The organism is Roseateles sp. P1_C1_2, from assembly GCF_056406535.1.
This window is the reverse complement of sequence record NZ_JBFUAB010000001.1, coordinates 1-406,912: the sequence shown is the minus strand read 5'-3', so window position 1 is coordinate 406,912 and position 406,912 is coordinate 1. Positions and strand designations below refer to the sequence as shown.

The window sequence follows — 406,912 nt, the reverse complement described above, 5'->3', positions numbered from 1 at the left end:
AAAAACACAGCACTCTGCAAAGACGAAAGTCGACGTATAGGGTGTGACTCCTGCCCGGTGCTGGAAGATTAAATGATGGGGTGCAAGCTCTTGACTGAAGTCCCAGTAAACGGCGGCCGTAACTATAACGGTCCTAAGGTAGCGAAATTCCTTGTCGGGTAAGTTCCGACCTGCACGAATGGAGTAATGATGGCCACACTGTCTCCTCCAGAGACTCAGCGAAGTTGAAATGTTTGTGATGATGCAATCTCCCCGCGGAAAGACGGAAAGACCCCATGAACCTTTACTGTAGCTTTACATTGGACTTTGAACAGATCTGTGTAGGATAGGTGGGAGGCTTTGAAGTAAGGTCGCTAGATCTTATGGAGCCAACGTTGAAATACCACCCTGGTGTGTTTGAGGTTCTAACCTTGGCCCGTTATCCGGGTCGGGGACAGTGTATGGTGGGCAGTTTGACTGGGGCGGTCTCCTCCCAAAGTGTAACGGAGGAGTTCGAAGGTACGCTAGATACGGTCGGAAATCGTGTCGATAGTGCATTGGCATAAGCGTGCTTGACTGCGAGACTGACAAGTCGAGCAGGTACGAAAGTAGGACAAAGTGATCCGGTGGTTCTGTATGGAAGGGCCATCGCTCAACGGATAAAAGGTACTCTGGGGATAACAGGCTGATACCGCCCAAGAGTTCATATCGACGGCGGTGTTTGGCACCTCGATGTCGGCTCATCTCATCCTGGGGCTGTAGCCGGTCCCAAGGGTATGGCTGTTCGCCATTTAAAGAGGTACGTGAGCTGGGTTTAAAACGTCGTGAGACAGTTTGGTCCCTATCTTCCGTGGGCGCTGCARRWTTGAGRRAGCCTGCTCCTAGTACGAGAGGACCGGAGTGGACGMACCTCTGGTGTATCGGTTGTCACGCCAGTGGCATTGCCGAGTAGCTAAGTKCGGAAGAGATAACCGCTGAAAGCATCTAAGCGGGAAACTCGTYTCAAGATKAGWYYTGCCGGGGCCTAGAGCCCCCTRAAGRGTCGTTCGAGACCAGGACGTTGATAGGCTGGGTGTGGAAGCGCAGTAATGCGTTAAGCTAACCAGTACTAATTGCCCGTGAGGCTTGACCCTATAACTTTGAGAGTCTGTGCGCAGCACGTCTCAGGGTGAGTGTTCAAGTTATGTCGTTCTTCGAAGCTACGAAGACGCAATCAAATTAAGCTGATTCCGCAGYAAGTATTGATTACTTGCTGTGTGCAGACCAACTAGGAAACTAGTCCTCTGCTGACTCTACGAATTGGGTTTGTTGACTCYCGTCAACGAACCAACCAGTCAAGCCTGACGACCATAGCGACTTGGTCCCACTCCTTCCCATCCCGAACAGGACAGTGAAACGAGCCAGCGCCGATGATAGTGCGGATTCCCGTGTGAAAGTAGGTCATCGTCAGGCTATTTACCCCTCAAAACCCCTCCAGCTCAGGCTGCGAGGGGTTTTGTCTTTGGGGACAACGAAATAGGGTGGGAGGCTGACCCTCATCATGTCTGATCAACTTGATTTGCTCGGTTTCGATGACGCCAGACCCCCTTGGGAGCCGACGACGCCCAAGGGCCGCAAGCCGGCGAGCGAATACGAGCTGTTTCTGGCGCTGCGCCCCGACATCGCAAGTCAGCATGCGTCGCTTTCTGCTGCAGCTGAACTGCTTCAACTGCGCTATCGAGCGCCGACATCCAAACTGCGCCGACCATCGCTGTGGCATGTCACGTTGTTGGAACTCGGAAAATTCACGGGCGGCTACTCCGGTGAGGCGCTGAACGCGATCGAAGCTGCGTGTGATGGTGTGACGAGCAGGCTGACTCCGATCGCGCATGAAGGCCTTGTCAGCTTCCAGCCCAGCAACGCCTGCGTCTTGACCTGTTCGGCGGATACGACGCAGAGAGTCGCTCAACTCCGGCAGGATTTGACTGCAGCGCTCCGGGGTCGAGGAGTCAAGTGCAAAACGCCGCCAGCACCCCACATGACGCTTTTCTATGATGGGGAGCATCACCTGCCGATGACGTCATTGGATGAACCGTTGCGTTGGACTGCTGATGGCTTCGCGCTTCTCTGCAGCCATAAGGGATTGGGGCATCACGAGGTGGTTCGCCGATGGCCCGCCAGCCCCTGAGCTGCAAAAAAAAAGGGCCAGCATCAAGCTGGCCCTGCTCCGTCAGCTACTGACGCTCAGACGTTGAACAAGAAATGCAGCACGTCGCCATCCTTGACGACGTATTCCTTGCCTTCCGCGCGCATCTTTCCCGCATCCTTGGCGCCCTGCTCGCCGCGATGCTTGATGAAGTCGTCATAGGCGATGGTCTGGGCGCGGATGTAGCCGCGTTCGAAGTCGGTGTGAATGACCGCCGCCGCCTGGGGGCCGGTGTCGCCGATGTGGATGGTCCAGGCGCGCACTTCCTTCACGCCGGCAGTGAAATAGGTCTGCAAGCCCAGCAACTTGAAGGCGGCGCGGATCAGGCGGTTCAGCCCCGGCTCGTCCTGGCCCATCTCGGCCAGGAACATGGCGCGATCCTCGTCTTCCATCTCGGACAGTTCGGATTCGGTCTTCGCGCAGATCGCAACCACCGGGCCGTTCTGGGCCGCTGCATATTCCTGCAGGCGCTCGAGGAAGGGGTTGTTCTCGAAACCGTCTTCCGAGACATTGCCGACGAACATGGCCGGCTTGGCCGTGATCAGGCACAGCGGCTTGAGGATGACCAGCTCTTCCTTGCTGAAGTCGATGGTGCGCACCGGCTTGGCCTGATCCAGCGCGACCTGGCACTTCTCCAGCACCTTGACCAGCGCGATGGCTTCCTTGTCGCCAGCACGGGCGACCTTGTTGTAGCGGTGCAGGCTTTTCTCGACGGTGCCGAGGTCCGCCAGGCAGAGCTCGGTCTGGATCACCTCGATGTCGGAGATCGGGTCGACCTTGCCGTTCACGTGGATGACGTTCGGATCCTCGAAGCAGCGCACGACGTTGACGATGGCGTCCGTCTCGCGGATGTGGGACAGGAACTGGTTGCCCAGGCCTTCACCCTTGCTGGCGCCGGCGACGAGGCCGGCAATGTCGACGAATTCGACGACGGCCGGCATGACGCGTTCGGGCTTGACGATCTCGGCCAGGGCAGCCAGGCGCGGGTCAGGCAGCTCCACGATGCCGACGTTGGGCTCGATCGTGCAGAAGGGGTAGTTCTCGGCGGCGATGCCGGCTTTGGTCAGGGCGTTGAAGAGCGTGGACTTGCCGACATTGGGCAGACCCACGATGCCGCATTTGAGGCTCATGGCGAGAACTTTCCGTTGGGGAGGGCGGCCGGCGGCAAGCCGGCGCCAAAACGCGCATTTTAATCGGCCGGCGTGCCCGCGTTCCCGCCCCAGCCCCCGGCTCCGGTGCGGTCATACCCCCTGCCTACAATTGGCCGATGCAAAGTGTGGACGTGTTGGTCAGAGGGCGTGGCGCGGTCGGCAGCAGCCTGGCGCTCAGCCTGGCTTCTCAGGGGCTCGCCGTCGGCATGACCGGCGCGCCGGAGACGCCCCGCCCGGATGACGTCCGGACCTACGCGCTCAATGCCGCCTCGGTTGCGTTGCTGAGCGAGCTGAAGGTCTGGGACAGCCTCCCGGCCGATGCCGTCAGCCCCGTTTACGACATGATCGTCAGCGGCGACACCGTGGCCGACCAGCCCGCCGGGCGGCTGAGCTTTTCGGCCTGGCAGCAGGGCTTGCGCGAACTGGCCGTCATCGTGGACGCTGCCGCCTTGGATGCCCAGCTCGCGACGGCGTTGCGGTTTTCGCCTCACGTACGCAACGTGCCCGACAACACGCCGGCCGCATTGACCGCGCTGTGTGAGGGCCGCGAATCCGCCGCTCGCGCAGCGCTTGGCGTCGACTTCAAGCCCAGGCCCTATGGTCACCGCGCGCTGGCCGCGCGCCTGAGTGCCAGCCTTGCGCACCAGGGCGTTGCACGGCAGTGGTTTCAACCTGGCGGCGAAGTGCTGGCCCTGCTGCCTTTCGAGAAGCCGATGCCCGGTGCGTCCTACGGGCTTGTCTGGTCCTGCGCCGAGGCGCGGGCCGAGCAGCTGCAAGCCGCGACGCCGGCCGAATTCGAACGTGAGCTCAATGCCGCCACCGGCGGCGCCGCAGGGGAATTGAGCTTGGGCAGCGAGCGTTCGAGCTGGCCGCTGGCCCTCGCCCGCGCGGATGCCGTCAGCGGCCCGGGCTGGGTGCTGCTCGGCGATGCGGCTCACGTCGTCCACCCGCTGGCCGGCCAGGGCCTGAACCTGGGCCTGGGCGACGTCGCTGCACTCGCGCACGTCCTTGGCGAGCGCGAATCCTGGCGCCCCCTCGGCGACGAGCGCCTGCTGCGCCGCTACGCGCGCGAGCGCCTCGCGCCGACGCTTGCGATGGGCGAACTGACCGACGTGCTGCAACGCCTTTTCGCCAACTCCTCCCCCGCCGTCCAGGGCCTGCGCAACCGCGGTCTGGATGTGCTCAACCAACTCACCCCCGTCAAGCGCTGGCTGACCCAGCGCGCTCTCGGGCTCTGAACCTCAACCGACTCCTCATCGTGCGCCCTTCTGTCCTCAGCCTTCTGGCCGGCCTGCTCGTCATCGCCAGCCTGCCCTCCCTGGCCAACGAGGCCGCCATCCGCAAGGCCATCGCCGAACGCATGCCCAATGCCCCCAAGGTCGACGAGGTGCGTCCCGCGCCCATGCCGGGCTTGTGGGAGATCCGCATCGGCAACGAGGTTCGCTACACCGACCCCACGGGCAGCTTCCTCATCGAGGGCGAACTCTTCGACCTGAAGGCCAAGAAGAACCTGACCGAGGAGCGCGTCACCCAGCTCAACCGGATCGACTTCGCCAGCTTGCCTTTCAAGGACGCGGTGATGTGGAAGAGTGGCAACGGCAAGCGCCGCATCGCTGTCTTTGCTGACCCGAACTGCGGCTATTGCAAGCGCTTCGAGAAGGGCCTGCAGGAGCTGAAGGACGTGACCGTCTACACCTTCCTCATTCCCATCCTCGGTGGAGATTCGCCGGAGAAGACGCGCGCTATCTGGTGCGCCAAAGACAACGCCAATGCCTGGCTTGGCTGGATGCTCAAGGGCGAGCAGCCGGCCAAGCCGGCGGCGTCCTGCGATGACGCCGCCATCGAGCGCAATCTGGCGCTCTCCCGCAAGATCCACGTCAACGGTACGCCCGCCATCCTGCTGGAAGACGGCAACCGCATCCCAGGTGCCGTCAGCCCCGTGGAGCTGGAGAAACGCCTGCAAGCCCTGGCCGCGCCGGCCAGCAAGTCCTGACCTCGATGAGCGCTGCACACCGCGAGCTCGCGCATCGCCTGGGCTATGCCGGGCTCATTCCCTTTGTGCTCGGCTGCGCGCTGATCTGGCTGATCGGCGACCGCGACCTCGACCAGCACACCTTTGTCAGCCTCGGCCTGTCGGCCTATGCCGGCCTCATCATCGCCTTTCTCGGCGGCATCCACTGGGGCCTGTCCTTCACCCGTGGTCTGATCGGGCGCCAGCCGCTGGTCTGGGGTGTCAGCGCGGCGCTGCTGGGCTGGTTGGGCGTGTTGATGCCACCGTACGCGGGGCTGGCCCTGCATGGGGGCGTGCTGATTGCCTGCTACCTTGTCGATAGACGCGTCTACCCGCATTTCGGCGCGGCCGACTGGCTGACCCTGCGCTTCCGGCTCACCGCCGTTGCGTCGCTGAGCTGCTTTCTCGCCGCCGCGGGCAGCTGATGCGCGGGCCCAGCTACCGGATCGAACTGGCCGATATCGCGGCCCATCGTTATCGCGTCACGCTGACCCTTCCCAGTCCGGCGGCCGAGCAGCGTTTCAGCCTGCCGGTGTGGATCCCCGGCAGCTATCTGGTGCGGGAGTTCGCCAAGCACCTGAGCGGGCTGAGGGCCCACCAGGGCAGCCGTGAACTGCCGGTCGAACAGGTGGACAAGGCGAGCTGGCTGGTGCGCTGCAGCGGCCAGGCCCGGGCCAAGGCATTGACCCTGAGCTACGAGGTCTACGCCTTCGACGCCTCGGTGCGCACCGCCTGGCTGGACAGCGCACGCGCCTTCTTCAACGCCAGCAGCCTGTGCCTGCGCGTCCATGGCCGCGAGGCAGAGATGCATCGCCTGGAGCTGGCCGCCGTGCCCGAGGATTGGCATGTCGCGACCGAGATGCGCGCTGGCCATGAAGCATGGGAAGCCGGCAGTTACGACGAACTGATCGACCATCCCTTCGAGATCGGCCCGCACTGGCAGAGCGAATTCACCGCGGCCGGCGTGCCACACCGCGTCGTCGTCGCCGGCGCCTGGCCGAGCTTCGACGGCGAGCGCCTGCTGGCCGATGTGCAGCGCATCTGCGAGGCCCAGATCGGGTTCTGGGGCGGCGCGCCGTTCGAGCGCTACAGCTTCCTGCTGTGGGCCCTGGACGACGGCCACGGCGGCCTGGAGCACCGCGCCAGCACGGCTCTCATCTGCGCGCGACGCGAACTGCCCACCGCCGCGGAAAGCAGCGCACCCAGCGACAACTACGCGCGCCTGCTCGGCTTGTTCAGCCATGAGTACTTCCATGCCTGGAACGTCAAGCGGCTGCGCCCAGCCGAGTTCGCCAGCTTTGACTATCAGCGCGAGAACTACACCGAGCTGCTGTGGTTCTTCGAGGGCTTCACGAGCTACTACGACGAGCTGATGCTGTGCCGTGCCGGCCTGGTCGACGCGCCGCGTTATCTGAAGCTGCTGGCGGCGAGCGTCAATGGCGTGCTGGCCTCGCCCGGCCGGCGCGTGCAGCCGCTGGCCCAGGCCAGCTTCGAGGCGTGGACCAAGTATTACCGCCCCGACGAGAACAGCGTCAACGCGACGAGCAACTACTACGCCCAGGGCGCGCTGGTGGCGCTCTGCCTGGACCTGAGCCTGCGGGCCCACAAGTCCAGCCTGGATGCCATGATGGCGCAGTTGTGGCAGGTCAGCCAGGGCGGCCCGATCAGCGAGGCCGACATCCTCGGCGCGGTGCGTGCCCTTGCCGGCGACGAAGTAGCGGCCCAGTTGCACGGCTGGGTGCACGGCCAAGGCGAGCTGCCCCTGCGCGAGCTGCTCCAGGACCATGGCATCGCCTGGCGCGACGAGGGGCGGGCCAGCGTCGCCCAACGCCTGGGCCTGCGCGTGCGCGAGGCCGCGCTCACCGGCATCGGTGTGACGCATGTGCTCGCCGGCGGTGCGGCGGAGGCCGCGGGTGTCAACGCGCGCGACGAAATCCTCGGCTGCAATGGCTGGCGCCTGCGTCGGCTCGACGATGCTCTGACCTTGCTCGGCAGCGGCGAGACGCGGTTGCGCCTGCTCGTCAGCCGGGACCAGCGCCTGCTCGAGCTCGAGGTCGCGCTGCCTGCGCCCCGGTCGGCGTCGGTCGCCCTGTCGCTGGCCGACGGTCCTCACGCCGCGCGTCGACGCTGGCTCGGCGCCTGAAGCGGCCATGAAGAAGTGGCGGCCACCGGCCCTGCTGGTGCTGGCCGTGCTGGGCTTGCATCTGCTGCTTGGCCAGGAGGTGCAGCGCATCCATGACGGCTGGGTCCATGACGGGCCGCCGCCCATGCCGCCGCGCATGCAGGTGGCCCTGGTGCGCGAGATGCAGTTGCAGCCGCCGCCGGCCCTGCGTGCACCGGCGCCGCGACCGCCCAGGCCACCCGCCCCGGTGACGGCAGCACGCGCGGCGTTGCCTGCCGAGGCCGCCTCAGCGCCCGAGCCGCCCGCTGCATCGGCCCCACAGCCACCCGAGCCGCTCGTCGCCGCGGCGTCGGCGCCCGAACTGCCCGCTTCCGTCAGCCCCGCCGCTTCGGCAACTGCCGATGATGAGCCCGGTCCCGAGTGGCCGCTGTCCACACGGCTCAGCTACGTGCTGACCGGCAACTACCGCGGCCCGGTCAGCGGCCAGGCCCAGGTCGAATGGCTGCGCAAGGGACGGGACTATCAGATCCATCTCGACGTCGGCGTCGGCCCGAGCTTCGCGCCGCTGATCACGCGGCGCATGAGCAGCCAGGGCCAGCTGACGCCCGAGGGCATCGCACCGCAGCGCTATGACGAAGAAACCAAGGTCATCCTCAGCGACGCTCGCCGCGCCAGCGTGTTCTTCCTGGGCACCGAAGTGCAACTGGCGAACGGTGCACGCGAGCCTGCGCCGCGTGGGGGGCAGGACGCCGCCAGCCAGTTCGTCCAGCTGACCTGGCTCTTCCTGACGGGCCGCGAGGCCCTGCAGGCCGGGCGCGTGGTGCAGTTCCCGCTGGTGCTGCCACGCCGCCAGTACGCCTGGCCGTACGAGGTGGTGGGCGAGGAAATGCTGGACACGCCGATGGGTCCGCTGGCCAGCTGGCATCTCAAGCCCACCCGCACGCCCAACGGCGGCGACCTGAGCGCCGAAGTCTGGCTGGCGCCGACCCTGCAATACCTGCCGGTGCGTCTCGTCATCCGCCAGGACGCCGACACCTATATCGACCTCATGCTCAAGAGCGCGCCGCTGCAGGCCGCGCCAGAATCCAGCAACGGCATCCCCAGGAGACTCAGCCAATGACCTACGAATGCATCATCACCGCCGTCCATGGCGACGGCCCGCGCAAGACCGGCCTGATCACGCTGAACCGCCCCAAGGCGCTGAATGCGCTCAATGACCAGTTGATGGACGAGATGGGCGCAGCTTTGTTGGCCTTCGACGCCGACGACGGCATCGGCTGCATCGTGCTGACCGGCTCGGAGCGTGCCTTCGCGGCCGGTGCCGACATCCCGACCATGCTGCCGCACACCTTCGCCAGCGCCTTCAAGAGCGGCCTGATCTCGAAGAACTGGGAAACCATCCTGCAGGTGCGCAAGCCCGTCATCGCGGCGGTGGCCGGCTTTGCGCTGGGTGGCGGCTGCGAGCTGGCCATGATGTGCGACTTCATCATCGCGGCCGACTCGGCCAAGTTCGGCCAGCCCGAGATCAAGCTCGGCATCGTGCCCGGCGCCGGCGGCACCCAGCGCCTGCCGCGCGCCGTGGGCAAGAGCAAGGCCATGGACATGCTGCTGACGGCCCGCATGATGGGCGCCGCCGAGGCCGAGAGCGCCGGCCTGGTGTCGCGCGTCGTGCCGGCCGACAAGCTGCTCGAAGAAGCCCTGGCCGCGGCCGAGACCATCAATGGCTTCAGCGGCCCCTCGGTCATGCTGATCAAGGAGCTCGTCAACCTCGCCTACCAGGGCCCGCTGACGGACGGCGTGGCCGTGGAGCGCCGCTATTTCCACGCGCTGTTCGGCAGCCACGACCAGCGCGAAGGCATGGAAGCCTTCCTGGCCAAGCGCGCGCCGAACTTCGAACACCGTTGATTGGATGTGGCGAAACGATGACGAACTAGGGATGACTGTTTGTGTTGAATGAATAGTCACTTCCCGCCAGCCTAGTATTTCTACCAAGACCGGCTCCCTACAGTTCAGGCCATGGACACCGCGGTCGCGATGTCCGAATGACCCCGAAGCAGGACCTTCCTGCAGTCACTGAAGGAGCCCGTCATGAGCAAGCTGTCTACCGTCATCGCCGCCACGCTGCTGATCGCCGCTGGTGCCGCATCCGCCCAAACCGCCCCGCTGACCCGCGAGCAAGTCATTGCCGATCTGGTCGCAGCCCGCAACAGCGGTGAACTGGCCGCCATCCAGGGCGAAAAGGGCGTCGAAGTGACGACCCCCGCCAGCGCCAAGGCTGCCGCCGTCGCCACCGTCAAGCTGCCCCGCCAGGCCGTGCTGACCGTCAAGGCGACCGAAGTGCGCGTCGACGAGAAGATCGCCGCCGCCCAGGCTGCCGACCATGGCGAGAACGCCGCCCGCGAGCTGGGTGATTTCCCGGCGCCCGTCGTGCGCCGCGCCTCCGCCATGGCTTCCGCGAAGTAAGCGCACTGAAACAAAGCGGTTTCAAGCCGATGAAAGGCGACCCGAGAGGGTCGCTTTTTTGTTGTCAGCGTTCCTAGAATCCGCGGCCCGGACAGAACGGGCGTTGGAGACAAGATGCGCAAACAGCAGATGTGGGCAGCGGCGACGCTGGTGATGGGTTCCCTGGCCTCGATGACAGCGTTGGCTGCCGGCCCGGTGGTCGGCGTGAGCTGGTCCAATTTCCAGGAAGAACGCTGGAAGACCGACGAGGCCGCAATCAAGGCCGAACTGGCTCGCCTGGGTGCGAGCTATGTGAGCGCCGACGCCGGCGGCTCGCCCGAGAAGCAGCTCGGCGACGTCGAGTCGCTGTTGGCCAAGGGCGCCAAGGTGCTCATCATCCTGGCCATGGACAAGGACGCCATCGTCCCCGCGCTGAACAAGGCCAAGGCGCGCAAGGTGCCGGTGGTGGCCTATGACCGTCTCATCGAGGCGCCCGAAGTGTTCTACCTGACCTTCGACAACCGCGAGGTCGGCCGCCTGCAAGCCAAGGCCGTGCTGGCCGTGAAGCCGCACGGACGCTACGTGATGATCAAGGGCTCGCCCAGCGACCCGAACGCCGACTTCCTGCGCGCCGGCCAACAGGATGCGCTGGCCGATGCGGTCAAGAAGGGCGACGTGAAGATCGTCGCCGAGGAATACACCGACGGCTGGAAGCCCGAGGTGGCGCAGAAGAACATGGAGCAGATCCTGACGCGCCTGAAGGGCGGCGTCGACGCGGTCGTGGCCAGCAACGACGGCACGGCCGGCGGCGCCATCGCGGCGCTGGCGGGCCGCGGCATCAAGGGCGTGCCGGTCAGCGGCCAGGACGCCGACCACGCCGCGCTGAACCGCGTCGCGCTGGGCACGCAGACGGTGTCGGTCTGGAAGGACTCGCGCGCTCTGGGCAGGGAAGCCGCTTCTGCCGCCGTGCAACTGGCCGCTGGCCAGGCGGTGCCGGGCGCCGCAGCCTGGGCGGGCGGCGAACGCAAGGTCAGCCTGCAAGCCAAGTTCCTCGCGCCGGTGGCCATCACGCAGGCCAACCTGGGCGAAGTCATCAGCGCCGGCTGGATCAGCAAGGCGGTGGCCTGCAAGGGTGTCGACGCGGCCAAGGCGCCGGCGGCCTGCAAATAGGAGGCCGGATGAGCGCCCAGACCCAGCGGCTCGCCGTCATGGCGGCCGTGCTGGTGGCCATCGCCATCGGCTTTCACGTGCTCACCGGCAGCTTCCTGACGGCCGAGAACCTCTACAACATTGCGCAGCAGACGGCGGTCGTCGGCATCGTCGCCAGCGGCATGGCGCTGATCATCGTCGCGCGGCAGATCGACCTCGCCGTGGGCTCGCTGCTCGGCGCCGTGGGCGTGCTGATGGCCTGGCTGCAGTACACCCAGGGCTGGTCGGTCATCGCGTCGCTGTTCGCCGGCCTGGGGCTGGCGCTGGCGGTGGGCCTGTTCCAGGGCTGGCTGTCGGCCGTCATCGGCATCCCGTCCTTCGTCGTGACGCTGGGCGGCCTGGTGTCGCTGCGCGGCGTGGCCTTCCTGGTGGCCGACGGCAAGACGCAACCCGTCACCGAGCCCTGGCTGCTGGCGCTGGGCGGCGGCATCGACGGCTCGCTGGGCGAGCGCGGCAGCTGGCTGCTGGGCGTGGCCCTGGTGGCGCTGTTCTGGGGGTGGCAGCTGGTGCAGCGCCGCGCGCAGTTGCGTGCCGGCGGCGTGCCGGCCAATGCCCGCCATGAGTTGTTCAAGGGTGGTCTCGCCGCGCTCGCGGTGTTCGGCACCGTGGCGGTGTTCAACGCCTACCGCCTCGAAGGCCAGGAGCAGGGCCAGGGCCTGCCGCTGCCGCTCGTCATCTGGGTGGCGGTCGTGCTGGTGCTGGGCTTCGTGGCCAAGCACACGCGCTTTGGCCGCTATGTCTATGCCATCGGCGGCAACCCCGACGCGGCACGCCTGGCGGGCATCCCGGTGCGGCGCGTGATGATCCAGTTGAACCTGCTGCTGGCCGCCTTGGTGGCGCTGGCGGCCGTGGTCGCGATGGCGCGCCTGAATGCGGGCACGAACTCGATGGGCACCGGCATGGAGCTGACCGTCATCGCGGCGGCCGTCATCGGCGGCGTGAGCCTCGCCGGCGGCAGCGGCAGCGTGGGCGGCACAGTGCTCGGCGCCCTCATCATCCAGAGCATCGACAGCGGCCTGCTGCTGACCGACGTGACCATAGGCTGGCGCATGGTCGTGCTCGGCCAGGTGCTGGTGGCCGCAGTTGTCTTCGATCGTGTGGTGCAGAAATGACGGCCCTGCTTGAAGTGCGCGAGGCGCGCAAATCCTTTGGCGGCGTGCATGCGGTCGACGGCATCTCCTTGAGCCTGGCACCCGGCGAAGTGCTGGCCGTGCTGGGCCACAACGGCGCCGGCAAGTCCACGCTGATGCAGATGATCGCGGGCGCGCTGCCTTTCGACGGCGGCGAACTGCTGCTGAACGGCGCGGCGGTGAAGTTCGCGAGCCCGGCCGATTCACGCGCCGCCGGCATCGAAACCATCCACCAGAAGCTGGCGCTGGCCGACAACCTCGACTCGGTCGCCAACCTCTTCCTCGGCCGCGAACTGCGCACGCGCTTCGGCCTGCTCGACGACGCCGCCATGCGCGCCGCCGCCGTGCCGCTGTTCGCGCGGCTGAACCCCAACTTCAAGAACATCGCCGACCCGGTGATGTCCTTGTCGGGCGGCCAGCGCCAGGTGGTTGCGATCGCCCGGGCGCTGCAGTTCAAGGCCCGCGTGCTGATCATGGATGAGCCCTGCGCGGCGCTGGGCCCGGCCGAGACGGCGATGGTGCATGACCTGATCCGCCGGCTGAGCGCCGAGGGCGTGGGCATCCTGCTCGTCACCCACGACATGCCGGATGTGTTCGCGCTGTCGAACCGCCTGGCCGTCATGAAGAACGGTCGTCTGGTGGGCGTCTGCCGCACCGCTGACGTCAACGAGGACGAGGTGTTGGCGATGATCATTGCGGGGAAGGCGCCAGCGGTTGCAGCGGTTTAGTTGTTTCTCATTCTGTTCAAAATTCTAGTTGTGACTAGAATGAGAAACATATGCCTGCCAAAGCGCCGCCCGTTCCGCCCAACGTCGCCACCCAGTTGCAAGCGCTGGGCGAGCGCATTCGCGCCCAACGCGAGCGGCAGAAGGTGACGGCGACCGACGCTGCCGAGGCGGCGGGCATGTCGCGCGTGACGCTGCACCGCGTGGAGCGCGGCGAGCCTTCGGTGACCATGGGCGCCTACCTGAGCGCGATGTCGGCCGTCGGGCTGAGCCTGCAGGTGCGCGAGCCCGAAGTGCCATTCGCGTCGGCGCTGCCGGCCGTGGTGCGTCTGGAGGCCTACCCCGCGCTCAAGCAACTGGCCTGGCAACTGCCCGGCGTGACCGAACTGAGCCCTGCGCAGGCCCTCGACCTCTACGAGCGCAACTGGCGCCACCTCGACCGCGAGGGCCTGGAGCCGCAGGAGCGGCGGCTGATCCAGGCGCTGGTCGACGAGCTGGGGGGAGGGCGGCTGCTTGTTTGAGCGCGAGCACCACCGCCGCATCGCGGCCGTGCTCGCCGCGCTGGATGCCGACGTGCTGGCCGCTCACGCCTGCTGGTTTGGCGGCGGCACCGCCATGGCGCTGCGTTATGGCGAGTACCGCGAGTCGGTGGACATCGACTTTCTCGTGTCCGACCTCGCCGGCTATCGCAAGCTGCGCCAGTTGCTGACCGGCCCGGCAGGCCTTGGCGCCCTCGTTCGGGCAGGTGCCGAACTGGCGCCGGTGCGTGAGCTGCGCGCAGACCAGTACGGCTTGCGCACGCTGGTACGTGAAGCCGGGGTGGCGATCAAGTTCGAGATCGTGCTGGAGGCCCGCATCGCTTTCGATCCGCCCGGCCTGGCCGACGCCATCGCTGGTGTGCTCGGGTTGACGCCGCTGGACCTCGCCGCGGGCAAGCTGCTGGCCCTCGCCGATCGCTGGCGCGATGACAGCGTCTTCAGCCGCGACCTCATCGACCTCGCCATGATGCGGCCTGCCAAGCCCCTGCTGCGCGCGGCCATCGCCAAGGCCGCGACGGCCTATGGCGACAGTGTCGAGAGCAGCCTGGACAGCGCGGTGCAGGACTTGCGGGAACGCCCCCATCGGCTGGATGCCTGCATGGGGGCGATGCAGATGACGACCCTGTCCAAGGCCCAGCTGTGGGCCCGGATCAAGGCGCTCGAAAAGCGCTGAGCGTCAGGCCTCGCGGCGCAGTGCGGGGAACAAGATGACGTCGCGGATCGACGGCGAATCCGTGATCAGCATCATCAGCCGGTCGATGCCGATGCCGCAGCCGCCGGTCGGAGGCATGCCGTATTCCAGCGCGCGGATGAAGTCGGCGTCGAAGAACATCGCCTCCTCGTCGCCGGCGTCCTTGTTGGCCACCTGGGCGTGGAAGCGCGCGGCCTGGTCCTCGGCGTCGTTCAGCTCCGAGAAGCCGTTGGCGTATTCGCGGCCGGTGATGAAGAGCTCGAAGCGTTCCGTGATCTGCGGATTCGCGTCCGACGCGCGGGCCAGCGGCGACACCTCGACGGGGTAGTCGATGATGAAGGTGGGCTCCCAGAGCTTCTCTTCCACGACCGCCTCGAACAGGCCGAACTGCAGCTCGGCCAGGCTCCAGCGGGCGGGCGCGTCTTCACCGGCAGCCTTGATCCTGGCACGCAGCACCTCGGCATCGCCAGCCTCCGCTTCGGTCAGCCCGGCGAACTGGATCAGCGAGTCCCGTACCGACACGCGCGCAAACGGCTTGTCCAGCGCCACGGGCTTGCCGGCGTAGGTCAGCGCGGCGCTGCCGGTGGCGGCAACGGCTGCATGGCGCAGCACGGCCTCGGTGAAGTCCATCTGGTCGTGATGCGTCCAGTAGGCCGCATAGAACTCCATCATCGTGAACTCGGGGTTGTGCCGGACCGAGATGCCTTCGTTGCGGAAGTTGCGGTTGATCTCGAACACGCGCTCGAAGCCGCCCACCACCAGCCGCTTCAGGTAGAGCTCCGGCGCGATGCGCAGGAACATCTCCTGGTCCAGCGCGTTGTGGTGGGTCTTGAAGGGCTTGGCGTTCGCGCCACCTGGGATGGGGTGGAGCATCGGCGTCTCGACCTCCAGGAAGCCGTGGTCCACCATGAAGCTGCGGATGGCCGAAACAGCCTTGGAGCGCGCCGTGAAGCGCTTGCGGGCGTCCTCATCGGTGATCAGGTCGACATAGCGCTGGCGGTACTTCTGCTCCTGGTCGGTCATGCCGTGGAACTTGTCCGGCAGCGGGCGCAGGCTCTTGGTCAAGAGGCGCAGCGTCGTCACGGCGACGGACAGCTCGCCGGTCTTGGTGCGCATCAGCGTGCCCTCGGCGCCCAGGATGTCACCCAGGTCCCAGTGCTTGAAGGCGTCGTAGACCTCGGGGCCGACGTTGTCGATGGTCACGCGCAGCTGGATGCGGCCGGTGGCGTCCTGCAGCGTGCAAAAGCTCGCCTTGCCCATCATGCGCTTGAGCATCATGCGGCCGGCCACGCTGACCTTGACGGCCTGCGGCTCGAGCTCCTCGTTGGGCATCTCGCCGTACTGGGTCTGCAGCGGCACCGCGCGGTGTTGGGGCTTGAAATCGTTCGGGAAAGGCACCGCCGTGGCAGCCCGCAGCGCGGCCAGTTTGCCGCGGCGCTCGGCGATCAGTTGGTTGTCGTCGGTGGCGGGAGTCGGAGGGGTCGTGGTCATTGCGGGCCTTCAGTCGAACCCTAGATTCTAGAATCTCATGTCCCATGAGCCCTTCACATCGCCGGCTCGCCCCCGACCATCACCCTATCGTGACCCACAACCCCGCCGCTCGTCGCCCCATACCGTGCTTTGACGGTCTGCGCCGCGCGACCGCATGCGGTGGCCGGCGATGCGCGCAGCGGAGCGCGCCATGCTGAGCGGGGGGCTCAAGCTCGTCCTCATCGGCGACGGCGAAAGTTCCGAGCTACTCAAGTGGGCAACGGTGTTGGCGCCACGCGTGCACCTCCATGCCATCTCGTCTCGCGGCTTTTTGCCCGAGTGGAATCGAGTGGTGCCGGACGCCCGGCGCCTTGCCCTGCATCTGCAGTTTCAGGCGAGTGGGTGGAACACCGCGCTGCTGCGCAGCTTGTCCCGGGTCGGCGCTTGGCTGAAGGACACCGACGCTGACTGGCTGCATGTCCATGACCTGGCTGCCTATGGCACCCTGGCCTGGGGGGTGAGGGCCGGCTGGCGGCTGCGTGCAAGGCTGTCGGGTTCGGTCGCAGACGATGATGGCGCGCCGCTGCTGTCGCAGCGGGGCTGGAGCGACCGCTGGCTGAGACGCCGGGTGCTCAAAGCCTGTGCGGTCGTGGCCACGGGTGCACAGCCTCTGGCCGACGAATTGCGCCAGCTGGGCGCCGACGAGCTCATCGTCGTGCCTGAGGGACTGGAGGCGCTGCCGCGGCAGAACGCCAAGAAGGAGCCCTGGCTCTTCTTTGCCAACGGCGCCATGGAACCGAACCAGCGGCCGCAACTGGTGATCGAAGCCTTTGCGCGCGTGCTGAAGGCTTGCCCGCCGGCGCGGCTGGTGATGGCCAGCGATGGGCCGCTGCGGCCCTATCTGGAGGCTGACGTGGCCGCCAGAGGCCTGGCGGACAAGGTCAGCTTTGCGGGGCGACTGGATGCCGAGGACTGTGCCCGCCATCTGGCCAAGGCGACCTGGTACTTCAGCCTGCCCGAGAGGGCGGCCTCCTCCATCCCGGCGCTGGAGGCGATGGGCCATGCCTGTGTGCCCATCCTGTCGGACTTGGCCGCTCACCGAGCACTGGTGGGCAGCTCCGAGCGCGGATTCATCCTGGACAAGGTGCAATCCCTGGTCAAAGGCATGGCGCAGATGGACGCGGCCCAGATCGGTGTCGCCAATCGGCAATGGGTGGCCCGGCATGGGCTTTTCGAGCCGGGCGCGCAGCGCTTCCTGGTTCGGCTGCGCGAGCTGTCTTCGTGAGGCCGATGGCTGCGACGGATGATCCTGCCAAGCCAGCCGGGCACCGCCGCTTGATGGCACCCGCCGTGCGGTCGATGCTGTGGCAGGGGCTGGGGTCAGCGTCCACGCTGGCCTGTGCAGCCTGGGTGTCTCTCTACCTGGGCATTGGCGCGCAAGGTGAGTTCGCCCTGATCAAGAGCTGGTTCGACGCGGCCATGGTGCTGGCGGCCCTGGGCTTGCCGCAGGGCTTGCTGCACCTGCAATACCGACTGAAGTTCTCGGGGTACCAGATCTGCCGGCAGTTGGCGCCCTGGGTGGCTGGCGTGGGAGGAGTCTGCATCGTGCTGGGCTTGGTGATGCTCGCCCTGGGCTGGCCCCAGGTTGCCGCCTTGCTCATTGCTCTGCCTTGCGGCGTTTCTCATCTGTTGGCCCGGTCGGTGGTGATTGTGGAGCGAGGCGTGGTGGTCTTCGGCTTCATCACGGCGCTGCCCGCGATGCTGTTGCTGCTGGCATTGCTGGTCTGGACGCTTGGCGGTCAGGCGCAGCATTTCGAATGGCCGCTGTTGGTCAGCACCGGCCTCGCCGGCGCCTGGGCCGTGGCGCAGGCGTGGCGCTCGGCGTTTCGCTCGGAACGGCGCTCCGAATTGCCCTGGCCGGGACGCGAGTTGTGGTCAGTGTGCGCCCAGAGCTGGTGGCAGATGGCGTTTGGCAGCCTGCTCGGTGCCGCCCTGCTCAGCACGGTGGCCGGCCTGGGAGGAGAGTCGGCCGCGGTGGGTGAGGCCTCGCTGGGGATCTATGTCTACCAGTTGTTCGCCACTCTGGCTGGCTATCTGGCGCCACTGCTGTATGACCATTTTGCGCGCCAGCACACGCCGACCTTGCGCCGCTGGCCGCGCCCGGCGCGGCTGGCCGCGCTGTCCGCCTTCGCCGCGGCCCTGCTTGGCCTGGGAGCCTGTGCCCTGCATCCGGATTGGTCCCGGTGGTTGATGCCCATGTCCCTGATGACCCTGGCCAGCGTTGYCGCGGTGGCTGCCCGCGTGACGGGTACGGTGTTGCTGGCCCGGGGCGACTACCTGGAGCTCAGCGCGCAGGCTGCCTGGCGGCTGGTACTGGCGGTCCTGGTGGTGGCAGTCTCACTGCGCGTCTTGCCGTCGGCCGCCGCCGTGGCGTTGGCCTTGCTCACCATCGAATCGGCCACCTGGTGGCGCGCAGCGCGGCGACTGAAAAAGGGACAGGCTTGACCCGGGACTTGCTGCTCTTCACCGCGAATCATCCCTTCACGCACAACGGTGGCGAGACCATGTTCGTGGCGCCGGAGCTGCCATGGCTTTGCCGCCGGTTCGACCGCGTGCTCGTGGTGCCGCTTTACGACGGCGGGCGACAGCTCGATCTGCCGCTCGGCGCCGAGGTCGATCGTGGCCTCGCGAGACGCTGGCGCCGCTTTGCGCCCTGGTATCTGCTGGCGGCACTGGCCTGGCCGGGCATGCTCGGCGAGTTGGTCAAGGCGCTGCGTCAGGGCGGCCTGCTGGGTGCCGCGCGCGCCTGGCGTTGGGCGGGCGTGGCGTCGGCCACCTGGGCCTGGCTGCGTGCCCGGCCCGCGGGTGCGCAACCTCTACTCCTCTACAGCTATTGGCGCGGCGGGCAAACGCTCGCTGCGCTGCGCTGGGCCGAGGGTCGGGCTGGGGCCCGGGTGGTGACGCGGGTGCACCGCTATGAGCTGTACGAGGACGCCTTTGATCCACCCTTCCAGCCTTGGACCCGGATCTACCGCCAGGTCGATCTGACGATGACGATTGCCCGGCACGGACTGGAGCATCTGGTGGCACGTGGCGTGCCCCGCGAACGCCTGAGCCTGGCCAGGCTCGGGGTGGCCGCGGCACGGTCGCGCGCGCAGGCATCGGCGGACAGTGTCTGGCGCGTCGTCTCGTGCAGCAACGTCATCGCCTTGAAGCGGGTCGATCTGGTGGCGCAGGCACTCATGGCGCTCGCCAGGCGACACGAGAGCCAGGCTATCGAGTGGATCCACTTCGGTGACGGCCCGGCGCTCGCGTCCGTGCAGGCCCTGCTGGCCGATGCGCCGGGCAATCTGCAGGCGCATCTCAAGGGCGCCGTGCCCAACTCGGCGGTGCTTGAGCACTACGTGACCCAGCCGGTTGATGTCCTCGTGCTGTTGTCCAGCAGCGAAGGACTGCCGGTGTCGATCCAGGAAGCCCTGGCTCATGGCATCACCGTGTTGGCGACCGACGTGGGCGGGGTTGCCGAAGCGGTGGACCGGTCCGGAGACAATGGCCGGCTGTTGCCGCCCGACCCCTCGAGCGGCGACGTGGTGATCGCGCTTGAGGAGTTGCTCCTGGCCGATGCGCCGCAGCGGACTCGCCAGCGCGATGCCGCGTGGCAGCGCTGGGCCGAGGACTTCGACGCCGAGCGCAATCACGCCGCCACGGCCAATCGGCTGGCGGAACTCTGACTAGGCTTTCTATGGACCTCAACCCCGAGACCTTGGACTATCTTCATGGTCGACGCTTTTCCAACGGGCACGATTTCAAGATCGACGCGACGCGACCCGGCCTGAAGCGTTCGTCGCGGCTGATGGAACTGTCGCGTGGGCAGCGCGTCCTGCATGTGGGCTGCTGTGACCACCTGGAACTCATTCGCGAAAAGATCAAGCTCGATCTCTACCTGCATCAGAAGCTGTGCCGCGTGGCGCAGCATTGCGTGGGCGTGGATACCAATGCCGAGGGCGTCGCGATGTTGCGCGAGCTGGGCTTTCCTGAGGTGTACCTGCCCGACGACACGCCGGAACAGGAGTTCGACATCTGCCTGATGGCCGATGTGATCGAGCATGTCGGCGATCCGGTGAGCTTCCTGCGCTCGATGCGGCGCTATCGCTTCAAACGCCTGGTCGTGGTCACGCCCAACGTCTTCCGCTGGCGCAACAGCCTGCCGGGGGCTGAGCGCATCAACACGGACCACAGGTTCTGGTTCTCTCCGTACACCTTGAGCAAAGTGCTTGTCGACGCGGGCTACGAGCCGGCGGCGGTGGAACTCTGCCATGGGGACTACGCCACCTGGAAGGGATCCCTGGCCGCGTCGTTGACGGATTGGGTGCCGCGCTGGCGTGACACGCTGCTGGTCCAGGCCCGGCCATGAAGCAGGCGCAGGCCTGGCAGCCCGGCAAATTCGTTCGTCGCGGCGGACGACTGCGCAGCAGCAGGGATGTGGCTGAAGTCGGAAGGGGCTCGCGCCTCATCACCGACCAGGTGGCGCGCGTCTATGACAAATATCTCCCGGTTTACGCCCGCGGCCGGTTGCTGGACCTGGGCTGTGGCAAGGTGCCGTTGTACGAGGCTTACCGCGATCGGGTGGACAGCGTCTTCTGTGTGGACTGGGCACCCACCACGCCGGTCGATCACCTGGACCTGTGCTGTGACCTGGCCCAGCCGCTGCCTCTTCCCTCGGCGTCCTACGACACCATCATCCTGTCGGACGTCCTGGAGCACATTCCCGAACCGGCCTTGCTGTTCAGCGAGATCACGCGACTGTTGGCGCCCGGCGGGCGGCTGCTGATGAATGTGCCGTTCTTCTACTGGCTGCACGCCCACCCTCACGATTACTACCGCTACACCGAGTTCGCGCTGGCGCGCTTCGTGCAGTTGAACGGATTGCGGTTGCAGACGATGCAGCCACTGGGCGGGGCGCTGGAAGTGCTGGCCGACCTGGTCGCCAAGCTGCTCGACAAGGTGCCCCTGGTGGGTGGGGCGCTGGCCTTGGCTGTCCAGGGCGCGGCGTCCCTGTTCGGCCGGACGCCCTTGGGTGCGCGGCTGGCTCTCAAGTCCGCCGGGCACATGCCGCTGGGCTACTTCCTGGTTGCCGAGAAGCCGCTAGCGCCGTGAGGATCCTCCTCGTCAACCACTACGCCGGCTCGCCCGCTCACGGCATGGAGTTCCGGCCCTACTACCTGGCCCGCGAATGGGTCAGGCAGGGGCATGAAGTCACCATCGTCGCGGCCAGCCACTCGCATGTGCGGGCCGTGCAGCCCGAGATGGCCGGGCTGCCGCGCGAGGAGATCATCGACGGCATCCGCTACCGCTGGCTGCCGGTGCCCAGCTACCAGGGCAATGGTGTGGGCCGGCTGCGCAACATCATGTCCTTCCTGCGCCAGCTGCGCGCCGACGCCTGGCGGCTGACGCGCGAGTTCCGGCCCGATGCCGTCATCGCGTCCAGCACCTATCCGATGGACGTCTGGGTCGCGAAGAAGCTGGCCAAACTCGCCAAGGCCAAATTGGTCTACGAGGTGCACGACCTCTGGCCGCTGTCGCTGATCGAGCTGTCCGGCATGTCGCCGCGCCACCCCTTCGTGCTGATGTGCGGTAAGGCTGAAGCCGATGCCTACCGCGACGCCGACGTCGTCGTCTCCATGCTGCCCTGCGTGCATGAACACATGGCGTCCCGGGGCCTGGACCTGAAGCGGCTGCGCGTCGTGCCCAATGGCTTTGCACCCGAGGAATGGCAGGGCGAGAGCGCGCCGCTGGGCGAGACGCTGAAGGCCCATCTCGACGCCGAACGCGCCGCCGGCCGTGTCATCGTCGGCTATGCGGGCTCCATGGGCCTGCCCAATGCGCTGGACGTGCTGCTGGATGCTGCCGCCCAGCTGCGCGACCAGCCCATCAGCTTCGTGCTGGTCGGCAGCGGCCACGAGGCTGCGCGGCTGGCCGAGCGTGCAGAAGCCGAAGGGCTGAAGAACGTACGCTTCTTCGCCCCCATCCCCAAGGCCCAGATTCCGACGCTGCTGAGTCACTTCGACATTGCCTACATCGGCTGGCAGCGCACGCCCATCTACCGCTTCGGCATCGCGCCCAACAAGCTCATCGACTACCTGATGGCCGGCCGTGCGGTGCTGCATTCGGTGGAGGCCGGCAACGACCCGGTCGCCGAGGCCGGCGCGGGCCTGACCGTCCCGCCGGAGGATGCCGAGGCCGTGGCCCAGGGCCTGCTGAAGCTGGCGTCGCTGTCGCCCGCCGAGCGCGAGGCCATGGGTCAACACGGCCGTGCTTTCGCCATGGCTCATCACGCCTACCCCGTGCTGGCAGCCCGCTTCATCGAGGCCTTGTCATGAACGAGCTGGAACAGATCGCCGAGCGTTACGCGCGCCGTGATGCCGTCGACCGCTACAGCCTGCTGCGCCCCGAGGTCTGGCAGATGTGGCAGGAGCGCCAGCGCGAACTGCTGAAGCTGCTGGCCACCCGCCCGGGCCGTCCCGCCGACTGGCATGCGACGGAAGTCGGCTGCGGTGCCGGTGGCAATCTGCTGGACCTGCTGCGGCTGGGCCTGACACCGTCTCATCTGAGCGGCGTCGAGCTGCTGCCCGAGCGCCTGGCAGCGGCCCGCGCCAGCCTGCCCGAAGGCGTGCGCCTGATGGCGGGCGACGCCGCGGTGGCCGACGTCGCGCCCGCGAGCCAGGACCTCGTGCTGCAGTCCACCGTCTTCTCATCCATCCTCGACGACGCTCTGCAGCAGCGCGTGGCCGACGCCATGTGGCATTGGTTGAAGCCGGGCGGCGCCGTCGTCTGGTACGACTTCACCGTCAACAACCCGCGCAACCCCGATGTGCGCGGCGTGCCGCTGCGGCGCGTGCGCGAGCTCTTTCCGCAGGGGCGCTTCACGGCCCGCCGCGTGACGCTGGCGCCGCCGCTGGCCCGGGCCCTGCCGGCCGCCTATTTGCTGCTCAACCTCGTCCCCTGGCTGCGCACCCATCGCCTGGTGCTGATCGAAAAACCCTGATCGTCGAAAATCCCGCCCCATGAGTGCCCAGCCCGTCCTTCCTTTCCTGCCATTCGCCCTGCCCGACCTCGGCGACGACGAGATCGCCGAAGTCGTCGACACGCTGAAATCCGGCTGGATCACGACCGGTCCCAAGGCCAAGCGCTTCGAGCAGGCCTTTGCCGACTTCCTGGGCGACCCGCAGATCGAATGCATCGCCGTCAATTCGGCCACCGCCGGGCTGCACCTGGCGCTGGAGGCCATCGGCCTGGGCCCCGGCGACGAAGTCATCACGACGACCCACACCTTCACGGCCACCGCCGAGGTCGTGCGCTACCTCGGCGCCGACGTGAAGCTGGTCGACGTCGACCCGGTCACGCTGAACATCGACATCGCCGCCATCGAGGCCGCGATCACGCCCAAGACCAAGGCCATCCTGCCGGTGCACTACGCCGGCCTGGCGGTCGACATGCTGGCCATTCTCGACATCGCCCGCCGCCACGGCCTGCGCGTCATCGAGGACGCAGCCCACGCGCTGCCGACGACGCTGGAGAAGGAGCTGATCGGCACCTTGGGCAGCGACGCCACCGTCTTCAGCTTCTATGCCAACAAGACGATGACGACGGGCGAGGGCGGCATGCTGGTCACGCGCAATGCCGAGCTGGCCAAGCGCGCCCGCGTCATGCGCCTGCACGGCATGAGCCGCGACGCCTTCGACCGCTTCACGGCCAAGGTGCCGAGCTGGTACTACGAGATCATCGCGCCCGGCTTCAAGTACAACCTGACCGACATCGCCGCCGCATTGGGCCTGCACCAGCTCAAGCGCCTGCCGGCCTTCCAGGTGCGCCGCGAGCAGATCGCGATGCGCTTCAACGAGGCCCTGGCCGGCCTGCCGCTGATCCTGCCGCCGCTGGCGCCCGAAGGCGACACGCATTCCTGGCACCTCTACGTCGTGCGCCTGTCCGACGCGGCCGGCATCACGCGCGACGCCTTCATCGAGGGCATGTATGCCGCCGGCATCGGCTGCAGCGTGCATTACGTGCCCCTGCATCTGCACCCCTATTGGCGCGACCGCTACGGCCTGACGCCAGAGCAGTTCCCGCATTCGCAAAAGGTCTTCGAGCGCACGGTCAGCCTGCCGCTGTACACGGCCATGAGCGATGCGGATGTCGAGCGCGTCATCGCCGCCGTGCGTGGCCTGCTGAGTTGACCAAGCGGCTGTTCGATGTGATCTGTTCGGCGCTGGGCCTGCTGGTTCTGTCGCCGCTGCTGCTGCTGGCCGCCATTTGGGTCAAGCTCGACTCGCCCGGCCCGGCGCTGTTTCGCCAGACCCGCGTCGGCCGCCACGGCGTGCCCTTCACCATCCACAAGTTCCGCACCATGCGTGTCGAGCCGGGCGCGGCCATCACGGTCGGCGTCGACCCGCGCATCACCCGCTCGGGCCAACTGCTGCGCCAGACCAAGCTGGACGAGCTGCCCCAACTCTGGGACGTGCTGCGCGGCGCCATGAGCCTGGTCGGCCCGCGGCCGGAACTGCCGCGCTATGTCGAGTTCTATCCGGCCGAGCTGCGTGAGCGCGTGCTGGCGGTGCGGCCTGGGATCACCGACCCTGCCTCGCTCGCTTTCAGCCGCGAAGCCGAACTGCTCGCCGCCGCGGCCGACCCAGAGCGCGAATACCGCGAGGTCGTGATGCCGGCCAAGCTCCGGCTGTCGGCTGACTATGCGGCCAGCGCCAGCCTGGCGACCGACCTGCGGCTGATCTTCGCGACGCTGGCTCGCGTCGTTCGCGGCTGACAAGGCCGAGCGCATGAGCACGATGGACAACAGACTGCAGGCCGCTCGCGAGGCCGGCCTGCGCGGACAGCATCAGCAGGCGGTCGATCTGTGTGTCGCTGTCCTGCAGGAGAAGCCGGGTGACCCGACGGCGGTGGCTTTTCTGGGGCTCTCGCTTTGGCGCGCGTCAGCCTTCGCACAGGCTGTGGATGTGCTGCAGCAGGCCTTGCGGCACTTCACCGCCCAGGAAGAGTTGAACGTGGCTTTGCTGGACTCCTGGCGTGCCTTGGGGCAGCAGGAGCTGGCTTTGCAGTTCGCTGCCAAGCTGTCTGATGAACTTCTGGCGCGCCCGATGTTGAAGTCCTGGAAGGCCGCGCTGAAGCAGGGTGTTGACGCGCTTGGCCCTGGCGTTCTCGTCGAAGATCGGCTGAGCAGGCTGTATGACCATGGCCTGTTCGAACAAGCTGAGCAGGCACTGGCGCCTCAGATTCAGGCGCATCCGCGGTGGGGCAGGGGGCAGGTCCTGCGGGCCTGGCTGATGTTCGGCCGCAGCGGCCGTGGCGTACCGGCAGAGATCCTGCTGTTCCCGAAGGCTACGACGGAGGCTGCCGACGTCGAAGCCCGATGGAGAAGCGCGCTTGCGAATGCCATGTCGGACTACCGCGGCAAGATCGTGGCGCAGCTTCAGACAGCCCTGAAGCTGTTGCCGGATGACCCGCAGGCCTTGTCGCTGCTGGCTCGCATGCGATTCGAAGAGGGGCAAGGCAAAGCCGAAGGCGCTGCGGTGGCGGCTCAACGTGGGAGCCAACTGCAGGGACCCTTCCCGCTGCGCGCTGCAATCGATCCGAGACTGGCGGGTGTTGCTGCGGTCAGGCTGCTCGAACCGGCCACAACCATGGTGATTCCCGAGCCAAGGAGCGCCGGCGCCCACCTTGATCTGACGGGCGCTGTCGGCCCCGCGTTGACCTGCGCACGCTATGTGGCCGACGCGCTTGATGCCAAGGTGGCCGCAGGCAGTGACGTCGTGTTGTTCAGGGACGGCTCGGCTCTCTGCGATCCCCTGACCCACGCCCTGGGCGAGCTCACCGACTATTTTTCGGACAGTTGGATCGCACTGGGTTCGACCCGCGAGGTCATGTTGCGCGATCTGCCCGTAGTCGCAGTGTCTGGCACGGCCATCTCCCTGCTGGGCGCCTCGGCCAGGTTCTACGGCCATTGGTTACTGGACCATCTGCTCAGGTTGCGAGCCATCGACCAGCACCCGGGTGCGACTCAGGCCAGCGTGCTGGTGGAGGACGGCATGCCCGCAAGCCACTACGAGGCGCTTCGGTTGCTGCTGGGGCCTGACGCCGTCATCCGGCGTATTGCGCCCGGCCATTGCGTGCAGGTCGATCGGGTGCTGTTTGCCGGACCGGACGTTTTCTTCCCGCATCTCATGCGCCGCGATCTGCCACCGATGGCGTCCGTGGCTCCGTCGTCTATCGATGGTCTGGCGTATCTGCGGGAGCGCATGCTGGCTGCGCTGGGCAGGCCGGGCCGGCAGGGCCGACGCATCCTGGTCAGGCGTCGCAGTTCGACACGCCGAGTGCTGAACGAAGACGAGGTGTGCGGCATGCTCGTCAGCCGGTGGGGCTTCGAGGAGGTCTATCCGGAGACCCTGGGTTTCGCTGACCAGGTGAGGCGTTTTCATGACGCTGATGTCGTGGTGGGCGCGCAGGGGTCAGCGCTGTCAAACTGCGTCTTCTGCGCGCCGGGAACACGGGTCATCGCGATGTGTTCGGCGTTAGCTGCCAATTTCCCCTCATGGGCGCACGCGCTCCAATCTTTGGGCATGCAGCACTGCTTCGTTGTGGGCGAGGCGCAGCAGAACTCCCACTTCCTGGCGATACAGTGCGACTTCCGCGTCGATCTCGAAGCACTGGGCAACGCCCTCGCTGGCCTTGGCGTGGCTCCTCTGACCGCATGAACTGGCAGTTTCTCGATACCCTGCTGACGCGCCTTCGCCCCCGCCGCGAGGCGCTGGCCCTGGCACTGGACGTCCTGGTCGTTGCCATCGCCTGGCAGGCAACCTATCTCTTTCGCCTGGGATTCGAACGCTGGTTCGCGGCGCGGCCCAATTACGACGGCTGGGTACTGCTGGGCCTGATGGCCATCTACGCTGCCATGCTGTGGCTGCTGCGCGTGCCCAAGGGCATGTGGCGCTTCTCGGGCTTCGGCGAGGTCAAGCGCCTTTCGGCGGCCTGTCTGCTGGCCGGGTTGATCGGTGCGGCAGCTGTGCTGATGGCCCATCTGCATGCCGTGCCGCGTGCCGTTCTGGCCCTGCATCCCCTCTTCACGTTGATGCTGCTGGCGATGATGCGCATGGGCTATCGCATGCTTTACGAGCACATGCGCAGCCGCATCAGCGGCAGCGCGCAGGAGCAGCGTCGCGCGCTGGTCATGGGTGCGGGCGACGCGGGCCGGCTGCTTGTGGCCGGCATCCAGCACAGCCAGGGCTGGGTGGTCGTCGGCTTCCTGGATGACGATGCCGCCAAGCTGGGCGGCCGCGTCGCCGGCCTTGCGGTGTTGGGTGATCTGTCCCAGGCGCGGCGCTTTGCGCAGCTGCATGGTGTGACCCATCTGATCGTGGCCATGCCGGCGGCATCAGTGGTGCAGCGGCGCCGGGCGCTGGACCTGGCCGGCGCCACCGGCCTGCCGGTGCTGACCGTGCCCAGCAGCACCGAGTTGCTGGCCGGTCGTCGCGTCAACGAGGTACGCGACATCGAGCCCGAGGATCTGCTGGGCCGACCGCCAGTGCAGCTTGACGAGGCGGGCATCTCTGAGAGCATCAACTCGCGCGTCGTCATGGTGACCGGCGCGGGCGGCAGTATCGGCAGCGAGCTGTGCCGCCAGATCGCCCGCTATGGCCCGCGGTCCATCGTGCTCTACGAGCTCAGCGAATACGCCCTCTACGCCATCGAGCAGGCCCTGGCCGAAGCCTTCCCGCACTTGCCGCTGGTGCGTGTCATCGGTGACGTCAAGGATCTGTCGCACCTGCGGGCCTGCTTCAAGCGCCACCGGCCTCAGCTCGTTTTCCACGCTGCCGCCTTCAAGCATGTGCCGCTGATGGAGGAGGCCGACAACTCGGCCGCCTGCATCCGCAACAACACGCTGGGCACTTTCAATGCGGCGCTGGCGGCGGCCGAGGTGGGCGCCGAGCGTTTCGTGCTGATCAGCACCGACAAGGCCGTCAACCCGACCAATGTGATGGGCGCCACCAAGCGTGCCGCCGAGATGGCGCTGGCGGCACTGGCCAAGCGGCATCCGGCCACGCGTTTCATGGCGGTGCGCTTCGGCAATGTGCTGGGTTCCAGCGGCAGCGTGATCCCGAAGTTCAAGGAACAGATCGCCCGTGGCGGGCCGGTCACGGTCACGCACCCGGACATCATTCGCTACTTCATGACCATCCCCGAGGCGGCCCGCCTCGTCATCCAGGCGGCCGCCATCGGCGAGAGCGGCCAGGTGCTGGTGCTGGACATGGGCGAGCCGGTACGCATCGCCGACCTGGCGCGGCAGATGATCCGCATGAGCGGGCATTCGACCGACGAGGTCCGCATCGAATACACCGGCCTGCGGCCCGGCGAAAAGCTCTATGAAGAGCTGCTGGCCGACCAGGAGACCAGCCTGCCGACGACCTGCGTCGGCGTGCGCGTGGCGCGGCTGATGGACGATGGCGCCGGCGAGCGCGTGCTGAGCGACCTGGCCGGTCTCGATACCTCCCAGCCGAGGGCCCTGCTGGGTACCTGGCTTGGTTCTGAATTCCACGCCTCCCATTCGGAGCACTGATGATGTTGATCTCTTCTCGCCGGCCGCATTGGGCTACTCGTTTGCTGGCATCGCTGTCGGTGGTGCTCATGGCTGTCGTTGTCACGCCAGCGAGCGCCGCGCAGACCCAGGCAGGCACCGAGGCGGCGCAACCCAGCCTTCTGCTGCCGGCCAAGCCCAGCGAAATGTTGCGAGCGCCCGCCGCGACCTGGAAACCCTTGCTAGCGAAGGTCGGTGCTGCGCTGGACGAACGTGGCAAGGCGGTGCTCTTGCTGAGCAAACCAGCGTTGATCGAACTGAATGTGCAGCGCACGGTCTATGCGCAAGCGCAGCTGGACTGGCCAGTTGTGTTCGATGCCGTCAAGAAAACACGCCAACTGCAGGACAGCGTGTCGGGTCGGCAGACGGCGGGCCTGCTCAATGAGCTGCTGGCCCGCCAGGCCGCCAGCCGCGGCGACGCGGCCTGGTTGCAGCGACATTTGCGTGATCAGGTGCTCGCCATGCCCTGGGCGGAAGTCGAGCCCACGATCCGCTCGCTGCGGCAGCAATTGGCCCTGATGAAAGCCGAGGCCGTCGAAACCTATGTGCTCAGCAAGCTGGACCCTTCCGCCGGCGTGGCAGAGAACAAGGCGAACCTCGGTTTTGTGATGCAGTTGATGGCCATGCGCTTCCAGCTGCTGGAGGTGATGCCTCGCCAGGACGCCTTGATCGCGGGCCTGGATGAAGCCATTGCGCAGCGCAGCGCCGCCGCGGCCAGCGCCGCCAGGAAGTGAACTGATGATGGCCTCTCTTCATGCACCCCAGGTGCTGTGGCTGACCGGGCTGTCCGGTGCCGGCAAGTCCACGCTGGCGGCGACCTTGCACCGCCGCTTGGTGGATGCCGGCGTCATGGCGGCTGTGCTGGACGGCGATGCCGTGCGTGCCGGCTTGTGCCGTGGCCTGGGCTTCAGCCCCGAGGACAGGCGCGAGAACATCCGCCGCGTGGCCGAGGTGGCCCGGCTGATGCGAGAGGCCGGCCTCGTCGTCATCTGTGCGCTGATCTCGCCGCTGCGCGAAGACCGCGCGATGGCGCGCGACATCATCGGCGCAGAGAACTTCCGTGAGGTGCATGTGGCGACGCCGCTGGAGGTCTGCGAGCGGCGCGACCCCAAGGGGCTGTATCGCAATGCGCGGGCCAATGCACTGACCCAGTTCACGGGGGTGTCGGCGCCCTACGAGGAGCCGCTGTCGCCCGACTTGCGCATTGACGCCAGCCGCGACGATGCGAGCGAGGCCGTGACGTCGCTCGAGGCCTTGCTCAGGACCTGAGCAGCTGCGCCGCCAGTGCCGCGGCGTGCTCGCGCAGCTCGGGCACGGCGGTCGCTTCCCAGCGCTGGGCGCGCAGGTGGGGGCCGAGGTAGTGGAAGCCGGGCTGGCCCTCGCCAGACGCATCGCGGATGCGATAGCCCTCGTCCACGAGCAGGCCCAGGCCGTGAGGGCAGGGTGTCAGGCGCCCTGCCTGCTGCAGTCGCCACAACAGCGGCGACGAGACGCCATCAATGGCCGAGCTGGGCCCCGAGCAGTTGACGACTCGATCCGCATCGAAATGCTCGACTACCGTCTTGGCGCGCCCACGCCAGCCGAGCCGCAACTGGTTGTCGAGGGCTTGGACCGACGCGATGCGGCCCGCTACATGGCGCAGGCGTCCGCTGGCGAGGTCTTCTTCCAGCACCGCGCGCGCCTGTGGAGCGGCGCGATGGCGATGCACGTCCCAGTAGGGCAGCAGATGGCGCAGGAACTGGCCGCGGCCGCGTGCGTCCAGCGCCTGCCAGGCCATGGGCGTCTGGGCGCGAAAAGCCGCCCAGACGTCGCGCCAGTCCACGCCTGCGGCCTGAGCGCGGGCAAGCTCGGCGCGGAACAGGCGCAGTTGCCGGCGCAGGGGTTGACTGTCGGCGATGGCGGGGTCCAACGCCCAGGGCGTGGGCGGGCCCTCGTTGCGGCGGTGCCCCTGCGGCAGCAGGCCGCGACGCGACAGTGCGAGCACAGGACCGTGGTGGCCGCGGGCACGCAGCGTGATCAGCACGTCCAGCATGGTCAGGCCGCTGCCGATCAGCGCGATCGGGGCGTCGGAGGCAAGGTCGTTCAGCGCGCTGCCGGCCCAGGGGTCGGCCACATAGCCAGGTAGACCGGCGAGATCAGCGTGTGGGTGGCGAGGTGGCAGGTGTCCGATGGCGAGGATGACGGCATCGAAAGCCGCCTGTGAGCCATCGATGAAGTTGAGCTGCCAGCCCTGCGGTGTCGGTAGGCAGTCGTCGACCAGGGCGACGAGTTGTCGCAGTTCGACACCTGCGCAAGTGGCCACGCGCTGCTCCAGCGCCGACTGCAGATAGTCGCCATAGCGCTGGCGCGAGACGAACTCATGGCCGTCGATGGCCGCATCGTCACGGCGCAGCCAGTCGACGAAGTGCCCCGGCTGGGCCGGGTCCAGGCTCATGCGCGCCGCCGGCACATTGAGCAGGTGGTCGGCCGAGTGCGTGCCGTAAGCCAGGCCGCGCGCGAAGCGGCCCGAGCCGTTGATCATCGTGATGCTGCTGCCGGTCGGCAGGCGGCCCAGCAGCTGCCAGGCGGTGGCGACGCCGCTGAAGCCGGAGCCGACGACGGCGACGTGCATGCCGGGATCAACCGCCCGTTTCAACCGGCTTCACACACCAGGTAGATGGACGAGCAGAGGTCCGGGTATTGCTGGCCGAGCTGGAAGCAGCCTTCCAGGTAGGCCGGCGTGATGATGTCGGTCTTCAGCAGGCGGTCCCACTGGAAGTTGGCCAGGGCCTTGAAGAAGATGCCCGAGCGGTGGATGACCTTCAGCCCGGCGCGGGTCGCGTCGCGCTCCAGCGTGTCCAGCGCATAGGTGATGCGGTGGCCGTGCTCGGCCTCTGCCGGCGTGACGGCGGCGTTATGGTCGATCAGGCCCATCTTGACGGCGATCTGGCGCGACGGCGCATTCGCGTTGGGGCAGGCCAGGAAGAAGCGGCCACCCGGCGCCAGCCATTCGCGGTTGATGCGGCCCAGCACGGCGACGGGGTCGTCCAGGTGCTCCAGCACATGCGTCATGACGATGTTGTCGTAGCGGCGCGGCAGCTGCACGTCCTCGAACAGCGAGTTGAAGTACTGCACCTTGTCGCCCAGGCGCTGACGCGCTTCTTCCATGGCCACATCGGAGGCCTCGACGCAGCTCAGGTCGCTGAAGTGCTCAGTCAGGCGGGCCGTGAAGTCACCCTTGAAGCTGCCCAGCTCCAGCATGCTGCCCGGCCGGAAGAAGGGCGCGAAAGAGCGCACCATCAGCGGATGCATCACGTCGAAGTCGAAGCCGTAGGCGTACTGGCGCGCGTTGTCGACGTGCTCGGCGTTGTAGTCGCGGGAATTGCTCATCAAAGCTCTCGATGCAGAAAGAGGGTGGGGCCGGCGGCGGCCGAGGCCTCGGCACTGAAACCATGCCGGCGGTAGAGCGCCAGCGCGGCCATATTGTCGGCGTAGACCTCCAGGCGCAGCCGCGGCAGGTCCAGCTCGGCGGCCAGGGCCAGCGTGCGCGTCAGCAGCTTGCCGGCGATGCCTTGGCCTTGGTGGCCGGGCAGCACGCTGACATTGGTGATGAAACCGCCCTGAGCCGCGTCGTTGGCGTACATGGCGATGAGGCCGACGAGGACGTCGTCCTGCCAGGCTTCGACGCGGCGGGCGTGGGCGGCCAGCTTGTCGGCATAGGCGGCGAGGTCGATGCGTGTGCTCAGCGGCGGCGCGAAGCTCGTGTCGGCCGCGCGCAGATGGGCCAGCAACGTGCTGGCGTCTGCACTGTCGAGCAGGAAGTTCATGCCTCGAGCACGGCTGCGCCAAAGCCTTCGCGGCCAAAGGCGTTGCCGTTGTAGAGCAGCACGATGCGGCCGTCGATCTCGGTCAGGTGGGGGTAGCAGACCATGTCGCCGTCCCAGGCGCCGGCGTCGCGGTCGAAGCGGGGCAGGTCGTCGGCGCGCGCCCAGGTGCGCAGGTCGTCGGACCAGGCCTGGCCCAGGCGGTAGCCGCGCGTCGGGTCGGTGCGAAAGCCCGAGGCCTCGCGATAGCAGAACACCATCAGCCAGCGCTCGCCGACGCGGATGACGGCCGGCAGGGCCTGGCATTCGTCGGGTCCGAGGCGGTCGGGCACCAGGGCCTGGCCTTCGTCCTTGGTCCAGTGGATGCCGTCGGCCGAGCTGGCGTGGCCGATCTTGTAGATGCGGTCGGGTGCGGCTTCGCCGGGGAAATGCTTCCAGCCGGTGCCGAACATCGTCCACATGTGGAAGCGGCCGTCGAACTGGCGCACGAAGGCGTCGCCGACGAGGCAGGGCTCATGGACGCTCGGGCCCAGCACCGGACCGGGACCGGCGCGCTCAAACGTCGCGCCACCATCACGGCTGATGACCAGGCCCACGGCCGTCTCGACGGAGACGGCCACGCGGCGGGCCCAGCCGGTCGTGTAGGCCCAGATCTCTTTGCCGACCGGCGTCGGGCTGAAGGGGAAGATGCCGTGCTCGTCGAAGCAGCCCAGGCCGCCGAGGCCCAGCACCGGTTCAGTGTTCACGCGCAGCACCTGTTGCAGGTCCTTGCTGAAGTCGGCGAAGGCGACCTGGCTGAGGAACTTGCCATCGCCGCCCTTGGCGCGGGTGGAGAAGTAGATGCGCACGAAGTCGTCGAAGACGACGGCCTGCGGCGACTGCGCAAACCCTGCGCCCGCCCCGGGCAGTTCGTGCTCGAAGGGGTTGAAGATGCGGCCGAGCTTGCGCCAGTGCATCAGAGCTCCCCTTCCAGGCGGGCCAGGCCGAACCCTTCGCGGCCCACGCCGTTGCCCAGATAGCCCATATAGGTCACGCCGTCGACCTTGAAGATGTGCGGGTAGGCAACCATCTCGCTGTCCCAGCCTTCCGCCGACAGCTCCAGGCCGGCCTTGGCGTCGTCGCGTGTCCAGTGCTTCATGTCCGTGCTGGACGCATAGCCGATGCGGTAGCCCTTTTCCTTGCCGCGAAAGCCCGAGCTGTAGCGGTAGCAGAAGAACATGTGGAAGCGCCCGCCCGACTCGAAGACGTCGGGGCTGGCCTGGGCCTCGTCGGCCTCGATGCGGCTCTCGATGAGGTCGCGGTCTTCGCGCTGCCAGTTCAGGCCGTCATCGGACGTGGCCATGCGGATCTTGTAGACCGGCTCGGCGCGGCCGTCGACCATCTTCCAGCAGCGGCCGGCGATGTAGAAGAGCTGGTACTGGTTGCCGAAGCGGCGGATCTTGGGGCCGCTGATGACGAAGGGTTCGTTCAGGCTGGCGGCCAGCACCGGGCCGTCGCCCTCGCGCTCGAAGTGCTTGCCGCCGTCGCGGCTGATGGCCGTGCCGATGGCGGTGTCGAAAGGCACGGACTCGCAGCGTGTCCAGCCCGCGTAGTAGGCGCGCAGCACGTCGCCCTGCTGGATCACCGACACCGGGTAGGTGCCGAACTCGTCGAAGCAGCCCAGGCCGCCGAGAGACAGGATGGGCTCGGTGGCCATGTCCAGCACGCGCATGGGGTCGCGGCGGTCCAGGTCCACCCAGGCCGAGTAGCTGACGAACTGGCCGCGCGCATCGGGTTCGGGCCGGCAGGAGAAGTAGACGCGGATGCGGTCGTCCAGCAGCAGGGTGTGGGGCGCCTGCGCGAAGCTGCGCAACCAGGGGCGGCCCTCGACTTGCTGGGGCACGAAGGGGCGGCCCAGCTTGGTCCAGCGATAAGAGGTCACAGCAGGTCGAACTGGTGGCGCACGGCGTCGTCGACGACCGCGGCGGGGTTGAACATCAGCACGTCGAGGATGGACAGCCAGGGCACAAAGGCGGCGCCGAACTGGGCGTACTCGAAGGGGCGGGCCTTGTGGAAGCGCAGTTCCACGCCTTCGGCCGCAAAGGCCTCGCGCTCGTAGAGCTCCATGCCGCCGATGGCGTTGACATAGGTCGTGGCGCCGAGTGCCTTGCAGATGGCCAGTACCTTGTCCTGGGCCTTGAGGTCTTCGTCATGCGGCACTTCGGACGACACGATCAGCTGCGTCGTCAGGCCGAGATGGTCGCGCGTCTTGACGATGGACTGCCAGAGGTAGTCGAACAGGTTGTTGGCCGGGTCCAGTACGACGTCCTGAAGCCACGGGCGCAGCGTCTCGTACTGCGGCGCCTTGCGGTAGCAGCCGTCGAACTGCGCCAGCAGCTTGCGGCGGTCGAAGGTCGACGCCAGATCCCGTTCGCAGACCATGAGCTGGTCGGACCCCGCCGCCAGCGGCAGCGAGAACATGGCCGCATCGCCGTTTTGCAGCATGCGGTTGCGGTTGATCCAGCCCTTCTTGGTGTACTTGATGCGGTCGTAGACGACGAAGGCATCCACCGCCCCCATCAGCTGCCAGTAGCCGATGTAGGGCAGGAAGTAGGGCTGCATGATGGCCAGCCGCATGGACGCTTACTTCCGCTGCGAGCGGATCATGTCGACGATCTGGTCCTGCTGCTCCGGCGTCAGGCCGGGGTAGATGGGCAGGCACAGCACCTGCTCGGCCGCGCGCGAGGCCACCGGCAGGTTGGCCGGTGCCGCCGATGGCAGGGCGCGGTACATCGGGAAGCTGCTGATCAGCGGATAGAAGTAGCGGCGTGCGTAGATGTTCTTGGTGCGCATGGCCGAGTACAGCTCGTCACGCGTGGCGCCGTATTCCGGCTTCACCAGGATGGGGAAGTAGGAGTAGTTGTGCTTGCTGCCGGGGCTGGGCGGCAGGCATTCGATGCCGGGGACGTCGGCCAGCATGGCGCGGTAGCGCACGTCCACTTCGCCGCGCTGGCGCAGGGCTTCGTCGACATGGTTGAGCTGCAGCAGGCCGAGGGCGGCGTTGAACTCGCTCATCTTGCCGTTGATGCCGGGTGCGACGACGGTGGTCTCGTCGACGAAGCCGAAGTTCTTCAGCTGGTCGATGCGTAGCTTGGTCTTGGCGTCCTTGCAGACGATGGCGCCGCCTTCGAAGGTGTTGAAGACCTTGGTGGCGTGGAAGCTCAGCACCGACAGGTCACCGGCATTCAGCACGCTCTGGCCGTCGGACTCGACGCCGAAGGAATGCGCCGCGTCGTAGATGACCTTGAGGTTGTAGTTCTCGGCGATCTTCTCGATGGCCGCCACATCGCAGGGGTGGCCATAGCAGTGCACCGGCATGATGGCCGTGGTCTGCGGCGTGATGGCGGCTTCGATCTTGGCCGGGTCCAGGTTCAGGTTGACCGGGTCCACGTCGACGAAGACGGGCTTGATGCCGTTCCACAGCAGCGAGTGGGCCGTCGCGACGAAGGAATAGGGCGTCGTGATGACTTCACCCGTGATGCGCAGCGACTGCAGCGCCGTCAGCAGCGCCAGCGTGCCGTTGGAGAACAGCGCGATCTCGGGCACGCCCAGGTATTCGCACAGCGCCCGCTCGAACTTCTGGTGCATCGGCCCGCCGTTGGTGAGGAACTTGCTGTCCCACACCTCCTTCAGATAGGGCAGGAATTCCTCCAGCGGCGGCAGGTGGGGCTGGGTGACGTAGATGGGTTTCTGGCTCATGGGATTCAGGCGGGGATGGGCTCGCCGACCTTCAGCAGATGCTGCGAGCTGGCCTGCAGGGCTTCGTGGTTCTGGTACATCCAGTCGAAGGCGTCGACGAATTCGGTCGCGTCTTCGGGGCTCGGCGGCTGGAAGAGCTTGGCCTTGACGTTGGTGGCCTTCAACTGATCAACGATGGCCTGGCGGGCCTCGTCATCGTGGATCACCTTCATGGCGGCCTGGAAGTAGGCCTCATCGTTGTCCGACACCAGCCAGGTAGGCAGGCCGACCATGCGCATCACGTCGCGGTCGCCAATGCTGAGCACCTCGTTGGCGTAGTAGGCCACCGTGGGCACGCCCAGCAAGCAGGTGTCGACGGTGCTGTTGGTGTTGCCGAAGGGGAAGGCGGCCAGAGCCAGGTCGCAGCGCTTGAGCTGGTGCAAGAACGACGCGTAGGGGCGCGAGGGCTCCAGGGTGAAGCTTCTGAAACGGCGCTCGAACACCTGCCGGATGCGGTCATACATGACACCCGCAGCACTGGCAAAGAAATGGAAATGGATGGGTCGGGTGGATTCCTTTTCCAGGCGTTCGCACAAGGCCAGGAATCTGGGCGACAACTTCATCAAGGAGCTGTTGACGGCGATATGGAGGGCGCCATCATCAAACGGCAGCTTTTCGATGCCGAAGTCGATGTCTTCGCTATAGGGCGCAAAACTGCCCCAGGCCTTGCGTTCCAGCACCTTGGCACCGAATTCCAGGGATGCCTCGCCGTGGCCGGCTTGCACGAGGGTGTAGTCCATCGTGTCCATCATCGCTGGCGCCGGATGTCCCAGTGTCATGACCTGAATCGGCGCATATCGCAGGTTGGCGACCATCTGCGTCCATTCCGACATGCCCAGACTCGGGTAGTAAATGATGTCCGGCGCGATTTTTACGATGTGCGCGCCGATGTCTTTCATATTGGTGCCCTGTTCGAGCAGGATGACATCGTCGAACAAGTCAAACGCGGATTCCGAGACAAATCCCTTCACTGCCATGCAGACCGTGTTGTAGCGCGTCTTCAACTGGCGGATGCTGGCCGCATAGCTGCGATACATCGCATGGCCGGTGGACATCCGCTCCGCCGCAACCAAGACGGTGGGCCGGTCAACGATCCTGTAGTTGCTGCTTCGGGATTTGAGCCCGCCCGTCTTGTCGATTCGCAACCAGACGGCGTTGAGGGATTTCTTGAGATTGTGCTTGTGCGCGTGATCGGCATAGCTGCAGTGCATCCAGGCCGACGTCAATGCCTGGATGATGCCCTGTGTCGGCACCGCCTCCTCGATGAGGGTCGAGTTGTCGATCAGCAGGCCGCGGTTCGTTTCGCCCTGGGCGTTGTGGACGAACGGAGCGGTAAACCACCCCAGCATCAGCGGCAGGAGTTGATCCGGCGGCAGTTTGAGCACCCCCGACATCAACTCCGCCGGCATATCGTCCAATGAATAAAACAGCGACAGCACGAAGACCTGATTGGGCTTCAGCGTCAGGCTGCCATTGGCATTTCGAATGCCGTGATAGCGCAGCAAATGAAACGGGCCCTCGTAGCCACTGAGCTCAAAAATGGCTTCGAGTGCGGGCTTGCGGCCCGCCAGAAATTCGATTTGCCCGAGATCAATTTGAAAATCCGGGCTGCACAGCAATGCCGAGATCATCGCGGCGATCCGCGTGTACGCGGCGCGACGCTGTTCTGGCGTGCAGGTGGGGGCAAGAATCCCGAAGGGGTTGCGTGTCTGGCTGATGTAGCTCAGCAGGTTCAGCAGCAGCGCAACGCCTTCCCGTGTCTGACGTTGAAATACGGCTCGTTCCAGCTTGTCGAGGGTCTCGTCGACCAGGACGGGGTTATCTGCAGTGGTCATATCGCGAGGAAGAGCGTGAGCTGTAGCGGGGAAGCGGTGACTTGACGCTTCAGGTGCGGGGTGGGCGACGCGCCGGGCTGGCCAGATCGCTCAAGTGAGCCTAGGATTCTAAAGGGCGGGTCAGGCCGGATCTGTCTGTGGTGCGGTCAGGTCAGTGCTGCCGACGCGGCATTGACTGAGCCAAACGGGCGAGGGGAAAGCGCCGTCATAGGCGCTGACTACTGATGTGAACAAGCAACGCATCTGGGGCAAACCCCGACCCGCGACCGATGCCGGACGGACAAACGCCTGTAATCGTCTGCTATGCTGCCGGACAACCTGCTGAGCTGGAGGGTATTGAGCCGTGCCAGTCATAGTAGGGGAGGCGAAGCATGAGCGCTTTGTGTCGACGCAGTGGTCGCCGCGTTGGTGGCTGCGGCGGTCCGGAAACGGGCCGAGGCAATCGACCCAATGCGGTGTCTGAGTGTTCAGCTTCGCTTGTGTTCGGTTAATTTGTTGCAACAACGATCCGGAAGGTTCATTTAATGAAGAACTTCACCTACAAGGCCCTGGCCGTCGCGACCGCTGCGGTTTGTGGTGCTGGTGCTCAGGCAGGCTCGGTGTCCTCGACGACGGCGAAGTATGCTGTCGAGGCCATCACTTCGAGCAGCCCCATCACCCTGTCTCCCGTCATCTACACGATGGGCGTCTCCCGCGTGGTGTCGCAGCCCTTCACCATCATCGTGCGTGAGCCTGCTGGCGCCACGACGACCCTGAGCTGCGGCGCTGTGCCGACGGTTTCGGGTGGCGGTGCTGCCAACATCACCGTCAAGCGCACCTCGGCTACCGAGTGCGTGTGGGACGTGAACGTCACGACCGACATCAACGTCGGTGGCAACATCACCTTCCCCAACCTGGCCATCAACGCTCACAGCCTGGCGACGGTCGGTGCGATTGAGAAGCTGAACGTTGCGCTGTATGACACGGGTGAAACCGCCCGCGTCGACAACTCCAACGACATCACCGCCACGGTTGCTACGTCTGCCCGCGCTATCACGCTGACGGCTACGCAAGACACCGGCACCAAGGCCGACGTCAACTTCAACGCCGGTAACCAGCCGCTGTTCGGTTTCGTCGCTCAGAACGACGACACGACCACCAACGCCAGCGCCAACTTCACCATTGGTATCAATGGCTCGTTGCTGAATTCCAGCGGCATCGCCGTGACGGCCAACAGCATCCTGACGAACATCGTCGTGACCGTTGCTGGTGACTTCTCCGGCCTGATCACGAGCTTCAACGGCGCTGGCAACAGCTCCGTGATCGTCAGCAATGGTGCCGTCGGCGCTCCTGCCGTGACGTACAACGCCACCGCTGGTACCGCCGTGTTCACGGTGACCGGCCCGCAACTGAACCAGACCGGCAATACCGCCGTTCAGGTCAGCCTGAGCTCCGCTCTGACGCAGTCGCTGGGTACCGCCCGTACCTTCGGCGTGTCCGCTGTTGCGAACCCGGCGCTGGCTGGCGTTGGTGCCCAAGCCCTGGCTGGCAACGCCAGCTGGTGGGTGTGGGGCGCGAACGGCATCGAGCTGCGTTCGGCGTTCTTCAACAACGACAACACCAACGGCAACCTGACCCGCTTCTTCTTCCAGAACACGGGTTCGCAGATGGCCGACTACTCGGCAACCTGCCAGGCTGAAACCGGCGTCACCGTGACGTACGGCACCGCCAAGTCGGGCAAGCTGGCGACCGGCACGACCGCTCTGAACGCTGCTGACATCTGCACGTTCAGCACCGGCAAGCGTGGTTCGATCACCTTCACGATCAACGCCAACATCGGCGTCGTCAAGGGCGTGTACCAGCAAGCCATCAACGGCGCTGCTGCTGGCTACATCCCCCTGGAGCGTCCGTACGGCGCCAACACGTACTAAGCAAAAGCGCTTTCGCGCCGAGCAAAAAGGGCACCTTCGGGTGCCCTTTTTTCATGGCCAAGGCCATCACTTACACTGCCGACCTCTTGCGAAACTGCACCCCCATGGTCCGCTCCAATTCTGATTCTCAGCTGCGTTCGCGCGGTTTCACTCTGCTTGAAATGCTGGTGGTGCTCGCCATCATCGGTTTGATTGCAGGCTTGGTGGGTCCGCGGCTTTTCAGGAAGGTTGATCAGTCGCGCATAACGGCGGCGACGATCCAGATCAAGCAGTTGCGTGGGGCGGTCGAGAATCTGCGCTTGGACATCGGTCGCTATCCAACCGCTCAGGAAGGTTTGGCCCTGCTGAACAAGCCGCCCGCCGATCCCGCCTTGGCTTCACGCTGGCGCGGCCCCTACCTTGAAGAAACCGTGCCGCTGGACCCCTGGTCCAAGGCCTACCAATATTCGCTGCCCGGCCGTGATGGTCAGCCTTTTGCCCTGTATTCGCTGGGTGCCGACGGCCAGCCCGGTGGCGAGGGCGATGCTCAGGATCTCGGCGTTCTGCCGGCCAACTGAGCTATCCATCCATGGGCCGTGCCAAGCCGTCGATGACGGTCCCGGCATCAATGACATGAGCCTCAGCCGCCACCGTGGTTTCACGCTGCTGGAGATGCTGGTCGTCCTGGCGCTTATGGCACTGGCAACGGGCATCGTGCTGCCGCGGGCGGCGGGGTGGCTGGACAGCGTGCAGGAGCGCGGCTGGCGTGCCGACCTGCGCGCCTACATCGAAGCCATGCCCGTTCGCGCCTTCCTGTCCGGGGAAGAAAAACGGCTGGATGCGGCCGCCATCCTGGCTGCCGTCCCGGGAGGCCCACCGGGACTTGAGCTGCAATTGCCTGAACCTCTGACCTATGACCCGACCGGCGCTGCAAGCGGCGGCCGCATGCAGTTCAAGCGTGGCGGCGTGCGCGAAGTGTGGGTGGTCGAGCCTTTCAGTGGCCGTGTCGTCGAGGGACCCTGACGCGATGTCGAGCAGGCCTCGCTTCCGTCGAAGCTGCCGCGTCGGGGCCCGGCCGCGCGGATTCACCCTGCTCGAGGTGATCGTTGCGCTGGTCATCCTGTCCACCGCCGGGCTGGTGCTTTTCGGCTGGATCAACCAGAACCTGGCGACGGCCACACGGCTGCGTGAGTCGCAGGCCCGTTCCCAATTGCAGATCGAAGGCGTGTCCTGGCTGGCGACGATCAACCCTGTCGCCGAGCCTGAAGGGGAGCGAGAAATGGGCGGCTTGCGTCTGACCTGGCGTGCGACCCTGCTGGAACCGATGCGTCCCGAGTTCGATTTTGGCGGTGCCATCGTGCCGCGCTGGATGATCGGGCTGTACCGCGTGAACGCAAGCATCACACGCGTGGACGGCGGCATGCGGACCGAATGGGAGCAAGTCTCCACCGGCTGGAGGTCCGTCTTTGCCGCTCCGGCGACCGCGCCGAAGATTGGCGTTCCATGAAGAAGCCTGCTGGGTTCAAGCTTGAGCGCGCCCGACGCGGCTTCACGCTGGTCGAGATGCTCGTGACGCTGGCGTTGATGGCCATGATCTCGTCGCTGCTCTGGGGGGCCCTGCAACAGGTGCTGAGAGTGGAGCAACTGCTGCAGCGGTCGGGCGTTGACGGGCAACTGGACGTCGTGCGCCGCGAATGGTTGCGCGGCTTGATTCAGGCCAGCTTGGTGGAGCAGACCGGTGCACCGCGGCAATTGGAAGGTGACAACCAACAACTCACCATCGCCAGCGCCGAAGCTCAACGCCTGCCGGGTATGCGGGCCACAAAGTTGTTGATCCGCTTTGAGTCCGATCCCAGCTCGGGGCGACAGCGGTTGATGCTTTCCGAGGCCCCTGCTACCGACGCTTTCGCCCAGGGTTTGCGAACCCCTGCCGCGCCGGTTGAAGTGCTCGCCTGGCAGGGCAAGCCTGGCGCCATCCGCTTTCTTGATGCGAGCGGGCAATGGCTCGATCAGTGGCCTCCGCCACTCTCGACGCGCCTGGCCGCCGCGGGAGGCGAAGACGACGACATGCGGGCGGCACGAGCCGGCGTGCCGCGCCTGCCACGGGCCGTGTGGCTGGAGATGGGTGGCGACGTCGGCGGAGCGCTGGTGACGGCCTTGAGCGTCACCGAGCCTGGCCGCATGCGCCGGGCTCAATGGGAGCGGCAGTGAGAGCCATGCAGTCCGGTGCGAGGGGCCAGCGGGGCTACGTGTTGTTGATGGTCCTGGCAGCTCTCGCGGTGATGGCATTTGTGGCGCAGCGCTTCGCCCTGCGCAACGACGAACTGCGTCGCAATGCGCTGGACTTCAGCCAATACGCACAGGCCCGCGCGGCAACGGCGAGCGCGTTGTCGGCCACGCTGTACTGGAATGCCACGCGCCAGCTGATGCCGGCAGGTCGCGGCGTGCTGGACAACCAACTGCGACACGACGGGCGGCGCTACACCACGACTGAAGGCGCTTTCGTCACCGTGCAGGATTTCCGCGGGCTGCTTGCGATCAACGGCGTGAGCCGCCCGCTGCTGAGCAACCTGTTGGTCCAGGACGGCGTGCCGCTGCCGCGTGCGCAGGCCATGATCGATGTGCTGGACGACTACATCGACACTGACAACCTCAAGCGGCTCAACGGCGCGGAGCGGCCGGAATACAAGGCGCTCGACTTGCCTGGGCCACGCAACGACTGGTTGGTCACCCCACGCGAGTTGGAAGCCATGCCGCTATGGCGCGATGATCCAGCCCAGTTGGCGCGATGGATGCGGGTGTTCAGCGGCGATATCGGCCACTCGATCAATCCCTCAACCGCACCACTGGCCGTGTTGAAGGCCGTGCTGCCCACCGCCAACCCTGCCCAGCTCGAACTGGTGCAGACGCTGAGCCACTCCGACCAGTTGCGGGACGGGCGCGCCGCCCAGGCCCTGACGGGCCTGCCTTTTGACAGCGACGACTTCGTTTTCTCGCCGGGCTACGAGAGTCGCATCACCATCTGGGCGCCCGGGCTGCCAAGGGCCCTTGAGTACAATGTCCGGTTGATACCTGCAGGGGAGCTTGGCCCGTGGGTGATCACAGAACAGCACAGCATCTCGCGGCTTACATTCACTGATGAAGCTCCCCCAGCTCTCCCTTTCCCCCTTGCGCTCGGTACTCGGCCCCAGGCCGCAAGCAGTCCTGCGCCTTGAGGGCTTGGACGCGGCGCCGCGTGCAAGTTGGTGGGCCCGCACCACCGTCATCGTTTCCCGAAGCCGCTGCCGCCTGCGCTGGTTTCGCCTGACAGGTCTTCAGTCGGCCGAGAGGCTGGCCGCGTTGCGGCTGCAGGTCGAAGCTTGGCGACCGTTCGAGAACACCGCGGCTCGACTCGTGCTGCTCGGCGAAGACGGCCTGGCCGTCGCCTGGGATGCCACGTCTGCCCACCAGCAACTGCTGGGTGACGGCATGCAGCCCGAGCGCTGCCAGTTCATTCCCGAAACCCTGATGCAACCTGTTGGCCCGGATGGGCTGCGCCTGCTGCGGGGCGCCGAAGGCTTCGAGGCGCAATGCTGGCGAGACGGATTCCTGCGCGCCAGCCGCTGGTGGGCCGAGCCGCTCACGGCACAAGACTGGCAGGAGTTCGTCCACGCCAGCGGCGCGGGGCCAGACGCCGGCGGTGCACTGCCGCAACCGCAGCAACTCGCGCTGGACAGCGCGTGGATCAAGCACTACCCCTTGCATGCCGCCGCGGAAGGGGCCGAGGGCGTGGAACAGCGTCTGGTGTTCGTCGGCGCCTTGGCGCTCACGCTGGCGGGCGGCGTGCTGGCGCATCAGCTCTGGGACGCGCGCCAGCAAGGCCAGGCGCTGGCCCGGCAGATTGCCGATATCAGGACTGCAACGGCGCCAGTGCTCACGGCGCGTGACGCCACCATCGCCGCCGTCGACGAAGTCGAGAAGCTTGCCGCCTGGTTTGCGCTGCCACTGCCCGTGGATGTGATCGGCTATCTGAATGACACGCTGGGCAGGTCCGGCGTGCAGGTCAAGGACCTTGACCTTGAAGGCAACAAGCTGCGCCTCGGCCTGCAGCTCACGCCCAGCGCGACGCGCGCCGGCATCGTGAAGGACCTTCAATCCGGCGGCTGGTTTGTCGACGTGAACGAAGTGCGCGCCGATAACGCGCGCGGCCTGTTGACGATGGAGATGCGCATCGTCGGCTTGCGTCCGCCGGCGGCTGGCAGCGCTGAAGCCACGGTGACTGCCGCAGTTGCCGCACCGCAACCCGCGCCAGCAACGGCTGCGCCAGCGCCGATCGCGCAGGCGCCCATGCCCGCCCCGGCGCAGGTCTCGCCCGCGCCGGCGCGCCCGCAGCCCGTCCCGCAGGGGCCAGCCAAGCCCATCATCGCCAAGCCGGATGCGAACGGTCTGCCGCCCCCGGATGTTTTCAATGCCATACCGAACCGCTGATGAGTCGTGACGCTGTGCTGACGCCATGGGCGCAATTGCGCGAGCAGTGGCAGGAATCCCGCCTGGTCCGCCTGGGTGCCTGGCTGGGCGTCGCGCTGCTGAGCGTCTACCTGCTGCTTGCCGGCTTTGATGAGGTCGATGCGCTGCTCGAGCGCAACCGTGGCTCGGTGGTTGAGCTGGCCCGCCTGCAGGCGCTGGCCAAGGAAAAGGACTGGCCCGAGCGCCGTCGCGAGGCCACGGCCCTCAAGGTCGCCTACGACACGGCCGTCTGGATGGAGCCGGACATCGCGCTGTCCGAAGCCGGCCTGCAGGACTGGTTGCGCAACGTGACGCAGCGCCTGGGCCTGAAGGTGCGCGAGATCACTCTCGTACGCGCCGAACCTTCTGCCAAGCCCGCGGGGAATGTGCCGGCGGGCTATGTCGAGCTGCATGCTCGCGTCAGCGTCGAGCTGCAGCGCACGCCGCTGTTCGTGCTGCTGGCCGAAATGGCCAACCAGGAGCGGCGCATCGTCGTCGAGCGCCTGTCCATCCGCAGCCAGAGTCAGCCGGCGGTCGCTGACATGGACCTGCGCATCCTTGCCAGGCCGGGGGGTAAGCCATGAAGGCCATGCCCTGGGTCTTGTTGGCGGTGGCACTCGGCCTGGGTTGGCTGATCGCGCCGGCGCCCGAGGCCGATCCTTCGCTCATCCAGGCTCGCAAGGAAAGTTGGAGGCTGCCCGACCTGCCGCAGCGCCCCGACCAGGCAAGCCGCGCGATGGCCTTGGCTGCCTCGCCCATCTTCGAACCCGAAGCGGCTGTTTTGGCGGCCGCTGCGGCCGACGCAGCAGCCAAGGCCGAAGACAAGCGTTGGCGTGTCGCCGGCGTGTTCGGGCGTGGGCAGGAGCGCAAGGTGCTCATCAGCTTTGTCACTGCCGGCAAGGCGCCGCTGCGACTGGCCGTGGGTGACAAGGTTCCCAGCGGTGAGCGCATCACCCTGATCCGCGACGGCGAGGTGCTGATCCGCGTCGGCAACAAGCAGGTTCCGTTGGGAGCTGATTACCGTGAGTGAAAACAAAATGTTCCTGACGCTGCGACCGATCGCCCTCGCGGCCGGTGCCATGGTCGCCCTGAGCGGCTGTGCACCCATCGTGCCCGTATTGCCCAAGCCGCTGCCAGTGGCCAGCCTGGCCCCCAATTCCGCTACGCAAGGGGAGACTGGCGGCCGTGATGCAACGCGCGTTGTCCCCGGCCCCAAGGCGCCCGAGGTCGACACGCCCAGCCTGGCAGTCACGGCCCCGGTGGCCCAGCCCCGGGACGAGGTCGTTGCTGCGGTCAACCTGCAGCAGGTGGCCCTGCCCACCTTCATCCAGGTCGTGTACGCCGATGTGCTGAAGAAGAACGTCAGCGTCGACCCGGCCGTGATTGCCCGGCCTGATCTCGTCACGTTCAAGGCCGGTGGCGGCCAGACGGCGGCTCAGGTCGAGACCGCGGTGCGCCTGCTACTCAAGAGCTACGGCCTCTCGGTGATCGAGGTGGGCGGACTCGTGCGCGTGGTGCCCGACAACGCCAACCAGGGCGGCGACCTGCCGGGCATCCGTTATGGCGCCGCACTTCCGGAAGTCCCGCCGTCGCTGCGTCCGGTCTTTCAGCTGATTCCGTTGGAGTCGGTCCGCCAGGTCGACGTGACGGGCTGGCTGCGCACGCTGTTTGGTGACCGCATCAGGGTGCAGGAAGACTCGACCCGCAATGCGGTGCTGATCAGCGGCAACCCCGACAACGTCAAGGCGGCCATCGAAGCCCTCGCGGTGCTTGACCAACCCGCGCTCAAGGGACGCACCAGCCTGACGCTGACGCCCGCCTTCTGGTCCGCAGAGGAACTGGCCCGTCGTCTTGGCGAGGTGCTGTCGGCGGAGGGCTATGCGGTCCACCCGGTAGGCTCCGCGATCACCCAGGGGGGCTTGCGCAGTCCGATCATCCTGCTGCCGATCTCGAGCCTGAACCAGGTCTTCGTCTTTGCCGCCGGTGACAAGGTGGCCGCCCATATTGCCGAATGGGCCAAGACCCTGGACCGACCCAACGAGCGCGGTGTCGGCAAGAACCTGTTCACCTACCCCGTCAAGCACAAGGACGCCGAGCAGCTCGCAGTGACTCTGGAGCGTGTGCTGGGCGGCGGTGGGTCGGTCGCCAGCACCACCCAGGCAGCTGGCGGCACATCCCCCACTGGCAGCACCGCCACCACGACGACGACGGCCAGCCGCTTGTCCAACGTCGTGGTCGACAAGGCCAGCAACACGCTGATCTTCCAGGTCAACCCTGAAGAGTTCGGGCAGGTCTCGGCCCTGCTGCAGACTCTGGACAAGCCGACCAAGTCCGCACTGATCGAAGTGACGGTCGCCGAGCTGAAGCTCGAGGATGGTGCGCAGCTGGGCGTGCAGTGGCTCACCAGTCATCTGGAAGGCAAGGCGGGCTTCACGGCCAATGCTGGCAGCGGTTCGGGCGCCGTCGGCGGCTTCAACATTTCTGTCCTCAATTCGCTGGGCGGCCAGCGCGTGGCCATCGATGCATTGGCCAGCAACTCTCGCGCCACCATCCTCTCCAGCCCGCGCCTGATGGCCCGCAACGGCGAGACGGCGTTGATCCAGGTCGGTGACGAGGTGCCGGTGCTGAGCCAGCAGATCGCCACGCCCAGCACCACGGGCGGCTCCGCCGGCAATCTGCTGGCGACCTACCAGTACCGCTCGACGGGCGTCATCCTGAAGATCAGGCCCGTCATCCACTCGGGCGACCAGATCGACATCGATCTTTCCCAGGAAGTCAGTCAACCCGTGCAGACGACCTCGGGGATCACCACGACGCCGACCATTTCCACCCGCCGCGTCGAGACCAAGCTCACGCTGCGCAACGGCGCGACCATGCTGCTGGCGGGCCTGATCGACGGCACCTCCTCCGATGGCAACGGCGGCGTGCCCTTCCTCAAGGACATCCCCATCCTGGGCAGCCTGTTTCGCAACCAGACGGTCAAGAAGACACGTCGCGAGATGATCATCCTGATCACGCCCTACATCGCCAACGACTCCACCGAGGCCGAGGCGATCACCGAGAGCTTCCGCAAGAGCCTGGGCGACTGGGCCCGTGTGCCGGCGCCTGAAGCCGGAAGCTCCGCGCCGAAGCCATGACCGAATCCGTCGCTCCGCGCCTGATCGGCGAGCTGCTGCTCGCCCGGGAGCAGATCCGCCCCGACGACCTCAACGCGGCGCTGCGCTTCCAGGCGGAGCAGGGCGGTCGCATCGGCGCGGTGCTGCTGCGCATGGGCGCAATCACCGCCGAGCGGCTGTACGCCGCGCTGTCCGAGCAGCTCGGCATGGGCTGGCTGAGCTTTGACGAACTCGACGAGGCGGCCCTGCGCCTGGGGCTGCAGGAGCTGCAGAGCAGCTCGGCGCAACTGCTCAGGCTGGGCGTGCTGCCCTGGCTCGACGAGGCGGGCTGGCAGCTTGCCTGTGCCGATCCTCTGGAGGCCGAGGTGCGCGAGTTTGCGCAACAGCAGCCGGCGCTCAAAGCGGCGCGCTGGTGGCTGATCGCCCCTGACGACGCCCAGCGCTGGGTCCAGCGCCTGCAGCAGGGCGACCTCGCCATGCAGATGCTGGACGAGCGGACCCTGCGCGAGATGGCCGAGGACGCGCCCGTCATCGCCTGGGTCAACAACCTCATCGCCCAGGCCGTCGAGTCGCGCGCTTCGGACATCCACCTGGAGCCCGGCGAGCGCGAGTTCGAGGTCAGGCTGCGCATCGACGGCCAGCTGCACACGCGACTGGCCCTGGGCATGGACCGCTATCCGGCCGTCGCCTCGCGCATCAAGCTGATCGCCGGCGTCGACATCGCCGAGCGCCGCCTGCCGCAGGACGGCCGCATCTCCACGCGCGCCGCCGGCGCCGAGATGGACGTGCGGGTCTCGTCCATCCCGGCCGTCTATGGCGAGTCCATCGTCATGCGCCTGCTGCCCAAGAAGCGCGCCGACCTGACGCTGGAGCGGCTGGGTCTGCGGCCCTCGCAGTTGCGCCAGTTCAAGCGCTGGCTGGGCCTGGCCAACGGCCTGGTGCTGGTGACGGGCCCGACCGGTGCCGGCAAGAGCACGACGCTGTATTCCGCGCTGGCCGCCACCAACGACCAGACGCGCAAGATCCTCACCGTCGAGGACCCGGTCGAGTTCCGCCTGCCGCAGGTCATCCAGGTGCAGGCCCAGCCCGAGATCGGCTACACCTTTGCGCGGGCCCTGCGCGCCTTCCTGCGCCACGACCCGGACATCATCATGGTCGGCGAAATCCGCGACCGCGAGACGGCCGAGATCGCCATCCAGTCCGCGCTGACCGGCCACCTGGTGCTGGCGACGCTGCACACCAACGACGCGCCCTCGGCCGTGACGCGGCTGGTGGACATGGGCGTCGAGCCCTTCCTTGTCGGCGCCTCGCTGCGCGCCGTCATGGCCCAGCGCCTGGTGCGACGCCTCTGCGAGGTCTGCGCCGTTCCCACCGACGAAACCCCGGCGCTGGGTGATGCCGACCTGACACGGGCAATCGCCGATGCACGCGCCGAGGACGGCGCCGCGGAGCTGCCGCGCTGGCGCCGCCATGTCGGCTGCCCGGCCTGCCAGAACACCGGCTTCAAGGGCCGCGTCGGCATCTACGAGATGCTGGATGTGGGCGCCGAGATGCAGCACGCGATCGCCCGCGAAGTGGGCCTGCCCGAGCTGGTCGCCATGGCGCGCCAGACCGGCTACCGCTCGCTCGCCCAGGAAGGCGCGCTCAAGGTCGTGCAGGGCGTGACGACGCTGGATGAAGTGCTGCGCGCCACCGGCACGGCTGACGCCTGATGCGCTTCGACTACACCGCACGCGACGTCGCGGGCCAGCCCCACAGTGGCCAGCTCGAAGCGACCGACCAGGCCGACGCCATGGCGCGCCTGACGGCCCAGGGCATGACGCCCGTCAGCCTGCAGGCGCGCACGGCCGTACCGGTGCGGTCCAAGGCACGCGGCAGCATCAAGCTGGCCGATCAGGTCGTGCTGCTGCGCGAGCTGGCCACGCTGCTCACCGCTGGCGTGACGCTCGGCGATGCATTGCCCAGCCTTTCCGAGGCCTACGAAGGCCAACCACTGGGGGTGCCGCTCGCGCAGATGGAGACCCTGGTGCGCGGTGGTGGCCGGCTGTCGGACGCCTTGCGCATCACGTCGCTGCGCATGCCGGTCTATGTGATTGCGCTGGCCCAGGCCGGCGAGGCCAGCGGCGACATCGCCCGCGCGCTGCAGGAATCAGCCGAGCAGATGGAGCTTGCCCGCAAGGCCAACGAGGACCTGCGCAGCGCCCTCATCTATCCGAGCGTGCTCGTCGGTGCCGGCTCGCTGGCCGTGTTCTTCATCTTCGTCGGCGTCGTGCCGCGCTTTGCCAACCTGATCAAGGGCAGCCGCCAGGTGCCCGAGCTGTCGCGCTGGGTCATCGAATCGGGCGTCTACGTCCGCGGCCATCTCTTCGAGTCGGCCCTCATCATTGCGGCGCTGGTCGGCATCATCGTGACCAGCCTGTCGCGCGAGTCGACGCGTCAGGCCCTGCTGCAGAGCCTGGCGCGCCTGCCGGTCGTCGGCCCCTGGCTGGTGCAGGCCGAGATCGGCCGCTGGGCCACGGTGCTGGGCAGCCTGCTGTCCAACCGCGTGCCGGTCCTGACGGCCATGGAACTGGCCCAGGGCGTCATCCGCCTCGGCATGCTGCGCTCGGGCCTGGAGCGTGCCACCAAGGGCCTGCAGCAGGGCCAGTCGCTCAGCGCCGGCCTGGAGACCCAGGCCTGGTTCCCGCGCACACGGCTCAACCTCATCCGCGTCGGTGAGCGGTCGGGCGAACTGCCCAAGATGCTGCTGGCCCTGGGCCACAGCCAGCGTGACGCGGCCGCCGTGCTTCAGCGCCGCATGCTGGGCCTGATCGAACCCATCGCCATCATCCTCATTGGCGCCGTCATCGGCGTCGTCATGGTGGCCGTCATGATGGCCATCACGAGCTTCGATACGCTCGTCTGAGATCAGCCGCGTTGCGCGGCATCCAGCGCCGCGACGCCTGGTGCTGCGGGAGGTGGAACGGGTTGTTCGTAGTGCTCGATACGCCCCTGGCGGACTCGACCCAGTGCCGCCGCCAGCGCCGCCTCGGGGCCCGCCTGCAGGCCCAGCTGTTGCATCACCCGGGCCACCGTGGCCCGAGGGTCGGCTGCCAGTGCGGTCTGCTCGACGCTGATCCAGCGCCCCGGCGGCAGCTCGGCCTGCAGTTGCTGCAGCACCTGGGCGCAGCCCTGCAGCGCCGTGCCCAGAAAGGCATCCAGCCCGTCAGGGGCGCCCGGCGTCAAGCGGTGCTCGGCAAACATCGCCTGCCACATCTTGCGATTGGAGTGGAAGACGGTCGCCGCATCGCGCACCATCCAGACGACCTGGGCCTCGGGGAAGCGTTTCAGCAGCGCCGGCAGGCGAAAGCTGTGGTTGGGCGACTTGAGGATCAGTCGTCGGCCGGGTTGGCCGCCGGACGCGAGCACGCCAGCCATGAAGCGCTCGAAGCGCGGCAGCCATTCGGCCTCATGGGCGTTCCAGTAGCCGGGGTCCAGCGTGTGCAGCAGCGTCGGCAGGCGCTCCGGCATCAGGAAGCCGCGGTAGGCCGAATCGACGCCCAGCGTCAGCAGCGCGAACTCGTCCTCCTGCGGCGACAGCGCGCTGATCTCCAGCCCATCCATCGGCCGTGCCACGCCGCTGCGGGCGGGAGGCGCCGGCAGCAACTGGAAGGCGGTGGCGTTCATGCACTGCCAGGTCAGCGGCGTGGGCCAGCCCGTCGCGGCCGTCAACAGTTCGTGCATGACCGTCGTGCCGCTGCGCCAGGGGCCGACGATGAAGAGGGGCGGTGCGAGGGGCTGCGCATCCGCGACGCGGGCTTCGCTCAGCTTGCGGTTCAGCGTCGCCCAGGCAGAGCGCCAGCGCAGCTGGGCGCGCGTGCCCAAGGCCAGCGACGACCAGCCCGCGCCTGCCCGCAGCCACTTCAGCAGCTCGGCATCGAAGCTGTGCAGCGGGCTGGTACTCATCGCGGGTCGAACTGCGCGGCGCGGCGCTTCTCGACAGCAGCGAGCTGCTGGTCCAGCAGCGTGCGCAGGCGCCTGGCCGTGTCGGCGTCGGTCTTGCTCAGGTCGTGGAGTTCGTGCGGGTCGGCAGCCAGGTCGAACAGCTCGGCCTGGTTCTCGCCGAGGTCCAGCACCAGCTTGTGCGAGCCGTCGATGACAGCGTAGTGCCCGTGCTGGATCGGCTGGAAGCGGCTCTGGCGCTCCATGGCCATCGCATACACGGGCTGCGCTGGCAGGGCTTCGCCCAGCAAGGCGGGCTTGAGGCTGCGGCCGTCGGCCTGCGGCAGGGGCGCCAGACCCAGCACGTCGGCGATGGTCGGCGCCACGTCGTCCAGGCCGACCGGCGTGTGCACCACGCGCGCCGTGCGCTGGCCCGGCAGCTTGATGACCAGGGGCACGCGGATGACCGCCTCGTGCAGCCATTGGCCGGCATGGCCGATATAGCCGCGCTCGAAGGACTCGCCGTGGTCAGAGGTGACGACGACCAGGGCGCTGTCCAGCTTGCCCTGGCGCTCGAGTTCGTCGAAGAAGCGACCCAGCGCCTCGTCGGCACCCATGATGGCCTCGCGGTAGCGGAGCCGGTGCTTGTCGATCAGCGCCTGCTGCGGCGGGTTGTAGCGCGTCATGCCCAGCATCTGCGACCAGTGGTCCAGCTCGCCCTCGGGCAGCAGCTTGTGCTTGGTGCTGGGCGGCGGCAGATAGGGGTCGTGCGGCGGCAGCGTGTGCAGCCACATGAATTGCGGGCGCTGGTTCTGCTGGGCGCGCGCGAGCAGCGGCCGGGCGGCGTCGTAGGTCTGCTCGGGCGCGAACGGGCTGCGCTCGGGGAAGAGGCGCACGTCCAGCGTGTCCAGCAGCGGGATCAGGCCGGACAGCCAGAAGGGCAGCGTCGTGTCGGGGAAGGCGCTCAGCGCGACGCGCGGCTTCAGGCCCAGCGACGGCGAGGGCGCGATGGCCTGCGTCGTGTACTCGTCGTAGCTGCCATGGTGGCGCGGGCTGGCCATCAGGTTGGCACTGATGGAGTGGGCTTCATAGCCCTGGGCGCGCAGCTGGCTGGCCAGCGTCTGGCCGCGCATGGCCGGCGCCATCTTGGCGACGATCTGTACGCCCCAGTGCGACCAGGGCAGGGCGCCGGTTTCCATGGTGGCCGTGCTGGGCGTCGTGAAGTTGCCCGAGGCGTAGTGGCGGTCGAAGCAGCTCGCGCGGCCGGCGAACTCGCGCAGCCGCGGCATCGTCGTCGGGCCGCCAGGCGCGTCTGCGCAGACGGCCGCGTCCTCCGCGGCCAGCGTGTCGATGGTGATCAGGTAGACATCGGGCAACTGGGCGCGCACCGGCGCCGAGTCGGGGGGGGGCGTCAGGCCCGTCATGCGCGGCGGGTGCAGCAGCAGCCAGACCACCGACACGAACAGCAGCAGCAGTGCCGGCGCCTGCAGGCTGCGCAGCGGCGGCACGAGGCGAGCGAGCACATAGGACAGGCGCCGGCCGCGCAGCATCAGCCCCGAGGCCACCAGCAGCAGCGCCACGGCGACCAGCCGCGCATTGGCGGACAGCGCGAAGTCGCCTTCCGTCACCAGTTTCAACCAGGCCCAGCTGGCCGAGCCGAACTGCCACAGGCAGATCCAGCAAACCGGCAGCAGCGTCGCGGCCCAGCCCACGACATGGGCACTGGCGGCGGAGGCGCCCAGGCGCCGCAGCAGTCCCGCCAAGGCGACGGAGAGGCCGGCCAGCAACAGGGCCGGCAGCGTCAGCAGCAGCAGCGCCAGCGCGACGTCGCGCGCGAGCTCGGCCGTGGTCTGGAAGGCCAGGAAGGCGTCGACCTGGCGCAGCAGCACCCAGGGCATCCACAGCAGGCCCAGCGCCGCGAAGGCAACGCCGAAACAGGCGCGAAACTGCGCCGGCGGCAACTCAGGATGGGAGCGTTCGGCGCTCGCGCCGAGCTTCATTCAGCGCCGCGTCCGGTCAGTCGGCGCCACAGGCGGCGCGCCAGCGCGCTGATCCATTGGCGCAGGAACAGCCAGACACCCACAAGGCCCGCGAACACCGGGGCCAGCAGCTGGAACAGCATGCCGCCGGCATTGGGGTCGATGTAGGCCTGCGCCGGCAGGCTCACCAGTGCCAAGTACAGCGCCACGCACAGCAGAAGAGGGGACGGCTTCATGTCGGGATCTTGAACGGCCCGGATCAGCCGGGCGCTAAGCCACCCGACACTCGCGGACGGCCAAAACCTCCATTTTATCGGGCTGACCAAGGTATCGATTTGTGAAGCCGGCGGCCGGGCTCGCGGGCGGGGGGGCTCCTTACAATCCGCGCCCCTTCTCCCCCTTCGCCGGCCCCTCCTTCTTGAAGCTCGCCAAGCACACGCTCCTCAACCTGTTCGGCCTTGGCGCACCGCTGCTGCTGGCGCTGTTCTCCATCCCGGCGCTGATGCATGGCCTGGGCGTCGAGCGTTTCGGCCTGCTGACCCTGGTCTGGGCCGTGACCAGCTACTTCGGGCTCTTCGACCTGGGCCTGGGGCGGGCGCTGACGCAGCAACTGGCCATCCTGATCGACCGCAAGCAAGACGAGCGCATCGGCCCGCTCAGCGCCTCGGCGCTGCTGCTGATGGCGGCCCTGGGTGCCGTCGCTGGCGCGCTGATGATCCTGCTGGCCCCCTGGGGCGTGGACCTCATCAAGGCCTTGCCGAATCGCGGCGAGGCCATCGCCGCCTGCTGGGCCATGGGCCTGGCCGTGCCCTTCATCGTCGTGACCGCCGGCCTGCGCGGCATGCTCGAGGCCTGCCATGCCTTCGAGGTGCTGAACTATGTGCGCCTGCCCATGGGGCTGTGGACCTTCGCCGGGCCCTGGATCGTGCTGCACTGGGTCGGTCCCAACCTGCTCCTCATCACCGTCGCGCTGGCGTTGGGCCGCGTCGTCGGCTTTGCCGTGCATGGCTGGCTGGCCTGGCGGGCCCTGCCGCAGTTGCGCGGCCGGCTGCACTGGCAGGCAGCGTGGCTGCGCCCGCTGCTGGTGTCGGGTGGCTGGCTGACGCTGAGCAACATCGTCAGCCCCTTCATGGGCTACGTGGACCGCTTCATGATCGGTGCCACCGTGTCTGCCGCGGCCGTCGCCTATTACGCGACACCCCAGGAGATCGTCACCAAGCTCTGGATCATCCCGGGCGCGCTGACGGCCGTGCTGTTCCCCGCCTTCGCGGCCCAGGCCGCCCGCAAGGACGCCGACGCCTGGGCCCTCTACGACAAGGCCGTACGCATCCTGTTTGCCGTGCTGCTGCCGATCTGCGCGGTGCTGGGCCTGTTCGCCAGCCCCATCCTGACGCTATGGATAGGGCCGGAGCTGGCGGCGCACAGTGCGCCCATCCTGCGCGTGTTCTCCGTGGGCATCCTCATCAACTGCCTGGCCCACGTACCGCTGACCTGGCTGCACGGCGCCGGACGCTTCCGAGCGCCGGCCCTGCTGCATTGCGCCGAGCTGCCGCTATTCCTGCTGGCGCTGTGGATGCTGAGCGCCCAATGGGGCCTGATGGGCGCGGCCACGGCCTGGCTGCTGCGCATGGTGGGTGACGCCGCGGCCCTGTTCTGGCTGTGCCGCCTGGAGCGACGCAGCCAGTAAGGCGCGTCGCACCGGCTGCCTACAATCGCCGCGCCTCTCCAGCCGACCCATGTCCCAGCCCCTCGTCACCCTCGTCACTCCCGTCTACAACCAGGCCGAATACCTGGCGGCGACCATCGAAAGCGTGCTGGCCCAGGACTATGCGGCGCTGGAATACATCGTCATCGACGACGGCTCCAGCGATGAATCGCTGGCCCTGGCGCGGCGCTACGAGGCCTCTCACCCGGGCCGCCTCACCGTGCTGACCCAGGCCAACAGCGGCCAGGCCGCCACGCTGAACCGCGGCTGGGGCATGGCCAGGGGCGAGATCCTGGCCTATCTGAGCTCCGACGACTGCCTGGTGCCGGGCGCCGTGCGGCGCATGGTCGAGGTGTTGCAGGCCAAGCCGGCGACCGTCGTGGCCTATTGCGACTTCTGGCTCATCGATGCGCAGGGCAGTCGCCTGCGCGAGTCCCGAACCGAGGAGTTCGATGCCGAGCGGCTCAGCGTGGATCTGGTCTGCCAGCCGGGCCCGGGGGCGTTTTTCCGCCGCGGCGTGTTCGAGGCAAGCGGTGGCTGGCGGCCTGACCTGCGCCAGGTGCCGGACTACGAGTTCTGGCTGCGCGCCGCGGGGCAGGGCGGTTTTGTCCGCGTGCCCGAAGTGCTGGCCGAATACCGCATCCACGAGGGCTCGGCATCGTTTCGCGTGATGCCCGAAGCCCGCGCCGAGGAGATCGTGCGGGTCATGCAGGCCTACTGGGCCGCGCGGCCGGGGCAGGCCGGTGCCCAGCGGTCGATTGCGCGCGCCTACAGCCTTGCAGCCAAGAACCATGGCCAGTCCGGCCGGATCGGCGCGGCGCTGCGCTGCTTTGCCCAGGCGCTCAAGCGCCGCCCGGGTCTGCTGTTCGATCTGGGTATCTGGCGGCAATTGCTGGTCGGTTTCCTGCGCCGCGGCTGGTACCAGCTGCGCGCGTCGACGCGAGTCGCCTGAAGTGAAGGGCAAGCTGTTCTGGCTCGGGCTGCTGCCGGCCATGATCGTGCTGGCCGGGGTGGCCGACGCGACCGTTGGCCATGGCCCGCTGCTGTGGGCGCTCACGGCGGTCAGCATCGGCCTGCTGGTGCTGATGAAGTGCACGACCGTGTCCTGGTTCTACAGCTTCATGGCCGTGTTCTATGTGCTGGGCTGCTGGTTCAAGGTCATGGCCCACCACATCACCGACATTCCCTATGTCGAGCCTTCCGGCAACTTTTCCGGTGCCCCGTCGGAGTGGGTGGAGTACTACGAGTTCGCGCTGGCCATCGGCGTGGCGCTGCTGCTCGGGCGGCTGCTCAGTCTGGCCTTCTGGGACCGGCGCCCGCCGCACGAGCGCCGTATCCGATTCATGGCCGGCCCTGTCAGTGCCAAGGAATGGGGTGGACTGATCGGTGTGGCGGCGGTGTTCTACCTGATCAACAACCTGGCCGCCTTCTTCGTGACTGGGGTGAACGCCCGGGTCACGCTGCCCTTCGCTTTGAACGCCCCGCTCGCTTTCATGGCGCTGATCGGTTTTGCCATGGTGCTGGCCACCTATGTGTCGCGCGACGTCGCCGAGCGCGGCCGGCTGACGATAGGCGCAGCGGTCTCGGTGCTGATGGTCACGTCCATCGCCTCCATCTCCATGGCCAGCCGCGCGGCCGTCATCATGCAGTCCGTCCCCATCCTGCTGGGCGCCTACTACCTGCAGTCGCGCTGGGGGCGTTATCGCTTCAGCAAGCTGCCGGTGCTGTTGTTCGCGCTCTTCCTGGTCGTCGTGCTGGGGGTGGTGTCGATCTACCGCGTGCAGGTGTTCTCGGGCATCGGCAGCGTCGACCGGGAGATGTTGTCCTTCTTTCTTGTTGAAAGCAGCCTGCTGGCGCTGGACCGCTGGGTCGGCGCCGAGGCCTTGATGGTGGCGGTGGCCGAGCCGGGTCGCTCGACCGAACTCTTCTGGCGGCTGATGGGCGAGGATCCGGCCATCGGCGTCGACTCCATCTACCAGCAGCTTTCCGGCGGCAAGTACGAGTTCCTGCAAGGCCTGACCTTCTTGACCCTGCCGGGTTATTTCGGCGTCATCAGCCTGACCGGGCAGATGGTGCTGATCTTTGGCCTGACGCTGCTGATGATGGTGCTGGGCCTGGCCTACGAAATGCTGATCCGGCGCCTGTTGCACCACCAGATGGTGCCCGTGGCGTTGATCTGCGTCGCGGTCGCTAACGCATTGACACAGTTGAGCTTCCCAAGATTGCTCACGCCCTTCCTGTTGCAGATGACAGTACTGGCTCTGCTGCTGGGCTGGTTCATGCGTCGGCGCATGGGTGTGGTCCAGGTCGAAGAGCCAGCACCTCCAGCCGAACTGCGGGTGGCCGAAGGCCTTTGACCCGGCCAGCGTCCTCGGCCGGCATTGGCTGAGTGACAATGGAGTCAGTTGTACGGGAGAGCTAGATGATCGCCGACCGGCGCAGCCCCAGAGAGGGCCGCTGGAGGCCCACTCCGCTTCATATCGTCTGGATCGGCTTGCTGGCGCCTGCGCTCACGGCCGGCGTTTCCACCAGCGTTGGCCCGCAGGTCGCCCTGTTCGTGTTGCTGGCCGGATGGCTTTCGATCTTCGACGGGCGTGCGACCTGGCAGGGGCTGGTGCTGGGTTTCAGCGTGGCGGCGCTGCTGCTGTGCCACACCGTGGTTGCCGAGAGCCTGGACACCTGCCGCGACCTGATGCTCAAGTCGGTCGCATCGCAAGTGCTGCTCATCCTGGTGATCGCCTCGCTCTGTCTGCTGGCGAGTGCGGCGCGCAGCACGCCTTCCCAGCGCGGCATCGCGCGATTGGTCACCGTGCTGGTGGCGGCGGTGGTGGTCGAGAAGATCTATCTTGTGGCGACCGGTGCCCGCGAGACGATCCGGCCGAGCGGCTTTTTCTCCGAACCCAGCCATTTCGCGCTGACCATTGCGCCGCTGCTGATCTATCTGATCCTCGACGAGAACCCGCGTTGGCGGCGCCATGGCGTGGTGGGCGCGGTGCTCAGCCTGTGGTTGGCAGCCTCGGCCACCCTGTTCCTGCTGCTGGCCGTCGGTCTGGCTGTGATGTGGCTGGCGCAGCATGGCCGGCGCCTGGGCCTGTTCAAGATCCTTCAGGTCATGGTGCTGTCGGTCGTGTTTGCCGGTGTGGCCTATGTGTCGCCGTTCTGGTCTGACTTCATGGACCGGGTCACCAGCCTGGGCAACCAGAGCACGGACGCCAACGTCTCCAGCGTGGTCTATGTGATGGGCTGGGAACTGGCGATCGAAAACCTGCACAACTCCGGTGGCTGGGGGCTGGGCTTCAACCGCATGGGCTGCGAGCCCAGGCCGGTCACCGACGGCGTGGAGGTGCTCGATTTGCTGGGCCTGGAGGATGGCAACTACAACGACGGTTCCTTCCTCGCTTCCAAGGCCCTGAGCGAAATGGGTTACTTCGCCGCGCTGCTGTGGCTGTGGTGCGCTTGGCGGGCGTGGCGCTTTCGGCATTTGCTGCATGGGCAGGACGGATTGCAAACGGAACAGACACGCCTGATGCTGAGCCTGCTGCTTTGCGGCCTGGTCGGCCTGCTGCTGCGTGGGACGGGCTATTTCTCCGGGCCGGTGCTGCTGGCGGCCTATGGCTACTTCTGGCTGCGGGAGGCCAGCCGCCAGCCGGCCGGGCCAACCCCAGTGCCTACAATGCCGGCGCCCAGCCGTGACCTCTCCCCGCGGGGATGAGTGCAGGCGGCTGGCGCCGTGTCCTCATTGAATTGCGCCCTTGCCGATGGCATCGGGGTGCCTCGCATCTGACCATGTCCTCATCCCTACCGTCCAAAGCCGAGCTGACCGACCTGATCTGCGCGCGGCTGGAGTCATCCCTGGCCCAGTTGACCGCGGATTTCGAGGCCTCGGGTCGGCAGGTGGGGGTGCGCCATGCCGTGGTGGACGATCTGCTGCCGACCGATGTGGCGGAGCGCATCGCCGCGGCCTTCCCGGCTCCTTCGCAGATGCGGCTGATGGACAGCTTTCGCGAGTGCAAGTACACGTCCAAGGACTTTGATCGCTTCGACCCCGTGCTGGCCGACATCACGTTCGCGATCCAGGATCCGCGCGTCATCGAGATCGTCGGGCGCATCACCGGCATCCAGGAGCAGATCCCGGACGCCAGCCTCTACGCCGGGGGCCTGAGCGCGATGGTCAAGGGCCACCACCTGGGCCCCCACATCGACAATTCGCACGAGGCGTCGCGCCGCTACTACCGCACCCTCAACCTGCTGTACTACGTGACACCGGGCTGGGCGCTGGAAAACGGCGGCAACCTGGAGCTCTGGGACCAGCGCGTGCGCGACAACGTCACCATCGTCAGCCGCTTCAACCGCCTGGCCATCATGGAGACGACGCCGACCTCCTGGCATTCGGTCAGCCCCGTCGTCGCCGAGGGCACGCGCTGCTGCGTCTCCAACTACTACTTCTCGCCCCGCTCACCGACTGGCGAGGACTATTTCAACGTCACATCGTTCAGCGCCCGGCCCGAGCAGCCGCTGCTGCGCCTGCTGGCCCGCGTCGACAACGGGCTGCGCCAGGGCGTGCGTGCGCTGGTGCCGCAGGGCCTGGGCAAGAAGGACGTCTACCAAGGCCCCAAGCCGTGACGCTGCAGGCGGGGCGCCTGTTGCTGTACGCGCCCAATGTCCACACGGGTGGCGGCTTTGTGCTGCTGCAGGCCTTGCTGGCAGCCTGGCCGACGGAGCGGCCCCTGGTCGCCTGGCTCGATGCGCGTGCGCGCGAGCGGCTGGCGGTGCCTGCAGGGGCTGCCGTGCAATGGGTGCAGGCATCGGCCGGGTCGCGCCTGGGTGCCGAGGTTTCGCTCGCGTCCGCCGGCACCGCGAAGGACCGGCTGCTGTGCTTCCACGGCCTGCCGCCGCTGATGCGCAATGCCGCGCCGGTGTGGCTGTTCCAGCAGAACCGCAACTACCTCGGCCAGGTGCCGCTCGCAGCCTTCGGCTGGAAGACGCGCCAGCGCCTGCGCTTCGAGCAGGCCATCAGCCGCTGGCTGCGCTACCGCGTGGCGCGCTACTGGGTGCAGACGCCATCGATGGCGCGCGCCGTGCAGGACTGGTACGGGCCGGAAAAGGCTGACATCCGCGTGCTGCCTTTCGCGCCGCCGGCACCGGAGTCGCTGCCCGCCGCTGGCAAGGCCTGGGACTTCATCTTCGTCGCCGATGGCGAGGCCCACAAGAACCATCGCAGCCTCGTCGAGGCCTGGCGGCTGCTGGCCGAGCAGGGCCTGCACCCGACGCTGGCGCTGACTCTGTCTGACCGCGACGCCGGCCTCGCAGCCTGGGTACAGTCGCAGGCGGGAGAGCATGGCCTGAAGATCAGCAACCTCGGCCCTCGCTCGCACGAGGAAGTGCTGGCGCTGTATCGCAGCGCCAAGGCCCTGGTCTTCCCGTCCAAGGGTGAATCCTTCGGACTGCCGCTGATCGAGGCGCGTCAGGCCGGCCTGCCCATCCTGGCGGGCGAGCTCGACTTCGTGCGTGACGTCTGCGAACCGGTGCAGACCTTCGATCCGGCCTCCGCCGTGTCCATCGCCCGCGCCGTGAAGCGCTTTCTGGGCCAGGGCGAAGCGCCCTTGCAGCCGGCCCGCGCGGCGGACTTCCTGCAGGCTCTGTTCGACGCATGAAGGTCTTGCTGCTGAGCCAGCATTTCTGGCCCGAGTCCTTTCGCATCAACGAGGTGGCCCAGTCCCTCGTCGAGCAGGGCTGCGAGGTCACGGTGCTGACCGGCAAGCCCAACTACCCGGAAGGTCAGCTGTTCCCGGGCTATCGCGTCGGCGGCATCCAGCGCGAGCGCCACGAGGGCTATGACATCGTGCGCGTGCCGCTGCTGCCGCGCGGCGTGGGCGGCGCCAAGCGCCTGGTGCTGAACTACCTGTCCTTCCTGTTCTGCGCCTCCATGATGGGGCCCTGGGCCCTGCGCGGGCGGCGCTTCGACGCCATCTTTGTCTACGGCACCAGCCCCATCCTGCAGGCCATCGCAGCCATCGTGCTGAAGTGGCTCAAGGGCGCCGCCCTGGTCGTCTGGGTGCAGGACCTGTGGCCGGACAGCCTGCAGATCACCGGCTTCGTGAAGAGCCCGCGGCTGCTGGCGGCCGTCGCCACGGTGGTGCGCTGGATCTACCGGCGCAGTGATCTGCTGCTGGTGCAGTCGCCCGCCTTCGTGGCGCCGGTCGAGGCGATGGCGGGTGGCACGCCGGTGCAGGTGCACGAGAACCCCGGCGACCGCGCCTCGTCGGCGCCGCGCGTGCCCACGGCGCTGCAGCTCGACCCGGCTGAATTCAATATCGTCTTTGCCGGCAACCTGGGCACGGTGCAGTCGCTGGACTGCGTGCTCGACGCCGCCGAGCAACTGGGCGCGCACAGCGGGGTGCGCTGGGTGCTGGTCGGCAGCGGCGCGCGCGACGCCTGGTTGGCCGAGCAGGTGGCCCGTCGYGGACTGACGCAGGTGAGGCTGGCCGGGCGCCTGCCGCCCGAGCAGATGCCGGCCGTCTTCGAACAGGCCGGCGCGTTGCTGGTCAGCCTGACCGGCGGCCCGGCCTTGAGCCGGACGGTTCCGAGCAAAATACAGGCCTATCTGGCCGCCGGCCGGCCCATCCTCGCCTCCATGGACGGCGAAGGGGCCCGGGTCGTGCAGGCCGCCGGTGCGGGCCTGGCCAGTGCGGCGGAGGATGCTGAAGGGCTGGCCAAAGCGGCGCAGGCCTTGCAGGCCATGTCGCCCGAGCAGCGGCAAGGGATGGGCGAGGCCGGCCGGCGCTACTACGCCGAGCATTACGAGCCGGACCGCCTGGCCCGGGCCCTGGTGGGACATTTCGAGCGCGCCGTCGCGGCGCGCCGCTGATGAAAGAAGAAGTTGCGATGAGTCAGAACAAGCGGCGCCTGCTGGTGCTGGGCGCCAGCGGCATGCTGGGCAACGCGGTGCTGCGTGTGTTTGCGGCCGATCCGGCCTACGAGGTCTTCGGGTCGGTGCGCAGCCCTAGCGTCATCGCCACGCTGCAGGCCAAGGCGCCCGCGGCGCAGTTCGCGGCCGGCGTCGATGTCGAGAGCCTGGACAGCCTGACGCGGGTCTTCGGCCAGGTGCGCCCCGACCTCGTCATCAACTGCATCGGCGTCGTCAAGCAGCTCGCCGAGGCCGACGATCCGCTGACGGCCATTCCGATCAATGCGCTGCTGCCGCACCGCCTCGCGCGCCTGGCGCAAGTGGCCGGCGCCCGCCTCATCCACGTCAGCACCGACTGCGTGTTCTCGGGCAAGAAGGGCGGCTACCTGGAAACCGACCCATCTGACGCCTACGACCTCTACGGCCGCAGCAAGCTGATGGGTGAGGTCGACTACGAGAACGCCGTCACGCTGCGCACCTCCATCATCGGCCACGAGCTGGCCAGCGCCCACGGCCTGATCGGCTGGTTCCTGGCGCAAAACGGGCCGGTGCGCGGCTTTACCAAGGCGGTGTTCTCGGGCTTCCCGACCGTCGAGCTCGCCCGCATCATGAAGGACTTCGTCGTGCCGCACCCCGAGCTGCGCGGCACCTGGCATGTGTCGGCCGAGCCCATCGACAAGTACAGCCTGCTCAAGCTGGCCGCCGCCGAATACGGCCGAGACAACGACATCGCCCCCGACGACAAGCTGGTCATCGACCGCTCGCTGGATTCCAGCCGCTTCCGTGCGGCCACCGGCTATGCGCCGCCCTCCTGGCCCGAGCTGGTGCGCGAGATGCGCGCCTTCGGCTGAGCCCTTTTTCGAGAGATCCCATGTTCAAAGACAAAGTCCTGCTGATCACCGGCGGCACCGGCAGCTTCGGCAACGCCGTGCTGCAGCGCTTCCTGAAATCCGACTTCGCCGAGATCCGCATCTTCAGCCGCGACGAGAAGAAGCAGGAGGACATGCGCATCGCCCTGAAGAGCGACAAGGTCAAGTTCTACATCGGCGACGTGCGCGACTACGACAGCGTGCATGACGCGCTGAACGGCGTCGACTACGTCTTCCATGCGGCTGCGCTCAAGCAGGTGCCGTCCTGCGAGTTCTATCCGATGGAGGCGGTGAAGACCAATGTCGTCGGCGCCGAGAACGTCATGCGCGCGGCCATCGCCCAGGGCGTCAGCCGCGTCGTCGTGCTGTCCACCGACAAGGCCGTCTACCCCATCAATGCGATGGGCATGTCCAAGGCCATGATGGAGAAGGTCATGGTCGCCAAGTCGCGTCTGTGCGACCCGGCCAAGACGGTGCTGTCGGCGACGCGCTACGGCAACGTGATGGCCTCGCGTGGCTCGGTCATCCCGCTGTTCCTGCAGCAGCTGCAGGACGGCAAGCCGCTGACCATCACCGACCCGACGATGACGCGCTTCCTGATGTCGCTGGAAGAGTCGGTCGACCTGGTGCTGTACGCATTCCAGCATGCCCACCCCGGCGACATCTTCGTGCAGAAGGCACCGGCTTCCACCGTCGGCGACCTGGCCGAGGCGATGCGCCAGTTGCTGAAGAAGAGCAACGACATCAACATCATCGGCACCCGCCACGGCGAGAAGCTCTACGAGTCCCTGGTCTCGCGTGAGGAGATGGCCCGCTCCGAGGACCTGGGCGGCTACTACCGCATCCCGGCCGACTCGCGCGATCTGAACTACGCCAAGTACTTCGTCGAGGGTGAGACGGCGATCTCCGAGATCGACGACTACACCTCGCACAACACCCAGCGGCTGAGCGTCGAAGAGGTCAAGCAGGTGCTGCTGCAGCTGGACCTCATCAAGGAGGCCGTGAATGCTTAAGGTCATGACCGTCGTGGGCACGCGGCCGGAGATCATCCGGCTGTCCCGCGTCATCGCCCAGCTCGACCGCCACTGCGAGCATGTGCTGGTGCACACCGGCCAGAACTACGACTACGAGCTCAATGAGGTCTTCTTCAGCGACCTCGGCATCCGCAAGCCCGACCACTTCCTGGAAGCCGCCGGCGCCACCGCCGCCGAGACCATCGCCCAGGTCATCCAGAACGTCGACAAGGTGCTGGAGCTGACCCAGCCCGACGCGCTGCTCATCCTCGGCGATACCAACTCATGCCTGGCGGCCATCGCCGCCAAGCGCCGCAAGGTGCCGATCTTCCACATGGAGGCCGGCAACCGCTGCTTCGACTTCCGCGTGCCGGAAGAGATCAACCGCCGCATCGTCGACCACACCTCGGACATCAACCTCAGCTACAGCCAGATCGCCCGCGACTACCTGCTGCGCGAGGGTTTTCCGCCCGACCAGGTCATCGTCACCGGCAGCCCGATGCGCGAAGTCATCGAGCATTACCGCCCCGGTATCGACGCCTCCGATGTGCTGCAGCGACAGGGCCTGGTGCCCGGCAAGTACTTCGTCGTCAGCTCGCACCGCGAGGAGAACGTCGACGCGCCGGAAAGCCTGCAACGCCTGCTGGTGGTGCTGAACACGCTGGCCGAGCGCTATGACGAGCCCGTCATCGTCTCGACCCACCCGCGCACCCGCAAGCGCCTGGAGACGCTGCTGGCCACGCAGGCCATGCACCCCCGGGTGCAGTTCATGAAGCCCTTCGGTTTCCTGGACTACATCAAGCTGCAGAGCGGCGCGCGGGCCGTGCTGTCGGACAGCGGCACCATCACCGAAGAGTCCTCCATCCTGAACTTCCCGGCGCTGAACCTGCGCGAGGTGCACGAGCGCCCCGAAGGCTTCGAGGAAGCCGCCGTCATGATGGTGGGCTTCGACGTCGAGCGCGTGCTGGACGGCCTGCGCATCCTGGAGACCCAGCCGCGTGGCGACGAGCGCTTGCTGCGGCTCGTCAACGACTACGCGCCGGCCAATGTCTCCGACAAGATCCTGCGCATCATCGTCAGCTACACCGGCTTCGTGAACCGCAAGGTCTGGCGCAAGCCCGGGGCCTGACAGGCACACGCCAACAAAATGGCCGCTCAACCGAGCGGCCTTTTTGTTGTCTGAACGATTGCTCAGCCCAGGCGACCCTTTTCCTTGTACTCGCGGCGCAGCACCAGGCCGGCGCAGGCCAGGAAGGCCAGCATGAAGGCCACCAGCATGTAGGTGCTGCGCTTGGGCTTGGTCTTGCGCTCGGGGATCTCGGCCTTGTCCACCACCTGCAGCTGGCCGCCGTCGCGGCTCTCGTCGATGCGGGCAACCTCGAACTGGCGCGAGATCTGCTCGAACAGCGCTTCCTGGTACTTGAACTCCCGGTAGGCGGAGATGTAGCTGCCCTGGGTGGACGGGGCCTCGTTCTGCCCCAGCTTGTCCATCTCGGCGCGCAGGGCCGACACCTGGGCCGACACCGCCATGACCTCGGCCGCGCTGTCGGACATGGCCCGGCGCAGCACCTGCAGCTTGACCTCGGCGGTCGTCAGCTCGGCCTTGAGCTTGGCGACACCCTCGGCGGTGGCCTTGGGCTCGGCCTTCAATGCGCCGATGCTGATGCCGGTGGCCGCCAGGGCCTGCTGGGCCGCCGTCAGCTTGTCCTTCACCAAGCCCAGCTGCTTCTCGAAGAAGATGCGGCGCTGCTGGGCTTCCGTCAGGGCCAGCCTGGCCGTCAGCGCGCGCAGCTCCTCGATATAGGCCGTGGCCATGTCGGCCGCGACCTTGGGATCGTGGTCGTCGACCTCCAGCGTGATCAGGCCATCCTTGCGGCCCAGCGTGACGCGCGTGTTCTCGCCCAGTTCCTTGCGCGCGTCGACCTTGAACTTGCGCTCGTATTTGTTGACCAGGTCGAAGCGCTCGACCATGCGGTCGGCGACGGTGACGCTCTGCACCAGGGCCAGGTATTGATCGCCGTTGTTCTTGATGCCGCCACCGGCCCCGGCGAGGCTCGCCAGCGCGCCCAGCGAGGCCAGGGCGCCGGCCGCGCCGCTTTGCTGCTGCTGGGGCGGCAGGAAGCTGACGCGCGCCGCATAGGTGGGTGGCACCAGGTAGCTGCCACCCAGGGCCAGCGCGCTGACCAGCAGGGGCACACCCACCATCAGCAGGCGGCGCCGCCACAGCGCGCCAACGATGGCACCGATGGGGAACTCTTCAGGCGCCGCGAGGGTGGCCTGCGGGGTGCTGGAACTGTTCATCGCTTAGTTCTTCAGGGAGTTCAGGGCCGCAGCACCCAGGCCGAACTGGTACAGGATCTGCGTCCACTCCTTCGCCTCCTGGCTGAAGGTGACCTTGGTCAGGTCTTCAGGCACGTAGATCGTGTCGCCCGGCTGCGCGCCGACGGCCGACAGGCCCGTCCCCGAACTGAACCAGCCGCTGCTCTGCTGTCGCGAGCTGACCACATTGCCGTTGGCGCGGATGACGAAGGCGCTGCCGGCGTCGGCGCCGCGCGTCGGGCCGCCGGCCAGGCGCAGCATGTCGTCGACGCTGGCGCCCTGGCTGTAGACATAGCTGCCGGTGTTGTAGACGCTGCCGAACACGCCCACTGTAGTGGGGCGAGCCGGGACGGTGAGGCGGTCACCGTCCTCGACGGCCAGTTCGGGCAGGTTGTTCGCCGTCGGGGAGATCTGCATCACGATGCGGCCCGTCAGCTTGACGCCGCGCAGGCGGTCGATCAGGCGGCCGGAGGCCTGGCCGCGGTTGCTCTGCGTGGTGGGATCGTCGGGCGTCGTCGTTGCACGCGGCTTGACCATGACGCGGGCGAATTCGCCTTCGAGGTCGCGCAGCGCGCGGTCGTACTGGGCCTGCTGCGCGATGCGCACGCTTTCCCGGCTGAGCTCGGAGCCGTAGATGAAGGCGGCCGGCGTCAGGCCGCCCGCGGCCTTGATCACGTCGGCCAGCGTGCTGCTGGGCGGCAGGATGTATTCGCCCGGCCGCTGCACTTCGCCATCGACGCGGACACGCTTGTTCTGCTTGTACTGGGGCAGCACCGTGTCGAGGGCGTTGAAGGCGCGCACGACGTCGCCACCCTGCAGCGCCAGGTTGCCCTGCTGCGGCAGCTTGACCTCGGCGACGCGGCCTTCGTTGCGCGTGGCCATGCTCTCGATGGCCAGGCGCCCGCGCTCCGCTGCGGCGCTCAGGCCGCCGCCCATCAGCATCAGGTCGTTGACGGTCTCTCCGGGCTTGAGCTCGAAGATGGCCTGGCGGTTGACGCTGCCGATCAGCGCCGCCTGCTGGCCGATGGGGCCGATGTGGACGACGTCGTCGGCCTGCAGCAGGCGGTCGCCGCTGCGGTCGCCGCGCAGCAGCAGGTCATAGAGGTCGAAGCTGCTGACCAGCTTGCCGCCGCGGCGCAGTTCCAGATTGCGGAAGCTCCCCGAGGCCGAGGGCCCGCCGGCCTGGATCATCGCGTTGACGATGGTCGACAGGCTGCTGACGGTGTAGGCGCCGGGGCGCTGGGTGAAACCCGTCACATAGATGCGGATGCCTCGCAACTTGCCCAGCGCGGCGCTGAGCTTGTAGTTGCGGAACACCTGGCCGACGCGCTGCTCCAGCGTGGTGTTGAGGTCGGCATAGCGCACGCCGGCCACCAGCACGGGGCCCACGCGCGGGATGGTGATGCGGCCGCCGCGGTCGACGGTCAGGCGCAGATCGGCCTCGACCGCGCCCCAGATGTTGACGAGCACCTCGTCGCCGACGCTGATCACATAGTCCGACGGGATCTGGCTCGAGGTCTCGCCCAGCAAGGCCGGGCCCGAGCGCTGCTGCTGGAGCTGCTGCTGCGGCTGCTGCAGTTCATAGGGTTGGGGCAGGCCCGGCGTCATCAGCTCGGAGCCGAAGCGCTTGATCTCGACGTCGTCGCCCACCGCGCGCTGCACATAGCGCTCGAACTCGGTCTGCTGGGCGGCGCGGGCCGCCAGCTGTTCGCGGGTCAGGGGCTGGCCGGGGATGGGTTGCAGCAGCATCTGCAGCTGCAGCAGCATCTGTTGCTGCTGCTGGAGCACGGTCTCACGCTGCGAGGGCGCCAGCGGTGCCGCGTTCTGCTGGTCGGCGCTGCTGTTCGCGCCCTGCTTGTTCGGCACCAGCAGGCGCACGGGGCCGACCGGATTGGCGTCGTTGTTGTCGTCTGCCGCCATCGCCACGCCGTGCAGGCCCAGGCTGGCCGCCATGGCCAGCGCCGCCGTTCCCTTGAGCAACCCGGTCAAAAACGGTGTTCGGTCCCTGGGCACGCTGATATTCATTGACGAGGCTCGTATGGATTGACGGTTCGCGCACTCGCCCCATGGAGAGGGCAAAGGCGGCGCGGATTCTAGCCAGCGCCACGGGCCGTGCTGCGGCGCGCAAAGGTCACTGGCTACACTTCCGTCCTCGGGTCTACAGGCGGGCTGACCGCCGGGGTACCCCCCGCCCATGGCCCGCGGAACTGCATGCTTCCCATCCTCGCCCTGAGTTTTGCCATTGCGGCAGCCGCGACGCTGCTCATCATCCGCTCGTCGCACTTGCATGGCGCGCTGTCGGCCGACCATGACCTGTCGGGGCCCCAGAAATTCCATTCGCGGCCGGTGCCGCGCATTGGCGGCCTGGCCATCTTCAGCGGCTTCACCGTCGGCACCGCCTTGCTGGCCTGGCGCTATCCGGCCATGCGCACCATGGCGGCCCTGCTGCTGGCCTGCAGCGTGCCGGCCTTCATCTCCGGCGTCATCGAGGACCTGACCAAGCGCGTCAGCCCGCTGCGCCGCATGCTGGCCACGCTGCTCGCCGCGGCGTTGGGGGCCTGGCTGCTGGGCGCGCAGATCAAGGAGACCGCCATCCCGGGGCTGGACCTGATCGCGGCCACGACGGTCGGCGGCTATGTGCTTGCCCTGCTCGTCGTCAGCGGCGTCGCCAATTCGATCAACATCATCGACGGCATGAACGGCCTGGCCTCGATGTGCGCGGCCATCATGCTGGCGGGCCTGGCCTATGTCGCCCTGCAGGCGGGCGACCAGTTCGTCGCGGCCATGGCCATCGCCGTCATCGGTGCCGTGCTCGGCTTCTTCATGTGGAACTACCCCTTCGGGCTGATCTTCCTCGGCGACGGCGGCGCCTATTTCCTCGGCTTCATCCTGTCGGAGCTCGCCATCCTGCTGCTGGTGCGCAACCCCGAGGTCTCGCCGATGTTCCCGCTGCTGCTGTGCGCCTATCCGGTCTGGGAGACGGTGTTCTCCATGTACCGCCGCAAGGTCGTGCGCGGCCGGCCGGTCGGCATGCCCGACGGCATCCATCTGCACAGCCTGATCTACCGCCGCCTGATGCGCTGGGCCATCGGCAGCAAAGACGCTGCCGTGCTGACGCGCCGCAATGCGCTGACGGCGCCCTATCTGTGGGTGCTGTGCAGCCTGTCCGTCGTGCCGGCCACGATCTGGTGGGACGACACCGTCATGCTGCAGATCATCCTGGGGCTGTTTGTCGTCTTCTATGTGCTGCTGTACTGGCGCATCGTGCGCTTCCGCACGCCACGCTGGATGGTGCTCCATCCGCGGGCCGAAACCCGGCCGCCGATGGCCCGGCCGGAGTAGGGCGGGCGCAGTTTTCCTGCATCCGGGATAATCAGCGGATGCAAGAAACCCCCGAGTCCGCTGACGCGGCGCCCGTTGAAGCGGCGCCCGCCCGCTTCGACACCCTTCCCCTCGACGCCAAACTGCTGCGCGCGGTGGCCGATTCCGGCTACATGACGATGACGCCCATCCAGGCCAAGGCGATTCCCATCGTGCTGGACGGCAAGGATGTGATGGGCGCGGCGCAGACCGGCACCGGCAAGACGGCCGCCTTCTCCATCCCGCTGCTGCAGCGCATGCTCAAGCACGAGAACCCCAGCGTCTCGCCCGCGCGCCACCCGGTGCGAGCCCTGGTGCTGGCCCCGACGCGCGAGCTGGCCGACCAGGTCGCCGAGAACGTCAAGAAGTACGCCAAGCACACGCATCTGCGCTCCGTCGTCGTTTTCGGTGGCATCGACATGAAGCCGCAGACGGCCGCGCTCAAGGCCGGTGTCGAGGTGCTGATCGCCACACCGGGCCGCCTGCTGGACCACATCGAGGCGAAGAACTGCGTGCTCAACCAGGTCGAGTACGTCGTGCTCGACGAGGCCGACCGCATGCTGGACATCGGCTTCCTGCCTGACCTGCAGCGCATCCTCAGCTACCTGCCCAAGGCGCGCCAGACGCTGCTGTTCTCGGCCACCTTCTCGCCCGAGATCAAGCGCCTGGCCCAGAGCTATCTGCAGGACCCCATCCTCGTCGAGACGGCCCGCCCGAATCAGGCGGCCACGACCGTCGAGCAGCGCTTCATCGCCTGCACGGACGACGACAAGCGTGCCGTCGTGAAGCAGATCCTGAAGGAGCGTTCTCTTCGCCAGGCCATCGTCTTCGGCAATTCCAAGCTGGGCGTCGCCCGTCTGGCGCGTTCCTTCGAGCGTGACGGCCTGCGCACAGCGGCCCTGCATGGCGACAAGTCGCAGGATGAGCGCCTGAAGTCGTTGGACGCCTTCAAGCGTGGCGAAGTGGACGTGCTGGTCGCGACCGACGTGGCCGCGCGCGGCCTGGACATCGCCGATCTGCCGGCCGTGTTCAATTTCGACGTGCCCTTCAACGCCGAGGACTACGTCCACCGCATTGGCCGCACCGGCCGCGCGGGCGCTTCGGGACTGGCCGTCACGCTGGTCACCAAGTCCGATGCGCGCCTGGTGGCCGACATCGAGAAACTGCTCAAGCGCAAGATCGACCTCGACCCCTTCGAACTGCAGGACAGCCGCCCGCCGCGCTTCGAGCGTCCTCGCGAGGAAAGAGAAGCTTCTTTCGAGGCCCGCCCTGCGGCACGGCCTTCGTACCGCCCGCCGGCACCGCCCAAGGACCCCTTCTTCGACAAGCCCTATGAGGCGAGCGCAGGCGGCGCCGAGCCGGCGGCCTGGGAGAAGGCCAAGGCTGCAGCGCCCACCACCGCCAAGGGCCTGTCCAGCTACATCAAGCCCAAGAAGCAGGTCGCCGCGCTGTTCGGCGCCAAGCGCGCCGCGGAACCGGCCGAGTCCTAAGCCAGGATCGCAAACACGGCCGGGATGCGGTCGGGCAGTTTGCTGCCGTTGGAGCGCCAGTCCGCCACCGTGGCGGTCTGTGTCCAGCCGCCGGGCAGCGTCAGGCCGACGCTGATCGACAGCCGCGTGCCCGGCTTCAGCGCCGTCAGCAGGGCCTGGCGCAAGGCCTCGTTGCGGTAGGGCGTCTCGATCAGCAACTGGGTTTGCTGGGCCTTGGCGGACAGGGCCTCCAGCTCGCGGATGCGCGCGGTGCGTGGCCCGGCGTCCACCGGCAGATAGCCGACGAAGGCGAAGCTCTGGCCATTGAGCCCGCTCGCCGCCAGCGCGAGCAGCAAGGAACTGGGCCCGGACAGGGCCACGACCTCGATGCCGGCTTCGTGCGCCAGGGCTACCAGGCGTGCGCCCGGGTCGGCCACCGCGGGCAGGCCGGCTTCCGAAATCAGGCCGAGGTCGTGTCCAGCCTGCGTCGGGTCCAGCAGGGCCAGCCAGGCGGCCGCGTCGTCGCCACCGCCCCTGCCACCTTTGGGCGGGCGGGGCAGTTCGGCAATCTGCATGGCCTGCAGCGGCTGAGCCAGAGGCGCAATCGCATCCACGCGCTTGAGCAGCGAGCGCGTCGTCTTGGCGTTCTCGGCGGCCCAGTGTGTGAGCTTTGCCGCCTGCTCGATGACGCGCTGGGGCAGCACCTCGCGCAGGTCCAGAGAATCGTCCACGCCGAAGTCCAGCGTGTTGGGCATCAGGATGAGTCGGCCTTTGTTCATGCGAGAGGCTCCAGGCCGGCGCGACGCAGCAGGGCACAGGTGCGGATCAGCGGCAGGCCGATCAGCGCCGTCGGATCGTCGGATTCCACCGCATCGAGCAGCGCGATGCCCAGGCTCTCGACCTTGGCGCTGCCGGCGCAGTCGTAGGGTTCATCGGCGCGCAGATAGGCCTCGATGGCCGCGTCGCTGAGTTCGCGCAGGCGCACCCGCACCTCGGCGCGCTCGATGGCCGCCAGGCCCGGCGCCACGACGGCGACGGCGGTCTGGAACACGACCTCGCGGCCGCTCATTCGCCGCAACTGCGCGGTGGCGGCCTCGTGAGTGCCGGGTTTGCCGATTGCCTCGCCGGCCAGATCGGCCACCTGGTCGGAGCCGATGACGATGGCGCCGGGGAATCTTGCTGCGACCACGCGCGCCTTGGCCAGGGCCAGGCGCTCCGCCAGGGCCGCTGGGGCTTCGCCGGGCAGGGCGGTCTCGTCGACCTCGGGTGCGACGGCCTCGAAGGGCAGGCGCAGCCGGGCCAGCAATTCCTGTCGATAGCGCGAGGTCGAGGCAAGGATCAGCTGAGGCATCGCGGCATTCTCCCCCGCCTAAACTCTCACCCATGAAATCGCGCGCCTTTGTTCCCGAGAAGCTCGACGTCGCAGCCCTGGCCCATGACGATGCCAGCCTGACCGGGGAATGGCCGGCGGCCTCGCTGCCGCGCCTGGCCGACTCGGCTGCCCCCGAGGCCGCCGCCAGCGGCTGGCCGGCAGTGCAGTGGGCCCTGCACGGCGAGATCCGCCATCCCAAGGGCGGCAAGGCCCAGACCTGGTTGCATCTCACCTCGTCCGGCCAGGTCGCCTTGACCTGCCAGCGCTGCCTGCAGCCGGTGCATGAAGACATCGACATCGACCGCTGGATCCGCTTTGTCGACACCGAGGCCGAAGCGGCGGCGCTGGACGTCGACAGCGACGACGACGTGCTGGCCCTGCCGCGCCACCTGGATGCACGCGAACTGATCGAGGACGAATTGCTGCTGGCCCTGCCGCTGGTGCCGCGCCACGAGGTCTGCCCCGAGCCGTTGGCCCACACGGATGAGCTGCCCGAGGCGGAAGAGGACGAGCGCCCCAACCCCTTTGCCAAGCTCGCAGCCCTGAAGCGTGGCGGTAGCGCCTGAAACCATGGCTCGCGCCGCTTTGCCCAGGTCGCCCACCCACGCAATTTGGCGGATCCTGCATCCGGTGCTACACTCATGGGCTTTTCTGCGGCCTGGAGCTCGAGCTTTGATCTCGCTCCCCGGGGTCGCGTCCCCAAGTTCCGCAGAGTCTGGAGAATTTCATGGCCGTTCAGCAAAACAAGAAGTCGCCTTCCAAGCGCGGCATGCACCGTTCCCACAATGCCCTGGTCACCCCGGGCACGGCCATCGAGCCGACGACGGGCGAAGTGCATCTGCGTCACCACATCAGCCCGACCGGTTTCTACCGTGGTCGCAAGGTGCTGAAGAGCAAGGCCGACGCGGCCTGATGGTGCCGGGTGCCGCCTGGCGCGGCGCCGAACCATCGATGAATCTGCCGACCCGGCCTGCGTACCGCGCAGGGCCGGGTTTGGTCTTTGTGGCTCACGAAAACCACTGAAATGACCGCCGCTCCCCTGCCCGAACCGATCCGGCTGGCCGTCGACTGCATGGGCGGCGACCACGGCCCCTCGGTCACGTTGCCGGCTTGCCGCGCCTTTCTCGACAAGCACCCCGGCGCCGAACTCATCCTCGTCGGCAAGCCTGAAGAGCTGACCGCCGCCGCGGCCTGGCCGCGTTGCCGCGTCGTCGGCGCCAGCGAGGTCGTCACGATGGACGACCCCATCGAGGTGGCGTTGCGGCGCAAGCGCGACTCGTCGATGCGCGTCGCCATCCAGCAGCTCAAGGCCGACCGCGACGGCAACCCGGCCCTGGCCCACGCCTGCGTGTCGGCCGGCAACACCGGCGCGTTGATGGCGGTGGCCCGCTATCTGCTGAAGACGCTGGACGGCATCGACCGCCCGGCCATCGCCACCGTCATGCCCAACCAGCGCGGCCGCTTCACGACGGTGCTGGACCTCGGCGCCAACGTGGACTGCAGCGCCGAACACCTGCTGCAGTTCGCCGTCATGGGCAGCGCCCTGGTGTCGGCGGTCGAAGGCAACGAGGAACCCAGCGTCGGCCTGCTCAATATCGGCGAAGAAGCCATCAAGGGCAGCGAGACCATCAAGCAGGCCGGCGAACTGCTGCGCGCCGCCGGGGCGGCTGGCCAGCTGAACTTCTTCGGCAATGTCGAAGGCAATGACATCTACAAGGGCACGACGGACATCGTCGTCTGCGACGGCTTCGTCGGCAATGTCATGCTCAAGACCTCCGAGGGCTTGGCCACCATGATCGGCGCCTTCATCAAGGAAGAGTTCAGCCGCAACTTGCTGACCAAATTGGTCGCCGTGCTGGCCCTGCCCATCCTCAAGGCCTTCAAGCACCGCGTCGACCACCGCCGCTTCAACGGCGCGGCCCTGCTGGGCCTGCGCGGCCTGGTGTTCAAGAGCCATGGCTCGGCCGATGCCTTTGCCTTCGAGCAGGCTTTGGCCCGCGCTTATGATGCCGCCCGCAACCGGCTGCTTGACCGGGTCCACGACCGCATCGTCGCCACGCTGCAAGCCAAGGCGAATGATGCTGGAGACAACGCGGCGAACTCCGTCGCGCAGGCTGCATGAGCCCTACTGGAATCCACACCCCCCGTTATTCCCGCATCCTCGGCACCGGCAGCTTCCTGCCGGCCGACCGCGTGACCAACCAGGCCCTGGCTGACCGCCTGGCGGCCGACGGCGTCGAGACCTCGGACGACTGGATCGTCGAGCGCACCGGCATCCGCGCCCGCCATTTCGCGGCAGCCGATCAGGGCGCCAGCGACCTCGCCTTCCCGGCCGCGCAGTCAGCGCTGGAAGCCGCCGGCATTGCCGCTGAAGAGATCGACCTCATCATCGTCGCCACGTCCACGCCGGACATGGTGTTCCCGTCCACCGCCTGCCTGCTGCAGAAGAAGCTGGGCGTGCATGGCTGCGCCGCCTTCGACGTGCAGGCCGTCTGCTCGGGCTTCGTCTACGCGCTGAGCGTGGCCGACTCGATGATCAAGAGCGGCGCTGCCAACAAGGCGCTGGTCGTCGGTGCCGAGGTGTTCTCGCGCATCCTCGACTTCAAGGACCGCACCACCTGCGTGCTGTTCGGCGACGGCGCCGGTGCCGTCGTGCTGGGTGCCAGCGCCGAGCCCGGCATCCTCGCGACCGAGTTGCATGCCGATTCGCGCCATGTCGACGTCCTGTGCACGCCCGGCACCGTCGCTGGCGGCCAGGTGCTCGGCAGCCCCTTCCTGAAGATGGACGGCCAGGCCGTGTTCAAGCTCGCCGTCGGCGTGCTGGAGAAGGTCGCCCGTTCCGTGCTCGACAAGGCCGGCCTGACCGAGGCCGATCTGGACTGGCTGATCCCCCACCAGGCCAATATCCGCATCATGCAGGGCACGGCCAAGAAGCTGAAGCTGGACCTGAACAAGCTCATCGCCACCGTCGACGAGCATGGCAACACCTCGGCCGCCTCCGTGCCGCTGGCCCTGGACGTCGCCGTGCGCAGCGGCCGCATCCAGCGCGGCGACACCCTCATGCTGGAAGGCGTCGGCGGCGGCTTCACCTGGGGCGCGGCCCTGCTGAAGTACTAGCCGTCCACGTGCTGCCGCCTCGGCACTCCGACCGCTACTGATTTGGAACTGATCTCATGACTGCACCTTTTGCCGTTGTCTTTCCCGGCCAAGGCTCGCAGGCCGTCGGCATGCTCGACGCCTGGGGCGACCACCTGGAAGTCCGCCGCACGCTGGAAGAAGCCTCCGCCGCCCTCGGCGAGGACATCGCCGCGCTGATCCACGCCGGCCCCAAGGAACAGCTGGATCTGACGACCAACACCCAGCCCGTCATGCTGACGGCCGGCATCGCCTGCTGGCGCGCCTTCGTCGCCGAGACCGGCGCGGTGCCCGTCGCTGCGGCCGGCCACTCGCTGGGCGAGTACACGGCCCTGGTGGCCGCTGGCGCCTTGAGCCTGGCCGACGCGCTGCCGCTGGTGCGCTTTCGCGCCCAGGCCATGCAGGAAGCCGTGCCGGTCGGTGCGGGCGCGATGTACGCCATCCTGGGCCTGGACGGCGACGCCGTCCGCGCGGGTTGTGCGCAGGCCGCCGCCGAGACAGGCGAGGCCGTCGAGGCGGTCAACTTCAACGACCCCAAGCAGACGGTGATCGCCGGCAGCAAGGCCGGCGCCGACAAGGCCGCCGAAATCCTGAAGGCGGCCGGCGCCAAGCGCGCGCTGCCGCTGTCGGTGTCCGCGCCTTTCCACTCCAGCCTGATGAAGCCGGCCGCCGAGCGGCTGAAGGAAAAGCTGGCGACGGTGCAGTTCCATGCCGCCGCCTTCCCCGTCATCAACAACATCGACGTGGCCATCACCGACAACGACGAAGCTCTGCGCGACGCCCTCTACCGTCAGGCCTTCGGTCCGGTGCGCTGGGTCGAGGTCGTGCAGGCGCTGAAGGCCTGCGGTGTCGGCCACATCATCGAAGCCGGCCCCGGCAAGGTGCTGACCGGCATGGCCAAACGCATCGACGCCGAGCTGCAGGCCAGCTGTGTCTTCGACCCCGCTTCGCTGGCCGAAGCCCGTGCGCAGCTGGGAGGTGGCTGAAATGACTGAATCCGCATCCAAGGGCGTCGCCCTCGTCACCGGCGCCAGCCGCGGCATCGGCCGCGCCATCGCGCTGGCGCTGGCCAACGAAGGCTGGCGCGTCATCGGCACCGCAACGACCGAGTCCGGCGCTGCCGGCATCACCGAGGCGTTGGCCGCTCACGGTGGCCGTGGCATTGCACTGAACGTGACCGACGCCGCCGCCAGCCAGGCCGCCGTCGACGACATCGTCGCCAAGGACGGCGGCCTGCACGTCCTCGTCAACAACGCCGGCATCACGCGCGACACGCTGTCCATGCGCATGAAGGACGACGACTGGGACGCCGTGCTGGACACCAATCTCAAGGCGGTCTTCCGCCTCGCCCGCGCGGCCACCAAGCCGATGATGAAGCAGCGCTCGGGCCGCATCATCAACATCACGTCCGTCGTCGGCGCCTCCGGCAATGCCGGCCAGGCGAACTACGCCGCCGCCAAGGCCGGCGTGGCCGGCCTGACCCGCTCCCTGGCCCGCGAACTCGGCAGCCGTGGCATCACGGTCAACTGTGTCGCGCCCGGCTTCATCGCCACCGACATGACCGAAGTGCTGCCCGAGGCCCAGAAGGCCGCGCTGCTGGCGCAGATCCCGCTAGGTCGCCTCGGCGCGCCCGAGGAGATCGCCGCGGCCGTCGTCTTCCTGGCGTCACCCGGCGGTGCTTACATCACGGGCAGCGAGCTGCACGTCAACGGCGGCATGTACATGGCCTGAATGGCCCGGGCGCCCTGATTTAGGGGCGCCCATCTAGTGCCCGTAGAATGCTGGGCTGTTTTCTGCAAACCCCTCCCGGAGGAGTGTCATGAGCGATATCGAAGCACGAGTCAAGAAAATCATCGCCGAGCAACTCGGCGTGGCGGAAGCCGACGTCACGAACGAAAAGGCTTTCGTGGCCGACCTGGGCGCCGATTCTCTGGACACCGTGGAACTGGTGATGGCCCTCGAAGACGAGTTCGGCATCGAGATCCCGGACGAAGAAGCCGAGAAGATCACCACCGTGCAGCTGGCGATCGACTACGCCGTCAAGCACCAGAAGGCCTGAAGGCCTTCTTTCTCTCGCAACTCTGATCCGCACTGCATGAGCCGTCGCCGCGTTGTCGTCACCGGTCTTGGCCTGATCAGTCCCGTCGGCAATACCGTTGCCGAAGGCTGGGCCAATATCCTCGCCGGTCGTTCCGGCATTGCCACCGTCACCCGCTTCGATGCCAGCAACCTGGCATGTCATTTCGCGGGTGAGGTCAAGGGCTTCAACATCGAGGAGTACATCCCCGCGAAAGAAGCCCGGCACATGGATGGCTTCATCCACTACGGCCTGGCGGCGGCCTTCCAGGCGGTGCGTGACTCCGGTATTCCCACCGGCGATCAACTGACCGAAGAACAGGCCGAGCGCATCGGCGTGCTCGTGGGTTCCGGCATCGGCGGCCTGCCGCTGATCGAGGAAACCAAGACCGAGCTGATGAACCGCGGCCCGCGCCGCATCTCGCCGTTCTTCATCCCGGCCTCGATCATCAACATGATCTCGGGCCATGTCTCCATCAACTTCGGCTTCCAGGGTCCCAACCTGGCGATCGTGACGGCCTGCACCACGGGCCTGCACGCGATCGGCGAAGCCGGCCGCCTCATCGAGTACGGCGACGCCGACGTGATGATCGCGGGCGGCGCCGAAGGTGCGGTGTCGCCGCTGGGCATCGGCGGTTTCGCCGCGGCCCGGGCGCTCTCCACCCGCAACGACGACCCCGCGACCGCCTCCCGCCCCTGGGACAAGGACCGCGACGGCTTCGTGCTGGGCGAGGGTGCCGGCGTGCTGGTGCTCGAAGAGTACGAACACGCCAAGAAGCGCGGCGCCAAGATCTATTGCGAGCTGGCCGGCTTCGGCATGGGTGCGGACGCGTTCCACATGACCGCGCCCAACGTTGACGGCCCCAAGCGCTCCATGCGTGCGGCGCTGCGCAACGCGGGCATGAACCCCGACCAGGTCCAGTACATGAACGCCCACGGCACCTCCACGCCGCTGGGCGACGTGAACGAGACCAACGCGATCAAGCTGGCCTTCGGCGATCACGCCAAGCAGATGGTCATCAGCTCGACCAAGTCCATGACCGGCCACCTGCTGGGCGGCGCGGGCGGCATCGAGTCGGTGTTCACGGCCCTGGCCATCCGCGACCAGATCGCCCCGCCGACGATCAACATCTTCAACCAGGATCCCGAGTGCGACCTGGACTACTGCGCCAACGAGGCGCGGCCCATGAAGATCGACGTCGCGGCCAAGAACAACTTCGGTTTCGGCGGCACCAACGGCACGCTGATCTTCAAGCGCGTCTGACGACGCGGCGCCCCGGCGATGCGTCGCACGCCGCCGGTCGTCGTGCAGGTCCAGCGCCAGCCGGCAGTGCAAGCTCTCGTCGCCTTGATCGCGGCTTTGGCCTCAGGCGGTCTTGCCGCCTGGGCGTGCAGCCACCAATTCCTTGCCTGGCCTGTAGTGCTGATCGTCCCGTTGGCCGCTTTGTGGGCCTGGCGGGCCGCCGCCGCATTGCCGCGCCGGCTGCGCTGGGACGGCCAGGCCTGGTGGCTGACCGAGCCCGGCCGTGATGACGAGACCGCCGTGCAACTCGCCCTGCTGATCGACCTCGATGCCTGGCTGCTGCTGCGGGCAGGCGCAGGCCCTGGCCCGCGCTGGCTGGCGCTTTCGCGTGGCCAGCAGCCGGCGTGGGGCGCCCTGCGGGCGACGCTGTTCGCCGCAAACGGCGCGGCGGTGCAGCGATGACGGTGGACGTCGACGCCCAGTTGGTGCTGCAGGCCCAGCAAGGCAACCGCGGCGCCTTCGACATGCTGGTGCTGAAGTACCAGCGCCGCGTCGAGCGCCTGCTGTCGCGCAGCGTGCGCGACCCCGCCGACGTGGCCGACCTTTGCCAGGAAACTTTCCTGGCGGCCTACCGTGCGCTGCCGGCCTTCCGCGGCGAGAGCGCCTTCTACACCTGGATCTATCGCATCGCGATCAATGCCGCCAAGCGCCATCGCGCCCGGCAGCGGCCCGTCGAATCCCTGGACGACGACGAGGGAACTTTCGGCACCGACGCGGCTCCAAGCGACGATGCGACTCCCGAAGCCCTGCTTGCCGGCCGCCAACTGGCGCGCGAGCTGGACGCGGCCGTCGCAACCCTGGCCGAGGAGCAGCGCCGGGCGCTGCTGTTGCGAGAGGTGGATGGCTTGAGCTACGACGAGATCGGCGATTTGATGGGCTGCCCGCCGGGCACCGTGCGCTCGCGCATCTTTCGCGCCCGCGAAGCCGTGGCCGCGCGGCTGCGGCCGCTGCTGGGTGGAGGAGGGCGGCCATGGTGAAGCCTACCGATGACGCGCTGAACGAGGCCTTGTCGGCCGTCATGGACGGTCACGCGACGCCTGCCGATTGGGCGCGCGTGAATGCGGCCTGGGCAGACGACCCGAGCCTGCGCGAGCGCTGGGCCCTCTGGCATGCCGCCGCCGACGGCCTGCGCGCCGCCGAGCTGCCCGATCTGCATCGCGAACCCCAAGCCCTGCTCACGGCCCTGCATGCGCAGCTGCCCCTCGTCCAGGCCGAGCCGCCACGCCGGCGCGAGTGGTTCGCGCCCTTTGCCGTCGCCGCGGGTTTCGTGGCCATGGCGATAGGCATGGCTGCGCTGCGGCCCGCGCCCGCCCCCGATGCCTTCGTCGCCGCTGTGCCGATCTCAACACCGCGCGCGCAGGGGCTTAACGGCCTTAGCTTTGCGCAGACGGCCGCAGGCCGTACGCTGCCGGCCGTGGGCGCGGCGCGGGAGCCCGGATTGCCGGGGGAAGCGCCGGCCGAGATCATCGACTGGGGGCTGACCCTGCCGGAGCCCGCCGCCTCCGCGCCGCGTCCTTGAAGTGACGCGGCACCGCCTCATCTGCTTTCCTTCCGTTCTGCTGATTTCCGGAAATCCATATGCACGCTGAGAACCGTCTCCATTCCGCGCGCACGCGCCTCCTGCTGTCGAGCACGGCCATCGCGCTGGCGTTGGCGCTGGGCCAGGCACCTGCCGCCGCCCAGCCGCGCGAGCTGCCGGATTTCGCCGAGCTGGTGGAGAGAGTCGGTCCCGCGGTCGTCAACATCCGCACCGCCGAGAAGGTCAAGGTGCCCGAAGGCCAGGCGGAGATGAACGAGCAGATGCAGGAGTTCTTCCGCCGCTTCGGCATCCCCGTGCCCAACCAGCGCCGTGGCGCGCCCCGCGGTGGCGGCACGCCGGACGATGACGGCCCGATGCGCCGCGGTGTCGGCTCCGGCTTCATCCTCAGCGCCGACGGCTATGTGCTGACCAATGCCCACGTCGTGCAGGGCGCCGACGAGGTCATCGTCACGCTGACGGACAAGCGTGAACTCAAGGCCAAGCTGATCGGCGCCGACCAGCGCTCCGACGTCGCCGTCGTCAAGGTTGAGGCCACCGGCCTGCCGTTCGTCAAGGTCGGTGACAGCAACAAGTCCCGCGTCGGCGAATGGGTCATGGCCATCGGCTCGCCCTTTGGCCTTGAGAACACCGTGACGGCCGGCATCATCAGCGCCAAGCAGCGCGACACCGGCGACCTGCTGCCGCTGATCCAGACCGACGTGGCCATCAACCCCGGCAACTCCGGCGGCCCCCTCGTCAACATGCGCGGCGAGGTCATCGGCATCAACTCGCAGATCTACAGCCAGAACGGCGGCTATATGGGCATCTCGTTCGCGATCCCCATCGCCGATGCCATTCGCGTGGCCGACGAGTTGCGCGCCGGCGGCCGCGTCGTGCGCGGCTACCTGGGCGTGCTGCCTGACGACCTCACCAAGGAGATCGCCGAGGCCATCGGTCTGGGCAAACCGCAGGGTGCGGTGGTCCGTTCCGTCATTGCCGGCAGCCCGGCCGAGAAGGCGGGTGTCGAGGGCGGCGACGTCGTCACCAAGGTCGATGGCAAGGTCGTCGACAAGGCCGCCGACCTGCGCCGCCTCGTCGCGAACGTGAAGCCCGGCGCCAAGACGACGCTGACCGTGTTCCGCCGCGGCGCGACCAAGGACATCGTCGTCACCATCGGCGAGGACGAGCGCAGCAAGAAGCCGGGCAGCGCCAGCGAAGGCAGCGCCGAGCCGGCGCCGGCCGTGGCCGCGCCCAGCGCCGCCCTCGGCCTCAAGGTGTCGGAACTGACCGACGCCCAGCGCAAGGAGATGAAGCTCAAGTCGGGCGTCAAGGTCGACAGCGCCACCGGTGCCGCCGCGCGCGCCGGTCTGCGGGAGGGCGACCTCATCCTGTCGGTGGACAACGTCGAGGTGGCGTCGGTCAAGTCCTTCCAGGCGCAGGTTGCCAAGGCGGACAAGGCCAAGGCCCTCAACCTGGTCGTGCGCCGGGAGGACGTCACCAGCTTCATCCTGTTGAAGCCGGCCCGCTGAACTGGCACAAAACCTCAGCCGCCGCCTCGGTCTTTCCGCGATGCGGCAAGTCAGCGGCGGCCGGCGGTCGAGGTTGTCCACCGTTTCGGGAAGTTGGCGCCGGCTAACTTTCGCACTGGGATGGGGATTGTTCGCGCCATCCGCTAAAATCACGGTTAGACGACCCCTGGAAAGCGGTGTCCGGCGGTGGAATCGAAGGCCGTTGATGACACCTGGATTTCTTCCACAGGCGATCCACAGGAACTTGTGGATAACCTGTGGTTAAAATTCCTTGTTGGCAGCCTGCAACGGCCGGAAAACCAATGCTGGTGCGGTTTCCCGGGAAGGCCTTTTGGCTACAATGAAGGCCCAACAAGCAGTTGCCATACCTTTTGTTGGAAGGCACGTCGCCTCTTCGACGTGCCTTTTTTTTAGCTCCCGCACGCCGCATCAGAGCCTCACGTCGCCTCGCGACATGAGCTTGCCCAGCAAGGGCTCCCGCCCTTGCGTCCTGCCGGTCCCGGCGCGGCCCACGACTCCATGAATCACATCCGCAACTTCTCCATCATTGCCCACATCGACCACGGCAAGAGCACGTTGGCCGACCGCATCATTCAGCGCTGCGGAGGCCTGAGCGACCGCGAGATGGAAGCGCAGGTGCTGGACTCGATGGACCTGGAGCGCGAGCGCGGCATCACGATCAAGGCGCAGACGGCCGCGCTTCAGTACAAGGCCAAGGACGGCCAGATCTACAACCTCAACCTGATCGACACGCCGGGGCATGTGGACTTCTCATATGAAGTCAGCCGCTCGCTGTCGGCCTGCGAGGGCGCTCTGCTGGTCGTTGACGCATCCCAGGGTGTCGAGGCGCAGACCGTGGCCAACTGCTACACGGCGCTAGACCTCGGCGTGACGGTCGTGCCGGTGCTGAACAAGATGGACCTGGCCTCGGCGGACCCCGACAACGCCAAGGCCGAAATCGAGGACGTCATCGGCATCGACGCCGACGACGCCATCCCCTGCTCGGCCAAGACCGGCATGGGCATCGACGAGATCATCGAGGCCGTCATCGCCCGCATGCCGGCGCCGCGCGGCAACCCCGACGGCGCGCCGCGCGCCATGATCATCGACGCCTGGTTCGACAACTACGTCGGCGTCGTCATGCTGGTGCGCGTGGTGGACGGCGAGCTGCGCAAGGGCGAGCGCATCCGCATGATGAACACCAACACGGTCTATCCGATCGAGCACCTGGGCGTGTTCACGCCCAAGAGCGAGAACCGCGATGGCCTGAAGGCTGGCGAGGTGGGTTTCATCATCTGCGGCATCAAGGAACTGGCTGCGGCCAAGGTCGGCGACACCGTCACGCTGGAAAAGAAGCTGCCCAACAACGCCGGCCCGGCGACCGAGGCGCTGCCCGGCTTCAAGGAAATCCAGCCCCAGGTGTTCGCGGGCCTGTACCCGACCGAGGCCAGCGAGTACGACCAGCTGCGCGATGCGCTGGAAAAGCTCAGCCTCAACGATTCGTCGCTGCGCTACGAGCCCGAGGTCAGCCAGGCCCTGGGCTTCGGTTTCCGCTGCGGCTTCCTGGGCCTGCTGCACATGGAGATCGTGCAGGAGCGCCTGGAGCGCGAGTTCGACCAGGACCTGGTGACCACCGCGCCCAGCGTCATCTACGAGGTGGAGCTGAACACCGGCGACGTCATCCAGGTCGAGAACCCGTCCAAGATGCCCGAGATCGGCGCCATGCGCGAGATCCGCGAGCCCATCGTCACGGTGCATCTCTATATGCCGCAGGACTATGTCGGCGTCGTCATGACGCTGGCCAACCAGAAGCGTGGCGTGCAGCTGAACATGGCCTACCACGGCAAGCAGGTCATGCTGACCTACGAGATCCCGCTGGCCGAGATCGTGCTGGACTTCTTCGACAAGCTGAAGTCGGTCTCGCGTGGCTACGCGTCCATGGACTACGAGTTCAAGGAATACCGCGCCGCCGACGTCGTCAAGGTCGACATCCTGATCAACGGCGAGAAGGTCGACCCGCTGTCCATGATCGTGCACCGCAGCCAGAGCCAGTACCGCGGCCGCGGCGTGGCGGCCAAGATGCGCGAGCAGATCCCGCGCCAGATGTATGACGTGGCCATCCAGGCCGCCATCGGCGCCAACATCATCGCCCGCGAGAACATCAAGGCGCTGCGCAAGAACGTGCTGGCAAAATGCTACGGCGGCGACATCACCCGCAAGCGCAAGCTGCTGGAAAAGCAAAAAGCCGGCAAGAAGCGCATGAAGCAGATCGGCTCCGTGGAAGTGCCGCAAGAAGCCTTCCTCGCCATCCTGCAAGTCGACGACTGACCCCCCCCCTCCAGCCTTGAATACCTCATTGATGAGCGCTCTGACCGGTGTTTTGTACGCGGCCCTGGTGGCCTATCTGGGCGGCTGGTACACCGGGAGGTGGAACGGCAACTTCGCGCTGCTGCTCTTCATCCTGACGGCGGTCACGCTGTTCTACTGGCTGGCCGAGCGTTTCCATTTCGCGCCGGCCCGCCGTGCCGCGGCCGAAGCCCTGGTGTCCAACGACGCCAAGCGCCGCGAGAACCTGGCCGCCCAGGGCATTGCCCGCGTCGATGGCGACGTCGAGCCGGCCCGCCAGCAGATCCTGCAGCAGCCCTGGTGGCTGGACTGGACCGCCGGCCTGTTCCCGGTGATCCTGGTCGTCTTCCTGCTGCGCAGCTTCCTGTTCGAGCCCTTCAAGATCCCGTCGGGCTCCATGGTGCCGACGCTGCTCGTGGGCGACCTCATCCTGGTCAACAAATTCCACTACGGCATCCGTCTGCCGGTGATCAACAAGAAGATCATCGCCAACAACGACGTCAAGCGCGGCGACGTGATGGTGTTCCGCTACCCCGAGGACCCGAGCACCGACTTCATCAAGCGCGTGGCCGGCATTCCGGGTGACGAAATCAGCTACGTCAACCAGAAGCTCTACATCAATGGCCAGGCTGCCCCGGTGCAACCCCAGGGCAACTTCTACGACGACAGCGGCTCGCCGCGCGTCTACCGGCCCCGCTTCATGGAAAAGCTCGGCGACAAGGAGCACGAGATCCTCGTGCAGCCCGAGGCCCAGACCTTTTTCCGCGCCGACCGCGCCGACGGCCCCTTCCCCTTCCAGGAAAATTGCCGCTACACCATCGAAGGCGTGACCTGCAAGGTGCCGGCCGGCCACTACTTCATGCTGGGCGACAACCGTGACAACTCACGCGATTCGCGCTACTGGGGGTTCGTGCCGGATGAAAACATCGTCGGCAAGGCCTTCTTGGTCTGGATGAATTTCGGTAATCTCAAGCGCATCGGTACCTTCTTCAATTGATGCCCCAGATGAGCCGCCGCCTCCAACCCTCCGCTCCTCTTCGCAGCCAGCGTGGCGTCACGCTGTTCGGCCTGCTGTTCTGGGGTGTCGTCGTCGCTACCACTGCCGTCGTCGGCATGAAAGTCTTCCCGACGGTGCTGGAGTACTACACCGTGCAGCGCGTGGTCGACCGCATCGCGGCAGGCAACCCGGCGACCGTGCCCCAGGTGCGCCAGGAATTCGACCAGGCCACCATGGTCGAGTACTCCATCCAGAGCCTCAAGGGCAGCGACCTCGTGATCACCAAGGACGCCAACGACAAGGTCGTCATCGAGTTTGCCTGGGACAAGGAGATCGACCTCTTCGGGCCGGTCTACCTGCTGATCAAATACCACGGCAAGTCGCGTTGACCTTGCCCCCGCTTCGATGAGCGTCGTGCTTGAGGCCCTGCAGAAGCGCCTGGGCCATCGCTTCCAGCGACCCGAGTTGCTGGCGCGCGCCCTGACCCATCGCAGCTATGGCGCCGACCACAACGAGCGTCTCGAGTTCCTCGGCGACGCCGTGCTCAGCCTGGCCGTGTCCAGCCTGCTTTACGAACGCTACGCCGGCTCCGACGAAGGCGACCTGACCCGTGTGCGGGCCCATCTCGTGCGCGAGGACAGCCTGCACAAACTGGCCCTGGCCATGGGCCTGCCGGCGGTGCTGAAGATGTCCGACGGCGAGGCCCGCGGCGGCGGCGCGCAGCGGCCTTCCATCCTGGCCGACGCCGTCGAGGCCGTGCTGGGCGCGGCCTATATCGACGCTGGCTACGACGTCGCCCTGGCCATCGTGCGCCGCCTGCTCGGCGAGACCATCTCGACCGCAAGCAGCGCCGGCGACTTCGCCAAGGACGCCAAGACCGCACTGCAGGAATGGCTGCAGGCCCGCCGCATCGCGGTGCCGAACTACCGTATCGTCGCGACACGCGGCCAGGCCCACGCCCAGACCTTCGAGGTCGAATGCGCGGTGCCGGCACTGGACGTGGCCGAAATGGGCGAAGGCCGCTCGCGGCGCACCGCCGAGCAGGAGGCAGCCCGCCGCCTGCTGGATAGACTTACCGCCGAACGAGGCAAACCATGACCACCGACGCTGTACCCCCCGCCGCTGCCCCTGCTGACGGCCCTGCCCAGCGCTGTGGCCTGATCGCCATCGTCGGTCGCCCCAACGTCGGCAAGTCCACGCTGCTGAACGCGTTGGTCGGCCAGAAGGTCAGCATCACGTCCGACAAGGCCCAGACGACGCGCCACCGCATCACCGGCGTGCGCACCGTCGAGGAAGCCCAGTTCGTCTTCGTCGACACGCCCGGCTTCCAGACCAAGCACAACGCCGCCTTGAACCGCACGCTGAACCGCACCGTGCACGGCGTGCTGGCCGACGTGGACCTGGTGCTTTTCGTCGTCGAGGCCGGCCGCTTCGGCCTGGACGACGCCAAGGTGCTGGGCCTGCTGCCCGAGGACAAGCCGGTCGTGCTGATCGCCAACAAGCTCGACGCCGTGCACCGCCGCGCCGAACTGGCGCCCTGGCTCAAGGGCATGCAGGAGCGCCGCAACTTCACCGAGTTCGTGCCGCTGTCGGCCAAGAAGGAAAGCGACGTCACCCGCCTCTTCAAGATCCTCAAGCCCTATCTGCCCGAGCAGGGCTGGTTCTACGAGGAAGACGCGCTGACCGACCGCAGCGAGAAGTTCCTGGCCAGCGAAATCATCCGCGAGAAGCTGTTCCGCCTGACCGGCGATGAACTGCCCTACACCTCCACCGTCATCATCGACAAATGGGAAGAGGAGGGCGAGCTGCGCCGCATCAGCGCCAGCATCGTCGTCGAGCGCGACGCCCACAAGGGCATGATCATCGGCCAGGGCGGCGAACGCCTGAAGCGCATCGGTTCGGAATCGCGCCAGGAGCTGGAGCATCTGATGGATGGCCGCGTCTTCCTGGAACTGTGGGTCAAGGTTCGCTCGGGCTGGGCCGACACCGAAGAGCATCTGCGCAGCTACGGCTACGAGTGAGCCCCGTGCGGACTCCGTCGGTGCAGTCGGCCTATGTGCTGCACCAGCACGACTGGAGCGAGTCCAGCCTCATCCTCGACCTGTTCACGCGCGAGTCCGGCCGCATCGCCGTCGCGGCCAAGGGTGCCAAGCGGCCGTATTCGCAGTTGCGCGCCGTGCTGCTGCCATTGCAGCGCATCAGCGTCAGCCTGTCCAAGCCCGCCAAGGTCGATGGCGGCGACGTGCAGACGCTGCGCGGCGCCGAATGGGGCGGCGGCGCGACGCTGCCCGCCGGCGCCGCCCTGTTCTCCGGCTACTACCTGAACGAGCTGCTGCTCAAGCTGCTGGCCCGGCATGACCCGCATCCGCAGCTGTTCGATGCCTACGCCGACACGCTGGCGCATCTGGCCGAGGGTGATTCGGTGCTGCGGGCCTTCGAGATCAGGCTGCTGGCCGAGCTGGGCCTGTTGCCGGACCTCAGCGTCGTCACGCCCACCCAGGCCGTCATCGATCCGGCGCGCCGCTACCAGCTGTCGGCCGAGTCCGGCCTCATCCCGCCCACCAGCGACGCCAGCCTGCCTGGCGCATTGCTGATCCAGCTCCAGGCTGCACTGCTGCACGGCAGCATGGCGGCGCTGCGCCAGGCCTGCGCCGCCGCCCCCCAAACCCTGAAGACGACGTTGCGCGGGCTGCTCCACTACCATTTGGGGCACCAGCCGCTGCGCACCCGCGCACTGCTGGTGGACGTGCAACAACTGCTCGACTCGTGACCCCATGAACCCTCTCGCCCATGCCGGCGCCCGCTGCGCCCTGTCGGTCAACGTCAACAAGGTCGCGCTGCTGCGCAACACCCGCCATCTCGGCATTCCCAGCGTGCTGCGCGCCGCCGAGCAATGCCTGCTGGCGGGCGCCCAGGGCATCACGGTGCACCCGCGGCCCGATGAACGCCACATCCGCCCGGGCGATGTCGACGACCTCGCGGCCTTCTTGCGCGACTGGCCCCAGGCCGAGTTCAACATCGAGGGCAACCCGACGCAGAACCTGATGGACTTCGTGCGCCGCCACCGCCCGCACCAGGTCACCTTCGTGCCGGACTCGGAAGACCAGTTCACTTCCGACCATGGCTGGACGCTGCCCCAGGATGCCGAGCGCCTGAAGCCGCTGATCCAGGAAGCCCAGAGCCTCGGTGCGCGCGTCAGCCTCTTCATGGACCCCAACCCGGCCGCGATGGCGGCGGTGGCGGCGCTCGGCGCCGACCGCATCGAGCTCTACACCGAGACCTTTGCGAGCGCCTTCGGCACCGAGCGCCAGGACGCCGTGCTGGCCGGCTTCACGGCCACGGCCGAGGCGGCTCTGAAGGTTGGTCTCGGCATCAATGCCGGCCATGACTTGAACCGCGACAACCTCAGCCTGTTCCTGCGCCATGTGCCCGGCGTTCAGGAGGTCTCCATCGGTCATGCGCTGATCGCCGATGCGCTGGAGCTCGGCTATGCCGAGACGATCCGGGCCTATCAGCAAGTCATTGCGACGGCCTACGTGTGATGCGGGCCGCAGTGCCGGGCCGTCCCAAGCAAGGACCGACCCTCTCGGAGGGTAGACCGCCGTACCCGGCGGGCGGGGAGTCGACATGATCTACGGCATCGGCACCGACGTCTGCGACATCCGCCGCATCCGCGCCACGCTGGCGCGGCGCGGCGAGCGCTTTGCCGAGAAGGTGCTGGGGCCGCATGAGCTGGCCGTCTTCAGGGAGCGCCGCGCCAAGGTCGAGGCGCGGGGCGAGGCCTATCTGGCGACGCGCTTCGCGGCCAAGGAGGCCTTCTCCAAGGCCATAGGCATGGGGATGCGCATGCCCATGACCTGGCGCGCCATGGAGGTCGTCAAGGCGCGCAGCGGCAAGCCCGAGATCGCGCTGCACGGCGCGCTGGCCGACTGGTTCGCCGCGCGCGGCCTGAGCGCGCATGTGACGGTCAGCGACGAGCAGGACTATGCCGTCGCCTTCGTCGTCGTGGAGAAGACGGCGCCCTAGCTTCGAATCCTGGCGCCGCCCGCGCTCAAGGCGCCTTCTTGACCGCTGCCTTGGCGGCCGCGGGCTTGGCCAGAGACTCGCCCTTGGACTTCATGTCCATATCCATGTCCATGAACATGCGGCCGTTGTCGGGCCCGTTCATCGTCATCTTCATGTTCATCGCGAGCTGGTTGGACAGCGGCAGGCGGTCGGCCATGCGCATCGCGCTCGTGCCCTTGCCGCCGCCGGTGATCTGCATGTGCAGCATCTGCGGCGGTGCGTCGCTCGTCGCCGCAGCGCTTGCCGCGGACGCCGCCGCAGCCGGTCTGGGCAGCGGCGTGTCGACGTTCATGTTGAGACTCATGTCCAGGTCGAAATGGGCCACGCCCTTGTCGACGCGCGCCAGCGTGTAGCGCACCAGACCCTGCATATTGCCGGCACCACCGGGCAAGGGCATGGGCAGGGCCATGTTCAGCGGCACCTCGAAGCTTTCGCCGATCTTCAGCGGGCGCTGGCTCAGGGCCTTGAACAGCTGCAGCGACTCGCCGATGGCGGCCTTGCCCTGGTTGAGCATGGCCTCGCTCACCTCAGGCGAGCCGCCCTCGAACTTCTGCATCTCGAAGGCGAAGTCCTTGGGGTTGAAACGCGCGGCGAAGCTCATCTCCGTCTTGCCGAGGTTGGGCAACTGCGTCGGCTTGCCGCCGATCTCCACGCTGCCGCTCTTGGCGCCGACCGACAGTTGCATCGGCAGCCAGCCCTCGGCGTCCGGCGCGTCGACCTTCAGGGTCTGCTCCATGCGCATGGCCATCTTCATGGCCCCCATGCGGTCGATGTTCGCGGCCGCGGTGGCGATCTTGCTGCGCTGCTCTTCGGTCGCGTCGGGGCCGGCCTCGACGCGCATCTTCATGACGGCCTGCAGGTCGATCTGCTGGCGCTGGTGCTGGCCGGCGCGCGGCGTGGTGTCGAAGCTGACGGCGGCGGGCGCGCTGGGTGCCGCCTGCGCAGCGAGATTGAGGCCAAGCAGGGCACCGAGCAGGGTCAGGCGCAGCGGGGAGGCGATGGTCACGAGGGCAACTCCATGAAAACGGTGCCGAACTGGCAGCCGGACGGCATCGTAGAAGGCGGCCCTCAGGGGTTGGCGTCAGCCCCCTTGGGTAATTTCACCCACGCGAACTTATGCGGTCCTGATCAGCGCGATGGCTGGAAGAGCAGGCGCGCGGCCAGGTCACGGCGGGCCGGCGGCTGGGCCTGCAGACGGTCCAGCATCGTGATGACGGGATCGCAGCTGGGGCCGGGCCGGGTCGCATCCGGCGCGTCGGCCCACAGGCGGGACAGCATGCCCAGGGCGGTCGGCCCGACGGAGCGTTCCAGCACCTCCATCTCGATGGCGCTGGGCGGCTTGGGCTGCCGGTTCGCCGGCGCGCTGTCGGCGGCCTCCCGCACCCATTGTGCTTCCAGGATCTGCAGCTCCTCCGGCAGCTGCGGGCGCGCGCTCATGCGCCCCTCCAGCAGGTCACGGCAGGCGCCGGTGGCGTTGGCTCCGCGCAGCGCCTTCAGCTGCTCGGACACCAGTTGCACATAGCGGCGGCGCAGGATGGGGTCGGTGCCGTTCAGGATGGCGGGCATCTGGCGGGCCAGGGGTGACAGCGCCATGGCCTGCACCGCCTCGTCGGCGGCGCCGGCAACACGGGCGTCCCACATGCGCTTGGCCACCTCGTCCACGGTGCCCGGCATGCGGCGGTCGAGCGCCTCCCACACCGGATGCATGTGCAGCACGTCGTTGAGGTCGGTCGGCTTGGCGTTGGCGTCCGGCAGGGGCACGGCCAGCGTGCGCGGCGAGGGGGCGATCAGCGAATAGGAGAGCAGCTCCTCGCGCGGCACGAACCACATGCTGCGCGACGGCGTGCGCAGCGTCTTGTCGATCATGGGCTGGGGCAGGCCCAGTTCGCCATAGGTCTTGGCCAGCTGCTGGTTGGCCAGTTCCTCGAAGACGGGGTTGTAGGTGCCGGTGGACGCGCGGTGGAAACCCAGTTCGCCGGTCGGCGTGAGATGACGCGGCTGGCCGGCCAGGAAGACCAGCGTGCAGGCGCTGGCGCAGGTGCCTACGGCACGGCTGGCGTGGCCATGTGACTTCAGCGCCGCGGCCATGCGCTCGGCCTCGCGCACCCGGCCGCCGGGCGACACCAGCTCGACGCGCTTGATTTCCTTGGCGGCCTCGCTGTCGAGCAACTGGCGCATCCGCTCGCCGTCGCCCATGCCGATGACGCCTTCCAGCTTCAGGCTGCGGCCGTCGGCCGAGAAGCTGAACTTGGCCTGCCCCAGCGGGTCGACGCCGCGGGCCATCGACCAGTATTCGCCCACGCTCGGCAGGAAGCCGAACACCACCGAGGCCAGCAACTGCAGCGTGCTCAGCGCCAGCGTGATGCGCGCCAGCCAGCCCCACAGCGCCGAGCCACTCTCGCGCAGATAGTTGCTCGCGGCGCGCCAGGCGCCGACGATGCACCACAGGTTCAGCAGCAGCAGCAAGGGCATCGTCACCAGCAGCGAGATGGCGCTGACCTGCAGCGAGTCGCCCTTGACGCTGATCCACGTCATCAGCCCCGTCAGCAGGAAGGCCAGCGGCGTGGCCACCAGGAAGTTGTTGACCCAGTAGCTGCGCACCAGGCTCATCTCGCCATGCCAGTGGCGGGAGAAGTAGCCGCGTTGCGCTTCCTTGACGACGCGCGTGCGCGCCGGCGGCCGGGCGCCCGCCGGGCGCGGCCGGTGCGAGGACTGCTGCCAGGCCGCCGGCTCGGGCGGGGGCTCAGGCGCGGCGGGGGGCAGTGAGTGGTCGACTTGCGTGGGGTCGACGTAGGGGCGGTGATTGCGTGCGTCCGTCATTCCCGCGCAGCTTACTGACCCCGGACGCAGAAACCGATGTGGCTATTCACCGCAGCGCGTCAACTGCGGTAGTTGTTCAACATCGGATAGCGTTTGGCCACCAGCGCGAACAGCGCGGCGGCCACCAGCGCAAAGCCGGCGAAGAAGAACATCAGGCAGGCTGTCTCGCTGTAGCCGGTGGACTTGATGGCCGAGAGCGCCGACGGGCTCTTGATGCTGACGTTGGACAGCAGCACCCAGAGGTTGCCCACCGTCACCGACAGGTTCCAGAAGCTCATGATCGTGCCCTTCATGGACAGCGGCGCCTGGCTGTAGGCGAACTCCAGGCCGGTGGCCGAGACCAGCACCTCGCCGAGCGTCAGCAGGGCATAGGGCAGCATCTGCCAGACGATGCTGACCTTGGAGCCTTCGTCCAGCCACAGCTGCAGCACGCCGGCGACGATCCAGGCCGCGCCGGCCAGTGCAATGCCCGCGCCCATGCGGCGCAGCGCCGTCACCTTCAGGCCCGAGCGCTGCAGCGCCGGGTAGAGCACCAGGTTGTTGAAGGGGATGAGGATCATCACCAGCAAGGGGTTCAGCGCCTGCATCATGGAGGACTGGAACCACTCGGGCTTGGCCATCTGGTCAGCCTGCAGCACCCAGGTCGAGGCCTTCTGGTCGAACAGCGACCAGAACGGCGTGACCAGCGCGAACAGCACCAGCACGCGCAGCACGGCGCGCACGCCGTCCACGGCTTCGTCCGGATGTGCGCCGCGGGCGCGGTCCAGCTGCAGCGAGGCGCCGACACCGCCGAAGCCCATCACCAGCACCAGGGCCAGGCAGACGGCGGCGACGAAGCCCAGGCTGGCCATCTGGCTCAGGCTGTAGGCCGCCAGCAGCAGGCCCAGCGCCGCGACGCCCATGCCGAGGCCGCCGGCCTTCAGCGCCGTCCACACCACCTTCAGGAAGCTGTGCGGGTTGGCGCCGCGCGCCGGCTGGTGCACATACTGCTTGCGGCCGCTCCACAGGATGACGGTCGCGGCCAGCATCAGCAGGCCCGGCAAGGCGAAGGCCACGCTGGCGCCGTAGTTCTTCAGGATGAGGGGCATCAGCAGCGACGCGAAGAAGCTGCCGAAGTTGATGATCCAGTAGAAGGCGTCATAGACCTTCTGCGCCAGCGAGCGATTGCTCTTGTCGAACTGATCGCCGACAAAGCTGCTTACCAGCGGTTTGATGCCCCCAGATCCCAGCGAGATCAGGAACAGGCCGAAGTAGAAGCCGCGGATGTTGTCGTCGAACAGCGCCAGGCAGGCGTGGCCCGCGCAGTAGATGACGCTGAACCAGAAGATCGTCGGGTACTTGCCGAAGAAGCGGTCGGCCAGCCAGCCGCCCAGCAGCGGGAAGAAATAGACGCCGATGACGAAGGAGTGGAAGACCTCCTTGGCCTCGGCCTTGCGCATGTCCTCGGGGATGGCCAGCAGCAGGCTGGTCATCATGAAGACCGTCAGGATGTTGCGCATGCCGTAGAAGCTGAAGCGCTCACATCCTTCGTTGCCGATGATGTAGGGGATCTGCGGCGGCATCTTGGCCGCGGGGCTGGCCGCGGTGGCGGCGTCTGCGGTGACGGTATTCGTCATGGGCGGTGGCCTCGTGTTCGGGCTATGAGAAACGCCGCTCGGCTTGTGGCCGGCGGCGTTCGGGGAGGGGCACTACGGGGCGATCAGGCCTCGGTCAGGCTTCGAAAGGCAGCTTCACCTGGCTGAGGTCCTTGCGGGTCTCGACGAGCACCAGCGGGCCCTCGTCGACGACGACGACCGCGGCCGGTTCGCGGCCCAGCGCGGCGGGTGCGGGCTCGGCGGCAATCGCGGCCTGCACGGCGGCGATCTTGCCGGCGTCGGAGTTGACCCATTGCAGGCCGGCACCTTCGGCAATGGCCTGCAGTTCGCCCATCGGCAGCTTGAAGGCCTCGACGACCGGTGCGGGCGCAGCGACGGGCGCTGCGACGGGAGCCGCGATGGGAGCGGGCGCTGCAACCACGGGGGCCTGTGCCTGGACCGGCACCGGGGCGCTGGCCATCGCTTCCTCGATCAGCGAGCTTTGCGCCGGTGCGGCGGCGGCTTCGGAAGCCGGGGCGTCCTGGCCTTCGACGCCACCTTCTTCACGGCGGTTGCGGTTGCGATTGCGACCGCCACGGCGGCGGCCGTCGCGGCCCTGGCCTTCGCCGGTGTCGTCGCCTTCGGCCGCCGGAGCAGCTTCAGCGCCGGCGTCGGCTGCGGCTTCAGCCGGAGCTTCAGCGCCGGCCTCGGCGGCGCCTTCGGTGCCGGCCTGGTCGTCACGGTCACGACCGCCACGGCGGCGGCGTCGGCCACGGCCCTGGCGCTCTTCACCGGCCGGCGTGTCACCGGTCGGGGGCAGGGCGGCTTCGGCCTGGCTGTCGACGAAAGCCGGCGGCGCGTCATGGACGGCGGCCAGGTCTTCGCTCAGCGGCGCGGCGACCGGCAATGCGGCCACTGTCTCGGCCTGCGTGCGGTCCGTGCGCTCCGGGCGCTCGCCACGCGGGCGGCGTTCGCCACGTTCAGCGCGCTCACCACGCTCGCCACGTTCACCACCGCGCTCAGCGCGTTCGCCGCGTTCGGCGCGCTCCGGGCGCTGCTGCTGTTCGGGCTTGTCGCCACCTTCGGCGCGCGGCTTGCGATCACCGCGCTCGCCACGCTCACCGCGGGCTTCCTGCGGCTTGCCGTCGCGGCGGCCACCCTGGCCACCGCGGCCTTCTCCACGTTCGCTGCGTTCGCCGCGTTCGCCACGGCCGCCTCGACCACCGTCGCGGCGGCCGTCACGGCCACCTTCGCGCTTGGGCTTGTCGGTGGCAGCCGGGGCTGCTGCGGGGGCCTGGACGGCCGGCACGGGTGCCGGGGCCGGCGTGCCGGCGCCGAAGAAGCTGAACAGGCGGCTGAAGAAGCCCTTGGATTCGGCGGGCGCCGGTGCCGGAGGCGGCGGGGCCACGATCGGCGCGGGTGCAGGGGCGACGGGGGCGGGTGCCGCCACCGGCGCGGGCTGCTCGGGCAGGATGCCCTTGATGACCGGCTCCTGCTTGTTCTTCTTCTCGATGTCGCCGCGGCGCGTGATGCCCACCTCGTCGGTCGGCTCCTCGATCATCGTGTAGCTGGCCTGCAGGTTTTCCAGGCGCGGGTCGTCGTGGCGCAGGCGCTCCAGCTTGTAGTTAGGCGTCTCGAGGTGCTTGTTGGGCACCAGCAGCACGGTGACGCGCTGCTTGAGTTCGATCTTGGTGATCTCGGTGCGCTTCTCGTTGAGCAGGAAGGAGGTCACTTCCACCGGCACCTGCACGTGCACGGCGGCGGTGTTGTCCTTCATCGCCTCTTCCTGGACCATGCGCAGGATCTGCAGCGCCGAGGACTCGGTGTCGCGGATGTGGCCGGTGCCATTGCAGCGCGGGCAGGTGATGTGGTTGCCTTCGCTCAGCGCCGGGCGCAGGCGCTGGCGGCTCATCTCGAGCAGGCCGAACTTGCTGATGGAGGCGAACTGCACGCGGGCGCGGTCGTTGCGCAGCGCGTCGCGCAGGCGCTGTTCCACGTCACGGCGGTTCTTGCTCTCCTCCATGTCGATGAAGTCGACGACGATGAGGCCGCCGAGGTCACGCAGGCGCATCTGGCGGGCGATTTCGTCGGCCGCTTCGAGGTTGGTGCGGGTCGCGGTTTCCTCGATGTCGCCGCCGCGGGTGGCGCGGGCCGAGTTGACGTCGACGGAGACCAGCGCTTCGGTGTGGTCGATGACGATGGCGCCGCCCGAGGGCAGGTTAACGGTGCGGCTGTGGGCCGTCTCGATCTGGTGCTCGATCTGGAAGCGGCTGAACAGCGGCGCGTCGTCGCGGTAGCGCTTCACGCGATGGCCCTGGTCGGGCATCACGTGGTTCATGAACTGGCTGGCCTGCTCGTACAGGTCGTCCGTGTCGATCAGGATCTCGCCGATGTCGGACGTGAAGTAGTCGCGGATCGCGCGAATGACGAGCGACGACTCCTGGTAGATCAGGTAGGCGCCCTTGCCGCCCTTGGCCGCGTCGTCGATCGCGGTCCAGAGCTTGAGCATGTAGTTCAAGTCCCACTGCAGCTCGGGCGCCGTGCGGCCGATGCCGGCGGTGCGCGCGATCAGGGACATGCCCTTGGGGTACTCGAGCTGGTCGAGGTTTTCCTTGAGTTCCTCGCGGTCCTCGCCCTCGATGCGGCGCGAAACGCCACCACCGCGCGGGTTGTTGGGCATCAGCACGAGGTAGCGGCCGGCCAGCGAGACGAAGGTGGTGAGTGCGGCGCCCTTGTTGCCGCGCTCTTCCTTTTCGACCTGGACCAGCAGTTCCTGGCCTTCCTTGATCGCGTCCTTGATGGTCGCGTTCTTGACGTCGGTGCCCTCGCGGAAGAACTGGCGCGAGATTTCCTTGAACGGCAGGAAGCCGTGGCGGTCCTCGCCGTAGTCGACGAAACAGGCTTCGAGCGAGGGCTCGACGCGCGTCACGACGGCCTTGTAGATATTGCCCTTGCGCTGTTCGCGGCCTTCGATTTCGGTCTCGAAGTCCAGCAGCTTCTGGCCATCAACGATCGCGAGGCGCCGCTCTTCCGGCTGCGTCGCATTGATCAGCATGCGTTTCATGTCATCTCCTCGCGCGCCGGGCGGCTCATCAGCCGCCGCAAAACGCGCACGTTCATCGCGCCGCCCGAGAGCGGCTCAAGATGCACGGGCAATGACTCGAGAACCGAGGAAGGAATCGCCCTGGACCGAAAGCGCGGCCGACCGTGGGGGTCAGCGTGCAGCCGGCGTTGGCGCGTGCGCCGCAGCAGCTGTCATGCGAGACGAGCCGCCTGCTCCCGCGCGCACCCGCCCGGCAAGCCTACTGGCATGCCGGGGCAGGGCGGCCACACCGGGATCTAGCCGGGGCCGCAGGGGTGCGTGTGGGGGGAGGGGCATGCTCATCTGCATGGGCTGCTGGACGCTGGTGACAGCTCGCGTCGGCCTGGGCCTCAGCTTTCTGTCGCCATGGAAACCTTGTTGTCTGCGGGCGCCGGGTGCCTTGAAACATTCAAGGCGAGCGGGGCCCGCGGGGTTCTTGTGTCATCGCTCTGCCGCGTCTGAAAGCGGGCCGTTCACTCACTCGGGGAGGAAACCTGCCGGCCGTCTTTCGCGTTGCATCGCCTGTGGTCGCCAGGGCTGGGCCCCGCCGACCACACGTTGTCGCCGCTAAAATCAAGCAAATCAAATACTTACGGCAGCAACGTGGTGAAAAGGATTATAGGGGCAGGCCAAACGCTGCCCGACACCACGCAAACCCCTGCCACGGCACCGGCCGTGCGGCGGGTCACGGTGGACGAAGGCTCCGCCGGGCAGCGACTGGACAATTTCCTGCTGCGTGAGCTCAAGGGTGTGCCCAAGACCCATGTCTACCGCGTCATCCGGGCCGGCGAAGTGCGGGTCAATAAGGGTCGGGCGCAAGCCGACACCCGCCTGGAAATTGGTGACGAAGTGCGCATCCCGCCGGTGCGCCTGCCGGAGCGCGCCGCCCAGCCCGAGGCGCCGGCCCGCGAGTTTCCGGTCGTTTTCGAGGACGAACACCTGCTCGTCATCGACAAGCCCGCCGGCGTGGCGGTGCATGGCGGCTCCGGCGTCAGCTATGGCGTCATCGAGGCGCTGCGCCGCTCGCGGCCGACGGCCAAGTTCCTGGAACTGGTGCACCGGCTGGACAAGGAAACCTCGGGCCTGCTGATGATCGCCAAGAAGCGCAGCGCCCTTGTCAATCTGCAGGACCAGCTCCGCGAGCGCGAGACCGGCAAGACCTACGCCGCCCTGGTCTGGGGCGACTGGCCGGCCAAGCTCAAGGTCATCGATGTGCCGCTGGTCAAGTTCGTTGGCAGCGACGGCGAGCGCTGGGTGCGCCCGGGCAAGATGGATGAAGAAGACGCCAAGCGGTCGATCAGCCTGGTGAAGGTGATGCAGAAGACGCCGCAGTTCAGCCTGCTCGATGTGACCATCAAGACCGGCCGCACCCACCAGATCCGCGTCCACCTGCAACAAGCCGGCCATTCAATAGTGGGCGACCCCAAGTACGGCGACTTCGAGCGCAACCGTGAGCTGGCGCGCGGTCCGAAGAAGTTTGATCGGATGTTCCTGCATGCGCGGAGGCTGCAGTTCCAGCACCCGGCGACGGGGGAGACGGTGACCTGTGAGGCGCCGCTGCCCGCCGATTGCCAGCATCTGGTGGCGGCTGGCAGATGAATCTGTGGCGTGTGATGAAGAGGCGGGGACGGGTGGCCTGCGTCGCCGCGGCCGCGCTGGCAAGCTCTGTGGCGACCGCCATGTCGATCATGCCTCCGCCGGCCATTGCCCTGCAGTTCGAAGCCCGCACGGACCGCCTGACGCTTGAAGGACTACTTGCCCTGGACGAACTTGCCGTGCGTGCCGGGCAGTGTCCGGCAGAAGGATTGGCCGTGCACGTTTTGCCGGCCACGCGGGCGGAGCCGGCACTGACCCAGCGCCGGATCGCCGTCGTTCAACAGCGGCTGGAGCGCCTGGGCCTGAAGCTGGCGGTCGAAATGAAGCCCCTGCGCGGGGAGGACACGGCCCGCCCTCGGCACCGCGGCATGCTGCTGGCCGACGTGGGCGCAGAGGACGATGTCTGGTGCGACCTGCGAGCGGGATCGCAGGCCTTCACATGGGCAGACGAGTTGGGGCGCTACGTCGAAGGTGCCGAGCCCAGGCTGCCGGCGTTCTGGCAGCGCTTGTCGCAGCAGGGCAGGTCGAGCCTTGCTCTGCCGCTGGCGACTGCGGCCCTGTGCGCCGAGTCATCGGACTGCACGCGCCACCCGGAGCTCTATCACTGGCTGGCCGAGAAGGCGTTGCCGACCGCGTCGCCCAAAGGCCGGCGCTGGTGGTTGCTCAATCTGTGGGCGCAGGCTGAGGACGCCGAGGTGGAGCGCTTGCGGCGGCGCTGGGCCCTGGCACCACTGACCCTTGAAGAGCGGGCCGGCCGGGCCCATGAGCTGGCCTCTGGTGGCCTGCCTTGGGCCGTGATCGAGCAGCGCCTGCTGCAGCCCGGCTTGATGATGCGGTTTGGCGGGCAGCCGATGATCTCCGGCGGGCCAGGGCCGCATTGGCTGCTGAGCGCGGCTTCAAGACGCGGCGAGCTGGATTCCTTTGATCGGCTCATCGGTGCGGCCGGCCCGGCGAAGACCTGCTTCGTCGCGGAGGCCTTCCAGAGAGCTGCGGCACTGGAGGACGAGTTCGAAGTCCTGAAGCCACATTTCGCGAGCTGGTCTCGCGGCATCGCCACGCCCTATTCGCCGCCGCAGGCGTTCGACGCCTGCAACCCGCTGGAGGGGGTTCTGGTGGGGGCTTTTTGCCAGAAGGTGCAGGAAGAAGACGGCATGGCGAGCCGCTACCAGGTGATCTGGGGCGTACTCCAGCAGGCGGGCATCACCAAGGACACGCTCGCCGTCCAGTCGCTTTTCGTGCCAGGCCAGGAGGTGCGGCCCTGGCAATGCAAGCTGGAGCCCGAACCGGGTTCGGCATCGAGCTTCCGTCCCGTCGCCAAGCCCTGAGACCCGCCGGACCGACGCCGTCACCGCCGACAATCTGCCCATGACCACTCGCCCTCAACGCTTCGACCTGATCGCCTTCGACTGGGATGGCACGCTGTTCGATTCCACCGCGCTGATCGCCCGCTGCATCCAGCGCGCCGCCGTCGACATCGGCCTGCCAGAACCCGACTTCGACAACTGCCGTTACGTCATCGGCCTGGGCCTGCGCGATGCGCTGGAGCATGCCGTGCCCGGGCTGGCCGAGGATCGCTACCCCGAACTGGGCTTGCGCTACCGCCACCACTATCTGGCCTCGGAGCATGAGCTGGCACTGTTCGACGGCACGCTGGAAATGCTGGAGGCCTTGAAGGCGCGCCACCACTGGCTGGCCGTGGCCACCGGCAAGAACCGCGTGGGCCTGGACCGCGTGCTGGCGTCCAGCGAACTGGGTCATCTGTTCGACGGCACGCGCACGGCTGATCAGACGCGCTCCAAGCCCCATCCCCAGATGTTGCTGGAGCTGATGCGCGAGTTCGGCACCGAGCCCGAGCGCACGCTGATGATCGGCGACACGACGCACGACCTGCAACTGGCCATGAATGCCGGCGTGCCCTGCGTCGCGGTCAGCTTCGGCGCGCATGACCACGAGACCTTCGCCGAGTTCAAGCCTCTCTTCGTGGCGCATTCGACGCGCGAGCTGCACGACTGGTTGATCGCACATGCCTGAAACCGAAGTCGCGCCGCTGCAGCGCCTGTGCACATCGGACGAGCTGCTGGAACGCGGCAAGGCCGTCAGCTTCGACGTCATCCAGTGGCGCGAGCCGGTGCGCGCCTTTGCGCTGCGCTTCGACGGCCAGGCCGTCGCCTATCTGAACCGCTGCGCTCATGTGCCCACGGAAATGGACTGGCAGGAGGGCGAGTTCCTCGACAACGACAAGCGCTTCATCATGTGCAGCATCCACGGCGCCGTCTACGACCCGCTGACCGGCCAATGCCTGATGGGCCCCTGCAACCGCGGCCGGCTGACCAAGATCGAGCTGACCGAGCGTGACGGCGACGTGTTCTGGCAGCCCACGCGAGATACCAAACCCGCTTTTGAAGATTGATATGAGCAGCACCTCCGACGACTCCCTGCCGCCTCCGATGCCCGAGCCCGTCGGTGCGCCGGTACAGCTCACGCCGCACAACGAGACGCTGCTGGCGCAGCTGGCGCGCGACTTCCTGCGCGAGCGGCGGCTGGAGCGGCGCTGGCGCACGGTGTTCCGGCTGTTCTGGCTGCTGCTCGTGGGCCTGCTCGTCTACACGCTGTGGCTGCAGGGCCGCCACGTCACGCCGTCGACGGCGCCGCACACGGCCCTCGTCGAGGTGCGCGGCGAGATCGCCGCCGACACCGAGGCCAGTGCCGAGCAACTGCTGGCCGCGCTGAAGGAAGCCTTCAAGGATGACGGGGCCCAGGCCGTCGTGCTGCGCATCAACTCGCCCGGCGGCAGCCCCGTGCAGGCCGGCATCGTCTACGACGAGATCAAGCGGCTCAAGAAGCAGTACGACAAGCCGGTCTATGCCGTCGTCGAGGAGATGTGCGCTTCGGGGGCCTACTACATCGCCGCGGCGGCCGACGAGATCTTTGTCGACAAGGCCTCGGTCGTCGGCTCCATCGGCGTGCTGATGGACGGCTTCGGCTTCACCGGCCTGATGGACAAGGTCGGCGTCGAGCGCCGCCTGCTGACCGCCGGCGAGAACAAGGGCATGCTGGACCCGTTCAGCCCCTTGTCGCCCAAGCAGCGCGCCTATGCCCAGGCCATGCTGGACCAGATCCACCAGCAGTTCATCGCCGTCGTGCGCGAAGGCCGCGGCAAGCGGCTCAAGGAAACGCCGGAGATCTTCTCCGGCCTGTTCTGGAACGGTGAGCAGGCCGTCAAGCTCGGCCTGGCGGATCGCTTCGGCAACCTCGACTACGTGGCCCGCGAGGTCGTCAAGGCCGAGGATGTCATCGACTACACGCCCAAGGACAACGTGGCCGAGCGCCTGGCCAAGCGCTTCGGCGCGGCCATGGGCGCGGGCGCCGTGAAGGCGCTGCGGGAGATCGCGCCGATCCGCTGACGCGCGGCGCGGCGAGAACGAAAAATGGCCGCTGCCTTTGCGGGCAGCGGCCTTGCGCGGAGCGCTGATGCGCTTACTGCGTCTTGGTCTCGGTCTTGGCGGCGGTATCGCCGGCCTTGGCTTCGGCATGCTTCTTGGCATGGCGCTTGTGGTGCTTGGCGGCACTGGCCGCTTCAGCCGGCATGGCGGGCGTCGCGGCAGCCGTGGTCGTCGTAGCGACAGCCGGCGTGGCCTTGGCGGCGGGGGTGGCAGCCGGAGCCGGCGTGGCGGCTTGGGCGACGGTCGTCGTGGCGGCCGTGGCCTTCGCGGTGGTCGCAGCAGCAGGGGCAGCGATGGTCGCGGCCGGGGTCGGGTTTTGCGCCAGTGCCACGCCAGATGCGAGCGTGATGAGGGCGGTGGCGATGGTGGTCTTCAGCGTGTTCATCTTGAGGGCTCCAGGGTGGTTTCGGATTTCGGTTCGGCTTTGCGCAAGCTTGTGGCCACAACGACACCTCGAAGCGCCGCGTTGACCCGGTTGCAAAGCCTTACACCGGCAGAATCGACCCTCATGAACACCGCATCCCGATTCGACTGGCAGGCCGGCTACCCCAGCCGCCGCAGCCCGCTGTTCGCACGCAATATCGTGTCGACCTCGCATCCGCTCGCGGCCCAGGCCGGGCTGCGCATGCTGCAGGCCGGCGGCAACGCGGTCGACGCGGCGATCGCCGCGGCCGCATGCATGACGCTCGTCGAGCCCTGCAGCAACGGCCTGGGCTCGGATGCTTTCTGCATCCTGTGGGACGGCCAGCAACTGCATGGCCTGAACGCATCGGGGCCTGCACCCGCCGCGTGGACGCCAGAGTTCTTTGGGGGTCAGGTCATGCCCAAGCGCGGCTGGGGCTCGGTCACGGTGCCCGGCGCAGTCGGCGGCTGGATGGCCTTGAGCGAGCGCTTCGGCAAGCTGCCTTTCGCCGACCTGATGCAGCCCGCCATCGAGATTGCCGAGCGCGGCTATGCGGTGCCGCCCATCGTGCAGGGCAAATGGGCGATGGCCGCTGCGCTGCCGGAGCTCACGTCGCAGCCCGGCTTTGCGCAGGCCTTCCTGCCGCACGGCCGCGCGCCCGAAGTCGGCGAGCTGTTCCGCTTCAATGATGCGGCGCGCAGCCTGAAGCTGATCGCTGAATCCAAGGGCGAGGCCTTCTACCGCGGCGAGATCGCGCAGGCGCTCGCGCGGTTCGCGCGCGAGACCGGTGGTGCACTGACCGAGGCCGACCTCGCGGCCTACCAGCCCGAATGGGTCACACCGCTGGCCAAGGACTTCGCCGGCCACACGCTGCACGAGATCCCGCCCAATGGCCAGGGCATCGCGGCGCAGATGGCGCTGGGGCTGCTGGCGCACTGCAACGTCACGGCGCATGCCGTCGACAGCCCCGAAGCCCAGCATCTGATGATCGAGGCGATGAAGTTGGCCTTTGCGGATGTCTACCGCTACGTCGCCGAGCCCGGTGCGATGCAGGTCAGCGCCGCGCAGTTGCTGGACCCGGCTTATCTTGCCTCGCGCGCCAAGCTCATCGACCCGGCTCGCGCCCAGGTCTTCGGTGCCGGCAACCCTGTCAAGGGCGGCACCATCTACCTGAGCGCGGCCGACGAGGCGGGCATGATGGTCAGCTTCATCCAGAGCAACTACATGGGCTTCGGCTCGGGCCTGGTGCTGCCGGGCTACGGCATCAGCCTGCAGAACCGCGGCCACGGCTTCACGCTGGAGCCGGGCCACCCTAACCAGGTCGCGCCGGGAAAGCGGCCTTTCCACACCATCATCCCGGCCTTTCTGACCAAGGACGGCGCACCGGTCATGAGCTTTGGTGTGATGGGCGGCAATATGCAGCCGCAGGGCCATATGCAGACGCTGGTGCGCATGCTCTGCTACGGCCAGAACCCGCAAGCCGCCTGCGACGCGCCGCGCTGGCGCTTCAACGAGGGCCTGTCGATCAACGTCGAGCCGCACATGCCGGCGACCACCATCGAGGCGCTGCGCACGCGTGGCCACGAGATCGGCGACATCCACGACAGCTACCAGGACTTCGGTGCCGGCCAGTTCATCTGGCGGCTGGGTGATCCCGGCGTGCAAGGCTATGTGGCCGCGAGCGATCCGCGCCGCGATGGGGCGGCTGTCGGCTATTGATCCCGGTGGTTCGACGCCGGTTTTTCCGGTTTCGTCCGTGCCGGCGCCAGGTGGTCACTCGGTCCTGGTGAGTGGGAGAGCGCGTCAAAACAATCCGCGTCGTTCCCCAACTCACACGGAAATCTTGCATGTGGAAATCGAAGCAATCGACGCTCGCCCTGGTGGCAATACTCGCCCTGCAGGGCCCGCTCTGGGCCGCCGCACCTGTCATCGAACCCGTGCTCGTCGCGGTGCCGGCAGGCGCGTTCGTCATGGGAAATGATGAGAAGAAAACCACCTCGCCCGCCCGCAAGGTCCAGGTCCGGGCGTTCCAGATTGGCAAGTACGAAGTGACGGTGCAGGAGTTCGCCCGCTTTGCCGCGGCCACGGGCTACCAGGGCCCGCAGAAGTGCGTGCAGATGGCCAGCAAGGAATGGTTCGACGACATCCCCGGCAGCTGGCAGCAGCGCCGGCTGATGAGCAGCGAGTTCGAGCCGGTGAGCTGCATCGGCGCCGCCGGGGCCGATGCCTATGTGCAGTGGCTGGCCAAGGAGACCGGCAAGAAGTACCGCCTGCCCACCGAGGCCGAGTGGGAGTACGCCGCGCGCGCCGGCACCACCGGCACGCACTTCTTCGGCGAGGACGCCGACCCGTCTGCCAGCACGGCCTGCCGCTGGGGCAATGTGGCCGACCGGCGCGCCGAGGCCGCGATCAAGCGCGACTTCGATGGCCTGGAGTCCAAGGACCATGTCGGCGTCGTGCCCTGCGACGACGGCGCCGACTACGCCACCGTGGTGGGCCTGTACGGCGCCAATCCCTGGGGGCTGCACGACACGCTGGGCAATGTGCAGGAGTACATGCAGGACTGCCACCATGCCAACTACGAAGGCGCGCCCGCTGACGCCGCGGCCTGGCTGGACGGCCCGCAAGGTTCCGCCGGCTGCGCGCAGCGTGTCCTGCGCGGCGGCAACTGGCACTGGCCGATCTTCCAGTCGTCGCGTCGCGCCGGCTTCCCGACCGACATGGTGGGATCGCTCGAAGGCTTGCGTGTCGTGCTGGACCAACCCGGCCCCGTGGCCGCGCCCTCGGCCGAGACGCAGCGCTTCCTGGCCGCGCTCGGCCGCGCACAGGCTCAAGAGCGCGCCCGCCGCGCCGGGGCCGCCAGCCTGTGATCGCAGCGGCCGTGCCTGACGCGCCTGCTAGCCGCGCGGCCATGCTGCGGGCCTTCAGGTCCGTGTTCAATCGCCGCACCGTGGCGCTGGTGCTGGGGCTGAGCCTGTTGCTGACCTTGGCCCGGCTGTTCAGTGGCTTCGGTGTCGGCAGTTTCAGCACATGGGCGGCCCTGCCGCTGCCCGGCCTGCCGATGCTGCTGGCGGCGGCCTGCACCGAGGCCCTGCTGGCCCAACGTGGCGCGCGTGGCCGCGACTGGCTCTGGCGGATGGGTGCGGTCGTGCTGGCCTGCGCGCTGTCGCAGGGCTTGAGGCTGGGCTGGGCCCACGAGGCCGGCGCGCCGCTGTACTGGGGCTATCTGATCAGCCGCACCGCGCTGTACGGCCTGATCGGCTCCGCGGTGTACACGCTGCTGGTGCTGGGCACGCGCGACGCCGAGTTGCGCGGCCGGCTCGCGCAGGCGCGGCGCGAGCGCGATGCGCAGCAAGCCCGGCAGGCCGAGGCGCAGTTGCTGGCACTCAACGCGCAGATCGAGCCGCACTTCCTGTTCAACACGCTGGCCACGGTGAAGCGCCTGGTCGAGACCCAGCCCGAGCGCGGGCGAGAGATGCTGCAGCGGCTCATCGGCTATCTGCGCGTCAGCCTGCCGCATCTGCAAAGCCGGGCGACCACGCTGCGCCAGGAACTCCAGACGGTGAGCGACTACCTCGCGCTGCAGCAGATGCGCATGGGCGCGCGCCTGCGCTTTGCGATCGAGGCGGACGCCGGGCTGCTCGACCTGCAACTGCCGCCGCTGGTGCTGACGACGCTGGTCGAGAACGCGGTCAAGCATGGCCTGAGCCCGGTACCACAGGGCGGACAGGTGGTGATCGCCGCTCGCCGCGAAAGTGCCGGGCGGGTCGTGCTGGAAGTGCGCGACGATGGCGGCGGCTTTGGTGCCGGCGCCGGCGGCACCGGCCTGGGCCTGGCCAACACCCGGGCGCGCCTGCGTGCCTTCTTCGGGCCGCAGGCTGAACTGGACCTGCAGGCACTGCGCCCCCGCGGCGTGCAGGCGCGCATCACGGTCCCTGGGGGAGCCGTGTCATGAACGATGCACTGCAACTCGCCGCTGCCGCTCTGCGGCATCTTTGGCTGAGCTGGCGTTCGCTGCGAGCCGTAGAACTGGCGGTGGCGGCGCTGTTGGCCCTGTGCCTGCTGGCCGAACGGCTGGGCGTGTGGATGGACTTCGGCTTGCGGGAGCAATCGGCGGCCTCGTTCGCGCTGCAGGTGCTGCTGCTGCTGGCCCAGGCCGGGCTGGTACTGCTGTGCTGGCTGCCGGCAGCTCGCGGCGAGGCCCTCCACCCTTGGCGGGGGAGACGCCTGGCGCTTGCGGTGCTGCTGGGCAGCATCGCCTGCGCAGCGCTGCTGCGCTCGCCGCTGCCGCAGGCCCTGGCCGATGCCTGGGGCACGCCGCTGTGCGATGTCTGCGGCCGGCCCGTGCCGGGCGGCAAGTCGTGGCTGGAGTCGCTCGGCGAGGCGCTCATCGTGGTGGCGCTGGCGGGCCTGGCCGCCGCGGCCACCGAGCTGCTCGCGCGGCGCCGCCATCATGCCGACCTGTTGCAGAGCGTGCTCGACGAGCAGGCGCGCCTGGCCCAGGAGGCGAGCCGGACACGTCTGGCGGCCCGCGCCGCCCGGGTCGACCCGCAGGCGCTGTTCGACACCCTCAGCGCCGTCGAGGCTCAGCTTGCCGACCCTGAGGCCGCCGCGCAAGCCGCTGCCGAGCTGGAGCGGTTGATGATGTCGCTGCGCCAGGCCCTCAAGCGGCCCATGCGTCCCTTGCCCACTGAAGTCCCCTGACATGAACCGACCGCGCAAAACCGCGCTGATCGCGGAAGACGAGATCACCCTGCGCCAGGACCTCATCGAGCGCCTGGCCCAAGCCTGGCCGGAGCTGCTCATCGTGGCTGAGGCCGAAGACGGCATCAGCGCGCTGCGCCTGATCGCCGCGCATCAGCCCGATGTGGTGTTCCTGGACATCCAGATGCCCGGCATCACCGGCCTGGATGTGCTGCGCCAACTGAGCCAGGCAGGCATCGACAGCCATGTGGTGTTCGTCACCGCCTACGACGAGCACGCCATCGAGGCTTTCGAAGCCGGTGCGCTGGACTACGTGCTCAAGCCGCTGTCGCTGCCGCGCCTGATGACCACGATCACGCGGCTGCAGCGGCGCCTAGCGGCGGACCCGACCCTGCCGCGTGCGGTTGCCGAGCCCATGGCGCCCTGGGCAGCGCCGGAGCCGGCGGCGCCGCTGCGCTGGATCAACGCGGCCATCGGCGACACCGTCAAGCTGCTGACCGTGGACGAGGTGCTGTACTTCCAGGCCGACACCAAATACACCCGCGTCGCCCTGTGCAACGCCGAAGCGCTGATCCGCAAGCCGCTCAAGGAGCTGCTCGACGAGCTCGACCCGCAGCAGTTCTGGCAGGTGCACCGTGGCACCATCGTCAATCTGACGGCCATCGCCTCCGCCTCGCGCGATCTGCGCGGCAGGCTGCATCTGCGGCTCAAGGAGCGGGGTGAGACGCTGCTGGTGGCCGAGAGCTATGCCCATCGATTCAAGCAGATGTAGCCATGACCCTGAACGCTGAGCCGCTGCGACTGAGCCCCGGCGACGACCTGCGCGCTGCGCTGGAGGCGAGCGGGCTCACGGGCTTCGTCGTGGCGGGCATCGGCAGCCTCGTGCAGGCGCAGTTGCGATTCGCTGGCGAACCGGAGCCGACAACCATCGCCGGGCCCCTCGAAATCCTGACGCTGAGCGGCAGCCTGACGCCCGACGGTGCGCATCTTCACGCCAGCGTGTCCGATGCCTCGGGCCGCGTCCTCGGCGGCCATGTCTGCGCCGGCTGCGAGGTCCGCACGACGGCCGAGCTGCTGATTGCACCGCTACCCACCGGGTCGCTGTCACGCGAGTTCGACGCGTCGACAGGCTACACCGAGCTTGTCATCCTCAAGCCGTGACCACCGGCACGCGACACCGCGCGGCCGCGCTGCTAGCATGCGTCGCATGACCAAGCTGCTCGACCTCGACTGACGCCCCTGCGCGTTGCCTCATCCCGGCGGGGCTGACCCGCCCGTCGAGTCCTGTCGGAGCCTCAAGCGTCATGTTCTCCAAGTTCTTCACCCTCGCGCCCGGCGATCTGCTGCGCGACGTGGTCTATCGGCGGCTGTGGTCGTCCATCCTGATTTCATCCCTGGGCGGCCAGGTCACCATGCTGGCCCTGCCGCTGACGGCCGCCGTGCTGCTCAACGCCAGTCCCACGCAGATGGGCCTGCTGCAGGCGATGGAAATCCTGCCCTTCGTGCTGTTCTCGCTGCCCTCGGGCGTGCTGCTGGACCGCATGCGCAAGCTGCCGGTCTATGTGGCCGGCGAGACCCTGCTCGCCTTCGCGGTGGCCACGGTGCCGCTGGCCGCGTGGATGGGTTGGCTGGGCATGGGCTGGCTCTATGTAGTCGGTTTCGTGCTCGGCACGGTGCACACGACGGCTGGCAGTGCCGCGCAGATCGTGCTGACCCAGGTGGTGCCACGCGAGCGGCTCGTCGAGGCGCATGCCAAGAACGCCTTGGCCGGTTCTGGCGCCGAGGTCGTCGGGCCGGGCCTGGCCGGCGTGCTGATCAAGCTGCTGGGCGCTCCGCTGGCCTTGGCCGTGGATGCCGTGGCCCTGCTCGCGTCGGCAGTCATCCTGCGTGGCATCCGCGTGCAGGAGCAGTTGTCGGCCACGCGCGGCGCTTTCTGGCCCTCGTTGAAGGAGGGGCTGGCCTTTGTGCGCTCGCACAAGCTGCTGATCAGCCTTGCCACGGCCACCGGCGGCTGGCAGCTCTTCCACAACGCGGCCCTGGTGGTGCAGATCCTGTTCGCGACGCGTGAGCTGCAGCTCGCGCCGCAGACCGTCGGCCTGTCCTATGTCGCGCTGGGCGCCGGTACGGTGCTGGCGAGCATCTTCGGCCACCGCATCAGCCGCCGCGTCGGTCCGGGGCCTTGCCTGGTGCTGGGCTATGCGGCCTGCGGCGTCGGCTGGCTGCAGTTGGCGCTGGTGCCGGCGGGTCATCTCGGCGTCGTCAGCTTCGGCGTGATGCTGTTTGCCTTCGGCTTCGGCGCGGTGCTGATCTTTATCAACTTCCTGTCGCTGCGCCAGGCCGTCACGCCGGCGCCCATGCTGGGCCGCATGACCAGCACGATGCGCTGGCTCATCCTGCTGCCGGCGGGGCCGGGCGCGCTGATCGGCGGCTGGCTCGGCGAGCACATGGGCCTGCGCTCGGCGCTGGCGTTCTCGGGTGTGGGCGCCTGCCTGTTGGCGGCGCTGGCCTGGCGCCACCCGGTCATCCGTGGCGTGCGCGAACTGCCCAAGCCGGTTGAGGTGGTGACGGCATGAGCTTGGATCCCGTTCTCATCGATATTCCCGAACGGCTGGACGGCGAGCGCACCCTGCTGCTGGCGCCGCGCACCGGCAGCGGCGCCGAAATGGCCGTGGTCGTCGCGCAGTCGATCTCGCATCTGCGGCCGTGGATGCCCTGGGCCCAGGAGGCGCCGACGGCCGAGAGCTCAGAGATGGTGGTGCGCCGCATGCAGGCCGACTTCATCGCCCGCCGCGACCTGTGCTTCCAGGTGTATGCCCGCCGACCCGACGGCAGCCCGGGGCGGATGCTTGGCGGCACCGGCCTGCACCGCATGGACTGGAGCGTGCGGCGCTTCGAGATCGGCTACTGGATACGCCCCGAGGCGGCGGGGCAGGGCCATGTCACCGACGCGGTGAAGTTGTTGACGGCCATGGCTTTGGACAAGCTCTGCGCGCGCCGCGTGGAAATTCGCTGCGACACGCGCAACGTCAAGAGCCGGGCTGTCGCCGAGCGCTGCGGCTTCGAGCTTGAGGGCATCCTGCGCAACGAGGCGCTGGGCGTCGACGGGCATCCCCGCGACACCTGCGTCTACTCACGCATCGCCTAGAGCGGCGCGACCTTCAGCAAGCGCCCCCAGGCTCGCTATGTCGCAGGCTTCATGGCGAAGCTTGCCCTGCATCTTCGGTGTCTGCTTTCGCACCGCAGCTTCGAGCTTCTGAAGATGGCCAAAGTAAAGAAAGCGTGGTTCGCCGAAGCGGCTCGCGCCTGCTCGCAGACATCTCGCCGCATCGACCATTGGGCTCGAAGGTCATCGATCCGGCTGGAAGATCCTCCTTCTCCTCCTCGACTGCGAGGGGTTGGTCTGTGCTACCACACGCCAGCCCGACGCTTGCGGGCGCCTTCAGTCGCCGCTGCTTTTGGAGAGGGTGGCGGGAACAGTGCATTGTCTGTTCCCAGCTTGTGCACGACATGGTCGATGAATGCAGTGACGGCGGGCGGGAGGTGCCGCCGGCTTGGATAGAGGGCGTTGAGCCCTTGGCCAGCAAGTCGATATTGCGGCAGAACAGGCGTCAGCACACCCGCCTCGACATCCAGCTTCGCCAAATTGGGCGGCAGCAGTGCGATACCCAGCCCGGAGACGGCAGCCTTGCGCAATGCCTGGGCGGTATTGGCGCTGAAGCGGCCAACGACTTGCACCTCCTCCACCATGCCATGCTGATCGGTCAGGCGCCACCGGGCGCGACCGCCGGGATGGTGCGCTGCAATGCAGTCGTGATTTGCGAGGTCCTGCAACGAGGCCGGCGTTCCTCTCGATCGAAGGTACGCCGGACTGGCGACGAGGCCGCCACTACCCGGATTCATCAGCCGGCGCCCGACGTAGCCTGAGTCCGGCAACGGACCGCCGCGGAACGCGACGTCGATCCGTTCGGCAATCAGGTCCGCGGTCGAATCGCTGAGCACGAAGTCAATTTGAACCTGTGGATGTGCGGCAAGGTACTCGACCACCCACTTCATGGGAACGAAATCAAAGAAGTCAGCCGGTGCCGCCACCCGCACAAGGCCGCTCGGTGCCGAGCTTCCTGTCACCAATGCCTGTTGTGCCTCGAGCAATCCGTCGACCGCACCCGCGCAGCGCTCATGGAACGCCTGCCCGGCCGCGGTGAGGGTGAGCTTGCGCGTGGACCGCTGCAGCAAGCGCGTATCCATCCGCGCTTCCAGCGCCTGAATGCGGCGGCTCACGGTGTTGGCCGGCATGCCGTTTCGCCGGCCAGCTTCGGCAAAGCTGCCGCACCGGACCACTTCGACAAACAGCGCCACATCGTTCAAGTCAAACACGCCTTATTCCTTCGTTGAGTGGATCAGTGAAATCCAATTCGTCCACCTAGTCTAAGGTTGCGTGGATCCGTACTCTGTGGAGTCGAAGCAAAACCGAGGACTCGTTTCCATGAACTCCCAACCATCGCTATCCCCGCTGCAGCGCCGTCTCGTCTGGGGCGTTCGGATCCTGCTTGCCGTTGCGTTCGGTGCCGCCGGTGGCGCCAAGCTGCTAGGCCTGTCCGCCATGGTCCAGCTGTTTGATGCCATCGGCGTCGGGCAGTGGTTCCGCGTTCTGACGGGTGGTGTCGAGGTTGTCGGAGCCTTGCTGATCCTGATTCCCTTCGCTGGCTTTCTCGGGGGCCTGATGCTGACGGCCACCATGGTGGGCGCCGTGTTCACACACATGGCGATCGGCGGCAGCGCGTTGCCCGCGGTGGTGCTGGGCGGACTGTCGGTCTTCGTCGCCTGGCGTCTGCGGCCCGCTTCGACGACCGCAGCAGCCTGATCAGGCCTGGTACAGGAGACCACCATGACCTTCAATCAATCTGCCATCGCTGCTGCCCCGTCACGCCAAGTGCCATTCGAAGCGCAGCCCACGCCGGCGCGCGGTATCGCGACCCGCACCTGGGGGCACGGGCATGGCCCGATCACCCGGCTGATGAGCCCGTCCGACCTTGGGCAACTGGTGAAGCCTTTCGTGTTCCTCGACATCTTCGACCTGGGCGAGGAGATGCTGCATTCGATGAGCCAGGGCGACGGCATGCCGCTGCATCCGCATTCGGGCGTGGCTACCGTCACCGTGTTCACCGAAGGCGGCTTACGGTTCGACGATCCGTCCCTCGGTGCAGGTACGCTGACCTATGGCGGCGTGGAGTGGATGCGAGCTGGCAGCGGCGTTTGGCATGGCAAGGAGCTGTCGCCGGTTCCGGGCTACTCACGGGTACAGGGCTTCCAGCTTTGGCTCGCCTTGCCGGCGGACGTCGAAAACGGCGTTCCCGAGAGCAGGTGTATCGAGGCTTCAGGCATGCGCAGCGCCGGGCCTGCATCTGTGATCGTAGGTAGCTATGACGGCGTCGCGAGCCCGGTTCCGGCGCCTCCGGGCGTGACCTACCTTCTCGTGACGCTGCCCGCTGGTCAGCGCTGGACCTTCCACCCGCCGGGCGGGCAGGCTGTGTGCTGGCTTGCTCTGGCCAAGGGAGCTCTTGAGGCCGGCGAGCCAATACATCCTGGAGAAATGATTGTCTTTGAGCAGTCGGAGCAGGAGATCGACTTTCAGGCCGGTGCCGAGGACGCAGTATTCGTGCTCGGCGCGGCCGTGCCTCACCCATACGGCTTGCATCTCGGGAACTATTCCGTGCACACCTCCGCGGCCGCTCTGAGGGAGGGCGAGACTCGGATCGCTGAGCTGGGTCGCCGGATGAAGGCTACTGGTGTTCAGCGCACGCCCTCCGGCACCGTTCCGGTTCTCCGCTAGCCGCGAGCGAATTTCAGAAGCGCGAATTGGCCAGTGCTTGAGGGGAGCGGCGCTTGCAGGCAACACGCGGGTTTTGTCGAGGGCTAGTCGTCCGTTGGGCTTGCATTTCGGTCTTCCTTCCAAATCGGCTGTTGACGCTCAGCGCAGCGCAGTCAGAGCTGGGCCTCTGGGCCGAGTGCCCGATTTCAGAGGCGGTAGTCCTCTTCGCGCTGGTGTCGAACAGCACCCACGACCACGTCGTTGCCGACAATTTCGAACAGCACGACATAGCCCGCGCCGCCGAACGGCACGACCAATTCACGCGAGCGGCCATTCCCCAGTTCGGCCTTCCGGCAGGTGAAAGGCGACCAGGACAGTAGACGCATCCCCTCGCTGATCGCGTCGAGCGCGCGTTGAGGCGTCGTCCAATCCGGCGTTTCACTTGCGAGCTCGCGTTCGATGGCGAAGTCCTCCAGGCGCTGAAGGTCCGCAACTGCCTCTTCGAGCAGCGTGACGCTGTAGACGGGCGTCACCGGCCAGTGCGTTCAGCTGCTCGACGTTTCGCGTCGTCAAGGCGCCCCTGCAAACCGGCCATGACCTCGTCGACCGTACGGCCGCCGCCTTCTTGCTTCCAACGCTCGATCGCCGCCTCACCGCGGTTGACGAACTCCGCCTGCACGCGACGCCAAGCTGCGGCCGCAACGACCGCCTGCTCGATGAACTGGGTCAGCGACTCTCCGTCCCGCAAGACGGCTTCGACTTCGGCCCGAACCTCGGGCTCGACGCGGATGGGGGGAAAGGTGGCGGAGCGCATCACTCAAATGTATAGCAAACGTGCTACGCCGCCAATCCGCATCCAAGCTGCCGACGCGCCACCCCTATCGACCCGGGCGGCTCAGGCGGCCCAGGCGCATGCTTGCTGGCCCTCAACTCGATGGGAGTGTCTGCAGCAGCGTTGTGCCCATTGCTGTCGTCCGTTTGCTGGTCGCATGGTCGGCGTAGGCGATCCGCGCTCCATCGATCTTGTTTTGTTGAATCGCGGCCGAGAACCGATTCGGCGTTGGGCAGAGTTTTTTCCGCCGACCGCTCCCATGCAGAAAGGAGTCGCTCATAGCCGTAGGCTTGCTGATTCAGCCCGGGCACCTACCGGGCGACTGCATCCGTGCGCTGCGACCAGTCACGGCCTACCCGGAACAGCCACACGCCATCGCAGTTTCGCTTCCCGCAAGCCGTCACTGAGCCTCCGGTGGCGCGCAGCGGGCGTGAATCTTGGCGGAAGTCAGCTGTCGACCGGATGCCCGAGCGATCCCCTGCAGGCGGGTCGCCACGTCTGTGATGACTGGCGGACGATGGATGTGCCGCTGGTTTGAATGACGAAGTTCAGACTATCGCAGGACGCCTTGATTCGAACATGGTCATGTTGGATACCGTGCCCATGTTAAATAACTTGGCCATGATATATACAATGGCCACGGTAACAGCTCCAGGAGCAAGTGATGCAGTCCTCCCGACCTGGCAAAAGCCGAGGAGAGGTAGCAATTGATGTCGTAGCGCAGGTTTTCGAATCGAGCGGTTGGGACACTGAGCTTCCTCATAGACAAGAGCAGCCGATGGCCGATCTGCTCGTCCGTCAAGGCAGGCGGCGATTTGCCGTCGAAGTCAAGTCGTTGGCGGAGGGGCGGCCGGATCGGGTGATCCCTCTGCTGACACAAGCCCTATTTCAGGCGAACTCCTACGCAAGGGCGTTGGGAGATTCCCAACCTCTGGCCGTCGTCTGCGTTGACGACGCGTCGCTGTCGATCGTCAAGCAGATCGACTCGTTCTTCGAACGGTACGCGCCGGAGATGGCGGTCGGCATCGTGACGAATACGGGTTGGCGCTACTTTCGCGGGGAAGGTCTGCAAGACCTGAACTCGCAGGACGAGCCGACTTCGCGACGCTGGCCGGTGGGCGCTCCCGCGACGAGTTCACCCGTCAACCTGTTCTCAGACCTTAACCAGTGGCTGCTCAAAGTCCTGCTTGCACCCGACATAGCCGGGGGTCTGCTCCAGGCACCTCGCTCTCGATACCGCAGTGGCGCCGAGCTTGCCGCCGCGGCGAACGTATCAAGCATGAGTGTTTCCCRCTTCGTGCAGCAGCTCAGGCTCGAGGAGTTCATCGACGAATCTTCGCATCGACTCGTCCTCGTTCGCCGGGCGGAATTGCTACGGCGCTGGCAAGCTGCCGCCGCACGCACGCCTGTAGACCTACCCATGCGATTTCTCATCAAAGCCTCCCCGCAAGTTCAAATCCACAAACTGCTCCAGGAGCGTCAGCGAGAGGCCTGCCTCGGACTGTTTGCCGCTGCCGACGCGTTGAACATGGGGCATGTCAGTGGCGTTCCGCCCTATATCCTGGTCGAGAGACTGCCCCGGGCTATCGATAGGCCATGGCGGGGAGTCACGATTGCCGGCCCGTCCGAGAAGCCCGACTTCATCTTGCGACAAGCGCAATTTCCAAAGTCCACGTTCCGCGGCGCTGTCCAGCGCGATGGGTCTTACGCATCCGATGTCATCCAGACCTGGCTTGATGTGGCTAATCACCCTTCGCGAGGGAGAGAGCAGGCCGAATTCATCTACACAAAGCACATCCAGTCCGTGACCCAACTCCAATGAACGACCTCGAACCTTTCGCGAAATTGGCGCTCGCCTTGGAACCTTGGCGCGGGCAACTGGTCTTCATCGGAGGCTGGGCGCATCGGCTGCATCGCTTTGATCCGCGCGCGAACAAGCTTGAACATCAACCAGTGTTTACTCGCGACACCGATCTCGCATTCGCCAACCGGGCGCCGATCGAGGGCGATATGAAGGCTGCGCTTCTTGAACGTGGCTTCAAGGAGGAGCTCGCAGGCGATTTCCGGCCACCCACCGCAAGTTACACCTTGGACGAGGAACAGGGCGGGTTCTACGCCGAGTTCCTGACGCCCTTGATCGGCAGCGGAATGAAGCGGGGCGGGGCACCCGACTCCACGCTGTCGAAAGGCGGCATCTCGGCCCAGAAGATCCGCAACCTGGATGTCCTGCTGGTCGATCCCTGGACAATTTCCTTGGAACCTAAAGGCGGATTCCCCTTGCCGGCCGCGATGGACGTCCGCGTGGCGAATCCACTGTGCTTCATGGTTCAGAAGTTCCTGATCGTCGACGACAGAAAGGCCGACAAACAGGCTCAAGACTTGCTGTATGGGTACGACACCATCGAGACGTTTGGCGGCTTGTTGGAAGACTTCCAGATATCGTGGAGAAACGTCGTGGCCCCATCGCTCGGCAAGCAGGCCGCAGAAGTGGAGGCGGTCACGAAGGCGACGTTCTCCGGCATCAACGACGTGATTCGCGCGGCCGCACGCATCCCGACGGATCGGAATCTGTCGCCAGAGAACATTCAAAGGACCTGCCAGCTCGCCTTTGAGCAGATTTTTGACTGAGCGCTACAGGCTCTGAAGATCGCCCGAAATGGCTGCTGCCTCTCTTGACTTCGAACTGCAGCGCAGCCTCTACGAAGCAGCCGGACGTGTGTGACCGCAGGTGGCCGGGACCGGGTCTTGCCTGGCGGGAAGGTGAGCTGACCTCGGTGGAAGGATGCGGCCAGCCAGCGTCGGCTAACGGCGGATCTGACGGGGACCCGGTCCCGGCCAGGAGGAGTCGCCCGTCAGCGCAGCCTGGAAGGCAGCAAAGCGCCCAAAGCCGAATTTAATGGGATGGCGGTAGGAGGCTGGCTGCTGTCGTTCGCAACGGGCCGGCAGCGATGCCACGTGGAGCGGACCTTGCCTAGTGCACGCACACGCGCGGAACGTTTCTTCCGTTCGGCACCGAAGCGCGCATCGCCCCGGCATGATGTCGATCATTCGCAGGTCCCGCATGGTGCGGCAAACGACAGGAGGCGGCAGAGTCGATATGACCCCCATGACAACGTCCATCACCTTGAAGCTCACGCGCACCGCCTGCGCCAGCTTGGCGCTCGCCGCCGCGACTGCCATCTCGGCGGCGCCGGCTGTCGCTCCTGGTGCTCTGCTCCGGCACGGCGAATGGAGACAGGATGTCGGCTCGTACGGCGTGCCGCAGGCTTGGGAGAAGTTGCCTGCACGTTCCTGGCCGATGGATGGCTGGGCTACATTCGTCATCGACGACGCAGCGGCTAAGCTTACCGTGCGGCCACTTTCAAGCGCTGAGGCCCGCCTGCAGTTGAAGCCTGTTGTCGACCAGGTTTCAAGCGCTGAGGCCCGCCTGCGGTTGAAGCCTGTCGTCGACCAGCTTGAGGCGGTCGCAGCTGTTTCGACGGCATCGGCGCCTGAGTCGGCGGGGGCCACGTCGGACATTCAGGAGCAGGAGCGCATTCCGGCCTACATCCGCCTTCCCGGCCTAGCTTGGCAGGCGCGCACCGTCGCGCTCTATCGTTTCAAGAACGGGACGCCGCGGCTGACGCCGGCACTCGACCACCGGTTTGAGCTTGCGCTGAACGGTCGTCCCTTCGCGTTCAAGCTCCAGAATGGCTTGCGCACCGCAGATGGCCGGCCCTACGGGGAGGGCACGCAGTTCAGCCTCGAGGTCGACGGCCAGCGCTACGAGTACGACCTCGGCGGCTACGGCTGGGACGTGCGGATCATGGCCATCGGTGACTTTGATGGCGACGGCCGGCCGGACTTCCTGTTCCAGCTTGGCGGTTCTAACAGCAGCTACGAGGCGCTGATCCTGTCCAGTCAGGCGCGGCCAGGGCGCAATCCGCCGACGGCATACCTGGCCTCCTGGGGTTGCTGATACGCCAGCTCGCCAGCCAGGAGAGCGTGGCCAGGAAGCCGACTGACGCCTCCTGACCAACTCCAGCCAGTGAGCGCGGCGTCCGCGAACGGCGGCACCCGCTGCGGTGCTGTCCATCGCCGTCGATCTGGAACTCTGCTTTGGGCACGTTCCTGTACCTCGATCCAGCGAACTCGTCGGCACCTTCGTGCCCCAAGCCGAAGTCCGAACTCGACGACGGACGACGGCACGGCAGCGGGAGCGGACATGCAAGGTCTACGATGCTCTTATGAGATCGCATCGCGCTCCAGCCAGGAGAGCCATTTCGTGCGTGGTAGCGTCGACATCGCTGTTGACCGGCATCGTCGCCACGCTGGCCGGATGCGCAACCACAACGTCCAGTGGGCCAACCAATCGCGGGCCGGTGCCGGAGTCGGTCTACGTAATCGCCCAGGTGTGCTTTCCTGCAGGGCTTAATAGGACCTCTATTGGCGTTGAAACCGTCACGCCCGACTCGGTGGGTGGTGGGGCAGAAGCACTTACAGGTAGAACCAGCACCGGTCAGCCGGTGTTCGAGTTCTTCACGACTCATCCCATCAAACTTCGTGCCGTCTTGGTCAGGGTCGTGAAGCCCGACGGCACTCTGATTGACAATTTTGTTTTTCAGCCCCCCAGGCGCATTGAGTACGACAGCTGGTCGGTGTGGCAACAAGCGTCCTTTGTCTCGACGCGGAGAGATTTAGGTGTCGCCATGGTCAATGGAGTGATGCCGGCAATGAAGGCGGTGCCAGCTACAGCTCCGATGGCACGCTATCGCCTTATCCCTTTTCAACAGCATCTGGCAGACCGAGACAGGCGAAGACAAAACGGGCTGGACGCGGACCTTCCGCAGTGTGAAGCTGCCGGTTCGTAAGTCGCTGTGAATGCCAACTAGCAGCCTCCTTCTGCCGCCCAATCAAGTTCGCCTTTGGGCACGAAGCTGCCGCCAAGCACGCTAGAGGCGATGACAGCAAGTGGCCGGCAGCTGATGAGGCTAGTCTCCAAGCGGGCGACTCGAAATCGCTTCAGCCGGCGAGCGTTCGTTGCGAAGTCCCCGCCGAGCGACTCGGTTTGTCTGCTTCTCGCGCCAGCTCACCCCGCGCAGTAACACGTCGATTTGGCAGGTTAGTCGCTCGAGGACGGGGCGCTGACTGCGTTATGCACTGGGATAACGCCTTCGATGCGGTGGACGGCGCTTGAGATGAGATCCCTGGGCTGGGTCGACTGCCGCAGACCAGGAAAGCCGGGATATTCAACCAGCGGCGTCGTGCGCTGGGCTTCTCGCAGCGCTGGCAACGCACTGGCCGCTGCAGGACCGTCAAAGCCCAGGCAAGCGGCCGCATTGGCGCGTACCCAGGGGTCGGAGTCGACTAGCAGGCGGACAAGGCGAGCAATCTGGAGTTCGCTCAAAGCGAGGGGCCGATTCCCCAGCGGCGAGGCGCAGTACTCGACCAAGTCGCTCGTCAGCCGCAGGCGCTCCGCACGATCCTTCGTGGACTCCAAAGCAATTAGATTGCGGTCAATGAGGGAACTTGTACGCTCCGACTCACCGCCCCACGCACACCCAACGATCAGCATGACAAGCCAAAAGACGAAGGGAACATGCACGCGTTGATCTGAAAGCAAGAGATGTCCTCGAAGATTCACCCGACGCGGCGCCATGGCTGCGCGTGGTCTGCCTGCAGAGCTTAGGCAGATACAGCGCAGGCGGATCGGAGGGGTTCTTGGGTGGGCCGCTGATGCCAGAGCGGCGTCAATGTACAGCCACAAAGGCGTCGCCCATCGAGGGCAGAACTGGCCGGGACCTTCCCGTTCGCCCGGGCACAGAATAGCGGCGGCTCAGGGCGGCCGGTCTGAGACACGCCGACGCGGCCGCCATCGAACGCCTCAGATTTCCGTGTGCTCGGAGATCTCGAGCGCGTCATCAACCTCGATGCCCAGGTACCGAGGGGACCAAATCATGACCGCACTTCCGTCATGCTCCGTGAGACGAACCACGGCACGTCGATGGTCTACCGGTCAGGCGCTTCAGTTTCGCGCCACGTTATTGAGCTGCAGCTGAGGAGCCTGAGTACCGTCGCAGATGCGTGGCCGTTTCCCCAGTGCCCTTGTCCGCCATCTCGGCCACTGTGCCCTCGAACACCACACAGCCACCGCGTCGGCCTGCTTCGGGGCCCATGTCGATCAGCCAGTCAGCCCGGGCAATCATGTCCAGCTGATGTTCGATCACGACAACGGTGGCGCCGCGTTCGATGAGCCGGTCGAGCAACCGAGACAATCGATCGATGTCCGAAAGGTGCAGGCCCGAGGTGGGCTCGTCGAACACATAGATTCGGCCCGACTGGCCCAACTCTGTGGCCAGCTTCAGACGTTGCCTCTCCCCGCCCGACAGGCTGGACAAGGGTTGGCCGAGCGACAGGTAGGCGAGCCCGACTTCATCAAGGCGGGCCAGCACGGGCGCGATCTCCGGCTCTGCAAAGAAGGCGCTCGCTTCGGCGACGCGCATCGCCAGCACCTCGGCGATGTTCTTGCCGCGCAGGCGGTACTGAAGGGCCTCGTCGGTGAACCGGCGACCTCGGCAGCGCTCGCAAATGCTGACGATGGGTTCCATGAAGGCGAGGTCTGTTTCCGTGGTGCCTAGCCCTTTGCACACGGGGCAGGCGCCGCCCGAGTTGGCGCTGAACAGCGACGCGCTGGCCGAGTTCGCCTGGGCAAAGAGGCTGCGGATGGCTTCGAGGATGCCCGTGTAGGTCGCCGTGTTTGAGCGGCGTGAACCAGAAATCGCCCCCTGGTCGATGCAAACGACCTCGGGGTAGGCGCGCACGAACGCGCCGTTGATCAGGCTGCTCTTGCCCGAGCCGGCCACGCCCGTCACGACTGTCAGGACGCCTTTCGGGATCGAGACGCTCACGTCCTTCAGGTTGTGCTGGGTGGCGTGCGTGATCGGCAACCAGCCCGATGGCGTGCGGGGTGCGGTGTTGATCCGCGCCGGTCGCGACAGGCTGCGCCCCGTAGGCGTGTCGGCCTGCCGCAGAGCCTGCACATCGCCCTCGAAGACCACGGTGCCGCCGGCGTCCCCGGCGCCCGGACCAATGTCGATGACATGGTCGGCCGCCAAGATGACGTCGGGGTCGTGTTCCACCACCAGCACCGTGTTGCCCTTGTCGCGCAGGTGGCGTAGCAGGGTGTTGAGTCGCGCAACGTCGCGCGGGTGCAATCCCACGCTGGGCTCGTCGAAGATGTAGCTCATGTCGCTGAGGCCGCTGCCGAGGTGACGAACCATCTTGACGCGTTGAGATTCCCCACCCGACAGGCTCGTCGTTTCGCGGGCGAGGCTCAGATAGCCCAAGCCGATGTCAACCAGATGCTGGACCCGGTAGGCCAGCGCCGGCACCATGCTGGCGGCAAGCGGCGCATTGACCTGCCCGATGACGGCCAGCAGTTCGCCCACCTCCATGGCGCACCAGTCGGCGATGTTCCGGCCGCTAATGCGGCAACTCAACACCTTTTCATTGAGGCGCGCCCCATGACACTGAGGGCAAGGCCCTGCGGTCACCAGTCGCTCCCATTCGGCGCGGTCCAACCCCTTGACCTCACTGAGGTTGCGGGTCAGGAAGTTGCGACGGATGCGCGGCAGCACCCCCTCGTAACGACTGGTCGGCGGCCAGCCAGGTCCGGGGTTCAGCACGGGTACGTCCTGCGCGTGGAGGAGTGTTTCCCACTGCTGGTCGGTGTAGGCTTTGAGCGGCTTGTCGTTGTCGAACAGGCCGCTGTGCACATAGCGCTTCCAGCGATAGCCGCCGACGGCGAACGCGCTGAAGCGGATCGCTCCCTGGTTGAGCGAGCGTTGCCTGTCGAACAGCCGGTCGATGTCGATCGTGTCGACCTTCCCCAGCCCCTCGCATCGCGGGCACATACCGTCAGGGTGGTTGAACGAGAAGATGTTGGAGTAGCCGACGAATGGCTGTCCCACTCGCGAGAACAACAGGCGGACCAGCGCGAGGATGTCGGTGGCCGTGCCGACCGTGGAGCGCGCATTGCCGCCCAGGCGGCGTTGATCGATGACGATGGCCGCGCAGAGGTTCTCCAGCACGTCGGCATCCGGCTGGGCGTGGTGCGGCAGGCGGTGCCTCACGAAGGTGGAGAAGGTGTCGTTCAGCTGCCGCTGCGACTCGGCTGCGATGGTGTCGAAAACGAGCGAAGACTTGCCCGAGCCCGAGACCCCGGTGAACACCGTGATGCGCTTCTTCGGGATGTCGACGCTGACGTTGCGCAGATTGTTCTCGCGGGCACCGACGATGTGAATGAAGTCGGTGGATCGCGATGGATGGTTCTGCATGTGGGAAGTCTTTGCCTGCATGGCGGGCGACGGCAATCCATGTGCCCAGCTGTGATGACTGCCCGCCTGCCACTCGTTCGTCAGACCTTTGGCGTCAAGAAACGCTGGAACCACCTGGCTCACGGCCGAGCTCGATGCAAGCGGGACTGAGACACGACTGTTTCCTGTTCCCAAGTTGCATGCGCTCCTCGCCGCATCTTGGAACGCGACAGTACGCCCCGAATTCTGAAAGGCTGGGTGGAGGAACTCGGCCCTGACCCTGCTGACTACGGGACGCATTCGATGCGCAGGACCAAGGCGACGCTGATCTATCGGCGGACCAGGAATCTGCGCGCCGTGCAGCTGCTGCTTGGGCACACAAAACTGGAGTCAACGGTGCGGTACCTCGGCATCGAGGTTGATGCTCGCCCTGGCACCGCCTTGGCTCCTCGGGGGCGGATTGCCCCGCGATCATCCGACCGCCTGGAGGCGCCTCTCGATGAATGATTCGATCGCGTCGACACTGGCGACCAGGCTCCAATGCCGTCGCACCGGATGCGTCCCCGTGATGCCGCGCGCGAGGGCAAAGGTGTTTCGCACGCCCAGTTCGGCCAGGGCGCTGGCCCAGGAGGGGAGGTTGTCGGCAAAAGGCGCCGTGATGGTCAGTACCTCGGTGCCTGACCGGCAGAACAAACAGTTGGTCAGGGCAGACCCGTGGACGCCCACCACGAGATCCGAGTCGTGGAACAACTGGACCTGCTGGGCAAAGCCCAGTGTCTCGGGCTGCACGGCCTCGAACCCCCATCTCGCCGATAAGCGATCAATGAGATCGGCTTCATTGAGAAGTCGGCGCAGCGCCCCCGTGCGGCGCACGTAGATCCTGCGTTTCGGCAGCTGCCCCGTGCGTGGAGGGAGATGCTGGACGGCGCGTGAATGCAGGTATTTCATGCCCGCGGTCGATGACGGCGCCAAGCTGGGTATTTCCAGGCCTTGCGTCGTCAGATGGTAGGGGAAGTAGCAGTCAGGTCCGCTGAACAGGAGTTCGTCGGCGGTGACCAGCTCACCGGCGCCGAGCTCGACAACGGGCGGCTTGCGGCCCAACACCAGTTCCAGGGCGTCGAGATGCGTCGCGGGCATGCCGGCGTCCACGATGAAGGTCGCGGTGGCGAAGGACGGTAGGTGCTCGAGCGCGCGCAACCGAGGAAGATGCTCCATCAGCCAGTGCCCGTATTCGCACGTGCTGGCGCCGACCAGCTTGACCGCGACGCCTGCGATATGCCGGGTCTTGCCCGGCGACTTCAGCAGCAAGGTCTTGGGCGAGCGGATGGCAATCCAGCTGTCCTTCCTCCAGTTGGTCAATTCGCCCAGGGCGTGGGTGAGGTTGTCGCACAGCACCGATCCGTCGCCCAGTCGCACGACGTCGCTGCCGCCGAAGATTTGCGCGTTCGTGGCCACGGCGCCGTAGCTGCCCTGCAGGGCAGCCGCGCCCAGCGCCTCGGCGTTGGCAAAAGTGCCTCCGATCGTGTCGGGTGGGGAGACCGTTTGAATACCTGATGGTTCGATCTCTTGCCAAGTCAAGCTGCCGGTCAGGCCTGCCTCTTGCACGGTGCGCAGGGGCGCTACCGGCAGCAGCCCCCAGGGCGCGATGTCACGAAGCAACTCGAGGTCGAGGGTGCTCAGCTCTTCACCCAGTTCGAACCGCGCACGGACGTGCACTTGCCTAGCCAGGTCGACGCTTGCACCAAGGTCAAGGGCCCGCTGGGCAGTTCGCAGCACGTCGCCTCGATGCTTCTCATGGGCCGCATGCAGCGCTGCACGCCATCTTTCGCTTGCGACTTCGACGCTTTCACCTGGGGCGATGGACAAGTCGATGTTCGCGGTCACGCCCTCGGGGCGGTGTCGCATGACCGACGCGAAGAAAGCCTGCCCGTCGCCCCAATTTGGCCACTCCTCCAACAGCATTTCGACCTGTTCGGCCAGGCGTTCGAACTGATAGGTGTTGTGGAAAGTCGCCAGTCGTGCAGTCACGGACATGTCCGGATCAGGTTTCTGCAGCGCCAGCTGGGCACGCTCCACGGTCGCTGCGGCAGTGCTGTTGCGGAGCAGCTCCGGGCTCATGGCGGCCGCGGTTTGGAGCGCCTTGCGCGGCAGTCCCAATTGCCCGTAGCTGTCAAGCAGCGCCACGCTGAGTTCGGGATGGCCGGGAAAGTGTTCCAGCGCGGTCACGAGGGACCGGATCGCGGGGGCATGCATGCCGGCCTTCCAGCACACCAGCCCATGAAAGGYCAGGACTTGCGGGTTGCCCCCAGCACGCGCCAAGGCTTCCTCGCAGTACGCCAATGCCAAGTCGTGTTCACCTTTCAGGCTTTCCTGCCGCGCATGCGTCAGCAGCAGTTCAACGTCCGCCATGTATCGATGTTCTGTGTCGTCCCTAGCATTTCATCCTACAAGACGCCAAGAAGGAGGGTGTTCCAGCATATGGCAGTGCGCCGCACCGGCGAATGGTGGCCAATTCGGTATGCGGCCTCGGTGAACGCCACGTGTTGGCCAGTCAGGTCCAGCGCAGTGAGGGCTTCGCCCTCGACGACTGGTTGGCAAGGCCGCAGTCACGGTGGCGCGGGGGGCACGCGACTGGCATGACCAGGAACATCGGGTGCACAGCCCTGCTCAGCGGACCGTTCCAAGCGCATGGGCATGGTCGCTCTACGGAATGCACGCTGGAATCCAACCGCCACGAACATTCTCTTTCTGGCGCCGCGTTTTTCGGGGTTTGCCCGTGGAGGGGCATGACGACGCGAGTCGGGGTGCTCGACGACTCGACGATGACGGCACGCCTGCTGGCCCTCACCGCTCGATGTCCGGTTTGGTTCGTGATCTCTGAGGACCGTCCCTGTACCGGTCGGAGTGCGTGTGCCCGACACGTTCCTGCATGCGCTCTGATTGACGCGCTCTCGGGCCCAGCGTCTCCACGACAAATGGCGTGTCACGAATGAAGTCGGCGATGCTTTGGGCGAGCTGGCGTTCGCCCGCATCAGGCGAGCTTGATAGTGCCCTCATGATGTGGGACCACGCGTGCATCACGCCTACCCGGTTCTCGTAATAGCGGTCCCCCGACTTCTTGGCAGCACCGGCGCCAGATTGGGTGCCCTTCTCTGCGGACTGCCGACGCCACGAGGGCTCTGCCTTGCGGTTTGCTCCGCGGCAGGCCTGCGAGGTCGCCTCTGCATCCACGCCCAGATGCCGGAGTTGGGCGGCGAACGTCTCTCGCCAGCGCTGCCGGTCCGTCCAGACATTGAGACGCTCGCTGGACCCGGATTGGGCACGCACGACCAGATGCACATGCGGATGTTCACGGTCCTTGTGCAGCACGAAGACGTAGCGGCTTCCTGCCAGCTCCGACCGGGCAAACGCGCGAGCAGCCTTGAGCACGAGGTCCGGGTCGACGCCGCGTGGCATCGACAGGGTGACGTTGAGCGCCTCGCGCCGCCAGGACACCTGATCGATCAAAACGCCCGCATAGCGCCACTGTTCGACCAGGTCTTTCAGCGCGTCCTTGCCAACGCTGCGTATGCCTCGATCGTCTTCTATCTCCAAGCTGGCGTTGCGGGTGATGTAGTCGAACTGCGAAGCAATGGCCCGCATGCCGCGGCCCCCGCCGACGACCTTGACCATCACCTCGGGCGCGCGACGGACCACCAGCGCTTCGATGCGCTTTCGGATGACGGCCGCCTTTCTACGCGTCAAGGTGTCCAGGCGCGGCGTCGGGGCGGCTTTCGCGATGCGGTTGGGTGGATAGAAGAGCCGCTCGCCCCACTGCACCAGGACGCCGTCGATGGATGGGCTGTTCGTCATCGCCATCTCCTTGAGCAAATGGCGGCGAGCCGGAGCCGGCCGCGCGATCGGCAGATCCTGGCGATCCCGATCTCAAGAATCGTTCAGGAAGCCCTCGCTCTGGCGATCGATGAAGAGCAAAGAAACTGACAAGGGCTGCGGCGGAGGTATCTGCCGGCCGTTCGCGCGCACTGCACGTCAAACTGCCAATTGCTGCCCTGATGTGCAACGCTGAGCCAACCCTAGGCGGCGAAATCGCCGGGCGTCGCGCTGAGCGGAGAATTCGGCCTCGTGAACTCTTGCAGTTGTTTCAGCGGCCGGGTCCGAGGCGGTCTACAGCAACCGTGATGATGCCGTCGATGCCGTCATCTATCAGGCGCTGCGCAATCACCGCATCGTTGAATCTGCGCCCCTGGATGCCCTGGGCCCAGGAGGCGCCCAAGGCGGAGAGTTCGGAGTTGGTCGTGCGCCGCATGCAGGCCGACTTCATCGCCCGCTGCGACCTGGGCTTCCACATCTACGCCCGCCGTGCCGATGGCAGCCCGGGGCGCCTGCTGGGCGGCACCAGCCTGCACCGCATGGACTGGGCGGCGCGCAAGTTCGAGATCGGCACTGGATTCGCCCCGAACCGGTGGGCCAGGGCCATGTCAGCGAGGCGGTGAAACTGCTGACGGCGCTGGCGTTCGACCAGCTCGCGGCGCGTCGTCTGGAGATCCGCTGCGACCCGCGCAACACCAGGAGCCGCGCGGTCGCCGAGCGCTGTGGCTTCGAGCTCGAAGGCATCTTGTGCAACTAGACGCTGGGTGTCGACGGGCATGCCCGCGACACCTACGTCTACTCACGCATGGCCTAGAACAACGCGACCTTCAAGCCCAGCTTGTAGGTGCGGCCGTACTGCTCGTACTGGTAGTTCAGCGAAGGCACACCGACATAGGTGTAGTAGTGCTCGTTGTTGAGGTTCACGCCCTCGAAGGTGAGCTGCACCGACGGCGTGATCTTGTATCCGACCGACAGGTCCAACTGGCGCTGGCCCGCCACGACCTGGTCCTGGGCCGGGTTGGTCACGTCGGCGCCGAACGCCAGCAGGTATTTGGACTTGTGGTTGACGGCCAAGCGCGCGCTCAGCGGACCGGCCTCGTAGCCCAGCATCAGGTTGATGGTGGTGTCGGACTGGCCAGGCAGGCGGGTGCTGCGCGCGAGCGCCGTCTTGCTGGTGCTGTCGTAGCGACCGACGTCGGCGCTGGAATGCGTGAAGGCCGCATTGGCGCCGACGAGCAAGCCCTTCATCCAGCCCGGCAGCATGCGCAGCTGTTGCTGCCAGGACAGCTCCACGCCCTGCACCTTGGCGCTGGGACCGTTGGCGTAGCCGGTCACGCTTGTGTAGCCCGCCCACGAGCCGGTGCCGGCGATGTTGGTGGCGTAGGTGAAGTCCTTGATGTCCTTGTGGAAGAGATAGGCCGACACGGCACCGTCGTCGCCCAGCATGTGCTCCACGCCAAGGTCGATGTTGTGGGCACGCATGGGGTTGAGCAGCGGGTTGCCCACCGTGGCCTCGGTGGCGCTGGCCAGCGCGATGGAGGGCGAGAGCTGGTCGAAGTTGGGGCGCACGACGGTGTTCGTCCAGGCGCCGCGCAGACTGGTGTCGCGGTCGAGCTTGTAGCGGCTGTGCAGGCCCGGCAGCCAATTGCTGTAGCCCTTGGCGTACTGCGTGGGTGTGATGACGCCGGCCACCGAGCTCGCGAAGCCGCTGGCATCGAAGCGTGTGCGCTCCAGGCGCAGGCCGGCCAGCACGTTCCAGGCGGCGGTCAGGTCCACCGACGCCTGGCCATAGGCGGCGTCGATGTTCTCGTTGAGGCGGTAGTCGGCCAGGGCCGAGGCGCCGGTGACCTTGGCCGGGTCGCGCGGCAGCGCGGCCAGGCGTGCCCAGACTGCGTCAGAGTCGATGGCCGAGCCGATGGCACCGGTGCCAAAGTCCAGCTGCGAGTCCTTGACGAAGGCCGACAGCGATGTCGAGCCTGCGCCCCAGTAGTTGGGGCTGGTGGCTGAAGCGCTGCTGTAGCTCCACTGGTCGGTGTCGTTGCGCTTCTCGCGGCGGCTGAGCTTGGCGCCGAACTTCAGGTCCAGCTTGCCGCCGTCGGTGAGGGCGAAGGCGCGGGTCAGGTCCACGCGGCCGTTGTGCTCGTCGTCGTCGCTGCGGCGCTTCTGCAGCGTCAGTGCGTTCAGCGTGTACTTGCTCGCGTCGTAGAGGGCAGCCGGGCCGGTGACCAGGGGCTTGACGGTGTCCGTGAAGGACACGCCGGCCACGTTGTTCTGGCGGAAGCGCGCATCGTTGATCTGCTCCGGCGTGCGTTCGTTGCCCCTGCCCAGGCCGAGGCTGGCCTGCAGCAGCCAGTCCTGCCATTCCTGCTCGGTGCCGAGCACGAGCGACGCGATGGAGCGGGTGTATTTGCGATCGCGCAGCCGGCGCTCGGCGCGCACGGTGGCGGTGGCGCCTTCGGCGACCGAGCCGCCGCCGATATTGCTGATGGTCAGGCGATCGCGCTCTTCGTCGTCGCTGAAGCGGGCCAGGATGCCGCGCGCGTAGTGGCTGCTGCCCGCGGCCGGCTTGTAGTCGACGTTGGCGGCGAAGGCGGCGCGATCGCGGTTGGGGCGGTAGTGGCGCAGCTCCACGCCGGTCAACTTGCCCGCACTCCAGGCGCCGTCGGTCTCCACATCCTCGGAGCCGAACTTGCGCTGGTCGACGTTCAACGCGGCGGCGATGCCCAGGGTGCCGCCCATCAGCCGGGTCGCACCCAGCAGGCTGGCGGCGGGGCTGTTCTGACGCGTCAGCTGGTCGCGGCTGACGGTCACGCCGGCGCTCAGCAGGCTGGCCGGCAGGTCGAAGGCCGACAGCGTCTTCACGTCCACGGTGCCGCCCAGGGAGTTGGCGTCCATGTCGGGCGTCAGCGACTTGATGACTTCCAGCGAGTGGATCAGGCCCGAGGGCAGCACGTCCATGCTGACGCCGCGGCGGCTGGCCTCGGGCGAGGGCAGCAGCGAGCCGTTGATGGTGATGGTGTTCATGTCGGGGCCTAGGCCGCGCACGACGACATAGCGGCCTTCGCCCTGGTCGCGCTGCACGGACACGCCCGGCAGCCGCGCCAGCGCTTCGGCCGCATTCACGTCGGGCAGGGCGCCGATGTCGTCGGCGACGATGGCGCTGACGATGTTGTCGGCATCGGCTTGTATCTTCAGCGACTTGCGCAGGCTGGACGCCTGGCCGGTCACGATGACGGTCTCGACCTTCTCGGGCGTGGTCTGGGCCTGGGCTGTTGACGCCAGAAGCGCGGCGATGGCGGCGGTCAGGGCGGTCAGGGGCGTCGAGTTCTTGTCACGGAAGATGTTTAGGCTCATGGCAATGCAGAAGAAAACCGCGCAGCCTAGGAAGCCAATGCGAATCGGCGATGACATCGGCCGGCTGTTGTTGTGGGCCGGCTTCGTGCTGGCCTGTCACACGGCTGAAGCAAGCGAGCACCTCGGCTCCAAGACGCCCTATACGCCGCGCCAGGACGCTGCCCGCTACGAGACGGCGCCGGCGGGCTATGCGCCGGTGGCGGTGCAACTCGTGGCGCGGCACGGCAGCCGCGGTCTGACCAAGGCGGGCAGTGACGAGGCAGCGCTCAAGCTGTGGCGCGAGGCCGAGGCGCAGGGGGCGTTGACGCCACTGGGCCAGTGCTTCGGCGCCGACCTGCAGCGTTTCATCGAGGCGCAGCAGCGCATCGGCTACGGCAACCTGAGCGGGCTCGGCGTCGTCGAGCATGAGCAACTGGCGCAGCGCATGGCTGCCCGGCTGCCTGCGCTGTTCGACAACGGCCCGAGCGTCGAAGTGCTGAGCTCGGGCGTGGACCGCGCGGTGGACAGCTCACGCAGTTTTGTCGATTCGCTGCGTCGCACAGCGCCCAAGGCTCGTGTGCCGGCCAGTTGGGGGTCGGACCGCTTCCTGCTGTACTTTCATCGCCTCAACGAGGCGCGTGATGTGGCCGATACGCCGGCGCGCCAGGCCACGCTGAAGCGCAGCCTGGCCTATCAAGCCTGGCTGCGTGGGCCGGAGCTGGCAGCGCAGCAGCAGCGCATCGACGCCGACCCGCGTTTGCCAACCGCTGCACGGACCGTGCTGGCTGGCCTCTACAGCGCCGAGTTTGTTGCTGGCATTGCCAAGCCAGTGGACGCCGCCCAGCATGTCGTCGACCTTCGTGGCGCGGCGGCTGACCTGAAGTTGGAGCTGGCGCGCGATTTCTCGGCCTATGTACCGGCTTCAGCCGCGGCGGTGTTCGCCGAGCATGACGATGCCGAGGACTTCTATCGCAAGGGGCCGGGTCTGGCCGAGGTGGCGCCAGCCAGCTATGAGGTTGCGACGCAGCTGCTAGACGACATGCTGGACAGGCTGGCCACCAGCGAAGGCGCCGCGCTGCGCTTCGCCCACGCCGAGATCGTCGCGCCGCTGGTATCGGCCATTGGCATTGCCGGCGTTCACCTGCCGCTGCCGCGTGCGCTGCCCTACAGCTACGCGGCCAGCCCCTGGCGCACCGAGAACGCCGTTCCCATGGCGGCCAATGTGCAGTGGGAGGTCTGGCGCGCCAGCGGCGGCGAGCGCCTGGTGCGCATGCTGCTGAACGAAGGCGAGGCCGACTTCAAGCCGGCCTGCGACGCGGCACGGCTGCGGCCGGGCAGCCATTTCTACCGGGTGACGGCCTTGGTCAGCTGCTACCGGGGCCGAGGCGATCCACCGCGTCCGTGATGAGGCCGTCGATGCCGTCCTCGATCAACCGCTGGGCGATCGCCGCGTCGTTGACCGTGTAGACCAGCGCCCGCCAACCCTTGGCGTGCAGTCGCTCGATCAGCGCGCGGTCCATCAACCGGTAGTTGGTGATGGCGGCGACGACTCCGAGCGACTCGGCGGCCTCAGGCCAGCCRTCCCAGAGCTTGTCGAGCAGCAGCGCGCGGGGCAGGGTGGGTTCTGCATCGCGTGCGGCGGCAATGGCTTCGGGTTTGAAGCTGCTCAACAGCGGCGGCAGCGCGCCGGCCCAGAGGCGCGCCGCTTCGTGGGCTACAGCCGCGCCGGTGCGGGCCTCCTCACCGGGGCAGGGCTTGATCTCGATGTTCAGCGCGCAGCCATTGGCCTGGCAGAAGGCGGCGATCTGTTCGAAGCGGGGCAGCGGCTCGGCGGCGAACGGCGGACTGTGCCAGCTGCCGGCGTCAAGCCGGCTCATGGACGCCCAGTCTGTTGAAGCCGGCGAGCCCTGGCCACTGGTGGTGCGGTCCAGCGTGTCGTCGTGCAGCAGAAAGGCCTGGCCATCCTGGCTGAGCTTGACGTCGCATTCGAAGGCGCGAAAGCCAAAGCCCGCGCCCATGCGGAAGGCGGCCAGCGTGTTCTCCGGTGCCAGCTTGCCGGCGCCGCGGTGGGCCAGCCAGAGCGGGTAGGGCCAGGGCGACATCACAGCCGCCGCCCCGTCTTGGCGTCGAAGCGGTGCAGGTGCAAGGGGCTGAAGGCCAGATGCAGCCAGTCGCCGGGCTGGGGCGGCGGCAGTGTGGCGTCCAGCCGCAGCGTGAACGGCGTGGCGCTACCCAGCTTGCCGTAGACCAGGCGCTCGGCGCCCAGCATCTCGATCATCTCCACGCGCAGCGGCCAGCCTCGCTCGGCCAGTTGCGCATGCTCTGGGCGCAGGCCCAGCGTCAGTTCGCCCTCCACGCCCGGTGGCACGTCGAGCGCCGCGCCGTCGATATGGAACTGCCCGCCGTGCTGGCGGCCCGGCAGCAGGTTCATGGCCGGCGAGCCGATGAAGCTGGCGACGAAGGTCGAGGCCGGCTGGCCGTAGACCTCTTCGGGCGTGCCCATCTGCTCGATGCGGCCGCCGTTCATGACGATGATGCGCTGGGCCAGCGTCATGGCCTCGACCTGATCGTGGGTGACGAACAGTGAGGTGACACCCAGCTCGCGGTGCAGCTTCTGGATCTCCAGCCGGGTCTGCACGCGCAGCTTGGCGTCGAGGTTGGACAGCGGCTCGTCGAACAAAAAGACCTGCGGGTCGCGCACGATGGCCCGGCCCATGGCGACGCGCTGGCGCTGGCCGCCGGAGAGTTCACGCGGCTTGCGTTCCAGCAGATGGCCCAGCTCCAGGATCTTGGCGGCGCGCTGCACCCGCTCGTTAATCTCGGCCTTGGGCATCTTGCGCAGCTTCAGGCCATAGGCCATGTTCTCGCCCACGCTCATGTGCGGGTAGAGGGCGTAGTTCTGGAACACCATGGCGATGTCGCGATCCGCCGGCTCGACGTCGTTGACGACACGCGCGCCGATGGCGATCTCACCTTCGCTGACCTCTTCCAGCCCTGCCACCATGCGCAGCAGCGTGGACTTGCCGCAGCCCGAGGGGCCGACGATGACGACAAACTCGCCGTCCTTCACTTCAGCATCGACGCCGTGGATCACCTGGACGGCCTTGGGGCCGTGGCCGTAGCGTTTGATCAGCTTGCGAATGGAAATGGAAGCCATCTATTTCTCGGTGTCGACCAGACCTTTGACGAACCAGCGCTGCATCAGGATCACCACCAGCGCTGGGGGAATCATCGCCAGCAGGGCTGTGRCCATGACGAGGTTCCAGTCATTGGCGGCCTCGCCGCCGCTGATCATTCGCTTGATGCCGATAACGACGGGGTACATGGACTCATCGGTGGTGACGAGCAGCGGCCAGAGGTACTGGTTCCAACCGTAGATGAACTGGATGACGAAGAGGGCGGCGATGCTGGTGGTGGACAGCGGCAGCAGCACGTCCTTGAAAAAGCGCAGCGGCGAGGCGCCGTCGATGCGCGAGGCTTCCACCAGCTCGTCCGGCACGGTCAGGAAGAACTGGCGGAACAAGAAGGTGGCCGTGGCCGAGGCGATCAGCGGCACGGTCAGGCCGGCATAGCTGTTGAGCATGTGCAGGTCAGCCACCACCTGATAGGTGGGCCCGATGCGGACCTCCACCGGCAGCATCAGCGTCACGAAGATGGCCCAGAAGAACAGCTGCCGCAGCGGGAAACGGAAGTAGACGATGGCAAAGGCCGACAGCAGCGAGATGGCTATCTTGCCGATGGCAATCACCATGGCCGTCACCAGACTCACCCACATCATGCGGGCCACCGGCGCACTGGAGCCGGAACCCGTGCCGCCGCCCAGCGCCGTGGCCATGTTGTCGATCAGATGGCCGCCCGGCAGCAGCGGCATGGGCGCATGCAGGATGGCCTCGGCCGTCTGCGAGGCGGCGACGAAGGTCACGTACAGCGGAAAGGCCACCACCGCCACGCCCAGCAGCAGGATGGTGTGTGCCAGCCAGTCGAGCCAGGGTTTTCTTTCGACCATCAGTAGTTCACTTTCTTCTCGACGAAGCGGAACTGCAGCACCGTCAGGCTGACCACGATGACCATGAGCACCACACTCTGCGCCGCCGAGCCGCCCAGGTCCAGGGCCTTGAAGCCGTCGTGATAGACCTTGTAGACCAGGATGGCCGTCTCCTTGCCCGGACCGCCCTGCGTGGCCGCGTCAACGATGCCGAAGGTGTCGAAGAAGGCGTAGACGATGTTGATGACCAGCAGGAAGAAGCTGGTGGGCGATAGCAGCGGGAAGGTCACGTCCCAGAAGCGCCGCCAGGGGCTGGCGCCATCGATGGCCGCCGCCTCGATGAGGGAGCGCGGGATGGACTGCAGACCCGCCAGGAAGAACAGGAAGTTGTAGGAGATCTGCTTCCACACCGCCGCCATGACGATGAGCGTCATGGCGTGGTCGGGGTTGAGCAAGTGGTTCCAGTCGAAGCCCAGCGCCCGCAGGCCATAGGCGACGATGCCGATGGAGGGTGCGAACATGAACAGCCACAGCACGCCGGCGATGGCCGGTGCCACGGCATAGGGCCAGATCAGCAGCGTCTTGTAGATGCCCGCGCCGCGCACCACGCGATTGGCCATCACGGCCAGCAGCAGCGAGATGGAGAGGCCCAGGCCGGCCACCAGGATGGAGAACAGCGCCGTGGTCTTGAACGAGTCGAGATAGCTCGCGTCGGCCCACAGCGCCTTGAAATTGGCCAGGCCCACCCATTCGGTCGACAGGCCGAAGGCGTCCTGCTGCTGCAGCGATTGCAGCAGGGCCTGGGCCGCGGGCCAGAAGAAGAACACGCCGATGACCACGGCCTGCGGCGCCAGCAGCAGCCAGGGCAGCCAGCGGGAGCGGAAGACGACGCGTTTCTCTTGCGCCATGTCCGTGGCCTACAGCTTTGCTGTTCTGGCGAACTTCTCGAGCTGATCGTTGCCGCGCTGGATGGCAGCGTCGATGCCTTCCTTGGCCGTCTTCTTGCCAGCCCAGATCAGCTCGAACTCTTCGTCCACGATGGTGCGGATCTGCGGGTGGTTGCCCAGACGCACGCCGCGTGACTTGTCCGTCGTCTTGCGGATCATCTGGTTGACGGCCACGTCGCTGCCCGGGTTGGCCTTATAGAAGCCGCTGGCCTCGGTGGCGACGAAGGCCGCCTTGGTGGCCGGCAGGTAGCCGGTGCGCTTGTGGCTTTCCGACGCCACGTCGGCCCGCGCCAGGTATTCGAAGAACTTGGCCACGCCCTTGTATTCAGCCGGTTTCTTGCCCGCCATCACCCACAGGCTGGCGCCGCCGATGACGGTGTTCTGCGGCGCGCCGGGCACGTCGGGGTAGTAGGGCAGGGCGGTGAGGCCGAAGGCGAACTTGGCGCTCTTCTTGACGTCGCCGTAGATGCTCGACGACGCTGTCGTCATCGCGCATTCACCCGAGATGAAGGTGGCGTCCGGCGAATTGCCGCGGCCCTTGTAGACGAAAAGCCCCTGCTTGGCCATGTTCGCCAGGTTCTCGATGTGGCGCAGGTGCAGGGGCGTGTTGAAGGCCAGGCGCGCGTCCAGGCCGCCGAAACCGTTGTTCTTGGTGGCGAACTCGACGTTGTGCCAGGCCGAGAAGCTCTCCAGCTGCGTCCAGCTCATCCAGGATGTGGTGAGGGGGCATTTGCTGCCATTGGCCTTGAGCTTGGCGGCCGCGGAGGCCACCTCGGGCCAGCTGGTGGGCGGTTTGTCGACGCCGGCGGCTTTCAGCGCATCCTTGTTGTAGAAAAAGACGGTGGTCGAGCTGTTGAAGGGGAAGCTCAGCATCTGGCCGTTGGGTGCCGTGTAGTAGCTGGCCACAGCGGGCACATAGGCGCTGGGGTCGAAGGGGATGCCCGACTCCTTCATGATGTCCGCCACCGGCTTGATGGCCGCCTTGCTGGCCATCATGGTGGCCGTGCCGACCTCGAAGACCTGCAGGATGTGGGGGGCCTGGCCGGCCCGGAAGGCCGCGATGGCCGCCGGCATGGACTCTTCGTAGGTGCCTTTGAAGGTGGGGATGACCTTGTAGTCCTTCTGGCTGGCGTTGAAATCCTTGGCCAGGTCATTGATCCACTCGCCGCGCGCCCCGCCCATGGCGTGCCACCAATGGATCTCGGTCTGGGCCTGGGCCGAGCCGGCCAGGGCCAGCAAGGCTGCAGCAAGGGCGAACGACTTCATTGCAGTGTCTCCATGCGTGTTTTGCGGGCCAGCATAGCGCCGCTTGATGAGCCGCGAATGGCGGGCATATACGGTGGCCCCCTAGGGAGAAGCCCCCCTCGGTTAGGATTCCAACCCCTGCCGCGAGGGGCCGTGGCCACAAGCCGGGCGATCCTTGCCCGCCCTGGCGCCGACCCGAGCCGCTGCCCGCCCGAACCAGCCTGCCAAGGCTATTTTCCCGGTCAAGCCGGTTGCCATGAACGCTCCGCATCCCCTGATGCCCACCGCCGATGCTCCGAATTTGGCGGACGAGAGCGCAGCCCCCCGGTTGCGTGAGATTCCCTACAACTACACGTCGTTCTCCGACCGCGAGATCGTCATCCGCCTGCTGGGCTCCCGGGCCTGGGAGCTGCTGGACCAATTGCGGCTGGAGCGCCGCACCGGCCGGTCCGCGCGCATGTTGTATGAGGTGCTGGGCGACATCTGGGTGGTGCAGCGCAATCCTTATCTGCAGGACGACCTGCTGGACAACCCGCGCCGCCGCGGGCAGCTGATCGAGGCCCTGCACCACCGCCTGGGCGAGGTGCAGAAGCGCCGCGACCCGGTGAGCGACCCGCAGCGCGACACGGCCGTGGGCGAACTGCTGCAGGCCGCACGCGGCGCTGTGGCCGAGTTCGGCAAGTTCTTCGACAGCGTCGGCACGCTGCGCAAGCGCGCCGCCAAGACGCTGGCCCGCCACACGGCCAAGGACAACATCAAGTTCGACGGCCTGTCCCGCGTGTCCCATGTGACCGACGCGACCGACTGGCGTGTCGAATACCCCTTCGTCGTGCTGACGCCCGACACCGAGGCCGAGATGGCCGGGCTGGTGGGTGCCTGCTTCGAGCTGGGCCTGACCGTCATCCCGCGCGGCGGCGGCACCGGCTACACGGGCGGCGCGATCCCGCTGGTGTGGAACAGCGCCGTCATCAACACCGAGAAGCTCGAAGCCTTGCGCGGCGTCGAGATGCTGCAGTTGCCGGGCCTGGACCGCGAGGTGCCGACCATATTCAGCGAGGCCGGCGTCGTCACCCAGCGCGTGGCCGACATGGCCGAGGCCAACGGCTTCGTCTTTGCCGTGGACCCGACCTCAGCCGAGGCCAGCTGCATCGGCGGCAACGTCGCGATGAATGCCGGTGGCAAGAAGGCGGTGCTGTGGGGCACGGCCCTGGACAACTTGGCCAGCTGGAAGATGGTGACGCCCGAGGCCAAGTGGCTCGAGGTGATCCGCCTCAACCACAACCTCGGCAAGATCCATGACGTGGAGGTGGCGAGCTTCGAGCTGCGCTACTTCGACGCGTCGGGCACCAAGCTGGAGAAGACCGAGCGCCTCGACATCCCCGGCCGCGTCTTCCGCAAGGAGGGCCTGGGCAAGGACGTGACGGACAAGTTCCTCGCCGGCCTGCCGGGCATCCAGAAGGAAGGCTGCGACGGCCTCATCACCAGCGCACGCTGGATCGTGCACCGCATGCCGGCGCACACGCGCACCGTCTGCCTGGAGTTCTTCGGCAACCCCAAGGACTGCGTGCCCAGCATCGTCGACATCAAGGACTACATGTTCTCGATTGCCGACACCGGCGTGCTGCTGGCGGGCCTGGAGCATCTGGACGACCGCTACCTGAAGGCGGTGGGCTACGCGACAAAGAGTAAGCGCGGCGGCCTGCCCAAGATGGTGCTGGTGGGCGACATCTCCGGTGACGATGCCGATGCGGTGGCGCGTGCCACCAGCGAGGTCGTGCGCCTCGCCAATGGCCGCTCGGGTGAGGGCTTCGTCGCCGTCAGCGCCGATGCGCGCAAGAAGTTCTGGCTGGACCGCAAGCGCACGGCGGCCATCAGCAAGCACACGAACGCGTTCAAGGTGAACGAGGACGTCGTCATCCCCTTGCACCGCATGGGCGAGTACACGCTGGGCATCGAGCGCATCAACATCGAACTGAGCCTGCGCAACAAGCTGGCCCTGGTGGCGGCGCTGCAAGCCTTGTTCCTGACGGGCAAGCTGCCGCTCGGCAAGACCGACGACGCGGGCGACATCCCGAGCGCCGAGCTGCTGGAAGACCGCGTGCAGCAGGCGCTCTCGCTGTTGCGCGAGGTGGGTGGCCAGTGGCAGGACTGGCTCAACGGGCTGGATACGGGCTTCTTCGAGGGCCTGCAGACGCACGAGCTGCGCGCGTCGTGGAAGACGCAGATCTTGAAGCCCTTGCAGGCCCTGTTCAACGGCGCGGCCTTCGAGCCGCTGATCGCCGAACTCAAGCGCATCCACAAGGAAGTGCTGCGCGGCCGTGTCTGGGTGGCCCTGCACATGCACGCCGGCGACGGCAATGTGCACACCAACATCCCCGTCAACAGCGACAACTACGAGATGCTGCAGACGGCCCACGCGGCCGTGGCACGCATCATGACGCTGGCGCGCTCGCTGGACGGCGTCATCTCCGGCGAGCATGGCATCGGCATCACCAAGCTGGAGTTCCTGACCGACGACGAGCTGGCCAACTTCACGGCCTACAAGCAACGCGTCGACCCCGAGGGCCGTTTCAACAAGGGCAAGCTGCTGCGTGATGCCGCCCACCCGGCCGACCTGCGCAATGCCTACACGCCGTCCTTCGGCCTGATGGGGCATGAGTCGCTGATCATGCAGCAGAGCGACATCGGCGAGATCGCCAACTCGATCAAGGACTGCCTGCGCTGCGGCAAGTGCAAACCGGTCTGCGCCACGCACGTGCCGCGCGCCAACCTGCTCTACAGCCCGCGCAACAAGATCCTCGCCACCTCGCTGCTCGTCGAGGCCTTCCTGTACGAGGAACAGACGCGCCGCGGCGTATCGATCAAGCACTGGCAGGAGTTCGAGGACGTGGCCGACCACTGCACGGTCTGCCACAAATGCCTGTCGCCTTGCCCGGTCAAGATCGACTTCGGCGACGTGACGATGAATATGCGCAACCTGTTGCGCAAGATGGGCCAGAAGACCTGGCGCCCCGGCAACGCGGCGGCCATGTTCATGCTGAACGCGACCAACCCCGAGACCATCAAGCTGGCGCGCACGGCCATGGTGGACATCGGCTTCAAGGCCCAGCGCTTTGCGGTCGACCTGTTCAAGCTCGCGGGCCGCAAGCAGACCAGCGCGCCGCGCGCCACCGTCGGCAGCGCACCCATCAAGGAACAGGTCATCCACTTCATCAACAAGAAGTTGCCGGGTGGCCTGCCCAAGAAGACGGCGCGTGCGCTGCTGGACATCGAGGACAAGGACTACGTGCCCATCATCCGTCCGCCGTCGATGGCGAGCGAAACCGAGGCCGTTTTCTATTTCCCCGGCTGCGGCTCGGAGCGCCTGTTCAGCCAGGTGGGCCTGGCCACGCAGGCCATGCTCTGGCATGCCGGCGTGCAGACGGTGCTGCCGCCGGGCTATCTGTGCTGCGGCTACCCACAGCGCGGCTCGGGCCAGTTCGACAAGGCCGAGAAGATGATCACCGACAACCGGGTGCTCTTCCACCGCGTCGCCAACACGCTGAACTACCTCGACATCAAGACGGTGGTGGTCAGCTGCGGCACCTGCTTCGACCAACTGCAGGGCTACAAGTTCGAGGACATCTTCCCCGGCTGCCGCATCATCGACATCCACGAGTACCTGCTGGAGAAGGGCATCACCCTCGGCTCCAAGAACAGCTACCTGTACCACGACCCCTGCCATTCGCCGATGAAGCTGCAGGAGCCGATGAAGACGGTGAAGGCGCTGGTGGGTGACAACGTCGTGAAGAGCGAGCGCTGCTGCGGCGAGAGCGGCACGCTGGGCGTGACGCGGCCCGACATCTCCACACAGGTGCGCTTCCGCAAGGAAGAGGAGCTGCGCAAGACCGAGACGCAGCTGCGCGAGTCCGGCCAGGTCGGTGCGAACGACAACCTGAAGATCCTGACCTCCTGCCCGAGCTGCCTGCAGGGCCTGAGCCGCTACGGCAACGACCTGCAGAACGGCCTGCTGGAAGCCGACTACATCGTCGTCGAGATGGCCAACCAGATCCTCGGCCCCAACTGGATGCCCGAGTACGTGGCCAAGGCCAACAACGGCGGCATCGAGCGGGTGCTGGTGTGAGCGGCGTGCTGTGTCCGCTGTGTGATGGCGACGGCGGCCTCGTCGTCGCGCGCACGGCGCGGTTCCGGGTCGTGCGCGTCTCCGATGGCGACGAGGCGCGACGTTTTCCGGCCTTCTATCGAGTCATCTGGAACGCGCATGTCGCCGAGTTCAGCGACCTGCCGGACACGGATAGACACGCCTGCATGGACGCTGTCACCGAGGTCGAGCGGGTTCTAAGGTCTTTGCTCGCGCCGACCAAGGTCAATGTCGCCAGCCTGGGCAATGTCGTGCCGCATCTGCATTGGCACGTCATCGCGCGCTTCGACTGGGACAGTCACTTCCCGGCGCCGGTCTGGGCCGCGGCCCAGCGTGACGAGGTGGCGGGGGGTGCGGCTGCGCGCCTGGCGCAGCCGTTGACGGCCGTCGATGCGGCCATCGCCGCCGCCATCAGGCCTTGATCACTCAGCGGCGAGCGCAAGCCGCACGCTGGTCTTGGCGCTGGCCGTCTGCGTGTCGCTGCTGGCGGGTTGCGCGTAGGGGTCGATGAAGTCGACGCGGAAGCGGTAGATCTGCGCGCCGGCCGTCGTCTGCGTGCCGCAATGCAGGCTGTTCACGGCGTGGCGCACCGAGCGCTCGACGGTGTGCGAGATGCCCTTGGCCTTGACGGCCGTGATCTCGCCGCCCTCCATGACCAGCTGCACCTTCACCTGGCCGGCGCGGCGCTCGCGCACCCAGGTCGGTTGCAGGGCGTCCTGCAGCTGCTCTTCGATGTGGGCGCAATTCGCGCGAACGTCCAGGCGTGTCGGGGCCTCGTAGACGCGGCCGCTGATTTCGACGCGCTCCAGGTCACCAGACTGCGCCAGCGCCGGGCCCGCGGCCAGGATCAATGTGATGGCGCAGGCGATGCCGGCGAACAGGCTGTTTTGCAAGGGCGTGCGCTGGGCGATCGAGTAGCGGGTGGACATGACAAGCTCCTGTGGGGTTCTGGCGGGAGGCGGGCGCCGCGAATTGCGTCGTCCTGTTGTCAGGCTAGGCGTGCGGGTGGGCGGCCCCAAGCTGCAAGCGATGAGTTGCCGCCAGCGTGCGACGGTCCGCAGAAAACCGCGGCTGAACTGCGACCGGGCCAAAACGCTCGTTTGAGCACCCGCATGCCATTCGTCACAGCGCCTGTCATCCGGGGTTGCCCGCTAGGGTTACTTCCGTCACTGCGCCTGGTGACAAGGCTGGCTTCGCGGCGCGGACACACTGCGCGCCGCTTCGGATGCGCCATGCCGGTCAGGGACGTTGGTTGTTGGGTTGAGAGTCCTGCCGGTGACTGAACACAGTGGTGCTCCTCGTGGAGATCCCGCGGGCCGAGCCGGTACGCCGTCCGCCACGGTGACTTTTCCGGAAACCACCAAATGAGTTTTGCTTTTGCCAACAAGAGAACCCTGCTCGCACTGGCCTGTGGCCTGCTGACCGCAGGCGCCAGCCAGGCCGGTGTGTCCAACACCCAGGTTGACGTGGGCATCGCCAGCCTGGCGCAGCGCGCCGGCAGTACCGACCGCCTCATCATCAGCTACCGCGACGCCTCCCAGGTCGATGCCAAGGACGCCACGGTGCTGCGCGCCGTCGGTGTGGCCGCCAATGTGCTGGATGCGCGCCTGAGCGCCGTCAACTCGGCCGTGGCCCTGCGCGGCGCCAAGGCCCGCCTGCTGCGCCAGATGGGCACCGGTGCCCACATCTACAAGCTCGACAAGAGCCTCTCGCACGGCGAGATGCAGAGCCTGGYCAACCAGCTCAAGGCTGCCGACGCCAACATCGCCTATGCGGAACCCGACCGCAAGATGTACCCCATGATGACGCCCAACGACTCGAGCTACAGCTCGCAGTGGGACCTGTACGAGACGACCGGCGGCATCCGCGCCCCGGCGGCCTGGGACCTGGCGACCGGCAGCGGTGTCGTCGTGGCCGTCATCGACACCGGCTACCGCCCGCATGCCGACCTGTCCGGCCAGATCGTGGCCGGCTACGACATGATCAACGACACCGCCGTTTCCAACGACGGTACGGCGCGCGACAGCGACCCCAGCGACCCGGGCGACTGGGTGGCCGCGGGCGAATGCGGCACCGGCGAGCCGGCCGGCAACTCCAGCTGGCACGGCACCCACGTGGCCGGCACCATCGCGGCCAAGACGAACAACTCGAGCGGCATCGCCGGCATTGCCTTCAATGCCAAGGTGCAGCCGGTGCGTGTGCTGGGCAAGTGCGGCGGCTACACCTCCGACATCGCCGACGGCATGGTCTGGGCCTCGGGCGGCAGCGTCTCGGGCCTGCCCACCAACGCCACGCCCGCCAAGGTCATCAACATGTCCCTGGGCGGCGGCGGCGCCTGCGACACGACGTCGCAGAACGCCATCAACAGCGCCCGTTCGCGCGGCACCAGCGTCGTCGTGGCGGCCGGCAACGAGAACCAGAACGCGAGCAACTCCAACCCGGCCAACTGCTCCGGCGTCATCGCCGTGGCGGCCACGGACCGCAACGGCGCCCGCGCCTACTACTCGAACTACGGCTCCATCGTCGCGCTGGCAGCGCCCGGTGGTGACGTGCGCTCGAGCAGCAGCAACGGCATCCTGAGCACGCTGAACGCCGGCACCAAGGCGCCGGGCGCGGACAGCTACGCCTACTACCAAGGCACGTCGATGGCCACGCCCCACGTGGCCGGCGTCGTCGCCTTGATGTACAGCGCCAAGCCGACGGCCACGCCCGACCAGATCAAGGCCGCGCTGGTCAGCAGTGCACGCGCCTTCCCGGGCAGCTGCTCGCAGTGCGGCGCCGGCATCCTGGACGCGGCCGCGGCCGTCACGGCGATCACCGGCACGACGCTGCCGACGGTCAACGAGACGGAGTCCAACGGCACCATCGGCACGGCCAACACCGTGGCGTCGCCCGCCATCGTGGCTGGCTCGATCAGCTCCAGCAGCGACACCGACTACTTCAAGGTGACGCTGCCGGCCGGCAAGACGCTGGCCGCGACGCTGACGATGGGCAGCAGCAGCAACGACTTCGACCTCTACATCAAGAACAGCTCCGGCACCCAGCTCGCCGCCAGCGAGAAGGCGGCCGGCCAGGTGGACAGCACGAGCTACGCCAACGGCGGTTCGAGCGCTGTCACGCTGTATGTGCAGGTGCTGCGCTACAGCGGTACGGGCACTTACACGCTGAAGCTGCAGTGGTAAGCGGTTTGGTTGGTTGAAATGGAAACGGGGCTTCGGCCCCGTTTTTTGTTGGTCGGTCGCTTTTGCCCAGGTCCTCATGACTTGCGTGCAGTGCCGCGGGAATCCGCCCCGCGAGGGCGGGTAACTTTTCTCTGACGCGCCAGAGAAAAGTCACCAAAAGAGGAGCGCTGAATGCAATCCGCACTCGAGCGGGATGAGGCGCTCGCGATGCTCGAACTGGAGAGCGCCCCGACGCGAGCCGCTGCGCTCTCGCCCGCCACTTGTGCAGACCACCACGGCTCGGACCTTCACGCCGCTTAAGTCGCGGCTGCACGCCGACGCCCGACAAATGCCGAACAGCCGCGCCGCTCGGGCGGCGCTGCATTGGGCTGTTCTGGTGAGCCCGGCGTGCAGCCGCGCGTCGGACGGCCTGCTGGTGCGATGGATGTTGGTCGTGACAAGTCAGACGCGAGAGCGAAGCGGCTCGCATCTGGGCACGGTGCCGAAGTGAGTTGGCCGCTGTGCCAAGGGCATGTGGTGCTCGTGTGCGGTTCAGGGCCTCTTCTTTGGTGACTTTCTTCTGGCCCCGCAGAAGAAAGTTACCCGGCCGCCGTGACGGACTCCCGGCAATGCGGCGAACGAAAAGGACCACCGCAAAAGCCACCCAACAAAAAACGGGGCCGCAGCCCCGTTCTGTCCAATCCAAACCACCAGCTCACCACACCGTGATCGGATCGCTAGCCACCATCGCACTCCCCGCCTTGCAGCTGAATGCCTGCGCGAAGTAAGCCGAGTTGCTCATCGGCGTCAGCACGCGGTACTTGGCCGGCGAGTGCGGGTCGGTGCGGACCTGGTTGATCAGGAACTCGGTGCGTACCTTGGTGCGCCAGATCAGCGCGTTGCTGAGGAAGAAGCGCTGCGCTGGCGTGTAGCCATCGATCTTCTTGTCGGTATCGCCGCTGCGCTTGAGCGCACGCTGCAGGCCCTCGTAGGCAATCGGCAGGCCGGACATGTCGGAGATGTTCTCGCCCAGGGTCAGCCGGCCGTTGATGTTGTAGCCGGGCAGCGGCGAGATCGCGCTGTAGCGATCGGCCACCTTGTCGGAGCGAGCCTTGTAGCCGGCCGCGTCGGCCGGCGTCCACCAGTCGGTCAGCGAGCCGATGGCGTCGAAGTTGCGACCACTGTCGTCGAAGTGGTGCGTGATCTCATGGCCGATGACCATGCCGATGCCGCCGTAGTTGCTGGCGTCGTCGGCCTTGGCGTCGAAGAACGGCGGCTGCAGGATGCCGGCCGGGAAGGTGATCTCGTTGAGGCCGCCAGCCTGGGCGTTCACGATGTGCGAGGCCATGCGCCAGCGGCCCCGCTCGACCGGCGCGTCCAGGTCCTTGACCTGCTGGCCGCTGTTCCACATCGCCGCCTTGATCCAGTTGCCCGCGTAGTCATTGCTGGTGAGTTGCAGGCCCTCGTACTGCGGGAACTTCTCGGGGCCGCCGATCTTGGCCTGCATGTTGGCCAGCTTCTCCAGCGCCTTGGCCTTCGTGCCGGGCGTCATCCAGTCCAGCTTCTCGATGCGCGCCTTCATGCTCGCGCGAACGTCGTCTACCAATTGCACGGCGCGCTTCTGGGCCTCCGGCGAGAAGGCCCGCGCGACGAACAGCTCGCCCAGCGCCGGACCCAGTGGCTCGCCACCGGTGCGGCCGCCAATCCTCAGGATGACGTCCTCGCTGCGCGGTGGCGGGGCCTCCAGGCCGGTGATGGCCTTGCCGCGGTACTCGAAGGAGGCATTGGCGAAGGCCTTGGGCAGGCGGGGCGACAGCGTGTCCAGCACGCGCAGCGCCAGGTAGCGGCGCCACACCTCCAGCGGTGCGTCGGCGGCCAGCTTGGCCACGCGAGCCGCAACTTCAGGCTGGCCCACGATGAAGCGCTGCGGCAGCTTGGCCCCCGCGGTCAAGACGGCCAGGTAGCCGCTCCAGTCGAAGCCGGGCGCGGCCGTCGCCAGCTCGGCAGGGCTCATCGCGTTGTAGTTGGCGTTCGGGTCGCGCAGTTTGGCGCGCTCGCGCATCGCCTCGGCAAGCTGGGTCTCGAAGGCCAGCAGGGCGTCCAGCTCCGCATCGGTGGCAGGGCGGTTGGCGGCAACCAGCAACGCCTTTGCGAAATCACGGTATGCCGTGCCGATCTTCTTCGTGCGCTCGTCGCTGCGGAAGTAGTCGTCACGGTCCGGCAGCCCGAGGCTCGCCTGCGACTGCGACAAGCCCAGCACGTTGCGGCGCGTGTCCTTGCGATCGGGTTGCACGCTGAAGCCGAGCGGCGCTTCGATGCCGCTTCGGTTCAGCAGTGCCAGCAGCGTGGGAAGGTCTTCACGGCGTTGCAGCGCATCGATGCGGCTCAGCAGCGGGGTGACCGAGCTGAGGCCGCGCGCCTCGATGGTGGCTTCGTCCATGCCGCTGGAGAAGTAGGCGGCGATGAGCTTCAGGCCGGGTGTGGTCTGCAGCGCTGGCTTGTCGGCCAACTCTTTCAGCGCCTTGTCCAGCAGCGCATCGTTGTTCCGGCGCAGGTCCTCGAAGCCGCCGATGCGCGCACGGCTGGCTGGCAGCTCGGTGGCGGCCTCCCAGTTGCCGTTGACGAAGGCATAGAAGTCGTCGCAGGGCTTGGCCTCCTTGGACAGGCCGCTCAGGTCGAGGGCTTGCGCAGCGGCGGCCAGGCCGAGCAGGGTGGCTGCAGCGGCGAGGCGGTGGCGGGTGAAGGGATGCATGACGGGGCGATGAATGGCCGTGGAAACAGCAGATTAGAGCGCCCGCCCCGAGCGAACACCGGAAGACACAGGGCATGATTGCGGGTTTTCACCAAGCCCCCTGTCCCCCGGCATGTCCGTCCTCCCGCGCCTGACCCTGGTTTTCATCGCCCCGCTGCTGCTGTCCGCCGCCGCGCTCGCCCAGCCCGTGCAAGGGCAGGGCGCCACCTTCCCGTCCAAGGTCTACGAGACCTGGGCCCGCGCCTTCGAGAAGGCCGGCGGCGCTGCCGTTGCCTACAAGGGCACGGGCTCGGGCGACGGCATCAAGCAGATCGGCGCCCGCAAGGTGGACTTCGGCGGCACCGACGCCCCGCTGCCGCCGGCCGAACTGGCCAAGCAGCATCTGGTGCAGATCCCGATGCTGGTCGGCGGCGTGGTGCCGGTCGTCAACCTGGCGGGCATTGGTGTGCCCTTGCAGCTCGATGGTGGCCTGCTGGCCGAGATCTTCATGGGCCGCGTCAAGCTCTGGAACGACGCCCGCATTACGGCCCTCAACCCGGGCGTCGCCCTGCCGGCGCTGGCCATCAAGCGCCTCGTGCGCGCCGAGAAGTCCGGCACCAGCGACGGCTTCAGCCGCTATCTGGCCGGCGCGTCTGCCGCGTTCAAGGGCGAAGTCGGCGCCAGCCAGGCTCCCGCCTGGCCGGGCGAGCCGCTGAAGGCCGAAGGCAACGACGGCATGGTGCAGGCGCTGCGTGCCACGCCGGGCGCGATCGCCTACGTGTCCTACGACCGCGTGCTGCGCGACAAGCTGGCGGCGGTGAAGCTGCGCAACGCCGCTGGCCGCTTCGTCGCGCCCTCGGAGCGCGGCTTCAGCGCGGCCGTGCTGGAGAGCGACATGCACCGCCAGGGCGACGACCTGGCGACGCTGCTGGACCGCCCGGGCAACGACGCCTGGCCGATCACGCTGACCAGCTTCGTGCTGGTCGATGCCGAACCTGCCGCCGCCGCCAAGGCCCAGGGCGCGCTGAAGTTCCTCTACTGGTGCTTCATGCATGGCGACGACCTGACGCGCGGCACGGGCTTTGCGCCGCTGCCCATCAGCGTGCAGTCCCGCCTGGCCGCGCGCTTTACCCTGGTGCGCCCCAAGGACGGCCAACTGCCGGCCTACCAGAGCTTCTAAACTGCCCACCCATGGCCGCCCCGACAGAACTCACCGTCCACCAGCACTCCCGCGTGCTGGAGATCGCCTTCGACGACGGCGCGCGTTTCCGCATCCCCTTCGAGCTGATGCGGGTCTACAGCCCCTCGGCCGAAGTCATGGGCCATGGCCCGGGGCAGGAAGTGCTGCAGACCGGCAAGCGCAAAGTGGGCATCTCCGGCATGGAGCCGGTGGGCCACTACGCCGTGCGGCCCGAGTTCTCGGACGGCCACGCCAGCGGGTTGTTCACCTGGGATTACCTTTACAAGCTCGGCAGCCAGCAGGACGCGCTGTGGCGCGACTACGAAGCCCGCCTTGCCGCCGCCGGCAAGGGCCGCGACGACGCCATGCCCGTCAAGGGCGGCGGCAGCTGCCACTCACATTGAATTCCATGACGCAGACGCATTTCGGTTTCAGCACGGTCGACGAGAACGAGAAGGCGACCAAGGTCCGCGGTGTCTTCGACTCCGTCGCATCCAAGTACGACCTGATGAACGACCTCATGTCGGCCGGCCTGCACCGGGCCTGGAAGGCCTACACCCTGCAGGTCGCCAACCTGAAGGCCGGCGAGCGGGCGCTGGACATCGCCGGCGGCACGGGCGACCTGTCGCGCGCATTTGCCCGCAAGGTCGGTGAGACCGGCGTCGTCGTGCACACCGACATCAACGAAGCCATGCTGCGCCAGGGCCGCGACCGCTTGCTGGACGAGGGCCTGATCCTGCCCACCAGCCTGGCCGACGCTGAGAAGCTGCCCTTCAAGAGCGAGAGCTTCGACCTCGTCAGCGTCGCCTTCGGCCTGCGCAACATGACGCACAAGGACCTCGCCCTGGCCGAGATGTGCCGCGTGCTCAAGCCGGGCGGCCGGCTGCTGGTGCTGGAGTTCTCGCGCATCGCCGAGCCGCTGAAGAAGCCCTACGACTGGTACTCCTTCAACATCCTGCCCAAGCTGGGCTCGCTGTTCGCTGGCGACGCCGAGAGCTACAAATACCTGGCCGAGTCCATTCGAATGCATCCCGACCAGGCGACGCTGAAGGCCATGATGAAGACGGCCGGCTTTGGCCATGTGGACGTCCACAACCTCAGCGCCGGCATCGTCGCCCTGCACGCTGGGATCAAGTGCTGACCCCTCGCCTGGTCTGGCCGCGCTGAACGCCGGCCAGCCCAGTCGGTCCCCCGGGGGACGGCGATGCTTGCCGCATAGAGCGACAAGCACATCGCCGACGCGGGCCGGCTAGGGGCGGCCCGGCGCTCGGCCCGAACACCGGTACCAAACGACGCCGGGAGGCGTCATCCTCAATTGCGCGCGACCATCCCCCAAGAACGTGGGGGATCTGGGAACTTCCCGCTTGCAAATGCTCTAACCGCTGGCTGCCCGCGAACCCAGTTCTGGCTTCGTGCTGGCCCCAGCAGCGTCATATCGCGCCGCTACACTCGTTCGCTCCCTGGGGCAGGTGCCCTTTCTCTGCATAACAAGGACCTTCATCAGATGGCAATCCAACAGAACAAGCACCGTGCCCCGCTGCTGCTGGCGGTCGTCGCCGCTGCGGTATTGCTGACGGCCTGCGGCGGTGACAAGGGTGACAAGGCTTCGCAGACGGCGGCCAAGGTCAACAAGGAAGAGATCACCGTCCACCAGATCAATTTCGTGCTGCAGCGCCAGCCGGGCCTCAAGCCCGAGCAGGCCGAAGCCGCCAGCCGCCAGGTGCTGGAGCGCCTGGTCGACCAGGAACTGGCCGTGCAGAAGGCGCAGGAGCAAAAGCTCGACCGCGACCCGCGCGTCGTGCAGCAGATGGAAGCCGCCAAGCGCGAGATCATCGCCAGGGCCTATGCAGAGCGCGTCGGAGAGTCCGTCGCCAAGCCCACCAACGAAGAGATCGCCAAGTACTACAACGAGAAGCCGGCCCTGTTCAAGGACCGTCGCATCTACAGCCTGCAGGAACTGCAGATCGAAGCCCGTCCGGAGCAGTTCGACGCCATCCGGGCCAAGCTGTCGGCGGCCAAGAACCTGAACGAGTTTGCCGAATACCTGAAGGCCTCAGACATCCGCTTCAACGGCAACCAGGCCGTGCGCGCCGCCGAGCAGCTGCCGCTGGCCAGCCTGGACGCCATCGCCAGGATGAAGGACGGCGACTCCATGGTCAGCCCCAGCCCCAACGGGATGATGGTGCTGTTCCTGGTCGGCTCGCGCAGCCAACCCGTCGACGAGACCCGCGCCCGTCCCGCCATCGAAGCCTTCCTGCTGAATCAACGCAAGGGCGAGGCCGTGCAGAAGGACCTCAAGGCGCTGCGTGACAGTTCCAAGATCGAATACGTGGGCAAGTTCGCGCAGCCTGCGTCGGCGTCCGGCAGCGTGTCTTCCGCGGCACCCGTCGTGCCCGCCGCATCCGAAGCACCGGCGCCAGTGGTACCCGCCGCTCCGGCAGCCAGCGGCCTCGATTCCGCTTCCATCTCCAAGGGCATGGGCCTGAAATGATGCGCTTCCATCCATTGCTTCTCGCCGCCGCTGTCGGCTTCAACGTCTTGTCCGCCGCTGCCCAGACGGGCGCAGCCGTGGCACCCGTCACGGCCGCTGCGGAATACCGCCTCGGCGCTGGCGACGTCGTCCGTGTCGTCGTCTACCAGAACCCCGACCTGACGCTGGAGACCCGCGTCTCCGAAACCGGCGTCGTCAGCTACCCGCTGCTTGGCAATGTGCGCATCGGCGGCCTCGGCGTCAGTGCCGCCGAGAAGCTCATTGCCGACGGCCTGAAGAACGGCAACTTCGTCAAGTCGCCCCAGGTCACGCTGATCCTGATGCAGGTCAAGGGCAACCAGGCCAGCGTGCTCGGCCAGGTCAACCGCCCGGGCCGTTACCCGATCGAGACGGCCGACATGCGCATGACCGACCTGCTGGCCAACGCCGGCGGTGTCGCCACGACGGGCGCGGAAATCCTCGTTCTGAGCGGCACCCGCGCCGGCAAGCCTTTCCGCATGGAGATCGATCTGCCCAGCGTCTTCGGCCCCAGCGCCGAGCAAGGGCGTCCGAACGACGTGCTGATCCAGAACGGTGACGTCCTCTGGGTTGACCGCGCGCCGCTGGCCTATATCTATGGCGAGGTGCAGCGCCCGGGCCCGATGCGGCTGGAGCGCGGCATGACGGTGATGCAGGTTCTCGCCGCCGGCGGTGGTCTGACCCAGCGTGGCACCGAGCGCGGCATTCGCGTGCACCGCAAAGGCACCGACGGCAAAGTGCAGGTGATTCAGCCTGGCATGGACGACGGCGTCAAAGATGGTGACGTCGTGTACGTCAAGGAAAGCCTGTTCTGATAACCGATCGAAAGTTCAGACAATGACTTTTGCCCAATTTCTGTTGATTCTGCGTGCGCGCAGATGGCTGGCTCTCGGCATTTTCGCCTTTGTCGTTTTGGGCGTTGTCGGTGTGAGTTTGGTTTGGCCCAAGAAATACACGGGTGAGGCGAGCGTCGTCATTGATGTCAAGCCTGACCCCGTGTCGGCCATGATGAATCCGGCAGCGGCGGCTCCAAGCTTCATGGCGACGCAGATCGACATCATGAACAGTGATCGCGTTGCATTGCGGGTGATTCGCGACCTCAAGCTGGCTCAGGACCCTGCCATTCGTGAGCAATGGCAATCCGATGGGGATGGCAAAGGCACGATCGAACAGTACGTTATCAACTATTTGCAAAAATTCCTTGATATTCGGCCGAGTCGAGAAAGCAATGTCATAAATATTGCCTATAAAAGCCCGGATCCGAAGTTCGCCGCGGTCCTGGCCAATGCGTTTGCCCAGGCTTATGTCGCGACGACCCTAGAGTTGCGGACCAATCCGGCCTTGAATTTCAAGAATTTCTTCGATTCTCAAATCAAGGATTCGAGAACGGCGCTCGAACATGCACAGTCGAAGCTCTCGGCGTATCAACAGGAAAAAGGCATCATCGCTACCGATGAACGTCTTGACGTTGAGAATGCTCGCCTGGTCGAACTGGGTAGTCAACTGACGCAACTGCAGGCCATTTCTGCGGAAAGCTCGAGCAAGGAAGTCCAGGCTCAGGGCGCCAAGGCAGATCGACTCCAGGAAGTCATCAACAACCCGGTCATCGGCGGATTGAAGGTCGACATCAGCCGGGCAGAGGCAAAGCTGCAGGAACTTTCTCAGCGCCTGGGCGAAGCCAATCCTCAGGTCCTCGAAATCAAGGCCAATATCGCCGAACTGCGCAGCCGGATGGATGCCGAAACCCGGCGGATTTCCAGCGCGGTTGGCGTGAGCAATACCGTCAACAAGTCGCGCGAAGGGCAGGTTCGTGCATCCATGGAAGCGCAGCGGGCAAAAATTCTGCAGATGAAGGCGACGCGGGATGAGGGCGCGGTGCTGCAGCGTGAAGTTGAAAATGCGCAAAGGGCCTACGACAACCTGGGCTTGCGCATGAGTCAGACCACGCTGGAAGCTCAGAATACCCAGAGCTACGCCAATATCCTCACGGTGGCGCAGCCGCCGGCGGAACACAGCAGCCCGAGGATTCTCCTCAACACCGTCCTGGCTATTTTCCTGGGCATCTTCATTTCCATTGGCTCAGCGCTGATCCTGGAAATGGCCGACCGCCGGGTGCGCAGCCCTCAGGATGCCGCCTCCGCGCTGGGGCTGCCGGTAATCGGCTTCATCCCGACCCCCACGGCAAAACGATACAAGCAAGGATGGACGGCCGTTACCGTCAAACCGCGTGCAGTTGCCGAACTGCCTTGGAATGATCGCGCTGCCTGAATTGGCGAACCGAACGGTCACCCCTCAAGAAAGAACGAACGTGCAAGCCGATAACCAGAACGCCTTGGCTGACCGCTCCATCGGCAGCATCCTTGCTAATCTGCGCAACCTCACTGCCGAACAGGTCGAAAAGATCGCCTCTCACCAACGAGATAACGGTGTGAGGTTCGGGGAGGCGGCGGTTTCACTGGGGTATGCAAGCAACGACGACGTCATGTTCGCGCTTGCCCAGCAATTCCATTACCCCTACGCGGCCGAAGACAAGCGCAGTGCCAATTCCGAATTGGTCACGTTGAACCAGCCGTTTGGCGTGCAGTCGGAAAGCTTCCGCGCGGTGCGCAGCCAGATCATGATGCGGCTGTTCAATGAAGGCCAGCCAAGACGGGCCATCGCAGTGGTCAGTCCCGACGGTGGCGACGGCAAGACCTACTTTGCTGCGAACCTGGCGGTCGTCTTGGCCCAGCTCGGCGGCAGGACCTTGGTTGTGGACGCCGATTTGCGTCACCCCCGTTTGCACGAAGTCTTCGGAGTCGGCAACAAGGCGGGCCTGTCCGGCATCCTGAGTGGTCGAGCTGAGTCCCAGATCATCCAGCAGGTGCCCGGCGTGCCCAGCCTCTTCCTGCTGCCCGTCGGCAACACGCCGCCCAACCCGCTCGAATTGCTCGAGCGCCCGGCATTCGGTCTGCTGATGCGGGAATTGCTCTCCAAGTTCGACCATGTCGTGGTGGATACGCCTGCTGCCTGCTACGGCAGCGACAGCGCGGTGATCGCGTCGCGTTGTGGCGCCGCGTTGGTGGTGGCCCGCAAGGACAAGGCTCGGGTGGGTGCGCTTCAGGACATGGTCGCGAGCATGAGCGAAACCCCTGCGGCGGTCGTCGGCGTCGTCTTCAATCAGTACTGATGCCTTCACAGGCGCTGCAACCCACCATGACATCGGTTGATTCCGACGGGACTAAGCACGCCGAGGTGCCATTGCGGCGCGCGGGACCTTGGCTGCTGCTGCTGCTGGCGCTCGCACTCCTCTACACCCCAACCTTCGCCGACCTGGCCCGCACGCTGTGGTCGACGGACCAGAACAGCCATGGGCCTATCGTGCTGGCGATGGCGGCATGGTTCTTCTGGTTCCAGGGAAGCCGGATCGCGGCCGACGCTACGGTCGTGCGATCTGCCGAGCCCGTGCTGGGATGGATTGTCATTGCCGTGGCGCTCGCCATCTATGTCGTCGGCCAGTCACAGGACGTCCACCTGCTGTCGGTGGGCTCGCTGCTGCCTATGGCGCTGGGCATCGTGTTGATTTACTTCGGCAGACAGGTCGCGGCCAAGTTGTGGTTCGCCTTTTTCTTCCTGTTCTTCGCCATTCCCTTGCCCGGTGCGGTGGTGGACACGCTCACGCATCCGATGAAGATCGCCGTGTCCTGGGCGAGCGAGCATCTGCTTTGGTTTGGCGGCCTTCCCGTGTCGCGGGCCGGTGTGGTTTTGAATGTCGGGCAGTACCAGCTGCTGGTGGCAGACGCCTGTGCGGGTTTGAACTCGCTGTTCACACTCGAAGCGCTCGGCTTGATGTACATGAACATCCGCCGCCACGAATCCGCGTTGCGCAATTCGCTGCTGGCGTTGCTGATCGTCCCCATCAGCTTTTCCGCCAACGTGATCCGCGTGATCGTGCTGTGCTTGATCACCTACTACCTGGGTGACGCCGCCGGTCAAGGTTTCCTGCACAAGTTCTCTGGCATGGTGCTATTCCTGTCAGCGCTGATGCTCGTGATCGCGACGGACGGTCTGCTGCGACGTATTGCAACTCGTCGGATGCGTTGACATGCTGCTGTTTCAAAAGGCATTGAAAAGCCTCGAGCGACTTCCTCGGCTGGGTATCCGGCCGGCTGTCGCACTTCTCCTGTGCAGTGCCGCAGCCTTGCTTGTCGCGCAGCAGTTGCGACCCACACGGTACGCTGAACGTCAGGGGGTCACGCTCGGCGCCATGCTGCCGCCGACCGTCAAGCAGTGGCGGGAGGTGAAGAGCAATTTGGTGCAAATGTCCCTCACCCCCGAGGGCATTGATCGCAGCGAGGCCGTGGCCGCAACCTACGACGACACGGCGATGACGTCCTACGCGGACCCGAAGGGCAACCTCGTCATGGTGGCCCTGGCCTATGGACGGCTGCAGCGCCAGGAGGGCAAGATCCACCGGCCGGAGCTTTGTTACTCGGCACAGGGTTTCACGGTCAACACCAAGACGACGGTGGCATTGCCGCTGACACCGGGCGGTGCGCCAGATGGACTGATTCAGGTCCACCGTATCGATACATCCAGCAGGAGGCAACGGGAAATTGTCAGCTACTGGATCCGCATCGGTGACCTCTTCTCCGTCAGCGCCTTCGAGACCCGGACTCACATCATGACGGTCGGCCTGCAGGGCGAGATCCCAGACGGCATTCTGTTTCGCGTTTCGCAGGTCGTCCCGAGCGAACTGACCGGACCTGAGCTGGAAGCAGCGTATGCGCGCCAGGAATCCTTCATGGTCGCATTGGCGGGGTCGCTCACTGGTGGCGGCAAAAAGATGTTGATCGGGGATCGGCTTGCACTGCGCGCAGGAGGTAGTAATGCGGCGTCGTGAATGGATGGCTGGCACTGCCGGCGCAATGGCCTTGCTGCCGGGCTTGACGGCCCAGGCAGCCGAGGCTGAACCAGATGACCAGTTCCTTTGTGGGCTGGGCCTGTCGATCAATGACAAGCCCTTGACCCGGGCGGTGACGCTAGCCGCCGGGCTCGGTGCCCGCTCCATACGCATCGACGCGCCCTGGTCGCGCATCGAGGACGCGAATGGTCAGCTCCGCATGCTTCCCGAACTGGATGCGATGGTCGACCAGTGCGTGACCTCCGGGGTCGTTCCATTGCTGATCCTGGCCTATGGCCACCCTCGCTACGGCGGCGACAAGCCCACCTCGCCAGAAGCCGTCAGTGCCTTCAGCCGTTATGCGGCATTCGTGGTCAGCCACTTCAAGGGCAAGGTGCGGCTGTACGACCTGTGGAACGAGTGGAACACCCACACCGGCAAGACACGGCCGGCGTCCGCAGATGAATACATCCAGCTCGCCACAGCGGTCAGCAAGGCCGTCAAGGCGGTCGACCCTTCCGTGCGCCTGCTTTCGGGCGGCATCTCGGACCTGGGTCTGGGCAAGGGCTGGATCGAGCGCTTCCTGAGTCTGGGCGGGCACAAATGGGTCGACGGTTTGTCCATCCATCCCTACAACTGGTTCTATCGTGACCTGCGCACGCCGGAAGCCGCGATGGCACTGGTGGACGACCTCACCGCGCAACTGGACGCTGTAGGCGCGACGTCCATGCCCATCTACGTGACCGAGGTCGGCTGGCCCAGCTTCAGCGGGCGGTATGGCCGCACCGATGCCGAGGTCGAGTCCTATCTGTCGCGCTTCATGCTGCTCGCTGCAAGCCGCAAGCGCGTCGCCGGCGTCTGGTGGTATTGCCTGCGCGACCAGGGCCAGGACATCAGCAACAAGGAGCATCGCTTTGGCCTGCTCCAGTTCGACTACAGCCGCAAACCGGTTGCCGACCATTTCGAGCAGGCTGCAAGCCTGGTCCGGCAGAACGGCCGGCCCGTGCAGCAGAGTGCCAAGGGCGAATATCGACTGCGTTGGAACAAGGCAGGTGCGCCCGCCGTCGGCTGGCAGCCCCAGGGTGAAGCTGCCGTGCCGTTGAATGGCCTCGAGAGGCCTGGCCGCTGATGGACTTCACGTGGCTTCTTTCGTCGGCTTTCTGGCTGGCGATCTTTGGGCTGCCCCTGCTGCTCGCGCTCGGCGTCATGCTGCTGCTGGCGCTGGTGCAGCCCCACCGGTGGCTCTGGGTCGCGGGGGCCACGTCCACGGTTATGGCATATACGCTGCCGGTGGCCGGCATCTTCCCCTCGCTGAACCTGCTGTCGGGTCTCGCGGCGCTGAAAGGTGTACGCGCTTGGCCGCTATGGCGCACGTGGTGGATGCGCTCGGCGGCTGCCATGACAGCCATCCAGCTCATCGCCTGCGTCTGGTCGCCCGCGCCGCTGGCTGGTATTCGTGAGTTCATCTACGTCCTGCCCTTCTTCCTGCTGAGCGGCGCAGCCTTCCAGTACGGCATGCAGAAGCCGGAAGGGCTGGTGCGTCTGTTCGTGCTGATGTTGTGGGCGTCGCTGATCCAGGTGGCCCTCATCATGCTGTTCCGGGTGGCGCCCAGCATCGAGGCACGTTTCATCACCTCGCGGGTGGCGGGGCTGTTCATCTCGCCCAACGTGCTAGCCAGCCTGTTCGACGGCTCGCCCAACAATATCTTCGATCCCGGCAAGGCCGGCGGGCTCTTTGTCAATGCCAATGGCGCCGCCGCCTTCGCGGGCTGCTGCGCCATGGTTGCTTGGCATTTCGGCGGCGCGCTGCGGCGGCTCGACCTGCGAGTGATAGGTGCGTTGAACTGGGCCGCAGTCTTCTTTACAGGCTCCAAGGCCGGCGCGATCTGCGCGGTAGCTGTGCCCATGGTAGTTATAGCCGTGCTCTTCGCCCGAGGCCGGCGCCCCAGCATGTTGCAGGTCGCCTCCGTGTGCTTCTTGCTAGCTGTCATCTCGGTCGCCCTACCCGTTGCCTGGGAGCTGTATAGCCAATCCGGCTTCACGCGTGCGTCTGGCGATACGTTGAGCGTGCGCCAGCGCATCTGGTCATTCGCCTGGGCGTCATTCAAAAAGCATCCGCTGATCGGGCTTGGTCACGGCGGCTGGGAGCTGAAATTCCCGTTCTACGCCTTCGCCAACGGCCTTAACCCCGGTTACCCGCCGCACAACATGTTCATGCTGCTGTGGAGCAAGGCCGGCATCGGCGCCGCGCTGGCGGGCCTAGCCTTCTCGGTGACTTTCCTGTGGGCGCAGTTGCGCTTGGTCTGGGTCACACCGGGCTCGCTGTCGGGCTTGCCGATGGGTGTGTTCGCTGCCTTCCTTTGGGTGTTCGTACAGGCCCAGGGCGAGAACTTCGGCATCCTGGGTGAGCCGCACATCACCACCGTTCTGGCCCTTGTCGCTGGCGGCGTGACGGCCTTGATGCAGTACGGCCGCCGCGCCACATCCCCAGCTCCATGACCTCTGTTGCCCCGTTTCGGCTCGCGGCCTTTCGCACCCAACTGTTCAAACCCTCAGAGCCTTTTATCGCCGAACAGCTGGCCGCGCTGCCTAACAGCGACGTGCTGCTGCTCGGCCGGCAGACTTTTGGTGCGGCCGACCCTCGTATCGCGAGCTGGTCCGTCGCTTCCCGAGGCCTGTGGCAGGCCCGCTTGGCTGGCGCTCTAGGTTGGCCTGACTACTACCGCCAGCCCATCCAGGGCCACCGCGCGCAGGTGATTCATGCCCACTTTGCCGTCGACGCTTTCCAGGTGCTGCCCACGGCGCGCCGCCTGAAGCTGCCCTTGCTGACCACCTTGCATGGCTTTGACGTCACCACCCACCGCTCCCACTTCCTGCGCTCGCGCAAGCCGTCGCTGATGCGCTTTGCGCTGGGCATGCAGCGGCTGCAGGAGCAGGGCGACCAGTTCATCTGCGTCTCCGAGTTCATGCGCCAGGAGGCACTGAAGGCCGGCTACCCTGCCGCGCGCCTGCAGGTGCACTACATGGGCATTGACCCGCGGCCATTTGCCCCGGCCTCGCACAACGGCGCGCCGCAGATCCTGCACGTGGCCCGGCTGGTCGACAAGAAGGGCACCGCCTACCTCATCGACGCGTTCGCCAGGCTGGCGGCTCGCCACCCCGAGACGAGGCTCACCATCCTTGGAGACGGACCGTTACGCGGCGCGCTTGAAGCTCGCGTGGCGGGCCACGGATTGCAGGGCCGCGTCGAGTTCGCCGGTGCCGTGCCCCACCGCGTGGTGCGCGAACGCATGGCCCAGGCCAGCGTGCTCGCGCTGCCGTCTGTCACGGCCCCCAGCGGTGACTCCGAAGGCCTGGGCCTCGTGCTGCTCGAAGCCGCGGCCAGCGGTCTACCCGTGGTGGGCACGCTGCATGGTGGCATTCCCGAGGCTGTCAGCGATGGCCGCAGCGGCTTTCTCGTGCCTGAACGTGCCGTCGAGCCATTGGCCGACGCCCTCGACGCCCTGCTGGCCGATGCCAGCCTGCGCCGTCGCATGGGCGACGCGGGCCGCGCCCTCGTGCATGAGCGTTTCGACATCCAGGCGCAGTCGAGCAGCCTGGAAGGCATCTACCGGGCGGCGGCATGAGTGCGCACCTTCACGTGCTCGGCGTGTCCCGCACTCTGCCGTTCCACAGCATCGGCGGCATGCAGGCCATCGCCTGGGACGTCTTCCGCATGCTGGCCCAACAAGGGCATCGCGTCACCGTGCTCACCACCGCCATCCCAGGGCGTGAAGCACCGTTCGAGGCCGACGGTGTTCGCGTCGAACCGCTGTCCAGCGCGCCGCCCGAGCGCTATTCCGCAGCCTGGTGGCGTGAGTCCGACTCCGCCGCACTGCGTGTGCATGCCCGCGACCCCGTCGATGCGGTCCTCAGCATCAGCTCGGCGGCGGCCGAGATGCCGGGCTTTCGCGCAGCCGCGCCCAGCGTGCCATTCGTGTTCCAGGCCCATGGCACATCCTGGGGCGAGTTCCAGTCCAAGTGGCGTTCAGGCCAGCCTCTGCAGTGGCTCAAGTCCGCCAAGAACCTGCTGTGGATCTTCAAGGACGCGCGCATCTACCGCCGCTTCGACCACATCGCCCTCTGTGGCGACGTGCTGGCCCGGCAGTTCAGCGACTGGCCCATGCCCTGGGTCGCCGGGCAGGTGCCGCGTGAAGTTATCCGCAACGGCATCGACACCGAGCGATTTCGCCCCGATGCCGCCGCTGCTGAGGCAGTGCGTCAGCGCTTCGGCATCGGGCCGGACCGGCCTCTCATCGTCTTTGCGGCGCGGTTGCACCCGCAAAAGGGCGCACGCCAGTTGCTGCAGGCTTTCGAACGCCTCGCGAGCTGTGATCCCGCGCCCCATTTGTTGATCGTGGGTGGTGGCGAAGACGAGGCTGCGCTGCGGGCTCAAGCCCAGGCCAGCACCCATCGCAGTCGCATTCACTTCACCGGTGCCGTAGACCGCGGTGACATGCCCGCCCTGCTCGCGGCGGGCCAGGTCTTTGCCTTCCCGAGCCTGCGCCAGGAGGGCCTACCCATGAATGTGCTGGAGGCCCTGGCCTGCGGCCTGCCCGCTGTCGTGTCCGAAAGCATGCGGCCCGTCTTCCTGCCCTCGCTGGGGCTGCGCTTCAGCGACCCCAAGGACGCCGACGCCCTTGCCGATGCCCTGGCGAAGGCGCTGGCCGAGAACCGCGACGGTTCTCCCGCCCGCAGCCGGCTGACGCCCGAGTACGCGCTGCCGGAGTGCGCGCAGGCCTACGCGACCCTGCTCGCGCAGCCCCGGGCCTGACGTACATGCAGGGGCTCGTCAAGCGACTGCTGTTTGGCGGCATCGCCGGCAAGGTGCTGGGCGTGCTGCGGGAGCTGGTGGCTGCGTGGTGCTTCGGCACCGGGCTTGTCGCGAATGCCTACCGATTGGCGCAGGCCGCGTTCCTGCTGCCGCTGCACGGTTTTGTCTCCGATGTGGTCAGTGGCGCCTTCACGCCGCACTATGCCAGGCTGCGGGCGACTGACCCTGCAGCAGCGCAGCAGCTGTTCGCCGCGATGCAACGCACCCTGCTGGCAGTGGCAGTGCTTGTGGCCATCGGGTTGGTGTTCTTGGGCGACCATCTGGTCGCCGTCATGGCGCCCGGCTTCAGCGCCTCGGCGCGCGAACTTTCCGCCCGCTTCGTTGCGGTGCTGGCGCCCGCACTGCCGGCCTATGTGCTGGTCGGGCTGTACGGAGCTACAGAGCTCGTGCATGGCCATGGTCGGGTGCTGACCGCACGGGCATCGGTACAAAGTGCTGGTTTGCTGATCGGTACCTTGGCTGCGTGGGTCTTTGGCCAGCCGCTGCTCATCGCCGTGGGATTTGTGGCTGCCTACCTGGGGCTGCTCGTCTGGGCGGTGAGGATCAACCGCGAGCTGGGGTTGAGCCTGACCGCCAAGGTGGGGTCTTGGCGCAGTTGGCGCCTGACGTTGACTCCCGTCGCGCGGGTATTCCTGGTGCTTATGTGGGTGCCCCTGGCATTGCAGGTTTCTCAAGTAGTGGAGCGGCGGGTGGCCTCTGAGCTTGAGGCCAACGCCGTGGCGGCGCTCGACTATGCACGCTTCATTACCGAGACGCTGCTCATTCTTATCGCGATGCCTTTTGGTATGGCCGGTCAGGCTTCGATGCCGACCATGGACGAAGCGACGTTCCGGCGGCATGCCGTGAATTCACTGCGGACGTTGATTATCGTCGGTGCGCCGATTTCGGTTTTCTTGTGGGCCGAAGCCACCTGGATCGTAAAAGTCGCGTTACAGAGAGGCGCATTCAGCCAGCAATCCGTCGATGTGACGTCGTCCATTCTCTCGGCCCAGGCGCTTGGCGTCGTGTTCCTCTTGACGGGATATGCCGCGCAGAAATTTCTCAACGCCCGGGGAAAGAATGCATTGGTGTTGTGGGTGGCTATTACCGGGGTCGCGGTTTCGGTCGCCATTAATCTTTTCCTGCAGCGGGTCTTCGGGGTTGCGGTTTTAGGCGTTTCAGTTGCAGTTGCCGGCGTGTTCGTAGCAATTCTGGCTTGCTATTTGCTTGGTTTGTTGCGCGAGCTGTGCAGCAAGACGTGGCCGTGTTTGTCAGTTGCCGCGCTCCACGTTTGCGCGATTGCGTCGTTTCGATATGCCTTTGCATCGCATGTCGGTGCGGAGGTGGCGCTTGGCGCACTGATATGGTTCCTCTTCATCGGCATTCATGGACCCTCCAGGCGGGTTGTGTTGGATGCCGTGAGGGCCGTGCGCAGAAGGTAGATGATGAAAATTCGTTTCAAGTTTGTCTTCGGTCTGATTGGAAATGTGCTGCGCAAGCTGAGATATGGTGAGCGCTTGGAATTTAATATTTTCAACGTCTTCATTCACCCGACGACGCGTATTGAAATTTCCGGTTCCGGAAAAATAAAATTTGCTGCGGGACGCAGGATATATATCGACCGAGGCGGATTGATTCGCTCCTCGGGCGGGGTGATTGAGATCGGTGCGGGATTCTTCATGAATCAAAATTGCATGATCGTCTCGCACGAGAATATATCGATCGGTTCCGAAGTGATGTTCGGGCCAGGTGTTTGTGTTTTTGATTCGGATCATTCAATGCAGCTTGACGGGCGTCCTTTTTCATCGCAGGGTTATAAAAAAAGCCCTGTGAAGCTGGCAGATAACGTCTGGGTAGGGGCCAATGCGGTCTTGACGCGGGGTTGCAGCGTGGGTGCCAATACCGTGGTCGCGGCGAATTCCGTCGCCAAAGGCGAGCTTGAAGCCGCTTCGGTATATGCGGGAGTGCCGGCGAAAAAAGTCAAATCGCTTGTGAGCTGAACGGAATCGATGATGTTTGATATTGTTTTACTCTCCACGGCCGACTGGGACAATCCGTTCTGGACCAACAAGCAGCACGTGGCCTGCGAACTGGCCCGCACCGGGCACCGCGTGCTTTATGTGGAGTCGCTCGGCCTGCGCCGCCCTTCCGCCAGTGCGCAAGACATGGGCCGCCTGTGGCGGCGGCTCAAGCGCGGCTTGAAGCGCCCGCGCGAGGTGAGGCCCAACCTCTGGGTGTGGTCGCCGCTGGTGGTGCCGCTGCAGCGTTTCGCGCTGGTGCGTGGCCTCAACCAACTGCTGGTGCGTGGTGGCTTGAAGCTGTGGTCCATGGTGCTGGGCCTGAAGCCCACGCTGCTGTGGACCTACAACCCGATGACGGTGCGCTTTGTGAAGCTCGCGAGCTATCCGCACACGGTCTACCACTGCGTGGACGAGATCAAGGCTCAGCCCGGCATGCCGGTTCAGGAGATCGAGCGTGCCGAAGGCGAGCTGATGGCGCAGGTGGGACTGTGCTTCGTGACGGCAGAGCATCTGCTGGAGACCCGGCGGCTGCAGAACCCGCGCACCTACTACTTCCCCAATGTGGCGGAGTTCGACCACTTCGCCGCGGCGCGCTCCGCCGAGCTGCCCATTCCGGCAGACCTTGCCGCCCTGCCGGGCCCGCGCATCGGCTTCGTCGGGGCGATCAGTGGCTACAAGGTGGACTTCCCGCTGCTGCGCCGCATGGCGGAGGCCCACCCCGAGTGGAGCATCGTGCTCATCGGCAAAGTGGGCGAGGGCGATCCGTGGACGGATGTGAGCACCTTGCAAGACCTGAAGAACCTGCACTTCGTGGGCCCGCGCAGCTATGCGGAACTGCCGGCCTATCTGAAGGGCTTTGACGTGGCGATCCTGCCGAGCATGATCAACGAGTACACGCGCGGCATGTTCCCGATGAAGTTCTTCGAGTACCTGGCCGCGGGGCGTCCGGTCGTGTCGACGCAGCTGCATGCATTGAAGGCCTATGGCCACGTGGCTTGCCTTGCGGACGACCATGTCGCCTTCATCGCCGGCGTCGAGCAGGCCCTGGCCAGCCAGGTGGCGCCCCTGGAGGCCCGCCTGGACGCTGCGCGTGACCAGACCTACGAGCGCCGCACCGCACGCATGATGGCGCTGCTTGCGCAGCCGCAGGCGGCGGCCACCGAGGCCGCCGCGCGCTGAACCTTTCTATCGACTGCGACATGACCCAACAACTTGTTGCCACCCGCGCCCCGCGCGTGGCCATCGTGCATGACTGGCTGACCGTGTATGGCGGTGGCGAGAAGGTGCTCGAGAAGATGCTCGAGACCTGGCCGGAGGCCGACCTGTTCAGCGTGGTGGATTTCGTGCCCGAGAACCTGAGGTTCTTCCTGCGCGGCCGTACGCCCAAGACAACCTTCATCCAACGCCTGCCCTGGGCCAAGACGAAGTACCGCGCCTACCTGCCGCTGATGCCGCTGGCGATTGAGCAGTTGGACCTCTCCTCCTACGACGTGGTGCTGTCGAGCAGTCATGCCGTTGCCAAGGGTGTGATCACGGGGCCAGACCAGGTGCATGTGAGCTATGTGCACTCGCCCATCCGCTACGCCTGGGACCTGCAGCACCAGTACCTGGCCGAGGCGGGCCTGGTGAAGGGGCTGAAAAGTGCCATCGCGCGGTTGATCCTCCACTACATGCGGCTGTGGGACACGCGCACGGCCAACGGTGTGGATGCCTTCGTGGCGAACTCGAAGTTCGTTGGACGGCGCATCGCCAAGGCGTACGGGCGCCAGTCGACGGTGGTGTATCCACCGGTGGACATCGAGCGCTTCTCGCTGCGCGAGCAGAAGGAGGACTTCTACCTGACCGCTTCCCGCATGGTGCCCTATAAGAAAATCCCGCTGATCGTGCAGGCCTTCGCCGGCATGCCGGACAAGCGCCTGGTGGTGATTGGCGAGGGCCCGGAGTTCGACAAGGTGAAGGCCGTGGCCACACCGAACGTGCAGGTGCTGGGCTACAAGTCGACGCCAGAGCTGATCGATCACATGCAGCGAGCGAAGGCATTCGTGTTCGCGGCGGAAGAGGACTTCGGCATCACGCCGGTGGAGGCCCAAGCCTGCGGTACGCCGGTGATCGCCTATGGCAAGGGGGGCAGCCTCGAGACCGTGCGCGGGCAGCCGGGGGACGTTGGCCGCACAGGGGTGTTCTTCAAGGAGCAGACGGTGCCCGCCATCCAGGCGGCGGTGCGCGAGTTCGAGGCGGCGCGCGAGGGGTTCTCGGCCATGGCTTGCAGGGAGCACGCGGTGAGCTTCGCCCCGCAGAACTTCTCAAGTCAGCTTCGTGCGGTAGTGGAAAAGGCCTGGGCCGCATTCAACTGACCCGCGAACGCGTAAGCCCGCGTGCCGCCGCTCGGCGCAAACGCGGGAGCGTTCACTAGAAGCCGGGTACTGCCGCTGCTGCACCGTTGACGCGCGTGCAGCAACCACGTTTCGTTCTCGACCAAGGGTTTAGGGATTGGCCGGTGCTGTCCCAGTCTGTCAACGTACGGGACAGTTTGGCTGATCGCTCGCCTCACCTTTGAAGGGGACGAATCGATGAACCGCATCCTGGTAGCTGCTGGCGTACTGAGCGCAGCGTTTTCGGCGCATGCTGACGTGCAACTTGCCGCGTCGCTCGCGGGCTTACAAGTCCAACTGATCGACCTGGACCCTTTGGACGGCATCGCCCCGGCCGTCACATGGCTGGGCGGCAATTCTTATGGCGCGGCGTACGCCTTATCGGCGCGCGACCAATACGACAACAAATCCACGTCGCTTCCCTCGCCTTTCCAAGCAGTCGCTGGTTCAGGTTCCTCCAGTCCAAGCACGGCGGTGTTTGTGGCGCTGGGCAGTGGTGATTTGACAGGTACCAGCTTCGAAGCCAAGTCGGGCTACGGCCTGAGCTCGGCGCAGGGCTACTCCAGCAACTACGCACTCGCCGCCTCAAGAGCCCAGTTCTCATTGACGCCGCACACACGACTGGTCTTCTCTGCTTGGGCGACGACGGATGTGAGTTCATCGCTAACCGGAGAAATCGACAATCAGGTGAGCCTCGCTGCCTTCATTCGCTTGCAGGGGGCAGGGGTGCCAAGCGGCTACCAAGAAACTTTCAGCCTCATCCTACCCCCGAGAACTGCGGGAGTTTTCAGCCGGCACAAGGAAGAGAGACTGAGCCTCGTATACGTGAACACGACGTCCGGTGACTTGAACGGCGAGTTGTGGGCGAGGGCATCGGTTCAGCAAACGCTGCAGCCCATACCGGAGCCAACCGGCGCCGGCTTGCTTTTAGCTGGTATCGGGTTGGTGGCCGCTCTCGCAAGGCGCCGCCGAGATCACGTTCGATCGTAGGAATTGGTGGCTGTCCGGATGAACGTTCAACGGCGGCCGTCCGTGGGGCTGCGTGCGAGGTCGAATCGATGAAACGCCTCAGTGTTGCCGGCTTCATTTTGCTGACTGCGCTGTCTGTTCAAGCAACTTCGGAACTCACGGCGACGTTGAGTGGGTTCAAGCTCGAGTTGATTGATCTGGACCCGCTGGACGGCATCACTCCGGCATTCACGACGGTATTCGCTTCATCAAGCGGGGCGGCCATGGTCCGCTTGCCCAACGAGTTCGCTCAGTACGAGCGCTTCTACGCTGCATCGTTGTTTTCTCCCGCAGACCGGTCCATCTCGGCGGGGCCTCTCACCAGCGAGCTGCAATTCAGCGGTGCTGACTGGAACACTTTCAGCATGCAGAGTCAGGTCCGTTCATCGCTTGCCTCAGTGACCTTCATACCGACGGAGAGCGAGAGTGACGCCAGCATCTATATGGGATTCCGCCTCACACCGAAGACATCACTGCGCTTCTCAGCGCTGGCGGCACTTGATGCTCAGGCTTCAATGTTGAACGGCGATCACAACGTGCAGGTCTCCACGACGGAAGTTCGCCTCAATGTCAATGCGGGCGCCGGCAGCGAGACCTATAACCGTGACCTTCTGCTTGCGTACCGGGCGCCGCGAGATTCGTTCGACTTCTTCAGTCATCAAGACACAGTGCTGGAGTTTGTTTATCAAAACACCCTGGCGCAGGAGGCGGGCGGAACCATCGAAGTGCGGACAAAAGCGGTGCAAGCCATCTACTCGCCTGTGCCAGAGCCCAGGGGCGCATGGACGCTCGCTGCCGGCCTGACTGTCTTTGGCTGCGTTGCAAGGCGCGGGCGATGGCGGCGGCGCGACGGTCCCTGTTGAAGACGTGCTGGACGCCAAATTCTTGCTCACAGCCCATACGCGACTGGTCATTTCCGCGCTGGCGACGACGGATGTTGCTTCGTCCATGTCCGGCCACATCGACAATCAGATGGACCTTGATGGCTTTCTCCGAATCGACGGCGCCGGCGTCGAGGTGGCATTCCGCAGCACGAGCAAGAAGTTGTGAGTCTGGCGTTCGTAAACGCTACGTCGGATGTCATGGGCGGCGAACTTTGGATCGGCGCATCGGTTCGCCAGATGCTGTTGCTCGTTCTCGAGCCCACGAGTGCGGCGATGTTTTTGTCAGGGCTCGGCCTGATGGCGTGCTCATATTGGCGCCGTCGTTGCAGTCACACGTTGATCCGCGTGCGCAGAGGCAATACTTCTCTTTGACCGTCTCATGCGGCGACACGCGCCTTGTGAGATGCGGACGCTTACAAAAGAGCCCATTGGTCCCTTCGTAGGGATAGTCGAGGGCAATCAACGGCTTGAGTATCCGTACTTCAACGGAATTGCCAGTGGCAATGAAGAGGGGCGGTATGAATAAGTTCGTTGCGGCTGCGGTTGCGCTTGTGGTGTCCTGCTCTGCAGGCGCGGGGGTCACGATGAATTCCGTCATGGGCCCATTTGCTGTGCAGCTCACGGACCTGGATTCGACGGACGGTATCCAGCCGGCGCTGACATTCAGCAGCGGGCAGTCGTTTGGTGCGGTTGGAGCCACGCCGCCCTTTTCCTTCAACTCCCACGTCTCCAGCAGCCACACCATCTACAACCCGGCGAACATCGACCTGTCGGTGAACCCCATGATGGCTTCCGTGGGTTTCAGCGGCAACGGAACATTGCAGGGCGCCGGCATGACCGCGGATGCGCGCACCTCCTTGAGTGATGGCAGCGGCACGGGCTTCAGCCTCTATGCCTTCACGGCGGAATCCGGCACCTTCACGCTGTCGGCGCACACGCAGCTGCAGCTGACTTCCAAGGCGTCTGCGAGCGTCCAGGGATTCTTTTCAACGGGCCCGCAGTTCAATCGAAATTTCTCCAGCGCCGTGCGCATCCAGATCAGCGGCAACGGCGGTCTCAACGGCGATTGGAAGGACGTCAGCGACGCGCTGAACATCGACATGGGCCGTACCCTGGTTTCATTCGACGAGCGTGGCGAACGCTTGCTGGTCACCACGTTCTCCAACCAGACGGACAGGGATGTTCTCGTGAACGTGCAGTCCAGCGTGGCCGTCAACGGGAATGTGTCGCCGGTGCCGGAGCCGGCAAGCTGGGCGCTGCTGGGGTGTGCCGCTACGCTGGTGGCTCTGGTGGAAGCAAGGCGACGCCGCAAAAGGGCGGCGTGATGGCCGATGGAGGCAAGCGCAGGGCAACTGCGTTGACTTCAACGGGCGACAAGGTCAGCGGCACTTGCGCGCTGCGGGCGTCAGCGATGCACTACACCACGGCTGAGGCTGTCTGATGCTTGCGAAGCCGCGAAGTCAGCTTATGTTGAAGCGGTTTTTCGAGCGCCGCATGGATGGCGGAGCCAACCAGCAAGGACAACAGCACGGCGACAACGATCAGCGCGTCGACAACGAAGGCCTGTGTCGGGACGACTTTCAGCAAGTCCAGAGGCTTCAACACGAGCCAATAGATCACAGGCATGTGGAACAGGTATGTCGCATAGGACGCAGCGCCAATTTCAGTGGCGTGCTTCAGGGGCCGAACATCGTGGCATGACAGTGCCGACCAGACGATCAGGCATGCCGGAAAACCGAAGCAAATGAAGCGCAACGGATGCTCCTCAGGAATCACTGCCGCGATGGCCACGGTGGCGGTCAACGCGATGAAACCCACCAGCGCGGGAAGTCGAGGGAGTTGGCCTGCCTTGAACAGCGCGCCGAGCACCATCCCATAGATGAACTCCAACGAAATCGGTGCGGCGAGAAAGTCGACGACCGCACTCCCTGGAGCAAGGAATTGAAAGAGCAAGACGATGCTTGCAAGCGTGGCACTGATCGTGAGAGCTAGTTGCCGACCTCGCACCAGCGCTGCGGCAAAGCACAGATAGAAAAACACCTCATAGGACAGCGTCCACCCCACTCCAACGATAGGTTGGACGTGGCCGTTTGCGGCCATGCTGGGAAACAGCGTCAGGGACGCCAGCAATCTGCCCGGCGCCAGAGCGAAGGGGTCGACATTGCCGCTTTTCAAATACACCGCCAACGCGCCAAGAACAGGTAGCAGGGTGGCGATCCAGTACAAAGGGTAGATGCGGATGAATCGCCTGACCAAAAAGCCGCGAGCAGCTGCGGAGCCGGTATCCGTCGACACCGTGTGCATCATGATGAAGCCGCTGATGACAAAAAAGATGTCGACGCCGATGACCAAGAAGTTCCAAATCGGTGTGTCGGAAAACAGCGATGCACTTGCGAAGTGACCGACCTGCGCCTTGCCATCGAACGCTCTGATGGCATGGTGCAACACCACCATCGATGCAGCCAGCCCTCTGAGGGCTTGAATCGTCCAGATGTCCTTTTTCATCAAGCGCTCATGATCTCTCGTCGAAAACTTTCTTTTGCGTCTGCCGCAGTCCTGATTTCAGGGCGTGCTTTTACCTCAGCTCCTCGTCAAAAGCTCATGGTTTTCGGGGACAGCATTTCCGCAGGTTTTGGTCTAGCGCCAGATGAAGGCTGGGTCTTCATGATGAGCAGCCGACTGCAGGCCTATGGTGTTGAGGTCGTCAATGCAAGCAGAACCGGCGAGACCACCAAGGCCGCCATCGAACACTTGCCCGGCGATCTTGAACGGCATCACCCTACTCATATGCTCATCGAACTTGGAGTTAACGATGCGCTGCGTGGCTTGTCGTTGGCAGAAGCGAAAACGAACTTGATCACTATGATCAACCAGGCGCGTTCAAAGGGCGTGGCCGTCGGCTTCGTCGGGATGAAGTCAGGCACAGCAATCGGGAGAGCTACGCCTGAAGAGCAAGCAAGAATGTTTCAGGAAGTGGTGTCGGTGACCGGAATTCCCAGCATTCCGTACCTGCTCGAAGGTTTTGGCCTGCGCCCTGGCGCTGAGAAATATTTGCAGAAGGATCGGCTGCACCCCAACAGCCTCGCGCAGCCGATGATGCTGGACAACGTCTGGCCCTTGGTGCGCAGCCTGCTAGGCATCTAGCGACTGATTGCGCTGAACGGTTTCGTGCCGAGACTTCACGTTGCCGAGCTTCCCTAGCTTGAATCATTAGACCTGCAGCATGTCAGTGAGAGCATTGGTCATTGGCCTGGGATTGCGCAGGCAATGCAGACGCGCATCGCACAAAAAGATGTCCGGCAGTTCGAGCCTCTGATCAAAGACAAAAGGGCGGCGGCGCCGCCCTTCTCCGCAATGCGAGCGCGCCCGCGCGCGGTTATGCAAACAGGCTCGGCCCGGCGGCAAAGCTAGAGAGGTTGGGTAGCACAACCTGCTGCTCGCTGCTGCTCAAGCCCATCCAGCCAGCGAGGCTGCTGGCGAACTGCGTGACACCCATGCTGGGCAGCAGGCGGCCCGAGCCGACGTCGTTCGCGGTGCCAAGGGCGGTGACCGGGAAGTCGCCCAAGATCTGCTTGCCCTTCACGGCGCCGCCGAGCACGAATTGGTGGCTGCCCCAGCCGTGATCGGAGCCGTCGCCATTGCTCAGCAGGGTGCGGCCGAAATCGCTGGCGGTGAACAACGTGACGTTGTTCAGCAGCCCCAGGGCCTGTATGGTGTTTAGAAACCAGTCCACGGACTGTGCGACGCGGGCCATCTGGAGGGGCTGGTCGCGCATCTGGTAGGCATGGGCATCGAAGCCGCCGATGTTGACCATGAAGACCTGACGCTTCATGCCCAGCGTCGGGCCGGCCGAAATCATCTGCGCGACGATGCGCAGTTGCTTGGCGATGCTTTCGTTGGATAGCGTGATGCTGGTGCCGCTGGGCAGGGCGATCGGTGACGTGGGCAGGGCCGGCACGCCGCCGGCCGTGATGGCAGCCTGCAGGGCAGCCGTGGTGTTCAGCGAACGCTGGGCGACTTTGATGTATTCGGCCTGGAAGTCGTTCGGGCTGGACGCCGCGTTCAGCATGCTGCGCAGAGCACCGGGCACGGCGGCGCTGCCTGCGTGCCAGCCGTCCTGGGCGGCGTTGATTTGCACCACGCCGTTGGCGCCGATGTAGTAGGGCGTCACCTTGGAGCCGGCCAGGAACACGGCGTTGCCGCTCGTTCCCACAGCGGTGAAGACCGGCTGCTGGTTGGCCGACATCAGCGCGTCGCCCATGCGGCCGCCCCATCCCGAAGGGGCGCCCTCGGTCTTCAGCGACTGCCAGGTGGCGGCTTGGTCGTTGTGTGAGAACAGCTTGGCCGGCACTCCGGCGCCGCCGGCTGCGAACTCGGCCTTGGTGATCGGACGCACCAGGGTACCGACATTGGCCACAACGGCACATTGGCCTTGCTCGTAACGCCGCTGCAGCGCCGAAAGTTCCTGCGGCATGCCGAAAGTGCGGCCGCTGGCTTGGCCCGAGGTGCTGAGCGATAGCAGCTTGTTGAGCGGTACGGCCAGGTCGGTGCGGGCGGACGCGTAGCTGGCGTAGTTGGTGCTATCCATCGGCACGACCCAGTTGTGGCTGTCGTTGCCGCCGCTCATGAACAGGCAGACCAGGGCTTTGTAACCGTCGCCGGTGTTAGCAGCCTGAGCTTGACTGGCCGCCAGAGCGCCGAGACCGGCGAGGTTCATGGCGAGGGGAGCAGCGTGACGACCGAGACCGGCAGCGACGAGGCCGGAGGCAGCGGAAAGGAAGGCGCGGCGAGAGGCGTTCATGATGGTGAGATCTCTGCGGTGTCGGGGTTACGGCTGGAACACGAACTCGGGCGAGGCGAGCGACAGGAAAGTGGCAGCACGAGCGCGAAGGAGGGGGCCGTCGGTATTGGTCGTGGGAATCTGGCTCATCATCTCGATGAGCTGGCCCCGCAGGGACGGCGTCATGCGTCCCCCGAGCAGCAGCAGGTTGAGTTGGTCGAGCAGGGAGGCGATGTTGTCGCTGCCGGCCAACGTGGCTTGCGGCGCGTAGTTCGCCACCAGATCGTTCGCGGCCCCGGTCCAGGCAATGCCTGAGCCGGCCATGGCTTCGGCCATGTTCAGCCAAGCTGCGACAGTGGTTTCGTTAACGATCTGGAACTCCGGCGCATAGGCGCCGCGGGTGCTGAACTTGCTGTTGGGGGGCACATAGCCAGGACGGTAGTAGCTGAACACCGACGGCGAGCCAAAGGCGCGCTCACCCTGGTCGTCGAGCAGCCAGGGCATCGGGAAATCGCCCTTAGCCGACCTCACGTTGAAGGCCCTGATCCAGTGGGTCACACGCAACACGGGCTCGCGCAGCTTGCCTGCATTGACGGCCGGTGTGTTGCGGGCCTCGGGATCGAGCAGGATGGCGCGCACCACCGCGCCGAGGTCGCCGCGCACGCCCTGGCCGTTGTTGTTGAACACCGCGGTGATGCGGCTAACGTAGGCTTGGCTCGGATTGCTGGTGACAAGGTGCTGAATCAGCTGGCGGCCGATGAAGGGCCCCACGTTGGGATGGTTGAAAAGGGCGTCCAGCACGGCCTTCAGATCGGCTTCCGCGCTGTTGCCGGCCGGCAGGCTCAGGGCCCACCTTCGGCCCGTGAACAGCTTTTTCTGCACCGTGGAATGCTGGCCAGGGTAGGCCTTCATGCGCTGGAGATCGATCTGCGTATCGTTGGCCATCGACACGCTGGGCGTGACCCAGCGGAAGTTGGTGAGGGTCAGCTGTGCGTCGGGGAAGCCCCAGCTCCACCCCGTGAACACCTTGGACATCGCCAAGATGTCGTCGTTGTTATAGGTGTCGATGGGGTTACCGTTGGGGTCCAGATGCAGGCTGCCATCGGCATTCAGCTCGTACAGGCCGATGGTGAACAATTGCATGATCTCGCGAGCGAAGTTCTCGTCAGGCATGCGGCCCACGCCCAGATCTTCTGGGCGGTTGCGGATGTGCGAGAGATAGATGCCCATGGCGGGGCTGAGGGCGATGTCCTCCAGCAGGTCGCGGAAATTGCCGAACGCCTGCTTGTGGAGCATGTCGATGTAGTTCGCGTAGGAGCGAGCCTGGAATTGCAGGTTGCTGTCCGCCTGCGAGATCATGAAGATCTTGTGCAGCGCAAAGGCGGCGCGCTGGCGCAACTGGTCGGGCGCGTTGATGGCCCGCTCCCAGAACTTCTGACCCGCCCAGGTGTAGTTGTAGTTGGCGCCCAGCGGCCGGTAGGCGTCGCCCAGCGCGTACTTGCCCTGGATGTAGTTGACGAAGTCGGCGGTGTAGGGAAGCGCCATCTGCGCGGCAATCCAGTCGCTATAGCTGGTGTTCACCAGCGTGTTGACGTCCGCCAGGGTCGGGCCGAAAGTGGCCTGCTGCAGGAAGCGCACGGCGTCGACCTTGCGGTCCCACTGCGTATCAACCGGATTGGTCGGCCAGATGACTCGCAGCGTGGCGGCCCATGGAATATTGATCTGACCCTTGATTACGTCCTGGCCATCAAACGCAGCTGCCCCGGCACCTCGGTCGATGGCTACGCCGGTCGCGGTAGACGGCACGACGGTGTTGCCGTCCGAGAGATAGGTGATGTAGAGGTTGCGGTCCACGCCGTTGACCACGGCGTCGTTCGTAAATACGACCTCGACCTTGGCGCCGCCGGTCAGGCCCGGGGCGTTGATCCTGTAGTCGGCCAGCGTGGTGGACGTCACTTCCACGCTGCCCACGGTGACGCCATTGATCAGCACCGAGACCATGGCGCCCACGCCGCCAGCGACGTCTGCACGAGCGCGGAGCATCAGGGTAGGCGTCGCAGACACCTGCGCGGTCACGGCCATGGCCTTGACGAGCGCAGGAGCGGCCTCGACACCGCCGGTAGCCACGAAGATGGGTTGCGTGGCCGGAGCCGTCGCGGCTTCAGAAGCATTTTGAGCCTTGAGGGCCGCTTCAGCCGCCTTCACTGCCGCCGCCGCCGCCGCTTCATCCTGCGCGGCCTTCATCGACTCGACAGGTGCTGCAGCCCTGTAGGCTGTTTCAGCCGCATCGATGGCAGCCGATGCGGCAGTGCTTGGCGTCTCCGAGGCCGATGCCACACTCGCTTTTGACGATTCACCCTTGCCGCCCCCGCAGCCGGTCACGAGACCGGCGACGAGGAGGGCGCTGATCAGGGCTGAAAGCGGGCGCGAGGCGTTGGAAGAGGGGTACATGGCGATCTCGGTCGTAGGGAAGGACTGCCACGCCGAACCGACCTCCGGCGTGCAACCCGAATTGTCTTCAAGGTGCCCCCTCGTTTAGGGGGTTTGAACCTGAAAGCAAAAGTAGCGCTCGTGATCCAAACCACGCGACCCGTGCATTAGCAATGCGATGAGTGTGAATCTCACGAATGGGCCTGGGCGGGCGATGAGCGTCAACCGCCGCATGCAAGTTGAGGGTGCCGATTTTCTGAAGCGTTCGAGCGGCTGTTGGACAATGGCAATCGTGCAAAAGTTCTTATCAGCCTAGGAATCACCTTGAAGGTACTTGTCACCGGAGCCGCCGGATTCATCGGCATGCATGTCAGCCAGATTCTGCTGGCGCGGGGCGACCAGGTCGTTGGCCTCGACAACCTCAATGACTACTACAGCCCCCAGCTCAAGCACGACCGCCTGGCTCGCCTGACACCCAATCCCGGTTTCAGCTTCGTGCACATGGATGTGGCGGACCGCGCCGGGATGGCCAAGCTCTTTGCTGACGAGCGCTTCGACCGCGTCGTTCATCTGGCTGCCCAGGCAGGGGTACGCTACTCCATTGAGAACCCGCACGCCTACATCGACAGCAATATTGTTGGCTTCACCAACATCCTGGAAGGCTGCCGTCATGGCGGCGTGCAGCACCTGGCCTATGCGTCCAGCTCCAGCGTCTATGGTGGCAACACGCTGATGCCGTTCTCCGAGCATCACAGCGTCGACCATCCCATCAGCCTCTACGCGGCCACCAAGAAGGCCAACGAGCTGATGGCACACACCTACTCGCACCTTTTTGGGTTGCCGACGACGGGCCTGCGCTTCTTCACGGTGTACGGGCCCTGGGGTCGGCCGGACATGGCGCTTTTCCTGTTCACCAAGGCCATCATCGAGGGGCGGCCTATCAACGTGTTCAACCACGGCAAGATGATTCGCGATTTCACCTATGTCGACGACATCGCCGAAGGCGTGGTGCGCGTGTTGGACCGCACGGCCACGGCCGATCCCGATTACGACCCCAACAAGGCCGACCCGGCGCGCTCCAGCGCTCCCTATCGCGTCTTCAACATTGGCAACCACGCGCCCATCCAGCTGATGAGCTTCATCGAGGCCATCGAGCAGGCGGTGGGGCAGGAAGCGGTCAAGAACTTCATGCCGATGCAGGACGGCGACGTGCCGGCCACGCATGCTGATGTCGAGGAACTGGCGGCCTGGACGGAGTTTCGGCCAGCGATGCCCGTACCAGATGGAATTCGGCGCTTTGTAGCCTGGTATCGGGACTACTACAAGGTGTGATTCCCCGGGGGCTGTCATTCGCTTGCGTTAAAAACGGGTGAACCGCTTTTTTGCACGAGGATAGAGAATGAAAGTCACCGCCATCGGCACCGGCTATGTCGGCTTGGTCACTGGGGCCTGCTTGGCCGAGATGGGTAACCACGTGGTTTGCCTGGACGTGAATCCCGAAAAGATCCGTGTCCTGAATGACGGTGAGATCCCCATTCACGAGCCCGGCCTGCTGGAAGTGGTGCGCCGCAACGTGGCGGCCGGCCGCCTGCAGTTCACGACCGACGTGGACATGGCCGTGCAGCATGGCACGCTGCTCTTCATCGGCGTTGGTACGCCGCCGGACGAGGATGGTTCGGCCGACCTGCAGTACGTGGTTGCTGCGGCCCGCTCCATCGGCCAGCGCATGACGGACTACAAGGTCATCGTCGACAAGAGCACGGTGCCGGTCGGTACGGCCGACAAGGTCCGCGCCGCGGTCAAGGAAGAGCTCGAAAAGCGCGGCCTGGGTGACATGGCCTATGCGGTGGTCTCCAACCCCGAGTTTCTGAAGGAAGGCGCAGCGGTCGAAGACTTCATGAAGCCGGACCGCGTGATCATCGGCTCCGACGATGAGCAGGCCACGCTGCTGATGCGTGCCCTGTATGCGCCCTTCAATCGCACCCAGGACCGCATGCTGGTCATGGACGTGAAGAGCGCCGAGTTCACCAAGTACGCCGCCAACGCGATGCTGGCTACCCGCATCAGCTTCATGAACGAACTGGCCCTGTTGGCCGAGCGCGTCGGCGCCGACATCGAATTGGTGCGTCGCGGTATCGGCTCAGATCCGCGCATCGGCTACCAGTTCCTGTATGCGGGCGCCGGCTACGGCGGCTCCTGCTTCCCGAAGGACGTCAAGGCGCTGGTCAAGACCGCCGCCGACAACGGCATCCCACTGAAGGTGCTGACGGCCGTAGAGGAGGCCAATGAGCGCCAGAAGCGCGTGTTGGTCGACAAGGTCGTCGCGCGTTTCGGTAACGACCTCAAGGGCCGCCGCTTCGCCATCTGGGGCTTGGCTTTCAAGCCCAATACTGATGACATGCGTGAGGCGCCGTCGTTGGTCATCATCGATGAACTGACCCGGCGCGGTGCGACCGTGGCGGCTTATGACCCGGTATCGATGCCGGAGACGGCCCGCGTGATCGGCCCGCGCGACGACGTGACGCTGGTCGAGCGTGCCGAGGCGGCGCTGCAGGGCGCCGACGCGCTGCTGATCGTGACCGAATGGAAGGAGTTCCGCACGCCGGACTTCGACGCCATCAAGTCGACGCTCAAGGCGCCTGTGGTCTTCGATGGTCGCAACCTCTATGACCCCAAGCTGATGAAGGCGCTGGGTATCGACTATCGCGGCATCGGCCGCGGTTGACCCCCCTAGCTGCGCTTGGCAGGCCTGACGCTTGCTTGCCTCTGTGCACTCATCACTATGTTAGGAGGCCGGCATGGCCAAAGCAATGATCCTGGCTGCGGGCCAGGGAACGCGGGTGCGTCCGTTGACGAAGCACACACCCAAACCGATGGTGCCGATCCTCGGCAAGCCGGTCATGGAGTACCTGGTCGAGCATCTGGCGCGCTACGACGTCACGCAGATCATGGTCAACGTGGCTTTCATGCATTGGAAGATCGAGAACTACTTCGGGTCTGGCCACCGCTGGGGCGTCGAGCTCGGCTATTCCTATGAAGGTGTGCGAGAGCAGGGCGAGGTGATATGCAAACCCGTCGGTTCGGCCGGAGGCATGCGCAAGATTCAGGACTTCGGCGGTTTCTTCGATGAGACCTTCATCGTGCTGTGCGGCGATGCGGTGATCGATCTCGACATCGAGGCGGCCGTGGCTGAACACAAGGCCAAGGGCGCGATTGCGAGCGTCGTCACACTGGATGTGCCTCGTGAGCAAACGAAGAGCTACGGCATCGTTGTCGCTGATGCCGATGGTCGGGTGACGTCTTTCCAGGAAAAGCCGAATCCCGAGGATGCCAAGAGCACGCTGGCCTCAACCGGCATTTATATCTTCGAGCCAGCGGTGCTGGACCTGATACCGCCCGGTGTCGAATTCGACATCGGAAGCCAGCTGTTTCCGCTGCTGGTGGCGAAGGGCCTTCCCTTCTTCGCGCAGAAGCGCCCGTTCAACTGGATCGATATTGGCCGAGTGACAGACTACTGGGCGGTGACCCAGCAGGTGATGGCCGGAGGTGCAGCGCAGATGGACATGCCAGGGCGCGAGGTGCGGCCTCAGGTGTGGGTGGGCTTGAACACCTCGGTGGACTGGGACAAGGTGCATATCGAGGGGCCGGTCTATATCGGCTCCAACGTGCGCATAGAGCCGGGCGCCCGTGTGGTTGGACCGACTTGGATCGGCCACGGTTCCCATCTGCGCACCGGCTCGATCGTTGAGCGTTCCGTGCTCATCGAGCACACCCGCATCGGCGAAGGCATGACTGTGCGTGAAATGATCATTTCGCCGCAATACTGCGTCGACCGCACCGGCCATACGAGCTATGTCGGCGATGAAGTGACGCCGCTGCGTTGGGGCGACGCGCGCGCCTGAACCTTGTTCGGGCCTAGGCCGAAAGCAATGCACCGATGTCGTACATCTTCGCCTGAGCGGGCAGACTGGCTCAGTCGAAGTGCCGGGCTTGGTGCAGCGGTGGCGCTGCCACGTCCTTGGCGGAGAGTTGTGGCGTTATGCCTTCCAAAGGCCACGCGACTCCGATCGTCGGGTCGTCCCAGCGCACCGCGCCCTCGTGCTCAGGCGCGTAGTGGCCACTGGTCTTGTAGAGGAAATCCGCGGTTTCGCTGATGACTACAAAGCCATGGGCGAAGCCAGGTGGAATCCAGACCTGGCGCTGGTTTTCGGCGGTTAACTCGTAGCCCACCCAGCGGCCAAAATTGGGGCTGGAGCGGCGCAAGTCCACGGCGACGTCGAACACCGCACCACTCACGCAGCGCACGAGCTTTCCCTGGGCATGTGGGGCGAGCTGGTAGTGCAGGCCGCGCAGCACGCCGCGCGAGGAGCGTGAATGGTTGTCCTGCACGAACTTCACGTCGTAGCCCACGGCTGCGTTGAAGCGCGTCTCGTTCCAGCTTTCCAGAAAGAAGCCACGCGCGTCGCCAAATACCTTGGGTTCGATCAGCAGGACTTCTGGAAGGCTGGTGGGCGTCGCTTTCATGGTCAGTTGGCCAGGTCCGACAGCAGCTTGAGCAGATATTGGCCGTAGCCGTTCTTGGCCAGCGGCTGGGCGAGCGCCTCGAGCTGTGTGGCGCTGATCCAGCCCGAGCGGAAGGCGATTTCCTCCGGGCAGGCCACTTTCAGACCCTGGCGTTTCTCCAGCGTGGCGATGAACTGGCCGGCCTCCATCAGGCTGTCATGCGTTCCGGTGTCGAGCCAGGCATAGCCCCGGCCCATGATCTCGACGCTGAGCTGGCCTTGTTTCAGGTAGTGCGCGTTGACGTCGGTGATCTCCAGCTCACCACGCGCACTCGGCTTGATGCTGGCGGCGATGTCGCAGACCTGCTCGTCGTAGAAATACAGGCCCGTGACGGCGTAATTGCTCTTGGGGTGCTTGGGCTTTTCTTCGATGGACAGAACCTGCAACTGCTTGTCGAACTCGACGACGCCATAGCGCTCCGGATCGGTCACGTGGTAGGCGAAGACGCTGGCGCCCTGCTCGCGAGCGGTGGCGCTGCCAAGCAGCCCGCCAAAGCTCTGGCCGTAGTAGATGTTGTCGCCCAGCACCAGGGCGCTTGGCGAGCCGCCGACGAAGTCCCGCCCGAGGATGAAGGCCTGGGCCAGGCCATCGGGGTTGGGCTGCACGCAGTAGCTGATGTTCAGGCCCCAGCGCGAGCCATCGCCCAGCAGGGCCTCGAAGCGGGGTGTGTCCTGTGGCGTGCTGATCAGCAGGATGTCGCGAATGCCCGCCAGCATCAGCGTGGTCAGCGGGTAATAGACCATCGGCTTGTCGTAGACAGGCAGCAACTGCTTGCTCATGGCCAGCGTGGCTGGATGCAGGCGCGTGCCGGAGCCGCCAGCGAGGATGATGCCCTTGCGGTTTTTCATCGGAGACCTCAGAGAATTTCGTTCAACATGCGTTCCACGCCCTGCTGCCAAGGCGGCAGGGTGAGGCCGAAGCGCTGCTGCAGCTTGGTGGTGGCCAGGCGCGAGTTCAAGGGGCGCTTTGCGGGCGTCGGGTAATCGCTTGTCGGGATGGCGAGGATCTGCCCCGGCGTCACCTTGATGCTGGCGCCACGGGCTCGCGCGAATTCGATGACGAAGCGGGCGTAGTCATGCCAGCTCACCGCACCGTCGGCGACGGCGTGATAGGTGCCGGTCAGCGCGGGGTTCACGCGGGCGGCGCGCAGCATGGGCACGGTCAGGTCAGCCAGCAGCTCGGCCCCCGTGGGCGCGCCGATCTGGTCGGCGATGACCTTGAGCTGCTCGCGCTCGGCGGCGAGACGCAACATGGTCTTGGCGAAATTGCCGCCGCGGGCGGCGTAGACCCAACTGGTGCGCAGGATGAGGTGCTGGCAGCCGCTGGCGCGGATGGCGTCCTCGCCCTCAGCCTTGGTCGCGCCGTAGACGCTCAAGGGGCCGATGGCGGCCTCCTCGTCGCGGGCATGGGTGCCGCTGCCGTCGAAGACGTAATCCGTCGAATAGTGCACCAGCAGCGCACCCATGCGCTTGGCCTCGATGGCGAGCAGGGCAGGCGCGGTGGCATTGATCTGGCGCGCCAGCTCGGGCTCGCTCTCGGCCTTGTCGACGGCGGTGTGGGCCGCGGCATTGACGATGACCTGGGGGGCCATGGCCCTGACGCGCGCCAGCAGGGATTCAGGCTGGGTGAAGTCGGCTCCGTCGTCGTGGTCCATGGCCACGACCTCGCCGGCCACGGCCAGCGAGCGCTGCAACTCCCAGCCGACCTGGCCACCCTTGCCGAGGAGAAGGATCTTCATCGGTTCAGTCGTATTGCTTGGCGACCCAATCCCGATAGGCGCCGCTCTGCACGCGAGCGACCCAGTCCGGGTGATCGAGATACCACTGCACCGTCTTGCGGATGCCGGTCTCGAAGGTCTCGGCCGGGCGCCAGCCGAGTTCGCGTTCGATCTTGCGCGCGTCGATGGCATAGCGGCGGTCGTGGCCGGGGCGGTCCTTCACATAGGTGATGAGGCGCTCATAAGGGCCATCCGCCGAGGGCTTGAGTTCGTCGAGCAGCGCACACACCGTCTTGACGATGTCGATGTTGGCCTTCTCGTTCCAGCCGCCGATGTTGTAGGTCTCGCCCAGCTTGCCGCCGGCCAGCACGGCGCGGATGCCGCTGCAGTGGTCGGTCACATAGAGCCAGTCGCGGATCTGCTGGCCGTCGCCGTAGACGGGCAGGGGCTTGCCTGCCAGCGCGTTGACGATCATCAGCGGGATCAGCTTCTCGGGAAAGTGATAGGGCCCGTAGTTGTTCGAGCAGTTGGTCGTGACGACCGGCAGGCCATAGGTGTGGTGCCAGGCGCGCACGAGGTGGTCACTGGCGGCCTTGCTGGCCGAGTAGGGGCTGTTGGGCTCGTAGGCGTTCGTCTCGGCAAAGGGCGGATCGTTGGGTTTCAGCGAGCCATAGACCTCGTCGGTCGACACATGGTGGAAGCGGAAGGCGGCCTTGGCCTCGGCTTCCAGAGCGCCCCAGTAGGCGCGTGCCGCTTCCAGCAGCGTGAAGGTGCCGTCGACATTCGTCTTCATGAAGGCGCCGGGGCCATGGATGGAGCGGTCCACATGGCTCTCGGCCGCGAAGTGGACGATGGCGCGCGGGCGGTGCGTGGCCAGCAGCTGGTCAATCAGCGCGCGATCGCAGATGTCGCCCTTGGCAAAGAGGTGGCGGGCGTCGCCGTCCAGCGCGGACAGGTTCTCGAGGTTGCCGGCATAGGTCAGCACGTCGAGATTGACCACCGGCTCATCGATTTGCGCCAGCCAGTCCAGCACGAAATTGCTGCCGATGAAACCGGCGCCGCCGGTGACCAGGATCGTCATGTCGTCATTCTCAATGGAGCTCGAACGACGCATCGTAGGCGCTCCGGCGCCGTCGATGGCGCCGAAAAGCCGGGGCTTTCAGGTCCGCCCGTAGGTGTCTTCGAAGCGGACGATGTCGTCCTCGCCGAGGTAGGAGCCCGACTGGACTTCGATGATCTCCAGCGGCACCTTGCCCGGGTTGGCGAGGCGATGAGTCTGGCCCAGCGGGATGTAGGTGGACTGGTTCTCGGTCAGCAGGATGGTCTTGTCGCCGTTGACGATCTCGGCCGTGCCGCTGACGACGATCCAGTGCTCCGCGCGGTGGTGGTGCATCTGCAGGCTCAAGGATGCGCCCGGCTTGACCATGATGCGCTTGACCTGGAAGCGCTCACCCGAGTCGATGCTGTCGTACCAGCCCCAGGGGCGGTGCACCTTGCGGTGCAGGGCGTGCTCGCCGCGCTGCTCGGCGCCCAGGCGGTTGACGATCTGCTTGACCTCCTGGCTGCGCGAACGGTCGCTGACCAGCACGGCGTCGGCCGTCTCGACAACGACGATGTCCGTCAGGCCGACGACGCCGACGAGGCGGCTGGTGGCGTGCACCAGGGTGTTCTTGCTGTCGGCGATCAGCGCGTCACCGACGAAGGCATTGCCGTTCTCGTCCTTCTCGGCCACCTGCCAGACCGCTTCCCAGGCGCCCAGGTCATTCCAGCCGGCATCCAGCGCCACCATGCGCAGCGGGATGTCGGTGCCTGGGCAGCGCTCCATGACGGCATAGTCGACGGATTCGCTGGGCACGGCGGCGAACTCGGGCTTGCCCGGGCGGACGAACTTGGCGTCGGTCTTGCGCACGGCCCAGGCGGCGCGCGTGGCGGTGGCGATGTCGGGGCGGAAGCGCTCCAGCGCTTTCATCCAGACGCTGGCGCGCAGCACGAACATGCCGCTGTTCCAGTAGTAGTCGCCTTCGGCCAGATAGCGCTCGGCGGTTTCGAGATTGGGTTTCTCGACGAATTGCGCGACGGCCAGGCCGGCGGCGTCACCCGCCGTGCGGATATAGCCATAGCCCGTCTCGGGGCGGTCTGGCGTGATGCCGAGGATGGCGATGGCACCTTCGGCGGCGATTCGGACGGCGTCCTGCAGCGCGGCCGTGAAGGCGGCGGCGTTGGTGACGGTCTGGTCGGCGGGTGTCACGACGAGGACGGGGTCCTGGCCGCCCTCGAGTGCGGCCAGCGCTGCCAGCGTCAGGGCCGGCGCCGTATTGCGGCCCAGCGGCTCCAGCAGCACGCTGCTGGGCTCCAGCCGGGTTTCGCGGAGCTGGTCCAGCACCAGGAAGCGGTGCTCCTCGTTGCCGACGATGCAGGGGCCGGCCAATTCGAACTCGGGTGAGGCCAACGCGGCCAGACGGCGGGCGGCCAGCTGGAACAGGCTTTCGTTGCCGGACAGCACGAGGAATTGCTTGGGATAGCCGCTGCGCGACAGCGGCCAAAGCCGGGTGCCGGAGCCGCCGGCCATGATGACGGGTTGGACCTGAATCATTGTTGTGTTGCCGGTGTCAGGCAGGTTTGAATCCGTGGGGATTGTGGTGCTGCCAGCGCCAGCTGTCCTCGCACATGCGGGCGAGGTCGAGTTTGGCTTCCCAGCCCAGGGTATCTCGGGCCAGCGTCGGGTCGGCCCAGCAGGCCGCGATGTCACCCGGACGGCGCGGCACGATTTCATAGGGCACGCTGCGCCCGCTGGCGGTCTCGTAGGCGCGCACCAGGTCCAGCACGCTGTAGCCCTGGCCGGTACCGAGGTTGACCGTCAACGAGCCTGGGTTGCCAAGCAACCAGCGCAATGCAGCAACATGACCCTCAGCCAGGTCGCTCACGTGGATGTAGTCGCGCACGCCGGTGCCGTCGGGCGTCGGGTAGTCGTTGCCGAAGACGGAGAGTCGGTCGCGCCGGCCGACGGCGACCTGGGCGACATAGGGCATCAGGTTGTTGGGCGTGCCGCGCGGGTCTTCGCCGATGCGGCCGCTCTGGTGGGCGCCGACAGGGTTGAAGTAGCGCAGGCAGGCGGTCTGCCAGCTGGGTTCGGCGACGCCCAGGTCATGCAGGATCTGCTCACCCATCAGCTTGGTGGCGCCGTAGGGGTTGGTCGACGAGGTGGGCGCGTCTTCACGCAGCGGCAGCTTCTCGGGCGCGCCGTAGACCGTGGCGCTGGAGCTGAACACCATGCGCATGCAGCCATGGCGCTTCATGACCTCGCAGGTGTTGACGAGGCCGCCGAGGTTGTTGCGGTAGTAGGCCAGCGGCTGGCTGACCGATTCGCCGACGGCCTTGTAGGCCGCGAAATGCACGACGGCTGCCGGCTTGTAGCTGCCGAAGATCTCGTCCATGGCGGCCGCATCGCAGACGTCGGCGCGTTCGAATTCGATGGGCGCGCCGGCCAGTTCGGCCAGACGCTCCAGCACGATGGGCGAGCTGTTGACGAAGTTGTCCACGCCGACGACGCGATAACCTGCATGCTGCAGGGCGAGCCAGGTGTGCGAGGCGATATAGCCGGCCGCACCGGTGAGCAGGACGGTGGTCATCAGAAGAGGATGGCTTGGGCAGTGCAGCCATAGCTGCTGGCGGTGTAGACGTATTGCGGCACGCTGCTGTCTCGGCTGGCATGGTCGTACTGGCAGCCAAGACTGATGCCGCGGGAGAAAGCCCAGCGAGCGCCGACGTTATAGGTCTTGAAGTCATCCAACGCGTCCGCCAGGGTGGCGCCCGTCGCGCTGGTCCGGGTGCCGTGATTGCGGTTGACCTTGGCGCTCAGGCTGAGCTTGCTGGTGAGGGCGTAGCTGCCACCCAGTTGCTGGGTGGTATAGACGCGGTTCAGGTCCGCGGCCTGAACCAAGCTTTCCTGGCCGGTATCACGGGCGTATTGCAGATTCAGCTGCACCTTGGCTGTAGGCTGCCAGTTCCAGCCGATGGAGCCCGTCGTGCCGCTGAAGTCCCGCGTTAGATTGTTCAGGCTGTTCTTGGCCTTGCTGCGACTGACGCGCGTGTTCAACGTGCTGTGGCCGCCCGTACTCCATTTCGTCGTGAAATCGAAGTCGTCGCGGGTGTAATCGTTGGGCTCGGTGATGACGACGAATTTCAAGGTGGCTGGATCAAGGGCCAAGCCGACGGGAAAGCGCGGGTTCTTGCCTTTGGTGTGCCTTGCTACCAGTCCCAGGCGGACATTCCCTGCCGGGGTGGCATAGATGCCGAGGGAGCCCGTGTTCTGCTGAAAACTGAAGCGGTCGTATTCCGAGGCACTGAAGTTTCGGCGACGGTAAGACCAGCTTCCTTCAAGGGTATATCGCGTGGCGACACCGAGGCGCGCCAATGCTTGGTATTCATCCTCTCGTTCGGTGTTCTTCTTGAGGATGGGATCGACGCCACTGCCGATGTTGAAGTCTGCAAGAGAGCGCTCTGATTTGGCACTCAGCACACCCGAAAGATCCCCCACCGTCTGCCAGTTCAGCGCAGTGCGCAAGGTGTAGGACAGGTTGTTCAGGTCGCGATTCTCGGCATAGCGGTTGTCTTGTACCGAGCCGTCCAGGGTCAGATGTTGACGACCGAATTTCTGGTCAATGCCGCCGAGCAGGCCGGCGCTGGTGACCCTGTCGTTGTTGGTGGCCGTCGACTGCCTGTACACGTTGGAGACATGGGTCACGCCCAACGAACCGCCCACATAGAAGGGCGTCGTGTCGTCCGTCTGAGCCTGCGCGGATTGAATCGACGCCAGAGTGACGAGCAGCGGCGCAAGCAACGCCCGACGGGGGCAACGGCGAAAGGGCTTAATAGGCATGGCGATCAAAAATCACCAACCTCACCGTCCGCAGAATGATCTGCAGATCGAGGGCCAGCGACCAGTTGCGCAGATATTCGAGATCGTATTCGACGCGTGCAATCATCTTGTCGATGGTGTCGGTCTCGCCACGCAGGCCGTTCACCTGTGCCCAGCCCGTGATGCCGGGCTTGACCTTGTGGCGAACCATATAGGCCTTGATGAGCTTGCGGTATTCCTCGTTGTGCGCCACTGCGTGCGGGCGCGGCCCCACGATGCTCATGCGGCCCTGCAACACGTTGATGAATTGCGGCAACTCGTCCAGCGAAGTGCGGCGGATGAAGGCGCCGAAGCGGGTGATGCGCGGGTCGTCCTTGGTGGCCTGCTTGACGACGGTGCCGTTGTCCAGGGCGCGCATGGAGCGGAACTTGTAGACGATGATCTCTTCGCCATCCAGGCCATTGCGGCGCTGCCTGAAGATGACGGGGCCGGGCGAGCTGAGCTTGACACCGATGGCGACTGCCAGCAGCAGCGGCGAGATCAGCACGAGGATCAGCGCGGCCAGCACGATGTCGCTGACGCGCTTGATCAGCTGGTTGGTGCCCGTGAACGGGGTCTCGCAGATGCCGACGACAGGCACGCCCGAGATGTCCTGCAGGCGGCCCTGGATGATGCTGATGCCGAACACGTCGGGCACGAAGAAGAGCGAGGCCGTCGTGCCCTGCACCTGTTCCAGCAACTCGACGATGCGGGGCTGGGAGCCCAGGGGCAGGGTGATGTAGACCTCGCGCACGCCCTTGTCGCGCACGAACTCGCTTAGCTGGGCCAGGGTGCCCAGGATGGAGGCGCCAGCTTCAGGGTGGAGGCGCTCAGGTGCGCGGTCGTCGAAATAGCCCAGGCAGATGACGCCCTGGGATTCGCGCAGGGCGCGCGCCACCTTGTGGCCCAGCGCCCCGGCGCCGACGACCACGGCCGTGCGCCTCGCACTCGGGTCGCGTGCCCGCCATTGCTGGATGCGCCGGCCCGTCTCGATGGCGGCGATCTGCGCGATGGGGGTGATGATGGCCCACCAAAGCAGGACTTCATTCTCGAAGTAATGCAGGCTGTTGGTCGCGTAGCCGCACAGCAGCAGGATGCCCAGCAGCACCAGCCAGGAGGACAGCACGTCGACGAGGGCGCTGGCCGGGTGGTCGCTGAAGCGGTTGCGGCCCGGGAAGGTGAGGGCGAAGACCAGCAGGCACAGCGTCAGGGTGGGACGCAGCACCGGCTCGTCGAAATGGCCGTTCACGAGAAGGAAGGTCAGAACGATGATGCCGGGCTCCAGGAAGGCGGCGATCAGGGATTCGACCGACTGCGGCGCGCTGTAGAACGTCCTCTTGTAGCTGCGGTCCTCAAACATCGTGATGGGTCTGGTGGCCCTCGGCTAGGGTCTACCCGGGGCTGAAAATGGATCTGGGATTCTCTACCAACAAATTTGACAACCGAGCCGTTCGCGTCCCTTGTTCATGGTCCGCTGCCTACAATCTTGTGTATGTCTGCGTCCTGGTCCATGCCGCCCCTGCCTCCTCTGCCGTCCATCGCACCCTTGCTGATGCCCGCTCTGCAGGACCGCCTCGTTTTGCTGATCAACCATGTCGTGTCGCGCGAGCCCATCGCTGCGCAGCGCCTGAAGCCGCTGGCCGGGCGGGGCCTGGTCGTCCATCTGGCCGGTTGGCCGACCTTGTTGCCGGCCGCTCCCGATCTGGTACTGGGTGTTACGCCCGCCGGCCTGTTCGAGCGGCTGGATGCCCCGCCGCCGGGCGCCGGTGGCCTGCGCATCGAGATCGACGCCTCCAACCCCGCCAAGCTGGCCCTGGGTGCTTTCACCGGTGAGGCGCCCACCGTCGGCGTGCAGGGCGATGCCGCTTTTGCCGGCGAGATGCACTGGTTGATGGACAACCTGCGCTGGGACATCGAGGACGACCTGGCCGGCATCGTCGGGCCCTTGCCCGCCCGCCAGCTGGCCCAGTTCGGTCGCACGCTGCGGCGCACGCTGTCGGGCATGGCCGCGCGTTTCGCGACGACGACGGCCGGTGGCGGCGCATGAGGTTTGTCTCGCGGCTGCTGGTCATTCTGTGGACGGTCTGGCGCTTCGGTCTCGATGAACTGGCCCTGTCGGGCCTGCGCCGGCGGCGTTTCCAGCTGCTGAGGCGGGCCACCCGGTTCGGCCGCCGCTGGCAGCAGCCGCGCGGCGTGCGGCTGCGGCTTGCGCTGGAGGCGCTGGGACCCATCTTCGTCAAGCTGGGCCAGGTGCTGTCGACACGGCGCGACCTGTTGCCCGAGGACGTGGCGCTGGAGCTGGCCAAGCTGCAGGACCGCGTGCCGCCGTTTCCGGCGGCGTTGTCGCGCGAGCTGGTCGAGCGCGCCTTCGGCGGCCGGCCGCTGGAGGAGCTGTTCGCCAGCTTCGACGCCGAGCCGGTGGCCAGTGCCAGCATCGCCCAGGTCCACTTCGCGACGCTGAAGGACGGCCGCGAAGTCGCCGTCAAGGTGCTGCGCCCGGGCATGCTGGACATCATCGACGACGACCTGTCGCTGATGCGCAAACTCGCCGTCTGGATCGAGCGCTTCTCGGCCGACGGCCGGCGCCTGAAACCGCGCGAGGTCGTCGCCGAGTTCGACACCTATCTGCATGACGAGCTGGACCTGGTGCGCGAGGCCGCCAACGCCGCCCAGCTGCGCCGCAATATGGACGGGCTGGACCTGGTGCTGGTGCCCGAGATGCACTGGGACCTGTGCCGCTCCGAAGTCATCGTCATGGAGCGCATGAAGGGCGTGCCGATCTCGCACCGCCCGGCGCTGGAGGCGGCTGGCATCGACATCGCCAAGCTGGCCCGCGATGGCGTCACCATCTTCTTCACCCAGGTGTTCCGCGACGGCTTCTTCCACGCCGACATGCACCCTGGCAATATCCAGGTGAGCTTGGCGCCCGAGACCTTCGGCCGCTACGTGGCGCTGGACTTCGGCATCATGGGCACGCTGACCGAGGTGGACAAGGATTACCTCGCGCAGAACTTCATCGCCTTCTTCCAACGCGACTACAAGCGCGTCGCCGAGCTGCACATCGCCTCCGGCTGGGTGCCGCCCGAGACCCGTGTCGATGCGCTCGAGAGCGCGGTCCGGGCGGTTTGCGAGCCTCATTTCGACCGGCCGCTGAAGGACATCTCCCTCGGCCAGGTGCTGTTGCGCCTGTTCCAGACCTCGCGCCGCTTCAACGTCGAGATCCAGCCCCAGCTGGTGCTGCTGCAGAAGACTCTGCTCAACGTGGAAGGCCTGGGCCGGCAGCTCGACCCCGAGCTCGACCTCTGGGCGACCGCCAAGCCCTTCCTGGAACGCTGGATGAACGAGCAGGTCGGCTGGCCGGCCCTGGCCAAGCAATTGCAGAAAGAAGCGCCGCGCTTTGCCCAGCTCATCCCTGAGCTGCCGCGCCTGTTGCACGACGCCCTCAAGGGCCAGGCCCAGCGCCGCGACGACGCCGACACACGGGCCCTGGTGCGCGAGCTGCGCCGCACCAACCGGCTGCTGTCCGGCCTGCTCTGGGGTGCGGCCGGCTTCGCCATCGGCGTGGCCGTGGCCTGGCTGACCGTGCGCTTTCTGGGCATCAGCCCTTAGGGCGCATTCATGGCGGCGCCTTCATAATCCGCGCCAAATTTTCGGCCCTTCGCCCGCTTCCACGCTCATGAACACCACGCTCATCGTCTTCGTCGTGCTCTACCTGCTCGGCACGCTGGGCATCGGCGTCTGGGCCGGCACACGGATCAAGAACACCAGCGACTTCGCCGTCGCCGGCCGCAGCCTGCCGCTGATCATGGTGGTCACGACCACCTTCGCGACCTGGTTCGGTGCCGAAACGGTGATGGGCCTGCCGGCCAAATTCGTGCAGGGCGGCCTGGGCGCCGTCGTCGAGGACCCCTTCGGCGCCGGCTTATGCCTGGTGCTGGTGGGCGCCTTCTTTGCCGCCCGGCTGTACCGCATGAACCTGTTGACCATTGGCGACTTCTACCGCCAGCGCTTCGGCAAGGGCGTCGAGGTGTTCTGCTCGCTGGCCATCATCCTCAGCTACCTCGGCTGGGTGGCGGCCCAGGTCACGGCACTGGGGCTGGTGTTCAACATCCTGACCGACGGCGCGATGAGCCCGCAGTCCGGCATGGTCGTCGGCCTGCTGGCGGTGCTGGTCTATGTCGTCATCGGCGGCTTCCTGGCCGTGGCCTGGACGGACTTCATCCAGATGATCGTGCTGGTCATCGGCCTGAGTGTCATCGCGGTGTTCGCCTCCGACCTGGCCGGCGGCGCGGACAAGGTGCTGGCCCTGGCCAAGAGCCGCGACCTGGGCCGCTTCCTGCCCAACCCGACCTTCACCGAGATGGCCATGTTCCTCGGCTCGGGCCTGACGATGATGCTGGGCTCCATCCCGCAGCAGGACGTGTTCCAGCGCGTCATGTCCGCCAAGGATTCGAAAACCGCCCAGCGCGGCGCCATGATCGGCGGCTTCAGCTACATCGCCTTCGCCTTCGTGCCCATGTTCATCGTGCTGGCCGCCGTGGCCGTCATGGGTGACAAGGCGCTGGAACTGGCCCAGAACGACTACCAGCGCGTGCTGCCCAGCTTCGTCATGGGCCATATGCCGCTGTTCATGCAGATCCTGTTCTTCGGCGCCTTGCTGTCGGCCATCAAGAGCACCTCGTCGGCCACGCTGCTGGCGCCGACGACCAGCTTCGTCGAGAACATCCTGAAGCAGATCCGGCCCGGCATGAGCGACAAGCAGTCTCTCGTCGCGATGCGCGTGACGCTGGTGATCTTCGCCTTCGCCGTGCTGGCCTATGCCATCGCGCTGCAGGGCACGTCCATCTACGACCTCGTCAGCGCCGCCTACCAGGTCACGCTGGTCGCCGCCTTCGTGCCGCTGGTGTTCGGCCTGTACTGGAGCCGGGCGACGACCCAGGGCGCCGTGTTCTCCATCTTTGCCGGCATCGCCGTCTGGGTGGCCTTCTTCCCGCAGGTGACGACCTGGGGCGAAGTCTTCCCGGGGCAACTCGCCGGGCTGCTGGCGGCGCTGGTCGGCATGGTGGTCGGCTCGCTGATGCCCCAGGTGCTGACCGACCGCCGCGAGCACGTCAGCCACCATCTGCAGCCCCACGGCTGAGCTGTCCCTTAAAATGGCGGGCTTTGCGCCTCACACGAGCCCATCATGCCGATTTACGCCTACCGCTGCAGCGCCTGTGGCCACGCCAAGGACGTGCTGCAAAAGCTGTCTGACGCGCCGCTGACGACCTGCCCGGCCTGCGCGGCCGAGAGCTTCTCCAAACAGGTCACCGCCGCCGGCTTCCAACTGAAAGGTTCGGGTTGGTACGCGACCGATTTCAAGGGTGGCTCGTCCGCGCCTGCGGCCCCAGCCGCCGCCGATGCGACCAAGCCTGAGGCGCCCAAGACCGAAGCTTCGGCCTCGTCCTCCTCCACCCCCTGCGGCGGCTCCTGCGCCTGCCACTGACCGGAAGTTTCGTGGGCGCATCTCTCCGCAAATACCTGGTCGCCGGCCTGCTCGTCTGGCTGCCGCTGGCCATCACCATCTGGGTGCTGGCTCAGGTGCTGGACGTCGTCAACGGCGTGTTCGGCTCCATGCTGGCGGCGCTGGCCCTGGTCATGCCGGCCTCGCTGAGCACGGCCATCCTGGAACTCCGCCATGTGCCGGGTCTGGGGCTGGTGATCCTGGTCGGCGGCCTGCTGGCCACGGGCGTGCTGGTGGCCAACATCTTCGGCCAGTGGCTGCTGACGCAGTGGGACCGGCTGATGTCCCACATCCCCATCGTCAAGAGCATCTACAGCTCGGTCAAGCAGGTGTCGGACACGCTGTTCTCCAGCAGCGGCAACGCTTTCCGCGAGGCCGTGCTGGTGCAATACCCGCGCGCCGGCTCCTGGACCATCGCCTTCGTCACCGGCTCCCCCAGCGGCGAGGTGGCCTGCCATCTGGAGCAGGAGCATGTCAGCATCTATGTGCCGACGACGCCGAACCCGACGTCGGGTTTCTTCCTCATCGTGCCGCGCGCCGACGTCAAGCCGCTGCACATGACGGTGGACGAGGCGCTCAAGTACATCATCTCCATGGGCACCGTCGCCCCGCTGCCGCATCCGGACGCGGCATTGGCCGATACACGAAATCAGCTGGGTTGAGCGCCCCGGCAGGCGTTCAATCCTGAGAGCCGAGCGAGCTCGCCAGCGCCCCAAGAACATCCCCTGAAAAGAATTCGGAGAAATCCCATGCGTACCTGCTATGCCGGCCAAGTCAGCGAAAAGCTGCTCGACCAGACCGTGACCCTGATGGGCTGGGCCCATCGCCGCCGTGACCACGGTGGCGTCATCTTCATCGACCTGCGCGACCGCGAAGGCCTGGTCCAGATCGTCTGCGACCCCGACCGCGCCGACAGCTTCAAGATCGCCGAAGACGTCCGCAGCGAGTTCTGCCTCAAGATCGTCGGCAAGGTGCGCGCCCGCCCGGCCGGCACCGAGAACGCCAACCTCGTCAGCGGCAAGATCGAAGTGCTGTGCCACGAGATCGAGGTGCTGAACCCGTCGGTGCCCATCCCCTTCCAAATCGACGAAGAGAACCTCAGCGAGACGACCCGCCTCACGCACCGCGTGTTGGACCTGCGCCGCCCCTATATGCAGAACAACCTGATGCTGCGCTACCGCGTCGCGATGGAAGTCCGCAAGTTCCTGGACGAGCATGGCTTCGTCGACATCGAAACGCCGATGCTGACCAAGTCCACGCCCGAAGGTGCGCGCGACTACCTCGTGCCCAGCCGCGTGCATGACGGCCACTTCTTCGCACTGCCGCAGTCGCCCCAGCTGTTCAAGCAGCTGCTGATGGTGTCGGGCTTCGACCGCTACTACCAGATCACCAAGTGCTTCCGTGACGAGGACCTGCGCGCCGACCGCCAACCCGAGTTCACGCAGATCGATATCGAGACCAGCTTCCTGACCGAGGAAGAGATCCGCTCGATGTTCGAGGGCATGATCCGCCACGTCTTCCGCAAGGCGCTGAACGTCGAGCTGGGCGACTACCCGGTCATGAAGTACGCGGAAGCCATGCACCGCTTCGGCTCCGACAAGCCCGACCTGCGCGTCAAGCTCGAGTTCACCGAGCTGACCGATGCGATGACGACGGTGGACTTCAAGGTCTTCAGCGGCCCGGCCACCACGCCGGGCGGTCGCGTCGTCGCGCTACGCGTGCCCAAGGGCGCGTCCATGAGCCGCGGCGAGATCGACGCCTACACCGAGTTCGTCAAGATCTACGGCGCCAAGGGCCTGGCCTGGATCAAGGTCAACGAAGTGGCCAAGGGCCGTGAAGGCCTGCAGTCGCCCATCGTCAAGAACCTGCACGACGAAGCCGTTGCCGAGATCCTCAAGCGCACCGGTGCCCAGGACGGCGACCTGCTGTTCTTCGGCGCCGACAAGGCCAAGGTCGTCAACGACGCCATCGGCGCGCTGCGCCTGAAGGTCGGCCACAGTGAGTTCGGCAAGGCCAACGACCTGTTCAACGACGTCTGGGCGCCGCTGTGGGTGGTCGACTTCCCGATGTTCGAGCACGACGAGGAGAACAACCGCTGGGCGGCCGTTCACCACCCGTTCACGGCCCCCAAGGACGGCCATGAGGACCTGATGACGTCCGACCCGGGCAAGTGCATCGCCAAGGCCTACGACATGGTGCTCAACGGCTGGGAACTGGGTGGCGGCTCGGTGCGTATCCACCGCGCCGAGGTGCAGGCCAAGGTCTTCGAGGCGCTGAACATCAGCGCGGAAGACCAGCGCATCAAGTTCGGCTTCCTGCTGGACGCGCTGCAGTACGGCGCCCCCCCGCACGGTGGCCTGGCCTTCGGCCTGGACCGCATCGTCACGATGATGACCAAGGCCGATTCCATCCGCGACGTCATCGCCTTCCCCAAGACGCAGCGCGCCCAGTGCCTGCTGACCGGCGCGCCGTCGCTGGTCGACGAGAAGCAGCTGCGCGAGCTGCACATCCGCCTGCGCAATGCGGGTGGCACGGCCGCCTGAGCTTCATCTCTCAGCTGAAAAGGGCGCCCATGTGGCGCCCTTTTTTTGCTGGCGAGCTTGAGTCAGCGAGTCGCTTGGCGCGTCTGCCGCAAGGGATGACGTAGGCGCCATGTGCAGCACATAGCAAGTGCCTTGCGGCCGCCCAGCGATGAACTCACCGCGTGCGTCCATATCGGCCGCCCGGCGCGCGAGAGAGCGCATGCCGCTGCCAAAACCTGCCGTACCGGGATCGAAGCCGATGCCGTCATCGCAAAAGCTCAGCACCCAGGCGCCAGCGCTTTGCGCATCCGGCTCGATGCTGACCGAGAGCGTTCGGGCCTGCGCGTGGCGCACGACATTGGTCGTCAGCTCGAAGATCAGGCGCTGCAGCGCGATGCAGCGTGCACCGTCCAGCGAATAGCTGTCCGGCGCCAGCGTGCAATGCCATTGCGTGCGGACACCGCTGTGCTTGAGGCGACGCTCCACCTGATGGCGGATCTGGCCGAGCAGCATCAGCAGGTCGCCGTCGAACTGCTCGGTATTGCTGACCAGCATGCGCATCTGCTCGATGGCGGTGCGTACCTCGTGAACGAGGTCGTCACGCTTCAGGTCGCCGGACTCCACCTGGGCCAGCAGCGCCTGCAGTTGCAGCCCCATGCCGTCGTGGATGTCGCAAAGGATCCGGTCGCGCTCCTGGCGCTGCAGCTTCAGGTGCGCCTGGGCCTGCTGCTCGTCGAACCGCTGCTCCAGGCGAGCCCGGTGCTCGGCCACTTCGGTCAACATGCCCTCCCGGGCGCGCTGCAAGACAGCCTCCTGGCGGCGCTGACGTTCCAACAACAGCCAACCCATGGCGATGAGGAAGAGCAATTGCGAGTAGCGGGAGATGGTCAGGGAGGAGAAGCCGTCGCTGCTGTAGAAAACCAGCCAGTGGTCATAGATTCCCATGGACACCGCCCCGGCGCCCGCCACGGCCAGGATGGCCGATTCACGGTTTCGTACCCGGAACCACTGCCAGATCACCATCAGGCACAAGAGCACCGAGAAGGCCAGCACGACCGTCAGCCAGACCTGGTGCACCAGCGCGTTGCGCCAGAGGCTGTACCAGGGAATGCAGACCAGCGATGCGAGGGTCAGTGTGGCCATCATTCCCCGCACGGCACGTCCGCGCAGGATCACGGTCTCGGCGCAGAAGGCCGCCAGGCAAAGCAGATAGCAGATATAGATTGCATCGGTGAGCAGGCCCCACCAGTCATGGGGCAAGGGTGGCCGCACGACCAGCCTGAAGGAGACGCACAGCGCGCCGAAGAGACAGGCGGCGCAGAACAGCAGCATGGCCCGGTCCCGCGAGCGCCACGCCAGCGGTATGGCGGCGATGGCGAACAGCAGCGAAGTCGCAATGTCCGCGTAGGAGCTCTTGCTCTGGAGCAAGTCGCGCCACTCGTAGCGGGCACGGACTTCGTCGGGTGGACCTACCGTGAGCCTCGAAACCCCGGCGAACCCGGCCATCTCTCCGGCAACTTCCAGCACGAGCTCGTTGCTGCCCGCGCGCAGCGTGTCGGGCGCCATGTACACATACTGCGGCTCCATGCCGTGATCGACATCGACAGCGCGCAGGTCGCCGAAACGCGCCACCACCTGGCCATTGACTCTCACGTGGAAGCGGTTGCCCACCCGCGGCAGGTACAGCCCCCAGCCGCTCACCAGGGCCTCGGGCGGGACGCTGAAGGCCATGCGGTAGCGGTATTGCCCGGACATCCCTGCGGGGTTCCAGACGTGGGGCAGGGACACCTTCTGGGTGGTGCTCGCTTCTGTGCTCGGGCCAGTGCCCGTGCCTGGCATGGATTCCAACTGGGCTTCGGTGAGGTCCTGCAGCGGCCCCTGAGRCGGGCCGCAGGCGGCCTGCAGCGCCAGCAGGATGGCGAGCAGCAGCCACCTGGCGACACGATGGGCTGAAGCGACCATGGCTCACGTTACGGGCGAAATTCGATTTGTCGATGCGGAACTCACCTAGCGGGCCTGTACGGCGGGCCGGACTCAGCAGTTTTCGGTAGTGCGCCTCCCCGACCCCGCGCCTAGGATCGCTTCCATGAGCCCACCTCTGCGCATCGCCATCGTCGAGGACGAACCCGTGACCCGGCGCCGCCTTGTCGAGGCCGTGGCCCAGGACCCTTCGCTGCTGCTGGTCGCCGAATTCGACGATGGCCGAACCGCGCTGAAGTGGCTGGAGCACGAGGCGCCCGACGTGCTGCTCTGCGATCTGGGCCTGCCCGACCTGCCGGGGTTGGCGATCATCACCTACTGCGTGCACCGCCACCCCCGCTGCCAGGTGATGGTGATCACGATGTACGAGGATGAGTCCCATGTGCTGCGCAGCCTGAAAGCCGGGGCCAAGGGCTATCTGCTCAAGGACAGCGTCGGCGCCGAGGTGGTGGAGCACATCCATGAACTGGCCCGCGGCGGATCACCGATCACGCCGGTGGTGGCCCGGCTCGTGCTCGGCACCCTGCATGCCCCGGCTCCAACCAGCGAGACGGCTGCGGATCCGCTGGCAGTGCATCTGTCGGCGAAGGAACTGACGATGCTGACCCGCATTGCCCAGGGCTTCAGCTATGCGGAGATTGCCGGCCTGGAAGGCATCTCGCGCAACACGGTGGCAACCCACATCCGCAATGTCTACAGCAAGCTGGAAGTGCACTCCAAGAATGAAGCTGTGTATGAGGCCAGCCGCCTGGGCCTGATCGACACCCGTCTGTGACTGCCGCACCGCGGCCGGGCTTTTTTACGCCCCCGCTCAGGGGGAATGTCCCCCGTCCCTGGGGCATGGGGGCGCGATGGCGAGGGCAGACTCTCGCGTCTGTATCTTGAGGTGACCCGCATGAACGTCGTCCGCTCCATCCTGGCTTCCGCCGTCGTCCTGCTGCTCGCGGGCTGCGGCAAGTCGTCCACCACGTTGGGCGATGGGGGCTCGGTCATCAGCGGCTCGGCCGGCCCCGCCGGTGCCCACAAGGCCAGCCGCGAACTCGTCAAATGCGACGCCCCCGTCGCCACGCTGGCCCTGGTCGAGAACCCCAATGGCTATGCCTACTCCAGCAGCTACCAGTTGCCGTCCAGCCCCGTGCCGCTGGTGCGCCTGCTGGCCCAGCAGAGCGGCTGTTTTCGCGTCGTCGACCGTGCCGCGGGGCTCAAGGCCACCGTGCGCGAGCAGGAGCTCAAGGAAGCCGGCATCCTGCGCCAGCAGGGCAACACGGTCAGCAAGGGCAAGGGCTACGAGGCCCAGTACAGCCTGACGCCCAGCCTGACCTTCAGCGAGCAGGACGCCGGCCGCCAGATCGGCGGCATCCTCCAGGCCATCCCCTATCTGAACAAGCTCGTCGGCGCGGCCGAGCAGGTCAAGCTCAAGCAGGCCCAGGCGGCCCTGCTGCTGACCGACAACGAGACGACCGAGCAGGTCGCCGCGTCCACCGGCTCGGTCGAGGTGGCAGACCTCGGCGTGGGCGGTGCCGTGCTGGGCAAACTGGGCGGCGCGGCGGGTGCCGGCTGGAGCAATTCCAACGAGGGCAAGGTCATCGCCGCGGCCTTCCTGGACGCCCACAACCAGCTCGTCGCCCAGGTACGCGAGCTGCAGGCCAAGGAGCTGCCGCCCGAGGTGGCCCGACGCAAGCAACAAGGGGGCTAAAGGAATCTATGCTTTGGCCATGCAGTTGGCCAAGCCTTTCAAGATTCCCGAGTCGGTCCTCGTCGTCATCCATACGCCCGATCTGCAGGTGCTGCTGATCGAGCGGGCCGACCACCCGGGCTACTGGCAGAGCGTCACGGGCTCCAAGGATGCCTTGGACGAGCCTGCCGCCGAGACCGCGCGGCGCGAGGTGCTGGAGGAAACCGGCTTCGATATCGGCGCCCTGGGCGGCGAGCTGCGCGACTGGAATCTCGCCAACGTCTACGACATCTATCCGCATTGGCGGCATCGCTACGCCCCCGGCGTCACGCGCAATACCGAACACGTCTTCGGCCTACAACTGCCTGCGGCGTTGACGCCCACGCTCGCCCCGCGCGAGCATCTATCGTGGCTCTGGCTGCCCTGGCATGAGGCTGCGGACCGCTGTTTCTCGCCGTCGAATGCCGAGGCTGTTCTTCAGCTGCCCCGCTTCAGCGCTACAGCCACGACCCTATGAAGCCCCCACGCTCACTCCGTTCTCTGCCCCCCGAGGGGGCGCTCAGCGATTTCGGGCGGCCGGGCGTCGCTGAGTCATGAGATCCGTTGCCCGCCCCACCCCCCACCCGCCCGGCGAAGTGCTGCGCGTGGCCACCTACAACATCCACAAGGGCGTGCGCGGCCTGGGGCCGGCCAAGCGCCTGGAGATCCACAACCTGCAGATGGGTGTGGAAGCCATGGACGCCGACCTCGTCTGCCTGCAGGAGGTGCGCCTCTTCCACCACCGCGAGGCGGCTTATTTCGACCGCACCTGGTTCGGCTGGCCGGAAAAGGGCCAGGCCGAGTTCCTCGCGCCCGAAGGCTATGAGGTGGCCTACCGCACCAATGCGACGACCAAGTTCGGGGAACACGGCAACGCGCTGTTGTCGCGCTGGCCCATGGGCGACATCGGCCACCACGACGTGTCGGATCACTCCCTGGAGCAGCGTGGCCTGCTGCACGTGCCGGTGCATTGGCATGGCACGGTCGTGCACGTCGTCGTGGCGCATTTCGGGTTGATCCATTCCAGCCGCATGCGCCAGGTCGACCGCCTCGCCGCTTTCGTGCGCGACAACGTGCCCGAGGGCGCGCCCTTCCTTGTTGCCGGCGACTACAACGACTGGGGCGAGCGCCTGGACACGCCCATGCGTGCCCACGGCCTGCGTCGCGCGACGGCGCCGCACGGGCGAGCTCGGGCACCCACCTTTCCGTCGCGCCTGCCCGTGTTCGCGCTGGACCGCGTCTACATGCGTGGCTTGCGCTGCACCGGCGTTCAGGTGCCGCGCGGCCCGAGTTGGTCGCGCATGTCAGACCACCTGCCGCTGATCGTGGAGCTGGCGCTCGAATGAGCCCCGCACGGCCGTCCGAAGGGGCTCGGCCCCCGCTCGGCGGGGCAGCGCGCAGCGCGAGGGGTGCCTGAATGAGACGCCTGGGAACGAAGCGGCGCCGGCGCCATCAGGCCGCCGACCCCGGCTTCGTCGGCGGCAATCAGGTCGAGCTGCTTCGCGGCGGCGACCAGCTCTTCCCGCGCATGCATGCCGCCATCCGCCATGCGAGCAGCGAAATCTGGCTGGCGACCTATATCTTTCATCACGACGAGACTTCTCTCGCCCTGGCCGATGCGCTGATTGCAGCGGACCGGCGTGGCGTGCGCGTGCGCGTCGTCGTCGATGGCTTCGGCAGCAACGGCAGCATTCGCACGCTGCGCCAGCGCTTTGCGGGTAGCGGCGTGGCCTTGGCCGTGTTCCGGCCCATGGACCGCTGGTGGCGCTGGTTCCAGCCCGGCCAGCTGCGCCGCCTGCACCAGAAGCTCTGTGTCGTCGACGGGGACATTGCCTTCGTCGGCGGCGTCAACGTCATCGACGATCGCTTCGACATCCACCATGGCGTCAGCGAGTTGCCGCGCCTGGACTTCGCCGTGCAGTTGAGCGGTGGCCTGGTGGATCTCGTCGCACAGAGCGTGCGTTCGATCTGGTCACGCGCCTGGCTGGGGCGGGAGTTCGACGATGCACTGATCGACTACGTGCCGCTGCGCCGCCGTTTCGGCCTTTGGGTGACGCAGCTGTGGCGCGGCCCGCAGCGACTGACCGAGCCGGTGCAGCATCTGCAACCGGTCAGCGCGGCCTTCGTGCTGCGCGACAACCTGCGCCGGCGCCGCACCATCGAGCATGCCTACGCGGATGCCATCAACGCGGCGCGCAGCAGCGTCGACGTGATCTGCCCCTATTTCTATCCGGGCCAACGCATCCGTCATGCGCTGCGCCGCGCCGCTGACCGCGGCGTGCGGGTGCGCCTGTTGCTGCAGGGCAAGCTGGACTACCGCATCGCGGGCTGGGCCGCCGAAGCGCTGTACGCCGACCTGCTGGGCCATGGCGTCGAGATCTACGAGTACATGCCGGCCTTCCTGCATGCCAAGGTCGCCGTCGTCGACGGGCAGTGGGCCACGGTCGGCAGCTCCAACATCGACCCGCTGTCCCTGCTCGTCAACCTGGAGGCCAACGTCGTCGTGCAGGACGCTGGCTTCGCAGCTCAGCTGGCGAGCGAGATCGAGACGTCCATCGCCGTGTCCAGCCGCGTCGGCGAGCATGGCGGCACGGGCCTGCGCGCCATGCTGCACCGCGCCGTCGTGGCGTGGTTCGCCTATGTGTTCCTGCGCGTGGCAGGCGCGGCGGGGCGCTACTGACGCAGCGCCCCGGGCCGGCGCTCAGGCGCGGCGCGAGCGGCGCAGCGCCGCCAGGCCGAACAGGGCTCCGCCCACCAGGGCGAGCGATGCCGGTTCGGGGACCACATTGGCCTGCACGCTGACGTTGTCCACGCCGACGTTGAAGAAGCCCTGGTTGTCGACTTCCGCAAAGCGCAGCACGAAGCTGCCGCCGGCTGCCACGGCGCTGGTGATGTCGAAGGAGTAGGCCAGGAAGGCGTGCGGGTCGTTGCCGGCATCGACCATGGGCGCAACCAGCGACATGACGATATCGCTGGCCGAGACGCTGAAGAGGTTGGCGGTGGTCTTGATGATGTCGACGCGGGCGTGCTGGTTGGCCGTGCCGGCGTAGTTCAGGCTGCCGTTGTTGATCGGGCCGGCGGCGGAGTCGTTCGCGAACATGCTGAAGGACACTTTCACCGAAGAGGCGCCAGCGCCGACGGCGAAGGTCTGGTAAAGCATGTGGCTGCCCGGGCCGCCTTGGTCGGTGACGGCGTAGTTGCCGGAGCCGCCCGTGCCGTTGGTGGCGAAGCCGGATTGCGGCGTGGTGGTGCCGACGGCGTCGATGTACCAGTCGCCGTTGCCGTTGGCCTGGTTGAGCACCGTCCAACCGGTGAAGCCGGCGCTGAAGTCGCCGTTGCTGAGCAGTTCCACCGGTGCTGCCGATGCGGCGGCGCTGAGGGCTAGCGTGGCGGCCGAGGCGACCGTGCGAATGAATGCGGACATGGAGGGCTCCCTTTTGTTGGCGTCATGAGGACGCCGGCCACGGGAAGCACAAAGCGGGCCATATGTCCCTTTTCATGGGGACAAGACTGGCTCGGAAGACACTTCTTGTTTCTTTTGTAAAGAATTTCGACAGACCGTTCCGAGCTGGAGGCGTAGAGAAATCAGGTGGTGCGGCGGCACCAACGCGGCGTCATGGTGAAGCGGTCTTTGCGTCGGCGCGGTACAGGAAGTCCAGCATGGCCGGCACGCGGCGCGCCCAACTCGCCTCGTCGTGGCGGCCCTGGGCGTCCTCGACGAAGCGCAGCGTGCCATCGCTCCAGCCGCGCCGGCGCAGCAGCTCGTTCAGCTCACGCGCGAATTGCACCGCCTGGTCGCCTTCCTGTGCGCCCATGTCCAGCCACAGCCGCGGGCGTGGCGTGGGCGTCGTGGCGGCCGCGTCGCGCAGGATGAAGCGGTCGTCCCACCAGACCGAGGGCGACACCACCAGGGCCGCGCCGAAGGTCTCAGGCCGGTGCAGGGCCAGCCACATCGACACCAACCCGCCCAGGGACGACCCGCCCACGGCCGTGTCCGCCGAGCCGCGCCGCGTGCGGAAGCGCGCGTCGATCGCGGGCTTCAGCTCTTCCACGAGGAAGCGCGCATAGGCCGGCGCGCCGCCACCGCGCCGTTCCAATGCCGTCTGGCCCGGCGGTACGGCTGAAACGACCGTGGGCGTGTAGTCGTCCCAGCGGGTGGCATCCACGCTGGACACCGCTACGACGATGAAGGGCCGCAGGCGGCCCGACGCCACGCCGCGTTGCGCCGCTTCGTCGACCTGCCATTCGGCCCCGGCGGCCTGGGCGTCGAAGACATTCTGGCCATCGTGCAGATAGAGCACCGGATAACGGGTTTCGGGATGCTCCGCGTAGCCCGGTGGCAGCCAGACCTGCACCTCGCGCGGTTTGACGTGGCTGGAAGGGATGAGGCCCAGCCGCTCTATCGTGCCCACGCGCGACAGGGGCACGTCGCCGGCCGGCGCGCCGAACGCGCGCGCCACCGTGATCTCGCCACCCTTGAGCAGCACGGTGTGGTTGCGCCCCGGCTCCCAGCCATCGCTGCCGTCCTGGCCGGCGCCGCGCTCGATGCGGAACTTGTAGGCCAGCGGCTGGCCGCCCACCGCGTCGTCGGGCAGCGTCAGCTGCAGCCGGTAGCGGCCCGGCGCGGCGCCGGCCGCGGCCGGCAGGGACCGGTCCCAGCTCAACGGGGCGGCGTTGCCGCGCAGGCCAAGGCGGTCGCGTGCGGGGTCGAAGCGGCCGGCCGCGATCTCGGCGGTCAGGTCGATGTCAAAGCGGATGCTCGTGTCCGCCAGCAAGGGCGTGGCGAACAGGCCGAGCAGCAGGGAGGCGAGGAACAGGCGCATGCCGCCACGATAGCCGCGGCGGCATGGCCTGCCAAAAGCCATCAGGCCACGAAGCGTGGCGCGTGGGGCGACACCAGCACACCAGCCTGCACCAGGGCCGCCGCGCGCTCGATGTCGGGCGCCAGGTAATGGTCGGCCGGGCTGCTGGCGCAGTCGGCGCGCAGCCGCGTGTGCAGGGCCTCCACCGGCGCCGAGCTCTGCAGCGGGCGCAGGAAGTCGATGCCCTGGGCCGCGGCCAGCATCTCGATGGCGACGATGTGGCTGGTGTTGTCGATCATGGCGTGCAGGCGCCGCGCGGCGAAGGTGGCCATGGAGACATGGTCCTCCTGGTTGGCGCTGGTCGGCAGGCTGTCGACGCTGGCCGGGTGGGCCAGGCTCTTGTTCTCGCTGGCCAGGGCCGCCGCCGTCACGTGGGCGATCATGAAGCCGCTGTGCAGGCCGGCGTCGGCCGTCAGGAAGGGCGGCAGGCGCGAGATGGCCGGGTCGATCAGCATGGCGATGCGGCGCTCGGCGATGGCGCCCACCTCGGCGATGGCCAGGGCCAGGTTGTCGGCCGCGAAGGCCACCGGTTCGGCGTGGAAGTTGCCGCCCGAGACCATCACGTCATCGAACACCAGCGGGTTGTCCGTCACGGCATTGGCCTCGCGTACCAGCACGGCGGCCGTGTGGCGGGCCTGGTCCAGGCAGGCGCCCATGACCTGGGGCTGGCAGCGCAGGCAGTACGGGTCCTGCACGCGCTCGTCGCCTTCACGGTGCGACTGGCGGATGGCGCTGCCCGCGAGCAGCTCGCGATAGACGCCGGCGACCTCGATCTGGCCGGGCTGGCCGCGCACCTCGTGGATGCGGGCGTCGAAGGGGCCATCGCTGCCGCGGGCTGCGTCCAGCGTCATCGCGCCGCTGGCCAGGGCCGTCGCGAACAGGCCCTCGAAGCGCAGCAGGGCATGCAGGGCCAGGGCCGTGCTGGCCTGGGTGCCGTTGATGAGGGCCAGGCCTTCCTTGGCGGCCAGCGTCAGGGGTTGCAGCTCCAGGCGGGTCAGTTCGTCGCGCGCCGGAATGCGCTGACCAGCCACCAGGGCTTCGCCTTCGCCCATCAGGGCCAGCGTCATGTGGGCCAGGGGCGCCAGGTCGCCGCTGGCGCCCACCGAGCCCTGGCAGGGCACATAGGGAATGAAGCCGGCGTTGAAGGCGTCCAGCAGCGACTGCACCACCTCGCGGCGCACGCCCGAGAAGCCGCGCGCCAGGCTGCCGGCCTTGGTGGCCAGCATCAGCCGCATGACTTCGGGCGACATGGGTGCACCGACGCCGACCGCATGGCTGCGGATCAGGTTGAGCTGCAGTTGGGCGAGCTGGTCTTTGGCGATGCGGGTGCTGGCCAGCTTGCCGAAGCCGGTGTTGACGCCATAGACCGGCGCATCGCCGGCAGCGGCGGCGGCGACGAGGGCGGCGCTCTTGTCGACGGCCGACCAGTCTTCGAGCTGCAGCGCAGCGCGGCCGGCGGCGATGTCCGCGAGTTGAGGCAGCGTCAGTTGTCCGGGGATGAGTTTCATAGAAAACTTCACAGGGAAGGCAGGTTCAGTTCGTTCTTCTTGGCGCATTCGACGGCGGTCTCGTAGCCCGCGTCGGCATGCCGCATGACGCCGGTGGCCGGGTCGTTCCACAGCACGCGCGAGATGCGCTTGGCCGCGGCGTCCGTGCCATCGCAGACGATGACGACGCCCGAGTGCTGGGAATAGCCCATGCCGACGCCGCCGCCGTGGTGCAGCGACACCCAGGTCGCACCGCCGGCGGTGTTCAGCAAGGCGTTCAGCAGCGGCCAGTCGGACACGGCGTCCGAGCCGTCCTTCATGCCCTCGGTCTCGCGATTCGGGCTCGCGACGGAGCCGCTGTCCAGGTGGTCGCGGCCGATGACGATGGGCGCCTTCAGCTCGCCGTTTTTCACCATCTCGTTGAAGGCCAGGCCGGCGATGTGGCGCTCGCCCAGGCCCAGCCAGCAGATGCGTGCCGGCAGGCCCTGGAAGGCGATGCGCTCGGCGGCCATGTCCAGCCAGCGGTGCAGGGCGGCGTGTTGGGGGAAGAGCTCCTTCAGCTTCGCATCCGTCTTGCGGATGTCCTCGGGGTCGCCCGACAGTGCCACCCAGCGGAAGGGGCCTTTGCCCTCGCAGAACAGCGGCCGCACATAGGCGGGCACGAAGCCGGGGAAGTCGAAGGCATTGGCCACGCCCTGGTCCTTGGCGACCTGGCGGATGTTGTTGCCATAGTCCACCGTCGGGATGCCCAGTTGCTGGAAGGCCAGCATGCCCTTCACATGGTCGGCACAGCTTTTGGCGGCAGCCGCCTTCAATTCGGCGTGCTGGGCCGGGTCGGCGGCCGCCGCCTTCCACTGCTCGACAGTCCAGCCGGCCGGCAGATAGCCGTGGATGAGGTCGTGGGCCGAGGTCTGGTCGGTGACGAGGTCGGGCTTGATGGCCGTGCCCTGCTTGCAGCGCTCGGCGAGTTGCGGGATCAGCCGCGCGGCATTGCCCAGCAGCGCAATGGACTTGGCCTCGCCGGCGGCCGTGTACTTGGCGATGCGGTCCAGCGCGTCGTCCAGGTCGAAGGCCTGCTCATCCACATAGCGGGTCTTGAGGCGGAAGTCGATGCGCGACTGCTGGCACTCGATGTTCAGCGAGCAGAAGCCCGCGAAGGTGGCGGCCAGCGGCTGGGCGCCGCCCATGCCGCCCAGGCCGGCGGTCAGCACCCAGCGGCCCTTGGCCACGCCGCCGTAGTGCTGGCGTGCGGCTTCGGCAAAGGTTTCATACGTGCCCTGCACGATGCCCTGGCTGCCGATGTAGATCCAGCTGCCAGCCGTCATCTGGCCGTACATCATCAGGCCCTTGCGATCCAGCTCGTGGAAGTGCTCCCAGTTGGCCCAGGCCGGCACCAGATTGGAGTTGGCCAGCAGCACGCGCGGCGCATCCGGGTGGGTGCGGAACACGCCCACCGGCTTGCCCGACTGGATCAGCAGGGTCTCGTCGTCGTTCAGCTCGCGCAGCGATTGGCAGATGGCGTCGAAGGCCTCCCAGTTGCGCGCCGCCTTGCCGATGCCGCCATAGACCACCAAGGCGTCCGGGTTCTCGGCCACGGCGGGGTCGAGGTTGTTCTGCAGCATGCGGTAGGCCGCTTCGGTCAGCCAGCTCTTGCAGCTGAGCTGGGTGCCGGTGGGGGCTTTGACAGGGCGGGGCAGGGCGGGCATGGGGTACTCCTGAAAGTGCGGCGAACTCTAGTTGTATATACAAGTCAAGTCAACTAGGATGGCGCCATGTCCAGAAGCCCGGCCAGCCCCGAACCCCAGTACCTCAAGGTCAAGAACCATCTGCGTGAAGGCATCGCCAGCAGCCACTGGGTGGCCGGCGATCTGCTGCCCAGCGAAGGTGCCCTTGTCGCGCAGTTCGAAGTCAGCCGCATGACGGTGAACCGGGCCCTGCGCGAGCTGGTGCAGGAAGGGCTGATCGAGCGGGTCCAGGGTGTGGGCAGCTTCGTGGCCCAGCTGCACCGCATCTCGTCGACGCTGAACGTGCGTGATGTGCATGAGGAGATCGTCGAGCGCGGTGGCACGCATGAGGCACGCGTCCACGCGCTGGTGAAGGGCAAGGCCACGCCGCAGCAGGCCGTCGAGTTGGGCCTCAAGCGCGGCGCGCCGCTGTTCCTCAGCCTCATCGTGCATCTGGAGAACGGGGTCGCCATCCAATGCGAGGAGCGCGCCGTCAACCCGGCCAGCGCGCCCGACTATCTGGCGCAGGATTTCACGCGCATCACGCCGACCCACTACCTGCTCGACGTGGCGCCGCTGTCCGAGGCGCGCTACATGATCGAGGCAGCCCTGCCCGGCGAGGTCGAGGCCAAGCTGCTCGGCATCAACCGCCGCGACCCCTGCCTGGTCGTCAAGCGCATCACTTACAGCCGCGGCGTGGCCGTAACCAGCGTGAAACTGACGCACCCCGGGGTACGTTACCAATTGCAAGGGAGCTTCGCGGCATGAGCCGCGCCGTACAGAGCTGCGGAAAATGCGCGGTTGCCTGTACAGCCAAGAGCGCAAGGACAAGAACATGAGTTGGAGCAAGGTCAGCGCGGCCGACGTCGAGCCGCAGGCCTGGAAGAACGAGGGCGGCACGACGCGCGAGCTGCTCGCCTGGCCGCATGCCCATGACTGGGCGGTGCGCATCAGCGTCGCGCGTGTCGAGCGTGACGGGCCGTTCTCGGCCTTCCCCGGCGTGCACCGCTGGCTCGCCGTCATCCGCGGCGCGGGCCTGCGGCTGTTCGACTGGCCGCAGAGCGTCGGCGACGAGCCGCTGCGCTTCGACGGTGGCCTGGCCCCCGAGGCCGAGCTCATCAAGGGCGCGACGGACGTCTTCAACGTGATGGAGAGGCGCGGCAACCTGGAGGTCGAGTCGGCCCACCATGTGCTGCTGCCCAAGACGCCCTGGGTGGGCCTGTTCACCGTCAACGGCGGCCTGCTCGAGCACGGTCACCGCGCCATGCCGATGGCGCCGCTGACGCTGGCCTGGTGCGAGGACCCGGTGGGGCAGAGCTGCGTCTTCACCGGCGAGGGCAATGCCTGGTGGTTGACCTGGGGCGATGAGGAATGAAGGAATGACGGCATGAAGCTCTGGCGCGGCGGCCGCCTCGCGACATTGGCGGGCGACAGCGGCTGGGGCCTGATCGACGACGGCGCGCTGCTCGTCGGCGACGACGGCCTGCTGCACTGGGTCGGGCCCAGCGCCGAGGCGCCACGCACCGATGACGTCGTCGAGCTGCACGGCGCCCTTGTCACGCCGGGCCTCGTCGACTGTCACACCCATCTCGTCTACGGCGGCAGCCGCGCCCACGAGTTCGAGCAGCGCCTGCACGGCGCGAGCTATGCCGACATCGCCAAGGCCGGCGGCGGCATCAAGTCGACGGTGGCTGCGACGCGCATCGCGACGGAAGCCGAGCTTCTCTCTTCGGCCGCCAAGCGGGCGCGGGCTCTCATCAGCGAAGGCGTGACGACGCTGGAGGTCAAGTCCGGTTACGGCCTGGACGCCGCCACCGAGGCCCGCATGCTGCGCGTCGCGCGCCAGCTCGGCTGCCTGGGTGTCGACGTGCGCACGACTTATCTCGCCGCCCATGCCCTGCCACCGGAGTTCGCCGACGCCGACGACTACATCGCGGCCGTGTGCACTTGGCTGGTGGACCTGCACGCGCAAGGCTTGGTCGACGCTGTCGACGCCTTCTGCGAGCACATCGCCTTCAGCCCGGCCCAGGTGGGCCGCGTGTTCGACGCTGCCAGGCGCCTGGGCCTGCCCGTCAAGCTGCATGCCGAGCAGCTCAGCGACCAGGGCGGCGCCGACCTTGCCGCGTCCTACCGGGCGCTGAGCTGCGACCACCTCGAATACCTGAGCCCGGCCGGCATCGCCGCCATGGCGAAGTCCGGCACCGTCGCCGTGCTGCTGCCCGGCGCCTTCTATGCACTGCGCGAGACCCAGCTGCCACCGATTGCCGCGCTGCGCGAAGCCGGCGTGCCCATCGCCATCGCGACCGACCACAACCCCGGCAGCTCGCCGACGCTGTCGCCGCTGCTGATGCTGAACATGGCCTGCGTGCTGTTCCGGCTGACACCCGAGGAAGCCCTGCGCGGCCTGACCGTCAACGGCGGCCGCGCGCTGGGGCTGAGCGACCGTGGCCAGCTCGTCGCCGGCCAGCGGGCCGACTTCTGTGTCTGGGATAGCGCCCATCCGCGCGAGCTGGCAGCATGCTTCGGACATAACCCCTTGTTAAAGCGGGTATATCAGGGAGGGTCATGAGCGTTTTTCGACTTCAGCAGGGCCGCGTGCCGCTGCTGATCAGCCTGCCCCATGTCGGCACGGCCATTCCGCCGGAGCTGGCCGAGCGCCTGGTGCCGCGCGCCCTGGCCAGCGAGGACACCGACTGGCATCTGGAGCAGCTCTACCGGCCGCTGGCGGACAAGCTCGGCGCCAGCCTGATAGTTCCGCGCTACAGCCGCTACGTCATCGACCTGAACCGCCCGCCGGACGACCAGCCGCTCTACCCGGGAGCCAAGGGTGGCACCGGCCTGGTGCCCACCCGCTTCTTCAGCGACGACCCGCTGTACCGCGACGGTGCCGAGCCCGACGCCACCGAGATCGCTGCGCGCCGTGAGGCCTATTGGCAGCCTTATCACCAGGCATTGGCGGCCGAGCTCGAACGCCTGCGCGCGGCCCACGGCCATGCTTTGCTCTTCGACGGTCACAGCATCCGCTCCGAGCTGCCCTGGCTGTTCGAGGGCGAGCTGCCGGCGCTGAACCTCGGCACCGCCGATGGGGCCTCCTGCGCGCCAGCTATCACCGAGCGCCTGGGTGCGCTGCTGGCCGGCCAGACGCAGTTCAGCCAGGTCGTCAACGGCCGCTTCAAGGGCGGCTACATCACCCGCCACTATGGCCAGCCCGGCCGCGGCGTGCATGCCGTGCAGCTGGAGATGTGCCAGCGCTGCTATATGGACGAAACCTGCGACCCGGCCGGCGCCTACGACGACGCACTGGCCATCCAGGCGGTGCCGCTGATCGAGAAGATGTTGAAAGAGATGCTCGCATGGCAGCCCTGAAAAGACTGCACGCCCCCCTGGCCTGGGTCGATGGCCGTTGGCAGCGCGACGTGCTGCTGACCGTCGACGCCAGCGGCCATTGGTCCGAGATCACCGTCAACCTGCCCGCACCGGCCGATGCCGAGGTGCTGGCCGGTCCCCTGATCCCCAGCCTCGTCAACGCCCATAGCCACGCCTTCCAGCGCGCCTTTGTCGGCCTGGCCGAGCGCCGCGAAGCGGGCCAGGACGACTTCTGGAGCTGGCGCGACCGCATGTATGCGCTGGCCCTGCGCATCTCGCCCCAGCAGCTGCGCGCGGTGGCCTGCCAGCTCTATGCCGAGATGCTGCGCGGCGGCTACACCCAGGTCTGCGAGTTCCACTACCTGCACCATCCCGCTGAAGGCCAGCATTTCGACGACGAACTCGACATGGCCTGGGCCCTGGCTTCGGCCGCCGAGGAAGTCGGCATCGGCCTGACGCTGCTGCCCGTCGTCTACACGCGCAGCGGTTTTGGCACCGAGGGCTTGAGGCCCGACCAGCACCGCTTTGCCGCCGACGCCGACTGGGCCTGGCGCGCCAGCCAGCGCGTGCTGGCCGCCGGCTTGCCGCGCGTGAACGCCGGCGTGGCCCTGCATTCGCTGCGTGGTGCGTCGCCGCGTGACATCGCCCGCCTGCAGGAGCTCGTCGGCGCGGCCGATCTGCCCATCCACATCCATGTGGCCGAACAGACGGGCGAGGTGGTCGACTGCCTGAAGGCCACGGGCAAGCGCCCCATCCAGTGGCTGGCCGACGAGGGTCATCTGGACCCGCGCTGGCAGCTCGTCCACGCCACCCACACCGAGCCCGCCGAGATCGAAGCCGTGGCCCGCAGCGGCGCCGGCGTCGTCATCTGCCCCAGCACCGAGGCCAACCTCGGCGACGGCCTGGCCGATCTGCCGCGCTGGCTGGCCCAGGGCGTGCCGCTGACGGTGGGCTCGGACAGCCAGGTCACGCGCGGCTGGGTGGAGGAAGTTCGCTGGCTGGAATACGGCCAGCGCCTGTCCTTGCGCCAGCGCAATGTCGCGTCCGCCCCGGGCAGCCAGCCCTCCAGTGCGGCCAGGCTGTTCGACGCCGCCGTGCACGGCGGCGCCCGTGCCGCCGGCTTCGCCGCCTGGGGCCTCACGCCCGGCGCCCGTGCTGACGCGCTGGTGCTGAACCGCGAGGCCGACGCCCTGCGCGGCCTGCCCGACGAAGCCCTGCTGGATGCTGTCGTCTTCGGCAGCAATGGCTCGCCCTGGCAGTCGGTTTGGGTGGCCGGCCGGGCCAGGCCCTGGCGCGCGCCCACCCGGGTGGGGGATGCCTTCGAGGCCGCCATGCGTGAGCTGTGGTCGCCTGACGCCACCCCAGGGGCTTAAGCCCTTGGCGGCAGCCTGACAAAGGACTAGTCTCGCGCCACGACCTCTAATAAATCACGCCGCTGTGATCATTCCTGGGTCTGCGGGCTGCGGCTGCGAGGGACGACGGTGCCGCCCGGTGCGGCTTGCGTTCGTGATGAGGAGTGGCGATGAAGCTCAGCAATTTCACGATCAAGGCGCGGCTCTACGCGCTGGCGGGTCTCGCCATCGCGGCGATGCTGGTGATCGGGCTGCACGGGCTCTGGAGCCTGTCGCTGGCCAAGGCCAAGTTTGTTCACTACCTCGACAATGACGTCGAGTCCCTGACCCAACTGGCCCATATACGCGCTGGTGTCGGCAACCTGCGGCGCTACGAGAAGGACTTGCTCATCAACCTGGCCGACGCCAAGGCCGTCGAGCGCTACCGCAAGGAATGGGGCGAAACCTATGAGAAGGTTTCCAAAAGCTTGAACACGGTCGCCAAGCTGGACATCGCGCCCGACGTCAAGCAGATGCCGGCCGAGCTCATCAAGCTGCTGCAGGACTACCGCGGCGGCTTCAACGGCATCGCCGACCGCCTGGCCAAGGGCGAATTCAGCGACACCGCGGCGGCCAATCAGGCGATGGAACCGATCAAAGGCACGGTGCGGTCGATGGACAAGTCGCTTGCCGAGATGACCGAGAAGGTCGACAAGCATTCGGCCGAAGAGGTTGCGGTGCTCGACAAGCAGGAGAAGGCCATCCGCATGGACCTGACGCTGGTCATCATTGGTGGCGTTCTGGTCATCGGCACCTACACGGTGTTCAACATCCGCTCCATCCTGGAGCCCCTGGCGCGCGCCGTCCTCAGTGCCCAGCGCATTGCCGGTCGCGATCTGAGTCAGCCCGTGCAGGCCGAGGGTCGCGACGAGACCGCCGCGCTGATGCGTGGCGTGCAGGGCATGCAGGACTCGCTGGCCGAGGTGGTCACCGGCGTGCGCAGCAGCACCGACAGCATCGCCACCGCCTCACGCGAAGTGGCCATCGGCAGCCAGGATCTCAGCAACCGGACTGAGCAGGCCGCGTCCAACCTGCAGGAGACGGCCTCGGCGATGGAGGAGTTGACGGCCAGCGTGACGCACAACGCCGAATCCGCGCGCCAGGCCAACAAGCTGGCCACGGACGCCGCCGAGGTGGCACGCCGCGGCGGCGCGGTGGTCGACGAGGTGGTGCAGACCATGGGCCGCATCAGTGCGTCGTCAACCAAGATTGGCGACATCATTTCCGTCATCGACGGCATCGCCTTTCAGACCAATATCCTGGCGCTGAACGCCGCGGTGGAGGCCGCGCGAGCAGGCGAACAGGGCCGTGGCTTTGCCGTTGTCGCCGGCGAGGTGCGCACCTTGGCCCAGCGCTCGGCCGAGGCCGCCAAGGAGATCAAGGGCTTGATCCTCAGCAGCGGCGAGAGCGTGGACAGCGGCACCGCGCTGGTGGCCCGCGCGGGTCAGACCATGCACGAGATCATTGACGCCATCGCGCGGGTCAGCTCCATCGTGTCCGAGATCAGCCATGCCACCGGCGAGCAGAGCACCGGCATTGGCCAGATCGGCCAGGCCATCGCCAACCTCGACCAGATGACGCAGCAGAACGCCGCACTGGTGGAGGAATCGGCCGCCGCCGCGGCCAGCCTGCAGCAGCAGGCCGACGAACTCTCGCAGTCGGTGGCCGTGTTCAGGCTGAGTTGAAGCGGGGCTGCGCTATGGTGTGCCCGGCTTGCGCAGAGCAGGCCTGGCCCCTTCCCTAGCAAGCATCCGCATGATCGTTCGCAAAGCCGCAGTTCCCGTCGAAACCCGTTCCAGCCCCGGCTGGGGCACCGTTGACACCGCCCGCCTCGGAGATGCCGGCGGCATCACGCAGTTCGGCGTGTCCCTGCAGGTCTTGCAGCCAGGCGCCAAGTCGTCGATCCGCCACTGGCACCATCACGTCGACGAGTACCTCTTCGTCGTCAGTGGCGAGGTGACCGTGACGGAAGACGATGGCGCCCACACGCTGCAGCCCGGCGACTCCGCATGCTGGCCCGCCGGCGTGCGCAACGGCCACACGGCCTCCAACCGTTCGGTGGACCCTTGCTCCTACCTCATCGTCGGCACGCGCGGTCTCGATGAGGCCGGCGAGTATGTCGAGGACGCGGACGTTCCGCCGGGCTGAGGCTCAGGTAGGCGCCACTTCCGCAGCAGGCGCCTTGCCGCGCTTGCGACTGAAGCGCTGGATGAAGTCGTCCACCACCTCATAGAGCACCGGGATCACCAGCAGGCTCAGGAAGGTGCTGGTGATCAGCCCGCCGATGACGACGATGGCCATCGGCGCGCGGAAGCTCGGATCGGTGCCGAAGCCGAGTGCAATCGGCATCATGCCGGCACCCATGGCCAGCGTCGTCATGACGATGGGCCGGGCGCGCTTGTGGCAGGCGTCCAGCAGCGCCTCCAGACGCGTCAGCCCCTGCTCGCGCTGGGCGACGATGGCGTACTCCACCAGCAGGATGGAGTTCTTGGTCGCGATGCCCATCAGCATGATCATGCCGATCATGGCCGGCATGGACAGGTCGGTGCCGGTCACGAACAGCGCCAGGATGGCGCCCGGGATGGACAGCACCAGGGCGCCCAGGATGGTCACCGGCTGCACCCAGGCGTGGAAGAGCAGCACCAGCACGATGTAGATGCAGGCCACGCCCGTGCCCATCGCCAGCGCAAAGCCCTGGCCCAGTTCGGCAAAGGCCTCGGCGTCGCCGATCTCGGCCTTGCTGACGCCGGGTGGCAAGTTGGCGATGCTGGGCAGGGCCGCGGCAGCGGCCTGCACCTCGCTGAGCGGCATGCCGTTCAGTTCGATCTCGAAGTTGACATTGCGCAGGCGATCGAAGCGGTCGATCTGGGCCGGGCCGCTGGTCAGCGTCAGCTCGGCGACCTGCTGCAGCGGCACCGGGCCATGCGTGCCCGGCACGGTCAGCTGGCTGAGCAGGGCCAGGTCGGCGCGGGCCGCGTCGGGCAGGCGCACGACGATGGGCACCTGGCGCTGGCTCAGGTTGAGCTTGGGCAGCAGCTGGTCGTAGTCACCCGCCGTGGCGATGCGCAGCGTGTCGGCTATTGCGGCCGTCGACACGCCCAGGTCCGCGGCACGTGCCGCGTCGGGGCGCACGATCAGCTCGGGGCGTTGCAGGCTGGAGCTGCTCGTCACCTGGCCGATGCCGGGCAGGGCGCGCAGCTCCTTCTCGACCTTGGCGGCATGGGCGGCCAGCGCCTCGCCGTCCTCGCCCGCCAGCACGAGCTGGTATTTGTCGTTGGAGCCGCCGAAGGTCACCTTGATGCGGGCGCCGGCGATGTTCTCCAGCTTCTCGCGCAGCTCGCGCTCGATCTGCTGCTTGCTGATGCCGCGGCGCTCATTGCGTGCCGTCAGGTTCAGCGTCAGCGTGGCCTTGCGGGCCTCGGCCGCGCCGCTCATCGCGAAGGGGTCGCCACCGGCGCTGCCGCCGCCCACGGCCGTGTAGACCAGCTTGACCTGCTTGTGCGCAGCGGCGGCGGCGCGCGCCTGTTCGGCGATGGCCGCCGTCTGCTCATAGGTGCTGCCGGGCGGCAGCTCGATGCTGATCTGCGTCTGGCTGAGGTCGTCCGGCGGGATGAAGGCGCCGGGGATGGCGCCCATGAACAGCGGCGTGCAGGCGGCCACGCCGAAGACCGCGGCGATGGCCAGGGTCTTGCCCTTGTGCGTGAAGGCCCAGCGTGCCCAGCCCAGATAGGTCGCCATCCAGAACGGTTCCTTGTGCTGCTTCTTGGGTGCCTTCAGGATGTAGGCGGCCATCATCGGCGTCAGCATGCGGGCGACGACGAGGGAGAAGAACACGGCGATGGAGGCCGTCCAGCCGAACTGCACGAAGAACTTGCCGACCACGCCGCTCATGAAGGCGGTGGGCAGGAAGACGGCGATCAGCGTGAAGGTGGTCGCGATGACGGCCAGGCCGATCTCGTCAGCCGCCTCGCGGGCGGCTTCCAGCGGCGTCTTGCCCATGGTCAGGTGGCGCATGATGTTCTCGATCTCGACGATGGCGTCGTCCACCAGCACGCCGATGACGAGGGATAGCGACAGCAGCGTCACGACGTTCAGCGTGAAGCCCATCCAGTACATGATGAGGAAGGCCGGAATCGCCGACAGCGGCAGGGCCACGGCGCTGACAAAGGTGGCACGCCAGTCGCGCAGGAACAGGAAGACCACCAGCACGGCCAGCGCTGCGCCTTCCAGCAGCAGCTTCATGCTGCCGTCGTAGTTCTCGATGACGGGGTCGACGAAGTTGAAGGCCTCGGTGACGGTGATGTCGGGGTGGGYGGCCTTGAGTTCTTCCAGCGCGGCGCGGATGCGCTCGGCCACGTCGACCTCACCGGCCCCCTTGGCGCGCACGATCTCGAAGCCGACGACGGACTTGCCGTTCAGGAAGGCGCCGGCGCGTTTCTCGCCCAGGGTGTCGGTCACGGCAGCGACCTGGTCCAGCCGCACGTGGCGGCCGTCCGGCAGCGGGATGCTCAGCGCGGCCAGCTCGGCGGCCGTCTGCACGGTCGCGATGGTGCGCAGCGACTGCTCGGAGCCGCCCAGCGTCGCACGGCCGCCGGGAGCCTCCTGCTGCACCTGCTTCAACTGGCGCGACACATCGGCGGCGCTGACGCGCAGGGCCAGCAGGCGGCTGGGGTCGATCTCCACGCGCAGCTCGCGGCTGACGCCACCGACGCGGGCCACCGAGCCCACGCCACGCACCGACAGCATGCGCTTGGTCACCTGGTTGTCGACGAACCAGGACAGGGCCTCGTCGTCCATGCGGTTGCTCGAGACCGTGTAGGTCAGGATGGGCATGCCCGACAGATTCATCTTGGTGATGACCGGGTCGCGCAAATCGGCCGGCAGGTCGGCGCGCACCTTGGCGACGGCGTCGCGGGTGTCGTCCAGGGCTTCCTGCAGCGGCTTCTCGAGGCGGTACTCGACGGTGACGGTGGCGATGCCGTCCTGCACCTTGGTGTAGATGTGCTTGACGCCTTGGGCCGTGGCGACCGAGTTCTCGATCTTGCGGGCGACCTCGGTTTCCATCTGCGCGGGTGCTGCGCCGGGCAGCGAGGCGCTGACGACGATGGTGGGCAGTTCGATGTCGGGGAACTGCTGGATCTTCATCTGCTTGAAGCCGTAGAGCCCGGCCGCCGTCAGCATGATGAAGAACATGATGGCCGGCACCGGGTTGGCGATGGACCAGCGGGAGACGTTGAACATGGTGGCGCCTCCTTACTGCGCCACGCGAACCGTGTCACCGTCTGCGAGGAAGCCCACGCCCGACTCGACGACGGCAGCTCCTGCGGCGAGACCTGACTTGACCTCGACGCGGTTGCCCTCGCGGCGGCCGAGCTGCACCTTCTGCTCGCGCACCTTGCTGCCGTCGAGGCGGAAGACATAGCTGAAGCCATCGCGCAGCAGCACCGCCGTCTGCGGCAGCGTCAGTCCCTGGCTCTCGCCGAGCACGAAGTCGCCGCGGGCGAACAGGCCGGCACGCAAAGCCTCGCCGGCCTTCAGGTCCACATAGACCAGGCCGTTGCGCGTCTGCGGGTCGATCTGCGGCGCGACGCGGCGGACGCGGCCTTCCACGGCCTGAGCGCCGCTGGGCTGCACACGCACCGTCTGGCCGACCTTGAGCTGGGCCAGCTCGGCGCCGGGCACCTCGGCGCGCCATTCCAGGCGGCCCTGGCGTTGCAGGCGGAACAGTTCCTGGCCCGGCTGCACCAGCGCGCCGGGCGTGGCGATGCGGGCGTTGATGACACCGTCGTCGGGCGCCGTGATCTGCGTGTACGACAGGCGCAACTGGTCGGCCTGCACGCGCGCCCTGGCCGCAGCCACGCGGGCCTGCGCGGCCGCGTCGGCTGCCAGGGCCTGGTCGATGGCCTGGGGCGACAGCGCCTCGCTGCCCTGCAGCGTCTTCACGCGCTCGGCGGTCTGATGCGCCTCACGCCCCGAGGCCTCGGCCTCCAGCAGCGCGGCCTTGCTGGCGGCGAGATCCGTCTCCAGCGTGCCGGGGCTCAAGCGGGCCAGCAACTGGCCCTTCTTGACGCGGTCGCCCACGTCGACCAGCAGCGCAGCCAGGCGCTGGCCGCCGATCTCGGCGCCGATGACGACCTCCTGCCAGGCGGCGATGGAGCCGGTACCGGCGAGGGTTTGAGGCCAGGTGCCGGCCTGGGCGACGACGCGCTTGACGGTCAGCGCCGCCTTGGGCGCCGCGCTGGCGGCGTCGGTGGCGAAGGCGGGGCTGGACAGGGCAGCGACAAAGGCCGCCGCAAGGGCGACGGTGAGTGCGGTGGTCAGGAAAGGAATGCGGATCTTCATGGCGTTCAGCGCGCGGAGGCGGTGTTCGTGTTCGTCGTGGGGGCGTCGGCGGTCCAGCCGCCACCCAGGCTGCGGTAAAGGCGGATCCAGGCCAGCGCGTGCTCGGCGCGCACGCTGAGCACGGCGTCGTAGGCGACCAGCGCGTTGCGGAAGGTGGTGTTGCGCTGCACGCCGCTCTGCAGGCCGGCCTGGGCCTGGGAGAAGGAACGCAGGGCGATGCCCTCCCATTCACGCTTGACGGCATCGATCTCGCGCTCGCGCTCGGCACCGGCGGCGACGCGTTGCAGGCTTTCTTCCACCTCGGCGACCGCCGTCTGCCACCGCGCCTGCAAGGCCGCGGCGGCTTCGTCGGCGGCGGCCTGCGCGCCCTCGGCACGGGCCTTGCGCTGGCCCCCGTCGAACAAGGGCAGGCTCAACGATGGGCCGACGGCCCACATCGAAGCGCTGCTGCTGGCACCGCCGACGCGCAGCCGCGACTCGCCGGCCAGGGCGCCGAGGCTGAGCTGCGGCCAGCGCTGGGCCTCGACGCTGCGCTGCTGCTGGGTGGCGGCCAGCCAGCGCTGGTGGGCGGCGGCGACGTCGGGGCGCTGGGCCAGCAACTGGGCGGGCAGGGCGCTGACGTCAAAGCCCGGCGCCTTGGGCTGGCTGCGGCGCAGCTCGAACTTTTCGTCGGCGATGGCCGGCGGCGCCAGCTCCATGGCCAGGGCCTGGGCCTGCTCGCCGCACAGCAGGGCCAGGCTCTGCAGCGCGATCTGGGCCTCGGCCCGCCACTGGCTGCGAGCGGCGGAGGCCGCGGCGCGTTCGGTGTTCAGGATGGCCGCGTCGCTGGCGCTCATCAGGCCGGCCTTCTGCTGCTCGCGCGCCCAGCCGGCAATCTGTTCGGCAAACCGGGTGTCCAGCGCCGTGGATTCCTCGTGGCCCTGGGCCAGGCGCAGTTGCACATAGGCCTGGGCCACGTCCGCAGCGAGGCTGACGCGTGCGGCATGCCAGTCCGACGTCGCGGCCTGGGCCTGCAGGTTCTCCGCGGCAGCGGCGGCGCGCTGGCCGCCGAAGAGGTCGATCTCCCAGCTCGCGTTGAACTGGGCGCTGCCCTGGCTGCTGATGCCGGGGACGGCGTTGAGGTTGCGACCGCGCTGGACCTGGGCATTGGCCGTCAGCTGGGGCAGCAGGGCGGCACGGGCCTGGGTGGCGCTGGCCTCGGCCTGGCGGCGGCGGGCGGCGGCCTCGGCCAGCGTCGGGCTGCCGCTCTCGGCGCGCTCGATGAGACGGGCCAGCAGCGGGTCGTCGAAGGCGCGCCACCAATTGTTGAGGGCCGCCGTGCTGCCGTCGTGCGGCAGCGGCGAGCGCCAGGYGGCGGGAATGGCCGTCGCGGCCGGCGCGGCGGCCGGCGGCGTCGTCATGCAGGCGGTCAGCAGGGCCAGCAGGGGCGCGGCGAAGAGAAGACGTCTTGAAAATCTCATGGGGCGGCGTGTTTGTCGCGCTCGTAGGCGACGAGGGCGCAGCCCCAGTCGGCGAGGCGGTGGCAGGTGCGTTCGAGCTGGGGGTCGTCGGCCAGCAGTTCAGGGTGGAAGGCGTCCAGCATCGGCCGCGTCATCGAGTAGTCGTGGGCCATCGCCTGCAGCCCCATGGCGAGCTGGTGGATGGCGGCGGTGGGCTCATCCAGCCCGGCGTGGCGGCCCAACAGGCGGGCGAAGCGGTCGAAGATGGGGCCGACTTCCTGGGCCACCGTCTCCATGAAGATGGGGCTCGGTGCCTGCATCTCGCGGAAGAACATCTGGGCACTGCAGGCGCCATCGTCGAACAGGAAGGGGCGCAGGAAGCGGCAGATGGATTCGTGCAGGCTCAGGCCGGGGTCGTCGAAACCGGTGAGTTGCTGCTGCAGTTCCTGCACCGGCAGGCGCAGCACCTCGCGGTAGAGGCCGTCCTTGTCGCCGAAGTGGTAGTGGATGGCGCCCGGGTTGACGCCGGCGGCGGCGCAGATCTCCCGCGTCGTCACGGCGTCGAAGCCACGCTCGCCGAACAGGCGCATGGCCTCCTGCAACAGACGCTCGCGCGGCGGCATGGGGGCGGTCGAGGAAGGCTTTTCAGCACGCATGGGGGCGGACTGTAAAGCCAATCAAGCGCTTGCTTGGTCGCGTTTTGTATCGTTTTTTATCGGCTGGCGACTGACGGGACGGCGCGCAAGGCATCAGATGGGCTCTGCCGGCAGGGGGTGCTTCCGGCACGGGAACGGGCTTTGCCCACCCACTCAGGCGGCGTTTGCCGCGTGAACCGCTTCCTCAACCCTGGAGAGTTCATCATGAGCAAGAGATTCAACCCCTTGTCGACAGCCGTTGCCGTGGCGACGGCGACCCTGGTGATCGGCATCGCCGGCTGCGCGTCCACGCGCTCCAACGACGAAACCGCCGGCCTGTCTCGCGACGCCGACACGACCCCGACGCTGGCCCAGGCCACCCCCACCAATCCGCTGGACACGACGAGCCAGCCCAATGCCCCCGACGTCATCGCGACGCCCATGCCTGCGGAAACCCCGGTCGCCGCCGCGCCGCCCGTGGCCAGCATCGAGCCTCAGCCCGCCCAGCCCCTCAGCGAGGCCACGCCCGCTTCGCCGGCGACGGATGTCAGCGCGCCCATGCCCGCCCAGACGACGCAGCCCACGCAGCCGAGCACACCGGTGTATCCGAGCAGCACCGACACGACCACGACGACCACGACCGACACGTCGACCAGCAGCAACAACAACGTCGATCAGGCACTGCCGCCGCGGCGCGACCGCCACTGAGGCGGAGAAGGCTAGAGCGCGAGCGCCTGGCTGAGCGCTTGCGCCGGCCGCAGCGAGCCAACGTCGATGCCGCGCCAGTTGCGCAATTGCAAGTGGCTGTAGCCGCGCAACAGCTCGTCCTCGGTCTTCAGCAGGCCTTGGGCGACTGCGGCAAAGGCTGCTTCGGCCGCGCGGACAGCGCCATCGTCGATCTTGAGCGCGATGCCGAGGCCCAGTTCCGGCAGGGCTGCGCAATAGACGCCCTCGGCGCCGATCTTGCAGAAGACGCGCTCGCCATAGGCCTGCATGACGCGGGTGTCGAAACGGTCGGTGCCGCCCACCATGAAGGGTGCGACGGCGGCGGCTTGGCGCAGCCTGCGCGCGGCGCGGGCGTTGCCGTCGGACAGGCCCTGGCCGCTGCCGCAGCGCGCGAAGGCCAGCGCCAATGAGCGCAGCGGCAGGGCGAAGGTCGGGATGGAGCAGCCGTCGATGCCGCGCGGCGCCTGCTCGACGTCGATGCCCGTTGTTGCCGACAAGGATGCCGACACCTCGCGCATGACGGCGTGCTCGGCCGCGACATAGCCCCGCACGAACTCGACCGGCTCGGCGCCGGCATTGCGTGCCATCAGGCAGGCGACGCAGACAAAGCCGCTGTGCTTGCCCGAGCAGTTGTTGTGCAGCGGCGTGGCCAGCTCGCCGCGCGCCACCATGCCGCGCAGCACGGGCTCGCGGCTGGGCCATTGCGTGCCGCATTCCAGTGCATCGGCATCCAGCCCCAGCTTGGCCAGCACGCCGGCCGCCGTGGCCACATGCTCGGGCTCGCCGCTGTGCGAGGCGCAGGCCAGGGCCAGCTCGGCGTCCGTCAGCCCGAAGGCTTCGGCCGCACCGCTGGCCACCAGCGGCAGGGCCTGCAGCAGCTTGACGGCCGAGCGCGGGAAGATGGGTCGGTCGATGTCGCCCAGGGCCGTGTGCACGGTGCCCGATGCGTCGACGATGGCAAGCGCGCCGGCATGCCGGGATTCGACGGCGCTGCCGCGCAGCACTTCGATCAGGACGGGGTTCATGCCGCCGATCATCACCGAAGAAAAGGCCCGATGCGTTCAGGCATCGGGCCCTGGTGTCGGTCAGCGCCTGTAGAGCAACTCTTCAGCTGCAACTCTGGCTCGCGACAACTCCAATCTAGTCGAACGCCGTCGACTGCACAGGTGAGCGAGGCCGCATGCGATCGTCAGTGCAGCCCTACGCGAGCGCGGCAACCGTGAAGCGGGCGCGCTGATGGTGCGGCTGCTCGATCTCGTCGGCAATGGCCACGGCCAGGTCGGCCACCGTGATGCCGGCGGGGGCGTCGCCCGCCATCAGCAGCTGCTCGCCGCCGACACGGTAGCCGCCGCTGCGTGCGCCCGGCGCCAACAGGGCCGGCGGGCTCAGGAAGGTCCAGTCCAGCGCGGTGTTGCCGCGCAGGGCCGTCAGGTGGTCACGGGCGGCGCGGGCGCCGGGCACGATGTTGGCCGGCACATGGCTGGCGAAGTCCGGCGTGTCCACGAGTTGCACGCCGGGTGCCACGAAGAGGCTGCCCGCCCCGCCGACGACAAGCAGGCGCTTCACGCCGCTGGCCTCCACGCCCTGGGTGATGGCGGTGGCGCCGCGCAGGAACTTGTCATAGAGCTCGGCCTCGTTCCAGCCCGGATTGAAGGCCGACACGACGGCGTCGTGGCCATGCACGGCGGTCGTCACGGCGTTGGCGTCGTAGGCGTCGGCAGCGACGGCCGTCAGGCCCGGGCGGGCTTCCAGCTTGGCGGGGTCGCGGGTCAGTGCCGTGACCTGATGGCCGCGTCGCAGCAGTTCGGCCAGCACGGCGCTGCCAACGAAGCCGGTGGGGCCGATGAGGGCGATGTTCATGGTGTTCTCCAAAGGGTGAAGTGATGAGTGAACGATATGGGCTTCAAGATCTGGCGATAAGACGGCCAAAATCGCCAAGACCTTGAAGCAGGAGTTGAAGATGGACGAGCTCAAGCCCTTTGCCGTGTTCGCCGAAACCGTGGCCGCCGGCTCCATGAGCGCGGCCGGGCGGCGCCTGGGCATGAGCGCCTCGGCCGTCAGTCAGACGCTGCGCACGCTGGAGCGCCAGATGGGCGTGACGCTGCTGCACCGCTCGACCCGAAAGCTCGCGCTGACCGAGGCCGGCGAGCGCTGCTACCCGCACTGCCTGCGCCTCGTCGAGGCGGCCCGCGCGGCGGCGGATTCGCTGGCCCACGCGCGTGACGCGCCCAGCGGCGAGTTGCGCGTCGCTGCACCCGTCGGCTTTGCGGCGCATATCGCCCAGGCGCTGGCGCCGGTGCTGGCGCAGTCGCCGCAGCTGCGGCTGCGCTTGCTGGTGGACGACGCCATGATCGACCTCATCGACGCCCGCATCGACATCGCGGTGCGCGTCGGCCAGCTCGCCGACTCCAACTGGGTGGCGCGGCCGCTGTGCGAGATCGAGATGGTGCTGTGCGCGGCGCCGAGCTATGTCGAGCGCCACGGCGAGCCAGCGACGCCAGCCGATCTGCTTGGTTTCGACTGGCTGGCCTGGGCCCGCGAGGCGCAGGACACCTCGGACGCCGCGCCGACCATTGCCCTGCTGCTGCACGGCGCCGGCGGCGAAAGCCAGCGCCTGCAGGTGCCCGTGCGTATCGCCAGCAACAACCATGTGGCGTTGCAGCAGATGTGCGAGCAGGGCCTGGGCATTGCGCGCCTGGGCTATTCAGACGTGCTGTTGGCGCTGTCGCGCGGCACCTTGGTGCGGCTGCTGCCGCAATGGCGCTTCACGCCGATGCCCGCGGTGGCGGTTACGCCGAAGCGCGAAGGCGAACCGGCCAAGGTGAGGGTGGCGATCGAGGCGCTGAAGCGGTATTTCGCGACGCTGCCGGGGCTTGTCTAGTCGACGTGCACCCGATTCCGCCCACCCCGCTTGGCCGCGTAGAGAGCCTGGTCCGCACGGTTGAGCAGGCTGTCGCCTTGATGCTGCAGCGGCGCGCCGCCCGAGATGCCGACGCTGATGCGCACGAGCAGGCCGGGCGTGATGGCGGCCCAGTCATGCTCGACGACGGCCAGGCGCAGGCGTTCGCAGATCTCGGCGGCCTGCTGCGGCGCGATGCCCACCAGCACGGCTAAAAATTCCTCGCCGCCGATGCGGGCCATCAGGTCGGCGCTGCGCAGGCGGTGGCGCAGCAGCTGGGCGAGCTGCTGCAGCACGGCGTCGCCGACGGCGTGGCCATGGGTGTCGTTGATCTTCTTGAAGTGATCGACGTCCAGCGCGGCGACGCTGATGACCTGGTTGGCCATGCGCGCTCCCTCCACCAGCAGGGGCAGGGCGAACTCGGCGTGGCGGCGGTTGTGCAGGCCGGTCAGCACGTCCTCGTGGGCGGCGCGGTCCAGGGCCATGGCGTGCTCGCGCAGGCGCGCCTGCTCGGTCTCGAGGTGGACGGCGCGGGCGCGCTCGCGGCGGGCGTCGGCGGTGGCGCTGTCGGCGCGGGCCTGGGCCTGCTCGACCTGATCGCGGATCAGGATGACCTCGGTCTGCAGCACGAGGTTGTCGCGCGTGATCTGGCGGTCCAGGCCGACGAGTTCCTCCAGCCAGGCGAGGGCCTCACGGTATTGGCCGCAGGCCTTGTGGGTCTCGTAGAGCGAGCGGATCAGCAGGCGGCGCAGCTTGGGCGGCGGCTCGACGGCGGCGTGCAGCAGCGCCTCCAGGATGCGCGCGGCCTGCAGCGGTTCGCCCTTGAGGCGCAGGAAGACGGCGCGCTGCGCGTCGGCTTCGATGGCCAGCGTGCGGTAGCCGTGGTCGTGGGCGAGATGGCCGAATTCGTTCAGCAGCGGCAGGGCTTCGTCGAGCAGGCCGCCGGCCAGCAGCGCATTGACGAGGTTAGACACGGCCACCGCCACCTGGAAGGGGCTGCCCGACTGGCGCGCCAGCACGGTGGCCTGCTCGGCGGTGCGGCGTGCGCTGGCCACGGCTTCCGCCAGCACGGCGGTTTCGCCGCAGGTCCGGGCCTCCTCGACGCGGCGCAGCCAGAAATAGGCCAGGTTGTTGTGGCAGGAGAACAGCACCTCGGCGCAGTCGGTGAGGGCGGCGATCTCCAGCGCCTGGTCGGTCGAGGCGCAGGCTTGGGCTGGGTTGTCCAGGCTGGAATAGGCCACGCCCAGGCGGTTCAGCGCCCAGGCTTCGCGGGTGGGGTCGGCGGCACGGCGCGCCGCCGCCAGCGCCTTCATGCCGGATTCCAGCGCCTCGCGGCCCATCAGCAACTGGCCGTAGATGAAGGCCTCGGAGGTCAGCGCGTCGGCCAGCAGGGCGTCGTCGGCCAGCCGCTCGGCCAGGCTCAGGGCCTCGGTGGCGCAGCGCGCACTGGCCGTCAACCGGCCCAGGCGCGGGTATTGATGGGCCAGCAGCGCCAGGGCCTCGGCACGCCGGCGCAGCTGGGTCAGCGGGCAGGTCAGCAGCAGCTGCTCCAGGGCCTCGCTGGACGCCTGGTAGCCCCCCGTCGCGGCGCGCAGGCGCGCGGCGGCAAAGCCCTCGTCGAAGGCGGCGGTGTCAAAACCGGTGTCTTCGGCAGGCAGTGCGGGGAGGTCTAGCAGGTCTGACATGGAATCAGGCGATTCTGCCTAGGCCCAGAATGCCGCCCATGAGCGACACAGCTGTTTTCGGGGTCGACTTCACGAGTGCACCCCGCCGTAGCAAGCCAATCCGGGTCGCCGGCGGCCAGCGCCATGGTTCTGTTGTGCGCCTGACAGGATTGGTAGCGCTACATGACCTGGACGAGTTTTCCACCTGGGTGGCCCGCCCCGGCCCTTGGGTGGCCGGCTTCGACCTGCCCTTCGGCCTGCCGCGTGAGCTCGTCGAGCAACTGGGCTGGCCGACCGACTACGCCGCGCTGATGGCGCTCTACGCCGGCCTGAGTCGCGAAGAAATCCGCGCGCGCTTCGCCGCCTTCTGCGACGCGCGGCCGGCAGGGTCCAAGTTCGCCCATCGCGCCTGCGACGGGCCGGCCGGCGCCAGCCCGAGCATGAAGTGGGTCAACCCGCCGGTGGCCTGGATGCTGCATGCCGGTGTGCCGAGGTTGATCCAGGCCGGCGTGCATCTGGCCGGCCATCTGGACGGCGACGCCAGCCGCGTCGCGCTGGAGGCCTACCCGGGCCTGCTGGCGCGCGAACTGATTGGCAGGCGCTCCTACAAGAGCGACACCAAGGCCGCGCAGACGCCCGAACGGCTGATCGCGCGCAAGGACATCGTCGAGGGCCTGGAGCAGGGCCGCACGCGGCTGGGGCTGCGCCTCAAGCTCAGCCACGCGCAGCGCGACGAACTGGTGGCGGACGCCAGCGGCGACAGCCTGGATGCGGTGCTGGCGATGCTGCAGGCAGCTTGGGCGGCGCAGCAGCCGCGCCATGGTTGGCCGGAGGCTGTCGATCCGCTCGAGGGGTGGATCGTCAGCGCCTGAGCGAAGCATCATCACGCCGAGCCCTCATGAACCGCCGCAATCTCTGTGTCAGCACGCTGTTCGGCCTGCTGCCTCTGCATGCCAGGGCCGACAGTCTGCGCCTGCCCTCGGGCGAGGTGGCGCTGCTGCTGGACGGCGACTTCCCTGCCAACACCCGGCGCGAGATCGACCTCTGGGTCGCGCGCAGCGTGGCCGCGCTGGCGGGCTATTTCGGCCGCCAGCCCCAGCCACGCATCGAGCTGCGCCTGCGGGCGGCTCCCGGCGAAGGCATCAACGGCGGCTGGACCGATGTCGACCCTCAGCCCTTCGTCAGCGTGCGGGTGGGCCGGCAAACCGTCGCCGCGCGCTTTCTGAACGACTGGGTGCTGGTGCATGAACTGGTGCACCTGAGCGTGCCCAATCTGCCGCGTGCGCACACCTGGCTGCACGAAGGGCTGGCGACCTATGTCGAGACGGTGGCGCGTGCGCGCGCCGGCATCACGCCGGTCATGCAGCTCTGGACCGAGCTGGTCCGCGGCATGCCGCAAGGCCTGCCCGCCCGCGGCGATGGCGGCCTCGACGGCACGCACAGCTGGGGCCGTCTCTACTGGGGCGGCGCCATCTTCTGCCTACAGGCCGATGTGCGCATGCTGCGGGCCAGCGGTGGCCGCGCGGGGTTGCGGCAGGCCCTGCAGGGCGTGCAGGCGGCGGGCGGCCACTATGGCCAGGACTGGAGCGTCAAGCGCCTGCTGGCCGTGGCCGATGCCGCCGTCGGCCAGACGGTGCTGACCGAGCTCTATCGCGACATGAAGGACACGGCCATGCCCGTCGACCTCGCCGCGCTGTGGCGCGAGCTGGGCGTGGTGGCCGAGGGTGACGGCGTGCGGCTGGACGACGCGGCGCCGGGTGCGGCGATCCGGCGTGTCATCGAGGCACGCTAGCTAGCGCGCCGCCGCCGCGCGCCAGGCCGTGGCAAAGCGCTCCAGCTCGGCGTCGTCGACGTCCGACAAGCCCCAGTACTGCATCGCGCCGAGGTCGGCCCCTGGGCCATCGCGTGCGTACGTCTGCAGGCCTAAGGCGGGTTGCCGTGCGCCGCGTCCTGCGCTTCGACGAAGGCGCGGCGGAAGGCCAGCGGCTCCGCGATGCCGTCAATGGGCGCATGGGATGAGCCCGTGCCCGCGATGACCAGCGTGCCGAAGTTGAGCATGCGACCCACCAGCGACTGATCGACCTGGATGCTCTCCACCTTGTTGATGTTGATCTCGATGGTGTGGCGACGGATGAAGCCGTGCTTGACGATCAAGCGCTTGGTGGTCACGGCCACCTCGGTGGAGCGGATGCGCACGTAGGCAACGCCCCACAGGATGAGCCCCAGCCCGAAGGCAGGCAGCAACAGCAGCCCGAACAGCAACAGGTGCCAGACCGACCACAGGCTGGTACGCCCGAGGTGAACGACTTGTTCGCCGGGCACGAGAACTTCATCGACATAGCTGGACATGGTGAGATCCTTTTCTCTGGAAGGTGCCCGGGGGCTGAAAGCTTGGCGCCCGTCAGCGCAGTCCCACCTGCCCCTTCCAGGCATTCAGGATCTTGGCCCGGTCCCAGGCGCGGCCGGCCTTCATCGTCCACGCCACTTCAGGCAAAGCCGGCTTGGCCGCATCCAGCGGTGTGGCAAAGGCAATCAGGTCGGCGCGCAGGCCCGGGGCGATGCGGCCGATGTCGGCCGTGCGGCCCAGGTAGGTCGCGCCGTTGGCCGTCATGACCTTGACCGCCGCCGCCGCGTCGAAGCCGGCCTCGCGCAGCAGCTCGAACTGGCGCAGCGACGACCAGCCCGGGATGACGCCGCCATAGCCCGTCGGGTCGGTGCCGGCGACGAGCAGGCCGCCGGCGTCGTGAAAGCGCTTCTCCCACACCATGTTCTTCGGGAAGATGCGGCCATGCGGGTTGGGGCCGCCGCGCTGGATGGCGGTGTAGCGCCCGACGTATTGCTCGCGCAGCTGCGGCATCAAGAGGTCAAGCGCCGCGGCCGGGGCCATGGGGCGGCCGTAGGAGAAGGTTTCGAAGATGGTCAGCGTCGACGTCAGCGCCACCTTGCGCTCAATCATCTGGCGCTGCAGGGCGGCCATGCGCGGGTCGTCGACGGCGAGGGCATCGAGGGACTTGGGCACGGCGTCGCCGCTGGGGCAGGCGTCGGCCTGTTTGCCGTCGACGAAATCGCTGGACGCGAAGAAGCCATGCTCGAGGTTGTCGATGCCCATGGCTGTCGCTTCGGCATAGGTCACCGCGCAGAGATGGGCCGTGACCTTGGCCTTGCGTTCGTGGGCGGCCTTGACGATCGCGTCGAGCTGCTCGCGCGTCAGATGCATATAGCCCTTGTACGAGGTCGCGCCGACGTCGGCCCAGTAGCCTACTTGGCGCACGGCGTCCTCGGCGTTGACGAGGCGCGGCACCTGGGCCACGAAGGCCTGGATGCCGTTCAGGAAGGGGGCCGTCACGTCCAGGTCGGGGCCGGGTGCCTTGCCGTCGCGGATGTCCTTCCAGGTGTTGAGGTCGGCATAGGGGCTCATGCTGCCGGCCGTGCGCATCGTCGTCACGCCGCCGGCCAAGTACAGCAGCGGGAAGCTCTGGAAGAAGGCACCGTAGCTGCCGCGCTCGGTCGGGTAGAACAGGTGCTCGTGCAGCAGCACGAAGCCGGGCATCAGCGCGCCACCGGCGAGGTCCTTCACCAGCGCGCCGGCGGGGGTCTTGAGCTCGGCGTCGGGGGCGACCGAGACGATGCGGCCATCGCGGATCAGCACGCTCATGTGCTCGCGCGGCGCACTGCCCGTGCCGTCGTAGAGCTGGGCGTTGCGCAGCAGCGTGACGGGGGCGTTGAAGAGGGTGAAGCGCTCGGTGTCGCTGGGCGGTGCGGGCGTTTGCGCGAGGGCGGCCGTACAGAGCAGGGCAGCGAGGAGGAGGCTGGGCTTCTTCATGCGAAGCATCCTCGCACGGCCATCGCGCTCAGAGATCGGGGATGACCTCGGGGTGACCTGCGTGGGCGAGGTGGCTGACCAGGGGCAGGCCCGGCCCCCAGGCATGGATGAGCCAGCCCGCCGGCTCCAGCGCGATGGCCAGCGGCGCATCGGGTGCGAGATCCAGTGCCACTTGATGGGCCGTGGACGGCGCGCTGAGCGAGGTGGCGTGGGCGATGCGGCCCAGCGTCATGCGGTGCAGATGGCCGCAGACGACGCGCTGCACCTGCGGGTGGCGGGCGATCAGCGCCTCGAAGCCAGCCAGGCCCTGCTGCAGAGCCATGCCGTCCATCACCGCCAGGCCTGTCGTGTGGGGCGGGTGGTGCAGGGCGACCAGGGTGGGCATGGAAGGGCGTTCGGCCAGCAGGGCTTCGGCCTGGGCGAGCCGGGCTTCGTCCAGGCCGCCTTCGGGCCGGCCATCGACGAGGCTGTCGAGCACGACCAGGCGCAGCGGGCCGGGCAGGTCCAGCGCGTACTGGATGGCCGGCGCRCCGGCATCGCCGCAGAACACCTTGAGCAGGCCCGCAAAGGCCTGCTGCAGCGGGCCGCGCGCATCGTGGTTGCCGGGCAGCAGCGCGAGCGGCAGGCCAGCCTCGATCAGCGGCGCGAGCAGGTCGCGCAGCAGCGCGTACTCGGCCGGGTGGCCGGCGTCGACGAGGTCGCCGCTGATCAGCACGGCAACGGGGCGTGGCTTGATCTGCAGCACGCGCTCGACCGCATGGCGCAGCGCCGCGGCCGTGTCGACGCGGCCGCAGATCAGCCGGCCCGGATGCGTGATGTGCGGGTCGCTGAGCTGGACGAGCAGATAGGGCGTGGCGTCCATGGCGCCATCACTTCCTCATCAAGGTGCTCTTGCCGAACAAGCTTTCGATGAGGTCGACCGCCACCAACGCGGTGCGGTTCTTCTCGTCCAGCGCCGGGTTCAGCTCCATCAGGTCCATGGAGGCCATGCGGCCGGTGTCGGCGATCATCTCCATGCACAGATGGGCTTCGCGATAGGTCGGGCCGCCGCCGACCGTCGTGCCGACGCCGGGCGCCATCACCGGGTCGAGGAAGTCGACGTCGAAGCTGACGTGCAGATGGGTGTTGTCGTCCAGAGTCGCCAGCGCCAGCTCCATGGTGTGGCGCATGCCCATCTCGTCGATGAAGCGCATGTCGAACACTTCCAGGTCGTGCTCGTGCACGAAGGCGCGTTCGCCCTCGTCGACGCTGCGGATGCCGATCTGGCGGATCCACTTCGGCGAGATGGCCGGCACATGGCCGCCGATCTCGATGAGCTCCTTGGGGCCGAAGCCGCACAGGCAGGCGACCGGCATGCCGTGGATGTTGCCGCTGGGCGTCAGCTCGCTGGTGTTGAAGTCGGCATGGGCGTCCAGCCACAGCACGCGCAGCTTCTTGGCGGCATCACGGCAGTGGCGGGCCACGGCGCTGATGGAGCCCAGGCCCAGGCAGTGGTCGCCGCCGAGCAGGATGGGCATGCGGCCGGTCTTGAGCTCGTTGTAGACGGCGTCGTGAACGGTCTGGTTCCAGGCCACCACTTCCTGCAGATGGCGGTAGCCCTCGGTCGGCGGCAGCCAGGGGTTGGACGGGCCGCTGAGGTTGCCGCGGTCGACCACGTCGACGCCGCGGGCACGCAGGGCCTCGGCCAGGCCGGCCACGCGCATGGCTTCGGGGCCCATGCTGGCGCCGCGGGCACCGGCGCCGATGTCGGTGGGGGCGCCGATCAGGGAGACATTGCGGAGTTTGGTCATGGCTTGGCTGGGCTCGCGGGCGTGGCAAGTTCGGGTTGGGATTCGAGCACGGCCCAGGCTTCTTCGGCCGTCTCGACGTAGTGGAAGAGCTGCTGGTCTTCGGGCTTGATCATGCCGGTCTCGATCAGCCACTCGATGTTGAGGAGCTTGGTCCAGAACTCGCGTCCGAACAGCAGGATGGGGCGGGGCCGGCTCTTCTTGGTCTGGATCAGCGTCAGCGTCTCGAACAGTTCATCCAGCGTGCCGAAGCCGCCGGGGAAGCACACCAGGGCCAAGGCGCGCATCAGGAAATGCATCTTGCGCAGGCCAAAATAGTGGAAGCGGAAGCACAGCTCCGGCGTGATGTAGGGGTTGGGGTACTGCTCATGCGGCAGCACGATGTTCAGGCCGACGCTCTTGCCACCCATCTCGTAGGCGCCGCGGTTGCCGGCTTCCATGATGCCGGGGCCGCCGCCGGTGGCGATGACGACATGGTTGCCGCGCTCGACACAGGCGGCCGTCGCGATCTGGGCGAAGCGGCGTGCTTCCTCGTAGTAGCGGCTCATGGCGAGGTGGCGTCGGGCGCGCAGCGCGCCGGCCTCGTCGCCGCGGTCCTCGGCCACCGTCAGCAGGGCCTGAGCGGCCTCTTCGGACAGGATGCGGGCGCTGCCGAAGATGACGATGGTGGATTTGACGCCGTGCTCGTTCTGCAGCAGCTCGGGCTTCATCAGCTCCAGCTGCATGCGCACGGCGCGCATGTCCTGGCGCAGCAGGAAGGTCTCGTCCTTGAAGGCCAGGTTGTAGGCGGCGCCCGGGCCGTCGTAGTCAGGGTGAGGGGGCAGGTCGCGGCACTCTTCCTTGGCGGTCGGGAAGTTGCGCGTCGGGACGTCGGTGGGCTTCATGGGGCGAGAGAGATTGTGGGCAGGTCAGCGCTGGATTTTGTGCTTCATTCCGAAGCCACCGCTGCATGAAATCCGGGGCCGAGCGCCGGGCCGCTCCCAAGCCGGCCCGCCAGGGGCCGCTAGCGGCTCAATGCCGTGAGCGGCCTCGTCCCCTCGGGGGACCGGCTGGGGGCGCCCGCGTTCAGCGAGGCGAGGCCGGACGAGGGGTTCCATATTCGCCGCTGCAGACGGAGCATTCGGGGTCGCGCTGCATGGCGATCTCGCTCCACTGCATGCGCCGGCCGTCCAGCATCAGCAGTCGCCCGGCCAGCGGCTCGCCGATGCCGGCCAGCAGCTTCAGCGCCTCGGCGGCCTGCATGCTGCCGACGATGCCCACCAGCGGCGCGAACACGCCCATGGTGGCGCAGGCCACGTCCTCGAAACCGGACTCGGGCGGGAACAGGCAGGCATAGCAGGGCAGCTCGCGGGAGCGGCTGTCATAGACGCTGATCTGGCCGTCGAAACCAATGGCCGCGCCCGACACCAGCGGCCTGGCGTGGCGCACGCAGGCGGCGTTGACGAGATGGCGGGTGGCGAAGTTGTCGGTGCAGTCGATGACGACGTCCACGCGCGGGACTTCGTCATCGAGCAGGGTGGCATCGGCCTTCTGAGCCAGGGCGCGCACCTGCACGCCGGGGTTCAGGGCCGCCATGCGCGCGGCGGCGGACTCGACCTTCAGCCGCTCCAGGCTGCCCATGTCGTGGGCGATCTGGCGCTGCAGATTGGTCAGCGACACCGTGTCGTGGTCGACCAGGGTGATGTGGCCGACGCCGGCGGAGGCCAGGTAGAGCGCCACCGGCGAGCCCAGGCCGCCGGCGCCGATGACGAGGGCACTGGCGTCGAGCAGGCGCTGCTGGCCCTCGATGCCGATCTCGTCGAGCATCAGATGGCGGGAGTAGCGCAGCAGATCGTCGTCGGTCATGGCGTCAGGATAGCTCTACGCCATCTGCATGAGACCCGCGGCCGGGCAAGGGCTTGGGCTGCGGGCCGACACTGCCGGGCCCATGCCATCCACATCCGAAATCACCCCCCTCAGCCCGGCGCTGACGTTGCTGATGGCCACGGCCACCGGCCTGGCCGTCGCATCCCTGTATTACGTGCAGCCTTTGCTCGGCCTGCTGTCCGGGCAGTTCGGTGTCGGCAGCGCCACCATCGGCCTGCTGCCCACGCTGACCCAGCTCGGCTATGCGGCGGCCATCCTGCTGCTGTCACCGCTGGGAGACCGTTTCGACCGGCGCCGCATCATCCTCGTCAAGGCGGTCGCGCTGGTGGCGGCGCTGGCCTTCGCCGCGCTCGCGCCCGGCTTTGCGGCCCTGTGCGTGGCCTGCGTGGCCATCGGCCTGACGGCGACGCTGGCCCAGGACATCGTGCCCGCCGTGGCCACGCTGGCGCCCGAGGCCGAGCGCGGCAAGCGCGTGGGCCAGGTCATGACCGGCCTGCTGCTGGGCATCCTGCTTTCGCGCGTGGCCAGCGGTGCGCTGGCGGCCCTGGCCGGCTGGCGCGCCGTCTATGCGGTGGCCGCCGTGGCGGTGGCGGCCCTGATCCCGCTGCTGTGGCGTGGCCTGCCGCGCTTCGTGCCGGCGACGCAGGCGGGCTATGGCGCGCTGCTGGCGTCCATGGCGGGCCTGTGGGTCAGGCATCCCGCGCTGCGGCGGGCCGCCCTGGCCCAGGGGCTGCTGAGCGTGGCCTTCAGCGCTTTCTGGTCGACGCTGGCCCTGGTGCTGGCGGGGCCGGAGTTCGGCCAGGGCAGCGCCGTGGCCGGCGCCTTCGGCCTGGCCGGCGCGGCCGGGGCCCTGGCGGCACCTTTGGCCGGCGGCATGGCGGACCAGCGCGGCCCACAGGCCGTCATCCGCGTCGGCGCGCTGCTGGTCTTCATCGCCTTCGCCGTGCAGGCCCTGGCGCCGGCGTCGCTGTGGCTTCTGGTGGGCGTGGCGATCGTGTTCGACCTGGGCGTGCAGGCGGCATTGGTGTCGCACCAGAGCGTGGTCTATAGCCTGGACCCGGCCTCGCGCAGCCGGCTCAATGCCGTGCTCGTCAGCTCGATGTTCGTCGGCATGGCCAGCGGTGCGGCGCTGGGGTCTGTGCTGTTGGCGTCGTTTGGATGGAGGGCGGTGCCTGCGCTGGGCGCTGCCGCTGCGGCGGGGGCGTTGATGGTGGCTTGGGGGCGGCGCTGAGGTGCTTCTGAGGCGCTGAAGGTTGTTTGGCCAGCACGGCCTGCTCGGTGGCATCGCAGCTGCGAGCGGGGCTGATCAGCGGGCGGCGGCTGCGGTCATGCAACGCCTGAACATCGCCCTGGGCGAGCTCGAAGCGGCCGAGCCACTTGTAGCCGGTCTTGGGGCTGATGCCGAACTGACGACACAGCGCTCGCACGTTGGCGCCGTCCTGGCGGGCCAGGTGCACGAATTCTTGACGCAGGGACACGGTGCTCTTCTCCGTCCAGACCATGGGCTTCTTCCGGGGCTTCTAAACCCCCAAAGCGTTACCCATGTCCTGGCACACCCGTTACCTATGTCCCCGGTCTATACAGCGCGTCAGAGAAAGGTTAGCCGCCCTGCCGGGGCGGACTCCCGGCTCACTGCACGCGAGTCATGAAGTCCCAGGCAAAGCCAACCCAATAAAAAAACGGGCCTCAATCTGAGGCCCGTTTTCAATGAGGTGTACGACTCCGGTTACTCGGGCGTCTTGGCTTCGGCCTTGCGCTCGACGGCCGACTTGGAGGCGATGACAGGCTGGCCCTTGAGCTTGTTCAGCGCTTGCATCAGCGGGAAGTCTTCGGTCGAACCGAACTCGGGCAGGGGCTTGGGCGGCTCGGCGCGCTTGGCGTACTCGGCTTCCAGCTTCTGGCGCGCTTCCTCGCGGGCCTTGGTGCGGGCTTCGGTCTCTTCAGCCTCGGGGCCGTTGTTCAGGTGTTTCTCGAGGTCGGCCTCACGCATGCGCAGGGCAGCGAAGACATTGCCTTCGGCGGTTTCGTCCAGCAGCACGTCGGGCACAATGCCCTTGGCCTGGATGGAGCGGCCGCTCGGCGTGTAGTAGCGCGCCGTGGTGATCTTCAGTGCCGTTTCCGGGCCCAGCTGGCGCACGGTCTGCACCGAGCCCTTGCCGAAGGTCTGGGCACCCATGACGGTGGCGCGTTGGTGATCCTGCAGGGCGCCGGCGACGATCTCGCTGGCGCTGGCCGAGCCTTCGTTGACGAGCACCACCAGCGGCACGTTCTTCAAGGCGGCGGGCAGGCGCTTGATCGGGTCGTCGCTGCTGCGGCGGCGGTAGTCGTCGGGGCTGGCCTTGTAGCTGGCCTTGGACTCGGCGATCTGGCCGTTGGTCGACACGACCTCGACGTCCTTGGGCAGGAAGGCCGCCGAGATGGCGATGGACGCATCCAACAGGCCGCCCGGGTCGTTGCGCAGGTCCAGCACCAGACCCTTGAGGTTGGGCTCCTGCTTGTAGATTTCCTCGAGCTTTTTGGCGAAGTCGTCGACGGTGCGGTCCTGGAACTGGCTGACGCGGATCCAGGCGTAGCCCGGCTCGACGACCTTGGCGCGCACGCTCTGGACCTTGATTTCCTCGCGCACGATGGTCACGGGGAAGGTGCGGTTCTCGGCCTTGCGGTAGATGGTGAGGCTGACCTTGGTGGACGGGTCGCCGCGCATCTTCTTGACGGCCTGGTCGATGGTCATGCCGCGCACGGCCGTGTCATCGATGCGGCTGATCATGTCGCCGCTCTTCAGGCCGGCGCGGAAGGCGGGCGAGCCTTCGATGGGGGAGACGATCTTGACCAGGCCGTCTTCCATGCCGATCTCGATGCCGACGCCGACGAATTTGCCGGTCGTGCCTTCACGGAATTCCTTGAAGGTCTTCTTGTCGAAGAACTGGGAGTGCGGGTCCAGGCCGGACACCATGCCGGCGATGGCGTCGTTGATCAGCTTCTTTTCGTCGACGGATTCGACGTAGTCGCTCTTGACGAGACCGAAGACGGCAGCGAGCTGCTGCATTTCGTCCAGGGGCAGTGGGGAAAGGCTGCTGCGCGCATTGGCCTGGAGTTGCATCGTGGTGAGTGCACCTGCAACGGCACCGAGGGCAACCCAACCGGCGACTTTCAATCTGGAGCTCATGTGGCCGAGTCCTGTCATCAACGAGGTCCTGCCAAAAACAGCTTGACAGGTGGGCCCAGTTTAGCCGGCGGTGATTTATGCGCGGCATCGATTTACCTGCCGGAAACCCTTCAAATCGGGTATCGAAGTGATGGAATGCGCGGGCGTTACTTCTCGTGTGGCCTGACGAAAGTCATTGGTACGAGACGTAGCCGTCAGCAACTGAGCTTCTGGCCGGCCAGGCGGCAGGTCGACAGCGGTTGGCCGAGGGCGTCCAGGGCCTGCAGCTGCCAGCCCTCGGGGGTGGCGGTCAGCAGCGACAGCCCGAAATCGGTATGGGTGCGCACCGTCTCAAGCCGGGCGCCGGGTAGCAGTTCGTGCTTCAGCGCCGCGGCGTCGTTGACGCGGCCGGATGCGGCAGAGCCACCGTTGCCGATGACCAGGGTGACGGGGTGATTGCTGGCGAAGCCCAGGGCCTGGTGCATGTGGATGTGGCCGTGCAGGGTCGCCTGCACGCCGGGCGGGAAGAGCCGGCCAGGCGTGGCGTCCTGCAGCAGCGGGGTCAGGCCCGATCGGGCCGTGCCGGGCGCCCCGGTCAGGCTGGGGCTGAAGGCCAGGCTGGGGTGGTGGTTGACGAACACGCTCTGGGCGCTGCCCCGGGCCAGCTCGCCCACTTGGTCGAGCTGCTGGCGCCAGCGGGCCCAGGCCGGCGATTCCCGGGGCGGCGTGCGGCTGCCAATCTCCGAGGAATCGAAGACGATGAGCTGGCTGCGCGACGACAGCGGCACGGCGAATGGCGCCGTGAAATCACCGTCGTTGGCGCCCGGCCCGGCGGGCTGGCAGCTGCGTGCCGGGCCGGTTTCTGCGTCCAGATAGCGCAGCCAGCCCTGGCCGGCGCGGGCGCAGGCCTCGTGGTTGCCGCGCACGAAGACCCAGGGCGCGGCCGCCAGCAGGGCGCGGGCGGGGTGGAAGAAGTCGGCCTGCCAGGTGTCGTCGCCATAGCCCCAGGGGCTGCCGGCACAGATGGCCATGTCCGCCGGGCACGGGCTTTCGCGGTAGTGGTAATCGCCGACGTGGATGACGAGGTCGGGCTTGAGCGCCAGGGCCAGGGCCAGCACGCGCGGGAAGGGCCAGCCGGAGGCATCGTTGCAACCCTGGAAGTCGCGGTCCGAGGCCTTGAGGCGGCAGCCGGTGTCGCCGATGACGACGATGCGGTGGGCCTCGGCCGCAGGTGCCTGCAGGGCGACACCCCCCACCTGCAGCTGTGCCACGCCCCCCGGCCAGGGCGCCTCGCAGGCGCGCAGCGTGAAGGCGGTCGGCTTGCGCTCGGGCTCCTTGTTGCCTGGCGGCGGGGGCTCGTCGCCGGGGGCGCTGCGCTGCGTCATCGCCGCGCTGCCTTCCGGCCAGACGAGGCGTGGGCAGCCGGCGTCGGCCGTCAGCGCCCGCACGGCCCAGGCGGGGCCGGCGACGGCCTGCACCCAGGCCTGCTGCAGCCCGACCTGGGCAGGCGAGGCCGGCGGCGCCGGTGGCAGAGGAGGTGCGGCGCAGCCGGCAAACACCAGCAGGGCCGCGAGCCACGGGAAACGCGCGCGATGAATCATGTGTCGATCAACTGTGTGAGCGGTGGGAGATTAGCGCGCCCATGACGGCGGCTAGCCGTTAGATTGCGGGCCACCTGTAACTTTGCCGCCCGCCATGCCCGTCGCCAGCCGCCTCACCCTGCTCGCCCTGGCCCTTTCGTCGTCGGCCTTTGCCGCGCAGATCGGCACCATTCCGCCGGCGCAGGCGCTGACGGCCGAACGCGTTGCCACGCTGCCGGCTACCGAGCGTGCGGCCTGGGCCGACTACCTGGCCCGTTCCGACGCCCAGCGCATGGCCGATCGCGCCGCGCTGGCCGCCGAGCGCAAGGGCCTGAGCACCTGGCCTGCGCYGCCAGCGTCGCGTGGTGACGGCGCGGCCAGCATGCCGCTGGACAAGCCGGCAGACTGGTACGGCAGCGACGCCGCCCTGCTCATCGCGCGCAATGTGCTGAGCTATCAGACGCCGGCCGGCGGCTGGGGCAAGAACCAGCCCAGAGACGCCGCGCCACGCCAGCCAGGCCAGTCCTTCGTGGCCGACAACAGTCCGAAGAAGCCGCCGCCTGCGGACGATTTCGACTTTCCGCACGATGCGCAGTGGAGCTATGTCGGCACCATCGACAACGACGCGACCATCACTGAAACCCGCTTCCTCGCCAAGGTGGCTGCGGCCCTGCCCGGCGAGGCCGGCAATGCCTACCGCCAGGGGGCCGAACGCGGTGTGCGCTATCTGCTGGCGGCGCAGTTCCCCAACGGCGGCTGGCCGCAGGTGTGGCCGTTGCAGGGCGGCTATCACGACGCCATCACGATGAACGACAACGCCGTCACCGACGTGGCGGAGCTGATGGGCGCCGTGGCCCGCGGCGAGGCCGGCCTGGGCGTGCTGCCGGCGCCGCTGCGGGCCGAGGCGGCCGCGGCCGAGAAGCGCGCCGTGCAGCTGTTGCTGGCCACGCAGATCCGCATCGACGGCAAGCCCACGCTGTGGGCCCAGCAGCACGACGCGTTGACGCTGGCGCCGGCTTCGGCACGCAACTACGAGCCGCCGGCGCTGAGCAGCGGCGAGAGCGCCCACGCGCTGGGCTATCTGATGAGCCTGCCGCAGCCCTCGCCAGCCGTCGTCGACGCCGTGCGCTCGGGCATCGCCATGCTGCGCGCGCTGGCCGTGCGCGACCGCGCCTGGACCAAGGTGGACGAAGCCCAGGGTCGTCGCCTCGTCGTGCAGCCCGGTGCCGGGCCGCTGTGGGCGCGCTACTACGACGTGAAGACGCTCAAGCCGGTGTTCGGCGACCGCGACAAGAGCCTGCATGACGACGTCAACGACATCAGCCTGGAACGCCGCAACGGCTACAACTGGTGGGGCGCCTCGCCGGTGAAGACGCTGGAGTTCTACGACAAGGTCTGGGCGCCGCGGTGGGTCAAGCCATGAGGAAAGGCTGAACGAATCTCTAGCGCGCATCGCATCCCTGCTTTGGGCGGTCTGCGGCGTTGCAAATCCTCGTCGGGTGTTCAACCCGACTCCGGTTTGCGCCTTGCAGCCCATCCCAAACCAGGGCGCGCTGCATCGCGGAGACCCATTCAACCTTTCCTGAGTTCAAACCGCTTGATGTCGCCCACGACGAACAGGTAGCAGCAGACGGCCACCAGCGCGTTGGCGGCGACAAAGACCAGGGCCGCATTGAACGAGCCCGTGCCCTTGATCAGATAGCCGATGACGATGGGCGTCGTGATACCGGCGGTGTTGCCGAAGGTGTTGAACAGCGCGCCCGACAGGCCCGAGATTTCCTTGGGCGAGGTGTCCGACACGACGGCCCAGCCCAGCGCCCCCAGGCCCTTGCCGAAGAAGGCCAGCGACATGATGGCGACGACGACGGTGGCGCTGTCGACGTAGTTGCACAGGATCATGCTGGTGGACAGCAGCATGCCGATGACGATGGGCGTCTTGCGGGCGATGGTCAGGCTCTTGCCGCGGCGCAGCAGGCCGTCCGAGATCACGCCGCCCAGCACGCCGCCGGCGAAGCCGCAGATGGCCGGCAGCGCCGCAACGAAGCCGGCGTTGAGGATGGACATGCCGCGTTCCTTGACGAGGTAGACGGGGAACCAGGTCAGGAAGAAATAGGTCAGCGTGGTGATGCAGTACTGGCCGACGTAGACGCCCATCAGCATGCGGTTGGAGAGCAGCTGCTTGATGTAGTCGAGCTTGGGCGATTCGGGCTTGAAGCTGCGGCTCTGCGTGCCGGGCTGGTCCATGTGGACCAGGGCGCCGCCGGCGGCGATGTAGTCGAGCTCGGCCTGGTTGATGCCGGGGTGGGTCTTGGGCGTGAAGACGGTCTTCATCCAGACGGCGCTGAGAGCAATTCCCAGCAAGCCCATGACGACGAAGACGGCTGGCCAGCCATAGCTGTGCGTGATCCAGCCCATCAGCGGCGCGAACAGCACGGTGGCGAAGTACTGGGCCGAGTTGAAGATGGCCGAAGCCGTGCCACGCTCGTTGGCCGGGAACCAGGACGCGACGATGCGGCCGTTGGCCGGGAAGGAGGGCGCCTCGGCCGCGCCGACCAGGAAGCGCAGCGCGAACAGCACGACGACGGCGGTCGTGGCCGTCGCGGTCAGGAAGCTGATGCCGCCCTGCAGCAGCGTGAACACCGACCAGATGAAGATGCTGGCCGCATAGACCTTCTTGGAGCCGAAGCGGTCCAGCAACCAGCCGCCGGGCAACTGCGCGATGACATAGGACCAGCCGAAGGCCGAGAAGATGAAGCCCATGGTCACCGAGTCGATGCCCAGGTCCTTGGACAACGCAGGCCCGGCGATGGACAGCGTGGCGCGGTCGGCGTAGTTGATCGTCGTGACGATGAAGAGCATGGCCAGGATGGCGAAGCGCTTCTTGGTTCGCGTGGCGCTTGCGGCTTGGGCCAGCGAGGCGGTGGCGGTGTGCATCGGTTGTCTCCGGGAATGCAGCGGCTCCGCCTCTTGTCGGGCGGTGGTGCCAATGGGGTGGGGTCAGGCCTGGGTGTAGGCCGTCTTCACGGTCGTGTAGAACTCGGCCGCATGGCGGCCCTGCTCGCGCGGGCCGTAGCTGCTGCCCTTGCGGCCGCCGAAGGGCACGTGATAGTCCACGCCCGCCGTCGGCAGGTTGACCATGACCATGCCGGCCTGCGAGTGGCGCTTGAAGTGGGTGGCGTATTTGAGCGACGTCGTGGCGATGCCGGCGGCCAGGCCGAAGGGTGTGTCGTTGGACAGGGCCAGTGCGTGCTCGTAGTCGCGGGCGCGCAGCACGCTGACCACCGGGCCGAACACTTCCTCGCGGTTGATGCGCATCTCGGGCGTCGTGTCGGTGATGAGGGCCGGCGTCAGGTAGAAGCCCGGCGCGCCGTCGGCGTTGCGCTCGATGCGCTCGCCGCCCTGTGCCAGCTTGCCGCCGTCGGCCTTGGCGATGCCGAGGTAGTCGACGTCCTGGCCGAGCTGGCTGGCATCCACCACGGGGCCGATGTCGGTGCCGGCCTTGCGGGCGTCGTCGACCTTCAGCGTCTTCATCTTCTCGACCATGGCGGCGATGAAACGGTCATGGATGCCTTCGGTGACGATCAGGCGCGACGAAGCCGTGCAGCGCTGTCCGGTGGAGAAGAAGCCGCTGTTGACGGCGGCGTTCACGGCCACGCCGAGGTCGGCGTCGTCCAGCACGATCATGGGGTTCTTGCCGCCCATCTCGAGCTGGAACTTGGCCATGCGGCTGACGCAGGCGGCAGCGACCTTCTGGCCGGTCGCGACCGAACCCGTGAAGCTGATGGCCGCCACGCGCGGGTCGTTCAACAGCTTCTCGCCGACGACGGAGCCGCGGCCCATGACGAGGTTGAACACGCCGGCGGGCAGGCCCGAGCGCGACAGGATCTCGGCCAGCGCCCAGGCCGAGCCGGGCACGAGGTCGGCCGGCTTGAAGACGACACAGTTGCCGAAGGCCAGGGCCGGCGCGATCTTCCAGGCCGGAATCGCGATGGGGAAGTTCCACGGCGTGATGAGGCCGACGACGCCGACGGCTTCGCGCGTGACTTCCACGCCGACGCCGGGGCGCACCGAGGGCAGGCTTTCGCCGCCCGGGCGCAGCGCCTCACCGGCGAAGAACTTGAAGATGTAGCCGGCGCGCCCGACCTCGCCAATCGCTTCAGGCAGGGTCTTGCCCTCCTCGCGGGCCAGCAGGTCGCCGAGCTCGGCGCGGCGAGCCAGGATCTCGGTGCCGATGGCGTCGAGGATGTCGAAGCGCTGCTGCGGCGTGGACAGGCTCCAGGCCGGGAAGGCGGCGCTCGCGGCGGAAATCGCGAGTTCGGCTTGGGCGGCGTCGGCCTGGGCGTATTCGCCCACCAGGTCGCGCGTGTCGGACGGGTTGATGTTGCGGGAGACGGCGTGGCCGTCCAGCCATTCGCCAGCAATCAGGTTCTTGAACATGGGCTACTGCTTTATCGGTTGTTCAACGGTCCAGGGCGGGCCGCTTGGGGTTGAAGGTCCAGCCGGGGATCAGGTATTGCATCGCGATGGCGTCATCGCGTGCGCCCAGGCCATGTTGCTTGTATAGCGCATGTGCCTTTTCCACTTCGGCCATGTCGAGTTCCACGCCCAGGCCTGGCTTCTCGGGCACCTTCACGTGGCCGCCGAGGATCTGCAGCGGCTCTTTGGTCAGGCGCTGGCCATCCTGCCAGATCCAGTGCGTGTCGATGGCCGTGACCTTGCCGGGCGCGGCCGCGCCGACATGGGTGAACATGGCCAGCGAGACGTCGAAGTGGTTGTTGGAATGCGAGCCCCAGGTCAGGCCCCAGTCGCGGCAGGTCTGGGCCACGCGCACCGAGCCGGCCATGGTCCAGAAATGCGGGTCGGCCAGCGGGATGTCCACGCTCTGCAGCGACAGCGCGTGGCTCAACTGGCGCCAGTCGGTGGCGACCATGTTGGTGGCCGTGGGCAGGCCGGTGGCGCGGCGGAACTCGGCCATCACCTCGCGGCCCGAGAAACCGTCTTCGGCGCCGCAGGGATCTTCGGCATAGGCCAGCACGCCCTTCATGTCGCGCATCAGGCGGATCGCATCCTTCAGCAGCCAGCCGCCATTGGGGTCCAGCGTCACGCGGGCATCGGGGAAGCGCTCGTGCAGCGCACGGATGGCCTCGACTTCCTCGTCGCCGCGCAGCACGCCGCCCTTGAGCTTGAAGTCGTTGAAGCCGTAGCGCTCTCGCGCTGCCTCGGCGAGCTTGACGACGGCCTCGGGAGTCAGCGCCACCTCGTGACGCAGGCGGCTCCAGGCGTTGTCGGCGTCGGGCTCGGCGTTGTAGGGCAGGTCGGTTTTCTTGCGGTCGCCGACGTAGAAGAGATAGCCCAGCATCTCGACCGCGTCGCGCTGCTGCCCTTCGCCGAGCAGGGCCGCGACCGGCACGCCGAGGTGCTGGCCGAGCAGGTCGAGGAAGGCCGACTCGATGGCCGTGGCCGCATGGATGGTGGTGCGCAGGTCGAAGGTCTGCAGGCCGCGGCCGCCGGCATCGCGGTCTGCAAAGCTCTGGCTGACCTGCTGCAGCACGCGCTGGTGGGCGCCGATGGGCTGGCCGATGACCAGCTGGCGCGCGTCTTCCAGCGTCTGGCGGATCTTCTCGCCGCCCGGCACTTCGCCGACGCCGGTGTGGCCGGCGCTGTCGGTCAGGATCAGGATGTTGCGCGTGAAGAAGGGCGCATGCGCGCCGCTGAGATTGAGCAGCATGCTGTCGCGCCCGGCGACGGGCACGACGCGCAGCTCTTTGATGACGGGTGTGGAACTGCTCATGGAAACTTCAATCCGCCGTGATCTTGCGCTCGGTGATGACCTTCTTCCAGCGCTCGAACTCGGCGGCCTGGAAGGCGGTGAACTGCTCGGGCGTGTTGCCGACGATTTCAAAGCCCTGCTCCAGCAGCTTGGGCTTGACGTCCGGCGCATTCAGCGCGGCGACAACCGCGCCGTGCAGCTTGGTCTTGATGTCCGCCGGCAGACCCTTGGGGGCCGCCACGGCCTGCCACGAATAAACCTGCACGCCCTTGATGCCCAGTTCGTCCAGCGTCGGCACATCGGGTTGCACTGGCGAGCGCTTGGCGCTCGTGATACCGAGTGCGCGCAGCTTGCCGGCCTTGATCTGCGGCAGCGCAGTGTTGATGTTCATGAAGCTGGAATCCACCTGGTTGCCCAGCAGGTCGGTCATGACCGGGCCGCCGCCCTTGTAGGGAATGTGCAGTCCGCTCGTGCCCGTCTGCTGCCAGAACAACTCGGCCGTGATGTGGTCGCTGCTGCCGTTGCCCGAGGTGCCGAAGCTCATCTTGTCGGGGTTGGCCTTCATGAAGGCCAGCACGTCGGCCATGGTCTTGTGCGGCGACGCGGCCGGCACGACCAGCACGTTGGGCGCCTGTACGGCGACGCTGATGAAGTCCAGGTCCTTGGTCGGGTCGTAGCCGATGTTCTTCATCAGGTGCGGGCCGATGACCAGCGGGCCCAGGGACGTGACGAGGACGGTGTAGCCATCGGGCGCCGCACGCTTGACAGCGACGGTGCCGATGGTGCCGCCCGCACCACCGCGGTTGTCGACGACGAAGCTACCGCCGAGCTTCTCCTGTAGCTTGACGCTCAGCATGCGCGCAATGGCATCGGTGGAGCCGCCGGGCGGGAAGGGCACGAGCAGGGTGACGGGCTTGGCGGGCCAGGCCTGGGCCATGGCGGTGCTCGCCATGGCCAGCGTGGCGAGGCTCAGCAGCGCGGAGGTCAGCAGTCGCTTCATCGGTTGGTCTCCTGTTGGAATCGTTGTGGTTTATTGCGGGCCGAGCTTGGAGATCAGCGCGCCGAGCTGGTCGACTTCCGTCGGCAGCATGTCGGACAGCGGCGGGCGCACCGGGCCGGCGCTGTGGCCGACCAGCGTCGCGCCGGCCTTCACGATGGACACGGCATAGCCCTCGCCCTTGTTGCGCAGGGCCACATAGGGGATGAAGAAGTCGCGCACCAGGCGGTCGCAGGTGGCGGTGTCGCCGGCCGCGTGGGCGTTGTAGAACTCCATCGCCGTCTTGGGAATGAAGTTGAAGACGGCCGACGAGTAGACCGGGCAGCCCATGGCCTTGTAGGCGCCGGCAAACAGCTCGGCCGTGGGCAGGCCGCCCAGGTAGGCGAAGCGATCGCCCAGGGTCTGGCGGATGGAGACGAACTTCTCGATGTCGCCCAGGCCGTCCTTGAAGCCGATCAGGTTGGGGCAGCGGTCGGCCAGCACCAGCAGGCTCTGCGGCGTCAGCTTGCAGGCGCCACGGTTGTAGACGACGACGCCGAACTTGACGCTCTTGCAGACGGCCTCGACGTGGGCGATCAGGCCTTCCTGGCTGGCTTCGGTCAGGTAGTGGGGCAGCAGCAGCACGCCTTGCGCGCCCAGGCGCTCGGCCTCCTGCGCGTACTGGATGGCGACGCGGGTGCCACCGCCGGCGCCGGCCAGGATGGGCGTGCGGCCGCGGCAGGTGTCCAGGGCGATCTTGATGATGTCGCTGTATTCGCCCGGCTCCAGCGAGAAGAACTCACCCGTGCCGCCGGCCGCGAACAGCGCTGATGCGCCATAGGGCTGCAGCCACTCCAGGCGGTCGGCGTAGGGCTTGGGCGCGAAGTTCAGTTGCGCGTCGAAGTCGGTCAGCGGGAAGGACAGCAGGCCGGCTTCCAGCACGGCTTTGAGTTCTTGGGGCGACATGGGCGGCTCTCCGAAAGGGTGTGGGGATGCAGAAGTTGTAGGTCATCGTACAACTTGGATCAAATCCACAAAGACTAGGGAAAACCCGCGAGGATCGCTTCTTTACCGAAGGTCAGTTGGCTTCGGCCTGGGCGCGGCGGCGGCGTTCGCGGCTGTTGCTCAGATGAGTGCGCATGGCTGCGCGGGCCGATTCGGCGTCCTGGTTGGCGATCGCATCCAGGATGTTCTCGTGTTCGGTGTTGACCCGGCGCATATAAGCCAGGCGCTCGGCGCTCATGTCCGCCACCGGCTCCAGCCGCGCGCGCGGAATGATCTGGGCGCCCAGTGTCGCCATCAGTTCGGCGAAGTGGCCGTTCTGTGTCGCGCGCGCGATCTCGAGGTGAAACTGGAAATCCGCCGCGACCGAGTCCTGGCCGGCCTCGACGGCGGCGATGACGGCGTCCAGCGCCTTGCGCAAGGCAGCAAGATTGGCTTCGCTGCGGCGTTGGGCCGCCAGGCCGGCGGCCTCGGTTTCCAGGCCGATGCGCAGTTCCAGCACGGCGATGACGTCCTGCAAGGTGCTGAACTGCTCCGGCGTGATCTTGAAGGAGGGCGCATCGCCCGCCCCGAGCACGAAGGTACCGATGCCATGCCGCGTCTCGACCAGCCCGGCCGCCTGCAACTTGGAGATGGCCTCGCGCACGACGGTGCGGCTGACCTCGAACTCCTCCATGATGGCCGCCTCGGTCGGCAGCTTGTCGCCCGTCTGCAACTGGCCGGCGCGGATGCGGTCTCCGAGCGAATCGACCAGTTCAAAAGCCAGCGAACGCGGCCGGCGGCGGGTGATGGGAGGGTGCATTCGCGGGTTTTCCCGGAGTATTGAAGTGGCAAGGGCGTCTAAAGTGGAGTAGTTGTACGACAACTAGACGACGTACAACAAGCCCTGTTCGCACTTTAGCCACGCCGCCGCCGGATATGAATGTCGTTTCTACTCGCCCCCCGCTGACCATCCGCATGCGCGACGAGGACAACGTCGCCATCGTCGCCAACGACGGCGGCTTGCCCGAAGGCACGAAGCTGCCGGACGGCGTGCCCGGCGCGGGCCTGGTTCTGCGAGACAAGGTGCCGCAGGGCCACAAGGTCGCGCTGCGCGACCTGGCCGAGGGCGAGGTGGTGCTGCGCTACGGCGTGCCCATCGGCTATGCGCTGAAAGCCATCCCCGCCGGCAGCTGGGTGCATGAGCGCCTGCTGCAGATGCCGGCGGCGCGTGCGCTCGAAGGCCTGCCCATCGCGACCGTCAAGCCGCCGGCCGTCGAGCCTTTGGCGGGCTACACCTTCCAGGGCTATCGCAACAAGGATGGCTCGGTCGGCACGCGCAACATCCTGGCCATCACAACGACCGTGCAGTGCGTGGCCGGCGTCGTCGCGCAGGCGGTGGCGCGCATCAAGGCCGAGCTGCTGCCGCTCTATCCCCATGTCGACGACGTCATCGGCCTGGAGCACAGCTATGGCTGCGGCGTGGCCATCGACGCGCCGGACGCCGTCATCCCGATCCGGACGCTGAAGAACATCTCGCTGAACCCCAACTTCGGTGGTGAAGTGATGGTGGTGAGCCTGGGCTGCGAAAAGCTGCAGCCGGCGCGCCTGCTGCCACCGGGCTCCTTCCCGATCACCGACGAGCGCGACCCCGCGAGCGGCCCCGAGACCATCTGCCTGCAGGACGATGTGCACGTCGGTTTCATGTCCATGCTCGACGACATCCTCAACAGCGCCAGGCCGCACCTCGAACGCCTGAATGCGCGCCGCCGCGAGACCGTGCCGGCCAGCGAACTCGTTGTCGGCGTGCAGTGCGGCGGCAGCGACGCCTTCTCGGGCGTGACGGCCAACCCGGCCGTGGGCTTCTGCGCTGACCTGCTGGTGCGCGCCGGTGCCACCATCATGTTCAGCGAGAACACCGAGGTGCGCGATGCCGTCGAGCAACTGACCAGCCGCGCCGCCAGCGCGGAAGTGGCCGACGCCATCATTCGCGAACTCGGCTGGTACGACCGCTACCTCGACCGTGGCCGCGTCGACCGCGCCGCCAACACCACGCCCGGCAACAAGGCCGGCGGCCTTTCCAATATCGCCGAGAAGGCGATGGGCTCCATCATCAAGAGCGGCAGCTCGGCCATCTCGCATGTGCTGGCGCCGGGCGACAAGCTGCTGCAAGACCAGCGCGGCCTCGTCTACGCGGCGACGCCAGCCAGCGACTTCATCTGCGGCACGCTGCAATTGGCCGCCGGCATGAATCTGCACATATTCACCACTGGCCGCGGCACGCCCTATGGCCTGGCCGAATGCCCCGTGGTGAAGGTCGCGACGCGCAGCGACCTGGCGCGCCGCTGGCATGACCTGATGGACATCAACGCCGGCAAGATCGCCGACGGCGAAGCCACCATCGAAGAGACCGGCTGGGCGATGTTCCGCCTGCTGCTGGACGTCGCCAGTGGCCGCAAGAAGACCTGGGCCGAGCACTGGAAGCTGCACAACAGCCTGGTGCTGTTCAACCCTGCGCCTGTCACCTGATCCCTCTATGCTTGGGTGCCATGAGCACCCAACCCAGCCCCAGCGAAACCGGCACCGCGCTTGAAGGCGTCACGCGCGTCGTTGCCGAGCCCCTGCGGTTCAAGGCCAAGCTCGCCATCGGCGAGAACGCCTACAAGTCCCTGCGCATGATCAACCGCACCCGCGAAGTCTGGGACGTGCTGGGCGCCGCCGGCGCGGGCGCGGCCGTCGTGAAGTCTGGTGTGCTGGGCATCGGCGCCGCCACCACGCCCATCGGCTGGGTGGCACTGGCTGCGCTGGCCTCGGGCGGCGCCTGCTACGGCTTGTACCGATGGCTGGGCGACACCAAGGGCTCGCGCGTCATCGAGATCCCCAAATTCCTGAACACGCCGCTGGATACCCTGGGCCTGGCCCTCTTCGATCTCATCGCGCCGCTGGCGCTGCGGCTGGCCGCGGTGGATGGCAGCATCGAGCCCGCCGAGAGGCATGCGCTGGTGCAGCACCTGGTGGACGACTGGGGTCTGGATGCCAGCTTCGTCACCCAGGCCATCGCGCAGATCGAGCCGGGCGTCATGCAGGGCTCGGTCGAAGAGATGGCGGCGGAGCTGTCGGCGTTCCTGCATGCCAACCCCGACTGCAACCACAAGGCCATCGCCACCGATCTCGGCGAGTTCCTGCGCCGGCTGCTGGAGGCCGGCGGGCCGCTGTCCGAGGCTGAAGAGACGGCGCTGCAGGCCAGCCTGACGCTGCTGCTGCACGAGCCTGACGGTCCACTCGCCAAGGCCTGGGTCACGGCCAGGTCGGGCGTCGGCAAGGCCGCCGGCCAATTGGGGCATTCGGCGAAGGAAGCCGCCGAATGGACGCGCGAGCGCCTGCCGTCGCCCGAGGAGCTGCAGGCCGCCGCCGGCAGCGTGGCGACCAAGGCCTTGCATGGCGCCAGGGCGGGTGCGGAGCAGCTGGGCACGTCGGCCAAAGACGCCGCCGACTGGACGCGCGAACGCCTGCCATCGCCGGAGCAGTTGCAAGCCGCGGCGAGCACGACCGCGACCCAGGTGGAACAGGGCGTGCGCAAGGTCGCGGCCTGGGCCGAGGAGAAGATGCCCAGTGCTGAGCAGGTCCAGGACAAGGCCAAGCGTTCGCTGGATCTGGCCAAGGCCGGCATTGAAAGAATGAAGAAGCGGCCGCCAGACCGCTGATCTGCTGCCGTTCAAACCCGCGCCGATGAGCTGAAACCACAGGCGAGCGCGCCGCGCGGCAGCCCACTATCCTGCGCGTTCTTCAAGGTTCAGGCGGCAGGACGATCATGCGCATCGCGATCATGGGCTCGGGCGGCGTTGGCGGCTATGCCGGCGCGTGGTTGCAGCAGGCAGGGCATGACGTGGTGTTCATCGCCCGCGGCGCTCACCTGGCCGCATTGCAGCGAGAGGGCCTTCGGATCGAGCACCCCGAGCTTGCGCTGCATCTTCCGCATGTCAGCGCCACGGACGACCCTGCCAGCGTGGGGCCGGTCGATCTGGTGATCTTTGCGGTCAAGCTCTTCGACACGGAGAGCGCGGCCCGGGCCATGGCCGCGCTGGTCGGGCCTCACACGCGGGTGCTCACGCTGCAGAACGGCATCGACAGCGTGGCCATGATCCGCGCTCACCTTGATGCGTCCGCCACGGTGCTGGGCGGTGTGATCTATGTGTCCGCCGTCGTCGCCCGGCCGGGCGTGATCCGCTCACCGGGTGGCCTGCACATGATCGTTGCCGACCGGCTGAATGGCGACGCGACGATGGCCGAGTTGGAGCGGACCGCGGCGGGTCTGGCCGGGCTGTCCGTGAAGCTCAGCGACAACGCGACGCAGACGATCTGGGAGAAGTTTGTCGCCCTGGCCTCGCTGTCCGGCGCCACCTCGCTGCTGCGTGCGCGCATGGGGGCCATCCTTGGCAATGCCGAGACGCGGGCCTTCCAGCGCCAATTGGTGGACGAAGCCGTTGCCGTGGCACAGGCCCATGGCGTGGCGATGCGCGCGGGCCTCGCCGACGAGGTCATGGGCAAGCTTGCCGCGATGCCGGCGGCCTTTCGCTCATCGATGGCCGAAGACCTGGAGCGAGGCAATCGCCTCGAGCTGAGTTGGCTCAGCGGGCGCGTGCATGGCCTGGGCTTGCAACTGGGCGTTGGGACGCCGGCGCACACGGCGGTGTACCGCGGGCTGCTGCTGCATGAGCATGGCGTGGTACCGGTCGAACAGGCATAGCCCCGTGCTGTAGGCCAGGGCCTGCAAATCCAGGTGTAACAGTCCGGCATCATCGACTCGCCATGCTGGGCAGCATGCGGGGCATGAGTGCAGAACACCATCCACTTGCCGGCCAACCCGCGCCGCCCGACATCCTCATCGACGTCGAGGCCCTGCGGGAGGCCTATTTCTCGCGCCAACCCGACCCTTCCTGTGCCGAACAGCTCGTCAGCTTCGGCACCTCGGGCCACCGGGGCTCTTCCCTGGACGGCTCGTTCAATGAATGGCATGTGCTGGCCATCACCCAGGCCATCTGCGACCACCGCAAGCAGCACAACATAGCCGGGCCGCTCTTCCTTGGGGCCGACACGCATGCGCTGTCCGAGCCCGCCTCTCGCAGCGCACTGGAGGTGCTGGCGGCCAACGGCGTGAACGTCATGCTGGCGCCGCCGGGTCAATTCACGCCAACGCCCGCGGTGTCCCTCGCCATCCTGGAATACAACCAGGGTCGCGAGGGCTGGCAGCGCGCCGACGGCATCGTCGTCACGCCTTCGCACAACCCGCCGCGCGACGGCGGGTTCAAATACAACCCGCCCCATGGCGGCCCGGCGGATGGCGATGTCACGGGCAGCATCCAGGCCGCCGCCAACGCCTATCTGCAGCAAGGGCTCAAGGGCGTGCTGCGCAAGGACCCCGAGCAGGCGCTCGCGGCGCTGGGCTGCCATGAGCACGACTATCTGGCCCAGTACGTCGCGGCGCTGCAGCAGGTCATCGATTTCGACGTCATCCGCGGCTCCGGGTTGCAGTTGGGTGTGGACCCCCTGGGCGGCGCCGGCGTGGACTACTGGCCGGCGATTGCCGAGCGCTACCGCCTGCCGCTGACCGTCGTCAGCGATGTGGTGGACCCGCGCTTTGCCTTCATGACGCTGGATTGGGATGGGCAGATCCGCATGGACCCCTCGTCACCCTGGGCGATGCGCAGGCTGACGCAGATGCGTGAGCGCTTCGACGTGGCCTTCGCCTGCGACACCGACCATGACCGCCATGGCATCGTCACGCGCAGCGCTGGCCTGATGCCGCCCAACCACTACCTCAGCGTGGCGGTGGACTATCTGTTCGGCCACCGCCCGGGATGGAAGGCGAGTGCCGCCGTCGGCAAGACCGTCGTCACCACGGCACTGATCGATCGCGTCGCGCAGCGCCTGGGCCGTCGCCTGTTCGAGGCGCCCGTGGGCTTCAAGTGGTTTGCGCCGGGGCTGCTGGACGGCAGCCTGGGCCTGGGCTGCGAGGAGAGCGCGGGGGCGTCCTTTCTGCGCCGCGACGGCCGCGTGTGGACAACGGACAAGGACGGCTTGGCGGCGGCGCTGCKGGCCGCCGAGATCACGGCCCGCACGGGCCGCGACCCGGGCGTGTACTACCAGCGCCTGACTGCCGAGCTCGGCACGCCGCATGCGGATCGGGTGGAAGGCCCGGCCACGCGGGAGCAGAAAGCCAAGCTGGCCGCGCTGACAGCGGCCCAGGTCACCGCGAAGACATTGGCGGGGGATCCCATCGAGGCAGTCCTGAGCCAGGCGCCCGGCAACGGTGCGCCGATTGGCGGCCTCAAGGTGATCACCGGCGGCGGCTGGTTTGCCGCGCGGCCCTCGGGCACCGAAGACATCTACAAGGTCTACGCCGAGAGCTGGCGGGACGAAGCGCATCTACAGCTGCTGCTGCAGGAAGCACGAGGCCTTGTGGATGCCGCCTTAAGCGGCGGCTAGTTCCGCCACGCCTTCGCTCAGAAACACGCAGTCGCCGTCCTGGAACACACGCACCTCGCCGGGCGCGAATGCCTGCCAAGCCTCGTGCGTCAGCGGCTCGGTCGACACCAGGGCCATGCGATCGGCCGGGTTGTTGACGGTGGCCAGGTCCACGCTCAGGTCGCCGTCGCGCAGCGACACATGGCCGAAGGGCGGGCGGCGCTGCAGCCAGTGCAGCTTGGTGGACGCATGGGCCAGCATGGCGCGGCCATCGGTGAGCAGCAGGTTGAAGCGGCCGTGCTCGGCGACTTCGTGGATCCAGGGCGTCAGCGTGGCCGCCAGCTCGAGCCATGCAGGCAGGTGGTCGCCGAAGTGCTGCTCAAGCCGCTGCATCAACCAGCAGAAGGCGCGTTCGCTGTCGGTCTGGCCGGCGGGCGTGAAGCTGCCGTCGAGCGCGGGGTGGAAGTCCTTCAGGTCGCCGTTGTGGGCAAAGACCCAGGTGCGGCCGGCCCAGTCGCGGCGAAAGGGGTGGCAGTTCTCCAGCGTGCGGGCGCCCTGGGTGGCCTTGCGGATGTGGGCCAGGATGTTGCGGGCCCGCACCGGGTGGTGGCCCAGATGGCGCGCCAGTTCGGACTCGGCGGCCGGGCTGTCCTCGACGGTGACCTCGCAGCGCTCGCCATCGTGGAAGGCCACGCCCCAGCCGTCGACATGATCCGCGGTGCGCCCACCGCGGGCGGCGAAGCCACTCAGTGAGAAGGTGGCGGCGGCCGGCTGGCGGCTGTTGAGGGCGAAAAGCTCACACATCGGTGGGGGCGGAAGCTGTCGGTGCTGTGGGAACGCCGCAAGTCTGATGGCGGATGACAGAAAGCCCAACAAAGCTTTTGTCATGAGCTCATGCCTTGCGGCATGTGTCACGCCGCGCGGCGTGCACCCTCCACGAGGGCGCGCTGGGCCGCCATCAGCACCGCCGTCGCCTCGTCGGGCGCGAGCAGTTCGGCGCTGACGAAGGCGCCATTGATGAGCACCGCCAACTGCGCCGCCAACAGTTCGGGCTGGCGGACGTCGAGCCGTTGGGCGAGGGCCATCAGCCGCGAGCGCAGCGCCTGCATGTGGGCGCGCGCCACGCCGCGGGCGGGGTGATCCTGCTCCGCGAACTCGGCGGCCACATTGATCTGCGGGCAGCCGCGGTAGTTGGCGCGCCCCAGGCGCTCGCCGATCCAGCGCATATGCGCGTCCAGCTCGGCCGCGGCATCGCCCGCGTGGTCCGCCGCGACCTGGTCCCAGGTCGCCCAGAAGTCGACGTCCTCTCGCTCCAGGAAGGCCGCGATGAGGTCGTCCTTGGTGCGGAAGTGGCGGTACAGGCTGCTCTTGGCCACGCCGGCCTGCTCGATGACGAGATCGATGCCGACGGCGCGCACGCCGTTCTTGTAGAAGAGATTGGAGGCCACGCCGAGCAGGCGTTCGCGGACGTTCTGGGCTTCCGGGGCGGTTTCAGCGGGCATCTTCATCACGGCGGTCGATTCGATGTTGACACGATACAGACCATTCTGTATCGTTCAAAGAACAGACAGGTCTGTCTCGTTTTAAAGGATGATCATGACCAAGGATTTGGGCAAGCAGGCAATCGCGATTTACGGTGCGGGCGGGCACACCGGGCGTTTCGTCGTCAACGAGGCGCTGAGGCGCGGACTCAGAGTCGTCGCCATCGGGCGGGATGCGTCGCGGCTGCCGGCCGGCGTGGAGGCGCGGGTGGCGGCCGTCGACGATGCGGCTGCGCTGGACGCAGCGCTGAGAGGCTGTGGCGTCGTCATCAACTGCGCCGGGCCGTTTCTCGACACGGCGGCGCCCATCATCGAGGCGGCCCTGCGCGCCGGCTGCGGCTATATCGACGTGACGGCCGAGCAGGCCAGCGCTGAAGCCGTCTTCGAGAACTTCGATGCCCGGGCCCGCGAGGCCGGCGTGGCCGTCATCCCGGCTGCCGGCTTCTACGGTGGATTGGCCGATCTGCTGGCGACGGCGTTGGCGGGCGACGGTGCCGTTCACGACCTGGCCATTGCCATCGCGCTGGATCACTGGTGGCCGACCGAGGGCACGCGCAAGACCGGCGAGCGCAACCAGATGCCGCGCGTCGTGCTGCAAGGCGGCCAGATCGCGCGCATGCCGACGCCGGCGGCGCAGCGCGACTGGGTGTTCAGCGTTGAGCACGGTGAGCAGGCCATGGTCGAGCTGCCTTTCAGCGAAGTCATCACCATCGCTCGCCATCTGCGCGTGCAGAACCTGCGCTCGTGGCTGACGCTGTCGTCGCTTCAAGAGATCCGCGATACCACCACGCCGCCGCCCGCGGCCAGCGACGCGCAGGGGCGCTCGGCGCAGCGCTTCGAGATGGTGGTGCAGGCGGGCGAGGGTCAGAGCGCAAGAAAGGCGGTCGCTCGCGGCCAGGACATCTACGCGGTGTCGGCCCCGCTGGTCGTGGAAGCGGCAGAGCGCATGCTGCAACCGTCCTTCAAGCGCAGCGGCGCGCTGGCGCTGGGCGAGGCCTTCGATGCCAGGGACTTCCTTCAGGCGATCAAGGACGTCGAACTGCAGTGGGGCTGAGGTAGGGCGCCAGCCAGCGCATCTGCGGCTTGTCGCGGCCGTCGGCGTGCGGCTCCAGCGAAAGGAAATAGTCCTTCCACCACGGGCCACCGGCCCACCACAGCCAGCCGTCCCAGACATCGGCGTTGGCCTGCAGATGCAGCAGCGCGCCGGTGACGGCCTGCTCGCAGACGGCATTGGCGCCGCCGCCCAGTTCGCCCAGGATGGCGCGCTTCTTGTTCTTGCGCAGCCATTCGGTGAAGCGCTTGAGCCGCTCGACGCCGATCTCGGGGCTGACGCATTCGGCATTCGTGCCTGAACCGTCCTTGTCGAAATACTGGTGCACCTCGAAGACCATGCGGTCGAGCGGGTCGCTCACCTTGCCCATCACCTCGGCGTTGGGCGTGCCGTACCACTTGGACTCGAACCAGCTCCAGGCGCCGGTGTAGCCGTTGCCGGGCAGGGTGATGAGGTTGGTCGCACCGGTCTTGCGGATGGCGTCGATGGCGGCCTGGGCGGCCTGGCCCCAGGTCTCGGTCGGCATATTGCGCGGCTCGTTGACGAGGCCGAACTGGACCTTGGGGTTGTCCTTGAACTGCAGCGAGAGCCGGCGCCAGAAGTCGGCGAAGGCGGCGAAGGGCACCTCGGGCTTGCCGATGTGCACCTCCTTGTAGGCTGCGTAGTTATGCGGGTCCAGCAGCACATGCAGGCCGCGCGCTGTCGTGCCGTCGACGAACTCACGCAGGCGGGCCAGTTCGGCCGCGTCGAACTCGCCATTCAGCGCGGGCTGCAGCCGCTCCCAGCGGAAGGCGATGCGCATCAGGTTCATGCCCTTGGCCTGGTAGTAGGCCGTGCTGGCGACGCTGGGATAGACGAAGTCCTTGTCGTAGTCGCCGGGGAAGTTCTTCTCGCCCCATTCGGCGCTGGACAGGCTGATGCCGCGCCAGGGCAGCGGCTCGGCCGCGCAGGCGCTCTGTGCGAGGCCTGCCAGCAAACAGAGGGTCAACAGATGTCGCATCTTGGTTCTTTCATCAGGGCGTGTTGCCGTACAGGGCCTGGACCAGATCGGTCCGCCAGGCGTGGGCTTGCGGGTCGTAGAGGCCGAAGCCCGCGGCCAGCTCCCAGTACATCCAGGGCAACTGGCGGGCGGACATCTCAGCGCGCATGGCTTTGAGATAGCGCACGCGCGCGCCCAGCGCCGCGCGGCTGTAGGCGCCGAACTCGCCCACCACGACGGGGTAGCCCAGGCGCCTGCCTTCGTTGGCGGCCAGGTCGAAACCCTCGCGGATCTTGGCCAGCTGGGTCGCGTCGCAGCAGTCCACGCCGAGCGGCGGCACCGGGCTGATCCATTCGGCGCCCTGGTGGGTGAAGCTGAAAGGCTCGTAGTGGTGGACGGTCAGCAGCAGGTTGGCGTCGGCGGGCAGCTGCAGCCTGGACAGCGCGTAGGGGCTGTTCCACTGCACCGGGCCGATCATGACGACGCGGGTCGGATTGCTGGTGCGCACGACGCGCAGGGCGCGCGAGGCCAGCGTGTTCCAGTCGGCTTCGAGCCTGTTGTGCGGCTCGTTGTAGAGCTCGAACACCAGGCCCGGCCCGGCCGCGGCAAAGCGCTCGGCGATCTGGCGCCACATGGCCAGGAAGCGCAGCTGCACCACGTCGGCCGCGGCCGGGGCCTCGCCGGCCTCGACGGCATCGCCATCGAGCTGGTGGTAGTGGTGCATGTTCAGCACCACGGTGACGTTGCGCGCCAGCAGGCGGGTGACGATGCTTTCGACCCGGCTCATGAAGGCTGCGTCGATGGTGGCCGCGGGATCCAGGCTGGCGTGGTTGCTCCAGCGCACCGGCAGGCGCACGGCCTGGCTGTACTTGGTGCCGGGGCCTGCGCCCTGACCGAAGAGCTGGATGAATTCGTCCTCGACCTTCAGGCCCCAGGCGCCTTCGCTCGGCGCTTCCAGCATATTGCCGAAGTTGATGCCACCGGCCAGGGCCGTGGCGGCAGCGCGCGCCTGGGCCGAGGCGCCGGGCAGCGTGCCGGCGGGTGTCGTGGGATAGGCGGCCCAGGGATCGATGGGCGTGGCGGGCGCTGGCTCGGCGGCAGCTCCGCCGCCCCCACCTCCACAGGCGGCCAGCAGCGCGATCAGCAGGGCAGTGGCGAGGCGGCCCATGGCGTCAGGCCCCGGCCGGCGGCTGCACGCCGAGGGCGGCCAGCACGTCCTGGCAGGCCCCCATGGTGTGGTAATCGGTCTTGCCGGCGGGGCTTTTCTCGTCGGTGAGCTTGCGGTTGTCGGGTGCCAGGATGCGGTACCAGGCGCCGTGCTCGTGGTCGACGAAGTGCTGCCAGGCATAGCCCCAGATCCGGTCGTACCAGGCCCAGTAGGCGTCATCGCCGGTGCGCACGGCCAGCCAGGCGGCGGCGGCCAGGCTTTCGGCCTGGACCCAGAAGTATTTGTCGCCGTCACACACCTCGCCGCCAGGCGCAAAGCCGTAGACCAGGCCACCGTGCGCGGCATCCCAGCCGTGCTTCATCGCGGTGTCGAAGAAGTGGCGGGCCGTTGGCACGAGCCAGGTCGGCGCGGCATTGCCAAGGCGCCGCTCCAGCATCAGCAGCAGCTTGGCCCACTCGGTCAGGTGGCCGGTCTGGAAGCCCCAGGGCCGGAAGATATTGGTCTTGTCATCGCGGTTGTAGTCCCAGTCGGGTGTCCAGTCGGTCTTGTAGTGCTCCCAGATCAGGCCACCGGCCAGGGCGGCCTGGCGTTGCGCGATGGACGTGGCCAGGGTCAGCGCACGGTCGAGGTAGCGGGCCTCGCCGGTGGCGGCGTGAGCGGCCAGCATGGCCTCGCAGGCATGCATATTGGCGTTCTGGCCTCGGTAGGGGCCGATGCCCCAGTCGGGCGTCGCCTCGTCGGCGTAGAGGCCGTGGGCAGGCTCCCAGAAGCGTTGCTCCATCAGCTCGAAGGCCGCGGCGATGCCCGCGCGTGCGCCAGGCACGCCAGCCTCGGCTGCATGCGAGTTGGCCAGCAGCACAAAGGCCAGGCCATAGCAGTGATTGGTGGCGTCGGTGACGGTGGCATGGCCGTCTTGCCAATCGAGCACCCAGGCGTAACCCCCTTGCGGCTGGGCATGGGCCTGGTTGACGAAGGCCAGCGCATGCGCCACGTCGTCCACCGATCCACCGAACCAGCGCCAGGCCAGCGCATGGTTGAAGACGAAGCGCGTGCTGCTGACGAGGTGGCGCGTGCGGCGGTCGTAGACGCTGCCGTCGTCCTTGAAGAACTGGAAGCAGCCGCCGGTCTCGTCGCGCGCACGCGGCGCGTAGAAGGCCAGCGTGTGGCGCATATGGGCCCACAGCGCCCCGGGCTGGCGCATGTCCGGAACAATCATTTCAGCACCTCGTCTTTCAGGAAGCGGGTCAGCTCGTCGGCCATCTGCGCATGCACGTCGATGCGCGGGTGGGCCCAGGAGAAGGCTTCGAAGCGGTAGGACCAGACCTTGGCATCGCCTTCCGCACGCAAGGTCTGCACCGCGCCCAGCACGCCGCGCGGGATGGCGGGCTGTTCGCGCGGGGCCGACATGCCGCCCATCAGCAGCACGATCTTGGCGTTGGGATAGCGGCCACGCAGCTGGCGCACGAAGGCGAGATAGCGTGGCCCGAAGTCGGCGGCGATGGCTTGTCCCTTGGAGGCCGGGAAGCCGTGGTCGTTCTGGCCGAGGTTGAGCAGCACGACGTCGGGGGCGCGCGGGTCGGGCGGTGCGACGGGGGCATCCAGGCGCGGCGCAAAGCGGTTCCAGACCTCGGGCATCAGCAGCTGGTCCCAGGTCGCCGTGATGCCGATGCCGCTGATGGCGATGCCGACGTAGTCCGCGCCCAGCTTCGCGGCCGTCACCGCGCCATAGGCCCGCGTGCCGTCGTGCGTGGACAAGTCGGCGTACTGGTCGTCGGCGATGTCGCCGTTGCAGGCACCGGCGGTGATGGAGTCGCCGTAGAACTCCAGCTTCAGCGGGCGCGGTGCGGGTGGGTCGAGCAGTCGGCCGCCTTCAGCCAGGCGCAGACCGAGCAAGAGGGCTTCGGCTTGCGAGGCCTCGGTGCGCTTGAGCAGGCGCAGCTCGTGTTCGCCCGCCGGCAGGGGCAGACGCCAATCCGCCGGCCCATCGCCGCGCAAGGCCAGCGCATGACGGCGGCCGTCAACCTCGACGGTGAAATGGTTGATGCCGCCGCGCGAAGGCGCCAGGCGCAGTACGAGCTGGTCGCCGGTGAAGCGGGCGCGCAGCTCGCTGCCGCTCCAGCTCAGCTGCTTGCCGCCGGGTACGGGGGCGATGCGGCCGATCCAGCGCAGCTTGGGGTCGTCCGTCGCGATCAAGCCCGGCTTGCCCGATGGTGCCTCGCGCACGAAGTCGCTCGGATGCAGTTCAGGCGGGAAGATGCCGGCCTGCATGACAGCCAAGAGACTGGCAGGGCGGCCGCTGCCCGCCCACTCATCCCTCTTCACGCGGACATGCAGCAGATGGGCACCGGGCTCGAGGTCGCGACCGACCACTGCGTAATGCCAGCCGAGATAGCCCTTGCGCTCCGCCACCTGGCCCTGCAGCGTGACGACCGGGCCGTCGTCCACCCAGGCCTCGAGGTCGCGGTAGTGCTCGCTCTCGGCGTGGAAGACGGCGACCTCGCGGCCCCAGACGAGGAAGTGGGCCTCGGCGTCGTCGGCCTTGGCGGTCCAGCCGGGTTGCTGGCCGGTCCATTCGGGATGCACCTCGCCGCCACGCTCGAAGCCGCGCGACTGGTAGGGCTTGAGCGTCTCGCCGGCGAGCATGCGCGTGAATTCGTGGTCGCGGCCGTACAGCGCCGGGGGCAGGGCGGCGACCGGGCCCGCCGTGGCGCTGCGCAGCGTTTCGGTCAGGGCAAGCGCGATGCGCTGGTGGCCGGTCGCATTGGGATGGACGGGCTCGTCGTAGAGGGCCGCCCAGCGGTCCTGGCCGGCATCGACGCGGGCCTGCATCCAGCGGCCGAAGTCCAGCGCCGTGAGGCCGTAGCGGGCCGCCAGCTTCAATTGGATATCGACCGCGTCGCGGGCCTGGTTGCCCTGTTGCGTCAGGCCGAGCACGACGATGGCGGGCGGCTTCTTCGCGGTGAGCAGTCGACGCAGCATGGCTTCATAGCTGCTGCCGCGCACGGCCGGGTCCAGCCATTGGTCGTTGACGCCGAACTCGACGATGACGAGATCGGGCGAGGCGTCGAGCACCTGCTTGTCCAGGCGCTGCACGCCGGCGGCCGAGTCGGTGCCGCTGACACCGGCATTGACCAGCTTGACCTTGGGGCCCAGCGACTTGGCCAGCAGTGCGGCCCAGCCCTTCTCGCGCGGCGGCTGGGCGGCATAGCCGGTCGTGATGGAGCCGCCGATGGTGGCGAGGGTGATGGGCTCGCCGGCGGCCAGCCGCTGCAAGACGGCCTGCAAGCGCGCATCTGCCTGGCTAACGGCTGGAAGCATCAAAGACAAAGCCAATCCCAATCCTTTCAACCAATTCATATCAACCTTTGGTGGCGCCCGCTTGCAGCCCCGCAACGAACTGCTTCTGGAAGAGCAGGAAGAGCACGACGGCCGGCAGCGACGCGAGCAGCGACCCGGCCATCAGCACGGCGGCCGACTGCGGGTTGAAGCTCAGGTCACCGGCCATCTTGCCGAGTTGCAGCGGCAGGGTCAGCGTGGCCGCGTCGTTGACGACGAGCAGCGGCCACAGGAAGTTGTTCCATTCGCCCACCGCGACAGGGATGGCGATGGCTGCCAGCGCTGGCCGCAGCATGGGCAGCACGACGCTCCACCAGATGCGCAGCGTGCCGGCGCCGTCCAGCGTTGCGGCGCTGATGAGTTCGTCGGGCACGCTCAACATGGCCTGGCGGAAGTAGAAGACGACGAAGGCCTTGGCCAGGCCTGGTACCAGCAAGGCGGCGTAGCTGTTGATCCAGCCGAGCTGCGCCACCGTCACGAAGTTGGGGACGATGGTCACCTCCCACGGCAACATCATCGACACCAGCAGGGCGCGGAACAGCCAGCGGCTGCCGGGGAAAGGCTTCTTCGTCAGCACGAAGGCGACGAGGGACGCGGCCAGCAGGCTCACGACCGTGACGACGACGGTGACGAGCAGGCTGTTGGCATAAAAGCGCAGGAAGCCGTGGCCGTCGACCTGCACCTGCAGGATGCCGGCGAGCTTGTCGGGGTCGGCGGTGGTACCGGCCCAGTCGGGGTTGAAGAAGTTGTGCGAGGTGGGCGCCTGGGGCAGCAGGGTGGGTGGCTGGCGCAGCAGCTCGGCCACGCTCTTGAAGGCGCCGATGGCCATCCAGTAGTAGGGCAGCAGCATGGCGGGCACCAGCAGCCACAGCGGTGCCTGGAGGAGGCGAGTCCACTTCATCGGTCGCCCTCCTTGCCGATCAGCTTGAGGTTGAGCCAGGTCAGGCCGAACAGCAGGGTCGTCAGCACCCAGGCGGCGGCCGAAGCCAGGCCGAGGTCGAGCTGGCGAAAGCCCCGATCGAAGAGATAGGTCACCAGCATCAGCGCCGAGTCCAGCGGGCCGCCCAGCGTCTCGACCGAGCCATAGAGCAGATAGGGCTCGTAGAAGACCTGGAAGCTGGCGATCATGCCGGTCACCGTCACATACACCAGCGTGGGCCGCAGGTTGGGCAGGGTGATGTGCAGCAACTGCTGCCAGCGCGAGGCGCCGTCCAGGCGCGCGGCCTGGTAGAGCTCTTCGGGAATGGCGCGCAGGCCGGCGACGAAGATGACGAGGTTGTAGCCCAGCACCGACCAGACGCCGACCAGCACCAGCACGGGCAACGTCCACTGCGGATCGCCCAGGAAGCGGGCGGGCTCCAGGCCGAAGGCCGCACGGATGCTGTTGAACAGGCCATAGGCCTCGGAGTTGGCCAGCCACTTCCAGGCCGAGATGGCGCCGACGCCGCCGGCCACGGCGGGCAGGAAGAAGGCCACGCGCACCCACTGGTGCAGGCGCGAGTTGCTGCCGAAGTTCAGCGCCAGCACGAGTCCCAGCAGCACGGCGATGACGGACACCGAGGCCATGTAGGCGGCGGTGTTGCCCAAGGCCGTCCAGAAGCGTTCGTCGGCAAAGAGCTCGGCGTAGTTGCGCAGGCCGACCCAGTTGGGAGCGTCGGTGGCGTGATAGTCGGTGAAGCTCAGCCACGCCGAGCGCAGCACGGGCCAGACGCCGAACAGGCCGAACAGCGCGAAAAAGGGCGCGACGAGCAGCATGTCCCGACCGTGGCGGCGCCAGATCATGGCTGTGCCCCCAGCGCGGCCAGCGCGCGGTTCATGACGGCAGCAGCGCGGCTCAATTCGGCTTGCGGGTCGCCACCGGTCAGCACGACGCGCTGCACGGCGCGGGTGACGATGTAGTCCTGCCGCATCCAGGCGGGGCAGGGCGGCGGGCCTTCGGCGTCGGCGAGTTGCAGGAGCAGCGCGTCGCGATTCGGCAGCGGCAGGCTGGCGATCTGGTCCTGCCTGCCCGAGGGCAGCCACATGCCGCCATAGGCCAGGGCCGCCTCGGCCATGCGGCGCGTGACCTCGGGCTGGTAGATGGTGCGCATGAAATCCAGCGCCAGCGCCCGGTTGGGTGAGAAGCGCGTGATGGCCAGCACCGTGCCGCCCAGCACCGCCGTGCGCTTGCCCGTCGGCCCCTTGGGCAGCGGCGCGGCGGCCCAGCGCCCGACCAGGCCTTTGTGCACCATGTCCATGCGCGACAGCAGCCAGGTGCCGGACTGCATCAGGCCATAGGCGCCGCTCTCCAGGCCACCGTCGGCATCGGGCCAGCTGTCGGTGGGCGCCTGCAGCTCCCGGTAGAGGCGGGCGTAGTAGGTCAGTGCGCGCACGGCMTCGGGGCTGTCGATGACGGCGCGCTGGCAGGTCGCGTCGTAGACCGCGCCGCCGGCCTGGCGCAGATAGGGATAGAAGCCCAGCCAGCTCGTGTTGCCCCATTGCTGCGCAAAGCCATGGCCCCGGGCGCGCAGCTCGCGGGCGGCGGTGATGAAGCCCTCCCAGTCGGCCGGGGCTTCGCGGAGCAGATCGCTGCGGTAGTACTGCAACTGCACATGCATGTCGAAGGGCGCGCCGTAGAGGCGGCCGTCCGCGCGGCGGATCGCGCGCAGGGCGCCGGGGTTGGCGTGTTGTTCGAGCTGGCGGGCGAGATCGGGCGCCGCCTCGTTCAGGTCCACCAGCGCGCCCTTGGCGCCCAGCGCGATTGCATAGGACGTGCTGCCCGTCACCAGGTCGGGCCCGCGCCGGCTGGCCAGCGCGGCGGAGTACTTGGTCATCGCGTCCGCCCAGGGCACGTCGCGCACTTCGACGGCGACGCCGGGGTGGGCGGTGCTGAAGGCCGCGACGGCCGGCTGCATGACCTGGGGCGTCTTGTCGTCGCCCACCATCCAGATGACCAGGCGCCCGGCCAGGGCCTGCCCGCAGGCGAGGGCGAGGCAGAGCGAGAGGCTGAGCTTGACGAGGAGCGGGGGGCGGCGCACGGCGGCGGAATTGCGATGATGTTTAGTAAACGAAATGATTATCCGCAGTTCGGAACGGCGAAAACAGCGTTGTCTACCTGCAATTTGTCGGTGCTATCCCTGATCGCGGTCCGTTTGACGACGAAACAAAATGCGCAACAAATTAATGTTTAGCGGCAAGCGCAAGGCGCACCGCGAGGACCTCGACAGCAGTGATCTCCGAACGCTTGATCGATCTACATGAGGGCTGGCAACTCGCCGAGGCGCCGCTTGGCGCCGATGCGCGAGCCATGTCTGCGCTGCCCGACGCGGCCTGGCTGCCGGCTGTCGTTCCCGGCACGGCCCACGGCGCGCTGCTGGCGGCCGGCCGCATTCCCGATCCCTTCTACGGCATGAACGAGGCCGAGGTGCGCTGGGTCGGCGAGCGCCGCTGGGCCTGGCGGCTTGCCTTCGACGCCGGCGAGCTGGCCGACCATGAGGACCTGGTCTTCGAGGGCCTGGACACCTGGTGCAGCGTCTGGCTCAACGGCGAGCGCCTGCTGGAGTCCGACAACATGTTCGTGCCGCGCCGTGTCGACGTGCGCCGCCGCCTGCTGCCCGGGCGCAACGAGCTGTTGCTGTGCTTCGAGCCGCCGCTGGCCAGCGCTCGCGAGGTGGAGGCCGTGCACGGCAAGCGCGCGCTGTGGAATGGCGACAGCGCCCGCCTGCACGCCCGCAAGGCGCAGTACCACTTCGGCTGGGACTGGGGCCCCGAGCTCCTCGTCAGCGGCCCCTGGCGCGCGGTGCGCCGGCACAGCTGGGCGGCGCGCATCGATGACCTGCACTGCCGCAGCGAGGTGGACGTGGCCAGCCGGCGCGCGACGCTGCAGGTCTCGGCCCGACCTGCCGGCGGCGCGGGCCTGCGCTGCAGCTTCGAATTGCGGGACGCCGAGGGCCGCAGCGTGGCCCGCCAGACGGTGCCGGCCGACGCGGCGCGGGCGACGCTGAATGTCGACGCTGCCCACCTGTGGTGGCCGCGCGGCCTGGGCGGGCAGCCGCTGTACACGCTGGTGGTGAGCCTGCTGGACGGCGAGCAGGTGGTGGCGCAGGACAGCCGACGCATCGGGCTGCGCACGCTGCGCCTCGTGCAGGCCGCGGTTGAAGGCGAGGCGGGCAGCAGCTTCCATTTCGAGGTCAACGGCCAGGCCTTCTTTGCCGGTGGCGCGAACTGGATTCCGGACGACAACCTGCTGGAGCGCATCACGCCCGCGCGCTACCGCGAACGTGTGGCCCAGGCCGCCGACGCCAACATGAACATGCTGCGCGTCTGGGGCGGCGGCATCTACGAGCACGAAGCCTTCTACGAGGCCTGTGATGAGCAGGGCCTGCTGGTCTGGCAGGACTTCATGTTCGCCTGCGGCCTCTACCCGGCCAATGCCGACTACCTGGCCAGCGTGCGCGCCGAGGCCGAAGCCGCCGTGAAGCGGCTGCGCCACCACGCCTGCATGGCGCTCTGGTGCGGCAACAACGAGGACTACATGCTGGCCGAGTCCGTCGGCCTGGCCGGCCCCGGCGTGCCGGCGGAGCGCTTCGAGGCACGTGCCATCTACGAGGGACTGCTGCCGGCGGTCTGCGCAGCGCTGGACCCCGACACCGCCTACTGGCCGGGCAGCCCTTTCACACCCGGCGACGGCGCCAAGTCCTCCGACGTGACCGTGGGCGATCGCCACAGCTGGGAGGTCTGGCACCAGCAGATGCTGCCCTACCAGCGCTATGGCGACGTGCAGGCACGCTTCGTCAGCGAGTTCGGCATGCAGTCGCATCCGTCGCTGGCGCTGCTCGAATCGGTGCTGCCCGAAGCCGAGCGCTTCCCCGAGAGCCGCACGGTGCAATGGCACAACAAGGCCGGCTCGGCCGCCGGGCCGGACGGGCACAGGCGCCTGTCGGTCTATCTGGCCGACAACCTGCGCGTCGGCGGCACCTTGGCGGATCACGTCTATGCGACGCAGTTCGTGCAGGCGGAGGCCATGCGCGTGGCTTACCAGGACTTCCGCCGCCGCTGGCAGCGGCCCGGCGCGCGCGCCGTGGGCGGCGCCCTGGTCTGGCAGCTGAACGACTGCTGGCCGGTGACGAGTTGGGCGCTGATCGACTCGGCGGGCACCGTCAAGCCGGCCTGGCATGCGGTGCGCCGCGCATTGGCGCCGCTGGCGGTGGCGGTGCGGTTGGAGAGCGGCCAGGCGCGGCTGGCGGTGATGAACGGCCACGCTGACAGCGTTGCCCTGACGCTGCAGCTGCGCGTGTTCGCCATGGATGGGCGACAACTGGCCAGTACGCGCGTCTTGCAAGCGGTTCCAGCTTCGACCAGCGTCGAGGCGACCCAGCCATTGCCGAGCCTCGACGAGCCCGTTGTCGCCGAGCTGTGCGCTCTGGATGGCGACGGCCGCGAGCTGGCGCGCGACTGCGCCTGGACCGAGCCCTTCAAGTTCTACCGACTGGCCGGCGCCCGCCTCGCCATCGAGGCCGACGGCCAGACCCTGCGCCTGAGTTGCGACCGGCCCGTCAAGGGTCTGTGGCTGCAGCACCAGGGCCTGGCCGTGGCCGACAACTTCATCGACCTGGTGCCTGGAACCGAACGCCGGGTTGATTCAAGGATAGCGCTACCAAATGCATTGGAAGCGCTTGCACTCGAGCTGCCGTTGCAGCAGATCCACCTGCGGAGAAAGGGGGCGTGAATGCAGGAGAAATGCGTACATCCCCTATCCCTAGTAGTCCCGATGCTGGATTGCATGATGATTGTTAGCGTTACCAAATACCTGCGACATAGAAATCAGCAGGACCGACACGAAGCCCGCAAGGGCTGAATGTTTCCCACCAAAGAGGAGCCAAGAGAATGAGACATTTCAAGAGGACAACGCTGTCCCTGGCGGCCGTTCAGGCGCTGGTCTGGGCAGCCACGCCGGCGCTGGCGCAGAACACCCCAGCACCTGCTGCGGCTGCAGCGCCGGGGACGAATTCGCCCCAGGCGCTGGAGACTGTGGTCGTTTCGGGGCGCCGCGCCGCCCTCGCGTCGGCGCAGAAGCTCAAACAGGACTCCGACGAGATCGTCGACTCGGTCGTCGCCGATGAGATCGGCAAACTGCCCGATCGCTCGGTGTCGGAGGTGCTGCAGCGCATCGTCGGCGCCACGATGTCGCGCGTGTCGTCCTCCAACGACCCCGTGCACTTCTCGGTCGAGGGCTCGGGCGTCAACATCCGCGGCCTCACCTACGTCAGCTCGACGCTGAACGGCCGCGAGACCTTCAGTGCCAACCAGGGTCGCACGCTGGGCTTCGAAGACGTGCCGCCCGAGCTGATGGCCGGCGTGGACGTCTACAAGAACCCGTCGGCCGAGCAGATCGAAGGCGCCATCGGCGGCCTGGTGAACCTGCGCACGGCCCTGCCTTTCGACTTCCCCGGCTTCAAGGGCTCCATCTCTCTGGACGTCTCGCGCAACAGCCTGGCCAAGAAGAACAAGCCCAGCATCTCGGGCCTGCTGTCCAACACCTGGAACACCGACGCGGGCAAGTTCGGCGCCTTGATCGACGTGGCGCATTCGCTGAGCTCCAACCGCACCGACGGTTTGGTGCTGGACCCGTTCTACAAGGCCACGCCGACCGACACGACCTGGTACTCGCGCGACATGTCGTGGAAGCAGCAGTTCTACGACCGCACCCGCGACGGCCTCTACGGCGCGCTGCAGTGGAAGAAGGACAACGTCGAGTCCTCGCTGACCTTCTTCCGCTCCAAGTTCAAGTTCAACTGGAACGAGAACAACGTCAGCGCCCAGGTCGACCCCTACAACGTCGTCGTGCTGGACGGCACTTACGACGCCAATGGCGTGATGACCAAGGGTGTGCTGACCGGCAAGAAGGACGCCAACGGCAACTACACCGGCCTGGAAGTCGAGAACCAGACGCGCTACTCCAAGCGCAACTCCCAGACCGACGAACTGGCCTGGAAGATTGCCGGCAAGGTCAACGATCAGCTCACGCTGACTTCGGACTTCCAGTACATCAAGTCCAAGACCAACAACTTCGACTCGACGGTCGGTACCGCCGTGTCGCTGCCCAAGGAAACGGTGGACTACACCGGCTCCATGCCGCGCCTGGTGTTCGACGCCAGCGACATGGCCATCCTCAACGATCCCAGCAAGTACTACTGGGCCATGATGATGGACCACCTGGACAAGGGCAAAGGCACGCAGAAGTCCTGGAAGGGCGATGCGCGCTGGGTCTTCCACGACAACAAGATCCTCAACGACCTGCGCGTGGGCGTGCGCATTGCCAAGCGTGATGCCGAGACCATCAACAGCAACCCGAGCTACAACTGGGCGAGCATCACGCATGCTTGGCAGTTGGGCTGGAACATCGGCGACCTGGCCTACATCACCAAGGCGCCTGACATCCCCACTTACAAGAACACCTACGGCGACTTCATGGGCGGTGGCAAGGCCAACCTTCCTTCGCTGTATTTCCCGGCGGCTTCGGTGGCGTTCGACTGGCCCAACAGCTACAACAAGCTGCACCAGCTCTACCTGAACGAATGCCACGCCTTCGAGTCTGCCTGGAACGGCGCGGGCTGCCCGCAGCAGGCCAGCAGCATTCAGGTTGGTGCCTGGAAGCCAACGTCCTTCGGCACCGATCCAGCCGGCCGCAACACCCAGGCCGAGACCACGACCGCGGGCTACGCGCAACTGCGCTTCTCATTCGACGAGGTCGGTTTGCCTGTCGACGGCAATGTAGGCCTGCGCGCGGTTCATACCAAGAACGAGGCCGACGGCTACACCATCCTGACCACGCAAGCCGCGCCACCCGGTGCGGTCGGCGTGGCCGTGCCGGTGCTGACGCCGTTCGCCAAGGAGCAGAACTTCAATCAGAGCTTCACGGACTGGCTGCCCAGCCTGAACCTGAAGTGGAAGGTCGCGCCGGACCTGCAGTTCCGCTTCGCTGCGTCAAAGGCCCTGGCACGCCCGCAGTTCAGCCAGATGCAGGGCTTCCTGCAGATGACGCAGACCATCGAGGTGGATGCGCAAAGCGTTCCGCCGAACGTCAAGAAGGTCAACCTGACCGGTACGGCAAGCGGCAACCCCACGCTCAAGCCGATTCGGTCGGACCAGGAGGACATCACGGCCGAGTGGTACTTCGCCAAGAACGGCTCGTTCACGACGGCGGTCTTCAACAAGAACCTGAAGGACATCATCGTCAACCAGGCCTTCAACCGCACGGTCAATGACGCCAGCGGCAAGCCGGTCAACTTCGTGCTGAACGGCCCGGTCAACGGTGCCAAGGGCTATGCGCGCGGCGTGGAGATGGCCTACCAGCAGTATTTCGAGAACCTGCCCAATCTGTTGCAGGGCCTCGGTCTGCAAGCCAACTACACCTACGTGGACAGCAAGGTCAAGCGCTACAACGCGGTGTACACGGGCTACTGCTCGCCCGGCGCAGGCCAGGACAACCTGAACCTGTATATCAACGGCTGCGATACCGATGGCCGCTCCTTTGGCGACATGCCGCTGGACAACCTGTCGAAAAACACCTTCAACATCGCGCTGCTCTACGACCGTGGTCCGGTCTCTGCCCGCATTGCCTACAACTACCGCGGCAAATACCTCTACGGCGTGGCGCTGAACTCCGACAACACCGGCCCCAACCAGACCAATGCGCTAGACACCAACCCGGCGAGCGCCAACTTTGGTCAGCACAACCTGCCCGTGGGCCTGCCGCTTTGGGCTGACGGCTATGGACAGGTCGACGCAGGTCTGCACCTGAAGATCGGCAACGATCTGTCTCTGGGTTTCGATGCCACCAACCTGACGAACAAGACGTACAAGCAGATCATGCAGCAGCACATCGGCATGATCGGCCACAACTACTTCACGTCGGGCCGTGGCTATCGCCTCAGCGCGCAGTACAGCTTCTGACCCCATGGGGCCGGCCAGACCCGGCTCCAACACAGAGAAAGGGCACCGCTTGCGGTGCCCTTTTGCTTGGTGATCGGTGAACGCCGGACATGGCCTGATTCACGTCGTCCCTAGGGGGATACGGCCTGAGCTGCCATGCCTAGACTGCCTCGGCGGTTGTCTATGCCGTCTGTGGAAACGGGAGCCCTTCATGAACGAGACGACTCAACTGCGGTCGCGGTTGTCGCTGGCTGCCATCTGTGCGGGCTTGTTGGCCGGTGCGCCAGCGCATGCCACCGGACAAATCGGCGGCGTCATCAGCACCTCGTTCGCAGAGGCCTTCGGTGCCTGCAACAAGTCCGCGATCGTGCCGCTGGACACCGCCCAGGACACCTTTTCGCTCAGTCTCACGGCGCCCTGCGCGGCTGGTTCCGCAGGCGGCACCCTGAAGGGAGCCGCAGCCTCAGGTTCCGCCGGTCTGATGGTGTACGCGACGGGCACCGGCGCCGTTGCGTCGATGGTCTCCCTGATGGACCTCTGGCTCCTGACTCCTCCTGCGGGCACGCTGCCCGGCGACTATCTGATCCCAGTGCACCTGCATGTCGACGGCACCGTTTCAGCCGGCGCGACGTCGCAGCGTCCGTCTTTTCTCGAGTACAGCCTGAACTTGTCGAACCTTTATGGTGGCTCTGGTCCGGCGACCGCCTTCTCCGCCAACGGCAGCGTGGCGGGCGTCGGCGCCTACGCGAAAACCTTCGACAGCGCATTGAGCGTGCACTACTTCGGCCCCGGCGCCGGCTTGCAGACCACCGTCCTGACGACGGTGCAGATGACGGTCTTCCAGCTCGAACACGGCACCGTCGATTTCTACAACACGGCCTTTGCGGCGCTTGACCTGCCGGCCGGCTGGACCGCGGTGACTTCGTCGGGCCTGCCGGTGGTGTCCGCCGTTCCCGAGCCGGGCACTGCATTGCTGGCGCTGTGTGGCGCGGTTGCGTTCGCCGCCCGCCGTCGCCGCCTGTGGACGGCCTGAGCTGCAACGGCTCAGAGCGGCGCGGCCGGGCAGTAGCGGCGGATGAACTCGGCGTGTTCCGGCATCACGGCCACGCACTGCGCAATGGTGTCGGACACGCCCTTGAAATAGGCGGCCGTCTCCTCCACGCCCTGCAGTTCGGCCAGCGCCAGCCAGCCCTTGGGGCGCAGGTTCTGGCCCTCCATGACCGCCAGCCAACTGGGTTCGCGGAACAGGTCGCCCTTCACGTCGGCGAGGCGCCCGCTAGCTGCATACAGGGCCATGCGCCAACAGAGCTTCTCGGGAATGGCCATGGCCGCGCAGGCCTTCCAGAATTCGCTGTCATCGCGCTGGTTCAAGTGATAGTGCAGCACGATGAAATCGCGCACGTACTCGTAGCGCTCACGGCTCTGGCGGTTGTATTCGGCGATCTCCAGCGCATCGAAGCCGCTGTGCGGGAAGGCCTCGATCAGTTTGGCCACGCCCATCTGGATCAGGTGCAGGGCCGTCGACTCCAGCGGCTCGACGAAACCGGCCGACATGCCGATGGCGACGACATTGCGCCGCCAGGCTTCCTGGCGCATGCCGGTGCGGAACTTGATGATCCGCGGGTCGGCGAGCGGTTGGCCGTCGATGTTCTCAAGCAGCACGCCGGCCGCCTCGTCATCGCTGACATGCCGGCTCGAATAGACATGACCATTGCCGACGCGGTGCTGCAGCGGGATGCGCCACTGCCAGCCCGCCCGGTGCGCCGTCGCTCGCGTGTAGGGCGGCAGCGGGGAAGTGCTTTCGCTGGGAACGGCCACGGCACGGTCGCAGGGCAGCCAGTGACTCCAGTCCTCGAAGCCGGTGCCCAGGGCCTTCTCGATCAGCAGGCTGGCAAAGCCTGAGCAGTCGAGGAAAAGGTCGCCCTCCACCASCTCGCCGCTCTCCATCTGCACGGCGCGCACATGGCCTTCGGTTGGCCCCGGCTCCTCGTTGAGCAGCGCGCGCACGACCTTGCCCTCGGTGCGGCGCACGCCGCGCGCCTCGCTCAGGGCACGCAGGTGCTTTGCGTACAGCGAGGCATCGAAGTGGTAGGCATAGCCGAGCGCTTCCAGCGGCGAGCCCTTCATGTCGGGCCGCGGCAGCATGAAGCGATTCGCCTTGGCCGCCATGTTGGAGATGACGTAGGCGTCCAGCGGCAGCGCACGGCCTGCGGCGCGCAGGCGCAGCCAGTATTGCGAGAAGTCCACCGGCCACAGTGCCTCGCGGCCGACACCACCAAAGCCGTGGAAGTAGCGCTCGCCTTGCCGGCCCCAGTTGACGAATTCAATGCCGAGCTTGAAGGTCCCTTGCGTCGCCTTCAGGAAGTTGGCCTCGTCGATCTTGGCCAGGCCGTTGAACATGCGGATCGGCGGGATGGTCGCCTCGCCGACGCCGATGATGCCGATCTCGTCGGACTCGACAAGGCGGATCTCATACGGGGGCTTGAGTACGGCGCTCAGCGCGGCCGCCGACATCCAGCCGGCGGCTCCGCCGCCGACGATCACCACGCGCTTCAGGGGCTTGGCCCAGTTGTCCATTCGATGTCTTTCGTCTGCGTGGCGCACAGTCTAGGCAGGCAGCCGTGAGCGCAGATAGCTGTCGTGGTCGGGCATGCGCGCCGCTAGCGCTGCGATCGCCTGATGGCGCTCGGCCAGATAGCGCGCCGCCAATTCCGCCGGCATCTCGTCCGGCCAGGGGCTGCGGCGCCGCGGCCAGTCGCCCATGCCGGCGTGGATGGCCAGCCAGCTCGACGTGTCGAAGGCTTCGTTGTCGTAGGCATGCAGGGTGCCGGTCTCGCGCCAGGCATGCAGTTTGTAGTCCAGCGACTCGGGCAGGGGCATGCTCGTGAGCGTGCGCCAGAACTCGCTGTCGCGGCGCTCGCTCAAGGCGTAGTGCAGGATGATGAAGTCACGGATGCGCTGGTATTGGCGCAGCTGCTGCACATTGAAGCCGACCGCGGCCTGCGCGTGGTCGGCCTCGCCGAGCAGCGGGATGAGGCGGCCCAGCGCGTTGTGCACCATGAAGATGGCGGTGGACTCCAGCGGCTCCAGGAAGCCTGCGGCCAGGCCGATGGCGACGACGTTCTTGACCCAGAAGCGCTCGCGGTGGCCGGTGCGAAAACGCAGCAGTCGCGGTTCGGCCAGCAGGGGCGCGTCGAGCTGGGCCAGCAGCTGCTCGCGGGCGCGGCCCTCGTCGATGAAGCGGCTGCTGAACACATGGCCGTTGCCGGTGCGGTCCTGCAGAGGGATGCGCCAGGCCCAGCCGGCCTCCAGCGCCGTCGAGCGGGTGAAGGGTGCCAGGCCACCGGGTGCGCGCTTTGTGGGCACGGCCCAGGCACGGTCGACCGGCAGCCAGTGGCCGTAGTCAACGAAGCGCTGCTCCAGCGTCTGGCCAATCAGCAGGGAGGCCAGGCCCGAGCAGTCGATGAAGAGATCGCCTGCGACCTCGCGCCCATCCGCAAGACGCAGCGCGCGCACGCGGCCGTCCTCGTGGCGGTCGACGCCGACGACGCGCCCCTCCGTGCGCAGCGCGCCGCGACCCTCGGCCAGGCGGCGCAGGAAGGCGGCGTAGAGCGTCGCATCGAAGTGGTAGGCGTAGGTGTAGCGCGAGGCCAGGCCCTGATCGCCCTCGGCCGGGCGGCAGAAGCGGCCCTGGCTGGCCATCACCGTGGGCAGGCAAAACTCACCGAGAGGCGTGCCGGGCTTGGCCTGCAGGCGCTGCAGCTGGCCCCACAGCGCCATCGGGCCGTCGAGGTGGCCAAAGTCGCCGAAGGTGTGGAAGTAGTGCTCGCCGCGCTGCTTCCAGTCGCAGAACTGGATGCCGAGCTTGTAGCTGCCGCGCGTGGCGGCGAGGAAGTCGGCCTCGTCAATGCCGAGGATGTCGTTGAACTGACGGATCGACGGGAAGGTGGCCTCGCCGACGCCGATGATGCCGATCTCTTCCGACTCGATCAGCTCGATGGTGACACCGCGCAGCCCCGTCGTCAGCGCGGCGGCCGCCATCCAGCCGGCGGAGCCGCCGCCGAGAATGACGATGCGCCGAACCACGGCCATTGCTTCAACGCGCTGCAGCGCGCTCCCTGAGGAAGTCCGCATAGGCCAGCGCGCTGCGCTTGAGCGTGCGCTGCTGGGTCTCGAAGTCCACATGCACCAGGCCGAAGCGGCGTTCGTAGCCGAAGGCCCATTCGAAGTTGTCCATCAACGACCAGATGAAATAGCCGCGCACGTCCACACCTTTGTCCATGGCTCGCGAGCATGCCGCGAAATGGGCCTTGATATAGGCCTGGCGTTGCAGATCGTCGACCTCGTCGCCGCTGACCGTGTCGTGGCTCGACATGCCGTTTTCGGTGATGTAGAGCGGCGGCAGATTGGCGTAGTCGCGCATGAAGGCCTCGAACAGATCCTGCAGGCCCTGGGGATAGACCTCCCAATCCATCGTCGTGCGCTCGACCTCGGGGTGGCGCACCCAATCCATCGTGTCCGCTCCCTTGGAGCGCAGCACGGCGCGGCTGTAGTAGTTGATGCCGAGGTAGTCGATGGGGCGCCGGATGATGTCCATGTCTCCGGGCAGCACCAGCGGCTCGCAGCCCTTCCACAGCCGCCACAGGTCGGCCGGGTATTCGCCCTTGAGCAACGGGTCCAGCACCCAGCGGTTCTGGTAGGCCTCGAACAGCGAGGCGGCATCGCGGTCCGCGGCCGTGTCGGCGTCGGCATAGCCCGGTGCGCAGTTGGCGACGATGCCGTGCAGGGCCTGCGGCGCGTTGGCGCGCAGCGCCGGCAGGGCCAGGCCGTGGCCGAGCAGTAGATGGTGCATGGCCTGGGCGGCCCAGCGGTTTGATTTGAGGCCGGGCGCGTGGTGGCCGTCGCCATAGCCGAGATAGGCCGAGCACCAGGGCTCGTTGTGCGTCGTCCAGGCGGCCACATCACCGTGGCCGGCCAGCTCGCGGCTCATCAGGTCGGCGTAGTCGGCAAAGCGGTAAGCGGTCTCGCGGTTCAGCCAGCCGCCCTTGTCCTCCAGATGCTGGGGCAGGTCCCAGTGGTAGAGCGTCACGAAGGCCTTGATGCCGCGCTCCGCGAGGCCGTCGAGCAGGCGTTTGTAGAAGGCTATGCCCTTCGCGTTGGGGCGGCCGGCTTCGTCCATCACGCGCGGCCAGGCAATGGAGAAACGGTAGGCGTCGACACCCAGGCGCTTCAGGATGTCCAGGTCCTGCTCGAAGCGGTGGTAGTGGTCACAGGCGACGGCGCCGTTCTCGCCGCGCAGCACCTTGCCGGGCGTGGCGCAGAAGCGGTCCCAGATGGATTCGAGGCGACCGTCCTCATGCGCGGCACCCTCGATCTGGTAGGACGAGGTGCCGGCGCCGAAGATGAAGCCGGGGCGGCGCATGGCCGAGCCGGGCGGCGGTGCGACGAGGTCGGCCAGGGAGGTGGGGGGCGGGGTCAGGTCCATAGGGGCTCAGGCAGAGGTCGGCAGCGCATGCAGGGCGGTGCGCCAGGGTTGCAGGGCAAGGGGTTCGGTGGGCAGGGGGCCACGCACGCCGCAAATGAAGGAGGCGTAGCGATTCGCCAGGGCCAGCGTGGCGGGCAGGTCGCGCCCGAGGGCAAGGCCGGCCAGCAGCAGCGCGGTGAAGGCGTCGCCGGCGCCGACGGTGTCGACCATGCGTGGCTGGATGACGCCGGCGCCCTGGGCCAGCAGCACGCCGCCCGGTGCGTAGAAGCGCCAGCCGCTGGCGCCGCAGGTCAGCACCAGGCGCTGCAGCGCAAAGCGCGCCATCAGCGCGCCGGCGCGGCCCACGTCATCGGCTGCGGCGCAGTCGAACCAGCCGGCCAACTGCGCCAGTTCCTCGTCATTCACCTTGACCCAGTCGGCCAGCATCAGCGACTCGGCGGCCAGCAGCCGCGTCTGATCGCCGGGTCGCAGGTTCAGGTCGAGAAAGCGCGCGCCCGCAAAGGGCTTGACCAGCGCACGCAGCGAGGCGCGCGAGACGGGCAGGCGCTGCGCGAGGCTGCCGAAGTAGACCCACGCCGCGGCTGTTTCGGCCAGGTGAGGGCGGGCCGCCTCGGCGTCGATATGGTCCCAGGCGGCGTCGCCATGGATCTCGAAGCGGTGGCCGCCGGGGCCCTCGTGCACGCTGACGCGGCCGGTGGCGTGCTGCAGGTCGCGCTGCACGCCGGCGCTGTCCAGGCCATAGCGGCGTGCGCTGTCGAGCACGAGGCGGCCGTTGTCGTCCTCCGCGCCGATGCGGCTGATGAACAAGGCTGGCGCGCCCAGGGCCGCCAGCGAGCGCGCCACATTGAAGGGTGCGCCGCCCGCGACCGGGCCGTCATGGAATTCGTCGACCAGGGCTTCGCCGAGGACGGCGATGGGGCAGGGGGGCATGTCGGCGGTGCTTGGCGCGTGGTTTGGAAATATTCTATGCAACAGCGATTGTTTAGTGAACAATCTCCAACCTAGGTTTTGCCCCCGGTCCAGCGTGTGGCAGGGGCTCCCTGGGCGCCGATGACACAATCGCGCCCGATTCGGGGTGCTAAACAACAGCGGGAGCGCGGGCAATGGCCGACAAGGGAGTGACGATTCGCGAACTGGCCGAGGCCGCGGGCGTGTCCATCGGGACGGTGTCGCGCGCGCTGAAGGGCCAGCCCGGCCTGTCGGAGCAGACCCGCGCCCAGGTGCTCGGCGTGGCCCAGCAAATGGGCTATGACGTGGGCAAGCTGCGCACCGGCAAGCCGCGCCGCATGCTCTTCCTGTACAGCCGCAGCATCGGTTCGCTGGCGAACAACCCCTTCTATTCCTATGTGCTGCACGGTGCCGAGACGGCCTGCCGCGAGGCCGGCGTGCCGCTGAGCATCATGTCGGTGCTGGCGGGCGATGACGTGGCCGGCCAGGTGCGTCGCCACGAGGCCGATGCGCTGCTCGGCGCCGGCTACTTCGACCCCGAGGCCATGGAGGCCATCCGCCGCTGCGAGGTGCCGCTGGTGCTGGTGGACCACTTCTACCCAGGCGTGCGCTGCGTCAACGACGACAACCAGCTCGGCGCCTGGCTGGCAACGCGCCATCTGCTGGAGGGCCAGTCCCAGCGCATCGCCGCCATCTTCGGGCCGCTGGCCCACTACTCCACCTCGCTGCGCGCCAAGGGCTTCCGCCGCGCGCTGTTCGAGGCCGGCCGGCTGTTCGACCCCGACTACGAAGTCACGCTGGACCCGGCGCTGGAATACCGCGATGCCGGTCGCGACGCGATGAGCCGCCTGCTGGCCCTGCCCCAGCCGCCCGATGCCGTCTTCGCCTACAACGACTCGACGGCCATGTTCGCCATCGAGGTCTGCCACGAACGCGGCCTGCGCGTGCCCGAGGACATCCGCTTCATCGGCTACGACGACATCGAGGAGGCCGCCCGCAACAAGCCGCCGCTGTCCACCGTGAAGATGGACAAGGAGGCCCTGGGCAACGTCGCCGCGCGCGCCCTCATCGAGGGCGATATCGCGCCCAGCGACGCGTCGCTGCCGGTCGAACTGGTGGTGCGTGAGAGCTCGATGGTCGCGCCTGCGGCGGAGGCCGAGGCTGCGCCAAGGAAAGCCAGGCGCAAGACCGCCACCGCCTAGGTAGTTGCACCGCCTTTCGTTCGACCGATCAACGAACGAAAATAAGACTGTTTACTAAAAATCAGCCGCGTGACCAGCGCGGCGAAGGAGACAGTCTTGATCGCCGATCCCGAAGGGGCTGCCATGCCTCCCGTGCAGCGCCCTGCCGCCGCGTCGCCGGCTGCGACGCCGGCACCCGACCGCGTACCTGCGCGGCAGAAGATCGGCTTCGGCCTCGGCTCCTTCCTCGACATGTGGGGCCACTGGCTCTACCAGTCGCTGGTCTTCCACGTCTTCAACATCTTCCTGGGCGTTGCACCGGGGCTGATCTCGATGGCGCTGGGCATCAAGATCGTCGCGGACGCCGTCTCCGACGCGATGTTCGGCTGGATCTCCGACAACACCCGCACCCGCTGGGGGCGTCGGCGGCCCTTCATGCTGGTGGGTGGCGTGCTGGCAGGCATTGGCCTGCCGCTGATGTTTGCCGTCGGCCGTGGCTGGACGGACACCGAGTACTTCATCTTCATCGTCGTCTCGACCTGCCTCTACGCGCCGGTCATGAGCTGCTTCGCCATGCCCTGGAACAGCCTGGGCGCCGAGATGACGCCGGGCTACCACGAGCGCACGCGCGTGATGTCCATCAAGAACGCGATCCAGAAGATCCCCGAGCTGGCGATGTTCGTCGCCGCCCAGTTCACGACGCTTGCCTTCTTCAACGACGCGAGCGGCAAGCCCGACATCCTGTACGGCGCCCAGGTCTATACCGCCATCCTGGGCAGCATCATGGTCGTCGTGTCGGTGCTGATCTTCTCGCTGACGCGTGAGCGCTACTACGAGAGCTTCGTTGCGCAGAGCCGGCAGCGCGTGCCCTTCAAGGACACCCTCTACCGCACGCTGAAGAACCGTCCCTTCCGCCTGATGCTGGGCACCATGCTGACCTACAACATGGCCACGGCCATGGTCGGCCTGCTGGGCTACTACGCCACCGTCTACTACGTCTGCGGCGGCAACCTCGTCGAGGCCACCAAATGGAACTCGCTGATGGGCGTGGCCGGCCTCGTCAGTGGGCTCATCGGCATCACTTTCGCCGGCTGGGTGGCCCGGCGCCGGGGCAAGCGCAATGCGTTGATGACCGTGCTGTGGCTGGGCATTGCCGCTTTTATCGGCGACTGGTTCTTCTACAACCCCAGCCTGCCCTGGCTGCAGCTGTTCGCCAGCGGCGGCGTGGCCTTCATCGGCGCCGGTTTCTGGACGATCTACGGCTCGGCCATGGCCGACGTCATCGACCACGACGAACTCTCGAGCGGCCAGCGCCGCGAGGGTTCGTTTGCGGCCTGCGGCTCGTGGATCTCCAAAGTCGGCCAAGCCCTGGGCAGCAGCGCCTCGGGCTGGGTGCTGATGTTCACCGGCTTCGACGTCAAGCTGCCCGCGCAGGGCGAAGACGCCATCCTGCTGATCCGCCTCTGCCTGTCTGGCATTCCCATCGTGGGCCTGCTGGTCGCTCTGTTCATCGTGTCGCGCTACTTCCTGACGGAGCAGCGCATGCACGAGATTCGCGCCACGCTCGAAGCGCGCCGCGGCACCGTCTGACTTTTTTCGGAGTTTTCGCCATGACTTCAACCTGGCACGGCCGCGCATTGCTGGCCCTGTCGACCTGCGTCTGCATTGCCGGCGCCCAGGCCGCCCCGCACGAGACGCTGAAACTCGACGCCCCCAAGCCCAATCTCGCGCCCACACCGCCAATGGGCTGGAACTCCTGGAACAAGTTCGCCTGCAATGTGTCGGAGCAGCTGATCCGCCAGCAGGCCGACGCCATGGTGGCCTCCGGCATGAAGGCGGCCGGCTACACCTACATCGTCATCGACGACTGCTGGCAGAAGAGCCGCGACGCCGACGGCAACATCCAGGCCGACCCCGAGCGCTTCCCGTCGGGCATGAAGGCCCTGGCCGACTATGTGCACAGCAAAGGGCTGAAGTTCGGGCTCTATTCCGACGCCGGCTCGCTGACCTGCGGTGGCCGCCCCGGCAGCGCCGGCCATGAATTCCAGGATGCGCGCCAGTACGCCAAATGGGGCGTGGACTGGCTGAAGTACGACTGGTGCTACACCGGCCCGCGCAACCCCGAGGCGGCCTACACCATCATGGCCAAGGCCCTGCGCGAATCGGGCCGTGACATCGTGCTGTCCATCTGCGAATGGGGCTCGAGCCAGCCCGGCCGCTGGGCCCACCCGATCGGTCACCTGTGGCGCACCACGGGCGACATCTGGGATGCCTGGAAGGGCAAGAAGGAGTGGTCGCACGGCCTGCTGGACATCATCGACATGAACGCCGATCTGTGGACCGATGCTGCCCCCAACGGCTGGAACGATCCCGACATGCTGGAGGTCGGCAACGGCGGCATGACGACGACGGAGTACGAGAGCCACTTCTCCATCTGGGCCATGCTGGCCGCGCCGCTGGTCGCAGGCAACGACATGGCGAAGATGGATGAGGCGACCAAGCGCATCCTGACCAATGCCGAGGTCATCAAGGTCGATCAGGACCCGCTGGGCCGCCAGGGCCGGCGCATCTGGCGCCAGGGCGACCTGGAGGTCTGGGTGCGCACGCTGGCCGGCGGCGACCGCGCGGCGGTGCTCTTCAATCGCAGCGAGAAGCCGGCCGACATCAAGGTCACGTGGGATCAGCTCGACCTTCCGCCCAGGCTCAAGGCCGAGGTGCACGATCTGTGGTCAGGCAAGAAGACCCGCGGCGTGTCAGGCGAGTTGGGTGGTCGCGTCGCGCCTCATGGCGTGCTGATGGTGCGCATCACCCCGGCGCCCTGAGCGTCTGCACCAGCAAGCGCTGCAGGCTGTCCACGGCCTTGTTGCCCTTGGAGGCCTGGCTGCGGTAGACGGCCACCTCCATGGGCTCCAGCGGGCCCAGGCCCTGCTCGGCACCGAGCAACTGCAGATGTGCTGGCACACTGCATTGCGTCAGCACGGCCACTGCGATCCCGCTTTCGACGGCGGCAATCTGCCCCGCCAGATTGGAGCTGTTGTAGACGATCTTGTAGGGCCGCCCCTGCAGGGCCAGCGAGTTGATGGCGCTGCGTCGGCCCAGGCTGGCTTCCTCGTAGACGGCAATGGGCAGCGGGTCGCGGCGCCAGACCTCGAACTGCGGTGAGCCGACCCAGACCATGGGCTCGTGGAAGAGCAGCGTGCCGCGCCGTGCGTGGTCGCGCGAGACCAGCGCGAGGTCGAGATCGCCGCGCGCCACGCGCGGGATCAGCGAGGTCGACTGCTCGCAGTCCAGCTGGATCTCGACGCCGCCGTGCCGCGGCGCGAAGCGCTTGAGGGCTGGCGTCAGGTATTTGCTGGCGTAGTCGTCCGGCACGCCCAGCCGGATGAGGCCGGTGATGTCTTCCTCGCGCAGCGCCGCCTGGGCCTCGGCCTGCAGGTCGAGCATGCGCCGTGCATAGCCGAGCAGGGTCTGGCCTTCGTGGGTCAGCGACAGCTGGCGTGCATCACGTTCGAGCAGCCGGTGGCCGACGGCCGCCTCCAGCTTCTTGAGCTGCATGCTGACGGCCGACTGGGAGCGGTGGATCTCGGCGGCGGCACTGGACAGCGAACCGGCGTCGACGGTGGCGACAAAGCAATTCAGCCAGTCGATCTGCAGGTCGCGCATAGATTCGTTAAGCGGATGGATGCTCTCTGAATTATGCGCTTTTCGGATCTTCGATCCGACGGCACATTGGCGTCATGAAGTACCTTTCCAGCCCCGCCACCGCCGACATTTCCCCCGTTGCCGCGCGGGCGCCGCTCGCCATCACGGCCGGCCCACTCGATGCCCGCGCCGGCGGCCTGATGCTGTTGTTGTGCTTCCTCTGGGGCCTTCAGCAGGTGTCGCTGAAGGCCGTGGCGGAGCAGGCCAGCCCGATGCTGATGGTGGCCCTGCGGTCCGGCATTGCCTTGCTGCTGCTGGCCGCCCTGATGCGCCGGCGTGGTGAGGCGCTGGATCGCCGCCGCTGGGCGGCCGGCGCCGCGGCGGGCTCGCTGTTCGGCCTGGAATTCCTGTTGGTGTCCGTGGCGCTGCAGATGACGCAGGCGTCGCACGTCGTCGTCTTTCTCTACACCTCGCCGCTGTTCACCGCGCTGGGGCTGCACTGGCGGCTGCCGGCGGAGCGCCTGGACGGTCGGCGCTGGGCAGGCATCGCCCTGGCATTTGCCGGTATCGCCCTGGCCTTTCTGGACGGTGTGGCAAGGGATGGCAGTGCGTTGCTCGGTGACCTGCTGGCTGTGATGGCGGGCTTGGCCATGGGGGCCACGACCGTGACCATCCGCTGCACGCGGCTGGCCGAGGCGCCAGCGACAGAGACCTTGCTCTACCAATTGCTCGGTGCCCTGGTGCTGCTGTTGCCGAGCGCCTGGTTGACCGGGCAGTGGCGCTTCGAGCCGACGCTCACCGTCTGGGCCCATCTGGGTTTCCAGAGCCTGGTGGTGTCCTTCGCCAGCTTCCTGACCTGGTTCTGGCTGCTGCGGCGTTACCTGGCCTCGCGCCTGGGTGCCTTCACTTTTCTGACGCCGCTGTTCGGTGTGCTGCTGGGTGTGTGGCTGCTGGGTGAGGCATTGGCACCCAGCTTTGTCGCAGGCAGCCTGTTGGTGCTGGCCGGCATTGCTCTCGTCAGCAAAGCCTAGGTCGTCGCTGTTCCGGTCCGCCCTTCTGGACGACTCTTTGTATTGAAAGCGGTGGTGGCCAGCTATCACAGGCCAAGCGCTAACGCCGCAACCAATTGAAAAGCATCCGTGAGATTTGGTGCCCTAGGGGGTGCCGCAAGCATTGGTAGTTTTTACTACTCGGGCTGCCATAGAGTTGCTCTCGCCTAACTGCGCAGTCTTGCGTGTAGGCCCTCAGGGAGAGACTGGAATGAAGATCAGCACGGTCATCGTGTCGCTATGGACGCTGGTTTGCGCGCCACCAGTGTTTGCGCTCAAGCGTCGGATAGGTGGTTGACAGACAGTGCTCCGATGCAAGGTCGGCTCAAGCGTGGGGACACGCACATCTGAGTGTGTGAAGTAAGACTTTATTGGGAGTTTCAATGAGAAATTTGATAGTCAAAGCAGGCGCGGCGCTGGTCATTGGTTTCGGCGCAATTGCCGCCCATGCCGCTCAGGATTTTTACTACCTCGGGACGCTGTACGGTTCTGACGGCACCATCGCCACATACCGGACGCCCTTGACCGGTTCAACCTACAAATCCATGGTGGACGCGCAGCAAACCATGATGTCGCAGCTGCGTGCCTATCTGGTGCCGCAGCTGATGGCACCGCTGTCCGGATTGCCGGGCTATCAAAACGGATCGGCAAGCGTCGATGGCCCGCTGTCGCTGACCTATAGCAGCGGGGACGTCACGTTTTCAGGCCTGCGGATCGTGATCAACGCGACGGCGAAGCAGTCTTATGCCGGCGTGAGCGCCACCTGCAATATCAATCTTTCGCTGGATCCTGCAACGACAATTGTGGGACGACTGGACATCGTCTCGGGATTGCTGGTAGCCAAGGAAATCAAGAATTTCAAACTGAACCCCAGCTACTCCTGCCAGACAAATCTGGATTGGATTCCTTTTGTCAATACCTTGGTGGATGCTTTCATCTCCTACAAGATCGACGGATTGATCGCTGAAAAGATGCAGTTGGCACACAACGCGATCGCCAATCTCGATGAGTTGAAGCCCTTCACTTTCATGGGCTTGAACGCGATTCCGGATTCGGTGTTCGGAGCGCCCGGCCTGAACTTGGCCCAGCTCAAGAACAAGATCGCGGGCGGCTTCCAGAACCTGCCTGCCATGAGCGTCGACATCGGCGACCCGAAGCGACGCGTGTATGGCCCACAGGGCTACCCACATCAAGCCGGTTCTCACGACCTGATCATGTCCATTGCCATCGGCAATCTCCGATTGGAATTGGGAGAGCATCGGATCTACTACGACGAGATGTATTGCCCGCCGGAGGCCTCTGGCCGGTCCTGCTTCCCGTTCTGAGCGGCGCGACAAGCTCCTCCAAAGAAAAACGCCCTGGAGCAATCCAGGGCGTTTTGATTTTGGGGAGGCCGAAGCCTCCCCAGAGCTACGTTCAGAAGTCGTAGGACGCGCGCACGTAGTAGGTGCGGCCGATGGCGCTCGTGTAGCGCGGGTCGTAGCCGGCCTGGAAGACCTGCGTCTGGTAGCTCAGCGGCGGATCGCGGTCGGTCAGGTTGTGCACGCCCAGCGTCAGCGTCGCGCCCTTCAGCGGCTTCCAGGAGCCAAACGCATCCAGCGTGGCGTAGTTGCTCACGTGGTTGGTCGGGTCCGAATCGATGTAGCCAGACTTGTAGTGACCCGTCAGGCCAGCCGAGAAGGCATCCTTGGCCCAGATTGCCGTCAGCGTGTGCTGCCAACGGAACACCGGACCGGCGCCCGAATAGATGCCGACGTTCTGGTTCCACGGGCCGCCGGTGTAGTCCTGGTACTCATACTTGGCGACGTAGGTGGTGTTCAGGCCGAAAGTGAACGTACCGATTGCCGAGGGCAGGCGGTAGTTGGCCGTGATGTCCACGCCATTGGTGTTGGTGCCACCGAGGTTCTGCTGGCGCACGTCCACGTAGCCGCAATTCGTGCCCGGGCACTGGTTGCCGTTGGTCGACAGCTGGCCGGCGCCATTGCGATGGAAGTACGGGCCGAAGAGGCCGTAGTTGGCGGGGTCGAACAGCGAGTCGTCACCGACCACGCCGATCTGGTTCTTCAGGCGCAGCCACCAGAAGTCCAGGCCTACGCTCAGGTCGGCCACCGGCTGGACGATGAGGCCCAACGTGGCGTTCTTGCTCTTCTCGGGCTGCAGCGTCAGGTTGCCGCCGTTCAGCACCATGAACTGGGCCTTGCAAACGGCCGGGCTGCCCGTGCCCGAGGGGCACAGCAACGGGTCGTTGACCGTGCCTGAGTTGGTGTACGTCTGGGCGGCGTTCAGCTCATACAGCGACGGTGCACGGAAGCCCGTGGAATAGGAGCCGCGCACCAGGACTTCCTTGCTGGGCTGGAAGCGGAAGCCGATCTTGGGGTTGGTCGTGTTGCCGAAGTCGTTGTACTTGTCGTAGCGGACCGCGGCCGTGATGTCCAGGGACTGCAGCAGCGGCACGTTCAACTCGGTGTACAGCGCGCTGACCTTGCGCGAGCCGGCGCTGTAGGTGGCCGGGTCAATGCCGGTCGAGTCGACGACGATGGTGGCGTAGGCCGGGTTCGCCTGTTGAACGAAGTTTTCCTTGCGGTACTCGGCGCCGACGGCGATGGCGGCCTGGCGGCCAGCCTTGAACCAGTCGCCGATCTCGCGGCTGGCGTGGGCGTCGACGTTCGTCGTCGTGCCCTTGGCAAACATGATCAGACCGGTCGCGCCGGCCTGGTCGAGCAGGGCCTGGCCGGCCGCGCTCTGCGCGCCAAAGGGGTTGATCACGCCGGTCAGCACGCCTTCATAGACCAGCGGGCCATTGGCATAGCCACTGATCAGCTTCTCGTCGACCTTGTTCTGGTTGCGGCTCACGCCCACGCCGTAGTCCCAGCCTGCAACTGTGCCGTCCAGCGACAGCGTGAAACGCTGCTGGGTGTTGGTGTTGCTGTCGCCGCGCTGGCCGTTGGGCATGTCGCGCCAGCGCGCGATGACGTAGCCGGGCTGGATCTGCGCGCCGCCGTCGGTCATCGTTTCACCCACCAGACCATCGTTGAAGGCCGGGTCCAGGGCGGGGTTGGTCGGGAAATAGGGATTGGGCGTGCCGTCCGGGCGCAGGCGGTTCATCGGCAGGAAGCCGAAGGGCACCGGTGCGATCAGGGTCTTCACGTTGCTGCGCGTGATGAAGTACTCCGCACCCAGCGTGTGGTCGTTGCCCAGCTTCACATCGCCCTTGACCATGCCGGATGCGCGTTCGCTCTTCGGGATGTAGTCCACGAAGTTGGACGTCGTCATGTAGCAGGACGTGCCGTCCCCGGCCGGGATGATGAACGTGCCGTTCTTGCAATCCGGCGCGGCGGGGTTGTACCAGACGTCCGGGTTCTGGTAGTAGTTGGCCGGCGAAGGCGAGCCGGAGATGCCGCCGTCATAGCGACGGTTGAACGAGCGCTGCGAGCCGGTGATGCGGTCCTGCTTCTGGAAGTCCACGAAGCCGAAAACGTTGTAGCCCTGGGCCTCCAGGTCGCCGAAGCCGAAACCGGCGTTGGCATTCTGCGATTTGCCACCGGCATGCTGGGGGATGTCCGTGCCCACCGTCACGGTGCCGCCCTGGTAGTCCTTGCGCGTGATGAAGTTGATGACGCCGCCGATGGCGTCCGTGCCATACAGCGCCGAAGCGCCGTCACGCAGCACCTCGATGCGCTCGATGGCCGCCATCGGGATCATGTTCAGGTCGGGCGCAGAGCCGTCGAAGGCGTTGTTCGCGATACGGCGGCCATTCAGCAGCACGAGCGTCTTGTTGGCGCCAACACCGCGCAAGTCGGCGAACGAAGCGCCACCCGTTGAGGAGCCCACGGCCTGGTTGGTGCCGGTGCTGGTCTGGCTGGCGGTCAGCGTGCTCAGGATCTGTTCGACGGTCGTCAGGCCTTGCTGCTTGATGTCCTTCATCTTGAACACCGTGATCGGCACCGCGGTCTCGGCATCAAGGCGCTTGATGGCCGAGCCGGTCACGGTTACGCGCTCGATCTGCTGCGGTTCGGCGGGGGCCTGTTGGGCCCAGGCACTGAAACCACCGACGGTCAACAGGACCGCGGCGGCGATTTTGGTTTGCTTATGCATCTCTGCTCCAGAAAAAACGTGGCAAGCGGGTGGCTTGCCATCGGATTCAGCCGATTGAAAGCGCCGGATCGGGCGCTGGCTGTCGGAGCAAATTTTCTGGCCTCGGGCAAACCCGAGGTGTCTAGGGAATCCCTGGGGGGTCGCGTAAATCTCTGTGCGAGGGTGCCGGTGGATTCGCTAATGCCTTGATGCAGAAAGGATTTCTGGCAATTCCAGGGGGGCCTGGCGGGCTTTTGGCTGATGCGTTTTACCAAATAGTAAAACTGCTTCACATTACTTATCGGCGGGGCAATGGTTGTAAGTAAGAAATCGAATCATTTATGGTTATTTTTGGATGATTCGGCTATTTATGGTTTTCCACTAGGCATAAATTGCCTGCAAACCGATGGTGAGCGCCGCTTAACCCTGGAAATTTGCAATCTCTAAATTGCAAAAATAGTTTGCGGTGTTTATCGAAAAATTGCCTGTCGCCAGCCTGTCCGGCGCGCGGGCAGCGGCGGGTCAGTGGCCCAGCCGGCGCGACAGCAGGGCGGCTGCCTTGCGCAATTGCGTGACCAGTGCACCGTCCAGCGCGGTGTCGAAGCCGGCGCTTGAGCCGATCGCCGTCAAGGCCAGCACCAGCCGCCCCGAAGCTTCGAAAACCGGCGCCGCCGCCGCGCTGACGCCGGCGACGACGCCGTCGCGCGAGGTCGCCAAGCCGTCTTTGCGGACGGCGTCGGTGACGCGGGCATCCGGCAGCGCTTCACCCAGCGCCGCGGCTTCTTCGGTGCGCCAGGCCGCGAACAAGCGCCCCGACGCCGTTCCGGCCAGGCTCATCACCGTGCCGTGGCGCATGCTGATGTGTACCGGGGCCGGCCCTTCGGCCACGCGCACGATGGTCGGCCCGCGCGTGCCCCACACGGCGATGGCCACGGTGTGGCCCAGTTGCAGCGCCAGCTCCTCGATGACCGGCGTGGCCAGCCGCACAGGGTCGTACTGCTGCAGGCTGATGAGACCGAGCTGCAAGGCCAGCGGGCCCAGTGCATAGGGCCCGCTGCCGCCGTCCTGCTCGACGAGGCCCAGCTTGATGAAGCTGACCAGATAGGGGTGGGCCTTCGCCGGGGTCATGCCGGCTTCCCGCGCCAGATCCTTCAGCGCCATCGGCCGGCCCTGGTGGGCCAGGGCCAGCAGCAGCTGACCGCCGACTTCGATGCTCTGGATGCCTCGCGGGGCCTTGGGCTCAACCATGCGGAAAATTCTATATTGGTGAATTGATTTGGAATAGGCTAAATTTCGGCTTCGACGCTGGAGACCCGCATGACGACGAAAAAAGCCTTTGCCTCGCAAGCCGACCTGGAAGAGAAGCAGGTCACCTTCGAGCGCCTGTCGGCGCACGCCTGGGCCTACACCGCCGAGGGGGATCCGAACACCGGCATCGTCATCGGGCGCGACGCGGCCATGGTGATCGACACCCAGGCCACGCCTGTCATGGCGGCCGACGTGATCCGCCGCATCCGCGAGGTGTCGGCTGTGCCCATCAAATACGTGCTGCTGAGCCACTACCACGCGGTGCGCGTGCTCGGCGCGTCGGCCTTCAAGGCCGAGGGCCTGGAGCAGGTCATTGCCAGCGATGCGACGCTGGCCCTGATCAAGGAGCGCGGCGAGCAGGACAAGGCCAGCGAGATCGGCCGCTTCCCGCGCCTGTTTCGCAATGTCGAGTCCGTGCCTGCAGGGCTGACGTGGCCGACGCTGACGTTCTCGGGCCGGCTGACGCTGGACCTGGGCGGCGTCAAGGTCGAGATGTTCTCGCCCGGCCGCGGCCACACCGCCGGCGACACCGTGGCCTGGTTGCCCGAGGAGCGCGTGTTGTTCAGTGGTGACCTGGTCGAGTTCGACGCGACGCCCTACTGCGGCGACGCGCATTTCGCCGACTGGCCCGCGACGCTGGACGCCGTTGCGGCGCTGCACGCTGCTGCCCTCGTGCCCGGCCGCGGCCCGGCGCTGAAGGGCGCCGAGCAGGTGGCAGCCGGCCTGGACGGCACGCGCGCCTTCGTCAGCGAGCTGTACGCCGCGGTGCAGGCCGGCGTGAAGGCGGGCGAAGAACTGAAGGCCGTCTACCAGCGCACGATGGCGGCGCTGCGGCCCAAGTACGGGCATTGGGTCATCTTCGACCACTGCATGCCCTTCGACGTGACGCGCGCTTATGACGAGGCCGGCGGCACTTCGCATCCGCGTATCTGGACAGCAGAACGTGACGTGGAGATGTGGAAGTCGTTGGAAGGGGCCTGATGGACCTGCCGCGCTACCCGTATCACCAGTCGCTGGAGCAGCGCTCCGGCCAGCCGCAGCGTCGGCCCGTCGTCATCGTCGGCGCCGGTCCGGTGGGCCTGACGCTGGCGCTGGACCTGGCGCGCCGCGACGTGCCCGTCGTCGTCATCGATGACAGCGACCGCATCGGCGAGGGCTCGCGCGCGGTCTGCTGGGCCAAGAAGACGCTGGAGGTGTTCGACCGTCTCGGTGTCGGCGAAGCGGTCGCGCGCGAGGGCGTGCGCTGGCAGCGTGGCCGGGTCTTTCACGGCGAGCGCGAGGCCTATGCCTTCGACCTGCTGCCCGAGGCGCATCACAAGATGCCGGCGATGGTGAACTTGCAGCAGGACCAGGTGGAGGCACGACTGATACGCGCCGTGCAACTTGATCAGCGCATCGAGCTGCGTGGCAGGCATGAGCTGATCGGCCTGGAGCAGGACGACGACGGCGTGACGCTGAATGTGCGCACGCCCGATGGCCTGTTCGACATGCGCGCCGACTGGGTCGCCGCCTGCGACGGCGCGCGCAGCCCAACGCGCACCTTGCTGGGCCTGAGTTTCCAGGGCCAGGTCTTCGAGGACCGTTTCCTGATCGCCGATGTGCGACTGGGCGCGGGCGTGCGTCCGCGCGGGCTGGATCCCGCCAGACCCGAGCGCTGGTTCTGGTTCGACCCGCCTTTCCACCGCGGCCAGTCCGTGCTGCTGCATGCGCAGGCGGACGGCCTGTGGCGCATCGACTTCCAGCTGGGCCGCGATGCCGATGTCGAGGCCGAGCGCGACCCTGAGCGCATCAAGGAACGCGTCGCGGCCATGCTGGGCACGCAGGGCTTCGAGCTCGCCTGGTCGTCCATCTACCAGTTCTGCTGCCGGCGCGCCGAGCGCTTGCGTGTCGGGCGCGTGCTGCTGGCCGGGGACGCCGCTCACCAGGTCTCGCCCTTTGGCGCACGGGGTGCCAACAGCGGCGTGCAGGATGCCGACAACCTCGGCTGGAAGCTGGCCGCCGTCGTGAAGGGGGAGGGCAGCGAGGTGCTGCTGGACTCCTATGAATTCGAGCGCATCGAGGCCGCCGACGACAACATCGGCCACTCGACGCGGGCGACCGACTTCATCAGTCCCAAGAGCAGCCTGAGCCAGCGCCTGCGCAAGGCCGCACTCGACCTCGCCGCACGCACCGACTTTGCCAAACCCCTGGTCAACAGCGGGCGCCTGTCCACGCCGACCGAGCATGTCGATTCGCCGCTGAGCACGCTGGACACGGAGGCCTGGACGGGCGGTCCCGCGCCCGGCTGCCCGGCGCCGGACGCGCCACTGGATGGCGGTGGCTGGCTCGGCGAGCAGTTCGGCGCCGGCTTTGTGCTGCTGGCCTTCGGCTGGCCGGTGGAGGCGCCCGATCTGCGCGTCATCGGCTTGCCCGGCGAGGGCCTGGCGGCGACGCGCTACGGCGCACGTCCGGGCAGCGTCGTGCTGATCCGCCCCGACGCCGTCGTCGCCGCGCGCTGGCATCGCTTCGACGCCGATGCGGTGCGCTCGGCGCTGGCTCGTGCCCATGGGAGAGCGTCATGAATAAATTGAACCTGACCCCAAATTTCGGCCGCGAGGCGGACGCCTTCTACGCCGAACTCATCGCCGCCCAGGCCGCCCTGAGCGACGAACAGGCCGCCGACTGGCTGGCGCGGCTGACCCTGATCCTGTGCAACCACATCGGCGACCGCGAAGTGCTGAGACAAGCCTTCGCACTTGCCCATCACGAACACCATGACTGAACTGACCTATCTGACTGGTTTCGGCAACCAGCACAGCAGCGAGGCCCATCCCGGCGCGTTGCCGATCGGCCGCAACAGCCCGCAGAAGGCGCCTCACGGCCTCTATGCCGAGCTGCTGTCCGGCAGCGCCTTCACGGCGCCGCGCGCCGACAACCATCGCACCTGGATGTACCGCCGCCGGCCGTCGGTCGTCGTCGGTGGCTATGAGCCGCTGGCACATGCGCTGTGGAAGAGCGGTGCCGCGGAAGGCGAGTGCGCCTCGCCCGACCCGCTGCGCTGGGGGCCGACGCCGCTGCAGGGCGATGGCGATTTCGTCGACGGCCTGCGCAGCTATGCCGTCAATGGCGAGACCGGCATCGGTGGCATGGGCGCACTGGCCTATGTCGCGACGCGCGCCATGGGCCGCCGCGCCCTCGTGGACGCCGACGCCGAGATGCTGCTGGTGCCGCAACAGGGCCGCCTGCTCGTGACGACGGAGCTCGGCCGCCTCGTGGTGGCCCCCGGCTTCATCGCGCTGCTGCCGCGCGGCATGGCCTTCAAGGTCGACCCGCTCGACGTGCCCGCGCGTGGCTATGTCTGCGAGAACCACGGCGCGGCCTTCCGCCTGCCCGAGCTGGGCCCCATCGGCTCCAACGGCCTGGCCAACGCGCGCGACTTCGAGGCGCCGGTGGCCTGGCATGAGCAAGAGGAGGGCGAGTACGAGATCGTGAAACGCTATGGCGGCAAGCTGTGGCGCGCGAAGCAGGCGCACAGCCCCTTCAACGTCGTCGCCTGGCACGGCAACCTGGTGCCCTACCGCTGGGACACGGCGCGCTTCATGACGATCAACACCGTCAGCTTCGACCACCCCGACCCCAGCATCTTCACGGTGCTGACCAGCCCCAGCGACACGCCCGGCTGGGCCAACGTCGACTTCGTCATCTTCCCGCCGCGCTGGATGGTGGCCGAGGACACCTTCCGTCCGCCCTGGTATCACCGCAATGTGATGAGCGAGTTCATGGGCCTGGTGCTGGGCCAGTACGACGCCAAGCCCGAGGGCTTCAAGCCCGGCGGCGCCAGCCTGCACAACAGCTATGTGCCCCATGGCCCCGACACCGAGGCCTTCGACAAGGCCAGCGGTGCCGACTTGAAGCCGCACAAGCTGGACGCCACACTGGCCTTCATGTTCGAGACGCGCTGGCCCCTCAAGCCCACCGCCTGGGCGCTGAAGGATGCACCGCTGGAGACGACCTACGCCAACTGCTGGCAAGGCCTGAAAGACGAATTCAAAGCATGAGCATGATTGACCACACCCATGACGCCGCGGCCCTCTCCTGGGTCGCTTCGGCCAACTCGCCCGAAACCGATTTCCCGTTGCAGAACCTGCCCTTCTGCAGCTTCCGCCGCGCCGGCTCGCTGGAGCCCTGGCGTGTCGGCGTCGGCATCGGCGACCAGATCCTGGACCTGAGCGCCTGGGGCATCACCGACCTGAACGCGCTGATGGGCCGCCCGAGTGCCGAGCGCCTGGCCTTGCGCCATCGCCTCTTCGACACCCTGAAGGCCGGCGCGCCCGAGGTCGAGCTGGTGCCGCAGGCCGCTGCCGAATACACGCTGCCCTGCCGCATCGGCGACTACACCGATTTCTACACCGGCATCCACCACGCCCGCGCCATCGGCAAGCTGTTCCGCCCGGACAACCCGCTGCTGCCCAACTACCAGTGGGTGCCGATCGGCTATCACGGCCGCTCCTCGTCCATCGTCGTCAGCGGCACGCCGCTGCGCCGCCCCAAGGGCCAGGTCAAGCCGCCGGACGCCGAGGTGCCGGTGTTCAAGCCCAGCGCCCGCGTCGATTGCGAGCTCGAGCTGGGCCTCTTCGTCGGCCCGGGCAATGCGCTGGGCGAGCCCTTCGGCATCGACGAGGCCGACGAGCACGCCTTCGGCCTGACGCTGCTCAACGACTGGTCGGCCCGCGACATCCAGCCCTGGGAATACCAGCCGCTCGGGCCTTTCCTGGCCAAGAACTTCGGCACGACGATCTCGCCGTGGATCGTCACGATGGAGGCTCTGGCACCCTTCCGCATCCCCTTCACCCGGCCCGCTGAAGACCCGCAGCCGCTGCCCTATCTCGACTCGCCGGCCCATCGCGCCAACGCGAGTTTCGACATCGAGATGGAGGTCTGGTTCAAGACGCCGACGATGAGCGAGCCCACGCGCCTGTCGCGCTCCAACCTGCGCCATGCCTACTGGTCGCTCGCTCAGATGCTGACCCACCACGCCAGCAATGGCTGCAATCTGCAGCCGGGTGATTTGCTGGGTACCGGCACCATCAGCGGCCCCGCGCCTGAGGAGGCCGGCTCCCTGCTGGAGCTGACCGGCGGTGGCAAGCAGCCGATCACGCTGCCGAACGGTGAACAGCGCACGTTCGTCCTCGATGGCGACACTCTCGGCCTGCGCGCCTTTGCGGAGAAACCCGGATTCCGGCGCATCGGTTTCGGGGCCTGCGACGGGCAAATCACCCCCGCGACCTGACCCAGCATTGCGCCAACGTAACGTCGGCGCAATGAAGTCCAACAAAGCGCAACGCCTTGCTCCAGGCGTGAGCGCCGCCGCTAGATTGCGGGCACTGGCCAGGGTCTGACGACAAGAGACAACGCAGCTCTGGCCTTCTGAGTTGAGCCTTGCCCGTCGGCACACCCGCCGCGGGGACGGCTACTTGTTGTCCAACAGAACTCGTTGCCCAGGAGCACCTACGTGGCCAAGCCTCACTTCAAGCCCCTTCTTCAGCCCCTTCTTTTGCCCCGCCTCATCGGCCTCGCACTCGGCGCCACCGCACTCGGTGCCATGGCCCAGGAGGCCGCCCAGCAACTCGACACCGTGGAGATCCGCGGCGTGCGGGCGACGCTGAAGAAGAACCTGGCGGAGAAGCGCGAGTCGCAAAACATCGTCGACTCCATCAGCGCCGAGGACGTGGGCAAGTTCCCCGACAAGAACGTGGCCGACTCACTGCAGCGCGTACCCGGCATCTCGGTGGACCGCATCTGGGGCGAAGGCAAGGCCATCTTCGTGCGCGGCACGGACAAGAACCTCAACATGACGCAGCTCAACGGCCAGTCCGTTGCGTCATCGGAGTGGTGGCTCAACGAGCCGCAGACGCGCAGCTTCAACTACGACGTGCTGCCCTCCGAGATCGTCGGCAGCCTGGACGTGTTCAAGAGCCCGTCGGCCGACCTGGACGAAGGCAGCATCGGTGGCCTCGTCATCGTCAAGACGCGCAAGCCCCTGGCCTTCAAGGACCAGCTGACGCTGCAGGCCTCGGCCGAGGCGATGTACAGCAAGCTGCCCGGCAAGACCGACCCGCAGGTCTCGGGCCTGTTGAACTGGAAGAGCGACGACAAGACCTTTGGCGTGCTGCTGGCCATCAGCAGCCAGAAGCGCCATATGCGCCGCGACGGCCTGGAGCAGTTCTCCGACGGCAAATACGACGTCAAGGACCAGAACGGCGTCGTCACCAACGCCTATGCCTCCTGGGGCGGTGGCTCGGCGATCTTCCGCCAGGAGCGCGAGCGCACGACGACCAATCTCGCCCTGCAGTTCCAGCCCAACCCGGCCACCGATCTCGTGCTGAATCTGATGGATTCGGACATGAAGATGAACAACAACAACCAGAACTACCTCTGGCAGGCCGGCGGCCTGGCGGTGGGTGGCGTCATCAGCGCCGTCGACCCGAAGTTCATCACGGTCAGCGACGGCAGCAAGGCCCTGGTCGGCGGCACCTTCGGCCCCAAGACCGGCGTGTCGTTCGAGCCGATCTACCGCGAGAGCTACATCAAGTCCCGCGTGGCGGATCTGGACGGCAGTTACCAGGGCGGAAACTGGCGGCTGCATGGCCAGGTGGGCACGACCAACAGCTCGGGTGGCAGCTCGCATGACCGCCATTTCTGGATGGAAGGCGACACGCGCACGACCATCACGCTGGGCGCCGATCACTACGGTGTGAAGTACCTGGACATCAGCCCTCTGGACCCCAAGGCGCTGACGCTGAAGGCCGGCGACGACCGCATCCGCCGCATGGAAGCCAAGGAGAACTACGCCCAGGGCGATGTGACCTTCGACCTCGACGGCGGCGTCATCAACGCCGTCAAGCTCGGCGTCAAGCTGCGCGACAACACGCTGAAGAACTCCCGCATCCAGGGCACGGCAGGTCCCGGTTCCAACGGTTGGCAGTCCTTCAGCTTGTCGGACCTGTCCTCCGGCCCGTCGCCACTGCTGAGCCAGCAGGCCGCCACGTCGGACGCGCTGACGCAGTACGCCTGGTACGACGACGGTCTCGTCGCCAGCAAGGGCATCCCGATGTTCGACAAGGCGATGACCTACAAGGACGTGCTCAACGAGAACTACAAGATCCACGAGCGCATCTCGGCCCTCTACGCCAAGGCCGACTTCTCGGTGGCCAAGTTCCGCGGCGACTTCGGCCTGCGCTTCGTGCGCACGCAGCAGACCTCGGACGGCTATCTGGGCAACGCCAGCGGCGGCTTCTCGCCCACCAGTGTCGGCAACAACTACACCGATGCGCTGCCCAGCCTGAACGTGGTCTACGACCTCAGCAAGGAGCTCATCCTGCGCGGCTCGGTCTCGCGCGCCATGGCCCGCCAGACCTTCGACCTGCTCAGCCCCGGCATGCGCCGCGACGGCACCGTGCTGTCCAAGGGCTATGCCGGCAACCCGATGTTGAAGCCGGTGCATGCCAACCAGGCCGAGATCGGCGCCGAGTGGTACTACGCCGACGCGGCCCTGATCTCGGGCACCTTCTTCATCAAGAAGCTCGACACCTTCACCTACAAGGCCTCCAAGTCCGAACAGGTGGGCAGCGAGACCCTGACCATCGAACGCCCCTACAACGCCGACAACGGCGCCGACATCAAGGGCTTCGAGCTGCAGTGGCAACAGCCCTTCGGCAACACCGGCTTCGGCACCGTCGTGAACTACACCTTCACCGACGCCAAGGCCGGCGCCGTAGCCGGCCAGCCGCGCCTGAAGGTGCTGGGCAACTCGCGTGATCAGTTCAACTTCAGCGGCTACTACGAGCAGGGTCCCGTCACGCTGCGCGTCTCGTACAACTACCGCTCCAAGAGCTATGGCAACGTCGAGATGGGCGGCCAGGTCGTCAACAGCGCCTACGGCCAGTGGGATGCCTCGGCCAGCTGGGATGTGACGAAGCAGATCGCGCTGTACGCCAGCGCCGTCAACATCAACAACGAAGTGATCAAGTCCAACACGGTGGACGGCATCCCGGTCGGCGTCTATGAGAACGGTGCCCGCTACAGCATCGGTGTCCGCGCGAAGTTCTAAGTAAGGTCCTGATAGCCGAGACCCCGGCAGCGGTGTACACCACCGCTGCCGGCCCTTGCTTCACGCCCATCGTCCATGCAAACCAAAACCCTCACACCCACGGCAGGCCAGGGCGTGCTGCTGCCCATGCTCTTCATCGGGCTGATGTTCTTCATCCTCGGCTTCGTGACGTGGCTGAACGGCTCGCTGATCCCCTTCCTGAAGATCGTCTGCGAGCTGAACAACTTCCAGGCGCTGTGGGTGGCCTTCGCCTTCTACATCGCCTACACGGTGATGGCCCTGCCGTCGGCGGCCATCCTCGCGCGCATCGGCTACAAGAACGGCATGACGGCCGGCCTGGGCCTCATGGCCATTGGTGCGCTGTGCTTCATTCCAGCGGCCAAGTCCGGCCTCTACCCGGTATTCCTGCTGGCCCTGTTCACGCTGGCCAGCGGCATGACGCTGATGCAGACGGCCATCAACCCTTACATCGTCTGCATCGGCCCGCGCGAGAGCGCCGCCATGCGCATCTCCATCATGGGCCTGTTCAACAAGGGTGCCGGCATCGTCGTTCCGCTGGTGTTCTCGGCGCTGATCCTGTCGGGCATGGAGCGCTTCTCCGAATCGGCGCTGGCTGCTCTGGATGCCGCCGGCCGTGAGGCGCTGCGCAACGAGCTGTCGCAGCGCCTGGTCTTCCCCTACGCGGTGATGGCCGTGGGCCTGGTCATCTTCATGGCGCTGATCCACTTCTCGTCGCTGCGCGAGCCCGAGCTGGAGGCGGCGGGCGAAGCTTCAGGCACGGTCAAGCGCTGGGGCGTGTTCCGGCACCCGCAGGTCGTGCTCGGCGCGATCGCGCTGTTCGGCTATGTCGGTGTCGAGGTCATCGCCGGCGACACCATCGGCCTGTACGGCCGCCAGCTCGGCGTGGCGCACTACGGCGTGCTGACGTCATACACCATGGGCTTCATGGTGCTGGGCTATCTGCTCGGCGTGGCGCTGATCCCGCGTTGGCTGTCGCAGCGCGCGGCCCTGATCTTCTCGGCCGTCAGCGGCATCGCCTTCGTGCTCGGCGTGGCCATGTCGTCGCCGACCGAGTCGGGCATTTCGCAGGCTCTGCTCGGCTGGGCTGGCGTGCCGGCTGTGCCCGACACGGTGTTCTTCCTCGCCATGCTGGGCCTGTCCAACGCGCTGGTGTGGCCGTCCATCTGGCCGCTGGCGCTCGAAGGCCTGGGCAAGTACACGGCCGCCGGCTCGGCCCTGCTCATCATGGGCATTGCCGGTGGCGCGCTCATCCCCATGCTGTACGGCCACTTTGCCGACGTGTGGACGCCGCAGAGCGGCTACTGGGTCATGCTGCCTTGGTATGCGCTGATCCTGGTCTACGCGCTGTTCGGCAGCCGACTCAGGAACTGGTGAGCGGTGTTTGGGCGTCTCGCTTGACGCTGGAATACCCCCGGCGAGGCTCTGCCGGCCGCTGACAGAATCGGCGAGTCGCACTCAATGCACGGAGTTGCCGTCATGACTTGCCGAACCCTGCGCCTTCTTGCTTCGGCGCTTCTCGCTGTCCTGTGCATCGGTGCGGCCCGACCCGGCCTGGCCCAGACCGCGGGTGCCGCCACCTGGCGTGCTCAGGTCGTCGAGATCATCGATCGCAAGGGCTTCGAGAAGCCCTTGACCGCCATGACCATCATGGTGCCGGCCGGCTGGCGCGCGCAGGGCGAGATTCAATGGCGTGGACTGTCCTGCGGACGTCTCTACCAACCCACGTTGCAGGCGCGCGCGCCGGATGGCCGCAGCGCCATCGAATTGACTCCCGGCGAGGCCTGGATCGGCAGCGGGCCCAATCCCTCAGTGCCGTGCCTGCGTGCGTCGTTCGCCAATGCCGAAAGCTATCTGAAAGCCTGGGTAGGCAGACACCGGCCCGGCGCGCAGTGGCTCGACTACCGCATCCGGCCCGAACGCGGCCGGCCGCCCACCGACATGCCGTTCCCGGGCGGCGGCGGCACGCGCAGCTGGGCCGAAGTTGGCCAGGCGCTGATCGGCTATGAGCAGGGCGGCCAGGCGATACGCGAATCGCTTGCGGTCGCGATTTCGTTCAGCGTCACGCGGATGGCCCTGCCCGGCATGGCGCCGATACAGACGTCGCAGGGCGAATCGTTCGGCGTGCTCAGCTGGCGTGCGCCCGACGGCCAGCTCGATTTCCGCCAGTTCGATGCGATGTGGCAGACGCTGCGTAGCGACGCGGGCTGGCAGGCCCGCATCGACCAGGGCACGCAAGCCACCAACCAGGCCATCGCGCGCGACAACGCAATCACCGCCAGCAAGATCGCGGCGATCAATGCCGAGACCTCGCGCCAGACGCTGGCGGCGATCAAGCAGCGCGGCGAGATCGCCCGCCAGTCGCGCGAGGAGGTGGCCGCCATCAACAACGGCGTGGTGCGCGACCGTGCCGCCAGCATCGACCGCACCCACACCGCCAACGTGCGCAGCGTGCGCGAGGTCGAGCTGTACCGCGGCAGCAGCGTCGGCGGCAACGGCACGGTCGAGCTGCCGAACCACTACCAGCATGCCTGGCGGTTGCGCGACGGCACCTACGTCATGACCGACAGCCCGAACTTCGACCCCAATCGTGAGCTCGGCGTGCCCGGCGAGCAATTGCAGCGCACCCGATGAGGCAGGCCACGATGAGAGTTGCGCTGGAAGCGCTTTGCCACTGCGTGCTGTTTGCGCTGGCGTCGCTCGCCGGCACGGCCGCGTCGGCGCAGAACAGCTTCGGCGGCGCCACGCCGCCGCCACCTCAGCCTTCGCCGAACAGGGTCGATCCTCGGCGCGCCGCCCCGGCCGCCGAAGGCCAGGCGGGCCTGCCGCGCACCGACCCGCAACGCCTGGCGCAGATCGAAGGCAAGGAGCGCGCAGATCACGGCGTGCCGGCCAGCACGGAGTTGCACAGCGGCGCGATGCACGGCGCGACACCAGCTTCGATCCCGGGCGGTCAGGTTGTGACTACGCGCCAGCTCGTCGCCACTCTCGCTGCTCGGCGCGAGGGCGGCGCGAATGCCCTGCCGCCGCTGCTGTTGTTCGACGTGCTGGGCGGCGTCGAACGCCTGCCCGGCGCGCTCAATGCCGTGCCTGCGCACCAGGCCGGCAGCTTCGACGACCATGTGCAGCGTGAGTTCGGCGCCTATCTCAAGCAAGTGACGCAGGGGCGCCAGGACCTGCCGCTGGTGTTCTATTGCGCGAGCACGATGTGCTGGATGTCGTACAACGCGGCGCTGCGCGCGATCCGCATGGGCTACCAGAAGGTCGGCTGGTACCGCGGCGGCGTCGAGGCCTGGAAGGAGGCCGGACTGCCGATCGAGCGCGCCGGCGCGCCGGGCCAGCGACCCGGCAACTGAGCGGGGCCGCGACCGGTGTCGCGTCCTTACACTGAACTGCGTCGTCCGCCCATTGCCGTTGGTGCAGCAACGGGCTTCCGACCCGTTGGGCGCGCCCCTCCAATGCTGTCGCCGTCCAGCTTCACTACTACCAAGGAACGACCATGACCAGTCCGATGTATACCTTCGCCGTTCCCGTCTTCAAGCAAATGCTGCTGGCGCTCAAAGCCGAACTGGCGCAGGCCAGTACGCACGCCTCGGCCCATTCGATTGAGCCCGACGCCTTGCTGCAGGCTCGCCTGTATCCGGACATGTTTGCGTTGGCCAAGCAGGTGCAGATCGCAGCCGACTTTGCGCGCGGCGTATCGGCACGCCTGGCGGGTATCGAGGTCCCCACCCAGGAGGGACAAGAGAAGAGCTTCGCTGATCTTGACTTGCTGTTGGCCCAGACAGTGAGCTTTCTGGATGGCCTGAGCGCATCGCAGTTCGAAGGCAGCGAAAGCAGAGAGATCATTCTGCGTCCCGGTACACCCAAGGAGAAGCGGCTGATCGGTCAAAGCTATCTGGCCAACTACGGCCTGCCGCAGTTCTTCTTTCATGTCACCACTGCCTATGCCATCCTGCGCCACAACGGGATCGCCATCGGCAAGCGTGACTACATGGGCGTGTATTGACCGGAGCTGCTACTGGGTCATGCTCCCTTGGTATGCACTGATCCTGGGCTATGCGCTGTTCGGCAGCCGGCTCAGGAATTGGTGAGGCCCTGCAGCAGCGAGCCTATTGTTCCGATGATCCCTTGGCCAGCAAGGCCTTGATGACCACGGGACGGGTCGACGAGGCGCTCGCCGTTATTTGAGATTTGCCCGCTCTCAAGGCCGCGCTGTCGGACATGATGTTGACGGCCTCGTTCAGGAGGACGTCGTTGACGGCGTCCCTGGCCTTTTCTGCGGCGAGATCCTTGCCGAGCTTGCGTTCATTGAACTGCAGGCCATCGTCTGCCAATGCACTGCCCGCGCCCGACGCAGCGCCGGTTCCGGCGCCGCCCGCCATCGCGGCCAAGCGCTTCTCCAAAGCGGCGCGTTCCTTGCGACGAACCCCTTCGTTGAGTGAAATGACATTGTTCTTGCGCAGGTCCCGTGCCTTTGCAACGTCCTCCAGCAGGCCCTGGTAGTCACGGTCGCCCCGGACGCGGCTCTCGTGCCATGCCAGCAGGCGTGGCAGCTGTGGGGTCATGTCGCCCACGGGCGTGTAGTCGGCCGCCTTGACGCGGGTCCACGGCAAGGCGTTGCCGTAGCTCGCCTCGCCGAACTGGTTGTCGTCGCCGGTGGTCGGGTAGCGGATGTCCGGCGTCACGCCACGCAGTTGCGTCGTCCCGCCGTTCACCCGGAAAAACTGCGCGATGGTCATCTTCAGGTCGCCAAACACCGGCGTGGCGTTCTTGGCGATTCTGTCGAGGCTGGCGACGGTCTGGACCGTGCCCTTGCCGAAGCTGGGCTCGCCGATGACCAGGCCGCGCCCATAGTCCTGAACCGCCGCCGCGAAGATTTCCGACGCTGAAGCCGACCCCCGGTTGATCAGCACGCCCAACGGTCCGTCCCAAGCCAGGCCGGTGTCGACGTTTGTCGCCACGCTGATCTCGCCTTTGGCATTGCGTGTCTGAACCACCGGCACCTTGCCGATGAACAGGCCCGTCAGGTCCACTGCTTCGCGCAGCGAGCCCCCGCCGTTGTTGCGCAGGTCCATCAACACGCCCTCCACCTTTTGGGCCTTCAAGTCCTGCAGCAGCCTGGCCACGTCGCGCGCCGCGCTGCGGTAGTCCTTGTCGCCCTTCTGCAGCGCGCCGACATCCTCGTAGAACGAGGGCAAGGTAATCACGCCCACCAGGCGTTTGCCCTCGCCCGTCGTCACCGAATAAACCTTGGCCTTGGCCGCGCTGTCCTGGATCGCAATGGTGTTGCGGACCAGGGTCACGGTCTTGATGGAGGGGTCAGGCCCGCTGTCGGCCGGCAGGATTTCCAGCCGAACCGTCGAAGCCATCGCGCCGCGGATCAAAGCCACCACGTCGTCCAGGCGCCAGCCGACCACATCGTCCACCGGGCCCGCCGCGCCCTGGCCGACGCCCACGATACGGTCGCCCACCTTCAGTTGTCCCGACGCGATCGCGGGCCCGCCCGCCACCAGCTCCCGAATGGTGGTGTAGCCGTCAATCTCGGTCAGGAGTGCGCCGATACCCACCAGCGACAACCGCATCGCGATATCGAAGTTCTCTGCGGCGCGTGGCCCCATGTAGTTGGTATGGGGCTCGATCGCCATCGTGTAGGCGTTCATGAATGCCTGGAAGGCGTCGGCGCTGGAGATCTTGCCGATGCGCTTGGCGGTGCTGTCGTAGCGCTTGTCGAGCACCTTCCTGATGGCCGCGTCGTCCTGGCCCGCGAGCTTGAGCCGCAACCAATCATTCTTGACGCGCTTGCGCCAGAGGTCGAGCGACTCGGCTTCGGTAGCTGGCCAAGGCTGGTCCTTGCGGTCGATCATCAGCGTCTCGTCGCGCTCGAAGTCGAACCCCTTGGCCAGCAGGCTGCGGGCAAAAGCCATGCGCTCGACCGCCCGGCGTTCGTACAGGTTGAAGATCGCGAACGGCGCGCGCAGGTCCTCGGTCAGGATTGCATCGTCAAGCCGGCTGCGGTCCACCGCCAGGCGGTCGATGTCGGACTGCAGGAAGTACAGCTTCTCGGGGTCGAGCGACTTCAGGTACTGGTTGAACACCTTGCCCGACAAGGCATCGTCGAGGGGGACGGCCTTGTAGTGGTAGCGCGAAAGCAGTTCTGCAGCCAGGCGAGCCGCCTTGGCCTCCTGCGCCGTCGGCTGCAACAGCGGCGGATATGCAAGCTCCGTGTCCGCCTTGGCAACCTGCAGTGCGGCCGCCAGGACCCACACGAACCCGATCAGCTTCTGTCTCAATCTCACTCCACCACGGTTGAACGGCCCATGAATGCTGGGCAGGCGTGGATGGTGCCACGTCACGGGCCAAAGCCCGTCAGATGACTGCGGTGGGAGCCGAATGCCCGCGCCATCTGGTTCAGGCGCTCCTTGGCCTGGGCGGCCGTGACGGCCTGAGGCGCCGCGCGCAGCTCCGCCGGGAAGCGGCCCACGCCGGCAAACAGGCAATACCAGGACGGGCGCAGATACATCAGCCCGGCGCCATGGCGTTCCAGCTCGGCTTCGAAATCGCCGCCACGGTCCCAGACATCCAGCAGGCTGGCTAGACGGTCGGAGACGTTGCGGTTGGCGCGGTTGGCACGCCAATAGTCGGTGTCGCGCCGCGTGTTGAGCTGGTAGTGGGCGACGACATAGTCGCGCACGCCTTCGAACATCGCGTTGACGCGCTCGTTGTAGGCCGCCTGGCGTGCGCGGCCGAAGCCGTCGCTTTCGCAGTCGGTGATGAACTGCTCGACACTGAGCTGGATCAACATCAGCGCCGTCGCCTCCAGCGGCTCGATGAAGCCCTGGGCCAGGCCGATGGCGACGCAGTTCTGGCGCCAGTGCTGCTTCACACGGCCGACGCGCATACGCAGCCGGCGCGCGGTTGCGCCTTCAGCTGCGGGGCCCAGCTGCTCGCGCAGTTCGCGCTCGGCCTCGTCGTCGCTGACGAAGTCCGAGCTGTAGACATAGCCATTGCCATAGCGCGTCGTCAGCGGGATCTGCCAGGCCCAGCCGTGGCGCAGCGCCGTCGACACGGTCTCGCAAGGGATGTCATCACCGTCGACCAGCGGCGTCGGGATGGCGATGGCGCGGTCGTTGAAGAGGTTGTCGCGATAGGCGTGGAAAGGCTCGCCGAGCGTCTCGGTGATCAGCAGGCCCTTGAAACCACTGCAGTCCACAAAGAGATCGGCATCGATGCGGGCGCCGCTCTTCAGGTGCACGGCTGCGATATCGCCGTTCTCGCGCTGTTCCACACGCGCCACCGTGTCGACGACGTGGCGCACACCCAAGCCGACGGCGTGCGCTCGCAGGAAGCTGCCCAGCTTGCCGGCGTCGAAGTGATAGGCATAGTCCGTGCCCAGCGGCGCACGGCGCTGGCGGGCCAGCTCGGCCGCGAGGAAGAAGTCCTGCGGGTTGGCGTCCGCGGCCTGGCCACGTCGGCGCAGGCAGGCATTGGTGAAGAAGAGATTGCCCAGCTCACGGTCCGCTTCGCTGAAGAAGGGGTGGACGTAGCTCTCGTAGCCGGCCACGCTGCTCCAGCCGGGGAAGCGGATGCTGCTCTTGTAGGTCGCATCGCAGGCCGGCATCCAGTCGCGCTCTTCAATGCCTAGCGTGCGGAAGAAGTGGCGCAGGAAGGGCGTCGAGCCCTCGCCGACACCGATGGTCCCGATATCGGCCGACTCGATCAACGTGACCTCGACGCCGAGCTTGGCCCAGCGGTGGCGAAGCAGATTGGCCGTCATCCAGCCGGCCGTGCCGCCGCCGACGATGGCGATGTGCTTCGGTGTGGTCATGCAGCGGGCAAAGCGAGGCGGACTTCAAAGCCGCCGTTGGGGTGATTCCGGAAGCGCACGCTGCCGCCATGGTCGGCGACGATCTCGCGCACGATGGAAAGGCCCAGGCCGAGGCCTTCCTTGCGCAGCGCGGCACCGTGGTCCAGGCGTGTGTAGGGCTGACCGAGCTTGGCGAGCGCACCCTCAGGCACGCCGGGCCCATGGTCGCGCACGGTCACCAGCACCAGGCCGTCCTCGTCACTGCCCACGCTCACTTCGACCGGCCGCTCGGCGTCGCCGTAAAACATCGCGTTGTCGAGCAGATTGCCGATGGCACGCTTGAGCGCCAGCGGCTTGCCGAACACGGTCAGCGGCTCGTTCTGCAGTTCGATCTTGTGCCCGCCCATGCGCGCGTCCCGCACCATCTTCTGCAGCACGAGGTCGATGCGCAGCGGCGCGCGGTTCTCGTGGATGTCGGTGTCCTTGACGATCTGCAGCGCCGTCTTCACCATCATGTCCAACTCGTCCAGGTCCTCGTGGAACTCGTCCTGCACGGCGGTGTCGTCCAGCAGTTCGCTGCGCAGCCGCAGCCGCGTGATCGGCGTTCTCAAATCATGAGAAATGGACGCGAACAGCCGCTCGCGGTCCCCTATGTAGCGGCGGATGCGCTCCTGCATGTCGTTGAAGGCCTCGATGGCCCGCCTGACCTCCTGCGTGCCGCTGACGCGCAGCGGCTTGGGCGCCACGCGCCTACCCACGCGCGCCGCCGCCTGGCTCAGGCCGGCCAGCGGCCGCGTGATGGCGCGCACGGCGATCAGCGTCAGCAGCACGGCCAGGCCCAGGGCCAGCAGTTGCGGCGTCAGGCGCTGCCAGGTGAAGAACTCCAGCTGCTCCAGGAAATAGGGGTCGGGCAGGGTACTGCTCAGATACAGCCACTGGCCCGGTTCGGTCTCGGCCTGGATGACGAGGAAGGGTGCCGGCCGCTCGGCGGCGATCAGCGACGGCTCGACCCAGCTCTCGGGCAGATCGCTCAACAGCGCGCCGCCGGGTGACACGGCCAGGCCGATCGGCGATGCGAGCACGACGCGCACCGTCGTTCCCTTGGGCAACTGGGCCGTCAGCTCCTGGGTGACCTGCTGCTCCAGCATGCGGGCCATCGGCTGGGCGGGCAGCGGCGCCACGGTCACGGCGGCGCCGTTGAAGAAGACGAGGAAGCGTGTGCCTCCCATGGTGCGCAGTTGCTCGATGAGCAGCGGTCGGTAGGCCGCCGGCAGCTCGCGCAGCGCGCGCACCGCGCCGATTGCGCCGCTGGCGACGTGGTGCGCAGCCAGCTCCGTTTGCCGCCGCACGCGCTGCTCGACCTGGCTGTACCAGACGAGGTTGACTGCAAGCTGCACCAGGGCCAGGCCACCCAGCATGGCCAGCACGAAGCGGCCCTGCAGGCTGTCGAACAGGAAGCTGCTGGCGCGCTGCGGCCAGCGGCGCAAGGGCGTTGGCGGGCCGGCGTCCTCGGCCTCAGAGGGCATGCCTTGGCGTCACCGTGGTCGAGAACACATAGCCTGAACCGCGCACTGTCTTGATCAGCGCCGGCTGCTTGCCGTCGTCCTGCAGGCGCTGGCGCAGGCGGCTGACCTGCACGTCCAGCGACCGGTCCAGCGGGCCCAGGTCGCGACCGCGCGTGACCTCGGCGAGGCGGCTGCGGTCCAGCACCTCGCCAGGGTGCTCCACCAACAGCTTCAGCAGCTGGAAGTCCATGCCCGAGAGCGCCGTCGCCGTGCCGTCGGGGTCGATGAGGCTGCGCTCCAGCAGGTCCAGCGTGAAGCCGTTGAAGGCGTAGTAGCGCGGCTCCTTGGTCTTCTCCTGGCCGGTGCGGCGCGTGATGGCCTTGATGCGCGCCAGCAGCTCGCGCGGGTTGAAGGGCTTGCCGAGGTAGTCGTCGGCGCCCAGCTCCAGGCCGACGATGCGGTCGGTCTCGTCGGCGCTGGCCGTCAGCATGATGACCGGCACCTCGGAGCGGCGGCGCACCGACTGGCACAGCGTGAAGCCCTCGGTGTCGGGCAGCATCACGTCGAGGATGCACAGGCTGATCTCGTCGCGGTGGCGCTCGAACTCGGCCATGAAGCTGGCGCCGTCGTGGGCCAGCAGCACCTCGTACTGGTTCTTCTCGAGGTAGGTCTTCAGCAGGCTGCGGATTTTCTGGTCGTCGTCGACGATCAGGATCTTGCGCGGGGTCATGGTGTGGCCTTGGAGTTCTTGGGGGCGAGGGCGCGCAACAGGCCCTGCAATTTGCGCTGGGCGGCGGCGGGCGTCTGGCTCGGGTCCAGCGCAAAGCGGTGGACGGTTTCGATGATGGCGTTCTTGCCGATCTCGCCAAAGGCCATGCGGTGCACGAGGCTGGGCACGCGCGGCGTGTTGGGGTTGGCGAAGAGATGGAAGGAGGCCTGCGCGCAGGGGTCCAGCTCGTCCACCGGCACGTCGCGGCGCACGGGGATGGAGCCCTTGATGCGGTTGTAGCCCAGCTGCAGCGTGGCGCTGCCGAGCAGCTCGGCCATCTTCTCCTGGTCGGCCTGGCTGCCGCCGCTGCCGGCCAGCATGGCCAGGGTGTCGATGCTGTAGAGATGGGCCTGGGCGGTGCCGGGCACGGCCTTGCAGCTGAAGTCGCGTTCGCCCTCCAGCCCCATGGCACCGAGCTCGCCGCGGGCCCAGTCGCCCATGATCATCATGGCGGCGCGCTCGTTGGCAAAGTCGGCGACGACGTCGGTCCAGGGGCGCTCGCCCGGTGCGGCGCCTCCTGCCGAGTTCGCGGGCAGGGCCAGGTTGCGCCAGTTGCGCAGGCGCTTGAGTGCGCGCTCGAGCGCGGGGTCGTCGAAGGCGCTGAGGTCGCGCTGCTCCAGCATGCGGCGGTACAGGGCCGGACCGGCTTCGCTGAGCAGCATGGCCTCGAAGATGGTGGCCACCTGCCAGGGTTCGTCGCTGAAGGCCACCGGCGTGATGCCCGCCGCGCGCAGCTTGACGGCGGCACGCTCCAGGCCGTCCCAGTCGCTCGGCGGTTCGATGCCCAGACGCTTGAACAGCGCCTTGTTCAGGTAGAGGTTGTTGATGCGCTGGATGCCCAGCGGCGCGGCGACGATGTGGCCGTGCACGGTGACCTGGGCCATGACCTGCGGGAACATGACCTTGGACCAGTTGCGCTTCGCCGCGACGCCGTCGAGTTCGAGCAGCAGGCCCATGTCGGCCCACTCGTTCATGGACGCGCCATTGAGCTGGGCCACCTTGGGCGCCATGCGGCGCAGGATGCGTTCGTTCAGCACCTTGATGGCCGGGCCGCCGCCGCCGCCGGCCACGGCACCGTCCACCCACTTCAGGCCGTTCTCGGCCATGCGCGCGGCCACATGGTTGGCCGCGGCGCGTTCGCTCGCCGACGTCCACCAGTGCAGCACATTCAACTCACCGGCGCCCTCGACCGCGGGCGTGGCCGCCGCTGGGCCGGCCGCCATGGCCGCACAACTCCAGGGCAAGACCGCCAACGCCAACATGCGACGCATCTTGCGGGCCGCCCGGCAGCGCCAACCTTGCGTTGTGTACGACTTCTGTAATGTTGTGTGACTCAAGGACAACCGCCACCTGCCGGGAGGCGGAGATTGTCTTGTTCAGCGTTGCAAAAGGCGATTGGGGCTTACCGTGACTCTCAGTTGTAAGCGAGGGCTTGCGCAGCCGGAATCCGCAGCGCTCGACGCGCAGGCAGGGCGCAGGCGATGAGCGAAATCAGCGCCATCAAGCCCAGCCATCCGAAGGCCACGCCAGCGCTCGGCACCAGCCGCCACGGCACGCTGAACATGATGCGGCCAAAGGCCACCTCGAGCAGGGCGCTGATGGGCAGGGCCAGGGGCAGCGATGTCAGCCAGGCGAGGGCGACCAGCGTGAGGCCTTCGGCCTGCACCATGGCGAGGATGGCGCCATCGCGCGCGCCGATGGCACGCAGCACGCCGATCTCGCGGCGGCGCTCCAGCACGGCCAGGCCCATGGTCGAGGCCAGGCCCATGGCGCCGACGGCGATCATCACCAGGCCCATCGCGCCGAGGAAGTCGACGACCATCAGCAGGTGGTCCTCGACGACGCGGCGGCTCTCGGCCTGGGACTGGGTGGCGGCGACGCTGATGCCGGCTTCGGTGAAGGCCTCGCGCAGCTGGCGCGCGGCGTCGAGCAGGGCGACGGAAGATTCGGGGCGGTCCAGGCGCAGCACAAGGCTGGTGGCGAGCTCATTGCCGGCCAGCGCATCCAGCGCGGCACGCGATGCATAGGCCAGGGCCTGCGGGCCGGCTTCGACAATACCGACGACGGTCCAGTCGCGCTCGGCGATGCGGTGATGACTGCCGACGCTCAATGCGGGCTGCTGCCTGAGCAGCAGGCGGCTGACGACGAGTTCCTGGGCGGCCCCGTCGCTCAGCCAGTGGCCTTCGACCAGGTGCGGTGCCAGCAGCCGGCCGGCGGACGGCACGCCGAGCAGCGTCAGGGGTTCGGCCCCCAGGCTGGTACGCAGACCGCGCCAGGCTTCGGCGCCTGCAATGCCGGGCACGTCGGCAGCCAAGGCCTCCAGCCGGGCCGCCGGCGTCGGCACGCCGACACGCACCTGCAGCTGATAGCGCTGCGCATCGAAGAGATCGTCCACCGAGCCGCGCACGGCGCTGCGCAGATTGGCCGCGCCCAGGTACACCGCGCCGCCGCTGGCCAGGGCCAGCACGGTCAGCAGCATGCGCTGGCGGCGGCGGAAGGCATTGCCGATCGACAACAGCAGCGGCCGCGCCCAGCCGCCCAGCAGCGGCACCATCCGGGCCGCGAGGGCGCCGCGCTTCAGACCCAGGGCCTGGCCTTCGCGGGTGATGCCGATGTCGCGCAGCGCCTCGCCCACGGGCCGGCGCAGGGCCGCGCGCACCGGCAGTGCGGCCGCCGCCAGCGGCAAACCGACGCCGACCACCAACTGCAGCGCGACAGCCCAGAAGGGCGTCGCGACGCCGTCGAGCGGAAAGTTCAGCAGCTCGGCCTTGAGGCCACCGTAGATGCGGCCGAGCCAGAGCGCGGTGGGCAGGGATATGGCCGACGCCAGCAGGCCCAGCGCCCCGGCCTGCGCCAACACCATCACGCCTATCTGCGCGGGCGAGCCGCCCAGCACCTTCATGACCGCGATCTCGCGCGTCTGCCCGGCCAGCATCGCGCTGACGAGGTTGACGACCAGGAAGCCGCAGGCCAGCAGCGCCAGCAGACCGAAGGCGCCTTGCGTCATCAGCAGCGAGTCCATCTGCGCGGCGTGGATGTGCTGGCCGGGCTCGGGCACGTCGATGCTCTTGACCGTGTAGCCGCCTGCGGTCAGCGCGGCTTTCAAGGCATCGACGGCGCCACGCACCTCTGCGCGCGTGGCGTGCTCGTCGCGCACGCGGAACTGCAGTTCGTTGAAGCCGGCCGGCGCACCCAGCCGCGTCAGAACGGCCTCGCTGCCGTAGAGATAGACGAGGTTCTCCATCCAGCCCGGCGCCTGGCTGACGTCGCGCACCAGGCCCTTGATGTCGACCGACGCGGTCTCGGCGCCGGCCAGGCGCAGCGACACCGGCTCGCCGACACTGGCACCCGAGAAGTCCAGCGAGGAGCGCTCTATCCACAGCCCGCCGTCGGTCGGTGGCGTGTCGAGCTGCAGCCGCCCGATGTCGGCGCGCTGGAAGTCGTCCATGGCGATGACGACGGCGTTGCGCGAGCGGCCATTGGCCTGCACGGCCGCCATCACGCTGCGCCGCAGCCGTGCGCCCGCGATGTCGGGCCGGGCTTTCGCCAGGGCCAAGGCGCGTGCGTCCGCGCGCTCCAGCACCAGCGTGGCCGAGACCGGCATGCTGGCGCGATAGCCCTGGTCGGTGGCACGCTCAACCAGCGCCCAGGCGTTCAGGATGATGCCGGCAGCGGTCAGGCCGAGCGCGACTGCAAGCACGACGAGCAGGCTGCGCGCGCGATGCTGCCAGAGGTCGCGCCAGCTCTTGAGCGCAGGGGAGCGCTGGATGAGTCTCCGCGATGCGGCGCGCCCTGGTTCGGGATGAGCTGCAAGGCGCAAACCGGAGTCATAGCTCTGGCTATGGCGAGGATTTGCAACGCGGCAGATCGCCCAAAGCAGGGATGCGCAGCGCGCGAGGGACTTGTTCAGCACTTCCCTAGTCATGGCGGCGGTCCTCGACGAGGCGGCCGTCGCGCAGGCGCAGGCTGCGCTGCACCTGGCCGAGTGCGGCGGCTTCATGCGTGACCATGACGATGGTGACGCCCTGTTCGCGCGCCAGCTCGGCCAGCAAGGTCAGCAGCGCCTCGGCGTTGACGGAGTCGAGGTTGCCGGTCGGTTCGTCGGCCAGGATCAGCGCCGGTGCGTTGGCCAGCGCCCGCGCCAAGGCCACGCGCTGCTGCTGGCCTCCCGACAAGGCCGCCGGGAMTTTGTCGGCCTGGTCGGCGACGCCCAGGCGCTCGAGCAGGGCCCGCGCCCGCTCGGGCCGCTCGGCCGCCGGCCATTGGTCGCAGAAGTCCATGGGCAGCATGACGTTCTCCAGCGCCGTCAGCGTGGGCAGCAGCTGGAAGAACTGGAAGACCACGCCGACGGCCTTGCCGCGCCAGCGTGACAGGGCCCGTTCGGGGAGGGCGCGCAGGTCCTGGCCGGCGACGCTGAGCTCGCCGCTGCCGGCGCGATCGATGCCGGCGAGCAGGTTGAGCAGGGTCGACTTGCCGCTGCCCGAGGGGCCGACGACGGCGACGAATTCGCCGCCCTGAATGTCGAGGTCGAGGCTGCTGAGGGCGTGGAATTCACCGCCCGCGACGGGGTAGCTCTTGCCGACGCCGCGCAGGCGGATGAGTGAGGTTGGGGTGTCCATGGCGGCCAATGTAGGAAGCGGTGGGGCCGGTGGCGCGCCGTTCGACGGCGTGGTTCTGCCACTCGGCGAATCGCCCCTCGCCAGGCGTCGCGCGTGTCGCGATGCTGGCGCCATCCCTTACCTGGAGACACCATGAAAGCCCTTGTTCTCTCGCTCGCCCTTGTCTTCACCGGCGTCGCCCATGCCCAGCATGGCGGTGGCGCGCCTGCCGTGACCGCCGCCGTGCCGGCCGAGGCCGCACAGTTCGATTTCCTCGTCGGCCAGTGGGAGCTGGAGGTGAGCCCGAAGGTCAACGGCCTGGCCGCGATGATCCACGGGGCGCCGAAGCTGGTGGGCAGCTGGAAGGCCTGGAAGGCCTTCGACGGCTATGGCCTGGACGACGAGCTGCGCATCCTCGACGCCTCGGGCAACCCGGTGTCGCTGAACCACAGCCAGCGCATCTTCGACAGCAAGACCAAGCGCTGGCTGGTCAACGGCCTGGATGTCTATCGCGCCCGCTTCGGCAGCAGCACGGGCCAGTGGCAGGACGGTGAGATGCGCCTGGAGGGCAGCAGCCAGAACGCCGAGGGCAAGACGGTGACGACACGCACGCGCTACCTCGAGATCACGGCCGACCGCTTCAAGATGCGCCAGGACCGCTCCTATGACAATGGCGCAACTTGGGAGGAAGGGACGCTGACGGTGGTAGCCAAGCGAGTCTCACGCAAGGCAACTCGATAAGCGAAGCAAAGATGGGGCGAGCCTGGATCTGGGTGCAATGGCTGATCGGCTGGCTGCCGGTGGCCGCGCTGTTTGCGGTGCTGATGATGACGGTGCACGGCGCCGGCATTCATGAGGCGCTGCATTACTCGCTGCGGCTCATGGCGACGGCGGCCGTGCTCGGCCTCGTCGTGCACCGGGTCACCGCTCGCCTGCCCTGGCCGCATCCGATGCGGCTGGCCTTCCTGGCCAAGCATGCGCTGGGTGCAGCCCTGTACGCCGTGGCCTGGGTGCTGGCCAACAGCGCCGTCGAGAGCCTGATGGTGGGCCGCACCGTGCTGGTGATCGGGCCTGGCATCGCGGCCTACCTCGTCACCGGCGTGTGGTTCTACGTGATGATTGCCGGCGTTGCCTATGCCCAGCGCGCCGCCGCCCGCAATGCCGAGCTGGAGGCCCTGCAGGCGCGCAGCCAGCTCGCGGCGCTGCGGGCCCAGCTGCACCCGCATTTCCTGTTCAACGCCCTGCACACGGTGGTGCAGCTGATCCCGCTGGACCCCGCGCGCGCCACGCGCGCGGCCGAGCAGCTCGCGGCCCTGCTGAGGGCGAGCTTCGACAACCCGCGCGAGCTGGTCACGCTGCGCGAGGAATGGAAGGTCGTGCAGCTGTATCTGGACATCGAGGCGATCCGATTTGGGGAGCGCTTGCGCGTCATCACCGAGTTCGAGGAGGCGGCGCTGAACGAGCTGCTGCCCAGCTTCGCGCTGCAGACGTTGGTGGAGAACGCGGTGCGCCATGGCGCCGCGCCGCGGGTGGAGGCGACAACGGTGCGGGTCAGTGCGCGTGTCGAAGGCGAAACCCTGAGGATCGCCACGGCGGATGACGGCATGGGCGCCGAGCCCGCCGCACTGGAGGCCGGCGGCACCGGCCTGCGCCGGCTGCGCGAGCGGCTGGGTTGGCTGTACGGTGCCAGCGCTTCGCTGACCGTGCAGACGGCGCCCGGCCAGGGTCTGCGCGCCGAGCTTTGCCTGCCGCTGAAGGACGAGGCGTGAGCGCCGCGTCGGGCCGCCCCAAGCAAGCTCGCTCCCGCTTGGCGGAACAGGCCGTAGGCCGAAGGGTGCGCCAATGAGCGAAGCCGCCGTCACCGCCCTGATCGCCGACGACGAACCCGTCGCCCGCGCCGGCCTGCGCCATCTGCTGCGTGGGCTGCCCTGGCTGCACTGCATCGGCGAGGCGGCCGATGGCTCGGCGGCTCTGGCCGATATCCAGCGCCTCAAGCCCGAGCTGGTCTTCCTGGACATCCAGATGCCGGGTCTGCTGGGCACCGAGGTGTTGCGCCGCCTGGCCGAGTCCGGCACGCCGCCGCTGGTCATCTTCACGACGGCCCATGCCGAGCATGCGATCACGGCCTTCGAGCTGGGCGCGCTGGACTATCTGCTCAAGCCCTTTGGTGCCGAGCGCCTGAACGCCACCTTGGAGCGCGTGCGTGCGGCCCTGGGCGAGCCCGTCCCGCCGGCGCTGGAGCGTCTGGCCGAACTGCTGGGCCGTGGGCCGCTGACGCGGCTCTTCGTGCGCAGCGGCGCGGCCATCGTGCCGGTGGCGGTCAGCGAGGTCAGTCATTTCGAGGCCGTGGGCGACTACGTGGCCGTGCATGCCGGCGGCGCCGAGCATCTGCTGCACCTGGCGCTGGCGCGGCTGGAGGAGAGGCTGGACGCCGAGCGCTGGGTGCGCATCCACCGTGGCTGCATCGTCAACCTGGATGCGGTGGCGCGCTTCCGGCGCCTGGCCAACGGCCAGCTCAGCGCCGAGCTGAAGGACGGCCGGGCGCTGATGGTCAGCCGCAGCCGGTCCCAGGTCTTGCGCGGGCTGGCTGGCTGAATCAAACCGGGGCGCGGCTGGCCCGTTTCCGTGCGCCGACCCGATGCTGCAGTACACCAACGGTGCGAAATGCACCGTGACAGGGCTGTCATGGGCGGTAACCGTGCGACGGGGAGGGCGGTTGCGGGTGTGACGAAGTGCACAAAGCTGGCACGAGGCTTGCGCTCTTGCCTTCCGGCTACTCGACCCCCTCACCCCAAAACCCGGAGGACTCCCGATGCTTCGCCGTTCTGCCCTTGCGCTGGCCGCTGCCGCCAGCCTGTTCGCCCCCACCGCCTTTGYCGCCGACACCATCAAGGTGGGCGTGCTGCACTCGCTGTCCGGCACCATGGCCATCTCCGAGACGGTGTTGAAGGACACCGTGCTGATGGCCATCGACGAGATCAACGCCAAGGGCGGCCTGCTCGGCAAGAAGCTCGAGCCCGTCACCGTCGACCCAGCCTCCAACTGGCCGCTGTTCGCCGAGAAGGCCAAGCAGCTCATCTCGCAGGACAAGGTCGCCGTCGTGTTCGGCTGCTGGACCTCGGTGAGCCGCAAGTCGGTGCTGCCGGTGTTCGAGCAGACCAACTCGCTGCTGTTCTACCCGGTGCAGTACGAGGGCGAGGAGCTGAGCAAGAACGTCTTCTACACGGGTGCCGCGCCCAACCAGCAGGCCATCCCCGCCGTGGAATACCTGATGAGCAAGGACGGCGGCGGCGCCAAGCGCTTCGTGCTGCTGGGTACCGACTATGTGTACCCCCGCACCACCAACAAGATCCTGCGCGCCTTCCTGAAGAGCAAGGGCATCCCCGACGCCGACATCATGGAGGACTACACCCCCTTCGGCCATGCGGACTACCAAAGCATCATTGCCAAGATCAAGAAGTTCGCCGCCGAGGGCAAGAAGACGGCCGTCATCTCCACGATCAACGGCGACTCCAACGTGCCCTTCTACAAGGAACTGGGCAACCAGGGCCTGAAGGCGACCGACGTGCCGGTGGTGGCCTTCTCCGTGGGTGAGGAAGAGCTGCGCGGCGTGGACACCAAGCCGCTGCAAGGCCACCTGGCCGCGTGGAACTACTTCATGTCGATCAAAGCGCCGGCCAACGACGCCTTCATCAAGAAGTGGAGCGACTACGCCAAGGCCAAGGGCATCGCCGGCCACAAGGACAAGCCGCTGACCAACGACCCGATGGAAGCCACCTACATCGGCATCAACATGTGGGCGCAGGCCGTCAAGAAGGCCGGCAGCACCGATACCGACAAGGTCATCGCCGCCATGGCCGGCCAGACCTTCACGGCACCTTCGGGCATCACGTCCAAGATGGACGAGAAGAACCACCACCTGCACAAGTCGGTCTTCATCGGCGAAGTGAAGGCGGACGGCCAGTTCAACGTGGTGTGGAAGACGCCCGGCCCGGTCAAGGCCCAGCCGTGGAGCCCCTACATCCCCGAGAACAAGGGCAAGAAGGACGAGCCCACGAAGTAAGCCGCAGCGAAGCTGCGGGGCGCCGCCCGACCGGCCAGGCCGGGTTGGGTGGTGCTCGCTGGAGAGGCGCGCGTGCTGTCGCACCGCGCTGGTTTTGACTCGGCTGGGCCTTCATGATCAAGCGACTTCTTTTCGGTTGGCTGCTGGCGCTGTCTGGCCTTCAAGCCTGGGCAGCGCTGCCCCCCGAGCTGCTTACGCGCATCGCAGCGGGGGAGGGCGATGAACGTGTCGCCGCCCTCAACGAGGCCGTGGCCCAGGCTGACCCGGCGCTGGCGGACTATCTGCATGCCCTGCTCGACGGCCGGGTGCGGCTGCGCGAGGGCAAGGCGGTCGTGGCCGCCGAGGGTGCCGCGCCACCTGACGGTGAGGAGCCCATGCTGAACAACCGCCTGCGCCGCGAGATCGACTCGGCGCTGGCGGGGCTGGCCTTGCTGTCCAAGGACCGCGATGCGCGCGCCAAGGCGCTGGTGACGCTGCGTGAAGACGCCAGCGCCGCCAAGCTGCCGCTGTACGAACGTGCGCTGGCTGCCGAGACCGATACGGAACTGCGCAGCCAGTTGAGTGCGCTGGTGGCCGGCGCCAAGCTGTCGTCCACCGATCCAGGTCAGCGCCGTGCCGCGGCGACCGAGCTGGCTGGCAGCGCGGACCCCGCGACGCGCGCCTTGCTGCTGGAGCGCATGAGCGCCGAGACCGACCCCGGCGCCAAGGCCGCGATGCAGTCGACGATAGCCGCCATCGGCGACCGCCTCGCCTGGGGCGAGCGCGCCCAGTTGCTGTTCTCGGGCCTGAGCCTGGGCTCGGTGCTGCTGTTGGTGGCCCTGGGCCTGGCCATCACCTACGGCCTGATGGGCGTCATCAACATGGCCCACGGCGAGCTGTTGATGGTGGGCGCCTACGCGACCTACTGCGTGCAGCAGGGCTTCCGCGCCTGGCTGCCGGCGGCCTTCGACTACTACCTGTGGATTGCGCTGCCGGCGAGCTTCGTCGCCGCCGCCCTGGTGGGTGCCGCCATGGAGCGCACCGTCATCCGCTGGCTCTACGGCCGGCCGCTGGAAACGCTGCTCGCAACCTGGGGCATTTCTCTGGTGCTGATGCAGGCCGTGCGCACGCTGTTCGGTGCGCAGAACGTGGCGGTGGAGAACCCCACCTGGCTGTCCGGTGGCTGGGCCCTGCTGCCCAATCTGACGCTGCCCTACAACCGCCTCGCCATCCTCGCCTTCGCGGCCCTGGTGCTGGGCGGCATGGCCCTGCTGCTGGCCAGGACGCGCCTGGGCCTGATGGTGCGCGGCGTGACGCAGAACCGCCGCATGGCCGCCTGCGTGGGCGTCAACACCGCCAAGGTGGACACGATGGCGTTTGCGCTCGGCTCAGGCATCGCAGGCCTGGCCGGCTGCGCGCTGAGCCAGATCGGCAACGTCGGCCCCGACCTGGGCCAGAGCTACATCGTCGATGCCTTCATGGTGGTCGTGCTCGGCGGTGTGGGCCAGCTTGCCGGCACCGTCTACGCCGGCCTGGGACTGGGCGTGCTGTCCAAACTGCTGGAGGGCTGGCAGGGCGCGGTGCTGGCCAAGATCGCGCTGCTGATGCTGCTGGTGCTAGTCATCCAGAAGAAGCCGCAAGGCCTGTTCGCGCTGAAGGGCAGGTCGGTCGAATGAAGAAGCCTCTTCTCATCGCGGTGGCCGTCCTGCTGCTGCTCGTGCCGCTGCTGCACCTGGCCTTCCCGCCCGGCCATGCGCTGCATCTCAGCGAGTTCTACGTCGGCCTGCTCGGCAAGTTTCTTTGCTTTGCCATTTGTGCCCTGGCCTTGGACCTCATCTGGGGTTTCGGCGGCATCCTGTCGCTGGGCCATGGGCTTTTCTTTGCCCTTGGCGGCTATGGCATGGGCATGTATCTGATGCGCCAGATCGGCCGCGAAGGCCAGTACCAGTCGGACCTGCCGGACTTCATGGTCTTCCTGAACTGGAAGGAGCTGCCCTGGCACTGGGCGCTCAGCGATTCGCTGGTCGGCCAGATCTTCCTGGCGCTCGCGGTGCCCGGCCTGCTGGCCGCGGTGTTCGGCTATTTCGCCTTCCGCTCGCGCATCCAGGGCGTCTACTTCTCCATCATCACGCAGGCACTGACGGTGGCGGCCATGCTGCTGTTCTTCCGCAATGAGACGGGCTTTGGCGGCAACAACGGTTTTACCGACTTCAAGCGCCTGGCCGGCATGCCGCTGAACACGCCGGGCATGAAGGTCGGCCTGTGCGTGGCCAGTGGTGTGGCGCTGATCGTTTGCTACCTGATCGCCCGTGCGCTGACACGCAGCCGCTGGGGCCGCATCCTGCAGGCCATCCGCGACGCCGAAGGCCGCGTGCGCTTCCTCGGCTATGACCCGGTCGCGTTCAAGCTCAGTGCCTACGTCATCTCCGCGCTGATGTGCGCCCTGGCCGGCATCCTCTATGTGCCTCAGGTCGGCATCATCAACCCGGGCGAAATGAGCCCGGCGGCCAGCATCGAGATGGCCATCTGGGCGGCCGTGGGCGGCCGCGGCACGCTGATCGGGCCGGTGCTGGGCGCCTTCTTCGTCAACGGCACCAAATCGGTCTTCACGGCCTGGTGGCCAGAGGGCTGGCTCTACATCCTCGGCGGCCTCTTCATCGCGGTGACGCTGTTCCTGCCACAGGGCTTGATGGGCTTGGCGCGGAGGTTCAAAAAATGACGCCAGAACTTCTCGAAGCCGGTTCCGAGGCGCGCTCGCGCGCGCTGACCCGCATCGCCACGGCCGGCGAGCCCATCTTCAACCAGGGCGTGGCCCTCTACGTCGAAGACTTGAAGGTCGCCTTCGACGGCTTCCAGGCGCTGGGCGGCTTGTCGTTCACGGTCGGCGTGGGCGAGCTGCGCTGCGTCATCGGCCCCAATGGCGCCGGCAAGACGACAACGATGGACTGCCTGACCGGCAAGACGCGGCCCGACAGCGGCCGCATCTTCTTTGGCAGCAACCTCAACCTGCGCCTGATGAGCGAGCAGCAGATTGCCCGCGCCGGCATAGGCCGCAAGTTCCAGAAGCCGACGGTGTTCGAGGCGCTGACGGTGACGGAGAACCTCGAGCTGGCGCTGGCAGGGGACCGTCGCGCGCGCTTCGCGATGCGTGCCAGGCTGAACGGAGAGCAGCGCGACAGGTTGGATGAGCTGCTAAAGACCGTTCACCTCGCCGAGGAAAGCGGCCGCGTTGCCGGACTGCTGTCGCACGGCCAGAAGCAGTGGTTGGAGATCGGCATGCTGCTGGCCCAGAACCCCAAGCTGCTGCTGCTCGACGAACCCGTGGCCGGCATGACCGACGAGGAAACCGAGCGCACCGCCGAACTCTTCCTGAGCCTGGAAGGCAAGCATTCGCTGGTCGTCGTCGAGCACGACATGCTTTTCGTCGCGACGCTGGCCGGCGCGCATCGCACGGTCACCGTGCTGCACGAAGGCCAGACGCTCGCCGAAGGCACCATGGTGGCCGTCCAGTCGGATGAAAAAGTGATCGAGGTCTACCTTGGCCGATGAAATTCTTCGCGTCGAGTCGCTTCACCAGCACTACGGCGGCTCCAACATCCTGCGTGGCCTGAGCTTCGACTTGAAGCCCGGCGAGATCACCGTCGTGCTGGGCCGCAACGGCGTCGGCAAGACGACGCTGCTGAAGAGCCTGATGGGTGTCGTGCCCGTTACCTCAGGCAGCATCACGTTGGCCGGCGAGCCCATCAACAAGCTCAAGACCCACCAGCGCGTGCGCGCCGGCCTCGGCTACGTGCCGCAAGGCCGAGAGATCTTCGGCCGGCTGTCGGTCATCGAGAACCTGCAGATGGGTTTGAGCAGCCAACCCGCCGGCACACCACTCTCGCCCGAGCTGTTCGAACTTTTCCCCGTGCTCGCGAAGATGCGCTCACGCCGCGGTGGCGACCTGTCGGGTGGCCAGCAACAGCAGCTCGCCATCGCCCGCGCGCTGGCACCGGGGCCGAAGGTGCTGCTGCTGGACGAACCGACCGAGGGCATCCAGCCTAACGTCATCCAGGACATCGGCCGCGTCATCAAGCACCTGGCCCACGACAAGGGACTGTCGGTGGTGCTGGTCGAGCAGTTCTACGACTTTGCCGAAGAGCTGGCCGACCAGTATTTGCTGATGCAACGGGGCGAGATCGTCATGCGCGGGCGGGGCAAGGACATGGCGGCGGATGGGGTGAGGGAGAGGTTGGCGATCTGAGCGCGGATCCCGTGCGTGCTGCAATGATGCGCATGCCTGCGCGCAACTGCTATTGCAGCCTCAGGGAGAAGAATCCAAGACTTTTGGAGTCACAGGGCATTCCACACGGGTTCTGCGGTATCTGATCTGTGATCGCTGCGGCCAACCCGGGCATATGCGTCATGCGCCCGGTGCAGCCCCATACACAGGCGCTTGGTGTGACGGTTGTTATCGCGTCACGGCCATTCGCAACAATGCACGAATGATCCTTTTTCTCGGAGCTGGCGCGGGGTTGGTCTTTGGGCTACGTGCGATCGTGCTTTGGCTGGGCGGATAGTCGGCAATGACTCGACGCTTCGTCCGATTTCTGCTTTTCAGTCTTCTTGCGCTACTGGTAGCTGTGGCAGCCCTGTTTGCGCTGGCGCTGTACTTGAATCGAGATCGGGTCAGCGCCTTTTATGTCGTCAACGCCGAGCTGGGGGACATCGGCTACCTGGACAAGCTCCAGATCGCTCTGCAGGGTAGCGATCCCTTCCGGGAGGATCTGGGTTTCGGCTTCTCGGCTCACCGGTTGAAAGCCGGACAGGGCACGGTGCTGGCTTACCGCCACTTCTCGGAAGGCAGCGTTCTGGGGATGGACGACGAGACCTATCAGAAGCTCACGGTCTTTCTACGCCCGCCGGTTTCAATGGCAGCCAGGCAGTCGCTGCGCATCCCGGAGCAAGGTGTCGCGCTGCTGTCATCGGGCGGTTCGGCGTGGCCGCGCAACGACTGCTCCGGATACATCCACGGAATCGTTGAGCTCACACCGCTCGGGTCGGAAGTCGTCGTTCGAATTCAAGGGAGCTTCGAACCGCAAGGCAACCGGGACCTTTGGCACACGTGCAAGCCGCGAGAGTTCGCTCTCCAGTTTCAGGCTTCGCCAACTCGGTTGCAGGATCTCAGTCCTTGGCAAGGCGGCGCCGGCGCTGCACGCCCCTACGAGGAAACCTATGCTCGCTAGGAGCGCAGATTATGTTCATGGAAGCGCCACCGCTGGGCAGCGATTAAGCGTGCAAAGACGCGTTGGTCGAGAAGGACGATGGTCCAAAGCAAACCTGAGGTGTCATGCAAATCACCGCCGCGACCCCATCCGACATCGAGCCCGCCGTCAGCTGCCTGGCTACGGCCTTCGCGCACGATCCGATCACGGGCTATCTGCTCCAGACTGGACCTGAGTACCGGCAGCATCTGACGCAGTTCTTCTCGCTGCTGATGGGCGCGCGCCTCGTGCTTGGCATGCCGGTGCTGGTGGCGCGGGATGCGGCCGGCATTCATGGCGCGGCGATGGGCTACGACACGACTCGGCCCGAGTGGCCCAAGCGCTTCTCAGATGAATGGGACCACTTCGAGAAGGCCGTCCGCGGCATGGCCGAGCGCATGGCGATCTATGACGAGATCGCCGACAAGAGCAAGCCGACCGTGCCCCACTACTACCTCGGCGTGCTCGGCCTGGACCCGGCCCTGCAGGGGCGAGGCGTCGGGATGCAGTTGCTGCGGTCCTTCTGCGAACTCTCGGCTGCGGACCCGCTGTCTGCCGGCGTCTACCTGGAGACGGCAAATCCAACGAATGTCAGCTTCTACGAACGCGCTGGCTTTGAGCAGACCGGCCGAGGCCGCCTGGGTGACGCGACGTTGTGGTGCATGTTCCTGCGCCACAACGTCTAGGTGCTCTATTCGCCGCCTTGCGCCGCCTCCAGCCACAGCACCGCAAACCACCCGTTCGCGTCTGTCCACACCTTGCCCGGCCTGAAGCCCGCGCGTTCGGCCAGGGCCTGGAAGCCTGACACGGTGTATTTGTGCGAATGCTCGGTATGCAGGGTCTCGCCCTCGCTGAACGCGTAGACCTCATCACCCAGCCGCAGCTCCAGCGGCCGGGTCGCGCGCAGATGCATCTCGATGCGGCGGTAGGCGGGGTTGTAGAAGGCCAGGTGCTCGAAGCCGTCGGGCGGGTACTCGGCGCCCAGCTCCTGGCGGGCACGCTTCAATACATTGAGGTTGAAGGCCGCCGTGACACCCGCTGCGTCGTTGTAGGCCGCGTGCAGCACATCGTGGTCCTTCACGAGGTCGACGCCTATCAGCAGGCCGCCACCGGCCAGCTCGCCGGCGGCCAGGCGCAGGAAGGCGTCGGCCTCGGCCGGTGTGAAATTGCCGATGCTGGAGCCCGGGAAGAAGCCGACGCGGCGGCTGCCGTCGGGGCAGGGCGGCAGCGTGTGTGGCCGCGTGAAGTCGGCCACCAGCGGCTGGATGGCCAGGCCGGGGTAGTCGCCCGCCAGGCCGTCGCAGGCGGCCAGCAAATGCGGGCCGGAAATGTCCACGGGCACGAACTGCACGCTGTCGCGCGGGATGGCGTCCAGCAGCAGGCGCACCTTGCGCAGCGCGCCGGCACCGTATTCGACGAGCTGCACCTGGCCGCCCATCTGCGCGGCCATGTCGGCGGCATGTGCCTGCAGCAGCGACAGCTCGGTGCGCGTCGGGTAGTACTCGGGCAGGTCGCAGATCTGCTCGAAGAGTTTGGAGCCAGTCTCGTCGTAGAAGTATTTGGGCGAGATCGCCTTGGGCGCGCGGCTCAGCGCCGCATGCAGGTCGTCTGCAAACTGTTCGTTGTCGGCCGCCGCTCGCGGCTGGCGCCATTCGATTCCTGGTTTCATCTTGCGAGCCTCAATCCACTGAATTGCCAGCGCGCGGCTGGCGGAAAGAAATTGCGGTAACTCGGCCGCGCATGGCCGGTTGGCGTGGCGAGGCTGCCGCCGCGCAGCACCTGCTGGCCGACCATGAACTTGCCGTTGTATTCACCCACCGCGCCCGCCGCCGGCTTGAAGCCGGGGTAGGGCGCATAGCTGGAGCGCGTCCATTGCCAAGCTCCCCAGGCTTGGTCGGCCGCCTGCTGGAAACCTTGCAGGGCCGATGCGGCCTCCCACTCGAACTCGGTCGGAAGCCGTGCGCCAGCCCATTCGGCAAAGGCACAGGCCTCGTAGAAGCTGAGCTGCATGACGGGCGCGTCCGGGTCCAGGGGCTGCACGCCATGCAGGCCGAAGACGCTGCCGTCTTCCTGCCAGTAGGCCGGCCGCTGCCAGCCCTGGGCCTGTACGGTGGCCCAGCCGTCGGACAGCCACAGCAGGGGCTCGCGGTAGCCGCCGCTGGCGATGAAGTCGGCGTATTCGCCGCAGGTCACGAGGCGGTTGCTGATCTCAAAGGGCGTCACCAGGGCTTGGTGGCGAGGGCCCTCGTTGTCGAAGGCGAAGCCGTCGCCCCCATGGCCGACGTCGACGATGCCGCCTGCGTGCTTCAGCCAGACCTGATCCGGCGCTATCGCTTTCTGCGGCGCTGAGGCGTCATAGGCCGGCAGCAGCGGGTTGCAGGAAAAGGCATGCAGGATGTCGGTCAGCAACAGCTCCTGGTGCTGCTGCTCGTGGTGACAGCCCAATTCGATGAGGCGGCGGGCCTCGTCGGCGGCCGAATTCTTCAATTGAGGCAGCAGATCGGCCAGCGCCGCATCGACATGGGCGCGATACGCCTTCACTTCATCCAGCGACGGCCGGCTCAGCAGGCCGCGCTGCGGGCGGGCATGGCGCGGGCCCAGGCTCTCGTAATAGGAGTTGAACAGGCGCGGCCAGCGCTCGTCGAAGACTTCGTAGTCGGGCAGATACGGCAGCAGCACCAGGGTCTCGAAAAACCAGGTCGTGTGCGCCAGATGCCATTTGGCGGGGCTCGCGTCGGGCATGGACTGCAGCTGAGCATCCTCGTCGGACAGCGGCGCGGCCAGTGCCAACGACTGGGCGCGGGTGGCGCGGAGAAGGTCGGACAACATGGGTGGAACCGTATCGCAAGCTGCTGCCAACGGTATGTCAGTGCAGGGGCTTTGGCTGTAGGACGAGGCCGGTGCCCCCCACGTTCGGCCTAGGGTGGCTGCGGAGGGCTCGGCGTTTTCACATCCCCTAGGATGAAGGCACACAACAAGGAGACCGGGCATGAAAGCAATCGCCTTCATCGCCGGCCTGCTGGCCGCGACCGCGGTGCAGGCCAACGAGCCGATCACGCTCAAGGTGCATCACTTCTGGCCGCCTGGCGCCATGCCACCGACACAGATCCTGGCGCCCTGGTGCGACAAGATCGCCGCCGACTCGGGCAATCGCCTCAAATGCCAGGTCTACCCGGCCATGCAGCTGGGCGGCACGCCGGCCCAGCTCATCGACCAGGTCAAGGATGGTGTCGTCGACATCGCCTTCACGCTGCCGGGCTACACGGCCGGGCGTTTCCCCATCATGGAGGTGTTCGAGCTGCCCTTCATGACGAACTCGGCCGAGGCCGCCTCGCGCGCGGCCTGGGATTTCTACGGCAAATACGCCGTCAAGGAGTTCGCGACCGTCAAGCCGCTGATGTTCGCCACGCATGACGAGGGCTATCTGCACACGCGGGAACGCCAGATCAAGACCCTGGCCGACTTCAAGGGGCTGAAGCTGCGCGCGCCGACGCGCCAGACCAACAAGCTGCTCAGCAGCCTGGGCGCCTCGCCCGTGGGCATGCCGCTGCCCGCCGTGGCCGATGCCGTCAGCAAGGGCACCATCGACGGCTTTGCGCTGCCCTGGGAGGTCATCCCATCGGTCAAGCTGCACGAGATGGTCAAGTACCACACCGAGACCGACCCCAGCCGGCCGGCCCTGTACAGCGCGGTCTTCGTGCTGGCCATGAACCCGGCGCGCTACGACAGCCTGCCGGCCGACCTGAAAGCCGTCATCGACAGGAACTCCGGCGCCGCGCTGTCGCAGGCCGCGGGCCGCACCTGGGACGCCAGCCAGGCGCCCGGTCGCAAGCCGGCGGTAGACCGCGGCAATGTCTTCTACACGGTGCCTGCCGCCGAGGTGGACAACTGGATCAAGGCCAGCCACCCGCTCTACGACGACTGGGCCGCCGACATGGACAAGCGCGGCCTGCCCGGCAAGCAGATGTTGAGCGAGGCCCAGGCGCTGTTGGCCAAGTACAAGAAGTGAAATGGCTTGAGAAGCTGGCGGCGGCCTTCGCGCTGCTGGGCGGCCTGTGCGCGCTGCTGGTGGCGGGCATGACGCTGTGGAGCGTCATCGGCCGCAACCTGTTCGCGCATCCCATCCCGGGCGACATCGAGCTGAGCCAGATCGGCGTCGCGCTGGCCATCGCGCTATGCCTGCCCTGGTGCCAGTTCAGGCGCGGCAACATCATCGTGGACTTCTTCACCCAGGCCGCGCCCGAGCGCGTCAACGGGGGGCTGGACCGCTTCGGCGCGCTGCTGCTGGCCGTCATGCTGGGCCTGCTGGCCTGGCGCACCGGCATGGGCGCCGTGGCCATCGACGAGGCCGGCGAGCAGACCATGATCCTGGGCCTGCCGATGTGGTGGGCCTATGCCATCCTGGCGCCGGGGCTGGCGTTGACGGCGGTGATCGCGGTGGCGCAGGCGGTGAGGCGATGACCCTCGGGCTCGTCATCTTCGGCCTGATGCTCGCGCTGATGGCCCTGCGCGTGCCCATCGCCGCGGCCATGTTCATTCCCGGCGCGCTGGGCTATGCCTGGATGAGCAGCGACGCGGCCCTGCTCAACCTCATCAAGGGCTCGGCCGTCGCCCGCCTGACGGTCTATGAGCTGTCCGTCATCCCGCTCTTCCTGCTGATGGGCCAGTTCGCGACGCAAGGTGGGCTGTCGAAGGCGCTGTTCCGCGCCGCGGCGGCCTGGGTCGGGCATTGGCGCGGCGGCCTGGCCTTCGCCGCCATCCTGGCTTCGGCCGCCTTCGGCTCGGTCTGCGGCTCGTCGGTGGCCACCTGCGCCACCATCACCCAGGTGGCCTATGGCGAGATGAAGGCGGCCGGCTATCACGGGCGGCTGTCGACCGCCGTGCTCGCCACCGGCGGCACGCTGGGAATCCTGATCCCGCCCTCGGTGCCGCTGATCGTCTATGCCATCCTGACCGAGCAGAACATCGCCAAGCTGTTCGCCGCGGCCTTCATCCCGGGCCTGATCGCAACGGCGGGTTATCTCGCCGTCATCGCCATCACCTGCCGGTTGCGGCCCCACCTGGCCGTGCCGGGGCCGCGCCACAGCTGGAGCGAACGCTGGCGGGCTCTGCTGGGCGTGTGGCCGCTGCTGGCCATCTTCGTCGTCGTCTTCGGTGGCATTTATGGCGGCCTGTTCAGCCCGACCGAGGGCGCGTCCATCGGCGCGCTGGCGACGCTGACGAGCGGCCTGCTGTCGGGCGAGCTGCGCGGCGAAGGGCTCAAGCGTGCGCTGCTCGGCACGGCCGAGACGACGGCCATGGTCTTCATGATCTTCCTCGGCGCCGACATGATGAATTCGGCCCTGGCCCTGACGCAGATGCCGACGCATCTGGCGCAATGGGTGGGCGGCCTGCCGGTGCCGCCGCTGGCCATCGTGGCCGGCGTGCTGGCCTTCTACGTCGTGCTCGGCTGCGTGATGGACGAACTGTCCATGTTGCTGCTGACCATCCCCGTCATCTTCCCGACCATCATGGGCCTGGACCTCTGGGGCCTGGCGGCCGAGCCCAAGGCGATCTGGTTCGGCATCCTGGTGCTGATGACGGTCGGCATCGGCATGCTGGCGCCGCCGGTGGGGCTGAACGTCTATGTCGTCAACGGCATGGCGCGCGAGGTGCCCATGAACGAGACCTACAAGGGCGTCATGCCCTTCCTGGCCAGCGACGTGCTGAGGCTGCTGCTGCTGCTCTTCGTGCCCGCCGTCAGCGTCGGCGTGCTGCGCTGGCTGTGACGAACCAGGCCACGGCCAGGCCGAGGGCAATGCCGACGCTGTCGGCCACCACGTCGTGCCAATCGGCCTCGCGCGGCGGCAGAAAGCTCTGCGCGATCTCGATGGCGATGCCGTAGCCGACCAGCGCAATCGCCAGCCAGATCCACTGCCGCGGCCGCTGCCACAGCGCCCAGACGCTGCTGAAGGCCAGCGCGGCGAAGGCGAGGGCGTGGTTGGACTTGTCCCAGCCGGTGGTGAGGGTCTTGGGTGGCACCGGGCTCAGGGCCAGCCAGGTGATGACGATGAGCAGCACGGCGAGCAGGGCGCGCCACAGAACGCGGCGCTCGGGGGCGGTGCAGAGATGCAGGATCAGCTTGGGCATGGCGGGCGGCATTGTGGCGTGCCCGCCTGCGGCCCTCACTTCATTTGCAGCATCCAGGCCTTGGCCTGGCGCAGGTGGGCCGCCAGCTGGGCCTGGGCCGCACCGACGCCCGGGTCCGTCGGGTTGAGTTTCTCCATCAGGGCCGCGTCGATCAGTGCACGCGAGTCCGAGTTCAGCATCCAGTTCATCGAGGGCTGGCGCTGGCTCGGCACGGCGGGCAGGCGCAACTCCGCCACCTGGCCGCAGCCGCCGATGCGCTTGATGAGCTCGACCGTCGAATCCCGGCCGCGGGCGCCGTTGCTGTTCAGGATGCCTTGGGCCGGTGCGACGACCTCGTTCAGGCCCATATGCGTCGCGCGGTAGCGGCGCCCGTCCAGCGGCTGGGCATCGGCGGCCGTGGGCGCGTCACGGCACAGCCAGTCGTCGACCAGGGCCGGCGTGTTGCCCAGCAGCAGCAGGCGCAGCCGCGAGCGGTCCAGGATGCCCTGGCGGGCGCAGTCGTCCTCGGGCTTGCAGACCTTGAGCCGGCCGCTGGCCTCCAGGTCGCGCAACAGGTCGGAGAGGGTCAGTGTCGCGCTGGCCTCCACATAGCCGCCGTCACCCAGGCGGTCCCAGACGCGGCCGACATCGCCGTTCTCCTCGTCCTTGTGCGCCTCCTTGAAGATCACAGCCGCTGCCGGGCTGATGTAGGGGAAGCGCGCGCTGTTGTGCACGGCCTGGGCCAGCGTCATGCGGTCGACATCCAGGCCGAGCGAGGGGTCGAGCAGGTCGATGCCGTCGCCATTGGCCAGCAGGAAATCGGATTGGTAGACGCGCTGGCCGCGCGACAGGGCCGTCGTGTTCAGGGCCAGCAGCGGCAGCCATTCGGCCGGGGTGGCACGGCCGTGCAGGGCCGTCACCGGCTCGGCCCAGGGGTTGGGGTGGGCCGTCGGGCGCAGTGGGCATTGGCGGGCCAGGCTCTGCGGCCAGTCACGCGTCCAGGCACGCTCCAGGCCGAGTGAGCGGTCCGCACCGGCAACGGCCACGGGCAGGAAGCGCTGCACGAGGTCGGGGTAGAGCATGTCGCCCACCGGCGTGGCGAGGTGATCGCGACCCGTGAAGTCGCGCACCAGCTTCCAGGGCGTGCATTGAGCGGCGTCGATGGCCTGGCGGCGCGCGTCCACGGCGGCGACGAAGCTGGCCGCACCCAGGGCCCCGCCGGAGGTGCCGCTGATGGCGAAGACGGAGTCGGCGAAGTTGACGCCTTGCAGTTCGCCCAGCTCCTGCAGGCGCGCCAGGGAGGCGCTGCCCCAGTAGGCGGCACGCGAGGCGCCGCCGGCCACGGCGACGAGCACGAGGGGGCGTTTGCCGTCGGCACCGACGCTGCTCATCCAGGCCTGCAGCCAGGCGTCGGCTGGCTGACGGGGCGCGACGGCGCTGCGCGCACTGCGGTCGGGGTCGGCCACGCGGTGGTTGTCGTTCAGCGGCGCGAAGGCCACGAAGAGCAGCACCGGCAGGGCGGTGAGCGGCATGCGGATCAGCGCCTTGGGCACATAGGTCAGCAGGATGCCGCCGAAGACGATCCAGCTGCCCATGGCCAGCAGCACCAGGGCCGGCGAGCCGATGGCGCGCGCCGTGGCCTCGGGCCAGGCCACGAGGGCGGCGAACAGGCCCCATTGCAGCAGCAGCACCAAGGCGATGAGGACGCGCGACGGCGTGCCCATGCGGTCCTCGCGCTCCAGCAGCGCGATGGCCTCGCGCCGGCCGTCGAGTGCGAGGAGGCGCGCCAGCCGCGAGCCCGTGCCGAGCTTGAGCAGCCAGGCACGGCGCTTCCAGACGAAAAGATAGAGGGCCAGCGTCACCGCCAACAGGCCGACGCCGATGAGGCGTTCACGCTCCTGCATCAGGAAGAAGGCCGCGATGGGCAGGCCGCCACCGAGGATGAGCCCGCGCGGCAGCCAGCGGCGCAGGCGTTCGGCAAAGCGCGGGTTCATGCACTCGCCGAGCGTGTCGGGCTTGAAGCGGCGGTCCAGCAGCAGCCGGCTCACATACCAGGCCAGCAGCAGCCACAGGCCGAAGGCGAAGACGAGAACGGCCGTCTGCGCGCTGCCCACCTCCAGCGACAGCAGCGTCTCGCGGGCCTGCTCCAGCCCCAGCAGCACGGCGATGCCGGCGATGACGATGCCGACCGGGAAGGCGCACAGCCCCAGCACGCGCAGCAGATACAGCATCCACGGCACATCGCCCTCGGCTGCGGGCGCGGCGGAGGGCGGTTCGGGCGGAGGAGGGGGCGTGGGTTCCTCGGACTTTGGCGGCGGCGGCGGGGAAAACTGGGGCGGCGGCGCGGGATCGCGGGGTGGGTAGACGACCGGAATCAGCATGGCCCGCACTCTAGCCGCGGGGCGCATGCCGTCCAAGGCCGGCGCGGTACCGTGGTGCCCCCTGGGAAACCCTGGCTGGCAGGCGCTGCGCCCGCAGACCGATACAGTCCTGGGGGACAACGGTGTCGGGGAGAGAAAACATGGACAACGGTCAACTGTTGCAGCTGGTGGGCAGCGTCGTCGTGGGCGGCGTGCTGGGCGGGGGCGCTGTCTACGCCTGGGCGGCCAAGCGACTCAAGCGTGAGCACGAGCGCGTGACGCATGTGGAGCAGTCCCGCCAGCTCGGCGCCCAGCAGCTCACGCAGGCGCGCAAGCAGGTCGAACAGCTGCAGCGCGAATGCCACGAGCTGCGCCTGGCCGTGCGGCCAGGGGCACGCCCGGCGCCTGCACCGGAAGTGCCACCGGCGGTGGACCCCGCCGTGGCTGCGCGCCTCTATGCCGAGTCCAAGCTGCAGCCGCCTGCCGCGCCGGATGCGCCCAAGCCCTTCAAGGACACGGTAGTGATGCCACGCTCCCAGTACTAGGGAAGCGCTGAGCACACCCCGCGCAGGGCCTTGTCACTGCCGGGACAAGACTGCTGCGAGCACGCTGCCTAGAATCGAACGGTCGTTCTATTCTGGGCCGGCTGCAGCAGACGCAGTGGGCCCGCCAACCGAGGTCGTGCCCATGACAGCCCATTACGAAGTTCGCGGCATTGTTGCCGTGATCACGCTCGACAACCCGCCGGTCAACGGTCTGGGTTTCGCCACCCGCGCCGCCGTCGCCGCTGGCGTCGAGCGCGCCGAAGCCGATCCGGCCATCACGTCGCTCGTCATCACCGGGGCCGGCAAGGCCTTCTCGGGTGGTGCCGACATCAAGGAGTTCGGCTCGCCCAAGGCTCTGGCCGAACCCAATCTGCTGAGCCTCATCTCGGTGGTCGAGAACTGCAGCAAGCCCGTCGTCGCCGCCATCCACAGCGTCTGCATGGGCGGTGGCCTGGAGCTGTCCCTGGGCTGCCACTACCGCGTCGCGCAGACCGGCACCAAGGTCGCGCTGCCCGAAGTGAAGCTGGGCCTGCTGCCCGGCGCCGGCGGCACGCAGCGCCTGCCGCGCGCCCTCGGCGTGGAGCCCGCGCTGAACATGATCGTCAGCGGGGAGCCGGTCGAGGCCCAGATGCTGGCCATGGTTCCCGGCCAGAAGCTGTTCGACAAGATCGTCGACGCCGACGTCGTGGATGCCGCCGTCAAGTTCGCCGAGGAAGTCTCCGAGAAGCGCCCGCTGCCCAAGGTGCGTGAGCTCAAGGCCCGCCACCCCAACGCCGAGGCCTATTTCCAGTTCGCCCGCAACATGGTGGGCGGCATGAGCAAGAACTTCCCGGCGCCGCTGCGCTGCCTGGAAGCCGTGGCCGGTGCCGTCAACCTGAAGTTCGACGACGGCATGCGCGCCGAGCGCGAGGGCTTCGCGGCGCTGATGATGACGCCCGAGTCCAAGGCGCTGCGCCATCTGTTCTTCGCTGAGCGCGTCGCCAGCAAGATCGCCGACGTGCCCGAAGACACGCCGCTGCGCACCATCGCCAAGGTCGGCGTCATCGGCGCCGGCACCATGGGCGGCGGCATCTCGATGAACTTCCTGAACGCCGGCATCCCGGTCACCATCCTGGAGACCAAGCAGGAAGCCCTGGACCGCGGCGTCGCGACGATCAAGAAGAACTACGAGGCCCAGGTCAAGAAGGGCAAGCTCAAGGAAGACAAGTACGCCCAGCGCGTGGCGCTGCTGAGCACCACGCTGAGCTACGACGACCTGAAGGACTGCGACCTCATCATCGAGGCGGTGTTCGAGGAGATCGGCGTCAAGGAGGCCGTGTTCAAGCAACTGGACGCCGTCGCCAAGCCCGGCGCCATCCTGGCGTCCAACACCTCCACGCTGGACGTCGACAAGATCGCCTCCTTCACCAAGCGCCCGCAGGACGTGGTGGGCATGCACTTCTTCAGCCCGGCCAACGTGATGAAGCTGCTGGAGGTCGTGCGCGGCAAGGAAACCGCCAAGGACGTGCTGGCCACGGTGATGGCCATTGGCAAGAAGATCAAGAAGACGGCCGTCGTGTCGGGCGTCTGCGATGGCTTCATCGGCAACCGCATGATCGAGCAGTACAGCCGCCAGGCCGGCTTCCTGCTGGACGAGGGCTGCAGCCCGCAACAGGTCGACAAGGCGGTCGAGAAGTTCGGCTTCGCGATGGGCCCGTTCCGCATGGGCGATCTGGCCGGCAACGACATCGGCTGGGCGATTCGCAAGCGTCGCGCCGTCGAGCGCGCCAACATGAAGTATTCGGCCAGCGCCGACCGCCTGTGCGAACTGGGCCGCTTCGGCCAGAAGACGGGCGCCGGCTGGTACGACTACCTGCCCGGCAAGCGTGACGCGATCCCGTCGCCCGTCGTCGAAGAAATGCTGGCCAAGCACCGCGAAGCCATTGGCGCCAAGAAGCGCGACATCAGCGACGAAGAGATCGTGCATCGCCTGGTGTTCTCGCTTGTCAACGAGGCGGCGCATCTGCTGGAAGAAGGCATCGCCCAGCGCGCATCCGACGTGGACATGGTCTACCTGACCGGCTATGGCTTCCCCATCTTCCGTGGTGGCCCGATGTGCTACGCCGACACGCTGGGCCTCTTCAACGTCGTGCAGGCGATGAAGCGCTTTGCCAAGAACCCGATGGACGACGGCGCGTTCTGGACGCCCGCCCCCTTGCTCGCGCGCCTGGTCGCCGAAGGCAAGAGCTTCACCTGATCAAGGACACGACATGAGCAACGCACTGATTGTTTCCACTGCCCGCACCCCGCTGACCAAGAGCTGGAAGGGCGCGTTCAACATGACCCATGGCGCGACGCTGGGCGGCCACGCCGTCAAGGCCGCCGTCGAGCGCGCCGGCATCGATGGCGGCGCCATCGAAGACGTGCTGATGGGCTGCGCCAACCCGGAAGGCGCCACCGGCGCCAACATCGCGCGCCAGATCGCGCTGAAGGCCGGCCTGCCGGTCACCGTGAGCGGCGTCACCATCAACCGCTTCTGCTCCAGCGGCCTGCAGACCATCGCGATGGCCGCGCAGCGCATCATCGCGGGCGAAGGCGACGTGTACGTCGCTGGCGGCGTGGAAAGCATCTCCTGCGTGCAGCAGGAAATGAACAAGCACATGCTGGCCGACCCGGCCCTGATGAAGCTCAAGCCCGAGATCTACTGGAGCATGCTGCAGACCGCCGAGAACGTGGCCAAGCGCTACAACATCTCGCGCGAGCGCATGGACCAGTACGGTGCCGGCAGCCAGCAGAAGGCCTGCGCCGCGCAAGCTGCCGGCCTGTTCAACGCCGAGATGGTTTCGGTGACGACGACCATGGGCGTGGCCGACAAGGTCATGGGCCTGATGAGCAAGGAAGTCACCGTCAACGCCGACGAAGGCCTGCGCGAAGGCACGACCTACGACAGCATCAAGGACCTGCGCACGGCCCTGCCGGGCGGCGTCATCAGCGCCGGCAATGCCAGCCAGTTCAGCGACGGCGCCGGTGCCTGCGCGCTGGTCAGCGAGCAATACGCCTCCACCCACAACCTCAAGCCCATCGGCCGCTTCCTCGGCTTCGCCGTGGCCGGTTGCGAGCCCGATGAAATGGGCATCGGCCCGGTGTTCGCGGTTCCGAAGGTGCTGAAGAAGTTGGGCCTGACGGTCGCCGACATCGACCTGTGGGAACTGAACGAAGCCTTCGCCGTGCAGGTGCTGTACTGCGCCGACACGCTGGGCATCCCGATGGACCGCCTGAACGTGAATGGCGGCGCGATTGCCGTCGGCCACCCCTACGGCGTGTCGGGCCAGCGCCTGACGGGCCATGCCCTCATCGAAGGCAAGCGCCGTGGCGCCAAGCGGGTGTGCGTGACGATGTGCATTGGTGGCGGCATGGGCGCTGCGGGCGTGTTCGAAGTCCTCTGATGAGCGTCTCGCCTGAGGTCTTTCTGGCGATGGGCCGCGAGGTCCTCGCCCAGCAGCCGTTCAGTGTGCTGCTCGGTTCGGAACTCGCGGCGCTGTCACCGGGCCAGGTCGATCTGCAATTGGCGCTCAAGCCTGAGCACCTGCAGCAGAACGGTTTTGCGCATGGAGGCATCGTCAGCTACCTGGCCGACAACGCGCTGACCTATGCCGGCGGTACCGCGATGCAGGTGCCCGTCGTGACCTCGGAGTTCAAGATCAACTACGTGCGCCCCGCAGTGGGCGAGCGGCTGATTGCCCGCGCCAGCGCGGATGCCGTCAGCAAGACGCAGGCGGTGTGCCGCTGCGAGGTCTTCGCCGTCAAGGACGGCGCCGAGAAGCTCTGCGCACTGGCGCAGGGCACCATCGTTCGTCTTTCCCAGGACTGAGATGCAGGTCGACCTCGACACGCTGCGCGGTTTTTTCCGCTCGGCGCCCTTCATGGTCGACCTGGGCGTGGAGCCGACGGCGGTCGAGCCGGGGCGCGTCAGCACCCAGCTCGTCATTGCCAAGCGGCATTGCCAGCACACCGGCGTTGTCCACGCTGGCGTCGTCGCGGCGCTGGCCGACCACTCGATGGGTGCCGCGGCACAAACGATGGCTGCTGAAGGCCACTGGGTGCTGACGGCTGAATTCAAGACCAGCCTGCTGCGCGGCGCGAGCGGCGAGCGGCTGGAATGCGAGGCCTGGGTCATCAAGCCCGGCCGACAAGTCTCTTTCACCGAGGCCGAGGTGTATGCGGTGGCGACGGGCGGCGAGCGCAGGCTCGTGGCCAAGGCCAGCGGCACCATGGCCGTCACGACACAGGATTAGCAGCAATGCGCGAGACCCTGGACTTCCTGCTCTACGACTGGCTGCACGCCGCCGACCTGACGGCCCGCGAGCGCTTCAGCGACCATTCCCGCGAGACCTTCGGCGCGGTGCTGGACACCTGCGAGCGCATCGCCCGCGAGAAGTTCGCGCCCAGCTACCGGCTGATGGACACCGAGGAGCCGCGCTTCGATGGCGAACGCGTGCACCTGCCGGCGGCGACGCTGGAGGCGGTCGATGCGCTGGTCGAGTCCGGCATGCTGGCCGCGACCCACGACTACGACGTGGGAGGCATGCAACTGCCCTGCCTCGTCGAGACGGCCGCCAATACCTTTGTCAGCAAGGCCAATGTCCACGCCGGCTCCTACGCCGTGCTGACGACCTGCAACGCCAATCTGCTGATGGAGCATGGCAGCGAACGCCAGCGCGAGGTCTTCGCCAAGACGCTGCTGGCCGGCCAGTGGTTCGGCACCATGTGCCTTTCGGAGCCGCAGGCGGGTTCGTCGCTGTCCGACGTGGTCACGCGTGCCGAGCTGGAAGACGAGAACGATGCCCTCGGTCCGCGCTACCGGCTGCGCGGCAACAAGATGTGGATCTCGGGCGGCGAGCATGAGCTGCGCGAGAACATCGTCCACCTGGTGCTGGCCAAGGTGCCGGGCCCGGACGGCAAGCTGATCCCCGGCACCAAGGGCATCTCCCTCTTTATCGTGCCCAAGCAGATGGTGGGTGCCGATGGCCGGCTGACCGGCGAGCGCAACGACATCGCGCTGGCGGGGCTCAACCACAAGCTCGGCCACCGTGGCACCACCAACTGCCTGCTGAACTTCGGCGAGGGCAAGTTCCAGCCGGGTGGCAAGTCCGGTGCAGTCGGCTATCTGGTCGGCAAGCCCGGCGAGGGCCTGCGCTGCATGTTCTTCATGATGAACGAGATGCGCATCGGTGTCGGTCTCGGTGCCGTCATGCTGGGCTATGCCGGCTACGAAGCCAGCCTCGAATACGCCAAGCAGCGCCCGCAGGGCCGGCCCATGACGACGGCGGGCAAGGATGCCGCCAGCCCGCAGCGGCCCATCATCGAACACGCCGATGTGCGCCGCATGCTGCTGGCGCAGAAGAGCTATGTCGAAGGCGGCCTGGCGCTGGAGCTGTACTGCGCCCGCCTTGTCGACGAGCTCAATACGGGCGACGCCAAGGCCGAGGCGCAGGCCCTGCTGGACGTGCTGATTCCCATCGCCAAGAGCTGGCCGAGCGAGTGGTGCCTGGAGTCGAACTCGCTGGCCATTCAGGTGCTGGGCGGCTATGGCTACACACGCGACTTTCCCGTCGAGCAGCTCTGGCGCGACCAGCGGCTGAACATGATCCACGAGGGGACCCACGGCATCCAGGCGCTGGACCTGCTGGGTCGCAAGGTGGTGCAGCAGGGCGGGGCGTCGCTGGCGGCTTTGGCCACTCGCGTGCAGCAGACGATCGAGCGCGCCATGCAGACCGATTGGGCGCCGCAGGCCAACCAGTTGGCTGCTGCATTGGCCCAAGTCGGCGGCGCTACCAAGAAGGCCTGGAGCACTGGCGAGCCCGAGGAGGCCCTGGCCAATGCCACGCCCTATCTGCAGGCCTTCGGCCACACCGTGCTGGCCTGGATCTGGCTGGACGTGATGTCGGCCGTCAACGGCGACAGCGACTTCGCCCATGGCAAGCGCGCCGCCGCCCGCTATTTCTTTGCCTACGAGCTGCCCAAGATTGGCGCCTGGCTGGACGTCGTCGCACGACGCGAGCCGCTGTGCCGCGAGATGAAGCCTGAGTATTTCTAAGGAGACTTTTGATGAGCACCAAGGTTCAAGACCTTTTCGACCTCAGCGGCCAAGTGGCCCTCGTTACCGGCGGCTCGCGCGGCCTGGGCCTGCAGATCGCCGAGGCGCTCGGTGAAGCCGGCGCCAGGATCATGCTGACCTCGCGCAAGGCGGCCGACCTGGAAGAGGCTGCTGCCCATCTGCAGGCACGCGGCATCGACACCCGCTGGATCGCGGGCGACGCGGCCAAGGAAGAAGACGCGCAGCGCGTCGTCATGGAAACGATGGAGCGCCTCGGCCAGATCGACATCCTCGTCAACAACGCCGGCGCCAGCTGGGGCGCGCCTGCCGAGGAGCACCCGATCGAGGCCTGGGACAAGGTCATGGACCTGAACATCCGCAGCCTCTTCGTCTTCGCGCAGGCGGTGGCCAAGGCCAGCATGATCCCGCGCAAGTCGGGCCGCATCATCAACGTGGCCTCCATCGCGGGTCTCGGCGGCAACTCGGCCGTCATGAAGACCATCGCCTACAACACCAGCAAGGGCGCGGCCGTGAACTTCACGCGCGCGCTGGCCGGCGAGTGGGGCCAGTACGGCATCACCGTCAACGCGCTGGCGCCGGGCTTCTTCCCGAGCAAGATGACCAAGGGCCTGCTGGCCGCCGTCGGCGAGGAAAAGATGGCCGCCCACGCGCCACTGAACCGCATCGGCGACGACGACGACCTGAAGGGCGCGGCCCTGCTGTTCGCGTCGCGCGCCGGCAAGCACATCACCGGCCAGATCCTGGCCGTCGACGGCGGCGTGTCCGCCATTCACGGGGGATGATCGGGCGATGGAGTTCCCGGTCCACATTCCTTTCGTCCAGCAACTCGGCTTCACGCTGCATTCGGTCGGCGACGGCGAGGCCGAGCTGCGGCTGACGATCAGCGAACAGCACCTGAACTCCTGGCGCGTGGCCCATGGCGGCGTCGTGATGACGCTGCTGGATGTGGCCATGGCGCACGCGGCGCGCAGCGTGAACCGGCACCTGCCTGATTTGGGGCCGGGCGTCGTCACGGTGGAGATGAAGACCAGCTTCATGCGCCCCGGCGAAGGCGAACTGCGCGCGGTGGGCAAGCTGCTGCACCGCTCGACGACCATGGCCTTCTGCGAGGGCTCGGTCTTCGGCGCGGACGACAAGCTCTGTGCCCATGCCACCGGCACTTTCAAATACCTGCGGGCCTTGCCGGCTGGCCGGCAGCTGAAGCCGCTGGGTGGGGAAGGCGACTGACAGAGCCCCCGCGCTGCGCTTGGGTTTGAGCGGTGTTTTATGAAACGCCGTTCCAATATTTGGCACAATAGCGCCAGCGTCTGCATCCCACCCCGGGGTGCGCGGTTGGCCAGGTGGACGCGGACCATGCAGTCCCACCCCGATCACCTGGCATGACGGCCCCCCGCTCAAGGCCCCTCTGGCCGGAGCGAAGAGCCCCTGCACCGGGCGGTCCCCGAGCCGCCTGCGCCCTCATTCCGCCCGAAAGCCACCCGCCATGAAGATCGCCCTCATCATCGAGAACAGCCAGGCTGCCAAGTCCGAGATCGTCCACAACGCCCTCAAGACCGTCGCCGAGCCGCTGGGCCACAGCGTGCATCACTACGGCATGTACACGCCGGAAGACAAGGCCTCGCTGACCTATGTGATGAACGGCCTGCTGGCCGGCATCCTGCTGAACTCCAAGGCCGCCGACTTCGTCGTCACCGGCTGCGGCACCGGCATGGGCTCCATGCTGGCCTGCAATTCCATGCCCGGCGTGTTCTGCGGCCTGGTCATCGACCCGACCGACGCCTTCCTGTTCGGCCAGATCAATGACGGCAATTGCATGTCCATGCCCTATGCCAAGGGCTTCGGCTGGGCCGCCGAGCTGAACCTGCAGGACTGCTACCGCAAGCTGCTCGAGAACGAGCGCGGCGCCGGCTACCCCAAGGAGCGTGCCGCCATCATGGCCAAGAACCGCGGCATCCTGAAGGACCTGAAGGCTGCTTCCTGCAAGGACATGCTGACGACGCTGAAGGCCGTCGACCAGGACCTGCTGAAGGCCGCCGTGTCGGGCGAGAAGTTCCAGGAGCTGTTCTTCACGAACTGCCAGGACGACGCCATCGCCAGCCACATCAAGGCTGTCCTGGCCTCCTGATCTCGGCTGCGACAGTCTCGCGGGCTGCGAGACTGTCGCGATGTCTGTTGCACCACCCCACCTCACACTGCGCACGCTGACGCGCGGCGATGGCCTGCTGGGCCTGCGTCCGCGCGGTGCCCTGGGCCCGCGCGGCGAGCAGGTGACGGTGGCGATGCTGGCTGCGGCCCATGCCCAAACCGAGCAGGCGCTGCTGACGCGGGGCCTCGTCCCGCTGGACCCCGCCCTGCTGCAGTGGCGCGGCGCGCCGCTGCCCCTGGGCGGAGCATCCCTCTGGACCCTCGTCCAGGAAGAATTCTTCGGCGACTTTCATGTCGAGAAGGTGCCCGAGCTGCAGGCACTCGGCTGGCAGGTCACGACCGAGCCGGGCTTTGCCCACCACAGCCAGTTCGTCAGCGGCTGGCAGCTCGGCCTCACGGAAGAAGAAGCAGCAACCGAGACGCCCAAGCCCGGCCGCCGCGTCGAAGGCCTGGGGCTGGCGCGCCGCACCGGCGCCTGGCTGGTCAGCCTCGGCATGGAGGTCGACGGCAAGCAGATCGACCTCGCGCCGCTGATCGCCAACCTGCTGCGCCGTGACAAGCGCTGGCTGGACGCGGTGGCCATCGCGGCCATCGAGGACGACGCCATCGTCTCGCTGCGCGCCCCGGGTGGCCGCCGCTTTCACGCCGTCGCCGCGCCGCTGAAGGCCATCATGCTGGCCTTGCTGGACCTGCTCAAGCCGGTGGAGCTCGAGAAGGGCAAGCCGCTCAAGCTCAATGAGTGGGACGCCGACCGCATCCGCTGCATCGAGGACGAGTCGCGCGGTCGTTGGCAGATCCATGGCGATGAAGGCCTGAGGGCCTTGGGCCGGCGCCTGCTCGCGGCCGGCACGCCAGCTTCGACACCGCAGCCCGAAGGTCTCGGCCTGCCACTGCGCCCCTACCAACTGCACGGCCTGGCCTGGCTGCAATACCTGCGCGAGCAGGGCCTGGCCGGCATCCTGGCGGACGACATGGGCCTGGGAAAAACGGCGCAGGCGCTGGCCCACATCTGGACCGAAAAGCAGGCTGGGCGCCTGGACCGGCCGGCCCTGGTCATCATGCCGACCTCGCTGCTCTTCAACTGGCAGCAGGAGGCCGCCCGCATCGCGCCCGGGCTCAAGGTCATGACCTGGCATGGCGCCGATCGCGAGGCCGCTCAGCTGGCCGAGGCTGACGTCGTGCTCAGCACCTACAACCTCGTCTGGCGCGACCTGCGCACGCTGTCCGCTCAGCCCTGGCATCTGCTGATCCTGGACGAAGCCCAGGCCGTCAAGAACGCCCAGGCCCGCGCCGGGCGTGCGCTGCGCCGGCTCGACACCCGTCACCGCCTCGCGTTGACCGGCACGCCGCTGGAGAACCACCTCGGCGAGCTCTGGTCGCTGTTCGACCTGCTGATGCCGGGCTTCCTCGGCGACTCGCGCAACTTCGCGCGCCACTGGCGCAAGCCCATCGAGGTGAATCGCGACGGGCCACGCGCCCGGCTGCTGGCGGCGCGTGTGAGGCCCTTCATCCTGCGGCGGCTCAAGACCGAAGTCGCGACCGAGCTGCCGCCGCTGACCGAGCTGGTCAAGCGCGTCACGCTGGTGGGCCAGCAGAAGCGGCTCTATGAGAGCGTGCGCGTTGCGGCCGACCACATGGTGAGGCGCATCCTGGCGCGCGACGGCTTCACGCCCACCAGCCTCATCAGCGTGCTGGATGCCATGCTCAAGCTGCGCCAGGTCTGCTGCGACCCGCTGCTGCTGAAGGCCGTGGAGATGCCGCCCGGTGTCGAGCGCGCCAAGCTGGAATGGCTGCGCGAGCATCTGCCCGACTTCGTCGCCCAGGGCCGGCGCCTGCTGGTGTTCTCGCAGTTCACCGAGATGCTGGACCTGATCGCCGCGGAGCTGGATGCCTTGCGGCTGCCGCATCTGCGCCTCACCGGCCAGACGCCGGCTGCCCAGCGCGGCGAGGTCGTGCGCCGCTTCCAGGCGCGTGAGGAACCCATCCTGCTCGCCAGCCTCAAGGCCGGCGGCGTCGGGCTCAACCTGACCGCGGCCGACACCGTCATCCACGTCGACCCCTGGTGGAACCCGGCCGTGCAGGCCCAGGCCAGCGCGCGCGCCCACCGCATCGGCCAGGACCAGCCCGTCTTCGTCTACCAGCTCGTCGCCCAGGGCAGCATCGAGGAGCGCATGCTGGAGCTGCAGGCGCGCAAGCGGGCGCTGGCCGACGGCCTGCTGGGCAGCGACGACGGCGGCGCCCTGAGCAAGTTCAGCGCGCCCGAACTGAATCTGCTGCTGGCACCGCTGGAGGAGGCCGAGCTTCCCCATTCCTACGGATGACCGCGCCGCGGTCCAGCGGCCTACTCATGCCGCGTCCATCGCCATCGACCAGGAGACTGCCATGACCACCCGAGAACACGTCATCACCAACATCAAGGTCGACCTTGTCGTGAACACCAAGGACGATCTGCGCCGCATCGTGTTCGGGCTGGAGAAGGTCAGCGACGACAACGGCCTGCCGACCTGGACCATCCACTTCAAGCTGTTCCGCCGCGACGACAAGGCCGTGGCCTATGGCGACGCACGCGTCAGCCTGGACGTGGTGGTGGACAAGGAGCTGCACAGCAAGGCCGCCGCCACCGCCACCAACGGCCTGAGCGCCACGCAGGCGGCCTTCCTGGCCGGCCCGGCAGCCAACGCCGCCCTCGCCAGCCAGCAGCCGGGTGGCCAGCCGGCCGACGCCACCATCCAGCGCACCTTGCTCAAGCGGTGAACCCCTCGCTGCTGGCGGCGAGCTGGGCGCTGGCCTTGCTGGTGCCCGCAGTCGCCGCCGCCGACCCGCAGGCCGGGCGCAATGAGGTGGTCGTCGCCGACGCTGCCTGCCCGGCCAACGGCGCCTGGGGCGGGTTGGTCATCCGTTCCGTGGACGTGAGGACGCCGCTGGCCTTCCTGCCCTGGATACGTGCGGACCTGGACAAGGCCAAGGCCCTGGCCGCGCCGCTGCTCGGCACACCGTACAGCGCCAGCCAGGTCACGGCAGTCTGGAACCAGATCGCGGCGCTGCCCTTTGCCGCCATGGATCTCGAAGCGCGCGTTGGCGGCCGCGTGCTGCCGCTGACGGTGAAGTGCACGCCGCAGGGGCTGGAGCTGGTGTTCTTCGTCTACGCGATGAAGGCCTCTACCTCGGTAGGCCTGAGCTGGGAGTCGCGGCAGCGCGAGACGGCGGCGCCCGAGCAGCAGTCCGGCCAGGAAGCCCTGCGCCAAGGCCTGCGCCTGCAGCCGCGCCTGGGCTACCAGGCCGGCGAGGGCATGGGCGGGGGCGCGTCGGCGCTGTACAAGCGCAGCGGTGGAGGCGCCGACGCCTACTGGAGCTCGCTCGCCGTCGACGGCTATGCCAGCGACCGCTTGCACGACATGGCGATGGCACTGCAGGGCGGGCGTGAACACAGCGGCGGCACCTGGGCCCACACGGCCTGGCGGCTGGCCTATGCCGACCAATCGGCTCCCGCCAAGGCCGTGTCGCGGCTGGGCCAGAGCCGTGTCGAAGGGCTGCTGATCGCCCAGACCCGTCCCTTGGGCAACTGGGGCCTGCCGCTGCGCGTGGGCGCCGCGCTGGATGCCGGCGAGCACCGCAGCGGCGGCCAGGACGACATCGCCTCCGGCCTGGTGTCGGACCAGCACTACCAGTCCCTCAAGCTGATGGCCGGCACCACGGCGCGGCTGGCGCGGCAGAGCCTGGCCATGAGCTATGCGGTCGAGTGGGGCGCCGGCAGCGGTGGAGCGGGCCTGGACTGGGTCAAGCAGATCGTCGACATCGCCCACGAGGGCCGCTGGCCCGTGGCCGACCACCGCAGCCTGTCGCTGGACACGCGGCTCAGCTTAGGCCATCTGCGCGAGCCGGGCGTGGTGCCGCACAGCGTGCGCTTCTTTGCCGGCGGGCGCGAGCAGCGCTTCACCGGCGGCGAGGAATGGCAGATCCGTGCGGCACCGCTGCTGCGCAGCCTGGGCACCAATGCGCTGGCCGGCAGCAGCGCCCACCCCGGCTACCGGCGCTTCGCGGCGCTGAGCCTGACGGCGGCGCTGCCGGTCTACAGCCGGCCGCTGGTGCCCGCCGAGGCCTACCGCGACGCCCAGGTTCGCGCTGCGCTGAGCGGCCAGCTGGATTCCGCCGTGGGTGCCTTGGCGGCGGACAACCGCACGACGCTGCCCACCTATCTGCAGGCCATCGCCCATCTGCCACAGGTGCAGCAGACGCTGACGGCACTCGGCGGCGCCGTCGCCGCTGCCGAGCCCGCGGCGGGCAGCACGGGTGCCGATGCCTTCGCCAGCTGCAAGGCTCAGCTGGCGCAGGCGCAGGACGAAGTCGCCCAGGTGCTGCAGGAATCCAGCCTCGCGCAACTGGGCCTATTCACCGAGCTGCTGCCCGGCGAAGACACCGCCAACACGCTGGGGCAGGTGGTGGCGCTGTGCGCCGGGCTGGGCGCGCCGGAGATCGCGCGGCAAGCGGCGGCGCTGCAGGCCTCCGTCGCACGGCTGGTGCAATGGTTCGCCGCGGCCGACCTCAAGCTGGCCGAGCAGGCCGCGCGCCGCGAGATCGAGCCGGTGCGCCACATCGTGGACACGCTGATGGACGAGGTCAACGCCATCGCCGTGAGCCCGCTGCTGCTGCTCGACGCCGTGAACCTCGGCCCGCGCCAGGCGGGCCCGCGCACGCGCATCGGCGTGGGTACCGGGCTGCGCGTGACGCTGGTCGACAGCGTGGACTTCAGCCTGGGCTATATGGTCAACCTGCGCCGCCAGGCCGGCGAGGCGCGCGGCGCTTTCTTCCTGACGATGGAGTTCAAGGACCCGTTCTGAGCGCCAGCCCTCGCAGGCCCAGGTCGACATGGTTCTTGATCACCGCGGCGATGGTCTGCGGTGTCGGCGCCGGGCCATCGACTTCCGAAGCGTCGACGGCCGCGAACAGCTCACGCTTGAGCTCCGGAAAATACAGCCGGCGCCATTGCGCTTCACCGGCTCCGGGCGTCGCTGCCGGCAGCTGGTGCGGTCCCTGCGTTGCCGTCAGCTCGGCGCGCAGGCCCTGCCAATGCGCCGGCCCCGCGGGCGACCAGAAGCCCTCCCAGTCCATCGCGCGGCGAGGGAGGGGCGTGCGCTCCAGCTCGTAGGCCATGCGGTGGAGCCGGGCTGCTTCGCCAAACCACTGCCGGGTGGCGATCAGGTCCTGCTCACCGAACCAGGCGAGCAGACCTTGCTTCTCGGCGCGACCCGCCAGGAATCTGAAGCGGGCCTGCGGATTGCCCGTGCCGTTCCTGATGTGCCGCGCCAGCTGCGGGTCTACCGGCTTGTCCAGGAATTGGCGCAGGCTCTGGACCTCTTTCTGAGAAGGCACCCGTTGGGAAGACTACGCGGCACCTGCCAGCCGAGCCGCCTGGCGCTGGCCGTACTTTGACCAGAAGCCGTCCTCATCGAACGGTTCCGACTCCAGCCCCGTGAAACGCGGCCTCTCCCAGTTCTTCAGGCCGTCAGGCAATGCGCCATGCTTGTTGGACCACAACAGCTCGAATTCAAAGCCCGTCAGACGGTGCTCGCGCACGAGATCGAGCGCCTTGTCGGCTACACAGACATGCCGAGAGGGGAGTTCCTTGATCTGCCACATGAACGAGTCGTTGACAGCCTCTGGGCGGAACGTGGGCCTGGCGATGCGCATCACGCCACTGCCGTCAGTGAAGTGCAGGATGTTCGATGCCGGAGCATCCAGAACGTCTCTCACGTCGGTGAGCCGGAACAGCCAGTAAGCCGCCTCGTCGAAATCCAATGGCACCCAGGTGCCGAGCCCTTTGACATGGGGTTCGAAGACAGCCTTGGCGCGCTCGCTCAGAACCGGGTAGTTGAATGCACCCAGGCGCGTCATGTCGGCGAGCTTGGCCTTCGAACCCCTGGGAGAGTATTCGCGATGCCGCTCCGCTGCGAGGCGGGGGTGCGCCGCGAAGAAGGCGGGAAGTTCAGACGGATGCATGAAAGTCTTCAGGCCGTTGGCGCCCTCCAATTTGACCCACTGGCCTTCGGGCTCGTTGCTGTCTTTGAGGTTGTAGACGTTCATTCGGGAGTTCCTTTGGATCCAGGCCGGGGACGGACACCTGGGTAATTTCCTTCCTGCAACAGGCTACCAATGTCGTTGAGCGCATTGATAGCCCCTTCCCTAGTTGTCACCGACTGAAACTCGGTCACGATGGCCAGGTTGTAGTCTGCATTGTTGAGCCTCGGGTGGTAAGCCTCCGGTGCATTCGGATCAGACTTTGGTCCTGGCAGCCAAACCCCATTGACAGCGTCGTTGATGTCGATGCCAAAGCTTTTCAGCTTGTCGCGGACTGCCTGCATATCGGCGCCGCCTGCAGCCACGGGCACTGCGTGATGGGGCTGATAGCCAGGACCAGGCATGGGCTTGCCCGCAGCCGTGAGGTTGTTCCCCAGTTCCTTGGCATCGCGGCCGTCGCGCGTGAGGATGTGATCGTCAATCGTCGGAGGTGCCGCGATCGGCAGGGTTTCGACCGTCGGCAGCTGAGGCCCGGCGACGGGAGCCCCGGGCAGCATGTTCAGGTTGTCGTCCTTGGGCGGCGGCACCAGCCCTTCCAGCGGCGGCTGCGGCGGTGCCGGCACATTGATGGCCGGCTGCTGCAGGCGTCGCGCCTCCTCGTCCGTCAAGGCCACCCGCTGCTGTCCAGTCGCGTAGAGGGCCACGCCGCTCTTCACGTCCTGCCATTCGCCGTCGGCGCCGCGCTGTTGCAGGGTGCCCAGGCGTTCGCCTGGCCGGGTCACGAAACGCTGGTTGTCGCCCAGCTGGGTGATCTGGTCGCGCGAGGGCGGGATCAGGACCAGGTTGATGCCCGCGGCGACGGCCACCAGGGCGAGCTCGCCCACCAGGACGGTGCCGGCTTCCAGGCCTTCCAGAGCTTCCGCTACAGCGACCGTCGCCTCCGCCAGGGTGGCCACCACGGCCCGCCCCGTCGACAGCAGCCAGCCGTTGACGGCTGCCAGGCGATCCGCTGACGCGGCGGTGAGCGCCAGCGTGGCGGCGGTCGACGACAGCGAGGCTTGGGCGGGCAAGGCAGCCCCATGATCCGGTGCGTCGTCGGCGCCCGCGTTCGGATTGCGCGAACCGGTGACGACGGTGCGCTCAAGTTGCTCCACGACCAGTTGCTGGGCCGGGCCGTCGCTAGCCGCGGGAAGCAGCTGGCGTATGTCGCCGTTGCTGCTGCCGCCTTCGATGCGATACAGCAGGGTGCCCTTGCCGTCGTTGTCGCGCATCGGTGTGGCGCCGGTCGCATCGGCCGGCAGGGCTGGATGGCCTGCCAACAGGATGGGCGCGTTGTCGACGGCTTGGATGTTCCCCTGCTGCTGATAGCGGCCGACGACGCGAATGTCCTGACCGTCCTGGTTCTTCGCGATGACGTTGGCCTGGGACGGTCCCGCCGAGGGCGGAGTGTTCTGCGGCGGCGTGTCGTTCGTGGGGGCGGCAGCGCTGGACGCGTTCTGTGGCGCCGGACTGGCAGCCGTGCCTCCGCCCTCCATGCCAGGCGCCGCGGATGTGTTGGGCGCGGCGGATACGCCTGTCGAGACCCCGGCGGGGTCGACTGTCGGCGGCACATCAGCGGCGAGGTCGGAGATGCCCGTCGGCGTGGGCAGGGTGATGACTTCCTGGGGGATGAAACTCACGCTCGAGCCGCTGTCGCTCAGCGTGGTCGTCGTCATCGAGCTGACCGGCGTATCGCCTTGGTAGGTGACCGAGATGTTCACGTCCGGAGCGCCGTCGACGCCGGAGTAGCTGTAATCCCAGGTCTCGGTCTCGTTGCCGCCACCGAATCCACCGGCACCAAAGCCACCAAAGCCCCCACCGCGGCTGCCTCCGGCGGAGGAGTCGCGGCTGCCCATGGCCTCGATGCGGGCAAAGGTTGCGGCGTCGATGCCGGGTCCAGGGCTGGGTGCGGCGCTGGGCAGACTCATGCCTTGCCAACTGGGGGCGGCCGGCGCTTCGGCGGCATTGGCCAGGGGCTTGACGCGGGCGTCCGCGTCTTCGGCGCCAGGCTGCTGCCGCGGCGTGTCGGCAAGCCTGGCCTCAGGCGGGACGGGCGCCGGCGGTGGCGTCAGCGTGACCACTGGCGGCTGTTGCGCCATCTCGCTCAGCAGGGTGCTGGGTGCTTCAGGCTCCGGCGCGGGCTCGACCGCGGGCGCGGCAGTGGCCGCCATCGGTTCGTCGGCGACCCCGACGTCCTCGAAGCTGGCGACGTTGTAGTTTTCAAGCCTCATTGGGCGCTCCCTGAAGAATCCATTGCAGCGGATTCATGGGAGCGACCGCGCCCCTCCCGGGGCAATTGCGGCTGGTCCTAAAAACAGCGAGGGCGGCGCTAGGGCCACCCGCAGTCGTCTCAGCGACGACGCATGAGCTTCATCGCCCGCGGCAGCACCAGCACCACCACCAGCAGCACCAGCAGGCCAACGGACAGCGGCCTCTCGATGAAGACGCTCCAGTGCCCGCTGCCGATGGACAGGGCGTTGCGGCCCTGGGCCTCGGCCAGCGGCCCAAGGATCATGCCGACGACGACGGGTGCGGTCGGGAAGTCGAAGCGCCGCATGACGACGCCCATCAGCCCCAGGCTCAGCATGAGGAAGAGGTCGAAGGCGCTTTGGCGCATGCCGTAGACGCCGACGGTGGCGAAGATCAGGATGCCCGCATACAGCTGCGGCCGCGGGATCTTCAGCAGCTTGACCCACAGGCCCACCAGCGGCAGGTTCAGCACCAGCAGCATGACGTTGCCGATGTACAGCGAAGCGATCAGCGCCCACACCAGGGTCGACGAGGTGGTGAACAGCTGCGGGCCGGCCTGGATGCCGTAGTTCTGCAGCGCGCTGAGCAGGATGGCCGCCGTGACCGAGGTCGGGATGCCGAGCGTGAGCAGCGGCACGAGGGTGGCCGTCACCGCTGCGTTGTTGGCGGCCTCGGGGCCGGCCACGCCCTCGATGGCGCCGCTGGTGCCGAACTCCTCCTGGTGCTTGCTGAGCTTGCGTTCCGTGGCGTAGCTGAGGAAGGTCGGGATCTCGGAGCCGCCCGCGGGAATGGTGCCGAAGGGGAAGCCGATGAGCGTGCCGCGCAGCCAGGCGGGCCAGGAACGCTTCCATTCCTGGCGCGTCATGTGCACGCTGCCGAGCTTGTTCAGATCCTGCGTGCTGCGGCCTTCGTAGAGCGCCATGTAGAGCGTTTCGCCCACGGCGAACAGGCCGACCGCGACGAGCACGGTCTCGATACCGTCCATGAACTCGGGCACGCCGCCGGTGTAGCGCACCTGGCCAGTGATCTGGTCCAGGCCGATGAGCCCCAGTGCCAGGCCGATGAAGAGCGAGGTCATGCCGCGCAGCGTGCTCTTGCCCAGCACCGCACTGACCGTCGTGAAGGCCAGCAGCATCAGCAAAAAGTACTCCGGCGGGCCGAGCGTGACGGCGAAGTCCGCGACGATGGGCGCGAACAACGTGACCAGCACCGTCGCGATGGTGCCGGCCACGAAGGAGCCGATGGCTGCGGTAGCCAGGGCCGCACCGGCGCGGCCGCTCTTGGCCATCTTGAAGCCCTCCAGCGCCGTCACCATGGTGCCGGTCTCGCCGGGGGTGTTGAGCAGGATGGAGGTTGTCGAGCCGCCGTACATCGCACCGTAGTAGATGCCGGCGAAGAAGATCAATGAGGCCGTCGGTTCGACCTGCGTGGTGATGGGCAGCAGCATGGCCACCGTCACCGCCGGGCCCAGGCCGGGCAGCACGCCGATGGCCGTGCCGATGACACAGCCGAGGAAGGCCCACATCAGGTTGATGGGCGTGCCGGCGGTGGCGAAGCCGCCGAGCAGTTGGGTCCAGAGATCCATCATGGCGTCCTCCTTACAGCCAGCCGCTGGCCGTCAGGCCGGGCAGGTTGATCGCCAGCAGCTTGGTGAAGAGCCAGAACACCGGCGCTGAGATGCAGATGCCAGTGACGAGGTCGAGCAGGCTGCTCTTCAGCGCGCCGCCCGGCTTGCCTTCCGAGATGCGCAGGCCGCGCACGGCCAGTGCGAAGCACAGTGCGCAGGACAGGATGAAGCCCAGCGTGGTGATCAGGCTGGCATTGGCGATTACACCCGCCACCACCCAGGCGGCGGCATGCCAGTCGGCACGTTCGGCGCCCGAGGGCGCCTCCATCTCGCGAAAGCCGCCGCTGCGCGCCTCCCAGACCAGCCAGCCGCCGCAGATCATCAGTACCACCGACACCAGCCAGGGCAGGGCGTTGGGCCCGACGCCGGCATAGCCAGCCTCCGACGAGATGAAGGTGGCGCCATAGGCCATCACGGCGCCGACGATCAGGGCGCCGACGCCGACGAGCGTCTGGCCGGTCATGGAAGGGTTGCTGCTCATGAGGATCGCCTTTGTGACTTGAGTATTGCGGGCCGAGCGCCGGGCCGCTCCCTAGCCGGCCCGCCTTTGGCGATGTGCTCGCGGCTCGATGCCGCGAGCATCGCCGTCCCCTCGGGGGACCGGCTGGACACGCGCGCGTTCAGCGCAGCGCGGCCAGACGAGGGGCTTCAAATCATTCCAGACTTGACCATGATGGCGCGCAGCGTCGCGAACTCGCGATCGACGAAGGCGTCGAACTCGGGGCCGGTCATCAGGGCGGGCGTCCAGGCGTTCTTCTCGATGGATTCGGCCCAGCTCTTGCTCTTGGTGGCCTGCACGACCATGTCGGTCAGGGCCTTGCGCTGTTCGGCGCTGATGCCGGGCGGTGCATAGAGGCCGCGCCAGTTGCCGATCTCGACATTGATGCCCAGCTCCTTCAGCGTCGGCGCATCCACGCCCTTGATGCGCTGCGGCGACGTGACGGCGATGGCGCGCATCTTGCCGCTCTCCAGATAGGGCTGGAACTCGCTGAAGCCGCTGCCGCCGACGGTCACGTTGCCGCCCAGGATGGCAGCCACCGCTTCACCGCCGCCGCGGAAGGGCACGTAGTTGATCTTGGCCGCATCGACGCCGACATCGCGCGCGATCATGGCCGCGGCGACGTGCTCGGTGGAACCACGCGAGCCGCCGCCCCACTTCACGCTGCCCGGGTCCTTCTTGAGCTGGTCGATGACGTCCTTCATCGCCTTCAGCGGCGAGGCGGCGTGGACGACGAAGACGTTGTATTCGCTGATCAGCCGCGCGACGGGCGTGGCCTGCGACAGGTTGACCGGCGGCTTGCCCGTGATGATGCCGCCCAACATGACGGCGCCCATGACGAGCAGGGCATGCGGGTCGCCCTTGCTGGCGTTGACGAACTGGGCCAGGCCCAGGGCGCCGGCCGCACCGCCCTTGTTTTCAAACTGCACGGATGACGCGAGGCCCGCGTCCTGCAGCGCCTTGCCGAAGGCACGGCCGGTGGTGTCCCAGCCGCCGCCGGGGTTGGCGGGAATCATCATCTTCATGGGCACGCCGGCGGCGTTGGCCGACAGCGGCCATGCGCCGGCGGCGGCCAGGGCCGCCAGGGACTTGAGAAAGGTATCGCGACGCATTGCTTGTCTCCTTGTCGTCTCGGGGCGAATCTCGCCCCGACATGATGGCCGAGCCGCTCGCGATGAGGAAGCGGCCGGTTTTTGTTTTACAGGTGGCATGTTTGACAGAGAGGCTGTCAATCCGCTGTCCATCGGCTCGGGGTAAACCTCAACCCTGTCTCCATCGGATTGCAGTGCTAGCCTGCCGGCCCATGAAGCTGCTGGTGATCGAGGACAACGTCGCGATGCAGACGACGCTGCAGCGCTCCTTCGAGCGGCGCGGGTTTAAGGTCGTCATCTGCGACGACGGCGCGAAGGCGTTGAGCCGCTGGCGCGCCAGCGTGCCCGACGTCGTGCTGCTGGACCTGTCCCTGCCCGGCCTGGACGGCCTGGACGTGCTCGCCCAGGCGCGCGCCGAAGGGCTGACGACGCCCGTCATCATCATTACGGCGCGCGGCACGCTGGGCGACAAGATCCTGGGCCTGAACACCGGCGCCGACGACTACCTGCCCAAGCCCTTCGACCTCGACGAGCTGGAGGCCCGCATCCGCGCGCTGGTGCGCCGCCAGGGCCAGGCCAGCGAGGCCCGTCCACTGGACGCGCCGACCTTCTGCGGCCTGCGCGCCGATGCTGCGAGCGGCGCCGTCTACCACCAGGGTCAGCCGCTGGACCTGGCACCGCGCGAGGCTGCACTGCTGCGCGCGTTGCTCGTGCGGCCGGGCCAGGCGGTGGCCAAGGACAAGCTCTTCGAGCTGGTGTTTGCAGACGCGGCGGACGCGCAGCAAGACGCCATCGAGGTGGTGGCCTACCGGCTGCGCAAGCGGTTGCCAGCGGGCAGCGCCAAGCTCGTGACGCTGCGCGGTCTGGGCTACCTGCTTCAGTCGGACGACTGAGCTGCACCCGATGAAGCGCCTCGCCGCCCTCTCCATGCGCGCCCGTCTGCTGTGGGGCATCCTGCTGCCCGTGGGCCTGCTGGTGGCCGTCAACACGGTGAGCCTGTACCGCGAGACGCTGGCCGCCGCTGACACTGCCTACGATCGCACGCTGCTGGCCTCGGCCAAGGCCATCGGCGAGCTGCTCGGCGTGGCGGGCAGCGGTGAGCAGGCGCGGCTGCTGGCGCCGGTGCCTTATTCGGCACTGGAGGCCTTCGAGACCGATGGCCGCAGCCGGCTCTACTTCAAGGTGCGCGGCTTCAAGGGCGAGCTGGTGTCTGGCGACGCGGACCTGCCCGACTGGACGGGCAAGCTGCCGGACCAGGGCGCTTACCAGGCGCTGGTGGACTTCTACGACGCGCGCTTCCGCGGCGAGCCGGTGCGCATGGCCGTGCTGTTGCAGCCGGTGTCCGGCCAGACCGGCATGGGCCTGGCCACCATTCAGGTCGCCGAGACGTTGCACCTGCGCCGTGGCCTCGCGCGTCAGATCCTGCTGGACACGCTGTGGCGCCAGGCGGCGCTGCTGGGCGTCATCGCCATCGTCGTCTGGACAGTGGTGCAGCGCGCCACCCGGCCGGTGCGTGAACTCAGTGCCGCCCTGCGCGCCCGCGACGCCGACGATCTCAGCCCGCTGCAGGCGCCTGACCTTCCCATCGAGCTGACGCCGCTGATAGTCGCCACCAACGACGCGCTGACCCGCCAGTCCCGCCTGCTGGAGCACCAGAAACGTTTTGTGCGCGACGCCTCGCATCAGCTGCGCACGCCGCTGGCCGTGCTGAAGGTGCAGGTGCAGTCGGCCCGCCAGGGCGATGTGGAGCCCCTGCAGGCCCTCGCCGAAATCGACACGACGGTGAACCGCGCCACCCAGCTTGCCAACCAGATGCTGGCACTGGCGCGCGCCGAGCAGATGCGCCAGCCCGGCGAGGCCATGCCGACGCAGGACTGGGCCGAGATCACACGCGCCGTGGCGCTGGACCTGGCGCCGCTGATCGCCAAGCAGGGCCTGGACTTCGATATCCACACCGAGCCGGCCGCCGTCGACAGCCACGAGTGGGCGCTGCGGGAGCTGACGCGCAATCTGCTGCACAACGCCATCCAGCACACCGGCAGTGGTGGGCGGCTGTCCATTGCACTGTCGGTCGACTCCGCATGGGCGCAGCTGCTGATTGCCGATGGCGGGCCGGGGCTGACGCCGCAGCAGCAGGAGCGGCTGTTCCTGCCCTTTGCCGTTGGCGACGCCGGCAAGGGTTCGGGCCTGGGGCTGGCGATCTGCCAGGCCCTGGTGCATTCGCTGGGCGGGCAGATCGAACTGAGCAACCGCATGGAGGGCCCCCGCGTGTCGGGTCTGGATGCCCGCGTACGGTTGCCTTTGTCGGTAGCGCCGAGCATTCCTCACGGTTGAGCCGGGCCGCTGCCGCCGGTTTCCGTGCCCCCCACAGCGGCGGTCCAGAACTCCCCACAGCATGCCTGGGTGGTGATCCCTAGAGTGGCGTTCAACGGACGCAGGGTGCATTCCGCTTGTCGCGGGCTCCCGTTTCGTCGCGTCATGAACTGAAAGTCGAGCGATGCTGAACCATCTGCGCCTGAGGACCAAGCTGATGCTTGGGTTTGCTTCCCTGGCGGCCGTCGTGCTGCTGGTGTCGGGCCTGGCCCTGAATTCGCTGAGCCGCTCGAACGGGCGCTTCACCGGCTACCTCGAGGGCGTTGGCGAGCGTGAGCGCATGGCCAACGACGTGCGCGACGCCGCCTCGCGGCGCGCCATCGCGGCCCGCAATCTGGTGCTGGTGATGACAGCGGCAGATCGCGACGTCGAAAAAGTGGCCGTCACCAAGGCCCACGAGGACATGCAGCAGTCCCTCGCCAAGCTCAAGCAGGCGCTGGCCAAGGCCGGCGACCTGGGCGACCGCGACGCCGCTCTGGTGGGCGAGATGGAGCGCGTCGAGGCCCAGTACGGACCGGTGGCCCTGTCCATCGTCGGCATGGCCTTGAACGATAAGCGTGACGACGCCATCGCCAAGATGAATGCCGAATGCCGGCCGCTGCTCGCGGCGCTGCTGAAGGCCACCGGCGATTTCATCGCCTATGAGGAGCAGTCGGCCATCGCGCGCGTGCAGCAGGCCGAGAGCGCCTATGACCGCGACCGTCTGGTGATGCTGCTCGTCAGCGCTGCCGCCGTGGCCGCCGCCGTGCTGCTGGGTCTGGCGTTGAGCAATGCCGTTACGCGGCCGCTGGAGCGCGCCGTGCGCCTGGCCGAGGCCGTCGCCTCGGGCGACCTGAGCTCCGACATCGTCGTCGACCGCCAGGACGAGACCGGCCAGCTGCTGGCGGCGCTCAAGCGCATGAACGACGGCCTGGTCGACATGGTGGGCCGCGTGCGCCAGTCGGCCGACAGCATCGCCACGGCCTCGCAGGAGATCGCCAGCGGCAACCATGACCTGTCCAGCCGCACCGAGCAGCAGGCCAGCTCGCTGCAGCAGACCGCAGCGTCCATGCAGCAGATGACCTCCATCGTGCAGCAGACGGCCGAGAGCTCACGCCAGGCCAGCCAGTTGGCCAGCGCAGCCACCGAGGTGGCCGGACGCGGTGGCGACGTCGTGCAGCGTGTCGTGACGACCATGGGCGAGATCAGCGCGTCCAGCCGCAAGATCGCCGACATCATCGGCACCATCGACGGCATCGCCTTCCAGACCAACATCCTGGCGCTGAACGCGGCCGTGGAAGCGGCGCGCGCCGGCGAGCAGGGCCGCGGCTTCGCCGTCGTGGCGGGCGAGGTGCGGGCCCTGGCCCAGCGCAGCGCCCAGGCGGCGCGCGAGATCAAGGGCTTGATCGGCGCCAGCGTCGAGAAGGTGGAGGCGGGCAGCCAGTTGGTGGGCGAGGCCGGCACGACGATGAGCGACATCGTCAGCCAGGTGCGCCGCATGACCGACCTGATGGCCGAGATCAACGCCTCGGCCACCGAGCAGAGCAGCGGCATCGGCCAGGTCAACCAGGCCGTCGCCTCCATCGACCAGGGCACGCAGCAGAACGCGGCGCTGGTGGAGCAGAGTGCCGCCGCGGCCGAAAGCCTGCAGCAGCAGGCCTCGGGGCTGCTGGGCGTGATCGGGCAGTTCAAGACCGCCCACGCCTGATGGCCGGCCAGAATGAAAAACGGGTTAGCGGCCTGAGCTGCTATCCCGTTGATCTACTCAATAAAAATGGTCGGGACGGCGGGATTCGAACTCGCTACCAACCCATGGCGGCCGCAGGCCCAAGCGTCGCGGGCGTCAGCAAAGTGATCAAACGGAAGTACCCAGTTCATCGTGCTGTGGCAGTCCAGCCAACGATTTGACTGTGCTTGCGGTGGGGCTGCTGCTCCGCTGCCTCGATCCTCGTCAACTTCGCGATCCCCACTGCAACCGTCGGACCGGTCGTTGAGGCATCACGCCAGTTCTTGTAGGCTGGCAAGCCTCAAAGTGAACGACATGCCGGACACGCCGCGCGAGCCGCCGCCCCTCACGCCACCGTTGCGCAGCTTCCTGCTCGATGGCGTCTTGCAGTTCACGGGCCAAGTGTGCCGCTTGCCGGGCGTGCTTCGCATCGCGCTGATTGGTTCATTGACCACACCCAAGCTGAACCCCAAAGATGCCGACGTGCTGGTCACGGTTGAGCCGTTGATGGATTTGACCGACTTGGCTCGGCTGGGTCGCCAGCTCAAGGGCAGGGGCCAGACCCGCAACAGCGGTGCCGACATCTTCTTGGCCCACCCCGACCTGCGATACATCGGACGCATTTGCAGTTGGCGTGAATGTCGATTCGGTCTGCGCCTGTCGTGTCGAGCCCGGCATTGTGGTCAGCGGGAATACCTCAACGACGACCTGCACGTTGTCAAACTCGACACCCCGTTGCTTGTGCGGCCGCCCGTCGTGCTCTGGCCTACGGTGGTCGCCCACCAAGACCTGCCCGCCGACGTGACCGAGCGCTTGCTGCGCCCCCTGGAAGAACTACAGAACCGCCCGGCGCCGCCATGAGTATTCGTGGCCCGCAACGAGCCACGGCGCAGCGACCGTGGCCAGGAGTTCAAGAGCAACGTGACCGACCCCGACAGCGCCAAGATGGCCACAGGCAAAGGCGTGATGCAGGGCTACGCCGCGCAGGCGGCGGTGGACAGCGAGAACCAGATCATCGTGGCCGCCGAGGTGACGGGATCAGGCTCAGAACAGAACATGCTGCTGCCCATGATCGAAGCGACGGCGCGCAGTGCGCGCGCCCGACACCTTGATCACCGCAGACGCCGGCTACCACTCCAACGACAACGTCCAGGCCTTGTGCGAGGCCGCCATCCCGGCCCTCGTGGCCGACAACGCGATGCGCCAGCGCGACGAGCGCTTCGCCGACCAGGCCAAGCACAAGGCCAAGGGCGAAGTGCTCGCCGACAAGCGATCGCGAGGCGAAAGTCCCAATCCGAAGGTCAAGGGCTTCTTCGGCACAGGCGACTTCGTCTTCCACGGCGACAACACCTGCACCTGCCCGGCGGGCTGCACGCTGCGAAGCAGTGGCGCGCTGTACAAAGTGGGGCTGTACCTGCGGCAGGACTTCAAGGCCAGCGCCAGCGATTGCAAGAGCTGCGCGCAGCGCGCTCAATGCATCCGCAAGCCAGACGCCACGTGCAAAACGGTGGCGCTGCACACTCGAATGCCTGACGATCCTCAAGACCCGCTGCACCACATGCGCAAGGCCATCGACAGCCCCCGAGGTCGCCGGCTCTACAGCCAGCGCATCGCCACCGTCGAGCCGATGTTCGCCAACCTGCGCCATAACAAGCGGCTGAGCCGCTTCACGCTGCGCGGCAAGGACAAGGTCGGCACGCAGTGGCGGCTGTTCTGCCTGGTGCACAACATCGAGAAAATCGCCAACAGAGGCGAACGCTCATGAGGAATGCGAAAGATGCGCAACGCGAGCAAGGCACCAGAAGCGCCACACAGGGCATTCACAAGGTCCAATCCAATCGGGCCGGCGGCTCGATGCATCAAACGATGAAGAAATCTTCAGCATCTACGGTGATCAGCCGCTGCGGGCATCGCAGAAATCGGGTTATTGCCCAGCCTCGTTAGGCGGCATGTGACTGCGATCAACCTCTCATCCAAGCGCGCGATCCTCACATTCATTGCGTTGCCGGTGGCGTTCTTCGCCGCAATCATGCTGTTTGCCTCCCAGCCAAGGCATTCCTTCTCCCAGGTGCAGAAAGCTGAGATTGAGCTCATTGCGAAGCGCATCTGTTCCGGAGCTTCCGCCAGTGCATGTCCCATTGAATGGAGCGGCAAGCACAAGTGGTTCGCAAACCTGCCGCGCCAAGGCCTTCTATCGGTAGCATCAATAGAGAATCTCAGCAAAGCGTTGCCAGAGCCCGAGTGGTCAGCGTCTGTCAGCCCGCAAGAACACCAGTTCACCAATGGCAGGCACACCGTGAGCTACAACAAGCAAAGCGGCAACATTGTGATTACCTCGGTCGAGTAGTCATGTTGCTCTCGTTCAAAGTGCCGCATAACCCTTCAATCAACCGGGCATGTCCCGGCAAGCCGGGTCATGCCGGTTATCTCAAACGTTATGGCTCAAATGGCACTGCTTGATGCTGCGGAAGTCTGGATCACCCGCGCTTAGCGCGAGATGGGCGCATCAGTAGACGCGCACGATGTTCCAGTTGCGCTGTTCCGCCTCTTTGATATTGATGATTTGGGGCACCCCTTCAAGACTGAGCCGCTCGCAACTTGGAGTCTCGTGAACGGCCAGCTGGTTCCTGATCTGAAAGTTGAACTTCATCGCGTTCCGTACATTGCGTTTTGCCTCAGCGAAGAGAAGCTGGAAATGGGTATACAAGTGCAATGGGCGTCCCGCTGCGGCTACGGATACTGGCCGACAACGGGCGATCGGGCGGCTGCGAACGTTGTTCGGACAAAGTGAGACAACACTCTGAGGCTGGAAGCTCCTACGTAGGAATTCCAGATGTCTTGACAACAGTTGCCAAAGGGCTCAAGCTTCCCTCATGAGTACCGGCACCATGAACATCGCCCTCCCGGACGCCCTGCGCGCTTTCGTCGCCCGGCGGGTCGAGTCCGGCGAGTACGGCAACACCAGTGAGTACGTGCGCGAACTGATTCGAAAGGACCAGCGCGAGCAACGACTCCAGCGACTGCGCGCCCTGGTCGAGGACGGCCTAGCCAGCGGCCCGGGAACGGCGGACACGCGCGACGACTGGGCTGAACTGAACGCCATCGCCGACGGCCGAGGCAATTGAAGCCTGCACGTCTGACGCCGACGGCCAAGCAAGACCGCCGCGACGAAGTTCTGTACTACCGCACCGAAGCCGGGGCGCGGGTCGCGAAGAAACTGGTCGACGCCATGAAGAAGGCGCTGCATGCGCTCGAGCAACAGCCTGGGATGGGCTCACCGGCCATCGGCCAAGACCTCAACATCGATGGGCTGCGCGCTTGGCGCTTGGACGGCTTTCCACTTTCGCTCTGGTACTTCGAGCGCGCAGATTACGTGCTCGTCGTCCGCTTGGTTGGGCAGCGACAAGACCCCGAATACATCGCAGTCGTGGACGACTGAGCCCGACCATTGACTTTGCAGTCCCCACTTCCCGCCACAACTGCAGAGTCGTTCCCGCCGCGGGAATCACGTGTGCATAGAACGACGTCGTTTCGCCGGCGATCTGCTCAATCGGCGGAACCGCATTTCGCTCGTGTAAGCCGGAGAAAACCCGCACGACCGCCGAACCTAGCTGCGTCGTGTCGTTGAGGAGGTGCTGCATGAAACAGACCCACGCATCGCCGCACGAGGTCTCGAAGACATCGCCGATCCCGTTGCAACTTCACTTTCGAGGTAGAGGCGGTCTGTCGCGTCACTATGTGGCGCGGTATCTCCAGCGCCGAAGAGCCGATGCAAGATCTTCATTTGGCTCCATGACGTGTGCTATTCCTCTACTGCAGCTCACTGCTCCGAAGGACACACCCGGCGCTCTTGAACGCGTTCAGAGAACCTACATGGTGATGCTGAAGGGCAAGCGCGGTGCAAAGGTCGCGTCCTGGACGAGGGCGCATAGGACGCTTTGGGCCGATGCGAGCTGCTCGCGTCCCGGGTCAGGCTCTCACAACCTGCAAGCCCGGCGCCGGTGTACCCCTGGGTGTACCCCTGGAGCCCAAATCTGCGGCCAGAAGGACAAACGGCTTAGCTGCCGAAGCTGCTAAGCCGTTGATCTACTTCAATAAAAATGGTCGGGACGGCGGGATTCGAACTCGCGACCCCTTGCACCCCATGCAAGTGCGCTACCAGGCTGCGCTACGCCCCGACTGAGCCAAGCAGTATAGCCGAGAAATCGGGGTCTCAGCCCAGAAGGCTGGCCCGGATGGCAAGAAGTTCGGCGCGGACCTGCTCCAGCGAGGTCAGCGGGTCGATGGCGAGCACCGGCAGCGTCATCGAGGCCTCGGCGGCCTTGAGTGGCTGGGCATGGGCGTGCGACGACCCGGGGCGGCCCAGGGCGGGCAACTGCACCGGCTCGACCGCGACGTCGAGCTCGTCGCCATCCAGTTCGCCGTCCAAGGCATCGAGGGCCTGGGCCGCCTCGGCTTCGTCGCGGAAGTTCTGCGCTGCACTGGGCGGCAGGCCTTCGCTGAGCTGGTTGCGGGCACCGCTGATGGTGAAGCCCTGGTCATAGAGCAGGTCGCGGATGCGGCGGATCAGCAGCACCTCGTGGTGCTGGTAATAGCGCCGGTTGCCGCGCCGCTTCATGGGCTTGAGCTGGGTGAACTCCTGCTCCCAATAGCGCAGCACATAGGGCTTCACGCCGCACAGTTCGCTGACCTCACCAATGGTGAAGTAGCGTTTGGCGGGGATGGAAGGCAGCGCTTTGTCCATTGAAATCAAGGGCTTCGGAGCGAAAGCTGAGGCAGGACGTCAGACTCTACTCGAAGTCTTCGCCGCTGGGCGCGTCGCCTTGCACCAACCCCTTGAGCTTGTGGGAGGCGTGAAAAGTCACGACGTTGCGGGCCTTGATCGGGATGGATTCGCCGGTGCGCGGGTTGCGGCCCGGGCGCGGCGCCTTGCGGCGGATGTTGAAGTTGCCGAAGCCCGAGAGCTTGACGTCCTGGCCTTTGACGAGGCTGTCGTGCAGGATGTCGAAGAAGGCCTCGACCATGTCCTTGGACTCGCGCTTGTTCAGGCCCAGCTTGTCGAACAGCAGTTCGGCCAGCTCGGCCTTGGTCAGCGTGGGCGTTTCCAGGCTGCCGATGACGACCGCAGCGGCTTCGGATTTCTTGGCGTCGTTCGCGTCCATTGCTCTTCCTGTTCCGGGGTCAGCCGCGCAGGCGCGCGCCGAGTTGGCTGCCGGCGGCCGCCACGATGGCGGCCACGGCCGCCTCGATGCGCTCGTCGGTCAATGTGGCTTCGTCGTCGAGCAGCTCCAGGCGCACGGCCAGGGAACGCTCGTCGGCTTGCAAGTCCGTGCTGCTGGCACCTGCTGCCGGCTTGAATACGTCGAACAGCCTGGCCGAGCGCAGCAGTGCGCCGCCGGCGGCGGTGATGGCGGCCATCAGCGCGTCGTGGGGCGTGCTGTCCTTGACGACAAGGGCCAGGTCGCGCTGCACGGCCTGCTGGCGCGGCAGCGGCTGGCCTTGCGGCAGCGTGCGGGTCAGTGCGGCGTCGAGATCCAGCTCGAAGACGATGGGTGCGCCACCGCTGATCTCGTAGCCTTGGCGCCAGCGCGGGTGCAGCTCGCCGACGATGCCGATGACGGCGCCGTTCAGCTTCACACGGGCGCTGCGACCCGGGTGCAGGGCGGGGTGCTCGGCCGCTTCGAAAGTCAGCGTCTGCGGCGCGAACAGCGCTTCCAGGTCGCCCTTCACGTCGAAGAAGTCGATGGCGCGATCGCGTTGGCTCCACTGCTGCTGATCGGCCGGGCCCCAGGCCAGGCCGCCCAGGCGCAGCGGTTGCTCGATGCCGGCGACCGACAGCGGACCGTTGGCGACTGAGGCATCGCGCTTGAACACGCGGCCCAACTCGAACACGCGCACGCGCGTCGCGCGGCGGGACTGGTTGTGACGCAGCACCTGCACGAGGCTGCCGATCAGGCTGGTACGCATCACCGACAGCGGCGCGGCGATGGGGTTCAGCAGCTTGATCGGATCGGTGACACCGGCCAGCTCGCGCTCCCAGCGTTCCTCGACGAAGCTGAAGTTGATCGTCTCGAAGTAGTCGCGGGCAGCGACCGCGCGGCGCAGCGCGTGGGTGGCCTGGCGCGATTCCGAGCCCGTGCGGCCGACGATGGGTGCCAGCGGCGCGGTGGACGGCAGCGTCGGGTAGCCCAGCACGCGGATGACTTCCTCGATGAGGTCTTCCTCGATCAGGATGTCGAAGCGCCAGCTCGGCGGGGTCACCGTGATGACGCCGTCAACCGACGTGAAGGGCAGGCCCAGGCGCGTGAACACGCCTTCGCATTGCGCCTGCGTCAGCGGCATGCCGATGACTTTGGCCGCGCGGGCCACACGCAGCGCGACGGGCTGGCGCACCGGCACATTGGGCGACTGGTCGTCCATCGGACCGACGCGCGTGTCCGGGGTGCCGCAGATGTCGATGATGAGCTGGGTGATGCGCTCGATGTGCTCGACAGTCTGCGAGGCATCGACACCACGCTCGAAGCGATGGCCGGCGTCGGTCGAGAAGTTGTAGCGGCGGCCGCGGCCCATGACGGCCTCGGGCCACCAGAAGGCGGCCTCGACGTAGACGTTGCGCGTGTCGTCGGACACGGCGGTGTGGTCGCCACCCATGATGCCGGCGAGGGACTCGACCTCGCGCGCATCGCTGATGACGCCGACCTTTTCATCGACAGTGATGGTGTTGCCATTCAGCAGCTTGAGCTGCTCGCCGGCCTTGCCCCAGCGCACCACCAGCTCGCCGCTGATCTTGTCGAGGTCGAAGATGTGCGACGGGCGGCCGTACTCGAACATCACGTAGTTGGAGATGTCGACCAGGGCTGTCACCGAACGCTGGCCGCAGCGCTCCAGGCGCTGGACCATCCAGGCCGGCGTTTGCGCCTTCGTGTCGATGCCCTTGACGATGCGGCCCGAGAAACGGCCACACAGGTCGGTCGCTTCGATGCGGATGGGCAGCTTGTCGTCGATGCCGGGCTTCACCGGCGGGAACTCCGCCTTCAGCAGCGGCGAACCGGTCAACGCGGCTACTTCACGCGCGACGCCAAAGACGCTCAGGCCATGGCCCAGGTTGGGCGTCAGCTTCAGCGTGAACAGCGTGTCGTCGAGGTTCAGGTGCTTGCGGATGTCTTCGCCGATGACTGCATCGGCGGGCAGTTCCAGCAGGCCGCCGTGGTCTTCGCTGAGCTTGAGCTCGCGGGCCGAGCACAGCATGCCGAAGCTGTCGACACCGCGCAGCTTGCCGACGCCGATCTTGAAGGGCTTGGCAGCGTCGTCGGTGGGCAGCTCGGCGCCGACGGTGGCCAGCGGCACCTTGATGCCGACGCGGACGTTGGGCGCGCCGCAGACGATCTGCAGGGGCTCCGTGCCGCCGGCGTTGACCTTGCAGACACGCAGCTTGTCGGCGTTGGGGTGCTGTTCGGCTTCGAGGATTTCGGCGACGACGATGCCATGGAAGGGCGGCGCGACGGGGCGCAGCTCTTCGACTTCCATGCCGGACATCGTCAGCAGTTCGGCCAGTTTTTCAGTGGACAGCGGCGGGTTGCAGAACTCGCGCAGCCAGGACTCGGGGAATTGCATAACGATTTACTTGAACTGCGAGAGAAAGCGGAGGTCGCCGTCGAAGAAGGCGCGCAGGTCGTTGACGCCATAGCGCAGCATGGCCAGGCGGTCGATGCCGGAGCCGAAGGCGAAGCCGATGTAGCGCTCGGGGTCCAGGCCCATGTTGCGAATCACCTGCGGGTGCACCTGGCCGGAGCCCGACACCTCCAGCCAGCGGCCCTTCAGCGGGCCGCTCTCGAACATGATGTCGATCTCGGCGCTGGGCTCGGTAAAGGGGAAGTAGCTGGGCCGGAAGCGCAGCTGCAGCTGATCGGTCTCGAAGAAGGCGGTGATGAAGTTGAGATAGACCGCCTTCAGGTCCTTGAACGAGATGTTCTCGCCCACCCACAGGCCTTCGACCTGGTGGAACATCGGCGAGTGGGTCGCATCGCTGTCTACGCGGTAGGTGCGGCCCGGCGCGATGACGCGGATCTCGGGCATGGTCTCCTGGCCCGCATAGCGCTTGGCGTGGGCCTGCGCGTAGCGGATCTGCATCGGGCTGGTGTGCGGGCGCAGGTTCAGCCACGACCCGTTCTCGTCCTTCATGTCGACGTAGAACGTGTCCTGCATGGAGCGGGCAGGGTGGTTCTCGGGGTTGTTCAGCGCCGAGAAGCTGTACCAGTCGGTCTCGATCTCTGGGCCGTCGGCCACGTCGAAGCCCATGGAGGCAAAGATGGCCTCGATGCGCTCCATGGCGCGCGTGATCGGGTGCAGGCCACCGGTGCCGCGGCTGCGGCCGGGAAGCGTCACGTCGAGGGCCTCGGCCTTGAGCTGCTTCTCGAGCTCGGCGGTGGCGAGCGCGTCGCGGCGGGCGGTCAGGGCGGCTTCGATGCCGACCTTGAGCTGGTTGATCTCGGCGCCGCGAGTCTTCTTTTCCTCGATGCTGAGGGCGCCCAGGCCCTTCATCAGTTCGGTCACGCGGCCGGACTTGCCGAGGAAGCGCGCCTTGGCGTTTTCGAGTTCAGCGGGTGTGGGCGCGGCGGCAAAGTCGCTGCGTGCCGCTTCAAGAAGAGCGTCGAGATCAGACATTCGGAATTCGGAATGAAAAAGGGCCGACCCTGGTGGGCCGGCCCTGAAAGTTTGCGTGCCCCGACGCGAGCCAGGGCGAATCGCAATCAGGCGAGCGCGGCCTTCACCTTGGCGAAGATGCTGGCAAAACCAGCCGGGTCGTTCACGGCCAGATCGGCGAGGACCTTGCGGTCGATCTCGATCTGGGCCTTCTTCAGACCCGCCACGAACTTGCTGTAGGACAGACCCAGACCACGCGATGCAGCGTTGATACGGGCGATCCAGAGCTGACGGAAGACGCGCTTCTTGGTACGACGGTCACGGTAGGCGTATTGACCCGCCTTCATCACCGCCTGCTTGGCGATGCGGAAGACGTTCTTACGACGACCCCGGAAGCCCTTGGCCAGAGCCAAGACCTTCTTGTGACGGGCACGAGCGGTTACACCACGTTTGACGCGAGGCATGTGTTTCTCCTTGAGTCAGTGATGAATTACAGGCCAGCAAAGGGCAGCATCTGAGCGATGTGACCCATGTTGGTTTCGTGCACGGTGACGGCGCCGCGGAGCTGACGCTTGTTCTTCGTGGTCTTCTTGGTCAGGATGTGGCGCTTGAACGCCTGACCGCGCTTGACGGTGCCACCCGGACGAACGCGAAAACGCTTTTTCGCGCTGCTCTTGGTCTTCATCTTGGGCATGTGAATGCTCCTTTTAAGTGTGTCCCTGGGGCGGTGACGAAAGAGCCCGTCACGCTTGTTGGCCTCAGGAGACTTGTGAACCGGCAGGCGACCAAACCTGCCGGTTGAACTTCAAAAAACCGCTTACCGCTTCTTGGGGGCCAGCACCATGATCATCTGGCGGCCCTCAAGCTTCGGCATGTTCTCGACGATCGCCACGTCGGCCAGTTCGTCGCGAATCCGCTCCAGCAGGCGCATACCGATGTCCTGGTGGGTGATTTCACGGCCCCGGTAGCGCAGCGTGACCTTGCCCTTGTCACCGTCTTCGGCGATGAAGCGGCGCAGATTGCGCATCTTGATCTGGTAGTCGCCTTCGTCCGTGCCCGGACGGAATTTGACTTCCTTGATTTCGATGATCTTCTGCTTGGACTTGGCTTCGGCAGCGCGCTTTTGCTCCTGGTACTTGAACTTGCCGTAGTCCATCAGCCGGCAGACCGGCGGATTCGCGGTGGCAGAGATCTCGACCAGATCCACATCCATGTCGCCCGCCATACGCAGGGCTTCCTGGATGCTGACGACGCCGATGGGTTCATTCTCGGGGCCGTTCAGGCGGACTTCGGGAGCCATGATTTCGCGGTTCAACCGGTGCTTGCGCTCCGGAATCGCACGACGGTCAGCAAACGTAGCGATGGTGTGGACCTTTCAACGGGCCCCAAGGCGAGGGGCCCAAACAAAACAAATCGCGCCCGGAAGGCTGTCAGACCTTGTTGGTGATGTCTGCGGAGATCCGATCGAGGAAGTCCTGCAGGGGCATCACGCCAAGGTCCTGGTTGCCACGGGCGCGTACCGCAACGCTGCCATTCGCCTTTTCCTTGTCGCCTACGACGAGGATGTACGGCAGCTTTTGCATGGAATGCTGGCGGATTTTATAGGTGATCTTCTCGTTGCGCAAATCCGCCGAGGCCCTAAGCCCTTGTTTTTGCAGCGATTTCACAATTTCAGACACGTAATCGGCCTGCGCGTCGGTGATATTGGCCACCACGACCTGCGTCGGAGCCAGCCAGACGGGCAGGGCGCCGGCATGCTGTTCGATCAGGATGCCGATGAAACGCTCCAGGCTGCCGACGATGGCGCGGTGCAGCATGACTGGGTTTTTATGCAGGCCGTCCTCGTCGACGAACTCGGCGCCCAGGCGGCCCGGCATCGAGAAATCGACCTGCATCGTGCCGCACTGCCACTGGCGGCCCAGGGCGTCTTTCAGCGTGTATTCGATCTTGGGGCCGTAGAAGGCGCCGTCACCGGGCGAGATGATGAAGTCCACGCCCGAGGCGCGCAGCGATTCCATCAGCGCGTGCTCGGCCTTGTCCCAGACCTCGTCGGAGCCGATGCGGGCGTCCGGGCGCGTCGCGACCTTGTAGATGATGTCCGTGAAGCCGAAGTCCTTGTAGACCTTCTGCAGCAGGGCCGTGTAGGCGACGCACTCGGGCAGGATTTGGTCTTCCGTGCAGAAGATGTGGCCGTCGTCCTGCGTGAAGCCACGCACGCGCATGATGCCGTGCAGGCCGCCCGTGGGCTCGTTGCGGTGGCACTGGCCGAACTCGCCGAAGCGCAGCGGCAGGTCGCGGTAGCTCTTCACGCCGTGCTTGAAGATCAGGATGTGGCCGGGACAGTTCATCGGCTTGAGCGCGTAGTCGCGCTTTTCCGATTCCGTCGTGAACATGTTGTCGCGGTATTTGTCCCAGTGGCCCGTGGCCTCCCACAGCGTCTTGTCCAGCAGCTGCGGGCCCTTGACCTCCTGGTAGCCGTTGTCGCGATAGACACGGCGCATGTACTGCTCCACCTCCTGCCAGATCGTCCAGCCCTTGGGATGCCAGAAGACGACGCCAGGGGCGTGCTCGTCGATGTGGAAGAGGTCCAGTTCCTTGCCGAGACGGCGGTGGTCGCGCTTCTCGGCTTCCTCCAGCATCGTCAGGTATTTCTGCAGGTCATCCTTGGTCGCCCAGGCCGTGCCGTAGACGCGCTGCAGCATCTCGTTGCGATGGTCGCCGCGCCAGTAGGCGCCGGCCACCTTCATCAGCTTGAAGTGCTTGAGCTTGCCCGTGCTGGGCACGTGGGGGCCGCGGCACAGGTCCTCGAACTTGCCCTCGGCGTACAGCGACACATCCTGGTCGGCGGGGATGCTGCCGATGATTTCGGCCTTGTAGGCCTCGCCCATGGCCTTGAAGTGGGCCACGGCCTCGTCACGGGGCAGCACGCGGCGCGAGACCTTCTCGTCCTTCTTTGCCAGCTCGGTCATCTTGGCTTCGATGGCGGCCAGGTCCTCGGGCGTGAAGGGGCGCTTGTAGGCAAAGTCGTAATAGAAGCCGTTCTCGATGACCGGGCCAATCGTGACCTGGGCCTCGGGGTAGAGATCCTTGACGGCATAGGCCAGCAGGTGGGCCGTCGAGTGGCGGATCAGTTCCAGGCCGTCGGCGTCCTTCTCGGTGACGATGGCGAGCTGAACGTCGTGGTCGATGACGTGGCTGAGGTCGACGAGCTTGCCATCGACCTTGCCGCCGAGGGCGGCCTTGGCCAGGCCGGCGCCGATGCTGGCAGCGACGTCGCCGACAGACAGTGCGGCGGGGAACTCACGGCGCGAGCCGTCGGGGAGTTGGATCGAAATCATTGGGGTGCTCCGGGAGCGAGAAACAAAAAAGCGCGGCCACTTGCCGCGCTTGATTGGTGGAGTCCAAAGGACTGGCGTGACGAGCCGCGGCCGACTAGGTACCGGTGAAGGTGGTCGTAGTTCGCGGTGTCATAACCAGGGTGCCTTTCTCGCTCTTGTGAGGGGAGGGAGAGGTAATTCTAACGTCCCCTAGGTTGCAGTCTTCTGCCCGAGGGCGGTGCGGCGTAGCCTGCGGCGCATCGTTGCCAGCCGGAGTCCTGCCATGCGCCTTGCCGCCATCGCCTTTTGCGCCATTGGCGCCCTGCTGCCCCTCGGCGCCCAGGCCGCGCCCCGCCAGTTGGATATCGTGCCGCCTGGCGGCTTCCTGAATGTCTGTGCTTCGCCCATCGGCGGCGGCAGCGGCTTCTGGGCCGGCGACGACATCAGCAGCCAGTTCGCCGGCGGCGTCTGCAACACCCACAATTTCAGCAGCGGCACGGTGTCGGACAACGCCAGCTCCAGCGGCGTCCAGATCAGCAACAGCTCCTCGGGCGCCGCCCGCATGGGTTGGGTGCAGATGAGCGCCGAGAACCACGCGCCCGCAGCGACCTGGTTCGCACATGGCGGCGTCAATGGCGGCTATACCGACAGCCTGTCGGTGAACGCGGCCGGCCACGCGGGCGAGTCGGGCTATCTGCTGTTGAGTGTCGCCGTCAACGGCACGTTGTGGGCCACGGCGGAGGCCGGCGGCACGGGCTTCCAGGTAGTGCCCTATATCAACCAGGCCCAGCTCAGCGCTGCCAATCCCGGCTACGACGACGGCACTTCCAATCACCTGTGGAGCACGGATCGCCAGGTCGGCGCCTGGGGCGTGGGTTCGGCGCCTGATTCCAGCCTGGTGATCAACGAGGTGATCACCTTCAGCTTGCCGGTCGTCATCGGGCAGAGCATGGACGTGGGCATCTACACCCAGGCCGACGCCGGCCAGCGCAGTTCCGGCGGCTTCCCCGGCTGGATGGCCAACAGCGGGCTATCCTTCACCAGCTATCTCGCCGGCGCCAGCCTGGTGCTGGCCGGCCAGAACGTGCCGGGCTTCAGCATCAGCTCGGCCTCGGGCCTGAACTGGGCGGTGAGCGCCGTTCCCGAACCCGGCGCGTGGCTGCTGATGCTGGCCGGCTTCGGTGTCGTGGTTCTGCGGCGCCGCCGCTAGAGGGGCAAAGCAGCCAGCGAATCGCGCTGCGCCAGCGCGGCGAACTCATCGGCCAGGCGCTGGCTTTCCGTCACAGCCACACGCCAGCGTCGGCGGCGCTCGGTGGCGTCCAGGGCCATGAAGTCGTTGCGGTCCGGCAGTTTGGCGCCGGGCAACTGGGCGATGAACTCGGGTGACGGGCACAGCAGCACGACGTTGTCGAGGAAATCCGTCGAGCGGTGACGGTGCTTGAGTGCCTTGTCCAGCCAGCCCGGCACGACCTGGCGCTGGAAGTGCGGATAGAGCACCAGCGGCGCAGTGGACGACTGCAGCGCGCGGTAGTCCAGATGCAGGTGGTAGTCGGTGATGCCGCCGTCCCAGTAGGCACCGCGCGGCGCGCCGGGCAGGTCGTGCTGGGCCTGCAGCCAGAAGGGGATGGAGCAGCTCGCCAGCAGCGCGCCACGCAGGTTGGCGCGCGACAGATGCACCTCCCGGCTCGTGAAGTCGTTCAGCTTCAGCGGCAGGCGGTCGCGCGGGTCGGAGAAGACGACGCGCTCCAGGAAGCGGCCCAGCAGCGGACGAGACAGGGCATTGGCCGCGAACGCACCGAGATAGCCGAGCGGCGTGCGCAGCTTGCCCTCGCGCGCCAGCAGGCCAGCGCGGCCGCGCGACGTGACGACGTGCAGCCGCAGCCGCGGGTGGGCCAGCACGTCCGACTCGCGGCCCTGGAAGATCTCGCCCAGGATCTCGCCGAAGCGCTTGCTGACACCCTCCGGCCGCGGGCGCTTCTCGCCCGGCAGCACGTCGTACTCCTGCGTCACATAGGCCTCGGCCATGGTGTCGAAGGCAGCGGCGACGTCCCGGTGTGCCAGCGCGGCCGTCGCCATGCGCCAGGCGCCGATGCTGGCGCCGACGAGATGGACGGTCTGGCGGCTCTGCGGCAGCCAGTCGCCAAAGATGTAGCGGTCCAGGCCGTTGAGGATCAGCCCCTTGGGGCCGCCGGCCGCGGCGGGCATCAGGCCGACGTCTTCGGCACGCAGGCCGCGCTCGGCCAGGCGCGCGCGGGCGGCCGGGCCGGCAAATACTTGGAGTGCTGCGGAAGTCATCGCCGCAGAAGATAGCCGAGACCGGCTGCGCGGGCTGACACGGTCGGGACGCGAGTCTTTCGGGCCGAGCGCTGGGCCGCTCCCGAGCCGGCCCGTCCGGCGATGTGCTTGCGGCTCAATGCCGCAAGCATCGCCGTCCCCTCGGGGGCTGAGGCCGGACACGTGGCGCCCAGTGGGCGGCATGTGCCTGCCGAAGCACTGCGGCCGCTGGCCGCAGTGCGGTCCCGACCAGACCCGCGCACGTCCAGCGCCGCGAGGCTGGGCGAGGGGCACCCATTTCTAGAACTTGTGTTCCCAGTTCACCGCCCACCAGGCGACGGGCTTGCGCTCGTTCAGCACAAAGTCCTGCAGATTGGTGTAGGTCACCCGCGAGCCCTGCTTGGGCTGGAACAGGCCGTTGACGCTGAGGCGCACGCTGTCCTGCTTGCTGACCTGCATCGCGGCAAAGGCGTCCAGCGAACGCGAGGCCAGGCTTTCCTGGCTTTGCAGGGCGCTCTGCTGCACGTCGAAGTTGGGCGCGATCTGGGCGCTGAAGCCCATGCTGATCGGCATGGACTTCATGCGGTAGTCGGCGCCGAAGTTGAACTGCCAGGGCTGCTGGCCTTCGAGGCGGTTGTTCGGACCGGGAATGTCGTTGACCGACGAGCGGTAGAGGTTTAGCGAGGCGCGCAGCGAGAGCGCCGTCGTCGGGTCGAACAGGCTCGGGAAGAGTTCGCCGGCGCGGCCCTTGACCTCCAGCTCCAGCCCTTGCGTGGTGGCCTTGCTGAGGTTGATCTGGGTGATGACCCAGCGCTGCGTGGGCGCCCAGGTCACCGTTTGCAGGCGCGGCTGGTCGGTGCGGATCAGGTTGGTGATGCGGCGGTGGAAAACGCCCACCGACACCAGGCCGCCGGCCGGCAGATAGCTTTCATAGGCCACGTCCAGGCCGGTTGCCAGCTCGGGTTTCAGCGCCGGGTTGCCGATGCGGTCGGGCGTCGTGCGGGTGTTGCCGACCGTCAGCGGCTCGGTGGTGTTGATGGACGGGCGGTTGATGAGCTGCTGCACATCGGGCGCCTTGTAGCTGCGCGTCAGGCTGGCACGCACCAGGTCGCGGCCCTTGGGGTCGGGCTTGAAGTTCAGGTGCAGCAGCGGCGTCGTGACCTTGCTGGTGCTCTGGAAGTCGGCGCTGCCGTTGATGTCACGGCTGCCTTCGCTCTCCATCTTGATCTGCTCATGGCGCACGCCGAAATAGGCCGACCACTGCTTGTTGATCTCCCATTCGTCCTGGCCATAGAAGGCCGTGCGGGTGATGGTGGCGTTGAAGGGCTGGCCTTCGATGCCGGGCAACAGGTCGACGCCGTTCTCCACAGTGCGACGGTTTTCGTCGCGCACGCGGCGCTCGATCTCGCTGCCGAACGTGACGGTGTGGGCCTCGCCCGCGTACTGGCTGTACTTGCCGGCCAGCGAGGCGTTGCGGTTGCGGTTCTCGCCCGAGGTCGTGCGTACGATGGGCGTGGCGCCGTTGCGGCCTTCGAAGTCGAAGTTGAAGTCGGCACCACCCGAACCCGCGCCAGCGCGCAGCTCGATGCGGCGGTCCTCGTTGAAGCGGTTGTTGTATTGCAGGTTGACGCGGTTGGCCGAGAAGGTACCGCGGTTGCGCGTCGTCTCGTTGATGGTGCGCGGCACGTAGAGCGCGTCGCTGTCGGCCAGCTTGGTGACGGTGTTCTCGCCCTCGTTGCGGAAGCGGTTGTTGAYGAAGAAGCCTTGCAGGCTCAGCGTCTCGTCGTCGCCCAGCTTCCAGTTCAGGCGCGGCGACACATTGAAGCCGCGGCCGTGGCCTCGGTCCCAGCCTTCGTTGCTGACATGCTGGCGCAACTGCAGCGGCGGCGTCGGGGTGGCGTTGCTCAGCCGCTCACCGTCGAGCTCGTTCCTGAAGTTCCACTGGTAGACCGAGATCGGCAGCACGAAGCCGACGCCGCCGACGATGCGGTCGCCATAGGTGAAGCCGGCGTTGATGACGGGCTTCTCGCTCGCATAGGCCACGCCCAGGCGCAGGTCCTTCTGCACGACGCGCGGCGCGTCCTTCAGGATGATGTTCAGCGTGCCGGCGATGGCCTGGGCGCTCTGGTCGGCCGTGGGGGCCTTGCTGACCTCCAGTCGCTCGACCTGGGCGGGGTTGAGGTTGTCCAGGCTGAAGCCCGGGGGCGCCGGCTCGCCGTTGACGAGGATCTGCGTGTAGGCGCCGCCCAGGCCGCGCATGCGCAGCTGGCCGCCCGTGACGTTGATGCCGGGCAGGCGTTTGAGCACGTCGCTCAGCTGGGTGTCGCCGTACTTGTCCAGCTCCTCGCGGCCATAGAGCTGCTTGGCCACGGGCTCGCGGCGGCGCAGGTCGGTGTCGTTCTGCTGGCGCGTCACCGAGACGCGCTCGAGCTGGTTGCCTTGGGTCGGCGAGGTGGCAGCGCGGTCGACCTCCTGCTGGGCCAGGACCAGGGCTGGGCTGAGCAGAAGCAGCAAGGCGAGGGCGGGGGTTTTCAAGACGGACTCCGGGGATTCTTCGAGGCGGCGCGGACCATAGCGGCAGCGCTGTCGTGGCGCAGCGCCGCTGCGACCAGTTGCGGTTTCAGGGGCGTCAATCGACGGCCCGTGGTGCGGGCCGCCATGATGACGGCGTGATGTGTCAATGACGAAGGTCAGCCCGGGTCAGCGCTTGAGCTTGGCGAACGCGGCCGCCATGGCATTGCCGCCGCTGGTCTGGGCATCGCGCGGGCCGCGCTCGTTGCGGGCAGCAGGGCGGAAATTGTTGTCGGTCTTGGGCCCACGCGGGGCCTGCGAATCGAGCTTCATCGTGAGCGAAATGCGCTGGCGCGCCAGGTCGACCTCCAGCACCTTGACCTTGACGATGTCACCGGTCTTGACCACCTCGCGGGCGTCGCTGACGAATTTGTTGGCCAACTGGCTGACGTGGATCAGCCCATCCTGATGCACGCCCAGGTCGACAAATGCGCCGAACTGCGCGACGTTGCTGACCGTGCCTTCCAGCAGCATGCCGGGCTGCAGGTCCTTGACGTCCTCGACGCCGTCGTTGAAGCGGGCCACCTTGAAGTCCGGGCGCGGGTCGCGGCCGGGCTTTTCCAGTTCGGCCAGCACATCCTTGACGGTGATGAGGCCGAACTTCTCGTCGGCCAGCAGTTCAGGCTTGAGGGTGCGCAGCACCTCGCTGCGACCGACGATGTCGGCGGCGGTGCGCTTGAGCTGGGTCAGCGCTTTCTCCACCAACGGGTAGGTTTCGGGGTGGACGCCGCTGAAGTCCAGCGGGTTGTCGCCGCCGCGGATGCGCAGGAAGCCGGCCGACTGCTCGAAGGTCTTGGGGCCGAGGCCGCTGACGTCGAGCAACTGCTGGCGGTTCCGGAACGCACCGTTGGCATCGCGCCAGCGCACGATGCTGCTGGCCACTGATGCCGACAGACCCGAGACACGCGCCAGCAGCGCCTGCGAGGCGGTGTTCAGGTCCACACCCACCTTGTTCACGCAGTCTTCGACGACTGCGTCCAGCGCGCGGGCCATCTCGCTCTGGTTGACGTCGTGCTGGTATTGGCCGACGCCGATGCTCTTGGGGTCGATCTTGACCAGTTCGGCCAGCGGGTCCTGCAGGCGGCGGGCAATAGACACGGCGCCGCGCAGCGACACGTCCAGGTCGGGCAGCTCCTTGGAAGCGAACTCGGACGCCGAATAGACCGAGGCGCCGGCTTCGCTGACGACGACGCGCTCGATCTGCACGCTGGCGTCCAGCGCCTGCAGCTTCTTGATCAGCTCGCCGGCCAGCTTGTCGGTCTCGCGGCTGGCCGTGCCGTTGCCGATGGCGATCAGGTTGACGCCGTGCATGGCGCACAGCTTGGCCAGCGTATGCAACGAGCCATCCCAGTCGCGGCGCGGCTCGTGCGGGTAGACAGTGGACGTGTCCAGCACGCGGCCGGTGTCGGAGACGACGGCGACCTTCACGCCGGTACGGATGCCCGGGTCCAGGCCCATGACGACGCGCTTGCCGGCGGGCGCGGCCAGCAGCAGGTCGCGCAGGTTCTCGGCGAAGACCTTGATGGCGGTGGCCTCCGCCGCCTCGCGCAGGCGGGCGAACAGGTCGCGCTCCAGGCTCAGCGACAGCTTGACCTTCCAGGTCCAGCCCACGGTCTTGCGGATCAGCGCGTCGCCCGGGCGGTTGGCGTGGCGCCAGCCGAGATGCGAGGCGATGCGGCCCTCGGCGAGCGTGGGCTGGCCGGCGACGACTTCCTCGTCCAGCACCAGCTTGGCGTCCAGCAGCTCCTGCGTGCGGCCGCGGAAGACGGCGAGGGCCCGGTGCGAGGGCACCGTCTTGATGGTCTCGGCGTAGTCGAAGTAGTCGCGGAACTTGGCGTGGTCGGGCGTGTCCGGGCTCTTGCCGTCCATGATCTTGGACTGGAACAGGCCCACGTCCCACAGCCATTCGCGCAGCTTGCCCACCAGCACGGCGTCCTCGGCCCAGCGCTCGGCCAGCAGGTCGCGCACGCCGTCCAGCACCGCATGGGCGTCGGCGAAACCCGCCTCGGCATTGATGAACTTGGCGGCCTCGGCCAGCGGCTCCAGCGCCGGGTCGGCGAACAGCTGGTCCGCCAGCGGCTCCAGCCCGGCCTCGCGGGCGATCAGCCCCTTGGTGCGGCGCTTGACCTTGTAGGGCAGGTAGAGGTCTTCCAGCTCCTGCTTGGTCGGTGCGGTGCGGATGGCGGCTTCGAGCTCGGGCGTCAGCTTGCCCTGCTCGGCGATGCTCTTGAGCACCGCTTCGCGGCGCTCGGCCAGCTCGCGCAGGTAGGCCAGGCGCGCATCCAGCTCGCGCAGCTGGATGTCGTCGAGGCCGTCGGTGGCCTCCTTGCGGTAGCGGGCGATGAAGGGCACGGTGGCCCCGCCGTCCAGCAGGTCGACGGCGGCCTGCACCTGGGCGGGCCTCACCTTCAGCTCGGCGGCAATCTGGGAAACGATCAGCTTGTTGTCCAAAACGGGCTCGGGAATGCGGGCGAAAAGCCTTCGATTTTCCCACAGGGGTTTTAGTGAAGAGTTCGACGAGCCGCTGCGCGTCTCTCAGGCCGTGCAGCCTGTGGACGCACGCCGCGTCAAGTCTCATTTTCCTGTCACTGCCATCTGTAGCCCTGGGCGCGATTTCTTCGGGTTACCGAGGGTTTGCCAGACCGGACCCCTCCCTACAGTCGCCGGCGCAGTACCGACAGACAAACAAAGACAGGAGACAAGGATGCGGAAGTTTTTTTCTCGCCGGTTTCTGATGGTTCTCGGTATCGCCCTTGCGGCCGGGACCGCCTCAACGGTTTTCGCGACCAACTACTCGCTGTGGATCAATGGTCGCACCGGCGGCGGCGTGGCCGGCAACTACGCCGACTTCACCTATTGGGGCCCGGCCGGCACGGCCGCCGGCGTCAACAAGAAAGCCGTCAACTGGGACGGCTACAGCCATGTCTCGGACAAGAACTACCTGATCCGCAACGCGCTGGACTGCTATTGCACCGGCAGCAACTGGTGCTACATCGCCGTGCACAGCGCCGGCAACCTGCAGATCGGCTACACGCTGGCCATGTATGGCGGCTCGTCGCGCTACAAGAAGAACGCGACGCCCGGCGGCGACGGCTCCTGCGCCAACAGCGATGGCACGACGCAGACCGGCTGGAACATCAAATGGGTGGACGTGGCCGCGGGCGCCGCGGGTGGCAGCGAACTGGCCAACGCCGGCGACTGGGCCCTGTCCGAACCGCTGGTGTCGGACCTGAAGACCGGCACGGCCCGCGCCATGTACGACCACAACAACACCCGCAGCAAGATGTTCTATCTGTGGGCCGGCGCCAAGGGCACGCTGTATTCCGGCGTGCTGCCGGGCCAGGACGATGAGGCCATCGCCTACCACTCGGCGGGCGGCATCTCGGGCAGCGGCGGCGGCAGCTACTGCAACCCGAGCGACTGGTTCTGCAACGACCTGACGCTGGGCACCGCGCCGGCCGAGGGTGGCGCGGCGAAATGGAGCAACCACACGGTCGTCTTCCGTGACGACGCCGAGGCCTACAACCACTACACCAACGGCAACTGGCAGGGCACGGTCGGCCTGGTGCGGGCCGACATGGTGAACTACGCCAAGTGAAGCCGGGGTTCTGGCTGGCCGGCGCTGCGCTGGCCGGCCTCATCGCCTGGTGGGTCTGGCCGCGTGGAGCGGCCGTGCCCGAGGCCCGGGCCGCCGTGGCGCGCAGCCATCTGGCGCTGCCCGCCCCGGCCGCATCGACAGGTGCATCTCGTCCGCCAGGCTCGCCGTTCACGGAAGCCGCGCTGCGCGAGCGCATGTCGCAGCGCGATGAACTGCTGCAGCGGCTGGAGCGCGCCAAGCTGACGCTGGCCACCTACCGTGAGCAGACCCGCTACCCGCACGAGTCGCGGCCTATCGATCAGCACCCCGACCAGCTCCACCCCTTCGCGCCCATTCGCGAGAGCCTGCCGCTGCGCTTCCCCGGCGCCAAGGGGGCGGTGCCGGGTGTGCGCATCCTGACGACCCAGGACCGCGTCTTCATGAGTGGCGAGGAAGTCGTCAAGGTCAGCGTCAGCGCGCAGGACGATGCGGGCAGGACGCTGCCCTTGCTGATCACCCGCGCCGTCGCCTTCGACCTGCCAGACCCGCGCCAGGCGGCCGGCCGGCCGCAGCTGGCGCTGGGCTTCACTGGCAGCGAGGGCGTCTACAGCGCCCAGTTCCAGCCCTCGCAGACGGCATTCGCCGACTTCGCCGGCACGCTGCGCCTGCAGGTCATGCTGAGCCAGGACGGCCGCCAGGGCGTTGTCAACTTCGACGTCGTCTACCAGCCGGGGGTGCCGGCCGAATGGGGCGCCATCAGCGACCGCGTGGCCGACGGCTCACTGGACTTTGTGGTCGGGCTCAACGTCAAGCAGGCGGGCCGCTACGTCGTCAACGCACGTGTCGACGACGCCAAGGGCCAGCCTTTTGCGCTGGTCAGCTTCAACGAGGAGCTGGGGGCAGGCGCCCAGACCGCGCGGCTGCGCCTCTTCGGCAAGCTGCTGCGCGACGGTTCGCCGGCGATGCCGCTGCGGCTGCGCGATCTGCAGGGTTTTCTGCTGATGGAGGACCGCTTCCCGGACCGCGCGATGCTGCCGCGGCGCGAGGGCGTCGTCTACAAGAGCGGCAGCTATGCGCTCAAGGCCTTCTCGGATGCGGAGTGGACGAGCGAGGAGCGCAATCGCTACCTTGCCGAGCTGGGCAAGGACGTCAGCCAGCTGGAGACGCAGCTCGGGAAACACTGAGCCAACTCGCGAGGCCTTGCGCCGCCACGCGGCCGCTGGCGATGCTGGCCGTCAGCAGRTAGCCGCCGGTCGGCGCTTCCCAGTCCAACATCTCGCCCGCGACGAAGACGCCGGGCAGGGACTTGAGCATCAGGCCGTTGTCCAGCGCCTCGAAGCGCACGCCGCCCGCCGTGCTGATCGCTTCGGCCACGGGACGGGGCGCGTGCAGCGTCAGCGGCAGATGCTTCATTGCGGCGGCCAGCGTGGCGGCGTCCAGCATCTGCTCGCGCGTCAGCAATTCGTGCAGCAGGCCGAGCTTGAGCGGATTCAGGTGCAGGCGGCTCTTCAGGTGCGAGGACAGCGAGCGGCTGCCGCGCGGGTGCTTGACTTCGGCGAGCACACGTTCGGGCGTGAGCTGCGGCAGCAGGTCGAGGTGGAGCGTGGCCGAACCGGTGGTCGCGATCTGTTCGCGCAGCGCGCTGCTGGCGGCGTAGACCAGGGAGCCCTCGATGCCGGTGGCCGTGATGACGAACTCGCCGGGACGCTTGGCGAAGCCTTCGGTCTCGAGCGCGACGGGTTTGATCGGCTGGCCGGCGAACTCAGTGGCAAAGCGTTCGCTCCAGCCGGGGCCTGTGGCGTGGGCTGCCGTGGCGCCGACGTCGAAGCCGCAGTTGGCGGCTTGGAGGGGAGCGATGTCGACACCGCGCGCGGCGAGCCAGGGCGCCCAGGCCCCATCGGAGCCGAGCTGCGGCCACGAGGCGCCGCCCAGCGCAAGCAGGGTTGCTTGCGGTGCCACGAGACGTTCACCGTCGGGCGTGTCGAAGCGCAGCGCGCCATCGTCAGCCCAGCCCGTCCAGCGATGACGCATCGCGAACTTGACGCCCGCCACGCGCAGCCGGTGCAGCCAGGCGCGCAGCAGCGGCGCGGCCTTCAGGTCTTTGGGAAAGACGCGGCCCGAGGTGCCGACGAATGTCTCGATGCCCAGGCCAGCGGCCCAGGCGCGCAGCGCGTCGCCATCAAAGGCGCGCAGCAGCGGTTCGATCTCGGCAGCGCGTGCGCCGAAGCGGCCCACGAAAGGTTCGAAGGGCTCGGAGTGGGTCAGGTTGAGGCCGCCCTTGCCGGCCAACAGGAATTTGCGGCCGACGCTGGGCTTGGCGTCATAGACGGTGACAGCGCGGCCGGCTGCGGCCAGCACTTCGGCGGCCATCAGGCCGGCAGGGCCGCCGCCAATGATGGCGATATCGGCCTTGAGATCTTGGGGATGCATGCCGGATTCTAGGAACTGGCGCCCGCGGCGCTGTCGCCTCGGGCCTTCACGGCATCAGGATCCGCGGCGCTCAGGCCCCTACCGGCACCGCCAGGGCGTTGTTGCCCCAGCACTGCTCATATTTCCAGCCTGTCAGCTCCTCGGCCACGGCACGGGCCTCTGCAGGGGCGTCGGCAATGCGGCCACCGGCCTTGATGCGGGCGATCTCTTCCAGCAGGACGGCGTGGTTCTTGCGGTCGAGCTTCATCTGGGTGGTGTAGTAGATGCCACCCAGGCCGAGGCCGATCACGCCCAGGGTGAAGATGCCGATGATGGCGTTGATCGCGGTGTCCGGCTGGCTGGCCTGGCCGGAGAGGAAGCCGAACTGGCCCAATGTCCAGCCCATGGCGAAGACGATGGCTGAGCGGGTGATCTTGCCGGCGAAGGTCATGGCGCCGGCATAGATGCCTTCACGCCGTCGGCCCGTCAGCACCTCGTCGACGTCGGCCAGGAAGGTGTAGACCGTCCAGGGGATGTAGTAGACGCCGCCGGTGCCCAGGCCGAACACGGCCGTGATGGCGAAGAGGGCGATGGCCGTGGTTTCCTTGGACCAGCCCAGGTAGAACAGCGCGGCATAGGCCAGCACGCTGCCGCAAACGACGAGCAGGGCGATACGGTAGGGGCGTGCAAAACCGAATTTGATGCACAGACCGATGAACAGCATGGTCGATATCAGCTGCATCACCGAGCTGAAACTGTTCAGGTAGCCGACAACGGATTTGTCCTGACCCATGCAGAAGACGATGAAATAGGTAAATATCGAAGCGAACAGCCATTCCGCTCCAAACCCCAGCAGATACATGCCGAGGTGTTTGCGGAAGATCTTCAGATGAAAGGTGGACAGCATGTCCACGGCGAGTTTCCTGAGGGCTTTGCCCAGGCTGCCGGCGCGTTCCTGCACCACCTCGTTGAAGGGCCGCTCCCAGGAGGAGAAGTAGAGGGCCGCCATGGCGGCGCACATGATGAGGGCGTAGATGATGCCTGTCAGCAGGAAGGGCGTGGCCGACTCCTTGCTGTAGACCAGGAAAAGCTGGGCCGGGATGAAGGCAGCCAGGAAGTTGGCGCCCTTGCCGAACATGGCCTTGGAGCCCGTGAGTTTGGAGCGGACGGCAAAATCCGTGGTCATCTCCGTCGCCAGGGTTTCGTAGGGCACCATGATCATCGTGTAGACCAGCTCGAAGAGGGCATACATGCTCAGGTAGTACCAGAACCCGAAACCCTCGATCCACATCAAGGGATACAGCAGCACTGCCGGGATGCCGATCAAAATGAAAAATCGTCGGCGCCCGAACCTGCGGCCCAATCGCGTGTTGTAGAAGTTGTCGCTGATATACCCCATCACGGGGTTGCTGATGGCGTCCAGGATGCTGGCCACCGAGAAGATCGTGGCCGCCTCGACGACCGTCAGTCCGCAGAAGGTCGTGTAGAAATAGAGCAGCCAGGCCGCCGCGATGGCCAGGGCGCCGCTGCCCAGCAGGTTGGCACTGCCATAGCTCAGCGTGTGCCTCATCGAGATCGTTCTGCTCATGACTTGCTGTCCCCGGTATTTTCGGAAGGCAGTTTCATTTTTTGTGACCTGTCGTTCCGTGAGATGAGTATCCCATTTCCGGATGCATTGGGACCTGCCGTCAACCCTGGGCTTCTCGCTGTTCCATGCGCTGCGGCCCTGCCGGCTATGGCCGGCAGGGCTCAGTGCAGGTGCAGTCGCTGCGAAGGGAGGCCGGCGAGACCGACGCGAAGGTCAGGCCCCGCCGGGCGCGCTCAATCGGCGCGCAGCTTGGCGCGCAGGCCGGCGCCGATCTCGGGCCGGTCGGCGAAGGCGTCGGTGGGGTTGCGCAGCAGCATGACGTCTTCCAAACGCGTCTGCACGCCGGCGAGCGCCTGCGGGTGGCTGAAGATGTAGAACTTGTTGTGATCGATGGCGTCGAACACCATCGCGGCGACGTCGGCCGCCGTCAGCTTGCCCGAGGACACGGCCTTGTCGGTCTGGGCCTGGGAGATCAGCTGGCTCTTGGTGGGCTTGGCGCTGGCGAACTCGCTCGGGCGGTTGCGATGGCTCTGGCTGATGCCGGTGGGCACGAAGAAGGGGCAGAGCACCGAGGCATGGACCTGGTCGGTCACCAGCGACAGGTCCTGGTAGAGGGTCTCGGACAGCGACACCACCGCGTGCTTGGACACGTTGTAGACGCCCATATTGGGCGGGTTCAGCATGCCGGCCATGGAGGCGGTGTTGACGATGTGGCCCGAGTAGGCCGGGTCGGCCTTGGCGGCGGCCAGCATCATGGGCGTGAACAGGCGCACGCCATGCACGACGCCCATCACGTTGACGCCCATGACCCATTCCCAGTCGGCCAGGGAGTTCTCCCAGATCAGGCCGCCCGAGCCGACGCCGGCGTTGTTGAAGACGAAGTGGGGCGCGCCAAAGCGCTGCTGCACCGCGTCCGCCAACGCCTGCATCTGATCGGCCTTGGCGACGTCGACGACGCGGGCCAGCACCTCGACGTCCTTGAACTCGGACGCGGCCTTGTCGAGCGCATCGGCCTGCACGTCGACAAGGACGAGGTTCATGCCGCGCTGGGCGGCGAGGCGGGCGGTTTCCAGGCCGAAGCCGGAGCCCGCGCCGGTGATGACAGCGGTTTGCTTGCTCATGTGTTTGTCTCCTTGTGCATTTCTATGTGGGCGATGCCGTCTTCCATGTATTGCTCGCCAACCGGCGTGAAACCGAAGCTGGCGTAGAAGCGCTCCAGATGGGCCTGGGCATGCAGCGTGATCGCGTGGCCGGGCCACAGCCGCCCGCACTCAACGAGGGCCTGGGCCATCAGCGCGCGGCCGACGCCACCGCTGCGCGCCGCGGGCGACGTGACGACACGGCCAATGAGGGCGTCGGCCGCCTTCAGGCCGGGCGGGATCAGCCGCGCATAGGCCTTGAGCCGGCCGTCGTCGCCCTGGCCCAGCAGATGCCAGGTCTGGCGGTCCAGGCCGTCGATGTCGAGGAAGACGCAGTTCTGCTCGACGACGAAGACCTCGGAGCGCAGGGCCAGCACGTCATAGAGTTGCTCGACGTTCAGGTCCTTGAACGGAACGCAGGTCCAGCGCATCAGACGAGCTTGACGAGCTGCTTGCCGAAGTTCCTGCCCTTGAGCAGGCCGATGAAGGCCTCGGGCGCGCTGGCAATGCCGTCGGCGACGGACTCGCGGAACTTGAGCTTGCCGGTGGCGACCAGCGTGCCCAGTTCCTTCAGCGCCTCGGGCCAGACTTCCATGTGCTCGGACACGATGAAGCCTTCGACCTTCATGCGGTTGGTCAGGATGAGCTGCGGATAGGTCAGCGGGATGGGTTCGCCGTTGTAGCCGGAAATCATGCCGCACATGGCGATGCGGCTGAAGGCATTGGCGCGCAGCAGCACGGCGTCCAGGATCATGCCGCCGACGTTCTCGAAATAGCCGTCGATGCCGCTCGGGCACTCGGCCTTCAGCGCGGCGGACAGCGACTTCACATCGGGGTGCTGCTTGTAGTCGATGCAGGCATCAAAGCCCAGTTCCTCGACGACGTAGCGGCACTTGTCCGCACCGCCGGCCAGGCCGACCGCGCGGGCGCCACGCGCCTTGGCGAGTTGGCCGACGACGCTGCCGACGGCACCGCTGGCGGCGCTGACGACGACCGTCTCGCCAGCCTTCACGTTGATGATCTTCATCAGGCCATACCAGGCCGTCACGCCGGGCATGCCGACGGAGCCGAGGTAGGCGGACAGCGGGATGTGGGTGGTGTCGACCTTGTTCAGCACGCCGCGCTGGCTGGCATCGACGGTCTGGAATTCCTGCCAGCCGCCCATGCCGACGACCTTGTCGCCGACGGCAAAGTTGGCGTTCTTCGACTCGACGACTTCACCGACCGTGCCGCCGATCATGACCTCGTCAATCGCCTGCGAAGCCGCATAGCTCTTGCTGTCGTTCATGCGGCCGCGCATATACGGGTCGAGGCTCAGATAGTGGTTGCGCACGCGCACCTGGCCGTCGGCCAGCGCGGCGAGCGGCGCTTCGACGAGGCGGAAGTTGTCGGGTGTGACCTCGCCCTTGGGGCGGGAGGCGAGGACGATCTGGCGGTTGACTTGGCTCATTGGGGGCTGTTTGTTCACACAACAGCCGCCATTGAAGCACCCTGGCAGGGACCCCTGCGTCCCAGGGGCGACAACGTTCTAGAGCGCCAGACTCAAGCCCCGATCGTGATCGGGTAGGCCGTGCAACCCAGCTTCTCGGAGATGTCCTTGCTGGCGTTCTGCAGCATCTTGACGACCTCGGGTGCCTTCTCCACGTCGAAGCGGAAGGTGGGGAAGGACACGCTCATGCCGGCGATGGGCTGGCCCAGGCGGTCGAAGATGGGTACACCCAGGCAGCGGATGTGGTCGTCGAACTCCTCGCGGTCCTCGCCGAAGCCTTGCGCCTTGACCGTCGCCAGCTCGGCCAGGAAGGCCGGGCGCTCGGTGATGGTCTTGTCGCGGAAACGCTGGAAGCTGGCGCCGTCCAGGATGCGGTCGCGGCGCTCCGGGTGTTCCCAGGCCATCAGCACCTTGCCGATGGCGGTGCAATGCAGTGGCGCGCGGCGGCCGATGCGCGAATACATGCCCAGCATGTGGCGCGAGTCGACCTTGTGGATGTAGATGATCTCGCTGTCGATGAKGCTGCCCAGGTGGACGGTCTCGCCGGTGGCGTCGGCCAGCATCTGCATATGGTGCTTGGCGAGGTCGACGAGCTCGGGCGAGGGCAGGGCCTTGGCGCCAATCTCGAACATGCGCATGGCCAGGCCATAGCGCTCGCTGTCGGCCTCCTGGCGCACATAGCCCAGGCCCTTCATCGTCTGCAGGAAACGGTAGACCGTCGCCTTGGGCATGGCCAGGCGCACCGAGAGGTCGGTGATACCGATGTCACTGCGCTCACCGAGGGCGTTCAGGATGGCAAACACCTTGAGCACCGCGGCAACCGATTCGGGTTGCTTTGAATCACCAATGTCTTCATCCATCGTTCTGATTCTTTCGGACGCTTGTTTCAGGGTGCGGAGGTGTGGATTCTGACTCAGGCTCGACGCGGCCCGGCGCCAGCGCGGATTTGCTCAACCAGTTGATCGAGCCCGGCCGGGCGCAGCGCCGCTGCGTCATAGGACTCGTCGGGGCGCCAGCCGAGGTCGGCGGACAGCGTCTCGGTAGGGTGGGCGGCGGCCCAAGCGGCCAGGATGTCCACGGGCCGGCCGTTCAGGCGGCTGTCGTGATCGAAAAAGGCGCTGCCCTTAAGGCGGCGAATCAGCTTGTCGGCTTGAATCGAGGCGGGCAGCTCCCAGCGGTTGTGCTCGCTGTATAGGCGAGAGCGGATGCCGACGCCCAGGGAGTAGCCGAAGTCTTCGACGCGGTCGGCGCTGAACAGGTTGGCCACCACGTGCACGCGGCCGAAGCGTACGCGCGGCGTGCGTTCCTTGCAGGCGTGGAAATGGTTGTGGTGCAGGGTCACGCGCAGCTTGCCCTCGTCGCTGGTCTTGCTGTCGCTGCTGCCGATCAGCATGGTCTTGTCATGGGCCTGGAAGCGACACCAGGACACGGTGACGAGGTCGCTGCCGTTGGTGATGTCGAGCAGGCCGTCGTGATGCTGCACGCGTTGCCCCAGGCGGATGGGTTCGAGCTTGTCGGGGTGGTTGCCGTCGTCGAAGTGGCAGTGGTCCACCCAGACGCGCTCGGCACCGCGCAGGGACAGGCCGTCGTACTCCGAGTTCCACTCGCCGTGGCCGTTGTCGCGCGGCTCCCAGGCGGGGAAGTGGTCGTAGGCGTCAGAGAAGCGCAGGTCGCGGATGACGATGTTGCTGACCTTGTCCAGCAGCACCATGCCGTGCTGGAAGCCGGCACCCGGCGCAGCGCCCAGCAGCGTCGTGTTGGACGGCAGGCGCACGACGGAGACCTCGGCCTGGCGTTTCTCGGAGCGCTTGCGGGCGTCTTCCAGCGGCCCCTTGGGATCGTCGCGGCCCCAGGTGGCGGGGTCGAAGGCGCGATCGAAGGCGTCGAAGTTGAACTCGGGGTCGCGGAAGGCCTCGACACCACCGGGGCAGAGGTCGATGAAGCTGTGCAGACGGATGATCTTGGGCTTGTCGCCCAGGCGCAGAGCCGCATCCAGGCCGGCGCGGTCGTGCACGTCGAAGATGTGCTCGGGAATCGCCTTGGCGCCGCCGACGGTGTTGCCGACGCCGGCCCAACCCAGCGGCAGTTCGACCGGTGCGGGTGCAGTGGCTGCGCAGCCTCCCAGGATGGGCAGGGCGCTCAGGGCGAGGACGTGGCGGCGCTTCATGGGCGGTTGTTGTTGAACTCGTTCAGGCGGTTGCCGGCGGCGTCGAAAGGCCGGCGCGAGGTGCTGGCCGACCAGGGACCGACATGGGCGCCGATCTCGCTGTCGCGCACGACAGCCACGCCGTTGGGGCTGCTGCCGGCCTGCCACGTGCCGGCCTTGACGCCGGCGTCCCAGGCGCGGCCTAGTGCAGTGGCACCGGGCGCGATGCCGGGCTCGCCGACGAGGCGGCTGTGCGTGACGAGAAAGCCCTGGGTCACGTCGGGCGCCGTGCTGGGCGCGAGGATGATGCCGCCGTGCCCGGGCGTGCGGCGATTGGCGCGGGTCAGGATGGTGCTGTGCTCGATGACGAGCACGGCGTTGCCGAAGATGAAGTCCACGTCGCCGGCGATGAGGCTGTGGCGGATGAGCTGGCGAGCGGGGGCTTCGGGCGCGCGACGCTTGGCGTACAGCGTGTCCTGGTGGCCCAGCAGGCGCACGTTGTCGAGCTGGATGCGGTCGCCCATCAGCGTGAGGGCCACGGCCTGGGCGCCGCCGCTTTCGCCCACGCCGGGTGGGTAGGCCTCGCCGCGGCGCACGCCGTCCATCGCGTCGTTGGCGATGGTCAGCGAGATGAGCTGCACGTCGTTGCTCTGCACCAGCATGCTGGTGCTGCCGCTGGTGCCGATGGTGGTCTTGCCAATCTCCGGCCAGCAGGGATGGGCGGGCTCGTTCTCGCCTTTGGGCTTGCCGGAGAAGCGGTTGTCGACCAGCACGACGGCGGCGGCATCCAGCGCCGAGCCGACGAGGGCGATGGGCGCCTTGTCCTTGATGCACAAGGGCCCGCGGTAGCTGCCGGGCTGGATGTGGATGACCCAGCGCTTGCCGCCATCAGCCGGCACCTTGTCGATGGCAGCCTGCACGGACTCGCCGGGCTTGACGATGAAGTCCGGCGGCGTGGCGCCTAGGTCGGCCAGCGGCGCTGGCTTCCAGTCGCCGAGGTAGGCGGCTGTCGTGTGCGCCGCCGCCTGTTCGGGCGTGAGTTGCGGGCGCGGCTGGGCCTGGCTCATCGTGGTGAGCAGGCCCAGCGTGAGCGCGAGCAGGAGCTTCACAGATCGGCCAGGTAGAGGGCCGGTTCGACGCCGCTGGCGCGCTCCTTGTCACAGCTGAACAGCACCTGCTTGTTGTCCGGCGTGAAGCTGGGGTGGGGGTGGGTGACCTGGCGGTCGTCCTTGTAGACGTCCCAGCCGCTGTCGTGGCGGGCGATGGTGCGGGTGGTGCCGGCCTTCAGGTCGAACAGGTGCAGATAGGGGTCGCCCGCCAGCATCTCGTTGTCGCCGCTGCTGGCCTTGCCGCAGCCGTCGCCGACGATCAGCGTGCCGTCGTGGTTGCTCATCAGGTGCGAGCACTGCGGCATCGCGGTCAACAGCTTGTTCTCCAGCGTGACCGGGTCCAGGCTGTAGATCCAGCGCTCGGGCGACTTCTCGTTGTAGCTGACGTAGATCATGGCGCTGCCGTCCGGCACCCAGAACTCGTGCGTGCAGCTTTCGCCGTCGAGGTGCTCCTTGCCGCAGCGGCGGTTCGTGCCGTCCTCGTTGATGAACCACATGCGCGCGTCGATGAGGTCGTGCGGGCCTTCGTGGCAGTAGGCGACGGTGTTGTCGTCGAAGGGGCGGTATTGCGGGTGGCCCAGCCAGCCGCGCTGCTCCAGGATGACGGTGCGCTTGCCTGTGGTCAGGTCTACGCTGAACAGGCGGCACAGCGGCCGCTTGTGGAACATCTCGTTGAACTTCTGCCAGGTGTTCAGCGCAAACCAGTCCTCGGCGGCGATCTCGATGCCGACGATCTTGGTGCAGGCGCTGTTGCTGACCCAGGTGCCATAGCCCACCCAGGCGTCGGGCACGATGTAGAGGACTTCCTCCCGCAGGGTGGCGAGGTCCAGGCGGATGAACTGGCGCTTGTCACGCACGAAGTAGAGGTGCCTGTCGTCGGGGCTCAGGAAGCCGCCGAAGGTGTTCTCGCCCACGCCGTCGGTGAGTTGGATGGCAGTCTGCGTGTCCAGGTCGAGCAGGTGGTAGTTCCAGTTCGGGCTGGGGTTGGGGCCGAACTCTCCGCCGAAGATCAGCTTGCGGCCGTCGTTCGTGAAGCACTTCTGATAGAAGTAGTTGCGGTGGCAGGTGACGTCCGGCGGCGTGAGCCGCGTGACGCGCGCGCCGGTGTCGGGGTCCTCGCGGGTGAGGAATTCAAACTTGCGTTCGGTGGCTTTCATGGCGTCCTCTGCAGCGCATTCTGGAACCCCGCGGCGACCGCCGGCGGGGCCCTCGCGGGATCAGCGAGCGAGCCAGCCGCCGTCGACAGCGATGGTGTAACCGTTCACATAGTCGGACGCTGGAGAAGCCAGGAACACGACCGGACCGGCCAGGTCATCGGGCTTGCCCCAGCGGCCGGCCGGGATGCGGTCCAGGATGGCACTGTTGCGCTGCTCGTCGGCACGCAGTGCGGCGGTGTTGTTGGTGGCCATATAGCCCGGGGCGATGGCGTTCACGTTGATGCCGTGCGAGGCCCACTCGTTGGCCATCAGCCGCGTGATGCCCATGACGCCGCTCTTGCTCGCCGTGTACGACGGCACGCGCACGCCGCCCTGGAAGCTCAGCATCGACGCGATGTTGATGATCTTGCCGCCGCTGCCCTGGGCCATGTATTGCTTGGCCACGGCCTGGGACAGGAAGAACACCGACTTCAGGTTCAGGTCCATGACGTCGTCCCAGTCCGCCTCGGAGAACTTGATGGCGTCTTCGCGGCGAATGATGCCGGCGTTGTTGACCAGGATGTGCACCGCGCCGGTGAAGGCCTTGGCCTGGGCGACGAGGTCGGGGATGGCCGACACGTCGGACAGGTTGGCGCGCAGGTCCAGGAACCGCCGGCCCAGCTTTTCCACGCCGGCCTTGGTCTCGTCCGGGTCGGAGACGTTGACGCCGACGATGTCGGCCCCCGCCTCGGCCAGCGCCAGCGCCATGCCCTGACCCAGGCCCGTGTTGCAGCCGGTGACGATGGCCGTCTTGCCGGCCAGGTTGAAGTTGTTGAGCACCATGGTTCGTTGCTTCCGATGTGAGCGGGGTCTTGGCCGGGTGGTTCAGTTTGTTGAAACGCAGTTCCACTTTTGCCGATGCCACGACTTTAGGCAGGGCGCAAGTGTTGCGGAATCATGGTTTCTAATTAGTGAACCGATGTTCCGATTTTCGCATGTTCCGCCTATCATCGTCCACAACAGACCTTTAACAGCCCGTCAAGAGCCTCTGTTTCCTCAATGACGGCGCTGCGCGACTGGCTCAGTTTTCCTCTTGCCGCGACGGCCTTGCGTCGTCGCGGTGATCGAACCGGTGCTCGCACTGCAGCGTCGCCGGCCATAGAAATCGACGGGTGCCCTGCGTGCGCCCGGGTCCCCAAAGCCTTGCATAACCCGAGAGCCATCGGCGCCGACAGCGCTCAGATGACCTTGCACCAGGAGACATCACATGCCCGCATTCCGTCCGTCCCACCGCCAGGCACTGAGCCCGGTGGCTCTGGCCGCCACCCTTGTCGCGCTGTCCGCCGCACCCGCCTGGGCCCAGACCGCGCCTGCCAATTCGCTTGAGACGGTGACCGTCACGGGCATCCGCGCCTCCCTGGAGAGCGCGCTGAACGCCAAGCGCCAGGACAAGGGCATCGTCGATGTCATCAAGGCCGAGGACATGGGCAAGTTCCCGGACACCAACCTCGCCGAGTCCCTGCAGCGCATCCCGGGCGTCGTCATCGACCGTGACGCCGGCGAAGGCCGCAACATCACCGTGCGCGGCCTGGGCGGCGACTTCGCCCGCACCCGCATCAACGGCATCGAGGCCCTGGCCACCACCGGCGGCACCGACAGCTCCGGCGGCGCCAACCGCACCCGCGCCTTCGACTTCAACGTCTTCGCCGCCGACCTTTTCAACTCGCTGACCGTGCGCAAGAGCAGCTCGGCCGACGTCGACGAAGGCTCGCTGGGTGCCACCATCGACCTGCAGACGGCCCGCCCCTTCGACCTGAAGAAGTTCGCGGCCGCCGTGTCCGTCAAGGGCACCTACAACGACCTCCAAGGCAAGACCACGCCCAAGGCCGCCTTCCTGATCTCCAACACCTTTGCCGACGGCAAGATCGGCATGCTGCTGTCGGGTGCCTATTCCAAGCGCAAGGTCTACGAGGAAGGCTTCAGCACCGTGCGCTGGGACAACGGCCCGTCCAGCGGCAACACCTTCAGCGGCTGGTGCCCCCCGCAGGGCGTGACCGCCAACCTGCCCACCGGCTCCACCGCCACCACCTGCGGCCCGGCCGCCCAGGGTGTGCCGCGCCTGCCCAACACGCCGGAAAACCTGGCGGCCTACAACGAGGCCAGCAAGGCCACCAACTTCCACCCGCGCCTGCCGCGCTACGGCCGCCTCACGCATGACCAGGAGCGCGTCGGCCTGACCGGCTCCATCCAGGTCCGTCCGTCGGACACCATGCTGGTGACCTTGGACATGCTGTATTCCAAGCTCGACGCCACCCGCCAGGAAGACTTCCTGGAAGCCATCTCCTTCAGCCGCGCGCTGTCGGCCGGCGGCAAGCAGCAGACCAGCGTCGTCGAGGCGCAGTTCGCGCCCAGCGGCCAGATGCTCTATGGCAAGTTCAACGGCGTCGACGTGCGTGCCGAGTCGCGTTTCGACAAGCTCAGCACGGAGTTCAACCAGCCCACGGTGACGGTGGAGCAGGACATCGGCGAGTCCATCAAGCTGACGCTGCGCGGTGGCCGCRCCACGTCCAAGTTCAAGAACCCCATCCAGACGACGACGACGCTGGACGCTCCCAACGTCAACGGCTATGTGTTCGACGCCCGCGGCGACGACCGCGCGCCGCTGCTCGGCTATGGCAACCTGAACCCCGCCGACGCCAACGGCGCGCTGAAGATCTACGGCGTGCCGGTCGGCGCGACCTCCATCGCCAACTTCACGCCCAGCGAAATCCGCATCCGCCCCAACGGCGTGACCAACCGCCAGGACGTGCTGACCGCCGACCTGGCCTGGGAAATCATTCCCGACGCGCTGACGCTCAAGGGCGGTGTCAGCTACAAGCAGTTCAAGTTCACCAGCTACGACATCCGTCGCACGGTGGAGACGATGAACACGCTGCCCGCCGGCGTGGACCCGGCCAGCCTGGTGACGACGCTGACCGGTTTCGGCAAGGGCCAGAACCTGCCGGGCGGCTCCATCACGTCCTGGGTCATCCCCAACCTGGACGCCATCGCCGCGGCCTATGACATCTACTGCAACTGCCTGAAGACCGGCCCGGCCGGCGGCCCCGGCGACTTCACGCTGACCTCCATCACCAACGGGAGCGCCCGCGGCGGCAACCGTGCCATCCTCGAGACCGACACCGGCACCTGGCTGATGGCCGACTTCGAGACCCGCCTGGGCGGCATGCCCGTGCGCGGCAACCTCGGCACCCGCTACGTCAAGACCTCCATCGAGGCCAGCGGCTACCTGGCCACCGGCGGCGGCAGCGCCGTGACGGCAACCCGCAACTACAACGACTGGCTGCCCTCGGCCAACCTCTCGGTCAACCTGGCCAAGGACCTGATCGTGCGTGCCGCGGCGGCCAAGGTCATGTCGCGCCCGCCGCTGCAGAACCTGAACCCGGGCGGCACGCTGTCCACCACCGGCACGCTGAGCTACACCGGTGGCAACCCGTCCCTGGACCCGTTCCGCGCCACCACGCTGGATGCCAGCGTCGAGTGGTACCACTCCAAGAACGGCTTCATCGGCCTGGGCCTGTTCCAGAAGACCATCAAGAGCTATGTGCTGACGCAGGGCCGCAACGTGCCCTACAACCAGACCGGCCTGCCGATGTCGCTGCTGCCGAGCAACTTCACTGGCGATGAAATCTTCCTCGTCAGTGCGCCCGTCAACACCCCCGGCGGCAAGCTCAGCGGCTTCGAGATCAATGTGCAGCAGCCCTTCAGCTTCCTGCCGGGCTGGGGCAAGAACTTCGGCCTGCTGGCCAACTACACGCAGGTCAAGTCCAAGATGGACTATGTGATCTCGGCCGCGGTCGGCGCTGCCACCGTGCGTGAAGACCTCGTCAACCTGTCGCCGCGCTCCTGGAACCTGTCGGTCTACTACGACGACGGCACCTTCAGCGGTCGCGTGTCGAGCTCGGCGCGCTCGGCCTTCCTGACCACCATCCCGGCAGGCAACAACCAGGACGTGGCGGGCAAGAACAAGACCTTCAACGTCGACCTGTCGATGGGCTACCAGCTCAACAAGCAACTGCAGTTGACCTTCGAGGCCAGCAACCTGACCAACCAGGCCAACGACCAGTTCATCTCCCGCGCGATGAACAACGTCGTCACCAACAACTACACCGGCCGTGAATTCATCGTCGGTGGTCGCTACAAGTTCTAAGCCGCCCATGGCCTAGACCCAGCAAGGGCACGGACCTGTCGTCTGTGCCCTTTTTCGCTTGCGGGACCCTGCAGGTCTCCTGATCCCGAAGAAGAGCCGGCCGCCCTGTGGCGAGACCGGCCTCACCCCGGAGACATTCATGAAGACCTTCAGGACCCTCGCGGTCGCAGCCGCCGCATGGCTGGCCACGATCACTGCCCAGGCGGCCAACGGCCTGCCGGCCGGCACCCTCATCACGGGTCAGGCCAGCGGCGCCAGCACGTCGCTGCTGGGCCTGGACCATGACTTCGAGAACGTGGCGGGCAGCAACACCACCGCGCTGGCCGCGGCCGACCTGGAGTTCCTGACGGGCGACTCCGCGGTAGGCATCGATTTCTTCAGCGACGGCCATGTGCAGGTCTGGAACAACACCGGCTTCAGCAGCCTGGCGGGCAGCTACACGCTGACCTTCAGCTTCGCGGGCTTGAGCGCTCCCATCACCGGCTTCACGGCGCTGGACATGACCGGGGTTGCCGGCGGCAACGTCAGCCTGCAACTGCTGGACCCGCACACCGTCAGCCTGACGCTGAGCAACGTCAACTTCACGGGTGAGTTCGGCAGCTTCACGACGCAGCTCGCCGTCAGCGCCGCGGCCGTGCCCGAGCCCTCCAGCCTCGCGCTGCTGGGGGCGGGCCTGGGGCTGGTTGCCCTGCGCCGCACGAGGAGGGCCGCATGAAACGCTTGCAACGCCTTGGTGGCCTCGCGCTGCTGGCCTTCGGCCTGCAGGCCCAGGCCGTCGACATCGCCCAGCAGACGGCGCCCAGCGACGGCTGGGGCGCCGGCACCGTCGGCGGCAGCGCCGCCACGCCCGAGCACATCTACACGGTGCACAACCGCGCCGAGCTGCTGAACGCGCTGGCCAACGGCGCCAATGCGGCCAAGATCATCAAGGTGGCCGGCACCATCGACATGACCGAGGGCACGCCCTTCGCGAACACGGCCGACCAGAAGGTGAGGGCACGCGTCAAGCTGACGAGCAACACCACGCTGATCGGTGAAGGCCCCGGCGCCGGCTTCGTCAACGCCTGGATAGACATCACCAGTGTCAGCCAGGTCATCGTGCGCAATCTGCACCTCGTCGCGCCCTGCGACGTCGGCCCGATCTGGGACCCGACCGATGGCGCCCTGGGCAACTGGAATTCGCAGTACGACGCCATCGGCATCGTCACCGCCACTCAGGTCTGGATCGACCGCAACACCATCACCGACACGCCCGTCACCGACGACACGCTGCCGGTCGAGAACGGCAAGACCAAGCAGTGCCACGACGGTGCCATCGACATCACCAAGGGGGCGGACCTGATCACCGTCTCCTACAACGTCGTCACGGCGCATGACAAGAGCATGCTGATCGGCGGCTCCGACAGTCTCACCAGCGACCTCGGCAAGCTGCGCATCACCATCGCCAACAACGTCTTCAACGGCGTGACCCAGCGCGTGCCGCGCGTGCGCTTCGGCCAGGTCCACGTCTTCAACAACTACTTCGTCGGCAGCAAGACGGCCAACCCCTATCCGCACTCGTACAGCATCGGCATCGGCAAGCAGGGCAATGTGCTGTCGCACGCCAATGTCTTCGCCATCGACGGCGCAACGGGCTGCGACAGCGTCGTCAGCTACCCGAGCTCCGACCACAGCGGCGCTTTCCAGGACAGTGGCTCCCTCCTCAACGGTGCGCCCCTGGGCGCCTGCACGGTGCAGCCGGGCACGGCCTTCACGCCGGGCTATGTCTTCAAGCCGCGGCCGACGGCCCTGGTCAAGGCCAATGCGCTGGCTCTGGCCGGTGCCGGCAAGGTGACAACGCAGATCAGCGGCAGCGGCAACGTCAGCGACGTCGGCGGCACCCGCTCGCCGGCCGCGAACGAGACCAATGTCCACACCGACACGCGCCTGTCGCTGTCCTTCGACGCGCCGCCCGCCATCGGCACGGCGGGCAAGGTCAATGTCTATCGCGCGAGCGACGACGTGCTGGTGGACAGCATTGATGTCAGCAGCGCGCCGTCCGCCAGCGACACCCAGGTCGTGCTCGCCCGCACCAACCTCGAGATCGACGCCCTCGGCCTGGGTGCCATGCCCGATGGCGCCACGTTCGCGCGCTATGTCTGGTACCGCCCGGTCAGCGTCAGCGGGGCCAAGGCCATGATCAAGCTGCACAGCAACAAGCTGGACTTCGGCACGGCCTATTACGTGACGATGGACGCCTCGGTGTTGAGCGGCAGCATCAAGGGCGCTGCCTTCGCCGGCATCGCCAAGGCCGACAACTGGAAGTTCACGACCCGCGCCGCACCGGCCAGCTTCACCAACCTCAACGTCGACGACAGCGGCACGACGGCCGACTTCCGCACCCTGCAGGGCGCGCTGAACTGGGTCATGAAGAACTGCTCGACGAACAGCCCGCCCGCCAACGGCTGCAACACCGTCGCGACGCCCAAGACCATCCACCTGGGCAATGGCAGCTATCCCGAGCTCAACATCCTGCGCAAGGTGTCCAACCTGAGCATCGTCGGCGAGAGCCGCGATGGCGTGGTGGTGGGCGACGTCAACTTCGAGTCGCTGAACTCGGGCAGCGGTGCCAGCAGCGCATCCGCAGGCGCGGCGCTGAGCACCTCGGGCAAGACCTTGGGCCATCGCGTGCTGGGCGGCGGCCGCGCATCCCTGCTCGTCGAGACGGCCGACCTGCTGACGCTGCAGAACTTCACGCTGCAGAACCCCCATGTGCGCAGCACTAGCTGGGACAACCAGGCCGAGGCCATCTACTTCAACACCAGCACGACGGCCGCGGCCGCGCGCCTCGTGGCCAAGCAGATGAACTTCCTGAGCCAGCAGGACACGCTGCAGCTCAAGGGCTACAACTGGTTCTACCAGTCCCTGGTGGCCGGCAACGTCGACTTCATCTGGGGCAGCGTGATGGCCAGCCTGTTCGAGGATTGCGAGATCCGCTCGGTGGCCGACACGAGCAGCAGTTCGGCCGGCTTCATCCTGCAGTCGCGCGCCACGGCGGGCGACAAGGGCTTTGTCTTCCTGAACAGCCGCCTCACGGCCGAACCCGCCGTCAGCCAGGCCTATCTGGCGCGCAGCGGCGGCACGACGGCGACGACCTATATCGACCACATCGCCTTCGTGAACACCAAGATGGGCTCGCACATCCTGCCCGCCGGCTGGTGCGTGGGCACCGGCACCAGCAAGTCCGGTGTCGGCACCGGCGGCTGCGGCAGCAACCCGCCGTCCTGGGCCGGCACGGCCGACGGCGGCACCACCGACACGGTGGGCTGGCGCGAGTTCGGCAGCATGGACCTGAACGGCGCCCCGCTGGACGTCAGTGCGCGTCTGGGCGTGGCCTCGGTCAAGGTCAACAACGTGGCCACCAACCTCGTGCTGGCCAAGCCCCTCGGCTCGTCCACCGGCCTGACCAACCGCGCCGACATCTTCCAGAACTCGACCATCGCCACCGGTGCGCCCGGCGGCTGGGTGCCCGCGCCCTGACCGGGCCGGGCCAAACACACAAGACACCAGGAGACCCCATGAGCATCAAGACCCTGCCATTCCCCGCCCGCCTGACCCTGTGCGCCAGCGCCGTGCTGAGCCTGTGCGCTGCTGCCCAGGCGCAGAGCACTGACGCCCCCGCGACGCTGGAGCGCATCCAGATCACCGGCTCCTCCATCAAGCGCCTGGCCGGCGAGACGGCGCTGCCGGTGTCGGTCATCAAGTCCGAGGAGCTCGAGGCGCGCGGCCACACCGAGCTGAAGGACCTGGTGCTGGAAATGCCGCAGTCCCTGTCCCTGGGCACCAACAGCGGCGCGGCCGGGCCGATGCTCAATCTGCGCGGCCTGGGCCCGATGCGCACGCTGACGCTGCTGAACGGCCGCCGCATGGCCAACGAGCCGCTGCAGGACCAGTACGTCTCCGTCAACGTCATTCCCCGCATGGCGCTGGACCGCGCCGAGACGCTGCGTGACGGCGCCTCGTCCATCTACGGCTCTGACGCCATCGGCGGCGTGCAGAACTTCTGGACACTCAACAGTTTCAAGGGCGCGCGCGTCAAGGCCGAGTGGAACCAGCCCGAGCATTCCGGCGGTGGCGAGACCAAGGCCATCGGCGCCATCGTCGGCACCGGCGATCTCAATGCCGATGGCTGGAATGCCTATGTGTCGCTGGACCACCAGCGCAAGTCGGCCCTGTTCAAGATCGACCGCCCGGAGCTGTACGACTACTCGGTGCTGTCGGCCATGGGCCTGGGCCTGGTGCCGGACAACAAGAACCCCAGCCCGATTGCCAACTTCGGCTTCGCGACGGGCGCCAACTCCAACTACAACCCGGCCTATGCGACCGGTTGCGCGGCGCCTTACTCGCTGCCCACCCTGGGCGCCGGCAGCGTCGCCACGCCGGCCACCTATTCGAACGCCGGCTGCTACCGCAACCCCAACTACTACGACGCCATCACCGACGGCAGCGAGATCACCAACGTCTACGGCAAGCTGAGCTGGAAGATCAACAACGACCACGCGCTGACGCTGGAAGGCCTGCACAGCAAGTTCAACGTCCAGAAGTACCGCGGCATGCAGGTACCCGCCGGCACGGCGCCGGCCACCACCTACAGCATGCCGGCCACCAGCAAGTTCTACCCCGGCAAGGGCATCACGCCGGCCGTCAAGGTGGTGGGCAGCAACACCGGTGCCAACTCGCCGGCGATGTTCCTCGACGCGGCCAAGACGCCCGGCGCGGTCACCGACCTGAACATGAACAACCGGACGATCTTCTTCGTCTGGGGCCCGGCCGAACTCGGCTCGGCCTACCGCAACGACGAGCAGACCAATGACCGCCTGGTGCTGAGCGCAGAGGGCACGGTGGCCGGCTTCGATTACCGCGTCGGCCTGAACTACGGCCGGTCGCTCCGCGACACCCGCGCCGGCGCCGGCTACATCCTCTACTCCAAGGCCCAGGAAGGCTTCACCAAGGGCATCCTGAATCCTTTCGGCCTGCAGGACGCCGAAGGCCTGGAGTACCTCCGCAGCATCGAGGCCAGCGACTACAGCTACCGCGTCAACCGCGCCTACAACCGCAGCGTGGACGCGACGCTGACACGCTCGCTGATGGAGCTCTCCGGCGGCCCGTTGGTGGTGGCGGTGACCGGCGAGGTGCGCCGCGACTCGGCCAAGGTCGAAGCCGCTCCGCTGGACTATGTCGCCAAGAACGCCAACGGCAGCTATGCCATCGACGCCTTCGGCAACGTCACCAAGCACGACCTCGTCGGTGAGACGCCCACCGGCGTGGCGCGCGACCTTGGCCGCAACATCAAGTCGGCGGTCATCGAGGTGGACGCGCCCGTCACCAAGCGGCTGAGCTTCAACGCCGCGGTGCGCTCCGACACCTACAGCGACCTCAAGACGACGACGGTCAACCCCAAGCTGTCGGCCCGCTACCAGGCCCTGGACCAACTGGTGCTGCGTGCCTCGGCCAACACGGGCTTCCGGGCACCGTCCATCATGGACATCCAGAACCCGACGCCCGAGGTTCGCACCCAGGTGATGGACGACCCGGTGCTGTGCCCGAGCGCGACGCCCACCGTGGCCAACACCGGCAACCCGGTCAACGGCTTCACGCGCGACCAGGTCTGCAACCAGACGATGAACTACTGGACCAAGTCGCCCGACAACAGCTTCCTCAAGCCCGAGAAGTCCAAGGGCTGGACGCTGGGCCTGGCGCTGGAGCCCACCAAGGGCCTGCTGCTGACAGCCGACTACTGGGGCATCAAGCTGACCGACATGCTGGGCGCCGTGGCCATCGCCGAGGTGCAGCAGCAGCCGGCCAAGTACGCGACCAACATCATCCGCAAGGCCGACGGCACCATCGACTACATCGTCGCCAGCCAGGCCAACCGCGGCGACACCAGCATCCGTGGCCTGGACCTGTCCATGGCCTACCGCGTGACGGCGCCCATCGGCGAACTCAGCTTCATGCTGGACGGCACCTACTACGAGAGCTATCGCTTCAGCGCCGAGAAGGGCGGCGAGATGCTGAGCAATGTCGGCATCATCACCAACGATGCCCGCTATGGCGGTGCCGGCGTCAACTCCGGCTTGGCCGGCATGCCGCAGATCAACCCACGCTGGAAGCACACGGCCTCCGTGGGCCTGCGCAACGGCCCGTGGTCGGGCCTGCTCTCGGTGCGCTACAACACCGCGCTGACCGACCTCACGCCGCGCGCCGGCTCCGCCATCACGCGCGTCAGCCCCTACAGCCAATACGGCGCCAGCGTCGCCTACTCGGGCTTCAAGGGGCTCAAGCTCGGCCTGGCGGTCAACAACTTCACCAACGCCAACCCGCCGGTCACGTCCAACACCATCTACACGGGCTACATCACCAGCCTGGCGGATGTGCTGGGCCGCGCCTGGAAGGTCACGGCGGACTACAGCTTCTGAGCATGAACAGACTCTTCGCTTGCCTGCTGGCCGTTGCCGCGCTGCCGGCCGCCGCACAGAACTCCGCGCCGCCCCATGCCGCCATCGTCACCCAGGGCTGGACACAGACCGCGGGCGGCCGCGGCGGGCGCATCGTCAAGGTCACGACGCTGGCGCCCTCCGGCCCCGGCAGCCTGAAGGAAGCCATCGAGGCCAGCGGTCCGCGCATCGTCGTCTTCGAGGTCGGCGGCGTCATCGACATGGGCGGCCAGCCGCTGAAGATCACCCAGCCCTTCCTGACGCTGGCCGGCCAGACGGCGCCCGACCCCGGCATCAGCATCATCAAGGCCGAGACGATGATCTCGACCCATGACGTCGTCGTCCAGCACCTGAGCTTTCGCCCCGGTGAATTCGGCCGGCCCAAGAAGGGCGGCGGCGACCAGGACGGCATCTCCACGCTGGGCGGGGCGCATGACGTCATCGTCGACCACTGCAGCTTCTCCTGGGCGACGGACGAGAACCTCTCCGCCAGCGGCCCGCGCTTCGAGGGCAAGACGGTGGAGGACTGGCGCAAGGGCACGTCGCACCGCATCACCTACAGCCACAACCTCATCTACGAGGGGCTGGGCAACTCGGTTCACGAGAAGGGCGAACACAGCAAGGGTTCGCTGATCCACGACAACACCAGCGGCGTGCTGATCTACGCCAACGTCTATGCCTCCAACCGCCAGCGCAACGCCTTGTTCAAGGGCGGTGCGCAGGGGGCCATGATCAACAACTACATCTTCAACCCGGGCGATCGCGCCGTGCACTACAACCTGCTCGCCAACGAGTGGACCGGCCAGCCCTGGCAGGTCGGCCGGCTGACGCTGGTGGGCAATGCGATGCGCCACGGCCCGAGCACGGTGGCCGGTACGGCCTTCTTCACGATGCTGGGCCAGGGTGACCTGGAACTGCATATGGCCGACAACCTCGCCCACGACGCGCAAGGCCGGCCAGTGCCACTGCTGGGCAACAACGCGCAGACGACGGGCAAGCTCATCGTCATGGCCAAGCCTGAATTGCCTGCCGGCTTGGCCATCCGATCGGCTGCCGATCTGGCGCGCGAACTACCGCCACTGGTCGGTGCGCGGCCCTGGGCGCGCGATCCGCTCGATGCGAGGCTGCTGGCCGACATGGCGAATGGCAAGGGCAAGCTGATCGATTCCGAAGTCGAGAATGCCCTCGGCTACCCGCGCCACGCGACGACGAAGCGCACTTTCAAGCCCGAGGACTGGAACCTCGACGACATGAGCCCCAAGGCCGGTTGGCCTGCCGCCGCGAAACCATGAAGCTGTCTTCCTTCTTCTTCGCCATGCTGCTGACTGGCAGCGCCGTCGCCCAGACGCGTGCCGCTTCCGCGCCGCGTGGCGAGACCACGGCCAATGTCGCCACCGGCCCACGCCTCATCCTCGTCGGCGACTCGACGATGGCGCCGCGCAGCGGCTATGGCAATGCGCTGTGCGCGCGTTTCCAGCAGGTCGCCTGCATCAACCTCGCGCGCGGCGGCCGTTCCAGCATGAGCTTCCGCGCCGAGGGCCTGTGGGACACGGTGCTGGCGCTGTTGAACGAGCGCGGCGAGACCGGCCAGAAGCAGAAGACCCTGGTGCTGATCCAGTTCGGCCACAACGACCAGCCCGGCAAGCCCGGCCGCTCGACTGACTTCGCCACCGAGTTCAGCCCCAACATGGCTGGCTACGTGAAGGACGTGAAGGCCGCCGGCGGCGAGGTGCTGCTCATCACGCCGCTCACGCGCCGCACCTTCAGGGACGGCGAACTCCCCAACGACCTGCGCCCCTGGGCCGAGTCCATCCTCAAGGTGGGCGCGGAGCAGGGTGTGCAGGTGCTGGACCTGAACGCGGTCAGCCATGCCGCTGTGGCCGCCATGGGCCAGGCCGGCGCCGATACGCTGGCCGAAGCGCCGCCGCGCTTTGACCGCACCCATCTCGGGCCGAAAGGAGCGGACCTTTTCTCGGGGCAGGTGATGGAGGGGCTGATCAGGCTCAGGCCGGAACTGGCGAACGCAAAGACGCTGGGGCCGTAGGCGCAAGAGGTAGTTTCAGACGCAGTCCGACTACCTGAACTGCGTCTCCTCGTTTTGTCGCGAGAGCATGTGTTGCCGGCGTCAGTAGACTACCGACTAGGAGGTCGGCTATGCGACGGCGCTTGTCGGCGGTTTTGAGCTTGGTGTTGATTGGATGTTGGTCAGACTGCTGGGCCGCGGAGTCTTCAGTTCAGCTTCCCGCGGAGGCGGATTTTGTCGAAGCGGTCAAGCATGACCAAACAACCAGAGTCGACTATTGCTTGGCATTGCCCGCGGACTATCCACCACCCACGGCGCGGAGCAAGCTCCGCAAATTCGGCTGGTACGCGGACTATGTCAAGGACGCGGCGCGCGGACCGGATGGCGTCAAGCAGCTCATGGAGCTCGACACGCTGGCGGCAGTCGGCCTCCTGCAGAAGGAAGAGGTTTCCATAGCTGCTGCAGGCTCGTTGCCGCAACCTGCGTGGCGCTATCGACTTACCGCCAAAGGCTGGTCACAACTGGACGATCGCCGCAATTGCTTCGTGTATGGAAAAGCTTCATATCTGGGGTTCGTTGGCGGAGAGGATTCTCTCGACGGTGAGAGTTCCTTCCGAAGGTCGGTTCGTGTCGGTCTTTCAGGGCCGGACGCCTTGCCAAGCTGGGCACGAGATCCAGGCGTTCAGCAAGCCTTTCCTCAAATTGCGCGACAACTCGAGGGCCAACGCGTCGTCATGAGACTTGAAAGGCGCGACGGTCGATGGAAAAGTGAGGATGAGGGCGAACTGCCGGGCTTGCGCTTCGATTCACTGACTCCGGAAGCAAGGCGCAAATCTCAGACTTACGCAGATCTGCCGGACCCAACGAGATCTGAACTGGAGGGCAAGCTGTCCTTGAGTCCGGAACGGATTTGCCTGGTACTGCCGGGTAAAGGAAGGCTGCCCGTTGACAAGGTATTTCCCGGCGATCGCTATCGCTTTGGCATCTATCTGAATAAACCACAGCGATCGAGTTCCGACGCCGTAGTTGCCAAGACGTTGCCAACGGTCGAGCGTCTTGTAGCGGCGCGTGGACTGGTTCGGCTGCCAGACGAGCAGGTGGTCGATGACGCTGCTGACAAAGGGAAGTCCTTCACTACCGCGGTCTACGCTCTTGCGCCGCAGTTGCAGGCCTTGCTGCAGGACAACTGCATCAGCCTCGGGCCTATCACGCACCAATTCGTCGACATTCAATACAAGAAATTTGACCTCGATCGGCGACGCGTCCCGTCGTTCACGTTCAAAAAAATCCTGCGGCTAAACAGTCCGCCGTCGGTGCTGGCCGAGGCCGCTCTGCAAGCCGCTTGGCCTGACCTCCGCGGTGCCTTGCAACTTGGTTTGGCCTGCATGGGCGAATACGATTTCAAGAAAGACACCCGAGAAACCGGCAGCGGTGCGGCAAGCTGCTGGTACATGTTTGACGGCGACGAAGATCCTGGTTATCGCTGGTAGCCCTATGGCGCCATACCGACGTTTTTGTCCAGGGCAATTTGACTTGGCACTGCGGCCGCCTACGACGCATGCGTATGAGTCAGCGAAGTTGCGATCCAGCTTGCGTATTCGCTCGAAGCGCCTGCTATGGGCACGGCGAAGACTGCAGGCACTTGGTAGGGATGCAATTCCAGAAGCAGCGCCTCGAGCGCCGAATACAGGACTCGTTTCGTCTTGAACATCAGCGCACCTCGGCCTCGCACTCGATGGCGCCCTGCCAGCGATAGGTGCTGCGGATGGCTTCGGTCTGTACGCAGGCGGCGAGGTGCCGTTCAACGGCGGCGCGAGCGAGGGCATCGGCCTGCTCTTGGCTGGCGACGGTGGTGAAGACGGCCACCAGGTCGGTGTCCCCGGTGTCCATCACCAGACCTTCCACCAGGGCTTGTGAGCCGGCGACGCGACGGTTGACGCGCCGCCATCTGCGAGAAACCCCTCGTGCAGGGTCTCCAGGCTTTGCGGGTTGACGCTCCAGGCACCGGCCACCTCCATCACGTCTTCTTCATGGGCGTAGCGCAGGTCGTTGCGCTCCCAGTAGCTGTCATTGCCAGCCTCGGGGGCGTCAGGGTTGAAGAAGCGATGCCCGAGAGCCGTCTCCTCTGGCGTTTGGCCGCCCAAGTCGATCTGGACCTCGCCGTTACAGCCGTTGTAGGTGTAGGCGCGGTTCAGCTCACCATGCGCCGCACGCGCCCACGCATGAGCCTCCACGACCCGGTGACTGGCGAAGAACTGCACCTCGGCGCCCAGTTCGACCGACAACTGGGGCAGCTTGCTGGCGAAGACCGGTGGGTTGCCATCCGCCAGATCGAGGAAGCCGCTGCTCATGGCCAGCGTCCAGCCGTTGATGGGGGGCGTGATGAACACTTTGCTGTCCTCGTCGTAGCCGGCCGCGATGCCGGCCTCGGCGGGCGCGGGTCTCAGGTGCGTGAGCCCCAGTGCGCGAGCCACCGTTTCCGTGTCCGGGGTGCGGATGGCGAACCACGCCGTCTTGTAGCCAAAGCTCATCGTCGGTCGTCAACCCAGTGTCGAGGGCTGCGACGTTAGCGTCACTTCTTGGCCGCCGGCCTGTGGATCATCGTCCTCTGGAACCAGGCCTCGTTCATGCGCGACAGGAAGTCGGGCGTGATCAGGAAACCGCAGCCATCCCCGATCACGGCCTCGCTGCCACAGTGCGGGCACATGGCGGTCTGCTCGTCGATGGCCTTGGGGTCGTCCATGTTCTGCACCGTCAGTCCCGTCCAGCCGACGATGGCATCGGGCTTGAAGATCTGTACGCAATTGCAGCAGCCGCAGCGCTTGCTCTTCTCGATCTGGGCGTAGTTGTTGGTCGTGTAGCGGTAGGCGGCGAGCAGTTCGTTCATGGTGACAACGGTAAGGGGCGCGGATAGCTGGAGTGTGGGGCCGCGGCTGGGGGAGCGCCATCGCGCTTCTATGGATCCACCCCTGCAGGTCGGGGGCCGGAATGGGCGGGTGCGGCGCCCCGAAGCGCGCTGCTGGCGCCGTCACGGTTTGCAGGGCACCGCGAAGTCGACGTGGTAGTGCTCGTCATGCCTCACCCAGGGCTTGCCCTTCATGAAAGTGACGTGCCATTCCAGCCAGGCGCCGCGGGGTGTCGCGAACAGGCGGGGCAGATAGGGTCGGTCGAAGATGACCTGGCTGATGCCCAGGCCGCGGGCCGCGGCGGCGCGATGCAGTTGGTAGAGGTGTTCGGCGAGGGCGTTGAAGTCGATGCGATAGTCGTGCCAGCGGGCCTGGCCGTCGAATTCGATGTCATAGCCGAACTTGTCGCTGACCGCGGTCGGCAAGGGCACCGACTGGCCTTGGGCGTCGCGCACCGGGACGAAGAAGTCCACCGACAAGCCGTTCTGATGGGAGCGATGCGGCCTGAAGCGGCCACCCGACGGCCAGCCCGTCTCGCCGTAGACGTAGTGAACCTCGGGCGTCTGCTTCGCGAGTTCGGCATAGGCCTCGGCCACCATCTCGGCGACCTTGGCGTGCACATGGGTGCGCCCGAGAGAAACGCCGACCTGGCTGTAGGGCGAGAAATTGGGGCCGCTGCGGGGCAGGGCGACGCCAGCTTCCAGGCGGCCCTGGCTGACGCTGCCGTAGCACTGGCTGGCGGCAGCCGGCGATGGCGCCTGCAACAAGGCAAATGCCGCGGCAAGTACCCATGGGGGCTTCATCGATGCGAGAGGCGTTGCCTCACGAGACGCGGCCGCGTTTCTTCATGGCGCGCCGGCCAGCCATGATGGCAAGCGCGGCAAAGGCGAAGGCGTAGCCGGCCACTTCGAGCTTGGCGAACTGCCTCGTGGCCAACAACGTGCTGGCGATGAAAACAGCGCAGGTGAAGAACAGGGCCGCGATGGCGAACCACAACGCCGGCGTCAGCAGCGAACCGTGTCGATTGGGCCGGTTGAACGTCATCCGCCCGCCCGCCGACACAAGGAAAGCGGCCAGGAGCCCGATGACCGCGCCAACGATCAGCACTGGCGCTTGCATCGTGGCACCGCGGGCCACCAGCTTGAATGCTCCGGCGGCAAAAACCGCCCCGAGCATGATGCCCAGGAGCAGGGTCATCGCCCCTATGGCACGCTGAATCCAGAGGCCACCAGGTTGATCGGCAAGCGGGGTTTGGGGGTCGTGGGATACGTGCATTCAATGCCTGTTGTGGCGAGGACTGGACCTCATGCTGGGCGCCCGGGACGGCTTTCCCTTCGCTTCACTCTGGCAGGCCGTCCCGGCGGCGCAAACGACATGAGTGTCTGTCTCGCCGATCGCGCAATGAGCAGGGCGGGCCACAAAAGGGCGTTCGGAAGCCACTGGTCCCAAAAGAGCGCGCTTGCAAACCCGAGACCCAAGAGCACGCCGACGAAGACCAACGCACTCACGCACTGAACCACCTCAGTGCCTACGCGAATCAACGCCAGGCCGGCGCCGAGGACGACGAGCAGTGACCAACCGGCAAAGGGGTCGTTCGCCAGCCGCCACGGCGTGGTCTTCGGCTTCCAGTCTCCGTTGATGCCCAGAGCTGACAAGATGAGCAGTGCTGCCAACAGCAGGGTCAAGACAAGCAATAGGGCCGACCCTCGATGGTTCAAGTGCTTCATGACGCCGACGTTCGCGGTTGCGCTGGAAGGACTATGCCAACAAAGCCAGCGCTGATTGCTGGCCGTCGAGGTGAAAACTCGCCTTGTCGGTGTGCGCCCGGGCCGTGCTGTCCGTCACCGGCTCAGACCCGCCAGCCACGCCGACGCCACCCGCTGCTGCTCGACATCGAACCGGTGCCCGCCCGCCGTCACTCGCGCCTGCAGGCCTTCGGCGCGCCCTCGCGCCGCGGCCAGACGCCCCCAGGCCTGCTGCACCGCATCCCACGGAAACAGCTTGTCCTCCGGCGACCCGAACAACATCAACGGTCGCGGAGCAATCAGCGCCGCCACGTCCGGATGATCCAGTTCCGCCGCCAGCCCCGGATGCGCCATGCTGAAGGCCGATTGCCCCACCAGCGTGTGCTCGCCCGGCCGCAGCAGGCCCTCGCGTGTGCACATCCAATGCGCGGCGACACAGGCCGACACTTCATCGCAGACGGCCGCGAGCTGCCAAGCGCGGAAGGCGCCCATCGAGAAACCCAGCACCGCGACACGCTTCGCATCGACCTCGGGCCTCTCGCGCAGCCAGCGGTGCGACCTGAGGTCATCGCTGGCGATGACGCCCGCCCAGCTGTGGCCGAGCTGCAGCAGGTGGTTGGCCAGGGCCTGCTGGTCGTCGCGGGCGAAGCCGGGGCGGCTGCGATCGCCCCAGCCCAGGGCGTCGATGGCCAGCACCGCGAAGCCGGCGTCCACCAGCGTGTCGCCAACAAACTGGCCGCCGTAGTAGCGCTGTACCCAGGCCTCGGCCGACGGGCTGGGATGCAGAGGCCGGATCAGCTTTTCCTTGCCGATGTCAAAGCGCGCGCCGTGGTCGTGCATCACGAGCACGGCGGGGTGCGGGCCGCGGCCGTGCGGGCGCAGGAAGAGGGCGGGCAGGCGTTCGCCAAGGGCGCCGCGCAGGGTCAGCGCCTGGGCGACGTGGCCGCCGCGGTCCTGCTCGGCCAGCACCTCGGTCGCAAAGCCGCCGCCGTCGTCGCCGGGCAGCAGCATGAGGCGGCGCGCCGTGGCCAGGGCCTCGCGGTGCCAGCCGGGGTCGGGCCGCCAGGCCAGGCGCGGCTGCCAGCGCTGTCGCAGGCGGTCCATGGTCGCGTCCAGGCCATCGGCTCGCGCGATCAGCGGGGTCGGTGCGAGGGCGGCGAGGAGTTGGCGGCGGTTAACGCTCATGGTCACAGGGGATGCGGGCGCGCGGCGGCTGTGCCAGAGTCGACGCACGGTATTCGTCCAGAACGACAACAAGATGCGCCTGAGCCGCCGTGATGCCCTGATTCTGCTGCCATCGGCCGGCGGCCTGGCTTCGGCTTGGGCAGCAGCGCCGCTGCGCATCGGCTGGGGTGACTATCCACCTTTCCAGCGTGTCGGTCCCACCGGCCCCGTGGGGCTGGATGTGGAGCTGCTGACATTGATGGCGCGCCTGTGCGGCGAGCGTCTCGACTGGCTGCGCATGCCCTGGGCGCGCCAGCTGGCCGACCTGGCCTTGGGAGAGTTGGACCTGATGACTTCGGCCACCTACACGTCGGACCGATTGAGCTTTGCCGAGTACACGCACCCCTACCGCCAGGAACGCGTGGCGCTGATGGCCCTGGCCGGCGCGGCGCCGGCACCGGCGCGGCTGGCGGAGCTCAAGGGCCGGGGCGTGCGCATCGGCACCATCCGCGGCGTTGTCTTCCCGGCGGCAGTGCAGCGCGAGCTGGACGACCCCGAGCTGCAGCGCCTGCTCGTGCCCCTGCATGCCAACGACCTGTCGCTGTCGGCGCTGCGCGGGCGGCGGGTTGACTACGTCATTGACGACCCGGTCACCGTGCTCTACCGCGCGGCCAACGCGCCGGGCGAGGACATCGTTATCGCGCTGGAGCTGGTGGTCAGCCCCGTGCATCTGTTGGTGTCGCGGCGCACACTGGAGCAAAGGCCGGAGGTGATGCAGCATCTCAACCTGGGCCTGCAGCGCGCGCGCCAGTCTGCGGAACGGGCGCAGATCATGAGCCGCTATCCCGGGCTTTAGCCGCTTCAGCCGCCCACCCATTTCGGCAACCCCATCGACAGGAGCGGGATGTAGGTCGCCGCCAGCAGCGTGACCAGCAGCGCGCCGTAGAAGGGCGCGATGGAGCGCATGACCTGGCCGACGCTGACGCCGCCGATCGCGCAGCCGACGAACTGCACGCTGCCCACCGGCGGCGTGTTCAGGCCGAGTGCGCAGTTCAGCAGCATGACGACGCCGAACTGCGTCGGGTCCATGCCGGCCTTCATGCAGATGGGCAGGAAGATGGGCGTGCAGATCAGGATGGTGGCCGCCATGTCCAGGAAGGTGCCGAGCACGAACAGCAGCACGTTCACCCACAGGAAGATCAGCCAGGCGTTGTTGCCGCTCATCTGCTCCAGCCATTCGCCAGTCTTCTGCGGCACCTCGTACAAAGCCATGAAGTAGCCGAAGGCGGACGAGATGCCGATCAGCAGCAGCACGACGCCGGTCGTCTTGCAGGCCTTGGCGCAGGCGGCCAGGAAGCCCTTCCAGCTCAGGGACCGGTAGACGACACCGGTGACCAGCAGCGCCCAGCAGACGGCCGTGGCCGCCGACTCGGTGGCCGTGAATACGCCGCTGAGGATGCCGCCCAGGATGATGACGATGACCAGCAGCCCGGGCAGCGCCGCCATGAAGGCGGAGAACACCGCCGCCCAGCCCGGGAAGGCGCCATGCGTCGGGTAGCCGCGCTTGCGGGCGACGGCGTAGGCGGCGACGAGGTTGGACAGCGTCAGCAGCAGCGCCGGGATCAGGCAGGCGAGGATGAGGTTGAAGACGCTGACCGCCGCGATGCCGGCCGTGGCCAGCACATAGATGATGAGGTTGTGCGAGGTCGGCATCAGCGCACCCACCAGCGCCGCATGGGTGGTGACGTTGACCGCGTAGTCGGCGTCATAGCCCTCGCGCTTCATCAGCGGGATCATCACGGAGCCCATCGCCGACACATCGGCCAGCGGCGAGCCGGCCACGCCGCCGAACAGCGTACAGCCCAGCACATTGCTCATGCCCAAGCCGCCGCGCACATGGCCCACCAGCCGGTTGGCGAAGTTGACGATGCGCTCGGCGATGCCGCCGTGCAGCATCAGCTCGCCGGCAAAGATGAAGAAGGGGATCGCCAGGAAGGAGAAGATCTGCATGCCGCCCACCATCTTCTGGAAGACGATGGCCATCGGCAGATCGGCCGCAAACGCCGTGGCGATGGACGACAGCCCGATGGCAAAGGCCACCGGCACGCCCAGCAGAAGCAGCAGAACAAAGCTGCCGCACATGACCCAAAGTTCGTAACCCTCCACGTCAGACCCCAGCTTCTTCGACGGCATGGCCGCGCCACAGCGCGATCAGGTGCTCGATGCAGAACAACACGATGAGCACGCCGGAGATGACCAGCGGCAGATAGTCCAGCCCTTCGGACACGCCCAGCATGGGCTTGGGTTCGGCCCATTTCAGCGTCAGCCACTCCCAACCGGCCACGGCCATCAGGATGGCGAAGGCGAGCACGCAGACATGGATGAGCCCCTCGGCGACGCGCTGCGCGGCCTTGGGCAGCAGCACGACGATGGACTCCATGCCGAGGTGGCCCGCGTCGCGCACGCCCACCGCCACGGCCAGCGCCGTGATGTAGAGCACCAGCATGAGCGCGAAGGGCTCCGTCCACGTCGGCGAGTCGTTGAGCAGGTAGCGGCCGATCACCTGCCATTGYACGCAGACGATGAGCACGACGAGGCCCAGCACGGCCAGGCGCAGCGACCAGCGCGACAGCGCCGCGCAAAGCTTGGTGTACGCCGTCATTTGATGTCTTGAACAGCCTTGACCAGCTTTTGCAGATCCGGCGTGTTGACGAACTTGGCGAGCACCGGCTGCATGGCCTGGCGGAAGGGTTCGCGGTCGACGGTGACGATCTCGGTGCCGGCGGCCTTGACGGCGGCCAGCGCCTTGGCCTCCTGTGCATCCCACAGTTGGCGCTGCACGGCGACCGACGCCTTGGCGGCGTCGCGCAACTGGGTCTGCTGCTCGGGCTTGAGCTTGTCCCAGACCTTCTTGCTGATGAAGAGGGCGTCGGGCGTCATCGCGTGCTCGGTGCGGCTGTAGAACTTGGCCGCCTCGAAGTGGCGGAAGCCTTCGTAGCTGGGGATGTTGTTCTCGGCCGCGTCGATGAGGCCGGTCTTCAGGCCGGTATAGACCTCGCCCGGCGGCATGGGCGACGGGTTGGCGCCCAGGGCCGTCATCGCGGCAACGGACAGGTCGCTCTGCTGCACGCGGATCTTCAGGCCCTTGGTGTCTGCCAGCGTCCTGACGGGCTTGCGCGCGTAGATGGAGCGCGAGCCGGAGTCGTACAGCGCCAGGCCCACCATGCCCTGGTGCTCGCAGGCCTTGAGGATCTCCTCGCCGGGCGCGCCGTCGTAGGCCTTGCGCATATGGGCCGTGTCGCGGAACAGGAAGGGCAGGGACGGCACCAGCGTCTTGGGGCACATGGCAGCCAGCGGCGCGAGGTTGACGCGCGTCATCGCCAGTGCGCCGAGCTTGACCTGGTCGATGGTCTCCTTCTCGCTGCCCAGGGCGCCCTTGTTGAAGACCTTGACCGTCAGCGTGCCGCCGCTGCTCTTGGCCAGCAACTGGCCGAGGTGCTTGACGGCGGCAACGGTGGGGTAGTCGTCGCTGTTGTGCACGTCGGCGGACTTGAGCTCCAGGGCCTGCGCGGCAGGCATGGCGAGCAGGGCCGCGATGAGGGGGAGGAACTTCATGTCTTGTCTCCTAGTCGAGGGCGCGATAGCGCAGGTTCGAGAAGCGGGCTTCGCCGCTGCCGGCCGCGTAGATCGCTGGCCGCAGGCTGGCGAAGCCGCCCGCGGTGTTGTGGTGGTAGCCGGTCACGTCCATCTGCACCGGGAACTTGGTCCAGGGCTGGGTCGCGTCGGCGCGGCTGAACAGCGTCAGCACATGGCGCACGCAGCGCAGCTTGAGCTGCATCCTGCGCGCAATGCCTACGGGCTTCGGGACGGCGCGGATGTCCTGGCCGTAGCGGTGCAGCTGAAAGCTCTTGGCGTTGGCGCCCATGCCGGCGTACAGGCGCGGGCTGTAGAACATGACGAGGCCGGCCTGCACGCCTTCGTCGAAATCGAGATCGAATTCGACTTCGAAGGCCGGGTCGCCCTGGATGAAGCCGAGCGGCGCGCTGTCGCCCGGGCCCTTGCCCGGCGTGGCGCGCAGGTGCAGCCTGCCGTCGGCCACGCGGGCGCGTGCCGCCTGGCCGCTGCCGCTGAGGAACTGCCAGTGGGGCTTCAGCGAGTTGCCGGCAAAGTCATCTGACAGCGGCAGGCCATGCGGCACGGCGCTGCCGCCCTTGGGCTTGGCCAGCGGCAGGCCATCGTCGGCGTCGACATGGAACCAGCCATCGGCGCTGAAGCGCGCCGGCGCCAGCAGCATCTGCCGGCCCAGGGTATGGAAGCCGTTCTCGTAGCCGTGATACAGCATCCACCAGTCGCCTGCGGGCCCCTGCACCAGGCTGCCGTGGCCGCGCGACCACCAGCGCTCGCGGGTGGAGCGGGTGCGCATCAGCGGGTTGTGCGGCGCCTGTTCCCAGGGGCCGGCGAGCGTGCGGCTGCGCGCGGCGATGACCATGTGGCCGGTGGGTGGCCCGGCCGTGCCGCCGACGGCCAGCAACATATGCCACCAGCCGCCGTGGCGCAGCATCTTGGGCCCTTCGGGCGAAAAGCTCTCCACGTCCCAGTCGTCCGGATAGCGCCAGGGGTCGTAGACATGCTCGATGAGGCCGGCCAGCTTCAGGCCGTCATCGCTGAGGCGCACGCGGTCGCCGCCGGACAGGAACAGCCAGCGCTGCCCCTTCTCGTCGGCAACATGGGTGGGATCGATGTGCTTGCTCAGCCCCAGCGGCACCGGCTTGGACCATGGCCCCTCGATGCGATCGGCCCAGCTGACGAGGATGTCGTTCGGCGCCGCCTTGACCGGCAGATAGAGGTAATAGCGATCGCCGTGCTTGCACAGGTCCGGCGCCCAGACGCTGCCCACCGCCTCATGCAGGGCGTTGGCCACCGGCTGCCAGTTGACCAGGTCGCGCGAATGCCAGATCAGCAGGCCGGGCACGGCCTCGAAGCTGGAATGGGTCAGGTAGTAGTCATCGCCGTCCTTCAGTACCGAGGGATCGGGCCGGTCGCCGGCGAGCACGGGGTTCAGGAAGCGGTTGTCACCCAGGTCGGCCCTGCGCTGGCCTTCCACGCCCCTGGGCCAGGGCGTGCATGGCGGCAGATAGGGCTGGCCGGGCGCGTCGGCGCAGTCGGCGGCGAATGCGGGTGGCGCCGCAAGCAGTGCAAGCAGCTCGCGGCGTAGCAGGGTCATCGGGCACCCTTCGCGCTGCGCGCTGTCCCGCCGAGCGGGAGCTGAGCTCCTTCGGGCGGCCGTGCGGAGCTCACTTCGAGACCTGTGTGAACAGCGCTTGCCAGCCGGCCTTCGGCGCCATGTCGGCGAGATTCCAGTCGGCCTCGACGAAGGCGCGCTGCGTGGGCTTGCGCTTGGGCAGGCCGTCGGGGTTGTTCTGGGTCTCGTCGTCGATGAGCTGGCCGCGGTCTTCGGCGACGTCGGAGAGCTGCTTGAAGTCCAGCGGGTCGCGCGCCCAGGGGCGCGAGCCGACGTACAGCGGCAGCAGCTTCTCCAGCTCGCGTGGCGGCACCCAGCTCAGGCCGGCGGGCAGATAGGGCTGGCGCACCGGCACGATCTCGGCGCTGGTCGTGTAGCGGCCCGTCAGCGGCAGCGGCTGGCCCTGGCGGTCGACGGCGATGTTGTCCTGTTCGTAGAGCTGCACATCGCCCACGCCGCCGAGCGTGAACAAGGGAAGGTTGCGCTCGGTGCCCGGGCCGGCGCGGTAGACGTTGCCGGCCAGCGTGATCTTGCCGACCTGGTAGGGGCGGCCCACCCATTCGTGCGCGATGAGGTTGTAGTGGACGGCGCGCCAGCCGGGGTTGTAGATCAGGTTGTTGACCATGGCGCCCCAGACGCCGCCCTTGAACAGCGCATTGCGCTCGCGGTTGGAGGCGTAGACATTGCCCAGCAGCAGGATCTGCGTCGCGTTGTCGTGGATCAGCGAACCCTTGCTGTGCTCGCCCTTGATGTGCACGGCTTCGTTCAGGCCCTCGTAGATGAGGTTGTGGCTGTAGGTGATGGCATGCGAGGTGTGGGCGCGCCAATCGTCGGGCGTGGCGCCCTCGAAGCGGCGGCCGCCGACGGAGAGGTTCTCGTCGGTCGCCCAGGAGAAGCTGCAGTGGTCGACGATGACGCGCTCGGCGCCGTCGCCGGTGGAGAAGCCGTCATGGTCGTTGCCGCTGCGCTTGCCACGGCCGAAGGCGCCGGGGCGGATGCTGATGTGCTGCAGGATGACGTCCTTGGCGAACACCTCAAGCTCGCCCTTGACGAGGGTGATGCCCGGATCGGGTGCGGTCTGGCCGGCGATGGTGATCTTGCCCTCGCGCAGCTTCCAGCTCTTGCCGCCCAGGTCGATGACGCCGCCGACCTCGAAGACGACGATGCGCGGGCCGGGCGTGTCCAGCGCCGCTTTCAGGCTGCCCGGGCCTTCGCCGGCCAGCGTCGTCACGCGGATGATCTTGCCGCCCTGGCCGCCGGTGGTCTGCGCCCAGCCGGCGTGCACATAGGTGGCGGGGTGCAGGGGAGGCGTGGCGGTCTGCGCGTGGCAGAGGCCCGGGAGCATGGCCAAGGGCAGGGCCAGGGTCAGGAGGAGTCGCATCAGCTTCCGATCAGGTCTTGCATGGCTTCACGCGGGATCAGGGCGCCAGGGTGTTGGATGACGCGGGCCGCGAGCCGGTTGCCGAAGGCCGCGCCTTCCACCGGCGTGGCGCCGCGCAGGCGCTGGCTCAGATAGCCGGCCGCGAAGGAGTCGCCGGCAGCCGTCGTGTCGACGACGCGTGGCACGGCCTCGGTGGCCACGTCCTGCCAGACCTGGTTGAGGCCGACGCGCGTCGACAGCGCACCCCGCTTGATCGCGATCTCGGCCACCGGCAGCGCCTGGGCTGCGGTCACCGCGGCGTCGAGGTCGCCCAGTCCATGCAGGGCCTGGTGATCGTCGGCGGTGATGAGGGCCACGCTCGCGGCCGCGAAGGCGCGCTGGTACCAGTAGCGCGCATCGGCGACCGAGTCCCACAGCCGCGGCCGGAAGTTGTTGTCGAAGGCCACCAGCGCGCCGCGCGCGCGCATACGGGCCATCAGCGCCAGCACGCGTTCACGGCCGGCCTGCGGCAGGATGGCCAGACTGATGCCCGACAGGTAGAGAGCATCCAGTCCATCGGCCTGCTCCTCCAGCGCCGTGGTCGCCGCGTCGAAATAGGCGCGTGCCGCCGCCTGGCCGCGCCAGTAGTGGAAGCGCCGTTCGCCGCCCTCGTCCAGCTCGATCAGGTAGAGGCCCGGCACGCGACCCGGCAGCCGCTGCACGAGGCCGGTCAGCACGCCTTCCGCGGCCCAGCGCTCCAGCAGGCCGCTGCTCAAGGAGTCGTCGCCGAGGGCCGTCGCATAGTGAACGCGCAGGTTGTCGCCGCCGCAACGGGCCAGGTAGACGGCGGTGTTCAGCGTGTCGCCACCGAAGCTCTGGCGCAGTTGGCCGAAGGCCTGGCCCTGCAGTTCCAGCATGCATTCGCCCAGCGCGGCGATGGACACCGGCCGGGCGGCGACCGAGGGAAATGTGTTCACGGATGAAAAATGAAACAGCGGTTCAATAAAGATAGCTTACCCGGTTCATTTCGGGCCACATGGTTTACCCCGGCTGGCGCTGCGGTCGCCCCGACCTCGCCCGGCCTGCCTTAGAGTGCGCGCCGCGCGCTGAAAGGCGTGCGAGATCGAGAAGCCAGGGAGAGCAGATGAAGATGAACCGAGTGCGCGCTGCATGGGCGCTGCTGGCTGCGGCCTTGACCGCCGCGCCGGCTTGGGGTGATTGCAAGCTCAGCAAGCTGGAGATCCCGGTCCGCATCGTCAACCATCGCCCGATCGGCACGCTGAACCTGAACGGCACCGAAGTGCCCATGCTGATCGACAGTGGCGCCTTCTACAGCTTCCTGACGCCGTCGGTGGCGGCCCAGCTCAATCTGCGGCTGAGGAGCCTGCCCGCCGGCCTGCGCATCTGGGGCTATACCGGCGCCGTCGAAGCGCGGGCGACGCGCGTGGAGAAGGTGATTTTCCAGGGCACCACACTCAACAACGTCGAGTTCATCGTCGGCGGCAACGAGCTGGGTTCGGGCATCCAGGGCGTCCTGGGGCGCAATTTCCTGTCCATGGCCGACGCTGAATATGACCTGGCCCACGGCGTCGTGAGGCTGATGTTCCCCAAGGGCGATTGCGACAAGACCAACTTTGCCTATTGGGCCGGCGAGGCGCCCATCATCGTGCTGCCGCTGGAGGGGGGCGTGCGTGGCAATGACACAGCCATCCAGGTGACCGCCCGGGTCAACGACCGGGAGGTGAGGGCGCTGCTGGACACCGGCGCGCCGCGCACCTCGCTGAAGCTGCGCACGGCCAAGAATGCCGGCGTGAAGGAGTCCGACCTCACGGAAATCGGCCGAGTCGGCGGCGCCGGCTCGGGCAAGGCAAAGGCGTGGACCGGGCCGATCGAGACCTTCGAGTTCGGCGGCGAGAAGATCCACAACAGCCAGTTCGTCATCGATGAGGCCAGCGGGGCCGACCAGGACATGCTGCTGGGCCTGGACTATTTCCTGTCGCACCGCATCTATGTGTCGCGGCTGCAGCGCAAGCTCTACGCGACCTGGAACGGCGGCGCGGTGTTTGCACGCACCACGTCCGGCCAGTACGACGCGCGCTATGCGGCGCGGCCTGATGAGATCTCGGCCGACGACGCGGTCGCCCTTGCGCGGCGCGGCGAGGCCTCGGCGGCCCGCGGTGAGTACGAGCGCGCGCTGGAGGACCTGAACCGCGCCTGCGAACTCGAACCCCTTGTCGAGGCTCACTTCCTGGCGCGGGCGCGGGTGCATCTCTCGATGCGCCAGTTCGCCAAGGCCCAGGCCGACCTCGACGAAGCCCTGCGCCTGCACCCTGCGCTGGACGAGGCCCTGGCCCTGCGCGCATCGTTGCGGGCGTCCAAGGGCGAGCGCGACGGCGCGCTGGCCGACTTGAGGGCCCTGGACGCTGCGCTGCCACCGTCCTCGCATCTGCGTGCCGGCATGGGCGACGTCTACGCCAGCCTGGAGCTCGTGCCCGAAGCCCTGCGCCAGTGGGAGCTGTGGATGCCCAGCCATCGCTCGGACACCAGCATGGCCCGCGTGCTCAACAACCGCTGCTGGCTGCGCGTGCGCCTGGCCCTGGACCTGAAACTGGCCCTGGACGATTGCAAGGAGTCCGTGAGCCTGGACGGCGGCGCCGTCCAGGCGCGCGCCAGCCTGGGCTGGGCCTATCTGCGCCTGGACGACGCGTCGCGCGCTCTCAAGGCCTTCGATGCGGCCATCGAGATCAAGCCCCTGCCCATGGCCCTCTACGGCCGCGCCCTGGCGCAACGCCGGCTGGGCAACGAGGACGCCGCCCGGCGCGACCTGGAGGCCGCGCGCAAGCAAAGGCGCCGCATTGACGACGAGGTCCGCAAGCAGGGCCTGCCCGTGGCGGAAGACGCGCCGGCGGCGGCGGGCTCTTAGGAGCCTGTGCGGCAGGGGGCGTGGTCCGCGCCGGGGCGAGTTGCGGGGCCAGGCCAGGCGCCGGCTCGTTGTGGGT

Annotated in this window: 354 protein-coding genes, 1 tRNA gene, 2 rRNA genes and 3 pseudogenes; 216 read left to right on the top strand and 144 right to left on the bottom strand. The window is 67.1% G+C overall.

Annotated features, from left to right (window positions below; translation table 11 throughout):
* From AC1D2H_RS01800 to AC1D2H_RS01790, 3 genes are all read left to right on the top strand, one after another.
* Positions 1-1,112: ribosomal RNA gene (locus tag AC1D2H_RS01800) — 23S ribosomal RNA — on the top strand; the annotation flags it as partial.
* Positions 1,113-1,318: 206 nt separating this feature from the next.
* A 5S ribosomal RNA gene (rrf, locus tag AC1D2H_RS01795) occupies positions 1,319-1,431 on the top strand.
* 88 nt (positions 1,432-1,519) lie between these two features.
* The gene (locus AC1D2H_RS01790; protein WP_478009664.1) at positions 1,520-2,146 is read left to right on the top strand and encodes a 2'-5' RNA ligase family protein; all 627 of its coding nucleotides are present in this window, start codon (positions 1,520-1,522) and stop codon (positions 2,144-2,146) included.
* Positions 2,147-2,202: 56 nt separating this feature from the next.
* Here the strand turns inward: AC1D2H_RS01790 and ychF are convergent, their stop codons facing one another.
* Positions 2,203-3,294 (bottom strand): redox-regulated ATPase YchF, encoded by a 1,092-nt coding sequence (gene ychF / locus AC1D2H_RS01785; protein WP_478009663.1) that lies wholly within the window; start codon positions 3,292-3,294, stop codon positions 2,203-2,205.
* A gap of 137 nt (positions 3,295-3,431) precedes the next feature.
* Here ychF and AC1D2H_RS01780 point away from each other — a divergent pair, with 137 nt between their 5' ends.
* The 12 genes from AC1D2H_RS01780 to AC1D2H_RS01725 all read left to right on the top strand — a co-directional run bounded on the left by AC1D2H_RS01780 (position 3,432) and on the right by AC1D2H_RS01725 (position 14,166).
* Positions 3,432-4,553 (top strand): FAD-dependent monooxygenase, encoded by a 1,122-nt coding sequence (locus AC1D2H_RS01780; RefSeq protein ID WP_478009662.1) that lies wholly within the window; start codon positions 3,432-3,434, stop codon positions 4,551-4,553.
* A gap of 20 nt (positions 4,554-4,573) precedes the next feature.
* Complete coding sequence (locus tag AC1D2H_RS01775) at positions 4,574-5,308, top strand: DsbC family protein (protein ID WP_477937884.1); 735 nt, start codon at positions 4,574-4,576, stop codon at positions 5,306-5,308.
* A gap of 5 nt (positions 5,309-5,313) precedes the next feature.
* A complete protein-coding gene (locus AC1D2H_RS01770) occupies positions 5,314-5,751 on the top strand; it encodes a DUF3429 domain-containing protein (protein ID WP_477937882.1) in 438 nt (145 codons plus the stop codon).
* Positions 5,751-7,469, top strand: a complete 1,719-nt coding sequence (locus AC1D2H_RS01765) for a M61 family metallopeptidase (RefSeq protein ID WP_478009661.1) — start codon at positions 5,751-5,753, stop codon at positions 7,467-7,469. The genes AC1D2H_RS01770 and AC1D2H_RS01765 overlap by 1 nt, the downstream gene beginning before the upstream one ends.
* 7 nt (positions 7,470-7,476) lie before the next feature.
* On the top strand, positions 7,477-8,568 hold the full coding sequence (locus tag AC1D2H_RS01760; RefSeq protein ID WP_478009660.1) for a DUF3108 domain-containing protein: 1,092 nt from the start codon (positions 7,477-7,479) through the stop codon (positions 8,566-8,568).
* The gene (locus AC1D2H_RS01755; protein WP_478009659.1) at positions 8,565-9,353 is read left to right on the top strand and encodes an enoyl-CoA hydratase; all 789 of its coding nucleotides are present in this window, start codon (positions 8,565-8,567) and stop codon (positions 9,351-9,353) included. Before AC1D2H_RS01760 ends, AC1D2H_RS01755 begins: the two co-directional genes overlap by 4 nt.
* A gap of 183 nt (positions 9,354-9,536) precedes the next feature.
* Positions 9,537-9,911: a DUF4148 domain-containing protein gene (locus AC1D2H_RS01750; RefSeq protein ID WP_477937874.1), complete on the top strand. Its 375-nt coding sequence runs from the start codon at positions 9,537-9,539 to the stop codon at positions 9,909-9,911.
* A 114-nt stretch (positions 9,912-10,025) separates the two neighbouring features.
* A complete protein-coding gene (locus AC1D2H_RS01745; protein WP_478009658.1) occupies positions 10,026-11,060 on the top strand; it encodes a substrate-binding domain-containing protein in 1,035 nt (344 codons plus the stop codon).
* A gap of 8 nt (positions 11,061-11,068) precedes the next feature.
* A complete protein-coding gene (locus AC1D2H_RS01740; RefSeq protein WP_478009657.1) occupies positions 11,069-12,211 on the top strand; it encodes a sugar ABC transporter permease in 1,143 nt (380 codons plus the stop codon).
* Positions 12,208-12,957: an ATP-binding cassette domain-containing protein gene (locus AC1D2H_RS01735; RefSeq protein WP_478009656.1), complete on the top strand. Its 750-nt coding sequence runs from the start codon at positions 12,208-12,210 to the stop codon at positions 12,955-12,957. Before AC1D2H_RS01740 ends, AC1D2H_RS01735 begins: the two co-directional genes overlap by 4 nt.
* Before the next feature lie 50 nt (positions 12,958-13,007).
* Complete coding sequence (locus AC1D2H_RS01730; protein ID WP_478009655.1) at positions 13,008-13,475, top strand: helix-turn-helix domain-containing protein; 468 nt, start codon at positions 13,008-13,010, stop codon at positions 13,473-13,475.
* Positions 13,468-14,166 (top strand): nucleotidyl transferase AbiEii/AbiGii toxin family protein, encoded by a 699-nt coding sequence (locus AC1D2H_RS01725; RefSeq protein WP_478009654.1) that lies wholly within the window; start codon positions 13,468-13,470, stop codon positions 14,164-14,166. Before AC1D2H_RS01730 ends, AC1D2H_RS01725 begins: the two co-directional genes overlap by 8 nt.
* Positions 14,167-14,169: 3 nt before the next feature.
* Here the strand turns inward: AC1D2H_RS01725 and lysS are convergent, their stop codons facing one another.
* Entirely contained in the window at positions 14,170-15,675 is a 1,506-nt protein-coding gene (lysS, locus tag AC1D2H_RS01720) for a lysine--tRNA ligase (RefSeq protein WP_478009653.1), read from the bottom strand.
* A gap of 190 nt (positions 15,676-15,865) precedes the next feature.
* Between lysS and AC1D2H_RS01715 the strand changes: the two genes are divergently transcribed.
* The 13 genes from AC1D2H_RS01715 to cysC all read left to right on the top strand — a co-directional run bounded on the left by AC1D2H_RS01715 (position 15,866) and on the right by cysC (position 29,563).
* Positions 15,866-16,939 (top strand): glycosyltransferase family 4 protein, encoded by a 1,074-nt coding sequence (locus AC1D2H_RS01715; protein ID WP_478009652.1) that lies wholly within the window; start codon positions 15,866-15,868, stop codon positions 16,937-16,939.
* Between the two features lie 125 nt (positions 16,940-17,064).
* Positions 17,065-18,159 (top strand): hypothetical protein, encoded by a 1,095-nt coding sequence (locus tag AC1D2H_RS01710; RefSeq protein WP_478009651.1) that lies wholly within the window; start codon positions 17,065-17,067, stop codon positions 18,157-18,159.
* An 8-nt stretch (positions 18,160-18,167) separates the two neighbouring features.
* Positions 18,168-19,385, top strand: coding sequence for a glycosyltransferase (locus AC1D2H_RS01705; protein WP_478009650.1), 1,218 nt, complete (start codon positions 18,168-18,170; stop codon positions 19,383-19,385).
* Positions 19,386-19,396: 11 nt separating this feature from the next.
* On the top strand, positions 19,397-20,068 hold the full coding sequence (locus AC1D2H_RS01700; protein ID WP_478009649.1) for a class I SAM-dependent methyltransferase: 672 nt from the start codon (positions 19,397-19,399) through the stop codon (positions 20,066-20,068).
* Between the two features lie 68 nt (positions 20,069-20,136).
* On the top strand, positions 20,137-20,811 hold the full coding sequence (locus tag AC1D2H_RS01695; RefSeq protein WP_478009648.1) for a class I SAM-dependent methyltransferase: 675 nt from the start codon (positions 20,137-20,139) through the stop codon (positions 20,809-20,811).
* On the top strand, positions 20,808-22,034 hold the full coding sequence (locus AC1D2H_RS01690) for a glycosyltransferase family 4 protein (protein WP_478009647.1): 1,227 nt from the start codon (positions 20,808-20,810) through the stop codon (positions 22,032-22,034). Before AC1D2H_RS01695 ends, AC1D2H_RS01690 begins: the two co-directional genes overlap by 4 nt.
* Positions 22,031-22,699, top strand: a complete 669-nt coding sequence (locus AC1D2H_RS01685) for a methyltransferase domain-containing protein (RefSeq protein ID WP_478009646.1) — start codon at positions 22,031-22,033, stop codon at positions 22,697-22,699. The genes AC1D2H_RS01690 and AC1D2H_RS01685 overlap by 4 nt, the downstream gene beginning before the upstream one ends.
* 19 nt (positions 22,700-22,718) lie before the next feature.
* Positions 22,719-23,888, top strand: coding sequence for a DegT/DnrJ/EryC1/StrS family aminotransferase (locus AC1D2H_RS01680; RefSeq protein ID WP_478009645.1), 1,170 nt, complete (start codon positions 22,719-22,721; stop codon positions 23,886-23,888).
* Positions 23,885-24,472, top strand: a complete 588-nt coding sequence (locus AC1D2H_RS01675; RefSeq protein ID WP_478009644.1) for a sugar transferase — start codon at positions 23,885-23,887, stop codon at positions 24,470-24,472. Before AC1D2H_RS01680 ends, AC1D2H_RS01675 begins: the two co-directional genes overlap by 4 nt.
* Before the next feature lie 13 nt (positions 24,473-24,485).
* Entirely contained in the window at positions 24,486-26,417 is a 1,932-nt protein-coding gene (locus tag AC1D2H_RS01670; RefSeq protein ID WP_478009643.1) for a glycosyltransferase 61 family protein, read from the top strand.
* On the top strand, positions 26,414-28,276 hold the full coding sequence (locus AC1D2H_RS01665) for a polysaccharide biosynthesis protein (protein WP_478009642.1): 1,863 nt from the start codon (positions 26,414-26,416) through the stop codon (positions 28,274-28,276). Before AC1D2H_RS01670 ends, AC1D2H_RS01665 begins: the two co-directional genes overlap by 4 nt.
* Positions 28,277-28,344: 68 nt before the next feature.
* Positions 28,345-29,028, top strand: coding sequence for a hypothetical protein (locus AC1D2H_RS01660; protein ID WP_478009641.1), 684 nt, complete (start codon positions 28,345-28,347; stop codon positions 29,026-29,028).
* Positions 28,976-29,563: an adenylyl-sulfate kinase gene (gene cysC / locus AC1D2H_RS01655; RefSeq protein WP_477935132.1), complete on the top strand. Its 588-nt coding sequence runs from the start codon at positions 28,976-28,978 to the stop codon at positions 29,561-29,563. The genes AC1D2H_RS01660 and cysC overlap by 53 nt, the downstream gene beginning before the upstream one ends.
* On the opposite strand, the gene AC1D2H_RS01650 is transcribed toward cysC, so the two are convergent.
* Genes AC1D2H_RS01650 through AC1D2H_RS01615 form a run of 8 tightly spaced genes read right to left on the bottom strand, consistent with a single transcriptional unit; the run spans position 29,553 to position 37,709 of the window.
* Positions 29,553-30,905, bottom strand: coding sequence for an FAD/NAD(P)-binding protein (locus tag AC1D2H_RS01650; RefSeq protein ID WP_478009639.1), 1,353 nt, complete (start codon positions 30,903-30,905; stop codon positions 29,553-29,555). The genes cysC and AC1D2H_RS01650 overlap by 11 nt on opposite strands.
* Before the next feature lie 20 nt (positions 30,906-30,925).
* Positions 30,926-31,663: a class I SAM-dependent methyltransferase gene (locus tag AC1D2H_RS01645; RefSeq protein WP_477935136.1), complete on the bottom strand. Its 738-nt coding sequence runs from the start codon at positions 31,661-31,663 to the stop codon at positions 30,926-30,928.
* On the bottom strand, positions 31,663-32,100 hold the full coding sequence (locus AC1D2H_RS01640) for a GNAT family N-acetyltransferase (protein ID WP_478009638.1): 438 nt from the start codon (positions 32,098-32,100) through the stop codon (positions 31,663-31,665). Before AC1D2H_RS01640 ends, AC1D2H_RS01645 begins: the two co-directional genes overlap by 1 nt.
* On the bottom strand, positions 32,097-33,053 hold the full coding sequence (locus AC1D2H_RS01635; RefSeq protein ID WP_478009637.1) for a glycoside hydrolase family protein: 957 nt from the start codon (positions 33,051-33,053) through the stop codon (positions 32,097-32,099). The genes AC1D2H_RS01640 and AC1D2H_RS01635 overlap by 4 nt, the downstream gene beginning before the upstream one ends.
* Positions 33,053-34,018 carry a glycoside hydrolase family protein gene (locus AC1D2H_RS01630; protein ID WP_478009636.1) on the bottom strand — a complete coding sequence of 322 codons (966 nt, stop codon included), beginning with the start codon at positions 34,016-34,018 and terminating at the stop codon, positions 33,053-33,055. Before AC1D2H_RS01630 ends, AC1D2H_RS01635 begins: the two co-directional genes overlap by 1 nt.
* On the bottom strand, positions 34,015-34,713 hold the full coding sequence (locus AC1D2H_RS01625) for a WbqC family protein (RefSeq protein WP_478009635.1): 699 nt from the start codon (positions 34,711-34,713) through the stop codon (positions 34,015-34,017). Before AC1D2H_RS01625 ends, AC1D2H_RS01630 begins: the two co-directional genes overlap by 4 nt.
* Positions 34,714-34,719: 6 nt before the next feature.
* The gene (locus tag AC1D2H_RS01620) at positions 34,720-35,835 is read right to left on the bottom strand and encodes a DegT/DnrJ/EryC1/StrS family aminotransferase (RefSeq protein WP_478009634.1); all 1,116 of its coding nucleotides are present in this window, start codon (positions 35,833-35,835) and stop codon (positions 34,720-34,722) included.
* A 5-nt stretch (positions 35,836-35,840) separates the two neighbouring features.
* Positions 35,841-37,709 (bottom strand): tetratricopeptide repeat protein, encoded by a 1,869-nt coding sequence (locus tag AC1D2H_RS01615; RefSeq protein ID WP_477935148.1) that lies wholly within the window; start codon positions 37,707-37,709, stop codon positions 35,841-35,843.
* Between the two features lie 524 nt (positions 37,710-38,233).
* On the opposite strand from AC1D2H_RS01615, the gene AC1D2H_RS01610 reads away from it, so the two are divergent.
* Genes AC1D2H_RS01610 through AC1D2H_RS01555 form a run of 12 tightly spaced genes read left to right on the top strand, consistent with a single transcriptional unit; the run spans position 38,234 to position 50,104 of the window.
* Positions 38,234-39,619: a hypothetical protein gene (locus AC1D2H_RS01610; protein ID WP_477935150.1), complete on the top strand. Its 1,386-nt coding sequence runs from the start codon at positions 38,234-38,236 to the stop codon at positions 39,617-39,619.
* A 53-nt stretch (positions 39,620-39,672) separates the two neighbouring features.
* Positions 39,673-40,176: a type II secretion system major pseudopilin GspG gene (gspG, locus tag AC1D2H_RS01605; RefSeq protein ID WP_477935152.1), complete on the top strand. Its 504-nt coding sequence runs from the start codon at positions 39,673-39,675 to the stop codon at positions 40,174-40,176.
* 55 nt (positions 40,177-40,231) lie between these two features.
* Positions 40,232-40,621, top strand: a complete 390-nt coding sequence (locus tag AC1D2H_RS01600) for a prepilin-type N-terminal cleavage/methylation domain-containing protein (RefSeq protein WP_477935154.1) — start codon at positions 40,232-40,234, stop codon at positions 40,619-40,621.
* On the top strand, positions 40,512-41,105 hold the full coding sequence (locus AC1D2H_RS01595; RefSeq protein WP_478009633.1) for a type II secretion system protein: 594 nt from the start codon (positions 40,512-40,514) through the stop codon (positions 41,103-41,105). The genes AC1D2H_RS01600 and AC1D2H_RS01595 overlap by 110 nt, the downstream gene beginning before the upstream one ends.
* The gene (locus AC1D2H_RS01590; RefSeq protein WP_477935158.1) at positions 41,102-41,809 is read left to right on the top strand and encodes a PulJ/GspJ family protein; all 708 of its coding nucleotides are present in this window, start codon (positions 41,102-41,104) and stop codon (positions 41,807-41,809) included. Before AC1D2H_RS01595 ends, AC1D2H_RS01590 begins: the two co-directional genes overlap by 4 nt.
* Positions 41,810-41,814: 5 nt before the next feature.
* Positions 41,815-42,813 (top strand): hypothetical protein, encoded by a 999-nt coding sequence (locus AC1D2H_RS01585; RefSeq protein WP_478009632.1) that lies wholly within the window; start codon positions 41,815-41,817, stop codon positions 42,811-42,813.
* A complete protein-coding gene (locus AC1D2H_RS01580) occupies positions 42,737-44,065 on the top strand; it encodes a hypothetical protein (protein ID WP_477935162.1) in 1,329 nt (442 codons plus the stop codon). Before AC1D2H_RS01585 ends, AC1D2H_RS01580 begins: the two co-directional genes overlap by 77 nt.
* Complete coding sequence (locus AC1D2H_RS01575) at positions 44,065-44,667, top strand: GspMb/PilO family protein (protein ID WP_477935164.1); 603 nt, start codon at positions 44,065-44,067, stop codon at positions 44,665-44,667. The genes AC1D2H_RS01580 and AC1D2H_RS01575 overlap by 1 nt, the downstream gene beginning before the upstream one ends.
* Positions 44,664-45,113: a hypothetical protein gene (locus AC1D2H_RS01570; RefSeq protein ID WP_477935166.1), complete on the top strand. Its 450-nt coding sequence runs from the start codon at positions 44,664-44,666 to the stop codon at positions 45,111-45,113. Before AC1D2H_RS01575 ends, AC1D2H_RS01570 begins: the two co-directional genes overlap by 4 nt.
* Positions 45,106-47,220, top strand: a complete 2,115-nt coding sequence (locus AC1D2H_RS01565) for a secretin N-terminal domain-containing protein (RefSeq protein WP_477935168.1) — start codon at positions 45,106-45,108, stop codon at positions 47,218-47,220. The genes AC1D2H_RS01570 and AC1D2H_RS01565 overlap by 8 nt, the downstream gene beginning before the upstream one ends.
* The gene (locus AC1D2H_RS01560) at positions 47,217-48,911 is read left to right on the top strand and encodes a GspE/PulE family protein (RefSeq protein ID WP_477935170.1); all 1,695 of its coding nucleotides are present in this window, start codon (positions 47,217-47,219) and stop codon (positions 48,909-48,911) included. Before AC1D2H_RS01565 ends, AC1D2H_RS01560 begins: the two co-directional genes overlap by 4 nt.
* A complete protein-coding gene (locus tag AC1D2H_RS01555) occupies positions 48,911-50,104 on the top strand; it encodes a type II secretion system F family protein (RefSeq protein WP_477935172.1) in 1,194 nt (397 codons plus the stop codon). The genes AC1D2H_RS01560 and AC1D2H_RS01555 overlap by 1 nt, the downstream gene beginning before the upstream one ends.
* A gap of 2 nt (positions 50,105-50,106) precedes the next feature.
* Here the strand turns inward: AC1D2H_RS01555 and AC1D2H_RS01550 are convergent, their stop codons facing one another.
* Genes AC1D2H_RS01550 through AC1D2H_RS01540 form a run of 3 tightly spaced genes read right to left on the bottom strand, consistent with a single transcriptional unit; the run spans position 50,107 to position 53,335 of the window.
* Positions 50,107-51,144: a sulfotransferase family protein gene (locus AC1D2H_RS01550; RefSeq protein WP_478009631.1), complete on the bottom strand. Its 1,038-nt coding sequence runs from the start codon at positions 51,142-51,144 to the stop codon at positions 50,107-50,109.
* A complete protein-coding gene (locus tag AC1D2H_RS01545; RefSeq protein ID WP_478009630.1) occupies positions 51,141-53,120 on the bottom strand; it encodes a sulfatase-like hydrolase/transferase in 1,980 nt (659 codons plus the stop codon). Before AC1D2H_RS01545 ends, AC1D2H_RS01550 begins: the two co-directional genes overlap by 4 nt.
* A complete protein-coding gene (locus tag AC1D2H_RS01540) occupies positions 53,117-53,335 on the bottom strand; it encodes a hypothetical protein (protein WP_477935178.1) in 219 nt (72 codons plus the stop codon). Before AC1D2H_RS01540 ends, AC1D2H_RS01545 begins: the two co-directional genes overlap by 4 nt.
* Positions 53,336-53,517: 182 nt before the next feature.
* Here AC1D2H_RS01540 and AC1D2H_RS01535 point away from each other — a divergent pair, with 182 nt between their 5' ends.
* The 10 genes from AC1D2H_RS01535 to wecB all read left to right on the top strand — a co-directional run bounded on the left by AC1D2H_RS01535 (position 53,518) and on the right by wecB (position 64,722).
* The gene (locus AC1D2H_RS01535; protein ID WP_477935180.1) at positions 53,518-54,786 is read left to right on the top strand and encodes a flippase; all 1,269 of its coding nucleotides are present in this window, start codon (positions 53,518-53,520) and stop codon (positions 54,784-54,786) included.
* Positions 54,787-54,835: 49 nt separating this feature from the next.
* Positions 54,836-55,756 (top strand): glycosyltransferase family 2 protein, encoded by a 921-nt coding sequence (locus AC1D2H_RS01530; RefSeq protein WP_477935182.1) that lies wholly within the window; start codon positions 54,836-54,838, stop codon positions 55,754-55,756.
* A 1-nt stretch (position 55,757) separates the two neighbouring features.
* Positions 55,758-57,161 (top strand): hypothetical protein, encoded by a 1,404-nt coding sequence (locus tag AC1D2H_RS01525; RefSeq protein ID WP_478009629.1) that lies wholly within the window; start codon positions 55,758-55,760, stop codon positions 57,159-57,161.
* A gap of 65 nt (positions 57,162-57,226) precedes the next feature.
* A complete protein-coding gene (locus AC1D2H_RS01520; RefSeq protein ID WP_478009628.1) occupies positions 57,227-58,516 on the top strand; it encodes a hypothetical protein in 1,290 nt (429 codons plus the stop codon).
* 74 nt (positions 58,517-58,590) lie between these two features.
* Positions 58,591-59,427 (top strand): 2OG-Fe(II) oxygenase, encoded by an 837-nt coding sequence (locus AC1D2H_RS01515; RefSeq protein WP_478009627.1) that lies wholly within the window; start codon positions 58,591-58,593, stop codon positions 59,425-59,427.
* A complete protein-coding gene (locus AC1D2H_RS01510) occupies positions 59,424-60,458 on the top strand; it encodes a glycosyltransferase (RefSeq protein ID WP_478009626.1) in 1,035 nt (344 codons plus the stop codon). Before AC1D2H_RS01515 ends, AC1D2H_RS01510 begins: the two co-directional genes overlap by 4 nt.
* Positions 60,455-61,672, top strand: coding sequence for a glycosyltransferase family 4 protein (locus tag AC1D2H_RS01505; protein WP_478009625.1), 1,218 nt, complete (start codon positions 60,455-60,457; stop codon positions 61,670-61,672). The genes AC1D2H_RS01510 and AC1D2H_RS01505 overlap by 4 nt, the downstream gene beginning before the upstream one ends.
* A 17-nt stretch (positions 61,673-61,689) precedes the next feature.
* Positions 61,690-62,562 carry a dTDP-4-dehydrorhamnose reductase family protein gene (locus AC1D2H_RS01500; protein WP_478009624.1) on the top strand — a complete coding sequence of 291 codons (873 nt, stop codon included), beginning with the start codon at positions 61,690-61,692 and terminating at the stop codon, positions 62,560-62,562.
* 20 nt (positions 62,563-62,582) lie between these two features.
* Entirely contained in the window at positions 62,583-63,593 is a 1,011-nt protein-coding gene (locus AC1D2H_RS01495) for an SDR family NAD(P)-dependent oxidoreductase (RefSeq protein WP_478009623.1), read from the top strand.
* The gene (gene wecB / locus AC1D2H_RS01490; RefSeq protein WP_478009622.1) at positions 63,586-64,722 is read left to right on the top strand and encodes a non-hydrolyzing UDP-N-acetylglucosamine 2-epimerase; all 1,137 of its coding nucleotides are present in this window, start codon (positions 63,586-63,588) and stop codon (positions 64,720-64,722) included. The genes AC1D2H_RS01495 and wecB overlap by 8 nt, the downstream gene beginning before the upstream one ends.
* Positions 64,723-64,784: 62 nt before the next feature.
* Here wecB and AC1D2H_RS01485 read toward each other — a convergent pair whose 3' ends face one another.
* Positions 64,785-65,894 (bottom strand): Wzz/FepE/Etk N-terminal domain-containing protein, encoded by a 1,110-nt coding sequence (locus AC1D2H_RS01485; RefSeq protein ID WP_477935200.1) that lies wholly within the window; start codon positions 65,892-65,894, stop codon positions 64,785-64,787.
* A gap of 3 nt (positions 65,895-65,897) precedes the next feature.
* A complete protein-coding gene (locus tag AC1D2H_RS01480) occupies positions 65,898-67,925 on the bottom strand; it encodes an SLBB domain-containing protein (RefSeq protein WP_478009621.1) in 2,028 nt (675 codons plus the stop codon).
* A gap of 198 nt (positions 67,926-68,123) precedes the next feature.
* Here AC1D2H_RS01480 and AC1D2H_RS01475 point away from each other — a divergent pair, with 198 nt between their 5' ends.
* Positions 68,124-69,254, top strand: coding sequence for an MraY family glycosyltransferase (locus AC1D2H_RS01475; RefSeq protein ID WP_477935204.1), 1,131 nt, complete (start codon positions 68,124-68,126; stop codon positions 69,252-69,254).
* 38 nt (positions 69,255-69,292) lie between these two features.
* Positions 69,293-70,762, top strand: a complete 1,470-nt coding sequence (locus tag AC1D2H_RS01470; RefSeq protein ID WP_477935206.1) for a DEAD/DEAH box helicase — start codon at positions 69,293-69,295, stop codon at positions 70,760-70,762.
* Here the strand turns inward: AC1D2H_RS01470 and AC1D2H_RS01465 are convergent.
* Positions 70,759-71,520 carry an SAM-dependent methyltransferase gene (locus tag AC1D2H_RS01465; protein ID WP_478009620.1) on the bottom strand — a complete coding sequence of 254 codons (762 nt, stop codon included), beginning with the start codon at positions 71,518-71,520 and terminating at the stop codon, positions 70,759-70,761. The genes AC1D2H_RS01470 and AC1D2H_RS01465 overlap by 4 nt on opposite strands.
* Entirely contained in the window at positions 71,517-72,092 is a 576-nt protein-coding gene (locus AC1D2H_RS01460) for a Maf family nucleotide pyrophosphatase (RefSeq protein ID WP_477935210.1), read from the bottom strand. Before AC1D2H_RS01460 ends, AC1D2H_RS01465 begins: the two co-directional genes overlap by 4 nt.
* Before the next feature lie 32 nt (positions 72,093-72,124).
* Here AC1D2H_RS01460 and AC1D2H_RS01455 point away from each other — a divergent pair, with 32 nt between their 5' ends.
* From AC1D2H_RS01455 to acpS, 20 genes are all read left to right on the top strand, one after another.
* Positions 72,125-72,679: a YceD family protein gene (locus tag AC1D2H_RS01455; protein WP_478009619.1), complete on the top strand. Its 555-nt coding sequence runs from the start codon at positions 72,125-72,127 to the stop codon at positions 72,677-72,679.
* 161 nt (positions 72,680-72,840) lie between these two features.
* A complete protein-coding gene (rpmF, locus tag AC1D2H_RS01450) occupies positions 72,841-73,026 on the top strand; it encodes a 50S ribosomal protein L32 (protein WP_056876082.1) in 186 nt (61 codons plus the stop codon).
* Between the two features lie 111 nt (positions 73,027-73,137).
* A complete protein-coding gene (gene plsX / locus AC1D2H_RS01445) occupies positions 73,138-74,235 on the top strand; it encodes a phosphate acyltransferase PlsX (protein ID WP_478009618.1) in 1,098 nt (365 codons plus the stop codon).
* Positions 74,232-75,230, top strand: a complete 999-nt coding sequence (locus AC1D2H_RS01440; protein WP_478009617.1) for a beta-ketoacyl-ACP synthase III — start codon at positions 74,232-74,234, stop codon at positions 75,228-75,230. Before plsX ends, AC1D2H_RS01440 begins: the two co-directional genes overlap by 4 nt.
* 56 nt (positions 75,231-75,286) lie before the next feature.
* On the top strand, positions 75,287-76,234 hold the full coding sequence (gene fabD / locus AC1D2H_RS01435) for an ACP S-malonyltransferase (RefSeq protein ID WP_478009616.1): 948 nt from the start codon (positions 75,287-75,289) through the stop codon (positions 76,232-76,234).
* A gap of 1 nt (position 76,235) precedes the next feature.
* Entirely contained in the window at positions 76,236-76,979 is a 744-nt protein-coding gene (fabG, locus tag AC1D2H_RS01430) for a 3-oxoacyl-ACP reductase FabG (RefSeq protein WP_477935218.1), read from the top strand.
* An 88-nt stretch (positions 76,980-77,067) separates the two neighbouring features.
* Entirely contained in the window at positions 77,068-77,307 is a 240-nt protein-coding gene (gene acpP, locus AC1D2H_RS01425; protein ID WP_056204266.1) for an acyl carrier protein, read from the top strand.
* A gap of 36 nt (positions 77,308-77,343) precedes the next feature.
* Entirely contained in the window at positions 77,344-78,588 is a 1,245-nt protein-coding gene (gene fabF, locus AC1D2H_RS01420) for a beta-ketoacyl-ACP synthase II (protein WP_478009615.1), read from the top strand.
* Positions 78,589-78,606: 18 nt separating this feature from the next.
* On the top strand, positions 78,607-79,029 hold the full coding sequence (locus AC1D2H_RS01415; protein ID WP_478009614.1) for a hypothetical protein: 423 nt from the start codon (positions 78,607-78,609) through the stop codon (positions 79,027-79,029).
* Complete coding sequence (locus AC1D2H_RS01410; RefSeq protein WP_477935223.1) at positions 79,026-79,604, top strand: sigma-70 family RNA polymerase sigma factor; 579 nt, start codon at positions 79,026-79,028, stop codon at positions 79,602-79,604. The genes AC1D2H_RS01415 and AC1D2H_RS01410 overlap by 4 nt, the downstream gene beginning before the upstream one ends.
* Positions 79,598-80,146: an RseA family anti-sigma factor gene (locus tag AC1D2H_RS01405; protein WP_478009613.1), complete on the top strand. Its 549-nt coding sequence runs from the start codon at positions 79,598-79,600 to the stop codon at positions 80,144-80,146. The genes AC1D2H_RS01410 and AC1D2H_RS01405 overlap by 7 nt, the downstream gene beginning before the upstream one ends.
* Before the next feature lie 59 nt (positions 80,147-80,205).
* Positions 80,206-81,675 (top strand): DegQ family serine endoprotease, encoded by a 1,470-nt coding sequence (locus AC1D2H_RS01400; RefSeq protein WP_478009612.1) that lies wholly within the window; start codon positions 80,206-80,208, stop codon positions 81,673-81,675.
* 519 nt (positions 81,676-82,194) lie between these two features.
* Complete coding sequence (lepA, locus tag AC1D2H_RS01395) at positions 82,195-84,003, top strand: translation elongation factor 4 (protein ID WP_477935229.1); 1,809 nt, start codon at positions 82,195-82,197, stop codon at positions 84,001-84,003.
* 31 nt (positions 84,004-84,034) lie between these two features.
* Entirely contained in the window at positions 84,035-85,018 is a 984-nt protein-coding gene (gene lepB, locus AC1D2H_RS01390; RefSeq protein WP_477935231.1) for a signal peptidase I, read from the top strand.
* 8 nt (positions 85,019-85,026) lie between these two features.
* Entirely contained in the window at positions 85,027-85,407 is a 381-nt protein-coding gene (locus AC1D2H_RS01385) for a DUF4845 domain-containing protein (protein ID WP_477935233.1), read from the top strand.
* A gap of 16 nt (positions 85,408-85,423) precedes the next feature.
* The gene (gene rnc, locus AC1D2H_RS01380) at positions 85,424-86,116 is read left to right on the top strand and encodes a ribonuclease III (protein WP_477935235.1); all 693 of its coding nucleotides are present in this window, start codon (positions 85,424-85,426) and stop codon (positions 86,114-86,116) included.
* Positions 86,113-87,039, top strand: a complete 927-nt coding sequence (gene era / locus AC1D2H_RS01375) for a GTPase Era (protein ID WP_477935237.1) — start codon at positions 86,113-86,115, stop codon at positions 87,037-87,039. The genes rnc and era overlap by 4 nt, the downstream gene beginning before the upstream one ends.
* A 5-nt stretch (positions 87,040-87,044) precedes the next feature.
* Positions 87,045-87,788: a DNA repair protein RecO gene (gene recO / locus AC1D2H_RS01370; protein WP_477935239.1), complete on the top strand. Its 744-nt coding sequence runs from the start codon at positions 87,045-87,047 to the stop codon at positions 87,786-87,788.
* A gap of 4 nt (positions 87,789-87,792) precedes the next feature.
* Positions 87,793-88,560 carry a pyridoxine 5'-phosphate synthase gene (locus AC1D2H_RS01365; RefSeq protein WP_478009611.1) on the top strand — a complete coding sequence of 256 codons (768 nt, stop codon included), beginning with the start codon at positions 87,793-87,795 and terminating at the stop codon, positions 88,558-88,560.
* Positions 88,561-88,645: 85 nt separating this feature from the next.
* Complete coding sequence (acpS, locus tag AC1D2H_RS01360) at positions 88,646-89,044, top strand: holo-ACP synthase (protein ID WP_477935243.1); 399 nt, start codon at positions 88,646-88,648, stop codon at positions 89,042-89,044.
* Between the two features lie 25 nt (positions 89,045-89,069).
* Here acpS and AC1D2H_RS01355 read toward each other — a convergent pair whose 3' ends face one another.
* The 4 genes from AC1D2H_RS01355 to AC1D2H_RS01340 form a co-directional block, all read right to left on the bottom strand.
* Positions 89,070-90,089 (bottom strand): hypothetical protein, encoded by a 1,020-nt coding sequence (locus AC1D2H_RS01355; protein WP_477935245.1) that lies wholly within the window; start codon positions 90,087-90,089, stop codon positions 89,070-89,072.
* Positions 90,090-90,211: 122 nt separating this feature from the next.
* Positions 90,212-91,903, bottom strand: coding sequence for a COG3904 family protein (locus AC1D2H_RS01350; RefSeq protein WP_478009610.1), 1,692 nt, complete (start codon positions 91,901-91,903; stop codon positions 90,212-90,214).
* Between the two features lie 59 nt (positions 91,904-91,962).
* Complete coding sequence (locus tag AC1D2H_RS01345; protein ID WP_477934513.1) at positions 91,963-93,519, bottom strand: POT-type proton-dependent oligopeptide transporter; 1,557 nt, start codon at positions 93,517-93,519, stop codon at positions 91,963-91,965.
* A 94-nt stretch (positions 93,520-93,613) separates the two neighbouring features.
* On the bottom strand, positions 93,614-96,541 hold the full coding sequence (locus AC1D2H_RS01340; RefSeq protein ID WP_478009609.1) for an Rne/Rng family ribonuclease: 2,928 nt from the start codon (positions 96,539-96,541) through the stop codon (positions 93,614-93,616).
* Between the two features lie 624 nt (positions 96,542-97,165).
* Here AC1D2H_RS01340 and AC1D2H_RS01335 point away from each other — a divergent pair.
* The 5 genes from AC1D2H_RS01335 to sppA are packed head-to-tail and all read left to right on the top strand — an operon-like array spanning position 97,166 to position 101,559.
* Positions 97,166-98,158: an RluA family pseudouridine synthase gene (locus tag AC1D2H_RS01335; protein WP_477934509.1), complete on the top strand. Its 993-nt coding sequence runs from the start codon at positions 97,166-97,168 to the stop codon at positions 98,156-98,158.
* A complete protein-coding gene (locus AC1D2H_RS01330; RefSeq protein WP_478009608.1) occupies positions 98,155-99,480 on the top strand; it encodes a hypothetical protein in 1,326 nt (441 codons plus the stop codon). Before AC1D2H_RS01335 ends, AC1D2H_RS01330 begins: the two co-directional genes overlap by 4 nt.
* Positions 99,481-99,520: 40 nt before the next feature.
* Entirely contained in the window at positions 99,521-100,186 is a 666-nt protein-coding gene (locus tag AC1D2H_RS01325) for an HAD family hydrolase (protein WP_477934505.1), read from the top strand.
* Entirely contained in the window at positions 100,179-100,565 is a 387-nt protein-coding gene (locus AC1D2H_RS01320; RefSeq protein WP_477934503.1) for a Rieske (2Fe-2S) protein, read from the top strand. The genes AC1D2H_RS01325 and AC1D2H_RS01320 overlap by 8 nt, the downstream gene beginning before the upstream one ends.
* 1 nt (position 100,566) lies before the next feature.
* Positions 100,567-101,559 carry a signal peptide peptidase SppA gene (gene sppA, locus AC1D2H_RS01315; protein ID WP_477934501.1) on the top strand — a complete coding sequence of 331 codons (993 nt, stop codon included), beginning with the start codon at positions 100,567-100,569 and terminating at the stop codon, positions 101,557-101,559.
* Between the two features lie 73 nt (positions 101,560-101,632).
* Here the strand turns inward: sppA and AC1D2H_RS01310 are convergent, their stop codons facing one another.
* Positions 101,633-101,983, bottom strand: coding sequence for a hypothetical protein (locus tag AC1D2H_RS01310; RefSeq protein WP_478009607.1), 351 nt, complete (start codon positions 101,981-101,983; stop codon positions 101,633-101,635).
* A gap of 123 nt (positions 101,984-102,106) precedes the next feature.
* Between AC1D2H_RS01310 and AC1D2H_RS01305 the strand changes: the two genes are divergently transcribed.
* From AC1D2H_RS01305 to AC1D2H_RS01270, 8 genes are all read left to right on the top strand, one after another.
* Entirely contained in the window at positions 102,107-103,720 is a 1,614-nt protein-coding gene (locus AC1D2H_RS01305; RefSeq protein ID WP_478009606.1) for a gamma-glutamyltransferase family protein, read from the top strand.
* 128 nt (positions 103,721-103,848) lie between these two features.
* Positions 103,849-104,871 carry a formylglycine-generating enzyme family protein gene (locus AC1D2H_RS01300; protein WP_477934495.1) on the top strand — a complete coding sequence of 341 codons (1,023 nt, stop codon included), beginning with the start codon at positions 103,849-103,851 and terminating at the stop codon, positions 104,869-104,871.
* A 41-nt stretch (positions 104,872-104,912) separates the two neighbouring features.
* The gene (locus AC1D2H_RS01295; RefSeq protein WP_478009605.1) at positions 104,913-105,956 is read left to right on the top strand and encodes a sensor histidine kinase; all 1,044 of its coding nucleotides are present in this window, start codon (positions 104,913-104,915) and stop codon (positions 105,954-105,956) included.
* Complete coding sequence (locus tag AC1D2H_RS01290; protein WP_477934491.1) at positions 105,953-106,705, top strand: hypothetical protein; 753 nt, start codon at positions 105,953-105,955, stop codon at positions 106,703-106,705. Before AC1D2H_RS01295 ends, AC1D2H_RS01290 begins: the two co-directional genes overlap by 4 nt.
* 1 nt (position 106,706) lies before the next feature.
* A complete protein-coding gene (locus AC1D2H_RS01285; RefSeq protein ID WP_477934489.1) occupies positions 106,707-107,477 on the top strand; it encodes a LytR/AlgR family response regulator transcription factor in 771 nt (256 codons plus the stop codon).
* An 8-nt stretch (positions 107,478-107,485) separates the two neighbouring features.
* Positions 107,486-107,866, top strand: a complete 381-nt coding sequence (locus AC1D2H_RS01280; RefSeq protein ID WP_477934519.1) for a PPC domain-containing DNA-binding protein — start codon at positions 107,486-107,488, stop codon at positions 107,864-107,866.
* Between the two features lie 143 nt (positions 107,867-108,009).
* Entirely contained in the window at positions 108,010-109,278 is a 1,269-nt protein-coding gene (locus tag AC1D2H_RS01275; RefSeq protein ID WP_477934487.1) for an MFS transporter, read from the top strand.
* Positions 109,275-109,850 carry a GNAT family N-acetyltransferase gene (locus tag AC1D2H_RS01270; protein WP_477934485.1) on the top strand — a complete coding sequence of 192 codons (576 nt, stop codon included), beginning with the start codon at positions 109,275-109,277 and terminating at the stop codon, positions 109,848-109,850. Before AC1D2H_RS01275 ends, AC1D2H_RS01270 begins: the two co-directional genes overlap by 4 nt.
* Before the next feature lie 260 nt (positions 109,851-110,110).
* Here the strand turns inward: AC1D2H_RS01270 and AC1D2H_RS01265 are convergent, their stop codons facing one another.
* A complete protein-coding gene (locus AC1D2H_RS01265; protein WP_478009604.1) occupies positions 110,111-111,079 on the bottom strand; it encodes a LysR family transcriptional regulator in 969 nt (322 codons plus the stop codon).
* Between the two features lie 109 nt (positions 111,080-111,188).
* Between AC1D2H_RS01265 and AC1D2H_RS01260 the strand changes: the two genes are divergently transcribed.
* Together AC1D2H_RS01260 and AC1D2H_RS01255 are read left to right on the top strand one after the other, a co-directional pair.
* Complete coding sequence (locus AC1D2H_RS01260) at positions 111,189-111,566, top strand: DoxX family protein (protein ID WP_477934481.1); 378 nt, start codon at positions 111,189-111,191, stop codon at positions 111,564-111,566.
* Positions 111,567-111,590: 24 nt separating this feature from the next.
* Positions 111,591-112,535 (top strand): pirin family protein, encoded by a 945-nt coding sequence (locus tag AC1D2H_RS01255; protein ID WP_477934480.1) that lies wholly within the window; start codon positions 111,591-111,593, stop codon positions 112,533-112,535.
* A 185-nt stretch (positions 112,536-112,720) separates the two neighbouring features.
* Here AC1D2H_RS01255 and AC1D2H_RS01250 read toward each other — a convergent pair whose 3' ends face one another.
* Both AC1D2H_RS01250 and AC1D2H_RS01245 read right to left on the bottom strand, forming a co-directional pair.
* Positions 112,721-113,047 carry a type II toxin-antitoxin system RelE/ParE family toxin gene (locus tag AC1D2H_RS01250; RefSeq protein WP_477934478.1) on the bottom strand — a complete coding sequence of 109 codons (327 nt, stop codon included), beginning with the start codon at positions 113,045-113,047 and terminating at the stop codon, positions 112,721-112,723.
* Positions 113,044-113,328 carry a YlcI/YnfO family protein gene (locus AC1D2H_RS01245; protein WP_057300987.1) on the bottom strand — a complete coding sequence of 95 codons (285 nt, stop codon included), beginning with the start codon at positions 113,326-113,328 and terminating at the stop codon, positions 113,044-113,046. The genes AC1D2H_RS01250 and AC1D2H_RS01245 overlap by 4 nt, the downstream gene beginning before the upstream one ends.
* Before the next feature lie 796 nt (positions 113,329-114,124).
* On the opposite strand from AC1D2H_RS01245, the gene AC1D2H_RS01240 reads away from it, so the two are divergent.
* The 4 genes from AC1D2H_RS01240 to AC1D2H_RS01225 all read left to right on the top strand — a co-directional run bounded on the left by AC1D2H_RS01240 (position 114,125) and on the right by AC1D2H_RS01225 (position 118,196).
* Positions 114,125-115,168, top strand: a complete 1,044-nt coding sequence (locus AC1D2H_RS01240; RefSeq protein ID WP_478009603.1) for an RpiR family transcriptional regulator — start codon at positions 114,125-114,127, stop codon at positions 115,166-115,168.
* Positions 115,165-115,974 carry a GSU2403 family nucleotidyltransferase fold protein gene (locus tag AC1D2H_RS01235; RefSeq protein WP_477934474.1) on the top strand — a complete coding sequence of 270 codons (810 nt, stop codon included), beginning with the start codon at positions 115,165-115,167 and terminating at the stop codon, positions 115,972-115,974. Before AC1D2H_RS01240 ends, AC1D2H_RS01235 begins: the two co-directional genes overlap by 4 nt.
* Before the next feature lie 478 nt (positions 115,975-116,452).
* The gene (locus AC1D2H_RS01230) at positions 116,453-117,304 is read left to right on the top strand and encodes a hypothetical protein (RefSeq protein ID WP_478009602.1); all 852 of its coding nucleotides are present in this window, start codon (positions 116,453-116,455) and stop codon (positions 117,302-117,304) included.
* A gap of 331 nt (positions 117,305-117,635) precedes the next feature.
* A complete protein-coding gene (locus tag AC1D2H_RS01225) occupies positions 117,636-118,196 on the top strand; it encodes a hypothetical protein (protein ID WP_478009601.1) in 561 nt (186 codons plus the stop codon).
* A 1,170-nt stretch (positions 118,197-119,366) separates the two neighbouring features.
* Here AC1D2H_RS01225 and AC1D2H_RS01220 read toward each other — a convergent pair.
* On the bottom strand, positions 119,367-121,784 hold the full coding sequence (locus AC1D2H_RS01220) for an ATP-binding cassette domain-containing protein (RefSeq protein ID WP_478009600.1): 2,418 nt from the start codon (positions 121,782-121,784) through the stop codon (positions 119,367-119,369).
* Between the two features lie 17 nt (positions 121,785-121,801).
* Between AC1D2H_RS01220 and AC1D2H_RS01215 the strand changes: the two are divergent.
* Positions 121,802-122,147, top strand: a pseudogene (locus AC1D2H_RS01215) (tyrosine-type recombinase/integrase); the annotation flags it as partial.
* On the opposite strand, the gene AC1D2H_RS01210 reads toward AC1D2H_RS01215, so the two are convergent.
* Both AC1D2H_RS01210 and AC1D2H_RS01205 read right to left on the bottom strand, forming a co-directional pair.
* The gene (locus AC1D2H_RS01210; protein WP_478009599.1) at positions 122,112-124,049 is read right to left on the bottom strand and encodes a glycosyltransferase 61 family protein; all 1,938 of its coding nucleotides are present in this window, start codon (positions 124,047-124,049) and stop codon (positions 122,112-122,114) included. The pseudogene AC1D2H_RS01215 and the gene AC1D2H_RS01210 sit on opposite strands and share 36 nt — an antisense overlap.
* 435 nt (positions 124,050-124,484) lie before the next feature.
* The gene (locus tag AC1D2H_RS01205; RefSeq protein WP_478009598.1) at positions 124,485-125,492 is read right to left on the bottom strand and encodes a relaxase/mobilization nuclease domain-containing protein; all 1,008 of its coding nucleotides are present in this window, start codon (positions 125,490-125,492) and stop codon (positions 124,485-124,487) included.
* Positions 125,493-125,869: 377 nt separating this feature from the next.
* Between AC1D2H_RS01205 and AC1D2H_RS01200 the strand changes: the two genes are divergently transcribed.
* Both AC1D2H_RS01200 and AC1D2H_RS01195 read left to right on the top strand, forming a co-directional pair.
* Positions 125,870-126,133: a GNAT family N-acetyltransferase gene (locus tag AC1D2H_RS01200; protein ID WP_478009597.1), complete on the top strand. Its 264-nt coding sequence runs from the start codon at positions 125,870-125,872 to the stop codon at positions 126,131-126,133.
* Positions 126,130-126,267, top strand: a complete 138-nt coding sequence (locus AC1D2H_RS01195) for a GNAT family N-acetyltransferase (protein WP_478009596.1) — start codon at positions 126,130-126,132, stop codon at positions 126,265-126,267. The genes AC1D2H_RS01200 and AC1D2H_RS01195 overlap by 4 nt, the downstream gene beginning before the upstream one ends.
* A gap of 53 nt (positions 126,268-126,320) precedes the next feature.
* Here AC1D2H_RS01195 and AC1D2H_RS01190 read toward each other — a convergent pair whose 3' ends face one another.
* Complete coding sequence (locus tag AC1D2H_RS01190; RefSeq protein WP_478009595.1) at positions 126,321-128,864, bottom strand: TonB-dependent receptor; 2,544 nt, start codon at positions 128,862-128,864, stop codon at positions 126,321-126,323.
* A 37-nt stretch (positions 128,865-128,901) separates the two neighbouring features.
* Between AC1D2H_RS01190 and AC1D2H_RS01185 the strand changes: the two genes are divergently transcribed.
* The gene (locus AC1D2H_RS01185) at positions 128,902-130,248 is read left to right on the top strand and encodes a histidine-type phosphatase (RefSeq protein WP_478009594.1); all 1,347 of its coding nucleotides are present in this window, start codon (positions 128,902-128,904) and stop codon (positions 130,246-130,248) included.
* On the opposite strand, the gene ugpQ is transcribed toward AC1D2H_RS01185, so the two are convergent.
* The 5 genes from ugpQ to ugpB are packed head-to-tail and all read right to left on the bottom strand — an operon-like array spanning position 130,208 to position 135,041.
* A complete protein-coding gene (gene ugpQ, locus AC1D2H_RS01180; protein ID WP_478009593.1) occupies positions 130,208-130,945 on the bottom strand; it encodes a glycerophosphodiester phosphodiesterase in 738 nt (245 codons plus the stop codon). The genes AC1D2H_RS01185 and ugpQ overlap by 41 nt on opposite strands.
* Positions 130,945-132,000, bottom strand: coding sequence for a sn-glycerol-3-phosphate import ATP-binding protein UgpC (locus AC1D2H_RS01175; RefSeq protein WP_478009592.1), 1,056 nt, complete (start codon positions 131,998-132,000; stop codon positions 130,945-130,947). Before AC1D2H_RS01175 ends, ugpQ begins: the two co-directional genes overlap by 1 nt.
* On the bottom strand, positions 132,001-132,849 hold the full coding sequence (gene ugpE, locus AC1D2H_RS01170) for a sn-glycerol-3-phosphate ABC transporter permease UgpE (protein ID WP_478009591.1): 849 nt from the start codon (positions 132,847-132,849) through the stop codon (positions 132,001-132,003).
* The gene (gene ugpA, locus AC1D2H_RS01165) at positions 132,849-133,736 is read right to left on the bottom strand and encodes a sn-glycerol-3-phosphate ABC transporter permease UgpA (RefSeq protein WP_477934380.1); all 888 of its coding nucleotides are present in this window, start codon (positions 133,734-133,736) and stop codon (positions 132,849-132,851) included. The genes ugpE and ugpA overlap by 1 nt, the downstream gene beginning before the upstream one ends.
* A gap of 9 nt (positions 133,737-133,745) precedes the next feature.
* A complete protein-coding gene (gene ugpB / locus AC1D2H_RS01160) occupies positions 133,746-135,041 on the bottom strand; it encodes a sn-glycerol-3-phosphate ABC transporter substrate-binding protein UgpB (RefSeq protein WP_477934378.1) in 1,296 nt (431 codons plus the stop codon).
* Between the two features lie 235 nt (positions 135,042-135,276).
* Here ugpB and AC1D2H_RS01155 point away from each other — a divergent pair, with 235 nt between their 5' ends.
* Together AC1D2H_RS01155 and AC1D2H_RS01150 are read left to right on the top strand one after the other, a co-directional pair.
* Positions 135,277-139,143, top strand: coding sequence for a DUF3683 domain-containing protein (locus AC1D2H_RS01155; protein ID WP_478009590.1), 3,867 nt, complete (start codon positions 135,277-135,279; stop codon positions 139,141-139,143).
* A 5-nt stretch (positions 139,144-139,148) separates the two neighbouring features.
* Positions 139,149-139,583, top strand: coding sequence for an HIT family protein (locus tag AC1D2H_RS01150; RefSeq protein WP_478009667.1), 435 nt, complete (start codon positions 139,149-139,151; stop codon positions 139,581-139,583).
* Here AC1D2H_RS01150 and AC1D2H_RS01145 read toward each other — a convergent pair whose 3' ends face one another.
* Complete coding sequence (locus tag AC1D2H_RS01145; protein ID WP_478009589.1) at positions 139,584-140,090, bottom strand: hypothetical protein; 507 nt, start codon at positions 140,088-140,090, stop codon at positions 139,584-139,586.
* Positions 140,091-140,525: 435 nt separating this feature from the next.
* Here AC1D2H_RS01145 and AC1D2H_RS01140 point away from each other — a divergent pair, with 435 nt between their 5' ends.
* A complete protein-coding gene (locus AC1D2H_RS01140) occupies positions 140,526-142,343 on the top strand; it encodes a S8 family peptidase (protein ID WP_478009588.1) in 1,818 nt (605 codons plus the stop codon).
* Between the two features lie 694 nt (positions 142,344-143,037).
* On the opposite strand, the gene AC1D2H_RS01135 is transcribed toward AC1D2H_RS01140, so the two are convergent.
* Positions 143,038-145,074: a M13 family metallopeptidase gene (locus tag AC1D2H_RS01135; protein ID WP_478009587.1), complete on the bottom strand. Its 2,037-nt coding sequence runs from the start codon at positions 145,072-145,074 to the stop codon at positions 143,038-143,040.
* A 112-nt stretch (positions 145,075-145,186) separates the two neighbouring features.
* Here AC1D2H_RS01135 and pstS point away from each other — a divergent pair, with 112 nt between their 5' ends.
* From pstS to AC1D2H_RS01025, 22 genes are all read left to right on the top strand, one after another.
* Positions 145,187-146,233 carry a phosphate ABC transporter substrate-binding protein PstS gene (pstS, locus tag AC1D2H_RS01130; RefSeq protein ID WP_478009586.1) on the top strand — a complete coding sequence of 349 codons (1,047 nt, stop codon included), beginning with the start codon at positions 145,187-145,189 and terminating at the stop codon, positions 146,231-146,233.
* Positions 146,234-146,244: 11 nt separating this feature from the next.
* The gene (locus AC1D2H_RS01125; RefSeq protein WP_477933237.1) at positions 146,245-146,637 is read left to right on the top strand and encodes a gamma-butyrobetaine hydroxylase family protein; all 393 of its coding nucleotides are present in this window, start codon (positions 146,245-146,247) and stop codon (positions 146,635-146,637) included.
* A 5-nt stretch (positions 146,638-146,642) separates the two neighbouring features.
* Entirely contained in the window at positions 146,643-147,374 is a 732-nt protein-coding gene (ubiE, locus tag AC1D2H_RS01120) for a bifunctional demethylmenaquinone methyltransferase/2-methoxy-6-polyprenyl-1,4-benzoquinol methylase UbiE (protein ID WP_478009585.1), read from the top strand.
* A 363-nt stretch (positions 147,375-147,737) separates the two neighbouring features.
* Positions 147,738-148,724 (top strand): EpsD family peptidyl-prolyl cis-trans isomerase, encoded by a 987-nt coding sequence (locus AC1D2H_RS01115; RefSeq protein WP_478009584.1) that lies wholly within the window; start codon positions 147,738-147,740, stop codon positions 148,722-148,724.
* Positions 148,721-149,557 carry a polysaccharide export protein EpsE gene (gene epsE / locus AC1D2H_RS01110; RefSeq protein WP_478009583.1) on the top strand — a complete coding sequence of 279 codons (837 nt, stop codon included), beginning with the start codon at positions 148,721-148,723 and terminating at the stop codon, positions 149,555-149,557. Before AC1D2H_RS01115 ends, epsE begins: the two co-directional genes overlap by 4 nt.
* A gap of 22 nt (positions 149,558-149,579) precedes the next feature.
* A complete protein-coding gene (epsF, locus tag AC1D2H_RS01105; protein ID WP_478009582.1) occupies positions 149,580-151,010 on the top strand; it encodes a chain length determinant protein EpsF in 1,431 nt (476 codons plus the stop codon).
* Positions 150,994-151,911: a polysaccharide biosynthesis tyrosine autokinase gene (locus AC1D2H_RS01100; protein ID WP_478009581.1), complete on the top strand. Its 918-nt coding sequence runs from the start codon at positions 150,994-150,996 to the stop codon at positions 151,909-151,911. Before epsF ends, AC1D2H_RS01100 begins: the two co-directional genes overlap by 17 nt.
* A complete protein-coding gene (xrtB, locus tag AC1D2H_RS01095; RefSeq protein ID WP_478009580.1) occupies positions 151,911-152,825 on the top strand; it encodes an exosortase B in 915 nt (304 codons plus the stop codon). Before AC1D2H_RS01100 ends, xrtB begins: the two co-directional genes overlap by 1 nt.
* A 1-nt stretch (position 152,826) precedes the next feature.
* Positions 152,827-153,624, top strand: a complete 798-nt coding sequence (locus AC1D2H_RS01090; protein ID WP_478009579.1) for an exosortase C-terminal domain/associated protein EpsI — start codon at positions 152,827-152,829, stop codon at positions 153,622-153,624.
* Between the two features lie 25 nt (positions 153,625-153,649).
* Positions 153,650-154,753 carry a glycosyl hydrolase gene (locus AC1D2H_RS01085; RefSeq protein WP_478009578.1) on the top strand — a complete coding sequence of 368 codons (1,104 nt, stop codon included), beginning with the start codon at positions 153,650-153,652 and terminating at the stop codon, positions 154,751-154,753.
* Entirely contained in the window at positions 154,753-156,123 is a 1,371-nt protein-coding gene (locus tag AC1D2H_RS01080) for an O-antigen ligase family protein (protein WP_478009577.1), read from the top strand. Before AC1D2H_RS01085 ends, AC1D2H_RS01080 begins: the two co-directional genes overlap by 1 nt.
* On the top strand, positions 156,120-157,250 hold the full coding sequence (locus AC1D2H_RS01075; protein WP_478009576.1) for a glycosyltransferase: 1,131 nt from the start codon (positions 156,120-156,122) through the stop codon (positions 157,248-157,250). Before AC1D2H_RS01080 ends, AC1D2H_RS01075 begins: the two co-directional genes overlap by 4 nt.
* Positions 157,247-158,437 carry a glycosyltransferase family 4 protein gene (locus tag AC1D2H_RS01070; RefSeq protein WP_478009575.1) on the top strand — a complete coding sequence of 397 codons (1,191 nt, stop codon included), beginning with the start codon at positions 157,247-157,249 and terminating at the stop codon, positions 158,435-158,437. The genes AC1D2H_RS01075 and AC1D2H_RS01070 overlap by 4 nt, the downstream gene beginning before the upstream one ends.
* 5 nt (positions 158,438-158,442) lie before the next feature.
* Complete coding sequence (locus tag AC1D2H_RS01065) at positions 158,443-159,918, top strand: lipid II flippase MurJ (RefSeq protein ID WP_478009574.1); 1,476 nt, start codon at positions 158,443-158,445, stop codon at positions 159,916-159,918.
* Between the two features lie 3 nt (positions 159,919-159,921).
* Entirely contained in the window at positions 159,922-160,476 is a 555-nt protein-coding gene (locus tag AC1D2H_RS01060) for an acyltransferase (protein ID WP_478009573.1), read from the top strand.
* Between the two features lie 12 nt (positions 160,477-160,488).
* Entirely contained in the window at positions 160,489-161,676 is a 1,188-nt protein-coding gene (locus AC1D2H_RS01055) for a glycosyltransferase (protein WP_478009572.1), read from the top strand.
* Positions 161,677-161,696: 20 nt separating this feature from the next.
* The gene (locus AC1D2H_RS01050; RefSeq protein ID WP_478009571.1) at positions 161,697-162,851 is read left to right on the top strand and encodes a glycosyltransferase family 4 protein; all 1,155 of its coding nucleotides are present in this window, start codon (positions 161,697-161,699) and stop codon (positions 162,849-162,851) included.
* A 216-nt stretch (positions 162,852-163,067) separates the two neighbouring features.
* The gene (locus AC1D2H_RS01045; RefSeq protein WP_478009570.1) at positions 163,068-163,859 is read left to right on the top strand and encodes a PEP-CTERM sorting domain-containing protein; all 792 of its coding nucleotides are present in this window, start codon (positions 163,068-163,070) and stop codon (positions 163,857-163,859) included.
* A 68-nt stretch (positions 163,860-163,927) separates the two neighbouring features.
* Positions 163,928-164,740, top strand: a complete 813-nt coding sequence (locus AC1D2H_RS01040) for a hypothetical protein (RefSeq protein WP_478009569.1) — start codon at positions 163,928-163,930, stop codon at positions 164,738-164,740.
* A gap of 4 nt (positions 164,741-164,744) precedes the next feature.
* A complete protein-coding gene (locus AC1D2H_RS01035) occupies positions 164,745-164,927 on the top strand; it encodes a hypothetical protein (protein WP_478009568.1) in 183 nt (60 codons plus the stop codon).
* Between the two features lie 32 nt (positions 164,928-164,959).
* Complete coding sequence (locus tag AC1D2H_RS01030) at positions 164,960-165,133, top strand: PEP-CTERM sorting domain-containing protein (RefSeq protein WP_478009567.1); 174 nt, start codon at positions 164,960-164,962, stop codon at positions 165,131-165,133.
* Between the two features lie 146 nt (positions 165,134-165,279).
* The gene (locus AC1D2H_RS01025; protein ID WP_478009566.1) at positions 165,280-166,086 is read left to right on the top strand and encodes a hypothetical protein; all 807 of its coding nucleotides are present in this window, start codon (positions 165,280-165,282) and stop codon (positions 166,084-166,086) included.
* Between the two features lie 91 nt (positions 166,087-166,177).
* On the opposite strand, the gene AC1D2H_RS01020 is transcribed toward AC1D2H_RS01025, so the two are convergent.
* Positions 166,178-167,266 (bottom strand): acyltransferase family protein, encoded by a 1,089-nt coding sequence (locus tag AC1D2H_RS01020; RefSeq protein WP_478009565.1) that lies wholly within the window; start codon positions 167,264-167,266, stop codon positions 166,178-166,180.
* 9 nt (positions 167,267-167,275) lie between these two features.
* Here AC1D2H_RS01020 and AC1D2H_RS01015 point away from each other — a divergent pair, with 9 nt between their 5' ends.
* Positions 167,276-167,905, top strand: coding sequence for an arylesterase (locus tag AC1D2H_RS01015; protein WP_478009564.1), 630 nt, complete (start codon positions 167,276-167,278; stop codon positions 167,903-167,905).
* Between the two features lie 232 nt (positions 167,906-168,137).
* On the opposite strand, the gene AC1D2H_RS01010 is transcribed toward AC1D2H_RS01015, so the two are convergent.
* Positions 168,138-169,478 carry a DUF1501 domain-containing protein gene (locus AC1D2H_RS01010; protein ID WP_478009563.1) on the bottom strand — a complete coding sequence of 447 codons (1,341 nt, stop codon included), beginning with the start codon at positions 169,476-169,478 and terminating at the stop codon, positions 168,138-168,140.
* Positions 169,479-169,589: 111 nt separating this feature from the next.
* Positions 169,590-171,992, bottom strand: coding sequence for a DUF1800 family protein (locus AC1D2H_RS01005; RefSeq protein WP_478009562.1), 2,403 nt, complete (start codon positions 171,990-171,992; stop codon positions 169,590-169,592).
* 303 nt (positions 171,993-172,295) lie between these two features.
* On the opposite strand from AC1D2H_RS01005, the gene AC1D2H_RS01000 reads away from it, so the two are divergent.
* From AC1D2H_RS01000 to AC1D2H_RS00990, 3 genes are all read left to right on the top strand, one after another.
* Positions 172,296-173,303 (top strand): NAD-dependent epimerase, encoded by a 1,008-nt coding sequence (locus AC1D2H_RS01000; protein ID WP_478009666.1) that lies wholly within the window; start codon positions 172,296-172,298, stop codon positions 173,301-173,303.
* 67 nt (positions 173,304-173,370) lie between these two features.
* The gene (locus AC1D2H_RS00995; RefSeq protein ID WP_478009561.1) at positions 173,371-174,696 is read left to right on the top strand and encodes a UDP-glucose dehydrogenase family protein; all 1,326 of its coding nucleotides are present in this window, start codon (positions 173,371-173,373) and stop codon (positions 174,694-174,696) included.
* A 73-nt stretch (positions 174,697-174,769) separates the two neighbouring features.
* Entirely contained in the window at positions 174,770-175,873 is a 1,104-nt protein-coding gene (locus AC1D2H_RS00990) for a nucleotidyltransferase family protein (protein ID WP_478009560.1), read from the top strand.
* Between the two features lie 70 nt (positions 175,874-175,943).
* Here AC1D2H_RS00990 and rfbC read toward each other — a convergent pair whose 3' ends face one another.
* The 8 genes from rfbC to AC1D2H_RS00950 all read right to left on the bottom strand — a co-directional run bounded on the left by rfbC (position 175,944) and on the right by AC1D2H_RS00950 (position 184,508).
* Positions 175,944-176,495 carry a dTDP-4-dehydrorhamnose 3,5-epimerase gene (gene rfbC, locus AC1D2H_RS00985; protein ID WP_478009559.1) on the bottom strand — a complete coding sequence of 184 codons (552 nt, stop codon included), beginning with the start codon at positions 176,493-176,495 and terminating at the stop codon, positions 175,944-175,946.
* A 2-nt stretch (positions 176,496-176,497) separates the two neighbouring features.
* The gene (rfbA, locus tag AC1D2H_RS00980; RefSeq protein ID WP_478009558.1) at positions 176,498-177,382 is read right to left on the bottom strand and encodes a glucose-1-phosphate thymidylyltransferase RfbA; all 885 of its coding nucleotides are present in this window, start codon (positions 177,380-177,382) and stop codon (positions 176,498-176,500) included.
* Between the two features lie 8 nt (positions 177,383-177,390).
* Entirely contained in the window at positions 177,391-178,272 is an 882-nt protein-coding gene (gene rfbD, locus AC1D2H_RS00975) for a dTDP-4-dehydrorhamnose reductase (protein ID WP_478009557.1), read from the bottom strand.
* A gap of 4 nt (positions 178,273-178,276) precedes the next feature.
* The gene (rfbB, locus tag AC1D2H_RS00970) at positions 178,277-179,332 is read right to left on the bottom strand and encodes a dTDP-glucose 4,6-dehydratase (RefSeq protein ID WP_478009556.1); all 1,056 of its coding nucleotides are present in this window, start codon (positions 179,330-179,332) and stop codon (positions 178,277-178,279) included.
* Positions 179,333-179,410: 78 nt separating this feature from the next.
* Positions 179,411-180,844, bottom strand: coding sequence for a mannose-1-phosphate guanylyltransferase/mannose-6-phosphate isomerase (locus AC1D2H_RS00965; protein WP_477933185.1), 1,434 nt, complete (start codon positions 180,842-180,844; stop codon positions 179,411-179,413).
* Between the two features lie 16 nt (positions 180,845-180,860).
* On the bottom strand, positions 180,861-181,880 hold the full coding sequence (gene galE, locus AC1D2H_RS00960; RefSeq protein WP_478009555.1) for a UDP-glucose 4-epimerase GalE: 1,020 nt from the start codon (positions 181,878-181,880) through the stop codon (positions 180,861-180,863).
* Positions 181,880-183,130 carry a hypothetical protein gene (locus AC1D2H_RS00955; RefSeq protein WP_478009554.1) on the bottom strand — a complete coding sequence of 417 codons (1,251 nt, stop codon included), beginning with the start codon at positions 183,128-183,130 and terminating at the stop codon, positions 181,880-181,882. Before AC1D2H_RS00955 ends, galE begins: the two co-directional genes overlap by 1 nt.
* Positions 183,120-184,508, bottom strand: a complete 1,389-nt coding sequence (locus AC1D2H_RS00950; protein WP_478009553.1) for an undecaprenyl-phosphate glucose phosphotransferase — start codon at positions 184,506-184,508, stop codon at positions 183,120-183,122. The genes AC1D2H_RS00955 and AC1D2H_RS00950 overlap by 11 nt, the downstream gene beginning before the upstream one ends.
* A 132-nt stretch (positions 184,509-184,640) precedes the next feature.
* On the opposite strand from AC1D2H_RS00950, the gene AC1D2H_RS00945 reads away from it, so the two are divergent.
* The 6 genes from AC1D2H_RS00945 to aspS all read left to right on the top strand — a co-directional run bounded on the left by AC1D2H_RS00945 (position 184,641) and on the right by aspS (position 191,194).
* Positions 184,641-185,195, top strand: coding sequence for a hypothetical protein (locus AC1D2H_RS00945; protein ID WP_478009552.1), 555 nt, complete (start codon positions 184,641-184,643; stop codon positions 185,193-185,195).
* The gene (gene ubiB / locus AC1D2H_RS00940; RefSeq protein ID WP_478009551.1) at positions 185,192-186,757 is read left to right on the top strand and encodes a ubiquinone biosynthesis regulatory protein kinase UbiB; all 1,566 of its coding nucleotides are present in this window, start codon (positions 185,192-185,194) and stop codon (positions 186,755-186,757) included. Before AC1D2H_RS00945 ends, ubiB begins: the two co-directional genes overlap by 4 nt.
* Before the next feature lie 67 nt (positions 186,758-186,824).
* Positions 186,825-188,288, top strand: a complete 1,464-nt coding sequence (locus AC1D2H_RS00935; protein WP_478009550.1) for a high affinity choline transporter 1 — start codon at positions 186,825-186,827, stop codon at positions 188,286-188,288.
* A 45-nt stretch (positions 188,289-188,333) separates the two neighbouring features.
* Positions 188,334-188,633: an FmdB family zinc ribbon protein gene (locus AC1D2H_RS00930; RefSeq protein WP_477933172.1), complete on the top strand. Its 300-nt coding sequence runs from the start codon at positions 188,334-188,336 to the stop codon at positions 188,631-188,633.
* 11 nt (positions 188,634-188,644) lie between these two features.
* On the top strand, positions 188,645-189,313 hold the full coding sequence (locus tag AC1D2H_RS00925) for a DUF502 domain-containing protein (RefSeq protein ID WP_478009549.1): 669 nt from the start codon (positions 188,645-188,647) through the stop codon (positions 189,311-189,313).
* A gap of 87 nt (positions 189,314-189,400) precedes the next feature.
* Positions 189,401-191,194: an aspartate--tRNA ligase gene (gene aspS / locus AC1D2H_RS00920; protein WP_477933168.1), complete on the top strand. Its 1,794-nt coding sequence runs from the start codon at positions 189,401-189,403 to the stop codon at positions 191,192-191,194.
* A 3-nt stretch (positions 191,195-191,197) separates the two neighbouring features.
* Here aspS and AC1D2H_RS00915 read toward each other — a convergent pair whose 3' ends face one another.
* The gene (locus AC1D2H_RS00915) at positions 191,198-192,904 is read right to left on the bottom strand and encodes a sensor histidine kinase (protein WP_478009548.1); all 1,707 of its coding nucleotides are present in this window, start codon (positions 192,902-192,904) and stop codon (positions 191,198-191,200) included.
* A 355-nt stretch (positions 192,905-193,259) separates the two neighbouring features.
* On the opposite strand from AC1D2H_RS00915, the gene AC1D2H_RS00910 reads away from it, so the two are divergent.
* The 5 genes from AC1D2H_RS00910 to clsB all read left to right on the top strand — a co-directional run bounded on the left by AC1D2H_RS00910 (position 193,260) and on the right by clsB (position 197,547).
* A complete protein-coding gene (locus AC1D2H_RS00910; protein WP_478009547.1) occupies positions 193,260-193,928 on the top strand; it encodes a response regulator in 669 nt (222 codons plus the stop codon).
* Between the two features lie 120 nt (positions 193,929-194,048).
* The gene (locus tag AC1D2H_RS00905; protein WP_477933161.1) at positions 194,049-194,849 is read left to right on the top strand and encodes a CsgG/HfaB family protein; all 801 of its coding nucleotides are present in this window, start codon (positions 194,049-194,051) and stop codon (positions 194,847-194,849) included.
* A gap of 19 nt (positions 194,850-194,868) precedes the next feature.
* Positions 194,869-195,345, top strand: a complete 477-nt coding sequence (gene nudB, locus AC1D2H_RS00900; RefSeq protein WP_477933159.1) for a dihydroneopterin triphosphate diphosphatase — start codon at positions 194,869-194,871, stop codon at positions 195,343-195,345.
* A gap of 76 nt (positions 195,346-195,421) precedes the next feature.
* Complete coding sequence (locus tag AC1D2H_RS00895; protein WP_477933157.1) at positions 195,422-196,213, top strand: endonuclease/exonuclease/phosphatase family protein; 792 nt, start codon at positions 195,422-195,424, stop codon at positions 196,211-196,213.
* A gap of 71 nt (positions 196,214-196,284) precedes the next feature.
* Entirely contained in the window at positions 196,285-197,547 is a 1,263-nt protein-coding gene (gene clsB / locus AC1D2H_RS00890; protein ID WP_477933155.1) for a cardiolipin synthase ClsB, read from the top strand.
* A 21-nt stretch (positions 197,548-197,568) separates the two neighbouring features.
* Here clsB and AC1D2H_RS00885 read toward each other — a convergent pair whose 3' ends face one another.
* The 4 genes from AC1D2H_RS00885 to hutU all read right to left on the bottom strand — a co-directional run bounded on the left by AC1D2H_RS00885 (position 197,569) and on the right by hutU (position 202,922).
* Positions 197,569-198,291 carry a PEP-CTERM sorting domain-containing protein gene (locus AC1D2H_RS00885; protein WP_478009546.1) on the bottom strand — a complete coding sequence of 241 codons (723 nt, stop codon included), beginning with the start codon at positions 198,289-198,291 and terminating at the stop codon, positions 197,569-197,571.
* A 190-nt stretch (positions 198,292-198,481) separates the two neighbouring features.
* Positions 198,482-199,690, bottom strand: coding sequence for an alpha/beta hydrolase (locus AC1D2H_RS00880; protein WP_478009545.1), 1,209 nt, complete (start codon positions 199,688-199,690; stop codon positions 198,482-198,484).
* A gap of 41 nt (positions 199,691-199,731) precedes the next feature.
* Positions 199,732-201,237 carry a histidine ammonia-lyase gene (gene hutH, locus AC1D2H_RS00875; protein WP_478009544.1) on the bottom strand — a complete coding sequence of 502 codons (1,506 nt, stop codon included), beginning with the start codon at positions 201,235-201,237 and terminating at the stop codon, positions 199,732-199,734.
* Between the two features lie 8 nt (positions 201,238-201,245).
* The gene (hutU, locus tag AC1D2H_RS00870; RefSeq protein ID WP_478009543.1) at positions 201,246-202,922 is read right to left on the bottom strand and encodes a urocanate hydratase; all 1,677 of its coding nucleotides are present in this window, start codon (positions 202,920-202,922) and stop codon (positions 201,246-201,248) included.
* 66 nt (positions 202,923-202,988) lie between these two features.
* Here hutU and hutC point away from each other — a divergent pair, with 66 nt between their 5' ends.
* The 7 genes from hutC (at position 202,989) to AC1D2H_RS00835 (ending at position 209,845) form a co-directional block, all read left to right on the top strand.
* Positions 202,989-203,708 (top strand): histidine utilization repressor, encoded by a 720-nt coding sequence (gene hutC / locus AC1D2H_RS00865; protein ID WP_477933145.1) that lies wholly within the window; start codon positions 202,989-202,991, stop codon positions 203,706-203,708.
* A 67-nt stretch (positions 203,709-203,775) separates the two neighbouring features.
* On the top strand, positions 203,776-204,315 hold the full coding sequence (locus AC1D2H_RS00860; protein ID WP_477933143.1) for a HutD/Ves family protein: 540 nt from the start codon (positions 203,776-203,778) through the stop codon (positions 204,313-204,315).
* Between the two features lie 12 nt (positions 204,316-204,327).
* Positions 204,328-205,509: an imidazolonepropionase gene (hutI, locus tag AC1D2H_RS00855; protein WP_478009542.1), complete on the top strand. Its 1,182-nt coding sequence runs from the start codon at positions 204,328-204,330 to the stop codon at positions 205,507-205,509.
* Complete coding sequence (hutG, locus tag AC1D2H_RS00850; RefSeq protein ID WP_477933139.1) at positions 205,506-206,306, top strand: N-formylglutamate deformylase; 801 nt, start codon at positions 205,506-205,508, stop codon at positions 206,304-206,306. The genes hutI and hutG overlap by 4 nt, the downstream gene beginning before the upstream one ends.
* The gene (gene hutF / locus AC1D2H_RS00845; RefSeq protein ID WP_477933137.1) at positions 206,294-207,679 is read left to right on the top strand and encodes a formimidoylglutamate deiminase; all 1,386 of its coding nucleotides are present in this window, start codon (positions 206,294-206,296) and stop codon (positions 207,677-207,679) included. The genes hutG and hutF overlap by 13 nt, the downstream gene beginning before the upstream one ends.
* A 149-nt stretch (positions 207,680-207,828) precedes the next feature.
* Positions 207,829-209,382, top strand: a complete 1,554-nt coding sequence (locus tag AC1D2H_RS00840; protein WP_478009541.1) for a methyl-accepting chemotaxis protein — start codon at positions 207,829-207,831, stop codon at positions 209,380-209,382.
* 70 nt (positions 209,383-209,452) lie between these two features.
* Positions 209,453-209,845: a cupin domain-containing protein gene (locus AC1D2H_RS00835; RefSeq protein ID WP_478009540.1), complete on the top strand. Its 393-nt coding sequence runs from the start codon at positions 209,453-209,455 to the stop codon at positions 209,843-209,845.
* Between the two features lie 3 nt (positions 209,846-209,848).
* On the opposite strand, the gene AC1D2H_RS00830 is transcribed toward AC1D2H_RS00835, so the two are convergent.
* From AC1D2H_RS00830 to AC1D2H_RS00815, 4 genes are read right to left on the bottom strand one after another with little or no spacing between them, the layout of a single operon-like run.
* Positions 209,849-212,938: an efflux RND transporter permease subunit gene (locus tag AC1D2H_RS00830; protein WP_478009539.1), complete on the bottom strand. Its 3,090-nt coding sequence runs from the start codon at positions 212,936-212,938 to the stop codon at positions 209,849-209,851.
* 12 nt (positions 212,939-212,950) lie between these two features.
* Positions 212,951-214,039 carry an efflux RND transporter periplasmic adaptor subunit gene (locus AC1D2H_RS00825; RefSeq protein ID WP_478009538.1) on the bottom strand — a complete coding sequence of 363 codons (1,089 nt, stop codon included), beginning with the start codon at positions 214,037-214,039 and terminating at the stop codon, positions 212,951-212,953.
* Positions 214,040-214,044: 5 nt separating this feature from the next.
* The gene (locus AC1D2H_RS00820) at positions 214,045-215,499 is read right to left on the bottom strand and encodes an efflux transporter outer membrane subunit (protein WP_478009537.1); all 1,455 of its coding nucleotides are present in this window, start codon (positions 215,497-215,499) and stop codon (positions 214,045-214,047) included.
* Positions 215,496-216,134, bottom strand: coding sequence for a TetR/AcrR family transcriptional regulator (locus AC1D2H_RS00815; RefSeq protein WP_478009536.1), 639 nt, complete (start codon positions 216,132-216,134; stop codon positions 215,496-215,498). Before AC1D2H_RS00815 ends, AC1D2H_RS00820 begins: the two co-directional genes overlap by 4 nt.
* Positions 216,135-216,338: 204 nt before the next feature.
* On the opposite strand from AC1D2H_RS00815, the gene AC1D2H_RS00810 reads away from it, so the two are divergent.
* Positions 216,339-216,821 (top strand): hypothetical protein, encoded by a 483-nt coding sequence (locus AC1D2H_RS00810; protein ID WP_478009535.1) that lies wholly within the window; start codon positions 216,339-216,341, stop codon positions 216,819-216,821.
* A gap of 11 nt (positions 216,822-216,832) precedes the next feature.
* On the opposite strand, the gene AC1D2H_RS00805 is transcribed toward AC1D2H_RS00810, so the two are convergent.
* Positions 216,833-217,864 carry an asparaginase gene (locus AC1D2H_RS00805; protein WP_478009534.1) on the bottom strand — a complete coding sequence of 344 codons (1,032 nt, stop codon included), beginning with the start codon at positions 217,862-217,864 and terminating at the stop codon, positions 216,833-216,835.
* 175 nt (positions 217,865-218,039) lie between these two features.
* On the bottom strand, positions 218,040-218,699 hold the full coding sequence (locus AC1D2H_RS00800; protein ID WP_478009533.1) for an NAD(P)-dependent oxidoreductase: 660 nt from the start codon (positions 218,697-218,699) through the stop codon (positions 218,040-218,042).
* A gap of 100 nt (positions 218,700-218,799) precedes the next feature.
* Here AC1D2H_RS00800 and AC1D2H_RS00795 point away from each other — a divergent pair, with 100 nt between their 5' ends.
* Entirely contained in the window at positions 218,800-219,720 is a 921-nt protein-coding gene (locus tag AC1D2H_RS00795) for a LysR family transcriptional regulator (RefSeq protein ID WP_478009532.1), read from the top strand.
* On the opposite strand, the gene AC1D2H_RS00790 is transcribed toward AC1D2H_RS00795, so the two are convergent.
* Entirely contained in the window at positions 219,717-221,423 is a 1,707-nt protein-coding gene (locus tag AC1D2H_RS00790) for a GGDEF domain-containing protein (RefSeq protein WP_477933114.1), read from the bottom strand. The two genes, AC1D2H_RS00795 and AC1D2H_RS00790, sit on opposite strands and share 4 nt — an antisense overlap.
* Before the next feature lie 29 nt (positions 221,424-221,452).
* Between AC1D2H_RS00790 and AC1D2H_RS00785 the strand changes: the two genes are divergently transcribed.
* Together AC1D2H_RS00785 and AC1D2H_RS00780 are read left to right on the top strand one after the other, a co-directional pair.
* Positions 221,453-222,274 (top strand): DUF429 domain-containing protein, encoded by an 822-nt coding sequence (locus tag AC1D2H_RS00785; protein WP_478009531.1) that lies wholly within the window; start codon positions 221,453-221,455, stop codon positions 222,272-222,274.
* A 26-nt stretch (positions 222,275-222,300) separates the two neighbouring features.
* The gene (locus AC1D2H_RS00780) at positions 222,301-223,194 is read left to right on the top strand and encodes a hypothetical protein (protein ID WP_478009530.1); all 894 of its coding nucleotides are present in this window, start codon (positions 222,301-222,303) and stop codon (positions 223,192-223,194) included.
* 131 nt (positions 223,195-223,325) lie between these two features.
* On the opposite strand, the gene AC1D2H_RS00775 is transcribed toward AC1D2H_RS00780, so the two are convergent.
* The 6 genes from AC1D2H_RS00775 to AC1D2H_RS00750 form a co-directional block, all read right to left on the bottom strand.
* On the bottom strand, positions 223,326-223,751 hold the full coding sequence (locus AC1D2H_RS00775) for a PH domain-containing protein (RefSeq protein ID WP_477933109.1): 426 nt from the start codon (positions 223,749-223,751) through the stop codon (positions 223,326-223,328).
* A 52-nt stretch (positions 223,752-223,803) separates the two neighbouring features.
* Positions 223,804-225,225, bottom strand: coding sequence for an amidohydrolase family protein (locus AC1D2H_RS00770; protein WP_478009529.1), 1,422 nt, complete (start codon positions 225,223-225,225; stop codon positions 223,804-223,806).
* 28 nt (positions 225,226-225,253) lie between these two features.
* Complete coding sequence (locus AC1D2H_RS00765; RefSeq protein ID WP_478009528.1) at positions 225,254-226,087, bottom strand: phosphodiesterase; 834 nt, start codon at positions 226,085-226,087, stop codon at positions 225,254-225,256.
* Positions 226,088-226,094: 7 nt separating this feature from the next.
* Entirely contained in the window at positions 226,095-227,015 is a 921-nt protein-coding gene (rocF, locus tag AC1D2H_RS00760) for an arginase (protein WP_477933103.1), read from the bottom strand.
* The gene (locus tag AC1D2H_RS00755; protein WP_478009527.1) at positions 227,012-227,896 is read right to left on the bottom strand and encodes an LOG family protein; all 885 of its coding nucleotides are present in this window, start codon (positions 227,894-227,896) and stop codon (positions 227,012-227,014) included. The genes rocF and AC1D2H_RS00755 overlap by 4 nt, the downstream gene beginning before the upstream one ends.
* A gap of 181 nt (positions 227,897-228,077) precedes the next feature.
* The gene (locus AC1D2H_RS00750) at positions 228,078-228,857 is read right to left on the bottom strand and encodes a HesA/MoeB/ThiF family protein (RefSeq protein WP_477933099.1); all 780 of its coding nucleotides are present in this window, start codon (positions 228,855-228,857) and stop codon (positions 228,078-228,080) included.
* 82 nt (positions 228,858-228,939) lie between these two features.
* On the opposite strand from AC1D2H_RS00750, the gene AC1D2H_RS00745 reads away from it, so the two are divergent.
* The gene (locus AC1D2H_RS00745; RefSeq protein WP_477933097.1) at positions 228,940-230,109 is read left to right on the top strand and encodes an MFS transporter; all 1,170 of its coding nucleotides are present in this window, start codon (positions 228,940-228,942) and stop codon (positions 230,107-230,109) included.
* 52 nt (positions 230,110-230,161) lie between these two features.
* Here the strand turns inward: AC1D2H_RS00745 and AC1D2H_RS00740 are convergent.
* The 3 genes and pseudogenes from AC1D2H_RS00740 to AC1D2H_RS00730 form a co-directional block, all read right to left on the bottom strand.
* Positions 230,162-230,380: pseudogene (locus AC1D2H_RS00740) on the bottom strand (helix-turn-helix domain-containing protein); the annotation flags it as partial.
* A gap of 224 nt (positions 230,381-230,604) precedes the next feature.
* Entirely contained in the window at positions 230,605-232,044 is a 1,440-nt protein-coding gene (locus AC1D2H_RS00735) for a S41 family peptidase (RefSeq protein ID WP_477933095.1), read from the bottom strand.
* Positions 232,045-232,238: 194 nt separating this feature from the next.
* A complete protein-coding gene (locus tag AC1D2H_RS00730; protein WP_478009526.1) occupies positions 232,239-233,624 on the bottom strand; it encodes a metallophosphoesterase in 1,386 nt (461 codons plus the stop codon).
* A 94-nt stretch (positions 233,625-233,718) separates the two neighbouring features.
* On the opposite strand from AC1D2H_RS00730, the gene pelA reads away from it, so the two are divergent.
* Entirely contained in the window at positions 233,719-235,026 is a 1,308-nt protein-coding gene (gene pelA, locus AC1D2H_RS00725; RefSeq protein WP_478009525.1) for a pectate lyase, read from the top strand.
* A 149-nt stretch (positions 235,027-235,175) separates the two neighbouring features.
* On the opposite strand, the gene AC1D2H_RS00720 is transcribed toward pelA, so the two are convergent.
* The 6 genes from AC1D2H_RS00720 to AC1D2H_RS00695 all read right to left on the bottom strand — a co-directional run bounded on the left by AC1D2H_RS00720 (position 235,176) and on the right by AC1D2H_RS00695 (position 242,153).
* Positions 235,176-236,537: an MFS transporter gene (locus tag AC1D2H_RS00720; protein WP_478009524.1), complete on the bottom strand. Its 1,362-nt coding sequence runs from the start codon at positions 236,535-236,537 to the stop codon at positions 235,176-235,178.
* A gap of 63 nt (positions 236,538-236,600) precedes the next feature.
* Entirely contained in the window at positions 236,601-238,040 is a 1,440-nt protein-coding gene (locus tag AC1D2H_RS00715; protein ID WP_477933087.1) for an aldehyde dehydrogenase family protein, read from the bottom strand.
* A gap of 22 nt (positions 238,041-238,062) precedes the next feature.
* Positions 238,063-239,394 carry a glucarate dehydratase gene (gudD, locus tag AC1D2H_RS00710; RefSeq protein WP_478009523.1) on the bottom strand — a complete coding sequence of 444 codons (1,332 nt, stop codon included), beginning with the start codon at positions 239,392-239,394 and terminating at the stop codon, positions 238,063-238,065.
* A 7-nt stretch (positions 239,395-239,401) separates the two neighbouring features.
* A complete protein-coding gene (locus AC1D2H_RS00705) occupies positions 239,402-240,373 on the bottom strand; it encodes a Bug family tripartite tricarboxylate transporter substrate binding protein (RefSeq protein ID WP_477933083.1) in 972 nt (323 codons plus the stop codon).
* 30 nt (positions 240,374-240,403) lie between these two features.
* Positions 240,404-241,315, bottom strand: a complete 912-nt coding sequence (gene kdgD / locus AC1D2H_RS00700; protein ID WP_478009522.1) for a 5-dehydro-4-deoxyglucarate dehydratase — start codon at positions 241,313-241,315, stop codon at positions 240,404-240,406.
* 112 nt (positions 241,316-241,427) lie between these two features.
* The gene (locus AC1D2H_RS00695; protein WP_477933079.1) at positions 241,428-242,153 is read right to left on the bottom strand and encodes a FadR/GntR family transcriptional regulator; all 726 of its coding nucleotides are present in this window, start codon (positions 242,151-242,153) and stop codon (positions 241,428-241,430) included.
* 116 nt (positions 242,154-242,269) lie between these two features.
* On the opposite strand from AC1D2H_RS00695, the gene garD reads away from it, so the two are divergent.
* From garD to pgm, 4 genes are all read left to right on the top strand, one after another.
* On the top strand, positions 242,270-243,859 hold the full coding sequence (gene garD / locus AC1D2H_RS00690; RefSeq protein WP_478009521.1) for a galactarate dehydratase: 1,590 nt from the start codon (positions 242,270-242,272) through the stop codon (positions 243,857-243,859).
* Between the two features lie 20 nt (positions 243,860-243,879).
* On the top strand, positions 243,880-245,034 hold the full coding sequence (locus AC1D2H_RS00685) for a tellurite resistance TerB family protein (RefSeq protein ID WP_477933075.1): 1,155 nt from the start codon (positions 243,880-243,882) through the stop codon (positions 245,032-245,034).
* Between the two features lie 107 nt (positions 245,035-245,141).
* Complete coding sequence (locus AC1D2H_RS00680) at positions 245,142-246,077, top strand: ketopantoate reductase family protein (protein WP_477933073.1); 936 nt, start codon at positions 245,142-245,144, stop codon at positions 246,075-246,077.
* Between the two features lie 83 nt (positions 246,078-246,160).
* Complete coding sequence (gene pgm / locus AC1D2H_RS00675; protein WP_478009520.1) at positions 246,161-247,816, top strand: phosphoglucomutase (alpha-D-glucose-1,6-bisphosphate-dependent); 1,656 nt, start codon at positions 246,161-246,163, stop codon at positions 247,814-247,816.
* Here the strand turns inward: pgm and AC1D2H_RS00670 are convergent.
* Both AC1D2H_RS00670 and AC1D2H_RS00665 read right to left on the bottom strand, forming a co-directional pair.
* Positions 247,802-248,599, bottom strand: a complete 798-nt coding sequence (locus AC1D2H_RS00670; RefSeq protein ID WP_478009519.1) for a class II glutamine amidotransferase — start codon at positions 248,597-248,599, stop codon at positions 247,802-247,804. The genes pgm and AC1D2H_RS00670 overlap by 15 nt on opposite strands.
* Before the next feature lie 107 nt (positions 248,600-248,706).
* Positions 248,707-249,303: a TetR/AcrR family transcriptional regulator gene (locus AC1D2H_RS00665; protein ID WP_478009518.1), complete on the bottom strand. Its 597-nt coding sequence runs from the start codon at positions 249,301-249,303 to the stop codon at positions 248,707-248,709.
* Positions 249,304-249,391: 88 nt separating this feature from the next.
* On the opposite strand from AC1D2H_RS00665, the gene AC1D2H_RS00660 reads away from it, so the two are divergent.
* Positions 249,392-250,390 carry a saccharopine dehydrogenase NADP-binding domain-containing protein gene (locus AC1D2H_RS00660; RefSeq protein WP_478009517.1) on the top strand — a complete coding sequence of 333 codons (999 nt, stop codon included), beginning with the start codon at positions 249,392-249,394 and terminating at the stop codon, positions 250,388-250,390.
* Here AC1D2H_RS00660 and AC1D2H_RS00655 read toward each other — a convergent pair.
* From AC1D2H_RS00655 to AC1D2H_RS00625, 7 genes are read right to left on the bottom strand one after another with little or no spacing between them, the layout of a single operon-like run.
* Entirely contained in the window at positions 250,362-251,387 is a 1,026-nt protein-coding gene (locus AC1D2H_RS00655) for a glycoside hydrolase family 5 protein (protein WP_478009516.1), read from the bottom strand. The genes AC1D2H_RS00660 and AC1D2H_RS00655 overlap by 29 nt on opposite strands.
* 13 nt (positions 251,388-251,400) lie before the next feature.
* Positions 251,401-252,534 (bottom strand): glycoside hydrolase family 5 protein, encoded by a 1,134-nt coding sequence (locus tag AC1D2H_RS00650; protein ID WP_478009515.1) that lies wholly within the window; start codon positions 252,532-252,534, stop codon positions 251,401-251,403.
* 4 nt (positions 252,535-252,538) lie between these two features.
* Positions 252,539-253,750, bottom strand: coding sequence for an AGE family epimerase/isomerase (locus tag AC1D2H_RS00645; protein WP_478009514.1), 1,212 nt, complete (start codon positions 253,748-253,750; stop codon positions 252,539-252,541).
* Positions 253,747-255,852: a GDSL-type esterase/lipase family protein gene (locus AC1D2H_RS00640; RefSeq protein ID WP_478009513.1), complete on the bottom strand. Its 2,106-nt coding sequence runs from the start codon at positions 255,850-255,852 to the stop codon at positions 253,747-253,749. The genes AC1D2H_RS00645 and AC1D2H_RS00640 overlap by 4 nt, the downstream gene beginning before the upstream one ends.
* 40 nt (positions 255,853-255,892) lie before the next feature.
* Entirely contained in the window at positions 255,893-256,771 is an 879-nt protein-coding gene (locus AC1D2H_RS00635; protein ID WP_478009512.1) for a carbohydrate ABC transporter permease, read from the bottom strand.
* On the bottom strand, positions 256,768-257,652 hold the full coding sequence (locus tag AC1D2H_RS00630; protein WP_478009511.1) for a carbohydrate ABC transporter permease: 885 nt from the start codon (positions 257,650-257,652) through the stop codon (positions 256,768-256,770). The genes AC1D2H_RS00635 and AC1D2H_RS00630 overlap by 4 nt, the downstream gene beginning before the upstream one ends.
* Positions 257,649-258,887 (bottom strand): extracellular solute-binding protein, encoded by a 1,239-nt coding sequence (locus tag AC1D2H_RS00625; protein WP_478009510.1) that lies wholly within the window; start codon positions 258,885-258,887, stop codon positions 257,649-257,651. The genes AC1D2H_RS00630 and AC1D2H_RS00625 overlap by 4 nt, the downstream gene beginning before the upstream one ends.
* Before the next feature lie 269 nt (positions 258,888-259,156).
* On the opposite strand from AC1D2H_RS00625, the gene AC1D2H_RS00620 reads away from it, so the two are divergent.
* The 3 genes from AC1D2H_RS00620 to AC1D2H_RS00610 all read left to right on the top strand — a co-directional run bounded on the left by AC1D2H_RS00620 (position 259,157) and on the right by AC1D2H_RS00610 (position 265,816).
* Positions 259,157-261,577 (top strand): glycoside hydrolase family 2 protein, encoded by a 2,421-nt coding sequence (locus AC1D2H_RS00620; protein WP_478009509.1) that lies wholly within the window; start codon positions 259,157-259,159, stop codon positions 261,575-261,577.
* Between the two features lie 158 nt (positions 261,578-261,735).
* The gene (locus AC1D2H_RS00615; RefSeq protein WP_478009508.1) at positions 261,736-264,804 is read left to right on the top strand and encodes a TonB-dependent receptor; all 3,069 of its coding nucleotides are present in this window, start codon (positions 261,736-261,738) and stop codon (positions 264,802-264,804) included.
* Between the two features lie 190 nt (positions 264,805-264,994).
* The gene (locus AC1D2H_RS00610; protein ID WP_478009507.1) at positions 264,995-265,816 is read left to right on the top strand and encodes a PEP-CTERM sorting domain-containing protein; all 822 of its coding nucleotides are present in this window, start codon (positions 264,995-264,997) and stop codon (positions 265,814-265,816) included.
* 11 nt (positions 265,817-265,827) lie between these two features.
* Here the strand turns inward: AC1D2H_RS00610 and AC1D2H_RS00605 are convergent, their stop codons facing one another.
* The 4 genes from AC1D2H_RS00605 to AC1D2H_RS00590 are packed head-to-tail and all read right to left on the bottom strand — an operon-like array spanning position 265,828 to position 271,198.
* On the bottom strand, positions 265,828-267,360 hold the full coding sequence (locus tag AC1D2H_RS00605; protein WP_478009506.1) for a tryptophan halogenase family protein: 1,533 nt from the start codon (positions 267,358-267,360) through the stop codon (positions 265,828-265,830).
* A 30-nt stretch (positions 267,361-267,390) separates the two neighbouring features.
* Positions 267,391-268,875, bottom strand: coding sequence for a tryptophan halogenase family protein (locus tag AC1D2H_RS00600; protein WP_478009505.1), 1,485 nt, complete (start codon positions 268,873-268,875; stop codon positions 267,391-267,393).
* Between the two features lie 4 nt (positions 268,876-268,879).
* On the bottom strand, positions 268,880-270,268 hold the full coding sequence (locus AC1D2H_RS00595) for a GH1 family beta-glucosidase (protein WP_478009504.1): 1,389 nt from the start codon (positions 270,266-270,268) through the stop codon (positions 268,880-268,882).
* A 6-nt stretch (positions 270,269-270,274) separates the two neighbouring features.
* Positions 270,275-271,198: a PfkB family carbohydrate kinase gene (locus AC1D2H_RS00590; RefSeq protein ID WP_478009503.1), complete on the bottom strand. Its 924-nt coding sequence runs from the start codon at positions 271,196-271,198 to the stop codon at positions 270,275-270,277.
* A 173-nt stretch (positions 271,199-271,371) separates the two neighbouring features.
* Between AC1D2H_RS00590 and AC1D2H_RS00585 the strand changes: the two genes are divergently transcribed.
* The 3 genes from AC1D2H_RS00585 (at position 271,372) to AC1D2H_RS00575 (ending at position 275,219) form a co-directional block, all read left to right on the top strand.
* Entirely contained in the window at positions 271,372-272,418 is a 1,047-nt protein-coding gene (locus AC1D2H_RS00585; protein WP_477934805.1) for a LacI family DNA-binding transcriptional regulator, read from the top strand.
* A 96-nt stretch (positions 272,419-272,514) separates the two neighbouring features.
* Positions 272,515-273,987: an MFS transporter gene (locus AC1D2H_RS00580; RefSeq protein ID WP_478009502.1), complete on the top strand. Its 1,473-nt coding sequence runs from the start codon at positions 272,515-272,517 to the stop codon at positions 273,985-273,987.
* Between the two features lie 20 nt (positions 273,988-274,007).
* Positions 274,008-275,219 carry a glycoside hydrolase family 27 protein gene (locus tag AC1D2H_RS00575; protein ID WP_478009501.1) on the top strand — a complete coding sequence of 404 codons (1,212 nt, stop codon included), beginning with the start codon at positions 274,008-274,010 and terminating at the stop codon, positions 275,217-275,219.
* Here AC1D2H_RS00575 and AC1D2H_RS00570 read toward each other — a convergent pair.
* Entirely contained in the window at positions 275,203-276,060 is an 858-nt protein-coding gene (locus AC1D2H_RS00570; protein ID WP_478009500.1) for a LysR family transcriptional regulator, read from the bottom strand. The two genes, AC1D2H_RS00575 and AC1D2H_RS00570, sit on opposite strands and share 17 nt — an antisense overlap.
* A gap of 179 nt (positions 276,061-276,239) precedes the next feature.
* On the opposite strand from AC1D2H_RS00570, the gene AC1D2H_RS00565 reads away from it, so the two are divergent.
* Both AC1D2H_RS00565 and AC1D2H_RS00560 read left to right on the top strand, forming a co-directional pair.
* Positions 276,240-277,070, top strand: coding sequence for a DMT family transporter (locus AC1D2H_RS00565; RefSeq protein ID WP_478009665.1), 831 nt, complete (start codon positions 276,240-276,242; stop codon positions 277,068-277,070).
* Positions 277,071-277,471: 401 nt separating this feature from the next.
* The gene (locus AC1D2H_RS00560) at positions 277,472-278,413 is read left to right on the top strand and encodes a hypothetical protein (RefSeq protein ID WP_478009499.1); all 942 of its coding nucleotides are present in this window, start codon (positions 277,472-277,474) and stop codon (positions 278,411-278,413) included.
* Positions 278,414-278,504: 91 nt separating this feature from the next.
* On the opposite strand, the gene AC1D2H_RS00555 is transcribed toward AC1D2H_RS00560, so the two are convergent.
* Together AC1D2H_RS00555 and AC1D2H_RS00550 are read right to left on the bottom strand one after the other, a co-directional pair.
* Positions 278,505-281,183: a TonB-dependent receptor gene (locus AC1D2H_RS00555; protein ID WP_477934795.1), complete on the bottom strand. Its 2,679-nt coding sequence runs from the start codon at positions 281,181-281,183 to the stop codon at positions 278,505-278,507.
* 501 nt (positions 281,184-281,684) lie between these two features.
* Positions 281,685-282,410 (bottom strand): IclR family transcriptional regulator, encoded by a 726-nt coding sequence (locus AC1D2H_RS00550; protein ID WP_477934793.1) that lies wholly within the window; start codon positions 282,408-282,410, stop codon positions 281,685-281,687.
* 69 nt (positions 282,411-282,479) lie between these two features.
* Here AC1D2H_RS00550 and AC1D2H_RS00545 point away from each other — a divergent pair, with 69 nt between their 5' ends.
* From AC1D2H_RS00545 to AC1D2H_RS00500, 10 genes are all read left to right on the top strand, one after another.
* The gene (locus AC1D2H_RS00545) at positions 282,480-283,451 is read left to right on the top strand and encodes an MBL fold metallo-hydrolase (RefSeq protein ID WP_478009498.1); all 972 of its coding nucleotides are present in this window, start codon (positions 282,480-282,482) and stop codon (positions 283,449-283,451) included.
* Positions 283,451-285,031 (top strand): FAD-dependent oxidoreductase, encoded by a 1,581-nt coding sequence (locus AC1D2H_RS00540; protein ID WP_478009497.1) that lies wholly within the window; start codon positions 283,451-283,453, stop codon positions 285,029-285,031. Before AC1D2H_RS00545 ends, AC1D2H_RS00540 begins: the two co-directional genes overlap by 1 nt.
* On the top strand, positions 285,028-285,231 hold the full coding sequence (locus tag AC1D2H_RS00535; protein ID WP_477934787.1) for a DUF2783 domain-containing protein: 204 nt from the start codon (positions 285,028-285,030) through the stop codon (positions 285,229-285,231). Before AC1D2H_RS00540 ends, AC1D2H_RS00535 begins: the two co-directional genes overlap by 4 nt.
* Positions 285,224-286,507: a homogentisate 1,2-dioxygenase gene (gene hmgA, locus AC1D2H_RS00530; protein WP_478009496.1), complete on the top strand. Its 1,284-nt coding sequence runs from the start codon at positions 285,224-285,226 to the stop codon at positions 286,505-286,507. The genes AC1D2H_RS00535 and hmgA overlap by 8 nt, the downstream gene beginning before the upstream one ends.
* Positions 286,504-287,739, top strand: a complete 1,236-nt coding sequence (gene fahA / locus AC1D2H_RS00525) for a fumarylacetoacetase (protein WP_478009495.1) — start codon at positions 286,504-286,506, stop codon at positions 287,737-287,739. Before hmgA ends, fahA begins: the two co-directional genes overlap by 4 nt.
* 222 nt (positions 287,740-287,961) lie before the next feature.
* Positions 287,962-290,559, top strand: a complete 2,598-nt coding sequence (locus tag AC1D2H_RS00520) for a TonB-dependent receptor (protein WP_478009494.1) — start codon at positions 287,962-287,964, stop codon at positions 290,557-290,559.
* Positions 290,560-290,634: 75 nt separating this feature from the next.
* On the top strand, positions 290,635-291,954 hold the full coding sequence (locus AC1D2H_RS00515) for a sugar MFS transporter (RefSeq protein ID WP_478009493.1): 1,320 nt from the start codon (positions 290,635-290,637) through the stop codon (positions 291,952-291,954).
* A 102-nt stretch (positions 291,955-292,056) separates the two neighbouring features.
* Positions 292,057-293,211 (top strand): hypothetical protein, encoded by a 1,155-nt coding sequence (locus tag AC1D2H_RS00510; RefSeq protein WP_478009492.1) that lies wholly within the window; start codon positions 292,057-292,059, stop codon positions 293,209-293,211.
* An 11-nt stretch (positions 293,212-293,222) separates the two neighbouring features.
* Positions 293,223-293,933, top strand: a complete 711-nt coding sequence (locus AC1D2H_RS00505; protein ID WP_478009491.1) for a rhodanese-like domain-containing protein — start codon at positions 293,223-293,225, stop codon at positions 293,931-293,933.
* Positions 293,934-294,076: 143 nt separating this feature from the next.
* Positions 294,077-294,586, top strand: coding sequence for a DUF1993 domain-containing protein (locus AC1D2H_RS00500; protein WP_478009490.1), 510 nt, complete (start codon positions 294,077-294,079; stop codon positions 294,584-294,586).
* 103 nt (positions 294,587-294,689) lie between these two features.
* On the opposite strand, the gene AC1D2H_RS00495 is transcribed toward AC1D2H_RS00500, so the two are convergent.
* From AC1D2H_RS00495 to AC1D2H_RS00465, 7 genes are all read right to left on the bottom strand, one after another.
* Positions 294,690-296,876 carry a carboxy terminal-processing peptidase gene (locus tag AC1D2H_RS00495; protein ID WP_478009489.1) on the bottom strand — a complete coding sequence of 729 codons (2,187 nt, stop codon included), beginning with the start codon at positions 296,874-296,876 and terminating at the stop codon, positions 294,690-294,692.
* Between the two features lie 53 nt (positions 296,877-296,929).
* Entirely contained in the window at positions 296,930-298,405 is a 1,476-nt protein-coding gene (locus tag AC1D2H_RS00490) for a tryptophan halogenase family protein (RefSeq protein WP_478009488.1), read from the bottom strand.
* Positions 298,402-299,910: an ATP-binding protein gene (locus AC1D2H_RS00485; RefSeq protein ID WP_478009487.1), complete on the bottom strand. Its 1,509-nt coding sequence runs from the start codon at positions 299,908-299,910 to the stop codon at positions 298,402-298,404. Before AC1D2H_RS00485 ends, AC1D2H_RS00490 begins: the two co-directional genes overlap by 4 nt.
* On the bottom strand, positions 299,900-300,619 hold the full coding sequence (locus AC1D2H_RS00480; RefSeq protein ID WP_477934763.1) for a response regulator: 720 nt from the start codon (positions 300,617-300,619) through the stop codon (positions 299,900-299,902). The genes AC1D2H_RS00485 and AC1D2H_RS00480 overlap by 11 nt, the downstream gene beginning before the upstream one ends.
* Positions 300,616-301,881, bottom strand: a complete 1,266-nt coding sequence (locus AC1D2H_RS00475) for an ABC transporter substrate-binding protein (RefSeq protein WP_478009486.1) — start codon at positions 301,879-301,881, stop codon at positions 300,616-300,618. The genes AC1D2H_RS00480 and AC1D2H_RS00475 overlap by 4 nt, the downstream gene beginning before the upstream one ends.
* A gap of 191 nt (positions 301,882-302,072) precedes the next feature.
* Complete coding sequence (locus AC1D2H_RS00470; protein WP_478009485.1) at positions 302,073-304,358, bottom strand: ABC transporter permease; 2,286 nt, start codon at positions 304,356-304,358, stop codon at positions 302,073-302,075.
* 217 nt (positions 304,359-304,575) lie between these two features.
* Entirely contained in the window at positions 304,576-305,277 is a 702-nt protein-coding gene (locus tag AC1D2H_RS00465; RefSeq protein ID WP_478009484.1) for an ABC transporter ATP-binding protein, read from the bottom strand.
* Between the two features lie 132 nt (positions 305,278-305,409).
* On the opposite strand from AC1D2H_RS00465, the gene AC1D2H_RS00460 reads away from it, so the two are divergent.
* The 10 genes from AC1D2H_RS00460 (at position 305,410) to AC1D2H_RS00415 (ending at position 315,227) form a co-directional block, all read left to right on the top strand.
* Positions 305,410-305,997, top strand: coding sequence for a hypothetical protein (locus AC1D2H_RS00460; protein WP_478009483.1), 588 nt, complete (start codon positions 305,410-305,412; stop codon positions 305,995-305,997).
* A gap of 11 nt (positions 305,998-306,008) precedes the next feature.
* Positions 306,009-307,025 carry a sensor histidine kinase gene (locus AC1D2H_RS00455; RefSeq protein WP_478009482.1) on the top strand — a complete coding sequence of 339 codons (1,017 nt, stop codon included), beginning with the start codon at positions 306,009-306,011 and terminating at the stop codon, positions 307,023-307,025.
* 73 nt (positions 307,026-307,098) lie between these two features.
* A complete protein-coding gene (locus AC1D2H_RS00450; RefSeq protein WP_478009481.1) occupies positions 307,099-307,851 on the top strand; it encodes a LytR/AlgR family response regulator transcription factor in 753 nt (250 codons plus the stop codon).
* Positions 307,852-308,068: 217 nt separating this feature from the next.
* Complete coding sequence (gene urtA, locus AC1D2H_RS00445; RefSeq protein ID WP_478009480.1) at positions 308,069-309,319, top strand: urea ABC transporter substrate-binding protein; 1,251 nt, start codon at positions 308,069-308,071, stop codon at positions 309,317-309,319.
* A 113-nt stretch (positions 309,320-309,432) separates the two neighbouring features.
* The gene (gene urtB, locus AC1D2H_RS00440; RefSeq protein ID WP_478009479.1) at positions 309,433-310,974 is read left to right on the top strand and encodes an urea ABC transporter permease subunit UrtB; all 1,542 of its coding nucleotides are present in this window, start codon (positions 309,433-309,435) and stop codon (positions 310,972-310,974) included.
* The gene (gene urtC / locus AC1D2H_RS00435; protein ID WP_478009478.1) at positions 310,971-312,017 is read left to right on the top strand and encodes an urea ABC transporter permease subunit UrtC; all 1,047 of its coding nucleotides are present in this window, start codon (positions 310,971-310,973) and stop codon (positions 312,015-312,017) included. The genes urtB and urtC overlap by 4 nt, the downstream gene beginning before the upstream one ends.
* On the top strand, positions 312,014-312,847 hold the full coding sequence (gene urtD, locus AC1D2H_RS00430) for an urea ABC transporter ATP-binding protein UrtD (RefSeq protein WP_477934743.1): 834 nt from the start codon (positions 312,014-312,016) through the stop codon (positions 312,845-312,847). Before urtC ends, urtD begins: the two co-directional genes overlap by 4 nt.
* Before the next feature lies 1 nt (position 312,848).
* A complete protein-coding gene (gene urtE / locus AC1D2H_RS00425) occupies positions 312,849-313,541 on the top strand; it encodes an urea ABC transporter ATP-binding subunit UrtE (RefSeq protein ID WP_477934821.1) in 693 nt (230 codons plus the stop codon).
* Positions 313,542-313,863: 322 nt separating this feature from the next.
* Positions 313,864-314,523, top strand: a complete 660-nt coding sequence (locus AC1D2H_RS00420; protein ID WP_478009477.1) for a hypothetical protein — start codon at positions 313,864-313,866, stop codon at positions 314,521-314,523.
* 104 nt (positions 314,524-314,627) lie between these two features.
* Positions 314,628-315,227, top strand: a complete 600-nt coding sequence (locus AC1D2H_RS00415; protein WP_478009476.1) for a GNAT family N-acetyltransferase — start codon at positions 314,628-314,630, stop codon at positions 315,225-315,227.
* 5 nt (positions 315,228-315,232) lie between these two features.
* Here the strand turns inward: AC1D2H_RS00415 and egtD are convergent, their stop codons facing one another.
* Together egtD and egtB are read right to left on the bottom strand one after the other, a co-directional pair.
* On the bottom strand, positions 315,233-316,210 hold the full coding sequence (gene egtD / locus AC1D2H_RS00410) for an L-histidine N(alpha)-methyltransferase (RefSeq protein WP_478009475.1): 978 nt from the start codon (positions 316,208-316,210) through the stop codon (positions 315,233-315,235).
* Entirely contained in the window at positions 316,207-317,370 is a 1,164-nt protein-coding gene (gene egtB, locus AC1D2H_RS00405) for an ergothioneine biosynthesis protein EgtB (protein ID WP_478009474.1), read from the bottom strand. The genes egtD and egtB overlap by 4 nt, the downstream gene beginning before the upstream one ends.
* A gap of 160 nt (positions 317,371-317,530) precedes the next feature.
* On the opposite strand from egtB, the gene AC1D2H_RS00400 reads away from it, so the two are divergent.
* From AC1D2H_RS00400 to AC1D2H_RS00390, 3 genes are read left to right on the top strand one after another with little or no spacing between them, the layout of a single operon-like run.
* Positions 317,531-318,550, top strand: a complete 1,020-nt coding sequence (locus AC1D2H_RS00400; RefSeq protein ID WP_477934733.1) for a TRAP transporter substrate-binding protein — start codon at positions 317,531-317,533, stop codon at positions 318,548-318,550.
* Positions 318,547-319,002, top strand: coding sequence for a TRAP transporter small permease (locus tag AC1D2H_RS00395; protein WP_477934731.1), 456 nt, complete (start codon positions 318,547-318,549; stop codon positions 319,000-319,002). Before AC1D2H_RS00400 ends, AC1D2H_RS00395 begins: the two co-directional genes overlap by 4 nt.
* The gene (locus AC1D2H_RS00390; RefSeq protein WP_477934729.1) at positions 318,999-320,309 is read left to right on the top strand and encodes a TRAP transporter large permease; all 1,311 of its coding nucleotides are present in this window, start codon (positions 318,999-319,001) and stop codon (positions 320,307-320,309) included. The genes AC1D2H_RS00395 and AC1D2H_RS00390 overlap by 4 nt, the downstream gene beginning before the upstream one ends.
* A gap of 61 nt (positions 320,310-320,370) precedes the next feature.
* On the opposite strand, the pseudogene AC1D2H_RS00385 reads toward AC1D2H_RS00390, so the two are convergent.
* Both AC1D2H_RS00385 and AC1D2H_RS00380 read right to left on the bottom strand, forming a co-directional pair.
* Positions 320,371-320,670, bottom strand: a pseudogene (locus tag AC1D2H_RS00385) (VanZ family protein); the annotation flags it as partial.
* Positions 320,671-320,705: 35 nt separating this feature from the next.
* Positions 320,706-323,030: a hypothetical protein gene (locus AC1D2H_RS00380; protein WP_478009473.1), complete on the bottom strand. Its 2,325-nt coding sequence runs from the start codon at positions 323,028-323,030 to the stop codon at positions 320,706-320,708.
* Positions 323,031-323,170: 140 nt separating this feature from the next.
* On the opposite strand from AC1D2H_RS00380, the gene AC1D2H_RS00375 reads away from it, so the two are divergent.
* From AC1D2H_RS00375 to AC1D2H_RS00320, 12 genes are all read left to right on the top strand, one after another.
* Positions 323,171-323,554 carry a hypothetical protein gene (locus tag AC1D2H_RS00375; RefSeq protein WP_477934725.1) on the top strand — a complete coding sequence of 128 codons (384 nt, stop codon included), beginning with the start codon at positions 323,171-323,173 and terminating at the stop codon, positions 323,552-323,554.
* A 142-nt stretch (positions 323,555-323,696) separates the two neighbouring features.
* Positions 323,697-325,790 carry a 3-hydroxyacyl-CoA dehydrogenase NAD-binding domain-containing protein gene (locus AC1D2H_RS00370; RefSeq protein ID WP_478009472.1) on the top strand — a complete coding sequence of 698 codons (2,094 nt, stop codon included), beginning with the start codon at positions 323,697-323,699 and terminating at the stop codon, positions 325,788-325,790.
* A gap of 13 nt (positions 325,791-325,803) precedes the next feature.
* Entirely contained in the window at positions 325,804-326,979 is a 1,176-nt protein-coding gene (locus AC1D2H_RS00365; RefSeq protein WP_478009471.1) for an acetyl-CoA C-acyltransferase, read from the top strand.
* A complete protein-coding gene (locus AC1D2H_RS00360; RefSeq protein ID WP_478009470.1) occupies positions 326,979-327,404 on the top strand; it encodes a PaaI family thioesterase in 426 nt (141 codons plus the stop codon). Before AC1D2H_RS00365 ends, AC1D2H_RS00360 begins: the two co-directional genes overlap by 1 nt.
* Before the next feature lies 1 nt (position 327,405).
* The gene (locus tag AC1D2H_RS00355) at positions 327,406-327,828 is read left to right on the top strand and encodes a PaaI family thioesterase (protein ID WP_478009469.1); all 423 of its coding nucleotides are present in this window, start codon (positions 327,406-327,408) and stop codon (positions 327,826-327,828) included.
* A gap of 5 nt (positions 327,829-327,833) precedes the next feature.
* Entirely contained in the window at positions 327,834-329,630 is a 1,797-nt protein-coding gene (locus tag AC1D2H_RS00350; RefSeq protein WP_478009468.1) for an acyl-CoA dehydrogenase, read from the top strand.
* Between the two features lie 11 nt (positions 329,631-329,641).
* Positions 329,642-330,433: an SDR family oxidoreductase gene (locus AC1D2H_RS00345; protein ID WP_478009467.1), complete on the top strand. Its 792-nt coding sequence runs from the start codon at positions 329,642-329,644 to the stop codon at positions 330,431-330,433.
* Between the two features lie 7 nt (positions 330,434-330,440).
* Positions 330,441-330,878, top strand: a complete 438-nt coding sequence (locus tag AC1D2H_RS00340; protein WP_477934711.1) for a PaaI family thioesterase — start codon at positions 330,441-330,443, stop codon at positions 330,876-330,878.
* A gap of 256 nt (positions 330,879-331,134) precedes the next feature.
* A complete protein-coding gene (locus tag AC1D2H_RS00335; protein WP_477934709.1) occupies positions 331,135-331,776 on the top strand; it encodes an RpiB/LacA/LacB family sugar-phosphate isomerase in 642 nt (213 codons plus the stop codon).
* Between the two features lie 40 nt (positions 331,777-331,816).
* Positions 331,817-334,117 (top strand): DEAD/DEAH box helicase, encoded by a 2,301-nt coding sequence (locus AC1D2H_RS00330; protein ID WP_478009466.1) that lies wholly within the window; start codon positions 331,817-331,819, stop codon positions 334,115-334,117.
* A gap of 61 nt (positions 334,118-334,178) precedes the next feature.
* Positions 334,179-334,550, top strand: a complete 372-nt coding sequence (locus tag AC1D2H_RS00325) for a hypothetical protein (RefSeq protein WP_477934705.1) — start codon at positions 334,179-334,181, stop codon at positions 334,548-334,550.
* Complete coding sequence (locus tag AC1D2H_RS00320; RefSeq protein ID WP_478009465.1) at positions 334,547-336,634, top strand: hypothetical protein; 2,088 nt, start codon at positions 334,547-334,549, stop codon at positions 336,632-336,634. The genes AC1D2H_RS00325 and AC1D2H_RS00320 overlap by 4 nt, the downstream gene beginning before the upstream one ends.
* Here AC1D2H_RS00320 and AC1D2H_RS00315 read toward each other — a convergent pair.
* The 6 genes from AC1D2H_RS00315 to AC1D2H_RS00290 form a co-directional block, all read right to left on the bottom strand.
* A complete protein-coding gene (locus AC1D2H_RS00315; RefSeq protein ID WP_478009464.1) occupies positions 336,618-337,166 on the bottom strand; it encodes a hypothetical protein in 549 nt (182 codons plus the stop codon). The two genes, AC1D2H_RS00320 and AC1D2H_RS00315, sit on opposite strands and share 17 nt — an antisense overlap.
* Positions 337,167-337,178: 12 nt before the next feature.
* A complete protein-coding gene (locus AC1D2H_RS00310; RefSeq protein ID WP_478009463.1) occupies positions 337,179-337,877 on the bottom strand; it encodes an imm11 family protein in 699 nt (232 codons plus the stop codon).
* Positions 337,874-340,081: an AHH domain-containing protein gene (locus tag AC1D2H_RS00305; protein ID WP_478009462.1), complete on the bottom strand. Its 2,208-nt coding sequence runs from the start codon at positions 340,079-340,081 to the stop codon at positions 337,874-337,876. The genes AC1D2H_RS00310 and AC1D2H_RS00305 overlap by 4 nt, the downstream gene beginning before the upstream one ends.
* A gap of 119 nt (positions 340,082-340,200) precedes the next feature.
* Entirely contained in the window at positions 340,201-341,685 is a 1,485-nt protein-coding gene (locus AC1D2H_RS00300; protein WP_477934819.1) for a tripartite tricarboxylate transporter permease, read from the bottom strand.
* A 13-nt stretch (positions 341,686-341,698) separates the two neighbouring features.
* Entirely contained in the window at positions 341,699-342,208 is a 510-nt protein-coding gene (locus tag AC1D2H_RS00295; RefSeq protein ID WP_478009461.1) for a tripartite tricarboxylate transporter TctB family protein, read from the bottom strand.
* A gap of 167 nt (positions 342,209-342,375) precedes the next feature.
* Positions 342,376-343,338 carry a Bug family tripartite tricarboxylate transporter substrate binding protein gene (locus tag AC1D2H_RS00290; protein WP_478009460.1) on the bottom strand — a complete coding sequence of 321 codons (963 nt, stop codon included), beginning with the start codon at positions 343,336-343,338 and terminating at the stop codon, positions 342,376-342,378.
* A gap of 191 nt (positions 343,339-343,529) precedes the next feature.
* On the opposite strand from AC1D2H_RS00290, the gene AC1D2H_RS00285 reads away from it, so the two are divergent.
* From AC1D2H_RS00285 to AC1D2H_RS00260, 6 genes are all read left to right on the top strand, one after another.
* A complete protein-coding gene (locus AC1D2H_RS00285) occupies positions 343,530-344,210 on the top strand; it encodes a response regulator transcription factor (RefSeq protein ID WP_477934695.1) in 681 nt (226 codons plus the stop codon).
* A gap of 10 nt (positions 344,211-344,220) precedes the next feature.
* Positions 344,221-345,651 (top strand): sensor histidine kinase, encoded by a 1,431-nt coding sequence (locus AC1D2H_RS00280; RefSeq protein WP_478009459.1) that lies wholly within the window; start codon positions 344,221-344,223, stop codon positions 345,649-345,651.
* 163 nt (positions 345,652-345,814) lie between these two features.
* On the top strand, positions 345,815-347,377 hold the full coding sequence (locus tag AC1D2H_RS00275) for a methyl-accepting chemotaxis protein (protein ID WP_478009458.1): 1,563 nt from the start codon (positions 345,815-345,817) through the stop codon (positions 347,375-347,377).
* A gap of 324 nt (positions 347,378-347,701) precedes the next feature.
* Positions 347,702-348,256 (top strand): hypothetical protein, encoded by a 555-nt coding sequence (locus AC1D2H_RS00270; RefSeq protein WP_478009457.1) that lies wholly within the window; start codon positions 347,702-347,704, stop codon positions 348,254-348,256.
* Between the two features lie 322 nt (positions 348,257-348,578).
* Positions 348,579-349,160, top strand: coding sequence for a transposase (locus AC1D2H_RS00265; protein WP_478009456.1), 582 nt, complete (start codon positions 348,579-348,581; stop codon positions 349,158-349,160).
* Positions 349,161-349,346: 186 nt separating this feature from the next.
* Positions 349,347-349,742 (top strand): hypothetical protein, encoded by a 396-nt coding sequence (locus tag AC1D2H_RS00260; RefSeq protein WP_477934685.1) that lies wholly within the window; start codon positions 349,347-349,349, stop codon positions 349,740-349,742.
* A gap of 159 nt (positions 349,743-349,901) precedes the next feature.
* Here AC1D2H_RS00260 and AC1D2H_RS00255 read toward each other — a convergent pair whose 3' ends face one another.
* Positions 349,902-350,045 (bottom strand): hypothetical protein, encoded by a 144-nt coding sequence (locus tag AC1D2H_RS00255; protein WP_477934683.1) that lies wholly within the window; start codon positions 350,043-350,045, stop codon positions 349,902-349,904.
* Positions 350,046-350,283: 238 nt separating this feature from the next.
* Here AC1D2H_RS00255 and AC1D2H_RS00250 point away from each other — a divergent pair, with 238 nt between their 5' ends.
* Complete coding sequence (locus AC1D2H_RS00250) at positions 350,284-350,520, top strand: type II toxin-antitoxin system ParD family antitoxin (protein ID WP_477934681.1); 237 nt, start codon at positions 350,284-350,286, stop codon at positions 350,518-350,520.
* Positions 350,517-350,834 (top strand): type II toxin-antitoxin system RelE/ParE family toxin, encoded by a 318-nt coding sequence (locus tag AC1D2H_RS00245; protein ID WP_477934679.1) that lies wholly within the window; start codon positions 350,517-350,519, stop codon positions 350,832-350,834. The genes AC1D2H_RS00250 and AC1D2H_RS00245 overlap by 4 nt, the downstream gene beginning before the upstream one ends.
* A 662-nt stretch (positions 350,835-351,496) precedes the next feature.
* Here AC1D2H_RS00245 and AC1D2H_RS00240 read toward each other — a convergent pair.
* The 9 genes from AC1D2H_RS00240 to thrS form a co-directional block, all read right to left on the bottom strand.
* Positions 351,497-351,573: transfer RNA gene (locus AC1D2H_RS00240), tRNA-Pro, on the bottom strand.
* 35 nt (positions 351,574-351,608) lie between these two features.
* Positions 351,609-352,139 carry a MerR family transcriptional regulator gene (locus tag AC1D2H_RS00235; protein WP_478009455.1) on the bottom strand — a complete coding sequence of 177 codons (531 nt, stop codon included), beginning with the start codon at positions 352,137-352,139 and terminating at the stop codon, positions 351,609-351,611.
* Between the two features lie 46 nt (positions 352,140-352,185).
* Positions 352,186-352,557, bottom strand: a complete 372-nt coding sequence (locus AC1D2H_RS00230) for an integration host factor subunit alpha (protein WP_477937642.1) — start codon at positions 352,555-352,557, stop codon at positions 352,186-352,188.
* Between the two features lie 19 nt (positions 352,558-352,576).
* Positions 352,577-355,009, bottom strand: coding sequence for a phenylalanine--tRNA ligase subunit beta (pheT, locus tag AC1D2H_RS00225; protein ID WP_478009454.1), 2,433 nt, complete (start codon positions 355,007-355,009; stop codon positions 352,577-352,579).
* Between the two features lie 6 nt (positions 355,010-355,015).
* Positions 355,016-356,059: a phenylalanine--tRNA ligase subunit alpha gene (pheS, locus tag AC1D2H_RS00220; protein WP_477937646.1), complete on the bottom strand. Its 1,044-nt coding sequence runs from the start codon at positions 356,057-356,059 to the stop codon at positions 355,016-355,018.
* Between the two features lie 86 nt (positions 356,060-356,145).
* Positions 356,146-356,502, bottom strand: a complete 357-nt coding sequence (gene rplT / locus AC1D2H_RS00215; RefSeq protein WP_025564000.1) for a 50S ribosomal protein L20 — start codon at positions 356,500-356,502, stop codon at positions 356,146-356,148.
* Between the two features lie 26 nt (positions 356,503-356,528).
* Positions 356,529-356,732: a 50S ribosomal protein L35 gene (rpmI, locus tag AC1D2H_RS00210; RefSeq protein ID WP_056197410.1), complete on the bottom strand. Its 204-nt coding sequence runs from the start codon at positions 356,730-356,732 to the stop codon at positions 356,529-356,531.
* A gap of 123 nt (positions 356,733-356,855) precedes the next feature.
* Positions 356,856-357,401, bottom strand: coding sequence for a translation initiation factor IF-3 (gene infC / locus AC1D2H_RS00205; protein WP_082532663.1), 546 nt, complete (start codon positions 357,399-357,401; stop codon positions 356,856-356,858).
* Between the two features lie 67 nt (positions 357,402-357,468).
* Positions 357,469-359,376: a threonine--tRNA ligase gene (gene thrS, locus AC1D2H_RS00200; protein ID WP_478009453.1), complete on the bottom strand. Its 1,908-nt coding sequence runs from the start codon at positions 359,374-359,376 to the stop codon at positions 357,469-357,471.
* Between the two features lie 262 nt (positions 359,377-359,638).
* Here thrS and AC1D2H_RS00195 point away from each other — a divergent pair, with 262 nt between their 5' ends.
* Positions 359,639-360,565 (top strand): PEP-CTERM sorting domain-containing protein, encoded by a 927-nt coding sequence (locus tag AC1D2H_RS00195; RefSeq protein ID WP_478009452.1) that lies wholly within the window; start codon positions 359,639-359,641, stop codon positions 360,563-360,565.
* Here the strand turns inward: AC1D2H_RS00195 and AC1D2H_RS00190 are convergent.
* The 3 genes from AC1D2H_RS00190 to AC1D2H_RS00180 all read right to left on the bottom strand — a co-directional run bounded on the left by AC1D2H_RS00190 (position 360,562) and on the right by AC1D2H_RS00180 (position 366,651).
* On the bottom strand, positions 360,562-361,650 hold the full coding sequence (locus AC1D2H_RS00190; protein WP_478009451.1) for a patatin-like phospholipase family protein: 1,089 nt from the start codon (positions 361,648-361,650) through the stop codon (positions 360,562-360,564). The genes AC1D2H_RS00195 and AC1D2H_RS00190 overlap by 4 nt on opposite strands.
* Before the next feature lie 279 nt (positions 361,651-361,929).
* Complete coding sequence (locus AC1D2H_RS00185; RefSeq protein WP_478009450.1) at positions 361,930-364,164, bottom strand: TonB-dependent receptor plug domain-containing protein; 2,235 nt, start codon at positions 364,162-364,164, stop codon at positions 361,930-361,932.
* 165 nt (positions 364,165-364,329) lie between these two features.
* On the bottom strand, positions 364,330-366,651 hold the full coding sequence (locus tag AC1D2H_RS00180) for a Tex family protein (protein WP_478009449.1): 2,322 nt from the start codon (positions 366,649-366,651) through the stop codon (positions 364,330-364,332).
* Positions 366,652-366,934: 283 nt separating this feature from the next.
* Here AC1D2H_RS00180 and AC1D2H_RS00175 point away from each other — a divergent pair, with 283 nt between their 5' ends.
* A complete protein-coding gene (locus AC1D2H_RS00175) occupies positions 366,935-367,798 on the top strand; it encodes a hypothetical protein (protein ID WP_477937660.1) in 864 nt (287 codons plus the stop codon).
* Positions 367,795-368,961: a hypothetical protein gene (locus AC1D2H_RS00170; RefSeq protein ID WP_478009448.1), complete on the top strand. Its 1,167-nt coding sequence runs from the start codon at positions 367,795-367,797 to the stop codon at positions 368,959-368,961. The genes AC1D2H_RS00175 and AC1D2H_RS00170 overlap by 4 nt, the downstream gene beginning before the upstream one ends.
* On the opposite strand, the gene AC1D2H_RS00165 is transcribed toward AC1D2H_RS00170, so the two are convergent.
* From AC1D2H_RS00165 to kduD, 10 genes are all read right to left on the bottom strand, one after another.
* Complete coding sequence (locus AC1D2H_RS00165) at positions 368,927-370,207, bottom strand: BaiN/RdsA family NAD(P)/FAD-dependent oxidoreductase (RefSeq protein WP_478009447.1); 1,281 nt, start codon at positions 370,205-370,207, stop codon at positions 368,927-368,929. The genes AC1D2H_RS00170 and AC1D2H_RS00165 overlap by 35 nt on opposite strands.
* A 70-nt stretch (positions 370,208-370,277) precedes the next feature.
* A complete protein-coding gene (locus tag AC1D2H_RS00160) occupies positions 370,278-371,774 on the bottom strand; it encodes an MFS transporter (protein ID WP_477937666.1) in 1,497 nt (498 codons plus the stop codon).
* Positions 371,775-372,007: 233 nt separating this feature from the next.
* Entirely contained in the window at positions 372,008-372,895 is an 888-nt protein-coding gene (locus AC1D2H_RS00155) for an SDR family oxidoreductase (protein ID WP_478009446.1), read from the bottom strand.
* Positions 372,892-373,344 (bottom strand): GNAT family N-acetyltransferase, encoded by a 453-nt coding sequence (locus AC1D2H_RS00150; protein ID WP_478009445.1) that lies wholly within the window; start codon positions 373,342-373,344, stop codon positions 372,892-372,894. Before AC1D2H_RS00150 ends, AC1D2H_RS00155 begins: the two co-directional genes overlap by 4 nt.
* Complete coding sequence (locus AC1D2H_RS00145) at positions 373,344-374,363, bottom strand: NADP-dependent oxidoreductase (protein WP_478009444.1); 1,020 nt, start codon at positions 374,361-374,363, stop codon at positions 373,344-373,346. Before AC1D2H_RS00145 ends, AC1D2H_RS00150 begins: the two co-directional genes overlap by 1 nt.
* A 92-nt stretch (positions 374,364-374,455) precedes the next feature.
* On the bottom strand, positions 374,456-375,262 hold the full coding sequence (gene kdgR, locus AC1D2H_RS00140; RefSeq protein ID WP_478009443.1) for a DNA-binding transcriptional regulator KdgR: 807 nt from the start codon (positions 375,260-375,262) through the stop codon (positions 374,456-374,458).
* 53 nt (positions 375,263-375,315) lie between these two features.
* Complete coding sequence (locus AC1D2H_RS00135) at positions 375,316-376,569, bottom strand: pectate lyase family protein (protein ID WP_478009442.1); 1,254 nt, start codon at positions 376,567-376,569, stop codon at positions 375,316-375,318.
* Positions 376,566-377,657 (bottom strand): pectinesterase family protein, encoded by a 1,092-nt coding sequence (locus AC1D2H_RS00130; RefSeq protein ID WP_477932808.1) that lies wholly within the window; start codon positions 377,655-377,657, stop codon positions 376,566-376,568. The genes AC1D2H_RS00135 and AC1D2H_RS00130 overlap by 4 nt, the downstream gene beginning before the upstream one ends.
* Positions 377,654-378,814: an oligogalacturonate lyase family protein gene (locus tag AC1D2H_RS00125; RefSeq protein ID WP_478009441.1), complete on the bottom strand. Its 1,161-nt coding sequence runs from the start codon at positions 378,812-378,814 to the stop codon at positions 377,654-377,656. Before AC1D2H_RS00125 ends, AC1D2H_RS00130 begins: the two co-directional genes overlap by 4 nt.
* Positions 378,815-378,874: 60 nt before the next feature.
* Positions 378,875-379,636 (bottom strand): 2-dehydro-3-deoxy-D-gluconate 5-dehydrogenase KduD, encoded by a 762-nt coding sequence (gene kduD, locus AC1D2H_RS00120; protein WP_477932804.1) that lies wholly within the window; start codon positions 379,634-379,636, stop codon positions 378,875-378,877.
* 424 nt (positions 379,637-380,060) lie between these two features.
* On the opposite strand from kduD, the gene AC1D2H_RS00115 reads away from it, so the two are divergent.
* The 7 genes from AC1D2H_RS00115 (at position 380,061) to AC1D2H_RS00085 (ending at position 392,986) form a co-directional block, all read left to right on the top strand.
* Positions 380,061-383,000: a TonB-dependent receptor gene (locus AC1D2H_RS00115; RefSeq protein ID WP_478009440.1), complete on the top strand. Its 2,940-nt coding sequence runs from the start codon at positions 380,061-380,063 to the stop codon at positions 382,998-383,000.
* Between the two features lie 139 nt (positions 383,001-383,139).
* A complete protein-coding gene (locus tag AC1D2H_RS00110; RefSeq protein ID WP_477932800.1) occupies positions 383,140-383,715 on the top strand; it encodes a PEP-CTERM sorting domain-containing protein in 576 nt (191 codons plus the stop codon).
* Positions 383,712-386,519, top strand: coding sequence for a pectinesterase family protein (locus AC1D2H_RS00105; RefSeq protein WP_478009439.1), 2,808 nt, complete (start codon positions 383,712-383,714; stop codon positions 386,517-386,519). Before AC1D2H_RS00110 ends, AC1D2H_RS00105 begins: the two co-directional genes overlap by 4 nt.
* Before the next feature lie 38 nt (positions 386,520-386,557).
* Positions 386,558-389,455 (top strand): TonB-dependent receptor domain-containing protein, encoded by a 2,898-nt coding sequence (locus AC1D2H_RS00100; protein ID WP_478009438.1) that lies wholly within the window; start codon positions 386,558-386,560, stop codon positions 389,453-389,455.
* A 2-nt stretch (positions 389,456-389,457) separates the two neighbouring features.
* Entirely contained in the window at positions 389,458-390,765 is a 1,308-nt protein-coding gene (locus AC1D2H_RS00095; RefSeq protein ID WP_478009437.1) for a pectate lyase family protein, read from the top strand.
* Positions 390,762-391,517 carry a rhamnogalacturonan acetylesterase gene (locus tag AC1D2H_RS00090; RefSeq protein WP_478009436.1) on the top strand — a complete coding sequence of 252 codons (756 nt, stop codon included), beginning with the start codon at positions 390,762-390,764 and terminating at the stop codon, positions 391,515-391,517. The genes AC1D2H_RS00095 and AC1D2H_RS00090 overlap by 4 nt, the downstream gene beginning before the upstream one ends.
* Positions 391,518-391,627: 110 nt before the next feature.
* Positions 391,628-392,986 (top strand): hypothetical protein, encoded by a 1,359-nt coding sequence (locus AC1D2H_RS00085; protein ID WP_478009435.1) that lies wholly within the window; start codon positions 391,628-391,630, stop codon positions 392,984-392,986.
* Positions 392,987-393,045: 59 nt separating this feature from the next.
* Here the strand turns inward: AC1D2H_RS00085 and cutA (AC1D2H_RS00080) are convergent, their stop codons facing one another.
* From cutA (AC1D2H_RS00080) to AC1D2H_RS00045, 8 genes are all read right to left on the bottom strand, one after another.
* On the bottom strand, positions 393,046-393,207 hold the full coding sequence (gene cutA, locus AC1D2H_RS00080) for a divalent cation tolerance protein CutA (protein WP_478009434.1): 162 nt from the start codon (positions 393,205-393,207) through the stop codon (positions 393,046-393,048).
* Positions 393,207-393,386, bottom strand: coding sequence for a divalent cation tolerance protein CutA (gene cutA, locus AC1D2H_RS00075; RefSeq protein WP_478009433.1), 180 nt, complete (start codon positions 393,384-393,386; stop codon positions 393,207-393,209). The genes cutA (AC1D2H_RS00080) and cutA (AC1D2H_RS00075) overlap by 1 nt, the downstream gene beginning before the upstream one ends.
* Complete coding sequence (locus AC1D2H_RS00070; protein ID WP_478009432.1) at positions 393,386-394,027, bottom strand: hypothetical protein; 642 nt, start codon at positions 394,025-394,027, stop codon at positions 393,386-393,388. The genes cutA (AC1D2H_RS00075) and AC1D2H_RS00070 overlap by 1 nt, the downstream gene beginning before the upstream one ends.
* A gap of 41 nt (positions 394,028-394,068) precedes the next feature.
* Positions 394,069-394,383 carry a hypothetical protein gene (locus AC1D2H_RS00065; protein WP_457326196.1) on the bottom strand — a complete coding sequence of 105 codons (315 nt, stop codon included), beginning with the start codon at positions 394,381-394,383 and terminating at the stop codon, positions 394,069-394,071.
* Between the two features lie 141 nt (positions 394,384-394,524).
* Positions 394,525-395,205 carry a penicillin-insensitive murein endopeptidase gene (locus AC1D2H_RS00060; protein ID WP_478009431.1) on the bottom strand — a complete coding sequence of 227 codons (681 nt, stop codon included), beginning with the start codon at positions 395,203-395,205 and terminating at the stop codon, positions 394,525-394,527.
* 19 nt (positions 395,206-395,224) lie between these two features.
* Positions 395,225-395,599, bottom strand: coding sequence for a hypothetical protein (locus AC1D2H_RS00055; protein ID WP_478009430.1), 375 nt, complete (start codon positions 395,597-395,599; stop codon positions 395,225-395,227).
* Positions 395,600-395,706: 107 nt separating this feature from the next.
* On the bottom strand, positions 395,707-396,129 hold the full coding sequence (locus AC1D2H_RS00050; RefSeq protein ID WP_478009429.1) for a hypothetical protein: 423 nt from the start codon (positions 396,127-396,129) through the stop codon (positions 395,707-395,709).
* 114 nt (positions 396,130-396,243) lie between these two features.
* Positions 396,244-397,332 (bottom strand): dienelactone hydrolase family protein, encoded by a 1,089-nt coding sequence (locus tag AC1D2H_RS00045; protein WP_478009428.1) that lies wholly within the window; start codon positions 397,330-397,332, stop codon positions 396,244-396,246.
* Between the two features lie 73 nt (positions 397,333-397,405).
* Between AC1D2H_RS00045 and AC1D2H_RS00040 the strand changes: the two genes are divergently transcribed.
* Positions 397,406-398,167: a substrate-binding periplasmic protein gene (locus AC1D2H_RS00040; RefSeq protein ID WP_477932780.1), complete on the top strand. Its 762-nt coding sequence runs from the start codon at positions 397,406-397,408 to the stop codon at positions 398,165-398,167.
* 5 nt (positions 398,168-398,172) lie between these two features.
* Here AC1D2H_RS00040 and AC1D2H_RS00035 read toward each other — a convergent pair whose 3' ends face one another.
* The 6 genes from AC1D2H_RS00035 to AC1D2H_RS00010 all read right to left on the bottom strand — a co-directional run bounded on the left by AC1D2H_RS00035 (position 398,173) and on the right by AC1D2H_RS00010 (position 404,890).
* Complete coding sequence (locus tag AC1D2H_RS00035) at positions 398,173-399,504, bottom strand: TRAP transporter large permease (RefSeq protein ID WP_478009427.1); 1,332 nt, start codon at positions 399,502-399,504, stop codon at positions 398,173-398,175.
* A complete protein-coding gene (locus AC1D2H_RS00030; RefSeq protein WP_477932776.1) occupies positions 399,479-399,973 on the bottom strand; it encodes a TRAP transporter small permease in 495 nt (164 codons plus the stop codon). Before AC1D2H_RS00030 ends, AC1D2H_RS00035 begins: the two co-directional genes overlap by 26 nt.
* Positions 399,970-400,926 (bottom strand): TRAP transporter substrate-binding protein, encoded by a 957-nt coding sequence (locus AC1D2H_RS00025; protein ID WP_478009426.1) that lies wholly within the window; start codon positions 400,924-400,926, stop codon positions 399,970-399,972. The genes AC1D2H_RS00030 and AC1D2H_RS00025 overlap by 4 nt, the downstream gene beginning before the upstream one ends.
* 10 nt (positions 400,927-400,936) lie before the next feature.
* Entirely contained in the window at positions 400,937-402,535 is a 1,599-nt protein-coding gene (locus AC1D2H_RS00020) for a family 43 glycosylhydrolase (RefSeq protein ID WP_478009425.1), read from the bottom strand.
* Between the two features lie 70 nt (positions 402,536-402,605).
* Complete coding sequence (locus AC1D2H_RS00015) at positions 402,606-403,934, bottom strand: pectate lyase family protein (protein ID WP_478009424.1); 1,329 nt, start codon at positions 403,932-403,934, stop codon at positions 402,606-402,608.
* The gene (locus tag AC1D2H_RS00010; protein ID WP_478009423.1) at positions 403,934-404,890 is read right to left on the bottom strand and encodes a sugar kinase; all 957 of its coding nucleotides are present in this window, start codon (positions 404,888-404,890) and stop codon (positions 403,934-403,936) included. The genes AC1D2H_RS00015 and AC1D2H_RS00010 overlap by 1 nt, the downstream gene beginning before the upstream one ends.
* A 167-nt stretch (positions 404,891-405,057) precedes the next feature.
* Here AC1D2H_RS00010 and AC1D2H_RS00005 point away from each other — a divergent pair, with 167 nt between their 5' ends.
* Positions 405,058-406,836: an aspartyl protease family protein gene (locus AC1D2H_RS00005; protein ID WP_478009422.1), complete on the top strand. Its 1,779-nt coding sequence runs from the start codon at positions 405,058-405,060 to the stop codon at positions 406,834-406,836.
* Positions 406,837-406,912 lie beyond the last annotated feature (76 nt).

Excerpts from the sequence above, each read along its gene's own strand:
- AC1D2H_RS01790 (WP_478009664.1), top strand. The coding sequence starts at position 1,520 with ATGTCTGATCAACTTGATTTGCTCGGTTTCGATGACGCCAGACCCCCT.
- ychF (WP_478009663.1), bottom strand. The coding sequence starts at position 3,294 with ATGAGCCTCAAATGCGGCATCGTGGGTCTGCCCAATGTCGGCAAGTCC.
- AC1D2H_RS01780 (WP_478009662.1), top strand. The coding sequence starts at position 3,432 with ATGCAAAGTGTGGACGTGTTGGTCAGAGGGCGTGGCGCGGTCGGCAGC.
- AC1D2H_RS01770 (WP_477937882.1), top strand. The coding sequence starts at position 5,314 with ATGAGCGCTGCACACCGCGAGCTCGCGCATCGCCTGGGCTATGCCGGG.
- AC1D2H_RS01765 (WP_478009661.1), top strand. The coding sequence starts at position 5,751 with ATGCGCGGGCCCAGCTACCGGATCGAACTGGCCGATATCGCGGCCCAT.
- AC1D2H_RS01760 (WP_478009660.1), top strand. The coding sequence starts at position 7,477 with ATGAAGAAGTGGCGGCCACCGGCCCTGCTGGTGCTGGCCGTGCTGGGC.
- AC1D2H_RS01755 (WP_478009659.1), top strand. The coding sequence starts at position 8,565 with ATGACCTACGAATGCATCATCACCGCCGTCCATGGCGACGGCCCGCGC.
- AC1D2H_RS01750 (WP_477937874.1), top strand. The coding sequence starts at position 9,537 with ATGAGCAAGCTGTCTACCGTCATCGCCGCCACGCTGCTGATCGCCGCT.
- AC1D2H_RS01745 (WP_478009658.1), top strand. The coding sequence starts at position 10,026 with ATGCGCAAACAGCAGATGTGGGCAGCGGCGACGCTGGTGATGGGTTCC.
- AC1D2H_RS01740 (WP_478009657.1), top strand. The coding sequence starts at position 11,069 with ATGAGCGCCCAGACCCAGCGGCTCGCCGTCATGGCGGCCGTGCTGGTG.
- AC1D2H_RS01735 (WP_478009656.1), top strand. The coding sequence starts at position 12,208 with ATGACGGCCCTGCTTGAAGTGCGCGAGGCGCGCAAATCCTTTGGCGGC.
- AC1D2H_RS01730 (WP_478009655.1), top strand. The coding sequence starts at position 13,008 with ATGCCTGCCAAAGCGCCGCCCGTTCCGCCCAACGTCGCCACCCAGTTG.
- lysS (WP_478009653.1), bottom strand. The coding sequence starts at position 15,675 with ATGACCACGACCCCTCCGACTCCCGCCACCGACGACAACCAACTGATC.
- AC1D2H_RS01715 (WP_478009652.1), top strand. The coding sequence starts at position 15,866 with ATGCTGAGCGGGGGGCTCAAGCTCGTCCTCATCGGCGACGGCGAAAGT.
- AC1D2H_RS01700 (WP_478009649.1), top strand. The coding sequence starts at position 19,397 with ATGGACCTCAACCCCGAGACCTTGGACTATCTTCATGGTCGACGCTTT.
- AC1D2H_RS01685 (WP_478009646.1), top strand. The coding sequence starts at position 22,031 with ATGAACGAGCTGGAACAGATCGCCGAGCGTTACGCGCGCCGTGATGCC.
- AC1D2H_RS01680 (WP_478009645.1), top strand. The coding sequence starts at position 22,719 with ATGAGTGCCCAGCCCGTCCTTCCTTTCCTGCCATTCGCCCTGCCCGAC.
- AC1D2H_RS01670 (WP_478009643.1), top strand. The coding sequence starts at position 24,486 with ATGAGCACGATGGACAACAGACTGCAGGCCGCTCGCGAGGCCGGCCTG.
- AC1D2H_RS01665 (WP_478009642.1), top strand. The coding sequence starts at position 26,414 with ATGAACTGGCAGTTTCTCGATACCCTGCTGACGCGCCTTCGCCCCCGC.
- AC1D2H_RS01660 (WP_478009641.1), top strand. The coding sequence starts at position 28,345 with ATGGCTGTCGTTGTCACGCCAGCGAGCGCCGCGCAGACCCAGGCAGGC.
- cysC (WP_477935132.1), top strand. The coding sequence starts at position 28,976 with ATGAAGCCATTGCGCAGCGCAGCGCCGCCGCGGCCAGCGCCGCCAGGA.
- AC1D2H_RS01650 (WP_478009639.1), bottom strand. The coding sequence starts at position 30,905 with ATGCACGTCGCCGTCGTCGGCTCCGGCTTCAGCGGCGTCGCCACCGCC.
- AC1D2H_RS01645 (WP_477935136.1), bottom strand. The coding sequence starts at position 31,663 with ATGAGCAATTCCCGCGACTACAACGCCGAGCACGTCGACAACGCGCGC.
- AC1D2H_RS01640 (WP_478009638.1), bottom strand. The coding sequence starts at position 32,100 with ATGAACTTCCTGCTCGACAGTGCAGACGCCAGCACGTTGCTGGCCCAT.
- AC1D2H_RS01635 (WP_478009637.1), bottom strand. The coding sequence starts at position 33,053 with ATGCACTGGCGCAAGCTCGGCCGCATCTTCAACCCCTTCGAGCACGAA.
- AC1D2H_RS01625 (WP_478009635.1), bottom strand. The coding sequence starts at position 34,713 with ATGCGGCTGGCCATCATGCAGCCCTACTTCCTGCCCTACATCGGCTAC.
- AC1D2H_RS01620 (WP_478009634.1), bottom strand. The coding sequence starts at position 35,835 with ATGAGCCAGAAACCCATCTACGTCACCCAGCCCCACCTGCCGCCGCTG.
- AC1D2H_RS01615 (WP_477935148.1), bottom strand. The coding sequence starts at position 37,709 with ATGACCACTGCAGATAACCCCGTCCTGGTCGACGAGACCCTCGACAAG.
- AC1D2H_RS01610 (WP_477935150.1), top strand. The coding sequence starts at position 38,234 with ATGAAGAACTTCACCTACAAGGCCCTGGCCGTCGCGACCGCTGCGGTT.
- gspG (WP_477935152.1), top strand. The coding sequence starts at position 39,673 with ATGGCCAAGGCCATCACTTACACTGCCGACCTCTTGCGAAACTGCACC.
- AC1D2H_RS01600 (WP_477935154.1), top strand. The coding sequence starts at position 40,232 with ATGAGCCTCAGCCGCCACCGTGGTTTCACGCTGCTGGAGATGCTGGTC.
- AC1D2H_RS01595 (WP_478009633.1), top strand. The coding sequence starts at position 40,512 with ATGACCCGACCGGCGCTGCAAGCGGCGGCCGCATGCAGTTCAAGCGTG.
- AC1D2H_RS01590 (WP_477935158.1), top strand. The coding sequence starts at position 41,102 with ATGAAGAAGCCTGCTGGGTTCAAGCTTGAGCGCGCCCGACGCGGCTTC.
- AC1D2H_RS01585 (WP_478009632.1), top strand. The coding sequence starts at position 41,815 with ATGCAGTCCGGTGCGAGGGGCCAGCGGGGCTACGTGTTGTTGATGGTC.
- AC1D2H_RS01580 (WP_477935162.1), top strand. The coding sequence starts at position 42,737 with ATGAAGCTCCCCCAGCTCTCCCTTTCCCCCTTGCGCTCGGTACTCGGC.
- AC1D2H_RS01575 (WP_477935164.1), top strand. The coding sequence starts at position 44,065 with ATGAGTCGTGACGCTGTGCTGACGCCATGGGCGCAATTGCGCGAGCAG.
- AC1D2H_RS01570 (WP_477935166.1), top strand. The coding sequence starts at position 44,664 with ATGAAGGCCATGCCCTGGGTCTTGTTGGCGGTGGCACTCGGCCTGGGT.
- AC1D2H_RS01560 (WP_477935170.1), top strand. The coding sequence starts at position 47,217 with ATGACCGAATCCGTCGCTCCGCGCCTGATCGGCGAGCTGCTGCTCGCC.
- AC1D2H_RS01555 (WP_477935172.1), top strand. The coding sequence starts at position 48,911 with ATGCGCTTCGACTACACCGCACGCGACGTCGCGGGCCAGCCCCACAGT.
- AC1D2H_RS01550 (WP_478009631.1), bottom strand. The coding sequence starts at position 51,144 with ATGAGTACCAGCCCGCTGCACAGCTTCGATGCCGAGCTGCTGAAGTGG.
- AC1D2H_RS01545 (WP_478009630.1), bottom strand. The coding sequence starts at position 53,120 with ATGAAGCTCGGCGCGAGCGCCGAACGCTCCCATCCTGAGTTGCCGCCG.
- AC1D2H_RS01540 (WP_477935178.1), bottom strand. The coding sequence starts at position 53,335 with ATGAAGCCGTCCCCTCTTCTGCTGTGCGTGGCGCTGTACTTGGCACTG.
- AC1D2H_RS01530 (WP_477935182.1), top strand. The coding sequence starts at position 54,836 with ATGTCCCAGCCCCTCGTCACCCTCGTCACTCCCGTCTACAACCAGGCC.
- AC1D2H_RS01520 (WP_478009628.1), top strand. The coding sequence starts at position 57,227 with ATGATCGCCGACCGGCGCAGCCCCAGAGAGGGCCGCTGGAGGCCCACT.
- AC1D2H_RS01515 (WP_478009627.1), top strand. The coding sequence starts at position 58,591 with ATGTCCTCATCCCTACCGTCCAAAGCCGAGCTGACCGACCTGATCTGC.
- AC1D2H_RS01500 (WP_478009624.1), top strand. The coding sequence starts at position 61,690 with ATGAGTCAGAACAAGCGGCGCCTGCTGGTGCTGGGCGCCAGCGGCATG.
- AC1D2H_RS01495 (WP_478009623.1), top strand. The coding sequence starts at position 62,583 with ATGTTCAAAGACAAAGTCCTGCTGATCACCGGCGGCACCGGCAGCTTC.
- wecB (WP_478009622.1), top strand. The coding sequence starts at position 63,586 with ATGCTTAAGGTCATGACCGTCGTGGGCACGCGGCCGGAGATCATCCGG.
- AC1D2H_RS01485 (WP_477935200.1), bottom strand. The coding sequence starts at position 65,894 with ATGAACAGTTCCAGCACCCCGCAGGCCACCCTCGCGGCGCCTGAAGAG.
- AC1D2H_RS01475 (WP_477935204.1), top strand. The coding sequence starts at position 68,124 with ATGCTTCCCATCCTCGCCCTGAGTTTTGCCATTGCGGCAGCCGCGACG.
- AC1D2H_RS01470 (WP_477935206.1), top strand. The coding sequence starts at position 69,293 with ATGCAAGAAACCCCCGAGTCCGCTGACGCGGCGCCCGTTGAAGCGGCG.
- AC1D2H_RS01465 (WP_478009620.1), bottom strand. The coding sequence starts at position 71,520 with ATGAACAAAGGCCGACTCATCCTGATGCCCAACACGCTGGACTTCGGC.
- AC1D2H_RS01460 (WP_477935210.1), bottom strand. The coding sequence starts at position 72,092 with ATGCCTCAGCTGATCCTTGCCTCGACCTCGCGCTATCGACAGGAATTG.
- AC1D2H_RS01455 (WP_478009619.1), top strand. The coding sequence starts at position 72,125 with ATGAAATCGCGCGCCTTTGTTCCCGAGAAGCTCGACGTCGCAGCCCTG.
- rpmF (WP_056876082.1), top strand. The coding sequence starts at position 72,841 with ATGGCCGTTCAGCAAAACAAGAAGTCGCCTTCCAAGCGCGGCATGCAC.
- plsX (WP_478009618.1), top strand. The coding sequence starts at position 73,138 with ATGACCGCCGCTCCCCTGCCCGAACCGATCCGGCTGGCCGTCGACTGC.
- AC1D2H_RS01440 (WP_478009617.1), top strand. The coding sequence starts at position 74,232 with ATGAGCCCTACTGGAATCCACACCCCCCGTTATTCCCGCATCCTCGGC.
- fabD (WP_478009616.1), top strand. The coding sequence starts at position 75,287 with ATGACTGCACCTTTTGCCGTTGTCTTTCCCGGCCAAGGCTCGCAGGCC.
- fabG (WP_477935218.1), top strand. The coding sequence starts at position 76,236 with ATGACTGAATCCGCATCCAAGGGCGTCGCCCTCGTCACCGGCGCCAGC.
- acpP (WP_056204266.1), top strand. The coding sequence starts at position 77,068 with ATGAGCGATATCGAAGCACGAGTCAAGAAAATCATCGCCGAGCAACTC.
- fabF (WP_478009615.1), top strand. The coding sequence starts at position 77,344 with ATGAGCCGTCGCCGCGTTGTCGTCACCGGTCTTGGCCTGATCAGTCCC.
- AC1D2H_RS01415 (WP_478009614.1), top strand. The coding sequence starts at position 78,607 with ATGCGTCGCACGCCGCCGGTCGTCGTGCAGGTCCAGCGCCAGCCGGCA.
- AC1D2H_RS01410 (WP_477935223.1), top strand. The coding sequence starts at position 79,026 with ATGACGGTGGACGTCGACGCCCAGTTGGTGCTGCAGGCCCAGCAAGGC.
- AC1D2H_RS01405 (WP_478009613.1), top strand. The coding sequence starts at position 79,598 with ATGGTGAAGCCTACCGATGACGCGCTGAACGAGGCCTTGTCGGCCGTC.
- AC1D2H_RS01400 (WP_478009612.1), top strand. The coding sequence starts at position 80,206 with ATGCACGCTGAGAACCGTCTCCATTCCGCGCGCACGCGCCTCCTGCTG.
- lepA (WP_477935229.1), top strand. The coding sequence starts at position 82,195 with ATGAATCACATCCGCAACTTCTCCATCATTGCCCACATCGACCACGGC.
- lepB (WP_477935231.1), top strand. The coding sequence starts at position 84,035 with ATGAGCGCTCTGACCGGTGTTTTGTACGCGGCCCTGGTGGCCTATCTG.
- AC1D2H_RS01385 (WP_477935233.1), top strand. The coding sequence starts at position 85,027 with ATGAGCCGCCGCCTCCAACCCTCCGCTCCTCTTCGCAGCCAGCGTGGC.
- rnc (WP_477935235.1), top strand. The coding sequence starts at position 85,424 with ATGAGCGTCGTGCTTGAGGCCCTGCAGAAGCGCCTGGGCCATCGCTTC.
- era (WP_477935237.1), top strand. The coding sequence starts at position 86,113 with ATGACCACCGACGCTGTACCCCCCGCCGCTGCCCCTGCTGACGGCCCT.
- AC1D2H_RS01365 (WP_478009611.1), top strand. The coding sequence starts at position 87,793 with ATGAACCCTCTCGCCCATGCCGGCGCCCGCTGCGCCCTGTCGGTCAAC.
- acpS (WP_477935243.1), top strand. The coding sequence starts at position 88,646 with ATGATCTACGGCATCGGCACCGACGTCTGCGACATCCGCCGCATCCGC.
- AC1D2H_RS01350 (WP_478009610.1), bottom strand. The coding sequence starts at position 91,903 with ATGACGGACGCACGCAATCACCGCCCCTACGTCGACCCCACGCAAGTC.
- AC1D2H_RS01345 (WP_477934513.1), bottom strand. The coding sequence starts at position 93,519 with ATGACGAATACCGTCACCGCAGACGCCGCCACCGCGGCCAGCCCCGCG.
- AC1D2H_RS01340 (WP_478009609.1), bottom strand. The coding sequence starts at position 96,541 with ATGAAACGCATGCTGATCAATGCGACGCAGCCGGAAGAGCGGCGCCTC.
- AC1D2H_RS01330 (WP_478009608.1), top strand. The coding sequence starts at position 98,155 with ATGAATCTGTGGCGTGTGATGAAGAGGCGGGGACGGGTGGCCTGCGTC.
- AC1D2H_RS01325 (WP_477934505.1), top strand. The coding sequence starts at position 99,521 with ATGACCACTCGCCCTCAACGCTTCGACCTGATCGCCTTCGACTGGGAT.
- AC1D2H_RS01320 (WP_477934503.1), top strand. The coding sequence starts at position 100,179 with ATGCCTGAAACCGAAGTCGCGCCGCTGCAGCGCCTGTGCACATCGGAC.
- sppA (WP_477934501.1), top strand. The coding sequence starts at position 100,567 with ATGAGCAGCACCTCCGACGACTCCCTGCCGCCTCCGATGCCCGAGCCC.
- AC1D2H_RS01310 (WP_478009607.1), bottom strand. The coding sequence starts at position 101,983 with ATGAACACGCTGAAGACCACCATCGCCACCGCCCTCATCACGCTCGCA.
- AC1D2H_RS01305 (WP_478009606.1), top strand. The coding sequence starts at position 102,107 with ATGAACACCGCATCCCGATTCGACTGGCAGGCCGGCTACCCCAGCCGC.
- AC1D2H_RS01300 (WP_477934495.1), top strand. The coding sequence starts at position 103,849 with ATGTGGAAATCGAAGCAATCGACGCTCGCCCTGGTGGCAATACTCGCC.
- AC1D2H_RS01295 (WP_478009605.1), top strand. The coding sequence starts at position 104,913 with ATGCTGCGGGCCTTCAGGTCCGTGTTCAATCGCCGCACCGTGGCGCTG.
- AC1D2H_RS01290 (WP_477934491.1), top strand. The coding sequence starts at position 105,953 with ATGAACGATGCACTGCAACTCGCCGCTGCCGCTCTGCGGCATCTTTGG.
- AC1D2H_RS01285 (WP_477934489.1), top strand. The coding sequence starts at position 106,707 with ATGAACCGACCGCGCAAAACCGCGCTGATCGCGGAAGACGAGATCACC.
- AC1D2H_RS01275 (WP_477934487.1), top strand. The coding sequence starts at position 108,010 with ATGTTCTCCAAGTTCTTCACCCTCGCGCCCGGCGATCTGCTGCGCGAC.
- AC1D2H_RS01270 (WP_477934485.1), top strand. The coding sequence starts at position 109,275 with ATGAGCTTGGATCCCGTTCTCATCGATATTCCCGAACGGCTGGACGGC.
- AC1D2H_RS01260 (WP_477934481.1), top strand. The coding sequence starts at position 111,189 with ATGAACTCCCAACCATCGCTATCCCCGCTGCAGCGCCGTCTCGTCTGG.
- AC1D2H_RS01255 (WP_477934480.1), top strand. The coding sequence starts at position 111,591 with ATGACCTTCAATCAATCTGCCATCGCTGCTGCCCCGTCACGCCAAGTG.
- AC1D2H_RS01245 (WP_057300987.1), bottom strand. The coding sequence starts at position 113,328 with ATGCGCTCCGCCACCTTTCCCCCCATCCGCGTCGAGCCCGAGGTTCGG.
- AC1D2H_RS01235 (WP_477934474.1), top strand. The coding sequence starts at position 115,165 with ATGAACGACCTCGAACCTTTCGCGAAATTGGCGCTCGCCTTGGAACCT.
- AC1D2H_RS01230 (WP_478009602.1), top strand. The coding sequence starts at position 116,453 with ATGACAACGTCCATCACCTTGAAGCTCACGCGCACCGCCTGCGCCAGC.
- AC1D2H_RS01205 (WP_478009598.1), bottom strand. The coding sequence starts at position 125,492 with ATGACGAACAGCCCATCCATCGACGGCGTCCTGGTGCAGTGGGGCGAG.
- AC1D2H_RS01190 (WP_478009595.1), bottom strand. The coding sequence starts at position 128,864 with ATGAGCCTAAACATCTTCCGTGACAAGAACTCGACGCCCCTGACCGCC.
- AC1D2H_RS01185 (WP_478009594.1), top strand. The coding sequence starts at position 128,902 with ATGCGAATCGGCGATGACATCGGCCGGCTGTTGTTGTGGGCCGGCTTC.
- AC1D2H_RS01175 (WP_478009592.1), bottom strand. The coding sequence starts at position 132,000 with ATGGCTTCCATTTCCATTCGCAAGCTGATCAAACGCTACGGCCACGGC.
- ugpA (WP_477934380.1), bottom strand. The coding sequence starts at position 133,736 with ATGGCGCAAGAGAAACGCGTCGTCTTCCGCTCCCGCTGGCTGCCCTGG.
- ugpB (WP_477934378.1), bottom strand. The coding sequence starts at position 135,041 with ATGAAGTCGTTCGCCCTTGCTGCAGCCTTGCTGGCCCTGGCCGGCTCG.
- AC1D2H_RS01155 (WP_478009590.1), top strand. The coding sequence starts at position 135,277 with ATGAACGCTCCGCATCCCCTGATGCCCACCGCCGATGCTCCGAATTTG.
- AC1D2H_RS01145 (WP_478009589.1), bottom strand. The coding sequence starts at position 140,090 with ATGTCCACCCGCTACTCGATCGCCCAGCGCACGCCCTTGCAAAACAGC.
- AC1D2H_RS01135 (WP_478009587.1), bottom strand. The coding sequence starts at position 145,074 with ATGCATCCCTTCACCCGCCACCGCCTCGCCGCTGCAGCCACCCTGCTC.
- pstS (WP_478009586.1), top strand. The coding sequence starts at position 145,187 with ATGTCCGTCCTCCCGCGCCTGACCCTGGTTTTCATCGCCCCGCTGCTG.
- AC1D2H_RS01125 (WP_477933237.1), top strand. The coding sequence starts at position 146,245 with ATGGCCGCCCCGACAGAACTCACCGTCCACCAGCACTCCCGCGTGCTG.
- ubiE (WP_478009585.1), top strand. The coding sequence starts at position 146,643 with ATGACGCAGACGCATTTCGGTTTCAGCACGGTCGACGAGAACGAGAAG.
- AC1D2H_RS01115 (WP_478009584.1), top strand. The coding sequence starts at position 147,738 with ATGGCAATCCAACAGAACAAGCACCGTGCCCCGCTGCTGCTGGCGGTC.
- epsE (WP_478009583.1), top strand. The coding sequence starts at position 148,721 with ATGATGCGCTTCCATCCATTGCTTCTCGCCGCCGCTGTCGGCTTCAAC.
- epsF (WP_478009582.1), top strand. The coding sequence starts at position 149,580 with ATGACTTTTGCCCAATTTCTGTTGATTCTGCGTGCGCGCAGATGGCTG.
- AC1D2H_RS01100 (WP_478009581.1), top strand. The coding sequence starts at position 150,994 with ATGATCGCGCTGCCTGAATTGGCGAACCGAACGGTCACCCCTCAAGAA.
- xrtB (WP_478009580.1), top strand. The coding sequence starts at position 151,911 with ATGCCTTCACAGGCGCTGCAACCCACCATGACATCGGTTGATTCCGAC.
- AC1D2H_RS01090 (WP_478009579.1), top strand. The coding sequence starts at position 152,827 with ATGCTGCTGTTTCAAAAGGCATTGAAAAGCCTCGAGCGACTTCCTCGG.
- AC1D2H_RS01085 (WP_478009578.1), top strand. The coding sequence starts at position 153,650 with ATGGCCTTGCTGCCGGGCTTGACGGCCCAGGCAGCCGAGGCTGAACCA.
- AC1D2H_RS01080 (WP_478009577.1), top strand. The coding sequence starts at position 154,753 with ATGGACTTCACGTGGCTTCTTTCGTCGGCTTTCTGGCTGGCGATCTTT.
- AC1D2H_RS01075 (WP_478009576.1), top strand. The coding sequence starts at position 156,120 with ATGACCTCTGTTGCCCCGTTTCGGCTCGCGGCCTTTCGCACCCAACTG.
- AC1D2H_RS01070 (WP_478009575.1), top strand. The coding sequence starts at position 157,247 with ATGAGTGCGCACCTTCACGTGCTCGGCGTGTCCCGCACTCTGCCGTTC.
- AC1D2H_RS01065 (WP_478009574.1), top strand. The coding sequence starts at position 158,443 with ATGCAGGGGCTCGTCAAGCGACTGCTGTTTGGCGGCATCGCCGGCAAG.
- AC1D2H_RS01060 (WP_478009573.1), top strand. The coding sequence starts at position 159,922 with ATGAAAATTCGTTTCAAGTTTGTCTTCGGTCTGATTGGAAATGTGCTG.
- AC1D2H_RS01055 (WP_478009572.1), top strand. The coding sequence starts at position 160,489 with ATGTTTGATATTGTTTTACTCTCCACGGCCGACTGGGACAATCCGTTC.
- AC1D2H_RS01050 (WP_478009571.1), top strand. The coding sequence starts at position 161,697 with ATGACCCAACAACTTGTTGCCACCCGCGCCCCGCGCGTGGCCATCGTG.
- AC1D2H_RS01045 (WP_478009570.1), top strand. The coding sequence starts at position 163,068 with ATGAACCGCATCCTGGTAGCTGCTGGCGTACTGAGCGCAGCGTTTTCG.
- AC1D2H_RS01040 (WP_478009569.1), top strand. The coding sequence starts at position 163,928 with ATGAAACGCCTCAGTGTTGCCGGCTTCATTTTGCTGACTGCGCTGTCT.
- AC1D2H_RS01030 (WP_478009567.1), top strand. The coding sequence starts at position 164,960 with ATGGGCGGCGAACTTTGGATCGGCGCATCGGTTCGCCAGATGCTGTTG.
- AC1D2H_RS01025 (WP_478009566.1), top strand. The coding sequence starts at position 165,280 with ATGAATAAGTTCGTTGCGGCTGCGGTTGCGCTTGTGGTGTCCTGCTCT.
- AC1D2H_RS01020 (WP_478009565.1), bottom strand. The coding sequence starts at position 167,266 with ATGAAAAAGGACATCTGGACGATTCAAGCCCTCAGAGGGCTGGCTGCA.
- AC1D2H_RS01015 (WP_478009564.1), top strand. The coding sequence starts at position 167,276 with ATGATCTCTCGTCGAAAACTTTCTTTTGCGTCTGCCGCAGTCCTGATT.
- AC1D2H_RS01010 (WP_478009563.1), bottom strand. The coding sequence starts at position 169,478 with ATGAACCTCGCCGGTCTCGGCGCTCTGGCGGCCAGTCAAGCTCAGGCT.
- AC1D2H_RS01005 (WP_478009562.1), bottom strand. The coding sequence starts at position 171,992 with ATGTACCCCTCTTCCAACGCCTCGCGCCCGCTTTCAGCCCTGATCAGC.
- AC1D2H_RS00995 (WP_478009561.1), top strand. The coding sequence starts at position 173,371 with ATGAAAGTCACCGCCATCGGCACCGGCTATGTCGGCTTGGTCACTGGG.
- AC1D2H_RS00990 (WP_478009560.1), top strand. The coding sequence starts at position 174,770 with ATGGCCAAAGCAATGATCCTGGCTGCGGGCCAGGGAACGCGGGTGCGT.
- rfbC (WP_478009559.1), bottom strand. The coding sequence starts at position 176,495 with ATGAAAGCGACGCCCACCAGCCTTCCAGAAGTCCTGCTGATCGAACCC.
- rfbA (WP_478009558.1), bottom strand. The coding sequence starts at position 177,382 with ATGAAAAACCGCAAGGGCATCATCCTCGCTGGCGGCTCCGGCACGCGC.
- rfbD (WP_478009557.1), bottom strand. The coding sequence starts at position 178,272 with ATGAAGATCCTTCTCCTCGGCAAGGGTGGCCAGGTCGGCTGGGAGTTG.
- rfbB (WP_478009556.1), bottom strand. The coding sequence starts at position 179,332 with ATGACGATCCTGGTCACCGGCGGCGCCGGTTTCATCGGCAGCAATTTC.
- AC1D2H_RS00965 (WP_477933185.1), bottom strand. The coding sequence starts at position 180,844 with ATGATTCAGGTCCAACCCGTCATCATGGCCGGCGGCTCCGGCACCCGG.
- galE (WP_478009555.1), bottom strand. The coding sequence starts at position 181,880 with ATGACCACCGTCCTGCTCACCGGTGCGGCCGGCTATATCGCCTCGCAC.
- AC1D2H_RS00955 (WP_478009554.1), bottom strand. The coding sequence starts at position 183,130 with ATGCCTATTAAGCCCTTTCGCCGTTGCCCCCGTCGGGCGTTGCTTGCG.
- AC1D2H_RS00950 (WP_478009553.1), bottom strand. The coding sequence starts at position 184,508 with ATGTTTGAGGACCGCAGCTACAAGAGGACGTTCTACAGCGCGCCGCAG.
- AC1D2H_RS00945 (WP_478009552.1), top strand. The coding sequence starts at position 184,641 with ATGTCTGCGTCCTGGTCCATGCCGCCCCTGCCTCCTCTGCCGTCCATC.
- ubiB (WP_478009551.1), top strand. The coding sequence starts at position 185,192 with ATGAGGTTTGTCTCGCGGCTGCTGGTCATTCTGTGGACGGTCTGGCGC.
- AC1D2H_RS00935 (WP_478009550.1), top strand. The coding sequence starts at position 186,825 with ATGAACACCACGCTCATCGTCTTCGTCGTGCTCTACCTGCTCGGCACG.
- AC1D2H_RS00930 (WP_477933172.1), top strand. The coding sequence starts at position 188,334 with ATGCCGATTTACGCCTACCGCTGCAGCGCCTGTGGCCACGCCAAGGAC.
- aspS (WP_477933168.1), top strand. The coding sequence starts at position 189,401 with ATGCGTACCTGCTATGCCGGCCAAGTCAGCGAAAAGCTGCTCGACCAG.
- AC1D2H_RS00915 (WP_478009548.1), bottom strand. The coding sequence starts at position 192,904 with ATGGCCTTCAGCGTCCCGCCCGAGGCCCTGGTGAGCGGCTGGGGGCTG.
- AC1D2H_RS00910 (WP_478009547.1), top strand. The coding sequence starts at position 193,260 with ATGAGCCCACCTCTGCGCATCGCCATCGTCGAGGACGAACCCGTGACC.
- AC1D2H_RS00905 (WP_477933161.1), top strand. The coding sequence starts at position 194,049 with ATGAACGTCGTCCGCTCCATCCTGGCTTCCGCCGTCGTCCTGCTGCTC.
- nudB (WP_477933159.1), top strand. The coding sequence starts at position 194,869 with ATGCAGTTGGCCAAGCCTTTCAAGATTCCCGAGTCGGTCCTCGTCGTC.
- AC1D2H_RS00895 (WP_477933157.1), top strand. The coding sequence starts at position 195,422 with ATGAGATCCGTTGCCCGCCCCACCCCCCACCCGCCCGGCGAAGTGCTG.
- clsB (WP_477933155.1), top strand. The coding sequence starts at position 196,285 with ATGAGACGCCTGGGAACGAAGCGGCGCCGGCGCCATCAGGCCGCCGAC.
- AC1D2H_RS00885 (WP_478009546.1), bottom strand. The coding sequence starts at position 198,291 with ATGTCCGCATTCATTCGCACGGTCGCCTCGGCCGCCACGCTAGCCCTC.
- AC1D2H_RS00880 (WP_478009545.1), bottom strand. The coding sequence starts at position 199,690 with ATGCGCCTGTTCCTCGCCTCCCTGCTGCTCGGCCTGTTCGCCACGCCC.
- hutH (WP_478009544.1), bottom strand. The coding sequence starts at position 201,237 with ATGAAACTCATCCCCGGACAACTGACGCTGCCTCAACTCGCGGACATC.
- hutU (WP_478009543.1), bottom strand. The coding sequence starts at position 202,922 with ATGCCCGCCCTGCCCCGCCCTGTCAAAGCCCCCACCGGCACCCAGCTC.
- hutC (WP_477933145.1), top strand. The coding sequence starts at position 202,989 with ATGTCCAGAAGCCCGGCCAGCCCCGAACCCCAGTACCTCAAGGTCAAG.
- AC1D2H_RS00860 (WP_477933143.1), top strand. The coding sequence starts at position 203,776 with ATGAGTTGGAGCAAGGTCAGCGCGGCCGACGTCGAGCCGCAGGCCTGG.
- hutI (WP_478009542.1), top strand. The coding sequence starts at position 204,328 with ATGAAGCTCTGGCGCGGCGGCCGCCTCGCGACATTGGCGGGCGACAGC.
- hutG (WP_477933139.1), top strand. The coding sequence starts at position 205,506 with ATGAGCGTTTTTCGACTTCAGCAGGGCCGCGTGCCGCTGCTGATCAGC.
- hutF (WP_477933137.1), top strand. The coding sequence starts at position 206,294 with ATGGCAGCCCTGAAAAGACTGCACGCCCCCCTGGCCTGGGTCGATGGC.
- AC1D2H_RS00840 (WP_478009541.1), top strand. The coding sequence starts at position 207,829 with ATGAAGCTCAGCAATTTCACGATCAAGGCGCGGCTCTACGCGCTGGCG.
- AC1D2H_RS00835 (WP_478009540.1), top strand. The coding sequence starts at position 209,453 with ATGATCGTTCGCAAAGCCGCAGTTCCCGTCGAAACCCGTTCCAGCCCC.
- AC1D2H_RS00825 (WP_478009538.1), bottom strand. The coding sequence starts at position 214,039 with ATGAAGATCCGCATTCCTTTCCTGACCACCGCACTCACCGTCGCCCTT.
- AC1D2H_RS00815 (WP_478009536.1), bottom strand. The coding sequence starts at position 216,134 with ATGCGTGCTGAAAAGCCTTCCTCGACCGCCCCCATGCCGCCGCGCGAG.
- AC1D2H_RS00810 (WP_478009535.1), top strand. The coding sequence starts at position 216,339 with ATGAGCAAGAGATTCAACCCCTTGTCGACAGCCGTTGCCGTGGCGACG.
- AC1D2H_RS00805 (WP_478009534.1), bottom strand. The coding sequence starts at position 217,864 with ATGAACCCCGTCCTGATCGAAGTGCTGCGCGGCAGCGCCGTCGAATCC.
- AC1D2H_RS00800 (WP_478009533.1), bottom strand. The coding sequence starts at position 218,699 with ATGAACATCGCCCTCATCGGCCCCACCGGCTTCGTTGGCAGCGCCGTG.
- AC1D2H_RS00795 (WP_478009532.1), top strand. The coding sequence starts at position 218,800 with ATGGACGAGCTCAAGCCCTTTGCCGTGTTCGCCGAAACCGTGGCCGCC.
- AC1D2H_RS00790 (WP_477933114.1), bottom strand. The coding sequence starts at position 221,423 with ATGTCAGACCTGCTAGACCTCCCCGCACTGCCTGCCGAAGACACCGGT.
- AC1D2H_RS00785 (WP_478009531.1), top strand. The coding sequence starts at position 221,453 with ATGCCGCCCATGAGCGACACAGCTGTTTTCGGGGTCGACTTCACGAGT.
- AC1D2H_RS00780 (WP_478009530.1), top strand. The coding sequence starts at position 222,301 with ATGAACCGCCGCAATCTCTGTGTCAGCACGCTGTTCGGCCTGCTGCCT.
- AC1D2H_RS00775 (WP_477933109.1), bottom strand. The coding sequence starts at position 223,751 with ATGTCCAGCTATGTCGATGAAGTTCTCGTGCCCGGCGAACAAGTCGTT.
- AC1D2H_RS00770 (WP_478009529.1), bottom strand. The coding sequence starts at position 225,225 with ATGAAGAAGCCCAGCCTCCTCCTCGCTGCCCTGCTCTGTACGGCCGCC.
- rocF (WP_477933103.1), bottom strand. The coding sequence starts at position 227,015 with ATGACCAAACTCCGCAATGTCTCCCTGATCGGCGCCCCCACCGACATC.
- AC1D2H_RS00755 (WP_478009527.1), bottom strand. The coding sequence starts at position 227,896 with ATGAAGCCCACCGACGTCCCGACGCGCAACTTCCCGACCGCCAAGGAA.
- AC1D2H_RS00750 (WP_477933099.1), bottom strand. The coding sequence starts at position 228,857 with ATGACCGACGACGATCTGCTGCGCTACTCCCGCCATCTGATGCTCGAC.
- AC1D2H_RS00745 (WP_477933097.1), top strand. The coding sequence starts at position 228,940 with ATGCCATCCACATCCGAAATCACCCCCCTCAGCCCGGCGCTGACGTTG.
- AC1D2H_RS00735 (WP_477933095.1), bottom strand. The coding sequence starts at position 232,044 with ATGAGCTCCAGATTGAAAGTCGCCGGTTGGGTTGCCCTCGGTGCCGTT.
- AC1D2H_RS00730 (WP_478009526.1), bottom strand. The coding sequence starts at position 233,624 with ATGATTCATCGCGCGCGTTTCCCGTGGCTCGCGGCCCTGCTGGTGTTT.
- AC1D2H_RS00720 (WP_478009524.1), bottom strand. The coding sequence starts at position 236,537 with ATGCACACCGCCACCGCCTCGCTGGCCCAAGCCGCAAGCGCCACGCGA.
- AC1D2H_RS00715 (WP_477933087.1), bottom strand. The coding sequence starts at position 238,040 with ATGTTCAAGAACCTGATTGCTGGCGAATGGCTGGACGGCCACGCCGTC.
- gudD (WP_478009523.1), bottom strand. The coding sequence starts at position 239,394 with ATGAGCAGTTCCACACCCGTCATCAAAGAGCTGCGCGTCGTGCCCGTC.
- AC1D2H_RS00705 (WP_477933083.1), bottom strand. The coding sequence starts at position 240,373 with ATGAAGCGACTGCTGACCTCCGCGCTGCTGAGCCTCGCCACGCTGGCC.
- kdgD (WP_478009522.1), bottom strand. The coding sequence starts at position 241,315 with ATGTCGCCCCAAGAACTCAAAGCCGTGCTGGAAGCCGGCCTGCTGTCC.
- AC1D2H_RS00695 (WP_477933079.1), bottom strand. The coding sequence starts at position 242,153 with ATGCACCCTCCCATCACCCGCCGCCGGCCGCGTTCGCTGGCTTTTGAA.
- garD (WP_478009521.1), top strand. The coding sequence starts at position 242,270 with ATGAATGTCGTTTCTACTCGCCCCCCGCTGACCATCCGCATGCGCGAC.
- AC1D2H_RS00685 (WP_477933075.1), top strand. The coding sequence starts at position 243,880 with ATGAGCACCCAACCCAGCCCCAGCGAAACCGGCACCGCGCTTGAAGGC.
- AC1D2H_RS00680 (WP_477933073.1), top strand. The coding sequence starts at position 245,142 with ATGCGCATCGCGATCATGGGCTCGGGCGGCGTTGGCGGCTATGCCGGC.
- AC1D2H_RS00670 (WP_478009519.1), bottom strand. The coding sequence starts at position 248,599 with ATGTGTGAGCTTTTCGCCCTCAACAGCCGCCAGCCGGCCGCCGCCACC.
- AC1D2H_RS00665 (WP_478009518.1), bottom strand. The coding sequence starts at position 249,303 with ATGAAGATGCCCGCTGAAACCGCCCCGGAAGCCCAGAACGTCCGCGAA.
- AC1D2H_RS00660 (WP_478009517.1), top strand. The coding sequence starts at position 249,392 with ATGACCAAGGATTTGGGCAAGCAGGCAATCGCGATTTACGGTGCGGGC.
- AC1D2H_RS00655 (WP_478009516.1), bottom strand. The coding sequence starts at position 251,387 with ATGCGACATCTGTTGACCCTCTGTTTGCTGGCAGGCCTCGCACAGAGC.
- AC1D2H_RS00650 (WP_478009515.1), bottom strand. The coding sequence starts at position 252,534 with ATGGGCCGCCTCGCCACTGCCCTGCTGATCGCGCTGCTGGCCGCCTGT.
- AC1D2H_RS00645 (WP_478009514.1), bottom strand. The coding sequence starts at position 253,750 with ATGATTGTTCCGGACATGCGCCAGCCCGGGGCGCTGTGGGCCCATATG.
- AC1D2H_RS00640 (WP_478009513.1), bottom strand. The coding sequence starts at position 255,852 with ATGCTTCCAGCCGTTAGCCAGGCAGATGCGCGCTTGCAGGCCGTCTTG.
- AC1D2H_RS00635 (WP_478009512.1), bottom strand. The coding sequence starts at position 256,771 with ATGAAGTGGACTCGCCTCCTCCAGGCACCGCTGTGGCTGCTGGTGCCC.
- AC1D2H_RS00630 (WP_478009511.1), bottom strand. The coding sequence starts at position 257,652 with ATGATCTGGCGCCGCCACGGTCGGGACATGCTGCTCGTCGCGCCCTTT.
- AC1D2H_RS00620 (WP_478009509.1), top strand. The coding sequence starts at position 259,157 with ATGTCTGCGCTGCCCGACGCGGCCTGGCTGCCGGCTGTCGTTCCCGGC.
- AC1D2H_RS00615 (WP_478009508.1), top strand. The coding sequence starts at position 261,736 with ATGAGACATTTCAAGAGGACAACGCTGTCCCTGGCGGCCGTTCAGGCG.
- AC1D2H_RS00610 (WP_478009507.1), top strand. The coding sequence starts at position 264,995 with ATGAACGAGACGACTCAACTGCGGTCGCGGTTGTCGCTGGCTGCCATC.
- AC1D2H_RS00600 (WP_478009505.1), bottom strand. The coding sequence starts at position 268,875 with ATGGCCGTGGTTCGGCGCATCGTCATTCTCGGCGGCGGCTCCGCCGGC.
- AC1D2H_RS00595 (WP_478009504.1), bottom strand. The coding sequence starts at position 270,268 with ATGGACCTGACCCCGCCCCCCACCTCCCTGGCCGACCTCGTCGCACCG.
- AC1D2H_RS00590 (WP_478009503.1), bottom strand. The coding sequence starts at position 271,198 with ATGCCCCCCTGCCCCATCGCCGTCCTCGGCGAAGCCCTGGTCGACGAA.
- AC1D2H_RS00585 (WP_477934805.1), top strand. The coding sequence starts at position 271,372 with ATGGCCGACAAGGGAGTGACGATTCGCGAACTGGCCGAGGCCGCGGGC.
- AC1D2H_RS00575 (WP_478009501.1), top strand. The coding sequence starts at position 274,008 with ATGACTTCAACCTGGCACGGCCGCGCATTGCTGGCCCTGTCGACCTGC.
- AC1D2H_RS00570 (WP_478009500.1), bottom strand. The coding sequence starts at position 276,060 with ATGCGCGACCTGCAGATCGACTGGCTGAATTGCTTTGTCGCCACCGTC.
- AC1D2H_RS00565 (WP_478009665.1), top strand. The coding sequence starts at position 276,240 with ATGCTGTTGTTGTGCTTCCTCTGGGGCCTTCAGCAGGTGTCGCTGAAG.
- AC1D2H_RS00560 (WP_478009499.1), top strand. The coding sequence starts at position 277,472 with ATGAGAAATTTGATAGTCAAAGCAGGCGCGGCGCTGGTCATTGGTTTC.
- AC1D2H_RS00555 (WP_477934795.1), bottom strand. The coding sequence starts at position 281,183 with ATGCATAAGCAAACCAAAATCGCCGCCGCGGTCCTGTTGACCGTCGGT.
- AC1D2H_RS00550 (WP_477934793.1), bottom strand. The coding sequence starts at position 282,410 with ATGGTTGAGCCCAAGGCCCCGCGAGGCATCCAGAGCATCGAAGTCGGC.
- AC1D2H_RS00545 (WP_478009498.1), top strand. The coding sequence starts at position 282,480 with ATGACGACGAAAAAAGCCTTTGCCTCGCAAGCCGACCTGGAAGAGAAG.
- AC1D2H_RS00540 (WP_478009497.1), top strand. The coding sequence starts at position 283,451 with ATGGACCTGCCGCGCTACCCGTATCACCAGTCGCTGGAGCAGCGCTCC.
- AC1D2H_RS00535 (WP_477934787.1), top strand. The coding sequence starts at position 285,028 with ATGAATAAATTGAACCTGACCCCAAATTTCGGCCGCGAGGCGGACGCC.
- hmgA (WP_478009496.1), top strand. The coding sequence starts at position 285,224 with ATGACTGAACTGACCTATCTGACTGGTTTCGGCAACCAGCACAGCAGC.
- fahA (WP_478009495.1), top strand. The coding sequence starts at position 286,504 with ATGAGCATGATTGACCACACCCATGACGCCGCGGCCCTCTCCTGGGTC.
- AC1D2H_RS00515 (WP_478009493.1), top strand. The coding sequence starts at position 290,635 with ATGCAAACCAAAACCCTCACACCCACGGCAGGCCAGGGCGTGCTGCTG.
- AC1D2H_RS00510 (WP_478009492.1), top strand. The coding sequence starts at position 292,057 with ATGACTTGCCGAACCCTGCGCCTTCTTGCTTCGGCGCTTCTCGCTGTC.
- AC1D2H_RS00505 (WP_478009491.1), top strand. The coding sequence starts at position 293,223 with ATGAGAGTTGCGCTGGAAGCGCTTTGCCACTGCGTGCTGTTTGCGCTG.
- AC1D2H_RS00500 (WP_478009490.1), top strand. The coding sequence starts at position 294,077 with ATGACCAGTCCGATGTATACCTTCGCCGTTCCCGTCTTCAAGCAAATG.
- AC1D2H_RS00490 (WP_478009488.1), bottom strand. The coding sequence starts at position 298,405 with ATGACCACACCGAAGCACATCGCCATCGTCGGCGGCGGCACGGCCGGC.
- AC1D2H_RS00485 (WP_478009487.1), bottom strand. The coding sequence starts at position 299,910 with ATGCCCTCTGAGGCCGAGGACGCCGGCCCGCCAACGCCCTTGCGCCGC.
- AC1D2H_RS00480 (WP_477934763.1), bottom strand. The coding sequence starts at position 300,619 with ATGACCCCGCGCAAGATCCTGATCGTCGACGACGACCAGAAAATCCGC.
- AC1D2H_RS00475 (WP_478009486.1), bottom strand. The coding sequence starts at position 301,881 with ATGGCGGCCGGCCCAGCGGCGGCCACGCCCGCGGTCGAGGGCGCCGGT.
- AC1D2H_RS00460 (WP_478009483.1), top strand. The coding sequence starts at position 305,410 with ATGAAAGCCCTTGTTCTCTCGCTCGCCCTTGTCTTCACCGGCGTCGCC.
- AC1D2H_RS00455 (WP_478009482.1), top strand. The coding sequence starts at position 306,009 with ATGGGGCGAGCCTGGATCTGGGTGCAATGGCTGATCGGCTGGCTGCCG.
- AC1D2H_RS00450 (WP_478009481.1), top strand. The coding sequence starts at position 307,099 with ATGAGCGAAGCCGCCGTCACCGCCCTGATCGCCGACGACGAACCCGTC.
- urtB (WP_478009479.1), top strand. The coding sequence starts at position 309,433 with ATGATCAAGCGACTTCTTTTCGGTTGGCTGCTGGCGCTGTCTGGCCTT.
- urtC (WP_478009478.1), top strand. The coding sequence starts at position 310,971 with ATGAAGAAGCCTCTTCTCATCGCGGTGGCCGTCCTGCTGCTGCTCGTG.
- urtD (WP_477934743.1), top strand. The coding sequence starts at position 312,014 with ATGACGCCAGAACTTCTCGAAGCCGGTTCCGAGGCGCGCTCGCGCGCG.
- AC1D2H_RS00420 (WP_478009477.1), top strand. The coding sequence starts at position 313,864 with ATGACTCGACGCTTCGTCCGATTTCTGCTTTTCAGTCTTCTTGCGCTA.
- AC1D2H_RS00415 (WP_478009476.1), top strand. The coding sequence starts at position 314,628 with ATGCAAATCACCGCCGCGACCCCATCCGACATCGAGCCCGCCGTCAGC.
- egtD (WP_478009475.1), bottom strand. The coding sequence starts at position 316,210 with ATGAAACCAGGAATCGAATGGCGCCAGCCGCGAGCGGCGGCCGACAAC.
- egtB (WP_478009474.1), bottom strand. The coding sequence starts at position 317,370 with ATGTTGTCCGACCTTCTCCGCGCCACCCGCGCCCAGTCGTTGGCACTG.
- AC1D2H_RS00400 (WP_477934733.1), top strand. The coding sequence starts at position 317,531 with ATGAAAGCAATCGCCTTCATCGCCGGCCTGCTGGCCGCGACCGCGGTG.
- AC1D2H_RS00390 (WP_477934729.1), top strand. The coding sequence starts at position 318,999 with ATGACCCTCGGGCTCGTCATCTTCGGCCTGATGCTCGCGCTGATGGCC.
- AC1D2H_RS00380 (WP_478009473.1), bottom strand. The coding sequence starts at position 323,030 with ATGCTGATTCCGGTCGTCTACCCACCCCGCGATCCCGCGCCGCCGCCC.
- AC1D2H_RS00375 (WP_477934725.1), top strand. The coding sequence starts at position 323,171 with ATGGACAACGGTCAACTGTTGCAGCTGGTGGGCAGCGTCGTCGTGGGC.
- AC1D2H_RS00370 (WP_478009472.1), top strand. The coding sequence starts at position 323,697 with ATGACAGCCCATTACGAAGTTCGCGGCATTGTTGCCGTGATCACGCTC.
- AC1D2H_RS00365 (WP_478009471.1), top strand. The coding sequence starts at position 325,804 with ATGAGCAACGCACTGATTGTTTCCACTGCCCGCACCCCGCTGACCAAG.
- AC1D2H_RS00360 (WP_478009470.1), top strand. The coding sequence starts at position 326,979 with ATGAGCGTCTCGCCTGAGGTCTTTCTGGCGATGGGCCGCGAGGTCCTC.
- AC1D2H_RS00355 (WP_478009469.1), top strand. The coding sequence starts at position 327,406 with ATGCAGGTCGACCTCGACACGCTGCGCGGTTTTTTCCGCTCGGCGCCC.
- AC1D2H_RS00350 (WP_478009468.1), top strand. The coding sequence starts at position 327,834 with ATGCGCGAGACCCTGGACTTCCTGCTCTACGACTGGCTGCACGCCGCC.
- AC1D2H_RS00345 (WP_478009467.1), top strand. The coding sequence starts at position 329,642 with ATGAGCACCAAGGTTCAAGACCTTTTCGACCTCAGCGGCCAAGTGGCC.
- AC1D2H_RS00340 (WP_477934711.1), top strand. The coding sequence starts at position 330,441 with ATGGAGTTCCCGGTCCACATTCCTTTCGTCCAGCAACTCGGCTTCACG.
- AC1D2H_RS00335 (WP_477934709.1), top strand. The coding sequence starts at position 331,135 with ATGAAGATCGCCCTCATCATCGAGAACAGCCAGGCTGCCAAGTCCGAG.
- AC1D2H_RS00330 (WP_478009466.1), top strand. The coding sequence starts at position 331,817 with ATGTCTGTTGCACCACCCCACCTCACACTGCGCACGCTGACGCGCGGC.
- AC1D2H_RS00325 (WP_477934705.1), top strand. The coding sequence starts at position 334,179 with ATGACCACCCGAGAACACGTCATCACCAACATCAAGGTCGACCTTGTC.
- AC1D2H_RS00310 (WP_478009463.1), bottom strand. The coding sequence starts at position 337,877 with ATGAACGTCTACAACCTCAAAGACAGCAACGAGCCCGAAGGCCAGTGG.
- AC1D2H_RS00305 (WP_478009462.1), bottom strand. The coding sequence starts at position 340,081 with ATGAGGCTTGAAAACTACAACGTCGCCAGCTTCGAGGACGTCGGGGTC.
- AC1D2H_RS00300 (WP_477934819.1), bottom strand. The coding sequence starts at position 341,685 with ATGGATCTCTGGACCCAACTGCTCGGCGGCTTCGCCACCGCCGGCACG.
- AC1D2H_RS00295 (WP_478009461.1), bottom strand. The coding sequence starts at position 342,208 with ATGAGCAGCAACCCTTCCATGACCGGCCAGACGCTCGTCGGCGTCGGC.
- AC1D2H_RS00290 (WP_478009460.1), bottom strand. The coding sequence starts at position 343,338 with ATGCGTCGCGATACCTTTCTCAAGTCCCTGGCGGCCCTGGCCGCCGCC.
- AC1D2H_RS00285 (WP_477934695.1), top strand. The coding sequence starts at position 343,530 with ATGAAGCTGCTGGTGATCGAGGACAACGTCGCGATGCAGACGACGCTG.
- AC1D2H_RS00280 (WP_478009459.1), top strand. The coding sequence starts at position 344,221 with ATGAAGCGCCTCGCCGCCCTCTCCATGCGCGCCCGTCTGCTGTGGGGC.
- AC1D2H_RS00275 (WP_478009458.1), top strand. The coding sequence starts at position 345,815 with ATGCTGAACCATCTGCGCCTGAGGACCAAGCTGATGCTTGGGTTTGCT.
- AC1D2H_RS00255 (WP_477934683.1), bottom strand. The coding sequence starts at position 350,045 with ATGAAGTTCAACTTTCAGATCAGGAACCAGCTGGCCGTTCACGAGACT.
- AC1D2H_RS00250 (WP_477934681.1), top strand. The coding sequence starts at position 350,284 with ATGAACATCGCCCTCCCGGACGCCCTGCGCGCTTTCGTCGCCCGGCGG.
- AC1D2H_RS00235 (WP_478009455.1), bottom strand. The coding sequence starts at position 352,139 with ATGGACAAAGCGCTGCCTTCCATCCCCGCCAAACGCTACTTCACCATT.
- AC1D2H_RS00230 (WP_477937642.1), bottom strand. The coding sequence starts at position 352,557 with ATGGACGCGAACGACGCCAAGAAATCCGAAGCCGCTGCGGTCGTCATC.
- pheT (WP_478009454.1), bottom strand. The coding sequence starts at position 355,009 with ATGCAATTCCCCGAGTCCTGGCTGCGCGAGTTCTGCAACCCGCCGCTG.
- pheS (WP_477937646.1), bottom strand. The coding sequence starts at position 356,059 with ATGTCTGATCTCGACGCTCTTCTTGAAGCGGCACGCAGCGACTTTGCC.
- rplT (WP_025564000.1), bottom strand. The coding sequence starts at position 356,502 with ATGCCTCGCGTCAAACGTGGTGTAACCGCTCGTGCCCGTCACAAGAAG.
- rpmI (WP_056197410.1), bottom strand. The coding sequence starts at position 356,732 with ATGCCCAAGATGAAGACCAAGAGCAGCGCGAAAAAGCGTTTTCGCGTT.
- thrS (WP_478009453.1), bottom strand. The coding sequence starts at position 359,376 with ATGATTTCGATCCAACTCCCCGACGGCTCGCGCCGTGAGTTCCCCGCC.
- AC1D2H_RS00195 (WP_478009452.1), top strand. The coding sequence starts at position 359,639 with ATGCGCCTTGCCGCCATCGCCTTTTGCGCCATTGGCGCCCTGCTGCCC.
- AC1D2H_RS00190 (WP_478009451.1), bottom strand. The coding sequence starts at position 361,650 with ATGACTTCCGCAGCACTCCAAGTATTTGCCGGCCCGGCCGCCCGCGCG.
- AC1D2H_RS00175 (WP_477937660.1), top strand. The coding sequence starts at position 366,935 with ATGGTTCTCGGTATCGCCCTTGCGGCCGGGACCGCCTCAACGGTTTTC.
- AC1D2H_RS00160 (WP_477937666.1), bottom strand. The coding sequence starts at position 371,774 with ATGAGCAGAACGATCTCGATGAGGCACACGCTGAGCTATGGCAGTGCC.
- AC1D2H_RS00155 (WP_478009446.1), bottom strand. The coding sequence starts at position 372,895 with ATGAGCAAGCAAACCGCTGTCATCACCGGCGCGGGCTCCGGCTTCGGC.
- AC1D2H_RS00150 (WP_478009445.1), bottom strand. The coding sequence starts at position 373,344 with ATGCGCTGGACCTGCGTTCCGTTCAAGGACCTGAACGTCGAGCAACTC.
- AC1D2H_RS00145 (WP_478009444.1), bottom strand. The coding sequence starts at position 374,363 with ATGAGCCAAGTCAACCGCCAGATCGTCCTCGCCTCCCGCCCCAAGGGC.
- AC1D2H_RS00135 (WP_478009442.1), bottom strand. The coding sequence starts at position 376,569 with ATGAAGCGCCGCCACGTCCTCGCCCTGAGCGCCCTGCCCATCCTGGGA.
- AC1D2H_RS00125 (WP_478009441.1), bottom strand. The coding sequence starts at position 378,814 with ATGAAAGCCACCGAACGCAAGTTTGAATTCCTCACCCGCGAGGACCCC.
- kduD (WP_477932804.1), bottom strand. The coding sequence starts at position 379,636 with ATGGTGCTCAACAACTTCAACCTGGCCGGCAAGACGGCCATCGTCACC.
- AC1D2H_RS00110 (WP_477932800.1), top strand. The coding sequence starts at position 383,140 with ATGAAGACCTTCAGGACCCTCGCGGTCGCAGCCGCCGCATGGCTGGCC.
- AC1D2H_RS00105 (WP_478009439.1), top strand. The coding sequence starts at position 383,712 with ATGAAACGCTTGCAACGCCTTGGTGGCCTCGCGCTGCTGGCCTTCGGC.
- AC1D2H_RS00100 (WP_478009438.1), top strand. The coding sequence starts at position 386,558 with ATGAGCATCAAGACCCTGCCATTCCCCGCCCGCCTGACCCTGTGCGCC.
- AC1D2H_RS00095 (WP_478009437.1), top strand. The coding sequence starts at position 389,458 with ATGAACAGACTCTTCGCTTGCCTGCTGGCCGTTGCCGCGCTGCCGGCC.
- AC1D2H_RS00090 (WP_478009436.1), top strand. The coding sequence starts at position 390,762 with ATGAAGCTGTCTTCCTTCTTCTTCGCCATGCTGCTGACTGGCAGCGCC.
- AC1D2H_RS00085 (WP_478009435.1), top strand. The coding sequence starts at position 391,628 with ATGCGACGGCGCTTGTCGGCGGTTTTGAGCTTGGTGTTGATTGGATGT.
- cutA (WP_478009434.1), bottom strand. The coding sequence starts at position 393,207 with ATGTTCAAGACGAAACGAGTCCTGTATTCGGCGCTCGAGGCGCTGCTT.
- cutA (WP_478009433.1), bottom strand. The coding sequence starts at position 393,386 with ATGGACACCGGGGACACCGACCTGGTGGCCGTCTTCACCACCGTCGCC.
- AC1D2H_RS00070 (WP_478009432.1), bottom strand. The coding sequence starts at position 394,027 with ATGAGCTTTGGCTACAAGACGGCGTGGTTCGCCATCCGCACCCCGGAC.
- AC1D2H_RS00065 (WP_457326196.1), bottom strand. The coding sequence starts at position 394,383 with ATGAACGAACTGCTCGCCGCCTACCGCTACACGACCAACAACTACGCC.
- AC1D2H_RS00060 (WP_478009431.1), bottom strand. The coding sequence starts at position 395,205 with ATGAAGCCCCCATGGGTACTTGCCGCGGCATTTGCCTTGTTGCAGGCG.
- AC1D2H_RS00055 (WP_478009430.1), bottom strand. The coding sequence starts at position 395,599 with ATGACCCTGCTCCTGGGCATCATGCTCGGGGCGGTTTTTGCCGCCGGA.
- AC1D2H_RS00050 (WP_478009429.1), bottom strand. The coding sequence starts at position 396,129 with ATGAAGCACTTGAACCATCGAGGGTCGGCCCTATTGCTTGTCTTGACC.
- AC1D2H_RS00045 (WP_478009428.1), bottom strand. The coding sequence starts at position 397,332 with ATGAGCGTTAACCGCCGCCAACTCCTCGCCGCCCTCGCACCGACCCCG.
- AC1D2H_RS00040 (WP_477932780.1), top strand. The coding sequence starts at position 397,406 with ATGCGCCTGAGCCGCCGTGATGCCCTGATTCTGCTGCCATCGGCCGGC.
- AC1D2H_RS00035 (WP_478009427.1), bottom strand. The coding sequence starts at position 399,504 with ATGCCGTCGAAGAAGCTGGGGTCTGACGTGGAGGGTTACGAACTTTGG.
- AC1D2H_RS00025 (WP_478009426.1), bottom strand. The coding sequence starts at position 400,926 with ATGAAGTTCCTCCCCCTCATCGCGGCCCTGCTCGCCATGCCTGCCGCG.
- AC1D2H_RS00020 (WP_478009425.1), bottom strand. The coding sequence starts at position 402,535 with ATGACCCTGCTACGCCGCGAGCTGCTTGCACTGCTTGCGGCGCCACCC.
- AC1D2H_RS00015 (WP_478009424.1), bottom strand. The coding sequence starts at position 403,934 with ATGCGACTCCTCCTGACCCTGGCCCTGCCCTTGGCCATGCTCCCGGGC.
- AC1D2H_RS00005 (WP_478009422.1), top strand. The coding sequence starts at position 405,058 with ATGAAGATGAACCGAGTGCGCGCTGCATGGGCGCTGCTGGCTGCGGCC.